Origin of the sequence: Amycolatopsis sp. lyj-84, from assembly GCF_046549075.1 — a bacterium.
Classification (GTDB): domain Bacteria; phylum Actinomycetota; class Actinomycetes; order Mycobacteriales; family Pseudonocardiaceae; genus Amycolatopsis.
Genome location: NZ_JAJPWO010000004.1, coordinates 278,502 through 605,385 on the forward strand (window position 1 = coordinate 278,502; position 326,884 = coordinate 605,385).

Here is a 326,884-nt window from a genome sequence, read left to right on the forward strand (position 1 = left end):
CACGGTGACGTCTTCGGCCAAAGCCGCCAGCACCAGGGATCCGATCTCGAGCCGCCCGCCGGAGTGGGCGAGGACCGCTCGGTCTTCGAGCTCCACCGCGACGGGGCAGACCATCTCCCCGTCGACGCCGTCGAGGAGTTCGAGCATCGCGGTCTCGTCATCGACGAGGCGAACGTCGCGTACCGGTACCGCGGGTGTCGTGCCGGCCAGGCACGGCAGAAGGAACTCGATCTCGCGGTTGCGGATCTGCGCGACCAGGCGAGCGCCCGAGGGATCGGTCCACACATGTTCGCTGATCTTCGCGGTGATTTGCCTGGCCGTACCCGCGCCGATCAGAGAGACGACCTTCTCCCCGAACTCGTCCTGGCCGGTGACACCGATTCCGATCGCCTCGAAGTGGCTGGACACGATCACTCCCCTGTTCTGCCGTCCACCGGAGATTACTGGCCGGGCCGAACAAGGTCATCCGGGTTTTCCCGCGTCCGGTCAGAGCCGGTCATCCTGACACCGACCGGCGGATCTCTTCCGCCACCCAGGCCATGGTCGTGCGAGCCCGCACGGGGTCATCGGTGAGAAAGTAGTGGTCCACTCCCGGCGTCCGGTCGTACACGACGTCGACTCGGGCTTCACGCAGCCGGGCCGCGTACCGATCACCGTCTCCGCGCAAGGCGTCGTGCTCACCGGTGAGGACGACCGCGCGCGGTAGATCCGTCAGATCTGGGGCCAGTAAGGGTGAAGCGTAGGGGTGCCGCCGGGTCGACGGGTCCGGGAAGTACACCCGGCGGACCAGATCGCGCAGGCCCGGCGAGATCATCCCGCCCGCGACCGGGTCCGGGTCACTCGCGAGATCCAGTGCGGGCACCCCGAGCATCTGGAGTTCCGGCCGCCAGGCGCCGGCATCACGGGCCTGCAGGCAGACGGCCGCCGCGAGCCCGCCACCGGAGGAAAACCCTCCCACCGCAACCCGTGCTCCGGTGGCCACCCAGGAGGCGGCGTCGAAACATTGGTGCTGCGCCACCGGGAACGCGACGTAGGGGCCACATCGGAAGTCGACGTTGTACACGGTCAGCCCCGCCGTCGCGGCGACATAGCGGCACCACCAGTCGTCCATGGCCGGGTGGCGCATCAGCCAGGCTCCGCCGTGAAAGTGCACGTACGCGCCATCGGAGAACGGGTCCGGCGGCCGGTAGACGTAGACGCGGACCCTTCCATGCCGGGTCGGAATCCACACGGCCTTCGGCGAGGGCAGCTCGTTCCCGGCGAACCGCAACGTTTCTCCGTACCGCACGGTCCATCGCGCCGACGCGTGCATAACCGTCGCCGTGAGCCGATCCCGGAACCTCATACCGTTGGTTCGGATCCGCTCCGCCGCCGGACGGGTGCCGGCCGCCGCCGTGGCCATGGAGTGAACCGGCGACGGCGACGACCGGCGGAACGCTGCCGAATCAGCGTTCCCTCGCGTCTGGGCCACCTGCTCCCCGACGCAAGATAAGAGGACGCGAAGCTCAGGTCGCGGTTTTCGGTTTCAGGACCCTGTCGATCACGAAGATGGTCGCGTTCCCGGCCGGAACGTTGCCGCACAGGATCTTCGCGCCGTCGATCGTCATGTTCTCGCCGAAACCCTCGATCTTCACCGGGCCACCGGCGCCGTCGAGACTCGACACCGACCCGGCGACCGCGAGCCCCTTGGCGTCGAACCGCTTACCGATGACGTGGTGGCGCAGGATCGGCTCCGGATCGGCGCCGCCGAGAGCCGCGTCGGCGGGAGCGAAGACCGTGACCGCGGTACCGAGCAGGCCCGCTGTCTCGGCCGCGGCAAGAAATCGGGACGGCATCGGCGAACACGCCGGGCCGAAGACGTCCGCTTTCGTCGTCGAGCCGTCCGGTGATCCGGTGAGTCCCGCGGCGCCCGCCAGAACCGGCACGGACGGAATCGTCGTTCTGTTCGGAGGACCTGCGGCATCCGAGGCAGTACCGCAAGCCGCGAGAATCGCCGTGGCGGCGGCCAGAAGCCCGGCCCCGGCGACACGAACCTTGGTCACAGTCAGGCTCCCGTGGTTCCACTGGCGGAAGGGTGTCCTTCTCCGGGGAGGCTCGGAGAAGGACACCCTCGTCCTGATGTCCGATGTGGACCGTTGCTTACGCGGCCGGGGGCATCAGGACCGAGTCGATGAGGTACACGGTCGCGTTCGCGGTGTGGACTCCACCGCAGATCACGTTGGCGTCGTTGACCTTCAGCGCGTCCTTGGTGCCCGAGACCTTGACGACACCCTTCTCGACGGAGGTCTGGTCGCCGACGATCTTGTCGGGCGCGATCTGGCCGGGGACGACGTGGTAGGTCAGGATCTTCTTGAGGAGCGCGTCGTCGGTCTTGAGCTTTTCGATGGTGGCGGCGTCGATCTTCGCGAACGCGTCGTCGACCGGCGCGAAGACGGTGAACTCACTGCCGTTGAGCGTCGAGACCAGGTCCACCTTGGGGTTGAGCTTCCCGGAGACGGCGGACACGAGGGTCTTCAGCAGCGGGTTGTTGCTCGCGGCGACGGCGACCGGGTCAGCCGACATGCCCGCGACGGAACCGGGGCCATTGGGCACCTTTTCCGCGTAACCCGAACAGCCGGGGCCGACCAGGTCCTTGGCCGGGTCGGCCATCGCGCTGGACGACGGGGCCGCGGCCGAGGAGGACGGGGCCGGGGTGCTGCCGGCGTTGTTGTTCGATCCGGCGTCGCTACCGCACGCCGCGCCCATAAGAGCGAAGGCGGCAAGACCGGCTGCCAAGGTGACGCGGCGAGTACTGCGCTTCATGACTGGTAACTCCTATTAGCTGAGGGAATCGGCCCACAGGGCTGGATGCGCCTCGACGCTTCCGAGGCGGCGAACACCCTGGATTCGAGACCTGCGCCGGGCCGGATAGGCGGACTTCGCCATCGAGATCTTTCCGTTACCTTGCGAACACGATCGTGGACGCTTCGTCACCACTCGCGGTCCACGGACGGCAATCCGCCAGGGCCCGAGGGACGAATGCTTCCTTGTCACCCACTCCACTTGATCTGCCCGGGAGCAATCGTGCTCACACTTGCGTTGATCGGCCTCATCGGGGGATTGGTCACGGGCATTTCTCCGTGCATCCTCCCCGTCCTGCCGGTCATCTTCCTGTCCGGAGGCGTGCAGAACGCCACCGCCACCGTCCACAAGGAACAGAACGGCGGCGGCGTCGCGACCGCTCCGGTCGAGACCAAGCCGCCGCGTTCACGTCCCTACCTGATCATCCTGGGGCTCGTGGTCAGCTTCACCCTGGTGACCTTGTTCGGCTCGCTGCTGCTCTCGATCCTCGGGCTGCCGCAGGACGTTCTCCGCTGGGCCGGACTGATCGTGCTCGCACTCATCGGCATCGGTCTCATCGTCCCGAAATTCGAGCACCTGCTCGAAAAGCCGTTCAGCTGGATCCCGCAACGGCGCCCCGACGCCAACCGCGGCGGCTTCACTCTCGGCCTCGGCCTCGGCGCCGTCTACGTCCCCTGCGCCGGACCGGTCCTCGCCGCGATCACCGTCGCCGGATCGACCGGGCAGATCGGCCTCGAGACCGTCGTGCTCACCTCGACCTTCGCCATCGGCGCCGCCCTCCCGCTGCTGATCTTCGCTCTCGCCGGACGCCGGGTCGCCGAACGCGTCAAGGCCTTCCGCAAACGCCAGCGCGGCATCCGGATCACCGCCGGCATCGTGATGATCGCCCTCGCCATCGGACTCGTGTTCAACCTGCCGCAGCTGCTCCAGCGGGCCATTCCCGACTACACCAGCGGTCTGCAGAACGACATCAACAACTCCGAGCAGGTCAAGAAGGCACTGAATCTCGGCGGGCTGGAGAACGACCAGAACAAGGACCTCGACCTCTGCACCGACGGCGCGAAGGAACTCGAGAGCTGCGGAAAAGCACCGGACATCAAGGGAATCCAGCAGTGGTTCAACACGCCCGGCGGTGCACCTGTCGACCTGGCGCAGTCGCGGGGCAAGGTGGTCCTGCTCGATTTCTGGGCCTACTCCTGCATCAACTGCCAGCGCTCCATCCCGCACGTCACCGCCTGGGACAAGGCCTACCGCGACGCCGGACTCCAGGTGATCGGCGTCCACTCCCCCGAGTACGCCTTCGAAAAGGAAGCCGGCAACGTCAAGTCGGCCGCGGACAAGTTCGGCATCGGCTACCCGGTCGCCCTCGACAACACCCTGTCGACCTGGACCAACTACCGCAACCGGTTCTGGCCCGCGCACTACCTGATCGACGCCGAAGGCACCGTACGGCACATCAAATTCGGTGAAGGCGACTACCAGACCACCGAGAAACTCATCCGCGAACTCCTCACCAAGGCCAACCCGGACGTGCGACTCCCCGCCGCCACGGACACCGCCGACGACACCCCGGACACCGCCGCGATCACCCGTGAGACCTACCTCGGCTCCACGAAACGCGTCAACTTCGCCGGGACCGAGGACTACACCGCGGGCGTGAAGACCTTCGCCTACCCCGCCACCCAGCCGCCGGACACCTTCGTCCTCCAGGGTGACTGGACCCTCACCAGCCAGAACATCACCCCCACCGGCGCCGGCGGGGAGATCAAACTCAACTACCGCGCCAAAGAGGTCAGGATGGTCCTGGCGGGCAACGGCACCGTCACCTACACCGCCAAGGGACAGACCAAGACCGTCCAAGTGAACGGCACACCCGACTCCTACCGGCTTCTGTCCACACAGGACATCGAAGCGGGCGCCATCGACGTCACCGTCGGCCCGGGCGTGCAGGCCTTCTCCTTCACCTTCGGCTGAGCACACGAGAAAGAGAAACCCATGAGCATGGAATCCGTCACCACGAACACCTTTCCCGCCGACGTACTCGACCAGGACAAGCCCGTTCTCGTCGACTTCTGGGCGCCCTGGTGCGGCCCCTGCAAAGCCCTCGCGCCGGTGCTCGCCGAAATCTCGGAGGAACACGGCGACAAGCTCACCGTCGTCAAGGTCGACATCGACGACAACCCGGAGATCGCCGGCGACTACGGCATCCTGTCGATACCGACCATGATCCTGTTCGTCGACGGCAAACCCGCCACCACCATCAACGGCGCCGCCTCGAAGGCGAAGATCCTCGGCAAGCTCGAATCCTGGCTCTGACCGGACGCGCGACACCCCTGTCGCCCGGCGCCGGCGTCGGGCGACAGGGGTGTCGCAGGTCTGGTGTAATGGTTCCATGGTCTTCGGGAGCGGGGATGGCCGAGATGAGAACGTTGCTGCGTGACGCGTGGCCGTATCCGTTGTACCGCTGGCCTTTGCTGGTCGCGTTGATAGCGGTGACGTCGGTGGCCGGCCTGATCGGGCGGCTCTTGGCCAACGTCATGCTGGGAGTCGCCTTGCATCTCGCGCTGATCCTGGTCGTCCTGGGTGTGCTCGGCGCGAGGACACGGCGCCGCCGCAACCGCTCGATCCGGGAAACGAACGCACTGGGCCGTATCCCCGTTTAGCGCGTGGCGCCTCAGAAGTCGGATTCGAGGACCACTTGGCCGCCCGGGCCGAGCACGCGGAATCCGCCCGCGTCGGCGCGCAGCACGGAACTGTTGAGATTGCACCGCATTTCGGCGGCGCCGGTGCCGATGAACTCACCGGCGGCGGTGTGAACTCCGGTGTCGTCCACGATCACCACCCGATAGCTCGTACCCGCCTCGAAGCCGGTCGCGGTCAGCTTGATCTCGACGCCCCAGGTGTGCGGAACCAACCCGGCGGAGGCGTGGATCGCCGGTGTCGACGTCGCCACCTGTACCGCTTCGAACGGTCCCGGCGCCGGAGCGTCGGGATGAACGGCCCACCCGATACCGGCGCCGCAGAGCAAGGCGATCGCCGCGGCCACGGCCCAGCGTGGTGGCTGCCACCGGCGCCGCCGTTGTCCCGCGCTGACGCGGCGGACGACCGCGTCGCCGAGATTGGGCGGGACGGCCGGCTCTTCGTGCTCGCTGACCTGCGCCGCTTCGGCCAGGCTCAACGCGCGCACGACCGGGCTCAGTTCCCGCAGCTCCGAACGGCAGTCCGCACACCCGGACAGATGGGCGTCGATCCTGAGGCGTTCGTGCTCGTCGAGCTGGTCGAGCGCATAGGCGCCCAAGGTTTCCCGCAAAGTACGGTGATCGCCGGGTTTCACAGCTCGACCCCCATTTCCTCCATCGCGACGCGCAGCGCCCGCAAACCGTAGAAGAGCCTGGTGCGCAGTGTGCCGACCGGGATCCCCAATTCCGCGGCGACCTCTGCGTACGGCCTGCCCCTCAGGTGAGTCTCGACCAGGCACACCCGGTGTTCCGGGCTGATCCGCCGCAACGCCTCCTCCACCAGCCAGGCGTTGACCCGCCTTTCGTCGAAGCCCGGCTCCGCGGGTTCCTCGGCCAGCGCGAGCCGCGTCGCCGGCCGGACCGACCGGCGGCGCATCTCGTCGACGATCACGTTCCTCGCGATCGCGAACAGCCAGACCCGCAGGCTCGCGACCTCGGGATCGAACCTTTCCGCCGCCCGCCACGCCCTCAGGAACACCTCCTGCACCACGTCCTGGGCCGCACCGTCGTCGTTCAGCTGCCGCATCGCGAACCGGTACAGCTCCGGTCCGTGCGCGTTGTACACCGCACGAAGCGCGTGTTCCTCGGTCAGGCCGAGGCCGCCACTGGCCGATCCACCCATGCCGTGTCCCTCCTACCCCCTGTGTTCGGAGCAGACACGGGCCACGTTCAGCCGATCGCGGAATTTTCTCAAAAGGGATGAACGCCGACGGCAGCGACGCCGTACGCACTGGCCGTAAACCTTCTCCCGACGAACAGGAGCGACCATGCGCACCATCCTCCGCGCACTGGTGATCGGCGGCGTGGCACTCACCCTCACGGCGGGCGGCACCGTGGCTTCCGCCTCACCTTCCGGGAACGACGGCTGCGGCGTCGTCATCTTGAGCGAGAAAGGGACCTTGAGCAGACATCAGTGCGAACGCCCGCTGCTGCCCACCTCGGCCAAGAAGATCACGGGTCTGGCCAAGGGCGACCGTCTGATCGGCCTGGACACCCGGCCCGCCACCGGCGCGCTTTACTCGCTGGCCGCCTCGGGCCGGCTGTACCGCCTCGAAGCCAAGACCGCCAAAGCCACGGCGGTCGGTTCGCCGACCGCCCTGACGGGCAAGGCGATCGGCTTCGACTTCAACCCCACGGTCGATCGGATCAGGGTCGTCACCGACACCGGGCTCAACCTCCGGCTGCACCCCGACACCGGTGCCATCGCCGGCACCGACACACCGTTGACCTACCCGGGCCGTCCGCAGGCTCCTCGCGTGGCCGCGTCCGGATACACGAACAGCGTCGCCGGAGCGACGTCGACCGCGCTGTACGGCCTCGACTCCGGGCAGGACACCTTGGTCAAACAAGGCAGCCTTCCCGGCGAAACGCCCGTCGTCTCCCCCAACACCGGCCAGCTCACCGCGATCGGGAAGCTCGGGCTGAACATCGGGTCCGTGAACGGCTTCGACATCGCCGGGACGGCGAAGGCAGGCGCGTACGACCCGCGCGACTACAAGGCCGTCGCGGCCGTCCGAGTCCACGGTGTACCGCTCCTCGTCCGTATCGACCTGGCGTCCGGACGGGCACGCGTCGTCTCGCCGCTGCTGACGTACCCGGTCGGCCTCGCCCTGGTGAGCTGAACCTCTTAGCGTATGCGGCCTCGTTTCGTCGCCGTTCGGCCGAAATTCCGCCGATTCAGTGATTCGACCAAGCCGCGTGGACGCCGAACGCGAAATGGCCGTACCAGGGCGCCCACCGGGCGGCCGGGCGGTACGGGCCCTCACCCGTCGACACCGATCGGGTGGGGGCCATTTCGACGCGCCTTTTTCATCGATGATTTCGACCGTTTTTCCCCACCATCAAAGAAACAAACGAATCATTGACATGAGCCGCAGATCTCCTGCTAGCATTCGGCACGAAGTGTCAATCGAGCGGCCTCGCACAATGCCCCGATGGACCTGGGGGCTCATTATTCGATGAGGTCGTTTTCTGGGGAAGGAAACCGATGAAAATTCGTAACTCGCTGCTGACCTTGGCCATGCTCGTCGGCGGCGCGATGACGGTGATGCCCGGAGTGGCCGGGGCCACCGTCACCGAGGATTGCACGTACAACACCAGCGCCAGCGGCGTGAACTTCCACGTCAAGTGTTCTCGCCTGCCCTCGGGAGTCTCCCAGTACCGGGCGGTCGCGCAGTGCGGCAACGGCTCCACCACCTACGGAATCTGGAAGACGGTGGCGGAAAGCGTGTACATCGGCTCCGTCGCCGACTGCACGAACCGGGGCAATGTGGCGAAGGGCGGCATTCAGCTCCGCTGAATGGCGCGACCCTGGTAATGCTCGGTTTTCGAGGTGTCGCGAAAGCCACTTTCGGGACGTCTGCTGTCCCGAAAGTGGCTTTCGCGACATCGCCGTGGCGGTGAGGCGTCAGTCCGGGTGGTCGTGAGTGGCAATGAGGGTCAGAACCCGAAACGCCACTCACGACCACCTCCGCCTGAACCTCTCACTAGGTCCCGCCGAGCATTCCACCCAGCAACGTGGTGATCGTGCGACGGTCATGGGCACCGAGCTTCGCCCGGATGCGCGCCATGTGGTGTTCGACGGTCTTTCCGGAAATGTGCAGGAGATCGCCGATTTCCCGGTAGGTGTGACCTTCGACGACGAGGCGCCCGATGTCGCCTTCACGCGGGGTCAAGGTGGGAAGCTCGCCGGGGACAGTCGTCGCGGGTTCGGCGACGCCGCTCGCCGAGGACGGGAATCGCTTGGCCGCCCGCAGCAGGGTGGTCATGGCGGTCCGGTCGGTGGCGCGGATCGCGGCCTGTCCGGTCAGCCGGGCGGCGTCCCAGCTCAGCCCGGCGCGGTGGAGCAGACCCGCACCGGCCAGTACCGCGTCGACATCGATGACGCCGTCCAGGACCGCGATCCACTGGGCACCCGCGGCGGCGAACGCGGGAACCAGTCGCCCGCTCGTGGGGTGCCCGGTGAGATGCTCGATCGCGTCGTGGGTGGCCTGCCGGTCGCCGGAGACGACGGCGGCGTGGAATACGGACCAGTTCAACCAGGCCGACCACAACGCGGGTCCGCCGAGCCGGGCGAGTAGTTCGAAGGCTCGTTCGCGATGGGCCGCGACGCGGAACCCCTCGTCCACCCGTGCCGCCGCGATGAGCAGTTCTCCCAAGGGCAGCAAGGAGAACAGGTCCACCGGCTGCCTCATCATCGCCTCGTACGCACCGGCCCAGCTCCTCCGGGCCACGTCGGGGGTGTCGGCGCGGCGGGTCAGTCCGAGTTCGAGAGTGCGCAGAAAGAGCTCGTCCCGCGGCGACAGCCGTCCGGCCTGCTCCTCCACGGCCGAACGGTGTGTTTCGGCGGTGGCGAGGTCACCGCGGAGCATCGCGGTCCAGCCCAGCAGAAGCTCGTGCCGCACACTGGCGGCCGCGCGGGTCAGAACACCGTGAGCGAGATCGAATTCGGCCGCGTGCAGAGCCACCGTCGCGGTGAGCGCGGCGGGGGAATCCGGCAGAAGATGTCCCATACCGGTGGCCTCGGCGGTGTCCGCGGAAGCGAGCAAGGTCGTGAGTGCGGCTTCGGACCGTCCGGTGAGGGACTCGCGGATCCCGTCGAGCAGCCGCCCGGCGACATGCCCGTACGCCGGAACAGGCGTACCGGCGACGGTCTGCTCGTCGGCGGCGACATCGCCCAGCGCGATACCCGCCAGGTCCGCGAGCAGCAGTGCCCCCGGTTCACCGGACCAGCGCAGGAGTTCCGCGCCACGGGCGAGATCGCCGCGCCGGGCCATCACCGTCCCGGCGACCAGCGCACCCCGGTGCCGCGCCGCGGGGTCGGCCGAGCCGAGCAGTTCGTCGCCGAGGCGCAAGGCGAGGTCGAGCCGTCCGGACAGGACCGCGGCCCGTGCCCAGGCAGGCGCCAAGCGTGTCCGTGAGCTGCCACCCCGCACCGCCGCGGCGTAGAGATCGGTCGCGACGGCGGGGTCGTCCGAAACCACCTCGGCGGCCGCCGCTTCGAGACCCGCCCGCACGACCGCTCCCCCGGCCCCGAGCCGCTGCAGCTCACGAGCGATCGGCAGGACCGGCTGGCCCCCGGCGAGCAGGGCTTCGAGCATCCGCACCAGGACGGTCAGCGTCCGGTCGACGCCGACATGGTCGCGCACCGCCCGGGCCACCACCGGCGGGACGGTGTCGTCGGCGGCGAGCAGTCCCGCGCCCCGGACCCGCTCGACGACCGCCGAGACGTCGTCGCGGGATCCGCCCAAGGCGATCGCGAGCAGTTCGATGTCCCGGCCTCCCGCGACACCGGCGACGATCAGATAGGTCGTTCCCGATTCGCCGAGTTGATCCAGCTCACCGCGGAGTTCGTCGATCAGCTCGTCGACGACGGGCGTGGCGACGCAGCGCGCCACCAGTCTCGGTACCCCCGAGGTCGCCCGCCGGACGGCCGCCGCGCGCTCGGCGGTGAGCGACCGGCCCGCGAACCGGGCCACGTCCCGCACGGTCCAGGCGGGCAGGCGGATGTGCCGGGTGGCCGGGGTGATCAGCTCCGCGGCCACGAACCCCGCCGCGCCCGGGGTATGCGTGACCACGAGCCGGGACGCACCGGCCGCCATGCCTACCAGCGCGTCCCGCTCACCGGAGGTGAGGGTGTCGACGTCGTCGATCAGGATCACCGCGTCGGTGGCCGAAGTCCCCCTCACGTCCTCGCGGGAGACGACGGTGGCACCGCCGGCACGATAGTGACGCGCGATCGCGGCCAGCGCCGTCGACTTCCCGTGCCCGGGTGGCCCCGACAGGACGACCCGGACCGTGGCCTCCGGGTCGGTGTCGATCGCGGCCAGCACCTCTCTCAGCTGCGACGGCAACAGCTCTTCCATGACGCCGAGCACCTCCCTGGAAACGGTGCCCCGGAAGCGGTCACCCAGGAAGGATTCGAGACCGGCGGTCCCGATAGATGGGCGTTGTGACCCCCAGTTGACAAGTGAGACCCCGGTCACAGACCAACGGAATCCCCTAACGGGTGATCGGACCCCCTCGGTGGTTCGCAAGATCACCGTTAGGCGTCGGACCCGATGTCCCTCCCCCGGGCCGCGCCCTAGCTTCGGTCTCGTCCAAGGAACCACGGTCCCCACAGAGAGCCCGGTCGATGAACCCCACGCAGTCCCTGTACGACTTCACGCTCAACCTGCTCAACGACCCGTCGGCTCGCGACTCCTTCGGGAGCGACCCGCAGCGGACGCTGAACGACGCCGGCCTCGGCGACATCTCCGGCGCGGACCTGCACGAGATCCTGCCGCTCGTCCTGGACTACGCCCCCACGAACACCGTCGGCGGCGGGAACGGCCTCGACCTCGACTCGATCACCACCGGCCAAGCCGGCGCCATCGAGCAGCTCAAGGCCCTCACCCAGAACCTCTCCCTCGGTGACGCGACCTCCGAGAACAACGTGCTCGGCGCCGTCGGCGGGATGACCGCGATCACGCAGAACGCGGCCGCCCCCTTCACCGCGGCCGGCGACCTCGCGGGCAGCATCGACGACATCGGCGGCGGAGAGATCGCCCCGGTGGGCGCGGTCACCGGCGCCGTCGGCGACGTGGCGGGCAACGTCAGCGGCGGCGACGTCACCGGGGCGCTCGAAGGCGGGAACCTCACCTCCGGTCTGCAGGACGTCTCCGGCCTCGACTCGGCGATCGACGGCAGCCAGGGTGTCGGTTCCACGGTCGGCGACCTCACCGGCACGCTCGGCGTGAACAACGGCTTGGAGAACACCCTCGGCGACGTGACCGCTCACGGCGTCGGCGACATCGCCGGCCAGGTGTCCGGCGTGACGTCCCACCTCAGCGACGTCGCCAACGACTCGGCCGTCGGGAACGTCACCAACCACGTCGGCGATGTCACCAACCACGTCGGGGACATCGGTTCGCACGCGGGCTCGGTCAACGACGTCCACGACGTCGTCAGCGACGTCGGCAACGGTGCCCTCGGGGGCGGCATCGCCGCCGACCTGAGCCACCTCACCGTCGGTTCCGGCAACGACCTGCACATCACCGACTGATTCCCGGCGAGCACGACTCCCAGGACGGGGCGGCGGTCGAACCGGCGCCCCGCCCTGCTGTCGGTGCGGACCGAAAGAGTGACACCGCCTGCCCGTTCCCTCCGTCGCACCGAAAGCCCGTCGACCGGTGGCGACGAGGGAGCGGGATGCGCGGGGACTCAGGTTCTGCAGACGACGAGCCTTTCGACTCGCGGTTCCCGCAAGACCTCGACTTCGAACTCGACCGGCTGATCAAACGCGTCGCCTGGACGGCGGAGATCAAGCTCGGTCTATCGAAGCGCCCCGAATGCAGTCCCGCGGTGTTCTGATCGAAGTCACCGACGACGACCCCGACGTCGAGGAGCTGAAGTCGAGAGCCGAAGACCGATCGGTTCCCGGCTATCACGGGCTTCTTCTCGTCACGCACCTGTCGCTCGAGTGGGGCGCTCAAGAGAACCCGAATCGCCACTCACACCCCCTCCGGGCGACCTAGCTTTCGCAACACCCGCACACCCTCGAATACTATTGAGGGGTAAGTCAAAGGTGGCGTGTTCGCGGGCCGGGCCGGCGACGGGATGAAGGCGTCCTTCGCCGCGTCCGACGCCGAGCGGCCGTGTCGCGAAAGCCACTTTCGGGACATCAGACGTCCCGAAAGTGGCTTTCGCGACATCCCGGGAGGCTGGCGTGGCCTTCACGGTGGCATTGTGGCTGAACCCACGGTGAGCGAAAGCGTGACTCGCGTGATCGGAGCCGGATCACGCGTGATCAGAAGGCGAACTCCGTGAACGTCGCCCGATCACGCGAGATCCGGCTCCAAGCACACGTGATCCGACTCTGATCACGCGTGAACGCCCACCCCGCCCGAACACGCCACTTTTGACCTCCCCCTCAATAAGAGCGGCGGTCTTCCGAGTGTCTCTTGTGGACACTCCTGGTCAGTTCCGTGACGGGCCGCCGGGCTTGCGGGCGGTGAAGATCAGATACTCGGGTCCGCCGTGGTTGATGACGTCGTCGAAGAGCCCGATGAAGTCGTCCAGCTCCTGTTTGCCGTACTGGTCCGTCAGATTTTCGAGGTCGGCTTCGGTTCGCTCCCACCACATCTTGACGGACTTCTCGACGTGACTGCTGGCATCGAGGAGTTCGACGGGCTCCAGGCCGGCGCGGCGGAGCATCGGCGGGAATTCGTCCAACCGGTGAAACGAGCTGAGTGAATCGAGATCGCGGTACCGGTCGAGCACCCGTTGGCGTTCGGGGGTTACGACGGCGTTGAGGCAGAAGTCGGCGGCGACGAGGACACCGCCGGGGCGGAGAACGCGGGCGATCTCACGCAACGCAGGGTCGCGGTCCATGTGGATCAGCGACTCGATGGCGATGGCCGCGTCGAACGAATCGTCGGGGAACGGCATCTCCAGCGCGTCGGCCTGCTCGAACCTGGCCTGTCCGGCCAGGTTCTCGGCGCCCGCCCTGGCGGTGGCCTGCTCGACCTGCGTGGCGACGTTCGAGATGCCGACCACGTGCGCGCCCGTCGTACGGGCCAGCCGGATGGCCGGTCCGCCGATACCGCAGCCGACGTCGAGCACCCGGTCCCGAGGGCCCGCCCCGACCCGGTCGATGATCTGCCCGGTCAGGTTTTCCAGGGCCTGTTCGTAGGTCGTGCCGTCGTCGGGACGGGGCCAGTAGCCGTGGTGGAAGTTCGGCCCGTACAGGCTGACGTACATCGCTTCGGCCTGCTCGTAATAAGCCTGCGCTTTCTGCGAGGTGGTTTCGGTGATCATGGTGAAGCTCCTCCGCATCCTGCTGGGAATCGGTTAGAGACGATGCCTCCACCATGCCCGACCCTGTCAAGTCCGTCGACTTCGGAGCGTGTCCGCTCACCCTTTGTCACCTGAGTTTTCCTTGCTGTGGAGCCGAATTCGCCGCACGATCATGATTTCGGGCACCGGTCTCTTCACCCAGGGCACTCCACTCTACTGGCGGTATCAACAAGAAATTGCCTGTCGTATCCACGTCAGCGAGTGACGTATTTGCCCACTACGGTGTCGACTGGGGGACGAATTCCCCTGCATGCCGAGCCCATCGACGGAACACCGAGGCGACGAGAGGATGGATTCACCATGACAAGTCTGATGACGACATTGGCCGGTACGCGAGAAGCGCCGACGGCCACAAGGTCATTGCGGGAGAAGATAACCCGGCTCCCGCAGATGAGCCCGGATGTCGATCTCGGCGACGACATCTCACTGGCACACGAAACACTGCTCGCACCCGAAGTGTCCGAAATGGACAAACGTGCCGCGCTGTACAAGTGGCTCGGCCAGAAGCAACCGTGCCTGTTCGGACGCCTGGCGATGCAGGGATCCGACGGCCCCAAAGGACTCGGCGCCAACATGTGCTGGATCAGCGAGGACGACCTCGACGCGGGACGTGATCACGTCGCGGCGAAGATCCAGCGAGAGCGCCGCGAATGGAAGGACCGCGCCGAACGCGGCGAGAGCAGCGGATTCCTGATCATGGTCAACAGCAGGGACCTGGCCTACGCCCGGCCCGGAAAGGAACTCGTCGACGTCTGCGTGGAGCTGTCCAATCTCTACCTGGTCGAACACGCGCCCATCGAGCAGGACGTGATCTACACCGAAGCGGTCCCGTTCCGCCGTTCCGACGGGGTGCTGACCGTGTTCAAGGCCGGCTGCAACATCTTCTACTCCGGCGCTCACCGCACGGTCAATCACGATCGGCGCATCCCCGGCGGACTGATGTTCTCGATGAACTCGCCGGGTCACTACGCCAACTCCCTGGCCAAACGGGGACTGCAGGACTCGTTCGAGGACGCGACCGAGTTCGTCCGCGAGACGGCGTTCCGGTCGATCGGCAACGGCGGCATCGGATGCCCGCACGTGCCCAGCGCGAGCTGGCACAACGAGAGCGCCGACGACCACCGCGACGTGGCCGAACGCAAGCGACCGCACTACATCCCGGACAACTTCGACCCGACCCGCTACTCCGCCGTCTATCACACCGACGTCCTCGTGCCCACCGACGTCACCAGCGACTCGCGAACGGTGCACGAATCCTTCGACGAGGTCGACGCGGAGGTCTGGCCGTATCTGATCCTCGACTACATCTCCACCGAGGAGTTCCCGCCCGATCACGTCAACTATGCACTGTTCCACGGACATCCCATCGAGGAGTGCGCCCGGTACCACAACCCGTGGCCCCCTCGCGTGGCACACAACGAGGAGCTCTTCGAGTACTGAGCTGACGACGCCGAATACGCCGAACCACCAGGAAAGGATGGCCATGACACCGACGTCCAAGGCACCTGAGGAGGCAATAGAGGGTGGTCCCGGATGGGGCCGCAGCGTTCTGATGTGTTCGCCCGAGCACTTCGACGTCACCTATTCCATCAACGTCTGGATGGACCCGGACGTGCGAGTGGATTCCGATCGGGCTTGGCGGCAGTGGGACGACCTCGTGTCCACTTTGGAGGCCGCCGGCACCGAAGTCCGGACCGTGCCCGCCGAGCCGGGGTTGCCGGACATGGTCTTCACGGCCAACGCCGGCATCGTCGACGGCACGACGGTCACGCCCGCCCGGATGAGCAACCCGGAACGCGCCCCCGAGATCGGGCACGTCTGCGGCCGGTTCGAGGAACTCGGCTGGACGGTCGAGCAGCCGCCCGCCGCGCCGCAGGAAGGCGCGGGCGACGCGGTGGCGTTCGGCGGCGGACTCGTGGCGGGCTACGGCCCCCGGTCCGCCGAATCGGCCTATGACGGCCTGCGGGCACGTCACGGCTGGGCGGTGACCGCGCTCGAACTCACCGATCCCCGCTTCTATCACGTCGATTTGGGGTTCTGCCCGCTCGACGACCGGACGGCGATGGTGCTGCCGGAGGCCTTCACCACCGCCGGTCGCGCCGAGCTGGCCGAGCTCGTCGAGGACCCGGTGGTTCTGACGGCGGAAGAAGGCGCGGCGTTCTGCGCGAACGCCGTGGTGGCCGGGCGCACCGTGGTGATGCCGCACTGCACACCGCGGCTGGGCCGCGAACTCGAGCGCCGCGGCTTCGAGCCTGCGGTATGCGATGTCTCCGAGTTCGGCAAGGCGGGCGGCGGCTGCCGGTGCCTGACCCTGGCCCTCGACGTGGAACTGGACCGAGCGGCGGCTCCCTTCACCGCGGAGGTGGTCGGATGACGGTGGCCGCGTTCAGCCCCCGCATCGCGCGGTGGCTCCACGACCACGATCCGTCCACCCCCTGCCTGGTGCTAGACCTCGACGTGGTGGCCCGGCGCTACCACGAACAACAGGCCGCGCTGCCGTACGCGACCCCGTACTACGCGGTGAAGGCGAACCCGCAACCGGCGGTGATCGCCCTGCTCGTGAAGCTGGGCGCCTGCTTCGACGTCGCGAGCCCGGCCGAGATCGACCTGTGTCTCGCCAACGGAGCCGATGCCGGCTCGCTGTCCTACGGCAACACCATCAAGAAGAGCGCGGATATCGCCTATGCCCACCAACAGGGTGTGTCGATGTTCGTGTTCGACAACGTGCGCGAGCTCGACAAGATCGCCGAAGCGGCCCCTGGGGCGGCGGTTTACTGCCGGTTGCTCAGCGAGAGCGCCGGGGCGCGGTGGCGTCTTGGCGACAACTTCGGCTGTTCACTCGAGTACGCCGTGGAGTTGATGACGCGGGCGGCGCAGCTGGGTCTGCGTCCCTACGGTTTGTCCTTCCATGTCGGGTCCCAGCAGCTCGAGCCGACGCGGTGGGAGCCCAACATCGCCGCCGCGGCCGAGGCGTTCGAAAAGCTGCGCGCCAACGACGTGGAACTCGAGATGCTCAACCTCGGCGGCGGCTTTCCGGCCCGCTACGCCGAACCGGTCCCCCCGATCATCCATTTCGGACGAACCATCGAGCAGGCGATCGACCGCTGGTTCCCCGGTACGCGGCGCCCGCGCATCGTGACCGAGCCCGGCCGTTCGATCAGTGCCGAGGCCGGCGTGCTGCGCACCCAGGTGGTCTCGGTGCGAGAACCGTTCGAAGGAGCCGAACGCTGGGTCTATCTGGACGCGGGCCGCTTCGGCGGGCTCGCCGAGACCGAGGGCGAGGCGATCCAGTACCAGGTCGAGACCGAACGCGGCGGGCCGACGCAACCGGTGATCATGGCCGGGCCGACCTGCGACAGCATCGACGTGATCTACCGCGACGCCGCCTACGCGTTGCCCAAAGAACTCCAGATCGGTGACAGGGTCGACTTTCTCAGCGCCGGCGCCTACACCGCGAGCTATTCCTCTATCGGCTTCAACGGTTTCCCGCCGTTGCCGACACATTGCATCGGAGGCGGATCATGACCGAACACAAACGCCTGTCCGTCCAGGGACGGGTGCTGGTCCTCGGCTGCGGGTCGGTGTCCCAGTGCCTGCAGCCGCTGCTGCTGGCCCACCTGGACATGCCCTACGACCGGCTGACCGTGCTGGACATGAACGACCGGCGCCAGGAGATCCCGGAGACGCTCGAAGCCGGATGCCGGTTCGTCCAGCGTCGGCTGACTCCCGATAACCTCGCCGAGACCCTCGCCGAGCAGGTCGGTCCCGGCGACCTGCTGGTGAACCTGACCTGGAACATCGGGACCGAGGACATCATCGGCTGGTGCCGCGACAACGGCGTGCTCTACGTCGACACTTCGGTCGAGCAGTGGGATCCCTACGCGGACATGAACGCCCGGCACCCGACCGAAAAGACCCTCTACGCCCGCCACCACTCGTTGCGGCGCCTGAGCCGCGACTGGGGCGGCCGCGGGCCGACCGCGATCATCGAGCACGGTGCCAATCCGGGCCTGGTGAGCCACTGGGCCAAGGTCGGGCTCGAGGATGTCGCCACGGCCATGCTCAAGGAAGGCGTCGAGGACCCGGACCGCCGGGCCCGGATCGAGCGGGCGCTGGGCGAGGCCGACCACGCGCGGATGGCGATGGAGACCGGCACCCGGGCCATCCACATCTCCGAACGCGACACCCAGATCGGATCGCTGCCCAAGGAGCCCGAGGAGTTCGTCAACACCTGGTCGGTCGAGGGCTTCTACGAGGAAGGCGTCGCTCCCGCCGAACTCGGGTGGGGCACCCACGAACGTGAGCTGCCGCCGGGGGCGGTGGTCCCGGAATACGGCACCGGCAACCAGATCTGCCTCGCCCGGCCGGGGATGGCCACCTGGGTGCGCTCGTGGGTGCCCTTGTCGGGGCCGATCCAGGGGATGTTGATCCGGCACGGCGAGGCCGTGACGATCAGCGACCATCTCACCGTCACCGATGACGACGGAACGGTCGTCTACCGCCCGACGGTGCACTACGCCTACCTGCCCACCGACGCGGCGCTGGCCTCGGTGCACGAGTGCAAGATGCGGGGGTTCCGGCTCCAGGAGCGCCAGCGGATCATGACCGACGAGATCCTCACCGGCGCCGACGAACTCGGCGTGCTGCTGCTCGGGCACGACCTCGGGGCCTGGTGGACCGGCTCGCAACTGACCATCGAGGAGACCCGGAAGCTGGTGACCGGGCAGAACGCCACGACGCTGCAGGTCGCGGCCTCGGTACTGGCGGCGGTGTTCTCCGCCGTGCGCCATCCGGACCGGGGCCTGTGCAGGCCGGACGACCTCGACCACCACGAGATCCTCTCGATCGCCGCGCCCTATCTCGGCCCCACCCCCTCGGTGCGCAGCGACTGGACGCCCCAGGAGACCGGACCGGGCCCGTTCGACGACTATCTCGGACTGACCCCGCCCGACGACCCCTGGCAGTTCTCCAACATTCTCGTGCCGTGACTCCCCGTCCGCCCCGCCGCGCGACCATCGGCGGCGGGGCGGCGCTCCGCTCAAATTGCATGACTGCGTCAGTCATATATATTGGAGCCATGGACGACCGGACCGCGAACCTCTTCGCCGCGCTCGTCGTGGCGCTGTCCGACGAGCTCGAGGCGGGCAACACGCACGTCGCGGGCCAATCGGCGGTCGGCACGGCCGCCCTCGCGACACTGCTGTCGGCGCCGGGAGCCCGGGTCGACGCCCTCGGCCGGGTCATCGGGCTCACCGGCTCCGGCACGGTGCGCCTCGTCGACCGGCTCGTCGCGGCGGATCTGGTCGAACGCCGCCGCGACACCACCGACCAGCGTGCCGTCTCGCTCTGGTTGACCGAGCAGGGACGCGCCGCGGCCACGGAGGTCGTGACGCGGCGCCGCGAGGTGGTGGCCCGGGTCCTCGCTCCGCTGAGCGAGGACCAGCGCGCCGTCGTGGCCGAGGCCGTGGAGCCGGTGCTCGCCCATCTGGTCAAGGACCGGTCCCGCGCGGATCGCGTGTGCCGGTTCTGCGACTACTCCGTATGTCCCCCGGCCGACTGCCCCGTCGAAAGATCGGTGCCCGCCCTCAGTCGCTGATCGAGAGAGGAGCACAGGATGAGCGCTCGACGCGTCGACGGCGTGACGATCCACCCGGCCGGACGAGACCGGTGGGACGACCTCGTGGAGGCGTTCGGCGACAACGGGGGCTGCGAGGGTTGCTGGTGCATGTACTGGCGGGTGTCCTCGGGACCCGAGTACGACCGGATGCGGGGCGCGTCCGCGCGAGCCGAGTTCTCCCGTCTGGTGCGCGACGGCGAGGTGCCCGGGCTGCTGGCCTACCGCGACCAGGCTCCGGTGGGATGGTGCGCGGTGGCGCCGCGCCCCGCGTACGTGCGGTTGCGCGGCTCGCGAACCCTGCGCCCGGACGAGCCTGACGACCCCGGCGTGTGGGCGGTGCCGTGCTTTTACGTCAAGACCGGGCATCGCCGCCACGGCGTGGCCGACCACCTGCTCGCCGCCGCGGTCCGCCACGCCGGGCGGCACGGCGCGCACACCCTCGAGGCCTACCCCACCGATTCCGGGCATCGCCGCTACTCGGCCGGGGAGTTGCACATGGGCACCGTGGACCTGTTCGAGCGGCACGGGTTCACCGAGACCGGACGCCCCTCGCCGGGACGGGTCATCGTGCGGCGCGGCCTGGCCTGATCCCCGGGTCCGCGAACCACTACCTCAGGAGGCAGACGGAATGCGAGTGATCGGTGCCCCGTTCAGTTCCGCGGGACGACTGGACCACGAGGCTCTGGCGCCGAAGGCGCTGCGCGACGCCGGGCTCGTCGAACGACTGCGCGCCGCCCTCGGGGCCGACGAGCCGGTCACCGACGGCGGCAACGTCGCCATCGGTACGTCGGCGGCCGTCGCCCACCGCGACGAGCCCTCGGGAGTGCGATCCCTTCCCGGACTCGAAGCCGTGACCACCGCTACGCGCTCCGCGGTGGCCGAGACCCTGCTCGCCGGTGACCGGCCCTTGGTGCTCGGCGGGGACTGCGCGATCCTGCCCGGCTGCCTGCGCGGGGCCCAGGACGCGCTCGACGACGACCGGATTGGGCTGCTGTTCATCGACGGCCACGAAGACGCCTGGCCACCGCACGAGTCCGACACCGGCGAGGCCGCCGACTCCGAGCTCGGGTTCCTGCTGGGACAGCATCGCGAACAGCTGCCGGAGTCGCTCGAGTCGCAGTTGCCCGTGCTCGACGAAAGCGCCGTGGTCGCGTTGGGGCCCCGCGACGGCGCCGAGATCGCCGCCGGTGACGCGCCGTCGCTGGCCGAACGGATCCGGCTGGTCACGGCGCAAGAGCTCACCCTCGACGAGGACAGCGCCGCCGAACACGCCCGGAAAGCGCTGGCCCGCATCCGGGCCCACACCACGCGCTGGTGGCTGCACATCGACCTCGACGTGCTGTCGAGCGACGCCCTCGACGCGGTGAGCTACCCCCAGCCGGGCGGGCTGAGCTGGGACCAGCTCGGCGAACTCGCCACCGCCGCGCTCGGTGAGCCGGGGTGCGTCGGCATCACCGTCTGCGTCTACGACCCTGATCGTGATCCGGACGGAACGGGCGCGCGGCGCATCGTCGACTGGTTCGGATCCCTGGCTCGTCCTACTGGCCGATGCTCAAAGCCACCGGATGGGCGAACATGACGTCATGTTTACCGACACGGACCGCACCCTGAACCTGCTAGGCGCAGTCGTGACCGGAGTGCACGACCAACTCGTGTCCGCCGTCGAATCGGTGGCCGGCCGTAGTGGCGCACTCGCGGCCACGCTGGCCATGACCGCTCAGTACGAAGGTCTCACCATGGGCACCCTGCAGCGGTTTCTCGGCGTCAGCCGCCCGGCCACGATCCGCCTGGTCAATCTGCTCGAGAGCGACGGGCTCGCCGAGCGGCGCCACCTCGACGACGACGACCGCCGGACCACCTCGGTGGTGCTGACCGACGCCGGCCATCGCGAGGCGCGGCACATCCTCGCCGCCCGCCGCGCGGTCCTGGAGCAACTCCTGCCCGAGTCGAGCAAGCAGGAACGCGTCGTGCTCGACAGGCTCCTCGAACGCATGCTGGCCACGATGATCACTCATCCGTCCCGAGGCTACGAGGTGTGCCGTCTCTGCGACATCAGCACCTGCCCGCCGTCGCGCTGCCCGGTGGAAAGCGCGGTCCTCGAGATGGAACCCGACGCCCCCGAGGGGCTGCTGAATCCGCCGAAAGATCCGTCGACCTGATCGGAGGGAGTCCGTCGTGCCGGAAAACCCCAGGGAAACAGCGACAGCGCATTCGAGCAGGGCCGGGCCGAGGGAATGGACCGGCCTCGGAGTCCTCGCCCTGCCGACGATGTTGCTCGGGCTCGACGTGACCCTGCTCTACCTCGCTCTCCCGGCTCTCTCGGTCGATCTGCAGCCGACCAGCACGCAAGCGCTGTGGATCCTCGACTCCTACGGACTCGTGATCGCCGGGCTGCTGGTCACGATGGGCGCGATCGGCGACCGTCTCGGCCGGCGCCGTCTTCTCATGATCGGCACCGCGGCGTTCGGCCTCGTCTCGATCGTCGCCGCCTTCGCGCCCAGTGCCGAGATCCTCATCGCGGCACGAGCCTTGCTGGGCGTGGCGGGCGCGACGCTCATGCCGTCCTGCCTCGCCCTGATCACCAACATGTTCACCGACGTCCGCCAGCGAGCACTGGCGATCGGCGTGTGGGCGACCACCTTCGCCCTCGGCATGGCCGCCGGGCCACTCGTCGGCGGTGTGCTGCTGGAGTCCTTCTGGTGGGGCTCGGCGTTCCTGCTCGCGATTCCCATCGCCGCGCTCGTGCTCGTGACCGCACCGGTGCTGTTGCCGGAGTATCGCGCCGCCGACTCCGGACGGGTCGACCTGGTCAGCGTCGCTCTCTCGCTGGGCGCGATCCTTCCCTTGGTCTACGCGATCAAGCACGCGGCCACCCACGGCTTCGACGTCCAGACCATCGTCACGCTGGTGGCCAGCGCGGCCTTCACCCTCGCCTTCGTCCACCGCCAGCGCCGCCTGAACGACCCGCTGCTCGACGTCGCGCTGTTCACCGATCGCTCGTCCGGCACCGCCCTCGGTGTTCTCTTGGTGGGACTCGTCGGCGTCGGCGGTGCGCTTTATCTGGTCACTCAGCACTTACAGCTCGTCGAAGAACTCTCCCCGCTGGCCGCGGGCGCCTGGATGGGCCCACCCGCACTGGCGATGGTCGTGGCCGCCATCGGCGCGCCTCTGCTCGCGCGGCGCGTGCGGCCCGGCTACGTCGTCTCGGGCACCCTCGTGCTGTCCGCCCTCGGCTACGTGCTGCTCACCCAGGTGCGCGGCCCCGACAGCATCGGCCTGATCGTGAGCGGATTCGCCTTGGTGTACCTCGGATTCGGCTCGGTGGGGGCGCTCGGCTCCGACCTGGTGGTCGGCACCACCCCGGCCGACAGGGCCGGCTCCGCCGCCGCGATGTCCGAGACCGTCCAGGAACTCGGCGTCGCCATGGGAGTGGCCATGCTGGGCAGCCTGACCACACTGGTGTACCGCGATCGGATGACCGACGCCGCCCCTGCTGTCGGCGAGAGCCTGTCCGGGGCCGTGTCCGCGCCCCACGTCTCCCCCGCGCTGCTGGCGCAGGCCAAGGAAGCGTTCACCAGCGGGCTCAACCTCTCCGCCGCCATCACCGGCGCCGCCATTCTCGCGCTGGCCGTGATGGCCGCGGTCGTTCTGCGGCACGTCCCGCCGTCCGGCGATTCGAGCCCCGCCGAGGTTTCAGAGCCCGCCAACTCCGGGTGAACCCGGCTCGGGCAGGGCGGCGGTCATCGCGCCGTCCACGGTGACGGTCTCACCGGAGACGAGCCTGGCCTGATCGCTGAGCAGGAAGGCGATCACGCGCGCGACGTCGTCGGGCCGGCCGAGCTCCCCGAGTGGCTGCACCTCGGTCAGCGCTTCACGGGTGGCCTTGTCCTTCCAGCGATGCGCGTTACGCGGCACCATGACGAACCCGGGCCGGACGACGTTGCACCGGAGCCCTCGCGGTCCGAATTCCACGGCGGCCGCGCGGCCGAGAGCCTCCAGCGCGGCCTTGGCCATCGCGTACGGCGCCTGCCCGCCCCAGGCCAGGCCCGCGTGGATCGAACTGACCAGCACCGCGGCGCACGGCCTTCCGCCGGCGCGGGCGACCAGTTGCCGCAACGGTTCCAGCGCGGACACCGCGCCGATGTCCAGCACCCGGCGCAGCGCGTCCGGTGTCTGCTCGGCGAGGGGAGCGCGATGCTCGCTCAGCAGGCAATGCACCAGCCCGGTCACGCCACCGAGCGCGTCGAACGCGGTGCCGATCACGGCCGGATCCGTTGCGTCACCACGGATCCACGGGATGTCGGCCAGTTCCGGCGGCGGTGGCGCGACGTCCACCGCCGCGACCCGTCGTCCCTCCGCCAGCAGAGCACGGACGACGGCCGAGCCGATACCGCCCGCGCCGCCGAGCACCACCACGTCGTTCATGACCGTTCCCCTGCTCATTCGGCGGTTCCCCTGGTGAAGAAGGCGCGCACGACGAGTCCCGCCGCGGCGGTGACCAGCGGGTTGCCCGGTGACCGTGGCCGGGCCAGCGCCTCCGGCGGAGTCGTCTCGACGCGTTCGCGCACCGCGTCGAGCCATCGGTCCGACGGCGCGCCGCTGCCGCCGAGGATGATCATGCGCGGGCGCATCAGGTCGTACACCGTGTCGGCCACCAGAGCCACTTGGGCGCTGCGCGCTTCGAGGAGCCCGATCGCGACCGGATCCGTGTCCGCCAAGCGGATCAGGTCCGTCAGCGAGGTCGCCACGAGGCCGGCGGACCGGGCCGCGGCGAGCAACGCCACGTCCGTCCCGCGTTCGCCGAAGGGTCCGTGACCGGCATCGGTGAGACCGGGAACGAGGATGCGGCCGAAGCCGCCTTGGATGATGCCGTCCGAAGACGTCCCCACCGGCCGGCTGAGGAACCCCGTCTCCGCGACGTTGCCGACGAACAGGTACGAAACCTTGTCCTGGCCCAGCCCCGCGCCGAAGGTGAGTTCGGCGCCCAGCAGGGCGCACACGTTCCCGTCCACCACGACGTCGAGCCCGGTCCGCTCACGCACCACGTCGGCGACTCCGACGTCGGCCCATCCCAGCACGTCGTTGCGCACGACCCGGCCTGCCACCCGGTCCACCTCACCGCCGACGGCCACTCCGATGCCCAGCACCGGTCCCGGCGCGGACTCCGCCAGCCCGGCCGCCAGTTCGGCGGCGCGGCTCAGCGTGGCGGCGCTGTCCGCCGGATCACGGTTCTCGGTCTGTGTCCTGACGCTGTGACCGGCCAGGTCGATCAGCCCGACCGTGGTCCGTTCGAGGCCGAGGTGCACGCCGACCGCGTACCGGCCGGACGGGTTGAGCTCCACCGGCACCCGGGGCCTGCCGACCCGGGTGGACTGCTCGACGAGTTCGCGGACGATTCCGGCCGACAGCAGAGGTTCGATGATCCTGCTGACGCTGCCGTGGTTGAGGGACAGCTCCTTCGCGATGTCGCTGCGCGCAAGCGGACCGCGCTGGACGAGCAGTTGGAGCACGGCGGCCGTGTTGGCCTGCCGGGCCTGGCGCGGCCGGGTTCCGCTGAGGGCTGGGTGGTTCATCTTCACGCCGGCTTTCCGGACTCGACACTGTTGGTTTCCTCGAGCTCGACACCCGTGGTGGCCAGCCATGGCGACACCAGCACGATCACCGCGCTGACCAAGAACGCACCGGCGTACCACGCGACGATCGTGATGCCGTGCTTCTGCGCCAGCATGGGCGCCAGGAAGACGTTGAGCGCGATCGCGAGCCGGGTCGCGCACTGGGCGATACCGGATCCCAGCCCTCGCAGCGAGGTGGGGAACGCCTCGGTGCTCCACACCCACGACAACACGCCCGGGCCGAACCAGGTCAGCATGGCGTACACGACCCAGAAGGCCACCAGTCCGACGCCGGCCCGCTCGCCGGTGAACGCGATGCCCAGCCCGGCGGCGAACACGCCGAGACAGGTCCACACGCCCAGCCAGCGGCGGTTGATCCGGTCGATGACCAGGGCGCCGAGCGCCACCGCGATCAACCCCACCACGAAACCCAGCAGCGAGAAGTACAGCGTGTTGGACACCCCGATGCCCGTACTGCTGATGATCAACGGTCCCGCGACCGTCGCCACCGCGCCCCCGAAGGCCTGGATCGCGAAGAACGCCGTGACCGTCGCCAGCCGCCGCCACGCACCGCCGGACAACAACATCCGGTAGCTCCGCTTCTCCACGACCTCGCGCTTCGGCGGCTCCAACCCCAGGGCGTCGTAGATCCGCTGCGCCTCCTCATCGCGGCCGCGCGCACTCAGCCACCGAGGCGACTCCGGCAGGAACTGCCTCGCCACCAGGACCGCGGCCGCCGGGAGCGCGGCGAGCCCGAAGAGCCACCGCCAGGTCTCGTCACCGAACAACGGCTGGAGCGCCAGCGCGCACAGCACCGACGAGATGGCGCCGCTCAGCCACATCATGTTGGGCAGGCTGCCCGCGATCCGGCCGCGACGGGACTTGGGCGCGATCTCGGTGAGAAAGGCGTGCGAGGTCGGGATGTCCATGCCCACCGCGACACCGAGCACGAACCTGGCCGCGACCAGCTGCCACACCTCCTGGACGAACGCCGCGGCGATGGACGCCACCACGAAGAACACCAGGTTGATCATGAAGATCACCCGGCGGCCGAACCGGTCGGACAGATCGCCGAAGACCACCAGGCCCAGTGCCGTACCCACGAACGCCGCGGCGGTCACGAGCCCGACCTGGAACGCGGTGAGCTGGAAATACGGCTTGAGGAACAGCACGGCGGCACCGATGACCAGCAGGTCGTAGCCGTCGATGAACTCGCCGAACGCGACCAGCCTGCTGGTCCAGTTCCGCACGAACCGCGCCCGCCTCGGCGACATCGGCGGAGCGCTCGCCAGGTCCGACACCATCGGGATCCCCCTTTTTGTGCGACGAACACCAAACTAGTGATCGCACGGGTCCCCGAGGAGGATTTCGGTGCGTCGATGGACGAACGGCCAGACGAGAGGGGCCGAAAAGGCAATGCCGGGCGGCGGCCCGTGCCGGACTGGCCGACGAGACGCGGCCGGACCCCTTCTGTCCACAAAGGACAATTTTAGGCGGTCGAATATCCGCTTTATGCCCATACGCACGCTTTATAGAGAAGGTCGTGAGTGGTAAAGCGGGTTCTAACCCTCTTTACCACTCACGACCCCATCAAGAACCGCACATAAAACCATCAAACGGGCATTCAGCTGCCAAGCAGTGTCCCTTGTGGACAGTCGGGTGCGGCCACGTCTCATCGGCCGGCCCAGATCCGCGACACCGAAGGCTCCACTCACCACATCGGACGCGGTCAAAGGAGTCCTCACCCCAGCACGACCCGCCCGCGAGCCCTGCCTGCCCTTCTCCCCGCGCCCTCCAAGCCTTGTTCCGCACCCCATCACGACGAAGTGGTGCCGCCCCGGCGATGGTCGAGCGCGTCCTGCCGGATCCGGTCGGTGCGCTCGCCGATCTCGGCGAGCCGCTCGGCGAACCCGCCGTGTTCACCGGGCAAGTGGTCGCGCAGGTCGGCCAGCGGCCGCAGGAGACTGGTCGCGTCGTCCTCGCCCAGGGCCACGCCGAGCCGATCGGCGCTTGCCTGCGCGCCGGCGTCCAATCCGCGCAGGGCGCCGGCCTGCCCGGCCAGCCGTCGCAGGACCGTCGCGTTGCGCCGGGCCCAGTCCGCCACAGCCCGATCACCCGCCCGCCGATCCCGTTCCGCGTCCACGCGGCCCTCCCCCGTGTTCTCGCCGGTCGCGGAGGGCCGCAGCCGCAGGAATCGCCGTTCCGCCGCCTGGCGACTCGCCACCCCCAAAACCGGCGCCAGGGTGTTCCAGCTGGTCCCGCCGTCGCGGGCCGCCGCGATGAGTTCCGGTTCCCAGGCGCTCAGTTCCTCCCGGACCGCCCGCAGGGCGGCCAGAGCGGCCAGCAGGTCTTCGGATTTCACGGCGCCGGCACGGGCGGCGGCCACCACGTCGTGCACGGTCTGCACCGTCCGGGCCGGAATCGCGTTCATCTTTGTCATCCCCTCGACGACTTCCCAGTTGTCATCCATCCGATGACATGCTAGAACAAAGGGGCGTGTTGACGCCAGAGAACCCGAACCCAGGAGGTGGAACCCATGTTGATGCGCACCGACCCGTTCCGTGAGCTGGACCGTCTCACCCAGCAGGTGTTCGGCAACGCGACCCCCGGAACCTGGTCGAAACCCGCCGCGATGCCGATGGACGCCTATCGCGACGGTGAAGATTTCGTCGTCTGCTTCGATCTCCCCGGCGTCGCGGCCGACGCCATCGAGCTGGACATCGAACGCAACGTCCTGACCGTCAAGGCGGAACGACGGCCCGCCACCGGGCGCGAAGTCCGGATGCAGGTGTCGGAACGGCCCTTGGGTGTCTTCTCCCGTCAGCTGTTCCTCGGCGAAGCCCTCGACACCGACCGCATCACCGCGGACTACGAAGCCGGCGTGCTGACCCTGCGCATCCCGGTCGCCGAGAAGGCCAAGCCCCGGCGCATCGAAGTCGCGGGCACCGACACCGAACGCAAGAAGATCCAGGCCTGAGCACCTCGTCCGGTGCGGGACCGGCGGTCCCGCACCGGACCCCGAGGCAGGAAGGGCATTCGTCTTGACCGCGTCCCTCACCCACCCGCACCTCACGGCCCCCGCGCTCTGGGCGTATCTCGCCGAAGTCGCCGACGCGCTGGGCATCGGGCTCGAATCCTGCACCGTCGATTACGACAGCCCCGTCTCCGCCTACATCGCCCTGGACGTCCGGCTGCGGAACCATCCCGAGCGCGACGTCGCCCTGCTCTGGGACGAACTCGGCGGCTGGGCTCTCGCCACCGAAACCCAGTCCGGGAACGATCTTTCCGTGGTCCGTCGGCTCGGCGGGGATTCCCCGCTACCGTCACCCGCCCGGGTCGCCCACTTCGTCAGGTCCACCGCGGGCTGAACCACCACGCGCCGAATCCGGCACCTCGAATTCGAGAGGTGTAAAGCCGCTCTGTCCGGGTATCCGGGACACAGCTCGATCAAGAGCGACGCAGACCTCGATTCGGAGTGGGTGTTCATGGGCGACTATCGGCAATCGATCACCGTCGGCGTACCTCCGGCACTTCTGTTCTCGTACCTCGCCGACGTGCACAATCTTCCGAAATACATGCCCCGGCTGACTTCCGCGGAACCCTCGGGCGGCGACAAGGTCGACGTCACCGCACGGATCGACCCGGAAGACGCGCCGGAACAGGACGTGGCGGGCGAGGCCTGGATCAAGGTGGTCGAAGACGGCAAAAGCCTGGAATGGGGCGCCGCCGGACCGCACGACTATCACGGGAAACTCCACATCGGACCCGGTGACACGGAGCGGAACGCCACCCTCGTCGTCGAGTTGCACACCGAACGCACCGAAGGGGATCAGGTCGATCGAGGCCTGCAGGAAACCCTCTCCGGCATCAAACAAGCCGCGGAAAGCCGCTGAAAACGGCATACCCGCCGAGGAGGATCACCATGGTCGAAGTCACCCGGAATTTCACCGTCGACGCCACCCCTGAGGCCGTCGTCGATTATCTGCGCGACTTCTCCCGCGCCACCGAATGGGATCCGGGCACGGTGACGTGCGAGCAGACCAGCCCCGGCCCGGTCGCCGTCGGTACCCGGTGGCACAACGTGTCCAAGATCGGCGGGATGGAGACCGAGCTGACCTATGAACTGACCCGCCTCGAACCCGGCCGGGTGGTCTTCGTCGGCAAGAACGACACCGCGACCTCGACCGACGACATCACGGTCACCACCGGCGGAAACGGGACGGCCGAACTCACTTATCACGCCACCATCGAATTCCATGGCGCGGCGAAACTCGCCTCCCCCATCGCCAAACTCGTGTTCGAAAAGGTCGGCAAGGACACCGAGGACAGCCTCGTCCGGATTTTCAGCACCAAGGAATGAGCATTGACGAGACGGAGGTGGCCCGATGAGCAAACCGACTCTCCGCGTGACAGTGCTGGTCTTGGCTCTCGTCCACCTCACCGTCGGGGTCCTCGGCTTTTTCTTCGTGCCCGAGACCGACCAGACCGGAGAGAACACGGTCTGGATCTTCAGCTCGACAGGCATGCTGGACCTCCTCCGCGTCGCGACGGGGGTGATCGGGCTCATCGCGGTGCTGAGGCCTGCCTTGATTTCCCTCTACAGCTGGTTCGTCTTCGTGGCTTTCGCCGGACTCACCGGTTTCGGCATCCTCTCCGCGTCGACGACGTCGGCCGGAGACGCGGTCAATCTCAACTGGGCGGACAACGTCCTTCACGCACTGACCTCGCTCGTGGCTCTCGCCGTGGCGATCGTCGTCGTCCGGCAGGCGGAACGGCCTTCGGAGACGGTGCGCGAATAGCCGGAACCACGGGCACTTCGCCCATCGCACTCACCGAGCACCACCACTCTCGGCTAGGAGAATCATGCCCCCGAAACGTCAGCGCGAGCGAACAACACCGGCTGAAAACGAGTCGAACGCGACAGTCGGCCGGTCGGGTGAGGGGCAGCGCGGGAACTATCTGACGACGGCGCAAGGGGTCCGGCTGCCGGACACCGATCACTCGTTGAAGGCGGGCCCGCGAGGGCCGTCCTTGATGGAGGATTTCCACCTCCGCGAAAAGATCACCCATTTCGACCACGAACGTATTCCGGAGCGGGTCGTCCACGCGCGAGGCGCGGCCGCACACGGCACTTTCCGCGCCTACGGCAACGCGTCTTCGGTGACCAAGGCCGGTTTTCTGGAGAAGGGCCGGGAGACTCCCGTCTTCGTGCGGTTCTCGACGGTGCTGGGTTCGCGGGGCTCCGCGGACACCGTCCGGGACGTCCGCGGGTTCGCGGTGAAGTTCTACACGGACGAGGGCAACTTCGACCTGGTCGGCAACAACATGCCGGTCTTCTTCATCCAGGACGGCATCAAGTTCCCCGACGTCATCCACGCGGGCAAGCCCCATCCGGACCGGGAAATCCCGCAGGCACAGACGGCGCACGACACTTTCTGGGACTTCGTCTCGCTGCACACCGAAGCGACCCATCACGTCATGTGGGCCATGTCCGACCGCGGGATCCCCCGCTCTTATCGGACGATGGAAGGCTTCGGGGTGCACACCTTCCGGCTGGTCGACGCCGAGGGTCAGAGCAGCCTGGTGAAGTTCCACTGGAAACCGGTCGCCGGCGTGCACTCCCTGGTCTGGGAAGAAGCCCAGATCGCCGCGGGTGCCGATCCCGACTTCCACCGCCGGGACATGGCCGACGGCATCGACGCCGGTGCACCGCTGGAGTACGAGCTCGGCCTGCAGGTCATGCCGGACTCGGACGACGAGATGTTCGAGGGGATCGACCTGCTCGACCCCACCAAGCTCGTCCCGGAGGAACTCGCCGAGGTCCAGCTGGTCGGCAAGCTCACCCTGGACCGGAACCCGACCAACTACTTCGCCGAGACCGAACAGGTCGCCTTCCACACCGGCAATCTGGTGCCTGGCATCGAGGTGACCGACGACCCGCTGATGCAGGCGAGGCTGTTCTCCTATCTGGACACTCAGCTCACCCGGCTCGGCGGCCCCAACTTCACCCAGCTCCCGATCAACTGCCCGCATGTGGCAGTGAACGACAATCTGCGTGACGGGATGCACCAGACCCTCATCCACCACGGGCAGGCCCCGTATCTGCCCAACAGCGTCGACGACGCTCTGCCGACGACGGCGACGGAAGCCGAAGGCGCCTACGTCCACCGGCCCATCGAGGTCTCGGGCCCGAAGGTGCGGGCCAACCCGGTCTCGTTCGACGATCACTTCTCGCAGGCCACGCTCTTCTGGAAGAGCTTGTCCGGGATCGAGAAGATCCACGTGATCGAAGCGTTCACGTTCGAGCTGGGAAAGTGCTTCGCACAGTCGATCCAGGAACGGGTCCTCGTGTCGCTCGCCCGTGTCGACGCCGAACTGTGCGCGGCGGTCGCCGAAGGACTCGGGCTGCCCGCTCCGGAAGGTACTCCCGCCGAAGACGTCGTCCCTTCGGCCGCGCTGTCGCAGATTCCCTCGGGCCCCGGCCCGGTCGCGGGCCGCATCATCGGGGTCGTGGCGGCGCACGGCGCCGATCTCGGCGGGATCGGCAAACTCCGCCGGACCGTCGAGGCCCAGGGCGCGGTTCTGCGGGTTCTCGCGCCGGCAGGCGGAACGCTGAAACGGGGACGCGGGCAGCAGGCGGTGGAAAGGACCTTCCTCACCGCCCGGTCCATCGAATTCGACGCGGTGGTGGTCGCCGGTGGCACGGCCGGTCTGCACGACATCAAGCTGACCGTGCTGTTGCAGGAGACCTTCCGGCACTGCAAGGCCATCGGCGCGTGGGGCGACGGGCGGCAGGTTCTCCTCGACGCCGGGATCGACGTCGACGCGCCGGGGATCGTGCTCGCCGACGAGGTCGCCAAACCGTTCTCCTCGGAGCTGCTGACCACCGTGGGATTGCACCGCGTGTGGGAGCGGGCCGAACGAGTGATGAACGGCTGAGGACTCGTACCTTGATGAAGACCTTGCTCGAACCGGCCGCACCGGAACCTTTGCCGGGGCCGCGATCCGTCGAGACCATCACCACCATGGTGCGGCTGCTGATGGCGAACGCCGTCCTCGACCTGCCACGACCCGGCGAGGGCGACACGTGGGGCCGCTGGACGACGCTCGCCGGGCTCGGGCGCCGCGATCTCGTGCTCGGGCGGCTCGCCGAAGGGCACACCGATGCCCTCGCGATCCTCGCCGAAGCCGGTCGTGAACCCGTGCCGGACGCGCTGTACGGCGTCTGGGCCGCCCGCTCGGGCGGGACCGGCGCGGCCGTCGTGGGCGGCGCCCTCACCGGTACCGTCCGGTTCTGCTCCGGCGCCCAAGTCCTCGACCGCGCCTTGGTGGTGGCGGACTTCGAAGACGGACCGCCGATCCTGCTCGAGATCGGCCTGGACGAACCGGGCGTCCAAGCACTGCCGGAAACGTGGCAGGCGATCGGGATGGACGCCTCCGACAGCGGTGACGTCCGGTTCGACGGGGTCCCGGTGACCGCGGCCCATATCGTCGGCGAGCCGGGCTGGTACGTGTCCCGGCCGGGGTTCGCTCTCGGCGGCGCGGGCGTCGCCGCGGTGTGGCTCGGCGGCTGCGCGGCCGTCCTGGATTCCGTGACGGCGTACCTGCTGGCCCGGGGCTCGGCGGACGACCATCAGTACGCCCACCTCGGCGCGCTCCACACCGCGATCCACCAGGCCGACGCGCTGCTCGTGCGGACGGCGGGCGTCATCGACACCGAACCGGGCGAGGATCTGCCGCTGCTGACCGGAATCTGCCGGGCCGCCGTCGAGCACACCGCCCGGCAGGTCCTCGACCGCGCGCCGGAGATCACCGGGCCGACGGCGCTCTGCCGCGACCGGCGGCTGCCCCAGCAGCTGGCCGACCTGATGGTCTACGTCCGGCAGCATCACGGAGCCCGCGACCTCGCCGCGCTGGGCGCCGAACTGCTGAAGGACGGGCGGCGATGACCTGGGGCCCTTTCCACACCGAAGCGGGCTGGCGCGACCTGGCGCGGCTCCCGCCGTTCCCGGCCGAGGACGTCCGCCGCGTCTGTGTCGTCGCCGCGCACCCGGACGACGAGACCCTGGGAGTCTCCGGGCTCATCCAGCGTTTGCACGCCCGTGGAGCCGAAATCCGGCTGGTCGTCGCCACGGACGGGGAGGCCGCGTTCCCCGGCTCCTCGCCCTCCGAGCGCCGGGCTCTCGGCGCGCGTCGCCGGGTCGAACTCCTGGAGTCGCTGCGGTGCCAGGGAATGGGCGACGTGGAGCCGGTATGGGCGGGACTTCCGGACTCGGCGCTGATCGAGCACGAGCCCGAACTGTCCGACATCGTCCGCGCGGTCGCGGCGGACACCGAGCTCTGTCTGGCACCGTGGCCGGAAGATCCGCATCCGGACCACCGGGTGGCGGGCCGGGCCGCGTTCCGGGCCGCGCCGCTGGGCGCGCACCGGTGGTCCTACCCGATCTGGCTCTGGCACCTCGTGGCGCCGGACGATCCGGCCATCTCGTGGGCCCGGGCCGCGGAGGTCCGGCTAGACGACGCGACCGCGGCGGTCAAGGCGAAAGCCGTCCAAGTCTTCCGGTCCCAGCTGGAACCCGGCCCGAGAGGCGAGGATCCGATCCTGGCACCGGAGGTGCTGGAACATTTCGCGCGCGACCGGGAGATCCTGTTCCACGAACCGAGGACGACCTCGACGCCGGTGAGCAGATTCGAGACGCTCTACCGCGAGCCCGACCCATGGACGATGGACAGCTGGTACGAGCGTCGCAAGAGGACGGTCGCCCTGGCCGCTCTGCCGCGCGAGCGCTACGCCCTCGCCGTGGAACCCGCGTGCGGCACGGGTGCGCTGACGCTGGAGCTCGCCGGCCGCTGCGACCGGGTCCACGCGTTCGACCCGGTTCCCGCCGCTCTGTCGTCCGCGCGGGATCGCCTGGCGCATCTGTCCACTGTGGAGCTTTCCGCGGGTTCGCTTCCCGGCGACCTGCGTGGCCCGGCGGACCTGGTGGTACTGAGCGAAATCCTCTACTACCTGAGCGAAGCGGACCTGAAGGCGACGCTGAACCGCACCGTGGCGTCACTGCGACCCGACGGACAGGTCCTGGCCGTGCACTGGCGCCCACAGGCTCCGGACGCTCCTCACTACGGCATGGAGGTCCACGAACGGCTGCGGGCGCATCCCGGTCTGCGGAGTCTCGTGACGCACACCGAGGACGACTTCCTGGTCGACGTCCTGGAACGCCGTTGATCACGTCCGTGGGTGTGCTGATCCCGGCACGCGACGAGGAAACCCGCCTCCCGGCATGCCTGCGCGCGCTGGCCGCCGCCCTGCGCGAACTGCCTCCGGGTCTGGAACGCCGGGTCTGCGTGATCGCCGACCGCTGCCGCGACAGCACCGCCGACCTGGCCCGAGACGCGGGAACCGAGGTCCTCGTCAACACTCGCGATCTGACGATAGGAGCGATCCGGGCGCTGGGCGCGCGGCATCTGCTCCGTGGCCTGGATCATCACGCCTCGGCCCGCACCCTGCTGCTGAGCACGGACGCGGACACCGTGGTCGACCGCGACTGGGCGGTCCGGCATGTCCACCGGGCGGACGCGGGCTGGGACGCCGTCGCCGGAACAGCGGAACTGAACGCCCGATTGGCGCCCCCCGCTCAGCCGCGTTACGAAGCGCTGCTGGCGAACGTGCGGAACCCGGCCGGTCACGGGAACGTCTACGGCGCCAACCTGGCGATCAGGGCCAGCGCCTATCACGCGGTCGGCGGTTTCCTCCCGCTCCGGACCGCCGAAGACCACGACCTGTGGCGCCGCCTCGCCCACGCCGGTTTCCGGCTGGCCTATGCCGAGGAGGCGAAGGTGATGACGAGCGCCCGGTTGGACGGCCGGGCGCCGGACGGTCTCTCGACGCTGCTGCGCGCGCTCACCACTTCCGGTCACCTGGACCGCCGGGCCGAGCGGCGGCTAGGTTGATCGGGTGAGTCTTCTCGATGTCGTGGCCTGAACGGGAATCCGGCCGATGAGCAGCGCTTTCGAAAAGGGCCCGACGGCCACCGTCGTGGCGGGCCCCGGCGACTCGGTGCTCAAGGTGTACCCGGTCCCGCTGGATCGCGAGACCCGGTCGGCGCTGGCCCGCGAGCAGGCGCTCCTCTCGGCCATCGAACCCTTCCCGGCGATCCTGCCGGTGCTGGAGGTCGGCACGCTCACCGACGGCCGGACGAGCCTGCGGATGCCACGCTGCGACCGTTCCCTCGCCACGATGACGGGGCCTTTGCCCGTCGACGAAACACTGCGCGTCGGCCAGGTTGTCGCCCGCGCGCTCGCCGCCGCGCACACGGCAGGCGTCGTGCACGGCTCGGTCACGCCACGGAACGTCCTGTTCCTGCCCTCGGGCGAGCCCGTGCTGGCGGACTTCGGGGTGACGCTCAGGCAGCGGTTCCGCCGCGATCCGCTGTACGACCTGGAGTTCACCGCCCCGGAGACGGTCCGCGACCAGACGATGGACGAGCGCGCGGACCGGTACGGCCTCGGTGCGGTCCTGCACTTCATGCTGACCGGCGAACCTCCACATCGGACGGTCGTCGGCGAGCAGCCCGCCGCGCGGCTTCACCGGGTGCTCGCCGAGCCGGTCCCGCCGATCACCCGGTCCGACGTCCCCGGCGAACTCGTGACGCTCGTCGGGGAATTGCTCGCCGCGGAACCGGGCCGTCGGCCGGAAGACGCGCTGAGCCGCCTGTGCGGCGCGTCGTCCGGCCTCCCGTTCGACCTGCCCGCCGAACCGGTCCTCGTGCTGGAACCGGCCCGGCCGCCGCGACCACGGCGGGGATCCGGCCTGGTCGCCGGGATCCTCGCCGGGGCCGGCGTCATCGCCGCCGTGTCGTGGTTCCTCGCCACCAAGGACGACGACGTCGTGACACCGGGCCCGATCGCGATCGACTTGTCGCCACCCGCCGACCACGGAACCTACGTCGAACTGTCGTGGACGTCGAACGCCGAGCTGGACTACGCCGTCGTCATGGCCGAGGAAGGGCGCGCGGAACCCCAAGTGCTCATGGCGCGGCGGAGCGACCGTTTCCGGGTGGAAGTCCGGCCGGGGCTGCGTTACTGCTTCCAGGTCCAGGGCAAGGGACCGCGCGGCACCTACGAAAGCGGATTCCAGCCCGTGCGCGGCGCCGTCTGCACACGGTGAACTCAGCGCGGGGGACGAAGTACTCTCGCGTTGACCGCCGCCCGCAGCCTCAGGCGCCACGGCCGCCTGCCGAGTCCTTTCCGGACGGAGCGGACCGAGGCCCACGCCTCGGTGGCGACGTCCGGCGCCGTCCCCGACCACAGCGCCGCGTCCACCGTTCTCGCCAGTGAGACCAGACCATCCACAGTGGACTTCTCGCCGAAGACGACGGCGGACTTCGCCAGATCGCGTACGGTCATCCCGGCCGTCACGGGGACACCGTGTGCCCGCAACCGGTCCCTGGCCTCGGCCCACGCGGCGATGGCCGCGGCCCGGCCCTTCCGGCGGCGACGGCGCCAGGCACGCAGCCCGGTCGCCGCGGGCACGGCGGCGCCCCAGAGCGCCGCCGAGCCGCCGAGCCCGAGACCGGCCACGGCGGCCGTCATGGCCCAGTCCACCGCGCCGGGTGTGCGCTCGTCTTCGGACTCCCCTGGCGGCAGCCGCGGGTTCTCCAGCTGGCGCTCCGGCGGAAGCCTGGTCCGCACCTCCGCCACCGCGGCGGCGATCCCGCTCGCGGATCCGGACCCGCTCCGCGCCGCCGCTCCCGACGGGTCGAGCGGGACCCAGCCGACCTTGTCCACCGCGACCTCCGGCCACGCGACGACGTCGGCGTTGCGGACCGTGTACGCACCGTCCCCCTCCGGCCGGTCCGGTGCGCGATAGCCGACGACCAGCCGCGCCGGGATTCCCTTGAGCCGGGCCAGAACCACGTACGCCGCGGCGAACTGCTCGCTCGTGCCCCGTTTGTCGTCGAGCAGGAACCGGCTCAGTTGCGGCCAGCCGTGCCCGGTCGGCAACTCGTCACCGGTGGCCAGCCGGTAGTCCTGGGCGAGGAACCGTTCAAGCGCGACAGCGGTCTGGAAGGACGGGCGCAGGCCGGGCAGGATCCGGTCGGCGAGGTCGCCGATCGCCGGGGGCACCGCGCCGAGACCACCGAGCCCGCCGGGAAGAGCGGGATTCGTCGCGGCGCCGAGCAGCGCTTCGGGGCCGACTTCGGGTTCCCACCAGGCGAGGGTGTACCGCGCCGACGGCGCCGGTCGCGCCGCGACCAGGGTTCCGCGCGCCTCGTCCACGAGCACGTCGGCCCCGGCGGCCGAGGCGGGTGACGCCTGTCCGGGAAGCCACGGCCCGGACGAACCGGTCACCTCGAGCGCGGCTTGGCGCCGGGTGACCGGGACCCCGATCCCCGTGGCGGGCGGGATCTCCGCCCCCAGTCGCCGGAAACCGCCGCCGGGGTACCAGTTCGAGCCGTCGAAGTCGTCGAGGACGACCAGCGGCCAGCGCCGCGATGCCGGGGTGTCCCCCGTGTAGCGGAAGACCCGCGGCACCGGATTCCGGCTCCGGTAGGCGATCTCGGAGAGCGGGCTCGTGACGGACTCGGCGGCGAGCGGGACGGATTCACGGTCCTTCAAGGAATAGGCGGGCCTCGCGAGCGGGTCTGCCGCGAAGAGGACGAACGCCCCGACGACGGCGAGCACCACGGCGGGCACGAACGCTTTGAGCCGCCGGGTGCCGCTCACCAGCGCGAGACCGGCGATCGCGGCGTAGCCGAGGCCCGCGAGCACCGCCGTGGTCCCGGTCACCGCGCCGAAAGCCTGGCTCGACACCAGCACGAGCAACCCGGGCACCAGCGCGACCGGCGGCCGCCGGAGCCGGTGCAGCGACTCGATCCCCAGCACCGCGGCGATCAGGACGGCCAGCGGCACGAAGACGAGCAGCCGAGGTTCCGGGAGGGCGGGCCAGGTCGACTGCAGGGTCAGCTGCCAGCCGTGGACCGCACCGTCGGCGAGCACCGCCAGCGACTCCCCGGTCGGGATCCCGGCCACCGTCGTCGCGGGCAGAACGGTCTCGATCACCGCGAGGAGCCCGGCGGCGACGGCGAGCACCGGCCGCCACGGCACCAGGCCCGGATACCGCCTCACGAGCTCGGTCACCCCGTAGACCGCCAGCGTCACCACGCCGAGGGGCAGGAGCAGCGCGGAAAGACCGAAGACCGGCGCGAAGAGCAGCCCGCCGAACGCCGCGCCCGCGAGTACGGCGACGTCCGCCGTCCGCCGGATCACGACACCACCTCGTTCCACCGGCGCACCGCCTCCGCCGCGTCCGCCGCGCTGATGCGGCGGGCTCGCGGCACCCCTTCGACGCCGTGCACGCCGAGGCCGTCCATCCCCAGTCCGTGGGTGCCGACGCCGAGCACGAACATGGTCGAGAAATGCGGCCGGACGACCGCGAGCGCGCTCAGTTCCCGGCCCGCCCTTCCGGTCACGACCACCAGGCAGCCGCCGCGGACTCCCTTGCGGGACAAGGCACTCGGGATCAGTGGCCGGTCGCCGTCCGGGTCTTGGCGGACTTCGCACAGCACGTCCATCAGCCGCCGGGTCGCCTGCGTCCCACCGGCGACGGTGAGGTCCTCACCCGTCGAAGTGATCAGGCGGCAGCGGTGCCCGGCCGTCGCGGCGGCGTACGCCAGCGAGGCCGCCAGTTCGGCGGCTTCTTCGAATTCGTCCTCCGCCAGCACCTTCGCGCGGGTGTCCAGCAGCAGGGTGAACCGGGGATGTTCGGGATCGACGTAGTCGCGCACCATCAGCTGCCCGGTCCGCGCGGTCGCCTTCCAGTGCAGATGACGGACCTCGTCGCCGACGACGTACTCGCGGACGTCCCGCAGATCCGCCGAACCGCGCAGTGAATCGTCCGTCGTCGCGCCTTCGTGATGGTGGCGCGGATGTCCGGACGCGAGCGCGCGCACCGGATGCAGCTTCGGGAACACCCACAGCGTGGCGGTGTCGCCCGCCGGAAGCGGCCGCCGCACGAGGCCGAGCGGGTCGGCGCGTTCGAGGACGAGCGGCCCCACGGTGAACCGGCCGCGCCGCCGGGTCGGCAGTTCGTAGTGGTACGTCGCCTCGGCGCCCGGTGCCAGCGGCCGCACTGGAACCGCCAGGTCCGCGCCGTGCTCTCCGTGCTCCCGCGCGGTGAACCCCGGTTGCCGCCGCTCGCCGGGATTCCCGACCAGCAGTCTGGCCAGCGCCGGGTGGCCGCGCTCGACCCGGTCCGGGAGCACCTCGCGCCGCACGGTGACCTGTGGCCGCCGGAAGACCATCGCCGCCCCGGCGAGCACGGCACCGAGCGCCGCGCCCGCCAGCACGCGCAACAGCGGGTACCCGGCCAGTTCGCCCGCGCCGTAACCCAGTACGGCGGCGACCAGCAGTCCGACGCCCCGTCCGGTGAGCCGCATTCCCATCGGCTATTTCCAGGCCAGCTTGTTGGACTGGACGCCCTCGGAGCTGATCCACACGTTGCGGCCGATCGTGCCCTGCGGGAAGGCCTCGACGGTCAGCTTCCCGTCGGGCCCGATCTTGACGGACTTGCTGCCGTGGACGCCGTCGTCGGTGGTGCAGGTGATCGACACCGTCTTGCCGGGGGTGAACCCGGTCATGACGATGTGGATCAGCCCGCAGGCGGGCGGTTCGCATTGGTCGGCCGTGGTGTCGGCGCCGCGGGAGATGACGATGCTCCGGTCGGCGGGCGCGTCGCCCTTGGCCTTCGTCACCGTCGCGGCCGGGCCCCGGCCCGCGGCGTTCTCGGCGACCACGGAGACGGTGATCGCCTGCTCGATCCCGATGTCCGCGATGAGCCGCGCCGTGGCCGAACCCGGCAGGCTCGCCGAACCCGCGCCCGAACCGTCGGCACGCCGCCAGGAAACGTGGTACGCCGTGACCGGCGAGCCGTTCGCCGCCGCGGCCCGCCACGTGACGTTCGCGTCGGTGTCGCCGGTCTTGATGCGGACGTTGAGCCCGGCGGGGGCGCCCGGGGGCCGGAGGGCCGCGGCCGGGGTCACCGAAGCCGACGAGGCGCTGGGACCGGTGCCCGCCCGGTTGGTCGCGGACACCGTGAACGTGTACGCCGTGCCGTTGGCGAGGCCGGTGATCGTCGTGGTCCGCACTCCCCCGCCGACCGTCTTCTCCCCGCCCGCCCAGGTGATCCGGTAGCCGGTGAGCGCGGCGCCGTTGGCCGGGGCCGCACCCCACTTCACCGTCGCCGCGGCGTTTCCCGCGGTCGCGGTCACCGCGCGCGGCGCACCCGGCGGGCTCGCCGGGACGGCAACGGGAGTGGTCTTGGGCTGTGGTTTCGGTTGCGGTTGCGGTTTCGGCTGGACCGGCGCGGTGGGCCGGTCGGCCGGTTCGCGCGGCGGCGGATCCGAAGCCGGCTTGTCACCGGGGTTCCCGGACGGCGGGTCGGCCGGTGCCGGCGTCTCGGCCGGTTTCTTCTCACCCGTCACCGCGACGTCGTTCACCGCGCCACCGGGATCCACGACGAGGACGTGCGCACCGTCGGCACCGTCCACATAGACCCGTGAGTCCTGGCCCCGGACCGGAGGATGCTCCGCTCCACCCGGAATCGGCCTGCTGTCCCGCCGCTGACCTGCACCGTCGTAAGTGGACAGAGTGTGGTTCTTCTTGTCCACCAAGGCGACCGCGGATCCGGACGAGGCGATCCCCACGTAGTCGCCGGGAGGCAGCGGAATACTCACCGGCCCCGCGGACCGCCCTGAGGGGTCCACGAGATGCAGCCGCGCGCCCTGCCGGTCCAGGATCGCCAGCCTGCCATCGATTTCGTTGGTCGCCACGACGGCGGTCTCGGGCACGTCCACCCCGAGCCGGACCGGCTCGCCGAGACCCGCGGGCGAAACGCGCCGCACCGTGTCGTCGTCGCTGTCCACGAACACCGGCCCGTCCGCGGCGAGCGCCAGCGAACCCTTGTGCCTGCCCGGGAGCACTATCGGGCACGAAACCCGGTCGGCGCCCGGCGCGAGTTCGCACAGCAGCCCGTCGTCGATCCGGTGCAGCCACAACCGGCCGTCCGCGGTGGCGATCGGGTCACCCAGCCTGCCCCCGACGGTGATCTTCGCCGAAGCCTCGCCGAGCCGGATGACGACACCGGCCTGGCGGTACACGCCGTACGGCCCGCCCTTGGTCTCCACCGCGACCGGCCACTCGTTCGAGGGGGACGGCGTGGTCTTCTCGACCGACAGCGTCGATTTCCCGAATTCGATGACACTCGACGGCGGAAGCACGTAACCCTGCGTCGGTCCCTGCGCGACCGGGCTGCCCGGATCGGCGCCCGGGACCGGGACCCGCGCGTCGGCGTACTTGCCGGATCCGTCCACATGGAACGCGGAACCGAGTACGGAGTTGTAGATCCAATGCCCGGTCTGCGCGATGTCCAGGCCCGGCAGCGGTTTCGCCGCGCCGGTGATCGCGACGCCCACCACCGCGACACAGCAGGCGACGAACGCGGCGATCGGCGCCCGCGCGCGAAACCAGGCGAAATCCCTCTGCGTTTTCATCGATCACACCGCGTTGATCGCGGGCGACGGCGTCGCCGCCAGCGCCTCGTCGACGATGTCGGTGGCGAGGCGCTGGTTGAGCTCGGCGTCGGCGGTGAGCACGAGCCGGTGGGCGAGTACCGGTTTCGCGATGGCCTTGACGTCGTCCGGGGTCACGTAGGCGCGTCCGTCGGTGGCCGCGATCCCCTGCGCCGCGCGCACCAGCGCGATACTCCCGCGAGGGCTCGCGCCGTAGCGGACCGCGGCGTGCTCCCGGGTCGCCGTGGCCAGCCGGACCGCGTACGAGCAGATCGCCGGGTCGAGGTAGGCGTCGCGCACCTCGTCGATGGCACGGCGCAGGGTCTCCAGGTCGACGACGGGATCGAGTTCGTCCGGGCTGACCCGCGCGCAATCGCTCATGATCACCCGCACCTCCGCGTCGTGGTCGGGATAGCCGACGGAGATCCGCATCATGAACCGGTCGAGCTGCGCTTCGGGCAGCCGGTAGGTGCCCTCCATCTCGATGGGGTTCTGGGTGGCGATCACCAGGAACGGATGCGGCACCGCGTACGGCTTCGAATCGACCGTCGCCCGGCGCTCGGCCATCACTTCGAGCAGCGCGGACTGCGTCTTCGGGGTCCCGCGGTTGATCTCGTCGGCGAGCACGACGTTGGCGAAGATGCCGCCGGGGTGGAATTCGAACTTCTCGTTGTTCTGGTGGTAGACCATCACCCCGGTGACGTCCCCCGGCAGCAGGTCGGGAGTGAACTGGATGCGGCTCCAGCTGCCGCCGATGCTCCGCGCGAGACACCGGGCGAGCGTCGTCTTCCCCAGGCCCGGGACGTCTTCGATCAGCAGATGCCCCTCGGACAGCAGTGCCGCGATCGCGAGCCGGACGACGTCCGGTTTGCCGCGCAGCACTCGCTGCACGTTCTCGGCGAGGGCCTGGTAGACCCCGGTGGCGGCCGTCGGATTCATCGTGCTCCCTCGAGAGGAATGCTTGCGCCCCGGATACTCCCCTCTTCCGGCGGGGACCGGTCCCGGCGGCTCAGGAAGCGTCGACCGGCAGCGCCAGTTCGAAGATCGCCCCGCCCTGCTCCCGGTTGTAGACACGCAGCGTGCCGCCGTGCACGTCGGCGACCCATTTGACGACGGCCAGCCCGATCCCGGTCGAGCCGCCACCGCTGACGAACCGCTCGAACAGGGCGGCGGCCTGCCCCGGGTCGACTCCCGGCCCGCGGTCGGCGATGACCACGCGGCCGTCGGCGACGGTGACCTGGATTTCGGCCTCCTCGCCGGGCGCGCGACCGTGGCTCAGCGCGTTCCCGATCAGGTTCGCGACGGCACGCCGCAGCAGGGTCGCGTCGCCGTCGACCCGGCTCGGCACGGTGGTGACGGTGATCCGCGCGTCCTGGGCGGGCAGATCCTCGACCACCGTCTCGACCAGCTGATCGAGCATCAACGGTCCGATCGACAGCTCCTCGACCCCCGCGGTGACCCGGGCACGCCTCGGCCACAGATCGATGATGTCGCCCATCATCGACGCCAGCCGGATCGTCCTGGGCAGCAGCTCGTCCCGTTCGGCGGGGTTCCGCAACGCCGCTTCGGCCAGCGCGCGCAGACCGGCGACCGGGGTCTTGAGGTCGTGCACGACGCCGTCGAGGAGCCGGGAAACGCCGTCCAGCAAGGACTTCTGCTGTTCGAGCGCGGCGGTGGCAGGCCGCATGGCCCGGCCGGCGATGAAGTATCCGGCCGCGCCGAGACCGAGCACCAGCAGCACGCAGCCACCGACCACCAGCAGCACCCACTCCTCGTGCCGCTCCTGCGTGCTCACCGCGTCGGCGACCACGACGATGGCGCCGACGACCTGTCCGCCGCGATCCTTGATCGGATCGGCCGCGACGTACACGGGCCGTCCGGCGGCGGTGGTCTCGTATCCGGCCTTCGACCGGTTCGTCGCGGTCGCCTCGGTCGCGAGCCGGTTCAGCAGGCCGTCGTCCACGGCCACGCATTCGCGTTTGCCCCGATACGGCTCGAACCGCGGCGCGCTCCCGGGAAGGACGGCGAACTGCGGGCACTGCTCGCTGACGGTGTCGGTGCCCACGTAGGCGGTGACGATGGTGCCCCCGTCGGCGGCGACGAGCCGGGCCAGCGTCGCGGCGACCTGGCGGACGTCGCTGTCCAGCCGTTGCCTCCCCTGCTCGGCGTCCGCCTCGATCACCAGCCAGGCCAGCACCACCAGCCCGAACGCGTTCATCGCGGTGAACAGCAGCGTCAGCAGGCGGCGGAGCCGGCGCAGCCTGCCTGTCGACGACTCGGTCACGAGAGCCGGTATCCGATCCCGCGGACCGTCTCCACCAGATCGGGCTCCCCCAGCTTGCGGCGCAGGCGCTTCACCACCGACTCGACCACGTTCGCGACCGGCTCGTTCTCGAGGTCCCAGCAGTGCTCGATGAGTTCCGCGCGGGACACCGTCAGTCCCTGCCGGGTCGCGAGGTATTCGAGGATCGCGAATTCCCGGTTGCTCAGCGACAGCAGGACCCCGCCCCGGCGCACCTCGCAGCGGGCGAAGTCGACCTCGAGATCGGAGTGCCGCAGCACCGGCGGGCTGCCGCCCCCTCGGCGGCACAGGTTCGTCACCCTGGCGAGCAGTTCGGCCATGACGAACGGTTTGACGAGGTAGTCGTCCCCGCCGTGCTCGAACCCCTCGACCCTGGCGCTGCTGGAGTCCAAGGCCGTCAGGAACAGCACCGGCACGGTCCATCCCAGCCGCCTGCGCTCGTGGACGAATCCGGCGGCGTCACCGTCGGGCAGCATCCGGTCGAACACGGCGCAGGCGTGTGCCCCGCCCGCGGCGGCGAGCACTTCGGCCGCGGCGGCCAGCGTGCCCACGGCGTCCACGGTGAACGAGGCCGCCCGCAGTTCGGCGGACACGGCCTTCCGGATGTCCTCGTCGTCCTCGACGACCAGCGTCCTCGTGTTCATGTCGGCTGGAGCTTACGTCCCTGGCTCGCTACTTTGAACCGGTGCGGATCTTGGTCATCGAGGACGACGACGCCCTGCGCTCGTCGGTGTTGTCGTCCCTGCGCGCCGCCGGTTTCGCCGTCGACGCCGTCGGCGACCTCGGGCCCGCCGACGAGGCGTTGTTCGTCAGCGAGTACGACTGCGCGGTCTTCGACCGGATGCTGCCCGGTGGCGATTCGCTGGACTACGTCGAGCGGAAACGCGACGGCGGCTGGACGACTCCGGTCCTGTTCCTCACCGCCCTCGGCACTCCCGGCGACCGGATCACCGGCCTCCGGCGCGGCGGCGACGACTATCTCGAGAAACCGTTCGCCATGGCCGAGGTGGTGGCCCGGATCCGCAGCCTCTGCCGCCGCGGCCGGACCGCCCCGCCGCCCCTGCTGCGGGCCGGTGACCTCGAACTGGACACCGGACGGCACGAGGTGCGGCGTGCCGGAGTGCTGCTGAGCCTGACCCGGACCGAATTCACCGTGCTGCGGTGCCTGCTGGAGAACAGCGGGCGGCCGGTTTCCCGTGGTGAGCTCATCACAGCGGGCTGGGACGAGCTCACCACTCCGGCGTCCAACGTCCTCGACGTGCTGATGACCGGCCTCCGGCGGAAGCTGCTGGATCCGCCGCTGATCACCACGGTGCCGAGGGTCGGTTACCGCATCGGCTGATCAGTAGCCGAGGGAGTTGGGAGCTTCCTCGTTGGCCTTCTTCACGATGTCGATGATGGCCTGGTCCAGGGTGGGCCAGGAAACGTCCAGGCCCAGCGCGCCGCCGCCCGCCGTGGCGGCCCCGACCTTGCCCCTGAGGCGGACCCTGCCGTCGCTCTCGCTCAACCCGGCCTCCGCCTCGCCTCCGATGCCGATCCAGGTCTCGGGCTGGACCTTGACGGTGATCGGTCCCAGGTTCCACTCGGCTTCGGGCATCGTGTTCGTCCACGCCGCCTTGGCCCCGGCACCGAGTTTGAGGCCTTCCTTCGCGGTGATCCCGGCTTCGACGTTCGCGGAGAGACCGAGCGAGGTTCCCGGCTCACCGGCGATGTTGATCTCGCCCACCTTCTCGTCCACCTCCGGGCCCGCACCGCGGTAGCCGACGAAGCCCTCGGCACTGCCCTTGATGCCGTCCTTGAGCGAGATCCCGCCTTCGATCTTGCCGTCGGCGCCGATGTAGTTCTTGCCGATCACCTGGCCGCCGGCGGTGACCACCTTGTTCCGCACGGCGTAGGCATAGCCCTTGTAGCCACCGAAACCACCCTTGCCGTCCGGTTCTATGGCCTCGCCATCGGCTTTCGCCCCCAGATCGACCAAGCGGGGGAGCCGGTTCAGGATCTCCCAGGTCGTCCGGTTGCATTCTTCGGTGTAGCACAGCGGGTTGACCCGGATCGGCGGCGTACCGTCGCCGTCGTCATCGAACCAGCCCTGCCCCTTGGGTACGGCGAGAGCGCTCACCGGCATGACCGTGGCGCGATTCTTCGCACCGGCGTTCCCGACGGGGACTGCGACGCCGCGCTGCGGAGTGGCGAGATTCCGCTCCTTCTGCACTTGCCTGGCCCTGCCCGGATTCCGCCTCGCCGCCTCGCCCAGCTCCCGCTGTACCGCGGCATTCACGATCTCCAGCGCGCGCCCCTCCTCGCCACGCTGGATGACGCCGAAGTTCAGCTCCTTCTGCGCCTGTTTCGCCTTACCCGGATTCCGCCTCGCCGCCTCACCCAGCTCCCGCTGCACGGCGCCCTTCAAAATCTCCAGCGCACGACCCTGTTCACCGCGCTGGATGACACCGAAGTTCTGTTCCTTCTGAGCTTGCCTCGCGCGGCCGGGCCTCTTGCTCGCCTCTTCGCCCCTGCGCTGCTGAGTCGACAACAACACTTCGCCCCGTTGCGGCGAACCGAAATTCTTCTCCTTCTGCGCCTGCCGAGCCTTGCCCGGATTCCGCTTGGCTTCCTCGCCCCGCCGCTGCTGAGGCGTCAACACGGTCTCGCCCCGTTGCGGCGAACCGAAGTTCTTCTCTTTCTGTTCCTGCCGGGCCCTGCCCGGATTCCGCTTCGCCTCCTCACCTCGATTACGCTGCTCCTCGGCCTTCGACTTCTTTGCTTCCTGCTCAGACTTCTTCGCCCCCTCTTCACCCCGCTGAGGCGAACCGACGCTCTTCTCCTTCTGTTCCTGCCGGGCCCTCGACGGATTCCGCTTCGCCTCCTCACCCCGATTACGCTGCTCCTCGGCCTTCGTATTCTTCTTCGCCCCCTCCTCACCCCGTTGGGGCGAGCCGAGATTCTTCTCCTTCTGTTCCTGCCGAGCCCTCGCCGGACTGGATTTCTGCTGCTGCTTGGGCTCGGCCTTCGGTTTCGCCTGCGCGGGCTGGGCGGCCTTGGCCTTCGACGCTTTCGCCTTGTTCATCGCCACTTTCTCGGCGTTCTGCTGGGCAGGCGACCCGCCCGGCTCGGTGGCCGCGTGTGCCGCGGCGGCGCCCAGCACGCCGAAAACGACCGTCAGCACCCCGCCCGAAACGGAATACAGGACAGCCTGACGTAAATCGGTGTTGGTGTGTTTCATCGCAATCCTCCGGACCTCGGCGACTCCGGAATGGTGACCGGGCGGGGTTCAGCGCCGGTTCATCCGCGGTACATCGCCGCGGCCGACTGTCATGGAATCCTCATACCTCCTCCTGCATGCTGAGCGGGTCCAACCGCACCAAGCTCATTCACAGGGGGACATCGGATGCTGTTCCAGCTCCTTGGACCACTCGAAGTCCAAGCTCCGGACGGGGCGCCCGCCACGATCAAGCCCGGCAAGCCTGCCACGGTGCTGGCGGCGCTGCTGCTGGATCGAGGGCGTTGGGTCGCCGTCGACAGCCTGATCGACTCGACCTGGCACGACCGGCCCGCGCCGGTGTCGGCCGCGGGCAATCTGAAGTCGCACATCTGCGGCCTGCGCCGCGTGCTGCCGCCGCCCGCGAGTGGCGATCGCATCGAAAGCAGGCAGGGCGCGTATCGGATCCGGGTCGAACCGGACGAGGTCGACGTCGACCTCGCCGATCTCCGGGCCGCGGAAGCGAACCGAACGCTCCTCGGCGAGCCCGAACGTGCCGCAGAGCTGCTCGCCGACGGGCTGGCGCTCTGGCGTGGCCGTCCGTTCGAGGGCCTGCAGACGCCTGCCGCCGCCGTCGAAGGCGCGCGCCTCGCCCGGCTGCACACCCGGATGCGCGAAGACCTGGCCGAGGCATACCACCGCCTCGGCAGGCACTGGGACGCGATCACCGTGCTGCACGGTCTCCTCGACGAGGACCCGCTCCGGGAACACGTGTGGGCGAAGCTGATCCGGCTGCTCACCGACACGGGACGGCGCAACGAAGCGCTCACCACGTACGGGCGGGCCCGCTCGATCATCGTCCGGGAGCTGGGTGTCGAACCTGGCGCCGTGCTCGCCGGTGCCCATTACGACGCTCTTCGCGGCTGCGCGGATCTTCACAGCCTCGCCGGATGAAGCCCGAGGCGATGGTCGCCGCGTCCGCGACGACCATCGCCTCGCCTCATTTGACGGACACCGTGGCGCTCGACCAGGACGAGCCGTCCGGGCTCGACGTCGAGGCGGTACGCGACTGGCCGGGCTTGAGCCCCTTGCTGTCCACGGAAACGGATCCACGGTGGCCGGGCTTTCCGTGCTGATGCCGGTGCGTGTGCTTGGCGGACTTGAGTTTCTTCAGTTCGCCCTTGGCCTTGTCCAGCTCTCCCTTGGCCTTCTTGACCTCGCCCCTCGCCTGGTCGACGAGTTTCTCGGCCTTCGCGAGGGAACCGTTCGCCTTGCCGACGGACTCGGCGATCTTCTGCACGCCGGACGGAACCGCGGCGGCGGGCTTCTCGACGACGACCACGCGCGGCACGAACCGGATCGGCTGAACCTGCCTGACGTCCTTGGCCGCGGCGGTCTTGACGACCGGTGTCCGCACCTTCTGCCGGTGCGCCTTCTTCTTCGTCTGCTTGACGACGGGTTTCGCCTTCGTCACCTTCGCCACTTTATTCACCTGCACCGGCTTCGCGGCCGCCGTTGCGGGAACCACCGCGGGCGACGCGGCCTTCTGCACAGGTGGGGCGACGGGCACGGCCGCCTGTTTCGGCGCGGCGGCGACGTGGTTCGCCGGGCTCGCCGAGACCTCCTGGCCGCCGTCGAAGGCGCCGAACGTCCAGGCGCCGACCGCGGCGGTCGTCAGTCCGGCGACGCCGATGACCCCTGCTCGTTTGATGTTCATGGATACCTCGATCTTCCGGTTCCGGCGGTGACCGTCACGGCCGGGGTTCGTCTTCGTGGTGACGTTCGTAGAACTCTTCGGCCAGCGACCGGCCCATCAGGCCGCCGAAGATCCCGGCGACCACTCCGACGGCGATCCCCGCCGGAGTCGCGATGACCAGACCCGTGGTCACCCCGAACGCGAGGGACGCGGCACCGCCGCCGAAGCCGGACAGCACGCCGCGGTTGAGGGGTGCGTCCTCGTGCTTCAGGTAATAGTCGTATTCGATGCGCACGGGTTCGTCCTCGTCCGAAAGGGACGGAGACTGGCCGATCCAGACCTCTTCGGGGATCACCAGGTACCGCGTCACCGGGATCCGGGGTGCGGCGAACTTGCGGAACGCGGACCGCAACGACAAGGTCGGCCGCTCGGCCAGGCTGGTGGTGGTCACGACGCTCAGCCCCGATGCCCGGTCATGATCTTGAAGGGCTTGTCGTGTTCCTTCGGCTTCTCGAGACTCTTGCGAAGCTTTTCCAGCTCGCCCTTGGCCTTCTTCAGATCGGTCCTCGCCTTGTCGAGGACCTTGTCCGCCTTGTCCACGGCATCGTTCGCGGCTTCGACGAGTTCGGTCGCGTTCCGCAACTGCTTGCGGACGGTCACGGGCGCCGGATCGGCGATGGCGGCGCGGACCACGAACTGTTTCCCGACAGGGTGCTGGCTTCGTTTCACGTCGGCGGTCTTCGTCACCCGCGGCTTGACGACGGCCGCGTTCCGCACCACGGGGGTGGTACGAGCCGTCTTCTTGATCTCCAGTGCGGGTTTGACCGCCCGCTTGACCTGCGCGGCAGGCGTGGTGACTGCGGGAGCGCGGACCGGCAAGACCGGCTGCGTCGCTTGCGGCGGCGAAACCCGCTTCGGCGCGGCAGGTTCGGCAGGCGTCGCGGCCGTCCTTCCTTGCGACGCGGACTTCTCCTGCGGCGCGGCCTTCTTGCCGTGTGTCGCGGCCGAGGCCGATGGCTTCGGCGACGCGGGAGCCTCCACCTGCTGCGGTTTCGCCGCCTGCGCGGCGTCGAGCACCGGCTTGTGCCCGGCCCCGTCGTCGGTCAGCGCGTTCGCCGTGGAGGCGCCGATCGCCGCGGTGGCGAGACCGGCGACACCGTAGACCGCCGCCCGCCGGAGATTGTTCTTCTGCTTCATCCGTCCCACCTCGCTGATCCGGTGCGCTGCCGGAACGCAGTCTCCGGCGCGGCGGTTCATCACCGGTACATCGGCGGTTCATCCGGCGGCGGACATGGTCCCCGAGGCCGGGCCGATCATCTACGCTGGGGCGATGCGACCGGAAGACGGCGAAGCGCTGGGCGGCGGCTCGGCAGGAGTCGTCTTCGCGGTGCCGTCGGAAGAGGGCGATGTCGCGCTCAAGGTCTTCTCCGGCAGGCTGTTCCGGCGGACCCGGCTACGGCTGGAGCGGGAACTGGACCGGCTATCCGCTTTGGACGGTCAGCTCTTGGTGCCCGATACGGTCGTGGAACTGGCCGACGGCCGGTGCGCCCTTCGCGGCGAACTCTGCACCGGGTCGCTCGCGGACCTGGTCGCGGTGGCCGGACCGCTGTCGACGGACGACGTCCTCGTTCTCGGCACCGCGATCGCCTCGACCCTCGCCACCGCCCACGAAGCCGGGATCGTCCACGGCAGGCTCACCCCCTCCAACGTGCTGTTCCGCGCGTCGGGCGAGCCCGTGATCAACGACTTCGAGCGCACCCTTCGCTCCGTGTTCGTCCGGGATCCCCGGCATGGGCGGGAGTTCCTCGCCCCGGAAGGGACGGACGGCCGTTCCTCGGACCTTTACGGACTCGGTGCGGTGCTGCATCTGGCGCTGACCGGCGAACCACCCGGCTCCCGGCCGCTCCACCGCGAGGACGCGCCGATCGATCTGCTGGCCCTCGTCGAGAACCTCCTCGCGAAGGATCCGGCCTCCCGCCCGCCCGACGCCGCACTGGTCGAAGAGATCCTCACCTCTCTCCCCCACGTGTCCACTGTGGACTCCGACGGACCCGTTCCCGTGGCGTCGGGTATCGAGGGCGTTCCGGTCGTCACCATCGAACCCGCGGCGGACACGGCGCCCGAGCCCCGGAAGAGATCCCTGTGGACAGCGGTCACGGCCGGCGTCGTGGTCGCGGCCGGCTTCACCACGTGGGCGCTCTTGCCCGGCTCCGGCGACCCCGAACCACGGTCGCTTCCGGCCCCGGCGTCCCGGTCCACCCCCGCTCCGCCCACGTCGGCGCCCACCGTGAAGGCCGCGTCCCAGGTCGAACTGGCCATGCCGATCGACCACGGCTCGACGGTCGATCTCGCGTGGCGCGCACCGGACGGATACGACTCGGCCGTCGTGGTCGCCGGTGAAACGGGCGAAGCGAAGACCACGTTCGTCCGACGGCAGCGCACGACGACCGTGGCCGTCGAACCCGGCCGGAAGTACTGCTTCCTGATCCAGATCACCGACGGCGAAGCGGTCCGGGAAAGCGAGCCGCGCCCGATCCGGGGCGCGACGTGCCGGCGGTGAATCGCGCATCCGGAAAACCGCGGTAGAGCCCGGTCGCCCCACCGGCGGTTCCGGGTCAGCGGAAGGCCCCGGCATGTTCGGTGGCCCATTGAGTGAAGGTGCGTGCCGGACGGCCAGTGACCTCCTCGACGGTCGGCAGGACCGTGTACACCTCGGGAGGCGGGTTCGTGCCGAACCCGACGAGGGATTCGACGACCTCGTCCGGCTGCCCCGCCGCACGGAGCTGATCGCGCACTTGGTCTTCGGTGAGCTCGATCAACCGGAGATCCCGGCCGATCGCCGCACCGATCGTGCGGACCGTGTCGGTCGCGGTCAGCGCCTCGGGGCCCGTCACGGGATAACTCTTACCCGCGTGTCCGTCCTCGAGCAGCGCGGCCACCACCACTGCGGCGATGTCGGCTTCATGGACCTTGGCGCTCGGCTGGTCCGGGAAGCCCGCCCGAACCACCCCCTCGGTGCGGATGGACTCCGCCCAGCCGAGCGCGTTCGCCATGAACTCCACCGGCTGCACGTGGATCCACTCCAAACCACCGGCTTCCACGGCCCGCTCCACGGGGCCTACTTGATACCCGGTCAGCACGGTCACCTTGCCCACACCGGCCCGTGTGGACAGCTCGACGATCTGCGGCGCCGTTTCCAGCGGCGCGTATCCCTCACCCGCGAACGAGATGAGATGCATGGCCTCTACGCCGGCCAGCGCCGGAGCGACGGTCTCCGGCACGGCGAGGTCGCCCGCCAGCACCTCCACTCCGGCGGGCAAATTCGCCGCTGCCGGATTCCTGCTCAGCGCACGTACCCGCCGGCCCGCCTGGACGAGCTGGTGAACCACTTGACGGCCGACGGTTCCGGTCGCACCGGTCACCAGAATCATCTGGTCTCCCCCGAATTTCGCGTATTCCCGAAGTCAGATCATGGGTCGCCGGGGAATGGCGGCAACGTCTTGTTCGGAACAGGCGAAGACCTCCCCGGCGAATCGGCGGGCACCGGAGTTCTCCGTACTCGGCTCGGCGTGGACGCCCACGGGGTCTTCCCCCAGGGTTTGGCCACCGACAACCACGTCATGAACAGGAAGGCGACGATGTTCAGCATCGCGCCGTAGGCAAGCTGACCGGCGGCGGAGCTCTCGACACCCTCACGGCCCGCCTGGACGCCGAGTTCGACCCACACCCCCAGCCCGAAGGTGCTGTAGGCGATGACCGCCACGGTCAGCACCAGCTTGATCAGTACCCACCAATACCTTGCCACGCCCCACGGACTCACCAGGCACAACGCGATTCCGGTGACCAGAGCGGCGAACGCGGCGGGGATGACGACGACGTTATCGATCCGTTCGATCATGAGATAACAGACTCGCTGGATCTCGCCGGGCGCCGTGTACCCGGCGGTCATCGCGAGCACCACATTCGCCGCGCCTGCCCCCATCCAGCCGACCGACACCGCGACATGGACGAACAACAGCCACCGCCGCACCTGCTTGACCATCGCTCCACGTCCCACCACTCGAGTATGTGGGGATCAGCGGCGTCACGCGCGACAGACCCAGAGCGTCGGTCTCTTCTCCCAGGACGCACTCGCCCGGCTCATAGCGTCGCCCAGCCGCCCTTCGCCTTACCCGCCGATGGTATGTCCGATTCAGTACCAATGGGGGTACCGGATACTCGACAGAGCACTACGGTCAGGTGTAGATCGATCTGACACCATCGAACCCCGTCCCATGCTGGACTCCCCTTTCGCTGCAGGAGGCCCAAAAATCATGTGGATCCGACGTATGTCCATGATCGCCGCCGCCCTCATTGCCGGGTCGCTCTTCACCGGGCCCGCGGCCGTGGCCGAATCACCGGCCGGACCGCCGATCGAACCCTTCATCATCGGCGGCAAGGTCGTCACCACTCCTTACTCGTTCTTCGCGTCGCTGCAACGCAATGGCCGCCATTTCTGCGGGGCGTCGCTGATCGCCCCGCAGTGGCTCGTCACGGCGAAGCACTGCGTCCAGGGCTCCACCGGTGGCGGTTTCTCGGCTCGGATCGGCTCGGTCAACACCGGCTCCGGCGGCGAGCTCATCACCGCGGCGAGCGCGACCCTCGGCGCGAACGACATCGCCGTGGTGAGGTTGTCGAGAGCGGCCACTGCCAGGCCGATCAAGATCGCGGCCTCCAGCCCGGCCGTCGGCACCGTCAACAAGCTGATCGGACACGGTCAGACGTGCGGCACCCCCGGTTGCGGTGGCGCGTCGCCACAGCTTCGCGAGGTGGACACCACCACCGTCGCGGACTCCAGGTGTACCGCGGATTTCAAGCGAGGCAAGGAAATCTGCTTCCAGGGCGCGCCCGGAACCAGTGCCTGCTACGGCGATTCCGGGGGACCGTCCATTTTGGGCGGTGAGCTGACCGGTGCCACCAGCCGATCCGGCAACAACAGCAGCAACTGCCTCAACGGTCCCGGAATCTACAACAGCGTTCCCGGCTATCGGACCTGGATCGACCAGGTGACAGGTGGCGCGGTGACCGCGTGGGAGACGTCGTTACATTGACAGGTAAGTCAAAGGTGGCGTGCTCATGCCGCCCCTCGGTGGCGGTGTGGTGAAGGTCGTGTTCGCAACGTTGAAGGTTGCGGACGCGGCTTTCGCAACACGACACGTTTACCCTTCTGCTCAATAGCCCGAATCGCCACTCACGACAGGCTTGGCCCTGGCGTATGCGCGGGTTTGGGTGGCATGGGCATGCCGAGGGGCCCGTCGCCGGTGTGGCTGGCGGGCTCCTCGGGTCACACAGTGCAGTTACGCCGGGATCTTCGCAACGAATCTAAATACTGGGGCGGGATGAACTCCGGTAACCCGTCGGCCGCCATGCGGACTTCCCAGTCCCCGTGGTGGATCAGGCGGTGATGGAAGCCGCACAGCAGCACCAAGTTCCGGAGATCGGTGGGCCCGCCGTCTGCCCAGTGATGAATATGGTGCGCGTGACAGTTCTTCGGCTTGCGGTGACACCCGGGGAACGCGCAGCCCCGGTCACGGATGTTCAAGGCTCGGCGTTGGCCTGGGGTGACGAACCGTCGTAGCCGTCCCACGTCCAGCGGCTCACCCGCCGCGTTGAGCACGACGGGGAGCATCAGGCAGTCGCAGGCCGCCATGCGTGCTTCGCGGGCTGTCATGGTTCCGATGAAGTCCACGCATGCGGTGCCCAGGCCCGTTTTCAACTCGTCGAGACTGATCGTCACATGGATCAACGTCCGGTAGCCGCTCGTCCCCGGTTGATCCGGGCACGCAACCGCCAAGTCCACGAGGTCGACCCAGGCGTCACCCTGGCGCTCGGCCTTGGTCCGTAGATCGGCCTGACCGAACTCGTCGATCGGACGGGGTGCGGCGTGAGCATCGAGGGCGGCGGCGGTCCGCGCACCGGCCTCGTCATCGAGGAGGCCGTTCAGTTTCCAGTAGCCGTCTTTGCGGCGCTCCAGGGTCAGCTCGCGACGGGGTTGGGCGGGTTCGGGGTCTTTCGGTTCCTTGCCGTCCGGGTCCAGCCAGCCCAGCAGCTGGTCCCCGAGATCCGACACCTGCTGGGGACCCGCCTTCCGGGCGAGATCGGCGAGGGTTGTCTCCGCGTGCTCCCGATCCTCCACCGACACCCCAGCCGGGATCTTCCGCAGGATCTCCACGATCTGCTTGATCCGCTCCTCGCCGATCGCCCCCTCCGCCGCAGCCACACTGGTGGCGGGCGCGAAAGCCGGGATCTCGGTGCCGTCCAGGGCACGCGTGGGGTTCAGATCGAGAGCGCGATTCACATACGGCCGAGCTTCGCCCTGGCTCAGTCCGGCGATATCGGCGAACCACGCCAACGTTGTCCCATAACCGTATAAGTCTTTCGCGCCACGAGAATCAATCTCCGCCAGATACCGTCCCAACCCGGTGGAGGCGACCCGCATCACCTGCAAGAACTGTTGCACGCCATGGGCAAGCTCCAGCTTGCCAGCGCGCCACAACTCCTGCGGCAACTCGGGAAGGGTCGTCTCGGACACACCTCGATAATACCGGAATAATTCGAACAGGTGTTCGTAATTTTAAGCAACAAACAACCCGCGCAATCACCACTAAAGGAGGATTCGGCAAAGTCACTCGATCACACGTCGCGAGCATGGTTGAGCGAAGGAGTCCGCGTGATCTCGAGTGGCGTGCCCGCGCCAAATCGCGCTGTTTCGCGAAGCTGCCGCGGCGGTACTCCTCTCGGTGTGCGGCCGTGCACCGACTGACCGGGGGTTGGGATGGAGCTCGCCTCACTCACCTCACGCGAACACGAGATGGCCGCTGGCCTGTCCAACCGGCAGATCGCTTCTCCGCGGCCTTCCTGAGGTGGCCGAGCCAGGCGGCGAGAGATTCGCCGAGCGCGGCCCGCATGCCGTCGACGTCGGCGAGCACGGGACCTCCGTCCCACGACTCCTCGGTGTGGACGCGCACCGAGGACCCGATCACCTCGAACGTCCACAGGTGGATGCCGGTGATCCCGCCGGCGGTTCCGCCCCAGAGGATCCGGTCCGGGGTCCGTAGCTGGTACACGGTGGACTCGATGTCGAGCCCGGCCGTGCTCCACCGGATCGCGCTGCCCGTCCGAAGTGGACGATCGGCTGCCGCGGCGGTGATGTCGGGTTGCCAGTCCGGCCACGAGGACACCTCGGTGAGCAGCCGCCACACGCACCGCAGCGGCGCGTCGACGACGGTGTCGCAGTGCACCACCACGGGTGCTTTCACGTCGATTTCGGTGATCATTCGCAGACCTTTCCGAGGACCGGAGCGGCAGGCTCCGCGTGTCTGCGACCATCGTCGTGCGGCGTCGGCCCGTTCGCGTCGGTAGGAGTCACCTAGTCCGCGTCACCCGAGGTCGGACATGTCCCTGAGCTGCCTGCGCGAGGTGATACCGAGCTTGCGGAAGATGTTGCGCAAGTGGGCGTCGACCGTGCGGGGGCTGAGAAACAGGCGCCCGGCCACCTCTTTCGTCGTCGCGCCCGCCGCGACCTGGCGCGCGATGTGCGTCTCCTGCATGGTCAGGCGGTCATAGGTGTGCTCGGAACGGCTCCGGGCCACTTCCCCGGTCGCGCGCAGCTCGTCCGCGGCACGCCTGGCGAACGCCTCCAGCCCGATCTCCGACAACTGTTCGTGCGCGGTACGCAGGTGTTCGCGTGCGTCGCGACGGCGGCCCGCACGGCGTAACCACTCCCCGTACCGCAGGTGTGCCCGCGCGAGATGCGGGGTCAGCGAGCTACCCGTCAGGTGCTCGAGCGCCTCCTGGTAGTCGTCTTCCCGGTCGCTGACCAGCGCCCGGGCGCCGGCCGCCACACCGAGGGCGAAGCGGGTTCCCGCGGGTTCCGTGCGCTCGGCCAGGGACTCCAGCGCCGACCGTGCGACGGAGTTCTCACCGCATCGGACCGCGGCCTCCACCAGTTCGGGCAGCGCTATCCCGGTGAGGAAGAGATCGTTGCCCGCCACGGCTCGCGTGGCCGCTTCCAGCGCGGCCGGGTATTCGGCGAGGCCGTTGTACAGCACGGCCGTCGCCCAATGCGCGTTCGCGGTGAGCTGGCCGCTGCCCCGGATCGTCACCTCGGCGAACAGATCGAGCACTTCCTGACGACGGCCGCGCATCGCGGCGAGGTGCACTCTCGGATAGAGCTGTGGCGGGTCGCCGAGAGCGTCGGCGATGGCCTCCTCCTCGGCGACCGCGTCGATCGCCCGCCCGAAGTCGCCGAGGAGGACCGCGGACACGGCCACCTGTGACAGGCCGAGCCGGATGGCCATCGGGGATCCCGTGTCCTGCCCGGTCCGCACCAGCCACTCGACGACCGACGTGTGCAGGTCGAGGTCCCACAGTTCGCCCGCGAGCACCGTGGCCAACGCGGGCACCCTGGTCCAGTCGGCGTCTTCGCCGGTGAGCACCCGCCGGAGCGCGGGCACTCCGGCACGGTGTCCCTCGGTGCTCAACAGCACCAGCGCGTCGAGGAGATCCGGAGGTCCCGGCGACGGCGGTGCCGAGCGGGCCGCGTCGAGCACCCGGTCCATCACTCCCGCGGCCCGTCCGACGGCCAGCCCCATCTCCAGCGCCGCCACGAAGCATTCGCGTGACCGTGCCGGATCGACGGCGGCGAGCCGCTGCGCCGCCCGCAAGATGAGTTCCGGTCCTTTGACGGCACCGTCCGCACCCTGGACGAACGCGACCTGCCCGCGCAGGAGGTCCGCCTCCGCGTGCCGGACGTCGTCCAGCGTTTCGGTGTCGATACTGGCCACCAGATCCGCCGACGCGGTCGCCCGGCCCGCCTCGAGCGTCGCCCGCGCTGCCGCGAGTGTGCGCTCGGTCTGCTTGCCGGGGTCCAGCGACAACGCGGCGGCGCGTTCGAGGAACGCGGCGGCGGCCGCGACGCCTCCACGCGCCTGCGCGCGCGACGCCGACGACTCCAGTTCCGCCGCGACCTCCTCGTCCGGTCCGGTGGTGGCCTGCGCCCGGTGCCAGGCGTGCCGGTCCGGGGCGGCGACCGGGTCGGTGGCATCGGCCAGCGCCCGGTGCGCCGCGACGCGCCGCTCCGGTTCGGCCGCGCGGTAGGTGGCAGAGCGGGCCAGCGGATGGCAGAAGCGCGCACGCGTGTCGAACCGCACCAGCCCGGAGGCTTCGGCGGCGGCGCTCGCGGCGGGCACGTCGATGCCCAGCAGTCGCGCGGCCGTCCACAGCAGTCCCGGGTCGCCAGTGGGATCCGCGCTCGCGAGAAGGAGCAGCAGCCGCGCGTCCGGAGGCAGTTCCGTCATCCTGGCCCGGAAGCTCCGCTCGATCCGGCTCGCGACCGGCGACGGCGTCGGCAACGCGAAGCCACCCGCCTTCGGCAGCTCGATCAGGGCGAGCGGGTTCCCGCGTGCCTCGGCGAGAAGGCGGTCACGCACCCGCTCGTCGAGCGTCGCGGTCTTCTCTTCGGCCAGCAACGCGCGCGCGTTCGCGTCGGTCAGGCCGCTGATCGTCAACCCCGGCAGATCGTCCAGCCCGCGAACGGCGTCCTGGTCGCGGGCCGCGAACACCATCGCGATCGGCTCCGCCGCGACGCGCCTCGCCAGGAACGTCAACGCCTTCACCGAGGCGGCGTCCAGCCAATGGGCGTCATCGACGACGCACAGCACCGGACTTTCCGCCGCGGCGGCCGCGAGCAGTTCCAGCGTGGCGAGGCCGACGCGGAACGGATCCGGCGCGCCATCCGCCAGCCCGAACGCGACAGAGAGAGCGTCACGGTAGGGCGCGGACAGCGTTTCGAGCTGCGCCAGCACCGGAACGCAAAGCTGATGCAGCGCCGCGAACGGCAGTTCACCCTCGAACTCCGCCCCGGACGCACGGATGATCCGGAACCGCTCCGGCGCCGCGTGTTCGACGTGTTCCAGCAACGCGCTCTTGCCGATTCCCGGTTCACCGCGGAGGACGAGCACACCGCCCTCGCCTTGTTCCGCCGCGCGGACGAGAGCGAGGAGTGCCGTGATCTCGTCGCGCCTTCCGACGAGCGATCGGGACGTCGTGGGCATGGGGTGAACCCTAGGGGTGACGCCGCCGCACCAGCGCATCGGCACTGGCAGGCAATCGTCACCGGCGGCGAGTGATCGTCGCGACGATGTCGGTGTCCTTCAGCTTCGCGCTGGGGGTGTGCGAGCTGAGACGGAGCACCGCGGGCCCGAGGACCGGCGTGGTGACGAGCCGCGTGATCACTTTGCGCCGACGTGCTTCACGCTGGTTGCCGGGAGTGAAGAAGCCGCGCTGGCCGAGCCCTGTCCGCAGATAGCGTTCGATGTAGGGACGCAACGCTTCTTCCCACCGTCGCAAGGCTCCGCCGAGGTCGTCCGGCCGTTCCTGGAGAAAGGCGGCCAGCAGGTCCGCGCCCGCCAGACCGGCGGACACCCCGGTGCCCGCGTAGGCCGTCGCGCACCACGCCGAGTCGCCGACGAGCACGACCCGCCCGTTCGACCAGCGGTCCATGCGGACCTGTTCGGCGGAGTCGAACAGGACGTCGCCGGCCGATTCGAGCGCGGCCAGCACACTGCCCAGCGTCGCCCCGAACGGTTCGGGGCCGAAGACCTCCCGCACCCGCTCGGCACAGGGCCGGGTGAACTCGGCGTCGATGTCGTCGCTGCGGTAGGACAGCAGGATGGTCGGGTCCCGGTCCTCGAAGGCGAAGACCCAGACGGATCGGCCCAGTTCGATCATCGTGGCCCCTTCCCCGCGGGCGAGGCCTTCGGGGACGCCGGGGAATTCGTACGCGACCAGCATGTGCCCGAGGCGGCGCAGATAGCGCCGATCAGGCCCGAAAGCGAGTGAGCGCACCGCGGATCGCAGTCCGTCCGCCCCGACGACGAGGTCGAAGCGCTCGGTCACCGAGGTCCCGGCGGTCGTCGTGCGCAGTTCGACGTCCACCCCATCGGCGTCCTGGGCGATCGCCACCGGAACCGTGGAGAACCGGATCTCGACTTCGGCGGGCAGCGCGGCGTACGCCGCCTGCTCGATGTCGCCGCGGAGCATGAGCCAGGGGGTGCCCGGCAGATCCCGGAAACCCATTCCCGGCGATCTGCGGCCGCCGCGGTCGAGTTCGACGTGCGCGCCGCCGGACGCCCGATCGCGCAGGCCGTCGAGTATCCCCATCCGCCGCGCGGCGGTCTTGCCCGCGCCGAACAATCCGACGAAGTAACCGTTGGTGCGCCGGCCGGCGGCTCGCTCCACGATCACCGGCTGCCAGCCGATCTCGTGCAGCCGGAGCGCCGTGGCGATACCGCTGACCCCCAGGCCGACGATCAGGACGCGAGGGCGGGTCGGAACCGAAATGACAGCCTGCCTTTCCACTTCACGAGAGACACCGAGACGAAGGTGGCGCCCTTATACGAATACACCGATTTTGTGGCCGCACAGGCTCGCCAGGCACCGCGCGGTGAACGACGGCTAGACTCATTGGCACTGCGCCAATCCGAACCGGCGTGAAATGACCTAGCGGAAGGCACTCTCGATGGTACAAAAGGTATCCGTTCAGATCGTCGACGACATCGACGGTGGCGAAGCCACCCAGACAGTGCCCTTCGCACTCGACGGCGTCACCTACGAGATCGACCTCTCCGACGACAACGCAGGCACCCTGCGCGACGAGCTCGAGCGCTTCATCGACGCCAGCAGGCGAATCGGCGGACGCAAAGTGAAGGTCGCGACCGGACAGTCCACCGTGGTCAGTGGTACGGCGAAGCCCACCGACCGCGAACGCAACCAGCAGGTCCGCGCCTGGGCCACCGCCAACGGCTACCCGATCGCCGAACGCGGCCGTATTCCCAACGACATCTACGAAGCGTTCGACAACGCCGAGTCGGCCCCCGTCGAACCGGTCGCCGAAGAGGCTCCCGCCAAGCGCAAGCGTGCACCTCGCAAGAAGGCCTGACCTCGGCAAGATCACGTCGCTCGTCCCTTCCCTGTCACTGCCGGGAAAGGGACGAGCGATGATGTAAGCCCCGGATCCGAGTCCATAATGGATGTTCAGCGCAGTACGGTCGACAGTTGCCTCGGATGTGGCTACCCGTGCTCACGTCCGGGCAGTGGAGCTCCCCGGAGGAACTGCTCGTACCGCCGTCGAGCGTCGTCATCGATCTCTGGCGGCACGCGGCCGTACCGTCCATCGGTCCGGTCTCGCTTCGGACCGGAGACCCAGAACTCTTCTCCGGTCTCGACGTCGGAGAAGTTCCCCTCGCCGCCTGGCCGGCGCCGCAGCGTTCGGCCGTGCAGGTACGCGGTCCTCCAGGTCTTGGAAAAACGGACCCAGGCGATCCACGACGGGCCACGATCGGTGTCATAGCCCGTCTTGAGCTGCACATACATGATCCGTTCCGCCATTCCCTCAGGGTAAAGCGCCGCCGTGGCGAGCCGCACGGAGATTTCCGCGAACCGGTCTTCAGAGAAGCGCGGCCAGTGCCGGACCGAACGCCGCCCCCAGCAAATAGGCGAGGTTGAACAAGCCCATCCCCGCCGCGCGATGCGACCCGGCCGCGTCCCCGGCACGCACCGCGTAGACACCCTGGCCCGAGGCCGCCGCGAGCGAGGTCAATGCCTGCGCGATCAGCAGCACGGCAGGGGAAACACTCACCCCGGCGAGCACCAGCCCGACGGCGGCGAGCGCCGGGAACAGCACCGCCACCGCCCGGAACGGGGCTTTCGCCGTCACCGCGACGACCACATAGGACATCAGCCCGCCGAACAGCAGCGGCCACAGGACGGCGAGCCCGACCTCGCCACTGGTCCAGCCGGTCTGCTCGGTCAACAGCCGCGGCAGCACGTACACCAACCCGAAGTTGGCCACCGCCAGCGCGAACGCGAGCCCGGCCGCGATCAGGAAGACCGGCGTTCGCAAAAGCGCGGCGGGCACGAACCCGTCCGGCCGCGCCCGCAGGTGCCCGGCCAGCAGGACCGCGATGACGGCGACCGTGATGGCCGCGGGCAGCCAGAAATGCGGCACGAGCACCAAGGCGGTGACCATCGCGGTCACGAGAATCGCGCCTGCCAGGTCGAAACGTGACGGCTCGGCGGGTGTCCCGGCGGCCGACCGCAGGGCAGCGGGTACGCCGAGCAAGCTGACTGCGGGCAGTGCCAGCGCCAGCTGCCAGCCGAGCGCGTCGCCGACCAGATCGGCGATCAACGGCGACGCCGAGCCGACCACCGCCAGCGAAGAGGTGACCAAGCCCATCGCCCGCGCCGACCCGGCGAGGCTCATGGCCATCGTGGTGAAGCCGGCGGTACCGAGCCCCTGCAGGGCGCTACCGGCGATGAGGACCGGCAGCCACGGAACGGTCGCCACCGCGATGGCACCCGCCAGCACCAGCGCGGCGCAGGTGAGCAACGCGGTCCGGACGCCGCGATGGCTCTGCAGACCGGCGAGCAGCGGCGTGCCGACGGCGATACCCCAGCCGAACGCCGTCACGATCCACGTCACCGTGGCGATTCCGGTACCGAGGGCCGCGGCCGCGTCCGGCAGGATCAGCAACGGCCCGGCGATGCCGAACGACAGCGGGCCGGCCAGCAAAGCCAGCCACGGCGCCGAAATCCGTGCGCTCATCGCTCGTCCATGGTGGGGTAGTCGGTGTAGCCGCGGTGGTCGCCGCCGTAGAACGTCGAGGGATCGGCTGCGGTGAACGGGCCGCCGGTGGCGATCCGCGCGGGCAGGTCCGGGTTCGCCAGCCACAGCTGGCCGAGGCTGATCGCGTCGGCGACGTCGTCGCGCAACGCGTCCGCGCCGTCCGCCGCGCTCGCCGGTTCCTCGCCCGTCGGGTGCGGGTTGAGGATGAGGGTGCCGGGCCACTCGGCGCGGATGAGCTTGGTGATGTCCCGCGTGCCGGACTCGGAGACGTGCACGTACGCCAGTCCTGCCGGGACGAGGGCGCGGATGAGCGCGGGATACAGCAGTTCGGTGTCGCTCTCTCGTATGCCGTTGAGGGTCGAGCCGGGTGACAGCCGGATGCCGGTGCGCTCCGGGCCGATCGCGTCGCCGACCGCCCGCGCCACCTCCACCGCGAACCGGAGGCGGTTCGCGATCGGGCCACCGTAGGCATCGGTGCGCCGGTTGGTGTTGGCGGCGAGGAACTGGTGGATCAGGTAGCCGCTGGCGCCGTGCAGTTCGACACCGTCGAATCCGGCCTCCATCGCCAGCCGCGCGGCGGCGACGAAATCGTCCACGGATCGGGCGATGTCCGCCAGTGTCATTTCCCGCGGTTCCGGATGGTCGAGCAGATCACCCGGGACGTACAGCTTTTCGCCCGACGCGATCGCCGACGGCGCCAGCGGCAGGGCACCGTCCGGGTAGAGGTACGGGTGCCCGATCCGGCCGGAGTGCATCAGCTGGACGAAGATCCGGCCGCCGCGCGAGTGCACGGCGTCGGTGACCACGCGCCACGCGGCGGCCTGCTCCGGTGTGTGCAGGCCGGGAGTGTCGATGTAGCCCTGACCGATGATGCTCGGCTGTGTACCTTCCGTGATGATCAGGCCGGCTCCGGCGCGCTGCGCGTAGTACTCGGCGGTCAGCCCGGTCACCCGGCCGCCTGTCGCGCGGCTGCGCGTCATCGGCGCCATGACCAGGCGGTTCGGCAGTGGCAGGGTGCCCGTGGAGTGCGGGGTCAGCAAAACGTTCATGCGGTGAACCTTCGTCCGGGCGAGCGGCCGCCGAATCGGTAAGGTTTCGGTACCGGGTACTGGGGTTCGGCCTACGTACCTCCCCCGCGGTTACGGAGGCTGGCGTGTTGTACGGCAGGGCCGGCGAGCAGGCGGCGATCGAAGCGCTGCTCGCGGCGGCTCGCGGCGGACGCAGCGGCTCGCTGGTGGTGCGAGGTGAGGCGGGCATCGGGAAGTCCGCGCTGCTGGACTGGGCGGACGAGGCCGCGGCCGGACTGCGCGTGCTACGGGTGACCGGGATCGAAGCCGAGGCCGACCTGGCGTTCGGCGGGCTGGTGCACTTGTTGTGGCCGCTCCAGGACCGGCTCGCCGCGCTGCCCGGTCCGCAGGCTGAGGCGTTGCGCGCTGTCTTGGATTCGGGCCGTACCAGCGGCCAGGACCGGTTCGTGACCGGGCTCGCCGTGCTCACCCTGCTCTCCGACCTCGGCGACGACGGTCCGGTGCTGTGCCTGATCGACGACGCGCAGTGGCTGGATCGCGCGACCGCCGACGCGGTGCTGTTCGCCACCCGGCGCTTGGCCGCGGACCGCGTCGCGATGCTGTTCGGAGCGAGGGACACCGGTTTCACCGCACCGGATCTTCCCGAACTGCGCCCGGCGAGGCTCGACGCGGCAGACGCCGGTCGGCTGCTCGCCGAACGCGGGCTGACACCGCCGTCGCCGTCGCAGATATTCGAGGAATCGGCGGGTAATCCACTGGCACTGCTCGAATTCGCCGCCGCGCAACGGGAACACCACGTCGCCGCCGGACCGCTGCCGGTGGGCGACCGCGTGCTGGCGGGCTTCCGCGCGCAGATCAGCGCGCTGCCCTCGCGGACCCGGCTGATGATGCTCCTCGCGGCGGCCGAGGGACGTGGGCACCTGCCGACGCTGCTCGGTGCCGCCCAGGCGCTGGGCGTCGGGCTCGCCGATCTGGAACAGGCCGAGACCGCGCGGCTCCTGGATGTCACCGGAACGACGATCACGTTCCGGCACCCCCTGATCGGCACCGCCGCCTACCAGGGTGCCGTGCTCGCGCGCCGGGTCTCGGTGCACCAGGCGCTCGCCGAGTCCACTTCGGACGCCGACTGCCGGGTCCGGCATCTCGCCGCCGCCACCACCGCTCCCGATGAGCGGGTCGCCGCCGAGATCGCCGGCTCGGCCGAACGAGCGCGGGCACGTACGGCGTTTTCCGCGGCCGCCGGGTTGTACCGGCAAGCCGCGCAACTCACCGCCGAAACCGGGATGCGAGCGGCACGGCTGGGAGAGGCGGCCTCGTTGGCACTCGCCGCCGGGCACGGAGAGCAGGCCGCCGAGCTGGTCCGCGAGGCGGAGCCGCTGACCGAGGACACCAAGGCGCGCGCGGGCATGGCGCAGGTGCGTGCCGCCGTGGAGTTCGAACGGGGAGACGGGCGTGCGGCCGCGCGTCTGCTCGTCGAGCACGCCCGGTCCGCCGAACCCGCCGATGCGGTGGCGATGGTGCGCACCGGTGCCCGGTACGCCTGGTTCTCCGGCGACCGGGAAACCGTGCGCGCCGCGAACGACGCGCTGGACGGCACCGATCCGCTGGTACGGGGCATGGCCTGCCTGGTGGACGACGACTTCGCGACCGGATTGCCGCTGCTGGCCGAGTTCGTCGGGCGCACTCCGAGCTCCGATCTCGCCTGGACCTACAGCGCGATGATCCTCGGCGACGACACCACCACCAGGGAACTCGCGTCCGCAGAGGTGGCCCGCTGCCGACGTGACGGGCTGATCGGCGTACTCCCCCAGGTCCTGCATGACCTCGCGGGCGCGCAGATTTCGGCCGGACTGCACCAGGACGCCGCCGCGTCGGTGGCCGAAGCGGCGCGGATCTCCCGCGACACCGGGTCGCACCGGCGGCTACCGCGGCTGAACGCCGTGATGGCGCGGATGGCGGCGATCGAAGGTGACGAGCGGCGCTGCCAGGAGCTGGCAGAAGCGACACCGGACGCCGGCGGTGCGGCGAGCACCGCCGCGCTCGCACTGCTCGACCTCGGCCTCGGCCGCTATCAGTCTACTTTGGACCGCCTGGAAACCGTGCAGCGCGGACCGCTCGCGTACACGACGGTGGTGATCACGGCCGCCGCGGACCAGCTGGAGGCTGCGGTGCGCCTGGGCGATCCGGGCCGGGCCGAACCCGCGTTCCACCGATTCGAAGCGTGGGCGACGGCGGGCGGGCAGCCGTGGGCCCAGGCCGTGGCGGCGCGCTGCCGCGCCATTCTGGGCGACGACGAAGCGCATTACCTGCGCGCACTGGAAATCCACACACCCGGCGAACGCCCCTTCGAACGGGCACGCACGGAATTGCTCTACGGCGAATGGCTGCGCCGAGCCAGACGCCGCAGTGACGCACGCGTTCCGCTGCGCTCGGCACTGGAGATCTTCTCGCGGCTGCACGCGAAACCGTGGGCCGATCGCGCGTCGATCGAACTCGAGGCCACGGGCGACTCCGGCCCGGCCGCCGAACCCACCGCCGAGAATCTCCTGGACCGCCTTACCCCACAAGAACTCCAGGTCGTCCGGCTGGCCGCGGACGGCGGTACGAGCCGTGAGATCGCCGCACAGTTGTTCCTCAGCCCGCGTACCGTCGAGCACCACCTCTACCGGGCGTTCCCGAAACTCGGCGTGCGGACGCGCCGGGAGCTGTCCCGATTGGACCTCGGCCGAGTGTGCTGACCTGGCTGTGCGGCAATCCCGGATGAGCTAGTCACGGAACCGATCCGTCGCCTCCAGCAACGCGGCCAGGATGCCGGGCTCGTCGTACACGTGCCCGGCACCCGGCACGATCACCAGCTCCGACTCCGGCCACGCCTTGTGCAGGTCCCACGCGGAGATCGCGGGCGTGGCGAGGTCGTATCGCCCCTGCACGATCACGCCGGGGATGTCCTTCAAGGTGTCCGCGTCCCGGATCAGCTGCCCCTCCTCGAGCCACCCGTTGTTCACGAAGTAGTGGTTCTCGATCCGCGCGAACGCCAGCGCGTAGTCCGGATCGGCGAATTCCGCCACCATTTCGGGCCGGGGAAGCAGCGTCGTCGTAGCGGCCTCCCAGGTACTCCACGCGACAGCGGCCGGCCCGTGCACCTCGGGGTCGGGGTCGGCGAGCAGCTTCGCGTACAGCTCGACGGGATCGCCGTCGAGCCCGGCGAGCGGCGCCGTGAACTTCTCCCACAAGTCCGGGAAGACGTGCGCCGTGCCGCCCCGGTAGTACCAGCTCACTTCGGACGAACGCAGTGTGAAGACCCCGCGCAGCACCAGCTCCGCCACGCGCTCCGGGTGCTTCTCGGCGTACGCCAACGCCAGCGTCGACCCCCAGGACCCGCCGAACACCTGCCACCGCGAGATGCCCAGCGACTCCCGCAAGCGCTCGATGTCGTCGACGAGATGCCAAGTCGTGTTCGACGAAAGATCGCCCGACGCCGAAGCGTGCGGCAATGACCGCCCGCACCCGCGCTGGTCGAACAGGACGATCCGATAGGCGGACGGGTCGAACAGCCGGCGGTGCGACGGTGAGCAGCCGCCGCCGGGACCTCCGTGCAGGAACACCACGGGCTTACCACCGGGGTTGCCGCATTCCTCCCAGTACACGAGGTTGCCGTCACCTGTGTCCAGGTGGCCTGACGCGTGGGGCTCGATCTCCGGATACATGAGCCTATTGTCGTGCATTCAGTGTGCTGAACTCCCGCTCGAGACTGGATCGATTTCCCCTCGATCTTCGAGCCACCCGAGCGCGAGGAGAAAACCAGCCGAGATAACGAATGTGGAGACCACCAAGGCCGCGACCGGCGGCATCTGGGTGCGAAGGATCTGGGAGCCGCCCGCGATGGCGGAGACGACGATGGGGAATACTGCGGCGCCGATAAGGATGCCTACTGCGATGACTGGGCCAGCGTTACCGGAATTGCCCTTGGTCTTCACCATGGCCAGGAAAGCCAAGAGTGCCAGGGAGCCTGCGAAGAAGAATGTAGCTGTTACGGCGGCGGGGCCGATGCCGATTTCAAGCACGGCCAGCGTGGACTTCCATTTGTTGTGGTTGACCATTTCACCGACGCCAAGTGCGCCGATGAGCGCCAAGATCAGGAAGGCGCACTTCCGGTGCCACGTCCCCGGCTTCTTTCGCTCTGGCGCCCCGGCGGCTCCATCGATCACTGTCCTGAACGTGTCGTGTCGGGCCGAGTGCGCCAGCACGGTGGCATCGGAGGGATAAGGGTGATCGGGCAGGGCGATCCACGCGATGTCGCGGACTTCCTTCACGTTCACCGGCACTGGCCTGAACACCGCTGGGTCGAGTGCGGCGGAGTGGTGAACGACATCGTCGAAGATCAGGCGGGACACGATCATGGCGACCAGTCCAGGCGAGTCGGCTAGGGCCTTCTTCAACGGGGCGGCTTCGAGGAGCCTGAAGGCGGTGGTGAGGGAAGTTGAGGTGACGCCGTGTTGGTCGAAGGCCACCTCGCCGGCATGCACGGCCAGGCGCAGTCTGGCCCGCTGGGAGTGATGGCTGGTGTGGTTGTGGGCACGCAGTGCGCGCACCAGCGCCTCGGGTAGAACCTCTACCAGCGGAGCCTTGGGGTATTGAGGTGGGACGAGGACGACCGCACCGTCGCCGCGGTCCTCGTGATAGCAGACCGCCCACGGCACCCCGGCCGCCTGGAGCGCCTCGGCCATGACGGTGTACAGGCCCTGGCGCGTGCCGAGTTGGTGCGGCAAGGTTCGGTCTGGAGCGCCGAACCCCTCGATGTCGACCAGAACCATCACGCGGTGGACCGCCTGACCAGTACTTGCCATCCAACCCTCCAACGGGAGCCCGCGGTACGCCGACGAAGCCGGTTCTACCGTCCAGTGGACCGGTGCCGTACGTCGTTCGCGCAGAAATCACCCGCTCGCCTGTCTCGGACGTAGATCTCATGGTAGGCGCAGACTCGGTTCACCCGCCGAGCGATGCCCGTGCCCGGCGGGTGACGTCGGCCGGGGCCGCCGCGATGACGTCGTCGAGCGCGTCCATGGAGGCTTGAAGATCGCTGATGCCCTGAGCGATGCGGTCGCGCTCCTGGAGGAGATCGGCGAGTAGGTCCGAGCAAGTCGGGACGAGACGGTCTCCGGTATCCCGCAGGCACGGCAGGACCGTGGTGATCGTCGAAGTGCCCAGACCGGCGGCCAGCAGGCTGCGGACCCGGCGGACGACGGCGACGTCCTCATCGACGTACTCGCGGTAACCACTGGGGCGCCGCTGCGGGTGGAGCAGTCCCTGTTCCTCGTAGTAGCGCAACAGATGCACGGCCACACCGGTCCGCCGGGACAACTCACCGATGCGCACGTGGACCTCCCGACTTGACTCTCATATCGATGTGAGAGTTTAGCGTCTGCGGCATGAAACTGAACAAGGGTTTCGCGACGCTCGGCGCCTTGTCCACAAGCGTCTTCGTCGTAGGTACCTCGGAGTACCTGATCGCCGGGCTGCTGCCCCAGGTCGGCGAGGATCTGGACGTCTCGGTGGGCACCGCCGGGCAGGCGGTGACCGCTTACGCGCTCGGAGTCGTGATCGGCGGTCCCCTCATGGCCCTGCTGACCTCACGTCTGCCGCGTAAGGGGCTCTCCATCGGACTGATGCTGCTGTTCGCCGCGGGGAGCGCGATCAGCGCTGTGGCGTCGTCGTTCGGTCTGCTCCTGGCAGGTCGTGTCGTGTCTTCGCTCAGTCACGCCGCTTTCCTGTCCTTGGCGCTGATAGCGGCGACCCGGGTGGTCCCGGCCGAGAAGACCGGAACGGCCATTGCCACCGTGGTCTCCGGATTCACCGCGGCCACGCTCCTCGGAGTGCCGTTGGGGGCGCTGCTCGGGCAGAGTGCCGGATGGCGGGCCCCCTTCGCCGTGCTGGCCGTTCTTTCCCTGGCGGGCACCATGCTTCTGGCCGCCGTACTACCCCGGCAGGAGGCGCCGTCCACCCGACTGCGTGATGAAATACGCGTGGTGGCACGTCGGCCGGTCGTACTCGCCATCGTCACCACCGCGGTGGGCTTTTCCGGAGTCGCCACGGTGTTCACCTACATCGCCCCGCTGCTGACCCGCGTCTCCGGCTTCTCCCCCGCGGCGGTTTCCGGGCTGCTACTGGCCTACGGTGCGGGCAGTTTCCTCGGCAACCTCACCGCCGGAAGACTGACGGACAAGTCGCTGAACGCCACCGTGCGCGGAGTTTTCGGAGGACTGACGGGAACGCTCTTGCTCATCCCGTTCGCCGTGGTCTGGCAGCCCACCGCCGTGGCGGCCGTCCTCGTACTCGGCCTGCTCGCCACCGCGACCGTCGCCCCGCTTCAGGGAATGATCCTGCGACACGCGGGCGCCGCGCCGAATCTGGCGGTCTCCCTCAACGTGGGCGCCTTCAACCTCGGCGCCGCGGCGGGCTCGATCATCGGCGGCGCGATCGCCGCCGCCGGTGCTCTGCGGTGGACCGGCCTGGCGGGTGCGGCACTGAGCCTGATCGGCTTGGCCCTGACCTATCTCGTGCTACCCCGGACACGGAGGCCGGCGGAAGAGGCCGGACGCGAAGCCTCGATCGCCGCTTGATCCCCTTCCCCGCAAAGGATGAGCGCAGTTGACCACGAGGTTCCTTGGGCAACTCTGAGCGCCCAGCGAGATCCCGGCTCACGAACCCGACGCAGACTCCTGACGCGACAGTTTGTCCAGGTCACGTTTGCGGAACCCGTGGTGGGCCCATTCACAGCACGACGACCCCGCAGATCGCGGCGAACAACCGGGTTCGCTTGTGTCCCTTGAGGATTTCCATGTTCCCGTCCTTGTCAGTCCAGGTCGATCGGGATCTCGGCGGGCTCCGGGCCCGGCGCCCAGCGGGCGGGTAGCTTCGCGTCGCGGTACTCACCGATGACGGCTGCCGCGCCGAGGCGCGCCACGTAGGTGCCGGTGCGGAAGTCCGCGGGCACGTCGAAGGTCAGATCGGGGCCGGGGTCTCCGAGGGAGCCGAGGGTGATCGGTGTTTCCCTGCTGCCCGGTGCGGCAGGCACCACGGTGCCGTCGGGGAGGCGCAGCTGGAACGAGGCTGGATCGTCGACCTTGAGCGTGAGCAGCGGGCCGGGCAGCACGTTGCCGGACAGGGTCGGTCGCGGAACCGTCAACCACGCGTGGCCCGGCGCGGCCCAGCCGTTGCCCGGGCTGTACGGCGTGAGCAACACCGCCGGATCACTCAGGATTCGGGACGGGGCATAGCTCTTGAGGCCCATGTCCAAGGTGCCGCGATAGCTGTGTCCCGCCACCGAAACGCCGATCGGTACGTCGTCGCGGCGCCACACAAGCTTCTGCGTCGTCTTGCGGTAATAGCCCGCGATCTCGTCACTCGCCCGGAGCCCGGTACGCACATCGACGGTCTGCGTCCGGCCCGCGTCGGTCACCCGGACGGAGACCGGCACGCCGACGGGAACGCCGGCCACGACGAGCAGCCCGTCCCGGGGAAGACCGAACCTGCCGGCACTCGGCCGCAGCGGAAGCTTCGCCAGCTTGATGGGAACTCCGGCGACCACGAGTTCGGCGACCGGCGCGGGATCGGCGTCACGCCGTGTCCAATGGCCGGAACGAACCGCCGGATCCACCTGGAACACCAACAGTTCCTGGCCGGGCGCCGCCCTCACGGGCTCGTTCACCGGCAGGTTCGGCGGGTGGCCGGTGATCGCCCGGCCGGTCGCCACCCAGGCGATCTTGAGCCCGAAGTGCGGCCCGGTGAGAAAACCGAACCCCGCCGGATGGGTCACCGAGGACATACCCGGCGGCGGAACCACCGGCGCCGGCACGTTCCGGGTGATCTCGCGGACCCTGCCCGGCGGCAGTTCCGGCAACGCGGCTATTTCCCGGCTTTCCCGCGCCGAGTCGGTCGGCGCGGCGGAATCAGTAGTGCACCCCGTCAAAAGGAGAGCGCCCGCACAAACCATGGCCGTCAGGAATCCAGAACAGCGTCGGATCCTCCGGGGTTTCCCGGGAACTTCCGGTTTTTCCTTAAGCGGCGGCGTGGTTTCGGCGATGGCGGATTCGTTCTGCGGCATGACCGATCCCCCTTTCCTTCGATCGCGACCCGTACATGCATGAGGTGGCGTCGAAAAGGGGATCGGTTAGTAACGAATAGATCACGCCTTGGAACAGGTGGCCTGAACCGCGAGAATCGCGTCAGTGATCAACAGATACGGCGGGATCAAGCCCCGTCAGGACGCTTCCCTCAGGTACTTCTTGATGGCGTTCCGCGCCTCGTGAATGCGGAACTTGATCGTGGTCAACGGAAGATCCAAGTGCGCGGCGATGTCGTTGTACTGCCAGTCGGCCAGGTCCCGCAGCACGAACGGCGCGGTCAACTCCGGCGACCGCCGCTCCAGCTTGTCCAGCGCCTCCAGCAGGTCGACGCGCGAACCGGCGATCACGCTCGTCGTCCGCGGGTCGGGCCGCGGCGGCAGTTCCTCCGCCGGGTACTCCGGCGACTTTCGCTTGAGCTTCGTGTAGGTCTGCCGCACGCTGTTGACCACGACGCTGTAACGCCAGGTGCTGAACTTGGACCGGCCCTCGAACGTCGCGATGTCCCGCGCGACCGCCCACAGCGCGTCCTGGCAGGCTTCTTCGGCGTCGGCCCAGAACTGGAGCATTTTGGCGCACTGGCTCAACACCGAAGGCCGGATCCTGCGAAGCAGCTCGCCGAGCGCGGATTCGTCACCGTCCGCCGCACGGCGGGCGAGCTCGTCGTCGGTCACGTCGTCCACTTGATTCTGCACCCGCCGTATCGAACTGGTCGCTGTCCGCCATCATAGGGTGGTGACTCCCCCAGCCTTCATCGGGCGCTACGCCATCAAGCGGTCGCTCGGCTCCGGCGGCTTCGCGACCGTGTGGCTCGGCTTCGACGAGCGCCTCGACGACCACGTCGCGATCAAGGTGCTCGCGGAGAACTGGGCGCAGCGGCTCGACGTGCGCGACAGGTTCGTGCACGAGGCGCGGGTACTGCGCCGCGCCCGGTCGCCTCACGTCGTACAGGTCTTCGATATCGACGAACTCCCCGACGGCAGGCCCTACTTCGTGATGACCTACGCCGACGGCGGGAGCCTGTCCGATCGGCTGGAGCACGGTCCCCTGCCCGCCGAAACCGCGCTGGGCTACGGCGCCGTGATCGCCGCGGGTGCCCAAGACCTGCACGACAGCGGAGTGATGCACCGCGACATCAAGCCGTCCAACGTGTTGTTCCGGTCCTCGTCGGAGGTGCTGATCGCCGACCTCGGTCTCGCCAGGGACCTCGACCGCGGCTCACGTCTCACCATGACCGCCGGCACTCCCGGCTACATGGCTCCGGAACAAGCCGACGGCGACGCGACGATCGATCATCGCGTGGACGTCTACGCGATCGGAGCGACGGTGTACCGGGCGCTCACCGGCCACACGCCGGTGCTGGGAGCGGTCACACCCGTCGGCCAGGTGCGCCCGGACCTGCCACCCGGCGCCGACGCGGTGCTGATGCGGGCCCTGGCCACGCATCCCGGCGATCGCTGGTCCACCGCCGGCGAGCTGGCCGAGGAACTTCGGCGCGTCGCGAACGGCCAGGCGGGCAACGAGGCGGTTGCCCCGCCGACCAGGTCGAGGACCCGCCACTGGTGGATCGCCGCCGTAGTCGCGGTGCTCGCGATCTCCGCGACGGTCGCCGGCGTGCTGATCGCCGCGAACCCGGGTGATCGCCCGGCCGGCGCGCTGGCACCGGCCGCGATCTCCGCGTCGTCGTCCAGTGCGGCGCCCGTGCCGTCGCCCGCCGGCTCCACCTCGGCGACGGCGACCCCTTCTTCACCGCCCGCCGCGACCACGTCCGGCCCCGCCGCGCCACCCGTGACCGCCTCTCAGCCTCCGCCATCGCCGTCGACCCCACCGGCGACCACGCCGAAGTTGCCGAGGCAGGAAGCCCCGGACTCCAAACCTCCGGCGACCTGCACGAATCCGCGCACGATGTGCTTTTACCCGCTGGAGAATTTCTACGGGACGCCTGAGGTGCACCCACTCGACTGGTCCGCGGACGGAACCCAATGCCGCAACACCGCGAAGCCGTTCAAGTCCGTCTACAACCACGGCGACCAGAGTCAGCGGATCTTCGCGGGAGCCAGCTGTTTCGGCCCGCTGAGCAGCCGCGGCGGAGTCGTCGAGGGTGGTTCCGGATGGCGGTACGTGGACGGAGCGGCGTTCCAGCACACCTGAGCGTTATCGATCCGTTACTAACGAATCGCCGCTCGCGCACCACCCAAGTGACATGCCAGAAAGTACGCGAAGCGAGCCGAGTCGCGCGGCTGAAGTCATCGCGCACACCCCGACCCGGCAGGCCGAGGTTCGCCGCATCCTCGACCTCGTGCGCAAGGCACGCGCCGCCACTGAAGACACTTGCCTCCCGCCGGCCTTCTCGCCATGGACGAGCATCGACGCGGCCAAGCTGCTGGAGGCGGGCGCGAGCGTCGAGCAGGCGGCCCGTTGGCTGCACTGGGGAGGCCGCCGACGCGGCGAACGCTCGAGTGTCCCTGATCGTGCGACAGGGGCGGGATCGGCCGTGCACCGCACGATCTTGGTGGTCGACGTGGAGGGCTTCGGCGACCCTCGGCGAACCCTTCCCCACCAGCTAAGCACTCGCGCGGGCCTGTACCGCGTGCTGGAACAGGCGCTGCGGGCCGCCGGGGTGCGCTGGACCGACTGCTACCACGAGGACCGCGGCGATGGCGTCCTCGTCCTCATCCCGCCCGAGTCGCCGAAAGCCCCGCTGGTCGAGGTGCTGCCCGGGGCACTGGCCCAGGCACTGCGGTGCCGGAACGCCGCCGTCCCTCTCGAGCAGCAAACCCGTTTACGGATCGCCGTGCACGCCGGGGAGATCGCTTTCGACGACCACGGCGCCACGTCCACCGCCCTGATCACCACCTTCCGCCTGCTCGACGCCGCAGCGCTGAAACACGCACTGGCCGGCTCACCTGGCACGGTGGCCCTGATCGTGTCCCGGTGGATCTTCGACGAGGTCGTTCGCCACTCGGCACTGCTCGACGCCGCGACCTTCCGATCCGTGCCGGTCGCGGTGAAGGAAACCCAAGAGACGGCCTGGATCGCCCTGCCCGACCACCCCTACCCCCACGACCCGGCGGCACTGGACCAGATCGCCGATCCCGGCGCGGCTCGAAGCAGCCCTACGGTGGCTCCCGCCAACTGCCCGCAGCTCCCGCCCTGTTCGTCGGCCACGACGAGTCAATGAGGAGAAGGGCAAGCGTGTCGGTCGCGGGGCGGGTGTTGTCCTGGGTGACGCCGGTCCTGGCCGGGGCTGAAGGTTCAGATCGCGTGGGTCGGGTTGGTCGTGAGTGGCGTTTCGGGTTCTATTGAGGGGTAGGGCAAAGGTGGCGTTGTGGCTGAACCCAAGGTGAGCAAGGGCGTGACTCGCGTGATCAGAGACGGATCTCGCGTGATCAGACGCCGAACTCCCTGATCGCCGCCCGATCACACGTGAACGCCCATCCCGCCCGAACACGACACGTTCGACCTTCCCCTCAATAACCCTCGTTGCCCTTCACGACCCGGTTCGCAAAGTACTTGAACCGGGACACCTGAATCTCGAAAGTGTCCCTTAAGGACGGTCAAGGAGCTTCAGTTCTCCCTGGCGAGCCTGCTCCGGTCGGCGACATCCCCGATGGTGCCGGTGATGTCGCCGACCGTTGAGATCACTGGTCAGCAGGTGCAGACGCCGCCGTTGTTGACTCCGGCGACGCCGGTGCCACCCGCGAGACCACTGGCGCCGGACGGCGTGGCGATGGTGTCCGCCCCGTCGTTGACGGTCCCTGAGTTCCCGAGACCGCCGGCACCCGCGGCACCGCCGATGCCACCAGGACCACCGGGGCCGCTGCAACCGGTGCCACCATTACCGCCGACGGCACCATTGCCGCCCTTGCCACCGGTCGCGGTGATGAGGTCCACACCGGTCCCGCCGGTGAGAGTTCCGGAGTTCCCGATCCCACCGGCACCACCCGCGCCACCGACGCCACCGGCGCCACCGGGCTGGACGGCCGCGGAACCGTTGCCACCCTTGCCTCCGACGCCACCGTTGCCGCCGAGCCCGCCATTGGCCTTCAGCGTGTCGACACCGGCACCACCGTTGACGGTCCCGGAGTTCCCGACACCACCCGCACCGCCGGCACCTCCGACGCCACCGGCACCGCCACCATGGCCGCAGCCGGCGACGCCACCGGCCGCGCCGGTACCACCGGCACCACCGTTGACGGTGACGCTGTCGAGCCCGGCATCGACGAGATCATCGTTATAGGCTCCCGAGTTCCCGACGCCACCGGCCGCACCCGCGCCACCGATACCCCCGGCACCCGCACCGCCGGCGACACCACCACCGTTGCCGCCAAGGCCACCGAGACCGCCGTTGCCGCCCTTGCCCGCGGTGAGGACGGTCGTGTCGTTACCGGCGCCGCCGGTGACGTTCCCGGCGTTACCGGCACCACCGATCCCGCCGACACCACCACTACCACCGGCGCCACCGGCACCGCTGGCGAAACCGACCCCGCCCTGGCCGCCGTTCCCGCCGTTACCTCCCGCACCACCGAGGACCGTGACGCTGTCCGTGCCGTCACCGGCGTTGATGACACCGGTCGCACCCACACCGGCACCGCCGACGCTCCCGGCACCGCCGTTGCCACCCGCGGTACCCGCGGGCGTACCCGCGTTACCGGCCGCTCCCGGAGGACCGTTGGCGCCCAGGGACCCGGCGACGCCGGTCACCATGATCGTGTCGTTGCCCGCCAGGCCGTTCACCGTCCCGTTCACCGCACCACCGGTGATGGTGATGACGTTGTTCCCCGAAGTGCCGTCCAGCACCTGACCGGCGGGAATTCCGGCGGTGCAAGTGAAATTGGCGCCGCTCTGGGTGCACCCCGGCGGGAGCGCCCACGCCTGCGAGGGAACCGCGAGTGCGAACCCCGCCGCGGTGCCCACACCGATCATGGCCCGGCCGACCCGGCCTGCCGTACTGATACGCGCTGTCGATTTCATGATCAACTTTCCATGGGTGAAAGGGATCCGGGACTGATGCCACGGACCTGCGAGGGGTGTGATGACCGAAAGTCCGGGGCCATCGCCCGGCGCGGAGAGCACCGGATCAACCAACACCCTCGACACGGCCGACCCTTCGCCCCTTCACCAGGGTTTGCAAGCGCAACCGTGGCGGGTCACCCATACGTGATCAGGCTCCACGGATGCCACAGATAGCGGCCACCGTCAGCTGACGAACATATCCGCCGCGAGGCGCCCGATCACCTGCCGCATACGACACTTTCGCCGGGCGTCAGGCTCGAAATCGAAGACCGAACCGAGGGGACTCGTTGACCCTTTCGCCAACCCGGCGCGTTCATGCCTTCGGCCCGGCGAGTTCCTTGCCGAGCACGGCACCCCAGTCCCGCGCCCGCGCCGGCTCGCCGTCGCGCAGCACCGGCTCCTGCTTGTCCGTTCTGACCAGGAAACTCTCCGGCGGGGCGAGCGGAACGAAACCGAGCCACCGGACACCGTCCACCGCCTGCCTGCCGGCCTCGGTCCGGCTGGAGGGCCAGGACATCCCGTGTACGTGCGTCGGACCGCCGACCACGAGCAAGCCCGCCTCCGCAACGCTTCCGACGTCGTCGACGTTCACGACATCCACCTCGGCGTAGGGCGACAGTCCTTCGGCCACCGCCTTCGCCACTTGCTCGGTGTTCCCGAACATCGACTCGTACACCACCATCGCGCGCATCATGATTCCCCTTGTCCTGTCAGGGAAAGCTTGCGAGAAGCGCGGCCGCCGGTCCCCGGCATGACGCCATGGTTCGATCCGGTCCTGTTTTCCGTCAGAAGCCGCAGCCGAGCACTTCGTCGACGGCGCGGCGCGGACTGGCGGGCACCGCGCCGGACGGGTAGCCGAACCGCATGAGCGCCTGCGGGAAACCGGCCAGTTCGAGGTCCTCGCACAACGCCGAGCGCACCTCGGGCAAGTGCAGGGGCTGGGTCAGGATGGAGCCGACGAGACCCCCGTCGACGGCGTCGAGCCAGGTGCTCTGCAAGGCGTGACCGGCCTTCAGGTGGTCGTGGCGCGTGTCGTCGAGGGTCAGGAACACGAACAGCGTCTCGTCCGCCAGGCGCCGCTTGAGCACCTCCCTGTCCGGCAGGGCCGTCCTGGCCCGGACCAGACCCGCCCAGGGCAGGGAACCGGGCGGGAGAGCCGTCGCGGCGATGCCTGCGCCATGGCGCAGGGACATCTCGTCGTGGACGGTCCACAGCGCGAGCTCGCGCTGATACCCGTGATCGTGCTGGAAGGCCTCCGCCGCGAACTCGAGCAGGTCCGCGACCCGGGTCAGTTCCAGTTCGTCGCGGATCGGCCTCGCCTGGACACCGGCCGCGGCCGCGGTGGCTGTCAGGTCCCCGATCCGTGCCGGCGAGACCGGCCGGCCGGAAAACTGCTTTCGGTAGCTGCGCCGCCGCTCGATGGCGGCATACCGGTGCAGGTCTTCCGCCGACGGCAGTGACCGCTCCCCCGGTTCGACCGTCGCCACCAGCTCCGGCCGCTCCGGATCGGGGAACGTCACCGTCCGGGCTTCGTAGCCGAGCACGCGGATCGCGAGCTCCAGGTTCGCCAGCGCGGCACCGCAGGACATCAGGCGGTCCCGTCCCAGCGGATCGTGTTCGGGCAAGGGCAGGTCCCGGCGCTCACCGAGCAGCAGCCGGTCGTGCTCGAACTCCAGGAGCCACGGCTGGATGTTGTGCACTGACGGCGCCCTCAGCAGGGTCCGGGCCAGTACCTCGGTCTCCGAGGCCGACCAGGGTCCGCGGTGCCTTCGTTCTGCCATGTTCCGTCCTCCGCACTGTGTGTCGGGTTCGACCGTGCTCCCCCATGGGGGTTCGCGCGCAGGTACGGAGGGCTCCGATATCCGGGACCTAAGCCCCGCCTTTTCCCCGCTCGCCCGAGTAGGTTCATGCGGTAAGGCCACGATCTCGCGGCAGGAGGACGATCCGATGACGACCAAGGTGTTCCTGGTCGACGACCACGAAATCGTCCGGCGGGGGCTCGCCGACCTGCTCGGCAACGAAGCGGACATCGAGATCTCCGGCGAAGCGGCCTCGGTGTCGGAAGCGCTCACGCGGATTCCCGCCAGTGACACCGACATCGCCGTGCTGGACGTCCGGCTCCCCGACGGCACCGGCATCGAACTGTGCCGGGAGCTGCTGTCCACCCGGCCGGATCTGCGCTGCCTGATGCTCACGTCCTACGCCGACGACGAGGCGCTGTTCACCGCGATCATGGCCGGAGCGGCCGGCTTCGTCCTGAAACAGGTGCTGGGCATCGACCTCGTGTCGGCGATCAGGACGATCGCCGACGGCGGTTCGCTGCTCGACAGCCGCACCACCGCCGCGCTGATGAGGCGCATCCGCAGGGAGAACGACCGCAACGACCCGACAGCGTCACTATCGGAACAGGAACACGCCGTCTTCGACCTCATCGGGGAAGGGCTCACCAACCGGGAGATCGGGGAACGCCTTTTCCTCGCGGAGAAGACCATCAAGAACTACGTCTCCCGGATCCTCGGCAAACTCGGGATCCAGCGCCGCACGCAGGCAGCCGTGCTGGCGACCGAACTGAAGCGGGAAGACCGGACACCACTGTTCGGCGAGCACTGAGTCCTTTCAGGACAAGGGAACCTGCCACACGACGCGGGTCCCGCCCCCCTCGCGTCCGGTGAACTCGGCCAGGCCTCCGCAGCGTTCCGCTCGCTGCGCGAGGTTCTTCAGGCCGCTGCGTCTGCCGTCCTCCGGGATGCCGATCCCGTTGTCGGTCACTTCGACGACCAGGTCGCGATCGGCCTCGACGGTCACGGCGATGTCGTTCGCGCCGGAGTGGCGGATCGCGTTGCTCAGCGCTTCGCGCACGGCCGCTTCGGCGTGCTCGTGCAGTTCCACGGGGACGATGGTGTCCACGGCGCCGCTGATCCGCACCGACGGCGTCGCCCCCGGATCGGTCGACAGCTCCGTGATCACGTCGAGCAACCGGCGGCGCAGGCTGACGGACGTGTCGGACCCCGACGAGTGCAGATCGAAGATCGAAGTCCTGATCTCGCGCACGGTCCGGTCGAGCTGTTCGACACCGTGCGCGAGGCGGTTGCGGGCGAGATCGTCCGTGACCCTCGGCACGATGCTCTGCAGGCTCATTCCGGTGGCGAAGAGCCGCTGGATGACGTGATCGTGCAGGTCCTGCGCGATCCGATCACGGTCGGCGAGTACATCCAAGAGCCGCTGGTTGCGCTGCTTCTCGGCGAATTCGAGGGCGACGGCCGCCTGGTCGGCGAACGAGGCCAGCATGGGGATCTGATCGGCCTTGAACTGCTGAGCCCCTTTCTCCCGGCCGACGACCAGAACCCCTCCGACCCCGACCGCGCCGGTCAGGGGAACCATCACGCCGGGCCCGCTGAGCATGGTCTCCACAGCCGCGGGGAAGACGCCGTCGAGATCGGTGACGAGACTCGCCTGCCCGCCGTCGAAGACATCCTCGATCGCCGGATGCTTGCTCGAAATCGAGGTCCCGGGCAGCGCACCCGCCCGCTCACTCGCCATCGCGGCCACGGTCAGGGAGCGCGCCTCCTCGCCGGCGGTCTCGGCCAGCAGGATCATCACCCCGCCCGCGTCGACCAGTTCCCGGACGCTCCTGACGATCAAGCCCAGCGTGTCGGTCACCGAAGCGCCGGCGAGGAGCTCGCCGTTCACCTTGGCCACCGCTCCCAGCCACCGCTCCCGGGTACGGGACTGCTCGAACAGCCGGGCGTTGTCGATGGCCACCCCCGCCGCCGCGGCCAGCGCCCGCAGGACCACCTCGTCGTCCGCGGTGAACTCCGCCGCTCCCCGTTTCTCCGTCAGGTACAGGTTGCCGAACACCACGTCCCGCACACGGACCGGGACACCGACGAAGCTGTGCATGGGCGGGTGGTTGGCGGGAAAACCCACCGACGCCGGGTGGCACGACAGATCCGGGACCCGGACCGGATGCGGCTCCCGGATGAGCAGGCCGAGGAGACCTCTGCCCTCGGGAAGATGCCCCATGGTCTCGCGGGTTTCCGGATCGATTCCCGCGTAGACGAACTGCGAGAGTCCGTCCTCGTCACCGAGGACACCCAAAGCACCGTAGTTGGCGTCGACCAGCTCGACGGCGGCCTGCACGATGCGTTGCAGGGTCGAATCGAGTTCGATGCCGGTCGCCACGGCCAGTACGGCGTCGAGCAGTCCTTGCAACCGGTCCCGCGTCTTGAGGATCTCCGCAAGCCGGTCCTGGACCTCGTGCAGCAATTCGTCGAGCCGCAGCTCGGTCAGCACCACCGCGCCGGGCGGTGGCTCGTTTCCGGCCACTGGCCGCTCGGCCGACATCGCGTCTCCTCTCGGCAGGAGGTGGCGGCTGGGCTACCCGGCCGGGTAGCCCAGGCGCATGATCACTCCCGGGAACCCCGGCAACGCCAGCTCGGAGATGAGCCTGTCCCGCACTGACGGTACGCGCAGGGGCCTGGTCAGCGCCGAGGCCGCTATCCCGCTTTCGATCCCGGTGAGCCAGGCGAGCTCCATCGCACGCCCGATCGAGACCTGCGCGGTTCGCCGATCGGAGTCGGCGCCGATGATCAGCAAGGTCTCCCTCGTGACGCCCGGCCACACCGGGGGCGGGTCTTGGCCGGGTGGTGCCGGCCGGTCGGCGAACCCGCCGGCGGTCCAGGCCGATGTCCAGTCGGCCCGCCGGGCCGTTCCCTGGACTGATCCCGCCGCTTCGAGCGCCACGGCCAGCGGCCGCAGCTCCCCCGGGGCCACCACCCGGCACAGCACGTCGCCGGGGACCCGGCCGACGATCCGATCCAGCAGCGCCGGAGCCACCGGCGTCCTGGAGAACGCGGTGCCGTGGCCTCGCCGGCGGGAGATCGCGGAGTAACCGTGCAGGTCCGCCCCCGAGGGCGGGAACCGCCTGCCTGCCATCACGACTGCCACCAACGGCGCTCGATCCTCGACGGCCAGGCTGACCCGCGCGTTCCAGCCGAGGACGCGCATGGCCACGGCCAGGTTCGCCAAGGCCGCGCCGCACGAGATCAGCCGATCGCGCCCGTCGTAGCCGGAATCGGAGCCGTGGACGTCCTCCCACTCGCTCAGCTCGGCACGCCGGCCCGGCAGCGCCAGGGACCATGGCTGGGAGTTGCGTACCGACGGGGCGCTCACCGCGGCTCGGGCGAGCACCTCCACTTCGGTGGCCGTCCACTCTCCGCTCGGCGGGTCGTCCGGCTGCTTCATCCCCTCGCCTCCCTCCTTGCCCGCGTTCCGGCTCGGCCAGAGGGCGTCATTCCTTCGGTTCGACGGCTTTCTCCGTCGGGTTCACGACCGTTATGACGCCTTCGCCCTGACGACCGCTCCGGGCGGGCGGCGCGGCGTCGGGACGCCGGGAAAGCCATACCCCAGACGGAAAAGCGTTTGCGGATAGTCGGTTCCGCCGAGCAATGCGCGCAGTTCGGCACGCGCGGAAGGGATTTCCATGGGCTGCGAGTAGAACGAGGCGCTCAGCCCCTCCATGGTCGCGGTGAGCAGTACGCGTTGCATGGCCCGGCCCGCGCGGAGCTGGGCCACCGGACCTTCATCGGGCGTCGTCAGCACCGCGACGACCGGATCCCGCTCGTAAGACCGGGGCGCGTCGCTGTCGTGGAAGTGCCGTACCGGCAAGAGCCCGCCCGCCGAGCGCGGTCCGCCCGCGAAGGCGGGCACTCCGTCGTCGCGGTCGTGCGCGCTGGTCCACGACCTCATCTCCGCCTGGAAAGCGTCGTCCTGTGTCTGCAGGTGGTCGGCGCGCCGCAGATCCCCGGCGCTCGGGCGGTGCCGGTCGCCGATTTCGACCCGGGCCAGCAACGACGGCCTGGTCCGGTCGGGCATCAGGTCGGTGTCCGGGAACCATCCGGCGGCGGCGATCGCGAGTTCGATGTTCAGCAGGGCGGCGCCGCAGGCGAGCCGGGCCTCCCGTCCATCGGGGTCGCACACTTCGAGCACCCGGTCTTCGTCGAGATACAGCTCCACCACACCGGGCTCCAGCTCGAAGAACCACGGTTGGGTGTTGTGCGGCGACGGTGCTCTCACCGCCGCCTCCAGCGCGGTGGCGAGTACCGGGGAATCGGTGAGGATCATCGTTGCGCTCCAAGCCGGTCGGTGGACCCTTCCAGCGTGTTCCGGCTCCGCCCCGCACGGGAGTGCCGTGGGCCCCGGCGACCCGGGACCTTCGGCACCCCTTCGGAACGGAAGCCCTGGAAGAGGGGTCGTCCGTCCCGGGTGACCGGGACCTCCAGTGGTACCGGACCGCGCCGTGGCAGGCCGACACTGTGGACATGCCTGAACGTGAAGTCATGAACACTCCCGTCGCCGCGCTGCCCCAGGTCGTCCTGCTGAACAAGGACGACCTGATCCGCGCGCGAGCCATCGAAACGGCACACGGGACAACGCCATGAACCGGCGCCCGGGGATGGAACGCCGGATCATCGTCGGAACCGACGGCTCGGACCACGGCAGCGAAGCGATCCGCTGGGCGATCACCGAAACCCGCGCCCGGGGTGCCCGCCTCGAAATACTCCTCGTGCGGCCGAGGGGAAATCTTCTCGCTCCCCCGCCACCCGGCAGGCACCCGAGCCGGAACGGCCGTCCGATGACGGGCGAGGTGGCGAAGATCTGCGAACAACTCGCCGCGGACATCGTCATCGAGGCGTCGGTTCGCACCGGCGATCCGGCCTCGGAACTGCTGGCCGCCGCGCACGGCGCCGACCTGCTGGTACTCGGCGCCCACTCGGAGGGACCCTTCGGGCGGCCCGTCTTCGGACGTGTGTCCGCCGCTTGCGTCCGCCACGCGACCTGCCCGATCGTGCTCGTCACAATGAAGGCGGCACACCGGTTCAGCCCGTCGGCTCCCTGAAGACGCGCGGACCTCAGAGGTGAGCCGCGGCAAGGACTTCCCCTTCGCCGAGGCATCGGGCGGGGTCGAGCGCGACGGCCGGCGTGAGCACCGTCGGCCGTACGCCGAGAGCGGTCACCGCGCGTTCCTCGGCCGGACGACCATCACCGGGCATTCGGCGTGATGGGCGAGCGCCTGGCTGGTCGAGCCGAGCAGCAGTCCGGTGAACCCGCCACGGCCGCGGCTGCCCACGACCACCAGCTGCGCTTTGCCGCTCCACTCCAGCAAGGTCTGACGAGGCCGATCGCGAACGACGACGCGTTCCACGGTGACGTCCGGGTACTTCTCCTGCCAGCCCGCCAGTTGTTCCGCGAGCAGGCGGCGTTCGTCGTCCTCAAGAGATTCCCACTGCGTGGTCAGCCGCGCCGTCCCGAAGGCGTCGTCGTAGGTGACGTCCGTCCAGGCATGCACCGCCACCAAGTGCGCGCGACGTCGTGACGCCTCTTCGAACGCGGTCTCCAGGGCCTGTTCGCTCAGCGGGCTACCGTCGACCCCGACGACCACCGGACCGCTGCCGGGGTAGTTCGTCGTGCCCTTCCTGCCCCGGAGCACCACCACCGGGCACTGTGCGTGGGCAAGCACGGCCGACGCCGTCGAACCGATGGCCATCTCGGCGAAGAAGCCCTTGCCCGCGCCACCGAGGACCACCATGGTCGCCGTCATCGACGTGTCGATCAAGAACGGGACGGGTGACCCTTGAGGCATCGCGGTACTCACCGGGACATCGGGTGCGAATGACGTGGCCTCGGCGGAGGCCTCGTCGAGCACCCGCTGTCCAGCCTCCGCGAGCACGTCGAACCACGGGGCCGCTCCGGTGAGTCCACCGCCGTAGCTGATCCGCTCCGTATGGAGGGCGTGCACGATCAGCAGCCCCAAACCGCGTTCGGCGGCAGAACCCGCCGCCCATCGGACGGCGGCCCGCCCGGGCCCGGAGCCGTCCACCCCTACGACGATCTTGTGGTCCGCAGTGCTCATCGGTCAGCCTCCTGGTAGGTCACTTTCGCTTCCACGACACCCGGAACCGCCTCGGCGATGACCTTCGCCACGTGGCGGTCGGTGTCGTTCCCGTACTGGTCGCCGATCCGGCACACGCCGCCGTCGACCTCGACGCTCCACCGGCCGGGACCCCCGTAGACAGAGAGGTGGTGCCGCACGTCGGCGGCGATCGCGGTGTCCTCGCGGGCGAACGCGCGCACGAAGTCACCGCGGGTGATGTCCCGCTGAGCGAATGTCCCGGGGGAACCGGTCCCGCATCAGGTCCGCATCGGTCACGCTTCACAGTTCCGGCGCCGCGAGCCGGATGACAGCGACAGGACATGCCGAATGGGCGACCAGCGCCTGGCTGGTCGACCCGAGAAGCATGCCCTCGAATCCCCCGCGCCCCCGGCTGCCGACGACAAGAAGCCTCGCCCTCGCCCCGAATTCGAGCAAAGTACGAACCGGCCGTCCCTTGCGGATGACGATCTCGACCGGAACGTCCGGGTACTTGTCCCGCCACGGAGCCACCTGCTCCTCGGCCGCTTTCCTTTCGGCGGCCTCGATCTCGGCCGGATCGACGGCAAGGAAATGCGGCCGGATCGCGCCGTGGTCGACCAGCTCCGACCAGGTCCGGACGACGGTCACGTCAGCGTCCCGCACCCTCGCCTCGTCGAACGCGAACCCGACGGCCGCCTCGCCGGCAGGCGAACCGTCCGTTCCCACGACGACCGGCCCCGCTTCCTGCGCGGCGACGTCCAGTTGCCGGCCTCGGGCCACGACGATCGGGCAGTGGCCGTGATGGGCGAGCGCGACCGCGATCGAGCCCACGAGCATCTCGGTGAAACCGCCGAGCCCTCGCGACCCCAGTACGACCATCGTCGCCTTCACCGACTCCTGGGTCAGAGCCGCTACCGGGTTCCATTCGCGGACCGCGGTCTCGACGACGAGATCCGGATGCCGGACGAGCGCCGCTTCCCTGACCTCGGAAATCCAGGCGAGACCACGGCTCTCGAAACCCTCACGGACCCCTTCGAACGAGGTGATGACACCCGGCATCGTCACGACCGGGATCGTGAACACGTGGACGAGCCGCAAGGGCAGCCCACGCTTCGAGGCCTCGTCCGCCGCCCACATCGCAGCGGTCTTCGCGGACCGTGATCCGTCGATCCCGGCGACGATGGATCTCTCCGTGGCGACCGGCATTTCCGCTCCTCTGCTTCGTCGTCCCGTTTCCGCACGCCGGCGACCTCTGGCCGCCGTGCTACCCGAGTCTTGTTCCAGTCTCGGCCGAGACCGGTGGCGGAACGCAGAGGATGAAGTCCCGCAGGCCCTGCCCGAGGGCCCCTCCCACCCGGCCGGTGGGCCCGCTCCGCGAGGACCAAAGTCCCTATCGCACCCGACGTCCCACCGGTCACGTGCACGGCATGGACGTTCCTCGAGTCGATTCCCTCCGGTTCGACCAGCCGCCGCTATGGCGTTCCCACCGTGAACAGTGAATTTTTTCCACAGTGTGCAAGTCGGCCTCAGTCCACGATTTTCGCCATCAAACCCTTTCCGCAGAATAATTCCAAGAAAGTTGCCAGAAAGCGTCCGAACGAATTCCACTACTGTCCATTCCCGGCCGACAGGTGTAGGGTCCGACATGGTTGTTCATTGACCGCCGGTGACCGCTTTCAGCGGGACGTTCGAGCTTCTTGCTCCTCCACCATCGGTCTCGGATCCAGGAAAGTCCACATGCGACACAACCGCACGATTTCCACTCTTTCCGGCGCCCTTTTCCTGCTTGCCGGATCAGTCGTCCTTCTCCCCGCATCGGCACAGGCCCATGCGGAATCCGTCCCGTGCACCGAGGCGGCGCTGGTCTCCGCGGTCGACGCGGCCAACGCCGCCGGAGGCGGCACCGTCACCTTGACCCCGGGCTGCACCTACACCCTTACCGCGCCTCACGGCGACGACGGTGTGCACGGCCCGGCCGGCCTGCCGATCATCACCACGCCCATCACGCTCGAGGGCAATGCCAACACCATCACCCGCGCACCGGCCGCGGCCGCCTTCCGCATCGGCCAGGTCGCACCCACCGGCGGCATCACGCTCAAAGCGGTCACCGTCAGCAACGGCCATGCGGCCGCCGCCGGCAACGACAATGGCGGCGGAATCCTCAGTTTCGGTGCGGTGACCCTCACCGGCAGCGCGTTGTCCGGCAACACCGCCAACGGCAGTGGTGGCGCCTTGCACAGCACCGGAACCCCGTCCGCGGCGACGTTCACCAACAGCACGGTCAACGGCAACACCGCGGGCCAGGGCGGCGGAATCGCGAGTGTGAACGGGACGCTCACGCTCACCAGCAGTGTGGTCAACACCAACACCGCGACGGTGAATCCCGGCGGGATCTACTACGTGGCGGGTTCGGCGACGCTGAACACCTCCACGGTGACCGCCAACACCGCGACCAACTGCACCGGCAGCCCCTCCCCTGTCCCCGGATGCGTCGGATGATCGCCCGTTCTCCCGTGACCACACCTGTTGATTTCGTTCCAGGAAAGAAGATGTGATGCGAAGAAAGCGCAGTGTTCTGCGGGCCGTCGTCGGCGCCACCGTCCTGAGCGCGGGCATGATCACGCTGGCGCCCCTGGCGCAGGCGACCACCATTCCCGTGGCGTGCGGCGAAAGCGCCCTCGTCGACGCCGTCAACCTCGCCAACTCCACGGTCGCCAGCGACACCCTGACGCTGGCGGGCGGCTGCACCTACGCGCTGACCTCGCCGCACGGCGGACTCGCCAACGGGCTGCCGGTCATCACCACACCGATCGAACTACTCGGCCCGGCGACCATCACGCGAACCTCGCTGCTCCCCTTCCGGATCGCCGAAGTCGGTCCGACCGGCAACCTCACCCTGACCACCTCGGTCGCCTTCACCAACGGCAACGTGGTCGGCAACGGGGGCGCCATCCTCAACCGCGGCGCCGTGACACTCACCACCAGCAGCCTGAGCGGAAACTACGCCACTCTCGCCGGCGGAGGCCTCGCCAACGCCGACACCCCGTCAGGCACGGCACCCGCGGCTTCGTTCACCAGAAGCAGCGTTCTCGGAAACACCGCGCTCCTTCAAGGCGGCGGTATCTACAACGGCCTCCGCGGCACGCTGACCACCACCGGCGTCTCCGGAACCCCGATGCTCATCAGCGGCAACAGCGGCGCGCAAGGAGGCGGGATAGCCGCGGTCGACTCGACCGCGACGACCATCACCCAGACCGCCGTGACCGTGAACCACGCACTGCTGACCGCGGGCGGGGTCCACCGGACCAACGGGACCATGACCACCAACAACGCGCCGATCACCGCCAACACCCCCGGAAACTGCGTCGGGAGCGCCCCCGCGGTGCCCAACTGCACCGGCTGAACCAGAGCTCACCCGCTCTCCACCTGGCTGACATAGACAGCGTGCGAGTCAGGATCGCGAGCGGTGATCCGGCCGCCAGGCGCGCAGGCGGGATAGCTGACAGGGCTCGTGTCAATGCTGGACGCCCAACACGGTGTCCGCGTTGCGCAGCTGCACCCAGCCATCACCGGTCAGCCGGACTTCGCAATCCAGGGCGAGGTAGAACCTCAGCGATCGCCCCAGGTGAAAGGCACGAATACGCACCACTGCCCACTGTCGTCACAGGACCGACGGCCATTCCTTACCCGCCAAGCCACAGATGCCCTACGCGCTATCCCCAGGTGAGCGGGTCGAGATGGAGGTAGAACCGCCGCCGGTCGGTGTCGAACGTGGTCCCGTAAGCACGGGCGAAGGCGTCGTCGGCGGCGATAGCTTGGTTCTCGTCATCCCAGACTCCTCGGGCGTTGGCGAGCAGCAAAGCGATGTCGACATAGGGATCGGCCCGGCCGAGGCGACCGAGGTCGATGAATCCCGCGAAGTTCAGGGCGACCGGGTCGAGGATGATGTTGGGCAGGCAGAGATCGCCGTGACAGACGACGGTGTCGCCTGCCTCCTGCACGAGACGGCGATCGACTTGCCCGGCAAGCCGAGCGAGCAGTTCGGCGGGCGGCGTCTGCTGCTGCTCGACCGGCAGGAACTCCGGGTTGACCTTGTCGCGGGCGACGACATCTCGGGCGATGGCGAACATCTGTGCCAGATCTCTGCTGAAGGGACATTCCTTCGCCGGCAACGCGTGCAGACCTCGTACGCCCTCGCTGATGGACGGCCAGGCTTGCCAGAGCGCCTGAGCCGGCACGCTGTCCGCGGGCACGCCTGGGACGGTGCTGGTCACCAGATACGCGCCGTCGGCGTCGGTGCCCCATTCGAGCACCTCGGGTCCCGGGACGCCACTGCCGCTGAGCCAGTCCACACGGTCCCGTTCCTCTTCCAGAAGAACCCGCTGCTCGCCCGTGACGCACTTGGCGTACCGCGAGCCGTCGGCACTGCGGAAGACAGAGGCGCCGGACTGTCCACTCGTGACAGGCTTCCACTCGCCGGGATGAAGCCGGGCGAGCAAGGACTCCCACTCGCGGACCGGTGACCTATGCACGAAAACCATTCTAGCTTTCCGCTGTCACGGTCAAGGCTTGCTCGCGAAGACCCACCTGTTGCTCGCCAGTGCGTCGTCCGGCTCGGGCCGTGGGCCGCGCCCGAACTGGCGAGTGAAGTCGAAAGGCGTCTTGACCTCGGTGGACCACCCCCTGCTCTCGAGGTCTCTCGTGGAATCGGGGCGTGGTTCACCGTCGAACAGGGTGAGCAGGTCGACCCCGATCCGCTGCTTCGCCGAGGTGTAGACGGCGTTAGCCCGGACTTCGGGGCGTTCCACGCCGAGTTTGACTTCGAACGCCAGTGAACTGCCTTCGGCGCTCAAGCTGTCCACGGTGTCGATGAGGCCGCGCTCGGCGGCACTGGACAGGTAGAGCATGAGGCCCTCGGCCAGCCAGACACTCGGCATCGCCGGATCGAACCCGGCGGCGATCAGGGTGGCCGTCCAGTCGCCGCGCAGGTCGCCCGCGATCGGCACGCGCCGCGTTTTCGTTATGGCGCCTAGCTTGTCGAGGACGTCCTGTTTGAATCCCAGCACCGGCTCGCGGTCGATCTCGAACAGCACACAGCCCGCAGGCCAGTCGAGCCGGAAGGCCCGCGAGTCGAGGCCCGCGCCGAGGAGCACGACCTGACGTCCTCCGGCCCGCGCCGACCGGAGGACGAAGTCGTCCAGGACCCGGGTTCGCAGACCGAAGTAACGCCCGAGCCTGCCCCACAGGGGATCGGCGTCCCCGTCCGGGACCTGCTCCATGCGTAACGGCCAGTCTTCGCAGGTCCGGGCGGCACGCACGAAATGCTCCGCGAAGCCGTCCCTGGCGAGCGAGTCCGGGCGGTGGGTTTCGATCGCGCGGGCGGCGGCGACCATGAGCGCGGTCCGGCCGACACCCAGTTCTATCGCGCCGCCGTCGTGCTTCGTACCGGCCAAGGCTCCTGCCTTTCGGGCGATGACCACACTTCCGGATCGTCGAGGATGGCCAGACGGGCGCCGTAGACAGTGCCCATGAAGCCCAGGATCGTGTCGTCGGGCAGGTGGAGACTCGTCGTGCAGTCGGTCAGGACGGTCACGTGGAACCCTTGCTGGAACGCCGTCCGCGCGGTGGAGTCCACGCAGACATCCGTGTAGAGACCCGCGAACACCAAGTGCCCGAAACCGTTCCGGACGAGGTACTCCTCGAAACCGTCGGTGAGGAAGGCGTCGAAGCGCGCGTTCTTGGTGAAGACACGTTCGCCGCCGGCGGGCGAGACCCGGTGGAATTCCGCACCCCAGGTGCCTTCCCGGCACTTCGGGCGTTTCCCGAGCATCAGGTCCCGATGCCGCCAGCTCGGGCCTTGATGCTCGACGTCACCGTGGAACCGAACGAAGACGACCTCGATGCCGCGAGCCCTCGCCACGTCCACCGCCCGCGCGGCACCGGCCGTCGCGGCGTCCACTGTGGAAAGATCGCCCGCGTACCTGCCCGCCACTACCGGCCCGGTGCAGAAGTCGTTCTGCAGGTCCATGACGACCAGCGCCGTCCCGGTCACCCTTCCACTGCCGAGAGGACGTCGGCTGATCGCCCGGGTTGCTTCAGCAGGTCCACCACGGCCTCCGTCACCTCCGTGGTCGAGTGGGGTCCGCCGAGGTCCGGAGTCGTGATTCCCTGGCGTCCGACGGATTCGAGAGCGTCCTCCGTGCTTTTGATCGCGCCCGCGCAGCCGGCATGCCGTTCCGCGATCGCCGCCGCCGCCCGGATGGTCGCCACGGGATTGACGATGCCCAGGCCCGCCAGGTCGTCCGCGGAACCGTGCACGGTCTGGTACTCGACCAGTCCGGCGACGTCGGGATGCAGGTGGATGTTCTCCGTGTAGCGGTTTTCCTGCCGTTCGGAGCCCAGCCGGTCCAGCAGGACCACGTGCATGATGTCGGCCCATTCGTTGGCGCCGATGATGACGGTGCGCCGCGGCAACCCGTGCTCGATGAGGTTGCGGTTGACCGTGTCCGGCTGGGCGAGGGCGATCTCCACGCCGTGCCGTGCCGCGATCTCCTCCACCCAGCCACCGAGAGCACCGTCGAGGAGGTGGAACTTGTAGGCCATGACCACCCGTTCCACCTGCTCGCCGGGCCACTGCCGCCGCGCCTGCTCCAGGGCGGCGGCGACCACCTTCGCGGTGATCTCCTTGCTGAACTTCATGGTGCGATGGACGACACCGGGGCTGTGGCTGTTCTCGCCGGTGTAAAAGCCCTGGGCTTCGTCGCGCACCATCAACAGCGACGAGTCCCGATCCTCGATGAGGTCGGTCTTCACCGCCTGCAGTCGCTCGCGGACCAGGTACAACGACTGGGCGTTGATCGCCGTGCGGAAGACGGCGGTGGTGCCCGCGAGTGCCCGTGCGCGGCAGAACCGCTCGTAGTGGTCGGCGTCCTGCCGGGTCAGGTCCGCGATCTCCGCGAAGCCGCTTCCTTCGGCCTTGAGGGAGAAGTACGAGTGGTACAGCCTGGGCGAGCGCACGATGCGGATGGTCGTCGAAGACGCCTTCCCGAGGGTGTTCAGGACACGTTCGAAGACGTTCGCGAGTTCTGGTCCGGTTCCGCGGCCGACGGCCAGTCCGATGGTGGGGTCCACCGTGCTCCTTCGCTGTTCGGATGCCGGATTCAGGCCGTGGGCGCGCCGCTGACCAGGTGGTCGCCGGGGATGCCCGTCTTCGAGGGGCTGTAGTAGTCCTTGATCCCGGCCACCCAGGTCGAAACGGTGATCTGGTCTGACGCGGACGGGCCGAAGGCGTCGAAGAGCGCCTCGATGTTGGCGCGTTCGAAGCCGATCGCCGTCATGAGCGAGTGGAAGACGTGGCGCTCGATGAGACCGTCTCCGTCCGGGTCGCCCAGCGCCGCCAGCGACTCGGCGAAAACCCTGATGGTCGAGTCGAACCGTTCCGGCGACAGTACGACGGCGGTGTACTCGTCGAAAGTGATCTCACCGTCGCGGTCGACGTCCAGTACCTCGGCCAGGGTGCGCCAGTACTGCCGGAACGCCGCCCGCATCGCGTCCTTGGCCGCCGCGCCGGATTCGGGTGCCGCCTCGACGACGTCGGCGGCCATGATCTCGAAGTCTTCGGCTTCGAGATGCCCGTTCCCGTTGCGGTCGAACAGAGTGAAGATGAGCGTGACACGTTCGAGGGCATCCGTCGGCATCAAGGAACCATCCTTTACTCGAAGCGAAAGGGAATGGCGAAATGTTCGGTCGTGACTATGCCAGCGGCGGCATCGGGGAAATATACGAAGAACCCGGCCGCCACCGTAAAGTGTGAACCAGCACCGAACAAGGCCGGAATGCCCGAAAGCACGTTGTTTCAGCTTCGCCGACGTGCAGCGCCCATACCGGACCCGTACCGAAGACACTCTCGGTCTTCGTTCTCACCGCCAGGGCTCCATCCTCCGGCAGCACCGAAGTCCTGATCGGGTCCCCGGCCGCGACCCACTGTCACCCGGCTCGCGTCGACGCCGGATTCGAAGCCTTACTCCGAATATCGGATTCGGAGAATGGCATTCTCGAGCGGATCGACCGGGTCGTCACAGCATCGCCAGCAGTTCGGCGGCGGCGCGGCGACCGCTGTCGATCGCACCGTCGATGAAACCCGGCCACCGCTGGGCGGTGTGGGCCCCGGCGAAGTGCACCAAGCCCTCCGGCACGGCGAGATCCCTTTCGTAACGGGAGATCTGCCCGGCCCGGAAGGTCGTCCAGGTGCCGCGCGACCACTCGTCGTCCACCCATTCGTACGTGGTCGCGGCGACGACCTCGGCCTCGGGCGCGAACTCGCGCACCGCCCGCTGCACGTCCGCCACGTCGTGCCCGTCCACCCGGTCGTGCTCGGGCGCGAAGCACACCAGCACCACGCCCTCGGGCACGGTGTACATCGCGCCCACGTAGTCGAACTCGGTACCCCAGCCGTATCCGCTCAGGTCGTCCGGCACGTTGCGGGCCAGCGCCCACACCTTCTGCCCCTGCCCGGCGTGGTTCTCGGTGGAGATGGCCAGCTTCGCCGGGGACAGCGCGGGGGTGAACTCGATGTGCCGCTGCACGCCGATGGGAACGGTGACCAGCACCCGCCGCGCCGTGACCTCTCCGCCGTCGTGTCCGACGACGACGTGGTCCGCCTCCTGGCGCACCCACCGCACGGGCGTGCTCAGCCGGATGTCCGCGCCGCCGTCCTCCGCCAGCGCCGTGGCGAGCGAGACGGTGCCGTCGTCGAAGGTCCGCCCGAGCACGCTCGCCCGGACCATGCCCCAGACGGAGTTGCCCATGGCGGCGATCCAGCGCAGGATGTCCAGCGCGGAGCCGGTGTCGGCGGAAGCGTTGCCGCAGCCGCAGAACCAGGAGATCAGCAGTTCCCGCGCGTTGCCCTTCAAGCCGGCTTCGTCGGCCCACTGCCGGATCGGCACATCGAGGTCGGCCAGGCCCTGTCCGGAGAGCGGGCGGTCCACGTCGAGCCGGGCGCCGGCCGCCACCAGGGCGCGCACCGCGAGTTCCAGGTCCTCCAGTTCGCCGGGCGGCACCGGAAGCAGCGACTTCAGCACGGTGCCGCGATCCGACCAGGTCATCCGGGCTGGCAACTCGCTGTCGCTGACCGCGATCCCGTACCGGCGGACCTCCTCGGTGACGAAGGTCTGCTCGGGGACGATCCACGTACCGCCCATCTCCAGCCCGACTCCGTCGAACAGGTCGGTCCGGTACCAGGTACGGCCGCCGATCCGGTCGCGCGCCTCCAGCACGCGCACCGTTCGCCCGGCCGAGCCGAGATCACGTGCGGCCGTCAGCCCGGCGAAGCCCGCGCCCACGATCACGACATCGACTTCCGGAGAACCCATCGAACACCTGCCTTCTGTCAGCGTGCCCGGCAACGTACGTGCGCCGTCCTACCCCGGTCGATGGACGCGGAGTCCAATCTGGCCGGTCAATGTGGACGCGACGGCGAATCCCGTCCGGTGTCGGCGTAGGCGAGCGCGTCCCGGGCCTCCAGCGCGAGCCACAGCTCGTAGCGCGCGGAGGCGGTCGTCAGCGTCCGGCCGGTGAGCTGCTCGATCCGGTCGATGCGGTTGCGCACGGTGTGCCGGTGCACGCCGAGGCGCTGTGCCGTGACGTCCCACGCGGAGTTGGCGTCCAGCCACGCGCGTAACGTGGCCAGCAGCTGCTCCCGCTGGTCGGCGGCGTCGACCGGCGCCAGCACGGTGTCGGCGAACGAGGCCAGCAGTTCCGGCGGCCCCAGGGTGAGCAGCAGCCTGCTGGTGCTGTGCTCCCCGGCCTCGGCGGGACGGCCAAGACGAACGCTGGTGGCCAGTAGCGCCCGTGCCTGCCGAAGCGAGACGGCCGCCGAGCCCGGCCGCAATGCCGCGCCGACGCCGGCCGGGCGCCCCGGCGCGAACCGGTCGAGCAGCGCGGTCACGTCCACTTCGTCGACGACCAGCGCCTCCACGGTGTCCTCGGACCACCGCACGAGGCCGCCGGGCAGCACGAGGGCGAGATCTGCGGCCAGGTCGTCCGCTTCCCCCGCCCCGGCCACCACCGCCAGGCCGCGCACCGAGGACGCGGCCAGCCCGAACGCGGTCAGGACGGACTCGGCCCGGTCGTCGGGCAGCCCGTTCAGCAGCCGGGCCAGCGCCTCCGCACCGGCTCGCCGCCGCGGTTCGTCGGCCAGGTGCCTGCGCTCCAGTTCCAGTGTCAGCAACGAAACCAGCGCGGCGTCCAGAGTGCCCGGCTGTGGTTGGGACGGCCTGGCGAGCAGCACGTGCCCGCGCAGCCGCCGGGCGCCGATCGGCTGCACGGCCACGGTCAGCCCGTCCGCCGCGACCGACGCGCTGCCCAGCAACCCGCGGGCGCCCACCTCGTCCAGCACCGTGCGCCCGGCGGCGAGCAGGGCGGGCGCGGACTCGCCGACGGCGACCAGTTCGCGGCCGAGCAGGTCGGTCACCACGGCGGCACGACCGGTCGCGCGCAGCCACACCTTGAGGATCGCGTTCAGGCCGCCGCCCGAAGTCGCCGCGACGGTCAGCCTGCGCTGGACATCGACGGTGTGCTCCAGGGCGCGCCGGTCCTCGGCGGCCAGCGCGGCGAACACCGCCTTGGTGACCGCGATGAACGGCACCTCGTCCGGCACCACGAGCAGCGGCAGCCCGGCCGCTTCGGCGGCGGCCACCAGCTCGCCGGGCGGCTCCCGGTGCGGCTGGCCGTGGCCGACGCCGAACGCCAGCGCCGCCGCGCCGCCCTCGACCACGTCCCGCACGAAACCCCGGCAGGACCGCCGGTCAGTCGGCAGCACCACACCGGCCGTCATCAGCAGTTCCCCGCCCTGCAGCCATTCGCCGGGGCGGGCCAGCTCCGAGACGTGCGCGGCCTCGATCACCCGGTCCCGGCCACCCTCTCCGGCGACCAGGGTCAGGCGGAGCTCGCGCACGGCGAGCAGGGCGGCGACAGTCAGCGGCATGGACGCAGTGTCCACCGTCACGCGCAAAGTTCAACCCCGCGTCCATCGACGCGGCCGGGCGGCCCGCCCTACCGTCCCCACACCCCGTGACCCACGTCTCAGGGCCAGTTGGCAGAGCTGAGATGGACCCGCGAACAGGACCAAATGTGAACCCGCCCCGGCCGAAGGCCCCGCTATCGCGGTGGCAGGACGCCTTACCCGCCAACGCGGGTGTGGAAGACCAGGCAGCGTCCTGCCGACGTCGATCGCGGACGCGGGTTCACCAACAGACACTCAGTCCACAGAGGACACCGCTGGAGGCCCCGCCGTGATCCAAGACCCCGCCAGTAGAGCGATACCCGAACCCGTTTCCGCACAGGCCACCCGGATCGAGACGCACGGCATCGACGTCATCGGCGACGAGGAACGGCACGGCCGGGCGCGCGACCTGTTCGGCGTGTGGGCCGCGCCGAACGTGAGCTACCTCAGCCTGGTGGTCGGCGGCGCGCTCGTGGTGCTGGGCCTGAGCCTGTGGCAGGCACTCGGCGTGATCCTGGTCGGCAACCTGTTCTGGGTGCTGGTCGGGCTGATCTCGGTCAGCGGCCCGGCCGCGGGCACGCCGAGTTCGGTCATCACCCGGACCATGTACGGCGTTCGCGGCAACCGGGTGCTGGTCACGTTCAACGGCTCGCTGATCTCCGTGTGTTACGTCGCGCTGAGCCTGTCGGCCGCGTCGGTGACGGCGTTCAGCCTGTGCTCCAGGTTCGGCCTGGAACTCGGCACGGTGGGCAAGACGCTGGTCATCGTCGGCGTGGCGGCGGTGACGCTGGCGATCAGCGTCTACGGGCACGCCACGATCATCCGGCTGTACATGCCGCTCGCCGCGGCACTCGCGGTGGTGTTCGCGGTACTGGCGTTCTTCGTGCTGGGCAACGCCGACTGGGGTCACCAGCCGCCGCGGGAGCTCCAGGGACCCGACCTGTGGGCGGCGCTGGCCGCGGGGCTGGCCATGGTCGCCTCGGCCCCGCTGTCCTACAGCACCAGCGCCGACTTCGCCCGCTATCTGCCGCGCACCGCCAAGCCGTCGGCCATCGTCGGCTGGACGGCGGCGGGCGCGTACCTGCCCAGCGTCCTGTGCACCGCGCTGGGCGCGGTCGCCGCCACCACATTGGACATGAGCGACCCGCAGACCGCGCTCACCGGCCTGCTGCCTGGCTGGTTCTCCCCGGTCTTCCTGATCGCCATGATCCTGGGCGCGATCGCCAACAACGCGCTGATCATCTACAGCTCGGGGCTGGCGCTCCAGGCGATCGGGATGCGCGTCCGCCGGTCGCGCAGTGTGCTGTTCTACGGCACGGTCAGCATCCTGCTGACCATGTACGCGCTGCTGGTCTCGAACTTCCTGGACACGGTCAGCCGGATGCTGCAGATGATGGTGGCGGTGCTGGCCCCGATCATGGCCATCTACGTCACCGATCTGCTGCTGCGGCGCAACCGGTACGACGGCCACGCGCTCAGCGATCTCGGCCGGAGCAGCCCGTTCTGGTACCGGGGCGGGGTCAACTGGGCCGGTTTCGCCGCGCTGGTGGCAGGCGCCGCGTTCGCCATCGAGTTCCTGGCCGTCCCCGACGTGCACATCGGGTTCCTGGCCGAGCTGGTGGGCGGGATCGACCTGTCGCTGCCGGTGGGACTGATCGTCCCTTCGCTGATCTACGTCCTGGCGATGCGTTCGTCGACACAAGGAGTGAAATGAGCAAGCCGGAACTGGTCCACTACCGGGGCGGCCGGATCTTCACCGCCGACGAGCCCGCGTGGGCGGAGTCCATGGTCGTGCGCGGGGAGTCGATCGAGTTCGTCGGCGACACCGCGACGGCCGACGGTCTGGCCGGCGGCGCGCGGCTGGTGGACCTCGGCGGGGCGTTCGTGCTGCCCGGTTTCGTGGACGCGCACACCCACCTGCTGGGGATGGGTGAGGCGCTGCGGCAGGTCGACCTGTTCGACGCCGCCGACGTGGCCGAGATCCAGGCCAGGATCGGGGAGACGGCGGCCGCCGACCCCGGCGCGCCACGGATCCTGGGCCGCAGCTGGTTGTTCGGCGCGCTGGACGGCCGCGGCCCGGACCGCGGCATGATCGACGCGGCCGTGCCGGACCGGCCGGTCTATCTCGCCGCCAACGACCTGCATTCGACGTGGGTCAACAGCGCCGCGCTGCGGGAGCTCGGGATCACGGCGGACACCCCCGACCCGATCGGCGGCCGGATCGGCCGCGACGAGGCGGGCGAGCCGGACGGCATGCTGTACGAGGCGGCCGCGTTGCAGCTGGCGCGGCGGTTCCTCGACGCGCAAGCAGGCGACGACGAGCGCGACGCCGCACTGGCCTCGACGTTCGAGCAGTATCTGTCCGACGGCGTGACCGGCGCGGTGGACATGGGGCTGGGGCAGGACGACCTGGACGCGTTGGAGCGGGCACTGGCCCGCGGCGGCGGCCGGTTGCCGCTGCGGGTGGCCGGGCACTGGCTGGTCGAGCGGACCGGCAGCACCGAGGACGATCTGCGGCAGGTCCGGCGGGCGGTGGAGCTGGCCGGGCGGCTGTCCGGGCCGTGGTTGCGGGTCACCGGTATCAAGCTGCTGGTGGACGGCGTGATCGACAGCTGCACGGCGGCGATGAAGGCCCCGTTCGCCGACGGCAGCCATCCCGGGCCGATCTGGGACCTGGCAGCCCTGTCCCCCGTCGTGGCGGCGGCGGACGCGGCCGGGTTGCAGGTGGCGCTGCACGCGATCGGCGACGAGGCGTCGGACATCGCGCTTTCCGCGCTGGAGCAAGCGATCGAGGTCAACGGGCCGCGCGACCGGCGGCACCGGCTCGAGCACGTCGAGGTGGTGACCGAGGAGAACGTGCGCCGACTCGCCCGGCTCGGCGTGGTCGCGTCCATGCAGCCGGTGCACGCCGATCCGGCGATCCAGGACAACTGGCGGGCGGTGCTCGGCGACGACCGCGTGCGGCGCGGCTACCCGTGGCCGGAACTGACCGCCGCCGGCGCGGTGCTCGCGTTCGGCTCCGACGCGCCGACCGCGCCCCACCCGCCGCTGCCGAACATGTTCATCGCCACCACCCGGCGATCGGCGTCCGATCCCGGGCTGCCGCCCAACATCCCGGAGTACGCCCTGCCCATGGCCGACGCCCTCGCGCACGGCACCCGGCACGCCGCGTACTCGTGCCGGTGGGAGGGATTGACCGGGCGCCTGGCGCCGGGGCTGGCGGCGGACTTCGTGGTGCTGGACCGTGATCCGTTCGCCGAGGGCGCTGACTCGCTGTTGCAGACCAAGGTCCGGTTGACCGTGGTCGCGGGTGAGGAGCGTGCCGGAACGCTGTCCTGATCCGCGGACCTCAGGCGTTGGCGGTGGGTGGGGCGGTGTAGCGGGCTTGGCCGAAGCCGATGATGAGGTAGCCGATGATGGAGAACAGGAACAGGCCGAAGAACCCGAAGACGCCGCTCTTGCCGAACGCCTTCGCGACGTCGATCGAGACGATGATCGCGATGACGATGTTGACCACCGGGATGAGCAACAGGATCAGCCACCATCCGGAGCGCCCCGCGACCTTCAGCAGCGTGTAGGCGTTGTAGAACGGGATGATCGCCGCCCAGCCGGGTCGCCCGGCCTTGGTGAACACCTTCCACAGCGCGATGATCATGAGCACAGCGAAGATCAGGCCCGAGGCTCCCCAGCCGAAGCCGAGGTCGGGGGTCGTGACGGACGTCGTCTCTTGGTGCACGGAACTGGTGTCCTTCCGGAAGCGGGCTGCCAGGCCGGTGACATTAGCGCCGACGAGACACCTTCGCAGCGGAGAAGACACCGACGGTGGAGACGTTCACCGACCAGGCTGAACGCGCAGAGCGCCCTATGACCGGACGGTCAGGTGAAATCGCCGCCGTTCGGCGACTGTTGCTCGCTTTCGGTGTCGGAGGAGAAATAGACCGTCACGTTCGGAAGCGCAGATACCGCATTCCCAGAGCTACCGCGGCGCAGAACACCAGCCCGACGATGACCAGGACTCGACGCGCACCCTTCGGTTTCGGCTCCCGGGACTCCATCGACACCCCGAAACCCAGTAGCGCGCCGAACAGCACGCCGATGACACCCCCTGTCACCGGGTTCAACCAACTCACCTCAGCGTCGCTCGCGGAGCCGTACCACGCACCCAACGCGCCGAAGACCGCGGCCGGAACAGCGGTCATCACTCCACCGTGACCCGCCATCCAGCGCCTGCGTCGGTGTCGCCGTTCTGCCGGGACAGCTTGCTCATCCACTCCACTGGACATGACCGCATGCTTCCCGATCCGGCCGCCCCTCAAACCGGCCGATCTTCGCGGCATCACCTGAGCCTCCGACGACGGTGGCTGCACTTTCCTGCCCAGGCGGGGCCACCACCCAGACAAGGGCGCTCACTTCAGGCATCGCGCAGCTTCGGCAAACTCCACACCGCCTTCCTCGGCGCACAACGCCAGCAAGGAGGCCGCGGTGTGATCGTCGATCTCGTGCCGTCGCATCAGTGTGCTCTTGGCCTGCTCGATCGCCGCCATCTCACGCCACAGCAGCGCACGCCACTCGGCGTCATCAACCTTCGCCTCCGTCGCCATAGGTCGAGGATCTCGCAGTCACACCTCTTCCGGAACCCCGTTCGGGGAGGGTGACCAGGACGAGTGAACCCTGATCACGATCGGCCTAACGGCTTGTGAAATCCCTGCTGCGACCTGACTCGGGCGTACACGGCGCTCTCCGGTATTCGCTCCTGCCCGAACAGGTGGTTTCCCGCCGCGCGCGGCGATCCGGGCAGACATCGACTTGCCGTCGCGCAGCCTGAATGAGGAAGAGCCGGTCGAATGCCCACGGCCGATGAACGTCGACCGTGGACATTCGAACGAACCGGAAGGTGCGCGCAGCTGTCCAGCAGTTCGGTGACAAGGGGCAGCTCGTCGTTTCCCGCTCCGCCTGCGATCCGGTGCGATACCGGCGTCACGCTTTCCTGTGACGCGAGATCAGTCCGGGTAGTCCACGCTCATCCCCCGCAGACCCGTGGTGTCCTGCGGGCAGTTCACCTTCGATTCCTCGTTCTTGTTCGCCCAAGCGCCGAAGTACCACCGGTATGCGGGTTGGGTGTGCGTACGGCACTCCGCCGCGGCTCGGTGCGCGCGCTGGGTGCACTTCGACGAAACCGCCCAAGAGCCTGTACTCCGCCACACCCTGCAATCGGGTGGGATGGCCTGGGCCGACGCGGACACGGCTGGCGCCGCGGTCACCACCAGGCCCGCGACCATCGCCATCACCGCCGCCGTGGCCGCCCTGGTCGCGACTCCTGCTCGCACTGTTGATCGAATGCCCATCAAGTCCTCCCTCACGGTGGCGAGGTCCAGCGGATCCGGACTCACCACGGGCTTCACGCACCTGTCGACGAGGGCGTTGCCGCCGCCAAGCGTGATCACCCGGATGGGGTCCTGGTACTCGGCGACACCCTGCTCACCCGCGCGGACGGCTCTTGCGGCAGGTCACCTTGTTGTGGATGACCAGGACGATGGTCCGCAACAGGCCGAGTGCTATGGCCGGACCGCGACGGCGTCCACTTCGAAGAGCATGTCCGGGAAGGCGAGGGCCGCCACCCCGAGGAGAGTCTGCGTGGGCGGCCGCTTGCCCCAGATCTGGCCGATGAGCCTGCCGATGGTCTCGAGCTTGGCGGCGTCATGCTCGACGATGTAGGTGCGGAGCTGGACGACGTGGCTGAAGTCGAGACCCACCTCCGCCAGGGCGGTGCGCAGGTTCGCCAGCGACTGTTCGACCTGTTCGGCGAAGTCGCTCGACGTGACCTGGCCGCTGCCGTCGGAGGCGTACTGCCCTGCGATGAAGACGAGCTCACCGGAGGTGGTGGCGATGTGGCTGTATCCGAACCCCACCGGATCGTGCAGCCCTGCCGGGTTGATGATTTCGTGCGCCATGGAATCGCCTTTCGCTGAGTGTCGTTTGCCGGGGTTCAGGCCTGGACGCCCGTGAACCAGCGGCGGGTGCGTTCGGGTACACCGGGGGCATCCCGCTCCAACCGCACCTTGATATCGGCGACGGTCTGCCCGGCGAGCTCGGTCCGCCACGCGAGTTCCGCCTTGCGCATGGCCTGGTCGATCAGGCAAGGCTTCCGGTAGTCGTCCCGCGCCGCGCCTTTCGGTCCCTGTCTGCGGATCTCGGTGCAGAGGAAGGCCCGCTCGGCACCTTCGATCGCGGTGACCACGTCCATCAGCGTGATCTGCTCGGGTCCACGGGCGAGCCGGAAGCCGCCCCGGGGGCCACGGGTCGAGTCGACGATCCCGTCCCTGGCCAGCGCCTGCAGCTGTTTGTTGAGATAGGCCGTCGGCAGGCCGTGGCCCGATCACCGGCACCCGGCTCCCACGCCGCGAAAAGTCCGGGCACCGGGTTCCCGCCCGCCCGAGGACACGCTCGCCGTCGAGAACGGTCTCACCGGCGGTGATGCGCGGTGTCCTTTTTGGACTACCCGCTCCCCCGGCCCCCGCGGCTTCGGAAACGGCAGCGTTCAGCTCAAGGCGTCCAGGCCGCGTCGCCACCGTTGCCGCCGCTCCGCGGAATCCTGATCCCACCAAGGAGTACCACGCTCGCCCAAAGCGACCTTGGCGGTGTGCACCCGCGCCCGGGCGTCCCGTTCCGCTTCGACGTCCTGAGCACGGCGGGCCGCGCCGACATCCCGGCGAGCCCGCATCAGCAGACTGCGCAACCGGGCCGCCGCTTCCTCCGGGATCTCCGGATCGGTGGCCCGCCATCGCCTGCCGTCGATCACCACGAAGTGCCCGTCGGGCGTGCGGTCCGGCTCAGCCATTCGCATGCCCCGGCAGCCGGATCCTGATCGGCCCCTCCCACTCTCCATCCGGATCGACCGACCGGCCACGCTGGGTCAGCCGCACCTCTCCGGTCCGTGCGAGTTCACGTGCCAGTTCCCGAGCCTGCGGCAGCAGCGGACGCCAGTCGTCCGCCAGCGCCCTGGCCGCGTCAGAAGGACAGGTGCTGCTGTCCGCGCCTCGTGCGAAAGCCAAGGCGAGGATCGCGGCCCGCAGCCGTTCTCGAAGCGGCCCGGCACCCAACGCGACCCGGGAATGACCCGCGCCCGATCCCGTGCCCTCCCGGATCCGCTCCAGTTCTCGGCGTGGCCCTGGTCGATCGGTCATACCGCCAGGGTCGCACCGATCAAACCAGCCCGCCTTGCAGGAAACCACGGCCGCCGCAACCAGACGGCGGCATCGCTCGCAGGTTGCTACGTTCGATCGTGGCAGATCGGGATGCGAGGATGCGCGTATGGACGTAAGTCGACGGAACAACGTCGTCGTCGCCGGGCCCCCCGATGGGCCGGTGGTGATGCTCGCGCACGGATTCGGTTGTGACCAGAACATGTGGCGCCTGGTGACGCCGGCACTGGCCGAACGCCATCGCGTGGTGTCGTTCGACTACGTCGGTTCGGGACGATCGGAAATGTCCGCTTGGGACGAACGTCGGTATTCGTCCTTGGACGGTTACGTGCGCGACGTTCTGGACATCTGCGAGGAACTAGACCTGCGCGAGGTCACTTTCGTCGGGCACTCGGTGAGCGCGATGGTGGGCGTACTCGCGGCGAAAGCGGTGCGCGAACGGTTCGCGTCGCTGGTCTTGCTCGTACCGTCACCCCGCTACATCGACGACGGGGACTATCGGGGCGGGTTCAGCGCCGAGGACATCGAGGAACTCTTGGAGTCACTGGAATCCAACTATCTCGGCTGGTCGTCGGCCATGGCTCCGGTGATCATGGGCAACCCTGACCGGCCGGAGCTGGGCGAAGAGCTGACCGCCAGCTTCTGCGCCACCGATCCGGCGGTCGCCAGAGTGTTCGCCCGCACGACTTTCCTCTCCGACTCGCGTGCCGATCTGGCTGGAGCGGACCTCCCGACGATGATCCTGGACTGCACGCAGGACGCGATTTCCCCGCCGGAGGTCGGCGCCTTCGTGCACGCGTCCATGCCGGGCAGCCGGTTGCGCACCCTCGACGCGGTCGGGCACTGCCCGCAGCTGAGCGCTCCGCAAACGACCGCCGACGCCATCCTCGAGTTTCTGGAACACCGGCGTTGATGACCCACCGCGGGCACTGCCCGCCACATCAGCCCGATGGCGCGGGCACGGACGTGGCCTTCTCCGCCTTGTTGGAGGACAGCGCCGAAGAGCTTTACGAGAACGCGCCCTGCGGCTACCTGTCCACCCTGATGGACGGCACGATCGCGAAGATCAACGGCACGCTGCTGGAGTGGCTTGGCCACCGGCGCGACGAGGTCGTCGGCCGGATGCGGTTCTCCGACCTGCTCACCGTGGGCGGGAAGCTTTACCACGAAACGCATTTCGCACCGCTTCTGCACCTGCACGGTGAAGCGAAAGGCATCGCGCTGGAACTGCGCACCGTCACCCGCGAAAAGCTGCCGGTGCTGGTCACCTCGGTGGTCAAACGGGGCGGTGGAGGCGAGCCGCTGCTGATCCGCACCACGATCTTCGACGCCCGCGAACGACGCTCGTACGAACAAGAACTGCTTCGCGGACAGCGGAGCGCCGAAGAAGCGCGCAAGCAAGCGGACGCCGACCGGGAACGACTGCAACACGCGCTGGCGGTCCTGCAGAAGAGCCTGCTACCCGAAACCCTGCCGCAGGTGCCGAACCTACGGACCGCCGCTCACTACCACACGGCCTCCCCCGACCAGCTCGGCGGCGATTTCTACGACCTGTTCCCGCTCTCGGACGACCGGTGGGCGTTCTTCCTCGGCGACGTGTGCGGCAAGGGACCCGAGGCGGCGGCGGTGACCTCGCTGACCCGCTACACCCTGCGCGCCGCCGCGATGCACGACCCCGACCCGATCGCCACGCTGACCACCCTGAACTCCGTGCTGTACCAGCGCTACACCGGCGGTGACACCCGTTTCTGCACCGCGATCTTCGGCACCCTCGAACCCGAAGACGGCGCCATGCGGGTCCGGCTCGCCACGGGCGGGCATCCGCCGGCCCTCATCACCCGCGCAGACGGCGGCGCCGACTACCTCCAGACGCCGGGCGGGATGCTGCTCGGCTTCCTGGCCAACCCGGCGTTCACCCCGGCCGAAACGATACTGCGGCCGGGCGACACGATGCTGCTCTACACCGACGGCCTCACCGAAGCCCGCACCGGCCCTGGCCGCACCCTCTACGGAGAAGATGCCCTCCGCTGCCTCGTCGGCGAACTCGCACCGGTATCGCCGGAGAAGCTGATCACCGACCTCACCGACCTGCTCGGCAGCTTCGGTGACGGCCTCGGCGACGACGCGGCCCTGCTCGCCATCGGTGTCCCCGGGAAAACCTCGAGTCCACCGCGAGGTTGAAGGCGACACTTTGTTGAGGGCTAAGTCAAATGTGGCATGACCGAGCCTCTGCGGCGAAGGACTCCTTCGCTGCTTTTCTGGCGACAGAATGTCCGATTGATGGTTAGATGTGCGGTTTTCGAGGGGTCGTGTCCCGTGTGGACAGTCAGGGTGCGGCCGGTCCAGATCCGCGCTGCTGAAGGCTCCCTTCACCGCATCGGACGCGGCGAAGGGAGCCTTCAGTCCGGCACGACCCGCCCGCGAACACGACACGTTTGCCCTTCCCCTCAATAACGCTCACGATCGCTGGCGGTCACGCCTCCCCTGATCGTTTGTGCGCTGCTTCGGCTGATGTTCCGTAGACCGCTCTGTGATGCCGGGCGGTTCACCGATCACGATGTGGACGAAGATGCCGGACAGCCCGTACGTACTGACTCCGGCCACGGCCGCGCCGGGGTAGGGCCAGTCGAGCCGGTCGGGAACACCGGCGATGTTCAGCCCGGTCCAGTCGACGCCGGAGGTGGGCCGGTCGCAGTGCAGGCTGGCGGGAATGCTGCGGTGCCGCACGATGAGGGCGGCCTTGATCAGACCGGCGAGTCCCCCGGCCGCCTCCGGATGCCCGATGTTCGTCTTGACCGAGCCGACCAGACAGGGCTGCCCCGGTTCCCGGTGGCGTCCGATGGCGGTGCCGATCGCCTGCAGTTCAAGGGTGTCCCCGGCGGGGGCGGCGTTGCCGTGCGCCTCGACGTAACCGAGGCGTTCGGGCGCGATGCCGGCGTTGGCGCAGGCCCGGTCGATGACTTGGAGGTAGCCCGGTATCGACGGCGCGATGATCGCCTTCGCCGTCCGTCCTTTGCTGGCCTGCGCGCTACCGAGGATCACCGCGTGGATCGTGTCGCCGTCGGACCGCGCCTGATCCAGTCGTTTGAGGATGACCACACCCGCGCCGTCACTACGGATGAAACCGTCGGCGTTCTCGTCGGCGAAGCTGCAGCGGCCGGTGGCCGACAGCATGCCCGCCGCGGAGTAGCCGACGGTGTGGTCGGTGCCCAGCACGAGGCTGACCCCGCCGGCCACGGCGGTGTCGCACTCGCCGGTGCGCAGGCTCTGGCAGGCCAGATGCACGGCCAAGGTGCCCGATGAGCACGCGGCGTCCACTGTGGCGCAGGGACCACGCAGATCCCAGGCGTGACTGATGCGTCCCGACGCCATGCTGCGCGCGGCGGCGCCGGCGATGGCGTACATGTCCACCGTCACGTTCGCGCGGAGCGCGTCCCAGTGTTCCCCGGTGCTCTGTCCCATGAAGACACCGATGTCTTGCCCTGCAAGCGATTCCGCGGCGAGACCCGCGTCGCGGAGGGCGTCGTGCGTGGTGGTCAGCAGGACCTGATGCTGTGGATCGACGACGGCGGCTTCGCGCTCGCTGATCCCGAAGAGCGCGGCATCGAAATCACCGGCGTAGTCGACGAAACCGCCCGCACGGCTGACCAGCCGACCGGACCGGCGTGGGGTCGGGTCGTAGAGATCCGCCGTGTCGATCCGGCCGTCGGGAGCCGACGGCGCGACCGCGTCACCCCGCTCACCGAGCAGTTCCCAGAGCCGACCATAGGTGGGTGCGCCGGGAAACCGGCAACCCATCCCGATGATCGCGATCGGGTCGTACGACATCTGTCCCGCCTCGCGTGTGCCGTAGCTGGTCATGACCTGACTTCCACCCGTTGGTGGCAGGCCCGGATACCCCGGAATCTTTGCACTCTATGTGATCATTCGTGCCGTCCGGGTAGTCACTCGGGGTCGTTTTGGTCGCCGCCGGTCGGCGTCTCATGGTGGGTCCCGGAGGACTTCGGCAATGTGCGGTATCGCGGGCTGGGTCGATCCGACCCGCTCATTGAGGGACAAGGGCCGCGTGGTCCGGGCGATGGCCGACACACTGGCCGCCAGAGGACCGGACAGCGAGGGTGTGTGGGCAGGCGCGAACGCGGTACTCGGCCACCGCAGGCTCGCGGTGATGGACCCCGAGCACGGCGAGCAGCCCATGCTGCTCAGCGATGACCGGGATCGGCCGCTCACGGTCATCAGCTACTCCGGCGAGGTGTTCAACCACCTCGAACTCCGCGCGGAACTGGAACTGCTCGGCCACAAGTTCCGCACGGACACCGACACCGAAGTCGTCCTGCACGCCTGCCTGGAATGGGGAACCGGGGTCGCCGAACATCTGAACGGGATGTTCGCCTTCGCGGTCTGGGACGCGCGGCGAGGACGGCTTCTGCTCGTCCGCGACCGGCTCGGTGTCAAGCCCTTGTTCTACGCTCCTCACGGCCACGGCGTCCTCTTCGCCTCCGAGCCGAAAGCCTTGTTCGCCAGCGGATTGATCACCCCGGCCGTCGACGACGACGGGTTGCGCGACTTCCTGGCGTCCGTCAGAACTCCCGGCGGCAGCCTCTTCCGAGGCGTGCACGAGGTCCGGCCCGGCACCATGGTGGTGGTCGACGACCGGGGAATCCGTGAACACCGTTACTGGGCGCTGCGGGCTCGCCCGCACACCGCCGACGTACCCGAAACGGTGGACCACGTGCGAGACCTGTTGGGAGACATCGCAAACCGGCACGTGCGCGCCGACGTCCCGCTCGGCGCGCTGTTGTCCGGCGGGCTGGACTCCAGCGCGCTGGCCGCGCTGGGCCGTCGCTCCACACACGGACGGTTGCGCACTTTCTCGGTCGACTTCGACGGCCAGTTCGTCCCGGACCGGCTCCGTGCCACTCCCGACGCCCCCTATGTGCGGGACATGGTCGGCCACTGCGGACTCGACCACCGCGACATCGTCCTCGATTCGGCGGCGCTGACCGATCCCGCCACCCGGCAGGCCGTGGTCACCGCCCGGGACGCACCGGCGACCGGCGACATGGACACCTCGCTGTACCTGCTGTTCCAAGCTGTCCGGGACCACGCGACAGTGGTGATCTCCGGGGAAAGCGCCGACGAAGTCTTCGGCGGCTACCCGTGGTTCCACGATCCGGCCGCACTGGCCACCGGCGACTACCCCTGGCGATATCTCACCGGCCGCAGCGGCACTTATCAGGCCCTGCTGCGCGAGGACGTCGCCGTCGCACTCGACGTCGCCACCCATCGCGAAAACCACTACCGGCAGGCCCTGGCCGAAGTTCCCGTGCTGCCAGGGGAAGCCGGAATCCAGAGGCGCATGCGGGAGGTGTTCCACCTGCACCTGACCCGGTGGCTGCCCGACCTGCTCGATCGCAAGGACCGGCTGAGCATGGCCGTCGGCCTGGAAGTACGAGTCCCGTTCTGCGACCACCGCCTCGTCGAATACGCCTTCAACACCCCTTGGGCACACCACACCTTCGACGGCCAGGAGAAATCCCTCCTCCGCGCGGCCACCGCCGACCTGCTCCCCGCCAGTGTCGTGAACAGGACCAAAGCCCCGTACCCCATTACCCAGGACGTCGCCTACGACCGCGCGATCCGCGACCAGGCAGGTGACCTGGCGGCGACACCGACCGCTCCGGTGTGGACTTTCCTTGACCCGCAACGGCTTCGCGATCGGCTCGCGCGCCCGGTGACCGACCGCGCCACCCGGGCGGGCATCGATTTCGCCCTCAACCTCGACCTGTGGCTGTCGTCATCGTCGTCCTGGTCGCGCCGATCACGGCCTCAGCCGTGACCACTGTCCAGCCTGCGTCAGTGGCTGCCGGCGAGTTCGCCGGAGAGCTTTCCGTGCATCCGGGCGCTGTGCTTGTTCAGGCCGACGATCTCGACGGTTTTGCCTCGTGATGCGTATTTGGTGGTGATCGCGTCGAGGGCGGCGACGGTGGAGGCGTCCCAGATGTGGGCGCCGGTGAGATCGATGACGACCTCGTCCGGGTCGTTCGCGTAGTCGAACTGGTAGACCAAGTCGTTGCTGGAGGCGAAGAACAGTTCGCCGGTGACGGCGTAGTCGACCTGGGTGCCGTCCGGGTCGACCACGGCGGTGACCTCGACCAGGTGCGCGACCCTGCGCGCGAAGATCACCATCGCGGTGATCGAGCCGACGACCACGCCGATCGCGAGGTTGTCGGTGGCCACCACGACGGCCACGGTGACGACCATGACGATCGTCTCGCCCCACGGCATCCGCTTGAGCGTGCCCGGAGCGACACTGTGCCAGTCGAAGGTGCCGAACGCGACGAGCACCATCACCGCGACCAGCGCGGCCATCGGGATCTGCGATACCAGCGGGCCGAAGACGATGCACAGCACCATGAGGAACGTCCCGGCCAAGAACGTGGACAGGCGGGTCCTGGCGCCGGCGGTCTTCACGTTGATCATGGTCTGCCCGATCATCGCGCAGCCGCCCATTCCGCCGAAGAAGCCGGTGACGATGTTGGCGACACCTTGGCCGATCGCCTCGCGGGTCTTGTTGGAGTGAGTGTCGGTGATGTCGTCGACGAGCTTCGCGGTCATCAGCGACTCCATCAGCCCCACCAGCGCGAACGCGAGCGCGTACGGCGCGAGCATGCCGAGCGTGGCGAAGGTGAGCGGCACATCGGGAACACCGAGTGACGGCAGCGAGGAGGGCAGGACACCCTTGTCGCCCACGGTCGGGACCGCGATACCCGCGGCGATCGTCAGCGCCGTCAAGGCCACAATGGACACCAGCGGTGCGGGGATCACCTTGGTCAGCTTCGGAAACAGCACCATCAGCACGAGCCCGCCCGCGAACAACGGGTACACCGGCCACGGCACGTCGATCAGCTCCGGCACCTGCGCCAGGAAGATCAGGATCGCCAGCGCGTTGACGAACCCGACCATCACACTGCGCGGCACGAACCGCATCAACCGCGCCACACCCAGCGAACCGAGCACGATCTGGAACAGACCACCCAGGATCACCGTGGCGATCAGATGGTTCAGCCCATGCTCACGCACCAACGGGGCGACCACGAGCGCGATCGCGCCGGTCGCGGCGGAGATCATCGCCGACCGGCCGCCCACGATCGAGATCACGACCGCCATGGTGAACGAGGCGAACAACCCGACACTCGGGTCCACGCCCGCGATGATGGAGAAGGAGATCGCCTCCGGGATCAGCGCGAGCGCGACCACCAGCCCGGCGAGGATCTCGGTGCGGGCGACCTTGGGCGACAGCCACGACGGACGCGAACCGCGCAGGCGCGTCGACACCTGGGACACAAGACTCGACACAGAAAGACAACCTGACTTTCTCGGGCGCCGGACAGGGGCGCGGAACACTCTCACGCCATCACGCGTGCTGAAAGATCCTCGGCTCGAAAGGACGGGGAGTCGGTGACCCAGTGGGATGGCGGGCAGGTCACGACCACCGTCGACAACTCTCACCTCACGTTAGAGGAGAGATCGTCGGGCCGCGCAGGTCCCGGGCGTGAGTGAGGGCGGGATCACTGATGCGGGCCGACCGCGACGTTTCGTCGGGTGGCGTTGTGTGAACGCAGCAGGGCGGCGACGGCCAGCTTCGCGCGCGGCTCCACGCAGGCCTTCTCGGCGGTCTCGCCGAATTAACAGAACCGCGGCGCGGCGGTCTTGATCTCGTGGGCGAGGGTGAGTTCGTCGCGCAGCGCGGGCACGAGGACGAACCGCGCGGTGTGGTACTTGGCGGCGGTTTTCCCGGCGCGGGTGCGGCAGGCGGGGACATCACATTGCGGACAGGGGTGGCGTTCGACGGCGGCCGCGGCTTCGTCGGGTCCGCGTGACATGCCGACAGTCTCGCAGAACTCTGTCAAAACTAGAGTTAGTTGTGCGAATCGCGACCTGGGAATCTTCGGCCCGGATCGGGATGTTCGCAGAACTGTCACAACTGTTCATTTGTGCGAATCTCCGAACGGCGGATGAGCCGCTCGCCGTGGCCTGTCGAGCCATATTCGCCCGAGATTCGGCGAAGGCTACGGCTCACACCTCAGAAGTTCAACGCCCGCACGTTCACAGCCTTGGCTGACAATCAGATCGCCCTCTGACCTGGGGATCAGTGCTTACCGCTACTTTTCGTTCCGATGTACCACGGCCGACGACGTCCTGGTCGAGGACCCATGTCCCAACCACGCTCGAACTACGCCTCCGGCGGGTCGGGATTCCCGGGCGTCGCGGCCGGACCGCACGGCTGGTCGCCGAGGCCGGAGAAACCTGGGTCCGCTATGCCGGAGGTGATCACACCCGTTACAAGATCGAAGAACACGCGACAGTTGAAGACGCGAGCTCACCGGTGGAGGCCGTTCTCGTGCCGACGGCAGGCAAGCAGGGTGGAGTCGGCGGCGTGGATCGTCGTTCCGCCGCGGATCAAGGTCCGCGGCCGTTGTTCGACCGCGAGGACGTCGAAACCGTCCGGCAGGCCGGGCAGCAGGTCCTTGGCATAGAACATCGCCGCGCGCTGCCCGGCGGTCAGTGGGGCGGACGACCCCATCGGGGCATGGCCCACGATCAGGAGGTGCCCACCGGGGGCGACGGCGTCGGCGAGTCGGCGGGTCACCTGTGTCATCCCGCCGTCCGGCGGCTGCAGGTAGTGGCTGGTGACCAGGTCGTAGGATCGGCCGCCTGCGGTGAAGACGCGAGCGTCGATCTGCCACCAGCCGACATGGTCGGCGACGCCGTCCTGCTCGGCGCGCTGGGCAGCGCGTGCCAGGCCGGCTGCGGAGAAGTCAGCGCCGGTGACAGTCCAGCCCTGCCGGGCCAGCCAGATCACATCGCCTCCCTCGCCGCAGCCGACGTCGAGAGCGCTGCCCGGTGTCAGCCCGGCCGCCTCGGCTACGAGCTGCACATTGGGCTGTCCGCTGAAGACCTGCTCCTGGCCGGCGTAACGCTCGTCCCAGCCGTGCGGCTCGAACATGGCGGCCGTCTCCTCGTCGCTGAGCGGCTGGTGTTCTGTCATCTCAAACGCCTTCCCTTTACCTGTGGCCGACTGTCTAAGCGAGTGTCAGGACTTCACCTCGTGTCGGCGCTCATCGAACTTCCGCAGGCTGGACTCACGAGAAGTTCAGAGCGTGGCGGGATGTGCCGCGACGGCGCGGTGCACGTCCTCGGTGACCAGGTCGATGTTCATCATTGCCCCGGTCAGCCCACCCTGTGCGGCGGCGTCGATGACCTGCGCCCGGTGTCCTCGCACGTTGCCGGCCGCCCACACCCCGGGAACAGAGGTCGCTCCCGTCTGGGGGTCGGCGGGCAGGGTCTCGCCGATGAGCTGGCCGTCCATGTCCTTGACCTCGGCCGTCAGGCCCAGGTCTGCGAGCAGAGTGTCGACTTTGGCCGCCGACACGGGGAAGACGACGACGGCCTGGACTTCGGTCACGCTGTCACCGACCCGGACGCCGCTGAGTGCGTCGTCGGTGACCTCGACGCCGGTGACCCGGCCGGGCACCACGCTGATCTGGCGCGCGGCGAGCTCGGTGCGTTGCGGCGCGGTCAGTTCCACGGACTCGTTGGTGAACAGGGTGACCTTCTCGCTCCACTGACGCCACAGTTGCGCCTGGTGGAGGGAGGCGACGCCGCTGGCGATCAGCCCGATTGCCTTGTCTCGGACCTCGTAGCCGTGGCAGTAGGCACAGTGCAGCACGTCCACGCCCCAGCGGTCGGCGACGCCGGGAATGTCGGGCAGCTCGTCGACGACACCAGTGGCCACCAGTACCCGCCTCGCGTCAACAGTGCTCTCGTCGGCAAGGGTGATCCGCAGGGCATCCTCGCTGACACGCTCCACGCCGATCACGGTGTCGTCGCGGACGGTGCCGCCGTACTGCTCGACCTCCGATCGGCCGATGGCCAGCAGTTCGTGCGGATCGACACCTTCGCGTCCGAGATAGCTGTGGACCTGGGTGGCAGGCGCGTTGCGGGGCGTGCCTGCGTCGATGACCAGTACGTCACGCCGGGCACGGCCCAACGTCACAGCCGCCGCCAGGCCCGCTGGTCCGCCACCGATGATGACTACGTCGTGAGTGCTCATGCGGGCAACGGTGCAGCGGCCAGTTTTCTGCCGCAACTTTCCTTGCCGGAACGGCAAGCTGCATCGACCTTCGCGCAGGTGGCGTGCTTGTTCGCCGCCAGTGACAGCCACACTCGAAACCCCGACACAGCCAGGTGAACCCACGATCCGCGACGACGGAGCACTGATCTGGCCACAACGTCGTGCCCGTGCGGCCAGGCGGACTACCGACGATGCTGGGGTCACTGGTGACCGGCTAGCGACCGTGGGCGTCGAGCCGGCTCAGTGCGGTGCTGAGGAATGCATCCCGCCGTTGCCCGAGAACGCCCGCATCGAGGTCTGGCCTGCCCTGGTCGCGGACCGCCGGAACGCAGAACGCCATGTCGGCCAGGGTGCCTGACGCCGCCACGACGTCCCAGTAGGCGACCCTCTCGGCTCGTCGGCCGGCAGCACGCTGCCAGCCCTCCAGCACCTGCTCGGCGGCGGGGAGCCCGAACATCAACGCCGCGTCGAAGCGCGCCCCACCGAGGTCGATTCCCGGCGATCCGGCACCGGCGCAGTCCCAATCGACCAAGCCGGTGCAGCGGTCACCGGACCACAGGGTATTCCCGAACCACAGGTCACCGTGCACGAAGACAGTCGGGCCCGCGGGTACCGGGAGCTGGTTCAGACATTCTTCCGCAGCCGTCAGCAACGCAGTGGTGCCCTTTTCCCGGCGTTGAGCCGCGAAGTCCACATCCGCGATCGAGCGGGCCCGCAGCGGCAGAGCAGCCCGGGGCACCAGCGGGACCGCCTGCAGTGCGGCCGCTGTGGCCCCCAGGCCCTGCAGCCGCTCGGCAGAGGCGACCGACGGGATCCGGCTGTGCCCGGGCAGCACGGTGGTCAGCACAGCCAGGACGCCCGCCGCGGAACCGTCGAGATCTGTGGCGATCAGCCTGGCCGCGGGCAACTGGTGTTCACCGGCGACTCGCAGTGCCGCGGTCTCGGTCGCGAACCGCTGGCAGTGCTCGGGATCAGCGGGGTCCCCGAGTCGCAGCACGGCCGCCTCGACGCGACCGGCCGGTTCGAACCTCAGCAACCACGGATTGGCTCCCTCTCGCAAGCCGGCCACCGTGGCCACTCGAGCGCCGCCTCCCACCGCCTCAGTCACCCAGCGCAGGGCCTTCTCGGACAACTCCGGCACCGAAATCACCGCCCCGTGACATCCTGAATATCGAGCGACCTGCTACGTCGACCCCGCCGACGCGAACCTCGGATCACTTGTTCGGGACCCGCGGTTTCCCCGCCACGCAACTGTCCACGAAGTACCCCCCATGCAGCGAGATCCAATCCGGTGTGGCGCTGTACGGCTCATCCCACGGCGCGCCACCCTCGGTGAAGCGGCTGTAGTTGTTCAAACACTCGTCTGGCGTGGGAAGCTTGTACTCGGCAAGCAGTGCGAAGTGCGCCTCGGCGCCTCGCTCACCTGCCCTGCGCAGCTCCTCCACTTTCTGTTCTTCGCTCATCATCGAGCACGACGACACCGGCAACACCAGCACACCGGCCGACACGGCAGCCACCGCACGCCCCCACCTCGTTGTCACACACACAAGTCAAGCAGCACACGTTCGTACGCCGAGCGCGGCGGGCACATGCGTGTTCCCGCACGGCTTACTCGGATGGCCGGCCACGTTCGAGCAGCCGGCTCAGTTCGTCTGCGAGGGCGATCGATGCCTCGATCTCGACCCTGCGGATGGACACGCTTTCGACGAGGAAGCCGAACGGCATGCCGAGCTTGCGGCAGAAGGCGACCAAGTCCCGCGCGGTCGCCACACAGTGTTCGTACGATTCGGCCAGCGTGTCGTCCGCGTGGCGCAGGGAGTTCTCGAGCCAGCGCGGGACATCGACGCCGAGCCACTTGAGGAACGACAGCGTCTTCATCGACCCGCAGACCGAGAGAGTGAAGAGGACGGGCTTGGGCGTGAGTCGCCTCTCGAGGCAGGCGTAGAAGTAGTCCGAAACCATGCTCTTCGCCGCGTCAGCGTTGTAGACGACCTGCGAGATGAAGTACGAACATCCCGCCTCCTGCTTGGCGATCAGCCGCAGGTGCTCCTCGGGGCGCTCGGTGATGGCGACGCCGCCGAGCAGCATGTCCGGACGGATGTCCCGGCGCAGGTCCTGCGCCTCGGACAAGCTGGTCAGCACCGGCTTGTCCGTCGAGGACGCACCGACGAAGACACCGTGCACGCGCTCCGGATCCGCGGTCCGCAGCCAGGTCCGCAGTTCGGCCTCGGCGTACTTGCCGACACACCGGTAGACGATCGCGGGGCGGTTCCACCCGTCGAAGTATTCCGAATGGTAGACGGCGGGATCCATGGTCGGCAGGTAGGGAAACGGCCGCTCCGCCGGATTGCGGTCACTTTCGTCGTCGATGTCGTAGAGCGCCAGACCGTCCACATCGAGAGCGGCCAAGCGTCCCAGGGTGGCCGCGGTGATCTCCCGGATCCGCTCCGGAGCGGTGCTCAGGCGGGGCGGCGTGATGCCGAACAGGAGAATGCCGCTCTCGGCGCCGGTCACCAGCGCCCGGAAAGCCGTGCTGTCGCTGTGGTCCACCATGACGCGGAAGTTAGCAGTTCGCCCGCCGGGCGGTAGGCGCGCGTCGGCGGCATCAGCGAAGCTCAGGCAAGAGCGGTGACCAGCAGGGCGAAGGCGGCGATGATGACGGCGACGCGGATGTAGTGGAAGCGGTCCCAGCGGTTCATCTGCTGCTTCCAGTCGGCGGGCCGGTTCTCGGCGGTCCACGTCTTGCCCCGGTTGTTGATCGGGACGAGCAGCAGGAGCGACATGACCACGCTCACGATCAGCAGCGCGCCGGCGGCGACGACGAGTCCTGCTCCGGGGTGCCGCCATCCGGCGATCGCCCAGACCGCGACGAGGATGAGCGAACCGATGTACCAGACCGGCATGACGGCGCCGAGCATCCGGCCCCCGTGGGCACGGCCGCGCACCAAGCTGTCATCGGGAAGGGCGTTGAGGATCGGGTTGATGACGAACGCGACGGAAAACTCCACGCCCACCATCAGGCCGACGATCACGGTGGTGACGATCTCAAGTGCCGTGAACATGACTCTCTCTCCTGAAATCTAGCGTTGCTAGGACGAGAGGAACGTTAGCCTAGCGACGCTAGATTGTCTAGCAACGCTAGGTCTTCGTTGTCGAGTCTCCTGTTCGTCGGCGTGGAAGCCGGGTACGAGGAGCGGGGGCACCGGATTCCGGTGCCCCCGCTCGTGTTCTGTCCCTTGCCCGTCAGACGGTGCTCAGGTGGCGTCCGGCGTTGTTCCAGCCGTCGGCGTGGACATCGGCGTCGCCGCCGTCGCCTGCCGGGCCGGAGTTCCCGCCGGTGGTGGTGCTGTGGTTGACAGCGTCACCGGTCGCACCGGTGTCCCCGGTCGAACCGGAGTCGCCCGAGGTGACCGTGATGTTCGAGCGGTCACCTTCGTGCTTCCAGCCACCGTGGTGACGGCCCTGGTCCTGGCCCCGGGTGGCCTCGACGGCGGTGTTGCCGCCGGTCGAGCCCGAGTTCCCGGAGTCACCGGAGTCACCGGTGACGGCGTTGTTCCCGCTGGTGGCGTTCCCGGCATCGCCGGAGTCACCACCGTTGCCGCCCTTGGCATTTCCGAAGACAACTCCGAGGACACCGGTCTTGCCACCCTGATGGTGACGCGACTTGTGCCCACCATCGTGGTTCATCGCGGAATTGCGACCCGACGTGAGGACCGCGGCGTCGCCGCCGTGACCCGCCGGACCGGAGTCGCCGCCGACGGTGGCACTGTGGTTCACCGCGTCCCCGGTCGCACCGGTGGCGCCGGTGCTGCCCGAGTCACCCGAGGTGACCGTCGTGCTCGAGTGGTCACCTTCGTGCTTCGAGCCGTGGTGCTTCCAGCCACCGTGGCCGAAGTCCCGGCCTCCGATCGTCCCCGTCAGCGCGGTGTTGCCACCGGTCGAGCCGGAGTTGCCCGAGTCGCCGGAGTTGCCGCTGACGGCGTTGTTCTTGCTGGAGGCGTTTCCGGCATCGCCGGAGTCACCACCGTTGCCGCCCTTCGCGGTCCCGGTCACGATGCCGAGCACACCGGTGTCACCGTTTCCGTGGCGACGGTTCCAGCCACCGTTGTTCGTGGCGGAGTTCTGGCCGGACACGGCGGTGGTGGCGTCGCCACCGTTGCCTGCCGGACCGGAGTTGCCGCCGGTGGTGGTGCTGGAGTTGTGCGCGTCACCGGTGGCGCCGGTGCCGCCGGTGTCTCCGGAGTCGCCCGAGGTCACCGTGGTCTCGCACCGGGCGAGCACGCAGAGCCCGTAGGCGCTGTTCCCGCCGGTCGAGCCCGAGTTGCCCGAGTCACCGGAGTTTCCACTGACGGCGTTGTTCTTGCTGGAGGCGTTTCCGGCATCGCCGGAGTCACCACCGTTGCCGCCCTTCGCGGTCCCGGTCACCGTGCCGAGCACACCGGTCTTTCCGCCGCGGGCGCCCCGCGAGTCCGCGGTGTCGTGACCGTTCGAACCGGCGGTGGCGTCGCCGCCCTTGCCCGCGGAACCGGAGTTGCCCCCGGTGGTGTCACTGGTGTTGGCGGCGTTTCCGGTCGCACCGGTGGATCCGGTGTTGCCGGAGTCGCCCGAGGACACCGAAGTCGAGCAACTGGCCAGCACACAGATCCCGTAGGCGCTGTTGTGCCCGGTCGAGCCCGAATTCCCGGAGTCACCGGACTTTCCGCTGACGGCGTTGTTCTTGCTGAAGGCGTTCCCGGCCTTGCCGGAGTCGCCTCCGTTGCCACCGTGGGCGGTCGCCGACGAGGTGCCGGCCACCACCGAGTGCACTGTGTCACCGAGCCCGCCGAGCGGGTTCGAATTCCCGGTGTCCGCGCTCGCCACCGCGGTGCCCAGCAGGACGAACCCGCCGGACAGCACTGCGGCGGTCAATCCGCGTCGCACGTACTTGTGCATGACTTCCCTTTCCTTACCTTCTGTCCAATGTGGAGTTGAGGGTGGAAAGGGTTCGTCAACTGGGATGGTCGTGGCCGTACTCGTCCGGCCACGGGACGGATCTCCGGTCGTCCGGTGGTGCTCGCCACGCCCGATCCGTTCCGGGCATGCCCGTACCGGTCTCGGTCACCGCGTACTCACCGCCGTGCGATCCGCCCGAACTCGCCGACATCGAACCACCGACGCCGACGGAACTCGGCCCGCCCGGCAAGACGGGGCCACCACTGGGCGGGCCAGGAACCTTGACCACAGACGCTTCACCGGGATGAGTCGTCTCCGGAGAAACCGGCCGTTCGCGCCCTGGAACCGACTGTCCGCGCTCTGCGGCGCTGGCCCAGGCCGAATCCGCACCCCAGACAAGTCCACTGTGGACTTCGATTGCGGGCGCGGGTGCCGAACCCGCGCTGACGTCGCTGCGCGACGCCGACTCGGCTACAGCCGGCTGCTCCGACCTGGACGGTTCACCGTCCAGAGCCGTGACCAGCCGTTCCGCTCCCACCGCGTGGGCAACCGGTTCGGTGACCGGAGCCAGCGAATCGAGCACTGGCCGTGCGACCGGCCCGGCAACCCTCGCGACCGGTCGTACCACCTGCGACAACACCGGCTCGACCGGCTTTGTCACCTGCTCCACCACGGGCGCCACCTCCGACGCCACCCGATGAACGGGTTTCGCAACCGATTCGAGGAGCGGCATCGCGGATTTGGTACCCGCGCCCACGACGTCACCGAGCAGACCTGGGCCGCCGGGTTCCGGAGACCGGTCCGACGCGTTCGCCGTCCCGGACAACAGGATCGCCAGGAGAGCGAGACCGAACAACGCGCCTATCACCACGAGCACTTGCCTCAGGACAATGATGTCGTCACCGGGCAGGGCTCGCGACTGGGAAGTATTCATCCATTTCACCCCCCTTCCTGGTCGGAACTTCACCTGTCATGGGGTTTTCGTTCCGAGGGGTGTCACCAGATTGGGGGATGAACAACCTTTTTTAATTGCTGCGCAAGGGTTTTCTACCGCCAGGTAGCGGGTACGCTGCTGAATTCTTCAGCGTTTCGGCACACTTTTCCACGAAGAGGCATCGCGAGGCAGCGCAGAGTGACCAGGGAACGGCGGGCCGCCACACAGTGAAAGCAAGGTTGCCGTTCAGGAGCGTCGCCGACGAGGATTTCGTCGCGGCCACAAGCCGGTCAGGGTGTGCGGACGTGTGCCTGAATGGCGGCGGCGATATCGGACAGGGCCAGCACATCGCGAACCAGACCGGTGGCGATCGCGGCGCCGGGCATGCCGAAACTTTCGGACGAGGCTTCGTTCTGGGCGAACACCGTACCTCCGCAGTGAGAGATGGCACGGACCCCGGCCTGGGCGTCGGTGCCGCTTCCGGTAAGCACCACGGCCAGCGCACGGGGGCCACAGGTAACAGCGAGGGTGGCCAGCAGGAGGTCGGCCGACGGGCGGGCCGGAGGCAGAGCTCCGGTGTCGAGCAGCCCGATCCGCGCATCGGGGGTCACCAGCAGATGTCGTGCCGCGGGGGCCACGAGCACCGTGCCGGGAATCAGCTCGTCGCCATCGACGGCGTGCTGCACACGTAACGCCGTCCGATTCCGGAGGATGTCAGTCAAGTGGCTGGTCCGATCGGGGCTCAGATGCTGCGCGACGATCACGGCGGCGGGCAGATCGGCCGAGAGTGGGCCAAGGACCCGGGTGAGGGCGTCGATCCCGCCAATGGAGGTCACCAGCGCGATGACCGGGAACCGCAACGCGTAAGGATCAGCTGTGCCCATCGCCCATCATCCTCACCTGTCAGGCGGGTTGGAAGATCATCGCGAGGGCCGCGTCCGGCTACGCGAGCTCGACGAGGGTCGGGTCCTCGACGAGGACGGCGGCCAGGTCGCGGATCTTGCGGTTCGTGCGTTGTGAGAGATCGATGATCCAGGCGAAGGCCTCGTCGGCGTCGACTTCGCGTCGGGCCATCACGATGCCTTTGGCCGTGGCGATGACGTCGCGGGTGGTCAGCGCAGTCTGTAGGTTTTCGGCCAGGATCGCGGCACGTTCCCAGCGGCGCGCGGTCAGCACGACCGCGGAGACCGCGCCGGTGAACATGGTGACGAGCGCGGCTTCGACCGGGTCGAACGCCCCCTGCTGATCGCTCCAGACGTTCACCGCGCCCGCCATGGTGGCGACGGAATCCACTGAAGACGCCGTGGACCCGGCGTCGGGCAGCACCAGCGCACACGCCAGGACAGTCACGATTCCGGCCGAGGCGGCGGCGTCGGCGAACTCTGGCCACCGGCGCGTGGCTTCGGGGGCGTCGGCACGGACGGTGGTCACGGTGCGCAGGGCGTGCAGGCAAGGCCCGTCGTCGGCGTCGTACTGGGCACGGTCGAGATCCATGATGCGTTCGTCGGTGGTGGCGATCGTGCGCGGCCGGCCGTTCTCGATCAGCGTCACCGACGCGGCGGTGGCGTCGGGCACCAACGAGACCACCCACATGCAGACTCGCTGGAGCACGGCGGGTACGGATTCGTTGGTGGTGAGGGTCTCGGTCAGCTCCCGCAACGCGGTCGCCGTGTCATCGGTCTGCGTCATGATCCCTCCCTGTCCCGCAACTCGGCGGCGTGGTGATCCGTCCTACGGCAGTGAGCTTCGACGGGGTTGCGGGTGCTTCAAGATCGCGGTCAGGTCCGCGGTGCCCCCTGCGACGGCGTGGGCGAGTTCGGTGAGCCGGTGGTGGTGAGTGCGGGCATAGCCGCGTAGCCGGGTGAAGGCCTCGTCCATCGAGACCTGACCGTGCTCGGCGAGCACACCCTTGGCCTGTTCGATCACGACACGGCTGTCCAGCGCGGTTTGCAACTGCCCGGTGAGCTGGTCCCCGCGTTCGATGCTGCGCTGCTGCAGGATGCCGATGGTGGCGACGTCGGCCAGGGCCTGCCCGAGTTCGATGTCGTCGCGATCCGGGCCGCCGATACCGGTGTCCAAGAGCGTCATGACGCCGACGACCTGGTCTCGCAGCCGCATCGGCAGGGCATGGGCGGCGCGGAACCCGCACTCCGCGGCCGCGGCGGTGAACCTCGGCCAGCGGTGTGCCTCGGCAGACAGGTCCGCGCTGGACACCGGGGCGCCGCTGCGGACGCAGTCGATGCACGGCCCGTCATCGGTCTGCACCGCGAACAGCCCCAGCAACTCGGCTCGCTGCGAGGAGGTGGCCGCGACCTGCAAGCCCCCGTTGGAATCGAGCAGGATCACTCCGGCCGCGGAAACACCGAGCAGGTCGACGCATTGCTCGGTGAGCATGCTCAGGAAGTCGGCGATGTCGAAGTCGGCCACGAGGGTGTCGGCGAGGCTGACGAACGTGCGGGACACCTGTCGCTCCCGGTCATGCGACGTTTGCTGCACCGAGTCCGGGGTCTGGGACATGAGCTGCGCTCCTCTGTCTTTTCACGGGGTCACGACCGGGAGACATCGGTCGGGGCGGTCAGCAGGGTGTGCGGATCCAGGGCCATGGTCGCCACATCTCGCGCGATATCGGACAACCGGCGGCGGTGCGCGTGGGCGTAGCCGCGCAGCGCGAGGTACGCCTGGTGCATGTCCAACCCGCCGGCTTCGGCCAGAACACCCTTGGCCTGCTCGACGACGGTGCGGTGATGCAAGGCCGCTTGCAACTGCTCGGACACGATCTCGTCGTGCCGGATCGCGCGATGCTGCAGGATCCCGATGGTGGCGATGTCGGCGAGCGACTGTCCCAAGGCGACACTGGTGTCGTCGATGGCTACCGGTTTGGTGCCCAGCAGCGTCAAGGCGCCGATGACGTCGTCACGGAGCCGCATCGGCACCGCACACGCCGCACGGAAGCCCGCGTTGACCGCCGCCGGCGCGAAATCGGGCCATCGTTCGAGGTCGGCGGAGAGATCGGCAGAGGCCACCATCACGCCGCTGTCAACGCAGTCCAGACAAGGGCCCTGCTGGGTTTGCGCGGCGAAGACCTCGATCAGCTCGGCCTGTTCGGACGACCCGGCCGTGGGCCGCCATCCGCCTCGCTGATCGGACAGGATCACCGCGGCGGCGTCGACGTTGAGCAAGTCGACGGCCCGTTCGGTGAGCAGACCGAGGAAATCGAGCACATCGAAGTCCGCGACCAATGTGTCCGCCAACGACACGAACGTGTCGGCGACTTTTTGCTCCCGGTCGGTGGTCATCTCGTGGGACTCTCCCTCAGTGGGCATTGTTGCCGTCCTCGGTATCGGTGAAGCGCAGGGAACGCTCGACGACCTGTTGGGCGACATCGGCCAGGGGAACGCCGTGGGTGAAGGCATAGCCGCGGAGTCGCATCAACGCCACCTCCGTGGTCGAACCCAGCTGGACCTGCACCATCCCCGCTGCCTGATGCACCTGGACGTGCGGATCCGCCAGCCAGCTCACATCGTCGACGCTGTGACCGTCCAGGTCGTCCACGACCCCTTGGGTGGCCAGGTCGCTCAGGATCAGCGCGTCGGCCAGTTCGACCCGGGTGAGGGGGCCGGCCGTGTCGCGATAGAGATCCAGCGATCCCAGCCGCGCCACCCCGACCTGCAACGGGAAGGAGAACACCGCCGCCGCGCCCAGCTCGCACGCGGCGGGCGTGAACGCGGGCCACCGCGCCAGCTCCGCCGCCAGATCGGCGACCAGCACGGGTCCGCCGGTCGCGAAGGCGTCCAGGCACGGCCCTTCTCCGACAGTGAGCTGTAGATCTTCCAGCCCGGCGCTCACCGGATTCGTCGCATGCACCAGACCACGGCTCTGACGCCTGTCGCCATTGCCGTTTCCAGTGGGCATCTCGGCCAGCACGGTCGCCCCAGCGCCGGTGACGGACAACTCCACCACACAACGACCGCACGCCAGGCTCACCACCGAAGCAGGCTTGGCGGCACGGTCGGCGGCCAGCAGCGCTTGCAGCCGCTGACGCCGGTTCTCCACCATCGGTCCTCCCTGGCGCTAGACCCTGTGGATACCCGGAGCGTACGGCTCTCACACCCACGCGGCCGTTCGGAGGCTTCTCGCAAAAGGACCACCGAACCCAGCCGGTTCCCGCCAAGGCTTCAAGCCGCGTCGGCGGGGTACTCGGGCTCTGCCACCCCCGAAACAGGAGGACACCGTGATCGAGGTCAGCCGCATCATCGATGTACCACCGGACGTCGTCTTCGTCGTGCTCGCCGACGGCTGGCAATACGCGGGCTGGGTGGTCGGCAGTTCCCATATCCGTGACGTCGACGAGGACTGGCCCGCCGTCGGGTCGCGGATCCATCACAGCGTCGGGCCGTGGCCACTGCACATCCAGGACGTCACCGTGGTGAAGGCCGTCGAACCCGGCACGTTCCTTTCGCTCGAGGCCAGGGGCTGGCCATTGGGCGCCGCGGAGGTCAGGCTCACCCTTCTCCCTCATGGCGAAGGCAAGACCGAGGTCCGGATGGCGGAGGAGGTCACTCGAGGTCCTGGCAAGTTCCTGCCGGAGGCGGTCCAGGCGCTCGTCGCCAAGCCCCGCAACACCGAAGCCCTCGCGCGGCTGGCCGATCTGGTGACCGGGAAGCACGCGAACCGGAAGGCCGCTCAGTCGTAGACCGCCCGGTTCGCGGCGCGGATCACCGCCGCATAGCCACCGCCGAGCCGACCGGCCCGCGCCAGCGCGGCGCGGGCCGCGTTGGCTCCGGGGCCGCCGTGGACCGCACCTCCCGGATGGGCGGCGGATCCCGCCAGGAACAGGCGGTCCACCGGGGTGTCCGCGCGGCCGAGGCCCGGGACCGGGCGGAAGAACAACTGCTGGTGGATGGCCGTGGTGCCGCCGTTGATCGCGCCACCCACCAGGCCGGGATCGTGGCCTGCCAGTTCGAGCGGCCCCTGCACGTACCGGCCCTGGATCAGGTCGAGGAAGCCTGGCGCATTCGCCTCGACCGTCTTCTCGATCCTCGCGACCTGCCGGTCCAGTGCCTTCCGGTTTTCCATGACCCCGCGTGGCACGTGGGTGTACGCCCACGCGGCTTCGGTGCCCGGAGGTGACCGGTCCGGGTCGCTCGTCGTCATCTGCCCGAACAACAGGAACGGATTGCGCGGGCTCCGGCCGCGAACGAGGTCGCCGCCGAACACCGACAGGCCGTCCAGGTCGGTGCCGAGGTGGATCGTTCCCGCTCCGCGAGCGCCCTCGGCCTTCCACGGAACGGGGCCGGACAGCGCCCAGTCCACCTTCACCGTGGCGCTGTCCCACTGGAACCGGCCGAGATCCTCCAGCAGCCGGGACGGAAGCCATTCCGGAGCGACCATCTCGCCGTACAACGTCGGCGCCGGTACATCCGCGAGGACGGCCTTGCGTGCCCGGATCGGATCCCCCGCGCTGTCGCGCACCCCCATCGCACGCCCGCCCGCGACCAGTACTTCCGTGACAGGACAACGACATCGGACCTCGCCGCCACGAGCGACCAGCCGCCGCACCAGTGTCGCGGTCAGTTCTCCCGCTCCGCCGGCCGGCACCGGAAATCCGGCGTCCTGGCCGATCATCGCGAGCAGCCAGCCGAATACGGCGCTGCCCGCGTTGTCGACGGAAAGGTCGCTGTGCGCGGCGTTCCCGGCCAGCAGCAACCGTGCCCCCTCGCCCTCGAAGAGTTCTTCCCCGAAACGGCGCGCGGGCAACGTGAGCATCCGGGCCAGGCGCAGCGCGTCGGCGGTCCCCGTGTGCCGCAGCAGCCGCAGAGCCGGGCGCACCGGCGGGAACGGCGTGAACAAGGCGTCGAGCAACGGTTCGCGAATGTCCTGCCACTGCGCGAAAAGCCGCTTCCAGGCGGCGCCGTCTCCCGACGCGAACTCGTCGGCCGACGCCGCCGTTCGCTCGATGTCCCGTGAGAGCACCGCGCATCTGTTGTCGGGCAGCACGTGCGCGAGGACTTCGGGAGCGTGCCGCCACCGCAGGCCTTGCTCCTCCAGATTCAGCCCCCGGATCACCGGCGACACCGCGGTGAGCGGGAAGAAGGCGCTGCAGAGGTCGTTGCGGAAGCCCGGCTCGGTGACTTCTTCGGTCCGCACCGCGCCGCCCGGCTTGTCCGCCTGTTCCAGCACCAGGACCGACCAGCCCTCGTCGGCCAGCAGGTTCGCCGCGACCAGGCCGTTGTGGCCGGCGCCGATGACGACCGCGTCGAAGACTTCCGTGCTCATCCGAGCCTCTCGATCATCAGGTTGTCAGGATTGCGATTGGTGGCTGGGCCTCAACCGGGCGAGCGAACGGAGCCGGGGCAGAAGTCCGTCACCCCGCGGCGGGGTGAGCGGCGGGCTCGCCGCGCCCTCGCCCGATCGGAGTCCGGCGACCAGTTCGGCGATCACGCTCGCGGCGTCGTGGCGGGGTTTCCATCCCAGCGCGGTCTCGGCGAGCGTGGTGTCCACGAGCGGCGCGTTGTCGGCGAGATCCAGCCAGCCGGGGTGCAGGGGCAAGGCACCGGTCCGCCAAGCGGCGAAGGCGGCCAGACGGACGACCGAGCGCGGTGCCGGGACACGGATCCCGCCGAGCAGACCGGCCAGCGCGTCGGCGCCGAGCACTTCGGGCGCGGCCAGATTGACCGCTCCGGTGAAACGGCTCGCGAGTACCAGGCGGATGGCTTCGGCGACATCGGCGCTGTGCACCGCCTGCGCCCGCAAATCCGTCCACAGTGGAATCGGGAGCCACCGCCCGCCCACGATGCCCGCGGGAACGGCCGGACCGAGCAGCCAGCGCTCGAACTCCCCCGCCGCGCGCCGCTGCAGGATCGCGCACGGACGCAACCGCGCCATTTTGATGTCGGGGTGATTCTCCTCGAACCGGTCGAGCAGGCTCTCGAGTGCGGCCTTGCCACGGCTGTAGGCGCTGGTCGCGATTCCGTCGCACGGCCAGTCCTCGGTCACCTTGCTCCACCGCGGGGCCGGCCCGTAGGCGGCGACCGACGACAGGACGACCAGCCGCGGCACCCCGGCCGCCACCGCGGCAAGTACGTTGCGGGTGCCGTGGTCGTTCGTCCGCCACATCGGCGGCTCGTCGCGTCCCGGCGAGATCGCCCAGGCGAGATGAACGACCGCGTCCGCGCCTTGCACCACATCCGCCAGCTTCGCTCGGCCGACGTCATCCCCGAGGTCCGCCGCGCACCAGCTCGCCGCGCGGTACGGCTCGGCCGTGGTGTCGGGAAGTCTCCGCACCACCCCGATCACCTCGTCGTCACCGGACTCGAAGGTGTGGAGCAGCGCCGTCCCGACATTACCGGTAGCGCCGGTGATCACAATCCGCACAAGGGGGGCTTACCCGGCCGGATGGGGATGAAACCTCGCTCTTCCGGCCGTCCGCGACGTTTGCCTGCTGATCACCGGGGTATTCGGGTCCATCAGGTTCGCCCCAGCCCCGGCGGCACGAGTCCGTCCAAGTGGGGAGCGGCCATGACGATCGAGACCGGCGATCCGACCACTCGCGAGGCAGTGCGCGTCGAACCCGGCGCCGGAATGACACGGGCCTTGGACTGGTACCTGGCCACCGGATACGACATCGAGAGCGCCCGCGACGGCTGGGTTCTGTTGCGTGGCCCGCGCGGCCGTCTTGTTCTGACCGTCGGACGGCCACGGACTTCTTGAGCCAGGCGACCGGTCGTGGTGGAGACCATGAACGACGGCTGCCCTGCCCACCACCGGGGAAAAACGCGATATCCATTCGAGCGCAGACGAAGTTTCGCCATTCTGTGTGAGCGGCCGCCTCTGGGGTATCCGGCCGATGTTCGCTCCGATATCCGTTTCTTTCTTGGAGGTCACCGATGTTCCGCCATAGTCAATTGCTCCAATTCGAAGCCAAACCCGAAAAGCCGGACGCACTCTATGCCCGGAAGCTGCAAGAACTCATCGGCGGCGCTTATGGTGAGATGACCGTGACGATGCAGTATCTGTTCCAAGGCTGGAACTGCCGGGTCGAAGGCAAGTACAAGGACCTGATCATGGACACGGCGACCGAGGAGATCGGGCATGTCGAAATGCTCGCCACCATGGTCGCCCGGCTGCTGGAAGGGGCGCCCGCCACCGAGATGGCCGAGGCCGCCAAGGATCCGATGACCGCGGCGATCCTCGGCGGGATGGATCCGCAACAAGCGATCGTCGCCGGTGGCGGCGCGATGCTCGGCAACAGCCAAGGCGTGCCGTGGAGCGGCGGTTACATCGTGGCGAGCGGGAATCTACTGGCCGACTTCCGGGCCAACGCCGCCGCCGAGGCACAGGGAAGGCTGCAGACGGCCCGTCTGTACAACATGACCGACGATCCCGGTGTGAAGGCGATGTTGCGATTCAACCTCGCTCGCGACACCGTGCACCAGAAACAATGGCTCGCCGCCATCGAAGAACTGGAAGCCGACGGCCTCGAAGGCGACATCGCGCCCACCGCGCTGTTCGACGAGGAGGACCAGGAGCACAACAACACCGTTTGGCACCTCTCCGACGGACCCGCCGGTGCCAAGGCGAACTGGAGTTTCCGCGGTGAGGAGATCGAATACCTGATCGATCCCCAACCGCTCGGAGGTCCCGGAACCGCGCCCAAGCCCGATCCCGCGCTGTACGGGACCTACGCGCCGGTGCAAGACGCGGTCGGAACGATGAAGGGCAAAGCCAAGTCGGCGAAGAACAAGATCACCAAGAATTCCAAGAACTGATCACAACGCGACGGGCCCCTCACAGAGAGAGGCCCGTCGCGGCACGACCGGCGACGGGCTCAGGTCCAGCCCTGCTGATGTTCTCCCGCCTGCCGGTCTGTTTCGGCGGCGGCCCGCTGCGTCAGCGTGGCGACGGCCTCGACCAAGACGCGTTGCACGTTCTGCCCGCCTTCACGTCCGGTGTGGAAACGTATCGAGACCTCGCACTGACCCGCGCCGCGCTCTTCGACGCTCAGCCCGCCGTGGTCATCACCTTCACGGGTGAACCCCAGCGCAGGGTCTTCGCGTGCCGATCGGCTCGTAGCCACGCCTCGCCCTCGGCCTCCACCGGGACTTTGACGCCACTTACGCTGAATGCTTCGGTCAGCTGAGCCAGGTTTTCGGGATCGGCGAGGTACGCGAACAACTCGTCCGCCGGAAGCATGACACCGGCGGTGTGCTCGAAGGACGGCATTGCCGTCATCTCCTTCCAAGGAATACGGCGAACTTCCAGAAAGCAGGCGCGCGGCCGGTTTCCCTTCGAGAATGGCCCCTCACGAAGGGAAACCGGCCGCTCTGCGGCGACGGGCCTCCGGAGCGGAGCCCGTCGCGGCCTTCGGTTCCGCGAAAGCGGAAATCAGCTCGGCTGCTGGGGTGCGCGATCGACGTCACCGCGCCAGGAACCGGTCGCGTGACCGTCCCGGTTCTCGATGAACGTCTTGAAGCGGTCCAGGTCGCTTTGGACGCGGCGGTCGATGATGCCGAGCTTGTCGGCGACGTTCTCCACGAATCCCTCGGGATCGATGTCCATTTGCACCGTGACGCGCGTACGGACGTCATCGATGCGATGGACGGTCACCACGCCGGCGTGATTGGGACCTGAGGCAGACTGCCAGGCGACCCGCTCGTCGGGGTGCTGCTCCGTGATCGTCGCGTCGAATTCACGGGTCACGCCGCCGATACTGGTCGTCCAGTGCGTATGCGTGTCGTCGATCTGCTCGATCCGCTCGACGCCTTCCATGAACCGGGGGAAGTCGGAGAACTGGGTCCACTGGTTGTACACCGCCGGAACGGTGGCCTCGACGTCGACGGACTTGATGATGGCGCTCACGGCGACAACTCCTTGAAGTGGTGGTTCGATTTGCGGCACCTGAGTGCACGGGCAATTCCTGGCTACCCGCCCAGCGCAAAGGCAAACCGATCCCTATTCGAGCGAACCGGCCGCCGGGCGATGGCGCGTCGTTTCGATCCCGGCGGGCCGGGTATGCGCCGAAGGACAGGAGAGGAAGGTGCCCCCGATGTCCACCCGGCCCACGGTCAACCCATCATTGTGGTCGCAAGACGTTCCGGCCACGACGTCCGAAGCGCTTTCCGGCAGGCACACCAGCCACGTGGTCGTCATCGGAGGCGGGATCGCCGGGCTCACCACCGCCCTCCTGCTCCTGCGTCGCGGCTTCGAAGTCGCACTCGTCGAGGCCGAAACCGTCGGTAGCGGGGCGAGCGGCAACAACACCGCGAAGGTGACCGCGCTGCAATCCACTAGGTATTCGACCTTGACCAGGTCTCACAGCGCCGCGACCGTGGCCGCCTACGCGTCGGCCGCCACGGCCGGTGTGGAACTCCTGTCCACATTGGCCGAACCGCTCGACTGCGACGTGCGGCGCGCTCCGGCGGCGACCTTCGCCCTGACCGAGGCCGAACGCGACATCGTCCGCTCCGAAGCGGACGCGGCGAAGAAGGCCGGACTTGCGGTGGAGTGGGCCGAGGAGTTGGACCTGCCCTTCCCCACCTACGGCGCCGTCCGCCTGCACGATCAACTCGTCCTGCATCCGGTGAAGTACCTACGGGGGCTCGCGGCCGCGTTCGTCGCGGAGGGCGGGCGGTTGTTCGAACACAGCAGGGTGCTGAGCGTGTCCAACACCATGCCGTTCGAAGCCCGGACCGCCGGTGGAATCGTCCGGGCCGAGCATCTCGTGGTGGCGACCCATTATCCGATCCTGGATCGCGGCCTGTTCTTCGCCCGGCTCGACGCCGAAAGGTCTTATTGCGTCGCGATGCGCCTGCACGGCGAGTCCCTGCCTGAAGACTTGTCGATCAGCGCGGGAAGTCCTTCGTATTCCTTCGGCCGCCACGGTGAACACCTCGTCCTCGGCGGCCAGAGTCATCCGGTCGGAGACCGCGGCATCGACTTCGAGCGCTATACCGCCCTCACCGACTTCGCCCAGAAGTACTTCGACGTCGCCGAAGTAGTCCACCGCTGGTCAGCGCAGGATCCGCACGCCTACGACGGCTTACCCATGGTCGGCTCCTATCTGCCGGGCGCTTTGCGACTGTGGGTCGCGACAGGATTCGCCAAATGGGGCCTCGCCATGGCCACGATCGGCGCCGAGGTCCTCGCCGATCGCATCAGCGGCGCCGGAAATCCGCACGCCGCCCTCTTCTCCCCCCATCGGCTCAGTCTCCGGAACGTTCCCGCGCTGGTTCGGCAGAACACGAAGACCGCCAAAGACCTCGTCGGAGACCGGCTGTCTCCTGTGGACGAACACGACACCGCCGAGGTCCCGATCGACGAGGCACGGGTCCGCCGTGACGGAGCCGGCAAGAAGGGCGTGTACCGGGACCAGGCGGGCGCCCTGCACGCGGTCTCGTTGCGGTGCACCCACCTAGGTTGCCTTCTGCGCTTCAACGGAGCCGAACGCAGCTGGGACTGCCCCTGTCACGGCTCTCGATTCGACGTCGACGGCGCGGTGCTCGAAGGACCTGCCGTCGAGCCACTCCCCCGGCGCGATCCCTGACGCACCGCTCAGTGAGGCTCCGGCCAGTGCCCGTGTACGCGTTCACGCGCGGGCTCCGGCCGGTGCACGGTGCCCACCGTGGGCTCCGAGCGTCCGCGGCTGAGCGCGGCCAGCCGGAACAGAGGGCCGACCAGCCTGTCGTAGAGCAGCGGCAGGAGCCGGAATCCGGCGATGACAATCGGATTCCCCGGCCCGACCGGCACGGACACGTGTCTGCGGGGCCGGTCGGCCAGCCGGACGATCGCCGCGGCCACCCGTTCCGGGGCGAGGACCGGCCACGGCGGCCGGACGATCCGGCCGGAGTAGTTGGCGGCCTGGTAGTAGATCGGGGTGTTGATACTTCCGGGACTCACGATGCAGACGTGGACCCCGGGTTCGTCCCGCGTTTCTTGCTGCAGGGTGCGCAGCACGGCGCGCTGTCCCCATTTCGACGCCGCGTAGGCACCCATCTGCGGGACGGTGACCGAGCCGAGCAGCGAGTTGACCCCGATGAACGTGCCCGTGCGTTGTCTGCGCAGCACCGGGAGAACCGCGCGGCTCAAGTGGACGGTGCCGTGTACCGCGGTGTCGACGACGGCGGTGAACACGTCCGCCGGCATCGCCTCGACAGTGCCGTAGGCCATCACCGTCGCGGTGTGCACGACGACGTCGATGCACCCGTGCCGGTCCAGCGTCCGCGCGACGATCCGCCCGGCGGCCGCCGGATCGCCGATGTCTTCGACAACGGCGTCCACTTCACCGCTTCCCGCGTCCCGGCAAGCCGTTTCCGCGGCTTTGAGGGCGTCGGCGCTGCGCGAGACCAGCACCAGGTCGTCATCGAGGGCGGCGAACGCGATCGACGCCGCCAGCCCGATCCCGCTGCTGGCACCGACGACGAGCACGACCCGGCCGGTCAAGGGTTGAGCACCACCTTGACGCAGCCGTCGAGCTTGTCCCGGAACATCTCGTAGCCGCTCGCGGCATCGGCGAGGGGAAGGTGATGCGTGGTGAGGTCCAGCGCTCCGAGCGGGTCGGCCGGGTCGAGCAACAGCGGCAGGATCTCGTCGGTCCAGTTCCGCACGTGGGCCTGGCCCATGCGCAGGTGAATGCCCCGGTCGAACATCTCCATCATCGGCATCGCGTCGAGTTCGCCGCCGTAGACACCGGAGATCGACGCCGTCCCGCCTCGTCGCACCCCCTTCACGGCCGCGTGCAGAGCGCCGAGCCGGTCGACGGCCAGCTTGTCGGTCACCTTCTGGGCGAGCGCGTCCGGGAGGAGACCCATGGCCTTCTGCGCGGCCGCGACGAGTCGTCCGCCGTGGGCTTCCATCCCGACGGCGTCGATGGTGGCGTCCGGACCGCGGCCGTCGACCAGGTCGATCAACGCGGCGGCCACGTCGTCGACGTGATCGAGGTTGACGGGTTCGGCCCCGTACCGCGCGGCGAGCGCGAGCCGTTCGGGCACCCGGTCGACCCCGATGATCCGGCCGGCCCCGAGGTGGGCGGCGATGCGGACGGCGAACTGCCCGACCGGACCGAGGCCGAGGACCGCCACCGTTCCGCCGGATGGCACGTCGGCGTAGCGGACGGCCTGCCAAGCGGTCGGCAGGATGTCGGACAGGAACAGGAACCGCTCGTCCGGAGTGCCCTCCGGGACGACGATCGGCCCGAACTGGGCCTGCGGTACGCGGAGGTACTCGGCCTGTCCACCCGGGACGGAGCCGTAGAGGGAGGTGTACCCGAAGAGGCTCGCGCCTTTGCCCTGATCGCGGACCTGAGTCGTTTCGCACTGTGCGAAGAGGCCGCGGCCGCACATCCAGCAATGACCGCACGAGATATTGAACGGCACCACCACGCGGTCCCCCACCGACAGATGACCGGCGGCGTCGGAACCCACTTCTTCGACGATGCCCATCGCCTCGTGACCGAGTACGTCACCCGGCTTGAGGTACGGGCCCAGCACACCGTAGAGGTGCAGGTCCGAGCCACAGATCGCGGTCGAGGTGACCTTGATGATCGCGTCGGTCGGTTCTTCGATGCGCGGATCCGGCACCTCGGTGACCTGAACCTTTTCATTTCCTTGCCATGTCAACGCTTTGATGTCGACTCCCGGGTTCGTGATTCCAGGCGACCCCGGACGAGGCCGGCTACGGACGGCATACCCTCGCCCGCCGGCGCCAAACAGGCTGTCGCGTCTGCGATCAGGCTGTCACCGATTCGCGCTGACGGCTGAGGGCCGCTGCTCGTTCAGCGACCGTCAGGCCGCCCCAGACGCCGTAAGGCTCCCGTACTGCCAAGGCATGCGCACGACACGACCGGATCACCGGGCAACGGGAACAGACCGCCTTGGCGCGGCTGTCGCGGCGATCCACGGCCTGACCGCGTTCGTATTCCGGATGAAAGAAGATCTCGCTGTCGAGCTCGCGGCACGCGGCGTCCATCTGCCAATCCCAAATCGTCGTGATCGGGCGGGGCAACCGGCTCACATCGACCATGACGACCCACGAAAGAACAAGGAAATTCTTGGCGCGACGAAACCTCGCGAAGACGAATGCATATCGACCGGCCTCCTCGAGGCACAGCTTTCCCGGGCGAGTGCCGCCATGGACCGGGGCGGTGGCGTAAGCCGGACCGGACACGGCCGCCCATCGGCGCGCCGCGTGCCGAGATCAACAGCTCGACCAATCACAGCGTTGCACAAGCGATTCACTACGACAAGAGGTGCGATGTGTGAGATCACCGCTCAGGGGTATCCGCCCGTCAATCGATGCCAGAACGGTGTAAAACCGCGGCAAGGACGGTATCCCTTTCCGGCACCTCGATGAAACAGCACAACGATCCTGAGCCCGCCCCCACCGGTTCGGAATCCGACGACAGACGGGATCATTGATGTTCACGGTGACCGAGTCCGCCATTGAGGCGATCACCAAGCTGGTGCAGGCAGGGAAGGTCCAGTCCGAGGGAGGCCTGCGCCTGTCTCTGGACGGCCTTCCCGAAAACGGGGCGAAGATGGACGCCGAGGTCGCCGCCCGGCCGTCCCCGGGTGACGACATCGTCGCGACCGCGGACACCCAGGTTTTTCTCGCCCGCGACACCAGGGTCCGTCTTACCGACAAAGTCCTCGATGTCCGCAAAGACGTCAACGGACACTACACGTTCCTCATCACGTCAGAGCTCTGAGTCGACCGACTCCGACCGCTTCAGCGCGAGGAGAAGAATTCTCTACGGAGGGAAGATCATGACCCGCACTTCGTCACCCACCACCACCGCTCGCGCACCGAGCCAGCTGATCGCCGCTGTGGTCGGGGTCGTGTTCCTGGTAGTCGGGATCGGAGGATTCATTCCTGGCCTGACAACCGACTTCGACCAACTTTCCTTCGCGGGCCATGAATCGATGGCGATGCTCCTGGGACTGTTCATGGTTTCGGTGCTGCACAACATCGTGCACCTGCTCTTCGGCGTCGCAGGCCTGCTCCTGGCGAGGACACCGCGCCGGGCGTTCCAGTACTTGATCGTCGGTGGGTCGATCTATCTGCTTCTCTGGATTTACGGTCTTGTCATCGACCACGACTCTGCCGCGAACTTCGTGCCGGTCAACACCGCGGACAACTGGCTGCACCTCGGCCTGGGCGTCGGCATGATCGCACTCGGCGCCCTCACTGCCGCGGCCTCGCGCTCGCATTCCTCGGCACGCGGTGTCTGATCCGCGGCGGACCATCGGCTCCACTCATCGGCGCGACGATCCGCGCCGATGGGTGGGGACCCTGCGGCAGACCCGGCTGCCGGCCGGAATTGCGCGGTCACTCGCCCGATCGCGGTGCCCGGGCGATGTCGGAATCGTGGACGGGTCAGTGCCGCGCCATTTCTCGCACCGCGTCCGCTAGCCGCGGATAGACCGGCATCCGCACATCGACGGCGAACAGCCGCAAAATCCGCAGCACCGATGACCTGGCGGTGACCAGACCGATCCGACGGCGCTCGGCTCGCGCTCGGGCGGAGGCGGTCTCGAGCACGCGCAGCCCCGCGGCGCCGAGGAACGTGACCCCGGCCAGGTCGATCACGGTACTGGCGGGCAAAGGCTGGTTCAAATTCCGTTGCAGCAACGGGGAGGTGATCACGTCCAGCTCGCCGGACACGGCGAAGATCAGCAGGTCGGCGGAGTAAGCGTGCTCGACGACTTGCGTCGGCCGGAATACGACGGGCTGAGCGTAGAAGCCGAGGCGATCACCGGAGGTCGAGGCCGCGAGAACCCTGGCGGCTTGTTCATGATCGAGTCGCGCCGATTGCTGAAATGGAGAGGTCATGAGGATCTCCCGGGAAAGCGGGACGACACGGAACCTCCGGACGGGACGTGCACGGCATGCAACGGCCTCGCGGTAGCGCGTCGCCAAGCCGCACGGCGCGAGAGCGCGGACAGTGCGGCGGCGGACATTGGCGTCAATCACGCGAAGCTGGGTCTGGAACCCCACGCACCCTCATCATAACCCCGTTGGGGGCTTCTCACAGTGCCCACACCAGGGGTTTCTGAATATTGAATCGATCGTGCATCGTTTTCCGGTGAGCCTTGGACCACCAAGCGCTGCTCGACCGGCACGACGGGTTTAACGACTGATCACCGGGGTATCCAGTGAAGACAAGGGCTGCCCCAGTCCCAGGCGGTGTAGATCTGCCCGTCCATTTGGGAGCGGCCTGGTGACCGACACCGACAATCCGGCACTCTGTCAGATACTGCTGCAGCGAGCAGGGCACGGCGATACCGCCGCCTTCGCGGAACTGTACGACCGCACCTCTCACAGCGTCTTCAGGCTCGTTCGCAGCATCCTGACCGACGCGAGCGCGGCCGAAGACGCCACCCGAGAGGTGTACCTGCGACTGTGGCGCACAGCGCCCCGCTACGATCCCGACCAGGGCGAACCATTCACCCTCTTGATGACCATGGCACGCACCTACGCGCGCGACCAGGCCGGAAACACCACGCCCCGTGACGGGGCATCAGAACCACCACCGCGCCCCGCCTCCACCGAGTGCGCCGCCGGACTCGTCGAGCAGTGGGCGTGCAGTCACCTGCTGACCAAGGTTCCCCTCGAGGCCCGCGAGGCCCTCGTCCTGGTGTACGCCCGCGGTCGGACGCCGGCAGAAGTCGCCGAGCAGATCGGCATCCCGGTGGCCACGGTGATCACTCGGCTGCACGATGCCTTCTCGGCTTTGCGCCAGCAGGGCTGCGACCACCCTGATACCGCTTCGCCCCAGGCCGCTACGCCGAATCAGTCTCGACAGCGAGAGGACGCGCGGTGACCGCCGAGGCGCTGATGTCACTGGCATCACCCACAGAGGATCAGGACGGCCTCCATCGGCCGGCGGCCGGAGACTAGAACAGGTCGAAGGCCCTCACGATGAAGAAGCCGCCCACGCCCAGGACGACGACTCCGATGACGATGATCGTGATGATCGCCGGCAGCCGGGACGGAATCGGTTGTGGGTGGGACAGACCCGACGTCTGTCCGGCGTCCGGCGGGGTGTCCCCGGGCTGAACGGAGCCGCCTGGCTCCAGGCCGGGAACGTCTTGTGGTTCTGGTCCGGGTGCAGTCATGATTCTCGATTCTTCTCAGTGGTCGGTTCCGGCCGGTCAAGAGCGCGGGATGGATCTCGAGTGGTGGCTCGTCTGGCGAAGGTCTGGACAGTGTCGTCGGCACACAGCCACTCGAGGAGTGTCGTGTACACGAGGTCGTCGCGGAGAAGGGCGAAGTGATTGAGCCCGCCGAGCCAGACGATCTCGGCGTCCTCCGTCAGTTCCTCGGACAGAACGGGCGTCACGAGCAGATCGCCGATCAGACGACCCCACGTGCTTCCTTCCCGCCGTGACAACGTGGCTGACACGAAGAGGCGGCGGATTCCTGGTGAGGGCGAGGGGTCGGCTCTCGAGGACAGGTGCGGTTCGGTGGCCCATTGCCGACGGTGCACGTAGCCGTGCGCGAGGTCCTGAATGCCGTTGCTGCGCAGAGCGAACAGTTTCGTCAGAGGAGCGGTCAACGTTGTTTTGCCGAACAGCGCCGTCAACTGCGCGACGCGCCGTTCCAACGGCGCGCCGCTGTGTGGTGTACCCAGGCACACCAGCCGAGTCACGACGGACAGCCACGACACGTTCCGTTCCTGTGCCTGATACAGGGCGCTTCGTGCCACGAGGCCCCCCATCGAATGTCCGATCAGGACGATATCGGCGACGGGAACCGGCCACGCGGCCACCAGTCTGGAGAGCAACGCGACCAACTCGGCCCCGCTCTCCGAGACGTGGCGCCCGGAGTTGTAACGCACGTACACCGGGCTACTGCCGAAGTCACCCGCCAGGCGGGCTCCGAAGTCACCCTCGGGCGCGGACCCGCGAAACCAGCCGAGTTCGGTCTCGACCAAGCCATGCAAGAACACCACCACGCGACCTGTCGCCCGGGGGAAGGCCGCGGCGAGCGAACGCTCGTCGAGCCCAACCGGTCGCCGCCCGACGCGGACGGTCATCCCCTGGCGTGCCCCTCGCTCCAGTGTCGATGTCCCCCTGCCGAACAGGCCGTCGGCGACACCGACGAGGTGATGTCCGGTAGCCGATTCGAGCACCGAACTGGCCCAGTAGTCCCGTGTGAGCACGAGAGGCAGCCGAGAAGTCGCCAGAGCCAAAGCCGCCGTTCCGTTCAAGAAATCGTTCAGCGTCGAAATCGCCCTCTTCACCATCAGCTGGTCGCGCGGAGCGGCGCGCTGACGTCGCGCAGGTGCAGCAGGACATGCCGATAGGTCGTCATCAGCCCGCATTGGGCGTAGTCGATCTCGTGTGTGGCACAGAAGTCACGGACCAGAGGCTGCGCGCGGCGCAGGTTGACGCGCGGCATGCTGGGGAACAGGTGGTGCTCGATCTGGTAGTTCAGCCCGCCGAGTGCGAAGTCGACCCACGGGCCGCCGCGGACGTTGCGGCTGGTGAGTACCTGCTTGCGCAGGAAGTCGACCTTGGTCTTGTCGGTATAGGTGGGCATCCCCTTGTGCCCGGGCGCGAACGAGCAGCCCATGTAGACACCCCACAATCCTTGGTGGACCGCGATGAACGCGACCGCCACCGGCGGGGACATCACCAGGAACACCGCGCCGAGATAGATGCCGAGGTGCGCGACGAGGAGTACCGCTTCCAGCCGGCGGGCCTTCACGTCGCCGTGCCACACGGCCTGGATGCTCGCCCAGTGCAGGCTCAGCCCTTCCAACAACAGCAGCGGAAAGAACAGCGCTGCCTGATGTTTCGTGGTCCAGCGCACGAACCCGCTCTTCTCACCGGACTGCCGCCGGGTGAAGGCGAGCAGGGGGATGTCGATATCAGGATCGTCGTCTTCGTGGTTGGGGTTGGCGTGATGGCGGGTGTGTTTGCCCATCCACCAGCCGTAGCTGATGCCGACGATACCGCCGAAGGCATAGCCGATCCGGTCGTTGGCCCGCCCGGTGCGGAAGATCTGGTTGTGTCCCGCGTCGTGGCCGAGAAAAGCGATCTGGGCGAACATCACCGCGAAGAACACCGCCGAGGCGAGTTGCCACCACGAGTCCCCGAGCAGCACGAACGCCACACAGCCTCCGACCAGAGCCAGCAGTGTCAGGCTGATCTTCACGGCGTAGTAGCCATATCGGCGGTCGAGTAGACCTTCGCGCCGCACCAAGCGGGCGAGATCGGCGAAGTCGTTACGTGAGGCCGCGCGAGCCTCGCTGTCGAGGTGAGTCGGTAGCGTCACCGAAGGTGTGATCATGGCGTCCCTTCACCGAAGTCTTGCGGCGCCGGGGCTGGGGCGACCAGTACTACGATCCTTGAGTTCCCTGGGTGATCTGTGCTGAAACGAAAGTCAGGCAAGAAACACAACGGCCGACGCTCGGCCCTCGTGCCTGCCCCACGACAGTCACCGGACCGCTTGGCTCGCCGCCGGCGTGCCGTTCACGTAGTGCGCTGAGTGGGCAGGCCACTCGGTCGCAGTGCCGCACCAGACCTACGCCACGGTGATCGCCGGTTTGGAGTCCTCCGCGCGAATTCGGCGGCGTATGGGGAGGGTGGACACCCGTAGAGCGCCGGATACAGCCGGACAACATGAGACCGGCTCCTCACCTGATTTCGCCTGGCGAGGGGCCGGTCGCCCATCACTGCTCACTTCTACGCTTCTGGTGGCAGGAAACGAATCCCGGACTTTCGGTACGGCCAGAGCATCGGTGAAGCCAAGAGCGTGGCCTATCGGTGCTTGTCCAGCCAACTGAGGGACTACACCGCCGAGGCCGACCTGACCATCAGCCACCACAACCGTTCGCGCTCGCCGCCTTCCGCTGCGCGGGCCCCTAGCGCCCCGAGCAGGGGTTCTGTTCTATGGCAAACGACCTGCGAGTGTGCTCACGATGCTGAAAAGGTGGTCCGTTCCGACCGCCTCGACTTGTCGACTTCACACGCTTTCCGGCTTCGGGATCGGGACACACGGGAAACGATCGGTGTCGACCGTCGTCCCCTTGGTCGGCCCGCAGAGCTGGAGGCCTTCGGTGTCCGCGCCGTCCTCCAGACTGAAACCGACCACGCCGATCACGGTTTCGCCCCGGTCGATGTCCCTGCCCATCAGGGAGTCTGCCGACCAACTGGCGTCGCGCCACGTCTTGTCCGCGACTTTGGTTTTGAGGTCGCTGGCGGGGTACGCCTCGGTGAAGCAGTACTGAGGGACCTCTTTCGGCTGATACGGGTCGCACGTTTTCCCGGCCGTGTTGCGGTGACGGAGCTGCAGATACTTGATCTTGGCTCGCTGCACGCCACGATCGGCAAGCTCTCCGGTCGCAGCCACGTACACCGCGACGTAGTGCTTTCCCGCCTTCGCCGACACACCGGCCAGTTCGGGCGTCCAGACGACGTCGACGGCCTTGACCTGTATCGCCAGGTCCAGGCCCGGTTCCGTGGTGACGAGGGCCTGACCGGGAAAGTCGGCGAACCGCGTGTATTTCGGGCCGGACTGGGCCGTGGCCGAGCTATCGGACGGTGTATCGCCGGTGGTCGCCGCCGTGTCGGTGCCGCCGCCGTCACCGGAACACGCGGTGACCAGCAGAACGAGTCCCGCGGCGAGCACGGGCAAGAACCGAGTCGACATGTGACACACTCCCTCAGATCGATGTGACATCGTAGCATTCAGTGTCACTCTGACGCGTGCGGGACCGGCGCGGTTCCCCTGCCTCCACCTCAGGCAGCTTCCGTTCCTGCGCGACGTCCGCGAACCCCGCATGACCTGCTAGGCGGACCGGCCACCGGCGGTGGCGAGAACCAGCACCGCCCCGGCCGCGAATACCCCACCGAGCCACATCACCGCGGTGGTCCCGGCCGCGTCCGTGGCCAGCCCGCCGACCAACGCTCCCACCGCGATCGCCGCGTTGAACACTCCGGCGAACAGACCCGACGTCGCTTCACGAGCCTCCGGGGCCGCCATCAGCATCCATGCTTGCGCGGCCACCGAGACACCGCCGTACGCCAGGCCCCAGACCACCAAGAGCGCCAAGGCTGCCAGCGTGGTCAGCCCCAGGAGCGGAACCAGCGCCATCGTCGCCGACAAAGTCCCGCCGAGCACCAGCAAGGTCACCCGTGGTGATCGCGCCGCTCCGGCGCCCGAGGCGAAATTGCCCGCCACCCCGAAGATCCCGTAGACCAGGAGGAGCGTTCCGATCTGCCCCGCGCTGACCCCGGACACCTTTTCCAGTACCGGCCGGACATAGGTGTACGCGGTGAAATGCCCGATGACGATCAGCGCCACCACGATCAGCCCGAGGCGCACCCGCGGCACACCGGCCAGCCGCAGCATCGCGCCCAGGCGAACGGCCCCTTCCGTCGGCAACGACGGCAGGGACATCACCAGGGCGGCCACTACCACCAGCGAAAGGCCGCCGGCACCTACGAAGGCCATCCGCCAGCCGACCAGTTCCCCGAGATAGGTGCCTGCCGGTACACCCAGCACGGACGCCACGGCGATTCCGCTGAAGATCAGTGAAGTCGCGGATCCGATCGACCGCGGTGGAACCAGCCGCACGGCCAGGCTCGCGGCGATCGCCCACACTCCGCCCATGCCGATCCCGACGAGGACTCGGGCGACCAGCATGACGCCGAAGCCGGGCGACCACGCTGCCAGGAGATTCCCTACCGCCAGCAGCGCCATCAACGCGCACAAAACGGCCCGCCGGTCGAGATTCCCGAGCGCCGGGATCAGCAGGGGTGCGGAGACGGCCGCGACCAGACCGGTGACCGTGAGCGTCAGACCCGCCATGCCCTCGGTGACCTGCAGGTCGCGGCTGATGGGGGTCAGCAAGCCCACCGGCAGCATTTCCGAGGTGACCACGGTGAAGGTCGCCCCGGCGAGCGAAATCACTGCCGGCCAGCCATTCTTCTTCTGTTCGGTTTCCCTTGTCGTCACGTGTTCCAGGCAACCGTCGCCCGCTGCCGGGAACAATGGCCGATGTCTCATCCTTCCATGAGCAGGACTACTGGATCCGCGGAAGGAGAAGACCGATGAGCGGCCTGGAGATCCGTGAGCTGGAGGCGTTCCTGGTACTCGCCGAGGAGCTGCACTTCGGCCAGGCAGGCGAACGCCTGTACGTCTCTCAGAGCCGGGTCAGTCAGCTGCTCCGCTCACTGGAGGGACGGATCGGCGCGACGCTCGTCGAGCGCACGAGCCGCCGGGTGGAACTGACTCCGCTGGGAGAGAAGTTCCTCGCCGAACTGCGTCCGGCCTATGAGGCGCTGCGGGCCGCCGTGGACCACACCCGGTCCACCGCGCGAGGGATCGGCGGCGTGCTGCGGATCGGCTTCCAGGGCATCATCGACGACCACCTCGCGAACGCCATCGGCGGATTTGAGCAGCACCACCCGGACTGCGCGGTGGAGCTCACCGAAATCCCGCTGGCCGATCCGTTCGGCTCGCTCCGCCGTCGAGAGATCGACGCAGCGGTGGTGCTGCTTCCGGTGGAGGAACCGGATCTCATCCTCGGCCCGGTTTTCTCTCGTCAGCCGCAGATGCTCGCCATCTCGCCTCGGCATCGGTTCGCCCACAGGGAGTCCGTCACCGTCGAGGAGCTGGCGGAGTGTCCTCTGATCGGGCTCCGCGGTCCGGCCCCGGAATACTGGCGCCACGCCCAAGCCCCCGAAATCACCCCCGGCGGCCGCCGGATACCGCGCGGCCCGACCGTCGGCACACTGCAGGAAGGCATGGGTCTCGCCGCGGCAGGCCAGGGCGGCATGGTGCTGTGCCGCTCGACAGCCGAACACCAGGGACGGCGGGATTCGGTCGTCTTCGTACCGCTCACCGGGCTGCCGGAATCGGTGCTCGGTGTGGTTTGGCATGCGGAGGACGGCGGCAGGGCGCGTGCCTTCGCAGAGGAGATCGCTGTTCAGGCTCGATGCTGACCTCGATGTGTGATCGGGCCGCCTCGAAGCCCTGAAGGTTTCTCTCCGAATTGTGCATCGGCTCATGGGCACGTGGTCCGGCGAACTCGACGATCCGCACATCTACGACATGCGCCCGCGTCCGACTCCACGCCTACGGACCTGCTCGTCCCAACCTGCGCAGATCCCAGACCGACAACCGAGGACAACTTGAGACGATGCAAGATCTCAACCGCGAATGCCATCGCAGTCTGCTGTTCGGCTGAGTCCTAAGCAGATCCTGTTCATCGTTCTCGAAATGCGCGTACAGGACCGCTTATTGAGGGGTAAGGCAAACGTGTCGTGTTCGCGGGCGGGTCGTGCCGGACTGAAGGCTCCCTTCGCCGCGTCCGATGCGGTGAAGGGAGCCTTCGGCATCGCGGATCTGGACCGGCCGCACCCTGACCGTCCACACGGGACACGGGTAGCCGGGTAAATGTCTGATTGATACCCATATGCACGCTTTGCGGAGGGGGTCGTGAGTGGCAAAGAGGGTTCTAACCCTCTTTACCACTCACGACCCCCTCGAAAACCGCACATCTCACCATCAATCGGACACTCTGTCGCCAGAAAGTGTCCCCTGTGGACACTGAGGGAACGACTGGCGCCCGCAGGCCGGTCCAGAACCACGCCACGAAGGCCACCTCTTAACCTCGAAGCCAGCGAAGGAGTCCTTCGCCGCAGAGGCTCGGTCATGCCACATTTGACTTACCCCTCAATAGAGGTACCGGCACGGGCCGTGACCAGGATGTGGCGGCGCAGTTCCTCTCCGCGGCGCCGCTTCCCGCGGGCGGGCGCTCCGTCTGTGTGCGTCATCTCGCCTTGCGGCCTCATGAGTAAACGGCGCAGTAGAATTTACTGATCGACTGAACTTATAGACCGCTCAAGGAGTTTCCCCAGTATGTCCGACACCACCATGTCCGAGGCCCCCACCGTGGTCAGGCAGTTCTACGCCACACTGAGCACCGGCGACCTGACGCTCGTCGACGCCGTGCTCGCGCCCGACTGGGAAGCCGTGCCCGCGCTGAGCACCGGCGGCCCCGAGGGCTGGAAGGCCACCGTCACCTATCTGCGCGCGGCGCTCAGCGACCTCGAACTCATCATCGAGGACGTCGTCGTGGACGGCGACCGGGTCGCCGTGAGCAGCACGTGCCGCGGGGTCCACACCGGCGAACTGCTGGGCGTGGCCGGGACGGGGAAGCAGGTCGAATTCCAGGCCATCGATGTCCACCGGCTGGAGCACGGCCGGATCGTGTGGAGCAGGCACCTGGAGGACCACTTCGGTCTCGCCCTGCAACTCGGGCTCACCTTCACCCCGGCGTCCTGAGCAGGGCACCGGCCGGGAAGACCGCGCAGCCAGGCGCCGATCGTCGGCGTGCCCATCAGCACGGGCAGCCGCTCGCCCGAACGCGCGGATGCTGTGCGGTGTGTCCCTGAAAAGACGTCCAAGGCGCGCAACCTTGGACAGAAGTCGATATTCTTCTGCCCGCCGCGGGTACGGACGTGCAAAGAACGGCGATCCGACGAGGTTCGGTCGCACTGGCTCGGACATGAGGACCCGCTGTCTCGAGTTTCACGGTCCGGTCGAGAATTCTTCAAGCCCCTGCAAAATCGCGCCGGTAATCGTGTAGACGCACCGGCCCGGTCGAGGTTGCTTCCGGCTGATCAATCTCACTTCGGCGCATTTCCAGGTTATGGCGTGGGCATCTTCGGTGGCGAGAGCGATTACGGCAGAAGGGGAAGAACGATGACCACTCACACGAACATCCGTCGGAGCGCCGCGGTCCTGCTGGTCGCCGGAGTGGCGGCCGGGGCCACCGTTTTGGCCACCGGTACCGCCGGCGCGATGCCTACCGACTTCCACTGCACGTCCGGTCAGGTCACCACTCGGCTCGTCTACGGCGGGGCCGGCGCGGGCGGCCGGGACGCGGCCGTCCAGTTCACCGCGAAGCAGGGCGAAACCTGCACCCTGCCCGGAACGCTGCCGATCGACCTCGTCGGGGCACGCGACGTGCTGCTCTCCTCTGACGCCGCGCCGGACGCTCCGTCGGTGGAAATCGGTGACGGCTCCTCGGCCTACATCCCGCTGCACTGGAGCGCGATCGGTGCGCCGCGGCAGGAGACACCGTTGGCGATCACGATCACCGCGCCCCAGGAGACCAGCCCGCGCGGCGACACCAGCGACCCGCGGATCACCCTGCCCTGGGACTTCGGCGCGGTCAACGCCGCCCCCGAGAGCCACACCATCCGCACCGGAGCGATCACGGCGGGCGCCGCGCCCACTGTCTGATGTCCGAGTCTGCCGGGGCCGGGCCCAGTGCCCGGCCCCGACGCCCGGGCGCAGGACTGCGCCGCGGTGGTCCAGCCACGACTGCTGGAGAGGATCGACAGTGAGCCGTGCATGTCGTCCTCGACGGTGAGGAGCGGGCCGCCGATGTGGGCACGTATGTCGTGAGCCCACGGTAGCGACGTGACCGGCTCGTAGGCGTGACCCACGAGCTGCGGGTTGAACGCCGGGTCCGGGTCGTCCCAGCCGAAGCCGGAGCGGGTGGACACGGCCGCACTAGGCACCTCGCCGCCGGAGCGGAGCTTCACCAGCCGCTGGGCCGAGTCCGGCCATGTGCGGCGCGCTCCGAGGAGCAGGCTGTCGAAAGTGGCTGTCGCGACCGAGTCGAGCCGCATCGCGGCGACGTGGTCATCGAACAGCGTGCGGTATTCGGCGCCCGGCGCGGTGCCCCAGAAAATCCCGTAGTAGCCGATCTTTTCCTCGCCGAGCGCCTGCCGGATCCGGTCCATGTCGCGGGGGAAGGTGCACGCCGAGCCCCGCGGCCTTCGAGGCCGGCACCGGGCGGTGGGCCGCACCGTACTTCGACACCGAGGGCTGCTCGACGGCTCACGTAAAGGGGCCTTCGGTGACGAACCGGCGCAGGCCGCGGGCGAACGTCTGGGCTTCGCCCGGCGGCCAGGTGGTGATGCTTGCGGTGATATGAGCGGCCAGACGGCGGCGTAGCTCGTCCACCGCTCGTTCACCCTGCTCGGTGAGGACCAGCAGAGTCGCTCGCCGGTCGAGGGGGTCGGGCTCGCGGCGGAGCAACCCGGCCTGCTCCAGCCTGGAGGCATGACGGGTGACGCCGGAGCGATCGAGCCCCACCTCTGAGGCCAGGTCGGCCGCGCTTCGGGGGCCGACCCTGGCCACCGCGCTCAAGACCGGGTAGGTCAGTTCGTCCAGCGCCTCGCCCATGTCGGCGGTCAGCTTCTTGTACAGCTGGACCCGCGTAGCGCGCCTGAGCAACACACCCAGCACGTCGGCGATCTCGCCTCCCACCTCATTTTGCATTTCCGCAGACTACCGTGCGCCGCGCACGCATCATGTGCTAGCTTCCTTGTAGTGCGTGCGTGGCGCACGCATATTACCTCCAGCGTGAAGGATCTCCATGAACCGGACCGATATCCGTGCCGCCCTCACCGACCTGCTGTTCACCCCCGATCTCGACCTGCACGAGGCCACCGACCGGCACTTCGCCCCCGGCTACCGCCAACGCACCGACGGCGAGTGGGCCGACCGCGAGGGGTTTGTCGAGCACATCGCCCACCTGCGCACGATCGTGACCGCGGGGTCCATCGAGGTCCATGACGAACTGTACGACGGCGCCCTCTACGCCGATCGCCATACCGTCGAGGTCACCAAGACCGACGGATCGACCGTACGCACGGAGGTCTACGTCCTCGGCGAGTTCGCGCCCGACGGGCGCTTCAGCCGCATCGAGGAAACTACGCTCATGCTCCAAGGCTCCGACGCGGACCGAAACATCGGCAGGGCCCGCTGAGGTTCAGCGCACGCCTGTCATCCACTCGGCCAGGACGCCGATGCATTCCGTAGATTCCACCGTGCTTGCCATTGCCAGGTCCACGCGAACGTCCCCGCATCCCGAAGCGCCCCGGCTGCCCGCTCGCGGCCGGAGGGCGGCAAAGGGTCACTCGCTCAGCGAGCGGTACCGGTTTCTCGCTCATATGAGCGTCCAGCAGAGACAGATGCAGCAGATGGGCACCTTAAAGCGTCAGAAGACCGAGGTAATAGGGCAGGCGTGTAGAAGCGCTGAAGAAAAACCACTGCACAATTGAGCAGTGGCAGCTCGAAGGAGGCATAGTGTCCAACGTTGCGGTCTTGGTCGAGGCAGCCGACGAGGTCGGCCGAGCCGGTATCGCGCACATGCTCCGCGCCGGTGGCGTACGAATTCTCGAAACAGCCGAGCGCCGACTTGCCGCGGTGGTGGTCCGGGTCGTACCCGTGCTCAACGATGCGACCTTGAGTGAGCTACGCCGGGAACGCGCGGGGTTCCCGGCGGCCGAGCGGCCTCGCTATCTCGTCGTGACCGAACAGGTGGATCCGGCCAGCGCCCTGTCCTGGCCCGAGAGCGGGGTCTTCGGTGTGCTGCACCAAGTGACCGCGACCAGTCACCGGCTCGCGACAGCGGTGCACATCGTGGCGACGGGCGGCGCCTGCCTGCCCGCAGGACTGCAGGGCGCCCTGCTCGCCGAGCTGGACAACGTCCGGCGGACCGCGCTGGAGCCACGCGGGCTCTCCCTGTCCGGACTGAACGTCCGCGAGCGGGACGTACTCAGCCTGGTGGCCGAAGGCTTGGACACGGAGGAGATCTCGGCAAAGCTCGGCTACTCGCAACGCACAGTGAAGAACGTCCTGTCCGGATTGAAGCGACGGCACAACTTCCGTACGCGTTCCCACGCCCTGGCGTTCGCGGTACGCACGGGAGCGATCTGAGTGTCCGATGCCGACCGTGCGACCACCGCTGAAAGTGACGGACCGACCGATCGACACATTTACGCCTCGAGAAGCCATCCTTGACACGGATACTCGGTCATGCCGAGGCCGCCTAGATCTGCAGCTGTCCCATCTGGACAGTCCGACCGGGAACCGTGCAGTCCTGCGGCTTGTCGCGGGATCACCCTCTTTCGAGAATGCGACGTGAACAGAACTTCGAAGGCCACCGCCGTGGCACTTGGCGGGTGCTCGGCCCTTCAGGATGCTTCCCCGCGGCACAGCGGGTCATCGGCCACGGTCACCGTGGAGAACTGCGGGCGAATCGGCTCTGCCGTACTACCGAAAGGCGGTCTCAGCGTCAGCCCTGCGCCACCGCCGAACGGGAGCAGCACTACGAGACCTCCTGAGTCGACCTCCAGCGGCAACTCGGTCGTCCATCGGGCGCGCTCAAGGGCGGAGCAAGCAGGCAAGGTTGTGGTCGAATGAATGTCAGGAAAGCCGTTACCATCGAACTCCTGCGACCGTTACGGTTACGGATAGCCGGTAGTGAAGTCTCGGCCGGGCCACCGCGCCAGCAGGTCGTGCTCGCCTACCTCGCCCTGCATGCCGGCACCGTCGTGCACCGGGACGAGCTGATCGACGCGGTCTGGGGGCAGGCTGCGCCATCATCCGTTGTCGGCAACCTGCACACGTACGTATCCGCGTTACGCCGAGTTCTCCGTCGCGACGATCAGGACGACGAGAGAATCTTGCCGGCGTCGGGTTCCGGTTACCTGCTCGACATAGATGACAACCAGCTCGATCTTCGCCAGTTCGAGCATGGGCTGGCAATGGCGGCTGAGCGCCAAAGGGCCGGCTCGTTCGCTGAAGCCAGGCAGCTCTGGGGCGACGCCTTACGGCGGTGGGTGGGCACCCCGTTCGCAGGTATGGATGCGCCATTCGTGGAAGCGGAACGGGCCCGCCTGGCCACGCTTCGGTCGGCCGCGATCGCCGACCTCGCTGAAGCGTCCTGGCGGTACGGTGGCGAGTCCGACATCCTCGCCGCGCTGACCACGCTCCGCCAGGCGCTCGACGAGTATCCCCTGCACGAGCGGCTGACCGAACTTCGCATCGAGATCCTGAACGTACGCGGCCGGCGTGCGGACGCGCTCGCGCAGTTCGAGCACACGAGGCGGCTGCTCGCCGACGAACTGGGGATCGAGCCTGGCGATCGGCTACGGTCCGCTCATCGGCGCACTCTCGCCGGGGTTCCGAACTTGGCGGTTGCGAAGCCGTGGCCTCTCCGAAATGCGACCGGATCGACCCGGCTGCCGGCGCGACCGGCCTTGTTCGCAGGGCGGGAGACCGAACTCGCCGAACTGGGCGACAGGCTGGCCGAACTGCCGGCGAGTCCGTTGGTCGTGTGCGCCATCGACGGTCCTCCGGGCATCGGCAAGACAGCGCTTGCCGTCGAGTTCGCCCACCAGGTACGCGAGCGGTTTCCAGACGGGTGCCACTACGTGGACCTGCGGGGGCTGCACGGAACGGACCCGCCGTTGACCGCCGCCGAGGCGTCGCGGGTGCTGATCGAGTCCGTCGGCGGCGTGGCGGCCGTGCCGGGTAGCCAGGACGATCGGCTCGGCACCTATCGCCGTCTCATGGCGGACAAGCGAGCTCTGCTGATCCTCGATGATGCCGACGACATCTGCCGGCTTCGCCCGTTGCTCGTCGCGGGCGCCGGAACGATGGTGGTGGTCACCAGCAGACGACGGCTGGGCGGTCTGGTCGCGCGGGACGGGGCGGTGCGGATGTCGCTCGATGTGCTGCCGCCCGGCGAAGCGGCCGACGTGCTGACCGGATCGCTGGGTCGTTCCCGGGAAAGCCTGGGCGGAGCGGAAGTGGATGAGCTCGTGCGACTGTGCGGAGGCCTGCCACTGGCCTTGTCCTTCGCGGCCGGACAGCTAGGTGCCCTGCCTCATCCCGACGCCGCCCAGCTACGGGACTGGCTGCAGGACCGTCGTACCCGGCTGTCCAGGCTCAGGCCGGTCTCCGGTTCCGGCAGATCTTGGACGGTGGAGGAGGTGTTCTCCTGGTCGTTCTCCGACCTGGACTCTGACAGTGTCGAGGTGTTCGGGCGTCTCGGAGGGCAGGAGGGAGACTCGGCGACGGCCGCGGCGGTGGCGGTGGCGGGTGACTGGCCGATCGAGCGTGCCCGGCGGGCGCTCGATGAACTTGCGATGGCCGGCCTGCTCGACTGGGCCCCACGGGACACCTACCACATCACCCCGTTGTTGCACCTGTATGCGGCATACAGGAGCTGATGTCCCGCATCGGAAATGCGGCACAGAGTGAGGGCAAGGCAAGACGACGTGTCACAAAGGACGCTTTCGCAATCTCGTGGGCGGATCGGCGGTGGACCGAAGGCTCCCTTTGCCGCGCCTGATGCGGCGAAGGGAGCCTTCAGCGACGCGAACCTGGGCCTGCCGACGAGAGCCGGCCGCGCCCCGATTGTCCACACGGGACAGCTCTAGGCGACTGGATGTCTGATTGATACCCATATGCGCGCTTTGCGAAGGGGTCGCGAGTGGCAATGCCGGTTCCAACCCTCTTTACCACTCACGACCCCGGTCGCAAAATACGCAAAGCACCCAAATCGTCTGAAAAGCCACTCACGCCACGTTTGCCATCCACCGACTCATGTGCCGCTTTTGCGGGGCGCGACACCAGCGGGCCGCTCGTGAGCGACTACAGCAATCCTAGCCGTTCTTCCGGTACTGGAAGTCCTGAAAGGACCCGGTGGTGCTCACGTCCGTGTAGTCCGAGTTGTTGGTGTAGTTCCATCCCTCATCGAAGCTGCTGTTGCCGTTATGTGTCGACGTGACGTGCAGGAAATAGTTCTCGCCGCGGTACCGGGGGCCCTTCCAGCAGCTGTTGGCGACGACCATGGTACTGGAGAAGCCGCCACTGTCCGGGAACACGGCTGACACTGCGTAGTCCCCATTCCCGTTGTTACACAGGCTGAACAGTGTGGAGTCGGCCGGCGCGGCTACCGCCTGCCCGCCCATGGCAAGAGCGCCGAGGACGACCGCGGTCGCGCCCGTGGCAACTTTTCGTGTCAACGAAGACATCGGCTACACGTTCCTCTCTTTGAAAAGCCGTACTGGCTTGTACATAGTGACGACTTTATTCTTCCGGAAACGATGCCACCACGCGATAAATTCACCGCGTACTGCCCTTTCAGTACACCGTTTTCTGCCCGGACGCGTTATTCAGGACAGTGGAGGTCGACTGGGCCGAATTTCTTCCCAGGCGACTGGCAGGCGAGCCGGCGAGGTGTTGGGAGTGTCGGTCTCGAGCTCGATGTCCTCGATCGGCACCGCGAGGCGCAGAGACGGAATGCGGCGCGCCAGGGCCTCGAAGACCACGGTGAGTTCCAGCTGGGCAAGCGGTTGTCCGACACATCGGTGCGGGCCGAAGCCCCAACCGAGGTGCCGTCGGTGGTCACGGTGGGCGTCGAGCCTGCCAGGGTCGGGAAACCGGGCCGGATCGTGGTTGGCGCCCTGGATGGAGACCACGACGTAGTCTCCGGCCGCGATCGGCGTTCCGGCGATCTCGGTGTCGGTCACGGCCACGCGCATTCGCCCAGGTCCCACACCGAGCAGCCGGACCATTTCCTCGACCGCTCCGGGTATCAGCGCGGGGTCCTCGCGGAGCGGAGCGAACCGCGCGAGGTCTGCCAGCAGCACGAAAGCTCCGTGGCTGATCATGCTCGCGGCGGTGTCGTAGCCGGCGAGCAACACGCTGATGGCCCCGACGAGCAGTTCCAGGTCGGTGAAGTTTTCGGGGTGGCCGACGAGGAGGCCGAGTGCGTCTTCGGCCGGTTCGGTCCGGCGCCGGGTGATCAGCTCCTGCATACAGGCGTAAAGCGGGGCCGTCGCCTTTTCCAGGTGGTCGGCGTCGCCGCGGAACAGGGCCTCGGCCGCGTCGAGGAGCAGCTCACGCGCCGACGCGGGCACACCGAACAGCTCGGCGATCACGGCCGAACTGACCGGCTTGGCGAATTGTTCGTGCAGGTCGGCCGGCTGCGCCGAGGTGGCGAGGTCGTCGATTGCTTCATCGACGATGCGCTGCACCACGGGCCGGATCGCGGCCATCCGCTTCGCTGTCACCATCGCGGGGGCGAGCGCGCGGCGGAACCGGACGTGGTCGGCGCCGTCCATCCGGGAAAAGTCGCCGGGGACGGCCGGGACGCCCGGCGGGGTGTTCGCCAGGATGTGCCCGGCCATGCCGGCCCGGACGCTGAACCGGGCGGTGTCACCGAGCACTTCGCGGACGTCCGCGTAGCGGGTCACCAGCCACGCGTCGATCCCGGTGGGGCACGAGACCCGGGGCAGCGAGGGGCTGTCCCGGATGTCTCCGATCTCCGGTGCGGGACTGAAGGGGCACGCCGAATTCGGCAACGGCAAAGGAACTGTGGGCGATGACACGGGCATGGTCCTTTCTGTGCCGGGACGGCCTTGTCCAGAGTTAGCAGGGGGTACCGATCCCCCGCATCGACAACACGGCGGATTGCCCGAGGCCCAGCTCGAACGGGTACCTTCGGGCAAGGGCACCGGCCATGGGTCGCCCAGATCATCAGGACGACCTGTCGGCTGACGATGGCCACCCGGGTCGTCGAGTGCGATTCGAGCACGCCGGACTCGACGAGTGCACCCACCACCGCCGCCAACCTGGTCACAGGTCCGCCCAGGCGCCGGCCGCCCTTCCGGTAGCAGGCCGAGCCACCGCCGCGGTGCCACCACGCGCACCGGCGTCCTGTTTCCGCTCGCACGTCCCGGTCCGGCACCACATCCGCTCATATGAGCGCACTTAGGACTCTCTCATGTCCTTATATGGGCCTCGTGGAGGGTAAATGGAGCGCAAGAGTGCACACTTGAGCATCTGCGGAATGGGGTTAGCGGAGGTACTGGTGGAGCAGACGATTCGAGTCACTGTCGAGGCGCTGGATTCGCTCACCCAGATGGGGATGGTGGCGTATCTGGAGCGCTTGAGCGGGGTGCGGGTACTACCGAGAAACCGGGCGAGTGAAGTCGATGTCGTCGTCGCGGCGTTCGACCACCTGTCCGCGGATGTGGTCGCCGCGCTGCGCCGGGTGGCCAGTGAGATCGGCCGGCCTGTCGTGCTGATCATCGATGACCTCAAGGACGACGAGTTGTTGCTGGCGGTGGAGTGCCGAGTCGTCGCGGTCCTGCCCCGGACGGCCATCTGGGACGACATGCTGCCGCGGATCGTGCGCACCGCGGCAACGGGCGGTGCCGCGCTGCCTCCGGACCGGCTCGGTGAGCTCTTCGCGCACGTGGAGCGGCTGTGGCAGCTGGTGCCGGACAGGAGAGGCCTGCGGCCGACCGAGCTGACCACCCGGGAGATCGAAGTGCTGCGGCTCATTGCCGAAGGCCGGGAGACCGCCGAGATCGCGGACAAGCTGTGTTACTCCGAGCGCACGGTGAAGAACATCATTTACGGCATCACGCGGAGACTCAACTTCCGGAACCGTTCGCATGCGGTGGCCAGCGCGTTGCGGGCAGGCATAATCTAGAAGATCCGGCGCGGGGTTCGCCGATCGAGCACTGTCCACTTTGTTCGGTGAGGAAGGCCGGCGCGCACTGGAGTCCCATTATGGACAATCGGCTGCCGCGTCCACAATGGCAGGATCGGGGAACGGTAAAGAGCCCGTCGGAAATGCCACGCCCAAATGAGTATGAATCGAACCGTGAGGAACCCCTTGCCCTCCGCCAGACCTTGGCTGCAGCGTGCGATGATGGGCTGCGTGGATGCTGAGGCTCACCCGGCTATTCAGTTGATCGGCACCGTCGCAATACGACGAAACGGTGTTACCGTGCAGTTCGACCGGCCACGGCAGGGTGCGGTACTGACCCGCTTGGCCCTGCGCGCGGGGCGACCCGTACGCCAGGACGAACTGGTCCGCGCGGTCTGGGGCCAGGCGCCGCCACGCAGCGCTACCGGCAACCTGCACACCTACATTTCGGAGTTGCGCAAGATACTCGGTGAGCCCTCGGTCCTGTACACCGATCGGGACGGGTACCGGCTCGACGTACGTGTCCAGGATGTGGACGCGCTGGAGTTCGACAGCTGGGTCGACCGTGCCGCGCAAGCTTGGTCCGGAGGTGGTGTCGAGGCCTGTTTCACCGCCGTCGAACGAGCCTCCCGGCTGTGGACCGGCGCCCCGCTACCGGAGATAGCGGGGCCGTTCGCGGAGGCCGAGCGGCGGAGACTGGAGGCTCGCTGGCTCGCCCTGCGCAAGCTGCGAGTGCAAGCGCTGCTCGCCACCGCACGGGTCACCGAGGCGGTGGCGGAGTGCACCGGTCTCGCCCATGCGTATCCGGCGGACGAGCAAGTCGCCGTGCTACGCAGCACGAGTCTCTACCGTGCCGGGCTGGTAGCGGAGGCCCTCAGCACGCTGGACGTGTTCCGCAGGCGGCTGCGGAAGGAGGCGGGCACCCAGCCCCGCGCCGAGGTCGGCAGGCTCTACGAACAGATGCTGACCGGTGATTTCGACACCGGGTGCGCCGAGCGCAGCCCGTCCACATCGGACGGAGGTCCGTCGCCCGCGGACAGCTCGCCCAGGGCGGTCCGGCCGGCGCAGCTGCCGCACCGGCCGTGGGGATTCGTCGGCAGGGACGACGAACTGGCCGAGCTTTCCCACACGGCGGGTTCGCCCGTCGTGATCACCGGACACGCCGGTATCGGAAAGTCCGCCCTCGCCTGCCAGCTGGCCCGCGGCCTGGCGCCCCGGTTCCCGGATGGCCAGCTCTATCTCAGTCTTGGTGGTTCGAAGCGCACCGGCGTGCCGCCGTTGGGTGAGCTACTCGACCACCAGCTGCTGACCTTGGGCGTCCACGCCGACGACCTACCGGGCACTGTGGAGCAGAAGGCCGCCCGGTGGCGCTCGTTACTGGCCGCGAGAAGCATCCTCGTGGTGCTGGACGATGCCGCCGACGCGGAACAGGTGGCCCCGTTGCTCCCGGAAGGCACCTCCAGCACCGCTGTCGTCACCAGCCGAAAACGTCTGTCCCCTTTGGACAACGTGCACCGGGTGCCGTTGGCCGCGCTGGAGCCGGATGCCGCCAAGCGGCTGTTGATCAGCGGATGCGGGACTCCCCTGAACGTCCCCATTTCCTACCATCATGTGACCCGCATAGTGGAAGCATGCGGCTACGTTCCACTGGCCGTGCGGGCCGCCGCCGTCCTTCTCGCCGAGGTCGAGGCCGACGCCGACGCGGTCCAGCAGTTCGCCATGCGGCTCCGGTACCACGAGAATCCCTTGGGGATGCTTTCCCTGAGCGAGGATGACGACAAGGCGTCTGTCCTGGTCGGACTCGAGCACACCGCCCGGACCTTGTCCGCGCCTGCCCTGGACCTACTGGCCTGGCTGGGCTCGAGGTCGTACGAAGACGAGGCCACCGTCGGGATGCTTCACGAACACGAACCAGCCGCGCGGGCGGAACTGGTCGAATCGTGCCTGCTCGATCACCTCGGCGGCGACAGGTACCGAGTGCCCACGCTGGTTCGCGGGTACGGTCGGCGGCTCACGCGGGCGGGCACGCGATGACCGTCGAGATCAAACTGCTCGGCCCGGTGGCAGCGCTTGTCGACGGCAGCCCGATATCGCTTGGTGGCCCCATCCGGCAAGCCGTGCTGGCCGTACTGGCCATGCGCGCTCCCGAGGTGGTTCAGCCGGACGAGCTGATCTCGCTCGTCTGGGGGGATGCGGCGCCGTCGAGCGCGGCCGGCAACATGCAGACCTACGTTTCGAGCCTGCGGCGAGCGCTGGAGCCGAACCGGTCGCAGGACCAGCCGCCCGGCCTGCTGATGCGGGCAGGAGGCGGGTACCAGCTGCGCCTTCCGCCAGGCACAGTGGACATTCAGGAGTTCTCCAGGCTCGCGGACGAGGGTTTCCAAGCCGCGGCGGACGGCAGGCTCGACGACGCGGCGGCCTCCCTGCACGCCGCGCTGTCGAAGTGGCGCGGCGAACCGCTTTCGGGCGTCCATGGGCCGTTCGCCCAAGCACAGCGGAACTCTTGTATCGAACACCGGTTGAACGTCCTGGAATCCTGGGCACGCGTCCTGCTCGAACTGGGCAGACCCGCGGAGGTCGTAGCGGCCCTGCGCGAGCCCGCCGCCACCAACCCGATGCGGGAACGGCTCGCCGCGTACTTCATCCAGGCACTGCACCAGTGCTGTCTGGACGACGAAGCCCGGGCCCATTACGAACTGGTCGAGCGGGAGCTGGGCGAGCGGTTCGGCGTGACACCCGCGGCCGAACTGAGTTCCCTGCTCGCCGACATCACCGACGACCAGAACGCGGCGCCCGCGAGCGACCGCGCGCCGACGCACCTGCCGCCGGACGTGCGATCGTTCACCGGCAGACAGGCCGAACTCGCCCGGATGCAGGGGTTCGCCCGCGCGCCTGCCGGTTCCCCGCGGCTGATCGTGTTGCACGGCGCCGGTGGCTCCGGGAAGACCGCGCTGGCGGTGCGTTTCGGGATGGAGGTCGCCGACCGCTTTCCCGATGGCCGGTTCTATGTGGACCTGCGTGGGTTCGCACCGGGTGGCGAGCTGCCGTCGACCGGTGCCGCGGCGGGCGCGCTGCTGCGAGCCGTCGGGGCGCAGGCCGACCGGATACCGGCGCACGACGGCGCGCGGGTGGCCTACCTGCGTACGTTGCTCGCCGGCAAGCGGGCCCTGATCATGCTGGACAATGCGCGCGATGCCGAACAGGTCCGGCCACTCCTCCCGGGCACGGACGGCTGCCTCACGATCGTCACCAGTCGCAGACGGTTGCGCGAGCTGGCCGTCAGCGAGGGCGCGTTGCGCCTGCCGGTGGACGTGCTCGCAGAATCCGAAGCAGTGGCGTTGCTCGGCGGGATCATCGGTCACCGACGGATCGCCGCCGAGCCCGCCGTCGCCGTCGAACTGGTGCGGCACTGCGGGTCGATGCCCCTGCCGTTGCGGATAGTCGCCGAGCGCGCCGCCCTGCGGTCCCGCCGCGAACTCGCCGAACTCGTCGCCGAGCTCACCGAGGCCCAGCGGCGGCTGGACGTGCTGTCCGCCGGCGAGGACAGCACGTCCCTGCGGGTGGTGTTCTCCTGGTCCTACGCCGCGCTGGCACCGGAAAACGCGCGCATGTTCCGCCTGCTGGGCGGCTTCCCCGGACCGGACATCTCGGTCCCGATGGCGGCGGCGATGGCAGGTTGCGCGGACCGGGATGCCGAGCGCGCGATCCGCGCGTTGCAGGAAGCCCACCTGCTGGAGGAACGGACCGCGGGATACTACCGGCTGCACGACCTGCTTCGCGCCTACGCGCGGGAGCGTTTCGAACTCGACGAACCGGAGGAGGCCAAGAAAACGGCCCTGCGCAGGCTCGTTGGCTGGTATCTCTACGGTGCACAGGCGGCCGACATTCTGCTGGCCCCGCAACCACGAGCGCCCGGCCCACCGATGGAACCTCTATCGGAAGCCGTCACGCCACCCGAGTTCACGCATCAGCGGATGGCCGCGGAATGGTGCGAAGCCGAGTTGCCCAACCTGCTGGCCGTGATCGAACTGGCCGCGTCGGCGGGATTTCGCAGGCACGCCTGGCTGATCCCGAACTTTCTGATCGGGTTCTTCATCAGACGCTGCCATTTCCCGGAATGGATCCACACGATGACGATCGCGATCGAGCAGTGCCGGGCGCTCGGCGACCCGAACGCGGAGGTTCGCTGCCGATACAACCGGCTGATCGCGTACAACCAGGTCAGCCAGTTCGACCGGACACTGGCGGAGGCATTCGAGCTACTCGCGTCGGACGAGATCAACACGGAGCCGGGGGTGCGGCCCTACCTCCGCAACGCCATCGGCAACGCCTTGCTCGGCACGGACCGTCCCGCCGAGGCCGCGGAACAGCTCGAGAAGGCGTTGACCGGAGAGCAGGGCGAGGGCGCCGCGCGACTGCCGGGACTTCTCGCGTGCCTTGGCGAGGCCTACACCGCACTGGGCAGGCTCACCGAGGCACGGGAACGCCACGAGCAGGCACTGGAGATGCGCAACGAACAGAATGACCTGGCCGGGCAGAGTTCCAGCCTGCGCGGGATCGGACAGCTGGAATTGCGGGCCGGGGACAGCCGGTCGGCGGTGAACCACTTCATCGAGGCCCGGCGGCTCGCGCGGACAGTGGGAGTACACCGTGAGGAGGCGCTCTCCCTGCGCGCACTCGGGGAGACGTATCTGAGACTGCCCGGCAGACACGCGGAAGCCATCGACGCGCTGTCGGCAGCACTGGACATCTTCGACCATCTTGGTGACGCGACCGCCGAAGACGTCCGCGCCAAGCTACGCGGGCTGTCGACAACGGAGCCCGACACCAAGCCGGCCTGACCCGACGACTATGCGTCGGGTCAGCCAGGTTCGGTTGGTCGTGAGTGGCGTGTCGGGTCGCGCAGGTACTCAGCTGGCCGTGAAGGCCTCCTTCCCTACCCTGAGAGTAGGGAAGGAGGCCTTCACGGCCCTCCACTGTGATCCCTGGTGACGCTGGGACGGCTGTGACACCGCTGCCCGGTCCCGAAGTCCGTCCGACACGCCACCTTTGCCCTGCCCCTCGATACGCCCTCACGGGACACCACGCTGCGCGTGGAGCACGAGCTCACCCTTCTCGGGTGGTGTTACGACGGGGTAGGGGCCGGGAGGGTCCAGCGGACTACCTCCAGGCCGGTGTCTTCGGCGCCCAGGGTGCGGTACAGGGCGGTGGCTTCGTCGTCGGTCATCGCGCCGGCGGCGCGCACGAGGCTGCCCACCAGTCGCACGGCGGCCGGGCCGTCCGGGTTGATCAGCAGGTCGAACTTTTCGTCCAGCAGGTCGAGCAGTTCCGGCAGGCCGACCCGGCGCCACATCGGCGCGAACACCCGCTCCCGGTGCTGCTCGGCGGTGGCGATCACCGCGCACAGCACCTCGTCGGGTGCCGGGACGATGAGCGGGCGCCCGTCGCCATTCATCGCGAGGTCGAACTCGGTGTCCCGCAGCAATGGTTGCAGGTGTTCCGGTTCGGCCGTGCCCTCGACCATCCGGCGCAGCACCGCGTCCAGTGGGTCGGTCGGCGAGTCCGGGTTCAGCGGCCGGTAGTCCGGGTTGGGCAGGAAACGGCCGACGGCGCCGTCACCGACGAGAGGCCAGACACCGACGACCGACTCGATCGGTGGCACGTCGTCGTCCTCGCCCGGCACCCATTCCGGATCCATCAGAAGGAACCAGTTCTCCTCCTGGCCGGTGCCCTCGCCTTGATCGCTCATCCGTGTCGCCTCCGAGGCGGGGATCTCATCGCTGCCGGAACAGCTCGGTCATCGCCCGATGCGCCGCCACCTGGTCGAGCCGGGGCGGCCGGTCACCGGCGGCGTGTACGTGGGCGAGCAGCCTGCTCTCCGGCGCAAGACCGTGCTCTTCGAGGTAGTACTCGACGGTGTCGGGCCAGATCCAGGTTCCGTCGGTACGGAAATTCATCGGTACGACCCGGCCCCGCCCCGGTTCCCACACGTCGTCCATGGTGTCCGGTGTCGTGAGCAGTGTGGTGGCCGCACGCAGATACTCGAGGACCTCCGGGGCTCCGGCCAGTTCAGGGTGGCCGGGCAGGAAGAACGGAGTGCCGTCGGCCTGCACCCCGTCGAACACCCGCGCGACCTTCAGGACGGGAGCGGGATCGGCCGCCCAGAGCAGGGTGCCGGACGCGAGCGCGGTCCGCGTCGGCCGGGGCATGTCCCCGTCGGCGGACACGACCTCGACGGCGGCATCCCCACCGAGGCGCACCGTGTCCGCCAGCGCGGGCAGCGCGCGCGACTCGGCGAGCGCGATGTACCTCGTTTCGGTCTCGCCATCCGCCCCCGACCGGCTGAGGTCGACCCACCGCGTGCGCCACAGGCCGCGCGCCCCCGGCGTCGCGCTCAGCACGGCGACCAGGACGGCGATCGTGGACTCGTCACCGGGCCCCGTGTCCTCCCGCGCGCGGTCGGGCACGGACCAGTACCGTGCGTCCGCCCCGGTCACGGGTGCCACCTCCGTCATCATCGGTTCTCCTCGCGGTCATGACCAGACAACCGGCGTGACGGCCCTGGTGACAAGCGCCGCGATCCAGCCGAAGTCCCGTGGCTCCTCGCCGCTGCCCGTTGGGGCATTCACGCTCGATCACGGTGATCCGAAGGCCTTGCGGAGCGTCAGCCGGGAACGGCTCGGTGAGATCTTCCTCGTCGAGTCCGTCAAGCTCGTCCCTCGCCGGTTCCCGGCCCCGGCCAGTCGGCTTCCCTCCGAGCCCGCCACGCCGCCAGCAGCGCGTGCGCCGCTTCGACACCGCCGTACTGCCCTGCCAGCGCCACGGCGTGCACCATCAGGTCGTACTGGTTGGACAGCCTGGCCGCGGCGAGTACCCGTCCACGCTCACTGCCCGTGATGCGGCCGTCTTCGCCGTCGGTTCGCGGGTCGAGCTCGGGACGTGGTCCGAGTACCTCCCCCGCCCACTGAAGCCATCGTTGGTCGGGCAGTACTTCTTCGGTGTAAGGCGGTACCGGATCCGCGGCCGCGACGTGGTCCGGCTCGGGCCGGTGCCAGCTCAGCAGGGCATCGAAGCTGGGCAAACTCTGCACCTGTCCGCTACGCAGTTGCTCAGCGAGAAGCTGGTGGTGATCGGTCGCCGTCGGATGTCGGGTTATCACTTTCACCAGCGCCGCCACCATCATCCGGTACAGCCGCTCCGCCACTTGCCCGGATATGCCGGAAAGCCCCTGTGCCTGCTGGGGAGTCAGGTCCGACCCCGCGGGTGCGGTGGCCAGTTCGTACGGGCCGAGCAGTTGTCGCGCCCGTTCCTCCAAGGTGGAGGCCACAGAGAGCTCGGCTGCCGTAAGACCGTCCTCCCACCGAATGGCGTACTGGCCGAGAACGTTCGAAAAGCCGGTCCTGAATTCGGTGATCTGCTCGTCAAGCACGGCGCCTGCGCTGGTGGCGATCCCCATTCCCGCCCACTGCCGCCGCAACGAATTCAGGCTGGCCTCAGGGGCGGACGACGCGTTCGCCACGCGAGCGATGTCGCGCAACAGCTCTACCCTGCGCCCTTCCGGTGAATCCACCAGGGCCTGCGGCAAGTCCTGATCGGCGACGCCCATCAAGCGGGCTCCCTCGGCGGCCAGCCAGTCTGCCGGGTGACGGAACTCGGTGATCGCCCTGGCCAGCGCGGCACCGGAAAGCGCACCGATCCGGAGGCGGTTCCACTGGCGCCGCATGGCCTCTGCCGTCGGGGGATGGTCGTCGCCGCTCCCGATGAGCCGCAGGAGCTCGTCCCGATGCTCGTCCCGGACCACGTCCTCGGCCCGCATCCTGGAGATTCCCTCGGTAAGGAAGTCCTCGTCGTCGTTCCGAAGCGCTGCCAGCCGCGCCTCTCCTTCGATGGCGTGTTCCGACAACTCGCGCTCGAATCTCGCGACGGCCTGCTCGATCCCGCCCGGGTCGACGACCTCGATACGCCCGGCGACCGTGTCCTCGTCGACCAGGTAGCCTTCGTCCGGCGCCGCGACGGCAGGCCCGGACGGCGTCCACGTCCGCAGGTACTCCAAGCCCTGCCGGATGTTCTCGCTCCACCACCAAGCTTCCAGCCGGACGTCACCATCGGTCTCGCGAGCGGTCAGCAAGAAGCCGGCGACGATCTCGATCAGCATGGTCCGGTGCAGCTGCTGGGCCGCGGCACTCGGGCCGACGCCCGGCACGACGGTGGACGGCGGCCCGACCATGGCCTCGGCGGACCTGAGTACCTCGGCCTGCCGCTCCGGGGCCGCCGCGTTCAGCGCGCGCCGCGCGTACTGGTGCGCGTCGGATGCGCTGGACAGAATCGCCTCGGTCGTCCCGGCGAGCTCGTCATACCCGTGCAGGCGACCGAAACCGTCCCGCAGGTTTTGCGCGAGCGGGCCGGCGGCATCCGGATCGTCCTGCCATTCCGCCGCGACAGCGGCCCGTATCCGTTGCCACAACCGCTGTTGCTCCGCGGCGCTCGGTCCCAGCCCCGCGCGGGGCTCGGGGGGCACGTCCAACAGCCGGTCGGCCTCGGCAAGTTCCCCATCGGCGAGGAGAGGGTCCCGCCGAACGAGGTAGGCGTCACCCTCCGACAGCGCTTCGTCCCAGCCGTTCTCGAACACCGCGACCTGCTCGGTAACCAAACCGGCAGCGTGGCGGCGCTGGGCCACCTGGTAGGGGACATCGAAGTCGACGCGCTGCCGGCCATCCCAGTTGAACCATGTCTCGAGCAGTGCGCGGAGCCAGGCGGTCCTCGTCCAGCCAGGCTCGGTCGAAGGCTCGCCGTCCAGACGGACGGCGAGCACGTCGACCAGGGCGCGATAGACCTCCGCGTACCGCATCGGGCGCTCGGCACCGGGCGCGGGCGTGGGCGCGCCAAGCGGACCCAGCATCGCCCTGGCCGTGGACCGCAGCCCGGACAGCAGGGTTTCATTCAGCGTGGATACGGTCTGCCGGGTACTCGGCAGCAACGTCTGGAGCAAGGCCGGACCTTCGGCGTGACCGAGCAGGTCCCACACCCGCAGGCGGAGGGTCTCCGCGTCGCCGGCGGCGCCCAGTCCGAGGTGGACACGGTGAGCCACCGCCGCGACCGCGCGCTCCCGCACCCACCGTGCCGTCACGGGCCCTGGCCCGCCAGGGCGTGGTTCGTATGGCGGCCCGAGGAGTCGTTCCGCCTCCTGCCGCAGCGCGGCTTGCCCCGCCAGTCGCTCCCGGGTCAGCAGCCAATCGCCCCCCTCGATGTCCCATCTCCAGTGTTCGTGCCAGCCTGCCACCGCCATGGCAAGGCTCGCGGGGTGCAGCCGCCGGGCGGCGACAGAGAACGGGACATCGAAGTCGACCCGCCGCGGACCGCCCTCGTTCACCAGGGCGGCCACCCTCGTGCGCAGGCCCGCGGTGGCCCGCCACTCGGCTTCCACCACTCCCCGTGTGGTGTTCTCCACGGACACGACGGCTGCCATCGCGATGCTCAGCAGCGACAGAAGGCGCCCACGGGTCAGGTGGAACGTGTCGGCCGGTTCGTCGATGAGTCCCAGCACCGCGCGGCCCCGTACCCGGTTCTGCCGGTGCTGCGAGGGCACCCCCTCAGCAAGCAAATCCCGTGCGGAGTCGGCTCGTTCGATCAGCTCGTGGACAGTCCCGAGCTCGCCCGCCAGGCGTTGCTCGACGACCTCCCAAGGCTGGTCGGCGCCTTCCTGGTCCCGCAGCGCGGTGAACCGGTGCCGCAGCCGGCCCGCGAGTTCCTCGGTCGCCACGTCCTGAACGGCCTGATCACGCCGTCCTCTTGCCAGGTGTGACCGATGCCCCAGCATTTCGGCCAGCTCATCGACGAGCCCGCGTTCCTGCTCATTCAGTTCGGCACCGGGTATTCCGAGCAAGCCATGACCATCCTCGCGCCACTGTGCCGCCACCCGGTCCTGCTGCCGACGTGCCTCTGCCGCACGCATTCCGTCGTCTGCGGCATACAGCTGGTTCTCGGTGCGAGCACCGGTATCGCCCGCCTGACGTTGTCGTCGCCAGTCCTGCCTGGACGCCTGGCCCACGACAGCCCACCGGGCGAGGTCGCCACCGGCGACCATTCGGGCCGCTCGCATCCGGTCCAGGCCGACCCGCACGTCCGGGTCGTTGCGCAGTCCGTCCAGAGCCGGAAGGCTTCCCAGGCGCAACCGGCGGCGCAGTCGCTCGTAGTCATCCCGGATGTCGGCTGTGGCGTCCCACGCGTCGCGCAGCGCACCCGCTTCCCTCTTGGACGCGGCGTGCAGGATCTCAGCGGCCAGTACGTCGGTGACCTGCTGGTGCAGGTCACCCAGCCGCCGGACGTTCGCGTCCGCGGCCGCCGCGTCGGGCATCGGTCCGATGAGGGCGGTCGCCCACCGTCGGGCGTAGGTCCCGGCCACCGACCTCAGCTGCTCCGGCACGTTCTCGTTGTCGCGCAAGTCAGCACGTGCCTTGGCAACCCGGTCGGCGATGTGGTCCCGGAACGAGTCGATCACGACGTTGTCGGTCAGATCGAACCGGGCCTGCCCCGCTTCCTCCCCGTCGCTGTCGGAATCCACGGCGTCGGGCATGTTCACGTCGCTGTCGGAATCGTCGTCGCCCCAGTGGATCGGTTCGGCCAGCCGGTCACCCTCCATCTGCCGCGGGCCGTCCGCGAGGTGTTCGATGGTGGCCCATCCGGCGCCCAGCACGGCCTCTCGCGCATCCCCTGCGCCAAGAGAACGCCGCAGATCACCGCGTTCGTACAACAGCCACTGGCTGCTGTCAGGTTCGTTCCGGGGCCCGGCGGGACTCATCTCGCCGGTCTCGAAGATCCGCACGGGTCCGGGGATCAGCAGCCCGCCGTTGGCCTGCCAGACCTGCTCGGCGGGCGCGATCACTTCGGCGTCGAGCATCTCGCTGAGCACCTTGGCCAGCTCGGCGCTGTCGCACGACACCAGCAGGATCCGGCGCTCGGCAGGTGGCTTCGGCAGCCGCTCCCGTAGCAGTTCCGCGAACTCCGCGAACCCGTGACCACCCGGCCGGTCCCACCGCAGCACCCCGGTTCCGTCAGGGGTTAGCCGCGCGCCCACGGTGAGCACGCCGGGCAGCGCGGGCAGCTGGCTAGCCACGGCACCGGCGGCGTCCAGGGTGGTCCCTGGCGCCGGGAACACGACGCGGTTGTCATCTGCCCGAGCGAACACCGAGGAGTCCGGGACCATCGTGGCGGGCCGCGAGAACTCGGCGAGCCGATGGAACTCGTCCCCTGGCAGGTCCCGGAGGTACCGCTGGGCCCGCTCGGGTAGGTCGACCCGCCGCTGTTCGTGCGGGCCGCCGGGGGTGAAGGCGAGTTCCCGGTCGGTAACCGTCCGCACCATGTCGGCGAACTCGGGGCGCTGCGCGAGGTAGCCCAGCGCGGCCGTCCAGATCACCTCTGGGGTCTCGTGCCGCAGTACACCGTCGGCCACCAGTGTCAGGTGCAGGTCACCGTCGCGGTTGTACAGCTCCCGGACGAGCGTCTGCACGACCTTCTTGGTCAGCTCGACCGTCGCCTCGCGGTCGCTCAGCGGGATCGACGGCCGCACCCGGGGACGAACGAGCCACTGGCCGCCGGTGGTCATCCGCGGGCCGCTGATCGCCCCGCGCGCGGGGTCGTCGTGGCCGAGTTCCCGAACGATCTTCCGGTGGTTGACCGGGCCGGTCCGGGATTCGACCGAATAGCGTTTCGAGCGAAGTTCGGGGAGGTTCACGAACGCCTCGGCGCCGAGCGAGGAGGGCGCCGGATGCACCTCCGCCTGCCGCATTCCGTAGTTCTCGCGCATCGACTCGAAGAAGTCGTCCGCATACGGGTGTCCCTTGGGCACGACCACAAGGTCGTTGTTGAACGCCTCGCCCCTCTTGTGTACTCCGTAGCCTTCGGGAGAGCCCAGTACCCGCTGCATCTCCGCGAGTTCGGACCACCCGGTCTCGTACTCGCCGTCGCTGTAGAGCAGACCGAAACGCTGCACGAGAGCCATCCGCAGCAGGTCGCTTGCCGCCGTGTAACCGGGCTTGGACTGTTTGGCCAGCTCCGCCAGGAAAGCCTCCTGAACCGGCATGGGCCGACCGCTGTGGAAGACCTCGTGCACGTTGACCAGCAGCACGTCGTTTTCCTCGGCCCAGGAGAGCATCTCGCGAACGCCGGTCAGCGAGCCGTCGGCGGCCTCGTCCGAGAACCGCCCGGCCCGCTCGAACGACGCACGCGGCACGTCGGTGAACACCATCATCGGTGCCCAACCTCGCAACTCCCTTTGTGATGCGGTGATGTTCTCGCGCATCTCGAACTTGGCCGCGCTGCCGGTGTCCAGCGGACCGCCGAGCCAGATGGAGGCACGGGCGCGCAAGAGTTGCAGCCGCGCGGGCAGCGGACCGGCGTTTTCCGCCCAGCCATGCCGCTCCTGTTCGGACAGCTCTCGGGTCAGCACGAAGTCGTCGAAATCCTGCAGGTTGTCCGGCGCGAGCTCGGACCAGTCCGGCGCCGGGTGCTTCAGGTCGAGCTTGCGCACCAGGTCGAGGCCCTGGCCGACGGTGATCTCGGAATGGTCGTGACCACGCAGGAACTCCGGCGGCTCGGCGGGTGCCAGCAGCCCGAACAGGTCGGGTTCGGGCAGCACCCCGCCGCGAGCGGGTTCGGCCGGTGTCGCCTCGTTCAACTCGGCGAGCAGCCATCCGGCCGGGTCAGTGGTCACCGGCGGAACCGCGGCGGGCGGGGCGGCGCGCGGCGGGTCGTAGTCCTCGGGAAGCGACACGTCCGGACGGCCGCGCCGCTCGCCATCGGACGCGGTGGAGCGGCCGCTGCCGACCTCGAGCATCCGACCGTCGGTGCCGCCGAGCACGTGCAACTGGGCATCCGACCGGCGGGAGGTCGTGACCGCCTGGTTGAACGCGAAAGTCCTGCCACGATGCCCCATCCGGCGCAACTCGTCGGCGAACTCGTCGGCAGGGCGTGTGCCGGATTCGGCACGCGCCGGGTCGCACGAGATCAGCAGCACCGGCCGTCCCCGGCTCACCGCACCGGAGGCGTGCACCATCCGCGCCAGCTCCCGGCCGCTGACCCGCCGGGTCTCGCTGGTGGCCTGGTCCTCGACGGTGAAGAACCCGTCATCGCCGTGCAGATCCACCGCGAGCTGCCTGCCCCGGTAGGGCATCCACCGGGTAGCCACCGGGGTGCCATCGGACGTGATCTGGGTATAGCCGCGATAGCCGACGTCCGGGGCCGACCTGTGCGTGTGCTGGTGGAACCGCTCCTCCCCCACCGGGAAGGCCACGGCCTTGGGCGAGCCGTCGCTGTAGTGGAACGCGATCGAACGGATATTTCCGGACGGTCCTGGTGCGCTCTCCGTCGCGGAGCGAGCCGGTCCGCGACGGCTCAGCTCGTGGAGCCATTCCCCGAACCGTCCGCGACGTGCCTGCGGCACACCCTCGGCCACCGGCTCGAACACGACCTCCACCCAGCCCCCGGTCGCCCCGGCGGAGCCCTCGTCGAACTGGTGCTGGATCGACACCAGTTCCGGCGTGTCGGCGTCGTGCCGGTTCAGGTGTTCTCTGAGCTCCTGCTCGACCTGCCTGTGCAGTACGGAGTCGCGCGGGCCGTGCCCGACGATGCTGATCCGGTGGGCCTGGGGCGGCCCGTCGCCCTGGTTGCCGAGGTAGTCGACCAACAGCGTGAGCCCAGCCCTCTGCTCGGCGGAAAGCCGGGGCGCGGCCCCATCACCCGGCTGGTCCGGGCCGCGCAACCGCAGGCCGCGGAGGCCGTCCGCGCCCTGCACCAACCACAGTGCCCCCGCGGGCGGCAGCGCTTCGGGGCCGCCATGCTGCGGCGAGACCTCCGAATACCCTGGGGGCCCGTCCGGAGCGTCGGAGTACCCCGGCGGGGCGCCTGGGGCACGCGGCGGCGCACCCTCGGAGTACTGGGGCACGCCCTCAGCCCACGTCGTGGCCCACGGCAGCGCCCACCGCGCGTGTACGCCGGAGCTACCCCAGGTCCGCCGCAAGTCCAGATACACCCGGACGAGCGCGGTCGACTCCCACGCCGCCTGCGCGACGTCCTCTCGCGTCCGGTCATGCCCAACGTCCACCAGCCCGGCGGCGGAGACAGCGCCGTCCAGCACCCTGCGCAGTACGTCGTAGCGCTCCCGCTCGGCCGTCGGATTCCTCGGCGACCCCGGCTCGGGTTCCGGCTGTTCCCCGAGCATGGCGTCGACCAACTGATCGGCCCGCTCGACCAGCTCCGGGTACTGCAGTTCCACACGTTCGGCCGCGGCCAGGAGGCGGCGCTCGATTTCGCCCTCTATCGAGGCGAACCGGCGTGCCACGTCCAGGGGGATGCCCGCGGCCTGTTGCGCCGCACGCTCGGCCGCGGCCCGGACCTCCGGCCACGGGAGGCTGAACACGCCCGGCTGCCCCGGCATCGGTACGGCCGGGGCCGCGGTATCGGTGGACGACGACCGCAACGCGTCGATCTCGGCCCGCAAAACGGCCGTGTGGTCCCACGCGTCCTTCGCGTCCGCCACCAAATCCGGCGAAGGCCGCCTGTGCAACGAGGAAATCATCGCCCTGCCCAGCACCGCCCCCAACACGGACCGAACGCGCGCGTTCACTTCCCTGGTGAGGTTGCCCGTCCCGGCCGGCAGCACCCCCAGCATGGCGTCGACCATGAACACGACCTCGTTGAGCCACTCGATCTCGCGCCCGTGCCTGTCGACGAACGACGTGAACTGGCTCACCTCGTACGACCAGACGTGATGGAGGTCGGCTACCCCGTTCGCGACCAGCGCCTCGCCGGCACGGGAACGGATACCGTCCCAGGACGCCGTCCGTGCCTGCCCGGTCAAGCCCTCGGCACGCATGCGGCTGGTGCGTTCCCACGCCACGCGAGCCGCGCGTTCCCACGCCGGCAGCCCCCGGTCCCGGCCGAGTTCGTCGAGGATGTGCCACGCCAACACGTCAGTGACCATTTGGTCCAGCTCCGACACATGCTCGGGCCTGCCCACCAGTCCTTGCGCCACCGTGGTCGCCTGATCGACCCGTGCCTGGTCGCCGTGGTCGCGCAGGCCCCGCGAGGCCCGAATGTTCTCCTCTTGCCAACGCTCACGGAACTCCGGATCCGCGTCGGGCCCGTCCGTACCGTCGACCCGTTCCGCTACGGGATGCGCGGTCGGCTGCGATTCGCCGACCAGCCGGTCACCACCGCCAGGAATGCCGGACGGCCCAGCCTCCGACTCGCCGGGATACCGTGCACGGGTGCCGGCTGAACCGCCCACGGACGCGGGCGCGCCACCGAGCAACCCATGAAACCCCAGCACGGCCTTCGCGATCTCGGAGGCGGCGCCCTTCACGTGGTATGGATCCGGCTCCGTTTCCCAGAACCAGCGCTCCACCACCACCGGAGTCACCTGCTCCCGGACAAAGCCTTCGATGTCGCCCGAACCCCTGCGGGCCAGGCTCCGCACCTCAGTGACCACGGCGTGGTGCAGCACCGAGAAATACTCCTCGGAACCCGGCTCCAATCCCGCCCCCGGAGAGCCGTCCGACAGCGCGATCGACTGGAGCTCCTGACTCAGCCGTGCGTCGGCGGTGGGCGCGTCGACGTGTGGCACCTCCGGGTACCGGCTCACATCGGGAGCTGCTTCCGGCTCGGCCTTGACCGGATTCTCCAGCAGCCGAAGATAGTCATCGCCGTAGTCGACAAGGATCACACCATCGGGGTTTGTCTCCCGGTCGAACGCGTTGTCCAAGGCCATAAGGACCGCTATGGTCTGTGCCCTGGGGTTTTCGCCTTTGTCGAACAGGTGGATCCTGAATTTCACGAATACCGCGTTGATACGATCGTGATCGTAGGTCAGCCCGTGACCAGAATCCTCCGTTGCCGTGTTGGCGAAAGCGATGAAGTTGGCTGCCCCCTCGGCACTCATAGTGTTCCGAGTCTTCGCCAATTTCATGGCGTAACTCGGGTATTTTCTGTATGTCTCTTCCCAATTCGCGAGGGTTTCGCCACTGTCGAGGACGGCCCCCAGGTAAACGCCCAGGATCCTTCCGTTACGCAGTGACGGCCATTCGGCGGGTGGGATGTCGGCGGACCGTCGGCTCAGGAACAAACCGTTCTCGCCGACCAGGGCGCGCTCATGCTCTCGGACATGTTTTTCGGTTACCTCACCGACCCTGACCACCGGTGTCGCCAGCGGTTCTTCTCTGACCAATCGCCGCATCTCGGCGGCGACAGCCCGCTCCAACGCCGGCCATACCGCCGTGAGCTCCGTGGCCGCTGTGGCAGGCAACCGGGTGTCGTCAGGATCGCGAGCTATCCCCTTCAGCATAGCCTTGGTCTCGATCATCTCGGCGGTGATCTCGTCGGCCCGGCGCACCACCGCGGAATGTAGCTGTCCATTCTCATCGGCGTAAGGCTCGTATACCCGGCCCTGGGGATCGTTCGGGTCACGGAACGGAAACGCGTTGTTCATTGCCCGCATCGGGGTCAGATTGTGTGACACCACGCGCACGATCCGCAGGTCGTCGGCTTCGCCTGCCGGCTCGTCGGCGCGGTAGAGTTCGGTTCTCCCCTGATCGAGCATCCGGCTGCCGGAACCGGCGGCTCCCGGCAGGAGCAAATCGCGTTCCCGATTCGCCGGCTCTTGTCCCGACTCGGGCTGACCATCCTCAGCCCGCCGCTTCCGCGATGCCTCGGCCTCGTCAGCCTCACCGGCACGTTTCGTCCCCGCCCCGGCCGCCGTGGAATCCCGCACGTCACCGCGCGGACCCAACCCGGCCTTTCGCCACCATTCCGCTATGGCACCCGAGCGGACCATTTCTCCGGAGAACCCTGCCACGTCGTTCGCGCTAGCAGGCTTACCGGTAACCGGGTTGTGCCAACCTTTCATAGCCAGCACCCACGGCCGAATCAGCTCGATCACCCCCGCCGGGTACCTCCCACGTGAGTCAGTGACCAGCTGAAGCCTCCCGAGTGGCAGCCTTGACATGTACTCCAGCAGCGTCCGCGGAGCTTGCGGATCATCGGGATCAGGACGCCAGGTCCGAATCGCCTCCCGCGACTCTGCCGGTACCGGCTGGGCACCGAACTCTTCGTGCCACCACTCGTCCACCTTGCGGTAAGCGACCACGCCTCCGGACAACAGCGCCACCCGGTCCGAGGCGTACGGCGCGCCCGTAGCGGGATCCGTCTCCGAGTGCATGCCCAGAACCCAGGGTTGCACCAACTCGATGACTTCCTGCGGGTATCTCCTGCGCACGCCAGAGATCGCCAGGGAACGGTTCCCGAGCGGCAGCCTCGACATGTACGCCAGCAACGTCAGCGGAGCTTGCGGATCACCGCGATCAGGACGCCAGGTCCGAATCGCCTCCCGCGACTCTGCCGGCACCCCCGCGACGTCGGCGGCCGGCCCGCCGGGAGCGGGCCCCGCACCGCCCGTGCCTCCCGGCACCCACGCCCACTGCCGCAACCGCCCGGCCAGCTCCGCCAAACCATCCGGCCCGAACCCCGAACGTTCCGCGAACACGACCGCCACAATCGCCGCATCCCGACGGCCCGAATCGAACCGGACCCCGCCACTCCCCAGGTCTGGTCCCAGATCCCGCCACAGCCGCTCCGCCGAACCACGATCCGCGCCGATGCCCTCGGACCCGAACCACCACGCACGCGCCCGAGCGACGAACTCACCGACCTCCCGCGGCGACCAATCCCGGCTCCCCGCACCAGGATCGTCCGGCAACACCGGCTCACGCTCCCCAGGAAGAGCAGGGGCCTCACCAGGCTCCCGGCCGGACAACTCCTCCAGCCGCTCCCGGTACCGGTCAAGCGCCGCCTCGTCGACGTCCTCGCCCGGCGGATCGACGCGTTCTCCCTTGTCCAGCCAGACCTGCGCCTGGACTGGCCCATCGGCAGACACGTGGCTGATGTGGACGTGCACGCCGAGTTCGGAGAGGGTGGGCCGGTGGCCGTTTTCGGACCCCGCCAGGCCGACCAGGTCGTCCAGTCGCCTGATGACGTCCCTCAGATGGTCCTTGACGGCATCCGTCGTGGTGAGGTCGCCGAAGCCACGCAGTTCCAGTCGCGGTGCGTGGTTCTCACCGTTCCAGTCGAGCAGGTGCTGCGCGATCCGGTGCAGCCGTGTGTCATCTTCGAGCCGTTGCAGGTTGGTCCGGTCGGCCGCGATCGTCGCATCCGGCTCCGGCTTCACCACAACGGCCTCGTGGGCACGGAGGATCGCCGCGCCGTACGCGGACTTCGCCAGCCGACGCGAGTCGGCTTCCCGCACGAGCGCGTCTTCGGCGTCCCGCGCGGCCTGCTCCGCACCGGTACGATCCCCGGCACGAACACCCTGGCTGGTCAGTACTTCGATCTTGGCGGTGTCGTTCTGGCTGTGCGGCCGGGGCAGCGACAGCAACCGGTCCAGTTCGGCTGTCTGCCGGGCCCGCCATCGGGCGGCGGCGAAACGCCGCGCCGCGTCGTTCCATGTCTGGTCCCGCTGGGCGAAGATCCTGGTCGCCTCGGCCAGGTAGGACGGGATCCGGTCGTTGCGATCGGCGCGCCGGATCCGCGCGGCGTTCTCGGCCGAGAACTCCACCGCCACGGCGTGCTTGAGGCCGAACTTGGCTGTGGGCTTGGCCACCAGCAGGAATTCGAGATCTTCCAGCCAGGAGCCGGTGAGCTTGGTTTCGCCCGGCGTCGGCTTGGCCCATGTCCGCGGGGTGTTGTCCCGCTCCCTGGTGTGCTCGCTCTTGCTGGCGGTTCCGCCTTCGGCGATCGGGCGCACCAAGGCAGGCAAGACGGGCAGCCCGGTCCCTATCGGTCCCAGCAGGCCGGCGGACTCGTGATGGTGCGAGGTGAATGCGGTCTTGTGCGTCTCTTTCGTGGTCTCGGTGGGCTTGCCGCCGAATTCGACGCGCTCGCTGGGCACGCCAAGGCGCGCGGACTTCCCGGGCCGGGCATGCAGGACCAGGTCGAGGCCGAGCGCGGGGTTCACCGGGATCGGCAGGCCGTCGTCGCCCATGGCACGAAGCAGCCCGTTCTTCGTCATCCGGTAGCCGAAGGATGCGGCCAGCTCCCGGTGAACCTGTTTCGACACGGTACCGCCGCCCTCGGCGATCCCCTGTCCGGCGATGGCGGCAAGCCGGTCCGGGTCCGGGTACACCTCCTCCACAAAGGACTTTCCCGGGTCCGGGGCGGCCAGGTGGCCCGGCTCACGGTGCCATCGGCGAAGAGCCTGCGGCGAAACGTCCTGCTTTCGGATCGCGGTGTCGCCGATCCTGCCGAGCCGTTCTTCGGGTGGCGCGGGGGAGAACTCCTCTTCCACCGGCTGATCCACGGCGACCTCGCGGACCAGCTGGACGTGGGCGAACACCGTGCCGCCGCGCCGGACGGAGATGTCGAACTCGAGCTCGGCCGTCGTCCGTTCCCGTGAGCCGGAGATCGCGGCGGTCTGCTCGTCGGTTCCGGCGGTTTCGAGCTCGGTCTCCGTCTTCACGACCCCGAAATGGTGCTCGGTCGTCCCGCCGGCGCCGCCGACCCCATACCCGGGGTGGCTGACGTCGCCGTCCTCGCCGGAGAAGGTGACGAGTCCGAAGGTGGTCGCGGCCACCACTGCGTGCGTCCAATTCCGCCCACGCGCGTGGCCGCTGGTTTCGGTCAGCCGGTTGGTGAAGGTCAGACCTCCCGGCGCCGGTTCACCGGGGCGCGCGAGCCCCTTCTGCCTGGCCTGGATCCACAACTCGTAGGTCTGCCGGGATGTCTTCTCCGCGACCGGCAACGGGACGGCCAGGTGGCCGCTGCCTGCCTCGTCGAGGTGCTGCTGCGCGTTGGCCAGAACCTCTTCGGCCCTGGCGTGGTTGTCGTGTTTGCTCCGGGCCGGCGTGGGCTCGAAGATCCGGTTGGCGGTGTCCGGCCCGATGTCGGAGTGTTCGGCCAGCGCGCGCCGTAGCTCCGGGATGGCCTCGGTCAGGTCGATCGGTGTGGTCGGCAACTTCAGACCGGGCCGCCACAGGATGGTCCGGGCCGTCGCGGCCGGGGGTTCGTTCACCTCGGCCGCCTGAGGTGTCTCCGTACCGGGTTCCGGGAACGGCAACTCTTCCAACAGGAGCCGCTGCTGTTCCAGATCGGCGTTCTCGCGTACCGCGGCGAGCTGGTCGGCGGTCAGCCAGACCAGGACGTTCTCCTCGTGGAACTGGTGGGCCGCGCGGGTGGTCTCGTCCCTGGGCCGTGGTCCCGGCCCTTCGGAAAGCCGCGTCCAGGCAGGCGAGTGCCGGTTCAACGTACGCCTGCCAGCCTTGCCGTAGAACGAGCTTTCCACCACCTGCAAGGTCCGTTTGGTCACGCTCACCAGGTATTCCGGCTCTGCCCATGAGCCGCGCGTGGTGATGTTGGCGGGCTCGGCGCGCTGCCCCGCCGTACGCGATGTCTGCCAGGAAACCGGCTTGCCCTCGACGATGCCCGCACCACCGGGCCCGCTGTGGGGGCCGATGCTGACCAGCACGCCTTCGACCTTGAACGGGTCGAAACTCCACTGCCGTCCGTCTCTGGACTGGATGACCGTGGCACCGGTCACGGTGTGGGTGGTGTCGGTCCACCTGCGGTAACCCAGCTCCTGGGGGTCGAGCATCATGTTCGACTCGGCCAGGATGATGCGCTGGCCGGAACCGTGGGTGACCGGGGGCGGGGAGACGTCGAAGACGCTGAACTTGCCGAAGCCGTTCGCGGCACCGAGGCCCGCCTTGATCCTGGCGAGCTGGCTACCGTCCAGCGGCGACCGGGCGACCTTGCCGACCAGCTCCTGTCCCAGCGCCACCCGGCGGCCCGCCCCGTCCTCGCGCTCCGTCCGCACACCGTCGAGCCGGCGATCGCCGGTGCGCCGGAGCCGGTCCGTGGCCGGAGGTCCGTCGTGGTTGATCGCCACGTCGTCGAGCGGGCTCGGTTCGCTGACCCGCGGATCGCGCGGTCGGCTCAGTTCGGGTATCAGCGTGTCGACGTCCGAGACCAGGGTGTCGAAGTCCACTTCGATCGAGGACGCCTCCGGCGAGCCGTCGCCGAAGACCAGTTTTTCCGGTACGCCGGCCCTCCGCGAACGGAATTCCGTGACGACGTCCTTGTCTTCCCGCCAGAACACGCCGTCCAGCCCGTAGCGCGCTGTTCCGGTGTAACGGCGGTACGGCTCACTGCCGAGCGTGCCGTCCGGACCGGGATGTCCCACGACCTTCGTGGTTTCCGTTTCGACCGACCGGCCGATCCTGGTGGACCGGTCGGTGGTCATGGTGACGCCGGACTTCACGTCCAGAAGCTGCGTGATACCGAGAGCTCCGAAGTAGAAGCGGCCGATCAGGGCCCCGCCGAGGGACTTCTTCGCTCGCCGGGTGACATCCGTTGTGCCCTCGGTCGAGCGGACGGTCTCCGGGCCGCGCTGACCGTCGACCTGGTCGCCGCGCACGGCGGTCTCGATTTCCCTGGTGACCTCGATGAGCACGTGGTCGGTGTGCCCCGTGCCCTCGTGGGTGAACGCCAGGGTGGTCACCGGGCTCGCGCCGAGCTGGTCGTCGCGCAGCTTCCTCCGCGCCTCGGTGGCCCGCTCGACCTGCTCCGCCAGCTCGCGGCTGAGCCTTCCAGTGACGACCGGGTCATCGGGATCGACGAGGAAATCGGTGTCACCCCACTTCCAGAGCCGCTTCTCGCCCTGCCCCGGGGTCTTCCGCAGCGTTTCGATGACCAGCTTCGCCAGTCGTTCACCCGCCCCGGTGTGTGCGAGCATCGCGCGGTGCAGCACCGCGGGCGGGGACGAGGGCTCCCGCTCTCCCTCCAGCGTCGGCCCATCGGGGCCGGCGACGATTCCGGTCGCCCGAGCCTCCTCGGCCGTGGTCACCCGGTAGGAGGTGAGTGCCCCGCGGAAAGTGATCGGCGGCCTGCCGACCACCCGAACCTCCACATCGGACTCGGCGAGCCAGATGACGCCGTTCTCCGTGGTGGTCTTGACGTCCTGGCCGGTGTTCCTCGCCTTCGACGTGTACTGGTGGGCATGCGCCCCCGAGCCCATTACCTGTCCCCCACCGGCCGGCTTGACCACTCCCAAATCGCCCAGTGCGCCGCCCGCGAGTTCGAGCATCTTCTCGTGGGTGGCGCTGGTGGTGTTCGCGACGCCGTCGCCTTCGCGCCGCGTGCGGGTGACCTTCAGCCCGTCGACGTCCTCCACATGCTGGTATCGGCGGGTGACCACCCGCATCTGCACCTGCGCCCGGATGGTCCGCCGTGCCTTCAGCCAGTTGGCCCCCTTGACGAGGGTGCCCACGTCCAGCCACCCGCTCGCCCCGTCCTCCTGCTGCGTCGGCGTGATCTCCATCGACTGCAGGTTCCGCGCCACCGTCGCGTCGCTGAGGAACTCGTGGATGGTCTTCCGCTCCTCCTCGCCGAGGCGGGGCAACACCTTCCGCAGGTAGGACTTGACCTTGTCGAAGGTCCCGGGTCGCTGAAGATCCTTGCCCTTGTGGGTCGCCGGCGCATGGGGGTCCAGGTGCACATCGATGACCCCGGCGCGCGGGAGTCGACGGCCGGTCGCCAGCCAGCCGCCGGCCTGCGGCGCGGGAACCGTCTCCGGCACGGCCATCGGCGCCCATATCGGGGAGCCCAGTGTCCGCTCTTGCGCGATCGCGACGCCGCGGTCGAACACGGACACCACCGTCCGGAAAGGAACCTCCGCGTTGTGCAACCGCCGGGGCACCTCGTACTCGATCGTGTGGCCGGCCTCGCGGGTCACCGTCTCGTCCCGCGTCGTGCTCGGACGAAGGAAGGTGGCGACGGCCTTGATCGCACCGAAGAAGCCGAGTCCCGGCGTCGGCATGACGGCGATCATCCGGTGCGCGCGGTCCTGATGGAGTGTCCGGTTCAGCTCGCCGGCCCTATCCGACGACTCGTGCCGCCCGGACACCTGTCCCGGCTCGTGCCGCCCGGACAACTGTCCCGGCGAATCCGCACCCGGCTCGCGGGCCTGGCCGAAATCGAACTCCGTGCGAACCAGGACGTCGAGCTTCCGGCTGCCGGCGGTGATCTCGAACCACCTTCCGGTACCGCCTGCCAGCTCCTCCGGGCGCTCCGCCAGCTTGGTGTGGAGAGCGTCCATGCCGGTGACTTTCGACGCTTCCGGCAGCAGCCGCCGCAGGTCGCCGACCACCTGGCCGACGTCGCCGACCCGGCCGGCCATGGTCGCTCCACCGAGGGTCCGGGCCGGGGTGAAGTCCGGCCCGGCGTCGCGCCGCCGGTTCTCCGCTGCCGTGCCGGGATCGGCACCGTCATTGTCCGCCGTCTGTGCGGTCGTTGGTTGCTGCTCCGGCTCTGGTTCCGCCGCTGGTGGCGGACCGGACGACTCCCCAGGCTCCGGCCGCCGAACCGCCTCGCTCGACGGACCGGAAGGCGACTCACCGGGGAAGAGCTCCCGACGCGATCGCGGCGGCGCACCACCCGGCAGCCCGGCCCTGCCACCCGACAACACCAACCGGTCCACTGCCCCACCAGACGCGTCGGGCCGTTGCGACGGCCGCGCCCCCAGAAAATACCCACCGTCCGTATCACGCTGAAGCAACACCACAGTCGCAGCGTCCGGCCCTGCACCAAACTGGTCAGACTGATGCAGTCGCACCGCACCCGACTCATTCACCACCGCGACCCGAGTCCCGGTCATCTCCGCCACCGCGTCCACGACCAGATCCACCATCAGCCCGACAGGCGCACCCGGCTCACCCAGCCACTGCACTTCGCGGTGATAGTCGAAAATCTCCCACCCATGCCTATCACGAAAACGAACAGCATTGAAATCTTCACTCAAATACCCGACCACATTACTGCGCAGATTCTCAGGAGAACCATAAACTGCTTCAGAATCCGGAATAACGGCAAGCAGAGCAACGAACAAACTATCACCGGAAGGCGCTACAGGAACGGGATCAAACCCCCACCCATCCAAAATGTCCCGCTGCCCCTCCGTCGGACCATGACCATCCATATCCAACCCGACGGAAGGACCCTCTTCCACACCACCATCGACAATTCCCTCGGCACGCGCTTTACCCTGCGCCACACCCAGGTAGAAGCCCTCCCCCGCCGCACTATGAACCAACACCACGGTCCCCGCGATACCCTCACCAAAATCCCGATACTCACCATTCTCTCCCCGCACCCGAACACCCACACTGAATCCATTGGCCAAAGCCGTCAACACCACCTCGTCCAGCCCCGCCAACGACCCACCCGACCGAACCGCAGCGACCGCACCCGAACTATTCGGCAAATCCGCATACCGACCCCAATTACCCGTAATCTCACCGGCCACCCGCGCACGCACACCATCGCCACCGGTAACATCCACCATCCCCCGCGCCCCCGACCCAAAAGCATCGAAAACACTACTCACACCAGCAATCGCCAGGTCGCCACCAACCTCCCGAAGATGGCCGGCCGCAGCGTCCAAACCCAGAACACTCCCCGCAGCCCGGAAATAACTGACAAGACCAGCCGAGGTCGGTTTTTTGTTCACCAGCAAAGCCTCGGCATAGTACTCCCGAACAAGAGGAATTGCCGACGACTTCGGCAGGCCCGGCAATTGTGGACCCGGGATACCCAGCTCACCCCTGACCTCGTTCACAACCGACCGTAAGACGTCGGTGTCGACACCCTCTTTTACGCCATCAACCGGCTCACCGAACAAATCTACCCTAATCGACCTTATCGACGCCTCAGGGTTCTCCAGTAGATAGCGACTGACACGCACCTTTAGATCTTCACGACCGACACCCTTCCCACGAACCCGAGTCGGCTCACCGGCCTGATCCTTAGCCAATCGCAAATACCTGGCTATGGTGGCCCTGGGAAGATTATCGACCGAGATCTGATGCTGTCGCAGGTACTCTTTGTACTCTTTCCAGTCGGTGTCCCGACCACTCGCACGGTTCTCCGCAACAAGCTGCGTCCCGAGAGTCTCAACGTCCGGATCGATAGACTTGCGCCGAACCTGAACCGGCTCACCGGCCCGCAACTTGGACTCATGCCAGTAATTCTGCGCAGATCTGTCGGTGACAGCTTCAAACCCATTCGCTAACAGATAGTTCTTGTATTCTCTCCACGTAAGTTTTTGACGACCCCTCGCACGGTTCTCCTCAATGAACTGCACCCCGAGAGCCGCCGCACGCTCTTTCGTTTCTTTCCTTCCACCGCCACCCTCACCCGCCGCGGAACTCCCCACACCGGCATCAGCGCCCTGCAGCTGGTCCGCAGGCAGCCCCACCGGGAACACCGTGAGATCACCCACCGTCCGCCTGACCAGTTCCCGAGTCTCCAGCTCGGTCAACCCGCCGTCCTGCTCACCCAGCAAGGAGTCCAGCCACCGCGCCGCACTCTGGTCCGGCCGCGCCTTCACCGGCTCGGACGAAGCCGCCAAGCCCTTATCACCCAACCCCTTGTCACCGACCAAACCTGGCGGCAGGCCAAGCAGTTCGGCATAAGACGGCGGCGGAGGCTCGTAAGCCGGCGGCGGAGCATCCTCGTCCGCAAAACCCGCCAACCCGTTCTCGATGTCACTCCCGGGCACCAAGACGGGCTCTGCTGGACCGTCCGACTCCAGACCGGCCTTGGACACAACCGGTTCGCCCGGTCCCCGCTGCGGCGCGAGCGCGCCATCGACCGAACTCTCCCTTCCCGACGGGTGCGAGGTGGGCTGCCAGCCGTCTGGTTTGGCGGCGGATGACCGGCCCACGACGGGCTGCTCCACCCCCGATTTCTGCGGCGTCTGCGCGGAGCCCGGCGAAACGACGGGCGGAGCGTCGGTCTGGTCCGTGCCCGGACTGTCGTGGTGCTGAGCGGCCGTCGGATCCGGGGACGGCTCGTCGGCCTGCCGACCGGCAGGCTCCGGCGCTTCCTTCGGTGCGGCGTGCGACTCGCTGGCTGTCCGCCGCTGGTCGAGAGAGTGCTCCGGAGCATGATCGGTCAACCGCGATTCGACCGTCTGTTCCGGGCTCTTGCCCTGGTTCTGTTCGCCGCCTGGCGCCCTGGCCGCGGGGGCTTCGGGTGTCCCCTGCTGGCTCGGCGGTCGCTGAGTCGTGGAGACCGGGTGCGTCCCTGGCGACGCCCCACCGCCCGCTCCGCTCTCCTGGCTCGGTGAACCTTCTAGCTGTCCCGCGAAACCGCCGGGCTGCTCGGCCTCGGCAGCGGGCCCTCTTTCCGACACGGTCCGGTTCAGGTTCGAGTCGTCCGGCACGTACTCGTGTCCCGACGGCTGTTTCCCGCCGTCCGGCGCCACGTCCGCTCCGCCGGAGACCGCCTGTTCGCGCGGTCCGACTGGCCGGGACAGCGTCTCCTGGCCTGTCTCGTTCCCGTGAGCCGACCGCGCGGACGTGGCGTCGGAGGACTGGCCGACATCGCCGTTCGTGAACGTTCGCGGGCGCGGGTCCGCAGCCTGGCTGGACTGCTGCCCGTCGCGCTGTGCCGGGACGGACTGCTGCGAACCTCGCGGCTGCCCGGAACCGGCGCCGCCTGCCTGTGTGCCCTGACCGTTCGAGATCGGCACCTGCTGCGAGGAAGCACCGCTCTGTTCCTGAGTGAACAGGGTGCCGAACTGCTGGTTGTCCGCTCCGGTCACCGCCAGCTGCCGCACCGCACCGCCGCCGGGCGAACTGTTCGCCGAGGTGTCCACAGCAGTGTCGGATCGCGAGTGTCCACTGGACGACACCGACCGGTTGTCGGCATCACCTGCGCTCTCGGACCGGGTCCGCGCGTCGTCCGCGGTCAGGTCGCCGTCACGGCCTGCCCCGCCCTTTTCCGAGAAGTCCTGGCCGACCTCGGAATCGCTGTCGCCCTCCGGCGCCGGTTTGGAGTCATACCCCCCGCCCTCGGACGGCGGAGCGTCGGTCTCCGTCCGCATCGTGAGCCCGTGCGTGTCCGCGAGGCCGGGAAGGTGCTCCAGGAGGTGCTTGGCGATCTTCTTGCCGTGGTTGCCGGCGTGGTCCAGCGGGCCGAACTCGCCGAGCACGCCCTCCCACCACTTGCCGTCCTCGTCGCCGGTGGCGATGAAGACCAGCGGGTTGGTCAGCACGATCGCCAGTGCCTGGCCGAGTGCGTGCGCGACGTTGCCGATCGCGCGGTAGTTCTTCGGGACTTTGGGAAACTGCTTCGACAGCGTCCGCCCGATACCGCTGACGACGCCGGCTCCCGCGCCGCCGATGGCACCGCCGACTCCCATTTTCCAGACCGATTCGCTGTCGAACTTCTCCCGCAGCCCGCCGGGCGCCAGCTGTATGCCCTGGATCGTCGCGTCCAGTCCGGCCATGAACGCCGCGCCACCGACACCGAACTTGACCGTGTTCAAGAGGATGTGGGGAGCCTTCTTGAACAGCTCCCGGAGGCCTGCGAGCGCGGCGGGGCCCGCCTTCGCGAGTGCCTGCTGCAGCAACCGCAAAAGCACGCCCTTGAGAATCGCCTTGCCGACCTCCCGGAAAGCTGTGACGACAAGGCCTGCCAAGAAGGGCATGACCGAATACAGGAGAGCAATGAACGAGATCAGCGCGATGACGGCGAAGGCCACCAACATGATCATGGATTTTTCGACGTCGGCGGCGGTCTGTCCGACCATCGACTTCAACTCGGCGCTGACCTCGGCAAGCCCCTCGGCCTGCGGGATGAGTTCGTCGTCGATATACCGCAGCAAGTGACCGGACGACTCTCCGTCCATGCCGGCGTCGAACTTTTCCCTGGCTTTTCGAAGTTGCGGAAGCAGCTCCTCGACCGCGGCGCCGTAATCGCGCCAGAAATCTCGGAGAAGTATCATTCCCTGAAGGTTGGCTTCCGGCCAGCGCAGGCCGACGACCACTGAGAAGAAGTTCTGGAGATCCTGTGGAAGCTCGGTCGGTTTGAAGACTCCCGACGCGCCGGACTCTTCTCCAGGTCCGTTGTACTCGGTGCCGCCCGTGCCTTTGCCGACACCGCTCATTTCAAGCCCCGCGAACCAGGGGCCTGCAGGCTACCGCGCGTGGTAGCGGCAAGGCTCGTCGTCATCATGCACCGAACTCTCGGATCAGTCCTTTTTGGTTTCAAACTTGATCGATTTGTCCATTCGTCGCGCCGCCTCCTCGTCCAGCCCGACGAACTGTTCACTGAGTTTCATGATGTTCTCGCCCATCGCGTCGGCGTTGGCGGCCGCCGCAGCCGAACCCATTTCTCCCACGTCGGCGTATTTCAGGTAGTTCTTGACGAAAGCCTTACCGATATCGTCGTCACCCCAGCAACCGCGTGTCATGTCCAGCCCTCCGATCAGCCACTTCGAGAGGTCGTCCAGCCGCCCTCCGACTGCGCGCAACTCCTTGGCGGCCGCGGAAACCTCATCCTCGTCGAGGAAGAACTGTTCAGCCATCGCGGGAGTCCTTCCGCGTGTCGTCGGAGAACCAGTTCCGCATGTTCTCCGGCGACAGGTTGTCCATTCCGTCGAGCATCGGCCCGAGAATCTTGTCCAGCACGTCGGCGGGATCGGCGGTGCCGTTGATCAGCCCGTCGAGATCGAGTCCGGGTACCGCTGGAGCGTGCGCGGTGAGTTTGGCCGTGCTCTCGGCCCGGCCCTTGCGCACCATGTCCACGATCACGCTGGCCAGCTGGGCGGGCGCCATGGAGCGGTATTTCGACCCGGTGAAGGTGATGCCGGTGAGCTCGCCACGGCCGTCGAAGGTCATCGACATCGACCTGTCCTCGGCGGTGACCGTGGTGGTCTCCTCCCGCCACACGCGGCTGGTCTCTTTCGCGGTTTCCCGCTGCCGCTCGAGCGCGGCGAGCGCCTCGTCCTTCATCCGCCGCATCTCGTTGAGATCCGAACTGTCCGGCCAGGTCATCGGCCTTCTCCTTTCTCGTCCAGCAGCTTCGACAGATCGCCGAGGTAGCGCTGCGTGTCGTCGCGCGGGTCGTCGTCGGCCGGGGCGGGCCCGGGCCTGCCCAGCACCCCGTCCGGCTCGGCGCCGCCTCGCCACAGGTCCCGGTGCTCGGCCAGCTCGGTCACCGACCGGTATCCGCCCTGGCTCTGCGGCGCCCCGGCTCCCGCGGCCATGGGCCCCATGCCGTAGCCGGGCTGACCGGCACCACCCGTGCCGGTCGACGACCGGACCTGTTTGCTCTCCAGCGGGACCCCGCCCGACGCGGCGCTACCCGGCCCGCCCGGCACCGACGCCAGCTCGGAAGGCAACTGGCGCACCGGAAGAGTCGTCGAACGGCTACCCGGCTCCGTCCCCGAGGTCGATCCCGACGCGGACGACGAGACCGTCTGCGGATTCGTGCCCTGCCTGTTCTTGGCCGACTCGCCGGCACCGGCCGACGCGTTCACCTCGCCCCCCGCGGTACGAATCCGCTTCGAGGACCGGGTGGATTCCCGGGGGGAGCCTTCCTTGCCCGGACCGGTCACCGAAAGACCGGTGACCGCTCCCGTCTCCGACGACACGTCGCCTGGCGAGCCCTCGTGACCAGAACCGAATTCCTCGGGCCGGCCCGGGCGCGGGTCCGTCGGGTAGCCGCCGGACTTGCCCAGCGGGAGATAGCCGGGTACTCCCGGATCGGGGAAGAGACCATACGGGTCGGAGGCGGAAACGCCGAAGGATTCCGGGGAGCCCGTGGAGGCCGGGGAACTCGTGCCGGGCCGGTACGCATCGCCGGTCGTGCTCCTGCCCACCACCGAGCCGAACGGCATGGCCGACCCGGCGGCCGGGAAGGTCTCGCCGGTCGGTGTGGTGACGTTCCGGACGACGATGCCGGTCGCACCGCCGCCGCCGGTGGCCGAGCCACGCCCGTAGCCGCCCAACAGGGTGTAGACCACGCCACCCGCTCCACCGCCGGAACCACCGTGAGCCGCGGGGTTCTCCTGCGACGTGATCGACCCGGCAGGTGGCGGATCGACACCCACCGACGAACCGCCACTCGCCGAACCGCCGCCCCCACCGGGCACGGCCGTCCCGCCCTCGCCGGACTGCCCGGCAAGGGCTCTGCCTGTGTCGAGGTAGACCTTCTCCAGGTCGTTGAGGATGCGCCACGCCTCCGGCCGGACGGCCTGCTCGCCCGCCGCATCGGGCTGTTCGGCGCGCGCCCGGAGCAGAACACGCATCCGTGCCTGACTGTCCAGCACCGCGTCACCCGCCCTGCGCAACAAGGCGCCATGGCCGGGGTCGCGCAGGACGTGCAGTTGCTCGGCCGTGATCGCTTCGACGCGGCGGCTCAGGTCGTCGAAGGCGTCGGCGGACAACCCCGCCCACCGCTCCAGCGCGGCGCGGTGGGCAGCGCGGAACCCGTCACGCACTCGCGAGAGTTGGTCGCGGGCACGGTCGAACGCGGCCGCCCATGCGTAGAGACCGTTGGCGTCGATACCGTTGACCAGCAAGGCGATCTGATCGACGGTCGGCCCGTCGGCCGGCGGCGCCTGCGACTCGGGTGCGGTCACTGTTCGGTCCCGCCCTTACCTATCACCGGCGTGGGCTTGTCCGCGGTGTCCTCCCATACGGTCGGATCGGCCTGCACCCAGATCTGTGACTCTCGGCCCTGGTTCTGCGCGCCACCGCCGCCTCCCATTCCGCCACCCATACCGCCCATCGGCATGCCCATCGGGGGTGCGCCCGAGGAAGACCCTGGGAAGGTGGACGTGACCTGTTGCCCGCCCTGCTGGCCGGTCATCGCGCCGAGCGACTGCTTGGCCGCCACATCGAACCGGGTGGCATCGCTGCCCCGGCCGTATCCGTTGCCACCGCCCTGGTTGCCACCGCCCTGGTTGCCGCTGCTTTGGTTGCCACTGCCCTGATTGCCGTTGTACTGCGAGTTGTGCTGACCCTTGCCGCGCAGGTAGTCGTCCAGATCGGACGTTCCGCTGCCGTTCGATCCGGTCGACTTGTAGTGGTCGCCACCACCACCCCCGCTGCTGCCGCCACCGCCGGAAGTACGGGGGTTGAGATCCTCCGGTCCGATGTGGCCGATCGACTTGCGCACGGCTTCCTTGGCGTCTTCGAACGCCTGCTGCCGGGCCGGGTCGTCGGTGTCCTTGCCGAGGTCGTCGATCGCCGACAAGGCCTCTTTTTCGACCGCGCCCAGCGTCTTCATCTGGTTGGTGGACAGCGGTTCGTGCTCGCCCAGCCCGGTTACGGCCTTCTTCGCTTCCTCGATTTCGTGGCGCACGGCCGGGTCGTCGATCGACTTGCCCACCTTGTCCAGCGCGGCCGACAGATCCTCCTTGGCCTGTGCCAGTTCCTCCGGAGTCTTCGCTTCGCGCAGATCGTCGAGCGCATCCCTGGCGTGCTCGACGGCTCCCTGCTGCTCCGGGTTCAGCTTGCGCTCGGCGGCGTCGTCCAACGCGTCCGTGGCCTCGTCGGCGGCCCGGTCCACGGTGCGTGGATCGGGCATGGAGTGACCGTCACCAGAGCCGCCCCGATCCTTACCGAGCGCCTCGTCGAACTGGTCCTTGATGGCGTCCTTGGCGTCGTCGATCGCCTTGTTCAGACCCGGATCATCGTTGCGGAGCTTGTCCAGCGCGTCCAGCGCGTCCTGCTTCGCCTTGGCCAGGTCCTTCGGGTCGTCGTCAGGCGACATCCCGCCGATGTCTTTCTTCGCCTGCTCGAGAGCTTTCTGCTGCTCCGGCGTCAGGTCGTTCTTGCCGAGCTCCTTCAGCACATCCTGCGCGCCGCCCTTGGCCTTTTCCAGCGCCTTCGGATCGACCTCGGCGTCGCCCGGCTTGTCCTTCTTGTCGTCGCCGAACCGTTTCTCGATCGCGTCCTTGGCGTCGTCGATGGCCTTGTCCTGCGCGGGATCACCGTTGCGCAGCTTGTCCAGCGCGTCCAGCGCCTCCTGTTTGGCCTTCTCCTGCGCTGCTTTCTCTTGCGCGGCCTTCTCCTGAGCCGCTTTCTCCTGAGCCGCTTTCTCCTGTGCGGCCTTCTCCTGTGCGGCGCCCGAACCGCTGCCGCCACCCTTGGAGTTCGGGCCGCCCGACTGGGTCTGCTTCTTGTCCTGGAAGTTCCCCGCACCGCCACCGCTCGGCCCAGTACCGCCGGTTTCGCCACCGGTCCCGCCGTTACCCTCGCCCAGCTTCCTCAGTACTTCATCCGCTTCCTGCTTGGCCTGTTCCTGCGCGGCCTTCTCTTGCGCGGCCTTCTCCTGCGCGGCCTGTTCCTGCGCCGCTCTCTCCTGGGCGGCCTTCTCCTGCGCAGCCTGTCCCGCGCCGGCCTTCTCCTGCGCGGCCTGTCCCTGCGCGGCCTTCTCCTGGGCCGCCTTCTCCTGGCCTGCCTTCTCCTGCGCGCCACCCGAGCCACTACTGCCACCCTGGGAGTTCGGACCGTCCGACTGGGTCTGCTTCTTGGCGTGGGAACTACCCGTACCGCCACCGCTCGACTCGGTACCGCCGGTTCCCCCACCGGTTCCGACGTCACCCTCGCGCAGCTTCCTCAGCGCTTCATCCGCTTCCTCCTGCGCGGCCTTCTCCTGCTCCGCATCAGTGTCGTTTCCACCGCCCCCCGCGTTGCCGCTACCGCCCTTGCTGTTGCTGCCACCCTTGTTGTTGCTGTCACTGCCCTTATTGCTGCTGCCGCCGCCCTTGCTGCTGCCACTGCCCTTGCTGCTGCCACTGCCCTTGTTGCTGCCACTACCCGAGCCCCCACCGCTACCGCCGCCTGAGCCAGCGGCACCGGTGACCGGTTCGAACGGAACCAACTCCTGCCCTCGGGTGCTGTACTTACCCGAAAGTTCACTAAGAAGCTTCAGCAGCCCTAAAATCATGGTCTTTTGAGCAGTACGCAGCTCCGCTGGCGAACGCGATTCATTGATGCTCCTCTTTCCTTCTTTGTACGTGTCCCACCAGCCTTCGGCGAAGACCTTGATGTCGTGCCCGACATCACCAACCTCGTACGAATAGGGCATACGCCCTCCGTTGAGAACCGAAAGCACACTCCGACTTTCCCGGAAGATCCTCCCGGCATAATTCTCGAAGGCAGTGCCGGATTCGCCTGCGAAACGCGCATCCTCGACAGCCCTTTTGATCTCCTTGTGAAAGCCCTCGTTGACGCTTTCGAGCACGTCGATCGCGGAGCCGAAAGCTTGCCCCAGCTCATGCCAACGATCCGCGACGGGATGGTTTCCTATGCCGGCCTCGCCACCGCCCGGCAGATTGATCAACTCGGCGACCGCGTCCCTCAGTTCGCCAAATCCATCGTAGTGGCCGCCCGACGCAGGCGGGCTCTCATTGAAGGAGCTCGGCTTACCGGCACCCTTGTCAGCCATCAGATTCCTCCAACCATTCGCACCGATCGATGGTGACTAACTTGCTGAATTCGAAGTCAAAGTGGGTGTTCGCCGCGCACAGGACTCAGGCTCGCGGATTCTCCGCCAGGTGACGACCTGCTTCCGCCGTACGACCAGATAGTCCGGCACATTGACGCTACCGCAGCGTCTTCTGACCTTTGGACAAATCGCTACTTTTGTCGTCTTTGTCGTCCTTCTCGTCGTCGCTGTCGTTCTTCTTATCGTCGCTGCCCTCCTTGTCGTCTTTGTCGTCCTTCTTATCGTCCTTGTCGTCGCCGTCCTCCTTCTTGTCGTCGCCGTCCTCCTTCTTGTCGTCCTTGTCGTCCTTCTTGTCGTCCTCGTCCTTGTCGTCCTTGTCGTCGCTGCCGCTGTCGCCACTGTCGGCGTCGACAGCTTTCGAGATCTTCCCCGGCATGTCGGAAATGATCTCCGTGATCTCCTTCTCGATCTCTTTGGCGTTCTCCAGATCCTGATCTTCGATCAGATCGGCAACCTCCAACAGATTCCTCGAAATCAGCTCGTAGATCTGCTTGAGGTTCTCCCCGTGCGTCACCACGCTGTCGGCCTGCCGCTGCACCACGTTCTCGAGCCACGTCGCCATCTTGAAATTGCCCGCATCCGTCTTCAGGCCCTTCAAATTCTGAAACGCGGACATGTCGTCGAGCAATGCGCCGATCTTCTTGGCCACATTTCTGAGAATGACAGGATCGGCCTCGGTCGCCTTCGCCACTCCACTCTTCCTTTCCGTTCCATTCGCTGCATTTTCCGGAGTGCGGATTCCAGCCGGGTCAGACCGGCGAGAAGCATCCCACTCGGGTTGTCTCGATGCCGGAATCAACTCTGTGTCTTCGTGGTCCCGGCCGAGGCGGAATGGCCGACGTCGCGGATGTGGCGTCGGTACAGGAGGTCGTGAGTGATTCAGATCGTCAGAACGACCCGAATCACTCACGACCCCGCGGCCGACGCCCCTGTCGCCACGACCTGCCACCGTCCGTAATCGAGAAACCTGCCTGACGCCGCATCGACCGTCGTCACCGACAAGGACCACAGGCCGAGAATTCGATCAACTCCACTCGGGTGGTATCGCGCCTGTAGCCGACCTGGACACACCCGGACCCTGCCTAACCTCGGCAGTTCCTGGGAAAGACCGATCAGGCGCCGAAACCCTTCGCGCCGTTGCGGTCGTTGTCCTGCATCCTTTCCGAGGCTTCCCGGACTTGCTGCTCTTTCAAGGCGAGGAACTCACGTGCGTCGTGCAGCTTTTGCTTCAGCTGGTCTACCTCCATGCGGTAGCCAGTGGCCGTCTCGCCTTCCCAGCCTTCCTGCATCAGCTTGTCCGCCTGCGAAATCAGGAGGTCGGCCTTGGAGCTGATCTCGTTGGTGGTGCGGCGCATTTCGCTCGCACAATCTTCGATGGCATCGTACTTGTAGTGGATCGAATCAAGGCTTGGCATGCCTTTTACACTCCTGTCCTCAGTTGATGTGGGTAAACGCCCTGGGCGGATGCGGCCCCTTCACGGCGTCGAAATTCGCGGCACGGCGATCTTCTACAGGGGGTAGCCTTCGGTTCGGCCGACGCTGGCGTTCTCCTCGTCCAACGCCACCTGGCCGGACGCGGCCTTCTGCATGAGATTGCTCATGTCGTTCAGGTCCTGGACGACACCGGTGCCGACCTTGTCCTTGAAGAAGTTCGCGGCCTCGGCGAGAGCGACGGTCATGTTGGATTTGCTCTCCCCCGAAAGCTGTTCCGCCCGCTGGCAGATCATCTGGACCTGATTCTTCACGGAATCGGCCAGGTCGGCATGGGCGTTTGCCGTGCTTTTGACTTCAGTTTCGTTAACACCCGTAGTCACGGGAACCTCCGTAGTCACAATCGATTTGTCGGGGGCGCCACCGGTTCACGAACTGACGCCGTGTGTAATCACAGTAGGACCGAATACCGAAGGCCCGGACTGTCTGCCGTGCATTCGGGTGAAGATGGGGAAGTCCCCTCGGCAACAGAATCGGCGCGTTCACGGCCCCGCCACGCCGCCGCTCAAGTGCAGCGCGTCCTGGGCGCGCAGCACCGGCCCGGCGGGCAACAGGTCGATCAGCTGCGGCGCGACGTGCACCACGTCGGTTTCGCTGTAGCCCAACGCTTTCAGCTCGCCGGGGCCGGCGAGCGGGAAGCGGGTGCCGGTCGCGGTCACCAGGTGCACCGGACCGGCGCTCCCCTGCGCCGTGGCCGCCCCGGCCACCAGCGCGCCCCCGCCGAGCGGAATGGTCACCTGGTCGACGGTCGTACCGCCGACGTGCTCGGTCACCGGGGCCGCGCCGGCGTTCACCACCGCTCGCGGCAGGAACTGGAAGGCGACCCGCCCTGCCTCCTCCGAGCCGCTGTCGTACCGGCCGCACAGGGCCGAGTCCGGCGGCGGGACGATGGCCTTCGGCGGTGACGGCGGCAACGTGCCCACCAGGTCCGGCCCCGACGACGACTCGGGCACCTCCGCCAGCGCACCGGGACCGGCCTCGATCAGGGTGGGCCACCCGGAGTACGCCTGGCGGGCCGCGGGCGCCGCGAGCAGCAGCGCCGCCGCCGTCCGGCTCAGCGGCGCCTTGCCGTCGGCGCGCACCAGGTACAGCTGGGTCGTCCCGGTCGCCGGATTGCGTATTTCGAAGACCTGGCCGACCCGGGTCGGTTTGCCGTCCACCTGCGGGCCGGGCTGCCCCGCGCCGGGAGTGTCCGGCACGGCGACGTCCGGCCCGGACGGGATCGGGTTGAGCCAGGCCAGTGTCACCGGCGTCGGCACGACGGCGCCGTAGCCGAGGGTCTCCAGGACGACAGGGTCGGTGACCCGGTGCCGCCGCCCCTGCCACAGCAGGTACGTCACGCCGTCGGGGGCGGCCACCAGCGCCGCCTGCTCCGGCCCGGCCGGCGGCGTGGGGTCGGCCCGCAGCAGCAAAGCCGCCTTCAGGCCGCTGCCTTCCACGGCAGGCAGCGCACACACCGTCCACGCGCCCTTGTGCGGTTCGACGGGCAGCTCGTCGGGAGCTCCCGGAATACCGATCGGCAGCCCTACCTCCGCGCCTCGCAACGAGTTCGCCGACACCGCGACCGGCGGCCCCGCGCTCCCGGCGACCAGCCGGGCCGAGGCGAGGTTGTGCACCGGGTGCAGTTTGCCGTCCAGGTAGACGTACTTGGCGCCGCTGTCCTCGTTCAGCACGACAGCGCCCTGCGCGCGCCACGACGTGTTCCCGCCGGGCTTGAGCAGGCCGATGATGCCGAAAATCGCCATCACGACCACGGAAAGCACGACCCCGAGCAAGGTGCCGAGCCGGAAGCGCTTGTTCGGCAGCTCCAGCGCGTTCGGCCTGCCGTGGGTGACCGCCGCCGACAACCGGCCCAGCACGAAGAAATAGGCATGGGCCTGGTCCCGCCGCGACTCCATCAGCCCGCCAGCCCGCGCACGATGACGAACACGTCCAGCACCTGCAACAGCAGCGGCACCACCGCGATCGCGACGAGCAGCTCCACGATCTCCACCGCGCGTCCCCAAGGCGGTACGAGCCTGCGCCCCGGTAGCCGCTGCCCGGCCAGCACCAGCAACGCGGCCACGGCCAGCAGCGGCAGGAACACCGCGAGCACCAGGCCCAGCGGATCCCGCTCACCGCCGATGTGCAGCACGTTCAGCAGCACGCACAACGCCGCAGGAGCGAGCAGCGACCAGCGCTGCGCCACCCCGTTCGGATGCCGTGCCCGCAGGTACAGCAGGAACGCCACCACCAGCGACAGCACCATCTGCCAGCCGGAACCGGACAGCGCCAGCATCGGCAGCAGCAGACTCAGCGCCAGCCCCAGACCCACGTGCAACGCGACGGAGTAGGCGGTGGTCGCGGCGCCTCGGTCGATCACCAGGGCACTCGGCACCGGCTCGATGTCCTCACCGAGCTGTTCCGGCGCACCCGGCAGCATCGGCAGGGTCAGCCCGGACAGCCGGAACGCGGTGGTCGCCACGAACATCCCGGCGAGGAGGATCACCGCCACCCCGATCGCCGCCGCCTGGTGCGGCGACAACCCCGACACCGAGCCGATCAGGCCCGGTATCGCGATGGCGATGGCCAGCGTCAACGCCCCGGCGAACACGGTCGCGGCGTCCGCGACCGCCACCAGCCCGGCGGTCAGCGCGAGGATCGCCGACCCCGCGGCGGCGGTCAGCGTCACCGGGAACGGGGCCGCCGGGGCCAGCGCGGCCACCAGCGACCATCCGGTCAGCGCGGCGTAACCGACACCGCAGCCGGCCAGGATCGTGGCGACCGGCGGGTTCTCCGCGCCGCGCGCGACCAGCGCGCCGCCGGCCAGCAGGCCGAGAGCGGTCGTGCCGGCGAGTGCGGCGGTCAGCACGGCCGAGCCGATCCCGGCGAGCAGCACCGGCCCGGCCAGCCAGGTCAGCACCGCGCCGATCCGCAGCATCCACCGGGTGTGCCCGGCCGCCCACGTGCCGGGGTGCGCCCGTACCTGCTCGCCGACGCCCTCCACCAGGTCGTCGTAAGCGATCGCGGGCAGCTGATCGGCTCGCGGGCGCAGGTAGACGGTCTCGCCGTCGAGCAGGTTCAGCTCGGCCAGCGTGCGATCCTCGTCCAGCGGCGGTTCGCCGAGACGCTGGGCGACATAGCCCTCGTGATCGGCGGCCTCCTCGACGCGCTCGGCCCCGAATCGGGGCAGGATCGCGGGCAGCAGATCGGCCAGTGGAACCTCGGTGGGCAGCGCGACTTCCGTCGTCTGGTCCCGGAGCACGAACCGTAGCCTTCCGGCACTGGTTGTGCGATGCTGCGTCTGCTGCTCTTCCATAACGGGTACGGGGTCCTTCCTGCCAGGGCTAGTGACCATGACCCGGCCCGCACGGTACTTCCGGAAACCGGCCTCGCCAGGCCTTCCGGCGTCCGAGGGCCGGAAAAGAGGAACTACCCCCACCAAGGAGTGGCAGCGTGAGCACAGTGCTGTTCGCCCGGCGGTCGCGGCGGCCCAAGCCGGCCGCGCCGACCGACGAGATCAAGATCCAGGAGCCGCCCCCCATCCCGGAACAGGCCGACGGCGGGATGAGTTCGGTGCTGATGTACGCGCCGATGGCGCTCGGCTCCCTCGGCATGATGATGATGATCCTGCGGCCGGGCGGAGGTGTGTTCGCGCTCGTCGGCGGGGCCATCATGGGCGCCTCGGTCGTCGCGATGCTCGTCGTCGGGCTGCTGCGCAACGCGGTGCAGCACAAGCGTCAGCTCAACGGGCACCGCCGGGACTACATCCGCTATCTCGCCCAGCTCCGCGGACGGGTGCGCTCGTCACTGGACGCGCAGCGGACGGCGGCACGCTGGGTGCATCCCGATCCCGGCGCGCTGTGGTCGGTCGCCCTCGGCTACCGGCTGTGGGAGCGGCGCCTCGCCCACGACGACTTCGGCGAGGTGCGGATCGGCCTCGGCAAACAGCAGTCCGCACTCACCCTGACCCCGCCGGACACCAAGCCCGTCGAGGACCTGGAGCCGCTGGCCGCGCACGCGCTGCGCCGGTTCCTGCGGGCCTACACCACCCTGCCGGACGCGCCGATCGCGGTGTACCTGCGCGGGTTCGCGCAAGTACAGCTGCGCGGCGACAACGAAGCGGTGCTCGGCCTCACCCGCGCCATGCTCGCCCAGCTGGCCACCGCGCACGCCCCCGGCGACGTGCGGATCGCGGTCTGCGCCGCCGATGAACGCCTGCCCCGCTGGGACTGGCTGAAATGGCTGCCGCACAACCAGGACCCCGACCACCACGACGCCGCGGGCCCACGCAGGCTGATCACCACCGAACTCGGCGAGCTGGAGGACCTGATCGGCGGGCCCGAGTTCGCCGGTCGCCCCAGTTTCGAGGCGAACACCCCGGTCACCACGTCCGAACCACTGATGGTGATCGTGCTGGACGGAGTGAACGTGCCCGACGAGCACCGGGCGGCCGACGAGGGCTACCGCAACGCGGTGGTCCTGGACGTCTCCGGCGCGCTCAGCTGGCAATCACGGCCGAGTGCCCTGTTCCTGGATACCGACGGTGAGCAGCTGTCCACGGTGAACTTCGACCGGCTCGGCAAGGCCGTGACCAGTCCGCTGTGCGTCCCGGACAGGATGAGCCAGACCGCCGCCGCCGCGCTGGCCAGGTGCATGGCCCGGCACCGGATCGGCGAAGCCGCCCAGGACGACGAGCCGCTGGCCGGCGACTACGACCTGGCCTCGCTGCTCGGAATCGGCGACATCCGGACCTTCGACCTGGCCAAGTACCGGCGGGAGCGAAAGACCGGCAGGCGGCGGTTGCGCGTGCCCATCGGTATCGCCGCCAACGGCACCGCGCTGGAACTGGACATCAAGGAAGCCGCCGAGGACGGCATGGGCCCGCACGGGCTGTGCATCGGCGCCACCGGGTCGGGCAAGAGCGAACTGCTGCGCACCCTGGTGCTCGCCCTGGCGACGACGCACTCGCCGGAGGAACTGAACTTCGTGCTGGTCGACTTCAAGGGCGGGGCGGCGTTCCTCGGCTTCGACCAGCTGCCGCACACCTCCGCGGTGATCACCAACCTGGTGGACGAGCTGGAACTGGTCGACCGGATGCAGGACGCGCTGACCGGCGAGCTCAACCGGCGACAGGAACATCTGCGGGCGGCGGGCAACTACTCGTCCCGGCGGGAGTACGAACAGGCCCGCGCGCAGGGTGCGCGGCTGGAGCCGATGCCCGCGCTGTTCATCGTGGTCGACGAGTTCAGCGAGATGCTCTCCAGCAAGCCCACGTTCATCGACGTGTTCGCCATGATCGGCCGCCTCGGCCGCAGCCTCGGCGTGCACCTGCTGCTGGCCTCGCAGCGGCTGGACGAGGGCCGGATCAGCAAGATCGAAACCCATCTCTCCTACAAGATCAGCCTGCGCACCTTTTCGGCGATGGAGTCGCGCAGCGTCATCGGCGTCCCGGACGCCTATGAGCTGCCGAACAGTCCCGGCAATGGCTATCTGCGGCCGGACACCCAAACCCTGTTGCGGTTCAAGGGCGCCTACGCCTCCGCGCCCTACCGGCCGCGGCGGCGGACCGGCAAGCTGGCCTCGGTCGAACAGCACATCGTGGACTTCGGCACCGACTACGTCGAGCCCCCGGCGACCCCCGAGCCGGAACCGGAAGCCGAGTCCGCCGAGGAGGCCGCCACGCAGACGATGATCGACGTGCTCATCGAACGGATGCGGGGCGTAGGGCCGCAGGCCCATCAGGTGTGGCTGCCACCGCTGCGGCAGGCCGCCACGCTGGACCAGCTGCTGCCGCCACTGGTGGACCACCCGGACCTCGGGCCGCGTCCGGTCGGCGACCTGCACACGGCGAACCTGGCCGTCCCGGTGGGACTGATCGATCTGCCCGCTCAGCAGCGCCGGGAACTGCTCGTCGCGGACCTGGCCGGGAACAGGGGCAACATCGCGATCGTCGGCGGCCCGCAGGCGGGGAAGAGCACCCTGCTGCGCACCATCGTCAGCTCGCTCGCGCTCACCCACACCGCGGCCGAGGTGCAGGTCTACTGCCTGGACTTCGGCGGCACACTCAGCGTGCTCGCCGGCCTGCCGCACGTCGGCAGCGTGGCCAACCGGCTGGACCGCGACCGGGTGACCAGGACCGTGCGGGAGATCATCAACCTGATGTCCCGGCGCGAGGCGCTGTTCGCCGAGCACAACATCGACTCGATGGCGTCTTACCGCAGGGCCAGGGCACAGGGCAGGTTCGCCGACAAGGACCCCTACGGCGACGTGTTCCTGGTCGTCGACGGCTGGTACACCATCCGGCAGGACTTCGACGACGTGGAGGACCAGTTCACCGAGCTGGCCGCGCGCGGCCTGAGCTTCGGCATCCACCTGGTGGTGGCCGCGAACCGGTGGTCGGAGATGCGGCCGTGGCTGCGTGACGTCCTCGGCACCCGGTTCGAGCTGCGGCTCGGCGATCCGGTGGACTCCGAGGTGACCAGCAAACTCGCCGCCACCGTGCCGGAGGTCCCCGGCCGGGGGATCACCATGGACGGGTTCCACTTCCTCACCGCGCTGCCCCGGATCGACGGCGCGTCCAGCACCGACGACCTGGCCGACGCGACGATCGAGCTCGCCGAGGCGCTGGCGACGCCAGCAGCTCCCAGCGCGCCGAAGGTGCGGCTGCTACCGGTCTCGGTGTCCGCCGCCGAGCTGCCGGGGCCGAAGGCGCCCGGCCCCGCCGCCGAGATGCGGGTGTGCCTCGGTATCGAGGACGGCAAGCTGGAACCGCTGTGGCACGACTTCGACGCCAGCCCGCATCTGCTGGTCTACGGCGACACCGAGTCCGGCAAGACCAACCTGCTGCGGCACATCGCACGGGCCGTGGCCGCGCACCACCACCCGAGCGAGGGCAGGGTGCTGTTCGGCGACTTCCGGCGCGAGCTGCGCGACGCGATCCCGGAGGAAAGCCAGATCAGCTACACGGTGGGCGCGGACGCCCTCACCGAGTTCCTCACCGGAGCCGCGATCACGTTGCGGGAACGGCTCCCGGGACCGGACATCAGTCCCGGCAGGCTGCCCCAGCGCGACTGGTGGACCGGCGGCAGGCTGTACGTCATCGTGGACGACTTCGAACTGGTCGAAGGCATGGGCAGCGGCCCGCTCGAGCCGCTGCTGCCGCTGCTGCCACAGGCCGCCGACATCGGGCTGCACGTGATCATCGCCCGCTCCACCTCGGGCGCGAGCCGGTCCATGATGAACCCGGCCGTCCGGCGCATGTGGGAACTCGGCACCCCCGGCCTGCTGCTGTCCTGCCCGAGGGACGAGGGCTCGTTCCTCGGCAACGTGCGCCCACGGACCCTGCCTGCCGGACGCGCGCAGTACATCAACCGCAGGCGCACCGTCCAGCTCGTGCAAACCCCCCGGGTCACGGACTGACCGAGCGGGGCCGAGGCAGCGCCGGCGTGCTGGCACCTCATGTGGCGGGGTGGCGGCTCACGCGCGTGCCGGTTGTCGACGATGAAGGAATCGGGACGTTGAGTGTCCCGATTCCTTCATCGTCGATGGGGGGTCGGTCTGCTTCTCGGGGGTGGGCCGAGCCGGAACCATTGGAATGGCAGTGTGCTTGATCGCGAGCCGCGATCAAGCACACTGCCATCATGACGCCCGGGAACCGCTCAAAGTATCCTGATCTGTTCGATTCTCACTCCGCCGGGGTGGCCGGGAAAGCTGAACAGAACCCATTTGTCCACCGGGTTTTCCGGCTGCCAGCGCCCGTCGCCGTACCACTGGACGCGATTGTTTCCGGTCCAGAACTTGTCCAGCCACATCGCTCCGCCGTTGCCCCACTTGTTGTAGACACTGTGCACTCCGGCGTTCGCGAAACACTGCTCGTAGCTCGAGTCGTTGATCGGATGCACCGTGATGTTCAGGAAGTCGTCCCTGCCTGCGCACGGAACGATGTCGGTCGCCTCCGCAACGCCGACCGGAATCACGATCGACATCGCGAGGGCGGCAACGGCGGACAGGACCAACTTTTTGACGTTCAGCGCCAACTGAATCCTCCTTGACCTGATTTTCCGGGCGTGATGAACCCGATTCGTATCACTGTCACATTATCGCGATGATCGATGTCCACACGCGATACAAGCGCCGAAGAACTGCTCGCCGGGCCGATAGGCCTGACCACCGGAGGCGATCAGACTATCGCCAGTGATTGGATCTTCACTCCGCCGGGATTATTGGGGAATTCATACTGGGTCCACTTTTCCACGGGTACGTTCGGCTGCCAGCGCCCGTCACCAAACCACTGCACCCTGTTGTTTCCCGTCCAGAACCTGACCATCCACGCCGACCTTCCCCAATAGTCCTTCATGTCGATCTCACCCCCGTTCGCGAAACAGTAGGCGCGATTGGGCCCTTCAGCCCAATGCACATAGACCATGAGGAAATCGTTCCGATTGTTGTCACATGCCACCTCGTTGGCCGCAGCCGCGGTACCGGCGGGAATTGTGCCAAAAATGGCGATTGTGGCCAGCGCGGTCAACGTCAACCTCTTGATATTTCGTTTCAACCAAACCTCCACGATAGGATTACGAATCGCCGAAGGCGGCCGATCTAGGCAGCCTGCGAGGTCGCTACCGGGTATCGCGACGCGATCCCCGTTGCGCGCGGCCGGACGTCACGCGCATCGACTCAGGTCAGCCGAGGCACCCGAGAGTCATGACGGACGACGCGGCTTCCGGCGCATCGGTCGGCTCGGAGTTCACGGTCATCTCTTGCAGGCCGAGGATGTTCATGGTCACTTCCTTTGTTCGGTGTGGGTTTGTTGTTTCTCGCGGTGACAACGCGACCGTCCCCGGGCGCGGACCACCGTGAGCTCATAGTGGGCCGGCGACCGTCAAGGACGGTCCTGGCGCGGATCCCGCGATCGGGCGGGTCACCAGCCCAGGCGCCAGGAGGTCGGCCAGCCGATTGACCCCCGAGGACAACGACGCGTGTACGAGGAGCAGTCCGGCCGAACCAGCGGTCAGGTCGCAACTGAAGCGGAGCAGCCCCTCGGCGGGAACCGCGATGCCCTCCGTCGTCCGGACGGCACGCGCGTGCATCTCCGCCACCGCGGCGGCCCGGACGTCGAGATCGGCCTCGGCGTCGGCTGCGGCGAGAGTGAGGGCCACCGCGCCCCAGTCGAGTGCCAGCAGTCCGGCCCACCCCAGCAGGGCGTGGGGTGTCACTGCTGACGATCCAGGTTCGGGGAAAGGGAGGGACCCGGCCAACCGGGCGAGGGTGTCACCGTGGGCGGAACCGCCCGAGCGCAGGTGGAAACCGAGATAGCCGACGATCGCGCCGAACCGGCCTGCGTCGAAGGTGTCACTGGTGAACACCCAGCGCTCGTGCGCGACGTAGTCCGCCAGGTCCCGTCCGCGAGGATGATCGAGCAGATCCAGCACCGTCGCGGTGCCCAGCGTACCGGCGAAACCGGGGGTGGCCGGCTCACGCACCGCCCACGCTCGCCGAGCGAGCCAGTCGACCCACGGTGCGGGAGGGGTGACCCCCGAGCACCGCCACGCCCACAGCACTCCCGCGGCACCGTCGAAGACATTCCTTCCCCGGTAGCCGGACGTGGACAGCGCCGAACCGGGAAACAGCAGATCATCGCGGTCGGGTGTCGCGCGCGCCGCGATGAAGGACCGCAGCGACTCGTCATCGACGACGCGGTGTTCGGCGGGCTCGACGCCCAGGAAATCCACCGCCTGGGCGAAGTCGGGGCCGCCGACCGGGTACCGGGCCTCGGCCAGGGCGTATCCGCGGGCCACGGCGGTGGGGTCGAGGGGGGCCAGCGACGGCAGGTCGTTGAACAGCCACAGCCGCAGGACGGCGATGGCGTGCGCGTCGACGTCGACGTCGTCCTTGTCCGGCGCGAAGAAACCGGGCGCGCCGATGGCGTGGGGTCGTGGCCGGTCGATCGGGTAGGACGCTTCGAAGTCGATGAGGCGCACCGCGTCATCGGCGGTGAGCATGATGTTTCGCGGATGGATGTCGCCGATGACGACACCCGCTTCGTGCACCTTCTTCACGGCGGCGGCGACCTTGTCGAGCACGGCGCCGACCCACTCCGCATAGCTTTGCCTGCCGAGTCGCTCACGCCGATCGGCCGCGGCGGCGGCCAATGTCTCCCCCTCGATGAATTCTTCGACGAGGAACCAGTGGTTCCACAGGCGTTCGATTCCGTGGACGTCGACCACCTCGGGCACCGCCCGGCATCGGCTCAACATCTGGAACTCGTGGTGCAGGAGCTCGACCGCGTCGGAACCGGAACCGAACGGAGCGGTGAAAGGCCTGGCCTCTTTGAGCAGCACACGACGTCCCGATGCGTCGGTGCCGCGATAAACGCCTCCCCCGTTGGAGATGTGCAGGGCTTCGGTGGCCCGCACGCCGGAGCGGACCACCACCTGACCGGTCACCTCCTGCTGCCGGGCCAGGACGGCCTGAGGGGGACTGACGAAGTCCGGGACCGTGAACGCGACCCCGCGGGGGTCGGGCACCAGCCGACCGCGGTCGTCGCGGATGGCGGGGACCGGCGTTTCGGTGCCGGGCATGGTGAGCTCCCGACACGCGCCGTACCGGGTGAAGACCGGGCTGTCGTCCGACCAGCTCAGATCGTTGAGCACGTACGGACCCGGAAAGCCCCTGAGTTCTCTGGCGAGCGCGTCGAGCAGGTACACCGACTCGTCGTCGTCTCGCGGGTAGACGGTCAGGAACTTCCCGGACGAGACTCGAGGCGCGTATTTGCCGTTCATCGCGTCGAGCAGCGTCTTGCTGCGCAGGTACTTGAAATCGACTTTCCGTTCGGCGCACAGCACCGCGACGACGGCCAGCGTCGCCCGCGCCAGCGCCGGGGTGGTCGAGACGTGAATCTTCCAGCCCTGTTCGGGAAGTTCCTCCCCGAACGCCACCACGGTCCAGATGTTCCGGTGCGTCACCTGCGCATCGGCTGCCTGCACCGGGGGAAGAAAGCGCTCTTGCTCGTCATCGACGAGAAAAATCCGTTCGTGGAATCGTGGGCTCGCTATCATCGCGAGGCTCCAGTCCGTCCCTGCCATGGCGCTCCCACGTTTCTCCGGCGGACACGAAGTTTCACTACGCTTCAGCTGGTGAAAACACTAATGGCAGACACGGCGGGCGGGTAACAATTTGCCCCTTCCATGTACGGGAGCTGCCCCTTATTACATTACGAACTCTTTATATGTGCACGGCTGTCGCGTTCGCCGGGTCAGAATTCGAATGTCCGAAATGGAACTGAAATGACCAGCAGGCGAGGTTCCCCATGTCGCATCTGTGACGCTGAGCGTCTCCAATGCGACATGGGGAACAATCGTGCGACGAGGCCGACACCTCGGGGATTACGGCTCGGTGGTGGGTTTCGGGCGGATCGTGCGGGCCGGGCGCCAGCGGCGGCGGTGGGCCGAGCCGACCAGCCTGGCCAGCCACACCAGCACGAACGAACCCCCGATCGCCGCGAGCACACCGGCCACCGCCAGCACGGTGTGCAGTTCCTCCGTGGCGGCCGGAGGCGGTGGCCGCAAGTCCGGGGGCCGGATCAGCGCACCGCTCTTTCCGGGCAACACCTCGGTCACCGCAGCCACCGGGTCGACCGTGCCCCAGCCGAGAGCCGGGTCGGGCACCGCGGCGGCGGGCGGGATCGCGGTGGCCCGCAACCGATCCCGCACTCCGGCTGCGTCGAGGTCACGGTGATAGGCCCGCACGAGCGCCGCCGTACCCGCCACGAACGGCGCCGCGTAGCTGGTCCCGCTGCCCTGCCAGTGCCCGGGACCGCCCGGGCCGATGCTGATCACGTCCTTGCCCGGCGCGGCCAGGCCGACGTACCTGGCGACGGCCGAGGTCTCCACGTGCGCCCCGGCCGAGTCGACCGCACCCACCGCGAGCACCGACGGGAACGCCGCCGGGTAGGTCGCCTTGACGCCCTGCTCCTTCTCGTTGGCGACCGAGGCGACGACCACGACGTTCCGCTGCTCGGCATAGAGCACGGCGGCGGCCAGCTCCGGGCTCTGGTCCGTGGTCCCGGCGGACACGTTGATCACACCGGCCCCGCCGTCCACCGCCCGGCGGATACCGTCCGCGAGCCGCTTCGGCGTCAGCGAACCGGCCTTGTCGTTGTCCATCGTGGTGGCCACCCGGATCGGCAGGATCGTGACCGCGGGCGCCACCCCGGCGAAACCGCTGCCCGCCACGGGGGCGGCGCCGACGATCCCGGCGACGAACGTGCCGTGGCCGAGGCAGTCGTCGTTGGCGGCGCCGTTCGCGGTCACGTCCGCTCCGGCCGATACCCGGCCGCCGAACTGTGCGTTGGCCGCGTCCACCCCCGTGTCCACGACGGCGACTGTGACGCCCTCGCCCTTGCTGAGCGGCCACACCTGCTGTGGCTGCAACATGTGCTGCGGCCACGGTGTGCGCACCGCGGTCTCCTGTGGCGGAGGCAGGCACTCCTGCGGGCGTTCCGGCAACGGCTGCGGCTCGCCCTGGGCGTGCGCGAGTACCGGCGTGACGGCCAGCAACACGGCCAGCGTCGCGGCGTACCCGGACAGGCGGCGCACCGCGGTCATGACGCCGTCTCCATGGGCATCCGGTCTCGCTGCGCGATGTCGGCCCGCACCTGAAGCAGCGATGTGGTCAGCCTGGCCACCGCACCTCCATCGTCCATCAGGCGGATCGCCGCCTCCTGCCGCTTCGCCAGTACCCGGTCCAACCGCTCCAGAACAGCCAGGTCCCTGGCGTCCAGCTCCGTCGAGCCCGGCGACTCCCCCGGAGCGAGCTCCCGCAGCAACACGGCGTCCCTCGGCGCGGCCGGGCTACCCGGTTCGTGATCCGGCTGGCCCTCGGCCGTACGCACCGCGAGCGCCTTGAACCTCGCCCCGGCCATGAAGATCGTCTCGTTCAACGCACCGCCGGGCAGCAACTCGGTGGTCCGGCGGGCCGTGCTCGGCCAGATCAGCACGTCGAAAGCCGCGTCGGGCAAGGTGACGTCCAGTTCCGTACTGGCGCTGAGAAATCCGGGCTCGGTCAGCACCGTGCCCGGTGCGCCGTGCCGCTCGACCGCGTCCGCCGAGAGGCCTTGGCGCAGGACCGGACGGCGGTGGGTGGGCAGCCTGCGGACCCCGGAGACCAGGCACGGCAGGTGCCCGTCCAGTGGCGGGTCCTGGCCCGTGTGCACGGCGTCGTTGAGCGCGGGACCCGCACCGTCGCCGGTACCGAAGTAGAGGTACACGGCCACGTAGTCGGTCTTGACGCCGTGGTCGTTCTCCTGCCGCAGGGACGGCCAGGACGCCATCGCCGCGTTCACCGCGGCCAGCGCCTCGGCGAACCGCTCCCCGGCGGCCTCGGCGAGCCGGGCCTGCTCCGCCGTGGTGCTGGCCCGGTCCGGCAGGTCCAGCGCGACCGCTGGGACCGGGGCGGATGGCTCGGGCCGCTCCGCCGGTTCGACGGCCCGCGGCTCCGCCGGGTGGGCGACCACCTCCTCCGCCCATGCCTCGGTCGCCGTCTCCGCGGGCTCCGGCACGGTCGGCGCCACGGCGCTGCCGAAACTGCTCACCGATCCGGCAGGCACACCTGACACAGTGGCCACCGGAATCGGTGAGGGGGTCACGATCCGGTGTCCGGTCGCCGCGGGCCGGACGGCCGGTGCGGCCGCGGGCTCGGGGTCCGGGCCGGGTGCCGTCTCCTCGGCTGTGTCGTCGGCGAGCACGGCTGCACACAACTCGGGGGTGGAGAGCGCGCCGTGCTCGATGGCCGCCACGGCGCCCTCGTCGAGAGTGCCGGCCAGACTCACGCTCAGCGCGGCGCGCTGGTCGCCGTTCAGGCCTGCCAGCAACCGATCCGCGGCGCGGAGCAGGGCGAAGCCGACCCTCTCACCCGGCACGCCGATGGTCAGGGTCCACACCGCCGGGTCGAACGGCGCGGGCGGGGTGAACTCGGGTGATCCGGCCGGCCGGATCACCACACCCGAGGGCACCACGTCGGCCACGTGCGCTGTCTGCCCGTCCTCGTCGGAAGGACACCACGATCGCGGCCCGTGCCGGATCCAGCCGGGCGGTGGCTCCGTCACGGCGAGCACCTCCTGGTCCCCCGTACCCGCGGGTTGCCTGAGCACGGTGGGAAGCGGCCGGAACCGTCGTGCGCCCGCCACATCCGGCACGACCGTGTGCAGCATCCCGGTCGCCGAGGCGCGCTGCGTGCCGGTACTGAACACGACCTCCTCGCCCAGCACCATGGCCAGCTCCGCCTGCCAGACGTGGGCCGCGACGTCCGGATGGCCGGGGACCAGCTGGAACCGGCCGAGCCGTAGCTCGCCGAGCACACTCGCCACCTGCTCCGGTGCCGGGACCGGCCCGGCGTCACCGACGACGACCTTCGGCAGCCGGTGGTCGACCGGCACCACGAACGTTCCCTCGACGTGCTCCGTCGGCGCCCAGCTGTGCCGGACGGCGACCCCGGCGGGAACCGGCAGCGCGACGGCACCCCTCGTGGCCACCGGCTCAGCGGGCAGCGCCCGTTCCCACGCCGGGGCCGGGTACCGGGTGCCCGCCCATCGGCCGGGCAGCCCAGGCCGGAAGCGGTACCACCCGGTGCCGCCGGTGCCGTACCCCGCGTACATCGCGGCCCCCGGCACGGCGACCGGTACGCCGTCCGGGGCGAGGATGTCCACGCCGAGATCGTGGCTGGCCGACCACACGCCGTCCGGCGTCCTGGCCAGCCCGGCCGCGCCGAGCCAGATCGCGCCGACCTCCACTGCCCTGTCCCGGCTCGCCAGCATGGCCCGGAGCAGCGAGCCGAGTTGCACACCCACCGAAGGCTCGCCCGCGACCCGTCGCGTGGCCAGCACGAACAGCTGGCCTGGTACGGCGGGCGCCCAGGTGAGAAACGCCTCCGTCCAGGCGGGCTCCTCCCGGTGCCGCACCAGCACGTGCGGCCCCCGCCACTCCCCGACCAGACTCATGCCGGTTGCCCGGTCTCGGCGTCCAGGTCGGCGGCGGTCAGCTTGGTGAGCTCGGCCGGTTCCACCGACGTGGCGCCTGCCAGGCGGGACGCCTGGTGGTCGGCCATCCGTTCGAACACGCGGCGGGCGGTGCGGCCGTTGCCGAACGTGCCGTCCTTGGGAATCTTGTCGAAATAGCGGGACAGCGCGTCGGCGGCTCCCTCGTCCAGCCGGTAGTCGTGTTTCTGGCACAGCGAGCGGACGATGGTCACCAGCTCGTCCGGCGTGTAGTTGACGAACTCGATGGTGCGGCTGAACCGGGACTCCATCCCGGGGTTGGCCGCGAGGAACTGCTCCATCTCGGCCGAGTAGCCCGCCACCACCACGACCACGTCGTCGCGGTGGTCCTCCATCAGTTTCACCAGCGTGTCGATGGCCTCGCGGCCGAAGTCGGGCCCGGTACCGCCGCCCCCGCTGCTGAGTGTGTAGGCCTCGTCGATGAACAGCACACCGCCCAGCGCGCTGGTGAACGCCTCGGTGGTCTTGATCGCCGTGCCACCGATGATCTGGGCGACGAGGTCCGCTCTGGCCACCTCGACCAGATGCCCGGACCGCAGCACGCCGAGCTGGGCCAGGATGCGTCCGTACAGCCGGGCCACGGTCGTCTTGCCGGTGCCGGGTGCCCCGGCGAACACCAGGTGCCGCGACATCGGCGGGGCGGAAAGGCCCGCGTCGATCCGCCGCTGGGCCATCTTGTTCAGGTTGACCAGGGAGGTGACCTCGGCCTTGACGCCGGCCAGCCCGACCAGGTCGTGCAGTTCGGCGAGCGGGTCCTTGCCCGAGTTCGGGCGCGTCGCGGGCCGCGAATCGGTCCCGCCGGTCCCTTGAGACCCGGTGGGTGCCGCGTGCCTGGGCGCGTCAGCGGTCACCGCGACGCCGTACGCGTCGGACCCGACGTTGCCGCTACTGGTCAGCCGGTTGACTTCGATCGCGGCACCGGCCACGGTCTGCCGGAGGCCGCTGCCGTGGTTGTCCCGCACCACACAGTCCACAACGGACACCGTGTCGTCGGTTTCCACCCTGATCCCGTCGGCGGATCCGCCGCTGAACTCCGATTCGGTCACCTTGCCGGACGCGCCGGGCTCGAACCTCAGCCCCGTACCACCGCTGCCGTGCACCCGGCTTTTGGTCAGCGAAAGGTCACCGCCCGCCCGGACGAGCACACCGTCCCCGCCCGTCCCGGTGATGTCGGCGTCGGTGAGCGCCAACGTCGCCTCGGCGACGACCACGGCCGACGTCCCGGCCCCCTTCACGCTCAGCCCGCTCACCGCGGGACGGGCACCACCGGCCACCACCAGGCCCGCCGCCGCCGCGCCATCGATCTCCACCCGGTCCAGCCGTCCTCGTGCCTCCCCGGTGACGGCGATCGCCGTGTCCCGGCTGTCCCGCACGTAGAGCCGCTGGAAGAACGGGTCCGCTCCTTCGTCGACGTACACGCCGACGGTGCACTCCCGCACGTCGACGCCGTCGAACTCGGGCACGCTCCGCTCGGTCACCCCGATACCCGCTCCGTCCACATCGGATATCTCGACGCCGCTGACCACACCGCCGGACCGGTCGGCGAAATGCAGTCCCCTGCCCCCGGCACCCCGGATCCGGCAGCCGCGTAGCTGTGGTGCGCAGGACTCGGCCACGTAGACGCCTTCCGCCGAGCTACCCTCCACCCGGCAGTCCTCCAGCAGGATCGACCCGGTACTGGCCAGGAACCAGCCGAGGGCACCGGTGTCCGCCACCGTCACCCTGGTCGCGGTCAGACTGGCCTGCTGCTCCACCGCGACCGCCGGTTTGCCCGAGTCCCGTACCGTGCTGTCCTCGACGATGAGGGTGCTCTGGCCGTTGAGGAAGATCCCGTTGCCTTCCGCCGAGTCCACCGTGCAGGAGCGCATCAGGAGGCCGCCGTCCCCGGCGACGACCACGCCGGAGGTGCCGAGGCCGGACAACGTGCAGCCATCCAGCACACCGCCCTTGCCCGCCGCGACGACCACCCCGGCGCCCGCTGGATTGCGCACCGAGCACTCGCGCATCAGCACGGTCCCGCCGTCGCACGCGTACACCGCCGCCCAGCTCACCGCCCGCACCTCGCATTCGGTGACGCTGAGCTGCCCGCCGGGAACGAAGATCGCAGGCGTCTCCTCGTCGGAGGACACGATCGTCAACCCGGACAGGGCCGCGGAGTCCGTGGCGAGCACGACGGCGGAGCCGGAACTCGCCGCGAGCCGGACGGTCCCCGGCCCGCTTTCCGCGGTGATCGTCACCGGTTTGGTCAGCACCACCTGCTCGCTGTAGTGGCCCGGCTCGACGAGGATCAAGGCGCCGTTCGGGGCGTAGGCGACGGCCTCGCCGATACTGCGGTAACCCTGGCCCGCCGGGGAAACCGTGATGGTGTGTCTCATGCTCGCTCCTCCGCGCACCCGCCCTGTCACGCGCTCACCCGCTCCAGCCGCCCGCCGAGGCTGGCCGCGGCCAGCTCGTGCCGGGTGCGACAGCCAGTCTGCAAATACAGTCGCGTCAGGTGTTTCTCCACCGTCTTCTCGCTGATCAGCATCGTGGCCGCGATCTGCCGGTTCGACATTCCACTTTGGACCAGGTGGACGATCTGCTGTTCCACTTCGGAGAGCTCGTGCGGCCGGTCACGGGACGACGGCGCGGAGACGCCGCGATCGGCCATCACCCTCTTGACCTTCGCCCGCAGCGATGTGCCGCCCAAGGTCGTCGCGAGCCGGTAACCCTCGTACAGCCACGGCCGCGGCTCGGCGGTGACCAGCCCGGTCGCCAGCAACGCCCACACCCGGTCCGGCTGGTGACCACGGCGGCGAGCCATCGACTCGCTCGCCCGCACCCACGTGGCGACTCCGTGCACCAGGCCGTGCGCCAGCGCCCACGCCTCACGCGACCGGGGACTGAGTTCCCGGCGATGCCTGGCTTCCACCTCGGCGAGCACCCGCAGGGCGACCCGGCGGGAGCCCTGTTCCACCGCGATCACCGCGAGCCGCGACAACAGCTCGACCGTGCCGGGCCCGGTTTCGCCGTCGGCCCGGTAGGCGGCCCACCCGGCGGTGATCGCGCCGGGACCGTCCCCGGCGAGGTAGAGGCGCCCGCTGTCGACCCAGCCGCGCATCGCGCCGAGTGGGGCGTGGGCGGGCACGTCGTCCAGCCAGCCGGCCGCCTCCCGGTCCGCCCCTCGCCAGGTGCACATCTCGGCGGCGAGCAACCTGGCGAACTCCATGCCGAGCGGGTCCCCGGTTCCGGTCAGCGCAACCTCCCTGGCCGCGCTCAACGCGGCGGGCCATCGGCCAGCCTCATAGTCCTGGCACATCCGGTGAAAGGCGGCCAGCGGTCCGGTCGCGGGTACCTCGTAGACAGTGCCCAGCACGGCCCGCAGCACCGGGACCAGGTCGCGCCGGGCGCAGGCGATCGCCATCTCCGGGCCGAGCCGTGGCCGTCCGTCCCTCTCGCCGGTCAGCGGCATGAACGCCCGCTCGATGTCAGCCGGGGTGATCGGCTCCCCCGCGAACCAGCGGTCGCACAGGTCCGCCGCGGGGCCGGATCGGACCGGCAGCGGCACCCGCCTGCCGAGGTGGATCGCGGCCAGCGCCCCGGCCGCCGCCGTCGCGCTGTCGCCGCCGGACCCCGGCCCTGCCACCAGTTTCGCCAGCGGCTCGTACCGTCCGGACCGCAGGAGCGACCCGATCGCCTCCGCTCGCGCCGAACCGGGCGTGCTCACCCCTTGCCGCCACCGCGGCCGGGCCCGCGCCAGCTCGACCAGCGTCGGCTGAACGGGCAGAGCGTCTCCGGCCAGCGCCGCGTGCTCGAGCAGGGGCAGCTCGTCCGGGCCGCCGTGGAAGGCGTCGTTCAGCATGGCGCGGGCGATACCGGCGTGCAGGTGCCGGACGGCGTCGGCACCCGCACGCTCGATCACCGCGTCGGCGAGTGCGGGGTGGCGCACGTGCAGCCGGGCGGAGCGATCGGTGGACAGCACGCCGTCCAGCACGAGCCGGTCGAGCGTGCGCCCGCACTCCGGCAACGGTGTCGCGGTCGCCACGGCGAAGGCGGGCAACTGGGCGAGCCCGAACGTGGCCCCGCTCGCGGCCAGCAGAACCAGGCCGGTGCCGACCTCGCCGAGCTGCCGCAGTCGCTCCAGCCGCGGATGCCCGTCCGGCAGCGGGATCGGTGCCACTGGGTCGCGCAGGCACAAATGGTGACCCACGACGGCGAACCGGCCCCGGCTACGCAGATCGGCCAGGACGGGAAGCAACGTGCCCGGATTGCCCAGCAGATCGCCGAGGCGGGCCCGCAGCGCACTCGGCACGCCTGGATCGGCCGGTGCCCCACCGACCTGCCGGATCAGCGTCCGGATGTCGTCTTCGGACAGCGGGGCAAGGTCGATCACGTGCTGGGCAAGCGGTTCCAGGGTCGGCTCGACAACCGGACGCGCGTCTTCGCGGGTGGCGGTGACGACTACCGGCACTCCGGCCCGCCGCGCCAGCCGCAGCAGCACGGCGGGTCGCGGGATCCGGTCGGCGTCGTCGATCAGGATCGCCGTTTTCCCGCCCAGCGCGGAAAGCAGGGCGGCGAGCGCACCGAGCAACGCGGCCCTGCGCTCAGCCCGATAGGCCTCGGGTGTCCACAGTCGACCGAGCTCGCTCAGGGCGGCGAGCAGGTCCGGTCCGGCGTCGATCTCCTCGAACCGCTCCCGGACCCCGGTGAGCAAAGGAAAGATTCCGAACGGGTCCTGCTCCATCGAGCCACTTGTGCGCAGCGACAGGGCCGGTCGGCCCTGTGTGGCCAGCGTCGTACCCAGCCGGGACAGCACCTCGGACTTTCCGCTGCCTGCCACGCCCCGCACCAGTGTCACGACGGGCTGCCGCGCGTGCTCGCGCAGGGCGGCGAGTTCTTTCTCGCGCCCGACGAAACCGGTGCCCGTCCGTCCCATGCGCGCCTTCCTCCCTGGTTTCGAGCGGTTCTTGGGGTTCTGTCGTCCAGACACACCCGTAGTGGCGCTTTTCCTTCATTTAGCCAACCCGGCTCATCTGGACAAAGCCGCCCGGCGGATCAGTGTCTTTCGGCCACCCCTTTCGGGTTTGTCAGGGCAACCCCGCGCTTGGTGCGACAAAGGAAAGACCGTCGCCGCTCAGGTGAGCGCGATTGTCAGGACGGACACAAGTGCTGGTCCGAACAGGAACCTGTGGGTTCCCGTGCACCCGGTCGGCACGTAGTTGGGCGAGCATTCGCCTATGGACGAGCTGCTCGACGTGATCGGCCGCCCGGACCTGCCGTCGCTGATCGTGGTCACCGGGCCGGCCGGAATCGGCCGGACCACGCTGCTGACGACGGTGCGGGAAGAACTCGCCGCGCGCGGCCGGCACACGGCCGCGATGCGGTTCAGCCCCGATTCGGACGCCATCCCCGGCTACCTCCCGGACCGGTGGTCTGATCACCGGGATTCACCGTGGCCGGTGGCCGGACCGGTCACCGGCGCGTTCGACGACCCGGCCCTCGCCTATTTCACCGCGGCCGGCATGGCCGCCACGCTGCTGGCGGCCGAAAGGGCGGTCCTGCTCATCGACGACGCGCAGTGGATGGACCGGGATGACATCGCCGTGCTGGAGCAGCTCGCCCGCAGGCTGGCGGGCACGGCGGTGAGCTGTGTGTGCGCGGTGCGGGTCCCGGCGATCGCGAGGGACGGCGACCTCCGGAGGGCGGCCATCCGCAGGTTGCGGCGGGACGGCTTGGTCCATACCGTCCGGCTGCGCGGGCTTCGCCGCGACGAGGTCGCCGCCGAGCTGGCCTCGATGCTCCGGCACACGCCCGATGCCGCCCTGGTCGACCATGTACATCGCGGCAGCCGAGGCATCCCTTCCGCACTGCACGACTCGGTCGAGACGCTGCGACAGAACGGCTCGATCCGGCTCGCGGCCGGGCATGCCTACCTCGACCGCGCTGAAGAACCCGACGGACCCATCGGCCACCGCAGGCTCACCACGGCCATGCTGGAGCTGGGACCGGACTCGTGGACCGCCGCCAAGGCGGTCGCCGTCCTGCACCCGCTCGGCTCGGCGTTGCCCCGGCTGCTCGCCGAAGCACTCGCCTGCACCGAAGCCGAGCCCTCCGACCGGATCGCGGTGTTGCGCCAAGCCGGTGTGCTGCACCGTGGCCTGGCCGGGACGACATGGCGCTTCCCGATTCCCCTGGTCGCGACCGCACTACTCGGCTCTCTCGGACCGTACGAGAAGCAGCACCTCGCCAGGATCGCCGTCACCGCCCTGTGGTCGGGTGCCGCACACTGCGCCGACCCGGACTACCTTGCCGATCAGATCGCGGCCGCGGGCAGGCTCGTCGACCCGGCACCGGCTCGCGCCACGCTGCTGGCCCGTGCGGAAGCGGCGCTGTCCGACCGGCCGGCGACGGCCAGGCGCTGGCTGCGTGCCGCCGCCGACCTCGCGGAGGACGTCGAGCAGTACGCGAGCATCACCCTCCGGCAGGTGCTTGCCGGTTACCTGGCCGGAGACACCGACGGCTGCCTGGACGAGACGGCCTCCCTGCTGGAGCACTGCCCGGAGCAGCTCACCCGCGACGCCGTCCAGAGTCTGCAGCTGATGGCGGTGTTCACCCGGTACGCCAAGGGCGATTTCGACACCCTCCGGCGGATCGCCGAGCGGCGCCGGGACCGGCCGCACGGCCCCCCTCCAGGACCGGTGCCCAGGGCGATGGCGTTGAGCCTGCTGGACCGCTGGGCCGAAGCGAGAAGTTTGCTCACGAGGACGGCGGAAACCTGGCGCGGCACCGAGACCTCTGCTCTGTTCGGCATCTGCCTGCACTCGCTCGCCGAGTTCTGGAGTGGCCGGACGAGGGAGCTCGAACCCACCCTGCGGCCGGGCGATGACCCGCTCTCGCGCACCGTCGAACCGCTCCGGTCACAGCTGGTCGACGCGTACGCGGCCGGGCTGCTGGCCACCGGCGACCTGAGCGGCACCGAGAAGCTGCTGACCGACTCGGATGTTCCGGCCGAGCAGCTGAACCCGTCCGGCAGGGCGCTGCTGGCGGCGATGCACGGGTGGGCAGGACAGGCGATCGAGCTCGGCCGCCGCTGCGTGGCCACGGCCCCGCTGCGAGGCGGCGATCCCGGCCGTGCACCGATGTTGTTGCAGGTCACCGAGCTGCTGGTCGCGCAAGGGCGACTCACCAACGCCAGGGAGATGCTGGCGAGCGGCCGGTCGGCGGGCCCACCGCTGGCGCACCTTCTCGACTGTGCCGAAGCACTCATCCACCACACCCTCGGCGAGCCGGACGACGCGACCGGCAGGCTCCGGCAGGCCCTCGATGCGGCGGCCGCGAACGAGCTGCTCGTCGGCACCGACCTGTGCTGGTCACTGCTCACCGAGCTCTCGCTGGCTCGCGGCGACCGGGACACCGCGGCGCGGTGCCTCGTGGAGATCGACCGGGTCGCCGAGGCGATGCCCGACGGACGTGCCGCCACGCACGCGTTGCTGATCCGGGCGACGGTGACCGGAGACCGCGCGGCGGCCGAAGCCTGCCTCCGGCTCGTCAGGGAACGCGGGCAACCGTTCGAGGTGGCAAGGTCGATCTCCCGGCTGGCCGGTGGCGGGCTCGGCGACCCGGCCCTGCTCGCCGAGGCCTATGAGCTTTTCGGCGGATTGGACGCCCTGCTGGAGCGGGCGTGGCTGCGCAACCTGATGCGGGCGCACGATGTCCCGATCCCTGGTCGGCGGGAAACCGTGGCCGAGAACGAGCGGCTACTGGGCCTGCTGGTGTCCGAGGGGCTGAGCAACAAGGAAATCGCACAGATGCTGCGGACCAGCGGCAAGAGCGTCGAAGGCCGGCTGAGCAGGCTGTTCACCCGCACCGGCCTCACTTCCCGGATCGAGCTGGCGAGAGCGCTGCTGGGCGATGCCTTCCCGGGTTAGCCGACCGTCGCTGCCGAGGGATTTCCCTACATGGCGCGGCCTCGCGGACAATGTTGGATCGACCTCATGGGCCCGACCGTAGATTCGCCCGGGTAGACACAAGACGTCACAGAGGACGGCAGGCACGGTGGAAACGACGGTCGTGGATCCGTACGCCGTGGACAGGGTGCGGCAGGTGATCGCCCGCATCACGGCCACGTTGACGATGCTGGAAGGGCAACAGGGCGAGCTCGCCGACGACGTGCTGGGGCGGGTCGAGGGCGCCGGAGCCGTGGTGGCGGCCGCGCGGGAGTTCGAGCAGACCCTGCGCGATGAGCTGCGGGCCGCCGAGCATCTCGTGCACACGATCGGCAGCGAGTCCGGCAAGCACATGCTGGAGACACAGGCCATCGACTACGAGAACAGCCAGAGGATCAGTCGGTATGAGCCTTGTTGACGACCTGGCCGGACTGCCGGATGGCGCGGTCGTGGCCGATGCTCTCCGGCCGCTCGACCACGCCTCGCCCAGCGGCGCGGAGAACCTCGCGAAGAACTGGCGAACCACGGCGGCACAGTGCGCCGCGGAGATGCCCACACTGTCGAAGGCCTGGCATGACGCCGAGGACGGATTGGCGGGCATCACCGCGGAGACCGGAAGGGCGCTGGTCACCAAGCTGATCAAGGCGGGCGCCGAGCTGGAACAGGCCACGGTGAGCGCGGCCGACGCGCTGGACAGGGCGGCGGGTTCCGTCCTGCGCGCGCAAGACTTCGCCAGATCGAGGTCGGAGTGGCTGCTGTCCTGGGTGCGCAGCCAGGACGCGGTGTACCCGGACGTCGCCGCCGAAAGCCGGAGTTCGGCCATTTCCGCGGCCGCCAAGCACATCGCCACCGAGATCCGATCGGTGACCGACGCAGCGGCGGCCGAGCTCGACACGGCGGCCGCCGCGCTGCGCAAAGCCGCGGCCGGCGCACCCACCTTCTCCAAAATCACGATCACCACCACCGTGACCCAGCCCGGTCAGAACCCACAAGCGAAACCGGCCGTCCACCTCTCCGAGCCGGCCTCCACCAACCCGGAAGCGCCCCATGGGGGCAACAACGCGCAGATCCACAAAGGACACAACAGTCAGTCGTCCGGCGGCGGTGCCTCCGGTGGTGGTGACGGCGCCTCCGGCGGTGGCGCGGATGGCGGTGGCGGTGGCGGTGGCGGTGGCCGGGAATCGGGGCCGAGCGGCCCGCCGCCCACCGGAGAAGTCCGCGACTGGATCACCGAGGCACTGCGCATCCTGCGCGAATACGGCGTCGACATCAGCTCGATCGATCCGGCCGACCTGGCGGCCATCATCCAGCACGAGTCCGGCGGCAACCCGCACGCGCAGAACAACTGGGACTCCAACGCGGCCGCCGGGCACCCGTCGAAGGGCCTCATGCAGACCATTCCGTCGACGTTCGACGCGTACAAGCTGCCCGGCCACGACGACATCTGGAACCCGGTGCACAACATCATCGCCGCCGTCCGGTACGCGCTGAAGCGGTACGGCTCGATCGACAACGTGCCTGGCGTCGCCGGGCTGGAGAACGGGCAGGGCTATGTCGGATACTGACCGAAGCCGCGCCACCCGATGGGCGACGGTCGGCAACGCGCTCGTGATCGCCGCCGGGGAGACCATCGGCGAGCACGCACGCGGCCTCGCGATGTCCGTCGCGGCCGATCCCGGCCACGAACTGGTGGTCGCCGACTTGCCGAGGAACCCGACGGTCGCGATGTGGGAGGCGGTCGCGGAAGCGATCCCCCGAGGCAGACAACCGATCCGGCTGGTCATCGCCGGCGGCTACGGCGAGGCCATGACACTGGCCGGGCACTGGCTGGCCGAGCGGCTCGCCCGCACGGTGGTCGTGCCGGACGGCGAGGTCCACCAGGGCGCCAACGGCTCCCTCCTCGTGCACGGCGGGCCGGGCAGCGGGTGGCTGACCTGCCGGCCACGGCAACGGTCGCACTGGGAGGCCAAGCGCTTTCCCCGTCCGTCGTGGGACAGCCGCGCGGTGGGCGACGTGCTGGCCACCGGGTCGAACGGCATCGCCGAACCGATACCTGCGGGAATGTGGCTGCATCCCGCCGCCGATGACGAGCACGTCGCGCGGCACCGCCGGCGTTTGGTCGAGACCGTCCCCTGCCGGCCGGACGCGATGACCGTGCTCGTCGGTTGCCCTGGCATGGCCCCGGTCCGGATCGAGGATGTCGCCTACCTGCGGAGCTGCCTGCCGGAAGATGTTCGCCCGCAGGTTCGGTTCGCTGTCTACGGCGGGGTCGCCGTAGGGCCCGGTGGCTACTTCGGCCAGGTGCTGGCGCAGTTGGTGCACCAGCCCGTGGTGTGCTACCCGGGCGTCCCGGTGGGTGGCGCGGAATGGCCTGAGATCCACACCATCTGGCCGAACGGTTCGCTCGGCTGGCGTTGCTTCGCCCGCGAGGTCGAGTACTTCCCGGCCACGGACACGACCGCCGCGACACCCGCCGTACGCACCCACTGGCTGCCCTTCGCCGGGGTCACGCAGCTGGATTCCGCCGCCTACTGGTACGCCCCTGACGCGGTGATCGAGATCGTGCAGGCCGGGTTGTGGCTGCGGTCGCCGGAGGGGTACGGCCACGCGGACGCCGTCCGGTCGCACCCGTGCGACCACGCCGGGCCCAAGGTGTTCTTCGACGACTCGACCGAGCAGAGCGCCACGCGGATGCACTGGCTCGCGCGCGACGTGGCCAGCCGGATGCCGCCGGACGTCCGGACCCGCACGAGTCTGGTCGCGGCCGGGACGATCGGCAGGCACGCTCCCGCCGCGCCGCGGCCCGAGCAGGCACCGCGGCCGGGCCCGGTCCCCTTTCTCCGGCCGGAAGCCCATGGCGCTGCGGAACTGCTGAGGCCGCAGGGCAGACCGGCTCCGGAAGCCGTCGCGCTGGCTCCGGCCGCGGGGCCGGTCGCGGAGCGTGCCTGGCTGCGGGAAAGCCTCGGCCTCGAGTTCGACGCGATGGCCGGTTCGGTGGCCTTCGCCGTAGCGGAACACACGGGAGCCTGGGTGCTCGGCCAGGTAGCCGAGGACGACGTCCACACCGACGCGGTCGCGGTCCGGCTGTACCTTTCGGCGCACGGGGAGAAGATCGACCGGGCTCTCCGGTTCGGGGAGACCGGCCCGCACGTGCCACTCGCCCGCTGCGCGGCGGCCGGACTCGCGCGGTTGCCGGCACACCGGGGAGCGGTCGGGTACCGGGCTTCCCCGACACCCGCGCAACTCCAGCTGTACCGGGACCACGACGTGGTGACCGACTGGGGATTCACCAGCGCGCTGACCGAGCCGTGCCCGAGCCAGCCGGGCGAGGTCGACGTACTGCTCTGGTCGATGACCGCGCGGCTGACCCAAGCCCTCGAACCGGAAGGCGACGAACAGGTGCTCGGGCGGACGCTTTTCCTGCCGGGCACCAGTTTCCGAGTGCTCGAAGTAGTGGCACCGGAGCACGGCCGACGGGGTCGGTTGCTGCTGCGCGAAATATCCGGGCAGGAGGCCGATCCGGCACTGACCCGGCAGGCGGGCCACCTCGACGAACTGGCGACCAACTCGCTGCGTGCCGCGGCCGAACGTTGGGCGCAGGCCCAGCCGAACCGCAAGATCGGTGCGGCGGCCCACAACCGGTTCGGTGAGCTACCCGGCCTGCTGCCACGCTGACCGAGGAGGAAGAAATGCCGGAAAATGCCGCGGCCGGGCCCACCGGCGCGGTCGAAGCACCCGCGCTGATCGACCCGGCCTGGAGCCCCTCCGACGAACAAGCGGTCGTGCCACTGGACAAGATCATCGGTGTCTGGGCGGCGGACGACGAGGGGCAAGAGCCCTTGTTCCGGCCGAACCCGGCGTACGTGCCGACCGAGCCCGGCGCACATCTGGACCTCGTCGACGGTGTGCTGCAACTCCTGGCCAGGGGGGCGGACGTGGGTGTGCCGCAGCTGGCCGCGGCGCTCGCCGACGCACTGCTCGGCATAGCCGTGGACGACGAGGGCACCGCGCTCGTCCGCCCGGCCCCGGACGGGATGCCCTCGGTGCTGGTGGCCACCGCTCCCGGCCACCGGCCGCGCGTCGACACCCCGGGCTGGCGGGCGGTCACCGTCGCGAAACTGGCCCGGTTCCTGCCCGAGCAGGGGGTGGACGTGCTGCTCAATCCGGGAGCGCCCACCTCGATGCGGGTCAGTGCCGGACTGATTCGCGAGGCCGCCGGGCAGCTGCAGGTCCATTCGGGCAAGTTCGAGGGCCGAAAGTAACCCGATCCGGTCCTTCCACGGAAAGTCCTTGTTTACTTGACGGGCGACAACCAACCGACATCGGAATATCGGGATAGGGTTCCTATGATTCGCAAGCTAACGGCGGGCCTCGGCGTCACGCTGTCCATTTTCGCCACCGCCACGGCCATCGCCCCGGTGGCGGTAGCAGATACCCCTCCGTCAGGGACCTGGGTATATGTCCAATCCTTCAGTGCACGCAATTCGACCGAAGCAGCTTTCGCACAGCTTCTCTGCGACAGAGCGGGCCAAAGCCGACCCGAGGCCCGCGCCTACCAGTGCGTTTCCGTTCCCGACTACGTCCAGTTGTGGGAACTGCGCTGACCCTACGCGGCAGTTGACGCCCGGCAGCTCGCCGGAAGCACGAGGAAGATGAGCACGGCGAATCCCGGGAGCGGCGGCTGACCGTCGGCGACTCTCGGGATTCGTGGCTTTGTCGGCGCGTCGACCATCCGGCCGGCAAGCACGAGGTGTTTCCTCGCAGAAGTCGCCATAACAGAAACTTGCACCGAAAGGAGCGTCAGAATGTCCATCGCAGACAATTTCAGCATTTTTGACGACATCCTCGAGCGAATCGGAAAGGAGCAAGAAGACTTGCTGGCCGCCGAGGCCAGGGTCGTGGCAAAGGTGACGTGTCCCGATCACGACACGTCGACCCCGATGCGACCACAAGTCCGAGACTGAGAAGCGCGCGGCCGCTGGAATTCGCGGCCAGGCATGGGATCGCCAGTCCTCGAGGAAATGTGTTGGCCGGATGACGACCGGCGCACTCTTATCCCTGGTTCGCCCACCGACTTTTGCATGGCGAACACTATCTGTACGTGTGATCGGCCGCCATTGCCCTTACTTCACACGAGAAAGGTGCTACAGGGCAGATCTTGCCACGCGCAGAGGCTTTCCAGTTGGCTGGACCCGGATCAGTTCTGTATATCTTTGCTTGGGCCTTGAGGACCGCGGCTCGTCGACTGACATGCATGAAGGAGATCCGTGACAACGGAAGGCATTGTTTCTGCTATCGCTGAACATCCGTGGGTCGGCGCGGTCCGTCGAACACCATGGGGCGCGCTGCTGGTTCGACCTTCGACGGACGCGATGACCTTCGATTCTCGAACTTGGTCACTGGTCGGCGAGTATCTGCAGAACTGGGCCAATTTGTACGACTGGGCCTTCACGTCCGCCGATCTCGGCGATCGCGCCGGCGCGGATATCGTCGGACTCACCGGCGGCAGCGCGCTGACCGAGGACGAAGTTCGCGAATGGGTCGAGCAGACGGCGGCCTTGGTGCTGGAATCCCGGCCGCGGCGCGTGCTCGATCTCGGCTGCGGGACCGGGCTTCTGCTGCGGCATCTGCAAGGACACATCGGATGCTATGTCGGTGCCGACCTTTCCAGGTACGCCGTGGATCGTGTCCGCGAGGCCCGCTTGCCGTACACCTACGCTGTGATCGCCGGAGCGCATAGGACCGCTTCACCGCAGGTCAAGCGGGCGATGACCGAGGTCATGGGGGCGGCCCGGCCCGATTGTGTGCTGATCAACAACGTCGCGCAGTGTTTCCCTGGGACCCAGTACTTGGCAGCCGTACTCGGCGATGCCATCAACCTGGTCGAACCGGGTGGCCGGGTGATCCTCGGCGATCTGCGGCACCACGGACTGAGCGACGAGTATCACCGCCAACTGACCTCCGGGCCGCGTTGGGCCTCCGGTCGCTTCGATGAAGAAGAGGAACTGCTCCTCGACCCACGACTGGTCGCGTTCTTCGCCAGCGTCTCGGGCAGGAAAGTCAAGGTCTCAGTGCGGGCGAAGACCCTGCGCGGCGACAACGAAATCACCCGATATCGATACGATGTGGTGTTGCATGTCGAGACACAAGACGAACAGGTAGAACTCGATCAGGTGCACTGGGAGGATCTGCCAGGAAATCGGCTGGAAGCGTTAGCCCGGCTGCTCGAAGTCGGCCCTGTCGTGGTCACAGGAATACCCAACGCGTTGCTGACCCCTTCGGCAGACGGGGCCACGGCCAATGCCTTGAGCGCCGTACTCAAGGGGACCGGCCTGGCGGTGGAGATCGCGCTCGACGACCCGCGAAAGCTCGATATCCGACCCTCGAATGGCCACACTTCACAACCTCGAATCCAGCCGACACAAGATGATCCGATCGACCGGTTCATCACCCGCCGACTCCCGGAGGTGCTTCGCGGCCACCTGGCCGAGAGTGTCCCGGGGACTCGCTTGCCGGAGATCATCGTCGATCCCAAACCGAACTGGTGACACGGCTGGATACTTCGCGCACATGACGCTACAGCTGTCGACGCCGGGCGTTGGATCAGGCGAGAAGTAAGTTCGGACAACATCGATTGCCCGTTTTGACGTCTTCCGGTCTTGATTATCATGTCCTGCACTATAATTGATTCAAAAGTCGCTTGCGGCGGCCGTGATGGTTATCCTGAATGACGAGGCGATTGAATGTCTCCAGTGGGCACTGGCAAAGTGATTCGATTTGATGATGTTCGCGGCTATGGCTTTGTCGCACCGGATGTCGGCGGTGAAGACGTTTTCATCCATGTCAACGACCTCGAGTGCGACAAGCGGCTGATCGCGCCTGGCGTACGGGTCAAGTTCGCCACCGAGGAAGGCGACCGGGGTTTGAAGGCGTCTCGGGTAAGTCTGGCCGAGCAACGGGCGGAACAGCATGTTCAGGAGGCCGCAGGCGGTGATTCGGTGGCGCTCGCCTACGAGGACGACATGGCATGTGACGTCTTGACCGTCCATGAACTGCGTGACGAGCTCACAGAGGCCATGCTCACTGACGTGCCCTCCCTGACCGGGCAGCAGATCCTCGCTGTGCGGGAGAGCATTCTCGCGCTGGCGCGCAAGCATTGCTGGATCGACGAGTAGGGACAGTGCGCTGGCGGGGCTTCTTCCGGGAGAGGATCAGACCGGAAGTTGTGGATGCGCCGTGATCGGGCGACCGTGCGCACCTGTCATGACTCTGACGGCGGCGCGAGACCACAATGCCCAGTCGCGCCAGAAGACTTCACCGAACCACTCACAGCGCTCGACGGCTTCCGCGAGCACCGCCCGGCCGCGGTCGCTGTCACCGTTCGGCCGCGCATCTCGGGTAGGAAAGCCGGGCATCCCGACGTCTATCCGACTGGCGTTGCCCCGGTTCTCCGGACCGTCGCCTGTGGAATGTCCGAACAGTTCCAGCCCGTTCCCGCCTCCCGCGGACACTGACCTCGACACCGTCGACCGGCAACCGGCCCTGCCCGCACCGCGAAATCGTCCTACGGGCGGCTCTCGACCCTGTCGGGCGCATCACGGTGATCGTGCCGCGGGGTTGGCCGCTCGTGCTCGGCGTCATGCGCGCTGAGCAGCGCTTCGTCGGTCCAGCCGTGCCCGAGTCGGCAGTGGTACCGGCCGTCCGCTGGGCCGACTTCCAGCATGGGATCCCTGGTAGTCCCTGGCATTGATAGCTGGCGGGCGGCGTCGACCCGCCGACAGCGCCCAGCCGGACGCCGTCCCGCGCGATCCGCTCTTCCAGCAGTGAGGCGGGCGGGACCGGCGGGATCGCAGTGCCGGATCGTAGGATCTTCGCGGTCGCCCAGGAACCGAGTCCGAGGAAGAACCATGTCCGATGACGTCACCGTCGGTCTCATCGGGGCGTGGGTCGAAGCCTTGGTTGATGTTCGAGGGCACCGACGAGGATCGATGGGTCGTGAACCCGCAGAACTTCCGGGAGACGCGCGAACAGCTGCGTCCGAAGTCCGGATGAAAGGACGAGCGCGATGGTGCGAAAGCGGAAGACCCTTCCCAAAGACTTCGAGGAGATGCTGACCTCGGCCTCGGTGGAGGAGCTCAAAGCCGTCTTCGACAAATGCGAGATCGACGCGCGGGGAGGCTATGCCAAAGGCACCGCCATCGGTTTCCCGGAGTGCCCGGACGAGCTCATCGTCTGGTTGACCGGGCAGGGGCTCGCCGTCGACTCCCCGGACAGCTACGGCAGGACCCCGCTTCATGCGCGAGCTTCACGCGCCACTCCGAAACCGGTCGCGCAGATCCCCTTGTTGCTCTCGCTCGGCGCGGACATCGAGGCGGCCGACAAGTCCGGGCGAACGCCGCTCCAGGCCGCGGTGGAAAGGCTGCGGGTCGAGGCGACGCGAGTGCTGATCGAGCACGGGGCCTCGACCGGGGTTCTCGACAGGCGCGGCACCACGTTGATGATGCGCGGCCTGATCGGTACGCGAAACGCCGACCTCCCCGAGTGCGTCGAGATCATGAAGCTGCTCCTCGAACACGGAGCGAGCATCACGGCTGAGATGAGCAAGCAGGTCGAGCGGATCGGCCGTGGTTTCGAGTTCCACCGGGAGAACTTCAACCCCGACTTCCTCGAACAGACCGACGCCGCGCTCGGGGAGCTGTACCGGATCTTCGGGGTCGAGGCGGTCGCCCGGCGGTCGACGCACGATGGGTCGGCGCCGATCGTCGTACCCGACGGATCCTGGCAGGAACGCCACAAAGCGCTCTGGGAGCTTCTCGTGCCCTCGAGCGGCGCGGGCGCGACAGTGCAGTGTGAGGCCATCCGCGTCACCGGCCGGATCGCCGACGAGATGTTCCGGAACGGCGGGGCGAACTGGGACCGCGCTTACCGTGCGATGGCCGATGCGTTCCCGGGTTTCCTGACGCGAGGCGAGCCCCTCGGCGACGAAGAACTCTATGAGGCCAAGGAGATCGTCAAGCAGATCAGGTCAGGCCGCGGCGAGGAAGGCCACCTCGATCGCTTGAGTGAGCTCGCCGTCGTCTGGGTCACGAAGAATCCGGCCCCGATCGCTTTGGGAGCGGTGGACTACACACGCTGAGGCCGGCCCTGTCAGGGCGACGTCCGGCGCCGCTCCGCAAGCCACGTGTGGCAGCCGCCGCGGGTGGGGCGTCGGCACAAGATGAAGCGGCACCGGCCGGATCCCGCTCGGGCCGGGCGAAAACGGCTTCTGAAGTCGCCATGTCGGCGGAAAGGATCACCGACGCCGTGCCTACACAGAACGTGCCGCTCAGCGCGCAGCCGACACTTGTGTAGATGCTGTTGGTGCCCCCGGACAGGCTCCGCCGGGATGCACAGCGGGGTGCAGTCTGTTCTCGGTACAGGGGCAACTCCTTCAGGCTGCACATCGTTCGACGAGAGGCCCCTAATCATCAGCGCCGTCGTACCGCTGATCATGCAGCGCCGGAAGTCCCTGTCGACAGACACGTAACGCTCGCACCATCCGAGCCGCGCACAGCCAGCCAGGAGCCAAGACAGCCAGCGCGATCATAGAAAGGGAAGTTGACACCAACTGATCCGCAAACCAACGCCCGTTCTGTCATCAGAGCCCTACGACGGATCGCATAGACCCAGTCCGATTGGACCCAAGAACCTAAGGCGACTCGGTTCCCGCCCAAGTGGGAGGCAAAGACCAGGCGAGCAGTCTGGCCTTCGCCCGCGTGGCGTGCAGCGCGCTTTCGGATAGGCGGCGGGCGCGGATCCTCGGCGTTCTGGACGCCGTGGCAGTAGCCCTGGCTTTACGGCGATGACCGTCGACCATGTGGCCGCTTTCAATCAGCTCGTCGCCGACGTCGAGTCCGCAGACCGACGTTCGGTCCGGTGTCACACACCTCAGGCCATCGAGCACCTTGGCGCTTAGCCGCGTGACTACAGTGAATTGCCAACGGCAGTGGGCACCCTGATTCCAGGACAACGATTCGAAGCTGCCCGAAGCGGAACCGAATGCAAACAGCGTTACCGTCCGACACGCCGCAGGTCGACCTGGCCGCCGTGCTGCTCGCGGTCGCGGCGATCATCCGCGCCATCCTTGGATCGACCCCGGACGACGGAGAAGACACGCGACCTTGACCAGCCGCAGGCCAGCGCAAGCCGCACACTTGCCGTGTCGTTCCGCCGAGGAGATCCGCGATGACCATCACCATTCTGGTCACAGACGCTCACGCGTTCTTCCGGCCTGCGAGCCATTCTCGACGGCGAAGTCGACATCGAAGTTGTGGCCATGGTCTCGGACCACGATCATGCTGTCAACGCCGTGCTCCGCCCTGCGCTCGGACGTCGCCATGCTCGACATCCGCATGCCGCGACGGGCGGACTCGGTGCGGAGTCGGTGCTCCTGGCCGCTGCAGATTCCCTCGGATTAAAAGTCCGCAGCTCAGCCGTGTCGTCTAGTGACTTTCAGTACCAAATTTTGCCAGTTTGTGCAGGTCAACGCCAGTCTTTACCGAAGACGAGTGCCGTCCTGTGCCGCCCCGTGTCGGGCTCTACGTCGGCAACGGAGCCCAATCGGAGACGACGTGGGCCCCAACGACGGGCTTGACGATTCCAGTCTCGGAGGCGAGCGGTCAGGTCCAGCCCGTCCCCTTGGCTGAGTCGACACGCCCGGCCCTGCCCCCGGGACGCCACTCCGCCGAAACCCTCTGGACCGCCTTCACCGCACACTGCGCCGACTAGCACCCGCCGCACGCCGCTGCGGAACGGCTGAGAAACCGGGCTGCCGGAATTCCGGCGACGGCCCCCGCGTCGGATCGCCTTCCGATGATGCGAGGCTTCAGGCGGAGATCTTCTCGTCGGGCTCGAATCGGTCCACGTACAGGCGTCCGAACTCGCGCCAGTCGTTGACTGAGGCGCGTTCGTCGGCGAAGTTCTCCAGACACTCGTCGAGTTCGTCGAGGGACCATCCATCGCGCAGGTACGGTCGGACCCAGCGGCGATCGTTCTCCCACGCGGCGAATGCCCACTTACGCCCCGCAGACCGGTGAAGGCCTCCCCAGAAGAGGTTGCCCGGATCCGGGCCGCGCAAGCTCGGGAAGTTCGCCGCAGGTGACCAGCGTCGCCATGCCTGGTTGAAGCTCAGCTCCAAGGCCATCTTCGTGCTGGTCAACGCCCCGACCCCGGCTGCGAGCACACCGAGCGCCACACCCTCGACAACATGTTTGACCTGCTGGTCCTTGTTCGCCATAGCCATGGACAAACCTTAGACTCGAGAACGAAGCGCTCCGCCACATCACCGGGGCCCGCACTCGGAACGCTTCACAGCCCCGGAGGGGCCGGTTTCCGCGTGAACAGCGCGATTCGCGGCTCCTACCACGGTGTCCAATCGAGCCAGGTCAGAACGCCGACCGCGGTGCCGCCGATCGTGGCCAGACCCACGATGACGGTTCCGGGTTTCTTCCACCGTTGCCATCCGCGTTTCGGTGCGTCGGGCTCACCTGCCCCTATGGAGACGGTGTTCGAGCCGCCGCCCTCAGTCTGCTGCGTGGCGAAGGTGACCGTGTTGCGGTCTCCTGTGACGATGAGCTGAACGGCACCGTCAGCAGCGGCCTTATCAGGAAGGGCTTGCCCGTCCGGGGTGCTCGCCCTCAGTTCGGCGACCAGTGTGGCCAGCGTGGCGCGCACACGGGACAGCGAACCTTTCAGCGCGGCCGTCGACACCGTCCAATACACCGCCGCCGCTCGGCTGTTCCCGGTTTGGTTCACGTTGTTAAGCATGCTGACGAGCGAACCGGCCCACGACGGGCTGAGATGCACGCTCTTCTCGTTCCGATCGACCAGGGCTTCGACCTCGCCAACGCCAGAAAAGATCAGCGCGCACTCCCAGTCGTCGACCTCATCACGGATGGGTTCTGGGATCTGCGTGCCATGCAGCTGCTGCTCGATCGGGTTGTACCCGGCGAAGTTGGTGACCTTGATGAACAGCGGCGCTGGGATCCGCCGGTACTCCGGCAGGTCCTGATCACCGCTGTAGCCATTGAGTTCAAGGCTTGCCCAGTCACGCAACTTCTCTGAACCCGCGCGGCCACCCAGCACAACGCACTTCCGGAGAATCGCGGACAGCGAAACACGATCGTCCAGGACTCCCGCTTCGAGTTCATCGAGCAGGCTTTCACGCTTGAACGGCATGGCCCATCATCCCCCGCACCAGCGAACTCCAAGTCACAGGGGCTTGGTCAACAAACAGCAGACCTGTCTATCGGTGCCCTGCGGCTTCGAGCAGGTTCTTCGGCCGAACGCGTCCGCCGGGACTCGCCGCGTGGGGCCGGCCGAGGCGGGGCGAGTGTCCAGGTAGCCGCTGACGGGCTGGTCGGTGTCGTCGGCGCCGTCGCCGGGTTCGAGGTGCCGGACATACCAGGCGTCGAGGCCTTCCGCCAGCTTCCGGCTCGTGGCGGCTATCCGGCTGCACAGGGCGTCGGCGCCCGCCTGGCCGTGCCGACTGCGCCCGCCACCGACGACATCCCATCACCAGCATCGAGATCCATCCCGACGTGCTCTTCGCACTCGGGCTGACCGACGGCCCCGGCGACCTCACCACCTAACCAGCCGACCGATGGACGCGGCAGGACCCACCCACGATCACAGCCGGGCAATAGGACTCAATGGGCGATCTGCGCCCGGTCGGGCGTTGGCTCGACACTGCCAGTTGCCGGATTCCACCACCGACGAGGCAGATTTTCCCACAACCAGGGCAGCTCATCGAACCCGACCAACGCGGGTTGGCCTTCATGATCCCCAGGAGCGACATGGTTACCGTCCCCATCGAACCAGAGCTCTCGCGGAATCCGTCGCGTCTCAGGGCGCCAGTTGGGATCACCGACCAGAAGGCCGATCAAGGGGCCGCGCTGGAGTTGAAGCGCGGAGGTCGGCACCCGCCACTCGCGCTCGTGCAGCCACTCGGAACGACCGCCGCCCTCGGTGTTCGTATTCAGCCGCACCGCCCAGTGCCGTAGCTGGTCCGGCAGTTCGTTGATCAGCCGATCTCGGGCGTGCCACACCGGACCACCTCCAGCGGTGAAGATGGCCTGCCGGCTGAATACGAGAGCCCACGGTGGCCATCCACGCTCACTGAGCAGCCATCGCAAGTGATCGCGAGGGCTCTCGGTCAAGCACACGACGGGACTCCCGCCACTCGGCTGGACGGTCCCCACTATCCGTTGGTCCCACAAAATGTTCGCAAGTCGCTGCGAAGGGTCCATGTCCCAGAACGACTGGGGCGCCTTGTAGTTCAGCAAGGTCCCGCCCGGCCTGCCGCAGAAATGAAGCAGCAGCTCGGATTCCGCAGGGCCAGCAGGGTTAAGGCTCCAGTATGCCGTCATCGATGCCCTCCAAGGTGTTCGGCGGCAGCGTCTGCGTACGCGGCCGAGATCGCCAAACCGGGCGAGTTGGCCGGGTCGAAGTGCTTGTTCCCATACCGACTGGTGGTCTCCGTGGACCGGTGCCCAAACACCTGACGTGAATAGCGCTTGCTAGCGCGGGCGGCCAGGTGATCCAGCCCTAATTTGATCTCCGCGGCGGGCATCGCCTACTTCCACGGCATCCAGCCGAGCCATTGGAAGACGCCGGCCGCCGCGGCGACCACCGTGGCCAGCCCGATCAGCAGGCCACGTTTGCGCCACCGCTGCCACCAGGTCTCCTTCTCTGACGGTGTCGCCTCGGCGCTGCCCGTGGTGGTGATCGTGGCATTGCCACCGGTTGTGGTCTGGCTGCCGACCACGGTAACGGTGTTGCGGTCGCCGGTGATCACGAAGTGGATAGCGTCGTCGGTGGCCTGCTTGCTCGGTGCCTGGTCCCCGTTGGGGACGGCGGCCAACAGTTCTCCGACGAGTTCGGCCAAGGCCGTGCGCACGGCCATCACGACGCCCTCGATGGCGGAGCGGCTGACATCCCAGTACAGCCGCGTGATCTGGTGGCCGCCCGGGTTTTCGTGGTTCATCCACAGAACAAGGTCTTGGGCGCCCGGAGGCACCAGCTTCACTGTGAGCTTGTCCGTTCGGCTGAGGGACTCGAGTTCTGCGATGCCGCGGGCGAGCGGAACCCTCTCGGTGATCGTGTCCCGGGCGAAGTCAGGCAGCGACATCGGGGAGATCGTCTGCCCGGTGACCAATCCATGGAAGGTGGCCCCGTCGATGCACAGTGGCGCCGTGACCCACCGGTAGTCGGGCATCGTATCCACGTTGGGGTAGCCCTTGAGCTCCTGTCGCGCCCAGTCGCGAAGCTGCGCGGAGCCGACCTCTCCGCCGAGCAGGATGCACTTTTGCAGCAGGCTGGTGATGGACGTGCGGTCGTCACCGAGTCCAGCGCGGAGCTCGGCGAGCAGTCCCTTGTTCTTGGCCATCCCGAGATTGTGCGCCGTGCCCCTGACAGGTTCCCTCGGGGACGCTGGTGGCGGGGTCTCTACACCCCGGCAAGCTGGTCGGCGTAGATCCGGTATGCCTTGTGGTCGGCCGAGGACGCGCTCTCGGCACCCAGCGCGGCCGCGGCCGCCAACAGAGCCTGGTAGACCCGCAGGACGCGGTCAAGTGCTGGCTGAAGCCTTGTCCGCGACGCACCTCGCGGCCCCGACGCAGTGCCGTTCGCTCGACCTCGCCTAGCTCGTCGTGGCGGGCGACCCAGGGGTCGGTGTGGCTTGGAACATTCGGATGCGATCACGATGACTACGCGTAGCCGGATAGCGACCACCAGCTACGCAGTGATCAGGTCGTACAGGAAGTTCACGCCCACGCCGAGCGGGATCGAGAAGAACAGACCGGCGAGGAAGAACGACCACTGCTGGCGGCGGTTAGGCTTTGCCCCCTTCGCATGGGCACTTTCGATAACGGCTCGTACAGCGTCTGCTTCTTCCTTGTTCAGGGCAGCAAGGCGTTGGTTCTCTTCCGCTTCGGCCCGCACCCGCTCCAACGCCGCTGCCTGGAGGTGCACTTCGGCGGTGATGTCGTCGATAAGCTCCGAGGACGAACTCAGATTCTCCTGCAACGACGCGATGCGATCGGCGAGCGTTGGAGCCTGCGGAAGGTCAGGATCTTGACGTCGCTTGCCGAACTTTCGTCCCAACAATCCCAACAGAACGCTGCCAAGGGTGCCGGACAACGCAGCAATCACCTGGAGCAGGATGTCGTCCACTGGTTCCTCTCGACCGTGACCCTGATTGCTGAGTAGTCGCTGCCGTCTGACTTACGTTGCACAACCAGCACGCGTGTTATCACACTGTTGTCACAGACCGTGTTCATGTGCTTCAAACGTCGGTGCAGGCGCAGCGCCTCAGCACGATCATCATCGGAGGCACCGAGAGCGGTCAACAGCGAGTGGAGGATCTCTTCGCCGCGGCTGGGGGCAGGCTTGGTGATGTAGTACTCGGCAGTCCCCAGCAGCACGAGGCCAGCTCTCCAAGCTTCTCGTAGGACAGACCGCGGCGCGGTCTTGAACCCCGCCAGGAGCGTGCAGAGCTGTTGAGCGGCGGCGAGGTCCAGCTGCGCCATCACCCCAGTTTCCCACCCGCCGTCATAGCGCGTCACCTGACGACGCGCTCTCCGGCTTCACCGGCTGCGACTTCACCTTGAGAGACAAGGACCACCGGTACGGGCACCAGCTGTACCCACACCTGCTCCGCATCGGAGACGTCGTGGCTCGACGACGCGAAAACATCCCGCACAGCTACCCCGTGGAGTACGACGTCGCACAGCGAGTCAGAAGGCCCAATGTCGGCGGCGCGTGTTCAAGTGGTTTTGCGGATCAGGCCGGTGTAGGCGGCGATGGTGAGTGTGGCCAGGGCCCAGAGGAGGGCTTGGAGTGCCCAGAGCAGGTAGGTAAAGGCCTGGCCCCATCGGGTGGCGGTGTCGAGGTCGCAGCGGGTGCGCAGGCCGGTGGTGCCGACGGGCAGGCCGCGGTCGATGCCAAGGCCGATGAGTTCGGCGGTGGAGCAGGGGGCGCCAGGCGCTGTGACGGGAGTGGTGGCTGGTTGGACGCGCTCAGCGGCGCGATGGTCGGTGCGGGTGGTGATCTGTCCTGCGGTGTAGCCGGTGGCTCCGGCGAGAACGAGTGCGATGAGCAGGGCGGTGACCAGGCGGTGGGCTCGGTAGCCGTAACGGCCCAGCCAGCCCCACAGCCGGTGCCGGCCGCGCGCGATGGGGCCGCCGAGTGCGGCGGGGGCACGGCGGCGCAGGTCATTCTGCTGGGCGATGAGGATCGTGCGGGTGTTGTTGTCGTGCCCAGCGGCGCGTTCCACGGTGGCGAGTTGTTGGTAGGGCTGGGGCGAATACTCGGGGGTGTGGTGGACCAGCAGATGCAGCCATTCCTGCCAGGTGATTTCTCGTAGCTGGTTGAATTCCAGCCCTCGCACGACAAACTGATGGGCGCTCTCAGGACAGTCTCGGTCGCGGCGTTCCTGCCGGGACTGCGGGCACACCAGCGAGGCAGGGAAGAACAAGGCCCTGTCCACGTGAGTTTGCGTCAGCACCATCACCGGGCCCGACTCGTTGCCTACCCGTGCGCTCTCCAGGCCAAGCTGGCCGACGCGCGCATCGGCCAGCCGCAAGGCTGAGAGTTTCCCGGCGCCGGTGATGGTCGCATCGCGTAGGAACAGGTCGCCATCGACGTGGATGCGGTCAGCGTCGATGGCGGGGCCGTTCGAGGTGGTAATTGTAGATTTGTGGAGGTAAAGGGATCCGCCGATGCGCGCATCGACCAGCCGCAACGCTGAGTACTCACCGTCGCTGCTGAAAGTGGAGCCATCCAGGTTGAGGTAGCTGTCGATATGAATACCCTCAGCATTGAGGGCGGGGCCGCCTGTGTTTGTGACGGTTGAACCACGGAGGTTGAGGAAACCGCCGATGCGTGCATTGACCAGCCGCAAGCCTTCGCGATCACCGGCGCCAGTAATCGTTACGTCCTGCAAGCACAAGTCGTGTTCGGTGTGGACGCGATTCGCGACCATGAAGGGCAGCCTGCTGCCAGACAAGTGCAGGTGGTGAAGCCGCGCGTGCTGACACTTGATGCCATCCGGAAGCGCACAGTCGGTCAACATGAGGTTGGTGACCGTGGAGACGTGATTCAGGTCCAGGAGACCGACCACCCGCACACCCTCGACGAACACCCCATGCGGATCGAGCTCACCACGACGTCCCATGAGCAGTTCGCGAATCAGCGTCGCCCTTACCTGTAACCCTGGGTCTTCAGTGTTGGCGAGCTGCTCGGCCGTCAGCTTGCTGCGCGGTTTTGTCCAGACGCCTCGGCGGGCACCGTCGAGGACTGCTTCTTCGAGAGGGCTGAGCCCCTCCAGGACCGGGGGCAGTCGCGAGTCGCTCACCTCACTACTGTGGACGACGACTACGCCGGGCAACAGCCCACCGATGGCCCGTAGCGGCCCGCACGTGCCACCGTCACAAACGTGGGCTGAGTGATGTGCTCACGGCTGCCGTTCCCCACTACTGGTCGGCGCCGCGGCCAAACCCACGGCGCACGATCGTTGTCCTCGCCCCGAGCCAAACGACAGTAGTCGCAGACGGTGTCGGGTTTCTAAGCGTTACTACTCGGCAATAGGTCTCCTGGGCCACGGTAGATAAGTCGAATTCCGGAACCAGCATCGTGCCGATGCGCGCGCAAGGTGCCTAGTCGTTCTTGATCGAGGAGAACGGTTGCCTCGCCAAGCGCGTCGAAGCCTGTGGACCAAATTCTGATCTTGCCGGGGGCGGCATCCATCACGCGGAGCCAAGTGCCGGGCTCCGGCGTCGTGCCGTACCAAGTAACGTTCTGCACATCTACATCCACATCCTCACGACGCCACCGACGCGAACGACGTGTCCGTGAGCGGTTGATGAATGTTTCCCATGCGGAGCGTGATTCGGGTGTAGGCCAGTCCTGATCAAGTGCCAGGATGGGATCGAGGTCGGCGATCCATTGGCGCATGCTGGCGGCTGAGTCGAAGGTGGCGTCAGAGTCTGTGACGGCTGTGATGGCGGCGAGGCGGTGGTCGAAGCCGGAGCGGATGAGGATCGAGGCTTGCTGGCTGCAGGTTCCTGTCTCGATTGCGGCCACGGCCGAACCTGACAGGAGTTCTGTGTCGATGTTGTTCTGAGCGGCTTCGTAGAGCCTGGCGGCTTCCATACCCCAGACCAGGCGGTACACGACGTCGGCCTCAATGAACTGGGCTACTTCGACACGCTCGCCGGGGATGGCGCCTAGCGTCGATCCTCGTATCCAGTCCCTCAGTACCTCGCGCCAATTGACCAGCTTCGTTTCAGGCTGGAAGACCCGCATGTCGAACACGGTCTCGGCGATTGCTACGAGCAGATTGGCGGCCAGCTCGTGATCGTCTTCGAGGAGGGCTGTCTCAGCCTCGACTGCTTGGGCGACGATCTGTCCGGACACCCTGGAAAGCTCGGAGCCAGCGACTGCGCCCAACCCAGCCAGGTACCAGCCGCGGCGCTGAGAGGGAGTCGACGCCCGCCATAGGTGTCGCGTCCGGCTGTAAACGAGCTCTCGCAGAGCCGGTTCCAGATCTTCTTGACGTCTGAGTTGACGTTCCCACAACGAGTCGCGGAGCGCATCGGCGACGATCTGAGTGGCGGCGTCATCGGCGATGGCTTGGTCGCCGTCCCCGACGATGCTCAGGATCCCGATGTCAAGCAGTGCGAGGTTTGACCGCCAACTTTCGGCCGCCGCGGCACTCCGCTCACTGGGCTCTCGATCTACGACGGGGAGCGACCAGTCCAGCCCGCCAGTGAGGTAGGTCAGCCAGGAGTCGACCGAAGCGAGTCCCTGCGAGTCGAACATCCTTCGGAGAAGAGCGACACCGATTTCGATCAATCCGGACCGCAGGGTCTTCCCGCTGTCTTCTTGCGTCAGGCTGCGCCAGTCACGGCGCCGCGTCGAGGTTTTGTCGAAGGTCGGATAGAGGACAAGACCCTCTGTGTCAACGAAAGCTCGGCCGGCACGCCCAATGACATTGGCGAATTCAGAGCCGGAAAGCAGGTCCCTGCCGCGGCGTACCCCGTGGAAAAGCACCGCAGAAGCTGACAGATTCAAGCCCTGAGCGAGGGTCGGTGAGGCGATCGTCACCTTCAGCACCCCTTGTTGCAGCAGCCGCTCGATCTCTCGCCGGAAGGGACCAGGCAGTGCTCCGTGATGGATGGCCACGCCGAGCTGGAGACACCGCAGGATCGGATGGTCGGCGCCGAACCACTCAGTCCCCACGGCCAGCGCGTCGCTCAGATCAACGCTCGACGGCAACACTGATTCCACCAGGCCTCGTCCATGGAGATCGACGATCTTGCTGGCGTAGGGCTCCACGGAGTTCCGCTGAGGACAGAAGACCAGAACGGTCTGACCCTCCTCGACCAGCCGCCACCCGGTGGCGATGACGTGTTCGCGCTGGTCCGAAGGAAACAGCTTCTTGCGCCTGCCTACCGGCTTCTTCGCATCGAAGTAGCGAGGAATGTACGGCTGCTCGGCTCCGACAGTGATGGACAGCCGGGCATGGTCACCGCGCCACTCGACAAGGCCGAACCGCTGCTGCGTCGGTCGCCAGGACTCGCGATGCAAACCGTTGGCTTCGTCGTCGGTGATCCATGCGACGAAGTCATCCAGGTCCGGTCCAGAAGGGAAGATCGCCGAGAGGCTGAGAATGCGGCGACGCGAGGCGTCCGAGCGACGGAGCAGCCGTTGAATTTGTGCCTCGTAACGAACCTCCCGCTCGGAGGCCCCGATCATGTGTCCTTCGTCGAGGACCACGAGGCCCACATCATCGAGAACGGAGGGATCAGACCGAAGAGCGAAGTCCAGCTTCTCAGGTGTCGCTATGACGATCTGGCTGTCGCGCAAGGCGTCCTCGTCGACGTCGCTCGTCCCCATGCTGCCGTAGAGCGAGGAGACTTTGATGCCCAGCGTCGAAAACGTCCTGGAAAGGATGTGCTCAGCCTGTGCTGACAATGCTCGCAGCGGGGTGACATAGACCGTTCGTCGGCCTTGCGCGAGACACGTGAGGATCGACAGCTCAGCGATGCGTGTCTTGCCGGCGCTAGTGGGCAACGCGACGACGAGATCGCGCGGGTCTTGGAAGATTCGGTCAACGATATGGAGCTGGGATGGCCACAGATCTATCTCCGAACGCTCCCGGGCAAGCAGCGAAGCGATGAAGTTGTTGCGCAGATAATTCCACCGCCCGACACGACCTTCTGCTCCAGAGGGTGGATCGCGAGGTATGTTGGTCTCAAGACTGGTGTTGAACAATCCGCCCATCAGGTATCGAGTGAGCCGGTAGACCCACCATGGCCCAGGGGCACTCACGTCCGAAGACGCTTGTTCGCCGTCGCGAAGTTCATCGAGAGCGCGACCAAGCAGAGACCGGTCTCCGATCTCAATGGCGAACAGGCAAGCTGTGACCGCCGAAAGATAGTTCTCGCTGAGAAGCAGGACAACGGGGCCGAACCCGTCCTGCGACGCGCCTTCGTCCATGCTCTCATCCGTCGAGATGAGAGCGGCCAGCAGCGTGTCATCGGTGACATCGTCCGAAGCCCGCAGCGCCAGCGTCCGGCGCTCGATAGCACTCAAGTCCCGCATGAGCAGATCCGCCAGCGTTTGCTCCATCGGCGTCAACTGCGCCGATTGCCTGCTGGTCTGAATGAGGGAGAATGCACGTGCGGCGAACCCGCCGAGGTGGCTGGCTGCGCCGGCGACAAGCCGGTGAAAAGCCAGGTCTGTGCTGGAAGCTGCGTTCTGGGTAGCGGCTTCGAGAGCATAGGAACTTTGGATGAATCCCTGCTGCGCGAGGAGGATCTGCTCAACCGCGCTGGACTCTGCTACCTCGAGTAACTCCAGGCTTGTGGACAGCAATGCGTACCCGTAGTTCAACAAGTCCGCGTCGAGGAAGGAAGTGAATCCCGGTGCGCCCGGTGGCAAGACACCGTCACGGCGGATCATCGATTGGGCTTGCCCGCGCGCGAGCAGCCGCTCCCGGAAACCGGGGTCAGTAGCAGTAGCCAGAATGTCGGCCAGCTCCCAAGCTTCACGAGCCATCAGAGATCACCTTTTCGTAGGCGCCTTTGATGAATTTCTGGTGCTCCTGGACGCGCAACGTGATCGTCAACTGCGCCACTGCACCCTCGTACTCTTCTAGATCGGCGATAACGTGCTGACTTGGGTTGCTACTGGTGAAGAGGAACATCAGATGATTAACGTTGTGGGGCCGGATAGTCTCGTCGCGCTGCATCGCGGACACGGCGATACCTATTTCAACGTCGTCTGTAGACAAGAGTCGCTCGGCGAACTGGGCGAGGGACTGCGGCGACGGTAGCTCGTTGTCGCGGGCCAGTCCTTCGCGGGCTTCGGCGATCGTACCTTTACCCAGCTTGACACGACTTTTTGCTTCTGCCTTGACGATGCGCACATTGCCGTCAGGATCAAGCTTGGCCCCGAGCGCGTCATCGCCCCGCATAGCCCACTCTTGATGGTCCCGGTCAATGAGCCTGCTCGGCCCGACCACATAACCTTGCTCCTCGCGAAGATAGGCCGTCGCAAGGATTTCTCCGATGTCTCCGGATCGAGCGCTTGCCTTCGTAGGAAGCTTGTTGCGGAGGTGCACAGCAACAGCCCTTTTTCCCAGCCGGGCCGCTATCCGCGCGAGCGCCTCGGACTTGGCGTAAAGGTGCGGAAGCTCCGCGCTGAGTATAGCCACGCCCGTGGTTTCGTCGAACGACTCAAGAACGCCAGCAAGGTGCTCGCCTACAGGTGCTGGCTCCTCTACGGCGCACCAACTGCGAAGGTCAGCCACGTCCCGAAACTCACGCATCCTTTCTCACGTCGGAGTGGTTACCGGACGAACATGAGAATCGTTCCTTCACCTTGCTGGAAGGCTACCCGACCTCTCCAGCACAGTCGCAGCATCGGCTTAGGATAAGCACCAAGAGATAGCCTCACGTGATCAACTCTCTGCACGGCCACCTGGATGGCCGCTGCAGTGATCCTGAACGGGACGACGGGGCCACCTCGCTCATCCATGACCAGCACCGGTCGGGCGCGCTGCCGGGATCGAGCGCTGCCGGTCAAAGACCAGTACTTGCCCGACGGTATCCCGGCCCGCCGACGCGACTGAGCACGCGCACCACTGTCAAGACGGTGTGACGCCTGCAGAGACCCGACGGTCCCGCCAGAGTCTGGCCAGGACCGTCGGGCTAGAGAGTTAGATCGCGGTGACGCGCTGGGCCTGTGGGCCCTTCTGCCCCTGGCCGATCTCGAACTCCACGCGCTGCCCCTCATCCAGGGACTTGAAGCCGTTGCCCTGAATCTCCGAGTAGTGCACGAACACGTCCGGCCCGCCACCGTCCTGCTCGATGAAGCCGAAGCCCTTCTCGCTGTTGAACCACTTCACACTGCCCTGATCCATACTCTTCTACCTGCTCTTCGTCGTGTCAGGGCTCTGCCGATGCCCTGATCTTGAGAGCGATTCTCGCAGGCACCCACCCGTCGGTACACCCGTAAGGGCCGAGGCTGGACCGATCACCACCACTTGGACCATCGTGCGGCGGCGGGCACCACCTTCGCTTCCAGTTGATGCGTGCAGGGGCGCGGCGCGGCTGGCCCTGGTGCACCGGTCCGGGCCCAGAACGCGACCGACGTGGGGTCGCGATCGATCGGCAGTGTCGTCCATTCGTAGCGCGAGCCTCGCGCGGCAGCCGCGGCGACGAGAACAGAGCCCGCTCCTCGGCGGCGGTGTTTCTCTTCGATGTCGACGTGGACGAGGATCGCGCGCCGGTCGATCGAGCAAAGAGAGAGCTGGACTTCACCGAAGGTCGTGCATCCCAGTCGCAGCTGGATGGATCCGATCCCAGCCGGTGTCGGTGGGCGGCGCAGGACGAGGTGGAGTCCGTACTCATCGACCTGGTCCTCACTAACGTGTCGCGACGGCGACGGGTCGACCAGCGCCCACACCCCGCCCCGTCCTGGTAGGGCGTTGCAGGCTTCGCAGAGCCACTCAGGTGTCAGGTAGTCCTGAGACCAGCTTTGACGGACTCCGGCGACGGCAAGGTCATGACCCCAGGGACAGAGGGTCGGTGTTCCGGTGCCGGGGCGGATCGGGACTTCCAAGGAGCGCCAGTGGCGGTTGGCGCCGGTCATCGGAAGTCCCGGGAGGGGCCGGTGGTCATGGACAGGTCGAGGCGTTCGAGTTTGTCTGCGACGAGGGTGACCACGCCATCGGCAGCTTGGACCTGTCCACGGATCAGCAGCGCCGCGCTAGCCCGCGCGAGCACTTTGTACCGTGCCCACAGTCCCGGGGAGACGAGGATGTTGGCCATGCCGGTCTCGTCTTCGAGGTTGAGGAAGGTGATCCCGCCGGCGGTGGCGGGCCGTTGGCGGTGGGTAACCGCTCCCCCGATCCACACCCGTGTCCCGTCCTCGGCCTGGGTAAGGGCGGCGGCGGTGATAGCGCCATGGTCGGTGAGCCACTGGCGGAGGTATTCGACGGGGTGGGAGCCGGGTGAGATGCCGGTGGCCCACAGGTCGGCGGCGGTGACCTCGATCCGTGTCATCCCCGGCAGTGCTGGTGCGTCCAGGCCGGGAGCGAGGCCGGGAAGATGCTCGGGCCGGGTGGCGGCCGCGGCGCCGGCCGCCCAGAGCGCTTGGCGCCGCTGGGGGCCGAGGCTGGTGAACGCGCCGGCGGTGGCGAGGGCTTCGAGGGCGGGTTTCTTCAGCCGGACGCGTTCGGTCAGCTCCCCGATGCTGGCGTACGGGCCGTTGTTCTGGCGTTCGGTGACGATCGCCTCGGCCGCGGTGTCGCCGACGTTCCTGATCGTGGCGAGGCCGAGTCGGATCGCGTGGCCGCCGGTGCTGTCGCGGTGGGGTTCAAGGGTGGCGTGGGTGAGGCCGGCGTTGATGTCGGGTTCGTGGACGATGACGCCGTGGCGGCGGGCGTCGGCGACCAGCGATTGCGGGGAGTAGAACCCCATCGGCTGGGCTCGCAGCAGGCCCGCGCAGAACGCCGCCGGGTAGTAAAACTTGAGATGCGCGGAGGCGTAGACGAGCAGGGCGAAGGACATGGAGTGGGCTTCGGGGAAGCCATAGCCGGAGAACGCCGCGATCTGCTCGAACACTCCCACCGCGGTGTCGCGGGCGACACCGTTCGCCGCGGCGCCCTCGAAGAACCTCTTCGCCAGCTTCCTCATCTTCGCACTGGACCGTTTGGAGCCCATCGCGCGGCGGAGTAGGTCGGCCTCGGCCGGGGTGAAGGAGGCGACATCAACGGCCATCTGCATGACCTGCTCCTGAAACAGCGGCACCCCGAGTGTCCTATCGAGACTCCGGGCCAGCAGAGGATGCTTGTGTTTCCAGGTTTCCTCGCCGCGGCGCCGCGCGATGTAGGGGTGCACGGAGCCGCCCTGGATCGGACCGGGCCGGATGAGCGCGACCTCGACGACAAGGTCGTAGAACTTCCGCGGCCGCAACCGCGGCAGCGTCGCCAGCTGCGCCCGGGACTCCACCTGGAACACACCAATCGCGTCCGCCGCGCACAACATGTCGTAGACCTTCGGGTCGGCGAGGTCGAGCTTGCCGAGGTCGATCGTCTCACCGTGGTGTTCGGCGATGAGGTCGATCATGTAGTGCAGTGCGGAGAGCATGCCGAGGCCGAGCAGGTCGAACTTCACCAGCCCGACGGCGGCGCAGTCGTCCTTGTCCCACTGCAACACCGACCGGCTGGGCATGCGGGCCCACTCGACGGGCACCACCTCCGACACCGGGGTCTTCGAGATCACCATCCCACCGGAATGGATCCCCAGATGGCGGGGGAAGTCCTCGATCGCGTCGGCGAGTTCGAGGACCTCGTGCGGGATCTCCCCCGTCGCCTCCTCGCTGGTTTTCTGCACGCCGGCCCAGCGGTTGACGACCTTGCTGTAAGCGTCCTGCTGCCCGGGACTGTAACCCAACGCTTTGGCGGCGTCCCGGATCGCCGACGGCGCCCGGTAGGTGATCACGTTCGCCACCTGCGCCGCATGGAAACGGCCGTGTTTGTCGTAGACGTACTGGATCGCCTCTTCACGGCGGTCGGACTCGATGTCGATGTCTTCACCGGACTAACATCGAGATGACAGATCCCTGTTCAGCAGGTGCATCGTGTCCGCCCTGCCTGATGGAATGCCAACGCACGCCCAGCGACATGACAGGACGTTGTTCACAGGTGAGTGTGCTCCGGCGAGCCAGGGGTGGGCTTGCCCTCATCGGTTGCTGGAGTCGAAGAAGGCCCCGCCTGGGGGAGGCGGATGGCCAAGGCGAGGATTCCGCTGCTGCCAACGGCGGCTGCCAGGTGGTCAGGGCGCGGTGGTTCGCCTCGTGTTGAACGGCTCGGATTGGATCCGGGCTGGCGCGGTGCCCCGGGTAGGCGCGGGTCGGAGTGAACGGTGCCCGGGTTGGACCAGTCGCCCGGCACCGAACCCGCTGTGTAAGGGCGGCCTTGGTGGTGGTAACGGTCTCCAATATCGGAACGACTTCAAAACGCGTTGCGGCAATGTCTTCGCGAAGGGAGAGACATGAGTGTCGGCGGGAGTTGTTGCGTAGCCTGCTCGTCCGCTTCAGGTCCGCACCTGCGAGATGTTGGCGGAACGCATCAACGGCGGGAAGAGCAACTGGGCGGCTCCTCTTTGATAGAGCGCGGCGGGCCGACCAATTTCCGGAACCCTGCGCTTCCCCGTGGGTATGAGGAAATCCTCGGCTCCGATGACTTTTCGACGGAAGTTGCTCGGGTCGAGCGAAAATCCCCACACCACCTCGTACACCTGCCGGAGGTCACTGATGGAGAAGGGCTCTACGCAGAAAGCCGCGGCGACTGTCGTGTATTCCAGCTGAGAACGCGCCCATTCGAGCGCCTCGTGGAGGATCACGGCGTGGTCGAAGGCGAGTTCACCGGAATCGACCGAATCCACCGGGATCCAGCTCGCAGCTCGGGCGTCGGTGCCGGCTACCGGAGCAGACAGGTTCGGCACCAGTGCGAGGTAGGCCACCGTGATCACCCGGCCGCGCGGGTCGCGGCCGGGGTCACCGTAGGTCTTCAGTTGCTCCAGGTGCAGCCGCCGCCCGTCGAGTCCGGTCTCCTCGCTCAGTTCGCGCAGCGCTGTGTCGTTCAGCGTCTCCCCGTCGCGGACGTATCCGCCGGGCAGCGCGGGCCTGCCGAGAAACGGCTCCTTGCCTCTCTCCACCAGCAGCACCTGCAGCCGGTTGGCCCTGATGGTGAAGATGACCAGGTCGACGGTCACGGCGACACCGGTGGCATGGCTCGCTTGGGGAACTTCGCTGATCACGACTCCATCATACCCCCTAATGGTCAGATTGACTCTAAGCCTGCAGGCGCTTATGGTCATGGTGACCTATAGTGCGGAGGTGGCGACATGGGGGAAACTTCAATAGCGTCCGACGGTCGGTTGGACACGGCTACCCGGCGCCTGTGCGCCGGCGTCTACCTCAACCGCCACTTTCGCGACCTGGTGATCCACGGGGTGCACAACGACTGCCGGCACCGCGTGGCGCCGTCTTACGGGTTCGACCTCGTCCCGGTCCTGGAGCACGCCCGGCGGGCGTGGGTGCTCGGAACCGCGCACCAGATCTGCACGCTCGCGGTGTTCACCGCCGGGCTCCTCACCGACATCACGGCGACCGTGTTGGCCGGGTGCACCATCGCGGCGATGCCACTGGCGGCGGACGTGCCCCGCCCGTTCCTGAAAGTGTTGAAGCTCAAGGGACGTTTGCTTCGTCAGAAATTCCTCGGCAGGAAGGTGCCGGCTGAACAGGAGCAAGAGCTGAAGGAACAGGCCCACCGGTTCCTTCTGAATCTCGCCGGATGCGGGGTGCTCGCCGCCGGCGTGGTGTTCATCGCAAGCAGCACGCACGCGTCCCTGCCGGCTTCCCTCCCGCAGGGCATCGTCCTGTTGTTGCTGACGGCAACGCTGGCGGTCGCCGCAGGCGTGATCCGGCAACTCGCCGTGAACCGCTTGCATCGCGCCGCGAATCTTCGCCCGGCCCGCCTGTCCAAGCGGTCAAAAGTGGCCGACACGCAGCAAACGAGCACGTTGGTGGCGTACGGCCACGACTATTCGACCTACGGCACTCCGAGCCCCTTTCTGGGCAGCGGAATCGTGCACAGGTGGCCGCAGTGGTCGATCCAGCTGGAGCGCGACGAAGCCAAGAAAGCCGACTTCATCACGAGCGATGAACCACGTTTTGACGCCGCCGAACTGATGCGGTTCCTCCGCAAGAAAGCCACCGAGCTGAGCAGGTCGCACGAAGGACCAGGGTTGCCGGGCCTACGCGTGCGAGATCGACTGTTCATCGCGCAGGAGAAGGTGTTGTCGGCCCAGCACCTATTGGGCACCGAACCGACGTCCAACGAGATGGACGAGATCACCAACAATCCGAACAGCCCTGTGCAGCACTACCTAGAAGTCAGCGTCAGCAAGACAGGTGAAGTGGTGACCACGCTGTTCCTAGGCCTGACGCTGCGAGCACGCACGCTGAACGTAGACATCGCGCTCGGCATGCTCACGAGCCTGCCGTACGAGTTTCTCTCCGTTGACGCCCATCGGGAGAACGGCGTAAGCGCAGTAGTCCGCGCGGCGTTCCGCGCATTGCGCGACCTTCCTCGCGAAGCCGGCGACGCGTGGCGCCTCAGCACCGCGCCCTGGGTGGTCGCCCGTGCGCTGTACGCACGGCAGGACCGCGCGGTGATGCCGAGACGGGGCAGGGGTATCGGCCCGTGCTTCAGCATTCGCCAGGAGGTCGAACTGGTCGACCGGAGCCGCCACGTCGCGTTCGACCGCCGGGAGATCGAGGAGAACAAGAACGTCATCCTCAACACCTTGCTCGACTCAATCGTCGAGTTCCTCAAGTCGAAGGGAATGGACGTCTCCGCGGTCAAGGGACAGGTCACCACCATCATCAACGCCAACGTCTTCAGCAGCGGAGACCTCAAGATCGACAACTCGCCGATCGGCCCGAACCCCCAGGTTTACCAGTCGAACCCGGCGAGCAAACCAGGAGCAGAGGAATGAACACGAATATCAATGTTCACGGCGCGATGTTCAGCGGCCCCACCTCGTTGAGCGGCGTAGCCATTGGCCCGTACGCGTCGGTCAACGCGGTACCTGGTCCGGTCGAGAGACCAGAGATCGCCCACGACGTCGGAGTGATCACTATGACCGCAGACGAGACCCGCGCCGTCCGCAGGGTGCTCGAACTGTCACCGCTCGACGACGCCTTCCACGCGGGCGAGCGGTTCACCCACATCGTGGCCGTGCAGACACACGGCCAGGGCCAGGGTGCGGCGATGGACGCGGCACGGAGGCTAGTTCAGCGCTTCGCCCCGAAAGTGCTGGTGCTGGCTGGGATCGCCGGCGGCATCGATCCGTGCCTGCGCATCGGCGACGTCGTGGTCGCCACCAAGGTCGTGGGATACGACCTGTACAAGGAGACACCGGCGGGTACACAGCGGCGCGGCCGGTACTGGGAAGCACGGGCCATCGCTGGGCACGCCGTCGGCGAGTTCTTCTCCGCGCGGGGCGAGCCGGCCGAGTTCCCTGGCTTCGTGGCGCAGTCAGGGCTGATCGGCTCCGGGAACGGTGTCATCGCCCACGGGGACGCGGAGGTGCTGAGGTACCTGCGGGGATTCAGTGACAAGACGCTGGCCGTGGACATGGAGTCCGACGGACTGGGCCAGTTCTGCTACGAGAACGGCGCCTGGCCCTGGGTCGTCGTTCGGGGAATCTCGGATCTCGCCGACGAGCAGAAGAACGACGACGCCCAGCCGATGGCGGCGGAAAACGCCGCCATCGTGGTCCGCGAGCTGATCCCGTACCTGGTCGGGTGAGACGACATGGCCGACTTCGTCATGGGTGTCATCAGCTCGCTCGCCGCGACCTCGCTCACCGTCGCGAGCGGATGGGTGCTCTCCAAACGGCTCCGGCGGGTGCTGACAGCGATGTTCTCGCGATTCGCGGGCTTACCGGTGCAGCAGGTGTACGAGCGCCAGGAACTCGCCAGCCCGGATCTGGCCCGCGATCTGGCAAACGCCCAGTGGATCCGCGTTCTGACGGGCCGAGGGAACGAACTGACCCGCGACACGTTCACAACCGTGTGGACGGGCGGGATGCGGCGGCCACCCCAGTTCGTCGAGGTCCTGTTGCCCGACTTGCAGCGCGGCCCGGACTCGTGGCTCGCCAGACGCGAAGAGGACATGCGACGCGCGGACCCGACCTTCTCGGCCGGATTCCTGGCCGAACAGGTCCGTACGAACACACATTTCGTGATCGCCGCAGCCCGCCGCCACGGCAACGTGTCGCTGCGCTTCTACAACCTCCCGCACACGCACCGGGTGATCATCACCAACGAGGTGGCCTATCTGACGCTGTACGGCGGATCGGTTCACGGCCGTCACTCGCCGTGCGTCGCCGCCCAACGCCCCAGCTTGCTCTACGACATCGCCCTGTCGCTGTTCAGCACGGCGTGGGAGCAAAGTCAGCCGGAGAACCGAATCCTGGAAGAACAGCAGCTCGCCGCTACTCCGCCATTCCGGGGCAGTGGTGGACCTGAATGACCGGCCTACGACGGGTTGGCGGACAATCGCGTCGTGAAATTGCCCGAGCCTTGTCAGCACTACCCAAAGGTCGCACTGGCGCGATCCGGGACGTGCTGTGGCGCGGATTTTGGCGTTCCTTGAGGCAGGGGCAGAATATGGGTCGGAGGCTGAGCAGCACGGCGCGGCTCTACACACCGCCCGCGATAGCGCAGTTAGTCTCTACGGGGGAAACATGGACCGCGTTGATGTGCTGGTGGTTGTGGCATTGCGAGAGGAGTTCGATGCGGCCAAGGCAGCTGGCCAGGCGATCGCTCTGACAGGTCCAGGGGTGCTTCAGTGGGAGGAGCGCGACCTGGACGGCACCCCACCGTTCCTTTGGGGTGAGTACCGCGTCGATGGGAAGGCTCGGTTCACGTTGGCGTTGGCCCGGCCGACGCAGATGGGCGGTCGCGTTATAGGGCCATTCGCTGCGTCGCTGGTCGAGCGGCTACGTCCGGCATCGCTGGCCATGTGTGGGGTGTGCGCCGGTAACCCCGCAGACACGGCGCTGGGTGACGTCGTGGTCGGCGAGCCCGTCTATGAGTGGGACGAAGGCAAGCAGTCGGCCTCCGGGTTCGAGGGTGATCACCGGCAATTCCGGCTGGAGCCTCGGTGGCTGCGCGCCGCGCAAGACTTCGACCCCAGCAGATTGGCCAGCTACGGCGACGCCAGCGAGAGTGAAGCACTGCTCTGGTTTCTCGAACAGCTACACCGTGGGCAGCAACCACGCAGCCATCCCGCGCGCGACGCCTACTTCCCGAGCGGCACCTGGCAGCGGCGCTTGCCGCAGCTCGAGGAGCAAGGTCTGATCCGCCGCACGCAGAACGGCGAGGCTGTTCTGACCAGAGACGGGGCCGGCCTCGTGCAGCGGCGGCTCTACGACGACGTCGAGGGGCCGCAGCAACTTCCTTTTCGCGTACTCGCCGCCCCCATGGCCAGCGGCAGCGCCGTCATCGCCGATCCCGACGGCTGGGGCCGGTTGAAGGCGATGGGCATGCGGAAGATCACCGCGGTCGAGATGGAGGCCGCTACCATCGCGACCGTCGCCCATGATCGGGGACTTACCTGGCTCGTCGCCAAGGGCGTGATGGACCACGCTGACACCACGAAAGACGACCGCTACAAGCAGTTCGCCGCCCGCGCCTCCGCTCAAGTCATGTTCGCATTGCTGGAACGCCTCGTCGTAAAGACAGACACGGGCGCGCAACGCAGGACCGAGAGGGTTGGAACGCCTGGGATCTCCAGTGCGTCTGGACGCGGAGGACCAGTCGATCCCCGTGTGTCGGTGGTGGAGCCCGCCAGGGTGGATGTCGTGTCGTTGCTCGACGAGCTTGCGGCTGGTGATCCGGCGCCGAACAACGCGGGACGCACGAACGGCCGCCTCTACCTTGTTGTTCACCCTGTGGACGCTGTGGGTGACGCTTTCGCTGGTGTCAGCACCGTTTCCTCGACCGGAGACTTGGATGCTGTGATTAGTCAGGCGGTAGTTGCGCGTGGAGGACCGTCGTTCTCGCCTGACCTGGGCAGCGGTGTGTGGCGCCGCCGCAGCAGCGGGATGGTCAAGGAAAACGGCATTCGCGAGGACGGCTCGGTCCGAGAGGACTCTCTGCTGGTCCTTAAAATTCAGGAGAACGGGACTGTTGGTCTGCTTTGCGGTCGTGCAACTGCTATGGCTCATTCCACATGGCGTCCTCTTGGCTCCACCGCCGCACCCGCCGAGCACCGAGTGATCTTGCCCAGCCTGGTGCTCGGACTTGTGGACGGCGCGCTGCGTGTGGCCGCAGACCTCGCGAGCAACTACGCCAAGTACGACGGACCTTGGGTGATTGGCTTACGCCTCACCGGCATCAAGGCGGCGATCGCCTACGAGTATGTGCAGAACGGCGACGAGGATGAGGTGGAACCGTACGATGTAGACAGCTACCAGCAGACGGCGACAGCAAGAACCGCAGACCTGCTCAGGACACCCGAAGTCCTCACTGAGCAACTCGTCGGCGCATTGCTGCGCGGTCTCAGCGTCGACAAGGGTTACCTCCCGTACGCCAAGTCCGAATAGGCCTACCCGGGCGAATGGCCCCTTCTCAGTCTGGACCCGAGCGAGGATCCCAACTCCGGCAAGCGCGCGAACTCGCCGCCAAGGGCCAGCTCATCGGCATGAGCGGACGTCTGTTCGAAGCCGAGCCCGCAGGGAATTCGTATGCTGCCGGTAGGCGATGAAGTACAAGTGCACCGGAGACGGGCGGCCTTTTCGTCTGACCGGACCGAAGTGGGGTGATAGTGCCAGGCAGGGCTCAGCGTAGATCAACTTCAATATGGTGCTCCGCGAGTAGGACCAGCAAGTCCTCCAGGGTGATCGCTGGACTCAGCCGACGCCGGTCGTAACCGCCGACGAGGTGCTCGCGGGCGACGGCCGAGTTATGCCATACCAGCCGAAACGGAGCCTGTGCGCCGAACTGTCCGCGGAGGCAGTCGTCCAGGCCGTCGAGGGTCCAGCCGAAGTACCCGCCCGGGCCGTTGATCGCCTCGCCGATCGCGCAGTAGAACCCTTCGACGTCGGTCACGAACCGGCCGTCGAGGTCGTAGGTGGTTCCGGCAGGCCGGGCCAGTGCGCCGGTCCGGTAACCGAGCGCCACTCCTGACCACTGGCGCCGCAGTTCACGATCGTAGTCCGCCCACAGATTCGGCCGGGTTGGCCGTCCAGCGCGCCAATGCTCCAGAATGTCGAGAGTTCCCGTCGGCAGGGGCTCCCCTGCACCCACCTCGACGGTCACGTCCAGGAGTCCAGCACCGAGTGGTGACGGCTCGGCTGAGCCGACCGTTCCGGACACCACGGCGCCGGTTAACGCGACAGCGGAACCATCGGCGGCGATCGCGTGGACCCAGGCGTGGACGCGGCGCCGACTCGGGCTCGCCGTGGCCGACTGTCTCACCACATCGAGCGCGGTCACCAGCGGAGGTTCCGGTCGGCAACCGAGAAGCCGGATCTGCCGCACCGACGGTGCGGCTTGCTCGCGGAATACACCCGTGAGGTCCCCGCAGGTGCCGCAGAACGTCCCATACCAAGTCGTCAGGACGAATTCGTCGACGTCGCGGGGACGTACCACCGCATCCGTGCTTTGACCGACGTAAACGAAACCATCGAGGTCGATGTCCACTTTTTCGGGCATGGCCGCATTCGGTCGCTGCGCGAGTACCACGACGTCGCACAGATCTTCTCCACACCACGACTGCGCTGGACTCGGCAGTCGTGTGGGCGCGCTCAAGGAGACGTTGCCCAGCCAGGCCCGTTCGGTACCGAATGCTTCGGCAGGCAGCTGGCCGAGGAGATCGGCGAGCACTCCTGCCGGGGTACATCCGACAAGCGTGAACCGCTCCCGCGGCCGAGGCGGAAGGTCGACGAACAGGCCTTCGATGTCGGCACACACCGCCAACGGGACGTCGTCCTCGGAATCATCGAAACCGATCTCGCCGAGGAGCAGCCAACGGGGGCCTACCGGATACGCCCACGTCCACTGCTGCCGCTCCGAGGAGAACCCGGTACCGGGGTTGGTCATCACCCCGCAACCCTACCGGCAGGTAGCGCCGTGTCAGGCCAGATCGCGAAGGTGGAATTCTTGCCTCACATGCCGACACAATCCGCCCAACGGCAGGTGCGTGCCTTTCTCAGAACGTGCGACCTGCGGCATGAGCGCGCGAAGCTCGGTACCACGAGCATACTCTCGTAGTGATCGATTTTCCGCCGGAGGTGGAGGCGCGCTACCGGCGTCTGGCAGCACAACGGCACTGGCCGCAGGAGACCGAAGCCGCATTCCGGGCAAGCGTCGCGTGGTATCGGGCGCTGGACGAGGGCTCCGAACTTCGCCAGTACTACGAGTACGTGGATCATGAAGGCCTGGTCGACGAAGGAGCTCGCTGGCTATGGGAAGCGATCGTGGTCGAGCACGAGACAGTGGCCATCAAGCAAATCGAGCTGGATTCGTCCGGGGCCGCTCACCGCTACTGGTGGCGGAATATCGAGGATGACGCCGGTGGACTCACCGATCAAGCACTCGACCTCGCCGACGCCGGCCTCATGCCTGTTTCCCGTTCTACGTTCTATGCGCTCTGGGACAGCGACACTGACAGGTAAAGGGGACGTTCAGTCGTCGCGATGGCGCGAAACCAGGTCGATCAGGTTTCGGTGGGTCTCGGGGTCGGCGGCCACGACCAATCCCTGGATGCCGGAGTGCACTGGCTGCCCGGCGAGATTGGTCACCACACAGCCGGCCGCCTGGCACAGGGCGATGCCGCTTGTGAAATGCACGCTGTCCCGCAGGTGCCCGTCGGTGATGTAGCCGGCCCGCCGTCCGGCCGCGACCCAGGCCACCGCCAGGCTCGTGGACACCACGCGGGGGCGGAAGTCATCCGTGAAGGCATCGTCCAGCAGCATCCGCGCTGTGCGGAACGCCACGGCATTGGGGAACGGCGGGTCGAGATTGACATCCACGACCGCGGTCGCCAGCCCCGGGTACCAAGTGCTCGTCGCGGCCGTCGCGGCGGAGGAACGCGCCGTGGCCACTGGTCCAGAAGACCTCGCCGGACAAAGGGTCCGCCGACACCGCCGCCGTCACGCCGCTCTCAGTACGCAGGGCGACGTTGACCGCGACCAGCGGCGTCTGGGCCGCGTAGTTCACGTTGCCGCACAACGGATCGACCAGCCAGGCCCGCGACCCGTCCCCGATGTCCGTGCCGTACTCTTCACCGAAGATCACATCGCGCGGGTAAGCGTCCCGCAGCGCACTCCGGATCACCCGCTCCGCGGCGAGATCCACTCCTGTGGCGAAATCTCCGTTGCCCTTCTCGAACCGCTTCACAGTGCCGCCATAAGAACGCCGGATCACTTCACACGCGTCGTCGACAGCACGGATCGCCACCTCCACATCGGAGTCGGCCCTCATCGTCGTAACCACTTCAACCATGAATCAGATCCTTCCACCCGCGAACATCCGCTCATCGGCATGAGCGGACGTTTGAGGATGCCCGCCGTTGACAGATGGATCTTGACGCCGTGGTTGGCCGTGTAGTGGGTACGGAGTGCCGTTGATGTGGCTGATTTTCGTTCCACCTAAAGGAAGTAGTCGGCTGTCGCTGACAGAAACGTTCAGGTCACGGACGTACAATATCGCTTCCCCGTACGTAACTTTTCTGTTGCATGGTCCGATGCAAAGGACCATGGCGATCCACGAGGCGTACACGCGCGAGATGTACGACAAATATGGCTACTTCGCGGTGTGGCTGCCGTCAGTTCCTCTGGCACTTGGTGATGTCGGCACGTTCACCGGGCATCGTTTCGACAAAAGAACCACGCTGGCTGATCTCGGGGTCTCGTTCCGGATCTCATCGGCCAGCGCCCGTGCCGACGTGGAGTACACCTCCAGCGGCGCGGTCAGCCTGGTAGCCGATGGCGCGGTCGGTGTGACCCGGAGCATGCCCATGGCCTCGTTGTTGATCACCTTCTCTCGGGAGGGAGCGACGTTCTTCCAGGGGCGCGAATGCACCGAGCAGTCGATTGATAACGTGGCGGGGTTGGAATCAGCGCTGTTGCCGTTGTGTCACAACAGGACCTGGCGACCGAACTATGTGGTCGTAACCAGCCTGGTGTCGACCGGGCCGACAATGGTCCTCGTTTCAAAGGACAGCGGGGCGCGGGTGGAGCTCGCGTTGGACGCGGACGGTCTCGGTACGCCGTTGCCGCTTGCGAAGGCCGCTGGGAACTTCGTGGTGACCGCGAAGTCCGGTCTGGCTGCGAGCGTGATGACACCGGACGGCGCGACTCCGCTGTTCCGCGCCGCGTGTATGCGGCGCAAGCTGCTGGGCGGCCGCGAGCTGGAGATCCGCGGCGGGGAGCGAGAGCTCGACTTGGAACTGGCCCCCGTCGTGTGGGGCGATCGGGTCGCGGTATGACCGACAGGGACACGCAAACCGCCTGCCTCACCCGGTGCATGGCTGCCGCAGCGGCCATGGCGGGCGGTGACCCGGTCGAAGTGGAACACCTGTTACTCGCCGCCGCCTTCAACGATGACGAGGATTGCCGGTCGCGACTGGTGATGAAGCAGTTGGGCGCGCACCACTTCTTCACCGACGAGACCTACCAGCAGGTGGCGGAGGCCTTCGTTAACGCAGCGGAGTCCGACACAGAATGGACGCCCGAAGCAGCGGCTGTGCTAGAGCGGCTGGCGTACTGGGCGACTCGGACCGGCGACCATACCGCCGACACCGCGCACCTGCTGCTGGCGTGTGCGGAGCAGGAGCCGGCCAAACTGGCGATTGCCGGCGTCACACTGCGGGACGCCGTTCGGGCCGCGATCACCGTGCGGCACCGGGTGTCGCCTGCGGACCGGCAGCCCAGCGACCGAGGACCAATCCTGTCGCCGCGCCGCCGGGACCGGCCACTGCCCTACCAGTTCACCGTGCGACGCAAGGCGGACGCTGGGCCGAGCAAAGCGCGACATTTCGGGCTCCGCTCGCAGACTGCGAACACGGCCGGGCTGAGTGCCCGGATCCAGTTTCACATCACACAGCTGCACGTGGCCACGCTCATCGCGCTGAGTGTCGTGTCGTCGCTCATGCTGGTCGCGATCGCGCACGCCGCGCTCACGGTCACGTGGTGGGCGCTGTTGTGGTTGGCTGGCCAGTTCGGCAGACGGGCACTGCTACCCGTCGTGGCCAGAGTCGTGGTCGACGTGGCCCTGGTCATGGTGTCGGTGCCGCTCGGGCTGCCGTGGTGGCTTGCCGTTCTCGCCGTGCCGCACCGCGTGCTCGACATCGTGGAGGGCAGGCTGGGGCTGCTCGAGGTGCGTGGCGAGTCGGCCGACCCACTCCTGTCCGAGAAGGACGTCCGAGCCGACCGCCGCGTCAACGCAAAGGCCGGTCGCTTCTTCACGATGCTGAAACTACGGCGGGAGCTGAGCACGCGATGACGGTTTCCACCTTCGACCCGTTCCGCCCTGTGCCCGAGCCGGAGCTGCGGGAGTGGCTGCGCGAGCGTAACGAGCGGGCGACCGACGAGGTTGTGCTCGACTACGTCATTCCGCTGTCCGGCATGATCATGCCCGGCGCAGGGTTCGGCATGCGGCTGCGCGCGCTCACGCGGCTCGTCCCGTCGTTGCGGCTGACGCGGACGCACCGGACCCGTGATGGTCACATCGGCCTGCACGAGTGCGACATGATCACGGTCCTCCACCGGACACAGCTGTGGCCGGTGCTGGCCACGCGGCTCGCGACGGCGGCGTTGGCCGTCGCGATGAGCCTGCTCATGGTGGTCCCCGGCTGGGTGGTGGCGGTGTTCGGCGCGACGGCGTGGCTCGCGACCGGCTGGCGCGCCCGGTTCGCGGTGCCCCTGCTGACGGTCGCGTTGGCGGTTCTGGCCCTTGAACGGACCTCTCTGGCGCTGTTGTGGGCGCCCATGGTGCTGCTGATGCTCCAGGTCCGCCTCGCCTTGCCGACGCTGACCACGGGGCTGTTGTCCCGCAAGGTGTTGACGAGCCCGGTGCGGTTCCTCGGCAGAGGGTTTCTGTTGCGCGCGATGTGGGACCGTACTGCCTCTTCGGTGTTGCTGGCGGTCGACAAGGCTACGCACGACGACCGGGCGCGGGCTGGGATCTTCGTCGACGACGCGGCGCACGGGGGTGTGGCCGCGGAGCTGCGGCCTGTCCTGGTGCAGTGCCAGGCGTTGGGGGCGGTGGGCCGGTTGGCGTTCCAGGAGGCGATGAAGCTCTCGGAGGAGGCACGCGACCTGGCCGTCGAGGCGCCAGCCGAGATCCGCGGGTGGTGTGCGCTGCAGTCCGGGGACGTGCTGCTCGAGGCCGGGCAACCCGACGCTGCGCAGGCACGGTGGAAAGAGGCATTTCACCTGCTCGACGGCCGACCACGGGCCAGGTACTGGGCCACCCAGGCCGACCTCCGGATGATCGAGGCCCTGACCTTCGACGTGGCGGACACCGAACGCTGCCTTGCAGGGCTGCGGCGGCTCTACCGGGTCCGCGTCGCCGCGGTTCGCGACGGCGACCTGCCGTTGTTGGATAAGACGGAGATGTACCTGCTGCGCCTGATGAACGAGGCCGGCAACGCGGTCGGTGTCGTCGAACACCTGACGCGGCAACGGGAGTACGACGCCGGGCTTGTCCCGATCGGCGACCGGGTGGCCGACTACGCGGCGCGCACCCTGCTCCTCGCGACCCTCTACCTCGACATCATCGAGAACCCCGACCGGTATCCCGACACGATGAGTGTGGACGACGAGAGCAAGCGTCAGCGGTACCACCACGCGGGCACACTCATGGACGATGCCCTGCGACACCTCAGCAGAGCCGCAGAACCGGTGCTGGAGGCACAGGCCTACGCTGTCCTCGCCTACGTCCAGGCTGCGACCGCCCTAACCGACGCCGCAATGGGCAACGCGCTGGAGAGCCTCAACATCGTCCAACGCGTCCGCTACCAGCTGCCGACAAGCCGGTGGCGTGCCCGCTGGGTCGCGGCACACGCGCACACCTACGCGCTCGCACTGGGGCTCGCGACGGATCGTGATGCCGCACTGGTCGCCGAGCTGCTGGAAACCGTGCGGGCGCAGGCAGTCCCAGTCGAGGCTGGCGTGGCGGGCAACCGCCTGCGGTCGGTGTTCGACTCGCTCGTCAGCACCACGAGGCTGCCTGGCGGCGTTGCCGGCGAGACGACCGAGGCTGCCAGTGATGAGTCGTCGGCCCACCAGGTGCTCCCTAGCTCGATGGCCGGCTGGTTCGAACACGACGACGCGCGGGTCAGCACCGGCGTCACGGTCGGGGAGACCGGCGGCGATCCCACCCTGACCGACCCACTGCGCACCGAGGCCACGATCCTCGTCGACCAGGCGGCCTGGGTAGGGGGCGACCCGGCCACCGCAGTCGACCTGGACCACGAGTTGACCACCATGGCGCCTGACGGTTGGTACTGGAGCTTCGCCCGCGTCGATGACTGGATCTATCACGCGGTGCGCAGCCCCCAGGGCGAGTGGACGGCCAACCGCCAGCCCTACAGCCCGTTCGCCGAGGCGTTCCGTGACCTGGTCCGTCACCTGCCCATCGAGCTACCCGACGCCGAGCCTGTGAGGACCAGGCTCCCCGGCACCGCACTCGTGGCGGAACACCCCGCCGAGCCGGTGGACGACGGCACAGCGACGGCAGCACAGGCGCTGACCCGAATCCTGGACCACCTCGGCTCCGCGCTGATCCCCTCGGTCCTCGCCAACGCGTTGAGCGCAGAAGGCCCGCCAGTGCCGCTGTCGGTCGCACCGACCGCCTCGCTGATGGTGGTGCCCGTGTGGGCACTGCGGATCAGCCCGCTACTGCGAGTCGCGGACGTGGCCGCGGTGTGCCATATACCGTCGGTCGCCCTCCTCGCGCACCGGCGGCAGGTGGCCCACGGCGAGGACCGCGGCGCGAGAGTTGGCACCAACCGCGTGCTAGCGATCCTGGCGCCACACGAGCCACCGGACGATCTCTGGTTCCAAGACCTGCCCCACGCGGCGAGTGCCATACCACCGAACGCGGAGACCGTCACCGGACCGGTCAGCAAAGCAGACTTGGCCGCACTGCTCACGCGCCGCCGGGCAGGTGAGGGGGTGCTGTTCCTGGCTGGACACGTCGACCCGCCAACCGATGGAGAACCCGGCAGTGCCGGGTTCCGTCTCTCCGGGCGGGAACGCTTCGGCCTCCGCGACTTCTACCAGACCGACCTCGACGATCGGCCTCTCTACCGGATGCCAGACAGGGTGATCCTGGCTGGCTGCGCCAGTCTGGGGGTGTACGGCGAACAGGGGCAGTTGAGCTCGCTCGTGGACGCGCCCGAATGGCTCGGCCTCGGCGCCGCAGCCGTCTACGGCGGTGCGCACCACGTGCTGTGCACGCTGTTCGCCGTGATCGACTCCCCGCACACCAAGCGCATCGACCTCGCGCTTGTAGAAGCCATGCGGCACAACATCGAGCCGGCCTGGGCCCTGCGCGCGGCACAAATGGCCGAGCTGCGGAGGTGGGAGACCGGAGAAGGGTCGATGCCCGCGGTCTTCCTCGCCTACGCTTACGTCGGCCTGGGTGCCGCCATGACCCATGGCGCGAACGTCCAGCCGTTCGTCCGTGCCGCGGAGCGGGTGGTCCCCTCCGCCGAGCCGCCCGAGGCCGAGCCGCCCGCGGCGCAATCCCTCGACGCGATGCTCCCCGAGCCACGCACGTTCCACGACCAGTTCCGGATGCTCGCTCGGCATACCCACGACCAACAGGGAAAGGGCGACCGGCTCTCCCCGAACGTGCTGCCGGACGGCGGCGTCGAACTCCATGCCGCGGACGGGCAGGTGGCCGCACGTGTCGCCGTGCGCGGCGCCTCGTGGGAGATCGACACCTTCGACGTGATGCGGCTGAGCACGCGTACCGAGACGGAGTGGCGGGTTTCCGGGTTGAGGCTGTTCGTCACCGACACGCGGCTGATTCTCTTGGCGGACAAGCCACTTAAGGACGGCAGGCGTTTCGCGGGGCACCTCCGGTACCCGTGGATCAGTTCCGTTGGGTATCGGCCGAAACAGAGCGTCCTCAATGACTGCGAACTGGTTCTCTCGACACAGCAGGACCTGTCCGAGGACCTGACGTACTTCAACCGCCTGGTTCTGGTCCTGTCCAGCGACATCGACAGCGGCCGACTGGCAAGAGAAGTGGTCGGCAGGCTCGCACGTCACCACCTAGCCCGTGGTGGTCTCCCCGCTGCCGTCGTGTCCGAGTTCGAGAAGCTGAGGGACGCCGAGCCGCTGCCGGATCCCGTCAAGGGCTCGCACGCCACCTACTTCATCCCCGCCTTCAAGCCTTACCCGTACGGGGTTGACTACACCGACCACTCGCAGGAAAGCCAGTGGCTCGGCCCTAACCTGGGCGCATCCGACTGAACAACGAGACAGGTTGCATCTGCAGGCCGAACGCGAGTATTAGAGGAGGCGAACAGGAATGACGCATGAGCCTCCGCGCGCTCGGAAGCCCGGGTGGCGGCGTCAAGAGCTCTAGGGCCTGTTTCAGATGTCAGAGCCATTCGTTGATCGCGGCGATGGTGGCGGTGGCTTCGTAGCGGACGGCGAGTTTGTCGTATCTGGTGGCGACGGCTCGGTAGCGTTTGAGCCGGTTGATGCCGCATTCGACGGCGTGCCGCTGCTTGTAGATCTCCTTGTCGAACACGGGTCGGCGACCACCGTGACGGCCTCGTTTCCTGCGGTGGCGAACCTGGCCTGTTTCTCCGGGATGGTGCAACGGATGCCCCGTTTCCGCAGCTAGGAACGGTTGGCGCGGGAACCGTATGCCTTGTCCGCCAGCACCCGGTCCGGGCGGTTGCGAGCACGTCCCCGCCCGGACCGGGGCACGCTGATCCGCTCCAGCACCACGGTGAACTGCGGCGAGTCATTCCGCTGCCCGGCGGTGACCACAAGGGAGAGAGGTTTCTGGCCCTGCTCGCAGGACAGATGCAGCTTGGTGCTCAGCCCGCCCCGCGACCGGCCGATTCCATGATCGTCCGGCTCGACGTCGACCCCGCCCGGAGGTTCACGCTGCTCGGCCCCTTTGTTCGCGCACCAGCAGCGTGCTGATGCGCGCGAGTCACCGTGGAATCAACACTCACATCCCACGTGATCAGCCTGTCCGCGTCCGCCTGGGCCTGCAACCGGGCCAGAACCCGCTTCCATGTCCCGTCGCGCTGCCACCGCCGAAACAACCCATACACCGCCTGCCAGGGCCCATAACGAGACGGCACATCCCGCCACTGCACACCCGTCCGCACCCGAAACCGGATCCCGTCTATCAACTGCCGCCGCGGATGCACCGGCGGACGACCCGGCTTCTTCCCCACAGGCAACAACGGTTCCAGCTTCGACCACTGCTCATTCGTCAGGTCACCACGCCCCACACAAAGATCATCTCAAACAAGACCCACTTCTGAAACAGCCCCTAGAGCCGGAGAAGGTCGGCCAACCCCATGTCTGGTCGGCGAGATCCCGCGGTCGTGGACGCAGCTGGCGAGGTACCGGCATCAACGCTGCTGGTGGCAGCGCGAGCTGATCACTTAGCCTTTGTGGGCCTCATACCATCGGCCGAGTTCGGCACCTGTGATCATGAGGTATGCCTCTCCCGCTCTCGAAACTTGATCAGGGTTGGAGAGCGGATCCTTGCTGGTCGCGCAGGCGAGGTGGTCGATAGCCCTCACCGAGCTTCGAGAGCGCACGAGGCGTAGCGGTCCGACTGCTCAGCAAGTGCAGTGAGCCGGTGTTCATTCTCGTCCGCTCAACAGGGCTTCCAAGGCGGCCGCCGCGTGCCCCTCCCACAGCCCTGCGAGATACCCGGACCCATTAATCAGATACTTGCCTTCAATGTCCACCTGTGTACAGTCCGGCCGCGACCGCCAGCATCTTCTCCTGCCGTTCGGCAGGGACACCGAGGGTGACAAGGTCGACGATCCGGTCCCAGCGTGGGCGCCGCACAGCGGCGCGACCGAGCCATTTACTCGCTGAGCTCTGCAGTTCTGGGATCGACTTCGCGTAAGCCCAGTGCCCATGTCGATGGGAGAACTCGGCCGCGATCCGTTCGTAGAGACCCGTGAGGCAGCCGTCGTCGTCGACTAGCACCACGATGAGAAACAAGATCAGACGACGATCTTCCACGCTCAGCGTCTTTGACGTGAAGTGATCGGTCGTCGCGAGCCCGCTAAGCACAGAGCGGCCTCTGCGCCGCGCTGTTGCCGGGCGCGGTCGGCGCGCCCAGGTCAGGACCTGGTGCACGGCCAACGACATCGAGCTGGTCTACACGCCCACCAACGCCTCCTGGCTGAACTGGATCGAGTGCGAATTCACCGCCGTCCGCTACTTCACCCTCGACGGCAGCGACTACCCCAGTCACACCGCTCAGGAAGCCACCATCGCCAGCTACCTCCGCTGGCGCAACCGCCACTGCCACCCCAAACGCCACTTCGCCGTCAACTCCAAAATCCGCCGCCCGGATTACCTACCCAACGTTGCTTGATACGGCACTAGCCCGACCGCTTTCCAACACAAAAGGAGTCAAGCAACTCGTGCTGGTCGCGGTACAAGGTCGGATCCGGCACCTGCTGCACGGTGGTCATAGCGACCTGTCACTAGCCCTGCGAGCTGCCCACTGTGCCAGCTCCTCCTCCGCCGAACGCAGCCCGTCTTGAGCAAGTTCGTCGAGGTCAACGTCTTCGTCTTGTTCGTGGCGTCCTTGCCAATGAGCAACCGCGCCACATCCGAGCGCCGCGAGCAGCCAAAGCACAGCCAGAAGCCCTGCCCACGTTGCTCCAGTCGAGAGGGCGAGGTAGATCTGGACGATCGCCACGACTGCGTAGGTCACGGCAAAGCCGCGCCAAATGTGCTGGTCGTGCATCCAAAACCACCTCCTAGCACCAGACTGCGGTCGTAAGAAGTCGGCGTTGTGACCAGGCACGTTACGGCACGGAACTGGCTGTCAACGACCTGGTCTCGTCGCTCTGGAACCGAACCGCAGACCACTGGTGCGCGGCCGAAGGGGCTGACGAGCCTTGAAGGACCCATCGGTCAATTTCGCGCTTGTCAAATAGATCGTTGCGACAACCCGCTATGCGATCCGCTCCACACCAATTGTCCGGAGAACATCGGACAGCCAAACCAGACCATAGCCAACTACTTTGGAGTCATCGTCAAGCATTTCGACAAGGCTAGCCCAAGACTCTGAGACCTGACCGACAGTGAGTTCAGTCGGTTGCCCGTATACGTCGTGCAGATCTCCAGGAGGAACCGACCAAAAGTAGTCATGCGTCACCTCGAGAGAACCGCCCGCCTGATCGCCTACATGGCGAAGTAGCAAGTCGAAAACCTTTCGGAGCTCGTCGATGGGCACCTGGAGCGGATCTTCAGGCATCAGCAGTGACCTCCGAGACCGGGAACAGAACCCTTGATTCTAACAATCTGACCATTGAACGCGAGCCTCTTCGGCATGGTCCAGCCGAGGGTTGCTTGAGCATGTGGATGGTGTGCTCGATGTCGAACCGGCGCAGGAACGCCTGCCAGGCCAGGTCCACTGTGGCCTGATCGAGACTGGTGCGGGAATGCCAGAGCCACACGGGTTTCGGGATCGCTCCGGACAGCAGGCGCTCGACCTCCAGCCTGATCACCGTGCCTTCCGAGGATGGGCAGGTTCCCGGTATGGCCGACCCAGGCGATGCGGTGGGTCAGTCGCGGGTGCAGCCGATCCCAGACCCGGATCAACGCAGGGCCGTAGAGCCGGGTCTCGGTGCGGGTGGTGACATCCGGGTCGCCCCAGATGGCTGGGTCTGCGAAGGCGAACTCGCCGCCATGGCGGCGAGGCCTGCCCATGGTGCCGAGCAGGTGTGGAGATGCGGGGCGGCGCAGGACCCGATCGGACCGCATCCTGACCAGCACGGTGACCGGAAGATCGGCCAGCACATGGGTCAGGCGGGGACCGTCGTAGCCGGCGTCGGCGATCAGCAGGATGTCCGGATCGCCGGCCCGCCACTGCCCGGCGGTGATCAGCCGGTCCACCACACCCCGGACCTGGACCGCGGTCACGGTCGCGGCGTCGTCGCCCGGCCGCGCAGCCGGACCGCGTCCAACGGTGCTGTCCACGAACTGCGCCCGGCCTCCAGCGCTCCGCCCGTCCAGCGCTCGGCGGGGACACCGGCGAACTCAGCAGCGCTGGGCCTTCGGCAAAAGCATGGTGTTCGTTCTTCCCTATCAACTTCACGTGTTACTGCTGGTGATGTTGTGGCACGCGAGGTGAGTATTGGGCAAGTTGTGGACGGCGCACTGGGTGTCTGGTGCGCTGGAGGTTCCGGTGGGTTGGCAACCGGTTCCTCGACGAATGGAGTGATCTTGTCGAGCGCGAGGAGGCGTACGGGCTGGAGCCGGGTGATCCGTTCATGGTGGACCCGGACTACCGGGTGGATGCGCGGCTGACGCGGCTTTCGGCCGGTCGTCGTTCGCGCATTTGGCGAAGGTGACGAAGCGCTCGTATACCACCGACTACTTGGGTGTTCTTCAGCTTCCTGTGGCAGCGCGGAAAGAACTGGGACGCGGCGACCGCCGATGATCTGCTGGACTTCGAGGACTGGCGGCGGCGGTCGCCGCGCAACGTGGCCCGGATCGGCGGGGCGAAGTGGAACCGGGAACTCGCCGCGCTGCGCCGGGTTGTACAAGTGGGCCGCCCGGCAGGGACACGTCACCACCAGCCCGGTGACCGTCAAAACGGTCCGCAGCCAGCACGGCGACATGGTCGAAGTTGCGAGGGAAGTCCGATCGTCCAACGTGAAGTGGTTGACCCCGTGAACGTTCCGGCCGTGGCGTGATGTCGGGTTGCGCGGGTACACGGGTGTAGGAACCCCATCGTCGGGAGGCCTCGACGCCTGCCCACCCACCGACGCCGTCACGCCGCTACACCTCAGATCGGGTGAGCCTCGCGCCCAGATTCGGGTGCGGGGTCACGATGTCCCGTGTAGGCGCGAAGACGACGACCTACCAGACGAGTCCATCTAGATGGTTATGGCCGGAAAGCAGGACAGCGATGCGACCCTGCGCCGCTTCGCGTATGTCAGGCAGGGGGTGATGTGCGTGAAGCGCGAGCTCTCTCTGCATGTCATAGAAGAGCAACCGCTCCCGCAGATGCTCGCGCTCGAACAGCTCCGGATACGCGCCGTGCAGCCATCCGGGGACCTCTGCGAGTGTGGTCTCGTCGAGCCCTCGTCCCTCGGGTACAGGTGGGTACTCTCGCGCCTTCGCGCACCAGCGCAGGATGGTATCGAGCTCGACATCCGCTGGCTGAGCCAACGCCTCCGCGAAGTCGATAAGACCGGAGACGCGTCCTTGGTCGACGATCACGTTGGATCCATGTAAATCACCATGGACGAGGACGGGTTCGTCGGCGGCGAACAACGCCAGCCGCTCCTGGATCCAATCGGCGACGTCCGCGAGCAGGCGTGAGTCATGACCGGGCAGTCGCCGGGCGCCCTCGACCTGCTGGAGCGCCGCGCTCACCACGGGTGGATGGAACTCAGCCCGCGGCTCGCCGGCGAGCGCGTCGCCAAGCCAGGGCGGCAGCAGGCCCGCCGGGACAGCAACCCGGTGCAGGGCACGCAACGCAACGCCGAGGCTCTCGATCATTGCTTGGCGCGTGGCCAAGTCCGCCGCCGGCCACGCTTCGTGCATGGTTCGGCCGGGCAGGCGTTCGGAGATGTACCACGGCCCGTCCGGGCCGTCGCCGTGGGCGAGGTGCCGGGCGCGTAGGACCTCGCTGCCGGCGAGCAGGCTGACGACTGTCGCCTCGTGGCGAAACGCGTCGCGGAACTGTCCGTTGCTCAGTCGTACGACGTATTCGTCGCCGACCCACACGCGGCTAACCCAGCCGGCCTTGGGAAGAAAGCACCCGGTTGCCGGCAGACCAGCGGCCACCAGCGTCCTCAGCAGCGCCGGATCGACAGCCGTCTCGTCGACGAACGGTGTTGATTGGTCGCACACGTACCAAGTTTCGCACCCGCTACACCCACAGATCGGATGAGCCCCAAAGCCCGGCTTCACTCCACTCGCGACCGTCGCCTCCGCAACACCACCAGACTTGACAGGGAAGTCGAAGGACAAGGAAAGCCCGTGGTCGAACCACATTAGGTAACCCTCGATGCGGGCTCCTTCAGGGGATGTCCATGCGAATCCGGTCCTGGTGCAAGCCTGCTGAAACCACGACGCCAGACGAGACTGAACCGTCGGGTAAACTCGACCACCTGACCACAGCACAAGCCGCCGTCGCCGTCATCCAAGCCATCTCAGCGCTCAACGTCGCCCACGACGACCCGGACCTTCCCGCCGAGATCTTTCCGTGACCACCGGCAGTCCGTCGTGGGCACAGATGAGTTGCGACGCCCGGTCCGAGCCTTGCGCTGTCGCGTAAATCTCACCGTGCGAGCGTCCTTGTGCAGTTGCCGGACCGGTTGACCGCTCCGCTGCGCCATTTCCTATCGGGAAGGTGCAAGCTATAGGTCGAATCGGCAGGCGGGCTGCCGCTGAACGTCTCGACCTGGCCGTCGCCAAACGCGTCGAGCCCTGCGAACATCCCACCAGGGTCAGCGGGCCAAGCCAGCCAGCACAGCCGATCCGGTCTCGCGAGTAGTGAGATAGGGCCGCACGTCGTGAGCTCTGGTTCCGTTGTGAATGGCGACGTCGGCTACGTTCTGTCCGAAGACCGGAGCTAGCTTCTGCGGATTTTGCCACCACATCACCCATGTCGGCGATGTTCGTCCAGTGCTGCACCCGCCCGGGCCAGGCACCAAATTCCGTGGCTGGAGCGGGAGCGAGTCGATGGAAGATCAGGTTTGGGAGGCCCAGAGGTGAGCCGAGGGTGATCAACGTCGTCACCGGGTACGCCTGCGCCGCGAACAACGTCTCGTAGGCGACTACCGATCCAAGTGAGTGAGCGACGATCACAGAGGTTCGGTCAGTGATCGCGTCGAGGAGTCGTAGCCGTACCTGATGCCGGATTGCCTGATCGGTGAAGTACCTTCGCACCTGTTTCAAGCTTCCAATCATCACCCTGTCCGGTGACGACGTCCGAGATCGAACTCGTCGATCGCTTCGAGTACCACACGGCGGACACCGGCAGGCCGCTGTTTGTGATGACCATCCACATATCCGCCCTAGGGTTGGGGCAGCGTTGCGGCGAGCCAGCAGCCGCGCGGCTGCTGATCGTCGACGAAACGCAGTGGACCGCTAGCGTCGCGGCCTCGCGAAACGCGATGCGTGCCTGGTGCGTCATACAGAGAGTAAGGCTGTATAACCGAGGATGATGCACAGCGGAGAAGCAGTTGGGTGACCAGGGCAGTGAAGCCGACCTCACCGGAGCCAAGTCGGCGACAGTGATGCGCGTTTCGAAATTCTCGGGGCAGCTTGATGACCTTACCTTTGAAGTTGACCCTATGCACCGGTTCGCCGAAGCTCTACGGAACTGCGGCATCAGCGTTCGCGAGGTCTACGAACCCAACATGACCGTGCTCAGTGGCTGTCTCGACGATGCCACTCGCGGCAAAGCCGAGATCGTCCACGTTCTGTCCCACGGTGTATGGGACCAAGGCTCGAACCGGCTCCGCGTCGCCGCGCGAGGTGCGGAAGGGACCGCGAGCCTTGGCAACTGGGTCGATCTGCGGTCCTGGCTCGCGGACGTCGTGCTGGTCGAAGGGCCCCCGCTACTGGTCCTCCTGGACGTGTGTTCCGGAGGTAGCCCGACAACTCATGGATGGCTGGACGGCGAGAAACGTACGGTCTGGCTGCTCGGAGCCGCAGAACCGGGCTTCAACGCTTACAAGGCGCGCTTTACCGTCGCCTTGACGGCGGTCCTGAGGCGAGTCGCGGCCGGCGATGATCTCGGCACCGACTTCTCATGGAAGTATCTTTCCCTGGATCTCTTCAGCAGAGCGGTGTGGGACGAACTGGTCCGCATCTGCGAGGAAGACGACGCGCTACCACAGAGGCTAGCCACCAGCCGGCACCAACTGGGCAGATCGGCCACGGCAGCCTTCTTCAAGAACCCGGGTTTCACCAGCGATCCGATCCTTCGGCTGCGCCGACAGATGGATCAGGTGCTGGTAACTACGATTTCCGCCGTCGATCCAGTGCTGGGCGCCACGCACTATCGCTCGCGGGCGGCTGGCACTAGGCCCGACCGGCCGATGTCGAGATGCCTCTTCACCGGTCGTGAGCGAGAGCTGGAGAAGCTCTCCAACTGGTTCGACAAACCAGCTGGAGACCATGGGCTGCGGATCGTCACCGGCGGCCCAGGAACGGGTAAGTCGGCTCTCCTCGGGGTCCTGGCCTGCCTTACGCACCCGGACCTGCGCCCTTTCGCTGAAGCCATTGAGCAGGGAATCCCCGCGCGGCTCAAACCCCGACGCCGAAAGCACGGGCACATCGCCGCCGTCCACGCACGCAACCGGACATCGTCTGAGCTACTACGATCCATCACCTCTCAACTCGTCGGGATCCTCCCCAGGGCCATGGACGACATCGAAGACATCACCGAGGCGCAGCAGAATACTTACATCGAGCGATTGACCGAGGAGCTCCGCGCAGCGGGAACCCAGCCGATCATCATTCTGGACGCGCTCGATGAGGCCGCTGACCCTGTAGGTCTCTTGCTTTCGCTGATCCAGCCGATCGCCACCGCGCGCATGATCGACGGCTCCCCGGTATGCCGCCTGCTGATCGGGACTCGGAAGCAACGCAGGCTGGTCTCTCTGTTCGATCTGCCAGAAACTGGCGAAGACGGCCTCATTGACCTCGACGACATACCCAACGACCGAGTCTCAGGAGAAGTCTACGACTACGTCGCCGAACTGATCAGGCAAGTGGATGGTCAGCATCCCAGCTGGGATGCTGAGGAGACGAACGCCTCGACGATTCGAGTCCTTACCGAACAGGTCGCGGAAGCGGTATCCGGTGAGCAAGCAGCCGCCTACGACATCGGACCGTTCCTACTGGCACAGTTGTACCTACACCAGGTGATGAAACAACCGGCTCCGCGGACGACCGAGGATGCGGAGTTTCTCGGGCGTCTGGCGCCTCGCTCGGTTACTGAAGCCTTGCGGTGGCAACAGTCCGCCAAAGACTCTTCGCCCTGGCTCCGTCCCTTGCTCGCTGGCTTCGCGCACGCCAAGGGTACGGGAATCCCAGCGCGGCTGGCGCGGCTCATCGCCCAAGAGCTCGCTCCGGGGCTTGCGCGGCCGAGCTCCTCCGAGATCGACCAAGCCATGGAGATGGCACGATTCTACCTCCGCAGCGAAGTCGACGATGACGGAAGCACGATTTACGGACTGTTTCACCAGGCGCTCCAGGACCACCTTTGGGAACATCCGTACGGTGACGGGGTACCCTGGGTCGACTACGCTGTGTCAACAGGGAGCAGGTCCGCCGCTGAACGTGTGTTCGCGACTCTGCTTACCGAGTTCCGATCGGAAACACAGCTACTGGACGGTGATGACAAGAAGACGTCTCCCTATCTCTATCGCCATCTGGGTGAGCACGCGATCGATGCCGGCCGGTTCGACGTCCTGGCCACCAGCCCCGACTACCTGTCCCGAGCAGAACCGGAAAACCTGCTGCGAGACTTCCGGATGACCACGGCAGTTTCAGTATCCCGAGAGGCCGCAACGGTCTATCTTAATTCCGAGAAATTTCATCGCAAGGCTGTTCCGTCGCAGCGCTTGAAGCGTTTAATAGTGGACGCTGTCGGTTTGCGCGCGTACAACCTGTACGAATTCCTGGTCACTGACGGACCCGGAATGGGGTCGCCGCGCTGGGCCACTTCGGAGGCCTCACCCTACCTAGCGGATGTCATTCCTTCCGGGGTTACGGGGGTAGTCGGCATCGACTGCGCGCTGCTCGAAGGGCGGCCCATCGCGATTGTGGCGAGCCGGAACGGTTCGATCCGGCTCTGGGACCTGGCAGCCGGTACGCAGCTCACCCAGTTCCTGGGGAAGGCAGGCAACGATCTAACGAGTTCTGTGCTGTGTATAGAGGTCGACGGCCGGAGTGTTTTTGTCAGCGCCAGGAAGGGCGGATCCAGCTGGGATATCCGCGGTGGCGACGAGCTGTTGATCGGCGATGCCGCTAGGCGCGACGAGGTAGGAAGATTCATCGCCTTCTCTTCGGTGGAGGTCGACGGTCAACCGTTCCTGGTGACGAGCAGTACTAACGGCGCGCTCCAGGTGTGGGACTTGGCAGAAGGAGCAGAGAAGGCCGCTGAAATCTTCGGACGACATCAGGCGATGTGCGCCGTAACGGGCGGCGACTCGGTCATCGTCACAGGCGGAGCGGACGGAGTTCTGAGATCCTGGCTTGTCTCTCCGGATTTCGAGCTCGAACAGCAGATGATCACAGAGTTTGGGCAGATCGACTCGATCACCTACGCGACGGTTGACGGTCGACCGCTAGCGATAGTCGGTGCAACCGGTGGTTCGGTAGCCCTGTGGGATCTGTTCAGCGGCGACGTGCTCAAGCGCAATTCGTTCCATACGCGCGGGGCATCGGTTCTTGTCGAATGCATTTCCTTCGAAGATTCCGTGGTCGCGGTGATCGCCGGACGAGACGGCTCGTTGTGGGCCTGGAGCCTGGTCGACGACAAGACCTACAGGATTGGCCGCGCGAGCTCCGTCGACGCGATCACTTGCGCGCTGGTCAAGGGGCGCCCGACGGTGATCAGCTGCGGCAACGACGGGAACATGTATCTATGGGACCTGTCGGTAAGCATGGACACACAGGAACCGTCCGTTGGCCACAGCGCTGAGGTGTGGCAGACAGCCTGCGTCGCCATGGATGAACGCGAGCTGCTGATCACCGGCGGGTACGACAACGTGGTCAATGTCTTCGACCTCGAATCAGGGCTCCAGTTCGCGAGCTCGACAATCGCGAACGTCGTACCTCCAGTAGGTCTGACCTGCCTGCGGGTCGACGACACCGAAGTGACGGTCACGTGCTCCGGACGTTCGGTCATCGAGGTTTGGGACCTCCGGACGGGCATCGAGCTTGACCAATCACCCTTCGAAACAACGGCGCCTGTGGACGCCGTCACCAGCGCCGACATCGGGGGAGCGCCGATCGTAATCACGGGTGATCGTGCAGGAAGGATCCAGGCCTGGGATCTGAGGACCGGCACGAGACGAGGCGGTCCGGTCGACGGGCATACCGGACCCATCACCGCCGTCCGGTTCGCCCATCTGGAAAAGCAGCCGGTCGTGATCACCGGCGGATACGACTCCGCGGTACGGATCTGGGACCCAAGCACCTTTGAACAGCGAGGTGAAGCCCTCCAGGTTTCGGGCGGCGTGATCATTCAGCTGGCGGCCGGCGGACCGGCTGATGCACCGGTCTTGGCAACCTGTGGACGGGAGGGAACGTTAGATGTATGGAATCTGGCGACTCGAGCTCCTGTTGACGTCCAAACGTTGGACTGTAGCCGATACGCCCGGTCAGTCGAGTGTGCGAACCTCGACGGCCGCCCGGTGGTGATCGTCGGCAGTCACTACGGGTCGTTGAGCCTGCTGGACATCGAAACCGGTGAGTGCACGACCTTTGCCGAACTCCGCTCTCCGGTCTTCTCGATCACCTGCACACACGATGCCATCGCCGTAAGCTTCGGCACGGACGTCGCGGTCCTGAACTACCCGGGGATTCGCGTTTCAGGATGATGCCTCAACAGCCGGCGAGGTGCTGGTGGACGATGTCCCGAAGCCGTTCACTGGCGAGGTAAGAAGCAACGGCGTGCGTGAAAAGTGGTCCGGCGGGAATCGTCATATCAGCGTCGACCTCGTGGAAATGACCGGCAAGCCCGGCAGGGATAGCGACCAAATCCGCCGGGTCGGCGATGTTCACCCAGCGCCGTACCCCCGGGGGACGGCGTCCCATTCCTCCGATCGGAGTGGGCTGGAGCAACGGATGAATGCGATCAGGCAAAGCGAGCGGCGACCCTACCGTCACAAGGAGCTCGACGCGGAGAGTCGGGTAGGCCCAAAGCGTCTCGTAGGCCACCACCGAGCCAAGTGAATGGGCGATCACGATCCGCGGCCGGTGACTGCTCATCGCTGTGGCAACCTCGGTTCGGACAGCTTGGCGCCGGAACGGGTTGTACGGGTCGAAGTAGCGTACGACCTCCCCAAGGAAGGTGCCCAGGAACTGATCGACAACTCTGCTCTCCACGCCGAAACGTCGTACCCACCATGACGCCAGCTGCCGGATCGGGGCAAGAGCTCGCCCCTGGGCCGCCTCATCCCCCCAACCGAGCTTGCGCATCCAGCCAGCCAGCAGCTCTGCAGGAGCGCCGCCGAGCGTCCGGTCAAGCAGGTCCAAGTCATCACCACCTTGATGATCGAGCCTCAGGTGGTGGGCGTAGTAGGCAGCGGCGACGGATGCCATACCGAGCGATTCGCTCCACTTGCGTCCCAAGCTGATCGCACTATCCGTTGGGGCGCTTCGCTGCCAATTGCCGACTCCGTGTACTCCCAGCACGTCGACGCTCATCCAGTGGCTCCTCTGTTCGATTGGATCGGCAAGCTACCGGACCTGACCCCGCCCCCGGCCCGTGGCCCACTCTGGGGATAGTGACTCGGCGACGACCCTGGCGAGGAGGCTCTTGCCCACCCCTGCCGGACCGGTCACGACCCGCGCCACACCTTCGGCGGGATCGCGTCGGACACACCACGCCACCAGGCGGTCCCGCTCAACACCGCGAGCCCACAACGGAGTCGGGCTCACCGACGCAGTCAGCCACAGCGCGACCGCACCGGCCCCCGGTGCCGCACCCTCCGCCAGCTCACCGCCAGGCGGGACGGGCGGGCTCGCGCGCAGAGGCTCCAGCAACTGATCCCTGGCCTCCCGCCGGTCACCTCGATCCGTCAGCGCCTGCCACCACGACAGCCCCGCCTGGGCCACCACCAGCGTTACCAAGCCCGGGGTCAACGCCCAGGAAAACTCGGAGGTCGCCAAGTTGGTCATCACGCCGACACCTGCCGCGGTCACCACCGAAACCAGCGAATGCCACCACCGCACTGCCCATAACCGGCCCATATGTAGTAGTCGCGAAAAGCCACGCTCATGTGACCACAGAGAACGACCGCCGCGCTCCCAGCACGCCACGGCTACCACTGGCAGTCCGACTCTCACACCAATTTTCTGGAGCAGATCTGGAGCACGCCGTCAGTTACAACAGCGCCCAACGACACCGGACCGCATCGATCAGAGCGCAACTGCGCCAGCCGACCTGCGGGTTCTCGATAACCGCAGGTCAGCGCCTTGCTTGAACCTGACTGGCAGTGAGGGGGTCAGGATTGCCGTTCTCGCAGGCCAGAAAGCTGTCACCTAAGCGACTCAGAGATTCCCGCGAGACGACACGCACTGCCGAAGCCGACTACCCACAGTCGCAGGCGAAGGCTTCTGAAGAATCTCCTGCAACGACGACAATCCAGAGCTGACCACTTCGAGAGCAGGTACCGACAAGCAACGCACGCGTCCACTAACGCAGAGCCGATCCAACAGGCAACAAGACTGCGTGCCCGGCCGAGGGTGGCAAGAACAGCGCAGCACTACCCGCAGGCAGGACGAACCGGCGAGGATTCCCTCTGCCCACAGCTAGAACCCGGCGGCATTGAGGTGCCGACCGGCAGAGCTGCCACCTTCGACGGCGACACGCAACGACCGTACAGCCGATTCCGCAGTCGCTTGCCCAGCTGTGGAAGCAAAGAACTCCGAACCTGCTGAAAGTCCCACCACAGCGGTCGTGACGAACAAGCAGAAACGCTGCCACGCCACCACCCGGCTCCGCAGAGCACTCCTCCACCTATGAGCACACCGGAGCAAACGGAGACATAACGGAGCCCAGTCGCGATCAACGCCGAGGCGAAATTGCCGCCGAAGGACCAACATTTCTGCAGGTCAGAGGCGATGTTGATGTTGTGGGCCGGGTCGGGCTCGAACCGACGGCCAAGGGATTATGAGTCCGCTGGCCATCGTTGGGTGACGTGCCCTACGTCGGCTCGCCGGCGGTTCCGGCAATCCGTTGCCACAGTATGGCGACGAGGCGGCACAGGGCGATGGCGGCGCCGGGGCCGAAGATCACCAACCAAAGTCCGATGATGCCAGGTTCCTCGTGGCTGACCGCGGCCAAACTCAACCCTGTCACCACTGCGGCCGATACGAGCAAATGGGCCGACAGCGCGATGAGCCTGGCTCGTTGCGTTGGGTATGACCGACCGGCGAGGTAGATGGACATGATGAACGCGGGAATGTAGACGAGCCCTGCTCCGGTCATGTTAACTCCTTCGCTCCGCCTATCAGCAGGCTAACCGGATCAGGGCTCGACATGTCAGCCGTCTCCGGCTGTGTGAAAGATCTGAGTCGCGACCAGCTGACGGGCAACGCACACGATGAACGGCCGATCCCGCGATGAGACCGCCCGTCCGCTACCTCTTGCCCAAGGCATCGCTTAGAGGGAGACCACCGTCCATCCAGACCGGGCGCCATGATCCGGGCCAGCTCACGTGCCAGGATATCCTGTCTCGAGGCGCCGCCTCCTCCGCGTAGTCGGGAATTGTCGGTGCCGACTGCCATGATCTCTGCGCCCGAGATCCGCTTGGGCTGGGTGGGTAACCCGGCTGGGCGGCGTCGCTTCCACACAACGCCGCCCAGCACCCACGCCATCGGGCCAGTAGCAGGTAGCGCCCCTTCGCCGAGCCATGGTCTCTTAGATGGCCGGCTGGGTCGCCAGTCTCGAAGGGCCATAAACCCGGTGCTCACCGCCCAATCGTGCCAGGATTCTCCAGGTGGCTCCGCGTTCCCTCCCCCTCGGCGTGGAGCCACCCTTTTCCTCGCAGTTGCTGCGCGCTCCCGACATCGCCTGTCATCATTCACACGAATTTCCCTGGGGCAAAACTGGGGCACGAGAGGGTCCCGAACGGTCTTAAACTGCATCCAGCAGCGCTGAACCACAGCGCTTTTCCTGCGATTTCTCCGTTCCCGCAGGTAGAAACCCCCTGCGCACCTCACTGACAGTGAGAGGTCACGAATGCTGTTCTCGCAGGTCAGGACGTCACCATTGAGGCGACCCAGGAGATTCACGAGCGAGTAAGCCTCATCCCGGACATGGTGCCATCGATCACCAAGACGTTGCGCATGTTCGCAACAGCGAACCTCCGCAAGCGTGCGCACTTTACGTGGATCTGCAGGGCTGGCCGATACAGACGCCATGGCGTTTTGTCGACGCCAAATCACTCACTAGGGCAGCCAGCTCGTGTTTCTCTGGGGCGTTGCGCTTCCCTGCTTGAACTCGAACCAAGAAGCCACCCCGGACAATTCCTCCGGTCTCACCTCTCCAGCATTCCCGATTGCAAATACCTAGGGCGGCCCTGTCTCCAAACGGTCGATTTTGCGGAGTTAGGGGGTACGAACCCGTTGCGCACCCGCCAGTTAGGGCGCGCTTGACCAGAGCCCATCACCCGAGCGTAGATCTAGGTGGACGTTGTTCGCATTGATCGGGTCAGGGCCGCCGAAGGATAGAGATGTCACGACGAGAAGAACCGCTTCTCCTGCCACATGGTGCGGCGTGAGCACGCAACCCCCGCCCGGGCGGCGGGATCCTGTGGGGCCAGGACGTGCGAGTCGCCCCAGCAAGAGCCTCTCGGCGCCGCGAGCAGGCGGCGACTACAACACCGAACGCGCCTGGACCTTTGTCACCGAAGTGCGTCAGATCGTAGATGGCGATGGCGCCTGGCTGAGGCAGCAGTTAGCGAGTGTGGCCCAGGAGCTCGCAATGTGGGCCCACCACGGGCAAGGCAGTGATTCATCCGACCCCGATGACAAAGCGAGGATTTCATGAACTCAGAAAAGGAGCGCCCCCAGAAAAGCACCATGAAGACACCGACTAACGCGCCCGGTCTCAGCGACCTAGCCCGCTCTCCCTTCGGGCTACCACTCGCGTTACACGCCAAAGACGTTCGAGTCGCGTGGGCCGGCCGGACATCCACGGAAGAGCACCAGGATCCCCGCCAATCACTCTTGCGCCAGCTCGACCGTTCGAAGTCCGCACTGCCCGAGTCATGGGTCGTGGCATGTCACTTCTACGACGTGGAGTCCGGGCGCATGGAGCTCGAGCAGCGTGGCCAGCGCACAGGCTATGAACGTTTCGACATACCTATCGCCCGAGACGGCGGCATAGCGGACCTGCTCGCCGAGGCCAAACGACCCGACCGCCGGTTCGATGTGGTGATCTGCGAGTCCATGTCCCGGATCGCACGAAAGATGTATGAAAACCTGTCCGTCGAGCGTGAACTCGACCGCGCCGAGGTCCCCGTCTTCGCGTCCAACGAGCCGATCCTGCTGACAGGCGGCCGAGCACAGCAGATCCTGCAACGCCGGATCAACCAGTCGGTCGCTGAGTACGAAGTCCTCAACATGCTGGAGCTGTCCTGGGGCGGAACCTGCACCCATGTTCGCGAGGGCTACAACATCGGCAAACCGCCCTACGGCTACCGCGCGAAGATTCTGCGCCATCCCAACCCCGCGAAAGCCGAGAAAGGGATCACGAAAACACGCCTTGAACCAGACGGAGAACGAGCGAAAACCGTGGCCCTGATCGCCAAGTGGCGATACCACGAAGCGCTGGGATTCGACACCATCGCCGAGCGCCTGAACCAAGACCTCGACGAGCACCCACCCCCACAGCCACCCGGTGGAAGCCGGGCGCGCGGCGCGTGGTCGAAGTCCAGCGTCGCCGACATCCTGAAGAACCCGAAATACACCGGATACCAGGTCTACAACCGGCGAGCCCGCCGCAGCCGCGGCGCGCGGAACCGGCAGAACCCTCCAGAAATGTGGGTCTGGTCAAGCGAACCCGTGCACGAACCCCTGATCCCTAAGTGGATGTTCGACGAAATGACCGCCACCAGAACCCAACGTCAAGGATCACGCGACGGCGCCGGTCTGAAGCAGGATCCCCGTGCTAAACGCACTTACCTGCTGCGAAGCCGCGTCACCTGTGATTGCGGCCGTCGCATGATGGGCACGCCCCGCAAATCCGGCGTCTACTACCGCTGCCACCCGGCAGGCAACAACCGCGGACGACCGGATAAACACGAGAGCCACCCGCCCACTGTCTACATCCGCGAAGACCTCATCCTCGACCAAGTAGAAGCCTTCTTCAACGAGCGCCTGTTCGGCACACAACGACACGCACTCTTGCTCGCGGACCAAGACGACAGCCACACCGCCAAAAAGCAGGACACCGAGCAGCGACGGCTAGCACTGCAGAACAAGATCGCGGACGCCGCCCGCAAACAAGACAACCTGCTACGCCAAGCCGAAAACGCAGACCCCGACGATCCCTTCAGTCAAGGCCTCAGACAGCGCTACAACGACGTCTTCACCGAGCGCAAGACACTCCTCGACGAATTAAGCCGAATCACCGGCGACGCCGACGACCCGCGCCGAACGAACCCAGACCAAGCGAACCTGCTAGACGCACTGCCCTACCTGAAGGCCAACCTGCGCCACGCCCCAGCAGACCTACTGCACCGCCTGCTAGACCTGACCCAGCTCACGATCAAAGTCCATTACCAGAACGACCAAGCAACCATCAGAGCCACGTTACCCGGGGACCTGGACGCGATAACCGCCATCGGCGACGCCGCGTCACAACAACAATGCCCAGGCCAGACCCAATGTGCATCCTGCTTGTGCCCCCGGCGCGGTTCCAACAGCAACCCCACGAAACAAAATCAGCCCGTGGGCTGCGGATCTCTGCTACGACCGTGATCGAGCGGCACCGCCGCAAGGCCCGGTGACGGCCTTGAGCAACCCGGACGGAGCAAGTGCGCCCGCAGGGCAACGCGACCTCGCACTGTTCATACAGTGCGCGTGCACTGCCCTCGTGGCCATCGGTGCCGCCTATGCCTCCTACCGCCACGGACGCGAGTTCGCATTACAGTTCGGCGCCGACCCCGCCACCGCCGCCATCTGGCCACTCATTGTCGACGGTCTCCTCATGATCGCCACCGTCGAACTCTGGAAACCCTCCGACCACGAACACGCTCGAGGCCGCTGGACCGCATGGCTCGCCTTCGCCTTCGGCATCTCGCTGTCCCTCTGCGCGAACATCGCCTCTGCTCCGGTATCGAGTGCTTTCGGAGTAGCCGTTGCGGCCTGCCCACCCCTTGCACTGCTGCTCGCCGTCGAACTCCTCAACCGCGCACTCAAACGCCACCGCACCAGCACGCCCGAGACATCCACCAACACCTCGCTCGAGCAGGAGTCCGCTCCTTCACTCGCAACTCCCCTTCCGGAGGCTCTATCTGCTTCCACATCTGAACTGACCGCCGAACAACGGATGTGGAACTTTTACATATCGGAACAGCAGCGTGGGCGGACCCCGTCCGGCGCCGACCTCGATCGTCTCGCCGGAACCCACAACTACGGTCGCCGCATCCTCCGAAAATGGCGGACGAAAGGCACAGAGCACTTGCTGGAATCAGGTGACAAGCACGAGCCTGTACGGCGCGAAGCTGCTCATCCGGCATGAAGACTTTCCGACAGATAGCTCCTGGAAGTCCGCGACGACTGCGACGCGGTGCTGGCAGTTGTCGCGACGATCATCCGCGCGACAGCGACCAACGTGCGGACATGCCGCTGAACGGTGGCGTCCTGGGTCTTGCCGCAACAGATGGTGCTGATGGTGACGGTCTCGGCGCGCAACATCGAGACCCTCAAGGAGCTGCCGACCGAGCACCTCCTCGTTGGCAACCGCGCGATGGGGCTACGGCTGGTCAAACGGCACCGCGGCGCGCGCGGTTGTTTCAACACCGCAACCTGTGAGCTCGGGTACGCCCATCGTCGCCTGCACACCCCGGGCAGGCTGTACGCGCTGCTGCACCGTCCGATGGACCGTGGCCGCGGCTTCACCGGCAGCGGCACAGTCCGGTCAGTCTGGGGCAGCAACATCAGACGTCGACTCATCCATGCACGGCTCGAGCACAACACTTGTTGGACCCGGATGGGGATACCGATTCAATCACCGGCTGGAGTCAGCAACTCCTCGATCTCGGCGATTACCTGAGTGTTGTCCTGGTAGTGGATCCCGCGGATGCCGACCGCACAGGCAGCGGCGATATTGGGCTCTAAATCGTCGAGGAAGATCATTTCCTCGGGGCGGACCTCGAGTCGCGCGCAGCTGAGCTCGTAGATCCGTGGATCTGGCTTGCTCATGCCGACCTCGTGCGAGTAGACGATGTCATCCACGAGGTCCTCGAACCCGTATGCGGCCTGCTCCCGTTCCCGGGCGCCGACGAAGCTGTTGCTCAGGATGCCGGTCCGATAGCGCGGGCGCAGCCCCCGGCAATACTTGATCAACTCAGAGTTGCCGGTGCCCAGATACTGCCCCCAGAAATCCGCCATCATCGCATCGGCCTTGTCCCTGGCAACGCTAAATCGATCGCCGATCGCCTGACGCACCTCGTCCTCGGTGACCCCGCCAATGGCCCCGGCCGCCCAGACATCCGCCAGTCGTCGACCGACCTCACCCTCTACGAGACCGAGCCTGGCCTCCCACCGCCTGCCGACTCCAAGGTCGGGCGCGATCTCCAGTACGTCGCCGATATCGAACACCACCGCACGAATCGCCATGATCGCACCCTATCGGCCGCAGACCCCAAACACGGAGGACAACAGTCTACGAATACCTCACCAAGAACCGTGACGCCGCAGAAACTGGAGGCCATATGCCACCGGCAGCGCGGCCGTCCACTTTGGACTGTCTGATTCCGCGCCTTGACCGGGCGGTCGAGTGCTGAAGACTGACACGGCCACCCGCTGGTCCGGTCCTGCTGATGAATGGATGGACCTGGCCTTGAGGGGCCATAATGGTGAAGTGGATGGATCTGATGCGCCGAAGGTCGAGTGGGTGGTCAACCTTCCGAGCGGGCCGCCGGAGAAGGAGGCCCTCGCACGCCTCGTCGACGCTGACGGCGGCCGGGACGACGCCGAGAACTCCTACTACGAAGCCTTCGCGGACCCCGGATTCATCCGGGTCGAGGCGGCGCAGCGCCGGTTCCGCGGCCAGTACCTCCGACGTCTACGACGCCTGGCGCGGCAGGGTGACTGCGCGAGCGCGTTCAGCGATTGATGCCCGACGCTAGTCGCTCTGCGCTGGGTGAAGGATCGGGTCGATCCCGACGAGCGTGGCGGTCAACCGGTCGACGCCCCGCAGGGGACGTGTCGACCGGGCCACTGCGCGGCTCGGCCGCGCGGCGCCGCACAAGCGGCTGCTGCCAGCGAGCGCAGAGCAGCAGCCGCCGACCGATCCTGATCGCTCAGTCTCGGAGCTCGGTCCAGGGTGTCAGTACAGGCGAGATCGGCGGCCGGCCCTCCCCCGTTCACTTGAGCAGCAGTTGCGCGGCCATGGTCGTGCCGTCGGTCCGGATCGTGCCCGCCACGGCCCGCGCCCGTTCGCCGGTCTCGGCGGCCAGGGCCTGCTCAAGCGCGGCGGCCAGGGATTCGGTGGTCGGCACCGGACCGTCGTGGGCCACACCGATTCCCAGCTCCGCCACCCGGCCCGCCCAGTACGGCTGGTCCGTCGCCTGCGGGACGACCACCTGCGGCGCACCGGATCGGGTGGCCGTCAAGGTGGTACCGGCCCCGCCGTGGTGGACCACGGCGGCGGCACGCGAGAACAACGCGAACTGGTTGACCTCGCCGACAACGAAGCAGTCGTTCCGTTCATCGATCAGGGCGAGATCCGCCCAGCCGCGGCCCAGGACTATGCGGCGGCCCTGCGCGCGCACCGCTTCGATGGACACCTGGGCGACATCGGCCGCGGCGTGCATCGGCATGCTGCCGAAGCCCACGTAGACCGGCGGTGGGCCGTCGTCCAGGAACGCCGTCAGGCCGGCGGGCAACGAGCGCTCGTCCGGCATGATCCACGCGCCGGTCTGGACGACGTCGAAATACGACGGCTCCCGCCAGGGGTCCAAAACGGGATCCGTCGCCAGCCACGGCAGGTCACCGATGACGTAGTCACGGACGCCGTCCACTGGTGGCAGGCCGTTGGCCACCCGGCTCGTGTTCAGCGCGGCCCCGAACAACTCCTCGATGGCCCGCGCGTCCAAGTCCCACAACTCCCGGTCGCCGGTCGGTCCCGGCGGGAACGGTTTGCCCGGGTACGCCAACGGTTCGTGGTGCGGCGAAAGCAGAGTGAGCTGCTGGAAGGTCACCGACACCGCCTTGATGCCCAGCTTCTCCGCGACCGACAGCGCGCCCGCCGCGGCGGGGAGCATTCCGGTCACCACCATCACGTCGCAGCCTTCGGCGGCCTTGGTGACCGCCTCGAACTGGTCGGCGATCAGGGCGGCCGCGTACTCCGACATGGACGACGTCGGAGGCGCCGCTGCCGTCAGCGCACTCGCCGACGGACCGACCGGAACCATCGGTATCCCGATTCCGGCCAGAAGACCCGCGAAGTCGGGCGGCGCGCATACCCGAACCTCGGCGCCGAGTTCCCGCACCCGCGTCGCGAGGCCCATGATCGGTTCGACATCCCCGCGCGATCCATACGTCGACAACAGCACACGCACGTTAGTACTCCCATTTCCGCAGATTCCAGCTTCGACCGGTGATTCTGCGGCAGCACCGGGGGCTTGCCACAAGCCCCCGGACACGCTATAAGTTGACTATGGAAGGAGTGAGTGCGTCCTTCTTCCGTCCTCATTCCAACTCAAGGCCGAGCCTCGGCCACCGCGATTGACCGAGTTCAACCTGAACATCGCGGAAGTATGCCCGTCATCTCACGGACGCCCACCACAGTGAGGCAGCCACGGAGCTGCACAGCGCACGATGCGGTGATTCTGACGCTGCCGGACCGACTTGCAGATAACAGGACGACGTTGGGAGTTGTCAGTACGGGACGGCGATGCCGGTGGCGCTGGTGGTCTCGTAGACCACGCCGTTTTGGTGGCATATTGGACAGTGCGCAACACGGCGCCATTGGGGATCCAGGGCGTCTCGAAGTGAACGTCGATGAGCGCGCCATCGTTCTCCGAGTCGTAATCGCCCGCGAGGGAGCCGCCCGGGCCGGGAGAAGAATGGAAATCCTCAATGGACGCCGGGCGGTGTATTCCACTTTCACCTCAGGCGACGACAAACAATCCGGATGCCGCTTAAACTCGAATTCAAGCCCTACACCAAGGTAACCGACGAAGATAACCAGTGGATCGAAGTGATCCACTTCGACGTAGAGCTGGACTCAGCGGCCCCGCCCGACCGGTTGTGCTCGGTGGCCGAAGCCATGGCCCGAGCGGAGGCCAGCAGGATTCCGTTCGAATGAGCAGGCCGTCGTTTGCGAGGACCCGTGGATCGCCGGCGTGTTTCCGCCGGCTGCGGCTCAAGCCCGCCGAGGCGGCAACCTGGCCGCCAGACACGACGGCGTGTGAGGTGGTCCGTCGGTCCGGAGGCTGGGGGCAACGCCAGGTTGCTTTCCTTGTGCTGTCGCGTTTCTAGGCGGTCGAACTTTGCACCTGAAGTGGATCGCGAGGCGCGGTCGGCTTCGCGTCGAGCATCCGCTGCCCGAGCTCCTGGAGCCTCTTGCGTCCCATCGCCTCACGTACGTCGGGGAACCACTCCTCTTCTTCCTCCTCGACGTGGTGCCGCACATTCTCGATGAGTACGGTGACCTTCGCGTCGAACCGCTCGTCCTCGGGATCCATTTCCTTCAGCTCGCTCAGCATCCACACCACCACGTGGTGCTCTTCCACGCTTTCGAGCACGTGATCCTTGGTATCCGGCGCCGCCTCCCGGGCGGCCGGGTAGAAGATCTCCTCCTCGATGTAGGCGTGCACCGTGAGTTCCTCGATGATCGAGTCGACGATCTTCCGTTTGGCGACGTTCGCGTTCGGACCCGCTTTTTCGAACTCCTTGAAGAGTCTTTCGACGGTTTTGTGGTCATCTTTCAGCAGGACGATGGCATCGGTCGACATGGTGTTCTCCTTGGTCCGGCGGGAATCGAATGGGTCAGGCCGCGGGCTGGAGCAGGATCTTCTGGGCACCGTCGAGCTTCTTCTGGAAGATCTCGTACGCCCGGGGTGCGTCGGAGAGCGGAAGCTTGTGGGTGGCGAACCCTTCGACGCCGAGCGGGTCGTCGTCGGCGGTGAGGACCGGCATGATGTCGTCGATCCATCGACGGACGTTGGCCTGCCCCATCCGCAGCTGGATCTGCTTGTCGAACAGATCCATCATCGGGATCGGGTCGACCATCCCGCCGTACACTCCGGACAGCGAGATCGTGCCGCCGCGGCGGACGCTGTCGATCGCGGCGTACAGCACACTGAGCCGGTCGATGCCCGCCTTCTCCGTGATCTTGGCGCCCAGCTGCTGCGGTAACAACCCGACCAGGTTCTGCGCCAGCCTGCCGACCGGCGCACCGTGTGCCTCCATGCCCACCGCGTCGATCACCGAGTCGGCCCCGCGGCCGCCGGTGAGCTGCCGGATGGCGTCGCCGATGTCCTTGTGGTCCCGGGTGTCGAGCGCGGTGACACCATGTTCCCGGGCACGCGCCAGCCGCTCGGGTACCAGGTCGACACCGATGACCTCGGCCGCACCGTGGTGGCGGGCGATCCGGCAAACCATCTGCCCGATCGGGCCCAGGCCGAACACCACGACAGTGCCGTCGTCCGGGATGTTCGCATAATCGACGGCCTGCCAAGCCGTAGGGACGACATCGGACAGATAGACGAACTGCTCGTCCGGCGGACCGTCCGGAACCTTGATCGGCCCGTACTGCGCCTGCGGGACCCGCAGGTATTCGGCCTGCCCACCGGGCACCTGCCCATAGAGCTTGGTGTAGCCCAGCAACGCCGCGCCCTTGCCCTGATCGGTCACCTGGGTGGTCTCGCACTGCGATTGCAGGCCACGAGTGCACATGTAGCAGTGGCCGCAGGAAATATTGAACGGTATGACCACCCGGTCACCCGGCTTGAGCCCGCTCACCCCGGACCCGACTTCTTCGACCACACCCATCGGCTCGTGGCCCAAGATGTCCCCCTCGGTCATGAAAGCACCGAGCACCTCGTACAGGTGCAGGTCGGAACCGCAAATACCGGTGGAGGTGATCCGCACGATCGCGTCGGTGGGAACCTCGATCTTCGGGTCCGGCACCGTGTCGACGCGCACGTCACGCTTGCCGTGCCAGGTGACTGCCTTCATGGTGCTCCTTCTTTCCGCGTGCGGTCCGTGAACGCCTACGGTTTCCCATCCCTGCCGACAGCAAACCCCACAGGACGATCATGGTTCGTTTCGATCGCGAGCCGCCGGGTATCCAGCGGGCGAACAGCAAAGTGACCCGCCCCAGGAGGCCCTTGATGAGCACGATCACCAAGTCCGTCGACGTCGAGGCTCCGGTCAGCGACGTCTACAACCAGTGGACTCAGTTCGCCGAGTTCCCGCGGTTCATGGAAGGCGTGGAGCGAGTCGAGCAGCGCGACAACACGCACACGCACTGGACCATCACCGTCGCCGGCGTCTCGAAGGAGTTCGACGCCACCATCACCGAGCAGCACCCGGACGGACGGGTCGCGTGGAAGTCCGACGGGGGCCCGAACCACGCAGGTGTCGTCACCGTGCACCGCATCGACCAGCACAACACCCGGGTCACCGTCCAGATGGACATCGATCCCGAGGGCTTCGTCGAAAACGTCGCCGACAAGCTCGGCATCCTCGACCGCCGCGTCCAGGCCGACCTCGACCGATTCAAGACCTTTCTCGAGAACCGCGACGGCGCCGAGACGGGCGCCTGGCGCGGCGACGTACCTCGTCCCGGGCAGTCCTGACCCCTTAGGACCACCTCACCCAAAGCAGGGTCGTTGCCCGACGACAGGGTGAGGTCGGCGGCCGGTTCTCCCGGCCCAGGCCGTTTGCACAGATGTGGCCGGTTCCGTGTCCAGGAACCGGCCACATCGCTGCCACGCCCGACGGTCAGCCGCCCGAGGGCGCGTTGCTGAGATCGACGACGCAGAAGCGGTTGCCGTCCGGATCGGCAAGAACAACGAAGTCCGGCTTGGGCGGGTAGCTGTCCCAGCCGACGTCTTGGGCACCGAGTTCCTTGAGACGCGCGACTGCGGTCTCTTGCTCGGCGGCGGTGTCGACGAGAAGATCTAGGTGAATCCGCGGGTACGGCTCGATCGGCGACCTACTGGACATCAGGCCCAGCACGCGCCCGGAACCATCGGCGTGGACCAGCGTTCGCCAGTCGTCCCTGGCCCATTCGTCACTGGCCACGAGGTTCAACGCGGCGGTCCAGAACTCCACCGCTCGCGGGAGATCCGACACACCGATCACGGGAAAGCCGAGCCTGAGCATGCCGACAGGGTAATCCCGATCCGGGTGCCAAATCGCGGCCGAAGATTTCCGTACCTCGATAGCGGGTGCGCCCTGGCCATGACGACACGACAAGGACCCCGCGCCGTCCCTTCGGACAAGGCGCTGGAGGCAGCCACTCAGCCGGGGTCCACCGTGGACGCCTCCGTAACGGACACTCTTCGCGTCGCGGCACGAGTCTTGGTGCCCACCCTGCTCACCGGTGTGATCAAACGCCGACCTCGGGTCATGGCTTTGGCGCGGAAACTCCAGATCGACCGGCCTGCCGTGCGCCTGCACGGCGAACTCCGGCGTCGCTACGGCGATCGCCCGCTGCGACTGCGGGTACCGGGCCGCTCGATCGACCTCGCGCTCTCCCCGGAAACCGTGGGCACGGTCCTGGCGGGCATACCGTCGCCGTTCAGCCCGGCGACGGGAAAGAAGGCGGCGCTGGGCAAGTTCCAGCCGCATGGCGTGCTCATTTCCGAAGGACCTGAGCGCGTGGCTCGTCGCGAGCTGAACGAGGCCGTCCTCGAACCCGGCCGGGAAGTACACGAATTGGCCGAGCCGGGGGCACGGACCATCGCCGCGCAGGCAGGCGAGATGCTCGACGCCGGAAAGCTCGACTGGGAGACGTTCAACATCTGCTGGTGGCGAGTCGTGCGGCAAGTGACACTCGGCGGCGACACAGCCGAAGACCGCGAACTCACCGACCTGCTGGCCTCGCTGCGGCAAGCCGGGAACTGGGCTTACGCCAGCCTCGACACCGCCATACCCGGAAGCGCTTCCTCGAGCTGGTCCGCCGCCAGGTCGCGTTACAGCGTTCCGGCAGCCTCGCCGCCGCACTCGCCGCTGGTGCTGGCGCTGACTCTTTTCGTAATAGGTGTTCTCGGGTTCTTCTTCCTCCCCGAGAACAATCAGGCGGGTGAAACACCCTGTGGATCTTCAGCGCCACGAGGATGCTCGACATCATCAGGAATTTCGCCGGCGTTCTCGGCTTGGCGGCCGCGCTGAAACCCTCCGCTATCCGTGCCTACGCCTGGCTCGTCTTCGTGGGCTTCGCCGACTTGACGGCCTTCGGAGTGCTTTCCGCGGCAACGACCTTGGCCGGTGACGCGGCGAACTTCGGCTGAGCCGACAACGTGCTTCACGGCATGGTCTCGATCGGCGCGCTCGGCATCGCCATGGCGTCCGCCTGGCGCGCGAGTGCACCGGAGCAGGCGAAGGCCGGGGCTAGCCTGGCTCTTTCGCCGGGTGTTCCAGCCAAACCCGGCTACCACGCGCCCTCACCGAACCCGCAGCTCCCTTTAAGATCGAGGCTAGAGCTTCTCCAGCGCCTCGGGCTTGTGCACAGCCTCGCCGCCGCTCTTGTCGCTGCGCACCAGATACTGAGGCTCGTCACGAGACGCCCGAACTGTACGACCGGCCGCCTCGGTGTCCGAGGTGATCTCCTTGAGCACCTCACCCGTGGCTTCCCCACCGTGGCTGTTCCAGCGAACCCTGTCTCCCTTGTGAAAACGTTTCGTCATTTCTTCTCCTCCCCTGAACCACGAGCCGCCCAGACATGGAAGCCGACCGCGACCGCGATCGCGAGCACAACGCACCACAGAACGAAATAAGCGGGAACTCAGTGCCGGATCAACGCCACCAGGCCCACCAGCAGGACCAGCGCGGCGCCGACAGCCGTGAACAGAGACACCGCGCTGGCCGGACGATCCGCCATGAAACCTCCTCTTCGTCACGAACCGAGTCGCACGAGCGCGTCCGCCGCCGAATCGGGATCCGCATCGATTTTTCGCCAGGCACCATCCTTTCGAGACAGACGCCGCCGGATCTTCGTCGGATTCCAGCCGTCCGGGGACGCCTTGCCGAGTTCGCGCCACTCGATCGAGGTGGCCACGCCCGTCCCCGGCCTCGCCCGCAACGAATACGGCACGACGAACGTCCGGGGTCCGGGTGTGGTCACGCTTCGCGCGGTACTCGTTCAGCCGGTCTTCGCCATCGTCCACCTCCGTCCGGGCTCCGCCGTCAGTTCCCCGCCCAGCCGCCTTGCTGCTCGGCGGCGTCGACATCGGCCTCGGCGGTCGCGGTGTGCGCCAGCGCGGCCACGGTCTCCTCCAGCCCGCGCTGGACCTCCGCGTCGTCGGCGTCGCGGACGCTGTGCAAGATCACGGTGAGGCGGGAGGCGGCCGGACCGTCGTCGGCGATCGACAATTCGCCCTGGTAGTCGTGCGGCCCTTGGGCTCCCCAACGCAAGGAGTGGTTGTCCTCGTCGACCTTCAACCACGCCTCGCCGTCCACGTGTTCACCGTGGACATCGGCCTCGACGTGGACGGCGTCACCGCCCTCCGGTTCGGCCTGGGTCATCTGCGGGAAGTAGCGCGGCAGGTTCCGCGGCTCGCGCAGGAAGGCGAACAGTTCGGCGGCGGGCATCTCGATCGTGGCAGTGTGGCGGTATTCGGTCATATCTCCGCGTACCCCGCGCCCCGCCCTCGAAACGCTTGATCAAGAACCAGCGTGTCCGAAGGCGGTTTGCGCGGAGAGGCATCGCAAAGCCTCATTCAGTCGGCCGTAAGGTCGGGCAGGCTCATACCGAGTTCCGCGGCGACCTCCCGCGCGGGCCGGTGCTGCTCGACCATCGCTTCGACCACGATACGGTGATGCCCCGGCAAGAACTCCACCTTCTCGGCGGACGACACTGGTCGCCGTTCTTGGGCCGTTTCCAACGGACCCGCGGCGAGCAGGAGTCCGTCCCGTCCGTCCTCACCATGAGCGGGCATGATCGAGTCCGGCTGCTTCCGCATCGTTGACATCGATTGTGACGACCGCTTACCCCGTTCCATGACCTCGCACATGTGATCCCGGCGAGCGAGGCTCGACAAGGCCGGACCACCGAGATCGTTCTGGACCGGCTCGCCCGCCTGGTCGCGACAGGTTCCGAAATCAACAGCCGTCGGCCGAGCCGGTCGGCGAAGTCGCGGGCTCCTTCTCGGCCCGGCCTTCGGGTTTGGCCTCGCTGTCGAAGCGGTTGCACACTTCATCGATGGAGTGGGCGATTTGGCCGAGTTCGGCCAGCACCGCCCGATGGACCGTCCGGATGGCGTCGGCTTCCTCTTCCGCACGGGAGACGATGAGCCGTGCCTCGTGATGCGCGCCGTGTTCGATCTCCTCGCGGGCACTCTCTGCGTCGGCGGCCGCCAGCAGCGACTCGCTTTCCTTACGGGCCTGTTCCTTGATCTCACCGGCTTCGGTTTTGGCCACCGCGAGGATCTTCTCGATCCGCCTCCCCAACCCGCTGGCCTGATCCGGCCCGGCGGTTCGAGGCGCTGGAACCTGGGCTTTGGCGAGCCTGCGCTCAGCAGTCCTCCGGGCTTTCTCCTGCCGATCCACGCGTTTCTCCGCCATCCGCACATATTCGTCGACCTGGCGGCGGTCGTATCCACGCAAGACGATCGGGAATCGGACGTCGGACTCCGTCGTTTCCTCGGTTTCGGACACCGTGCTTTCCATGCGCCCAGTGTCGAACAAGACACGAGGACCGGCAATCCGAAACCTGATTTTCGTACCGCCGAAAGCACTTTCGGGCGTATTCGCCATGAAGGCAGTGTTTGATTCTCGCGGCACTTCAACGACTATTCCGCGAGCGTTTCCTCCTTGACCGGAAGGTCAGGCTCACAATGGCCATGCGACCGGCAGGAAATCGCCGGTCGCGGGCGCGTCGAGCGCGGTGCGCCGCCCCGGATAGACATCCAGGACTGCCGCCATACCGGTCGCTGTCAACGCGCGTTGCACGATGGCGTGCGATCCCAAAGCGATCCGAAGCGTGACCCGATCCGCGGCGGCCAGATCGACGCCGGAATGCAGGACTTGAACACCCGCGAAACTCAGAAAGGTGACCTCGGCAAGGTCCAGCACGATCGCGTGTGGCGATCGCCTCCGCTCCAAAACGGCTTCGATCGCTTTTGTCACCACGAGGGCGGTGCAGGAATTCAGTTCACCGGCCAGAACGATCACGTCATCCGCACGTGTTTCACTTGAACACGCAGAGTTCTCGAACGATCGCGAGTCCGTCAGGCCAGCCAGAATCGCATTTCGTCTCCGGTCAGGCGACGGACGGTGGTGATCACACTGTTGTCTGCGCTGATCGCCCATCGCCAGGACAAAGGAGTGACCTGCAGCGAAAGCAAGTGCCGCCGATCCTTCACCCACAGCCAGCCATGTTGACGCCGCGCCAAATAGAGCGGCGACCGTGACTCAGGGCTCGATTCGATCAGAACACGCACCGACCCGGCCGGCTCGCAATCGCCGGTGGCCCATATCTCGGCAACACGGTCACATACGACACCGTTCGCCATCCGGCATCCTTTCCGTACGGGTGGCCGGGCACCGTCACCGGGTGCCGACGACTCGTGGCTGGTCATGAGGCAATTCGACGTGTGCCTTCTGCTGATCGAGTTGTTCGGCGCCATTGGCCGCGTCGACACGTTCCTTGGCGGCGAAATCGTCGCCGTTCGCCACGACCGTGCCTGCCAGGTCGAGCAGTTGGCCGGGTTTGACGTCCACGGGCGAATCCCCGGAGGGCAGCAGCTTAACCCACACCCGGTCGGTGGTGTTCTCCCCTGCCCAGAATCCTTCCGGACCCGGCACCGACTGGACCGGTACGGCGTTGCCGGAAATGGGCTTGCCGACGAACGAGGTGAGATCTCCTTGCAGGAGAGGGAACACATCGCGACCGTCGGCGGTGAGCCGACCGGCTCCTTCGGAAGCGGCCGGTGTCGATTTAGCCGGCGGCATGACACCGTTGGTGTTCTGGTCGTTGCTTGCCGTCTGGTTGCTCCCGCATTGAGTCAGGCCCAAGATGAGGGCCGCGACGATGACCAAGGCCAGTAGCGCCAACCAGATCCAGCCGCGGCTCTTCCCTGATCGAGTACCGGTCGCCTCGGTCGCCCCTCCGGCGCGGAGCTTTCCCTGCCCCCGTGTCGCCCCAGACTGTCCACGCGAACCGGTTTCGGATGCTGAGTGTTGTTCTCCTGGTCGTGTCACGGAAGCCTGCTTTCGTCGGGAACGAACGTAAATCGGTATACCCGTCGAACTGCCGCGACCCCATGGATTCCTGTCCGACGTACCCGAGAGTGCGAACGCGTCTTTGGCGAAACCCTGGAGACAAGCCCTGACGCCATCACGAACAGGTGAGGACGGCCGATGTCATCCGTCAAGTGTTCCGATCAAGGCCAGGCAGAGTGGGTCTTGTGGGTCGTTTTAGGAGCGGAAAGTGGGGTATCCGGACGACGGACGCGCAGTAGACCCGTACGAGGGAGCCAAGGGATGAGCACGATCACCAAATCCGTCGACGTCGAGGCCCCGGTCAGCGACGTCTACAACCAATGGACCCAGTTCGCCGACTTCCCCCGGTTCATGGAAGGAGTCGAGCGGATAGACCAGCTCGACGACACCCACACCCACTGGAAGGTGAAGATCGGCGGGGTCACCCGGGAGTTCGACGCCACCATCACCGAACAGCACCCGGACGAACGCGTCGCCTGGACTTCCGACACCGGGCACACCCACGCCGGAGTCGTCACTGTGCACCGGCTCGACGAGCACCACACCCGCGTGACGGCACAGATGGACATCGACCCCGAGGGCTTCGTGGAGAACGTCGCCGACAAGCTCGGCATCCTCGATCGTCGAGTCCAGGGTGATCTGGATCGGTTCAAGACGTTCCTCGAGAACCGCGACGGTGCCGAGACCGGTGCTTGGCGCGGTGACGTCCCCCGGTCGCCGCAATCCTGAATCCCGGACAGCCTCACCACCACAGGGTCGTTGCCCGACGACAAAGGTGAGGTCGGCGGCCGGTCTTCCCGACCCAGGCCGTCTGCACAGATGCGGCCGGTCGCTCTTGGGAGGGGCCTGCCCCATTGCCACCACCATGCTCGATCAGGCAAGGGGAAGACATGACCGCACCTGGCCCTGAACCCCAAGACGTCCCTGGCCTCGAACCGGGTGGCTCCGTGCCACCGGGAGACGTCCCGCCCGACGCCGGGCAGACCTCCGGCCTGTCGCACCCCCAGCCGATACCCTCGCGTGGCCCGGGAATCGTCGCGCTCGTGGTGATCGGCGTCCTGGTACTGGGCGTTGCCGGGTTCTTTGTGCTGCGCGCCCTGGACCTGCTCTGACCCTGACACGCTATTTACAGGTCCGCGCGCTTGGCACACAACAAGGTCACCATTCGGCGCCCCGACGCGTGGCCGACCGATTCGCCGCCGCGCGATACGGCGCGGCCGTGGTGTCGGGCAGCCTTCTCGCCAAGCCGACCAGTTCGGCGTCTTCGTGTTCGAGGACGTGGAGCAACGCCGTCCCGACATTTCCGGTGGCCCCGGTGATCACAGTCCACACAGCCTGCGCTCACCCGGACTGGTGATCGCGGAAACACGACTCGTCACGGCCGTCACAGCCGCCGCCGACGAGCGCTGCGCCGTCCTTATCCCTCAATGACCCGAATCGCCACTCACAACCTCCAGCAGCTCGAAGACACGGATCCTTTTCGCGGGCTCGGACGCGCAGGTGAGCGGGCGGTCCACTGGGAAGTACCGTTCGCGCAAATATACTGTGCAATGAGGATCGGCGAACTCGACCCGCCAATCGGAACCGCTCTCGCGAACCTCTTCCACGAGACGGAGCGCATCGATTTCGGTGGCTCCGGTAGCCGCGCGGGCGTGATGCTGGGCAGCTTGAACGATGGGCTCGAACGAGGACCGGCCGCGGAGGAACTCGGTGTCGAGCGTGCCGCGCAGATATTGGTGGACGATGCCGTTCGCTCCGCCCGGCCGCAGGCCACCGAAGGTGAACCCATGCGGTAGCAGTACCATCGCGGGAGCGAAGCGGCAGCCTCCGACATGGCTGCATTCCCAAGTGGCTTCAGGGAATTCCTCGGCTACCGCGGCGGCGAGTGATCGGCCGCGGATAGCGCAACACATGTCGTGCCTGCCGTGAACGCAGATGAGCGCGAGAGGCCCTGACACCACGTGCCCCTGTGCGGAAGGGACGCGGGAGAGTTCGGCGGCATCCGCGAACTCCCCGGCGCGGATCTCTTCGTGTCCAGAGCGTGCGTCGATCCGGAACCATCGTGAAGGCCGCTTCAGCACGGGGGCACGGCGGCCGACCTTGCGCACCAACGCGATCCGGCCGTTGACACGCGCCGCCCAAGTGGTCAACGAAGCCACCGCCGCCGGGTCGAGACCGGACTCCTTGAGCGCGAACCGCCCCCATGGGCCAGGATGCTCGATGAGCAGCCAGTGTTTCGCGGGTGGAGCCGTACCTTCTCCGGGATCCCCCGCGGCATCGGCCAAGTCCGCGCAAAGACCTCGCTCCACCGGTATCGCGGTCATGCGCCCGCGGCCATCAGCACGCCTTCCCGGAGCAGGCGCCGGACGAGCACGAGCTGATCGGTTCGATCCATCCCCGGAACCTCCCCGACTCGCCACATATTTCCGTCCAGCAACGCCGACAGGGCGGTCGCGGTGGAATCAGGAAGCGAGATGTGCCGATCCGGGAGTTCGAGGACGACACGGCCGTTCCTCGCGTCCCGAACACGGAAACGCAGACCGTCCCGGCGTCGCACGGAGTCGCCGTCGACGAGGTTCAGCGCGAAGGTGGCGGCCGCGACCGGAGCCAGTGGCTCCGGCCGATTCCCTTTCCACGCCCTGTCACGGACGTATCGGGCGATGTCTTCGGCCGGCACGGCTTTCAGCGCGGTGATCAGGTCGTCCCGGACTGACTCGAGATGATCGTCCAGCACCCCTGGATCAGCGATGTCGATCCCCAAAGGCAGGGAGGTACGCAACCGGTCGTCGGCACCGACGAGAGCGGTGAGTGCTTCCACCAGAGCGAAGCTGGTGACGACGTGGACGCCGATGGTCAGATGCGCGGAAACATCGCCGAGAGCGGTCGCGGAATGCAGCCAGCCGCGCGGGAGGTACATCACGTCACCGGGCTCGAGGACTTCGTCGATAAACGGAGCATCGTCACGAGCCCGCGCCGCGACAGCATCGGCGTGCTCGTGCCACTGCTGGTCGCGCAGTGGCGCCGGGTGAACGGGCGCGTGCACCTTCCAGTGCTTGCGCCCGGCGAACTGGAGGACGAAGACGTCGTGCACGTCGTAATGCGCGGAAAATCCCTGCGAAGACGGCGGAGTGATGTACGCGTTGACCTGTGCCGGGTGGCCGAGCTCGTCGGTCAGGCCGGTGGTGAAGTCGATGATGCCCGGCCACATGCGGTGCAGGGCTTGCAGCACGATGGTGCCGCCTTCGGCGAAAAGGGCGGCGACCCGGTCGTCGACGATCTGATCGCCGATCTCGGCGCCGACACCACCGCCACCGGTGAACGAACGAGAATCGATCACCGATCCGTTACGGGCCATGCGCAGGAACGGCGTGCGCACTCCACGGCGGGACAGCATTTCATCGACGCCGTCCAAGTCGAGCAGATCATCGAAGCGGTCGCCGGTCCGCCGCAACAAGGGCTTCCGGCCCCAGTGCCGGGTGGAGAACTCTTCGACGTCGGATCCGACCAGCCGCGTCAGGGGGCTCTCCGGAGAAATACGGCCGTCCACCGGTACCGGGACTTCCGCGGTACCGGTGGACGGCTCGCTCAGGTCAGCTCGCGCCACTGTCCGCGCCGCCGTCGGCTCCGCCGTCGTGCTGGCCGGGAGTGCCCTGCCCGGCGCCGGAGTCGGCAGGGCCTTCGGCACCGCCGTCGGCTCCGCCGTCGTGCTCACCAGGAGTCCCCTGGCCGGCGCCGGAGTCGGCCGGACCTTCCTTGTCCTTGTCCGATGTGGTGGAAATGTCGTCGTCGTTCAGGCTCACGTCGGTTCCCTTTCGTATGACCCGGCCGGGCGCCGGATGGATCACAGCCTGGCTACCCCCGATCGGCACCGCGCACACCTCGGACGCCTGACTTCACCCGCGCGGAACGGAGCTGTCCGAGCTGCTCATCGGTCGGCTTCCGGCAGGCCGGGCAGCAGTTTGTCGAGGGTGATCGGTAATTCGCGGACCCGGACACCGGTGGCGTGGTGCACGGCGTTGGCGATGGCCGCCGCCGTGCCGACGATGCCGATTTCACCGATTCCCTTGCTGCCCATGGGGTTTACGTGTGGATCGATCTCGTCCAGCCAATCGGCGCGCAGATCTTCGACGTCCGCGTTGGTCGCGATGTGATATTCGGCGAGATCGTGGTTGACGACGTGCCCGAAGCGGGGGTCCAGCACGCTGTTCTCGTGCAGGGCCATCGACAGGCCCATGATCATGCCGCCGAGCAGCTGCGATCGCGCGGTGATCGGGTTGATGACGCGTCCGACGTCGAAGGTGCCGTACAGTCGTGACACCCGTGTTTCGCCGGTGTCGACGTCGACTCGGACCTCGGCGAACTGTGCGCCGAACGCATACATCGCGTAGTCGTTCTCGGCCGGGTTGTCCGGGGTGTCAGCGCTGATCTCGTCGCCCTCTGCCGGCTCGGCCCCGTACTTGTCGCGGAACGCTCGCGCCGCCGCGACCAGGGTCGAACCCCAGGAAGCGGTGCCGGTGGAGCCGCCCGCCACGGTGGCGGACGGGTAAAGCGTGTCGCCGATGCGGACGTCGACCGAGCCCGTGGGTACTTCCAGCGCGTCGGCGGTGATCTGCGGCAGGATGGTCCACGCGCCCGTTCCCAGGTCGGCGGCACCGATTTCCGCGGTGTACCGGCCGTTTTCGAAACGGATGACCGCCGTGGAGCCGGGCATCCGCTTCGCCGGGTACACCGACGCGGCGACTCCCGTGCCGATCAGCCATGGTCCGTCGCGCCGGCTGCCTGGACGGGGATCGCGGTCCGCCCACCCGAAACGCTCCGCGCCCGTTCGCAGGCACGCGACGAGGTGACGGCTGGAGAACGGGTTACCGGTCTCGGGGTCGCGCTCCGGTTCGTTGAGGACGCGCAACTCGATGGGGTCGAGTCCGAGTGCGACGGCGAGTTCGTCCATGGCCACCTCGGAACCGAACATCCCGGGGCATTCGCCCGGCGCGCGCATCCACGACGGCACCGGCACGTCGAGCGCGGCCAGGCGGTGGGTGGTCGCCCGGTTCGGGACGGCGTACATCATCCGGGTGGGCGCGGCGGTCTGCTCCGCGTACTCCTTGATCCGTGAGGTCTGTTCGACGACGTCCACCCGCAGGGCCCGCAACCTGCCGTCGGGGTCGGCTCCGAGCCGGATGCGCTGGATCGTGGGCGTGCGATAGCCGGTGAGGCTGAACATCTGCTGCCGGGTCAACGCCAGTTTGACCGGCCTACCGGGCAGGGCGCGGGCAGCGAGTGCCGCGAGTACCACGTTGGCGTGCGGGTTCCCTTTCGAACCGAAGCCGCCGCCCACGTAAGGGCAGATCACCCGGACTTGCTCAGTGACCAGGCCGAACACCTCCGCGAGCGTGGACCGCACCGGATGAACGCCTTGGGTCGAGTCCCACAGGGTCAGCGTTTCGTCGTCCCACAACGCTGTCGTGGCGTGCGGCTCGAGCGGGTTGTTGTGATACATCGCCGTCGTGTAGGTCTCGGCCACGGTCACAGCTGCTTCGTCGAACGCGTTCTCGACGTCGCCTTCCGAGGTGTCGGTCGGGAAATCGCCGTTGACGGTGTCCGGCTTGCGCAGATCGGGCCGGTCCGCCGCGAGCCGGGCGTCGTGCGGCTCGGTGTCGTACTCCACCTCCACCAACTCTGAGGCGTGCTGCGCGACTTCGGGCGTCTCGGCCAGTACCAGGCCGATCACCTGGCCACGAAACGCGATCTCGCGGTTCTGCAGGACCGCCAGTTCCGCGTCCTCGGTGGACGCGAGCCGCTCGGCAGTCAGGGGCGTGATCACCTTGACCACGCCATCGAGAGCCTCGGCCGCGCCCGTGATGAACCGAGTGCACCTGCCGCGAGCGATGTCGGCTTGGATCAGCCGGCAGTACACCGGCCGCTCGACGGGGGCTTCGTAGGCATACGGCGCTGTCCCGGTGACCTTCTTCGGTCCGTCGTCGCGGGTACGTCCCTGGCCGATCGCGTGCGGTTCCAGCAACCCGGTCATCATTCACCTTCCGCGGCTGTCAGCTCGCGCAGCACCGCGGCCAGGGTGCGCGTGGCGAGCGGGATCTTGAACGCGTTGCCCCCGTCGAGACCCTCCAACGGTCGCGCCTCGGCGAGTTCGGCTTCGGCGGCGGACCGGAAGAGAGCGTCATCGGGCCGCGCGCCGCGGAGAACCTCTTCGGCGCGCAGCGCACGCCAGGGTTTGTGCGCCACTCCCCCGAAAGCAACGCGGACGTCCCCGATCCTCCCCTCCGACGACATGGACACCGCGACGGCGATGGACACGAGGGCGAAGGCGTAGGAGGCCCGGTCCCGGACCTTGCGGTAGGCGGACCGGCGAGTCCACGGCGCGGGCAGGCTGATTTCGGTGACGAGCTCCCCGTGCTCCAGCACGGTGTCGCGTTCCGGGTGGTCGCCCGGCAGCCGGTGCAGCTCACCGAACGGGACGATTCGCTCACCCGACGGTCCGAGGACTCGAACCTGAGCCTCGAGTACCGACAGCGCGACGGCCATGTCCGAGGGATGCGTCGCGGCACAGTGTTCGGACGCACCGAGGATCGCGTGGTGCCGCGTATAGCCGCCGAGCGCGGAGCAGCCGGACCCAGGCGACCTTTTGTTGCACGGTGTCGTGACGTCCTGGAAATACACGCATCGGGTCCGCTGCAACGGATTGCCGCCGACGGTCGCCATGTTCCGCAGCTGCGGCGACGCGCCTGACAGCAACGCTTCGGCCAAGACGGGGTACCTCTCCAGGACGCGGCGGTCGGCAGCCAGGTCGCTGTTGCGTACACCTGCTCCGATCACCAGGGTCCCGTCGGCGGCCTCACGGATCGCGGCATGGGTGACCCCGGTGATGTCGATGACCCGGGCCGGGCGCACGATCCCGAGTTTCAGGTGATCGACCAGATTGGTCCCGCCACCGAGGAAGACGGCGGATGGCTCGTCGGCCACGGCCCGCACAGCGTCCGCGGGGGTGGCCGGGCTGGCGAAGGTGAACGGCCTCATCCGTCTTCCCCCGCCCGATGGATGGCCGCGACGATGCCGGCGTAGGCGCCGCAGCGGCAAAGGTTGCCGCTCATCCGTTCGGCGACCTCCGCTTCCGTCCACTGTGGAGTCGCGGCCACGGGTGAGGTGACGTGGCTGGGCGAACCATCGCGGAACTCCGTCAACAACCCCGCGGCCGAGCAGATCTGACCAGGCGTGCAGTAGCCACATTGGTAGGCGTCACAGTCGAGGAACGCCTCCTGCAAAGGATGCAGCTCCCCTTCGGAGGCCAGGCCCGCGGCCGTGGTGACGTCCGCGCCGTCGCAGGTCACGGCGAGCACCAGGCAGGCCAGCACCCGACGCCCCCTGACCAGAACCGTGCAGGCTCCGCATTGACCGTGGTCACACCCCTTTTTCACGCTGTACAGATCGAGGTGGTCACGTAGCAGGTCCAGCAAAGTACGACGAGGATCGACGGTCAGCCGACGCGAGGTCCCGTCGACGCAAATGGCGATCGTGCTGGCTTCAGCGGCCGATTCGGTCATGGCCATGGCTTCACCGCCTGTCCTGTTTGCCCTGTCGCCGAGCCATACCCCGCTTCTGCCGCTTCGAAACCGGCACGGCTGGTCACAGCCCCTGGCCGGTGAACTCTTTCGTGTCAGCCGACGGTCTTGGCAGAATAGGCCGGTGACCGACATCGCTGAGCCCACCGCGGGCGCTTCGCCTTCCGGCCTGGACGAGATCATGGGCGGACGCCAGCACACCATCGGCAGCTTCCGCTTCCACTTCGCCGACCAAACCTGGGAATGGTCCGACGAAGTCGCACGACTCCACGGCTACGCGCCAGGAACCGTCCAGCCCACGACCGAGCTGCTCCTGTCACACAAACATCCCGAAGACCGCGACACCGTCGCCGGAACACTGGCCGCGACAGTCCGCGACGGCACCGCGTTCTGCAGCCGTCACCGCATCATCGACACCACCGGGAACGAACACCACGTCCTCGTCGTCGGCGACCGCCTCTACGACAGCACCGGCACCACCGTCGGCACCACCGGCTACTACATCGACCTCGACGCCAGCCGCGACGAACACCGCAAGCAGATCCTCTCCGAAGCCCTCCCCGACCTCCTCGACACCCGCGCCTGCATCGACCAAGCCAAAGGCGCGCTCATGCTCGTCTACGGCATCACCGCCGAACAAGCCTTCCACGTCCTACGATGGAGATCCCAGGAAACCAACACCAAACTGCGAGTCCTCGCCGAGAAACTCGCCACCGCCCTCACCACCCTCGGCGGCGGCCCCCTCCAGCAACGCACCCAGTTCGACCACCTCCTGCTCACCATCCACCAGCACCCCGGCTCGGTATAGGCCGTGCCGGGTCGTGCTAGAGCAGAACGCCTCGGCGGAAACCGTGGGCGACGGCTTGGGCGCGGTCCTGTGCCCCGAGTTTGCGGAAAAGCCGTTGTGCGTGGGTCTTCACCGTATCTTCGGCCAGGTGCAGTTCACGGCCGATTTCTCCGTTGCGTTTGCCTTGGCTCATTCCCGTCAGTACCTGCAGCTCACGACTCGTCAGCTGGACGCCGACAGAGGACGGCAGCCGCGGCACAGGCACGGAAATGCTGTTGAGAGTGTCGGCGAGAGCGGAGACGACCTCCGGCCAGGAGGTGTTCCAGCGAAAGTAACCTCGGGCGCCGCCGCTGATCGCGTTGGCCACGACCACAGGGTCGTTGGCGGCCCCGAAGACCAGGATGTTGGCCCGGAGATCCGCCTTGACGAGTCGTCGAACGGCCTCCACTCCGCTCGGTGTGGCGCGTTCCAAGCCGACGAGAACCAGATCGGCGGGCCGACGGGAATACTTGGCCAGCAGCCCCTCAGCCTCCGCTACGCAGTCGACATGGTCTACGCCGGGAACCGCGGACATGGCACGGCTGACCGCGTCCCGCACTCTTCCCCGGCTGTCACAGATCAAGATCGCTGTCACGGCTTTACCCTTACTTCTACTCTTGGCTGCGAGTGAGCGCGTGATCGGCGGTCAGGGGCACGAGTACTGCTTCCTCGAGCCCTTGACCGCGTGACGTCGACGCTACTTTCGCAGCAAGGTTTCAGTGTTGGCGGCGGTCACCCGGGTGCCCGAACCGGCGTCGAGCGGATCCGTGGCGACGGTCCCGTTCACCGGAGCGGGCAGCAACTCGAATTCGCTGTGGACAGGAGTGTTCGGCTTCAGTGCCGTAAGCGCATCCTGCGCGTGCTCCACCCGCGAGAGAAGCGGCACAACAGGCAAATCGGCCTCATCCAGCTGAACATCCAGCGGGCTGTTCAGATCCGGCGCCGGGTAAACCTGCCCGACCGGTGTCGTGGTGGGCGGTACCGCGGCCGGGACATCGGTCATCGCCGTGGTGATGGCCGGCCGCAGGGAGTCCTGGTCCGCCGCGGCCAGCTGGTCCAGCGGTCGCGCTTGCCGCAGGGCCTCGGCCAGCCCGATCGCGGCGGGAGTGACGATGTGCTGATCCACCGGGGTGGCGGGCAGCTCTGGATCGACGTGTTCGGCCGCCGACGCGACGCCGCTTCCCAGCATCAAAAGGCCACCGCTGGCGAGCGTGGTCCGCAGGACGTACTTCACCCAATCTTGCACGACAAAAACTCCTTCTTGAATGAGAAAAAGGAAACAATGGCGACCTGACACCGCGAGGAAGCGACGCCTGGTCATGACGATCGACCGAGTCCGAACGCCGATCGGTTATCCGGTCAGCCGGGCCTGACGCCCGGCTGGATCACCGCTGCCTGCGGAGATCGGTTCTCGAAATCGCTGCCACTCAGCGGAATCCGATCGTTCTGCGCCGCACTGCCTGACATGAGAGCACCGCTCCCGTGATCACCAGCGCCTGCCGCGGCGAGATTTGTCCGTTTTCCACACGCTGTCATCGGCGACCACAGCGGAATCGGCTTCCCTGCGGCATGACCGGACACACGTGGATGCGATGCCCGAGACGGTTGATGGCTGACAACCTTGTGTCCACGCGGAGACGGAAGAAGTGTGGTGACGTGGTCCGCTTCGCTCCGAGCGGAGGAGACGATGTCCGGCTCCGACGCGGGGGCATCATCGTCGGATGCCAGGCCGCCGACGCGATCACGACTGGCTTCGCCCGGCGGCCCTTGGCCAGCAACATCAACTGTGGTGGCTGCGCGGCGATCCGCCTCGATGGGGGCATTTGCCACCCTTACCTCGGATTTCACTGCCTCATCAAGGTATTTCGACGAGACAGCACCGTGACCAATGAGCGCTTCCGCGCTATTTGGTTTCTGGATCAAGGACGGCACCACCGCCACGGGCAGGGTTCGGTTCGCTATCGCGGTCGCGGGGCTCATCTCGACAGCGATAGCCGGACCGCTCGAGCCATCGATGACCAGGGTGTCAGCTTTCGCGGCGACATCGCCCGCGATCCATGCCACGGCGGTGGCCGCGACCATACCGCTCACCAGGACGAGCGAACGGGCCAGAAGGCGACCGACACGCATCGCGCCGATTGTCCGACTCCCCACGCCTGGCTCCCATTTCTTGTCAACTCGTTCGCGCCGTGCGAATCATAAGAGTTTCGTACGACGGCCACCTCGCACCCCTCGCCCGAAAATCCGATGGCGGCACCATTTATGCCCTTCTGTGACCACCGACTCGAAGCTGACCAGCGAAAATTGAATGAGAGCCATCGTGACGACAAAGTCAATACACGCGAAACCAATACACTCGAATCAGTGACCACAAGCCGGGCGGAGCAACGTCCCTGCGTAACACGATCGCGGGAACCGCATTCTCGGTTGCGCGGCCAGGCCGGCGTCGCTCAGGCGGACAGCTGCTCGCGCAGCCTCTGAAGCACCTTCGCCAGCAACCGGGAAACGTTGCATCTGGGAGACGCCGATCCGGGCCGCGATCTGCGATTGAGTCATGCCTTCGAAGAACCGCATCTTCACGATCTCCCGCTCCCGTTCCGGCAACCGGTGCAGCAGGGGCGCCACCGCATGGTGGTCTTCGACGAGTTCGAGGCGCGAGTCCACCTCACCCATCACATCGGCCAAGTCCGTCGTGTCTTTGCCGTTGGCGGCCGGTCGATCCAGTGACGAAGCCTGATAACTGTTCGCCGCCAGCAAACCTTCATGGATCGTTTCGACGTCGATCCCGAGGTGGCCGGCCAGCTCGCTCGGCGTCGGAGCGCGGCCGAGAACCCCGGCGAGCTCCATGGTGCCCTGCTTGAGCCGGAAGCTCAGTTCCTGCATGCGCCGCGGGACGTGCACCGCCCAGCCGGTGTCACGGAAGAACCGGCGAACCTCACCCATGACCGTCGGAACGGCGAACGACAGGAAGTCACCACCACGGCCTGGGTCGAATCGGTCGACGGCCTCCACCAGGCCGACCCGGGCCACCTGGACCAAATCTTCTGTCGCCTGGCCTCGGCCAAGGAAACGCAGGGCTACGTGGTCGGCGAGCGGCAACAGCTCAAGGATCAAGCATTCACGTAGCCCTTGGCGACGCGGATGATCGGCCGGAAGAGCGGCCAGCTGTTCGAACAGTGGGCGGCAGTGCGCGTACCCGGCGCCGTCGCGAGCGCGTCTGCGCTGCGTCGGCACCACACTTTCGCCCGCCACGCCTCGGCGGGGCACCAAGGCAGAATCCACAATGGACGCAACATTGTTCATCGCGTTGATCGCCGCCTCCTGCACCCCAGGGTCATGCTCTCGTCGTCAAGTCGGAGATACCCGAACGAAAAGGCGGCAAACGTGGACATCGACGAAGCAGCGGGCCCACACGCCACTTGCGCACGATCCGCAGGAGTAGTCTGGACCAGTCCAAGGAACAGCCGGAGGCAGTTCGGCAGGTGACAGGAGTACTCCACAGGATGCCAGCCGATGCCTCCGCCGAGGACCTGGTGCACGAGGTCGCCGCCGTACCGGCGCAGGCCGCTCGCCTGAGGAACGTGCTCGCCGACTGGGCCCACCATCAAGGAATGCCTGTCGAGCTGGCAGAAGACCTCAAGCTGACCGTGTACGAAGCGATGACGAACGTCGTCAGGCATGCTTATCCGGCCGGGACCGACAACATCATGACGGTCACCGCCGTGCACCAGGCAGGCTGGATCACGGTCACCATCGCCGATTCCGGCAGCTGGCGGGAAGGTCATCGGCCGGACGGCGGGCGCGGGGTCCCGATCATCACCACCTTCGCGCCGAAATCCACTGTGACCAGCACTTCGGCCGGCACGACCGTCAGCGTCTCCTGGCCTCTCACACCTCACTGATCGACTGACCGAAACTTCTTGTTCTTCATCGGAAATCGAATTCGGTTTCTGAAATGGGCATGCCAAATTTGCCCTTACCGGCGACAGCGCGCGGGATCAGGCTGGACATCTCGACCGAAAACGATTCACGCCAGCGTCAGGAAAACAATTGACGGAAGCACTGTGGCTGACGGGAGCAATAGGGCGTCTCGCTCGGCGGGATGCGGCTGGCTGCTCAACCGTTGCGGCATAGCCTAGTACACCTTCGCTATGCTCGGGAACCGCCCGGGCCGCTCCTTCCGCCCGTGCACTCCTCGGCTGGTTGTTGGTTCTTTCCTCGACGCTACAAATGAAGAGACGTGGTGACGGATGAGCGGGTCGGCGACTGCGACGATGAGTCGTGCCGGAGAAGAAGAACTGCGCCAGCTTCTGGCCGGGCTGACGGCGGTACGGGACGGGGACTTCGGCATCAGGCTGCCGGACGGCGCCGACGGACTGCTCGGCGACATCGCCACCGTGTTCAACGGGATGGCGGACCAGCTGTCCTTGTTCACCTCGGAGGTCACCCGGGTCGCCCGCGAAGTCGGCAGCGAAGGGCAATTGGGCGGACAGGCGAAGGTGCCCGGGGTCTCCGGCACCTGGAAAGACCTCACCGACTCCGTGAACGCGATGGCGGGCAACCTCACCACCCAGGTGCGTGACATCGCCCAGGTGGCGACCGCGGTGGCGCGAGGCGACCTGTCCCAGAAGATCGACGTCGACGCCCGCGGCGAGATCCTCGAACTCAAGGACACCGTGAACACCATGGTGGATCAGCTGTCCTCGTTCGCCGACGAAGTCACGCGCGTCGCACGAGAGGTCGGTAGCGAGGGACGGCTGGGCGGCCAGGCGGAGGTGCCGGGCGTCGGCGGCGTCTGGCGCGATCTCACCGACTCGGTGAACTTCATGGCGGGCAACCTCACCGACCAGGTCCGCAATGTCGCCCAGGTGACGACGGCGGTCGCGAAGGGCGATCTGTCCCAGAAGATCACGGTGGACGCGCGCGGCGAAATCCTCGAGCTCAAGAACACCATCAACACGATGGTGGATCAGCTGTCCTCGTTCGCCGACGAAGTCACCCGCGTCGCCCGTGAAGTCGGCACCGAGGGCCGACTGGGTGGGCAGGCCGACGTCAAGGGCGTCTCCGGCACTTGGCGCGACCTCACCGACTCCGTGAACTTCATGGCGGGCAACCTGACCGACCAGGTCCGCAACATCGCCCAGGTCGCCACCGCTGTCGCCAAGGGCGATCTGTCGCAGAAGATCAACGTGACGGCGCGCGGCGAGGTCCTGGAGCTGAAGAACACTCTGAACACCATGGTGGGTCAGCTGTCCGCCTTCGCCGACGAAGTCACCCGCGTCGCACGTGAAGTCGGCACCGAAGGACGACTCGGCGGCCAAGCCGACGTCAAGGGCGTCTCCGGCACCTGGCGCGACCTCACCGACTCCGTGAACTTCATGGCGGACAACCTGACGGCGCAGGTCCGCTCGATCGCCGAGGTCACCACCGCGGTGGCCCGCGGTGACCTGTCGCAGAAGATCCGGGTCGACGCGCGCGGCGAGATCCTGGAACTGAAGGACACCATCAACACGATGGTCGACCAGCTGTCCGCCTTCGCCGACGAAGTCACCCGCGTCGCGCGTGAGGTCGGCACCGAAGGCAACCTCGGCGGACAGGCGACGGTCCGGGGTGTCTCGGGAACCTGGAAGGACCTGACCGACAACGTCAACGTGATGGCGTCCAACCTCACCGGTCAGGTGCGCTCGATCGCGCAGGTCGCCACGGCGGTCGCCCGGGGCGACCTGTCCCGCAAGATCACCGTCGAGGCCAAGGGCGAGGTCGCGGCGCTGGCCGACGTCATCAACACGATGGTCGACACGCTGTCCGCGTTCGCGGACGAGGTCACCCGGGTCGCCCGCGAGGTGGGCACCGAAGGGATCCTCGGCGGGCAGGCCCGCGTGCCGAACGTCGCCGGCACCTGGAAGGACCTCACCGACAACGTCAACTCGATGGCGAACAACCTCACCGGGCAGGTCCGCAACATCGCCCAGGTGACCACCGCGGTCGCGCAGGGCGACCTGACGCGCAAGATCGACGTCGACGCGCGGGGCGAGATCCTGGAGCTCAAGACCACCATCAACACGATGGTCGACCAGCTTTCCGCGTTCGCCGCGGAGGTCACCCGCGTGGCACGCGAAGTCGGCAGCGAGGGACGGCTCGGCGGCCAGGCCGAGGTCGAAGGCGTATCGGGTACCTGGAAACGGCTCACGGAGAACGTCAACGAACTCGCCGGGAACCTCACCCGGCAGGTCCGGGCCATCGCCAAGGTCACCAGCGCGGTCGCGGAAGGCGACCTCACCCGCTCGATCACCGTGGACGCCTCCGGCGAGGTCGCCGAACTCAAGGACAACATCAACTCGATGGTCGAGTCGCTGCGCGAGACCACGCGGGCCAACCAAGAGCAAGACTGGCTGAAGTCGAACCTGGCCACCATCACCGGCCTGATGCAGGGACGTCGCGACCTCGCCCTGGTCGCGGCGGCGGTGATGGACGAGCTGGTCCCGTTGGTCGCCGCGCAGTACGGCGCGTTCTACCTCGCCGACGAGACGGCGGAAAGGCCGGAACTGCGGCTTGTCGGCGCCTACGGGCATCCCGACGCCGACGATGGTCCGGTGGCGCGCTTCCGGATCGGCCAATCGCTGGTCGGGCAGGCGGCACGCAGTCGTCGCCCGATCATGGTCGACGAAGTCCCGGAGGACTATGTGGCCATCTCGTCCGGCCTGGGGAAGACGAGACCGGCGAATCTGATCGTGCTCCCGATCGTGGTGGAAGATCAGGTTCTCGGCGTGATCGAGCTGGCCTCGATCCACGGTTTCACCGAAGTGCACCGGGCGTTCCTCGAACTGCTGATGGAACAGATCGGCGTCAACGTCAACAGCATCGTCGCCAACGCGCGTACGGACGAGCTGCTCGACGAATCGCAGCGACTGACCGCCGAGCTCCAGACGCGTTCGGAGGAACTGCAGTCACAGCAGGAAGAACTGCAGCGTTCCAACGCCGAGTTGGAGGAGAAGGCCGCGCTGCTGGCGACCCAGAACCGTGACATCGAGACGAAGAACCTCGAAATCGAGCAAGCGCGCCAAGAACTCGAAACCCGTGCCCACCAGCTGACACTGGCGTCGAAGTACAAGTCGGAGTTCCTGGCCAACATGAGCCACGAACTGCGCACCCCGCTCAACAGCCTGTTGATCCTCGCGCAACTGCTGGCCCAGAACCCCACTCGCAACCTCACCTCCAAGCAAGTGGAGTACGCGGGCATCATCCACTCGGCGGGTTCGGATCTCCTGCAGTTGATCAACGACATCCTCGACCTGTCCAAGGTCGAGGCGGGGAAGATGGACGTCACCCCGGAACAGGTCCCCTTGCGGCAGCTGCTGGACTACGTCGAAGCGACCTTCCGGCCGATGACCTCGCAGCGGCAGCTCGACTTCCGGATCCGCGTCGGCCAGGACGCCCCCGCGCAGGTGCTGACCGACGATTCGCGGCTGCGGCAGGTGCTGCGCAACCTCCTCTCCAACGCGGTGAAGTTCACCAGCACGGGCGGAATCGAGCTGCACATCGAGCCGGTCGGGATCGAAGAGCTGCCTCCGTCCGTTCGCACGAACGGGCCTGCCATCGCCTTCCGGGTCATCGACACGGGTATCGGGATCGCGGAGCACCAGCTCGAATCGATCTTCGGCGCGTTCCAGCAAGCGGACGGCACGACCAGCCGCAAGTACGGCGGAACCGGTCTCGGATTGTCGATCAGCCGGGAGATCGCGCAGTTGCTGGGAGGCCACCTCACCGCGGAGAGCACTCTCGGTGAGGGCAGTACGTTCACCTTCTACCTGCCGGTCGCACGCCCGGACTTCACGGTGCGGCCCGCCATCGGTACGGAATCGGCCGCCACTCCGGGCGCCGAACCGGTGCGGGAATCCCCGCGCCGCACGCATCGCCGCCTGCTCGTGGTCGAAGGGCGGCAACGCGGTCTGCTGACGCTCGTCGCCGAGAGCGCCGCCGGCGATCTGGCCGACAGCAGGGACTTCGGTGTCATCACCGCCGACGTCGAGGTCGTGACCGCGGCGGGCACGGAGGAGGCGGCGTCCGCCCTCGCCACCGACGCTTATCACTGTGTAGTGCTCGACCTCGACCTGCGGGAAGGGACCTCGTTCGCCTTCCTCGACGCCATGCAGGGTGACAACGCCCTGCGGACGGTGCCCATCCTGGTCCACAACAGCAGGCGCCTCGACCACGAACAGGAACAGCTCCTGCAGACGAGAGCCGAGACGCTCTCGCTCGAAGTGTTGTCCGGCCTGGACGAGCTGCGGGAACGGATCGCCCTGCACCTTTCGGCGGATGAGCCGGGGTCGGTGCTGCCCTTGGTCCACCCGGGAGAGAAGCCCGCGCCGGTTCACCCTCAGGACGTCGACAACACCCTGCACGGTCGCACCGTGCTGATCGTCGACGACGACCCGCGCAACGTCTACGCGCTCACCGGAATCCTGGAACTGCACGGTCTGCAGGTGCTACACGCCGAAGACGGTCGTAAGGGCGTCGAGCGGGTGACCACTCATCCCGGCATCGACCTGGTCCTGATGGACATCATGATGCCCGAAATGGACGGCTACACCGCGACCGCGACGATCCGGGCCATGCCCGAACACGCCCGGCTACCGATCGTGGCCGTCACGGCGAAGGCGATGCCCGGTGACCGCGAAAAGAGCATCGCCTCGGGCGCGAACGACTACGTCACCAAACCTGTCGACACGGACGAGCTGATCGCCTGCCTCAAACGGCACCTGACGGTCTGAGCGGGGAACTGGAATGTCGGTCGACGAAACCGGCTCGGTGCCTTCCCCCGGCCTTTCCCCGAATCTGGCGCGTCTGGCCGCCACGGTCGCCCGCCTCCGCGACGAGGTCGACCACGCCCATGCCGTCGCTGACGGACGCGCCTTGATCGAACTCGCCAAAGGTGTGTTGATGGAGCGCTTGGGCTGCGGTCCAGGCGATGCCGCGCGACAACTCGCGACCCTCGCCGAACGCTCCGGGGTGACTCGGCTGGAATTCGCCGCCGACGTCGTCGGTGACGCGGCCAAGGACCGGCTGAGCGAAGTAGCGGCGGAGTTCGTGGCTCGTACGGACGAATCCGGCGAGGACACCTCGGTCACCGTCCGTCTGCGGACGGCGGAAAGCGGCGTACTGGCGGCGGACGACACCCAGCGGGCCGCGGAGGCGATCCTCGAGCACGCCCTGCGCCCCCTTGGCGCGACCGCGGTCGCGGTCTGGCTCGCGGGTCCGGACGGATCGCTCACGCTGATGGGGGCCGCCGGATTCTCCACCGAGGAGGCCGCCCGCTGGCGGTACGTCCCTCCCGGAGTGTCGACGCCCGCGCAGGCCGCGCTGGCCGAACGCGACTCGGTGTGGTTTCCGGCGCTGTCCTCTTCCGGCCTGCCCTCGATCGGACAGCACGCCATGGCCGTCGGCACCCGGATCGCCATCCCGACCGGAACCGGCGGCAGGATCATCGGCGTCGCGGAGATCTGCTGGCCGAACCAGGTGAACCTCGAAGCAGGCCGGATGCAACGGCAACTAGAGGCACTGGCCGAGCTGTGCGCACACACCCTGGAGAACGTCGAGGGAGGCGCCGCGGCCTCGACTGCCCACCTCGCCACGAGCGTGCTCGGCGAGTTGGTCGATTTCGTCGACGGCCTGCCCGACCCGGCCCTCCTGCTTTCGCCGTGCCACGACGATGACGACCGGTTCGGCGACTTTCGGATCCATCACGCCAACCCACGCTTCGTCGATCCAGGCGGACGGCCGCCGGCCCGGCTCATCGGAGCCCGGTTGCTCGAGATGTATCCGCTCGCGGCGGAGGAAGGCGGTCTGCTGGACAAGATCCACCGGGTCCACGCGACGGGAGAGCCGTTCCGCGACCGGAACACGACGATCACCACCTCCGTGGATCAGGTTCCGCTGCCGGTACTGGCCGATGTCAGTATCAGCAGGCTCGCCGGCACGGTCTTGCTCGGCTTGCGCCTGCAGGATGACGCCGCCAAGCTGACCACGCTGCTGCAGCACGCCCAGCGGCTCGGCCGGATCGGTGGTTTCGAAGAGAACCCCGTGACCGGAGCCGTGCTGTGGAACTCGGAGCTGTTCGCCCTCTACGGACTGCCTTCCACGGCAGCCCCTCTCCCCCTGGCCCGGCTGGCCGACTACGCACACCCTGACGATTCGCCCTCGATCGGCCGGTTCCTCCGAACCCTGCTGCACCACAGGCGATCCGCGTCGACCGCGTTCCGGCTTCAGCGCTCCGATGGCGTCTCCCGGTACATCCGGGTCGTCGCCGAGCCCGTCGTCGACAGCCGGGGAGATCTTCTCGGAATTCGCGGTGCCTATCAGGACGTCTCCGCCCAGCACTGGGCCGAAGTCGCCCTCTCGGCCACTCGCGACCGGCTGGCCGCCACCGAACAACAAGCGATCGAACGCAACCGTCTGACCCTCCAGCTGCAGCACGCGATCATGCCGCCCGCCCGAGATCCGCTGGACGTCTCCGGGATCCGGACCGCCGTCCGGTACCGGCCCGCGGAAAAGGAGAACCTCGTCGGCGGCGACTGGTACGACGCCGTCGCTCTTCCCGGCGGTGAGATCCTGCTCTGCGTCGGCGACATCGCGGGGCACGGCATCGACGCGGCCACCGGGATGGTCAACCTTCGCAACGCCCTGCGGGGCCTCGCCGCCACCGGCGCCGGGCCCGCCCAGCTGCTCACCTGGCTCAACCTGGTCGCCTACAACCTCACCAACCACGTCACCGCCACCGCCGTCGCCGCCCTCTACAACCCCGCCACCAGGATCCTGCGCTGGGCACGGGCGGGCCATCTCCCGCCGATCCTCCGGCACCAGGGACAGACCACGACGCTCCCGCTCATTCAGGGCACCTTGCTCGGAGCCGTGCCAGAGGTGACCTACCAGGAAGAACAGTTGCATCTCGACAACGGCGACGTGCTGCTCCTCTACACCGACGGCCTGATCGAGCGCCGCGACCGGCCAGTGCAGGATTCGATCACGCACCTGGTCGGTCTCGTGGACGAGCACGACGGCGACCTGGAGCAGCAGCTCGACGCCTTGCTCACTTACAGCACCGCCGACACCGACGACGACACCTGTGTCGTGGCCATCGAAGTCACCGCGAAGTCGTAGACCGCGGACGGTCGAGCAGAAGCCGTCGGACTTCGGCCAGCACCACCTCACCGGTCACCTCGTCGACCGGCCCGGACGTGCCCCGGCTTCCCGCGGCGACGACCACGATGGCCACGTCGCGCAGTTTGACGTTGGTGTGCTGGGAAACCGCCCTCAGCGCGGCAAAAGCCTCGTCGGGTGTCCACTGCCGCAACAGCATCAACATGCCCTTCGCCTGTTCGATGCTCGGCTGCGTGGCCAACGCCCGTCGCAACTGCTCCACTTCGACAGCGGGAGCCGCCGCCGTCAGGTCTGGTCTTGGCTCCCGCCCCTGCCGGAGGCTCATCGCGTCGTCGTGACCCACGGATTGGGACGGCAGACAGCTCCATCTGGACGTACGTTCACCGCCGCGCCCGGCTGGGCACGGTTGAGGTCCGCGACGTAGCTGTTGGACAGTCCGAAGGTCTGCTGCATCATCACCGGCGCCACGGCACCCTCCACGGGACAGCCGACATGCCCATGACCGAGGGCGTGACCGACCTCGTGGTTGACCGCGTACCGGTGGTAGCCGAGAAGATCGCCCTCGAACGAATGGGCGCCACGAACCCAGCGTGCGAGGTTGACGACGACCCGGTGATCACGGGTGAGATAGCACGACGAGTCGTAGGGGATCTCGAATCCGCAAAGGTCCGGGCGGCGGCTCGTGGCGGGGCTGGTGAGACTGATCCTGAACGACGGCGAGGCGTCCAGGTCATCGATCCGCCGGAGCGACACGTTGTCGGACCCGATCCATCCGCGCGGGTCCGCGAGAATGGTCTCCACTTCCGAGGCGAACGAGGGAATGTCCACCCCGTCCTCGATCTCGACGGTGTAGGTCAGTTGCCGCGTTCCGGCGCCCGCCACCGAACCGCTCACGCCGGGCACGACGTGCCAGGCTCCCGCGCCGGTCGGTGTGAAGGGAGCACCGTCCGGCAACGCGGCAGGCTCCGGCGGGGGCACGATCGACTGGCCACTTGCCGGTCGCGGCGAAGGTTTCGGCTCCGGCGGGCCTGGGGCGACTGGAGTCTCAAGAGCGAAAGGTGCCACGAAAAGCGCCAGCGAAAGCACCAGGGCGAGAAAGATGACGGTCAACGGCCACCACGTCCGGTCCGCCTCCGAAGCCTTCCGCCGCCGGCGAGGCGCCGGCTCCTCCGGCGGACTCGCGATCGTCCCATGCCCACGCGTGGGCACCCGATGTTTGGGAGGCGGAGCCGGTTTGGTGCTCGCGTGCACCGGCGGCTTGGTCAAAGGAGCGCGAGGCTGTGGCAGCCAGTCGACGAGGCTTCCGTCGCGTCGTACATACGGGCTCTCAGTAGGCAAGGCTCAAACTCTCGCAAGCCGCGGCGGGAACGACGTCGGATCGCGGGTACGACACCGTCTTAGGATCGCCGTCCGAGGTATACCGATGCCCGGCGGGCGAACCGAGCTGGTCGAGCCAGTGGGCCGAGCCGTATTCCGACTCTGGCCCGGTCGACTGTGACCGGATCCGGGGGATCGCCGCGGGTTCGAACGCGCGGGAACACGGAGACGGCGCGGGACCGGCCCCGACGAGCAACGCTCCGCGATAGGTATAGCCCGGTCCTTGCAGCGCCAGCTCTTCTCGCCGAGGCTGCGCGCCGTACGGCAGTGCGAGTGTGCTGGGTTCGTAACCGGGCAGCGCCCGTCTGATCAGGCCGTCTCCCTCGGCGATCGCCTCCGATGCCGCGGCTTCGTCCGCGCGGCGCAGGTTCGTGTGCCGCGCGGTGTGGTTACCGATCTCGAAGTGATGGTCGGACAACCAGCGCAAGGCACGTTCGTCACCGCCGAACGGGCGCTCGTTGACATACAGACTGGCGACCGGCCGGAATCGGGGGTGCGCGGCCGCGACGTCCAGCAAGATCCGTACGGCGGTGCCCGGCGCCGGCTGTCCCTCCGGGGTGAGCGCGAAGACGCTCGGGTCGCCGTCGTCGAAGGTCAGTACGACCGGATGCGCGCCCGCGGGCAGATCGAGCCGCCGGCTCACCAGGTCGGCCGTCGTGACCGGGACGTAGTCCTCGGCGGCCAGCCGTTCCAGCTCCGCCGCGAAATCGGCGGGAGTACGGTCGTAGACCGATCGCGGCCTCTCGACGAGCCGGTGGTACATCAGGATCGGTACCCGGCCGAGTTCGTCGGCGGCCACCTGCCGCGCGTACGCCGGTGTGACGCGGGTGGGTGCGACCGCAGAAACGATTCCCAGCTCCGGCGACGGGGAAGTCGCCGGACCCGGGGCCCCGCATGCCGCCACCAGGACGACGGCAGCCCCTGCGCCGAACCGGAAAAGAAAAGACATTCTGAAAGTGTGCTGCCGGAACCGGGCGCGGGCACACCGATGCACCGAGTCGGGTGAGCGCGAACTTTCCTGCCCTCGCGCGAAAACCGAAGTATCCGCAGCTCGGGGCATCCGGCCCGGAATCGGGCCCGGCACGATGTGGTGATCGTCGGAGACCGGGTTTGCGGGAAGATCAACACGGGTATTTTCCTGGACTGGCAACGAAAACATGAGCACAACTGAAGGAGACCGGATGACCGACCACAGCCGCCGTTTCGTCCTCACCGTCGGGTTGGCCGGACTCGCGGCGAGCGCCTGTGGCGCGCCCCGGCGAGGCAGCGCGGCCGCGGCGCCGATGGCGTCCGTCCCGGCCGTGGCACCGGCGGTCGCCCAGCCGCCCGCCGACCCGCTCGCGACGAACCTGCTGGTCGGCTTCTGTGGAGCGCCGGGCGCGAAGGCACTCGGCCGGATGACCGGAGACCTCGCTGCCGCGAGTCGCGAGCTGCGGAAACAAATCGGCACCTTTCCGCAGGAGCGGTCGATCACACCGGTCGTGGAGTTGATCGCGACCACCGTGCACCGCTCACCCGGAGCCGACGGCATGTACCGCAGCCGATGCGGCGACGAAACCGTGCGGGCGTACCTCGACGCCGCACGCGCGATGAACGGCCTGCTGCTACTCGATATTCAGCCCGGTCGCGCGGACTTTCTGCCTGAGGTGCAGGCCTACGAGCACTGGTTGAAGGAGCCCGACGTCGGGGTCGCGCTCGATCCCGAGTGGGCTGTCGAACCGGGTGTCGTCCCTGGAAAGAAGTTCGGACGCACCACCGGCGCCGAACTCGACGGCGTCGCCCACTACCTCGGCGAACTGGCGCAGCTTCACCGGTTGCCCGCCAAGGTCATGATCTACCACCAGGTGGCTTCGTCGGTGGTGCGTGACGAGGAACTGCTGAAACCGCATCCTGGCGTCTCGGTGGTGAAGGTCGTGGACGGGATCGGTTCCGCCGCCGCCAAGAAAGCCACGTGGAAAACGCTCATGCCGAGCAAGCCCGGCCACGTGCGAGCCGGTTTCAAACTCTTCTTCGACGAGGACACTCGCCGGGGCGCGGCCTTGATGACCCCGGCGGAGGTTCTCGCATTGGCACCCACGCCGGCTTACGTCCTCTACGAATAAACCGAGGAGCAAGCCTGCGACGATGCGACACCGCCGACGTTTTCCGTCGTCGCACCTGGCACATTCTTCCTTATTCGTAAAACACCACTTCACATCAGGTGATCCGGCGGCCTCCCCTTCAACCAGCCGATTTCCTCAAGGCACAGCTCTGCTGACAACCACCCTCCGTCATGACTTCACTCGCTCCACTCACTCTTACGTGTGCCCCATCCTTCGTTCTCGCAACAAACAGCACACTCCAGCATTGCGATCTTCACCGATTCCACCCCTTCGTGTCCTTTACATTCACGATTCAGCGGGCAACAATAAAATCTTTCGCTCATCCAGAAATACACTCTTAGGAAGGGATCCACCCCGGGACCCTTCTCATCTCGGCCACATGTCGCTATTATCGACTACGGTCGAAAACACGGCCCAATGGCATTGACGCACCGTAAAAGTGCAAAATCCCATCGGGTACACGGACGCCCGACGCGGAGCGCCGGACGTCCGCCGAAGGAGACAAGAACTGGGCGGTTCCGCTCCCGCGGAGAGCATGGTCAGGTGCCCGGAGGATGGCGTCGCGGCTCAGCGGGCGGATAAGTGTTCACGGGCGGAGCATCGGCACCCGAGGCCGGATATCCGGCCATCGCGCCGGCTTTCGGGCCTCGCCGGACAAGGCCGGCGAGGCCGAGCAGGCCCACCAAACCGAACAGGCCCCATAGTCCGTTGTCGCCCCCGTCGGCATCGGACCGCTCGTCGCGCGGGCTCCCATTTCCATCACTGTCCGCCTGCTGCGATACCGGTGCCATCGGAGCCGGTTCGCCGGCCGCGGCCGCAGGGCCCGCTCCGGCCAGCAGGACGGCGGCGGCCGCCATACCCGCACAGGTCGATTTCCGTAGTGCCTTTTTCATTTCGATCCATCCTTCGAAATTCGGTAGATGAACGATCGATCAGTCAGGTCATACCCGCGGCGAGCGAGTTCACACCCGCCTTCACGGGAACGTGTCGATATTTCGGCCGCATGACCCCGGTTCTCGGCCGGGTTTTCTTTTCACTAGTATGGCGATCGGTTCAAACAGGAGCCGTGGAAGTACGGACCGTGTCTTCGAGTCCCCCACCGGCCGTCCTTCCTTGTTCGCACGGTTAACAAATCTGTCAATGATGAACATGGTCCACATCCGTGGATCGGGGGAGACTTGAACGATCGTCATGTGATCGCGCCTTTGGGCGCCGCTTTTACACCACGTCTGATCTGCATGGCAGGCGACCGTCTCATACACCCGGCGGACAGCAACAACGACCTCGCTCGCATTGTCGTGCGCTGGGCGCGCGCTTGGACTGCCGAGACCTGGCCCGCTCGCCAGTACTTCACTTCGCTGGGCACCGGCGACGACGAAAACCCTTGCTACTCAGACAATGACGTTGCCGGGTGGTTGCTCATGCAGCCCCAGCCAGGTTCGCTCGCCTGGCGTGTGCGCTCAAGGGAGATCGACGTCGCGACGGCGCTCACCGCGGAAGCGGAGGCCTGGCCCGTCTGAACAAATATGAACACAAGCAGCCCTGCTTCGCTCGTATCACGGCGAAGCAGAGCTGCTTACCGTACCCGTTCTTTCTTTCCGGGAAACATCCTGCTCAGAACTATTTCGTCAAGCTGCGAACAGCAGAATGCCTGTAACCCGATTGGACCACCTTTCACGCGGTCAGCGGACCGCCGTGCCCACACGATGGTGGACCGGGTTGGAAAAGACAGCCGATGGTCAGTACGTTTCCCCACACTGGACGGGAACACACCTTTACTGCCGTCCCGCACGACGCAATCGTCGATTCAAGGAGAATCCATGCTGAAGAAAATCGGTTTTGTCGCGGCCACCATGGCCGCCGGAGCGATCCTGAGCGGCGGCATCGCGTCCGCCGACACCCCGGACTGGGACCACAACGGTGGATACGACCACAGCGGCCAGGTGGGCTTGGTCAACGTCAACAACCTCGACGCGCTGCACAACGTCAACGCCGTGGTCGGCGCCTGCGGCAACGATGTGAACGTGCTCGGGGTCCAGGTCCCGATCCGGAACTCGCTCAACGGCATCGGTGTGCCGATCCTGTCGCCGGGTGCGCACGAGGCCAGCGGCGAGTCCCCGTACAACTGCGCCGCGGGTGCCGTGACCGACGGCGGCACCGTCCAGCACAACTGATTCTCCCTGCCGAAGCCCTCCGCGGTGGTGTGCGGAAACCGGCTTAGGCATGGGGTCCGGCGATTCGCGTCACAGTCGTAAGGCCCGGAACACGAAGAAGAGATGCACACTCCGCTGCGTGTTCCGGCGCCGCCGCGATGCGGGCGCGACGTCGGCACGGGTGGGGCCGGTTCATCCTGCCCAGGAGTTGACCGGCCCCACCCGGCGTGAAAAGCACCATGACCACCGTTCCCGGGACGGCGCACCGACGGCACGCCGTCCTGTAGTCTTTCCTCGCTAGGAGTTTTTCTGTGATCAAGCAGCTTGGGTTCGTCGCTACCGCTCTGGCCGCCGGAATGGCGATCGCCGGCGGGTCTGCCTCGGCGGCCGGTGCCACCATCGCGGACCACCCGGTGGACCACAACGGTCAGCTCGGTGTGGCGAACGTGCAGAACCTCGACGCGGTGCACAACCTCAACGCCGTCGTCGGTGTCTGCGACAACAACGTCAACGTGCTCGGGGTCCAGGTCCCGGTCCGTGACGTCGCCGAAGGCATCGCCGTCCCGGTCCTGTCCCCGGGCGAGACCGAAGCCGAAGGTGCCACCCCGGACAACTGCGCCGGTGGCGGCATCGTCGACGGCGGGACCGTCCAGGAAAACTGACCGATCCCGCGAAACAGCCGCCGCACGGACGCCCCCTCCGTGCGGCGGCTTTTGCGCGTCATCCGAGAGAGTCGTTCATGAGAAACAAGATTCGCCTGCTGGCTGTCGTCGCCGTCGGCCTTCTGACACTCGCGACCTGCCCTGCGGCATCCGCCGCCAGCGCACCTCGGCTCCTTCTCGAACAGGACTTCCCCGATCCCGATGTCGTCAAGACCGGCACCGGCTACTTCGCGTTTTCCACGAGTACCGGCGCGGTGAAGGTGCCCCTTGCCGGTGCTCCGGCACCCGAGGGTCCTTGGCGTGTGATCGGTGATGCTCTCGCGTCCGTACCGAAGTGGGCCAAACCCGACGGCGGATTCTGGGCTCCCGACGTGACCCAGCTGCCGGACGGCACGTTTCTGCTCTACTTCTCCGCGGCGGTCGCTCCCGGCGGGGAAATGTGCATCGGCACCGCCTCCTCGGCCAAAGTCGAAGGCCCGTATACCCCTGTCGGCGACGCGCCCCTCGTCTGCGTGCCGGGCGACGGCGGCGACATCGATCCACAGACCTTTGTGGACACCGACGGGACGCGATACCTGCTCTACAAGAGCGACGGCGCGGCCACGGGCCCGCCCGCGGCGATCTGGTCACAGAAGATGCTTCCCGACGGCCGGACACCGACCGGTCCGCGAATCGAGCTCCTGCGCGCCGACCTCACTTCCGAGAAGGCGGTCGTCGAAGCTCCGTCGGTGGTGAAGACCCCCAGTCGCTATCTGCTCTTCTATTCGGCCGACACCTTTCAGAGTTCCGGCTATCACACGGGTTATGCCTCCGCGCCCACATTGAACGGGCCGTTCGTGAAGGCCGACGCCCAGTTTCTTTCGACCGACCTTCTCGGCGGCAAGGTGGACGGGCCAGGCGGCGCCGACGTGGTGGACGGGCACATCTTCTTCCACGGCTGGCTCGGTGGTGGTCGCACGGCGCGCGGCCTGTACGAACTTCCCCTCGGTTTCCCGAACGACGTTCCTCAGCTGGGGTGACCGATCCCCCGCCACAACGAAGGCCCGGTGCGGAGTAAGTGCCGCACCGGGCCTTTCGCCGGGGCACCCCGTCCGGGGTCCGGTCGCGCTAGGCGACCGGGACGGTCAGCCCACCAAGGAGGTCGTTCACCAGTGACGACAAGCTGATCAGGAGTCGTTGCAGCAGCGCGTTGAGCAACGCCGACACCGGCGGCAGTCCCGCCCGGGATTCCACGTCCGTCGCCAGCTCGTCGACGTCCTGTTTCGCCGTGGCGTTCTCCTGCCGGGCCGTGGCCGCGCTGTCCTTCGCCTCTGCCTGGATCATGTACCGCTCGCCCTGCGCCAGCTCGGTGAGCACAGGAGCGAGCCGGCCGAGGGCGGCCTGCGTCCCCGGCACGTCGCCGCTGTCCGCACGCGAGACCAACGCGTCACGCAGGGTCTGCACCTCCGCGGCCACACTGGTGGTACTGGACGACCCGTTACCACCGGGCCCGCCCGCCGTGGCGACGCCCGCACCCGCCAGCGTCACGGATGCCGCGGTGACGAGAATGACCAACGCCCGCGTCAGTTGACTTCTCATGTCGCACTCCTCTGGGTTCCTGCTGTCGATTGATTCATGGTGAACTCTCCACCCGAATAACGCGACCGGACATCATTCCCTTACCCAAGACAGCAATTTCACAGCGTGCACACCAGAAGCAGATCCGGCGAAACAAACGGGAAGTTCGCGTGAAGCCCTTCGACTCTTGCAGGCACGGCTGAACACCCAGCGTATTCAGGACACCCGATCGAGGGCGCAATTTCCTCAACCTGACTGACTTTTGCTTGCACCTCAATACAAGGCGCATGCACATGTTCCACTTCACCTTCACCCCATCAGTGGCGTTTGAACAACAACACACAGGGTAATCATTCGATTTCTCTCTCGCCGGAAAGACACTCGTAAGAATGCCGTTATCGCTTCCCACTTCAAATGCGGAAACCAGCCGACTAAGGTCGAAGGCAGCTGAAAAGTCCGACCTCCCGGTGCTGGGACCTGACACGAAAGCGTCGGCCGGACGGAATTCAGCGGGGTGAGCGTCCCGGCGCGGGCAGCGCCGGGACGCTCTTTCGCCGGCAGTGCCGACCCACTCGAGCCCGGTTCGACAGAGCCTTGAGCCATCGAACCCCAGTGCTCACACTCTCGCCTGCCAGTGAGAAGACAGGCACACGTTCGCTTTGCGGCTGGGTCGTGAGTGGCGCTTCGGGTTAGAACACGAATCGCCACTCACGACCAACCCGACGGCGCGCGACCTTTACCCTTCCCCCCACTAAGGCACGCGCCCGAGGGACGACGCCGCGCAGGCCGGTGGACATTGTTGCCGCACAAGGACAACAGCCGGAAGCACAGCGGTACCGCTGTCGGGTCAGATCACCCTGGAAGACCCACATGCCGAAGGTACCGAACGGGTGTGATGGCTCGTCCGTACTTTTGCCCATGTTAGATCCGGGTAATGTCCTTGAGCGGGCGGACTTCTCGCCCGGAGTCGATTCTCGTGACTCAATTTCGTGTTAGGTATTACCAACCCGGAAAGGATCACAACAATCATGACTGAATTGCGCCGCTTGGCGCTCGCGGCGGCGGCAGCCATCCCGCTGTCCCTCGCCTCCGCCGGCATCGCATCGGCCGACCTGGGCGATGGCCCCTGGACGGCCGGTACCTCCGAGACGTCGGCGACCTACGCCGGTATCGGTGGCGCCGGGACGATCCACAGTGATTCCGGTTACGACCACCACGGAAATCGGTGGACGCAGGAAAGCGCGGTTCTGGCGGGCCCCATGGGGGCCGTCGTGTGGCACAACGAGGAGTCCGACTTCGACACGGACGACGACTGGAACGACAACGACTGGGCCGTCGACGACAAACCCGGCCGCCCGAACCACTTCCACGGGAAGCGCCCGGTCACCCATACCGACGGCGACGAAGTCTCGTCCACTCGTCCCGCGAAGACCCTCCCGGTCCGGGAAGCCCGCCCCGTCCGCGAGGTCCACCCAGTCCGGGACACGCACCCTGTCCGGGAGGCTCACCACGGTCACGTGGCCTACGCCGAGTCCACCAAGACGGCGGACGAGGACGGTGCGACGTCGTCGCATGTCGCCAGCCACGCCGGCGACAAGCACGCGGTGTACGAAGCCAGTGATCTCTCGGCGGGTCCTGACGGAGCCGAATCCGAAGGTGTCAAGGCTGTCGCCAAGCCCGAGTACACCAGCTACCACAAGTGGAACATCTCGGCCGACGAGGACGGTGCCGTCACCCACGAGGTGAGCTCGGTCGCCGACGTGGACGACTGGAACGACGACCACCACACGTTCGACCGTCGATGAGCGGCGTAATTCACTAGAAACACGCGAAGGCCTCCTTCCTTGCTAGGCCCAAGGAAGGGGGCCTTCACTATGAGAAAGATGAACAAACGTGGAAGTGGCCGGCTTCCCCGTGCGCGCACAGCGGGGAAACCGGCCACGTCTGGTGGGCCGCGCGAACGTCGGGCAACGACTCACCGCCGACCCGGGAACACCAGCCGGGGTCACTGGGGATTTACCCGCTCACCACTACAGGAAACCACTCGGTCAGGCGGTTGACCGGTTTTGGTCAGTGGTCAGGAAACGAAGTCCGGCAAAGTGGTGCCCGACACGATCCCGCCTTCGATGATTTCGCCGGCGAGGGACCATTCGAGTCGCACGGCATAGTGTTCGGCCAAGAGCCGAGCGTCCTTGAGGACATCCTCGACGAGGTCCGCGATGTCCTCGTCGCTGCGCTCGATACCCAGGTTGGCCCCCCGAAGACTCCATTCGGCACTCCACAAGAGACGGGCGCAAGTGTTGTTCGCGTCGCGACGCAACTTGATCTCGATGACACGCTCGAGTTTCGGCGTCGCTCGCGGAACGGGCCGGTGCGCGGCTCGCAGAGCAGCGAGTTCACGGGCACGCTGCTGTTCTCGGGATTCTCCCACCTTATGCCCTCAAGAAAAGGCGAAGTGCCCGGTACAGAGGGATCGCTCGCCCCGTACCGGGCACTTCACACAAGAATCGTCGGTTCCCGTGCACCCAACGGGCACCTGGACTCAGTTGTGCTGGGCCGACCCGCCGTCCAGCACGCTGCCCGCGGCGCAGTTGTACGGGGACTCGCCGCTGGCTTCGTGCGAGCCCGGCGACAGGACCGGCACGCCGATGCCGTTGAGCGCGTCACGGACCGGCACCTGGACGCCGAGCACGTTCACGTTGTTGTCACACGCACCGACCACGGCGTTGACGTTGTGCAGTACGTCGATGTTGTTCAGGTTGGCCAGGCCGACCTGCTCGCTCACATCGTGCGTGGGGTGGCCGTGGCCCTCTTCGTCCGGGGTTCCGGCGGACGCGATCCCGCCGGTCAGGAACGCTCCGGCCGCCATCGCGGCGGTGACGAAGCCGATCTTCTTCAGCATGATTACCTCTCGAATCGGAATGGTGTCGGCGAGGCGCCGGGGAAAGTACGCCTCCGTGCCGCGGGGGCAAACGTACAGAGGCGAAAGCGACTGTTCGCCGTCGTTCGCATCATCGGGTGGTGCTGCACGGCTGCTGACCGAGGTTCTTGTAGTCCGAAAGGGTATTGTCCGCGTTTGCCGTCTCGCGTTTTCCGACCCTAGAATCGACTGCAACCACAATATTCGACGCTCTTCGGTCACGCGCAGTACTTGACCGAAGATCAAATACCGTCGTGACACACTTTTGCGCCCTCGTCGCCTCCGGGAATTCTTTCCCTGCGTGACGAAAACGTCGATCCGTCCTTCGAAAGTGATGTTTCCGCTCCGCCTCTACGCTTTCCGAAAACCAGCGTGACGAGGCCGTCTTTCAGGCCGGTCCGCGTCGTGGGTATAGGAGCCGTTCGTGGTCGATTACGGGATACTCGTCGCTTCCGCCACGTTGTACGCGATGGGAATCGTCGCCCAGAGCGTCGCCGCCCGGCGGGCCGGACACCGGCCGGGCGCGGGACTGGGGCTCCTCGCCCGTCTCGCCTCCGATCCCCTGTACCTGTTGGGGTTCGGCGGCCAGGTGGGTGGTTTCGCACTCGCTTTCTTCGCTCGCGAGTCGTTGCCGCTGTACCTGGTCCAGACCGCGTCGTCCTCGGCGATCGGCCTGGCCACCGTATTCGGAATCCTGGTGCTGCGGTGGCGATTGCGGACCACCGAAACGGTGATGCTGGTACTGATGGCGGCCGGCCTCGTCGTCCTCGCCGGTTCTTCGGAACCGTCGGTCGCCGCGGATCTCTCGCTTGCCACGGCTCTGATCCTGACGGGCGTCTTGCTCGGGATAGGCGTCGCCATGACTCAGGTGAGCCGCACCACCACGTTCCCTCTCCCCGCGATTCTCTCCGGTATGGCGTTCGCCGTCGTGGCGATCACGAGCCGCACCTTGGCGCATCTGGATCTGGCGGCACTGCCGGGAAACCCGCTGACCTGGTTGATGCTCACCGCCGCCGTACTCGGGCAGGCCTCGATGGCGGTCGCCCTGCAACGCGGCCTGGCGACCGCGGTCGTGGCCACGGCCGACGCCACGACGATCGTGTTGTCCTCCGTCACCGGCATCACGGTGCTCGGCGACCGAGTCGCCGAGGGAACCGAGACCTGGGTCGCCCTCGGACTCATCGCGGTGGTGATCGGTGTACTGGTGCTCGGTTCGCGATCACGGGCCACGACCCCGATCGACGCGTTGGAGACCGCGGCATGACCGCGCGACCGTCGGCGAGCGTGTCGATCGATCTCGACAACCTGTGGGCCTATCTCAAGACACATGGCGACCCCGGCTGGCGCCGGTACCCCAGTTTCCTTCCCTCGGCCGTGCCTCGGCTGCTGGAGGTTCTCGGTGATCAGCGGCTGACGACGACGGTGTTCGCGGTCGGCGCCGACGTCGTGCGTGAAGACGGTGCCAAGGCTGTCAACGAGATCGCCGCCGCGGGCCACGAAGTCGGCAACCACTCGTTCGGCCACGAGCCCTGGCTGCACCGGTATTCGCGTGACCGTCTCGAAGAAGAGTTGCGGCGGACCGAAGACGCGATCGTCACGGCGGGTGCGCCGCCTCCCGTCGGCTTTCGCGGTCCCGGTTTCAGTGTCACGCGCGAGCTCATCGAGGTCCTGGAGGATCGGGGCTACGCCTACGATGCCAGCACTCTGCCGACCTGGATCGGCCCAGTGGCCAGGGCCTACCACAACCGCACCGCGCCCCCGTCGGTCGACGACGGGCGTGGCGAGCTGTTCGGCGGCTTTTCCCGGGTGCTGGCACCGGTTCACGCCTACCACTGGCGGACGACCGCGGGCAGCACCCTGGTGGAACTGCCGGTGACCACGATGCCCTTGCTGCGCACCCCCATCCACGGTTCCTATCTCCTCCAGCTGCACGGAATCTCCCCTCGTCTGGCGCGCGCGTACTTCAAGACGGCGCTTCGACTGTGTCTCGTCCGTGGCGTCGCGCCTTCCCTGCTCCTGCACCCGACCGACGTCCTCGGTGGCGCCGAAGCCCCCGGTATGGAGTTCTTCCCGGGCATGGCCATTCAGGGGAGCCGGAAAGTCGCTTGGCTGAGCTGGGTGCTGAAGACCTTGCGCGAGCACTTCGACGTCGTCGGCACCGGCGAGTACGTCCGCCGGACGGAGTTGCGCCGGGAGCGCGCGGTGACGCGGCTGGAGCCCCGAAGATGACACTACGGGTTCTCGCGTACGCCACGGTGGGGCTGGCGCCGGTCGAGGGTTACCTGACAGCGGTGAACGCCCACCTGGGCAAAGTCGCTCCCGCACTGCTGATCGTCGCTTGGCTCGTCGTCCGTCTCCGGGAACGACGACTCCCCCGGCCGACTCCCTTGCACGCGGTGCTGGCACTTCTCGCCGTGACCGTGGCGACGACGGCCGCGATCCATTCGCCCGGCGAGTTCACCGCCGAATACACGCTGCGCTGGCTGCCCTTCCTCATCGTCACCGCGGTTCTCGCGGACGTGGCCAGCCGCGAGGTCCCGATCCGGGGGCTGCTGCTGGCCATGGCCACGGGAGCCACTGTGGCCGGGCTCGGCGCGCTGTACAGCTTGATCGTCGACGGGGAGGCCCGGGCGAGCGGCCCGCAGTCGGATCCGAACGACCTTGCCTACTTTCTCGTCGCCGCGATTCCCGTCCTTTCCTTGTCGGGTAGGGCGTTGTATCAGCGGGTCATCGCGGCGCTCGGCGGTACCGTGCTGGCCGCGGGCGCGATGGCGACGTTTTCCCGTGGCGGCGCCCTGGGGCTGACCGCGGCGGTCGGCTGGCTGGCCTTGCGCCGGGTACTGCCGTGGCGCGCCCTCGCCGTCACCGCCTCGGCGGTCGCGCTGCTGGGACTCGGGGCCGTCCATTTCGCCGGGCCGCAGATCGAGCGCGCGGTACAGGAAAAGAGTTTCATCGCGGCATCCAATGTGGACACCCGGGAACTGCGCTGGCAGGCCGCGGCCCGGATGGTCGCGGAACAACCGGCCTTGGGCGTGGGGCCCGGCGGCTTCCGCGAGGCCTACGCCGCCGAGTCGCACAACGCGGAGATCGACGAGCAGACACCCGTGGCGCACAACATGTATCTCGAGGTGGCCGCGGAACTGGGCCTGCCGGGTTTCGCGCTGTTCGCGTCGGTGATCGGCTTCGCCGGGGTGGCGAGCGAACGAACGATCCGGCTGTTGGCCCTTTCGAGTCCCGGCCGGATCGAAGCCGTCGCGATCCAGGCGTCGTTGCTGGCCGTGCTGGTCGCCTCGACGTTCCTGTCCGAGCAGTACTACCTGCCGTTGTGGTCGTTGGCCGCGCTCGCCGTGGCGGCCGAAATCCGAGCTCGCCGACAAGATCGTGGAGAGGAATAGTCCCGATGCGTGTCCTGCACGTGATCAGTGAGATGGGTGCCGGCGGCGCCGAAACCCTCGTGGCGGGGATGGTGGCTCGCGGTGAGGAGTACGGCTGGACGTCCGCTGTCGCCAGTAATGGTGGATTCCGCGCCGACACGCTGGCCGACGACGGCGTGCGGACCTTTCCCGTACCGCTCGCCCTCCGCAGCAGGACGGGCGCGCTGCGGTCCGCGTGGGCGGTGCGCCGGGCGATCGCCGACTTCCGTCCGGACGCCGTGCTGTCCCACAACGTCGGTGCGAGCCTGGTCTCCCGGCTCGCGCTGGTACCCGGACGACGGCCGCCGTTGGTGACCGTCTTCCACGGCGTCGCCGACCACGACCTCCGCGCGGCCGCTCGGATCGTGCGGCGCACGTCGGACCACGTCGTCGCGGTCTCCTCCGCCACCGCCGACCAGCTGGCCGAAGCGGGTTTGAGCAACCTGACCGTGATCCGCAACGCCGTGTTCGCCCAGCGGCCGGTGTTCGGCCGTGCGAGAGTCCGCGCCGCGCTCGGGGTCGCGGACGACACACCGGTCGCGCTCTGCCTCGCCCGGCTGGAGCCGCAGAAGCGCCACGACGTGCTCCTGGACGCCTGGTCCCGGCTCGAAGGCGAGCCGGTGTTGTGGCTGGCAGGCGACGGGAGCCTTCGCGAGGAACTCGAGGTGCGCAGTGAGCCCCTCGGCGGACGCGTCCGGTTCCTCGGCATCCGTAAAGACGTGCCCGACCTGCTCGCGGCGGCTGACGTGATGGTGCTGACCAGTGATTGGGAAGGGCTTCCGCTGGCCGTGCTCGAGGCGATGGCGGCCGGGCGCCCGGTCGTCGCGACCGATGTCGGCGGCGTCCGTGACGTGCTCTCCGGCGGAGCCGGCCTGGTGGTGCCGCCCGGTGACCCGGCGGCCGCCGCGAAAGCGCTGGGCCTGCTGCTGGACGATCGGGCCGCCCGGGAGCACGTCGCCGCCGAGGGGCTGCGCACCGTCCAACGGGAGTACGACGCGCACACCGTGATGAAGGCCTACGACGAACTGCTCCGGACCACGATCGAAGGTGGCCGGTGAAGAACCCGGCGGCGCGGACCGCCGTCATCAGCTGTGCGGCGGCGCTCGCGATCGGCGTCCTCGTCCTGACCGTGGGCCTGACCCGGGGAGAGCAGTATCAGGGCCGGGTGAGCTTGCTGGCCGAACCCTCCGGCCAAGGAGACGGCGCGACCGCACAGTACGGCGAGGTCGTCTCCCTTGCTTTGCCCGCGTTGGTCGAACTCGCCCGCAGCCCCTCGGTTCTGCGGGCGGCGGCGCCTGTTTCCGGCTTCTCACCGGAAGAACTCGGACGGCAGGTGTCGGTGGAGCTGGTTCCGGCGTCCGGTCTGGCTCGCCTGTCCGTGCGGGCGCCGTCGGCGGGGCAAGCCGAAGCGACCGCGTCGGCACTGGGCAAGGCCATGATCGACGCGAACCTGCTGGCTCCGGTGGGGCGGCTGAGGCCGCTGGACTCCCGGCCCGACGTGGTCGTGATCGCGCCGGACGTGCCCTTGGTGGCCGGGCTGTCCTTGGTCGCCGCGGTAGCCGCAGGGCTCGCGGTGGCGGCGATCCGACGGCTGTCGCCGGGGAGGCTACGCGGCGAGGTGGGTTCAGTGCGCCGATCGCTGGCCGCGGCGGGAATCCACCGCCCGGTGGCGGTGCTGCGGGGCGATGACCCGGAAACCACCGATCGGTTGGCCGTGCTCGGGCTCGCGGCCGCTTCATCGCTGCGCGTAGTGCCTGTCGCTCCGGAATTCAGCGAGGCGGCCTCGAAGCTGGCTGCCTCGCTCTCGGCCGACGGCAACGGAACCGGCGACGCCGTAGTGGCGGTGACCGGACGGCGGTACGACGAGCTGACCACGGTCGCCGGCCTGCTACCGTCCGGTGCCGTCCTCATGGCGGTGGTGCTGGCGTGAGCACGAGACACCGCGTTGTCGTGTTCGTCGCGGCCGTCGTCGGCTTGGTCAGTGCCTGGCACGCCCTCGCGCCCTCCTGGCAGGTCCCGTTGCCGAATGCGGCGAACCTGGCCGAGGAACGGCTGCAGGACTTCCGTGACGCGCTGTACTTCCCGATCCGGGAGTTCCTCGCGGGCGGCAACCCCTACGACCCGGCCGCGATGTTCGCCCACTGGCCGGTGCGGCAGGACTTCAATCTCTACCAGCCGTACCACCTGCTGATGCAGCTGCCGTTCGCGCTGCCCGGCTACCGGGCGGGCGCGGTGGCCTTCACGGTGTTCGGCGCGCTGCTGCTGCTCGCGCTCGCGGTGATGGCCGCGCACGCGGTCCGGCGGCTGCTTTCCGTCCCGGTCGTGGTCACCACCGCGGTGGTCGCGGCATTGCTGCTGGCGAGCCAGGTCGGCAAGGCCCAGCTCTACGTCGGCCAGGTCAATCCGCTGATCGCGGTCGGCGCGGCGGGGGCGCTGCTCGTCCGGCGGGACCGGCCGGGCTGGGCGGCGTTGGCCCTCGCTCTCGCGTGGCTGAAACCTCAGTACGGCTTTCCGCTGGCGATCCTGTTGTACGCCAGGGGTTCACGGCGGGTGGCGCTGGCCGGGGCCGCCGTGGCGGCGGCCGCGAGCCTGCCGGTCGTGGTGCTGCTGGTGATCCGTGGCGGCGGGATCGGGGCGTTCCTCGACGTCGTCGTCGCGAATCTCGCCCATGCCACTGGCACCGACTACGGCGCTGTCGATTCCCCGACAGCGCAACGGATCGACGTCGCGGCCGTACTGTTCCGGTTCACCGGCTGGGTTCCGTCCGGCATCGAGCTGACAGTCCTGGCCGGTGTGCTCGCCGCGAGTGTCCTGCTCGTGCGGCGGCTGGACCGTGCGGGATCGACGCCCGTCGCGGACCTGCTCACCTGTCTCGCCGTGGTGGTCTGCGTGGTGCATCAGCCCGGTGACGTGCTGATCACCGTGCCCGCGCTGGCGGCGGTGGCCGCGCTGTGGTGGCGAAACCGGTCCGAGCCGGGGTGGGGCGCGGCCGGGTTCGCGGTACTCGCGCTGGCGGTGCCGTTCGCGCATCTGTACATAGTGGACTCGACAGTGGTTTCGGTGCTCGGCACGCGGGCGGCCGTCACGGTCGACGGGGTCGCCGTCGTCGCCGCGTGGTGCCTGCTCGTCGCCACCGCCGTCCGGCTGACCAGGGCGCCCACCGCCCTGCCGGTCGCGGCCGGGAGCGACGGATGACCGGCGACCTCGGTACCCGGGTGGTCCGGGGTTCGTTGTGGCTCGGCGCCGTCAACCTGGTCAGCAAGAGCAGCCAGATGCTGGTCACCCTGGTGCTGGCGGCGCTGCTGACCGAGGGACAGCTCGGCGTCGTCGCACTCGCGGTGTCACTGGTCAACCTCGGTCAGGTGGTGCAGTCGGTCGGTGTCTACGACGTGATCGGACGCACCGAACGGGACCCGCGCCGGATGGCGGGCACGGTACTGACGATGAGCGTGGGCGCCGGGCTGGTCCTGGCCGTCGTCCTCGCCGCCGCGGCGGGGCCGATCACCGCGTTGCTCGGTGCCCCGGACGCCGCCGGGCTGGTCCGGCTGGCCGCGCTCGGCCTGCCGTTCTCGGCCGCGGGCGGGGTGCAGATGGGACTGATGCACCGGAAGCTGGACTTCCGCCGCCGCCTGCTGCCCGACGGCGGCAGCGCGATCCTCGGTGCCGTAGTGACGGTCGTGCTCGCCACCGGCAGTGCCGGACCTCCCTCGCTGGTGATCGGTCTCGTGTGCACGGCCGTCGCTCAACCGCTGTTCGGTGCGCTGGCAGGCGGCGGAGTGCGGCCTCAGTGGGACACCGCCGCGGCGAGCGAAGCGCTGCGCTGGGCCGCGGTCGTGGGACCGGCCGCCCTGGTGGGAGCGCTGCTGGTCAACCTCGACTATTTGACGGTCGGGCACGTGCTCGGTCCGGACGCGGTCGGCGTCTACTCGCTGGCCTACCGGCTCGCCTGGATCCCGTACATCATGGTGGCGGTCGTGCTGGGCGCCGTGGCCTTCCCGGTGTTCACGCGGTTGCGTCGCGAACGCAGTTCGCTGACGGAGGCCGTCACCCGATTCACCCGCGCCGTGCTCGTGATCACCGGCGGCCTATACCTCTTACTGGCCGTCCTCGCCGATCGCGTCGTCCTGCTGGGCTCGCGCTGGGCAGACGCGGCGGGCCCGCTGACCCTGCTGGCGGGATACGGCCTGGGGATCGGCCTGCTGCAGATCTGGTACCAGGCGGTGAAAGCGACCGGACACGCACGGCGGTACCTGGCGCTGGAATGCGCTCATCTCCTGCTGCTCGCGGCGGGGTTGGTACTGATGACCCAGCTCGGGATCACGGCCGTCGCCGCTGTCCAGTTCGGTGTCGCCTGGCTGATGGTGCCGATCGCTTGGCGTGTACTGGCGGGACTCCGCGTCGCGCCACCGGCGCGCGAATTGGCCGGGATCTCGGCCCGGGTTGTCGGCGCGTGCGCGGTGGGCATGGTGCCCGCCGTTCTCCTGGCCAACTCGGGATTGTTCGGGCCCGCGGATTCGGTTCCGGGCGCTCTCGGCGAAGGCGTTGTCCTTCTCGCCGGATACGCCGGGGCGACGCTCGTGCTCCAGCGCGGCGAACTGTCCGCGCTGCGGCGAGGCGGGCCGCGGTGAAGATCGTGCACGTTTCCCAGCCGACGACGGCTGGAGTGGCCGTCGTCGTCCTGGACCTCGCGGTGGCGCAGCGGGATCGGGGCTGGTCGGTGACCGTGGTGTGCCCGCCTTCCGGCTGGCTGGCCACGAGCGCCCGTGGTCTCGGCATCGACGTGCGCGGCTGGCGGGCGACCCGCTCCCCCGGCCCCGGTGCGATCGCGGAAACGGTGCGCCTGCACCGGCTCTTGGCGGAGCTGCGGCCGGACGTCGTGCACCTGCACAGCTCGAAGGCGGGCCTGGCCGGGCGCGTGGCCTTGCGCGGTAGCCGTCCGACAGTGTTCCAGCCGCACCTGTGGTCCTTCGAAACCGCGCGCGGACCACTGCGCCGGGCGTCGGCCGCATGGGAACGGGTCGCCTCCCGGTGGACCGATCTCGTCGTCTGCGTGAGTGACGACGAACTCGCCGCCGGTCAGGAGGCGGGCATCACCGCCGACGCGGAGGTCGTCTGCAACGGCGTCGACACGGCGAAGTTCTCGCCGGCGGACCGTGCGGCCGCGCGGCGACGGCTCGGCTTGCCCGAAGAGGCACCGATCGCCGTCTGCCTCGGCAGGCTGGCCGAGCTCAAAGGACAGGACCAGCTCTTGTCCGCTTGGCCGGATGTCCTGCGGCGCATTCCGAACGCGAAGCTCGTCCTCGCCGGTGACGGACCGATGGGCGCCGTGTGGCGGGAACGTCACCCCGTCGCGACGCATTCTTCGGTGCGGTGGTCAGGCCATGCCGACGACTCCGCGGCGTTCTACACGGCCGCGGACGTCGTGGTGCTCCCGTCGCGGGCCGAAGGCATGGCGCTCGTGCCGCTGGAGGCCATGGCGTGCGCCCGGTCGGTGGTCGCGTTCGACGTCGGCGGGATACGTCAGAGCGTCGCCGACTCGGGAGCCGTACTGCCACCAGGTGATATCGGCCTGCTCGCCGACGCGGTGGCGGCCCGGCTCGCCGACCCCGAACTGACCCGGCGCGAAGGGGAACGGGGACGCCGCCGCGCGGAACTGTCCTTCGACCGGACCCGGATGACCGACCAGCTCGCCGTCCTCGTCGACAAACTCACCTCCACGGAGCGAATCCGGTGAAACGCATCGCCTATCTGCTGACTCAGGACCGGGGCGGTCCGGTGGACGTCACCGTGCGCCTCTCCTCGACCCTGCTCCGCGAGGGTGTCGATGTCCGTGTCTTCGGTCCTGTCCCCGCCCGGGGAGCCGAGTTGCTCGAGAGTCATCACGAGCCCCTTCTCGTGGCGGGCAAACAGAACCTGTCCGCGGCCGGTCGTGCCCGGGCGGCGATCCGGGCGTGGCGGCCGGACGTCGTCCATGCCCAGGACCGGCGAGCGGGACTCGTGATCGCCGGCCTGCGCGCCGGGCTCGGCACCCGGCCTGCGCTCGTGCAGACCTACCACGGCGTCCCGGACGACGTGACCGAACCGTGGTTCCGTGACGCACCGAGCGCCGACGGGCCGTCCGCCTACACGCGAGCGGTCTTGACCGGGGACGCCGCGGTCGCGCGGGTCCTGGATCACACCATCGTGCCCGCCGAAGCGATGGGCCGGTTCCTGCACCGACGGCTTCGGATACCCGCGGGACGCCTCACGCGGATCGACAACTGCGTCGGACTGCCGGAGCCGAGCCCGCCGGCAGGACCGGTCCGTCACCTGATCTTCGTCGGACTTCTGGTGGAACGCAAAGGAATCCTCGACCTGCTTATCGCACTCGCGTCGCTCGGTGTCTTTCCCCGCGATGCCAGGCTGACCGTCGTGGGTGACGGCCCGCAACGGGCCGAAGCCGAACAGGCCGCGCAGGAACCTCCCTTGCGCGGGCGCGTGAAGTTCTTGGGCTTCCGGCCGGACGTTCCCGCCCTGCTGGCGAACGCGGATGCCTTGGTACTGCCGTCCACCATGGAACAGCAGCCCCTCGTCGTGGCGGAAGCGATGGCGGCTGGAAAGCCCGTCATCGCCACCGATACCGGCGGTGTCGCGGACATGCTGGGACCAGGCCATGTGGTGCCGCCGGGCGATGTTCGCGCACTGGCCGCACGTTTGCGCGCGCTGTTCGCCGATCCGGCTCCGGCCCGGACCGGCGTCCTGCTCGCCGCGCGAGCCCGGCAACGGTTCGCACCGGAGGTCTGTGCGCGGCGTCATCTCGAACTCTACGAGTCGCTACTTCGGTTTGACCATCACCACCGCGTCGGCCGCCGCCAACTCGATGGTGGCAGGGGGTAGCGGAGATGACGGTGGCGCCGACGACGCGGATGACGTGATCGGTGCGGGAGTCGTGGTCCGGGTGGGCGGACTACCCGCAGGCACAAGACCGTCGGGAGGCGTCACGATCTGTGTCGCCGACGTCGGATTCACGGCGACCCAGCCACTGGTGAACGTCCGGGTCCAGACCCCGTTCGGCTGGCGGCCCGCGGCGTCCACCGCTTCTCCGAGACCGCTGCCCTGCAGTTTCGACCATTCGGGATCGCGGTAGTCGTCCGTGGTCGCCGGGGTCCAGCACGTCCTGGGACCCGCCAGCAGCGCCGCGCTGGCGTATCCCGCCCTGTCCTGCTGAGCCGACCTCGTCCGGGTGACCAGCAGCAACAGGGACTCACCGAGCGCGGCCTGGGCTCGTAGCTCCTGGAACTCGTTGCCACGGAAAGTGAGCAGGCCGCCGCTCCCCCCGTTCTCGCGGAAGCCGAAGTTCTCCTCCATGGCACCGCCGAACCGCGAGTGCGCCGTCCACCTCCCCGGTAGCAGATGGGTTTCGGACACGTTCGGTACGAACAGTTTGCCCGCTTTCTGGAGCGCATCACCCACCAGCGACAAGAATGCCTCGAGGCCGTCACGCAGCTTCCGATCGGTCTCGGCCGCGGTCGCGGTGCCGGTGAGGATCGCCGACGAGTAGTGGCTCAACGAGTTGAAGTCGTTGTCGGCGAGGATTCCGTCCCAGCCCTCCCGGGTCACCTCCGCCACCACGGCGGTCTTCCAGGCCTGCTGGTAGGCCGCGTCCCACACCGTCATCTGCCAGTGTTTCGGGTATCCCTGCCACTCGATGCGTCCGCCGCGGGTATCGGTCGCGAACCACTCGGGGTGCGCGCGCTGCGCCGCGACGTAGCCGATCCCGCTGGGCAGGAACTCCGCGTCCTCGCCACCGTTCACCGCGCCCGCGTAGTTGCGGGTGCTGGACAAGTCCTTGTACACCAGTATTTTGATCCGTGGGTTGAGTTCGCGTAGTTTCCGCATCGCCGGTGCCTGGTCGGCGTTGAGCACCACCACGTCATAGCGCCGCGCGGCCAACTCGAGGTCGCCTGCCGTCGGAGGCTGTCCGATCCCGTACCACCAGGCACACGGCGCCAAGGGTTTCGGCGGCGGCGCCGACACCTCGTCGGCCGAACTCGATGTGCATCCGGCCACGCACCCCGCCGCCAGTACGAGCGCGGCGCATCCGGCGAAAAGCCTGGTCGCCGTCGGATGATCGCGCCTCAGCGTTGCTTTCGGCACCACAGTTCTCCCACCGTGAGGATGATGATCTTCAGGTCCAGCCAGAGCGACCAGTTCGCGATGTAGTAGTTGTCGTAGCGTGCCCGGTCCGCGATCGAGGTGTCCCCGCGGAGGCCGTGCACCTGCGCGAGACCGGTCAAGCCGGTGGGAACCCTGTGCCTGGCCCAGTACAGATCATGGACGGCGGAGAACTCTTCGACGAACACCGGTCGCTCCGGGCGCGGGCCGACGAGCGCCATGTCCCCGCGTACGACGTTCCACAACTGCGGTATTTCGTCCAAAGAGGACTTTCGAAGAAATCGTCCGACCGGGCCGACCCGGCGATCCCCCGCCACCGACCAGCGTGTCTGCGAGTCGTCCACAGTGTCCTGTCGCACGCTGCGGATCTTGTAGAGCAGGAAGGTCCGGCCGTCCACCCCGACCCGCACCTGGCGGAAGATCACCGGGAACCCGCTCTCCAGCACGACAGCCAGCGCGCATACCGCGATGACCGGCGCCAGGACCCCGAGCGCGGCGGCCGCCAAGGCGGCCTCGAGCACCCGCTTGATTCGCCAACTGGGCCGACGGGTCGGCGCGCCGGCCAGCCACACCAACGGATGACTGCGTAGCCGGTCGGTCCCTGACCTGTCCGGGTAGAGCGCAGGCAAACGAGGCAGCACCAGCGCGACGCAACCGAATCTCTGCGCCGTGACCGCCGCGTCGACGACCGCGCTGTCACTCTCACTCGAGTGGGCGAACACGACCGTCCCCGCGCGATGGCGGGTGATGGCTTCGGCCAGGCCCTCGTGGATCACCTCCACCGGGAGGTGCTCGTTCCGCGGGTCCGAGTCGGAGGGAACGAAGCCGACCGGCAGCAGCCCGAATTCGGGATGCCGCAACATGGTCCGGATCAGTTCGCCCCCGCTCTCCCCCGCTCCCACGACGATGGCGCGGTCACACCTCCGGAGCCGCCGTCGTCCCCACCGGCCGAGCGCGAAAACCCACGGCCGGGCGCATTCACTGAACAGGGCGAACATCACCACGACTTCCTGCGCCGCGGACATCCCGTGCGCCCGCGGTTCGGCCACCAGCGCCAAGCAGGCCACCAAGGTGAACGCGATCCCGGTCGTGGCCACCGATCGCGGCAGGTCCTGCAACCAGGAAAGCCACAGGCGACGCCGATGAACTCTCCCGGCGACCCGAGCGATCCCCAGTGCCGCACCGGCGACGATCGCTTCGAGCAGGTCTGCTCCGGTCAGCACGGTCGCCGCCAGCCAAGCACCGAAATCGACTGCCAGCAGCAGAAACGCCACGGCGTTGACCCTCGTCAGCAACGGCCGCTTCCGTTTCGGGACAGACTTGCGCCGTCGCTGACCCGGCAGCACACCGGCCGGGGCCGGCGTTCTCAATTCGGTCACCGCCGCCACCCTTTCCGGAATACGCGGAAAGTCCGCGTGTCGCACGTCCCACATCTTCTGACTTCTTCCGCTATGGTCATTCCCCGCCTCCGGCAAAGCTCATCCATTCGGGGTCGGTACGGTTCCGTCGACGAGCGCTTACCTTCTGTTGCAAGGCAAAGGCACGATCGGGGAACTCGGTGAACCCCGTTGAGCTACGCAGGTGAACGCCACGTAGTCGCACGTTTGACCCTCCTTTCGGGGGACCTTGGGAGGCCCTAAAGAAAGGGCTCAACATAGCCGAATATGAGCTGTCGGCCGAATTGAGGTTTACGGCCGCAGACCATATCGAGTTACCGAAGGGGAACCGTGGCAGTGGAGAAGACCGCTCTGGCCACCAGAGCGGAACCAGAACCGAACGCGAGAACAGGCGGACGCGCGCATGTGGTCCTGCCCGCGTTCAACGAAGAAGCAGCACTGCCCGACCTGCTCCGGCGACTCGCCGACGTGGCGCTCACCGAACAGCTCACCGTCTGGGTCGTCGACGACGGTTCGACCGACCGTTCCGCGGCGGTGGCGGAGTCCGGTTTCGGCGGGCTCGAGGTACGCGTCGTGCGGCACAAGGTCAACCTCGGATTGGGTCGCGCCGTGCTATCCGGGCTTCGCGCGGCGCTGGGAGAATCGGGTCCCGACGACATCGTCGTGGTCATGGACGCCGACGACACTCACGATCCCGGGCTGATCAGCTTGCTGCAGGCGGAGATCGCGACCGGTTCGGACGTCGCCATCTGCTCGCGTTTCGTCCCAGGCGGCGACGATCGGACCGCTCCGATCGGCAGGCGGCTGCTCTCCCGCGGGGCGGGGCAGCTCTTCCAGCGCGCGCTCGCCGTCGAGGGAGTCCGCGACTTCACCAGTGGCTACCGCGCTTACCGTGCCACACTTCTGAAGAGGGCTTCCGACCACTGGGGAGAGCGGCTCATCGAAGAACAGGGTTTCGCCTGCATGGTGGAACTGCTGCTCAAACTCCGCCACTGCAGCCCGGTGATCACGGAGATCCCGCTGGCGTTGCGCTACGACCGCAAACAGGGGCCGAGCAAGCTGAAGCTCCGTCGGACGATCCTGCAGTACGTGAAATTGCTCGCCCGCGATCGGCTCAGCCCGGCGCCCTTCCGGAAGCTGTGAACCTGGTGACGACCTCTTCCTCACACGTCGCGGTGATCGGCGGCGGCATCTGCGGCCTGGCCGCCGCCCACCGGCTCGCCCGCCACGGTGTCCGAGTGACGCTGTTGGAAGCCAGTGACCAGCTCGGCGGCCTCGGAAGCTTCTTCGCGCATCAGGACCAGTGGGTGGAGCGGTTCTACCACTGCGTCATGCCGACCGACGACGACCTCCTTCAGCTGCTGGAAGAGCTCGGACTGAAAAACTCGGTCCGATGGCGCAAAACGACCATGGGCATGGTCGTCGACGGCAAACGGCACCGGTTCAACTCGGCACTCGACCTGCTGCGGTTCACACCGCTCCGCTTCCACGAGAGGGTGCGTTTCGGTGTCGTGTCGCTGTTGTTGCGACGATCGGGGCGTGGACGAGACCTCGACACACTCCGCACCGAGGACTGGTTGCGCGGGCTCTACGGCCGTCGCGTGTGGGAGGAGCTCTTCGCTCCGATGTTCGGTTCGAAGTTCGGCTCCTCATTCGGAGATGTTCCCGCCCTGTATCTGTGGCAACGGCTGGGGCGCGAACGGAACGTCGCGACGCGGGGGTACCCCGACGGCGGCTACAAGGCGATCATCGACGCGTTGCGCGCGGCCATCGAGGGCGCCGGCGGAACCGTCCGCACTTCTGTGCCGGTCCATCGGTTGCACAGCAACGCCGACGGCAGTTCCCTGACCCTGAACGACGGTGAAGTACTCACCGTCGACCGGGTGATTTCGACGGTGCCCCTGCCAGTACTGCGCGGACTCGCCGACGAGGAACTCGCCGCCCGCCTTCCCCGGGCCGAACTCGCCTATCAGGGGGTGGTCACCGCCGCGTTCTTCCTCCGCCGCCCGCTGACGGGGCACTACTGGACCCCCGTGCTGCGCTCGGGCACCGGGTTCGACGGCGTGGTCGAGATGTCCGCACTCGCCGGCCCAGAAGCCTACGGGGGCTCCCATCTCGTCTATGTCATGCGCTACACCGATCGCGCTTCGCGGCTCTTCGCCCGTGATACGGCCGGGATCGCCGCACAGTGGACGGCCCAGCTCATCGACCTCTTCCCCGAACTCACGACGGACGATGTCGAGGAGGTGCGGGTGTTCAAGGCGCCGTTCGTCGAACCGGTCTACCCACTGGGTTATCTCACGCGGCGACCACCCACCACTGTGGACGGAACGAGCCTGCGGCTGGCCACCACCGCGCACGTCTACCCGGACGTGACGAGTTGGAACTCGAGCGTCAAGCTCGTGAATGACGTGACCGACCGGCTCCTCGACGACCTCGGACGGCGCGAGGTCGGAGCACGGGTGCCGTGACCCCGTGGTCGTGAGTGGCGATTCGTGTTCTTGAGGGGTAAGGCAAAGGTGGTGTTGTGGCTGAACCCAAAGTGAGCGAAGGCGTGACTCGCGTGATCGGGGACGGATCTCTCGTGATCCGTCTCTGATCACGAGAGATCGCCGCCCGATCACGCGTGAACGCCCCTCCCGCCCGAACACGAGACGTTTGACCTTGCCTCAAGAGAACCCGAACGCCACTCACGGCCAACCCGCCGCCGATCCCGGCCAGCGTGAAGGCCACACCAGCCTTTCCGGGCGTGTCGCGAAAGCCACTTTCGGGACGTCTGATGTCCCGAAAGTGGGGCGGATTCATGCGGTCGTTGCAACATCCTTCGTGAGCTGGGAGTTTGTGGTGGCTGGCGGGTTCGTGTTGCCGCGTTCGGTGCGGGTGCGTTTTTGGGGTGCGGTGCGGGCGGGGTATCTGCCCAA

Annotated in this window: 279 protein-coding genes and 3 pseudogenes (1 of these 282 running past the window's edge); 113 read left to right on the forward strand and 169 right to left on the reverse strand. The window is 67.8% G+C overall.

Going from position 1 to position 326,884, the window contains the following annotated elements:
• The 4 genes from ACLJRM_RS15510 to ACLJRM_RS15525 all read right to left on the reverse strand — a co-directional run.
• Window positions 1–408, reverse strand: partial view of a hypothetical protein gene (locus ACLJRM_RS15510; RefSeq protein WP_410663340.1) — the 5' portion only. It extends 384 nt beyond the left edge of the window; only the first 408 of its 792 coding nucleotides appear in the window; the start codon lies at window positions 406–408; its stop codon lies beyond the left edge, outside the window.
• Window positions 409–496: 88 nt separating this feature from the next.
• Complete coding sequence (locus ACLJRM_RS15515) at window positions 497–1,288, reverse strand: alpha/beta hydrolase (RefSeq protein ID WP_410663341.1); 792 nt, start codon at window positions 1,286–1,288, stop codon at window positions 497–499.
• Window positions 1,289–1,505: 217 nt separating this feature from the next.
• Window positions 1,506–2,042: a fasciclin domain-containing protein gene (locus ACLJRM_RS15520; protein ID WP_410663342.1), complete on the reverse strand. Its 537-nt coding sequence runs from the start codon at window positions 2,040–2,042 to the stop codon at window positions 1,506–1,508.
• A gap of 97 nt (window positions 2,043–2,139) precedes the next feature.
• Complete coding sequence (locus ACLJRM_RS15525) at window positions 2,140–2,802, reverse strand: fasciclin domain-containing protein (RefSeq protein ID WP_101609101.1); 663 nt, start codon at window positions 2,800–2,802, stop codon at window positions 2,140–2,142.
• A 261-nt stretch (window positions 2,803–3,063) separates the two neighbouring features.
• Between ACLJRM_RS15525 and ACLJRM_RS15530 the strand changes: the two genes are divergently transcribed.
• The 3 genes from ACLJRM_RS15530 (at window position 3,064) to ACLJRM_RS15540 (ending at window position 5,504) form a co-directional block, all read left to right on the forward strand.
• Entirely contained in the window at window positions 3,064–4,815 is a 1,752-nt protein-coding gene (locus ACLJRM_RS15530; protein ID WP_410663343.1) for a cytochrome c biogenesis protein DipZ, read from the forward strand.
• Between the two features lie 21 nt (window positions 4,816–4,836).
• Window positions 4,837–5,157 (forward strand): thioredoxin, encoded by a 321-nt coding sequence (gene trxA / locus ACLJRM_RS15535; RefSeq protein WP_410663344.1) that lies wholly within the window; start codon window positions 4,837–4,839, stop codon window positions 5,155–5,157.
• A gap of 95 nt (window positions 5,158–5,252) precedes the next feature.
• On the forward strand, window positions 5,253–5,504 hold the full coding sequence (locus tag ACLJRM_RS15540) for a hypothetical protein (protein WP_101609104.1): 252 nt from the start codon (window positions 5,253–5,255) through the stop codon (window positions 5,502–5,504).
• An 11-nt stretch (window positions 5,505–5,515) separates the two neighbouring features.
• On the opposite strand, the gene ACLJRM_RS15545 is transcribed toward ACLJRM_RS15540, so the two are convergent.
• A complete protein-coding gene (locus ACLJRM_RS15545; RefSeq protein WP_410663345.1) occupies window positions 5,516–6,175 on the reverse strand; it encodes an anti-sigma factor family protein in 660 nt (219 codons plus the stop codon).
• Window positions 6,172–6,702, reverse strand: coding sequence for a sigma-70 family RNA polymerase sigma factor (locus tag ACLJRM_RS15550; protein ID WP_101609105.1), 531 nt, complete (start codon window positions 6,700–6,702; stop codon window positions 6,172–6,174). Before ACLJRM_RS15550 ends, ACLJRM_RS15545 begins: the two co-directional genes overlap by 4 nt.
• Before the next feature lie 145 nt (window positions 6,703–6,847).
• On the opposite strand from ACLJRM_RS15550, the gene ACLJRM_RS15555 reads away from it, so the two are divergent.
• Window positions 6,848–7,702: a DUF4394 domain-containing protein gene (locus ACLJRM_RS15555; RefSeq protein WP_410663346.1), complete on the forward strand. Its 855-nt coding sequence runs from the start codon at window positions 6,848–6,850 to the stop codon at window positions 7,700–7,702.
• A gap of 365 nt (window positions 7,703–8,067) precedes the next feature.
• On the forward strand, window positions 8,068–8,379 hold the full coding sequence (locus ACLJRM_RS15560) for a hypothetical protein (RefSeq protein WP_101609107.1): 312 nt from the start codon (window positions 8,068–8,070) through the stop codon (window positions 8,377–8,379).
• Between the two features lie 187 nt (window positions 8,380–8,566).
• Here the strand turns inward: ACLJRM_RS15560 and ACLJRM_RS15565 are convergent, their stop codons facing one another.
• On the reverse strand, window positions 8,567–10,945 hold the full coding sequence (locus ACLJRM_RS15565; RefSeq protein WP_410663347.1) for a LuxR C-terminal-related transcriptional regulator: 2,379 nt from the start codon (window positions 10,943–10,945) through the stop codon (window positions 8,567–8,569).
• A 269-nt stretch (window positions 10,946–11,214) separates the two neighbouring features.
• Here ACLJRM_RS15565 and ACLJRM_RS15570 point away from each other — a divergent pair, with 269 nt between their 5' ends.
• Together ACLJRM_RS15570 and ACLJRM_RS15575 are read left to right on the forward strand one after the other, a co-directional pair.
• Window positions 11,215–12,123: an IniB N-terminal domain-containing protein gene (locus ACLJRM_RS15570; protein WP_410663348.1), complete on the forward strand. Its 909-nt coding sequence runs from the start codon at window positions 11,215–11,217 to the stop codon at window positions 12,121–12,123.
• 146 nt (window positions 12,124–12,269) lie between these two features.
• Window positions 12,270–12,431 carry a hypothetical protein gene (locus ACLJRM_RS15575; protein ID WP_410663349.1) on the forward strand — a complete coding sequence of 54 codons (162 nt, stop codon included), beginning with the start codon at window positions 12,270–12,272 and terminating at the stop codon, window positions 12,429–12,431.
• Window positions 12,432–13,037: 606 nt separating this feature from the next.
• Here ACLJRM_RS15575 and ACLJRM_RS15580 read toward each other — a convergent pair.
• Window positions 13,038–13,877: a methyltransferase domain-containing protein gene (locus ACLJRM_RS15580; protein ID WP_410663350.1), complete on the reverse strand. Its 840-nt coding sequence runs from the start codon at window positions 13,875–13,877 to the stop codon at window positions 13,038–13,040.
• A 429-nt stretch (window positions 13,878–14,306) separates the two neighbouring features.
• Between ACLJRM_RS15580 and ACLJRM_RS15585 the strand changes: the two genes are divergently transcribed.
• The 9 genes from ACLJRM_RS15585 (at window position 14,307) to ACLJRM_RS15625 (ending at window position 23,250) form a co-directional block, all read left to right on the forward strand.
• The gene (locus ACLJRM_RS15585; RefSeq protein WP_101609112.1) at window positions 14,307–15,356 is read left to right on the forward strand and encodes a hypothetical protein; all 1,050 of its coding nucleotides are present in this window, start codon (window positions 14,307–14,309) and stop codon (window positions 15,354–15,356) included.
• Window positions 15,357–15,399: 43 nt separating this feature from the next.
• Complete coding sequence (locus tag ACLJRM_RS15590; RefSeq protein WP_158255835.1) at window positions 15,400–16,290, forward strand: dimethylarginine dimethylaminohydrolase family protein; 891 nt, start codon at window positions 15,400–15,402, stop codon at window positions 16,288–16,290.
• Window positions 16,287–17,441, forward strand: a complete 1,155-nt coding sequence (locus ACLJRM_RS15595; RefSeq protein ID WP_410663351.1) for a type III PLP-dependent enzyme — start codon at window positions 16,287–16,289, stop codon at window positions 17,439–17,441. Before ACLJRM_RS15590 ends, ACLJRM_RS15595 begins: the two co-directional genes overlap by 4 nt.
• Window positions 17,438–18,904 carry a saccharopine dehydrogenase NADP-binding domain-containing protein gene (locus ACLJRM_RS15600; protein WP_410663352.1) on the forward strand — a complete coding sequence of 489 codons (1,467 nt, stop codon included), beginning with the start codon at window positions 17,438–17,440 and terminating at the stop codon, window positions 18,902–18,904. Before ACLJRM_RS15595 ends, ACLJRM_RS15600 begins: the two co-directional genes overlap by 4 nt.
• Before the next feature lie 89 nt (window positions 18,905–18,993).
• A complete protein-coding gene (locus ACLJRM_RS15605) occupies window positions 18,994–19,512 on the forward strand; it encodes a MarR family winged helix-turn-helix transcriptional regulator (RefSeq protein ID WP_410663353.1) in 519 nt (172 codons plus the stop codon).
• Window positions 19,513–19,530: 18 nt separating this feature from the next.
• Window positions 19,531–20,121: a GNAT family N-acetyltransferase gene (locus ACLJRM_RS15610; protein ID WP_101609117.1), complete on the forward strand. Its 591-nt coding sequence runs from the start codon at window positions 19,531–19,533 to the stop codon at window positions 20,119–20,121.
• 40 nt (window positions 20,122–20,161) lie between these two features.
• Window positions 20,162–21,112 (forward strand): arginase family protein, encoded by a 951-nt coding sequence (locus ACLJRM_RS15615; protein ID WP_101609118.1) that lies wholly within the window; start codon window positions 20,162–20,164, stop codon window positions 21,110–21,112.
• Window positions 21,113–21,116: 4 nt separating this feature from the next.
• Window positions 21,117–21,692 carry a MarR family winged helix-turn-helix transcriptional regulator gene (locus ACLJRM_RS15620; RefSeq protein WP_158255833.1) on the forward strand — a complete coding sequence of 192 codons (576 nt, stop codon included), beginning with the start codon at window positions 21,117–21,119 and terminating at the stop codon, window positions 21,690–21,692.
• A 109-nt stretch (window positions 21,693–21,801) separates the two neighbouring features.
• Window positions 21,802–23,250, forward strand: coding sequence for an MFS transporter (locus ACLJRM_RS15625; RefSeq protein WP_410663545.1), 1,449 nt, complete (start codon window positions 21,802–21,804; stop codon window positions 23,248–23,250).
• Here the strand turns inward: ACLJRM_RS15625 and ACLJRM_RS15630 are convergent.
• The 4 genes from ACLJRM_RS15630 to ACLJRM_RS15645 all read right to left on the reverse strand — a co-directional run bounded on the left by ACLJRM_RS15630 (window position 23,227) and on the right by ACLJRM_RS15645 (window position 27,576).
• The gene (locus tag ACLJRM_RS15630) at window positions 23,227–23,958 is read right to left on the reverse strand and encodes an SDR family NAD(P)-dependent oxidoreductase (protein ID WP_410663354.1); all 732 of its coding nucleotides are present in this window, start codon (window positions 23,956–23,958) and stop codon (window positions 23,227–23,229) included. The genes ACLJRM_RS15625 and ACLJRM_RS15630 overlap by 24 nt on opposite strands.
• A 14-nt stretch (window positions 23,959–23,972) precedes the next feature.
• Window positions 23,973–25,106, reverse strand: coding sequence for an ROK family transcriptional regulator (locus tag ACLJRM_RS15635; RefSeq protein WP_101613340.1), 1,134 nt, complete (start codon window positions 25,104–25,106; stop codon window positions 23,973–23,975).
• A gap of 2 nt (window positions 25,107–25,108) precedes the next feature.
• Window positions 25,109–26,449 (reverse strand): MFS transporter, encoded by a 1,341-nt coding sequence (locus ACLJRM_RS15640; protein WP_410663355.1) that lies wholly within the window; start codon window positions 26,447–26,449, stop codon window positions 25,109–25,111.
• Between the two features lie 512 nt (window positions 26,450–26,961).
• Window positions 26,962–27,576 (reverse strand): HSP18 transcriptional regulator, encoded by a 615-nt coding sequence (locus tag ACLJRM_RS15645; RefSeq protein WP_410663546.1) that lies wholly within the window; start codon window positions 27,574–27,576, stop codon window positions 26,962–26,964.
• 105 nt (window positions 27,577–27,681) lie between these two features.
• Between ACLJRM_RS15645 and ACLJRM_RS15650 the strand changes: the two genes are divergently transcribed.
• From ACLJRM_RS15650 to ACLJRM_RS15695, 10 genes are all read left to right on the forward strand, one after another.
• Window positions 27,682–28,122, forward strand: coding sequence for an Hsp20/alpha crystallin family protein (locus tag ACLJRM_RS15650; RefSeq protein ID WP_101609122.1), 441 nt, complete (start codon window positions 27,682–27,684; stop codon window positions 28,120–28,122).
• Between the two features lie 64 nt (window positions 28,123–28,186).
• Entirely contained in the window at window positions 28,187–28,513 is a 327-nt protein-coding gene (locus ACLJRM_RS15655) for a DUF6292 family protein (protein ID WP_101609123.1), read from the forward strand.
• 117 nt (window positions 28,514–28,630) lie between these two features.
• Window positions 28,631–29,038, forward strand: a complete 408-nt coding sequence (locus ACLJRM_RS15660; protein WP_101609124.1) for an SRPBCC family protein — start codon at window positions 28,631–28,633, stop codon at window positions 29,036–29,038.
• A gap of 29 nt (window positions 29,039–29,067) precedes the next feature.
• Window positions 29,068–29,505 (forward strand): SRPBCC family protein, encoded by a 438-nt coding sequence (locus ACLJRM_RS15665; protein ID WP_101609125.1) that lies wholly within the window; start codon window positions 29,068–29,070, stop codon window positions 29,503–29,505.
• A 25-nt stretch (window positions 29,506–29,530) separates the two neighbouring features.
• Window positions 29,531–29,944 carry a DUF4383 domain-containing protein gene (locus ACLJRM_RS15670; protein ID WP_101609126.1) on the forward strand — a complete coding sequence of 138 codons (414 nt, stop codon included), beginning with the start codon at window positions 29,531–29,533 and terminating at the stop codon, window positions 29,942–29,944.
• Window positions 29,945–30,008: 64 nt separating this feature from the next.
• Window positions 30,009–32,084, forward strand: a complete 2,076-nt coding sequence (locus tag ACLJRM_RS15675; RefSeq protein ID WP_410663356.1) for a catalase — start codon at window positions 30,009–30,011, stop codon at window positions 32,082–32,084.
• Window positions 32,085–32,098: 14 nt separating this feature from the next.
• Window positions 32,099–33,094, forward strand: a complete 996-nt coding sequence (locus ACLJRM_RS15680) for an acyl-CoA dehydrogenase family protein (RefSeq protein WP_101609128.1) — start codon at window positions 32,099–32,101, stop codon at window positions 33,092–33,094.
• Complete coding sequence (locus tag ACLJRM_RS15685) at window positions 33,091–34,371, forward strand: PIG-L family deacetylase (protein WP_410663357.1); 1,281 nt, start codon at window positions 33,091–33,093, stop codon at window positions 34,369–34,371. Before ACLJRM_RS15680 ends, ACLJRM_RS15685 begins: the two co-directional genes overlap by 4 nt.
• Window positions 34,368–35,096 carry a glycosyltransferase gene (locus ACLJRM_RS15690; RefSeq protein ID WP_410663358.1) on the forward strand — a complete coding sequence of 243 codons (729 nt, stop codon included), beginning with the start codon at window positions 34,368–34,370 and terminating at the stop codon, window positions 35,094–35,096. The genes ACLJRM_RS15685 and ACLJRM_RS15690 overlap by 4 nt, the downstream gene beginning before the upstream one ends.
• Window positions 35,097–35,142: 46 nt before the next feature.
• Window positions 35,143–36,312, forward strand: a complete 1,170-nt coding sequence (locus tag ACLJRM_RS15695; RefSeq protein WP_410663359.1) for a serine/threonine protein kinase — start codon at window positions 35,143–35,145, stop codon at window positions 36,310–36,312.
• Window positions 36,313–36,314: 2 nt separating this feature from the next.
• On the opposite strand, the gene ACLJRM_RS15700 is transcribed toward ACLJRM_RS15695, so the two are convergent.
• From ACLJRM_RS15700 to ACLJRM_RS15725, 6 genes are all read right to left on the reverse strand, one after another.
• Window positions 36,315–38,414 carry a transglutaminaseTgpA domain-containing protein gene (locus ACLJRM_RS15700; protein WP_410663360.1) on the reverse strand — a complete coding sequence of 700 codons (2,100 nt, stop codon included), beginning with the start codon at window positions 38,412–38,414 and terminating at the stop codon, window positions 36,315–36,317.
• Window positions 38,411–39,583, reverse strand: coding sequence for a DUF58 domain-containing protein (locus tag ACLJRM_RS15705; protein WP_410663361.1), 1,173 nt, complete (start codon window positions 39,581–39,583; stop codon window positions 38,411–38,413). The genes ACLJRM_RS15700 and ACLJRM_RS15705 overlap by 4 nt, the downstream gene beginning before the upstream one ends.
• Window positions 39,584–39,592: 9 nt before the next feature.
• Window positions 39,593–41,695 (reverse strand): fibronectin type III domain-containing protein, encoded by a 2,103-nt coding sequence (locus tag ACLJRM_RS15710; protein WP_410663362.1) that lies wholly within the window; start codon window positions 41,693–41,695, stop codon window positions 39,593–39,595.
• Window positions 41,696–41,698: 3 nt separating this feature from the next.
• A complete protein-coding gene (locus tag ACLJRM_RS15715; protein ID WP_410599507.1) occupies window positions 41,699–42,652 on the reverse strand; it encodes an AAA family ATPase in 954 nt (317 codons plus the stop codon).
• A gap of 70 nt (window positions 42,653–42,722) precedes the next feature.
• Window positions 42,723–43,997, reverse strand: coding sequence for a sensor histidine kinase (locus tag ACLJRM_RS15720; protein WP_410663363.1), 1,275 nt, complete (start codon window positions 43,995–43,997; stop codon window positions 42,723–42,725).
• A complete protein-coding gene (locus tag ACLJRM_RS15725) occupies window positions 43,994–44,659 on the reverse strand; it encodes a response regulator transcription factor (RefSeq protein ID WP_174720431.1) in 666 nt (221 codons plus the stop codon). The genes ACLJRM_RS15720 and ACLJRM_RS15725 overlap by 4 nt, the downstream gene beginning before the upstream one ends.
• A 41-nt stretch (window positions 44,660–44,700) precedes the next feature.
• Between ACLJRM_RS15725 and ACLJRM_RS15730 the strand changes: the two genes are divergently transcribed.
• A complete protein-coding gene (locus tag ACLJRM_RS15730) occupies window positions 44,701–45,357 on the forward strand; it encodes a response regulator transcription factor (RefSeq protein ID WP_410663364.1) in 657 nt (218 codons plus the stop codon).
• Here the strand turns inward: ACLJRM_RS15730 and ACLJRM_RS15735 are convergent, their stop codons facing one another.
• Entirely contained in the window at window positions 45,358–47,235 is a 1,878-nt protein-coding gene (locus tag ACLJRM_RS15735) for a hypothetical protein (protein ID WP_410663365.1), read from the reverse strand.
• 165 nt (window positions 47,236–47,400) lie between these two features.
• On the opposite strand from ACLJRM_RS15735, the gene ACLJRM_RS15740 reads away from it, so the two are divergent.
• A complete protein-coding gene (locus tag ACLJRM_RS15740) occupies window positions 47,401–48,165 on the forward strand; it encodes an AfsR/SARP family transcriptional regulator (protein WP_410663366.1) in 765 nt (254 codons plus the stop codon).
• Window positions 48,166–48,211: 46 nt separating this feature from the next.
• On the opposite strand, the gene ACLJRM_RS15745 is transcribed toward ACLJRM_RS15740, so the two are convergent.
• The 3 genes from ACLJRM_RS15745 to ACLJRM_RS15755 are packed head-to-tail and all read right to left on the reverse strand — an operon-like array spanning window position 48,212 to window position 50,104.
• Window positions 48,212–48,928, reverse strand: coding sequence for a hypothetical protein (locus ACLJRM_RS15745; protein WP_410663367.1), 717 nt, complete (start codon window positions 48,926–48,928; stop codon window positions 48,212–48,214).
• Between the two features lie 34 nt (window positions 48,929–48,962).
• On the reverse strand, window positions 48,963–49,358 hold the full coding sequence (locus ACLJRM_RS15750) for a hypothetical protein (protein WP_101609138.1): 396 nt from the start codon (window positions 49,356–49,358) through the stop codon (window positions 48,963–48,965).
• A 5-nt stretch (window positions 49,359–49,363) separates the two neighbouring features.
• Window positions 49,364–50,104, reverse strand: a complete 741-nt coding sequence (locus ACLJRM_RS15755) for a hypothetical protein (protein WP_410663368.1) — start codon at window positions 50,102–50,104, stop codon at window positions 49,364–49,366.
• 133 nt (window positions 50,105–50,237) lie between these two features.
• Between ACLJRM_RS15755 and ACLJRM_RS15760 the strand changes: the two genes are divergently transcribed.
• Window positions 50,238–51,467, forward strand: coding sequence for a protein kinase domain-containing protein (locus ACLJRM_RS15760; protein ID WP_410663369.1), 1,230 nt, complete (start codon window positions 50,238–50,240; stop codon window positions 51,465–51,467).
• 55 nt (window positions 51,468–51,522) lie between these two features.
• Here the strand turns inward: ACLJRM_RS15760 and ACLJRM_RS15765 are convergent, their stop codons facing one another.
• Both ACLJRM_RS15765 and ACLJRM_RS15770 read right to left on the reverse strand, forming a co-directional pair.
• Window positions 51,523–52,338: an NAD(P)H-binding protein gene (locus ACLJRM_RS15765; RefSeq protein WP_410663370.1), complete on the reverse strand. Its 816-nt coding sequence runs from the start codon at window positions 52,336–52,338 to the stop codon at window positions 51,523–51,525.
• Between the two features lie 38 nt (window positions 52,339–52,376).
• Window positions 52,377–52,964, reverse strand: a complete 588-nt coding sequence (locus ACLJRM_RS15770; RefSeq protein WP_410663371.1) for a hypothetical protein — start codon at window positions 52,962–52,964, stop codon at window positions 52,377–52,379.
• Between the two features lie 256 nt (window positions 52,965–53,220).
• On the opposite strand from ACLJRM_RS15770, the gene ACLJRM_RS15775 reads away from it, so the two are divergent.
• Window positions 53,221–53,997: a S1 family peptidase gene (locus ACLJRM_RS15775; RefSeq protein WP_233224266.1), complete on the forward strand. Its 777-nt coding sequence runs from the start codon at window positions 53,221–53,223 to the stop codon at window positions 53,995–53,997.
• 233 nt (window positions 53,998–54,230) lie between these two features.
• Here the strand turns inward: ACLJRM_RS15775 and ACLJRM_RS15780 are convergent, their stop codons facing one another.
• The 4 genes from ACLJRM_RS15780 to ACLJRM_RS15795 all read right to left on the reverse strand — a co-directional run bounded on the left by ACLJRM_RS15780 (window position 54,231) and on the right by ACLJRM_RS15795 (window position 60,307).
• Window positions 54,231–55,478 carry a DUF222 domain-containing protein gene (locus tag ACLJRM_RS15780; protein WP_410663372.1) on the reverse strand — a complete coding sequence of 416 codons (1,248 nt, stop codon included), beginning with the start codon at window positions 55,476–55,478 and terminating at the stop codon, window positions 54,231–54,233.
• Between the two features lie 259 nt (window positions 55,479–55,737).
• Window positions 55,738–56,223, reverse strand: a complete 486-nt coding sequence (locus tag ACLJRM_RS15785; protein ID WP_410663373.1) for an SRPBCC family protein — start codon at window positions 56,221–56,223, stop codon at window positions 55,738–55,740.
• Between the two features lie 102 nt (window positions 56,224–56,325).
• Entirely contained in the window at window positions 56,326–59,001 is a 2,676-nt protein-coding gene (locus ACLJRM_RS15790) for an AAA family ATPase (RefSeq protein ID WP_410663374.1), read from the reverse strand.
• A 58-nt stretch (window positions 59,002–59,059) separates the two neighbouring features.
• Window positions 59,060–60,307, reverse strand: a complete 1,248-nt coding sequence (locus tag ACLJRM_RS15795; protein ID WP_410663375.1) for an FAD-dependent monooxygenase — start codon at window positions 60,305–60,307, stop codon at window positions 59,060–59,062.
• Between the two features lie 160 nt (window positions 60,308–60,467).
• Between ACLJRM_RS15795 and ACLJRM_RS15800 the strand changes: the two genes are divergently transcribed.
• The gene (locus tag ACLJRM_RS15800) at window positions 60,468–60,887 is read left to right on the forward strand and encodes a histone-like nucleoid-structuring protein Lsr2 (protein ID WP_101609146.1); all 420 of its coding nucleotides are present in this window, start codon (window positions 60,468–60,470) and stop codon (window positions 60,885–60,887) included.
• A 131-nt stretch (window positions 60,888–61,018) separates the two neighbouring features.
• On the opposite strand, the gene ACLJRM_RS15805 is transcribed toward ACLJRM_RS15800, so the two are convergent.
• Genes ACLJRM_RS15805 through ACLJRM_RS15815 form a run of 3 tightly spaced genes read right to left on the reverse strand, consistent with a single transcriptional unit; the run spans window position 61,019 to window position 63,622 of the window.
• Complete coding sequence (locus ACLJRM_RS15805; protein WP_101613347.1) at window positions 61,019–61,336, reverse strand: hypothetical protein; 318 nt, start codon at window positions 61,334–61,336, stop codon at window positions 61,019–61,021.
• 58 nt (window positions 61,337–61,394) lie between these two features.
• The gene (locus ACLJRM_RS15810; protein ID WP_410663376.1) at window positions 61,395–62,552 is read right to left on the reverse strand and encodes an MFS transporter; all 1,158 of its coding nucleotides are present in this window, start codon (window positions 62,550–62,552) and stop codon (window positions 61,395–61,397) included.
• Entirely contained in the window at window positions 62,549–63,622 is a 1,074-nt protein-coding gene (locus tag ACLJRM_RS15815; protein WP_410663377.1) for an alkene reductase, read from the reverse strand. Before ACLJRM_RS15815 ends, ACLJRM_RS15810 begins: the two co-directional genes overlap by 4 nt.
• A 104-nt stretch (window positions 63,623–63,726) precedes the next feature.
• Between ACLJRM_RS15815 and ACLJRM_RS15820 the strand changes: the two genes are divergently transcribed.
• Complete coding sequence (locus ACLJRM_RS15820) at window positions 63,727–66,339, forward strand: AAA family ATPase (protein ID WP_410663378.1); 2,613 nt, start codon at window positions 63,727–63,729, stop codon at window positions 66,337–66,339.
• A gap of 27 nt (window positions 66,340–66,366) precedes the next feature.
• Here ACLJRM_RS15820 and pip read toward each other — a convergent pair whose 3' ends face one another.
• From pip to ACLJRM_RS15835, 3 genes are all read right to left on the reverse strand, one after another.
• Window positions 66,367–67,308: a prolyl aminopeptidase gene (gene pip / locus ACLJRM_RS15825; protein ID WP_410663379.1), complete on the reverse strand. Its 942-nt coding sequence runs from the start codon at window positions 67,306–67,308 to the stop codon at window positions 66,367–66,369.
• 18 nt (window positions 67,309–67,326) lie between these two features.
• Entirely contained in the window at window positions 67,327–68,448 is a 1,122-nt protein-coding gene (locus ACLJRM_RS15830) for a hypothetical protein (protein WP_410663380.1), read from the reverse strand.
• A 139-nt stretch (window positions 68,449–68,587) separates the two neighbouring features.
• Window positions 68,588–68,977: a MerR family transcriptional regulator gene (locus ACLJRM_RS15835; protein ID WP_410663381.1), complete on the reverse strand. Its 390-nt coding sequence runs from the start codon at window positions 68,975–68,977 to the stop codon at window positions 68,588–68,590.
• Window positions 68,978–69,030: 53 nt separating this feature from the next.
• On the opposite strand from ACLJRM_RS15835, the gene ACLJRM_RS15840 reads away from it, so the two are divergent.
• Window positions 69,031–70,221: an MFS transporter gene (locus tag ACLJRM_RS15840; RefSeq protein WP_410663382.1), complete on the forward strand. Its 1,191-nt coding sequence runs from the start codon at window positions 69,031–69,033 to the stop codon at window positions 70,219–70,221.
• Between the two features lie 233 nt (window positions 70,222–70,454).
• On the opposite strand, the gene ACLJRM_RS15845 is transcribed toward ACLJRM_RS15840, so the two are convergent.
• Both ACLJRM_RS15845 and ACLJRM_RS15850 read right to left on the reverse strand, forming a co-directional pair.
• On the reverse strand, window positions 70,455–71,501 hold the full coding sequence (locus tag ACLJRM_RS15845; protein ID WP_410663383.1) for a hypothetical protein: 1,047 nt from the start codon (window positions 71,499–71,501) through the stop codon (window positions 70,455–70,457).
• Window positions 71,502–71,861: 360 nt separating this feature from the next.
• Window positions 71,862–72,419, reverse strand: coding sequence for an RNA polymerase sigma factor (locus tag ACLJRM_RS15850; protein ID WP_410663384.1), 558 nt, complete (start codon window positions 72,417–72,419; stop codon window positions 71,862–71,864).
• A 40-nt stretch (window positions 72,420–72,459) separates the two neighbouring features.
• On the opposite strand from ACLJRM_RS15850, the gene ACLJRM_RS15855 reads away from it, so the two are divergent.
• Together ACLJRM_RS15855 and ACLJRM_RS15860 are read left to right on the forward strand one after the other, a co-directional pair.
• Complete coding sequence (locus ACLJRM_RS15855) at window positions 72,460–73,875, forward strand: serine/threonine-protein kinase (RefSeq protein WP_410663385.1); 1,416 nt, start codon at window positions 72,460–72,462, stop codon at window positions 73,873–73,875.
• 52 nt (window positions 73,876–73,927) lie between these two features.
• Window positions 73,928–74,905 carry a hypothetical protein gene (locus tag ACLJRM_RS15860; protein ID WP_410663386.1) on the forward strand — a complete coding sequence of 326 codons (978 nt, stop codon included), beginning with the start codon at window positions 73,928–73,930 and terminating at the stop codon, window positions 74,903–74,905.
• A gap of 467 nt (window positions 74,906–75,372) precedes the next feature.
• Here ACLJRM_RS15860 and ACLJRM_RS15865 read toward each other — a convergent pair whose 3' ends face one another.
• The 3 genes from ACLJRM_RS15865 to ACLJRM_RS15875 all read right to left on the reverse strand — a co-directional run bounded on the left by ACLJRM_RS15865 (window position 75,373) and on the right by ACLJRM_RS15875 (window position 78,521).
• The gene (locus ACLJRM_RS15865; RefSeq protein ID WP_410663387.1) at window positions 75,373–76,698 is read right to left on the reverse strand and encodes a hypothetical protein; all 1,326 of its coding nucleotides are present in this window, start codon (window positions 76,696–76,698) and stop codon (window positions 75,373–75,375) included.
• Window positions 76,699–77,053: 355 nt separating this feature from the next.
• Window positions 77,054–77,422 (reverse strand): flavodoxin domain-containing protein, encoded by a 369-nt coding sequence (locus tag ACLJRM_RS15870; RefSeq protein WP_410663388.1) that lies wholly within the window; start codon window positions 77,420–77,422, stop codon window positions 77,054–77,056.
• Between the two features lie 103 nt (window positions 77,423–77,525).
• Window positions 77,526–78,521, reverse strand: a complete 996-nt coding sequence (locus ACLJRM_RS15875) for an Acg family FMN-binding oxidoreductase (protein WP_410663389.1) — start codon at window positions 78,519–78,521, stop codon at window positions 77,526–77,528.
• 166 nt (window positions 78,522–78,687) lie between these two features.
• On the opposite strand from ACLJRM_RS15875, the gene ACLJRM_RS15880 reads away from it, so the two are divergent.
• Complete coding sequence (locus tag ACLJRM_RS15880; protein ID WP_101609159.1) at window positions 78,688–79,350, forward strand: response regulator transcription factor; 663 nt, start codon at window positions 78,688–78,690, stop codon at window positions 79,348–79,350.
• 6 nt (window positions 79,351–79,356) lie between these two features.
• Here the strand turns inward: ACLJRM_RS15880 and ACLJRM_RS15885 are convergent, their stop codons facing one another.
• The 3 genes from ACLJRM_RS15885 to ACLJRM_RS15895 all read right to left on the reverse strand — a co-directional run bounded on the left by ACLJRM_RS15885 (window position 79,357) and on the right by ACLJRM_RS15895 (window position 82,863).
• Window positions 79,357–81,084 carry a GAF domain-containing protein gene (locus ACLJRM_RS15885; protein ID WP_410663390.1) on the reverse strand — a complete coding sequence of 576 codons (1,728 nt, stop codon included), beginning with the start codon at window positions 81,082–81,084 and terminating at the stop codon, window positions 79,357–79,359.
• Window positions 81,085–81,117: 33 nt separating this feature from the next.
• Window positions 81,118–81,984 (reverse strand): nitroreductase, encoded by an 867-nt coding sequence (locus ACLJRM_RS15890; RefSeq protein ID WP_410663391.1) that lies wholly within the window; start codon window positions 81,982–81,984, stop codon window positions 81,118–81,120.
• A 90-nt stretch (window positions 81,985–82,074) separates the two neighbouring features.
• Window positions 82,075–82,863 (reverse strand): nitroreductase family protein, encoded by a 789-nt coding sequence (locus tag ACLJRM_RS15895; protein WP_101609162.1) that lies wholly within the window; start codon window positions 82,861–82,863, stop codon window positions 82,075–82,077.
• Window positions 82,864–83,176: 313 nt separating this feature from the next.
• Between ACLJRM_RS15895 and ACLJRM_RS15900 the strand changes: the two genes are divergently transcribed.
• Entirely contained in the window at window positions 83,177–83,638 is a 462-nt protein-coding gene (locus tag ACLJRM_RS15900) for a universal stress protein (protein ID WP_101609164.1), read from the forward strand.
• Window positions 83,639–83,752: 114 nt separating this feature from the next.
• Here the strand turns inward: ACLJRM_RS15900 and ACLJRM_RS15905 are convergent, their stop codons facing one another.
• The 3 genes from ACLJRM_RS15905 to ACLJRM_RS15915 form a co-directional block, all read right to left on the reverse strand.
• A complete protein-coding gene (locus tag ACLJRM_RS15905; protein ID WP_101609165.1) occupies window positions 83,753–84,652 on the reverse strand; it encodes a universal stress protein in 900 nt (299 codons plus the stop codon).
• Window positions 84,649–84,873 (reverse strand): hypothetical protein, encoded by a 225-nt coding sequence (locus tag ACLJRM_RS15910; protein WP_233223504.1) that lies wholly within the window; start codon window positions 84,871–84,873, stop codon window positions 84,649–84,651. Before ACLJRM_RS15910 ends, ACLJRM_RS15905 begins: the two co-directional genes overlap by 4 nt.
• 79 nt (window positions 84,874–84,952) lie before the next feature.
• On the reverse strand, window positions 84,953–85,858 hold the full coding sequence (locus tag ACLJRM_RS15915) for a universal stress protein (RefSeq protein ID WP_410663392.1): 906 nt from the start codon (window positions 85,856–85,858) through the stop codon (window positions 84,953–84,955).
• Between the two features lie 531 nt (window positions 85,859–86,389).
• Between ACLJRM_RS15915 and ACLJRM_RS15920 the strand changes: the two genes are divergently transcribed.
• Together ACLJRM_RS15920 and ACLJRM_RS15925 are read left to right on the forward strand one after the other, a co-directional pair.
• Complete coding sequence (locus tag ACLJRM_RS15920; RefSeq protein ID WP_410663393.1) at window positions 86,390–87,151, forward strand: hypothetical protein; 762 nt, start codon at window positions 86,390–86,392, stop codon at window positions 87,149–87,151.
• Window positions 87,152–87,206: 55 nt separating this feature from the next.
• Window positions 87,207–88,055, forward strand: coding sequence for a hypothetical protein (locus ACLJRM_RS15925; protein WP_101609168.1), 849 nt, complete (start codon window positions 87,207–87,209; stop codon window positions 88,053–88,055).
• Window positions 88,056–88,166: 111 nt separating this feature from the next.
• On the opposite strand, the gene ACLJRM_RS15930 is transcribed toward ACLJRM_RS15925, so the two are convergent.
• The 8 genes from ACLJRM_RS15930 to ACLJRM_RS15965 all read right to left on the reverse strand — a co-directional run bounded on the left by ACLJRM_RS15930 (window position 88,167) and on the right by ACLJRM_RS15965 (window position 95,636).
• Window positions 88,167–88,298, reverse strand: a complete 132-nt coding sequence (locus ACLJRM_RS15930; RefSeq protein ID WP_410663394.1) for a hypothetical protein — start codon at window positions 88,296–88,298, stop codon at window positions 88,167–88,169.
• A 67-nt stretch (window positions 88,299–88,365) separates the two neighbouring features.
• Window positions 88,366–89,184 carry an APH(3'') family aminoglycoside O-phosphotransferase gene (locus ACLJRM_RS15935; protein WP_410663395.1) on the reverse strand — a complete coding sequence of 273 codons (819 nt, stop codon included), beginning with the start codon at window positions 89,182–89,184 and terminating at the stop codon, window positions 88,366–88,368.
• 30 nt (window positions 89,185–89,214) lie between these two features.
• Window positions 89,215–90,105 (reverse strand): SAM-dependent methyltransferase, encoded by an 891-nt coding sequence (locus ACLJRM_RS15940; RefSeq protein WP_410663396.1) that lies wholly within the window; start codon window positions 90,103–90,105, stop codon window positions 89,215–89,217.
• Window positions 90,072–90,704: a cysteine hydrolase family protein gene (locus ACLJRM_RS15945; protein WP_233223538.1), complete on the reverse strand. Its 633-nt coding sequence runs from the start codon at window positions 90,702–90,704 to the stop codon at window positions 90,072–90,074. Before ACLJRM_RS15945 ends, ACLJRM_RS15940 begins: the two co-directional genes overlap by 34 nt.
• The gene (locus tag ACLJRM_RS15950; RefSeq protein WP_101609170.1) at window positions 90,701–91,783 is read right to left on the reverse strand and encodes an isocitrate/isopropylmalate family dehydrogenase; all 1,083 of its coding nucleotides are present in this window, start codon (window positions 91,781–91,783) and stop codon (window positions 90,701–90,703) included. Before ACLJRM_RS15950 ends, ACLJRM_RS15945 begins: the two co-directional genes overlap by 4 nt.
• 29 nt (window positions 91,784–91,812) lie before the next feature.
• Window positions 91,813–92,349, reverse strand: a complete 537-nt coding sequence (locus ACLJRM_RS15955; RefSeq protein WP_101609171.1) for an EF-hand domain-containing protein — start codon at window positions 92,347–92,349, stop codon at window positions 91,813–91,815.
• A 378-nt stretch (window positions 92,350–92,727) separates the two neighbouring features.
• On the reverse strand, window positions 92,728–94,023 hold the full coding sequence (locus ACLJRM_RS15960) for a flavin monoamine oxidase family protein (protein ID WP_101609172.1): 1,296 nt from the start codon (window positions 94,021–94,023) through the stop codon (window positions 92,728–92,730).
• 86 nt (window positions 94,024–94,109) lie between these two features.
• Window positions 94,110–95,636: a PucR family transcriptional regulator gene (locus tag ACLJRM_RS15965; protein ID WP_101609173.1), complete on the reverse strand. Its 1,527-nt coding sequence runs from the start codon at window positions 95,634–95,636 to the stop codon at window positions 94,110–94,112.
• Between the two features lie 307 nt (window positions 95,637–95,943).
• Between ACLJRM_RS15965 and ACLJRM_RS15970 the strand changes: the two genes are divergently transcribed.
• Window positions 95,944–97,368: a purine-cytosine permease family protein gene (locus tag ACLJRM_RS15970; RefSeq protein ID WP_410663397.1), complete on the forward strand. Its 1,425-nt coding sequence runs from the start codon at window positions 95,944–95,946 to the stop codon at window positions 97,366–97,368.
• Complete coding sequence (locus ACLJRM_RS15975) at window positions 97,365–98,993, forward strand: amidohydrolase (RefSeq protein WP_410663398.1); 1,629 nt, start codon at window positions 97,365–97,367, stop codon at window positions 98,991–98,993. Before ACLJRM_RS15970 ends, ACLJRM_RS15975 begins: the two co-directional genes overlap by 4 nt.
• Before the next feature lie 10 nt (window positions 98,994–99,003).
• On the opposite strand, the gene ACLJRM_RS15980 is transcribed toward ACLJRM_RS15975, so the two are convergent.
• From ACLJRM_RS15980 to ACLJRM_RS16015, 8 genes are all read right to left on the reverse strand, one after another.
• On the reverse strand, window positions 99,004–99,390 hold the full coding sequence (locus ACLJRM_RS15980; RefSeq protein WP_101609176.1) for a DUF5684 domain-containing protein: 387 nt from the start codon (window positions 99,388–99,390) through the stop codon (window positions 99,004–99,006).
• A gap of 205 nt (window positions 99,391–99,595) precedes the next feature.
• Window positions 99,596–99,853: a hypothetical protein gene (locus tag ACLJRM_RS15985; RefSeq protein ID WP_410663399.1), complete on the reverse strand. Its 258-nt coding sequence runs from the start codon at window positions 99,851–99,853 to the stop codon at window positions 99,596–99,598.
• Window positions 99,854–100,060: 207 nt separating this feature from the next.
• A complete protein-coding gene (locus ACLJRM_RS15990; protein ID WP_101609178.1) occupies window positions 100,061–100,255 on the reverse strand; it encodes an ANTAR domain-containing protein in 195 nt (64 codons plus the stop codon).
• Between the two features lie 399 nt (window positions 100,256–100,654).
• A complete protein-coding gene (locus ACLJRM_RS15995; protein WP_146044354.1) occupies window positions 100,655–100,999 on the reverse strand; it encodes a hypothetical protein in 345 nt (114 codons plus the stop codon).
• Window positions 101,000–101,209: 210 nt separating this feature from the next.
• Complete coding sequence (locus tag ACLJRM_RS16000; RefSeq protein ID WP_410663400.1) at window positions 101,210–101,605, reverse strand: RidA family protein; 396 nt, start codon at window positions 101,603–101,605, stop codon at window positions 101,210–101,212.
• A 35-nt stretch (window positions 101,606–101,640) separates the two neighbouring features.
• A complete protein-coding gene (locus ACLJRM_RS16005; protein WP_410663547.1) occupies window positions 101,641–102,018 on the reverse strand; it encodes an RrF2 family transcriptional regulator in 378 nt (125 codons plus the stop codon).
• A 174-nt stretch (window positions 102,019–102,192) separates the two neighbouring features.
• On the reverse strand, window positions 102,193–102,492 hold the full coding sequence (locus ACLJRM_RS16010; RefSeq protein ID WP_101609181.1) for a hypothetical protein: 300 nt from the start codon (window positions 102,490–102,492) through the stop codon (window positions 102,193–102,195).
• Complete coding sequence (locus tag ACLJRM_RS16015; protein WP_101609182.1) at window positions 102,485–102,838, reverse strand: DUF3253 domain-containing protein; 354 nt, start codon at window positions 102,836–102,838, stop codon at window positions 102,485–102,487. Before ACLJRM_RS16015 ends, ACLJRM_RS16010 begins: the two co-directional genes overlap by 8 nt.
• A gap of 127 nt (window positions 102,839–102,965) precedes the next feature.
• Here ACLJRM_RS16015 and ACLJRM_RS16020 point away from each other — a divergent pair, with 127 nt between their 5' ends.
• Window positions 102,966–103,769, forward strand: coding sequence for an alpha/beta fold hydrolase (locus ACLJRM_RS16020; protein ID WP_410663401.1), 804 nt, complete (start codon window positions 102,966–102,968; stop codon window positions 103,767–103,769).
• Window positions 103,769–105,037, forward strand: a complete 1,269-nt coding sequence (locus ACLJRM_RS16025; protein ID WP_410663402.1) for a PP2C family protein-serine/threonine phosphatase — start codon at window positions 103,769–103,771, stop codon at window positions 105,035–105,037. Before ACLJRM_RS16020 ends, ACLJRM_RS16025 begins: the two co-directional genes overlap by 1 nt.
• A gap of 276 nt (window positions 105,038–105,313) precedes the next feature.
• Here the strand turns inward: ACLJRM_RS16025 and ACLJRM_RS16030 are convergent, their stop codons facing one another.
• Window positions 105,314–106,717 (reverse strand): polyketide synthase, encoded by a 1,404-nt coding sequence (locus tag ACLJRM_RS16030; RefSeq protein ID WP_233223546.1) that lies wholly within the window; start codon window positions 106,715–106,717, stop codon window positions 105,314–105,316.
• 148 nt (window positions 106,718–106,865) lie between these two features.
• On the opposite strand from ACLJRM_RS16030, the gene asnB reads away from it, so the two are divergent.
• On the forward strand, window positions 106,866–108,695 hold the full coding sequence (gene asnB, locus ACLJRM_RS16035; protein ID WP_410663403.1) for an asparagine synthase (glutamine-hydrolyzing): 1,830 nt from the start codon (window positions 106,866–106,868) through the stop codon (window positions 108,693–108,695).
• Between the two features lie 17 nt (window positions 108,696–108,712).
• Here the strand turns inward: asnB and ACLJRM_RS16040 are convergent, their stop codons facing one another.
• The 15 genes from ACLJRM_RS16040 to ACLJRM_RS16110 all read right to left on the reverse strand — a co-directional run bounded on the left by ACLJRM_RS16040 (window position 108,713) and on the right by ACLJRM_RS16110 (window position 122,916).
• A complete protein-coding gene (locus ACLJRM_RS16040) occupies window positions 108,713–110,203 on the reverse strand; it encodes a SulP family inorganic anion transporter (protein ID WP_410663548.1) in 1,491 nt (496 codons plus the stop codon).
• A gap of 341 nt (window positions 110,204–110,544) precedes the next feature.
• A complete protein-coding gene (locus tag ACLJRM_RS16045) occupies window positions 110,545–110,742 on the reverse strand; it encodes a hypothetical protein (RefSeq protein ID WP_410663404.1) in 198 nt (65 codons plus the stop codon).
• A gap of 497 nt (window positions 110,743–111,239) precedes the next feature.
• The gene (locus ACLJRM_RS16050; RefSeq protein ID WP_410663405.1) at window positions 111,240–111,908 is read right to left on the reverse strand and encodes a class I SAM-dependent methyltransferase; all 669 of its coding nucleotides are present in this window, start codon (window positions 111,906–111,908) and stop codon (window positions 111,240–111,242) included.
• A 105-nt stretch (window positions 111,909–112,013) separates the two neighbouring features.
• Window positions 112,014–112,973: an NAD(P)/FAD-dependent oxidoreductase gene (locus ACLJRM_RS16055; protein ID WP_410663406.1), complete on the reverse strand. Its 960-nt coding sequence runs from the start codon at window positions 112,971–112,973 to the stop codon at window positions 112,014–112,016.
• A gap of 235 nt (window positions 112,974–113,208) precedes the next feature.
• Window positions 113,209–114,063: an aminoglycoside phosphotransferase family protein gene (locus ACLJRM_RS16060; RefSeq protein ID WP_410663407.1), complete on the reverse strand. Its 855-nt coding sequence runs from the start codon at window positions 114,061–114,063 to the stop codon at window positions 113,209–113,211.
• A gap of 145 nt (window positions 114,064–114,208) precedes the next feature.
• Window positions 114,209–114,511 (reverse strand): hypothetical protein, encoded by a 303-nt coding sequence (locus ACLJRM_RS16065; RefSeq protein WP_410663408.1) that lies wholly within the window; start codon window positions 114,509–114,511, stop codon window positions 114,209–114,211.
• Window positions 114,512–114,602: 91 nt separating this feature from the next.
• Window positions 114,603–115,547 (reverse strand): methylenetetrahydrofolate reductase, encoded by a 945-nt coding sequence (locus tag ACLJRM_RS16070; protein WP_410663409.1) that lies wholly within the window; start codon window positions 115,545–115,547, stop codon window positions 114,603–114,605.
• A gap of 62 nt (window positions 115,548–115,609) precedes the next feature.
• Window positions 115,610–116,056, reverse strand: coding sequence for an anthrone oxygenase family protein (locus tag ACLJRM_RS16075; RefSeq protein WP_410663410.1), 447 nt, complete (start codon window positions 116,054–116,056; stop codon window positions 115,610–115,612).
• A 181-nt stretch (window positions 116,057–116,237) separates the two neighbouring features.
• Complete coding sequence (locus ACLJRM_RS16080) at window positions 116,238–117,926, reverse strand: hypothetical protein (RefSeq protein ID WP_410663411.1); 1,689 nt, start codon at window positions 117,924–117,926, stop codon at window positions 116,238–116,240.
• Window positions 117,927–117,981: 55 nt separating this feature from the next.
• Window positions 117,982–118,860 (reverse strand): hypothetical protein, encoded by an 879-nt coding sequence (locus tag ACLJRM_RS16085; RefSeq protein WP_410663412.1) that lies wholly within the window; start codon window positions 118,858–118,860, stop codon window positions 117,982–117,984.
• 290 nt (window positions 118,861–119,150) lie between these two features.
• Complete coding sequence (locus ACLJRM_RS16090; protein WP_101609194.1) at window positions 119,151–119,744, reverse strand: chemotaxis protein CheB; 594 nt, start codon at window positions 119,742–119,744, stop codon at window positions 119,151–119,153.
• Window positions 119,745–119,802: 58 nt separating this feature from the next.
• Window positions 119,803–120,549 (reverse strand): ANTAR domain-containing protein, encoded by a 747-nt coding sequence (locus tag ACLJRM_RS16095; RefSeq protein ID WP_101609195.1) that lies wholly within the window; start codon window positions 120,547–120,549, stop codon window positions 119,803–119,805.
• Between the two features lie 42 nt (window positions 120,550–120,591).
• Window positions 120,592–121,377, reverse strand: a complete 786-nt coding sequence (locus ACLJRM_RS16100; RefSeq protein ID WP_101609196.1) for a GAF and ANTAR domain-containing protein — start codon at window positions 121,375–121,377, stop codon at window positions 120,592–120,594.
• Between the two features lie 29 nt (window positions 121,378–121,406).
• On the reverse strand, window positions 121,407–122,183 hold the full coding sequence (locus ACLJRM_RS16105; RefSeq protein ID WP_410663413.1) for a GAF and ANTAR domain-containing protein: 777 nt from the start codon (window positions 122,181–122,183) through the stop codon (window positions 121,407–121,409).
• Complete coding sequence (locus ACLJRM_RS16110) at window positions 122,173–122,916, reverse strand: GAF and ANTAR domain-containing protein (protein ID WP_101609198.1); 744 nt, start codon at window positions 122,914–122,916, stop codon at window positions 122,173–122,175. The genes ACLJRM_RS16105 and ACLJRM_RS16110 overlap by 11 nt, the downstream gene beginning before the upstream one ends.
• Before the next feature lie 175 nt (window positions 122,917–123,091).
• Between ACLJRM_RS16110 and ACLJRM_RS16115 the strand changes: the two genes are divergently transcribed.
• Window positions 123,092–123,553 carry an SRPBCC family protein gene (locus ACLJRM_RS16115; RefSeq protein WP_410663414.1) on the forward strand — a complete coding sequence of 154 codons (462 nt, stop codon included), beginning with the start codon at window positions 123,092–123,094 and terminating at the stop codon, window positions 123,551–123,553.
• Here ACLJRM_RS16115 and ACLJRM_RS16120 read toward each other — a convergent pair.
• Entirely contained in the window at window positions 123,544–125,136 is a 1,593-nt protein-coding gene (locus ACLJRM_RS16120; protein ID WP_410663415.1) for a phytoene desaturase family protein, read from the reverse strand. The two genes, ACLJRM_RS16115 and ACLJRM_RS16120, sit on opposite strands and share 10 nt — an antisense overlap.
• Window positions 125,137–125,160: 24 nt before the next feature.
• The gene (locus ACLJRM_RS16125; RefSeq protein WP_410663416.1) at window positions 125,161–126,234 is read right to left on the reverse strand and encodes an NAD-dependent epimerase/dehydratase family protein; all 1,074 of its coding nucleotides are present in this window, start codon (window positions 126,232–126,234) and stop codon (window positions 125,161–125,163) included.
• Between the two features lie 144 nt (window positions 126,235–126,378).
• On the opposite strand from ACLJRM_RS16125, the gene ACLJRM_RS16130 reads away from it, so the two are divergent.
• Together ACLJRM_RS16130 and ACLJRM_RS16135 are read left to right on the forward strand one after the other, a co-directional pair.
• The gene (locus ACLJRM_RS16130; protein ID WP_410663417.1) at window positions 126,379–126,570 is read left to right on the forward strand and encodes a hypothetical protein; all 192 of its coding nucleotides are present in this window, start codon (window positions 126,379–126,381) and stop codon (window positions 126,568–126,570) included.
• Window positions 126,571–126,746: 176 nt separating this feature from the next.
• Window positions 126,747–127,628, forward strand: a complete 882-nt coding sequence (locus ACLJRM_RS16135; RefSeq protein ID WP_101609203.1) for a manganese catalase family protein — start codon at window positions 126,747–126,749, stop codon at window positions 127,626–127,628.
• Between the two features lie 232 nt (window positions 127,629–127,860).
• Here the strand turns inward: ACLJRM_RS16135 and ACLJRM_RS16140 are convergent, their stop codons facing one another.
• Both ACLJRM_RS16140 and ACLJRM_RS16145 read right to left on the reverse strand, forming a co-directional pair.
• Window positions 127,861–128,082, reverse strand: a complete 222-nt coding sequence (locus ACLJRM_RS16140; protein WP_410663418.1) for a hypothetical protein — start codon at window positions 128,080–128,082, stop codon at window positions 127,861–127,863.
• Between the two features lie 162 nt (window positions 128,083–128,244).
• Complete coding sequence (locus tag ACLJRM_RS16145) at window positions 128,245–128,718, reverse strand: SRPBCC family protein (RefSeq protein ID WP_101609205.1); 474 nt, start codon at window positions 128,716–128,718, stop codon at window positions 128,245–128,247.
• Window positions 128,719–128,905: 187 nt separating this feature from the next.
• Here ACLJRM_RS16145 and ACLJRM_RS16150 point away from each other — a divergent pair, with 187 nt between their 5' ends.
• Complete coding sequence (locus tag ACLJRM_RS16150; RefSeq protein WP_410663419.1) at window positions 128,906–130,402, forward strand: FAD-dependent oxidoreductase; 1,497 nt, start codon at window positions 128,906–128,908, stop codon at window positions 130,400–130,402.
• 8 nt (window positions 130,403–130,410) lie between these two features.
• Here ACLJRM_RS16150 and ACLJRM_RS16155 read toward each other — a convergent pair whose 3' ends face one another.
• The 3 genes from ACLJRM_RS16155 to ACLJRM_RS16165 all read right to left on the reverse strand — a co-directional run bounded on the left by ACLJRM_RS16155 (window position 130,411) and on the right by ACLJRM_RS16165 (window position 132,876).
• On the reverse strand, window positions 130,411–131,298 hold the full coding sequence (locus tag ACLJRM_RS16155; protein WP_199193047.1) for an SDR family NAD(P)-dependent oxidoreductase: 888 nt from the start codon (window positions 131,296–131,298) through the stop codon (window positions 130,411–130,413).
• Window positions 131,295–132,482 carry a zinc-dependent alcohol dehydrogenase gene (locus ACLJRM_RS16160; RefSeq protein ID WP_410663549.1) on the reverse strand — a complete coding sequence of 396 codons (1,188 nt, stop codon included), beginning with the start codon at window positions 132,480–132,482 and terminating at the stop codon, window positions 131,295–131,297. Before ACLJRM_RS16160 ends, ACLJRM_RS16155 begins: the two co-directional genes overlap by 4 nt.
• A gap of 100 nt (window positions 132,483–132,582) precedes the next feature.
• A complete protein-coding gene (locus ACLJRM_RS16165; protein ID WP_410663550.1) occupies window positions 132,583–132,876 on the reverse strand; it encodes a WhiB family transcriptional regulator in 294 nt (97 codons plus the stop codon).
• Between the two features lie 394 nt (window positions 132,877–133,270).
• On the opposite strand from ACLJRM_RS16165, the gene ACLJRM_RS16170 reads away from it, so the two are divergent.
• Window positions 133,271–133,561 carry an iron-sulfur cluster biosynthesis protein gene (locus ACLJRM_RS16170; protein ID WP_101609209.1) on the forward strand — a complete coding sequence of 97 codons (291 nt, stop codon included), beginning with the start codon at window positions 133,271–133,273 and terminating at the stop codon, window positions 133,559–133,561.
• 58 nt (window positions 133,562–133,619) lie between these two features.
• Complete coding sequence (locus ACLJRM_RS16175) at window positions 133,620–134,084, forward strand: DUF4383 domain-containing protein (protein WP_101609210.1); 465 nt, start codon at window positions 133,620–133,622, stop codon at window positions 134,082–134,084.
• 145 nt (window positions 134,085–134,229) lie between these two features.
• On the opposite strand, the gene ACLJRM_RS16180 is transcribed toward ACLJRM_RS16175, so the two are convergent.
• Complete coding sequence (locus ACLJRM_RS16180) at window positions 134,230–134,850, reverse strand: STAS domain-containing protein (RefSeq protein ID WP_146044357.1); 621 nt, start codon at window positions 134,848–134,850, stop codon at window positions 134,230–134,232.
• Between the two features lie 223 nt (window positions 134,851–135,073).
• On the opposite strand from ACLJRM_RS16180, the gene ACLJRM_RS16185 reads away from it, so the two are divergent.
• Complete coding sequence (locus ACLJRM_RS16185; protein WP_158255773.1) at window positions 135,074–135,676, forward strand: sigma-70 family RNA polymerase sigma factor; 603 nt, start codon at window positions 135,074–135,076, stop codon at window positions 135,674–135,676.
• Window positions 135,677–135,749: 73 nt separating this feature from the next.
• On the opposite strand, the gene ACLJRM_RS16190 is transcribed toward ACLJRM_RS16185, so the two are convergent.
• From ACLJRM_RS16190 to ACLJRM_RS16210, 5 genes are all read right to left on the reverse strand, one after another.
• A complete protein-coding gene (locus tag ACLJRM_RS16190) occupies window positions 135,750–135,971 on the reverse strand; it encodes a DUF6480 family protein (RefSeq protein ID WP_101609213.1) in 222 nt (73 codons plus the stop codon).
• Window positions 135,968–137,101 (reverse strand): esterase/lipase family protein, encoded by a 1,134-nt coding sequence (locus ACLJRM_RS16195; RefSeq protein ID WP_410663420.1) that lies wholly within the window; start codon window positions 137,099–137,101, stop codon window positions 135,968–135,970. Before ACLJRM_RS16195 ends, ACLJRM_RS16190 begins: the two co-directional genes overlap by 4 nt.
• Window positions 137,101–138,135, reverse strand: a complete 1,035-nt coding sequence (locus tag ACLJRM_RS16200) for a fatty acid desaturase family protein (RefSeq protein WP_410663421.1) — start codon at window positions 138,133–138,135, stop codon at window positions 137,101–137,103. The genes ACLJRM_RS16195 and ACLJRM_RS16200 overlap by 1 nt, the downstream gene beginning before the upstream one ends.
• Window positions 138,136–138,825: 690 nt before the next feature.
• Window positions 138,826–139,512 carry a hypothetical protein gene (locus ACLJRM_RS16205; protein WP_410663422.1) on the reverse strand — a complete coding sequence of 229 codons (687 nt, stop codon included), beginning with the start codon at window positions 139,510–139,512 and terminating at the stop codon, window positions 138,826–138,828.
• Between the two features lie 138 nt (window positions 139,513–139,650).
• Window positions 139,651–140,820 carry an MFS transporter gene (locus ACLJRM_RS16210; protein WP_101613356.1) on the reverse strand — a complete coding sequence of 390 codons (1,170 nt, stop codon included), beginning with the start codon at window positions 140,818–140,820 and terminating at the stop codon, window positions 139,651–139,653.
• Between the two features lie 95 nt (window positions 140,821–140,915).
• Between ACLJRM_RS16210 and ACLJRM_RS16215 the strand changes: the two genes are divergently transcribed.
• The 3 genes from ACLJRM_RS16215 (at window position 140,916) to ACLJRM_RS16225 (ending at window position 144,117) form a co-directional block, all read left to right on the forward strand.
• Complete coding sequence (locus ACLJRM_RS16215) at window positions 140,916–141,809, forward strand: LysR family transcriptional regulator (protein ID WP_410663423.1); 894 nt, start codon at window positions 140,916–140,918, stop codon at window positions 141,807–141,809.
• Between the two features lie 919 nt (window positions 141,810–142,728).
• The gene (locus ACLJRM_RS16220; protein WP_410663424.1) at window positions 142,729–143,154 is read left to right on the forward strand and encodes an ester cyclase; all 426 of its coding nucleotides are present in this window, start codon (window positions 142,729–142,731) and stop codon (window positions 143,152–143,154) included.
• Between the two features lie 420 nt (window positions 143,155–143,574).
• Window positions 143,575–144,117: a DUF4232 domain-containing protein gene (locus ACLJRM_RS16225; RefSeq protein WP_410663425.1), complete on the forward strand. Its 543-nt coding sequence runs from the start codon at window positions 143,575–143,577 to the stop codon at window positions 144,115–144,117.
• A 603-nt stretch (window positions 144,118–144,720) separates the two neighbouring features.
• On the opposite strand, the gene ACLJRM_RS16230 is transcribed toward ACLJRM_RS16225, so the two are convergent.
• Window positions 144,721–145,164, reverse strand: coding sequence for a MarR family winged helix-turn-helix transcriptional regulator (locus ACLJRM_RS16230; protein ID WP_101609220.1), 444 nt, complete (start codon window positions 145,162–145,164; stop codon window positions 144,721–144,723).
• Between the two features lie 97 nt (window positions 145,165–145,261).
• On the opposite strand from ACLJRM_RS16230, the gene ACLJRM_RS16235 reads away from it, so the two are divergent.
• From ACLJRM_RS16235 to ACLJRM_RS16245, 3 genes are all read left to right on the forward strand, one after another.
• On the forward strand, window positions 145,262–145,654 hold the full coding sequence (locus ACLJRM_RS16235; protein WP_101609221.1) for a hypothetical protein: 393 nt from the start codon (window positions 145,262–145,264) through the stop codon (window positions 145,652–145,654).
• Window positions 145,655–145,974: 320 nt separating this feature from the next.
• Window positions 145,975–146,607, forward strand: coding sequence for a helix-turn-helix transcriptional regulator (locus tag ACLJRM_RS16240; RefSeq protein ID WP_101609222.1), 633 nt, complete (start codon window positions 145,975–145,977; stop codon window positions 146,605–146,607).
• 482 nt (window positions 146,608–147,089) lie between these two features.
• Window positions 147,090–148,907, forward strand: a complete 1,818-nt coding sequence (locus ACLJRM_RS16245; RefSeq protein WP_410663426.1) for a BTAD domain-containing putative transcriptional regulator — start codon at window positions 147,090–147,092, stop codon at window positions 148,905–148,907.
• Between the two features lie 435 nt (window positions 148,908–149,342).
• On the opposite strand, the gene ACLJRM_RS16250 is transcribed toward ACLJRM_RS16245, so the two are convergent.
• Window positions 149,343–149,714 (reverse strand): hypothetical protein, encoded by a 372-nt coding sequence (locus tag ACLJRM_RS16250; protein WP_146044358.1) that lies wholly within the window; start codon window positions 149,712–149,714, stop codon window positions 149,343–149,345.
• 141 nt (window positions 149,715–149,855) lie between these two features.
• Window positions 149,856–151,073 carry a cytochrome P450 gene (locus tag ACLJRM_RS16255; protein WP_410663427.1) on the reverse strand — a complete coding sequence of 406 codons (1,218 nt, stop codon included), beginning with the start codon at window positions 151,071–151,073 and terminating at the stop codon, window positions 149,856–149,858.
• 425 nt (window positions 151,074–151,498) lie between these two features.
• Here ACLJRM_RS16255 and ACLJRM_RS16260 point away from each other — a divergent pair, with 425 nt between their 5' ends.
• The 3 genes from ACLJRM_RS16260 (at window position 151,499) to ACLJRM_RS16270 (ending at window position 157,023) form a co-directional block, all read left to right on the forward strand.
• Window positions 151,499–152,182, forward strand: a complete 684-nt coding sequence (locus ACLJRM_RS16260) for a response regulator transcription factor (RefSeq protein ID WP_410663428.1) — start codon at window positions 151,499–151,501, stop codon at window positions 152,180–152,182.
• 300 nt (window positions 152,183–152,482) lie between these two features.
• Window positions 152,483–154,216 (forward strand): BTAD domain-containing putative transcriptional regulator, encoded by a 1,734-nt coding sequence (locus ACLJRM_RS16265; protein WP_410663429.1) that lies wholly within the window; start codon window positions 152,483–152,485, stop codon window positions 154,214–154,216.
• Window positions 154,213–157,023, forward strand: coding sequence for a BTAD domain-containing putative transcriptional regulator (locus ACLJRM_RS16270; protein ID WP_410663430.1), 2,811 nt, complete (start codon window positions 154,213–154,215; stop codon window positions 157,021–157,023). Before ACLJRM_RS16265 ends, ACLJRM_RS16270 begins: the two co-directional genes overlap by 4 nt.
• 284 nt (window positions 157,024–157,307) lie before the next feature.
• Here ACLJRM_RS16270 and ACLJRM_RS16275 read toward each other — a convergent pair whose 3' ends face one another.
• The 12 genes from ACLJRM_RS16275 to eccD all read right to left on the reverse strand — a co-directional run bounded on the left by ACLJRM_RS16275 (window position 157,308) and on the right by eccD (window position 190,259).
• Complete coding sequence (locus ACLJRM_RS16275; protein WP_410663431.1) at window positions 157,308–157,931, reverse strand: type VII secretion system-associated protein; 624 nt, start codon at window positions 157,929–157,931, stop codon at window positions 157,308–157,310.
• Window positions 157,932–157,956: 25 nt separating this feature from the next.
• Window positions 157,957–158,700, reverse strand: a complete 744-nt coding sequence (locus ACLJRM_RS16280) for a hypothetical protein (RefSeq protein WP_410663432.1) — start codon at window positions 158,698–158,700, stop codon at window positions 157,957–157,959.
• Window positions 158,701–158,888: 188 nt separating this feature from the next.
• The gene (locus ACLJRM_RS16285) at window positions 158,889–180,170 is read right to left on the reverse strand and encodes a hypothetical protein (RefSeq protein ID WP_410663433.1); all 21,282 of its coding nucleotides are present in this window, start codon (window positions 180,168–180,170) and stop codon (window positions 158,889–158,891) included.
• A gap of 84 nt (window positions 180,171–180,254) precedes the next feature.
• On the reverse strand, window positions 180,255–180,590 hold the full coding sequence (locus ACLJRM_RS16290) for a hypothetical protein (RefSeq protein WP_410663434.1): 336 nt from the start codon (window positions 180,588–180,590) through the stop codon (window positions 180,255–180,257).
• The gene (locus tag ACLJRM_RS16295; RefSeq protein ID WP_174720434.1) at window positions 180,583–181,059 is read right to left on the reverse strand and encodes a YbaB/EbfC family DNA-binding protein; all 477 of its coding nucleotides are present in this window, start codon (window positions 181,057–181,059) and stop codon (window positions 180,583–180,585) included. Before ACLJRM_RS16295 ends, ACLJRM_RS16290 begins: the two co-directional genes overlap by 8 nt.
• Window positions 181,056–182,648 carry a WXG100 family type VII secretion target gene (locus ACLJRM_RS16300; protein WP_410663435.1) on the reverse strand — a complete coding sequence of 531 codons (1,593 nt, stop codon included), beginning with the start codon at window positions 182,646–182,648 and terminating at the stop codon, window positions 181,056–181,058. The genes ACLJRM_RS16295 and ACLJRM_RS16300 overlap by 4 nt, the downstream gene beginning before the upstream one ends.
• Entirely contained in the window at window positions 182,645–185,464 is a 2,820-nt protein-coding gene (locus ACLJRM_RS16305) for a hypothetical protein (RefSeq protein ID WP_410663436.1), read from the reverse strand. The genes ACLJRM_RS16300 and ACLJRM_RS16305 overlap by 4 nt, the downstream gene beginning before the upstream one ends.
• Before the next feature lie 157 nt (window positions 185,465–185,621).
• Entirely contained in the window at window positions 185,622–186,215 is a 594-nt protein-coding gene (locus ACLJRM_RS16310; RefSeq protein ID WP_410663437.1) for a hypothetical protein, read from the reverse strand.
• 421 nt (window positions 186,216–186,636) lie between these two features.
• On the reverse strand, window positions 186,637–186,939 hold the full coding sequence (locus tag ACLJRM_RS16315) for a WXG100 family type VII secretion target (protein WP_101609239.1): 303 nt from the start codon (window positions 186,937–186,939) through the stop codon (window positions 186,637–186,639).
• 93 nt (window positions 186,940–187,032) lie between these two features.
• The gene (locus tag ACLJRM_RS16320; protein ID WP_102906614.1) at window positions 187,033–187,269 is read right to left on the reverse strand and encodes a hypothetical protein; all 237 of its coding nucleotides are present in this window, start codon (window positions 187,267–187,269) and stop codon (window positions 187,033–187,035) included.
• Window positions 187,270–187,497: 228 nt separating this feature from the next.
• On the reverse strand, window positions 187,498–188,913 hold the full coding sequence (gene eccB / locus ACLJRM_RS16325; protein ID WP_410663438.1) for a type VII secretion protein EccB: 1,416 nt from the start codon (window positions 188,911–188,913) through the stop codon (window positions 187,498–187,500).
• Window positions 188,913–190,259, reverse strand: coding sequence for a type VII secretion integral membrane protein EccD (eccD, locus tag ACLJRM_RS16330; protein ID WP_410663439.1), 1,347 nt, complete (start codon window positions 190,257–190,259; stop codon window positions 188,913–188,915). The genes eccB and eccD overlap by 1 nt, the downstream gene beginning before the upstream one ends.
• 191 nt (window positions 190,260–190,450) lie before the next feature.
• Here eccD and eccCa point away from each other — a divergent pair, with 191 nt between their 5' ends.
• The gene (gene eccCa, locus ACLJRM_RS16335; RefSeq protein WP_410663440.1) at window positions 190,451–194,416 is read left to right on the forward strand and encodes a type VII secretion protein EccCa; all 3,966 of its coding nucleotides are present in this window, start codon (window positions 190,451–190,453) and stop codon (window positions 194,414–194,416) included.
• A gap of 239 nt (window positions 194,417–194,655) precedes the next feature.
• Here the strand turns inward: eccCa and ACLJRM_RS16340 are convergent, their stop codons facing one another.
• From ACLJRM_RS16340 to ACLJRM_RS16370, 7 genes are all read right to left on the reverse strand, one after another.
• On the reverse strand, window positions 194,656–195,033 hold the full coding sequence (locus ACLJRM_RS16340; protein ID WP_199193049.1) for a hypothetical protein: 378 nt from the start codon (window positions 195,031–195,033) through the stop codon (window positions 194,656–194,658).
• Between the two features lie 143 nt (window positions 195,034–195,176).
• On the reverse strand, window positions 195,177–195,524 hold the full coding sequence (locus ACLJRM_RS16345; RefSeq protein ID WP_146044362.1) for a hypothetical protein: 348 nt from the start codon (window positions 195,522–195,524) through the stop codon (window positions 195,177–195,179).
• Between the two features lie 334 nt (window positions 195,525–195,858).
• Complete coding sequence (locus ACLJRM_RS16350; protein WP_410663441.1) at window positions 195,859–197,982, reverse strand: protein kinase domain-containing protein; 2,124 nt, start codon at window positions 197,980–197,982, stop codon at window positions 195,859–195,861.
• A 399-nt stretch (window positions 197,983–198,381) separates the two neighbouring features.
• Window positions 198,382–199,602, reverse strand: coding sequence for a type VII secretion-associated serine protease mycosin (mycP, locus tag ACLJRM_RS16355; protein WP_410663442.1), 1,221 nt, complete (start codon window positions 199,600–199,602; stop codon window positions 198,382–198,384).
• Entirely contained in the window at window positions 199,599–201,992 is a 2,394-nt protein-coding gene (locus ACLJRM_RS16360; RefSeq protein ID WP_410663443.1) for a hypothetical protein, read from the reverse strand. The genes mycP and ACLJRM_RS16360 overlap by 4 nt, the downstream gene beginning before the upstream one ends.
• Complete coding sequence (locus ACLJRM_RS16365) at window positions 201,989–204,424, reverse strand: right-handed parallel beta-helix repeat-containing protein (RefSeq protein ID WP_410663444.1); 2,436 nt, start codon at window positions 204,422–204,424, stop codon at window positions 201,989–201,991. The genes ACLJRM_RS16360 and ACLJRM_RS16365 overlap by 4 nt, the downstream gene beginning before the upstream one ends.
• Window positions 204,425–204,450: 26 nt before the next feature.
• The gene (locus tag ACLJRM_RS16370; protein WP_410663445.1) at window positions 204,451–206,964 is read right to left on the reverse strand and encodes a LuxR C-terminal-related transcriptional regulator; all 2,514 of its coding nucleotides are present in this window, start codon (window positions 206,962–206,964) and stop codon (window positions 204,451–204,453) included.
• Between the two features lie 301 nt (window positions 206,965–207,265).
• Here ACLJRM_RS16370 and ACLJRM_RS16375 point away from each other — a divergent pair, with 301 nt between their 5' ends.
• From ACLJRM_RS16375 to ACLJRM_RS16420, 10 genes are all read left to right on the forward strand, one after another.
• Entirely contained in the window at window positions 207,266–209,956 is a 2,691-nt protein-coding gene (locus ACLJRM_RS16375) for an AAA family ATPase (protein ID WP_410663446.1), read from the forward strand.
• 127 nt (window positions 209,957–210,083) lie between these two features.
• The gene (locus tag ACLJRM_RS16380; RefSeq protein WP_101609250.1) at window positions 210,084–210,392 is read left to right on the forward strand and encodes a hypothetical protein; all 309 of its coding nucleotides are present in this window, start codon (window positions 210,084–210,086) and stop codon (window positions 210,390–210,392) included.
• Window positions 210,379–211,539, forward strand: coding sequence for a transglycosylase SLT domain-containing protein (locus ACLJRM_RS16385; RefSeq protein ID WP_410663447.1), 1,161 nt, complete (start codon window positions 210,379–210,381; stop codon window positions 211,537–211,539). Before ACLJRM_RS16380 ends, ACLJRM_RS16385 begins: the two co-directional genes overlap by 14 nt.
• Window positions 211,526–213,649 (forward strand): hypothetical protein, encoded by a 2,124-nt coding sequence (locus ACLJRM_RS16390; RefSeq protein WP_410663448.1) that lies wholly within the window; start codon window positions 211,526–211,528, stop codon window positions 213,647–213,649. Before ACLJRM_RS16385 ends, ACLJRM_RS16390 begins: the two co-directional genes overlap by 14 nt.
• A 14-nt stretch (window positions 213,650–213,663) precedes the next feature.
• Window positions 213,664–214,236, forward strand: a complete 573-nt coding sequence (locus ACLJRM_RS16395) for a type VII secretion system-associated protein (RefSeq protein ID WP_410663449.1) — start codon at window positions 213,664–213,666, stop codon at window positions 214,234–214,236.
• Window positions 214,237–214,779: 543 nt separating this feature from the next.
• On the forward strand, window positions 214,780–214,938 hold the full coding sequence (locus tag ACLJRM_RS16400) for a hypothetical protein (protein WP_158255777.1): 159 nt from the start codon (window positions 214,780–214,782) through the stop codon (window positions 214,936–214,938).
• A 303-nt stretch (window positions 214,939–215,241) separates the two neighbouring features.
• Complete coding sequence (locus tag ACLJRM_RS16405; RefSeq protein ID WP_410663450.1) at window positions 215,242–216,522, forward strand: methyltransferase domain-containing protein; 1,281 nt, start codon at window positions 215,242–215,244, stop codon at window positions 216,520–216,522.
• Window positions 216,523–216,717: 195 nt separating this feature from the next.
• A complete protein-coding gene (locus ACLJRM_RS16410; RefSeq protein WP_101609254.1) occupies window positions 216,718–217,149 on the forward strand; it encodes a cold-shock protein in 432 nt (143 codons plus the stop codon).
• A gap of 890 nt (window positions 217,150–218,039) precedes the next feature.
• Entirely contained in the window at window positions 218,040–219,110 is a 1,071-nt protein-coding gene (locus tag ACLJRM_RS16415) for an ankyrin repeat domain-containing protein (RefSeq protein ID WP_410663451.1), read from the forward strand.
• Between the two features lie 902 nt (window positions 219,111–220,012).
• Window positions 220,013–220,138: a hypothetical protein gene (locus tag ACLJRM_RS16420; protein ID WP_410663452.1), complete on the forward strand. Its 126-nt coding sequence runs from the start codon at window positions 220,013–220,015 to the stop codon at window positions 220,136–220,138.
• A 700-nt stretch (window positions 220,139–220,838) separates the two neighbouring features.
• On the opposite strand, the gene ACLJRM_RS16425 is transcribed toward ACLJRM_RS16420, so the two are convergent.
• From ACLJRM_RS16425 to ACLJRM_RS16485, 13 genes and pseudogenes are all read right to left on the reverse strand, one after another.
• Window positions 220,839–221,255: a hypothetical protein gene (locus ACLJRM_RS16425; RefSeq protein ID WP_410663453.1), complete on the reverse strand. Its 417-nt coding sequence runs from the start codon at window positions 221,253–221,255 to the stop codon at window positions 220,839–220,841.
• Between the two features lie 116 nt (window positions 221,256–221,371).
• Complete coding sequence (locus ACLJRM_RS16430) at window positions 221,372–222,190, reverse strand: hypothetical protein (RefSeq protein WP_410663454.1); 819 nt, start codon at window positions 222,188–222,190, stop codon at window positions 221,372–221,374.
• Between the two features lie 470 nt (window positions 222,191–222,660).
• A complete protein-coding gene (locus ACLJRM_RS16435; RefSeq protein WP_410663455.1) occupies window positions 222,661–223,059 on the reverse strand; it encodes a hypothetical protein in 399 nt (132 codons plus the stop codon).
• A 527-nt stretch (window positions 223,060–223,586) separates the two neighbouring features.
• A complete protein-coding gene (locus tag ACLJRM_RS16440; RefSeq protein WP_410663456.1) occupies window positions 223,587–224,399 on the reverse strand; it encodes a hypothetical protein in 813 nt (270 codons plus the stop codon).
• Between the two features lie 347 nt (window positions 224,400–224,746).
• Entirely contained in the window at window positions 224,747–225,184 is a 438-nt protein-coding gene (locus ACLJRM_RS16445; RefSeq protein ID WP_410663457.1) for a hypothetical protein, read from the reverse strand.
• Window positions 225,160–225,540: a hypothetical protein gene (locus tag ACLJRM_RS16450; protein ID WP_410663458.1), complete on the reverse strand. Its 381-nt coding sequence runs from the start codon at window positions 225,538–225,540 to the stop codon at window positions 225,160–225,162. The genes ACLJRM_RS16445 and ACLJRM_RS16450 overlap by 25 nt, the downstream gene beginning before the upstream one ends.
• A gap of 236 nt (window positions 225,541–225,776) precedes the next feature.
• Complete coding sequence (locus ACLJRM_RS16455) at window positions 225,777–227,366, reverse strand: hypothetical protein (protein WP_410663459.1); 1,590 nt, start codon at window positions 227,364–227,366, stop codon at window positions 225,777–225,779.
• Window positions 227,367–227,575: 209 nt separating this feature from the next.
• Window positions 227,576–231,073: a DEAD/DEAH box helicase gene (locus tag ACLJRM_RS16460; RefSeq protein WP_410663460.1), complete on the reverse strand. Its 3,498-nt coding sequence runs from the start codon at window positions 231,071–231,073 to the stop codon at window positions 227,576–227,578.
• On the reverse strand, window positions 231,063–231,827 hold the full coding sequence (locus tag ACLJRM_RS16465) for a Hachiman antiphage defense system protein HamA (protein WP_410663461.1): 765 nt from the start codon (window positions 231,825–231,827) through the stop codon (window positions 231,063–231,065). The genes ACLJRM_RS16460 and ACLJRM_RS16465 overlap by 11 nt, the downstream gene beginning before the upstream one ends.
• Before the next feature lie 408 nt (window positions 231,828–232,235).
• Window positions 232,236–232,439 (reverse strand): cold-shock protein, encoded by a 204-nt coding sequence (locus ACLJRM_RS16470; protein WP_410663462.1) that lies wholly within the window; start codon window positions 232,437–232,439, stop codon window positions 232,236–232,238.
• A gap of 113 nt (window positions 232,440–232,552) precedes the next feature.
• The gene (locus tag ACLJRM_RS16475; protein ID WP_410663463.1) at window positions 232,553–233,170 is read right to left on the reverse strand and encodes a hypothetical protein; all 618 of its coding nucleotides are present in this window, start codon (window positions 233,168–233,170) and stop codon (window positions 232,553–232,555) included.
• Window positions 233,167–235,113: pseudogene (locus tag ACLJRM_RS16480) on the reverse strand (error-prone DNA polymerase); the annotation flags it as partial. The pseudogene ACLJRM_RS16480 and the gene ACLJRM_RS16475, both read right to left, overlap by 4 nt.
• A 504-nt stretch (window positions 235,114–235,617) precedes the next feature.
• Entirely contained in the window at window positions 235,618–236,340 is a 723-nt protein-coding gene (locus ACLJRM_RS16485; protein ID WP_410663551.1) for an NUDIX hydrolase, read from the reverse strand.
• Between the two features lie 90 nt (window positions 236,341–236,430).
• Here ACLJRM_RS16485 and ACLJRM_RS16490 point away from each other — a divergent pair, with 90 nt between their 5' ends.
• From ACLJRM_RS16490 to ACLJRM_RS16505, 4 genes are all read left to right on the forward strand, one after another.
• A complete protein-coding gene (locus tag ACLJRM_RS16490) occupies window positions 236,431–238,086 on the forward strand; it encodes a hypothetical protein (protein ID WP_410663464.1) in 1,656 nt (551 codons plus the stop codon).
• 26 nt (window positions 238,087–238,112) lie between these two features.
• Complete coding sequence (locus tag ACLJRM_RS16495; protein WP_410663552.1) at window positions 238,113–238,901, forward strand: hypothetical protein; 789 nt, start codon at window positions 238,113–238,115, stop codon at window positions 238,899–238,901.
• 6 nt (window positions 238,902–238,907) lie between these two features.
• Window positions 238,908–239,627, forward strand: coding sequence for a hypothetical protein (locus tag ACLJRM_RS16500; protein WP_410663465.1), 720 nt, complete (start codon window positions 238,908–238,910; stop codon window positions 239,625–239,627).
• A 214-nt stretch (window positions 239,628–239,841) separates the two neighbouring features.
• Window positions 239,842–241,704: a hypothetical protein gene (locus ACLJRM_RS16505; RefSeq protein WP_410663466.1), complete on the forward strand. Its 1,863-nt coding sequence runs from the start codon at window positions 239,842–239,844 to the stop codon at window positions 241,702–241,704.
• A 235-nt stretch (window positions 241,705–241,939) separates the two neighbouring features.
• On the opposite strand, the gene ACLJRM_RS16510 is transcribed toward ACLJRM_RS16505, so the two are convergent.
• The gene (locus ACLJRM_RS16510) at window positions 241,940–242,986 is read right to left on the reverse strand and encodes a barstar family protein (protein WP_410663467.1); all 1,047 of its coding nucleotides are present in this window, start codon (window positions 242,984–242,986) and stop codon (window positions 241,940–241,942) included.
• Between the two features lie 386 nt (window positions 242,987–243,372).
• Between ACLJRM_RS16510 and ACLJRM_RS16515 the strand changes: the two genes are divergently transcribed.
• Window positions 243,373–243,777, forward strand: a complete 405-nt coding sequence (locus tag ACLJRM_RS16515; RefSeq protein ID WP_410663468.1) for a hypothetical protein — start codon at window positions 243,373–243,375, stop codon at window positions 243,775–243,777.
• Window positions 243,778–243,786: 9 nt separating this feature from the next.
• Here ACLJRM_RS16515 and ACLJRM_RS16520 read toward each other — a convergent pair whose 3' ends face one another.
• Window positions 243,787–244,077, reverse strand: a complete 291-nt coding sequence (locus tag ACLJRM_RS16520; protein WP_410663469.1) for an inositol monophosphatase family protein — start codon at window positions 244,075–244,077, stop codon at window positions 243,787–243,789.
• Window positions 244,049–244,606, reverse strand: coding sequence for an inositol monophosphatase family protein (locus ACLJRM_RS16525; protein ID WP_410663470.1), 558 nt, complete (start codon window positions 244,604–244,606; stop codon window positions 244,049–244,051). The genes ACLJRM_RS16520 and ACLJRM_RS16525 overlap by 29 nt, the downstream gene beginning before the upstream one ends.
• 253 nt (window positions 244,607–244,859) lie before the next feature.
• On the opposite strand from ACLJRM_RS16525, the gene ACLJRM_RS16530 reads away from it, so the two are divergent.
• Genes ACLJRM_RS16530 through ACLJRM_RS16540 form a run of 3 tightly spaced genes read left to right on the forward strand, consistent with a single transcriptional unit; the run spans window position 244,860 to window position 250,590 of the window.
• Entirely contained in the window at window positions 244,860–245,591 is a 732-nt protein-coding gene (locus tag ACLJRM_RS16530; RefSeq protein ID WP_410663471.1) for a hypothetical protein, read from the forward strand.
• Window positions 245,588–246,607 carry a hypothetical protein gene (locus ACLJRM_RS16535; RefSeq protein ID WP_410663472.1) on the forward strand — a complete coding sequence of 340 codons (1,020 nt, stop codon included), beginning with the start codon at window positions 245,588–245,590 and terminating at the stop codon, window positions 246,605–246,607. The genes ACLJRM_RS16530 and ACLJRM_RS16535 overlap by 4 nt, the downstream gene beginning before the upstream one ends.
• Window positions 246,604–250,590 (forward strand): hypothetical protein, encoded by a 3,987-nt coding sequence (locus tag ACLJRM_RS16540; protein WP_410663473.1) that lies wholly within the window; start codon window positions 246,604–246,606, stop codon window positions 250,588–250,590. The genes ACLJRM_RS16535 and ACLJRM_RS16540 overlap by 4 nt, the downstream gene beginning before the upstream one ends.
• Before the next feature lie 130 nt (window positions 250,591–250,720).
• Here the strand turns inward: ACLJRM_RS16540 and ACLJRM_RS16545 are convergent.
• The 4 genes and pseudogenes from ACLJRM_RS16545 to ACLJRM_RS16560 all read right to left on the reverse strand — a co-directional run bounded on the left by ACLJRM_RS16545 (window position 250,721) and on the right by ACLJRM_RS16560 (window position 254,319).
• Window positions 250,721–251,594 (reverse strand): annotated as a pseudogene (locus ACLJRM_RS16545) (IS5 family transposase).
• Between the two features lie 457 nt (window positions 251,595–252,051).
• On the reverse strand, window positions 252,052–252,312 hold the full coding sequence (locus ACLJRM_RS16550) for a hypothetical protein (protein WP_410663474.1): 261 nt from the start codon (window positions 252,310–252,312) through the stop codon (window positions 252,052–252,054).
• A gap of 487 nt (window positions 252,313–252,799) precedes the next feature.
• On the reverse strand, window positions 252,800–253,081 hold the full coding sequence (locus ACLJRM_RS16555; RefSeq protein ID WP_410663475.1) for a hypothetical protein: 282 nt from the start codon (window positions 253,079–253,081) through the stop codon (window positions 252,800–252,802).
• Window positions 253,082–253,593: 512 nt separating this feature from the next.
• Complete coding sequence (locus ACLJRM_RS16560; protein WP_410663476.1) at window positions 253,594–254,319, reverse strand: transposase; 726 nt, start codon at window positions 254,317–254,319, stop codon at window positions 253,594–253,596.
• 404 nt (window positions 254,320–254,723) lie between these two features.
• Here ACLJRM_RS16560 and ACLJRM_RS16565 point away from each other — a divergent pair, with 404 nt between their 5' ends.
• Window positions 254,724–255,038, forward strand: a complete 315-nt coding sequence (locus ACLJRM_RS16565; RefSeq protein WP_410663477.1) for a hypothetical protein — start codon at window positions 254,724–254,726, stop codon at window positions 255,036–255,038.
• 166 nt (window positions 255,039–255,204) lie between these two features.
• Here the strand turns inward: ACLJRM_RS16565 and ACLJRM_RS16570 are convergent, their stop codons facing one another.
• Window positions 255,205–256,203: a phosphotransferase family protein gene (locus ACLJRM_RS16570; protein WP_410663478.1), complete on the reverse strand. Its 999-nt coding sequence runs from the start codon at window positions 256,201–256,203 to the stop codon at window positions 255,205–255,207.
• Window positions 256,204–256,385: 182 nt separating this feature from the next.
• Between ACLJRM_RS16570 and ACLJRM_RS16575 the strand changes: the two genes are divergently transcribed.
• Together ACLJRM_RS16575 and ACLJRM_RS16580 are read left to right on the forward strand one after the other, a co-directional pair.
• Window positions 256,386–256,562, forward strand: coding sequence for a hypothetical protein (locus ACLJRM_RS16575; RefSeq protein WP_410663479.1), 177 nt, complete (start codon window positions 256,386–256,388; stop codon window positions 256,560–256,562).
• A gap of 978 nt (window positions 256,563–257,540) precedes the next feature.
• Complete coding sequence (locus tag ACLJRM_RS16580) at window positions 257,541–261,914, forward strand: AAA family ATPase (RefSeq protein WP_410663480.1); 4,374 nt, start codon at window positions 257,541–257,543, stop codon at window positions 261,912–261,914.
• A 4-nt stretch (window positions 261,915–261,918) separates the two neighbouring features.
• Here the strand turns inward: ACLJRM_RS16580 and ACLJRM_RS16585 are convergent, their stop codons facing one another.
• From ACLJRM_RS16585 to ACLJRM_RS16595, 3 genes are all read right to left on the reverse strand, one after another.
• The gene (locus ACLJRM_RS16585) at window positions 261,919–262,743 is read right to left on the reverse strand and encodes a serine peptidase (protein WP_410663481.1); all 825 of its coding nucleotides are present in this window, start codon (window positions 262,741–262,743) and stop codon (window positions 261,919–261,921) included.
• Window positions 262,744–262,776: 33 nt separating this feature from the next.
• Window positions 262,777–263,217: a hypothetical protein gene (locus tag ACLJRM_RS16590; protein WP_410663482.1), complete on the reverse strand. Its 441-nt coding sequence runs from the start codon at window positions 263,215–263,217 to the stop codon at window positions 262,777–262,779.
• Window positions 263,218–264,244: 1,027 nt separating this feature from the next.
• The gene (locus ACLJRM_RS16595) at window positions 264,245–264,529 is read right to left on the reverse strand and encodes a hypothetical protein (RefSeq protein ID WP_378344878.1); all 285 of its coding nucleotides are present in this window, start codon (window positions 264,527–264,529) and stop codon (window positions 264,245–264,247) included.
• 1,826 nt (window positions 264,530–266,355) lie between these two features.
• On the opposite strand from ACLJRM_RS16595, the gene ACLJRM_RS16600 reads away from it, so the two are divergent.
• The 3 genes from ACLJRM_RS16600 to ACLJRM_RS16610 all read left to right on the forward strand — a co-directional run bounded on the left by ACLJRM_RS16600 (window position 266,356) and on the right by ACLJRM_RS16610 (window position 269,323).
• Window positions 266,356–268,026, forward strand: a complete 1,671-nt coding sequence (locus ACLJRM_RS16600; RefSeq protein WP_410663483.1) for a recombinase family protein — start codon at window positions 266,356–266,358, stop codon at window positions 268,024–268,026.
• A gap of 115 nt (window positions 268,027–268,141) precedes the next feature.
• Entirely contained in the window at window positions 268,142–268,789 is a 648-nt protein-coding gene (locus ACLJRM_RS16605; protein WP_410663484.1) for a DUF2637 domain-containing protein, read from the forward strand.
• Between the two features lie 141 nt (window positions 268,790–268,930).
• Complete coding sequence (locus tag ACLJRM_RS16610) at window positions 268,931–269,323, forward strand: hypothetical protein (protein ID WP_410663485.1); 393 nt, start codon at window positions 268,931–268,933, stop codon at window positions 269,321–269,323.
• On the opposite strand, the gene ACLJRM_RS16615 is transcribed toward ACLJRM_RS16610, so the two are convergent.
• Window positions 269,275–269,889, reverse strand: coding sequence for an HAD family hydrolase (locus ACLJRM_RS16615; protein WP_101606236.1), 615 nt, complete (start codon window positions 269,887–269,889; stop codon window positions 269,275–269,277). The two genes, ACLJRM_RS16610 and ACLJRM_RS16615, sit on opposite strands and share 49 nt — an antisense overlap.
• 244 nt (window positions 269,890–270,133) lie before the next feature.
• Here ACLJRM_RS16615 and ACLJRM_RS16620 point away from each other — a divergent pair, with 244 nt between their 5' ends.
• Window positions 270,134–270,388, forward strand: a complete 255-nt coding sequence (locus ACLJRM_RS16620) for a hypothetical protein (RefSeq protein ID WP_146044446.1) — start codon at window positions 270,134–270,136, stop codon at window positions 270,386–270,388.
• A 250-nt stretch (window positions 270,389–270,638) separates the two neighbouring features.
• On the opposite strand, the gene ACLJRM_RS16625 is transcribed toward ACLJRM_RS16620, so the two are convergent.
• The gene (locus tag ACLJRM_RS16625) at window positions 270,639–271,835 is read right to left on the reverse strand and encodes a glycosyltransferase (RefSeq protein ID WP_410663486.1); all 1,197 of its coding nucleotides are present in this window, start codon (window positions 271,833–271,835) and stop codon (window positions 270,639–270,641) included.
• A 575-nt stretch (window positions 271,836–272,410) separates the two neighbouring features.
• On the opposite strand from ACLJRM_RS16625, the gene ACLJRM_RS16630 reads away from it, so the two are divergent.
• On the forward strand, window positions 272,411–272,584 hold the full coding sequence (locus ACLJRM_RS16630) for a hypothetical protein (protein ID WP_410663487.1): 174 nt from the start codon (window positions 272,411–272,413) through the stop codon (window positions 272,582–272,584).
• A 169-nt stretch (window positions 272,585–272,753) separates the two neighbouring features.
• On the opposite strand, the gene ACLJRM_RS16635 is transcribed toward ACLJRM_RS16630, so the two are convergent.
• Complete coding sequence (locus ACLJRM_RS16635; protein ID WP_410663488.1) at window positions 272,754–273,233, reverse strand: hemerythrin domain-containing protein; 480 nt, start codon at window positions 273,231–273,233, stop codon at window positions 272,754–272,756.
• Between the two features lie 34 nt (window positions 273,234–273,267).
• Window positions 273,268–274,458, reverse strand: a complete 1,191-nt coding sequence (locus ACLJRM_RS16640) for a zinc-dependent alcohol dehydrogenase (protein WP_410663489.1) — start codon at window positions 274,456–274,458, stop codon at window positions 273,268–273,270.
• A 155-nt stretch (window positions 274,459–274,613) separates the two neighbouring features.
• Between ACLJRM_RS16640 and ACLJRM_RS16645 the strand changes: the two genes are divergently transcribed.
• Window positions 274,614–275,081, forward strand: a complete 468-nt coding sequence (locus ACLJRM_RS16645) for an SRPBCC family protein (protein ID WP_410663490.1) — start codon at window positions 274,614–274,616, stop codon at window positions 275,079–275,081.
• A gap of 145 nt (window positions 275,082–275,226) precedes the next feature.
• Here the strand turns inward: ACLJRM_RS16645 and ACLJRM_RS16650 are convergent, their stop codons facing one another.
• Window positions 275,227–275,610: a VOC family protein gene (locus tag ACLJRM_RS16650; RefSeq protein ID WP_410663491.1), complete on the reverse strand. Its 384-nt coding sequence runs from the start codon at window positions 275,608–275,610 to the stop codon at window positions 275,227–275,229.
• A gap of 78 nt (window positions 275,611–275,688) precedes the next feature.
• On the opposite strand from ACLJRM_RS16650, the gene ACLJRM_RS16655 reads away from it, so the two are divergent.
• Complete coding sequence (locus ACLJRM_RS16655; protein WP_410663492.1) at window positions 275,689–276,621, forward strand: hypothetical protein; 933 nt, start codon at window positions 275,689–275,691, stop codon at window positions 276,619–276,621.
• Window positions 276,622–276,926: 305 nt separating this feature from the next.
• On the opposite strand, the gene ACLJRM_RS16660 is transcribed toward ACLJRM_RS16655, so the two are convergent.
• From ACLJRM_RS16660 to ACLJRM_RS16695, 8 genes are all read right to left on the reverse strand, one after another.
• Window positions 276,927–277,136, reverse strand: a complete 210-nt coding sequence (locus tag ACLJRM_RS16660) for a DUF2945 domain-containing protein (RefSeq protein ID WP_410663493.1) — start codon at window positions 277,134–277,136, stop codon at window positions 276,927–276,929.
• A 209-nt stretch (window positions 277,137–277,345) separates the two neighbouring features.
• The gene (locus ACLJRM_RS16665) at window positions 277,346–277,573 is read right to left on the reverse strand and encodes a hypothetical protein (protein ID WP_410663494.1); all 228 of its coding nucleotides are present in this window, start codon (window positions 277,571–277,573) and stop codon (window positions 277,346–277,348) included.
• Between the two features lie 62 nt (window positions 277,574–277,635).
• Window positions 277,636–278,073, reverse strand: coding sequence for an SRPBCC family protein (locus ACLJRM_RS16670; protein ID WP_410663495.1), 438 nt, complete (start codon window positions 278,071–278,073; stop codon window positions 277,636–277,638).
• Window positions 278,074–278,168: 95 nt separating this feature from the next.
• Window positions 278,169–278,411, reverse strand: coding sequence for a hypothetical protein (locus ACLJRM_RS16675; RefSeq protein WP_410663496.1), 243 nt, complete (start codon window positions 278,409–278,411; stop codon window positions 278,169–278,171).
• A 139-nt stretch (window positions 278,412–278,550) separates the two neighbouring features.
• Window positions 278,551–279,204 carry a DivIVA domain-containing protein gene (locus ACLJRM_RS16680; RefSeq protein ID WP_410663497.1) on the reverse strand — a complete coding sequence of 218 codons (654 nt, stop codon included), beginning with the start codon at window positions 279,202–279,204 and terminating at the stop codon, window positions 278,551–278,553.
• 75 nt (window positions 279,205–279,279) lie between these two features.
• Window positions 279,280–279,621: an STAS domain-containing protein gene (locus ACLJRM_RS16685; RefSeq protein WP_410663498.1), complete on the reverse strand. Its 342-nt coding sequence runs from the start codon at window positions 279,619–279,621 to the stop codon at window positions 279,280–279,282.
• A gap of 56 nt (window positions 279,622–279,677) precedes the next feature.
• Window positions 279,678–279,962 (reverse strand): hypothetical protein, encoded by a 285-nt coding sequence (locus ACLJRM_RS16690; RefSeq protein ID WP_410663499.1) that lies wholly within the window; start codon window positions 279,960–279,962, stop codon window positions 279,678–279,680.
• A gap of 34 nt (window positions 279,963–279,996) precedes the next feature.
• On the reverse strand, window positions 279,997–280,503 hold the full coding sequence (locus ACLJRM_RS16695) for a hypothetical protein (RefSeq protein WP_410663500.1): 507 nt from the start codon (window positions 280,501–280,503) through the stop codon (window positions 279,997–279,999).
• A 429-nt stretch (window positions 280,504–280,932) separates the two neighbouring features.
• On the opposite strand from ACLJRM_RS16695, the gene ACLJRM_RS16700 reads away from it, so the two are divergent.
• Together ACLJRM_RS16700 and ACLJRM_RS16705 are read left to right on the forward strand one after the other, a co-directional pair.
• On the forward strand, window positions 280,933–281,400 hold the full coding sequence (locus tag ACLJRM_RS16700) for an SRPBCC family protein (RefSeq protein ID WP_410663501.1): 468 nt from the start codon (window positions 280,933–280,935) through the stop codon (window positions 281,398–281,400).
• Between the two features lie 161 nt (window positions 281,401–281,561).
• Window positions 281,562–281,783 carry a DUF6480 family protein gene (locus tag ACLJRM_RS16705; protein ID WP_410663502.1) on the forward strand — a complete coding sequence of 74 codons (222 nt, stop codon included), beginning with the start codon at window positions 281,562–281,564 and terminating at the stop codon, window positions 281,781–281,783.
• Window positions 281,784–281,829: 46 nt separating this feature from the next.
• Here ACLJRM_RS16705 and ACLJRM_RS16710 read toward each other — a convergent pair whose 3' ends face one another.
• The 7 genes from ACLJRM_RS16710 to ACLJRM_RS16740 form a co-directional block, all read right to left on the reverse strand.
• Entirely contained in the window at window positions 281,830–282,003 is a 174-nt protein-coding gene (locus ACLJRM_RS16710) for an NAD-dependent epimerase/dehydratase family protein (RefSeq protein WP_410663503.1), read from the reverse strand.
• 92 nt (window positions 282,004–282,095) lie between these two features.
• On the reverse strand, window positions 282,096–282,956 hold the full coding sequence (locus ACLJRM_RS16715) for a sucrase ferredoxin (protein WP_410663504.1): 861 nt from the start codon (window positions 282,954–282,956) through the stop codon (window positions 282,096–282,098).
• Between the two features lie 35 nt (window positions 282,957–282,991).
• Entirely contained in the window at window positions 282,992–284,356 is a 1,365-nt protein-coding gene (locus ACLJRM_RS16720) for a cupin domain-containing protein (RefSeq protein WP_410663553.1), read from the reverse strand.
• On the reverse strand, window positions 284,262–284,471 hold the full coding sequence (locus tag ACLJRM_RS16725) for a hypothetical protein (protein WP_076158230.1): 210 nt from the start codon (window positions 284,469–284,471) through the stop codon (window positions 284,262–284,264). Before ACLJRM_RS16725 ends, ACLJRM_RS16720 begins: the two co-directional genes overlap by 95 nt.
• Before the next feature lie 125 nt (window positions 284,472–284,596).
• A complete protein-coding gene (locus tag ACLJRM_RS16730) occupies window positions 284,597–286,699 on the reverse strand; it encodes a xanthine dehydrogenase family protein molybdopterin-binding subunit (RefSeq protein ID WP_410663505.1) in 2,103 nt (700 codons plus the stop codon).
• Complete coding sequence (locus ACLJRM_RS16735; RefSeq protein ID WP_410663506.1) at window positions 286,699–287,703, reverse strand: FAD binding domain-containing protein; 1,005 nt, start codon at window positions 287,701–287,703, stop codon at window positions 286,699–286,701. Before ACLJRM_RS16735 ends, ACLJRM_RS16730 begins: the two co-directional genes overlap by 1 nt.
• On the reverse strand, window positions 287,700–288,233 hold the full coding sequence (locus tag ACLJRM_RS16740) for a 2Fe-2S iron-sulfur cluster-binding protein (protein ID WP_410663507.1): 534 nt from the start codon (window positions 288,231–288,233) through the stop codon (window positions 287,700–287,702). Before ACLJRM_RS16740 ends, ACLJRM_RS16735 begins: the two co-directional genes overlap by 4 nt.
• 136 nt (window positions 288,234–288,369) lie before the next feature.
• On the opposite strand from ACLJRM_RS16740, the gene ACLJRM_RS16745 reads away from it, so the two are divergent.
• Window positions 288,370–289,053, forward strand: a complete 684-nt coding sequence (locus ACLJRM_RS16745; RefSeq protein WP_410663508.1) for a PAS and ANTAR domain-containing protein — start codon at window positions 288,370–288,372, stop codon at window positions 289,051–289,053.
• A 16-nt stretch (window positions 289,054–289,069) separates the two neighbouring features.
• On the opposite strand, the gene ACLJRM_RS16750 is transcribed toward ACLJRM_RS16745, so the two are convergent.
• From ACLJRM_RS16750 to ACLJRM_RS16765, 4 genes and pseudogenes are all read right to left on the reverse strand, one after another.
• Entirely contained in the window at window positions 289,070–289,666 is a 597-nt protein-coding gene (locus ACLJRM_RS16750; protein WP_410663509.1) for a response regulator transcription factor, read from the reverse strand.
• A gap of 102 nt (window positions 289,667–289,768) precedes the next feature.
• The gene (locus ACLJRM_RS16755) at window positions 289,769–290,317 is read right to left on the reverse strand and encodes a hypothetical protein (RefSeq protein WP_410663510.1); all 549 of its coding nucleotides are present in this window, start codon (window positions 290,315–290,317) and stop codon (window positions 289,769–289,771) included.
• A gap of 113 nt (window positions 290,318–290,430) precedes the next feature.
• Window positions 290,431–291,201: a hypothetical protein gene (locus ACLJRM_RS16760; protein ID WP_410663511.1), complete on the reverse strand. Its 771-nt coding sequence runs from the start codon at window positions 291,199–291,201 to the stop codon at window positions 290,431–290,433.
• Window positions 291,202–291,521: 320 nt separating this feature from the next.
• Window positions 291,522–292,323, reverse strand: a pseudogene (locus ACLJRM_RS16765) (SigB/SigF/SigG family RNA polymerase sigma factor).
• Between the two features lie 251 nt (window positions 292,324–292,574).
• Here ACLJRM_RS16765 and ACLJRM_RS16770 point away from each other — a divergent pair.
• The 3 genes from ACLJRM_RS16770 to ACLJRM_RS16780 all read left to right on the forward strand — a co-directional run bounded on the left by ACLJRM_RS16770 (window position 292,575) and on the right by ACLJRM_RS16780 (window position 300,228).
• The gene (locus ACLJRM_RS16770; protein WP_410663512.1) at window positions 292,575–292,973 is read left to right on the forward strand and encodes an ATP-binding protein; all 399 of its coding nucleotides are present in this window, start codon (window positions 292,575–292,577) and stop codon (window positions 292,971–292,973) included.
• A 372-nt stretch (window positions 292,974–293,345) separates the two neighbouring features.
• Entirely contained in the window at window positions 293,346–297,842 is a 4,497-nt protein-coding gene (locus ACLJRM_RS16775) for a HAMP domain-containing protein (protein ID WP_410663513.1), read from the forward strand.
• A gap of 13 nt (window positions 297,843–297,855) precedes the next feature.
• The gene (locus ACLJRM_RS16780) at window positions 297,856–300,228 is read left to right on the forward strand and encodes a SpoIIE family protein phosphatase (protein WP_410663514.1); all 2,373 of its coding nucleotides are present in this window, start codon (window positions 297,856–297,858) and stop codon (window positions 300,226–300,228) included.
• Here the strand turns inward: ACLJRM_RS16780 and ACLJRM_RS16785 are convergent.
• From ACLJRM_RS16785 to ACLJRM_RS16795, 3 genes are all read right to left on the reverse strand, one after another.
• Window positions 300,212–300,571: an ANTAR domain-containing protein gene (locus tag ACLJRM_RS16785; RefSeq protein WP_410663515.1), complete on the reverse strand. Its 360-nt coding sequence runs from the start codon at window positions 300,569–300,571 to the stop codon at window positions 300,212–300,214. The genes ACLJRM_RS16780 and ACLJRM_RS16785 overlap by 17 nt on opposite strands.
• Window positions 300,550–301,206 (reverse strand): DUF3152 domain-containing protein, encoded by a 657-nt coding sequence (locus ACLJRM_RS16790; protein WP_410663516.1) that lies wholly within the window; start codon window positions 301,204–301,206, stop codon window positions 300,550–300,552. Before ACLJRM_RS16790 ends, ACLJRM_RS16785 begins: the two co-directional genes overlap by 22 nt.
• A gap of 349 nt (window positions 301,207–301,555) precedes the next feature.
• Window positions 301,556–302,554, reverse strand: a complete 999-nt coding sequence (locus ACLJRM_RS16795) for a polysaccharide deacetylase family protein (RefSeq protein WP_410663517.1) — start codon at window positions 302,552–302,554, stop codon at window positions 301,556–301,558.
• 232 nt (window positions 302,555–302,786) lie between these two features.
• Here ACLJRM_RS16795 and ACLJRM_RS16800 point away from each other — a divergent pair, with 232 nt between their 5' ends.
• Entirely contained in the window at window positions 302,787–303,707 is a 921-nt protein-coding gene (locus ACLJRM_RS16800; RefSeq protein WP_410663518.1) for a hypothetical protein, read from the forward strand.
• Window positions 303,708–304,246: 539 nt separating this feature from the next.
• Here the strand turns inward: ACLJRM_RS16800 and ACLJRM_RS16805 are convergent.
• Window positions 304,247–304,600 carry a WGxxGxxG family protein gene (locus ACLJRM_RS16805; protein WP_410663519.1) on the reverse strand — a complete coding sequence of 118 codons (354 nt, stop codon included), beginning with the start codon at window positions 304,598–304,600 and terminating at the stop codon, window positions 304,247–304,249.
• Window positions 304,601–304,885: 285 nt separating this feature from the next.
• Here ACLJRM_RS16805 and ACLJRM_RS16810 point away from each other — a divergent pair, with 285 nt between their 5' ends.
• The 4 genes from ACLJRM_RS16810 (at window position 304,886) to ACLJRM_RS16825 (ending at window position 307,541) form a co-directional block, all read left to right on the forward strand.
• Window positions 304,886–305,227, forward strand: coding sequence for a hypothetical protein (locus ACLJRM_RS16810; protein ID WP_410663520.1), 342 nt, complete (start codon window positions 304,886–304,888; stop codon window positions 305,225–305,227).
• Window positions 305,228–305,527: 300 nt separating this feature from the next.
• A complete protein-coding gene (locus ACLJRM_RS16815; RefSeq protein ID WP_410663521.1) occupies window positions 305,528–305,881 on the forward strand; it encodes a hypothetical protein in 354 nt (117 codons plus the stop codon).
• Window positions 305,882–306,171: 290 nt separating this feature from the next.
• The gene (locus ACLJRM_RS16820) at window positions 306,172–306,522 is read left to right on the forward strand and encodes a hypothetical protein (protein WP_410663522.1); all 351 of its coding nucleotides are present in this window, start codon (window positions 306,172–306,174) and stop codon (window positions 306,520–306,522) included.
• A 77-nt stretch (window positions 306,523–306,599) separates the two neighbouring features.
• The gene (locus tag ACLJRM_RS16825) at window positions 306,600–307,541 is read left to right on the forward strand and encodes a glycoside hydrolase family 43 protein (protein WP_410663523.1); all 942 of its coding nucleotides are present in this window, start codon (window positions 306,600–306,602) and stop codon (window positions 307,539–307,541) included.
• Between the two features lie 88 nt (window positions 307,542–307,629).
• Here ACLJRM_RS16825 and ACLJRM_RS16830 read toward each other — a convergent pair whose 3' ends face one another.
• Window positions 307,630–308,100 carry a hypothetical protein gene (locus ACLJRM_RS16830; protein WP_410663524.1) on the reverse strand — a complete coding sequence of 157 codons (471 nt, stop codon included), beginning with the start codon at window positions 308,098–308,100 and terminating at the stop codon, window positions 307,630–307,632.
• Between the two features lie 1,007 nt (window positions 308,101–309,107).
• Here ACLJRM_RS16830 and ACLJRM_RS16835 point away from each other — a divergent pair.
• Complete coding sequence (locus ACLJRM_RS16835) at window positions 309,108–309,884, forward strand: hypothetical protein (protein WP_410663525.1); 777 nt, start codon at window positions 309,108–309,110, stop codon at window positions 309,882–309,884.
• A 272-nt stretch (window positions 309,885–310,156) separates the two neighbouring features.
• On the opposite strand, the gene ACLJRM_RS16840 is transcribed toward ACLJRM_RS16835, so the two are convergent.
• Window positions 310,157–310,510, reverse strand: coding sequence for a hypothetical protein (locus ACLJRM_RS16840; protein WP_410663526.1), 354 nt, complete (start codon window positions 310,508–310,510; stop codon window positions 310,157–310,159).
• A 111-nt stretch (window positions 310,511–310,621) separates the two neighbouring features.
• The gene (locus ACLJRM_RS16845) at window positions 310,622–310,981 is read right to left on the reverse strand and encodes a hypothetical protein (protein WP_410599650.1); all 360 of its coding nucleotides are present in this window, start codon (window positions 310,979–310,981) and stop codon (window positions 310,622–310,624) included.
• A 442-nt stretch (window positions 310,982–311,423) separates the two neighbouring features.
• Between ACLJRM_RS16845 and ACLJRM_RS16850 the strand changes: the two genes are divergently transcribed.
• Genes ACLJRM_RS16850 through ACLJRM_RS16890 form a run of 9 tightly spaced genes read left to right on the forward strand, consistent with a single transcriptional unit; the run spans window position 311,424 to window position 321,288 of the window.
• Window positions 311,424–312,263, forward strand: a complete 840-nt coding sequence (locus ACLJRM_RS16850; RefSeq protein WP_410663527.1) for a hypothetical protein — start codon at window positions 311,424–311,426, stop codon at window positions 312,261–312,263.
• Window positions 312,260–313,228: a polysaccharide deacetylase family protein gene (locus ACLJRM_RS16855; protein WP_410663528.1), complete on the forward strand. Its 969-nt coding sequence runs from the start codon at window positions 312,260–312,262 to the stop codon at window positions 313,226–313,228. Before ACLJRM_RS16850 ends, ACLJRM_RS16855 begins: the two co-directional genes overlap by 4 nt.
• Window positions 313,225–314,394, forward strand: a complete 1,170-nt coding sequence (locus ACLJRM_RS16860; protein WP_410663529.1) for an O-antigen ligase family protein — start codon at window positions 313,225–313,227, stop codon at window positions 314,392–314,394. Before ACLJRM_RS16855 ends, ACLJRM_RS16860 begins: the two co-directional genes overlap by 4 nt.
• A gap of 5 nt (window positions 314,395–314,399) precedes the next feature.
• Window positions 314,400–315,470, forward strand: coding sequence for a glycosyltransferase (locus ACLJRM_RS16865; RefSeq protein WP_410663530.1), 1,071 nt, complete (start codon window positions 314,400–314,402; stop codon window positions 315,468–315,470).
• Complete coding sequence (locus ACLJRM_RS16870) at window positions 315,467–316,342, forward strand: hypothetical protein (RefSeq protein ID WP_410663531.1); 876 nt, start codon at window positions 315,467–315,469, stop codon at window positions 316,340–316,342. Before ACLJRM_RS16865 ends, ACLJRM_RS16870 begins: the two co-directional genes overlap by 4 nt.
• A complete protein-coding gene (locus ACLJRM_RS16875) occupies window positions 316,339–317,607 on the forward strand; it encodes a glycosyltransferase 87 family protein (RefSeq protein WP_410663532.1) in 1,269 nt (422 codons plus the stop codon). The genes ACLJRM_RS16870 and ACLJRM_RS16875 overlap by 4 nt, the downstream gene beginning before the upstream one ends.
• Entirely contained in the window at window positions 317,604–319,040 is a 1,437-nt protein-coding gene (locus ACLJRM_RS16880) for an oligosaccharide flippase family protein (protein ID WP_410663533.1), read from the forward strand. The genes ACLJRM_RS16875 and ACLJRM_RS16880 overlap by 4 nt, the downstream gene beginning before the upstream one ends.
• Entirely contained in the window at window positions 319,037–320,146 is a 1,110-nt protein-coding gene (locus tag ACLJRM_RS16885; protein WP_410663534.1) for a glycosyltransferase, read from the forward strand. The genes ACLJRM_RS16880 and ACLJRM_RS16885 overlap by 4 nt, the downstream gene beginning before the upstream one ends.
• On the forward strand, window positions 320,143–321,288 hold the full coding sequence (locus ACLJRM_RS16890) for a glycosyltransferase family 4 protein (protein WP_410663535.1): 1,146 nt from the start codon (window positions 320,143–320,145) through the stop codon (window positions 321,286–321,288). The genes ACLJRM_RS16885 and ACLJRM_RS16890 overlap by 4 nt, the downstream gene beginning before the upstream one ends.
• On the opposite strand, the gene ACLJRM_RS16895 is transcribed toward ACLJRM_RS16890, so the two are convergent.
• On the reverse strand, window positions 321,226–322,548 hold the full coding sequence (locus tag ACLJRM_RS16895) for a putative glycoside hydrolase family 15 protein (RefSeq protein WP_410663536.1): 1,323 nt from the start codon (window positions 322,546–322,548) through the stop codon (window positions 321,226–321,228). The genes ACLJRM_RS16890 and ACLJRM_RS16895 overlap by 63 nt on opposite strands.
• Window positions 322,530–323,945 carry an exopolysaccharide biosynthesis polyprenyl glycosylphosphotransferase gene (locus tag ACLJRM_RS16900; protein WP_410663537.1) on the reverse strand — a complete coding sequence of 472 codons (1,416 nt, stop codon included), beginning with the start codon at window positions 323,943–323,945 and terminating at the stop codon, window positions 322,530–322,532. Before ACLJRM_RS16900 ends, ACLJRM_RS16895 begins: the two co-directional genes overlap by 19 nt.
• Before the next feature lie 348 nt (window positions 323,946–324,293).
• On the opposite strand from ACLJRM_RS16900, the gene ACLJRM_RS16905 reads away from it, so the two are divergent.
• The 3 genes from ACLJRM_RS16905 to ACLJRM_RS16915 all read left to right on the forward strand — a co-directional run.
• Window positions 324,294–325,106 carry a glycosyltransferase gene (locus ACLJRM_RS16905; protein WP_410663538.1) on the forward strand — a complete coding sequence of 271 codons (813 nt, stop codon included), beginning with the start codon at window positions 324,294–324,296 and terminating at the stop codon, window positions 325,104–325,106.
• A gap of 5 nt (window positions 325,107–325,111) precedes the next feature.
• The gene (locus ACLJRM_RS16910) at window positions 325,112–326,434 is read left to right on the forward strand and encodes an NAD(P)/FAD-dependent oxidoreductase (RefSeq protein ID WP_410663539.1); all 1,323 of its coding nucleotides are present in this window, start codon (window positions 325,112–325,114) and stop codon (window positions 326,432–326,434) included.
• A 193-nt stretch (window positions 326,435–326,627) separates the two neighbouring features.
• Window positions 326,628–326,884 (forward strand): hypothetical protein (locus ACLJRM_RS16915; protein WP_410663540.1); only part of this gene is annotated, 257 nt, incomplete at its 3' end.

What these genes read in the sequence shown, in the direction of transcription:
- ACLJRM_RS16815 (WP_410663521.1), top strand. Translation starts at nt 305,528, where the DNA reads ATGCTGAAGAAAATCGGTTTTGTCGCGGCCACCATGGCCGCCGGAGCG.
- ACLJRM_RS16880 (WP_410663533.1), top strand. Translation starts at nt 317,604, where the DNA reads ATGACCGGCGACCTCGGTACCCGGGTGGTCCGGGGTTCGTTGTGGCTC.
- ACLJRM_RS16635 (WP_410663488.1), bottom strand. Translation starts at nt 273,233, where the DNA reads ATGTCGACCGATGCCATCGTCCTGCTGAAAGATGACCACAAAACCGTC.
- ACLJRM_RS15550 (WP_101609105.1), bottom strand. Translation starts at nt 6,702, where the DNA reads ATGGGTGGATCGGCCAGTGGCGGCCTCGGCCTGACCGAGGAACACGCG.
- ACLJRM_RS16530 (WP_410663471.1), top strand. Translation starts at nt 244,860, where the DNA reads ATGGCGATCCACGAGGCGTACACGCGCGAGATGTACGACAAATATGGC.
- ACLJRM_RS16735 (WP_410663506.1), bottom strand. Translation starts at nt 287,703, where the DNA reads ATGAGGCCGTTCACCTTCGCCAGCCCGGCCACCCCCGCGGACGCTGTG.
- ACLJRM_RS16700 (WP_410663501.1), top strand. Translation starts at nt 280,933, where the DNA reads ATGAGCACGATCACCAAATCCGTCGACGTCGAGGCCCCGGTCAGCGAC.
- pip (WP_410663379.1), bottom strand. Translation starts at nt 67,308, where the DNA reads ATGTATCCGGAGATCGAGCCCCACGCGTCAGGCCACCTGGACACAGGT.
- ACLJRM_RS16740 (WP_410663507.1), bottom strand. Translation starts at nt 288,233, where the DNA reads ATGGCCATGACCGAATCGGCCGCTGAAGCCAGCACGATCGCCATTTGC.
- ACLJRM_RS15575 (WP_410663349.1), top strand. Translation starts at nt 12,270, where the DNA reads ATGCGCGGGGACTCAGGTTCTGCAGACGACGAGCCTTTCGACTCGCGG.
- ACLJRM_RS16135 (WP_101609203.1), top strand. Translation starts at nt 126,747, where the DNA reads ATGTTCCGCCATAGTCAATTGCTCCAATTCGAAGCCAAACCCGAAAAG.
- ACLJRM_RS16575 (WP_410663479.1), top strand. Translation starts at nt 256,386, where the DNA reads ATGCGAATCCGGTCCTGGTGCAAGCCTGCTGAAACCACGACGCCAGAC.
- ACLJRM_RS16230 (WP_101609220.1), bottom strand. Translation starts at nt 145,164, where the DNA reads ATGCAAAATGAGGTGGGAGGCGAGATCGCCGACGTGCTGGGTGTGTTG.
- ACLJRM_RS16520 (WP_410663469.1), bottom strand. Translation starts at nt 244,077, where the DNA reads ATGCTGCTGGACGATGCCTTCACGGATGACTTCCGCCCCCGCGTGGTG.
- ACLJRM_RS16045 (WP_410663404.1), bottom strand. Translation starts at nt 110,742, where the DNA reads ATGTCACGCGGACCCGACGAAGCCGCGGCCGCCGTCGAACGCCACCCC.
- ACLJRM_RS16630 (WP_410663487.1), top strand. Translation starts at nt 272,411, where the DNA reads ATGCCGCTTAAACTCGAATTCAAGCCCTACACCAAGGTAACCGACGAA.
- ACLJRM_RS16505 (WP_410663466.1), top strand. Translation starts at nt 239,842, where the DNA reads ATGGACCGCGTTGATGTGCTGGTGGTTGTGGCATTGCGAGAGGAGTTC.
- ACLJRM_RS15915 (WP_410663392.1), bottom strand. Translation starts at nt 85,858, where the DNA reads ATGCCGGTCGCCACGGAGAGATCCATCGTCGCCGGGATCGACGGATCA.
- ACLJRM_RS16280 (WP_410663432.1), bottom strand. Translation starts at nt 158,700, where the DNA reads ATGATGACGGAGGTGGCACCCGTGACCGGGGCGGACGCACGGTACTGG.
- ACLJRM_RS16225 (WP_410663425.1), top strand. Translation starts at nt 143,575, where the DNA reads ATGACCACTCACACGAACATCCGTCGGAGCGCCGCGGTCCTGCTGGTC.
- ACLJRM_RS16295 (WP_174720434.1), bottom strand. Translation starts at nt 181,059, where the DNA reads ATGACCTGGCCGGACAGTTCGGATCTCAACGAGATGCGGCGGATGAAG.
- ACLJRM_RS16555 (WP_410663475.1), bottom strand. Translation starts at nt 253,081, where the DNA reads ATGCACGACCAGCACATTTGGCGCGGCTTTGCCGTGACCTACGCAGTC.
- ACLJRM_RS16285 (WP_410663433.1), bottom strand. Translation starts at nt 180,170, where the DNA reads ATGAGCGGTGTCGGCAAAGGCACGGGCGGCACCGAGTACAACGGACCT.
- ACLJRM_RS15875 (WP_410663389.1), bottom strand. Translation starts at nt 78,521, where the DNA reads ATGGCAGAACGAAGGCACCGCGGACCCTGGTCGGCCTCGGAGACCGAG.
- mycP (WP_410663442.1), bottom strand. Translation starts at nt 199,602, where the DNA reads ATGACCGCGGTGCGCCGCCTGTCCGGGTACGCCGCGACGCTGGCCGTG.
- ACLJRM_RS16010 (WP_101609181.1), bottom strand. Translation starts at nt 102,492, where the DNA reads ATGGCTGAGCCGGACCGCACGCCCGACGGGCACTTCGTGGTGATCGAC.
- ACLJRM_RS15765 (WP_410663370.1), bottom strand. Translation starts at nt 52,338, where the DNA reads ATGATTCTGGTGACCGGTGCGACCGGAACCGTCGGCCGTCAAGTGGTT.
- ACLJRM_RS15680 (WP_101609128.1), top strand. Translation starts at nt 32,099, where the DNA reads ATGAAGACCTTGCTCGAACCGGCCGCACCGGAACCTTTGCCGGGGCCG.
- ACLJRM_RS16260 (WP_410663428.1), top strand. Translation starts at nt 151,499, where the DNA reads ATGGAGCGCAAGAGTGCACACTTGAGCATCTGCGGAATGGGGTTAGCG.
- ACLJRM_RS16395 (WP_410663449.1), top strand. Translation starts at nt 213,664, where the DNA reads ATGCCGGAAAATGCCGCGGCCGGGCCCACCGGCGCGGTCGAAGCACCC.
- ACLJRM_RS15785 (WP_410663373.1), bottom strand. Translation starts at nt 56,223, where the DNA reads ATGATCACCGAAATCGACGTGAAAGCACCCGTGGTGGTGCACTGCGAC.
- ACLJRM_RS16425 (WP_410663453.1), bottom strand. Translation starts at nt 221,255, where the DNA reads ATGGCTATGGCGAACAAGGACCAGCAGGTCAAACATGTTGTCGAGGGT.
- ACLJRM_RS15715 (WP_410599507.1), bottom strand. Translation starts at nt 42,652, where the DNA reads ATGAATCCGACGGCCGCCACCGGGGTCTACCAGGCCCTCGCCGAGAAC.
- ACLJRM_RS16705 (WP_410663502.1), top strand. Translation starts at nt 281,562, where the DNA reads ATGACCGCACCTGGCCCTGAACCCCAAGACGTCCCTGGCCTCGAACCG.
- eccB (WP_410663438.1), bottom strand. Translation starts at nt 188,913, where the DNA reads ATGGAGTCGCGGCGGGACCAGGCCCATGCCTATTTCTTCGTGCTGGGC.
- ACLJRM_RS15640 (WP_410663355.1), bottom strand. Translation starts at nt 26,449, where the DNA reads ATGGTGTCGGACCTGGCGAGCGCTCCGCCGATGTCGCCGAGGCGGGCG.
- ACLJRM_RS16650 (WP_410663491.1), bottom strand. Translation starts at nt 275,610, where the DNA reads ATGCTCAGGCTCGGCTTTCCCGTGATCGGTGTGTCGGATCTCCCGCGA.
- ACLJRM_RS15560 (WP_101609107.1), top strand. Translation starts at nt 8,068, where the DNA reads ATGAAAATTCGTAACTCGCTGCTGACCTTGGCCATGCTCGTCGGCGGC.
- ACLJRM_RS16645 (WP_410663490.1), top strand. Translation starts at nt 274,614, where the DNA reads ATGAGCACGATCACCAAGTCCGTCGACGTCGAGGCTCCGGTCAGCGAC.
- ACLJRM_RS16015 (WP_101609182.1), bottom strand. Translation starts at nt 102,838, where the DNA reads ATGACCGATCGACCAGGGCCACGCCGAGAACTGGAGCGGATCCGGGAG.
- ACLJRM_RS16825 (WP_410663523.1), top strand. Translation starts at nt 306,600, where the DNA reads ATGAGAAACAAGATTCGCCTGCTGGCTGTCGTCGCCGTCGGCCTTCTG.
- ACLJRM_RS16780 (WP_410663514.1), top strand. Translation starts at nt 297,856, where the DNA reads ATGTCGGTCGACGAAACCGGCTCGGTGCCTTCCCCCGGCCTTTCCCCG.
- ACLJRM_RS16415 (WP_410663451.1), top strand. Translation starts at nt 218,040, where the DNA reads ATGGTGCGAAAGCGGAAGACCCTTCCCAAAGACTTCGAGGAGATGCTG.
- ACLJRM_RS16025 (WP_410663402.1), top strand. Translation starts at nt 103,769, where the DNA reads ATGACCCACCGCGGGCACTGCCCGCCACATCAGCCCGATGGCGCGGGC.
- ACLJRM_RS15625 (WP_410663545.1), top strand. Translation starts at nt 21,802, where the DNA reads ATGTTGCTCGGGCTCGACGTGACCCTGCTCTACCTCGCTCTCCCGGCT.
- ACLJRM_RS15615 (WP_101609118.1), top strand. Translation starts at nt 20,162, where the DNA reads ATGCGAGTGATCGGTGCCCCGTTCAGTTCCGCGGGACGACTGGACCAC.
- ACLJRM_RS16795 (WP_410663517.1), bottom strand. Translation starts at nt 302,554, where the DNA reads ATGTCTTTTCTTTTCCGGTTCGGCGCAGGGGCTGCCGTCGTCCTGGTG.
- ACLJRM_RS16460 (WP_410663460.1), bottom strand. Translation starts at nt 231,073, where the DNA reads ATGGCTCGTGAAGCTTGGGAGCTGGCCGACATTCTGGCTACTGCTACT.
- ACLJRM_RS16490 (WP_410663464.1), top strand. Translation starts at nt 236,431, where the DNA reads ATGGGGGAAACTTCAATAGCGTCCGACGGTCGGTTGGACACGGCTACC.
- ACLJRM_RS15760 (WP_410663369.1), top strand. Translation starts at nt 50,238, where the DNA reads ATGCGACCGGAAGACGGCGAAGCGCTGGGCGGCGGCTCGGCAGGAGTC.
- ACLJRM_RS16050 (WP_410663405.1), bottom strand. Translation starts at nt 111,908, where the DNA reads ATGACAGAACACCAGCCGCTCAGCGACGAGGAGACGGCCGCCATGTTC.
- ACLJRM_RS15735 (WP_410663365.1), bottom strand. Translation starts at nt 47,235, where the DNA reads ATGAAACACACCAACACCGATTTACGTCAGGCTGTCCTGTATTCCGTT.
- ACLJRM_RS15955 (WP_101609171.1), bottom strand. Translation starts at nt 92,349, where the DNA reads ATGCCGACGGATGCCCTCGAACGTGTCACGCTCATCTTCACTCTGTTC.
- ACLJRM_RS15525 (WP_101609101.1), bottom strand. Translation starts at nt 2,802, where the DNA reads ATGAAGCGCAGTACTCGCCGCGTCACCTTGGCAGCCGGTCTTGCCGCC.
- ACLJRM_RS16190 (WP_101609213.1), bottom strand. Translation starts at nt 135,971, where the DNA reads ATGACTGCACCCGGACCAGAACCACAAGACGTTCCCGGCCTGGAGCCA.
- ACLJRM_RS16165 (WP_410663550.1), bottom strand. Translation starts at nt 132,876, where the DNA reads ATGGTCGATGTGAGCCGGTTGCCCCGCCCGATCACGACGATTTGGGAT.
- ACLJRM_RS16600 (WP_410663483.1), top strand. Translation starts at nt 266,356, where the DNA reads ATGGAGCTCGAGCAGCGTGGCCAGCGCACAGGCTATGAACGTTTCGAC.
- ACLJRM_RS16245 (WP_410663426.1), top strand. Translation starts at nt 147,090, where the DNA reads ATGAATGTCAGGAAAGCCGTTACCATCGAACTCCTGCGACCGTTACGG.
- ACLJRM_RS15885 (WP_410663390.1), bottom strand. Translation starts at nt 81,084, where the DNA reads ATGTCGGCCGAGCGGCCAGTGGCCGGAAACGAGCCACCGCCCGGCGCG.
- ACLJRM_RS15990 (WP_101609178.1), bottom strand. Translation starts at nt 100,255, where the DNA reads ATGGCGACGGAGGCGAAGGTTGATGACGCCGAGTGGCGTGCGCTGCTG.
- ACLJRM_RS16680 (WP_410663497.1), bottom strand. Translation starts at nt 279,204, where the DNA reads ATGGCGAATACGCCCGAAAGTGCTTTCGGCGGTACGAAAATCAGGTTT.
- ACLJRM_RS15880 (WP_101609159.1), top strand. Translation starts at nt 78,688, where the DNA reads ATGACGACCAAGGTGTTCCTGGTCGACGACCACGAAATCGTCCGGCGG.
- ACLJRM_RS15650 (WP_101609122.1), top strand. Translation starts at nt 27,682, where the DNA reads ATGTTGATGCGCACCGACCCGTTCCGTGAGCTGGACCGTCTCACCCAG.
- ACLJRM_RS16020 (WP_410663401.1), top strand. Translation starts at nt 102,966, where the DNA reads ATGGACGTAAGTCGACGGAACAACGTCGTCGTCGCCGGGCCCCCCGAT.
- ACLJRM_RS16100 (WP_101609196.1), bottom strand. Translation starts at nt 121,377, where the DNA reads ATGTCCCAGACCCCGGACTCGGTGCAGCAAACGTCGCATGACCGGGAG.
- ACLJRM_RS15900 (WP_101609164.1), top strand. Translation starts at nt 83,177, where the DNA reads ATGAACCGGCGCCCGGGGATGGAACGCCGGATCATCGTCGGAACCGAC.
- ACLJRM_RS16360 (WP_410663443.1), bottom strand. Translation starts at nt 201,992, where the DNA reads ATGAGTCTGGTCGGGGAGTGGCGGGGGCCGCACGTGCTGGTGCGGCAC.
- ACLJRM_RS15635 (WP_101613340.1), bottom strand. Translation starts at nt 25,106, where the DNA reads ATGAACCACCCAGCCCTCAGCGGAACCCGGCCGCGCCAGGCCCGGCAG.
- ACLJRM_RS15810 (WP_410663376.1), bottom strand. Translation starts at nt 62,552, where the DNA reads ATGAGCGCACGGATTTCGGCGCCGTGGCTGGCTTTGCTGGCCGGCCCG.
- ACLJRM_RS15555 (WP_410663346.1), top strand. Translation starts at nt 6,848, where the DNA reads ATGCGCACCATCCTCCGCGCACTGGTGATCGGCGGCGTGGCACTCACC.
- ACLJRM_RS16775 (WP_410663513.1), top strand. Translation starts at nt 293,346, where the DNA reads ATGAGTCGTGCCGGAGAAGAAGAACTGCGCCAGCTTCTGGCCGGGCTG.
- ACLJRM_RS16095 (WP_101609195.1), bottom strand. Translation starts at nt 120,549, where the DNA reads ATGACGCAGACCGATGACACGGCGACCGCGTTGCGGGAGCTGACCGAG.
- ACLJRM_RS15610 (WP_101609117.1), top strand. Translation starts at nt 19,531, where the DNA reads ATGAGCGCTCGACGCGTCGACGGCGTGACGATCCACCCGGCCGGACGA.
- ACLJRM_RS15755 (WP_410663368.1), bottom strand. Translation starts at nt 50,104, where the DNA reads ATGAAGCAGAAGAACAATCTCCGGCGGGCGGCGGTCTACGGTGTCGCC.
- ACLJRM_RS15685 (WP_410663357.1), top strand. Translation starts at nt 33,091, where the DNA reads ATGACCTGGGGCCCTTTCCACACCGAAGCGGGCTGGCGCGACCTGGCG.
- ACLJRM_RS15805 (WP_101613347.1), bottom strand. Translation starts at nt 61,336, where the DNA reads ATGGCGGAACGGATCATGTATGTGCAGCTCAAGACGGGCTATGACACC.
- ACLJRM_RS16370 (WP_410663445.1), bottom strand. Translation starts at nt 206,964, where the DNA reads ATGGGACGGACGGGCACCGGTTTCGTCGGGCGCGAGAAAGAACTCGCC.
- ACLJRM_RS16375 (WP_410663446.1), top strand. Translation starts at nt 207,266, where the DNA reads ATGGACGAGCTGCTCGACGTGATCGGCCGCCCGGACCTGCCGTCGCTG.
- ACLJRM_RS16860 (WP_410663529.1), top strand. Translation starts at nt 313,225, where the DNA reads ATGACACTACGGGTTCTCGCGTACGCCACGGTGGGGCTGGCGCCGGTC.
- ACLJRM_RS15670 (WP_101609126.1), top strand. Translation starts at nt 29,531, where the DNA reads ATGAGCAAACCGACTCTCCGCGTGACAGTGCTGGTCTTGGCTCTCGTC.
- ACLJRM_RS16235 (WP_101609221.1), top strand. Translation starts at nt 145,262, where the DNA reads ATGAACCGGACCGATATCCGTGCCGCCCTCACCGACCTGCTGTTCACC.
- ACLJRM_RS16195 (WP_410663420.1), bottom strand. Translation starts at nt 137,101, where the DNA reads ATGGTGAAGAGGGCGATTTCGACGCTGAACGATTTCTTGAACGGAACG.
- ACLJRM_RS15660 (WP_101609124.1), top strand. Translation starts at nt 28,631, where the DNA reads ATGGGCGACTATCGGCAATCGATCACCGTCGGCGTACCTCCGGCACTT.
- ACLJRM_RS16420 (WP_410663452.1), top strand. Translation starts at nt 220,013, where the DNA reads ATGCAAACAGCGTTACCGTCCGACACGCCGCAGGTCGACCTGGCCGCC.
- ACLJRM_RS16215 (WP_410663423.1), top strand. Translation starts at nt 140,916, where the DNA reads ATGAGCGGCCTGGAGATCCGTGAGCTGGAGGCGTTCCTGGTACTCGCC.
- ACLJRM_RS15695 (WP_410663359.1), top strand. Translation starts at nt 35,143, where the DNA reads ATGAGCAGCGCTTTCGAAAAGGGCCCGACGGCCACCGTCGTGGCGGGC.
- ACLJRM_RS16660 (WP_410663493.1), bottom strand. Translation starts at nt 277,136, where the DNA reads ATGACGAAACGTTTTCACAAGGGAGACAGGGTTCGCTGGAACAGCCAC.
- ACLJRM_RS15815 (WP_410663377.1), bottom strand. Translation starts at nt 63,622, where the DNA reads ATGAACGTTTTGCTGACCCCGCACTCCACGGGCACCCTGCCACTGCCG.
- ACLJRM_RS16055 (WP_410663406.1), bottom strand. Translation starts at nt 112,973, where the DNA reads ATGAGCACTCACGACGTAGTCATCATCGGTGGCGGACCAGCGGGCCTG.
- ACLJRM_RS16585 (WP_410663481.1), bottom strand. Translation starts at nt 262,743, where the DNA reads ATGAGCGTCGACGTGCTGGGAGTACACGGAGTCGGCAATTGGCAGCGA.
- ACLJRM_RS16275 (WP_410663431.1), bottom strand. Translation starts at nt 157,931, where the DNA reads ATGAGCGATCAAGGCGAGGGCACCGGCCAGGAGGAGAACTGGTTCCTT.
- ACLJRM_RS16730 (WP_410663505.1), bottom strand. Translation starts at nt 286,699, where the DNA reads ATGACCGGGTTGCTGGAACCGCACGCGATCGGCCAGGGACGTACCCGC.
- ACLJRM_RS16170 (WP_101609209.1), top strand. Translation starts at nt 133,271, where the DNA reads ATGTTCACGGTGACCGAGTCCGCCATTGAGGCGATCACCAAGCTGGTG.
- ACLJRM_RS15675 (WP_410663356.1), top strand. Translation starts at nt 30,009, where the DNA reads ATGCCCCCGAAACGTCAGCGCGAGCGAACAACACCGGCTGAAAACGAG.
- ACLJRM_RS16475 (WP_410663463.1), bottom strand. Translation starts at nt 233,170, where the DNA reads ATGACCGGCGCCAACCGCCACTGGCGCTCCTTGGAAGTCCCGATCCGC.
- ACLJRM_RS15920 (WP_410663393.1), top strand. Translation starts at nt 86,390, where the DNA reads ATGCGACACAACCGCACGATTTCCACTCTTTCCGGCGCCCTTTTCCTG.
- ACLJRM_RS15985 (WP_410663399.1), bottom strand. Translation starts at nt 99,853, where the DNA reads ATGACCGCTGTTCCGGCCGCGGTCTTCGGCGCGTTGGGTGCGTGGTAC.
- ACLJRM_RS15710 (WP_410663362.1), bottom strand. Translation starts at nt 41,695, where the DNA reads ATGAAAACGCAGAGGGATTTCGCCTGGTTTCGCGCGCGGGCGCCGATC.
- ACLJRM_RS16080 (WP_410663411.1), bottom strand. Translation starts at nt 117,926, where the DNA reads ATGCACAAGTACGTGCGACGCGGATTGACCGCCGCAGTGCTGTCCGGC.
- ACLJRM_RS15540 (WP_101609104.1), top strand. Translation starts at nt 5,253, where the DNA reads ATGGCCGAGATGAGAACGTTGCTGCGTGACGCGTGGCCGTATCCGTTG.
- ACLJRM_RS15595 (WP_410663351.1), top strand. Translation starts at nt 16,287, where the DNA reads ATGACGGTGGCCGCGTTCAGCCCCCGCATCGCGCGGTGGCTCCACGAC.
- ACLJRM_RS15895 (WP_101609162.1), bottom strand. Translation starts at nt 82,863, where the DNA reads ATGATCCTCACCGATTCCCCGGTACTCGCCACCGCGCTGGAGGCGGCG.
- ACLJRM_RS16690 (WP_410663499.1), bottom strand. Translation starts at nt 279,962, where the DNA reads ATGGCGAACGGTGTCGTATGTGACCGTGTTGCCGAGATATGGGCCACC.
- ACLJRM_RS16450 (WP_410663458.1), bottom strand. Translation starts at nt 225,540, where the DNA reads ATGGCGCAGCTGGACCTCGCCGCCGCTCAACAGCTCTGCACGCTCCTG.
- ACLJRM_RS16835 (WP_410663525.1), top strand. Translation starts at nt 309,108, where the DNA reads ATGACTGAATTGCGCCGCTTGGCGCTCGCGGCGGCGGCAGCCATCCCG.
- ACLJRM_RS15705 (WP_410663361.1), bottom strand. Translation starts at nt 39,583, where the DNA reads ATGCGGCTCACCGGACGGGGCGTCGGACTGCTGGTCGCCGCCGTACTG.
- ACLJRM_RS16270 (WP_410663430.1), top strand. Translation starts at nt 154,213, where the DNA reads ATGACCGTCGAGATCAAACTGCTCGGCCCGGTGGCAGCGCTTGTCGAC.
- ACLJRM_RS16130 (WP_410663417.1), top strand. Translation starts at nt 126,379, where the DNA reads ATGACGATCGAGACCGGCGATCCGACCACTCGCGAGGCAGTGCGCGTC.
- trxA (WP_410663344.1), top strand. Translation starts at nt 4,837, where the DNA reads ATGAGCATGGAATCCGTCACCACGAACACCTTTCCCGCCGACGTACTC.
- ACLJRM_RS16205 (WP_410663422.1), bottom strand. Translation starts at nt 139,512, where the DNA reads ATGTCGACTCGGTTCTTGCCCGTGCTCGCCGCGGGACTCGTTCTGCTG.
- ACLJRM_RS15580 (WP_410663350.1), bottom strand. Translation starts at nt 13,877, where the DNA reads ATGATCACCGAAACCACCTCGCAGAAAGCGCAGGCTTATTACGAGCAG.
- ACLJRM_RS15570 (WP_410663348.1), top strand. Translation starts at nt 11,215, where the DNA reads ATGAACCCCACGCAGTCCCTGTACGACTTCACGCTCAACCTGCTCAAC.
- ACLJRM_RS16365 (WP_410663444.1), bottom strand. Translation starts at nt 204,424, where the DNA reads ATGAGACACACCATCACGGTTTCCCCGGCGGGCCAGGGTTACCGCAGT.
- ACLJRM_RS15790 (WP_410663374.1), bottom strand. Translation starts at nt 59,001, where the DNA reads ATGCCCACGACGTCCCGATCGCTCGTCGGAAGGCGCGACGAGATCACG.
- ACLJRM_RS15965 (WP_101609173.1), bottom strand. Translation starts at nt 95,636, where the DNA reads ATGCCGCTGACTGTCGCCGCCCTGCTCGCCGTGCGCGAGCTCCGCCTG.
- ACLJRM_RS16290 (WP_410663434.1), bottom strand. Translation starts at nt 180,590, where the DNA reads ATGGCTGAACAGTTCTTCCTCGACGAGGATGAGGTTTCCGCGGCCGCC.
- ACLJRM_RS16220 (WP_410663424.1), top strand. Translation starts at nt 142,729, where the DNA reads ATGTCCGACACCACCATGTCCGAGGCCCCCACCGTGGTCAGGCAGTTC.
- ACLJRM_RS16495 (WP_410663552.1), top strand. Translation starts at nt 238,113, where the DNA reads ATGTTCAGCGGCCCCACCTCGTTGAGCGGCGTAGCCATTGGCCCGTAC.
- ACLJRM_RS16590 (WP_410663482.1), bottom strand. Translation starts at nt 263,217, where the DNA reads ATGACCAACTTGGCGACCTCCGAGTTTTCCTGGGCGTTGACCCCGGGC.
- ACLJRM_RS16440 (WP_410663456.1), bottom strand. Translation starts at nt 224,399, where the DNA reads ATGGCCAAGAACAAGGGACTGCTCGCCGAGCTCCGCGCTGGACTCGGT.
- ACLJRM_RS16075 (WP_410663410.1), bottom strand. Translation starts at nt 116,056, where the DNA reads ATGTTCACGGCACTTGAGATCGTCACCACCGTGATCGTCGGCCTGATG.
- ACLJRM_RS16150 (WP_410663419.1), top strand. Translation starts at nt 128,906, where the DNA reads ATGTCCACCCGGCCCACGGTCAACCCATCATTGTGGTCGCAAGACGTT.
- ACLJRM_RS15925 (WP_101609168.1), top strand. Translation starts at nt 87,207, where the DNA reads ATGCGAAGAAAGCGCAGTGTTCTGCGGGCCGTCGTCGGCGCCACCGTC.
- ACLJRM_RS16855 (WP_410663528.1), top strand. Translation starts at nt 312,260, where the DNA reads ATGACCGCGCGACCGTCGGCGAGCGTGTCGATCGATCTCGACAACCTG.
- ACLJRM_RS15960 (WP_101609172.1), bottom strand. Translation starts at nt 94,023, where the DNA reads ATGGGTTCTCCGGAAGTCGATGTCGTGATCGTGGGCGCGGGCTTCGCC.
- ACLJRM_RS16595 (WP_378344878.1), bottom strand. Translation starts at nt 264,529, where the DNA reads ATGACCGGAGCAGGGCTCGTCTACATTCCCGCGTTCATCATGTCCATC.
- ACLJRM_RS15725 (WP_174720431.1), bottom strand. Translation starts at nt 44,659, where the DNA reads ATGAACACGAGGACGCTGGTCGTCGAGGACGACGAGGACATCCGGAAG.
- ACLJRM_RS15860 (WP_410663386.1), top strand. Translation starts at nt 73,928, where the DNA reads ATGCCAGAAAGTACGCGAAGCGAGCCGAGTCGCGCGGCTGAAGTCATC.
- ACLJRM_RS16805 (WP_410663519.1), bottom strand. Translation starts at nt 304,600, where the DNA reads ATGAAAAAGGCACTACGGAAATCGACCTGTGCGGGTATGGCGGCCGCC.
- ACLJRM_RS16030 (WP_233223546.1), bottom strand. Translation starts at nt 106,717, where the DNA reads ATGACCAGCTACGGCACACGCGAGGCGGGACAGATGTCGTACGACCCG.
- ACLJRM_RS16110 (WP_101609198.1), bottom strand. Translation starts at nt 122,916, where the DNA reads ATGGTGGAGAACCGGCGTCAGCGGCTGCAAGCGCTGCTGGCCGCCGAC.
- ACLJRM_RS16800 (WP_410663518.1), top strand. Translation starts at nt 302,787, where the DNA reads ATGACCGACCACAGCCGCCGTTTCGTCCTCACCGTCGGGTTGGCCGGA.
- ACLJRM_RS16470 (WP_410663462.1), bottom strand. Translation starts at nt 232,439, where the DNA reads ATGGATCAGGGCAGTGTGAAGTGGTTCAACAGCGAGAAGGGCTTCGGC.
- ACLJRM_RS16140 (WP_410663418.1), bottom strand. Translation starts at nt 128,082, where the DNA reads ATGCCGTCCTTCGAGCACACCGCCGGTGTCATGCTTCCGGCGGACGAG.
- ACLJRM_RS16540 (WP_410663473.1), top strand. Translation starts at nt 246,604, where the DNA reads ATGACGGTTTCCACCTTCGACCCGTTCCGCCCTGTGCCCGAGCCGGAG.
- ACLJRM_RS15800 (WP_101609146.1), top strand. Translation starts at nt 60,468, where the DNA reads ATGGTACAAAAGGTATCCGTTCAGATCGTCGACGACATCGACGGTGGC.
- ACLJRM_RS15590 (WP_158255835.1), top strand. Translation starts at nt 15,400, where the DNA reads ATGACACCGACGTCCAAGGCACCTGAGGAGGCAATAGAGGGTGGTCCC.
- ACLJRM_RS15840 (WP_410663382.1), top strand. Translation starts at nt 69,031, where the DNA reads ATGAAACTGAACAAGGGTTTCGCGACGCTCGGCGCCTTGTCCACAAGC.
- ACLJRM_RS15665 (WP_101609125.1), top strand. Translation starts at nt 29,068, where the DNA reads ATGGTCGAAGTCACCCGGAATTTCACCGTCGACGCCACCCCTGAGGCC.
- ACLJRM_RS16105 (WP_410663413.1), bottom strand. Translation starts at nt 122,183, where the DNA reads ATGCCCACTGAGGGAGAGTCCCACGAGATGACCACCGACCGGGAGCAA.
- ACLJRM_RS15645 (WP_410663546.1), bottom strand. Translation starts at nt 27,576, where the DNA reads ATGAACGCGATTCCGGCCCGGACGGTGCAGACCGTGCACGACGTGGTG.
- ACLJRM_RS15740 (WP_410663366.1), top strand. Translation starts at nt 47,401, where the DNA reads ATGCTGTTCCAGCTCCTTGGACCACTCGAAGTCCAAGCTCCGGACGGG.
- ACLJRM_RS16610 (WP_410663485.1), top strand. Translation starts at nt 268,931, where the DNA reads ATGGTGCTGATGGTGACGGTCTCGGCGCGCAACATCGAGACCCTCAAG.
- ACLJRM_RS16500 (WP_410663465.1), top strand. Translation starts at nt 238,908, where the DNA reads ATGGCCGACTTCGTCATGGGTGTCATCAGCTCGCTCGCCGCGACCTCG.
- ACLJRM_RS16305 (WP_410663436.1), bottom strand. Translation starts at nt 185,464, where the DNA reads ATGGCTGACAAGGGTGCCGGTAAGCCGAGCTCCTTCAATGAGAGCCCG.
- ACLJRM_RS16655 (WP_410663492.1), top strand. Translation starts at nt 275,689, where the DNA reads ATGACGACACGACAAGGACCCCGCGCCGTCCCTTCGGACAAGGCGCTG.
- ACLJRM_RS16615 (WP_101606236.1), bottom strand. Translation starts at nt 269,889, where the DNA reads ATGGCGATTCGTGCGGTGGTGTTCGATATCGGCGACGTACTGGAGATC.
- ACLJRM_RS15995 (WP_146044354.1), bottom strand. Translation starts at nt 100,999, where the DNA reads ATGGGCATTCGATCAACAGTGCGAGCAGGAGTCGCGACCAGGGCGGCC.
- ACLJRM_RS16845 (WP_410599650.1), bottom strand. Translation starts at nt 310,981, where the DNA reads ATGCTGAAGAAGATCGGCTTCGTCACCGCCGCGATGGCGGCCGGAGCG.
- ACLJRM_RS15830 (WP_410663380.1), bottom strand. Translation starts at nt 68,448, where the DNA reads ATGGCAAGTACTGGTCAGGCGGTCCACCGCGTGATGGTTCTGGTCGAC.
- ACLJRM_RS16085 (WP_410663412.1), bottom strand. Translation starts at nt 118,860, where the DNA reads ATGAATACTTCCCAGTCGCGAGCCCTGCCCGGTGACGACATCATTGTC.
- ACLJRM_RS15890 (WP_410663391.1), bottom strand. Translation starts at nt 81,984, where the DNA reads ATGAAGCAGCCGGACGACCCGCCGAGCGGAGAGTGGACGGCCACCGAA.
- ACLJRM_RS16400 (WP_158255777.1), top strand. Translation starts at nt 214,780, where the DNA reads ATGTCCATCGCAGACAATTTCAGCATTTTTGACGACATCCTCGAGCGA.
- ACLJRM_RS16315 (WP_101609239.1), bottom strand. Translation starts at nt 186,939, where the DNA reads ATGCCAAGCCTTGATTCGATCCACTACAAGTACGATGCCATCGAAGAT.
- ACLJRM_RS15775 (WP_233224266.1), top strand. Translation starts at nt 53,221, where the DNA reads ATGTGGATCCGACGTATGTCCATGATCGCCGCCGCCCTCATTGCCGGG.
- ACLJRM_RS16865 (WP_410663530.1), top strand. Translation starts at nt 314,400, where the DNA reads ATGCGTGTCCTGCACGTGATCAGTGAGATGGGTGCCGGCGGCGCCGAA.
- ACLJRM_RS16390 (WP_410663448.1), top strand. Translation starts at nt 211,526, where the DNA reads ATGTCGGATACTGACCGAAGCCGCGCCACCCGATGGGCGACGGTCGGC.
- ACLJRM_RS15870 (WP_410663388.1), bottom strand. Translation starts at nt 77,422, where the DNA reads ATGGTGGTGTACGAGTCGATGTTCGGGAACACCGAGCAAGTGGCGAAG.
- ACLJRM_RS15745 (WP_410663367.1), bottom strand. Translation starts at nt 48,928, where the DNA reads ATGAACATCAAACGAGCAGGGGTCATCGGCGTCGCCGGACTGACGACC.
- ACLJRM_RS16675 (WP_410663496.1), bottom strand. Translation starts at nt 278,411, where the DNA reads ATGCGGAAGCAGCCGGACTCGATCATGCCCGCTCATGGTGAGGACGGA.
- ACLJRM_RS16535 (WP_410663472.1), top strand. Translation starts at nt 245,588, where the DNA reads ATGACCGACAGGGACACGCAAACCGCCTGCCTCACCCGGTGCATGGCT.
- ACLJRM_RS16770 (WP_410663512.1), top strand. Translation starts at nt 292,575, where the DNA reads ATGCCAGCCGATGCCTCCGCCGAGGACCTGGTGCACGAGGTCGCCGCC.
- ACLJRM_RS16830 (WP_410663524.1), bottom strand. Translation starts at nt 308,100, where the DNA reads ATGAGAAGTCAACTGACGCGGGCGTTGGTCATTCTCGTCACCGCGGCA.
- ACLJRM_RS15630 (WP_410663354.1), bottom strand. Translation starts at nt 23,958, where the DNA reads ATGAACGACGTGGTGGTGCTCGGCGGCGCGGGCGGTATCGGCTCGGCC.
- ACLJRM_RS15620 (WP_158255833.1), top strand. Translation starts at nt 21,117, where the DNA reads ATGTTTACCGACACGGACCGCACCCTGAACCTGCTAGGCGCAGTCGTG.
- ACLJRM_RS16385 (WP_410663447.1), top strand. Translation starts at nt 210,379, where the DNA reads ATGAGCCTTGTTGACGACCTGGCCGGACTGCCGGATGGCGCGGTCGTG.
- ACLJRM_RS16430 (WP_410663454.1), bottom strand. Translation starts at nt 222,190, where the DNA reads ATGCCGTTCAAGCGTGAAAGCCTGCTCGATGAACTCGAAGCGGGAGTC.
- ACLJRM_RS15975 (WP_410663398.1), top strand. Translation starts at nt 97,365, where the DNA reads ATGAGCAAGCCGGAACTGGTCCACTACCGGGGCGGCCGGATCTTCACC.
- ACLJRM_RS16670 (WP_410663495.1), bottom strand. Translation starts at nt 278,073, where the DNA reads ATGACCGAATACCGCCACACTGCCACGATCGAGATGCCCGCCGCCGAA.
- ACLJRM_RS15565 (WP_410663347.1), bottom strand. Translation starts at nt 10,945, where the DNA reads ATGGAAGAGCTGTTGCCGTCGCAGCTGAGAGAGGTGCTGGCCGCGATC.
- ACLJRM_RS16525 (WP_410663470.1), bottom strand. Translation starts at nt 244,606, where the DNA reads ATGGTTGAAGTGGTTACGACGATGAGGGCCGACTCCGATGTGGAGGTG.
- ACLJRM_RS15600 (WP_410663352.1), top strand. Translation starts at nt 17,438, where the DNA reads ATGACCGAACACAAACGCCTGTCCGTCCAGGGACGGGTGCTGGTCCTC.
- ACLJRM_RS16175 (WP_101609210.1), top strand. Translation starts at nt 133,620, where the DNA reads ATGACCCGCACTTCGTCACCCACCACCACCGCTCGCGCACCGAGCCAG.
- ACLJRM_RS16000 (WP_410663400.1), bottom strand. Translation starts at nt 101,605, where the DNA reads ATGGCGCACGAAATCATCAACCCGGCAGGGCTGCACGATCCGGTGGGG.
- ACLJRM_RS15605 (WP_410663353.1), top strand. Translation starts at nt 18,994, where the DNA reads ATGGACGACCGGACCGCGAACCTCTTCGCCGCGCTCGTCGTGGCGCTG.
- ACLJRM_RS15865 (WP_410663387.1), bottom strand. Translation starts at nt 76,698, where the DNA reads ATGAAATCGACAGCGCGTATCAGTACGGCAGGCCGGGTCGGCCGGGCC.
- asnB (WP_410663403.1), top strand. Translation starts at nt 106,866, where the DNA reads ATGTGCGGTATCGCGGGCTGGGTCGATCCGACCCGCTCATTGAGGGAC.
- ACLJRM_RS16120 (WP_410663415.1), bottom strand. Translation starts at nt 125,136, where the DNA reads ATGAGCACGGAAGTCTTCGACGCGGTCGTCATCGGCGCCGGCCACAAC.
- ACLJRM_RS15905 (WP_101609165.1), bottom strand. Translation starts at nt 84,652, where the DNA reads ATGAGCACTGCGGACCACAAGATCGTCGTAGGGGTGGACGGCTCCGGG.
- ACLJRM_RS16410 (WP_101609254.1), top strand. Translation starts at nt 216,718, where the DNA reads ATGTCTCCAGTGGGCACTGGCAAAGTGATTCGATTTGATGATGTTCGC.
- ACLJRM_RS16760 (WP_410663511.1), bottom strand. Translation starts at nt 291,201, where the DNA reads ATGCGTGTCGGTCGCCTTCTGGCCCGTTCGCTCGTCCTGGTGAGCGGT.
- ACLJRM_RS16090 (WP_101609194.1), bottom strand. Translation starts at nt 119,744, where the DNA reads ATGGGCACAGCTGATCCTTACGCGTTGCGGTTCCCGGTCATCGCGCTG.
- ACLJRM_RS16640 (WP_410663489.1), bottom strand. Translation starts at nt 274,458, where the DNA reads ATGAAGGCAGTCACCTGGCACGGCAAGCGTGACGTGCGCGTCGACACG.
- ACLJRM_RS15585 (WP_101609112.1), top strand. Translation starts at nt 14,307, where the DNA reads ATGAGCCCGGATGTCGATCTCGGCGACGACATCTCACTGGCACACGAA.
- ACLJRM_RS16070 (WP_410663409.1), bottom strand. Translation starts at nt 115,547, where the DNA reads ATGGTGGACCACAGCGACAGCACGGCTTTCCGGGCGCTGGTGACCGGC.
- ACLJRM_RS16250 (WP_146044358.1), bottom strand. Translation starts at nt 149,714, where the DNA reads ATGTCTTCGTTGACACGAAAAGTTGCCACGGGCGCGACCGCGGTCGTC.